Raw genomic sequence first — 461,373 nt, forward strand, 5'->3', positions numbered from 1 at the left:
ATGGTCGATTTTTTAAAGTTTACCCCCTTAGAAACGCCTTTATCTTCAAATGCGATAAGATTAATTAGTATTTTTTTAGGAATTGAAGGGTTTCAAAAATGATCATTTATGTCGATTTTATCTATTGTCCTCTTCCTACTCTTGCCAAATGGAATTAACATCGAACCTATTTTTTCAATCAAAAAATAGAAAGAATCAAACAAAGTGGGAATAAAATAAACATCTACGTTAATGATACATATCAACATACTTTTAAATTTACTGTACTTCAATTGATAGATATACTACCCAAAAATAGCATCAGTCAAAAAAATGGCAGGCAATTAGAGAATTGTAAAACATTCCTTCAATGAAAATTGGGATTGAATTTAGTAGCCCTTTTTGGAAAAGGTACAACTTTGGTCATGTTAAAACTGATGTACCGATTCATTTTAGCCATGTTCCTAATAGGGTAAATAATGATAGACCAGCTGTTTTACATGTCAGCTATAGTTGGGGCAATGATGCTTTATTATGGAATAGTTTGTCACAATTAGATATTACGAGGGAAGTCTAGAAAAGCTTAAGTGAAGTATATGGGGATATTGTCTATATAGAATACCTCAGAACTGTTACATTTAATTGGAGTAGAAATTCTTTTTCGGCAGGTTGTTTCACGTTATATGCACCAGGTCAACAAAAAGATTTCGGCGAGGAAGTAAGTAAACCAACAGGGAGACTTCATTTTTCTGGGGAGCATACCTCTCTTTCCCTGGCTGGATTGAAAGTCGGGTATTCGTGCAGCAGCAGATATTCATAAGATGGAATAGTCATGATATAAAAGAAGCGGTGAAAAGGCCATAAATAATACTAAGGCCTTTTCACCGTATGAGCTTATTTAAATGGCAGTATATCCACTGTCTACTGTAAAAGTTTCAGCCATAAAGCTTTGCCACTCTCTACGTTCATCTCAGCATTAACAACGTTTGCACCTTTTTTCACCAAACGCCTTCATAGCCAATCCCTAACGCACCGCTCGTAATGATAACTTTTTTGATTTATTAAACCGATGTAGCACCTTGTCCACCATCGATACGATAATATGATCCTGAAATAAATGAAGCTTTTTCTGATGATAAAAATACCATTAGATCGGCAATTTCCTCAGCTGTTGCATATCTTTTCATTGGTACAGAACTTTCAAATTGTGTACGGGCATTATCTGTTTGTTCAGGCATAGCGTTTGCTTCAATGGATCTCATCATTTGTGTATCTACACCAGATGGCGTAACCGCATTTACTCTTACACCATAATCAGCAGCTTCTAGTGCAGCCGTTTTGTTTAACCCGATTACTGCATGTTTAGATGCAACATAAAGCCCCATACCTGGTGCACCTAATAAACCGCCGTTTGAAGCTGTATTAACGATTGCTCCACTTTTTTGAGCTTTCATCACAGGTAAAACATATTTTAATCCTAAAAACGCACCGAAAACATTTACCCCAAATACTGCATCAAAATTTTTCTTTGATTGCTCATCTAAGATGGCAAAATCGCCATTGATTCCAGCATTATTAATAAATGTATCGATACGACCAAATGCTTGTTGTGTATCTTCAACATATTTTTTTACTTCTTCTTCTTTTGTTACATCAGCTGATAACAATAAAATCTCCTCAGCATCAATAGAAGCAGCAGCCTTTTCTAATGCCTCTTTAGATAAATCTACTAGTGCAAGCTTGGCACCTTCTTTAGCAAAAGCTTTCGCTGCAGCTAAACCAATCCCACCTGCGGCACCTGTAATTAGAACTACTTTGTTTGAAAAACTCATCTGAAATTCCTCCCTTTTGTTTAATCCTAAATAATCATACTACTAAAATTGTATATTGTCGACAATTTTGATTATTATTAATAGGATGCCCATAAGTGGACATCCTTATTCTAACGTTTCTAATAAAAGAGCTGGTACTACTTCCTTCGCTTCGGTAATCTTATTTTCCATCAGATTTTTAGTGATTAATTTCATTCTTGGATGAAAACTGTTCATTGTATCCATTGTCCATTTCACTTGGGCAAATACGGTTAATATATAAACAGATTCATAATAAAATTTAGACAGTGCTTTATTGTTCGCCACTTCAAAAAAGAACGTTGTTACACCCGTGGATTTCATTTGATAACCAATGAGATCACCTGCAAGAAACGCTTCTTCCGCTTCATTGAGTTTTAATATTAACGTCTCTTTCGTTTCATCATGCCATCGATTCGAAGTCATATCTAGTGCCATTTGAATGAGTCCAACCATGACATGTGTATATTCTTTTATATCTTCAGCCGTAAAGGATTTTACAACTGTCCCTTTTCGATGAATACGCTCGACAATATTGTCTACTTGAAGTAAATATAATGCTTCTCTCACTGGTGCTCTACTTGTTTTTAGCTCTTCTGCTATTTTCTCTTCAATAATTTTATCTCCAGGAATATAAGAACCTTTCATAATTTCCCTTAATATGTATTTGGCAATTTGTTCAGGAAGCGATTCCCCAAATCGTTGTTTATTATTAAATAAAAAATCCTTCAATCCATTCACTCCGTTGTTTAATTACTCTTTATACATACATTATATCATTTAATTAGAACGATTTGGAAAATGAATCATAAATGGATGAGTAAGCCGTGCGATATCTTTGTAATCGGATGGTCGTAAAATGAATATGAAACGCATGCAAACAAACCTTACTTTGCCAAAACAGCTAAAGTCTAAATGTATTTATTTTTTGAGGAACAATAAAAAATGAGCAACGCCCGCATCGTATGATGCAGGTGTTGCTCATCTTGAATGATAAGAAGTAAAACATATTTGTCCGACTATTATTTACCGATGAACATTTGAGTCCAGTAATTACCGTTCTCAACATAACCTACTCCAAGGTGAGTATAGCTAGAGTTAAGAATATTTTCACGGTGACCTTGGCTATTCATCCAAGCTTGTACTACTTCTTCTGGTGTTTGTTGACCTTGGGCAATGTTTTCACCTGCAGAAGTATAAGAGATTCCAAATTGTTTCATCATATCAAATGGAGAACCATATGTTGGGCTGTTATGATCGAAATACCCTTTTGCTTGCATATCACGAGATTTTTCACGCGCTACATTACTAAGTTCCACATCAAGTTCTAATGCAGGAAGACCAGCATTTGCACGTTCTTTATTTGTTAAATCAAGTACTTGTTGTTCATATGCACTAACTTCAGATGATGCCTCTTCTGATGGTGCTTGTGTTTCTTCAGCTACTTCTTGCTCTGGTTGTGCTGCTTCTTCAGCTGGTTGTTCTGCTGGTTGTGCCGGTTGTTCTTCAGGTTGTGTTGGTTGTTGAACTGGCTGTTCTACTTGTTGATTTTGCTCTGGTTGTGCTACTTGTTCTGGTTGTGCTGCTTGTTCTGGTTGTGCCGCTTGCGCTTTACCTTGTTCTAATGCTGCTTGTGCTCTTTCTTTCGCTTGACTTAAGATGTTTTGAATATCTTTTTGATTCCAATTCACATTATATTTACTCATGCAATCTTGCATCACTTTATTAATATAATCTTGGTTTAACATATTAGAAGTTTGATAGACAAAAGCCTTTGTTTCTACTTTTACTTGAGCTGGCTCTGCCGCTTCTGCCTTGTTTAAACCTGGTGCTGATACTAATAATGCAGCTGCTGCCGCTACTGAAAAAATAACTTTCTTACTCATAATCTATTTCCTCCCTAATGGATGTTTTTTGTTGTTTCTTGCTGTGAGATAATCATATCATAGGTTTTTTTGTAATATTTTTGGGAGGAAATAGAAATGAACCATTCTTTCTTGCATCTTTCTAATAATAGAAAGAAAAAACGTTATGATGATTAGGTTTTTTTGATTTTTAGAGAATAGGTTTTTTTATCATTAATTGGTAGTGACACTATCGTGTTTCCATTTATATACTAGAATAATATACTTGACAACTTGAAAAAGCCTTTTTCTCTTTTACTTTTATTACATATACGTAACATTCGTGATACTTATTATGCAACTATAATGAAATGATATCAAAGGCTGAAAACCTTGATGTAAGGCGGTTTGTAGCATAAAACTTTTCTATAACTTGCCTCATGAACAACAAAAGATATTCATTAACTACGACAAAAAAGGCCACTCTTCTTTATAGAAAGAGTAGCCTTTAATATTAATCATCATTTACCATTGGAAGTATAATTTGTATCGTAGTACCAATATTGTATTCACTTTGAATAAGCAAGCGTCCTTCGTGTAAATGTACGAGTTTCTCCACAATGGCTAAACCAAGTCCTGTACCACCATCAGCTCTCGTCCTCGCTTTATTCACTCGATAAAATCTTTGCCGGATTTTATCTAAATCTTCTTCGGGTATCCCAATCCCCGAGTCTTCCAATTGAATACAACAGCCATCTTCTGTTTGGAAAAGATCAAGTAATAATGTGCCCTCATCAGTATATCTAATCGCATTATCAAAAATATTTTGCATAATTTGTTCGATTCTACCTTCATCTGCAATGATAATGATATCCGGATCAAGATCAACTTCTATAGATAAGCCTTTTCTTTTAATTCGCGGACGATACTTTTGCACGACATCTTCCAATAGCTGGGCTAGCGGTATTGGCGCTTTCACCAACCGATAGTCATCTGTTTCGAGTTTTGACAAATCTAATAAATCACCGACAAGTCTTTCCATCCGAGTTGCTTCCCGATAAATCAGCTCAAGGTATTTTTCTTGATCTTCTTCATTAGTTACAAGACCAGACTTCAATGCATCACTATATCCTTTGACATAACTAATGGGTGTTCTTAATTCGTGAGACACATTAGCAAGAAATTCTCGCTTTTTATCATCTTCTTTTTGAATAGAGGTGGCCATCGAATTAAAAGCACTAGCCAGTTCACCAATTTCATCTTGTTGATTTGTCGCTAACTGCACATTATAGTTCCCTCTAGACACTTGTTCAGCTGCTAACTTCATTTCCATTAACGGGCTAGTCATTCTTTTAATCAGAAAAGTACCTGTCATAATGGCGAATAGAAGAAAGATGAACGCGGCAAGCATCCAAAGATAAGCGAAATCCTGTGTAATATCAGAAATTTTCTCTAACGGTAAATAGACATAAATAATACCAGCGAGGCGATTATCATCTAATAATGGGATAATCACACCCATAATACGAGTATCAAATCTTTCTTCAAAACCCGTTTTGTAAATTGGGGTTCCTTTTAATAATTGCTCTCGTTCTTCTCCGTTAATAAGCGAATCATACTTCATTTCAAATGGAAAGCATGCACTTAATTCCCGGGGATTATCTACCATGATAATATCGGTTTCTGATTTATCATTGTACCAAGCTACTTTTTCTTTTAAGTCTGTACTTATTTCTCCACCTTTATAATCAGACGCTAAGGCTAATCCTTCTTCTAATAATGTATCTTCTACATTTTCGACATATAATTTCTCATAAAACAAATAAGATAATAGGTAGGAATAAACAATTGTGATAAGTATCGCTATCGTCACTGTTAACCATAACTTTTTGGCTAATGTGTCGGTAAGGTACTTCATTTGTCTGGTACCTCTAATTTATACCCTACACCCCATACAGTTTGAATGTAATCTGCTATACCCAATTTCATCCTTAATGTTTTAATATGGGTATCGACCGTTCGTAAGCTACCATCATATTCAATTCCCCACACATGTTCAAGGAGCTGCTCCCTTGAAAGCGCCTGGTTAACATGTTGAATTAAATAAGAAAGCATTTCAAACTCTTTTAAAGTTAAAGAAATTTTTTCCTCTTCGACAAGGACTCTCCGCGCTTTTTTATCAATTGATAACTTCCCTATTTTTATTTGCTCGGATTCTTGTTTCACTTTTCCAGATCTCCGAAGAACGGCATGTATTCTAGCTACAAGTTCTCCTGGGCTTAGTGGTTTAACAATATAATCGTCACCGCCTAATTGCAGCCCCTTCACTTTATCCCATTCTTCTCCTTTTGCTGACAGAAAAATGATTGGAATATCTGAGTTCGTACGTATTTTTTGACAAACTTCATATCCATCTTCATTTGGCATCATAATATCTAAAATGACTAAATCAATTTCAGCTTCCTTCAATATCATGTAGCCTTCTTCACCACTCTCAGCGGTAAAGCATTTAAATCCCGAATTCTCCAAATACATCTCAATTAATGTTCTCATATCTGGTTCATCATCAATAATTAATATATTTACTTTTCTCATGAATCCTCGTTCTCCCTAAGCAAAATTTGAAACGGACCTTCGCCTACTTCTATCGATCCTTTCAGTTTTAGTGTCTCTGAATCGATAAATTGTAACTCAGAGCTATCATACCCTGCGACCAATATCATATCTCTAACGGTTTCAATTGTGAAAGGATTAGCTGTTACGCTCATTTCACCTAATACTTCACCAGCCTCATTTAACTTATAAAGCAGATTTGTTCCATGGCTTACAACAAATATCGCATCATCAGCTTTGGTAAAATCAACTGGCATTGAAGGAACACTAATTTTTCTTAATGCTTTTCCGGTCTCTCTATCATAAACATGTACATATTTTTCAATATCTAATCCTTCACCATGTCCACCGACCCATATTTCGTCATCTAATGAGAACAAACCTGTTGCATGTGTATGTATTTCATAGTTTTCTTTTATTTCCATCGTTTCTAAATCAATATTTGTAAGGACATTCTCATCAAATCCTATAATGATGAGTTCATCACGAGCTTCATCATGTATCATTTCTAGTGGTCGATCAAAGATATCAATATCACTTGTTTCTTCTCCATTACTATTAAAAAATCGGACGCTATTTTTTCTCTCATCTAAAGCAACTATTGTGTCAGCTCCTAGTTCCTCAACGTCCACAATCCCCTCACCAATCGTCCACTGATGAATCAGTTCCCCTCTAGATAATGAGTAAAGATCAATGGTGTTTAACTTTTCTCCATACAGTAAAAGAGTGTCGCCATCTGATAGTACACTTCCTCCCGTGTATGCTTTATTGACCTTCCATGAACCGATGCTTTTTTGCGCCTGTATGTCTATAAATGATAGACTCATTTCCTTAATATTGACTGTTAATGCAATATCCCGATCAGCTGGTATATTTGTGAATTCTTCCTGTCTACAGGCAGTTAAGAAAGAAGAAATCAGTAAGAAAAATATGAACGCCTTGTAATAACGCATATAAAGTTTCTCCCCAGTTTCAATGTTTTTATAAGTCAAGGATACCGAATGGTTGTGTTAAAAGTGTGAAAACATTCAATCGATTGTAGCGAAAACTTTAAAATGTATATCAATGAGTGCTACTTTCATATCAGAAGAAAGTGAGGAGTCATTGATTCTTTTAATTGCAGCAATTAACTTTCTTTGTTTATCTTTTCTCACTCGTGGGTGTGCATTTTCATCTCTTAACTCTTTTTCTATCGCTATCATTAACACAGTATCTGCATTTTCTTCTCCTGTTGCCAATTCTCTATTTTTCCATAATGAACGGTAGCTTTGTAAAAGTTCGTTACTATTCATATTTCATCCACTCCTCTCTTATTTGAATCTACTTGATTCATACATAAATTTCAATTAAAGGTTAAAAATAAAAGTAATTCATCTATAGGAAGGGGCTAGTCAATGACTACACCATATTGCTGTCCATCATGTAAAACAAATCGGTCACGCTTTAACATTATCGAACAACACCCGCGTTCAGTTAAGCTTGACCCACAATCAGGCTCTGTACTTGAAGAATATGCAGCTGAAAATTTAACTGCTTTCCATTTAAAATATAATGGTCCAACAGTAAGGATTCAATGCGGTGCATGTGGCCTAATAGAAGACGAAAAAACGTTTATTAAGTTTGGAGAAAACCAATAAAAATTAGGGTGCAGGAATTGAAGAAGGCGTTCAAAATCGATACGATTAAGAATGCCTTCTTTTTTATTATATCGTTTACTATTTCATTTAAATTCACAAGCGATTTTTTTGTAAGAAATGATTAGCATCGACTTGCCATGGATCCAGTGGGGAAAATCTAACTAAACGAATGGAACCACGATAGCTCTTCTTCCCTTTATTCTTTATATACCAATCGACTTGAATCGGTAGATTAACGACTAATGCAGTATTTCCTTCGTCTAGTTGACCAATTGAAGCTAACTTTACATTTTCAATCGAACGGATTGTCTTGTCATCTATCTTGTTTAAAGTGACAAGCGACAGAAGATACGCATCTTGTTGTTTCAAGCCTGCTATAAAGGCAGCTGATACTCTTTCCGGCTCCGATATAGCCATATACTCATCAAGTTTACCAGCAGCTTTGAGAATCATCAATTTATGAGACAAATCCATTGAATTGGTGCGATGTGTCGTACTGCCGAAAAAATGTATACAAAAATGACCTGGAAAATTATTTGATAAAGCACCTGCCCCGTGTGGCATCCCGTGCATCGAAGCAGCAATCCACTCTCCATCACTAATAACGATAATCGCTCTTCGCTTCCAACTCCATTTTCCATTATAAATTTCCTTCATTATCTTTGTATCAGCTTTCGTTAATGGTTGAACATCTGCATGTTCACTCCCAGCTCTTCGTTGGACATCAAATCGCTTACCAGTATCGACATCTAGCACAGTAAACTTCTTAAACTTCGGTAAATGTTCTTTCGCTTCTTTCCAAGGCAACATCTGGATCGGTAATCCAATTTCATCATCCACCATACTATACATCTTTGCAGGGGACACTAAATAAAGCATGACAAACAGGGAGACAATACACAATTTTTTCATCTTTTATCACTCTTCTTTATTAGGTTTCATCGTAAAGTTTGCCTAAACATGAGCAGTTATATGTATAGTAACTTTTGGGTGGATTCCTCCAATGATTAAACCAAGTAAGAAAATCAGCATCGAATTACGTCTTTTGATTAAGTTAACAACAACAGGCGTAGATAATTTCTTCATAAAAAAACTGAGTAAGACATCATCCTACTCAGTTTGAATCGATATTTTCTTTTGGCTTTTCTAGAGATTGTAGTGCGCTTTCGATTTTATCCCAATCCATATTTTCTCCGATGAAGACCATGTTTAAAGGAATATTCATTTCTTCTTGAAAATAGACAGGCATCCCGTAAGAAAATTGGAAAAGCTGTGGATAGGCTAAAGATGAAAACTTAATATATCCCTTCATACGGTAAAGTGTGTCGGGTAATTCTCGCAAAAAACCTTCAAAAGCAGATCGATCTACAGCTCCTTTAAATTGATAAACAAACGTACTTAAATGTAAATCTGTTCCAATCCTACTGCTTGATTGCTTTTCTTTCGGCAGTAAGGACAATTCTCTGATTCGTTTTATTGGTACTTTTGCGTTTTTTGTCAACAATGTAAACGCTGTGGAATTAATACTTTGAACTTCTTGGATGACTTTTGCTTGTTCATCTTCTGTTAACAAGTCAATTTTATTAACGAGCAGACAATCTGCATGTCTAATTTGCTCAATTAATAGCTGTAGCACTTGTGGTGTCAATTCTTTTCTGTTTCGCCATCTTGCACTATCAAGGATGGAGATAATACCTTTAGGGACAATGGAGTTAGCAAAAAGTGGTGAGAGCACAGCATCTAACACTTCCACTGGATGTGCTGCTCCTGTCGCTTCTATATAGATAACATCTGGTTTTTCAAGCGTTAATAAACCTTGTAACTGACCTTCTAACTTGTCCTGAATGGTACAACAAATGCAGCCATCCAATAATTCTTTTAACGGAATGTCATCATCTATTGCATCTGAATCTATTGACACTTTTCCTAATTCATTCATTAATACAGCCACTTTTCTGCCGTTCTCTTTTTCATCCTGTAGCAACTGCTTTAAAAGTGTGGTCTTTCCACTCCCTAAAAATCCAGCTAATATATAGATCTCTGTGCTCATGTTTATTTTTCCCCTTAAAATCTATTCTGCAATCGTCTCTTCAATCATATTACTGAGTTTGTTTTTCATTATTTCATACGTATCATCGGTTATATACCCTATTTTTTGAAACTCTTCTTGCTTACATTTCCATACTGGAATATATCCATGTGGGAAATATTCATCCTCTTCTTCTAATCCCACTTCAATAAAAGATTGGTAGTCACTTTCTAAACATTGATCAAGTTTTGCTACTTTTCCTTTTTTACAGCGAATAAATTCAATCACCAAGTGTTCATGTCGTTCGTAATGTCTTAGCATTTCAGCGATTAACATTTCACAAGTTTGTTCGACATGAACGACCTCCTTCTTTATATTATCATTCATTTGAACAATCTGCCTCATGGAAACCACACCTCTTTCATTGAACCATTGTAAAGGATATAAGAGATTGGCACAAATATTACGGTTGCCCATTGACCTCCGTGACATTCTTCCCTTCGAAAAACTGCTTGAGGGCAGAGATATTTTCTTCATAATCCATATCTAACACAGCGCCAGCATGCGGAGAATTTTTATCCACAAATGAATCGTCTACCGGTATCCGCATTGTTTCTATATCTGTTATTGGATTCAATAATACAGAGGTAGCCATCGCAAACATTTGATCAATATGTAAATCGGTATCAACATTTGCCATCATCATTTTCATCATTTCTGGTGATTTGGCGATTCCTTCAATAGATGTCATATGATTTTTAAGTTCTTCCTTTAATAAGGCAAGCACTTCCTGTTGTCGCTTTACTCTTCCATAATCGTATTCATCATCATGACGAAACCGAACATAATCTAAAAGCTGCTCACCATTTAAAAAGTTTTTCCCTGGCTCAATATTCATATTCATATCTTCAATCATTGCTGCGGGAACATCCACTTCAAGCCCATCTGGCGCAACAGCATTTAGAATATTTGCAAATCCTTCAAAGTCAATGACAACCGAATGATCAACCTTTATTTGAAAATTTTCTTCGATTGTTTGCGAAAGTAATTCGGTTCCCCCTAAAAAATAGGCATGGTTCAATTTATGGTATCCTTTTTCATAATTCGGGATCTCTACATAACTATCGCGCATGATTGAGACAAGTTTAACTCTTTCTTCCTTTGGTTCATACCGAGCTAACATAATTGTATCAGATCTTGAATCTGCTTCTCCTCTAGAATCAACACCAACAAGTAAGAATGTTTTTGCTTCTGAATTATTCCATGTTGTTCCCTTCTCTTTTTGACGATGATCTTTTTCAGATATGCCAGATGAACAAGCTGCTAATAGCAAAGCTAATAAAATAATGAAAGATTTTCTCATGGTGCATCCTCCTTATTTTTCCTTTATTCATTCAGTGTAGGGATAGATGAACATCTTTATACTTTAAATGAGGGGAAAAAGTTATTTACGTGATTGCTTTCCTAGAGTAGTGGGGTTTTCATATATAAAAACAAACCAACAACCTACATACAGTGTGTTGTTAGTTTGTTCGGCGTCTAATCAACTTGATTTTTTTCTACTGTCACTATTTCTTCTTTTTTCATTCCTGCTGAGAAGAAAATGATACTACTTAAACAAATGACGGCTATCACAAAGAAAGCAATTGTCCCACCACTAATACCAATCAAATAACCGCCAATTATTGGACCAATAAAACTACCTGTATTCCTAAACTGAGCAGCACCAAAATACGTGCCACGTAATTCCTCAGAAGCCAACTGATCAATCAAGATACTACTTGCTGGGAACGATAATATTTCTCCTAAGGTAAATAAGATTACACCGATAACTGCCATTATCCAATGAGTGGATATAGCAAAAAAGAACAAACCGACAGCTACAAGAGCTGAACCAATAATCATAGACTTTAAAGGGCGAACTTTTTCCATCAGTTTGGCAAAAGGTAATTGTAATATAATCACAAGGATAGCATTAATGGATAAAAGAAATGAATAAATGACGACCCCATTCTCTAAGCGGTTGTCAAAGTGTTGTGGTAAGTTAGAATCCATTTGCGAATAGCCAATCGCGAGTAATATTCCACCTAGAATATAATACAATAGCGACCTATCCCTCCGTACAATGTGAAAGGCAACAGGTAAGGTAACATTTTCTTTTTTCTCTAAACGAGGAACAGGCTGTATCGTAAACACTAAAATGAACATATATGCTAAATAAATACCACCAGTAATATAAAAGGTGAGAGAAGCGTTTGTTAATGCTAATAAAGCACCGATTAATGGGCCAACAGCCGCACCAATATTAATTGCGACATATCTTAAGGAAAATACCTTCATTCTTAGTTCCTTTTTTGTTAAATCAGCCATCAATGCTTGTGCCGTTGGTTCAAAAAAGGAATTACACAAACCAAGTAAAGCATTGAGTAGCAAAAAAGCAAGAGCTGAGGAGGACAAAGCAAAACCAAAATAAGCTGCTGCTGTCCCTACTAATGCAACAAGCATAATTGGCTTCCTTCCAAATTGGTCAGATAAATGGCCTCCTATAAAACCTCCTATTGTCGACATTAACGGACCCATTCCGATAATGAGGCCAATTAAAAACGAAGGATAGTCCTGATTCACTAAATATATAGATAAAAAGGGCAACGTCATAAATGCCGCCCCACGAGATAGGATGGTACCAACTAGTAAAATCCATATCGTGCGATGAAACTGGTTAATATAATCTTGCAATCGTTTAATCATGGTGTTTATCCTTTCGATTCTTTTACAATCCATCCTTTAACTAAAAACAAATAAGATACTAGAGCTAAGATTTCTGCAATAGCAATAATAAGTGCCATCGGCCATGAAGATGATTCACCCGCTATCCCAACTAACGGAGCAGCCATACCACCAAGCAAGAACGTCATTAAACCAATTAAGGCTGACGCACTACCAGCATTTTCACCTTGTGAAGCCATTGCCAAGGAAAAAGTTGAAGTATTAACTACCCCAACAGCAGAAACAACTAAAAATAATGGAATAAGAACACCCCAAATACCTAAATGGAAAATTTCACTTAGAAGTAATGTAACCCCTCCAACTAATGCAATCGACAATCCACCTACTAATAAAGTTCCCTCATGTATTCGCTCTGAAAGTTTTCCCGTTAATTGGCTGCCTAATATAATACCAATTCCATTTATTGCAAAACACACACTAAACAATTGCGGAGAAAGACCATAAATGTTTTGCAATACAAAGGGGGACCCAGATATATAAGCAAACATAGCCGCACCAACAAAACCTTGAGATAAAGCGTATCCCATAAATTTGCGATCTTTTATGATTTTGCCGAAACGGCTAAAGGAAGCAAAAACGCCTCCATTTAACCTTTTATCTGCAGGCAAGCTTTCTTTTAACGAAAACATAACCAATAATAGGCTAAGAAATCCGATGAATGTTAAAACCAAAAATACCCCTCGCCAAGAGGTAATCGCTAATAACTGCCCACCAAAAACGGGTGCTAAAATAGGTGCTGCCCCATTTATTAGACTAAGTGTGGCAAAAAATTTAGTTAATTGTGTACCACTGTATAAATCTCGTACAACGGCTCTTGATATAACAATTCCTACAGCCCCCGCTAACCCTTGAATAAACCTCAATATGATGAACAACTCAACGTTTGGGGAAACCACGCAGGCAACTGAAATGAGACAATATAAAATAAGTCCAATTATTAACGGTCGCTTACGACCAACCATATCACTAACTGGCCCAGCAAAAATTTGTCCTAAAGCTAAACCAACCATACAGGCCGTTAAGCTTAATTGTGCATATGATGCACTTGTATGCAGGTCATCTGCTAGATTAGGTAATGCCGGAAGATACATATCTAAGGATAATGGTCCAAAAGCAGATAATAACCCTAGAATAACTGCCAGCATAAGACGCTTACTTCTACTCTCCTCCTTATGGTTCATTAATTCACTTGTTTCGTGCATCACACATCCTTCTTTCCATATTCAATACAATTTTAGAATATTGCTAATTTACCACAAAACCGTTAAAAAAACATCCGTCTTTTTCAAATAAATTCGTCATTCGAAATAAATATTCTTGAATTTTATTACATTTCATCGGCTCTGCTTACGTTTGGTTTTTTCCTGAGTGCTGTGATTTTTCTCGGCTTTCATTCCTGTTTTAGCTTCTGAATGACACGTAAACTCTTTTTGCTTTCTCTCAGCATGAATTTTAAATGTCACAGCCAACATCCATCATATCGTCTGTTCAATTTTGATAATTAAAAAAAGAAGCGGCCTTACCCCTATAAAACATAGGGCTAAGACCGCTTAAACGATATTAGACGTTCTTCGTTATTATTTCATTTCTTCTTTTAAAACTTCTACTGCTTTCTTGATTTGAGTATCGTTCTCTAGTAGTTTTTCACGTAAAGCTTCCATAAGTTTCACGGTTGTTTCACCTTCAATAACACCTGTTTCTTCCAACTCATGATCCTTTTGGAAAGCTTTCACTGCAGCTTCTGTTTCTTCATCAAAGAATCCATCATCTTTATCAAGATCATATTCCAGTGCTACTAACATCGCTTGTGCTGACTTAATTTGACTGGATGATTCCGATATTTTTAATGGTTTCTCAGGATTAATATAAGGTAAGGAAGCATATTCAGGCAATGACACTTCATAATCTGGCTCAATACCCTTTTCATGAATCCAGTTTGCATCTGGCGTCAGCCATTTTTCTGTTGTAAATTTCATATTTGAGCCATCAGTAAAATCTTGAGCACGTTGTACAGTTCCTTTACCAAATGACTTTTTACCGATTAAACTTACATCAGCCGATTCATGAACGGCAGCTGCTAATATCTCTGAAGCACTAGCACTACCTTCATCAATCACCACGACTAGAGGCGTCTCCATTTGCTTTCCATTAGGTGCCTGCACAGCCTCTCTATTCCCATTGCGATCTTCAATTTGGAATAAGATTTCACCCTCTGGTACAAACAAACTAGAAATTTCAATTGCTTGATCTAATAATCCGCCAGGGTTTTGTCTTAAATCTAAAACAAGCCCTTTCATACCTTTTTCCTCTAAATCATTTAACACATCCACAAGTTCTTGCGCTGTATTTTCAGAAAAGGAAGTGACCTGGACTTTGGCAATATCATCTTCTAACATTTCTCCATATACCGTTTCAAGAGGGATTGTATCTCTCGTAATTGTTACATTCATCGGTTCACTGTTGCCACCACGACCAATTTCCAGTTCTACTTTTGATCCTTTTTCACCTCTTATTAAAAGGACTGCTTCTGAAGAACTCATTCCTTGCAAGCTCTTGCCATCAACAGATACAATCTGATCATTTGGTTGTAAGCCAGCATCTTCTGCAGGAGACCCTTTTAATGGTGAGACAATGACAATTTGTCCGTCTTGTTCCGTAATTTCTGCGCCAATCCCTTCAAAAGAAGAGGAGATGCTTTGGTGAAAATTAGCCGCTTCATCTTCGTTCATATAATCGGAATATGGATCATCTAGTGAATCTAGCATCCCATTGATAGCCCCATTAATTAATTCACCCGAATCAATTTCTTGGAAATAATTTTCGTTCAAGGAATCATAAGCTTGATATAACTTTGAAAATTCACTTCTTTCATTCGTTCCTACATTAACGGCCTTCTCGTCACCGAAAGACAATGCTAATGTTGTGATTCCAGCTGTAACAAAAACGAGGATGAATACAAGCATAATAAATGGGAATAATTTCATTTTTATTAGCTTAGGCTTATCCTTTATTTCCTGTTTTTCTTCATCATTATTTACTTCATTAGACAACCCTTTCACCACTTTCATCACTGTAAGCTGTGATGCTTACTCAAGTTTAAGATTTTATATTGGCGTTATCGGTATCAATAACTATATTACTGTACTGCAAATTATATCTCATTTCTTTGGAAAAGAGGAAGAATTTTCTTATGTATTCCTTTCATCTCAAGAATTCAGGCTTCTTTTATGTATCAATTAAATGAGGAAAGACTTCTTCTATATAGTGAATCTCATTTGTTCACTTCTAATTTTCCCAAACCCCACATAATCATTACATAAATGATGAAAGGAGAATGAATGCATGATTCCTGGTATATTACTATGGTGCTGTTTTGCTTTATCTATTATCTTTCTTATCTCAGGAATATTTAATCATTCTTATGTTCAAGCATTATTAAGTTTCATTTTGTTCCTGCCAATGAGTTGTTATTTATTTCGTATTGATCATTTTTTACAATACTTTTTTCTATTCCCTATTGTTCCATTGATCGCTTTTGGGTACATTTTTATGAAGAAGCGTACTTAAATTTCTTTTACCGTATTAAAGTATTCTTCTAATGTTAAATCTTTCTCAAAAATGACTTTTGCTGCTTCTTTTCCGACATAGCGAAAATGCCAAGGTTCAAATTTGTACCCCGTTATTTCTTCTTTTCCTTTTGGATAACGTAAAATAAAGCCGTACTTATGTGCATTCTCTTTTAGCCATTTACCTTCTTTTGTATCTTCGTAATCTTGAGTTAACGTGTAATCAACTGAAGGACTTGAAATGTCCATCGCTAATCCTGTTTGGTGTTCACTACTTCCAGGTAGAGCAACTGCTTCCGAAGCTTTTTCCTCACCTACGCTATTTACCTCTGCTTGGAAAACTGCTTCCTGTCGATCATATGAACGATACCCAGATACAGCAAATAACGCTATATTTTCTTTTTTAGCTGCAGAGAATAATTCTTCTAATGCATCTGCGGCTTCTTTTCTAAGGTAACTTTTTTCAATATCTTGATCTCCAAAAGAATATTCAACATCTGCACGTACAAGATCTTTCGGAGCATAATTTGCCGGTAAAGCAAAGTCTTTATTCACCATTACCATTAAGTTGGTTGGGTTTGTTATAGTTGGAGTTCCATCTACATCTTCAATCTGATTAAAAAATTGAGAAGCTAATGTTAGTTCCTCTTCATTTTGTTCACCTTGTTCGGGAGGTTGTTCAGTTGAATTGTTTTCTGTTTCTTGTTGATTGTCCTCTTCATTTTCTACAGGCTCATCTACTGAAGTTGGTTCTGAATTAGATAGAAAAGGTATTTTTTCTAAATAAGGATCTAATTGACTGCAGCCTCCTAGAAAAAGAGCAACTGTAACTGTTCCTACAAGTACTTTCTTCATTACTTTTCCCCTATTCTCTTTCTTTATGTCAACGTCTATCATAACACTTTATATGATAAATTGCGAAAGAAGAGAAAGGCTTAGTCTATGAACCTTACTATGAGTGATTCTACCAATAACAAAAGAGAAAAGGGTCATTTTAAGTAGCTGCTGAATCAATAGAGAAAACGAATCAAATAAACAGATCTGAAGATATATTTGCTTTTACTTTTAGCTTAAAGGCAAAAGAAAAACGAGTGACTACGAAAAACAATCACTCGTTAACCTATCGATTTATGAAATTGCCGCTTCTAACGCTACTTCAATCATTTCATTGAAAGTCGTTTGTCTTTCTTCAGATGTAGTTTCTTCACCAGTAATAATGTGGTCACTTACTGTAAGGACAGAAAGGGCCTTTCTTGCATGCTTAGCTGCTAACGTGTAAAGTGCTGCTGTTTCCATTTCGATAGCAAGAATTTGATACTGGGCCCATTTTTCATGTTCAGCATTATCATTGTAGAACATATCAGCTGTAAAAACATTCCCAACTTTCAATTCCAATCCTTTACTTACACCGCTGTCATAAGCTTTGCGCAATAGATCGAAATCAGCTGCAGGTGCATAATCAACACCACCAAAAGTTAAACGATTCATTTGGGAGTCAGTAGAAGCTGTCATCGCAAGGATCACATCTCTTACTTTCACATCTTTTTGGATGGCTCCGCATGTGCCAACACGGATCAAGTTTTTCACATTATAACTATTTATCAATTCGTTCACATAAATAGAAAGGGAAGGAACGCCCATTCCAGTACCTTGAACAGATATTCTTTTGCCTTTATAAGTGCCTGTATAACCAAACATATTGCGGACTTCATTATAGCACTTTACATCTTCTAAAAAGTTCTCTGCAATATATTTTGCCCTTAGTGGATCACCTGGTAGTAAAACTGTTTCTGCAATTTCATGTTCTTTTGCTCCAATATGTACACTCATGATATTCCTCCATCTGTTAAAATCGTGAATTATCTAAAATATAGCATAGGATGAGTTGTGATGGAAATGAAAAGAGAAGCAAAGTTTTACACTACACTTCATTACCTAACCATTATTCGGTTCACTAAGGCCCAACCACCCGACTTTAATTGATAATAATATTGTCCTCTTCTACCTTCATCAATATATAAAATATCTCCCGTTGATAAAAATCTCCCTTGGAAATCAAAAGGCATGCGATCTAGGACATTAAATTGCTTAAATACAGTTGATAAACATTCTTCATGATTTATACCTTCAATAAGTGTGCGGTAGACTTCTCGATAGCCCCGTGTTTCTCTGTATTTTGGAGTTTGAAAAATGGTAACATCATATTCTTTTGTTCTAGGTTTTACAAAAGGCTTGATCATATATACCCCACCAATAAATGATTATTTTAAACAATATATTAGCTTTTTCTACGTTTATTTCCTTCAAAGAAATTCGCCTAATTTTGTCGATTAAAAAGAAATTTTATTTTGAAAACGCTTACATTTTTGCTTTTGTTTCATAAACTAGTATTAAACATAGTGATTGGTACAAAAGGGAGGGATAATTTGAAACGAGAGAAAATTCACTTCCGTCAATTCTTTTTGCTGCTTGTTTGTGTTTCCATCATTTGCAGCTCTTTTCAATGGCTATTCCCATACAAAAACTATACAAAAATTGCTCACCGTGGTGACGTTGCTCAAGCACCTGAAAATACAATGGCCGCCTTTCATTCTGCACTAAACAATGGCTTTGACGTAATCGAATTAGATATTCATTTAAGCAAAGATAAAAAAATTGTCGTCATACATGACGCATCTGTTAACCGGACTACAAATGGTGAAGGTTTAGTAAATGATATGACAATAGCAGAGTTACAAAAACTCAATGCAGGTAGTTGGTACAGTCAACATTTTTCTGAAGAGAAAATCCCATTATTACAAGAAGTGTTAGATGAGTTTGCTGGTAAGATCGTTTTGTTAATAGAAATTAAGGCTGGAGCAGAAACGCCAGAAATTGTAGAACAACTAGCAAACCAATTAAAACAAACCGTAAATGCTGGTGTACCTGCAAAAATGTTACAAATCCAATCCTTTCATATTGATGCATTAAAGCAATTCACGGAACGCGCTCCTGACTTTCCCATTGGCCTTGTTTTATCCACGCCTATTAATTTGATTCAAATGTATTCCTATAAAACAGAAATTAGTTTTTTATCGATTCATTATTCGAATTTAACACAATCATTCATTCAACAAGCTAAACATTATGGATATACGATCTATGCCTGGACGATTGTTACTCCATTACAGTTCAAGCAAATGCAATTATTAGGTGTAGATGGGATTATTTCGAATAATTTGGAGCGGAGAGAAGAGAATAGATATTTTGCATTTCTTCAATCATTTATAGAAGGTCATAGACTTTTAGAAAGATTTTTTGTGTAAATATTAAAACCCAACCAACAATTGATCCATAAAGGAACATCATACAGTTGGTTGGGTTTTTGTGTTTATCGTATTTTCTTACTCTTCCGAATCAAAACTTACATCTTCATCGATAATACACTTTTTGATTAAGTATTCAAAGGTAATATCAGCTAATTCATCTACTTCTAGTTCTACAGGAACGAACCCTCTTTTAGTCAACTCATGAAAGAAAAATTCAGCAATTTCTTCAGTATCTATAAAAACTTCAATTTCCTTCATATGCGACTCCCCCTTTGTACAAATTGTATGTGACACCTTTATGAAACATGCAACATTTGAATAGAAAAAATTTTTTCATTCTCTTGTCATTAAATCTAGTAAAAGTACATAAATATTTTCTATCACTAGTTTTGAAAGGATGATTTTATGGAAAAGTTCACAGCAGTCTGCAATCGTTTTATAGAAGATGTAAATAATGAAGAAGGGAAATCACTACAACTAATTGATCGGTTATTACGTTTTTTATTCATCGCTGTTTTACTAGTAGGCATTCCTATCATTTCAGTGGCAACTATTCAACTGTTTCATCTTTTGTAAGATTAACCTTTTTTACTTTCGTTGTGATAGTTTCCAGTTTTTTTAATATTATTTTCATCGCTTTTTCATATTCTTCATCTTGAAAAAAGTTGTACAAAAAAGAATAGTCATTATATATGTCTAGCAAACCATCTATGATTTGTTTCTCTTCGTTGGTTGTAAGATCCGTTCGACTTACTTCAACATTTTGATTACAAAAATCCTCGTTATTCTTTATTTCGGTAATTGCTTGTTGGTTAATAAGAAACAACATGCCTAATTTTTCTATAAATTCGTCCGCCTGTTCGGCATCAGATAATAAGGAAAGCTCCTCTTCACCAGCCTCAAGCCACTCTCCATCAGAAATTCGAGATAACTCATAAATGACGTCTTCCCATGCATCTTCTTTATACCGCCAAATCTCGGTACGAAAGCCCACTACTTTGAAAATCTCAGTACCATACCCCTTCACTTGGACGAGATCCCCAAAAAAGTATTGATACTCAATATCTACATGCTCTTTATCACTTACATCTCCTTCAAACTCTGAAAGTGGCTGTAAACTTGACTCCAAGTATAGACCATCACTTTTATTCACTTCATAAACATACATACCGTCAAGCCATTTTACATCTGTTACTTTCCCTACCGTTCCATAAATTGTAATCACGACTGTATCACCAACTTCATATTTCGGTTTTTTACGATTAACCATTGCCCTCATCCTTTCCAATAGTCGTGACTTTTAATTAAGATAGTATATGCATGAAAAGGCATTTTCGCTCGTATACAGGGACGTCCAAATTTTTTAGGGCAATGTTCATCTTTTGTTTATTTACGAAAAAAAACTGAATAAGATTTTCCCTCACTCAGTTTTTTATTCTTCATTTATTCTAATTTGATTAAAGCTTTTTAGTATTTTTTTAGCCTCTTCACATATAATGGACATTCTTTCACCTCATATATAGAAAAGGATCACCACTTTCCCGTTGAGGATAAAACTTAATTTGTTTATCTTCAAGTAATTGTACTATAGAGAAATAACTAAGCTCCTCTGCAAATTTCTTTGTCCATCCTGCTTTAGCAGCTGTATCTCTGATTGGTCCTTTCATCCCTACAAAGTATAAAGAAATCCCGTTTTCTTGATTTAATTGCTCTATCATTTCTTCTAAAGATTTAAAGGAATGTGCATCTATATCATTTACTCCCGAAAAATCAACAATAACTAATTTCGCATTAGGTTTAATCAATATAAGCTCGTTTAATTTATGCTCTAAATATGAAATATTTGAAAAGTGTATAGACGAGTCTATGCGGGCGATAATCAAATCATCTCGCGTTTTAGCATCTGGAAATCGTTTTATATCGCGAAACACTTTCTCCTTTTCTAAATATCCTATTTCTATGACCCTAGGCTTAGATATCTTAATAAATAAAATGCTGAAATTAAAAACAACCCCAATAACTATTCCCCATTGAATACCAATAACTAATGTCGCAGCAAAAGTAACTAACCAGCTCCAACCATCAACTGCCTTTAATTTAAACCATTTCCTTAATTGCTTGAAATCTATTAATTTATAGACCGCAACGATGATAACTGCAGCTAATACAGCATTAGGGAGATAATAAAAATATGAAGTGAAATATTGTAGAGCAATGATAATGAGTATGCTAGTAATTATTGAGACCATTTGCGTAACTCCACCACTTTGATAGTTGACTGCACTCCTTGAAAAGCTACCATTGATCGGAAAAGTCTGAAAAAAGGAACCGAAAAAATTTGCACATCCTAAAGCGGTTAACTCTCGATTAGGATTGATTTTATAACCTTCTTTTTCTGCGATTGTTTTTCCTATAGAAAGTGACTCCATAAACCCTAATAACGCAATGGTAAGAGCAGGAAGGATTAATTGCCTAACTGCATCCAGCGTAATTGTTGGGAACACCGGAGTAGGGAAACCGCTTGGTACCTCTCTCACAATTTGAACACCTCGTTCATGTAAACCAAAGGCATAGACACTTATAATGGAAAAAACAATTAAAAGTAACGCAGCCGGAATTCTAGCATTTATTCTTTTTAGTATAATTAAAAATACTATGCTGCAGCCGCCAATTAAAAGTGTTAAAAAATGAATCTTCGGAATCTCATTGACTAACTCCTTTAATATTAGATGTATTTGCAGGTGAGTTTCTACGGTAATTCCTAATAAATGCTTTAACTGACTTAATCCAATAATAATAGCAGCTGCAGAGGTGTAGCCTCCTAAAACCGAAGGAGAAATATAGTTAACAATCATCCCCATTTTCAAAACAGCTAAGATAAGCTGAAAAATCCCAACCATCATTGCTAAAAAGATAACAAGAATAATATATTCAGAAGTGCCTGGTTTTTCAATTACAGATACGCCGGAAAAAACCAGTAATGAGGTTATCGCAGTTGGCCCAACGGATAAATGCCTAGAAGATGCAAATATTGCATATATGATTAATGGCAAGGTGGATGCATATAGACCCATAATTAGTGGGAGGCCCGCTAGCATCGCATAGGCCATCCCTTGGGGAACAAGCATGACAAAAAGCGTCATCCCTGAAATGAAATCTTTTTTTAGTGTTTGTAATTGGTATGATCTAATCGAAATGAAAGAATTATATTTTTTATCTAACATAGCAACCTATCCTTTTAATGTATGAAAATTGAGCTTTCTATAAATGGGATGAGAGAGATTTCCTTGGGACTGCCTAAGATTAGAAATAGGGCATTTTCTGCCCTATCATTAAGGAGTGACAATATTTATAGAATGATCAAATTGATCGAGTAGGTTTAAAAATTCATCCAGTTTTGTCTGGTCACCAAATAATTTTAGTTTATTTGAAGTAATAGCTTCCACTGGGTCAAGGATTCCACTTACAATCGCATAAAATGTCGCCTTATTACTAATGAATGAAAGATCTGGATTTTCATCTAACTTATTTCTCTTATTTAATACACAATTTTCGAGATAAATGGTGTATTTCTCCTCTTCATCAGATAGAGAAATATTCATGGTCATTTTTTTATTTGCTGCTTTCGGACCATTTAACCTTACAGAAAGTAATTTAAAAAATTCATCAAACGGCATTTTAAGCATCATAACCGGATTACCTTTCGATGTTGCCCTTTTCTTCCTAGTCCCATTTCTTAGTTCTGATGCCCCGATAAGATAAGCGTTACGCCAATTAGCTGATTCTGCCTGATATCCTAATTGTTCAAAAGCATCTGCTAATAAATCTTTAGCTTCCGTATTTTCTGGTTCAGCCATCACTACATGCTTTAATACTTGCGCAACCCAACGATATTCCCCATTTTCAAAATCAGCTTTCGCTTGTTTGATTACATGAGTAGAGCCAGCCATGTACTTTACATATTTTTGACCTGCTTCAACTTGTGGAAGTGGATCCAAATCAGAGGGATGACCACTATAATAGCCTAGATAGAAATTATAAATCCCTTTAGAATTATGCTTTAAAGTACCATAGTATCCTCGATTACCCCAATATTGGTCCAACGTCTCAGGAAGCTTGAGCTTTTCTGATATTTCTTCCATTGTATACCCATGATTGGCTAGTCGAATGGTTTGGTCATGGATATATTTATAAAGATCACGTTGTAATACCAAATGTTCAAGCGCTTGCTCTTTTCCCCATACTGGCCAGGCATGTGCCATGACTAAAGCATCAATCTCTTTGTTTATCGATAGCTCAATGGTTTGGTCGATTGCCTTCACCCATTCTAGCGTATCGCGAGTTTTTGCCCCCCTCATCGTATAAATTTGATGCATTGTTTTATTCACATTTTCTGATACAAATAATACTTTGTAATCCTGAATGTAAAAATGCATTTCTACAGGTGCTTCAGTATTTGGTGTTAACAAAAATTCGAAGTTGATACCGTCTATTGTTAATTGCTCTTTCTCTTCTTTTATTTCTCTATTGGGCATCTCAAAACCATTACCTGAGTCGAAAACAGTTCCGATGCCTGCGGATAAAAATCCTTTTTCTCCCACTGGTAGCCCTATACCAAACTGATAGGATGCACGCCTAGACATGATTGGGCCTAAAAGGACATTTTCACTAAACATCTCTTGTGTAAAATGTTCAGGGACAATAATAGGAATAGTAGATGTCTCAGCATATTGGAGTATTGACTGTGTACCCCCAAAATGGTCAGCATGGCTTTGACTAATGATAATGGCAGTCACTGGCCTTTTAGGTCGATGACTATAATATAACTCCATTGCCGCATCTGCAGCAGAGTTACTAGATGAAGTATCAATGACAATGACTCCGTTTTTGCCTTCAACAAAAATCACTGTTGCTAACGAAAGTCCACGAACTTGATACACACCTTCAACGACTTTATAAAGACCTGATTTTGCCTGTAATTGTACATTCCTCCACAAGCTTGGATTGACAGTATCAGGAGATGGATGATTTTGGATATTTAAACTTTCTATCCTATTCTCATACGAAGCTATTAAACCCCTATCCGCATCTTCGAAATCTTGCTTGTTTTCAAAATTTAGAGATGTTAAAAAATCCTTATTTGCTTTTTTTGTAACAGCAGTAGCATTCTTTGGGCGCTTGGATAAATGACTTGTCGGAATAGTACCTGACATTTATATACCTCCTAAATTAGTCCTCATATTTTTTAATTTATTTGTCTTTCTTTATCTTTCCAAAAGTCCTTTTTCAATTCTTTTTTATCAATTTTCCCTATTTGAGTTAATGGTAAATTTTCTTTGAAATAGACTTTTTTAGGGACCATATAACTAGACGTTCGCGCTTTACAAAACTCAACCATTTCTTCTTCTGAACACTTCACCCCATCATGTAAAACAACAAAGACTGTTACTAATTCGCCCCAATCTGGGTCAGGGACACCAATACATGCACTCATCACAACTGCAGGATGTTGATTAACAACTTTTTCAACTTCAACAGAATAAACGTTCATTCCACCTGAGATGATCATATCTTTCTTTCTATCAACAATATATAAAAAACCTTCTTCATCGAATTGGCCAATATCTCCTGTATAAAACCAGCCATCTTTGATTGCTTCGCTTGTTAAATCGGGCCGTTTATAATAGCCTTCCATTAAGTACGGTGATTTTAAAATCACTTCTCCCTTTTCATATGTTTTAACATCTTGACCTCCATCGTCTATTATTCGTATTTGAGTCATTAAACAAGGTTTTCCACAACTTTGGAGAAACTTAGCCCCTGTCTCTAACGCTCGTACGTGATCGAATTTGTGCATTCTTGTAATGAGAACGTTCGCTTCAGTTGCTCCATACTGTTGAACAAATACCGGACCAAACAACTCTATCGCTTCTTTTAACCTTTCGGAAGAAATTGGCGAAGAACCGTAGTGAATGCTTCGTAAAGAACTAACATCAAATTTCATTTTTTTCGCTTTGTCGATAATCCGATAAATGATCGTTGGTACTGTGAAAGTAACCGTAATCCTCTTCTCTTGTACCGTCTTTAAAAATGTGTCCGCCTTAAACGTATCAATATAAACATGCGCTCCACCGGCTAACGCCCGTAGCATTAAACTTCCCGCTGAATGCTGAAGCGGGGTCGTTAATAACACTTTATCGCGGTCATCCATTGGAAACTCTATGAAGCTCGCAATAAGTGCAGCAGCTTTCCCTCCTTGAGAGTGCATGACACCCTTGGGCATCCCAGTTGTCCCACCGGTATAGGAAATCATAGAGATATCTTCAGGTGACATGTCTGGGAACGACGACACGTTTTCAACTTTTTGGATTTCTTGTCTACTTATCGTGATAAACTCTTCTGGGTATTGTAGATTAAAACCCGCCAACCCTATTACTTTTACGGATTGCTGTTGCTCTTTTTTATCATTCACATATTTTAATACTGTCTTCATATGCATTTCCGTAGCCATAATGACAAAATCCGTATCAGAATCATTTAAAATAAAGGCAACTTCACGAACGCCTAACTTAACCCCCATTGGAATCGAAGTTGCCCCGCAGCGTGCAACAGCTTGGCTAAAAAGAACGAATTCCATACTATTTGGAATAAGATAAGCAACGTGTGAACCTTTTTTCACACCAAGACTAACTAAAAAACTTGCAATTTTGTCTATTTCTTTACGTAATTCGCGGTAGGTTAGGGTTTCATTTGTTGACATGAATGTTACTGCAGGATGTTCTTCAAATCGTCTTAATGCTTTATCCATATAACCTTGAATAGTTTCTATACTCATCCGTATCACCTATCCTTTATTTTATTTTTCACTTCACCTGTAACAATTCTTTCGCGATTGTATTTCTCTGAATTTCGGAAGTACCAGTTAAGACTCTAAACATTCTTACGGTACGATACATTTGTTCAATTGGATGGCCTTTCATAAGCCCTTGACCGCCGAAAATTTGCACTGCTTTGTCCAACACACGTCCAGCCACTTCAGATGTAAACAGCTTTACCATTGAAGCAGTTGCTCGGTCACCTTCCCCATTCTCAAGTTTTTCGATAGCATCGTACACCATACATCTTGCAGCATAAATTTCTGTCGCCATATCTGCTAGCATATGTTGAATAGCTTGAAACTCACCGATTGACTGTCCAAACTGCTTACGTTCATTTGCACGTTTAATTGATAAATCTAATGCTCTTTGAGCCACCCCAATATATGTAACACCCCAAATGGCTCGATTTTGACTGATCCTCTTTATTCCAAGTAAAAATCCTTTCCCTGATTCTCCAAGGATATTTTCAGAAGGTACTCGACAATTATTGAAAATCAGTTCCCCTGTTCCATGCTCTCCTGAAATGGGAATTTGTGTTTCCCCTAATTCATAGCCCGGTTTTTCATTTGTTTTTCTATCAACTAAAAATGCGGTTATGCCAGCAAATTTTCCTTCAACGACTTCTTTGCAGATCACAATAGCAAAATCGGAATAAGGTGCTGCACTAATAAAGTGCTTTATGCCATTTAAAATGTACTCATCTCCATCTTTGACAGCTGTCGTTTGGATGGCCTTTGCATCTGAACCTGCTCCCGGCTCAGTTAAAGCGAAACAACAACTCGTTTCCCCTTTAATTAATGGATTGACATACTTTTCAATCTGTTCTTTTGTGAATGATTCAAGCATCTGCCCAATTCTTAAGACACCGCCTTTTTCACCTAAAACAAATCCCCATAAAGCAGATCCTGACCGAGCTAGTTCTTCTTTCAGCAAACATAACTCTTTTAAACTTACATTTTGACCACCATAATCGTTTGGTAGAGTAATCCCATAAAAACCTAATTCAATGGCTCTATTTCTCACCCATTGAATCGCTTCGGTCGGAACGAGCTCTTCCGTTTTAATATTCATTGCTTTTTCATATGGAAGCAGCTCATTATAAATAAATTCACGCATTTTAGTAACTAATTCTTGTGATTCACTCGTTATAACCATATATACTCCCCCCTAATTATGTGTAGACATCTATATACATCCTATATAAAACCAAACGATGATGATTGCCTTTTTTATTTACATGTGTTTAGAAGAAGATTTTATTTCTGTTTTATTTTTCCTCATATGTGGAAGTACTAGAACGATAGCTGTTGCTATTAGGAAAAATAGTGAGATCGGGCTTTTAAAGAATACGGTTAAATCTCCTGTGGCTGTTAAGATTGCCTTCCTAAGATTATCCTCAAGCATTGGTCCTAAAATAAAGGCAAAAAAGAACGGAGCTAAAGGGAAATTCGTTTTTCTAAAAAAATATCCAACCAAGCCAAAAATGATCATAAGCCAGATATCAAAAAAACTATAATTAATCATATAAACACCAATAAAACAAAATGCGGCAATAAATGGGACTAGGAATAGTTCAATTTTTTGGATTAACAAGGCAAAGGCAGGCACAAAGGCAACGTTTAATATTAATAGCAATACATTTGCAATGAAAAAGCCTGCAAAAGATGCCCACACGATGGTTGAAGAATTTTCAAATAGAAGCGGCCCAGGCTGTAAGCCAACCATAAGGAGTCCACCCATCAATATGGCTGCAGAAGCGGAACCAGGTATACCTAAAGCAAATGTAGGAATAAGTGCACCACCTACTGACGCATTATTGGAAGCTTCTGGACCACTCAATCCAGCAGGAGCACCTTTGCCAAACTCCTCAGGTTTCTTCGACATTTTTTTCTCGACAGTATAAGACAAAAACGTGGAAAGGAGAGCACCAGGTCCCGGTAAAACGCCCACGATAAATCCGATAATTGACCCTCTTATCATCGAACCCGTGTTACTAACAACCTCACTTACTTTTGGAAATAAAGAGGAGAATTTTATATTTGTCTTCATCCCTCTTGTAGTTGCTTTCTCTTCAAGCCTAAACAGTACTTCTGAAATTCCAAAAAGCCCGATACCGATGACAGCGATGTTCATTCCATCCCATAATTCAACAAAGCCAAAAGTTAACCGTTCCTCACCTGTAACCATATCTGTTCCGATTGTGGATAGTAATAGACCTAACAATGTGGCGATTATTGGTTTTAATGGGTTTTTCTGCGTTAATCCACAAGCTACAATTAACGTAAATAAGATGAGTGAAAAATATTCAGCAGGTCCGAACATAAGTGCATATCTAGCAAGGATAGTGGTCAAAAATACCATTCCCACAAACCCAAAAACTCCCCCAACAAAAGAGGCAATCGCGCTTAATGTTAAGGCATACCCCGCTTTTCCTTTTCTCGCCAATGGGTAACCATCGAATGTTGTCACAATGGCGCCACCATCACCAGGTACGTTAATTAAGATTGAACTAATCCGTCCCCCATACATCGATCCTAAATAAATACTCATTAATAAAATTAAAGAACTTAACTGGTCCATCTTAAACGTTAAAGGTAAAAGAAGGGCCATGCCGGTAATAGGACCCAAGCCAGGTAATGCACCGATGATTGTGCCTAAAGTTACGCCAATTAAACACCAGAGCATTGCTTCTGGACTTGAAAGCATCGTAGTAAATCCAGTTAATAATTCCGATAACAAATTCTCACCCCCAAAAATCAATCATTTTTCATCCAAAGATTCCCAATGGCAACGGACTGTCTAACCACAATTCAAAAATCACATACATCATAATTAAAACGACAATGGTAAAGGTAAATGCTTTAAACCAAGGTATTTTCTGTACAAATGCTAAAATGGTGAACATAAAAACCCCTATACTTGCTAGCATTCCAATAACGTACGATAATCCAATTGTCACTACCAGAAAGACGATAAGGAAAATTTGTTGAAATCGGGTTTTTTTATCCACCTGCTCCTCTGCCTCTTTTTTCTTTAATCTCATTATCTGAAAAAGGTGGAAGCAAAGAAAAAGGAATAATAAAATTGAAATGATCCGTGGGAAAAGCCCTGCGCCTACTGCTCCCAGATTAGTCGAATATACTGGTAAACCAAACGACATGATGAGAAAAACAGTACAAACAAACAGTAAAAAGAAACCAAAATAGCGCTCAACGAACATGTGAAACCTCCTTTTGAGGAACTACTAATTAAAATAAATTATTTACATCTAAATTTTGATTATTTTTCCAAATTTTCTAAATATTTTTTAAATTCTATCCCCTCTTCCTCAATTAACTTTGTATATTCTTCTGTATTTAAATAATAAGAAGACAATCCACGGTTCTTTAAAAATGTTTTCCACCTATCTGTTTCAGTCATTTTCTTAAGGTTTTCTGCCCAATAATTAACAACTTCATCTGAAACGTCTCCTCCTGTCCAAATTCCTGTATATCGATGGAAAGCAACTTCCACTCCTGATTCTTTTAAAGTAGGGACATCTGGTAAATCTTTGGAGCGTTCGTCTGAAAGGACAGCTAACACGCGCACTTCACCTGTCTTGATATAGTCATTAATTAATGGAAGTACACCTAACGTCGTATCAATTTGGCCACCTAGTACAGCCGTTAACCCTTCAGAAGCTCCTTCCATTGGAACGAAGTTTAATTTATCAATACCTGCGCCTTGTTTAATCAGATCCCATTTAAAGGCTTCACCACCATCAATTGGACCGAGCGTACCAATAGTTACATCTTTCTCCGATTTTAATGAACTTAATAACTCCTCTATCGTTTCATATGGGGAATCTTTGTGGACATAGATAAATAGTTCACTAGTAGCCAGGGAAGCAATTGGTTGAAAATCAGAAAACTTTAAATTAAGCCTTGGGTCCCAACCTGGACCATATTCAGGGACCACTATTAACTTGTATGGATCACCTTTTTGCCTCGCTAATTCTTCACTTGCAATACGACCTCCAGCACCTGTTTTGTTTGTGATGACAAAAGATTGGTTTATCATCTCTTCATCATTAAAAATTTGTGCTGTTGTACGCATAATTAGGTCTTGACCACCACCAGGAGCAAAACCAACAAGTGCATCAATAGATTTATTAGGATAATTCTGTGGTAAACCCTCATTTTCTCCTTTTTCTTTCTCAGACGAAGATGCAACATCTGATGAATTACACGCAGATAAAACTAGCATTACTAATGTAACTAGCAAAATAACAAAGAATGAACACGCTTTCATTTTTCTCATTAAAATACTCCCCCCTTATTTTAAATTTATTTTTTATCAGTAAATTGATAACATTTCTAAAGTCGGCTTATCATTGTTATCTTTACTGTTACTTCTAATTGTGAATTGATAACAGTCTGTATTTAGATACATGAGCCCTGCTACAAGAGGAGAAGCGTCTTTATAGTAAAATACTCGGCTTAATGTCATGAGAGGATGATTATTCGGGACGTTTAACCTATTTGCTATTTCATTCGAAACAGGACGTACCCCTATTGAACACCTTATTTCCTCAAGACCCAGCTGAGAATTATCTTTGCTTGTTTTTAACAATGTACTTAATGGTTTGTCTTCCACCTCTTCTATCATCTCTTCTGTAAAAACTAATTCAGGGGATAAATAGGTAATGTTAAAAGCGATCGGCATATCTTTTAAATAAAATATACGGTATATTGTACGTATCTTAGTATCCATCGAACATTCTAGTGCTTCGGCAATATTTTTTGAAATCTTTTCTTCACCGTATTTAACTAATTTTATTTTCACATTTAGACCTTGACCTGTTAAAGTTTCATAAAACCCTCTAAAGTTTTGCACGTCTAATACATCGTTCATAATGTCCGTTTGAATGATTGGAAATTTAACATACATACCTTTTCCTTGTTGAATGATAATGAGGTCTTCTTCTAATAAAAGTTTGATTGATTTTCGAACTGTTAATCTGCTTACCTGATATTCTTCTGTTAATTCATGTTCACTAGGTAATCTCTGACCTGGCTCAAAGATGTTTTTTTCTATTTTCTGTTGAAGGTCTTGCGCAATTTGTTTATACAAAGGTATATAACTTTCACGATTAATAGTCATTCTAACTCTCCTCACATATATACATGTATATAGATGTTATATAAAAAACTTAAAAAAAATGAATGTTTTGGAAAACAGTTGGATTAAGATTTATAATAAGTTTAATTCATCCTAAGTTTAAATTCCCACTTGCTTTAGTAGCTTCAAACTCCCCCACATATTTATACATGTATGTAGACGTTATATAACAAGTCAAAAAAATAAATGTTTTGGAAAACACTTGGATTAAGCTTTATAATAAGTTTTGTTTATCCTTAGTTTAAATTCCCACTTGCTTTAGTAGCTTCAAACTCCCCCACACATTTATACATGTATGTAGACGTTATATAACAAGGTAAAAAAAATGATATAGTGGTCATTATGATTAGTGTAGAGCAAAACTTGCGTTAATCATTAAACCTATTCCTACAGCCTTTTTCTCAATATCTCTCTTTTCTATCACCCTTCCTAACGAAGATTTGGGTGTATGCACAGTTGATTAACTAACATTTTATTAAAAATATTTAAAATTGTCAATTTATTCTTAATATTATATTTGAATATAGACAATTCATATAATCTTGTCATTCACTTCTTATGATGATTATGATCCTCCATCTTATCAAAGATGTTATGTTACTAGATTGGGTTATAAAACATGTCGGCAATACTCAAAAGTCACTGATAAATAAAAGCACCCTATAGGTAGATTCTTTGACGTCTCTACTCTATAAGGTACTTTTTAAATTTACTCTACCAGATTTTATTACTTCCGTATTGCTAGAAATACCCTACTTTCTTATTTGAAACGCCATTAAATAGAATCATAGGGGAAGAAAATGGGTAATACTAAACATTTATCCCTTATTATTATATCGTTCCCACGCCTCATCAAAGACAGTCATCGTTGCTAAATAAGATCCGTTTAACTCAAGGTAAGAACTGATTTCTTGATAGTTCTTAGACATTTTAGGAAAACTATGATCATGGTAAGCATCGTTTGCAAAAATACTTATTTCATCCTTTGGTTCAGGATGGCGGTAGGTCATTAAAAAATGGTAAAAAGATTTTGCCATCGTACCAACTTCCTTTAATCCGTTTTTCTACATCATGAAGGAAAGTTAATAACAAATCAAGCATTAGGTTAATCTAACTGGGAGAAATCAAAATAATTTCTCTTTAGCAATCGCGGTCTTGCCATCAATTCCGCAAAAGAAATCTCTTTATCTATTGTTTTCGTATCAATTAAAAAAAGTTGATCTTCAATTTCTTTTACTTGCTCATCTGGTTGATATTCCATATCACAGTCGTGACATAAAATAGAGGGTGTTTCGGTAATTTCTATTGCTCTTGAGCCATCGGGGAGTTCCCAAAACACACTGGCTTTTTTCTCTTCAATATGTTTACTATCACACCATGTACAATGGCTGTGCATTGTTATCACCTCACTCATTAGAAGCTGCCGTTTCCGATTCTGACCTTTTCTTTTGTTCTGCTTGGTATTTCTTTTCTTTTAACTCGTCACGTTTTTCTCTACGATTCTTCAAATTACTATGAGATGGATCATGGTCATAATGATCCCGGCGATTTAATCTAGATAGTCCTTCTGGGACAAGATTAAATGCTTCATCATTCAATAGGCCTGCCACGCCAACTTTTGATTTCATCTCTTCCATATCTCCATATACACCTTGGAAATAATCATCAGCTTTACCTGCGACATAGTTTTCAGGCTCTGGATAAGTCGTAATTACCCCCTCAAAGTTTCTTAAGACTACTTTATCCGCACTTTGTGAGATCAAGTAATTCGGCTGAAGGGCAATTTTCCCTCCTCCTCCTGGCGCATCTACAACAAACGTTGGCACAGCATATCCTGAAGTATGACCTCGCAAACCTTCAATAATCTCTAACCCTTTTGAAACAGGCGCACGGAAATGGCCAATCCCTTCAGATAAGTCACATTGATAAATATAATACGGCCTTACTCTAATCTTAACTAAGTCATGCATCAGCTTTTTCATAATTGGTACACTATCATTGATACCTGCCAAAATAACTGATTGATTCCCTACTGGCACACCAGCATTTGCTAACATTTCACAAGCCTTTTTCGATTCTTCAGTAATTTCAATCGATGTATTAAAATGGGTATTTAACCAGACTGGATGATACTTTTTCAAAATATTACATAGATTTTCCGTAATTCTTTGCGGGAACACGACAGGTGCTCTTGTACCAATTCTAATAATTTCCACGTGATCAATTTCTCGCAAGCTTTTTAAAATATATTCGAGGATTTTATCATTAATTAATAGGCCGTCTCCTCCTGATATGAGGACATCACGAACTTCAGGTGTGTTTTTAATATAATCAATTGCATCATCTAATTGTTTCTTCGGAACACCCATGCCGATTTGCCCAGAAAACCTTCTCCTTGTACAATAACGGCAATACATAGAACATTGATTGGTTACTAAGAAGAGGACGCGATCTGGATAACGATGAGTCAATCCAGCTACAGGCGAATCCTCGTCCTCATGAAGTGGATCTTCCAAATCATATTTGGTTTTATGAATTTCTTCTGAAATGGGTACCGATTGCATGCGAATCGGGCAGCGTGGATCGTCTTGACTCATCAGTGAGGCATAATAAGGTGTAATATTCAATGGAATGGTTTTCGTTGATATTTTAACGCCTTCTTCCTCTTCAGGCGTTAAATGAATAACCTTTTTTAAATCATCTAACGTTCTAATCGTATTGGTTAGTTGCCATAACCAATCGTTCCATTTTTCCTCAGGTACATCTTTCCAAAGTTCGATATCCTTCCAATGCCTTTTCGGCTTATACAAAAACTGTTTCACATGGTTTCCCCCTTCAAAGTAGTCGTCAATCTTATTATGCAAATGCTATGCCAACAATTTCATTCTAAGAATAAGATATGCGAATACCTACAACGTGGCTACTAATGGCAGGGACAGACCCTAGAAGGGCTTTTCACAATCATTGGCCATAGTCAAAACCACCCGTGATAACGGGTGGTTTGTTCTGCGGCTGAAAGCCTTTGTTACTGACCAGACCCTAAAGGGCTACTGAAGGGTTCGCCAATTGTACTACTTCTTCTGGCCAGACCTCAAAGGTCTCCTTCTTTTTATCTTTTCTTCTTTTTTCGATTTACTTCTTCTCCTGTAAATGGATCTAGATACTCCATCATACTTAATTGCTCCGCCACTACATCATCTTGTATTTGATTACGAATGTATTCTTCTATTACCTTCTTGTTTCTCCCAACTGTATCTACATAATAGCCTGTACACCAGAATTTTCTATTCCCATACTTATATTTTAGATTTGCATGACGATCAAAGATCATTAAACTACTTTTACCTTTTAGATACCCTACAAATGACGATACACTTATTTTTGGTGGGATACTCACTAACATATGTACATGATCTTTACATGCCGTTGCTTCGATTATTTCAACTCCTTTCCTTTCACATAACAGCCTTAAAATTTCTCCAATATCTTTCTTTATTTTTCCGTATATCACTTGCCTTCTATACTTTGGGGCAAACACTATATGATACTTACAATTCCACGTTGTATGTGCTAAACTATTAGTGTCTTTTGACATTAAAAACTCCTCCGTTGCTTTGATTTTGGTTGGCGAACCATGATTATCTTAGCATCTCGGAAGAGTTTTTTTAATACAACGCTATAAGCTTTTTGGAACCCTAGGCCGAGCCCAGGGTTTTCATTTACTAAAAAAAAAAATGCCGATTATTCGGCACTAATAAAATGGAAATCATAGAAGAATATGTTTATTATGTAGAAGCTTTATCTTTCCATAAATTAGATGCGATAATCAGCACTCTCTAAAAATCTATGCGGTTTTCAACAGATGCCACTTCAAGCCTCTGTAGTTTATATTGAAGCGTTTGCCTTGGGATTTGTAGCAATTTAGCTGCTTTTAATATATTTCCCTCTGTTTGGTTGATGGCTTCCCCTATTAATTGGTTCTCCAATTTAGCTAGCGCTGGACGCAGGGCAAGATCAGTTTGTTTAATAGAATCTTTCTCTTCTTGTAAATATTGTTTGAGCATTAGAGGGAGATCTTGAACTGTCAGTGTTGGACCATTACATACATTCATCATATATTCGATTGTATGCTTCAATTCCCTGACATTTCCTGGCCATTTATATTTGAAAAAAAAACGCTGGACTTGTGGGTTTAGACCGGTAATATTTTTTAAAAATTGCTCGTTATATTGTTTAATGAAATGATCAGTTAAGAACACAATGTCTTTTTTCCTCTCTCTTAATGGCAATAATTCAAACGTAAGTACATTTAAACGATAAAATAAGTCAGCTCGTATGCTCCCTTCTGCTAGGGCGATTTGAGGGTGAATATTCATTGCCGCAATGACGCGAAAATTCACATATGTGTTTGTTGTGCTTCCTAGTCGCCTCACTTGACCATCTTCTAACACACGTAATAGCTTCGCTTGCAGCTCAATAGGCATCGCATGAATTTCATCTAAAAATAAAGTGCCTCCATCAGCCAACTCAAATAATCCCGGTCGGTCCGTGGCGCCAGTATAGCTTCCTTTCGTTGTCCCGAATAAGACACTTTCTAATAACGATTCTGGAATCGCCGCACAGTTTTGGGCAATAAAGGGAGCATTAGACGATAGTGATGCCTCATGTATGCCTTGAACAAATAATTCCTTTCCACTTCCACTTTCCCCAATTACAAGCATCGGTGACTGTGAACGCGCTAGTTTTTTTGCTTCGTTTTTTACTGCAATCATTTTCTCATCTTTTGTTAATAAGCTATCAAGGGTATATTTGGTTGCATGTGAATGGCTTGTTGCTTTTTTTCTTTTGCTCTTTACTTTTGACCTTAAATCAATCAAGCTATCATTCAGTTCTTTAATTCGCGAATAATCTTTCGCAATTTCAACCGCACCAGCAACTTTTCCATCAAGTTCAATTGGTAAAGTAGTATTGACGGTTTCAATTTGTTTTCCATATAAGTTCACATAACTTTGCTGTTCATTAATCATTGGTTGCTGAGTGTGCATCACATTAAACAATGTGCTCGTATTTTTGTTTAACGAGGGAAAAACGTCTAAAAGTGGTCTTCCTAACACTTCTTCTATTTTCAAACCATCATGTTTGGCAGCTATCTCATTGTAGTAAATTGTACAACCATGTTGATCAACAACATGAATCCCTTCATCTATGCTATTTAAAATTGCTGATAGGACCTCTTTTGAAATACCGTGCTCGCTTGTCAATCTCATTCCCCCTCTATGCCATAAATACAGATGAGGTGCCGAAAATTTGTCATACACTGCCAATTTTTGGGCAAATTATTTTAATATCGTTGTTGATAAATCTTTTACCCAAACATTCATATCCTCGAGTTTATTAAAAATATAACAATTCTTTCCTAACCTTCCACGATAGACGTAGCCTAATTGGTGCAAAGCTGCATTCATGCCAAAAGATAAAGAACGCGCAATCGAATAAGCACAAAAGATCCCCTCATTCGCAAGTTCCTTCTCTAATCTCTGCAATAACACTTTCATTAATCCATGCTTACGATGTTCCACTAGAGTGGCACAATCCGTTAGCTCTGCGTTTTTATAATCATTATTTACTTCTGCTGAAGCAGCGCTTACAATTTTATCTGCATAAACATAACCAAAATAAATCGTGCCATCTTTCATTGTTTTCTTAATATACTCGGGGTCATGAAGAGGCGTTGGATATACTTCAAATATAGCCCGATAAAGTGTAGCCAACCCTTTGGCATCATTTTCTGTCATTCTTCTTAATCGATAGTCTGCGGGTGGGATATTTATTTGAAACTCCTTTGACAATTTACAAACATTTTCAACAATCTCATCTTCTTTTAACCAGTCATCGCTTCTTCTTCTTTCTGTTTGATAATATTTACAGAAAAAGAATAAGTCAGACCCAAGAAAATAGCGATTAATAGTCGCCTCACATAGAAAACCATTCTGTATCAGCGTATTAAAATCCTCTTTTCTTGCTTTAATTATTACCTTTTCTATCTCATGATTATCAGAAATTTCCGTTAATTTATTAATGATTGCGGACATATCACCACGATAATCATCAACCCTAATCCGTTTATTATAGAAATCCTTTACAACATCAATCACATAATGATTTGTACACAGTTTTTCTTGTATGATTTCAGCCATTTTTCTCCCTCCATTGTAGAAAAAGCCCGGCTTTCGCCGAGCCTTCATATACTACCACTCTTTTAAATAGTTCCTTACTCTAAGCGAAAGCTCACTAGTTTCATTTCTTCTACTGCATATTTTATGCCTTCTCTAGCTGTTCCACTTCCTTTACGCCTCCATATGGCATATAATCGACTCTAAATGTTGGGAAATCATTGATTATCACACCACCAACATGCAACCAACATCTACCCTATGCAACTATCTATTTACTCTTTAACAATACCACACCATGAAATAATAGAGAGCGCAATGACCTCAGCAGCCTCAAATACATCATCTAAAAAAATATATTCATTCGCATCATGAGCAGAAGCAGTCACACCTGGACCAATAACAACAACCGGTGTATGACCAACGTTTGATAAGATGCCTCCGTCCGTTCCCCACGGGGATGCCTCAATTGTTGCTTCTTTATTTGTAACCCTTTCAAAAGCTTTACTGACAGTGGTGATTAAAGGATGATCACTTTCTAGATTTCCCGGTTGCCATCTGCCTCCAAACCATTGAATACTCGGTGAATTTTCAGATAGCCATCCATCTTTTTCACACACCTCATCAATGGCAGCTTCTAATTCTTTCTCTACATCTATCATTTTCTCATGTGGAGCTACACCGATTCTGCCTTCAATTATAGCTTTATCAGGCACAGAGGATGGCCATTCACCACTCTTGATTTTGCCAATATTCACAGGAACAGGAATGGGGATATTTTTATATAAAGGATCATCGATTCTCGCATTTCTCACTCTCTCAAGCTGTTGAAGTCCTTCAATGATTAACATCGCTTTTTCAATGGCATTGACTCCTTCATATCTAGTGCCCCCATGTGCTGATTTCCCTTTCACAGATACACGAAACCACATCGAACCTTGTTGCTTAGGAAAAACTTTCATATTTGTAGGCTCAGGGATTATCGCACCGTCCGCTTGGTAACCTCTTAAAACAGCTGCTAATGTTCCTGCTCCCCCACTTTCTTCTTCTATCACACTTTGAAAGATGACATCACCTTTCAGTTTAATATTCGAAGCAATAATCGCTTCTAAAGCAAGTAATAATGCGGCTGTTCCACCTTTCATATCGGTTGTGCCTCTACCATACATTTTACCTTCTTTGATACGACCACTAAACGGATCATCCGTCCAGTCATTTAAATCCCCTTCTGGTACAACATCAATATGACCATTTAAAATGATTGATTTCCCGCCTCCTGCCCCGTTTAGAACAGCTACTACATTCGGATTACCACTATAATCCTTTCTATCAGAACAATAGGCAGGATGCCTAAGCAGCTCCTCATCGCCAATTTCCCAGATATCGAGGGCAAGCCCTAATTTACGACATTTTTCTATAATAATCGCTTGGGCACTACTCTCGTGTCCGCGCGTACTCTTTTCTTGAACAAGCCTTTGTAAAAAACGTGTGCCTCTCGCTCGATTTTCATTTAACCAGTCTTTGAGCTTTAAATCTTCATTCATCGATGCCCCACTCCTTTAAAGATTTCGTCGATGGTGAAAAATGATTCATAAGAAAAAAAGTGTTTTCTTCTCAGTTATTCGCTAACGCTAAGTATTTTCCTTTGCCTAAGAAAAAATAATCTTGTCATGGAGGGACACGGTGGCAGCAGTATGTTGTAATACTTCATCGATAGTATGAGGTTTAAAGACCTCATGAAGAACTAATCCACGATTTTTCTCAATCGCAAAAACTGCCATATCCGTAATAATCATTTTGACACAACCGGTTGAAGTTAAAGGAAGACCACATTTTTGCACAATTTTCGCTTGACCGTGTTTATCCGTTTGATTCATAACAACAATCACTTTTTTCGCTTTTTGGGCAAGCTCCATCGCACCACCCATCCCTGGTACCTTTTTACCCGGGACAATCCAATTAGCTAAATCACCGGTTTCACTCACCTGTAATGAACCTAAAATGGTTAAATCCACCTTCCCCCTACGAATCATGCCAAAAGCAACTGAGCTATCACAATAAGAACCGCCTGCAACTAAAGAAACAGGAAATCCGCCGGCATTGCATAAATTTTCATCTTCTTCACCATGGATTGGACTCGGCCCCATCCCAATAATGCCATTCTCGGCATGAAACATGACCGGAAAATCCCGGGGGAGATGATTAGGTACTAATGAGGGGATCCCTATGCCGAGATTCACCACCATGCCAGATTTGATTTCCGCTGCTGCTCTTTTGGCCATACGATTTCGCGTGTCTATTGCCATGCCCATTTCCAGTCCACCCCCTCAGATTGGATGATATAATCAACAAAAACACCTGGCGTAATGATTTCCTCTGCCTGTAAATTCCCAACTGGAACAATTTCTTCTACTTCAGCAATGGTAATGTCTCCTGCCATTGCACAAAGTGGATTCGTATTTCTTGCACTTTTATCAAAAATAAGATTACCAAATGTATCTGCTTTTTTAGCATAAACGATACTAATATCCGCTGTTAACGCTGTTTCAACCATATAGCGCTTTTCACCGATTTCACAAAAACTCTTGCCCTTTTGTACGATATCATTATCGGTTGCAATATCTGATAAAATTCCTGGCAACCCCATACCGCCAGCTCTAATACGCTCGGCCAGTATCCCCTGTGGAGAAAACTCAACCACCATCTTCCCATCAGTCATTAATTCACCGGCAATCGGATTTGAGCCGATATGAGAAGTAATGATATGAGACACACGGCCAAGGCTTACGATTTTCCCAATACCAATATGAGGAAACCCAGTATCGTTACCAATAAGCTTTAACTGTGAGACCCCTTTTTTCTTAATCGCTTCAATTAGTGTCGGCGGTGATCCTACTCCACCAAAACCACCATACATTAATGTCATACCGTCAAAAAATAAATGATTGACCTCTTCAATGGATGAAACTTTATTGAGTACCTGTGTCACTCTTTATCACCTTCTAACTTTAAGTCGACTTCGTTTAAATAAAAGTTCGTAAATTGCTGTAAAGTTTCTTTAAAGCGCTGAATTAAGTCATCCATTTCTTTATAAGTAATAGTCAAAGGGGGAGCAATCATAACTGCATCCCCGTTCACACCGTCTGAACCTGCACCAGCCGGATAAACAAGTAAGCCATGCTGTTGAGCAATACTAATCATACTTTCTGTGACTTTCATTGTTCTTGGGAAGGGCGTCTTCTCTACAAAGTTCTGGACAAACTCTATCCCTAGCATTAAACCCCTGCCTCTTATATCCCCTATAAATGAAAAACTTTTTTGTAGCTGCAACAACTTTGCTTTTAAATATTCACCTTTTTTCTTCACTTCAGGTATAATCTTATTCTTTTCCAAATATTCTATGACAGCGAGTGAAACGGCACAGGCTTGAGGGTTAGCACTCAAAGTATGCCCGCCCATAATTGTCTTAGAACCTGAGACAATCGGTTCCATCACATGGTCACCGACTAAAGTAGCGGCAATCGGCGTGTATCCCGCTCCCATCCCTTTACCTAATGTAACGATATCTGGTTCAACACCCCACTGCTCACAAGCTAACATTGTGCCTGTGCGTCCAAATCCAGTCATCACTTCATCCGCAATAAATAAGATTTGATGGCGCTCACAAATCTCTTTAATAATCTTGTAATAATCTTTCGGTGGAGTGATAGCTGCACCAGAGGCTCCAATAATCGGCTCCGCTATAAAAGCAGCAATATGCTCACTCCCCATTCTTCTAATGATACTATCTAACTCATTTGCACAAAGGTAACCACACTCAGGTGCTTCTTTATTGTATGGACACCTATAACAATAAGGAGGTTGGATCACTGGAAAATCTTCTAGTAGGGGAATAAACCGAGCTCTTCTCCCAGTATGTCCTGACATAGAAAGCGCGCCTAACGTGATTCCGTGATAACTCATCCATCTAGATAAAACCTTCGTTTTCGTCATCACACCTTTTTCTTGCCAATATTGAATACTAATTTTCATGGCTGTTTCTGTTGCTTCTGACCCGCTATTGACAAAGAAACACCAATTCAACTCAGGGAAGGATAAACTTGCTATTTTCTTGGCCAACTTTTCAGCTGGCTCACTTGTGAACTGTGAGCGATATACAAAAGATACTCGTTTAGCCTGTTCGGTCATTGCATCAATGATTTCCTGGACACCATGACCAATATTTGCCGTAATCGCTCCTGATGAAGCATCGAGATATTCTTTCCCCTCACTATCGTACAAATATACACCCTTGCCATAATCAATCATTGGATACTCTGCATCTATTACAGGTTTGATTAAATATGTGCGGTCCATCCCCATCCCCCTTACTAATCGAGCATTCAAACGTGCATAAAGAAAACCCGCTAAAACCTACGAGTAACATGTGAGGTAAACGAGCAATGAAGTATGATTATTTTTTTGGAGCGGGTATTTGCCTACACTAGTCATGAGTTTTCTTCTCACATATGTGGGTATTTCTCGGTTGCTCACACAAGCCCAGAACTTTCGTTTCACTAATGTGGGTATTTCTCGGTTGCCCACACTAGTCATGAGCTTTCTTCTCACTAATGTGGGTATTTTTCGATTGCGCACACAAGTCATGAGTTTTCTTCTCACATATGTGGGTATTTCTCGGTTGCTCACACTAGTCATGAGTTTTCTCCTCACATATGTAGGCATTTCTCGGTTGCTCACACTAGTCATGAGTTTTCTTCTCACTAATGTGGGTATTTCTCATTTGCGTACACAAGTCATGAGCTTTCTTCTCACTAATGTGGGTATTTCTCGGTTGCCCACACTAGTCATGAGTTTTCTTCTTACTAATGTGGGTATTTCTCATTTGCTCATACTAGTCATGAGTTTCCTTCTCACATATGTGGGTATTTCTCGATTGCCCACACAGGTCCAGAGATTTCTTCTTACTAATATGGGTATTTCTCATTTACGCACACAAGTCATGAGCTTTCTTCTCACTAATGTGGGTATTTCTCATTTACGCACACAAGTCATGAGCTTTCTCCTCACATATGTGGGTATTTCTCATTTGCTCACACTAGTCATGAGCTTTCTCCTCACATATATGGGTATTTCTCATTTGCTCATACAAGTCAGCTTTATTTATGTTTTTATTTCAATTGTATGTATGAGAAATGTAAAACTTTCTTAAAGATTGAAAAGATATTTTTAATTATCTATGGGATGAGCTGAATATAAAATTTGATGAAGATCTTATTAAATGCGTAACAGGTTTCAGTCGAAGTGTGAAGTCAGCTTGCTTTTGTGTAGGGTACTAATCACTTAACTAATAAAAAAACAGTGTACCCATTTCATGTGTACACTGTTCCCTTACCTATTCACCGACAAAAATCTCTACATTTTCTTTTTCTGCTTTGATGGTAGCATACGACCCAAATGGAATCGTCGCAGCTTGATTGGTATGACCAAAGTCAACATTTGCAATAATTGGAATACTACTGATTTCCTTTTTCGATTCAATCATCTTCCTTAAGAAATAATCTGTAACCTGTGATTCTTTTTGAAATCTCCCGATAAGGATCGCTTTTATCTCATTCGCATTTTTTTGTTGTAGCAAAGATTGCAACCCCCGTTCAAAAAGGAAAGGATGTGATTCATCATTATCCTCTATAAAAACAATCGCATCTTTCAATGAGGGCATATATTCCGTCCCTTGTAATAACGTTAAAGTTGATAAATTTCCACCAATTAATTTTCCACTTGCCTCTCCTTCTTGAAGAACGAGATAGCCTTCGGATGCAATATAATGCTTTTCTTCTAGCTCCAGATGCCATGGATCGTCACTCCATTTATCTGAAGGCTCAATTTCATACAATCCATCAGTCGTCACTGCTTGAAGGAAGCTATTAAGTGTATATTCATACCCATATTTTATACCAAAATCAGCAAAGAAAGGACCGGAGTATGTAATTAAGCCCGTTTGATGATGGATGGCAGCTAGCAATGCTGTTATATCACTATATCCACAAAAAACTTTTGGATTGTTTTTAATTAATGAATAATCAATGGCTTTTAATAATTGATTGGCATTATAGCCGCCTATCCCTGCTATAATGGCTTTGACATTCGGGTCACTGAAAGCATCATGTATTTCTGCCACTCTTTGCTCAATACTAGTACTAAAAAAAGCATCATGTTCGAGAACATATTTACCATAAGTAACAACAAATCCTAAATTAGTTAACCGTTCTTCTGCTAGTCTTCTTTGTTCGCCCTTAATAACTGCCATGCTTCTTGAAGGGGCAATGATTCTTATTTCATCCCCTGGTTGTAATCTCTTTGGAAACATCTATGTACACATCCACTTTTTTCTTTCTATTTTACAGTAATTTTCATCGTGATGTCGACAACACACATAAAATCTCAACTTGGTACTTAACTAAAAATAAGTGGATGTAAAAAAAAGAGAGGCTCATAGCCCCTCCTTAATCTTTATTATTACCAGTTACCGCACCAGCTAGCACCGATGATTACTAACAAGATAAATAATACTACGATTAACGCAAAGCCACCAAATGCTCCATTTCCGCAACCGCCGTGTCCACCTACTGGATACCCATAATAAGGTTGAACTTGTTGTGCACAAGGATCGCATCCATATCCGTAATTCATAATCATTCCACTCCTCTTTTTGTTTTAGGCATTTTCAAAATCATCATATGACATAGGTTCTTGTCCTGCATGTGTTTTCGCCTAATTTTTTCTGAATGACAGTTTTTTTCTTTTTACACTAGACGTAAAGCGTTTTCATCTCATACAATTTAATTAAAAGATAAATTGGGTAATCTAAAACTGTCATATCTAAAGGAGTATTAAGAATGAAAAGACAATCACTCCTCCTATGTTTCATGTTATGTATTGGATTTATTTTTTCATTTCAATTCTTTCAAGAACCTAAAGTAGAAGGAGATCAATCTGTAGAGAATTTTTATGAAAAAGTAGGAAGCGAAAAAACCATTAACTATTTAATCATCGGTGATAGTATTGGTAGAGGTTCAGGAGCATCAGCGCCAAATAAAAAATGGTTTCAAATATGGGAAAATAAAATGAAAGAGGCATATAATGTTGATTTTAAACGGCATATGGTTGTACAAAGTGGAAGCACTGCTTTTGAAGGGTTAAACAAGCTGAACACCACCCCGCACCTGGGAAGCATCGATTTAACTTTTATTGTTTTCGGTGAAAATGATCGAAAATATATGAACGAGCAGCAGTTTGCGCAATTTTATGAAGGTCTCCTTAGACAAATAAAGAAAGATTATCCTGATACAGAAATTTTCACACTAACGGAATCACCTTTAGATAATGAATTATTCATTCAAAAGATAGCAGACATCTCAGCCCATTATTTGGCTAAGAATATTGATTTACGCCCTGTATTTAGTGAATCACCTTATTCTGCTTTTGAATTAACTACCGATCTTGTACATCCTAACGATAGAGGATATCAACTTTATGCCGAAGCAATTTTTCAAGAAACACAAGCGTTAATGAATCAGGATACGCAAATAGCAGTACTCGCTGCTCCTCTTCATGAAGACGTAAATATAGCTTTACAACAATCTTCTGCCTACACACATGCCAGTCATCCATATAAAGGGATTTATTGGTATAGTCAAAATGCTGGAGATTCAATCGAATTTTCCTTTTCCGGAACTTTTCTCGGGATGAAAGTGAAGAGTCATCCTGCAGGAGGAATGCTAGATATCTATATTGACGGACAGCCTGTACGAACATTGTCAACTTGGTGGCCACTAGAAAGAGAAAGACATCTATATATATCAAGCGGTTTAGAGAAAGGGATACATCAAGTTACATTTACTGTATCCAAGCAAAAATCTATCTTTAATGAATCGGGTAAAGCAGAGATATTTCTTTCCACGATCATTACTGAAGGGACGAACTAAACCGTTTTTATGAAAAATGTGAATGAGCTCTCCTTTCTTTACACACATTAACAAAAAAAGGACAGGGAGAGTTTTTCTCATGTATCGATGTTTAGTATTACTTGTTTTTATAGCCTTCATTAATTTCAATCATGCGCTTGCCTCTTTTTCTCCAACAGCGGCAGAATTACAAGAACAACATTACATTCTTGACCAACTCAACCATATCTTAGATGAACCCATTATCACGACTAAGGAAGAATCAGTTGAACTTGCTCATCAGCTTTTCGAAAGTTTAAATGAAGAACAAAAAGAAGAAATCATTCTTCCACTAAATGAGACCATTGCACATAAATGGTCAAACTTACCCATTAATCAAGCAAGTAGAAACGGGGTGCCATTGTCTCAACTAAATACACAAAGTTTTATACTCGCCATGTTATTACTACAAGCGAATCTGAGCCCGCTTGGCTTTGAACATATGACAGAAATCATTAAAGCTGATTACTTTTTATCAACAACTATAAAGAAACCTCCATTTAAATGGGGGGCACAAGAATATTATTTCTCTATTCACGGAAACCCTTCCTATACAAAACCTTGGATGATTCAATTAACAGGTCATCATCTTGCAGAGAATATTTTCATTAACCGTTCTAAAACTACGATTACCCCAGAGTTTACGGGGACACAACCTCTTATCTTTCAAATAAATAATCGTACGCACCATCCTATGAATGCAAAAGTAGATGCTGTCCACGCCCTCCAATTATCTTTAAATAGTGAACAAAAACAGCAAAGTAAACTTAATGAGGCGTTTAACGACATTTTACTAGGTCCCGGATATGACCATTCGTTTCCCAATCAAGAAGGTTTACTTATAAAAACTCTAAATAAGGAACAACAATTACAAGTAAATCACATGATTAAGGAATGGGTTCATCATGCCCCTTATGAAGCAAGAAAGGCATTACTACACACGTATTTATCACAGGAACAACTAGAGAAAACGACAATTGCTTGGGCTGGTTCGACTTCAATAAAGCGACCAGGTAGTTACTTTCGTATTGATGGGCCGCAAATTTGGATTGAAATCTATAGTAAAGAGGGGGTTGCCAATAAAAAACAGGCACATATACATTCTATATGGCGCGATAAATTAAATGATTATGGGGGGATATTGAAATAAATAACTTCAGTCTATTTTTTCTGTATCTTCCCTGTAATAATCTTAGCTCCTTCAATGACTGTTTCAACTAGCTCTTCTTCTTCATAATCATCAATACGAACAGATGGAATCGTAATAGATATACTTGCTAAAATTTCATTTTGAGGATTAAATATAGGTGCACTATATGAAATCGCACCTTTCACTCTCTCACCATTACTTTTGGCATATCCTTTTTGCTGTATAGATTGTAGCTCCTGAAATAATTCATCTTTATCAAAAGTCTTCGCACTTGAGAGAGGTTCGAATTGAATATTTGCTAAATACTCTCTTTGGACGGCCGCTGGAAAATAAGCCAATAATACTTTTGCTGAAGCGCCTGCATAAAGTGGTGATTCTTGTCCCACCGTGATCATCGTTTGTAGTTGATGACTGCTTGCGATAAAATCTATGCACTTTCTTTTTTCATTTTCAATCACATTTAAACTAATGCACTCTTCTAATTTCGCCCACATTTCTTTCATTACTGGAGCGGCTATATTTAAAAAACTTGAGTTTTTTTCTACTAAATGACCTAAAAACAATAACTCTAATCCTAACTGATATCTTTTTGTTTCTTCATTTTTATGTAATAATCCTTCAAACACGAGTGTAGAAAGCAATCTTTGTAAACTAGGCTTAGAGAGGCCCGTACGTTTATGTAATTCTGTTAATGACAAAGTTTTATGCTCATAAGAAAAAGATCGTAAAATTTGTAATGCTTTATGTAAGGTTTGCATCGAATAGTTCTTTTTAAACATTTGATCATTCATAGATGCATCCATCACCTCTTAAAAGATATTTACTTTACAATAAATTTACCATTTTCAAAACCTTTCCACAAGCGAAAAAGATTTCTTGGGAAATGAAAAGAAGGATTCAACAAAATGAATCCCCCTTGGTCTAAATACACGCATCTTAATCTTCTTTAGCAAATAATTTCAGATAACGCCCATAGCCCTCTTTCTCCATGTCTTCATATGCTATGAATTTTAATGAAGCAGAATTAATACAATATCTTAATCCATTCTCACCTGGTCCATCATTAAACACATGGCCTAAGTGAGAATCCGCTTCCTTACTGCGCACCTCAGTTCGAACCATATTATGGCTATAGTCTTCTTTTTCTAATACTTCTTCCTCTTCTATTGGCTTTGTAAAACTTGGCCAACCACAACCTGCATCATACTTTTCAGTTGAACTAAATAACGCCTTACCTGATACGATGTCAACATAAATTCCTTTTCTAAATTCATCCCAGTATTCATTTCTAAATGGTGGTTCCGTTCCATTATTTTGTGTGACATAAAATTGCATCTCATTTAATTTATTCTTCAAGTCTTCTTTTTTACTCATTTTTTTCACCCCAATTTTGTTTTATAAAACCTGCTCTACCTGAGCCTTGATGGTATGCCTGGTAATGAGTTGGATTTTTCTTATAATAATGTTGATGATACTCTTCTGCAGGATAGAAAGTCTTTGCTGGTAATATCTTTGTCACGATCGGATCTTTAAAGGGCCCCTCTTTCTCCAATTTTTCTTTTGAAGCTTCGGCTAATTGTTTCTGCTGTTCATTATAATAAAAAATTGCCGTCTGATAAGATTGACCTCGATCGTAAAATTGACCTCCAGTATCGGTTGGGTCAATTTGTTGCCAATATAGTTCAAGTAATTTTTCATACGGGAAAATCTCCGGATCAAACGTAATTTGCACCGCTTCATAATGACCAGTCGTCTCCGAACAAACCTCTTCATAAGTTGGATTTTCTTTATCACCGCCGGTATAACCAGATATCACCGCTTTAATGCCTGGTAACTCATCAAATGGTTTTACCATACACCAAAAACAACCACCGGCAAATGCCGCTTTTTCATCATAATTATTCGCCATCTTGTCACACCTCATTTTTTATATTCCTTAGCTCTTATAGAAATAGCTTGTAACACTAAGATAAAGAAAAGTGCGTTTAGATGCAAATAAACGACCTTCCATTACTACTGATGTTCTCCGAAAACCTCCTCACGATCATTTTTAATCGCATGAAACATTTTGATGAATACAATAATGAAAAACCTAAAAGGAGGTTTGCTTATCTAATGGAACTGCAATCCACTTCAGAGCAAAAGGACATGTCATCACCTGCCAATCCACTGAAGCAGAACTTGACGGATTCATTTGGCTATATCCAATTCTCTCATCTCTCTCCAAGTAGCAAATTGATAGATATCTTTATAAATGGTGTCAAAATATACAAACAAATTTCTTATAAACAATTAACTAATAAACTTGCATTACCTGCTTCTAGTTATCATATTGATATTTATCCAACTGACGTTATGGTCTCATCTCTTCTTAGTAGAAAAATTGAAGTTCTCCCCGAAACATTGCATAATATCGCACTCTCTGGTGAAGCCAATGACATGAAATATACCGACACACCAACTAGTATCGCTATAATGAATTCTTCCCATGTAAAATTCATTCATCTTGTAGCTGATGGTCCATCATTCAGACCGGTGATATTAACGCCCAAAAGTGAGGAATTGCCACTCATACAATATAAGCAATCGAGTAACTGGATGAATCTCTCGCCTAGCATACTTCAGGGCTGTATTTACGGTTACCCTTATAGAGATTATCTCACTTCTTTTCGTTTCCACTTACAGCCCCAGAAACAGCACCTCATCTATATCTTCGGCTCTGTAACAGGAAATCCACCATTAGAACTAATGGTACTGATTCAATAATTTCATATAAAAAGCCTGTAGCAGGAACACTTATCATAAAGAGTTCTCGCTACAGGTAACTGCTCTACTTTACCGGAACTAATAAAGTAAAGTCAATTTCATCTTCTTCTAAATTGAAGTCATTTACATTTACTTTTATATCGCTTTTTAGATCCATCTCTGTTAAGGCTACATAGATTTTCTCTTCATTTGGTTGGATGACTACCCAATCTGGTGTTTTATAATGATTATTAATTAGCTTGAGTAAGAAGGAGATCGGTAAATCCATTTGGCCGATGGATAAATCCTTTTGTTCCAATACAACATCGCCGTTTGGTAAGACAGAGGGTTCAAAAGACATTCTTAAACGCAGCTGTTGACTGAATACTGGTAAGGTCCCATATAAATTTACTTCGTCATCTAACCTTACTTCATAGTCAAGTCCTCCGTCTAAAATTTCCTCCTCTAAATAATGATTAATTACTAGGTTTAAATCATTTTTATTTGTTGATATATGAAATGGAGCATAATCCGTCTCATTTAATTGCACACTTTCATAAGGGTCATCCTTCGCTGGAATACTTACCATAATAAATAAAATGATCGCAAAAAGAATGATTAATCCCAGTAGCCCTAAGAAAAGCACTTTCCATTTATTCCCCTTCAATGATGCTCCCCCTTAATTCTCTTTATTTTCGATGACAGTTTTAATCCCTATTTGATCTAAAACTTGATAAATTCTCCCTGCCATTAATTCATAGCCACGATCATTCGGGTGGAAATGATCTGTAAATAGCAGATTTTCTTCACTCGTTTCAAAAATATCATCTATCTTTACAAAATACATATTCTCATACTCACCTAATACTTGTTGGCTCGCGATATTCCACTGACGCATAATAAGACCAAGCTCTTTAATGCTCGAAAACCATTCTAAAAAAGGGTTATATAATCCGACTAATAATACTGTGCTCTTTGGATTATATTCTCGAATGGTATGTAAAATCGTATTTAAATTATCTTCAAATACATCTTGTTCCTTTTCAAAAGCTGCTACATTTAATTTAGTAAAATTAGATCGGACTACTTTCATCATATCATTGCCGCCAATAGTAATAATAACGAGATCCGATGCTGTTATAGCATTTTTTACTTTTTCCATATTAAGCCGTTCTAATAATTGGTTAGAGCGATTCCCTTTTACACCATAATTAATAAAGCTTGTATAATTAATCGAACGATGCTCCTTTAAAAGTTTCTCCAAATATGGAATATATCCGCCACTTTCAGTCGTATCGCCAACCCCTTGAGTCAATGAATCACCGATTGATACGACATTTAAATCGATGGGGAAAAATTCTGCAGGAATATCTTGTTTAGTTAAATCCTCCATTTGTTTTGCTGCAGCGGCATCATTATCATTTGACATCGCATTTGTATTACAACCAGCTAATAGAACCATCATTGATAGTAATAAGGTGAATATTCTTTTCAATTCTTTCTCACCTCTTTATAAAAGTATGCTTCATTATATCATGCAATGGTAATGACATAAAAAAAGTGTGATTACTTATTAATATTAAATTATACTTTTTTAACCACAGTTAAACTTAAATGAAGAGAATAATTTAAATAATTTCCTTCTACCGTTTACATTTTTCACTCGATGGTTTAGGAGATGATGTTAAGAGTAATCCTTGAAGAGGTAATAGTAGCCATCAAAAAAGAAGCAAGACCAAGCTTGGCGTTTACACTTTTAAGCTTGGGTTTGCTTCTAAGATCTGTTTGCAGAAATTATTGTATTTTTTTTATATCGGCAATGATCTCGTCATAAGGGACATCAGATACACCATCATAATCCTTCATGACCACACCATTTTGATCGACTAAATAGATGGAAGTTTGATGAATGACTTGATCATCATTCTTTGGTTTTTTTACTAGTGATTTGAAAGAATCAACAGCAAAGCTTTCAATTTCCTCTTGACTATAGCCCGTTAAAAAATGCCAGTTTGAAAAGTCTATTTCATAGTTGTTCGCAAAGTCTTTTAATGCCTCAGGACTGTCTACAGTGGGGTCTACACTAAAAGAAACAAACTCTACATTTTCAATACCTTCTTCTTTAACCTTATCTTGCAATTGACTCATATTAAATGTCATTGGCGGACAAACCGTTTCGCAACTAGTAAAAATAAAATCAGCTATCCACACTTTCCCCTCTAAATCACTTAAACCTACACCTTGATTATCTTGATTCGTATAACTGAAATCTTTAACATCATAGTTTAGTGCGTTTTCTATACCACTTTGGCCACAAGCGGCTAAAATAACTATTAAGAGACCAAAAACCGCAACTAATTTTTTCAACACCGTCACCTGCTTTTATGTATTTATCAATTCAACATTAATGTACCAAATGAAATTGTTTGAATGAAGAAAAAAGTATGACATCTATGTGAATAAAGGAAAATAATGCAAATGCCTCTTCTATTCAAGCGAAGAGGCATTTCCTCATTAAAGAATTATTCGATGTGATAACAAAAACCAATGGCGCCTTCGCCAGTATGAGTACTAATGATTGGTGTTGTATCCTCTATTGTTACATGATTAAAACCTGTTAATTCAGTGATGACTTCTTTCAGTTTTCTTGCTAATTCTAAACCACCCGCATGGGTAATGCCCACACTTTTAATCGTCTTTCCTTTTGCATCTTCTACTAATTGTTTTGATAAAAACTTTATTACTTGAGAGTGACTTCGTACCTTTGTTATCGGTGTATACACGCCATCTGCTAATGAAGCAATCGGTTTAATATTTAATAGAGAGCCGATTAAACCTTTACCTTTGCCTATTCTTCCACCTTTAATCAAGTTTTCCAAAGTGTCTACAACAACATAAAGTTTCGTATTATCTTGAATTTCTTGAATTCTCTGGATAATACGCTTGTAATCTTCTCCTTTTTCTGCCAGTTCAGCAGCAGCTATGACTTGAAATGCCAACGCTTTTGAAATGAACCGGGAATCAATGACTGTTACATTGGCCTCTGTTAAATCTGCGGCCGTTCGAGCAGAATCAACTGTCCCACTCATTCCCCCGGTCATATGGATAGAAATAATCTCATCGTATCCATCTCTGGTTAGTTGATCATACAATTCTACAAATGTCCCTGTTGCAGGTTGGGAGCTTTTAGGTAGCTCATCTGATTGTCGCATTAAATCCAGAAATTCTTGTGGTGTAATATCTACACGGTCTTCATAAGATTGTCCATTAATATTGATTGATAATGGGACAACAGCTATATTTAACTTTGTAATCATTTCAGCTGATAAGTCAACAGTTGAATCCGTTACAATTTTAATTCTAGTCATTCATTCACGTCCTATCATAGCAATTCAACCTTCATTATACATGTATATCACTACGATTAAAAGATATTATGTTGAAACGTCTTTATACTGTCAAAATTACAATAAAAAAGATTATTACATCTATTATTCATTTTTTAAGATAGGAAAACTAGACAAATAATCTCGTAATGAATGTTAGCACAAATTTATGATTTTGATTGCTACCTTTCTATCTAGATGGGCTATCTTTATACCACCCCCCACGTGTTCAAAATCTAAAAAAAAGACCCCATTACGGGATCTATCATGCATTACTTTTTAATTCTTTAGTTTGAAATACCATCTCAACATCTGACCATTTCATCACACGTTTTAAATACTCTTTGAATGAATATACAGTTGTCTTACAATGATCCATATGATAAATCTTCGTTACAAACTGCTGCAGCCGGATGTGTACCAAGAAAAAACAAGGGCTACCCTTATCTACTAAAGGAATATCTGTAATCTTCACCTTCTGTCCAAATACATTTCTGAACTCTAGGCTTTTACATATCAAAATATCAATCCTCATTTTCACCCGTTTAATGGTATTATACATCATTTCATTTGATAATTCTTCTAGATTTTAGCTTTTATGAAGAACTTTCCAATGCCTCTAACTGTTCTTTCTTTAACTTTCTGCGATAAACGATTTTCGATAAGGTAATGCTTATTTCATAAAGAAAAAGAAGCGGAATACTAACGATAATATCCGACATTAAATCCGGTGGTGAAATAATAACAGAAATCACAACAAGGACAAAATAAGCATATTTCCTGACTTTTGTTAACACATATGGGTTAATAATACCGAGTGATGTTAAAAACATCGCCACAACTGGCAATTCAAATAGTATGCCAAAAGGTAAGGTCATATGAAATATAAACTGAAAATACTTATCTACCGTAAAACTCATTTCCATCATACCTTCACTTAACCCCGTCAAAAAGTTAAACAATGTAGGCATAATGACAAAATAACCAAAGCTTAGCCCAGCTAAAAACAACACAAAAAGAGCTGGAATGTAAGCTAATGTAATTTTTCTCTCTTTAGACACAAGTCCAGGTTTAACAAATTGCCATAATTGAAATGCTACAACTGGTATTGTCCCAGCTATGGCAATAACGGAAGCAATCGTAAAATACACCCAAATGATATCACTCGGTCCAAGTACAATTAACTGTTCTTTCAAATCACGAACAAACCATTGGTAAATATGGTCGACGAACAGAAAACCGACAATAAAAAACAATACAAATGCCACTATACAAAGAATTAACCGCTTTCTTAATTCCTCTAGATGTTCAATATAATTCAATTCTTCTTGTTTCATAACCTACTCCTGCTTCGTTTTCATTTTACCTGACAGCATTGTTTCCCTTCTAAAGAAAAACAAAGTGGAAAACCTACACAAAAAACGAGAAACATGTGGTTAGGTCAAAGTGGTTTATTACCTTGACTAATACATGTTTCTAATTTTCACAATTATTCATTTTCAATTATAATATGTAACCCTATCGATTATGCCTTTTTATTGATTCTCTCTCGCTCAGCATCATCGTCATTGGCTAAATCTTTTGTCGATTTCTTAAACTCTCTTAATGTATCACCAAGTGCACGACCAATTTCCGGTAATTTCTTCGGACCAAAGATGATGAGTGCCAGCACAAGAATGAGAATAAGTCCTGGAAAACCTATATTTGAAAACATGAAAAACATCCCCTTAAACTGTTGTTCAAGCCATCCCCATTATAGCGTTATTTTAAAAGAAAAGTCAATTAATTCCTAACAATCATTAGACTAAAAGATGAAACAAATTCTCATCATTGTTAATTTCTTGGTAAGAGAATCCTTTTTTATTCATGCGCTCGATTAAACTATGATTATCACGGCGATTCTTTAGCTCGATACCGACTAGAGCTGGGCCACTGCCTTTATTGTTCTTCTTCGTATATTCAAATCTAACAATATCATCCGTAGGACCAAGCACTTCATCTAAAAACTCGCGTAATGCCCCTGCTCTTTGGGGGAAATTAACAATAAAATAATACAATAACCCTTCGTACAATAAAGATCGTTCTTTAATTTCCTGCATTCTTTCAATATCATTATTGCCACCACTTAAAACACATACAATTGACTTTCCTTTAATCTCCTCTTTATAAAAATCTAAAGCTGCAATTGGCAATGCTCCTGCTGGTTCGGCTACAATTGCATGCTCATTGTATAATTCTAATATCGTTGTACAAACTTTTCCTTCTGGGACACTAATAATGTCATCTACATATCGTTTACAAATATCAAATGTCATCTCGCCAACTTTTTTGACAGCTGCACCGTCGATAAATTTATCAATTTCATCTAGAGCCACCACTTGATTTTGTTGAACGGATTCCTTCATTGAGGAAGCTCCTTCAGGCTCGACACCAATCATTTTCGTTAATGGTGACACACTTTTAATGTACGTGGACAAACCTGACATCAATCCGCCACCACCAATACTTGCGAAAACATAATCAATTGGCTCATCGCAATCATTAAGCATTTCAACAGCAATGGTTCCTTGACCAGCTATCACATGTTCATCTTCGAACGGATGAATAAATGTGCGCCCTTCCTGATTACAGCATGCCTGAGCTTCAGCGAATGAATCATCAAATGTATCGCCAACAAGAATGATTTCAATTGAATCTTTGCCGAATAATTCAACTTGGCTTACTTTCTGTTTAGGTGTAGTTGCCGGCATAAAGATTTTCCCGTTAATGCCTAATCGATGGCAAGCATAGGCAACTCCTTGTGCATGATTGCCTGCACTCGCACAAACAACCCCGTTCTTTATACGTTCCTCTGGCAATGACATCACTGAATAATAAGCACCTCTTAGTTTAAAAGAGCGGACATGTTGCAAATCTTCACGTTTAATATATACATTGCACTCATATCTTTCTGACAAGCGATTATTTTTTTGCAGCGGTGTATGGGCAACGATATCCTTTAAGTGCTGGTACGCAATCAAGATATCCTCCAATTGCACCATTTTCTCTTTCACTGCTCTCTGTTCCATTTGGCAACTCATCCCTTTTCCTTTTGTAATTTGTACATTATAACATGAGAATAATAGGTTGATGCACAATTTTTAAAAAATTCTTGTTTTTATAAAAATGAAAACGGTTACTTTATTATTCGCTTTTCCAAAAAAAAAAACACGAAGCCGATTCGTGTTTTTTATGGCTACATATAAAATAAAGAAGCCAGTCCATTTTATTTTCTAACATACACTTGAAATTCGTAATCGTAAGCATTTTTCTCGTCTTTACTTCGTTTCTCTACGGATACTTGTTTCCATTCAGTGAGGTCGAATGATGGAAAGCTTGTGTCACCCTCGATTTCAGCATGAATTTTAGTAATATAGAGCTTATCTGCATAAGGTAAAGTAGATTGATAAATTTGCGCTCCGCCAATAACAAAAACTTCTTGCTGTTTTTCTTGACTGTATGTAATTAATTGTTCAATAGAATTTAATACGGTTGCTTTCTCCGGAGAAAAATCGGCATTCCTAGTAATGACAATATTCTCCCTTCCCGGAAGTGGTTTTCCAAGTGAGAGCCATGTTTTCCTCCCCATCGCAACTGGGTGACCTAACGTCGTCTTTTTAAAAAACTGCAAGTCCCCAGGCAAATGCCACGGTAACTGATTATCTTTTCCTATCACTCTATTCTCACTCATTGCCCAAATTAATGAAATCATTTTCATATCCTCCAATCGGCACTAGCAATTAATAATAAGTTTAATATAATTCTCTGCACTTGAAAAGAAGAACAAAAAGAAAAGGCTGGGACATAACTCAATGAGCTAACCTCAAAAAAGAACAATAACAAATTGATCTTAAAACATCATTTGCAAAAAAGGTCCGTTCCATTGCGACACAGTCACTCTCTTTCCGCGGGAGGGGCTGTGGGGTCTCAGCTTTCCCTCTATTTCCCGCAGGAGTCGAGTGTCTTCCGCTCCATTTCACTATCCTTTTCATATAAGGGTTCAAATCAACAAAAAACCGAATGATTAGATGCTAGACACTCCTAATCATTCGGATAAATCATTAGCTAGAATACTTATGTCCCAACCTCGTTCTTCTTAAACGGCAACGGGTGCTTTAATTGTTGGATGAGGATCATAGCCCTCAATTGCTAAGTCTTCCATTTCTATATCAAAAATAGAAGTTTTATTGTTTTTAATTTGTAGTTGCGGTAGTGCCTTCGGTGTTCTTGATAATTGCTCCTGTACTTGTTCAAGATGATTCGAATAAATATGCGCATCACTAATTGTATGAACAAAATCGCCAACCTCTAAACCACACTCATGAGCGATTAAATGAGTGAGCAATGAATAGGAAGCCACGTTAAATGGAATCCCCAAGAAGGTATCCCCACTGCGTTGTAACAGATGGCAACTCAACTTACCATTGATGACATAAAACTGAAACATGGCGTGACATGGAGGTAAGGCTGCTTTGCTTCCTTTTCCACCTGCATTGATAACATCTTCAGGATTCCATGCATTCACAATGATTCGCCTGGAATCTGGGTTCGTTTTGATCTGTTCTATCGCATCTTTTAACTGATCAAGCTCTTCACCAGTTGAAGCTGTCCAATTTCTCCATTGCTTACCGTATACATTTCCTAAATCTCCGTATTTTTCAGCAAACTCATCGTTAGTAAGAATTCTTTCACAAAACTGCTGTAATTCTTTCTGATAGCTTTCATTAAACTCGCTATCTATTAAACAACGTCTACCAAAGTCTGTCATATCAGGACCGTTATATTCATCTGATTCGACCCATTTTTTAAATGCCCATTCATCCCAAATATGGTTATTATGCTGCAATAAATAACGAATATTTGTATCACCTTTAATGAACCAAAGTAATTCACTTGCAATTAAACGAAATGGAACACGCTTTGTTGTAAATAAGGGGAACCCTTGACTTAAATCGAAACGCATTTGATAGCCGAAAACACTTAAAGTTCCAGTACCAGTACGATCTTCTTTCTTTTGTCCATTTGTTAAAATATGTTGTAACATGTCTAAATATGCCTGTTCTGGATGTTTCTCCATGATCCTCACCTCTTAAACTTTATATCTTAATGATTATGAACCATTTGTCTAATAAAAGAAAACGTTTTTGGCGCATATTCATACAAATAACTTCTCGTTTCTACATTCAAATAATAAAGGGCAAAACTTTCAGCAAAATATTCTTCGGAAAAAGTAGCGAAGTAGGAATCATTTGGGAATAATCGTGGTTGCTCCTCTTGCCAAATACGAATAAATTGGCTATTCGAACGGATTTCATCAAAGATATAACGATCAATGGAATGAGCCAGCTCATGCAGTTCCAAATTAACTGAGCCGTGGTCCATCCCTTGATCACTATGCCCTATTTTGACAAGCACTGTTTTCCCTCCACCAATGCCAGGAACTTGATCCCATGTCGTTGATGAAGTATATCCGCGGGGAATCATTCCCGTTAGATGTTTTACGCTAGGGTTCTCTGTCAATCTGCCTGAAAAAAGCTTAATCTTTATATTTTGATTATCTACTTTTTGTAATAAGGTAGATGGTAATTGGTCCAAGCGGGATATGATGGCAGCTGCTTCTATTTCATCAAAAGATTCTGTAGGTAATAGGACAATCTCTCCTAACAAATCCGCTGATGTGAGATCAACTGCTTGCTTTAGTTCTGAAGAATAAGGATAGTTCTTTAACTGAATCGCACCAATATCAGCTTGTGAACTTCCCATTAATGTTAAAGAAACAACTAAAAATAAGCATGTAAATATCCACTTTTTCATAGCTGTTCCTCCCTTTTCTATCATTAAACATACCTTTATTAGTCTATTAATTATATCATAGATTTTCATGAAATATAAAAAGGACTAATCAAAGATTAGCCCTTTTAATCTAGTAACCTTATGAATAAGAACGGACAATATCGCTTAAACTCGCAGCTTGCGTACCATTCCCTACCGCTGCAAATTTCCAATCTTGACCATGGCGGTAAATCTCACCAGCAACTAAACTTGTTTTTCCATCATAATTTTCCGTTAAGTTAAAGTGAATTAACTCTTGACGGTTATTTGAATTAACAATGCGAATAAAAGCATTCTGAATCATACCAAAATGTTGTTTTCGTTTTACACAATCATAAATATTAACAACAAATACAAGTTTATGGATATGACTTGGAATGCGACTCAAATCGATAAGGATTTGTTCATCATCACCATCTCCATCGCCTGTTAAATTATCACCGGTATGTTGAATGCTTCCATCACCACTTTTTAAATTACCAAAATAAATGACATCTTTATTGTTACGTAATTTATCATTATCGCCAAGCATAATAACTGAAGCGTCACAATCGATGTCGACACCACCACCGCCGCCCCCAAAGAGACCAGCTAATAGCCCACCACCACTTTTTTGCTTTACTGGATCCCATCCTAAACCAACAAGTATTTTTGAAAGACTTGGATTCCCTTTTGTTAAATCTACTCTTTGTCCCTTTTGTAAACTAATTGCCATGTTTATCTCCCCTTTGTTTGTTTTTTATCTCTTGTTCTTCATATTGCGAAAATTATCTTGCAACTGTTCTAATTTTTTCGTTCCTTCTTCTCTTAATTTGCGATTCTCTTCCTCAATCGACTTCGTTTCCTGCATCCCCTTCATGATGATATCCCAAGACTGTTCAATTGTTTCAATCTTAATACTTGGTCCACCAGCAAGCCTTGCAATTTCTGTACTTTGTTGTGATATATTTTGCGCATTTCTAACCAACATTTCGTTTGTTCTGCGATCTAACTCACTCATCGAATCAGCAACGAGTTTTTGCCTTTTCGCTGCCATTGCTTGAATAAGACCGTTTTTAAAGATTGGAATTGTCGTCACAAAAGCTGAATTAATTTTCCCAATTAATTTCGTATTCCCTCTTTGAAGCATGCGGATTTGCGGTGCCGTTTGTAATGCAACCATTTTCGCCATTTCTAAATCGTACACTCGTTGATCTAATAATTCGACTGCATTTCTTAAAGTATCTAATTGCATTGAGGCCATTTGATCACCTGCAATTGCTTTTTTCTCTAATTGTGGCAATTGGGTGGCTTTCAGTTCATCAGATTTCATCTGACCAGCAACCGCATACTGTTCAAGTGAAAGGTAATATTGATAGTTTTCTTCATACATCCTATCTAACGTAGTTGTTGCTTCAACCATTTCGTTTTGATACTTAGAGATTTCAACATAGATTTTATCGATTTCCTTACCCATTGTTTGGTATTTTCCAAACAACTTTTCAATCAGTTTTTCGCCTTTTTTGAAGAGTTTATCAAAGAAACCTGGCTTTTCTTTTTCAAAATCTTTTGGGTCAAACTGATCCATAATTTTTCCAAGCTGTTTCAATAACTCTCCTGAGTCCTCTACTTTTGTTGTTCTCATATTGCCGAGAATTTGATCAGAAAACTTGGATATTTCCTCAGCAGGTTCTTTACCAAATTCTAAAATTTGAATTTGATCGCGCTCGTCTATAGAGGCTGAGAGTTGTTGAACCTCTTTATTTTCTCTTAAAGCTAGTTTAATTTGACTTGCAGATGCTTCTGTTAACTTGTCTTCTGGGTTTGTTGAAATGACATCCAAATTCGTTTGCATATCAGATGAATTCATTTATTTCACTCCTTTATAACTTCTTGAAAATTTTAGTTAGTGCAGATTTTAAGAAAGATGGTTCTTTATACTCTAATTCAAAAATGACATCTTCTAGCCAATGAACATCATATAAACGCTCATCAATATAATTCTCAATATCATTATGTCCTGCTGGATTATATACAGTAATATCCACACCGAACTGATTCATTAAAAGTAGCAATACGGCATCATGGCGACTCATTAGGCCATTTAATTCATTGTTATATAAGATTAGCTTAGGTACATCTTGAGAATAATCAAAACGTTGAATGAGTTGTAGCATCTTACCTTGGAGTTGCATACTTTGAGCGAAAATATAAACCTTTAAATCTTCATCAGATTCATTTCCTTGTTTTTTTAATAATGGCTTTTCACAAATCTTTCTAATTGCATAGGCTATGCCTTGCTGTAAGCCATGGGGTAAATGCTTATAACTCCAAAAATGGGCAGTCATCATTTTGTCTGCATCAACTAACCCGTCTTGATCAAGGGCATTACGATAATGGTAGCGATAATCGCTATTCACACCATTTGAAAAAGGGAACGAGCGAATTAAATAACTATGATCGTTTTCTTCAAGTGCGTGAAGCCTTTCCCAGTACTCTTTGCGGTCTCTACTGACACCTTGAATTTTTGCAAAAACATGCGGAATTTTCACAACCTTGCTTGTCACTTCAAAATTGGGGCGAATCATCGCCTTTTCTTTAACAAGTAGAAACAGCTCATCATATGTTGTTTTTAACGTAAGTGACAACGGCAAATATTCTCGTAATTGCCATGGTTTAAAAATGCCTGATCCGTCTTGATTAAGAATCGATTCAATTTCTTTTGATGCACGATACGCAACGGTCGATTTTCTTCGCCGCTTTTCAGTTGGAAAAGGTTCCGCCTCATTCTTATTTTGAAAATGATGTACCGGAGTATTTTCCCAGTCTAATTGAAACGATGCCAACGCATCTTCTCCACTAGGTGATATGTAAATCAGATCACAACCGAGCGAAAGTATATAGTAAATGAAATAAGCATGCGTTTTTTTATATGGACCATACCAAATAAATTTCGGCAGCATCACTGTTAAATCAGCCTTTGTTAAACTTTCTCCCAAATGGTTATGTGACCATTTAATCAGGTCAGTTAAGATTCTACGCAAATCATTATGCCCCAGCCCACCTTCCTCCTGTTCAGAGAAAAGTTGTAATGTTTCAATTAATGCTTCGCGGATTTTACGCTGAATGGCTGGTACTTCAGAACGAAGTAGTAATCCTTCGCCATCTAAAAATGCTACAAATCGATTAATTGAAAGCTGCTGGTCTTTATGGATATTAATAACCTTTTGAATGGACTTAAAATGTTCATTATTCATCGCTTTGTCTAAATGGTCTTCACCAATTACTGAAATATCGATCGTTGGATCATTAGCTAGTTCAAACAGTTCATTATAATAGGCATCCTCGTCTAATGGTACGCCTAATAACCGAAAAAAGATTTGATTATAAGTAAGGGTACGATTAGCAACGTCATACATCGGCCTTTCATTTAGTGGCATTTTTAATGCTTCTTTATACCCTTCATATGTGACTGGCATTCGGATATTTTTCACATGACTATGAGTGACATTCATTGACTGATCCCTTCCCTTTAATACATTCGTCTTACAGGCTCATTTTGTATATATATTGTTGATTTAGAAACAATGATTATAAACACGTATCCATATCATCTTAACATAATTAGTTACGATTTGAAGCTTTAGAATAAGGGCTTCTGCCATTTTCACCCTTTGCTGTCGTTATGCATATAGTTGCATTACTAAGGATAACTGTGTTTGCTTCAAATAAAAGGATAAATGTAATCAAAGGATGGATTAAAAATGAGAATGTTAGCTAAGCGTTCCAAGTTACCTAATATCGATTCAGAATTAAAGATGCTAGAACGAACTTTAAATTCTTCTATATTTATGATTTTTGATTTACTCTTTTGGGCTATCTTTCTTTCGTTATTCAGCTATACAGTTCACCAATCCATTTTCTACATGAGCATGATCTTTATTTTCTTTATAACGGCTGGATTGATTGTATTTTTTGTCGTAAATCGGATCTTTCGCCTGTCTGATCCTCAGGATTAGTGACTGTCTGAAGTATTTTAGTAAGAAATTCTTCTGTTGCTAGCATCCCTTTTTCCTTCGTTAACCAATGGGAAGAATTCTTTAGATGTTGCGCTAGTTCTCCATGAGCAGGAACAAATGATTGATCACAAATCTGTAAAAAGTCATAATCCAATAATGAATCTCCTGCTCCGAATAAATATTGGGCCCCTTCTTTTTCTACGATGTACTGAAGTGCCCTACCTTTACTTATCGGATTTGGCATAAAATATAACTTCCTACCTTGCAAAGAAATACGCCATCCAAGCCCTTCTGCAGTTAAGCGTATTTTAGCTAATTGGCAATCTGACAAAGTCTCCATTAGCACATAGTAGAAGAACCAGCCATCTGCCTCGCGCAACCTACCCTGAATCTTAAAATGGAAGAGATGACTCAATAATTCGTCTTTCTTTCCACTTTTATCACGGACTTCTCGTTTGATTCTTTCTTCCCATTCAAGCAAAGGCTTACCGTTATATAGAATTTGTGCACCATTGGCAACAACTGCATAACGATGGTTGAAAGGAAGTTGAATCCGCTCAAATTGTTGCAGTGTTCGTGTCGTAATTGGTACGAACAAAAGATAATTGCGAATTTGTTGTAATAACTTAATGGCATGATCACTCATCACAGATAAAGGTTTATTATTTTTATATTCGATAACAGTCGCAGTTTTACTTGGGGTTGTTTCCAATTGCGTTATCGCTGTTTCTGAATAGATTAATGTTCGATCTAAATCTGAGGCAAATATATCTCTCATCATTGAGCAACCTTCTTAATTAGCCCACAACATGTATAGCTCATTTGTGGATAATGAACCAATTCAATCTTTCTTTCCTTTGCAAGGGCAAACAAATGTTTTAAATAAGGACTGTTTTCATCTTTAATCAGTATTTTCCACGGTACCCGTCTTAAAGCTACCCTCGTCGTTTCACCTACACCCGGTTTAACGAAATGGGAAGATTCAATACCGAACTCCTTTTGGATGCTCAGTATTTCATTCATACCTGAAAAGGTTGCTTCGTAATTTTCATCTATCATTTTCCTTGCTTCGTGATTTGCTATAGAAACAACCTTTTGAAATTGCTGAGTGATCTTGTCTAAATAGATGTTTGATAAATCTTCATCTAATAGATGATGATAAAATTTCGCCCCATGAAAATCCTTGTCGCCAATCCATTGATCGTTTAAAACCGTTCTGCTGATTAGTCCAGAGACAGTCGAATTTAAGCAAGCGCTCGGTATTAAAAAGTCTTCTCTCGTTCCAAACATGGTTGTGCAATGGCCAGGGTCGGCTAAGACAGCCAACGTATCATCAATTTCCACCCCATATTTATGAAAGAATAAGTGGCATGCCTTCGTTAATTCTATCGAAATGGCGCCTTTCCCTGTCCAACCGTCTACGAATTGGATGATCCCTGTTGAATGTTTCTCTAAAATATAATGAAGGGCATTTACATCGATTCCTCTATCGCGAATAATAGATATACTGTAATGTGGCAAATCTACTTGGTATTTAAAAAACAAATACCTTTTAATTAAAATGCCTATTGGTGTACCTGCTCTCGCTAGTGAAACCAACACTGTCTGTTGGCGTTTAGCTGCATAAATCTGTTCTGCAACAACAGCTATGTTTAAAGCCACTTTCTCTTTAAAATCGTCTAAAGAACGAAAAAAAAGATCGATATACGCTTTTGGTGGTACGTATTCTATTGGTAATGTTTCACTATAATGAGCACCTGATTGAATGGCTTGTTCTCTCTTTTCTGTTGTATCCTCTAAACGGATATGACTTAAATCCTTTAAAAGAAAGGTTACCTCTCTTCGGTTATATGACCCAAACATGGGCTGTCTGGCGACAATAGTCAAATCACCTCACTCCTTTCAAAAAGACGACTTGAATACTAGGAATCTTTAACTGTTGTAAAAACTTGCTTAAAACCTGTGCATCTACTAATCTTTCAAAAAAGATAAATACTTCATCATATGTTTGCGGTGGAATATTATAAATATAATTCATCACTTCTTCTACTTCAGGGCTAGGAAAAGTCATACCAAAGCGTGCGCCATAGGATGATTTATTTTGGACATGAATAGGGCTACGGGTTGTACTTTGATACTTAACACTCCCAGCCATTAAGCTAGCTATTTTCATTGGCAAATACATAAACTCACCTGTACCGATACATAAAATATGTTTACCCTTACTCCTTTGATTAAGAAAGGTTGCAACCTTCTCTGCTTTTGCATTTAATAAATGATTCTCGTTACTATCTAACCCAAATCGACCACTTTCTGAAATATAAGGAACAGTGTTGAAGGGAGTTTTTTGATTTGCCGTAGGATAATACTTAGAAGCAAACAGCATAGGGTATTCTTTTTCTATGTAAATTTCATTAATTTCTGAAGATGGATGGTAAAGGTCTACACTTTCTTCTTCCTTAATAACTGGATTCCCATCTACTTCAACTTCGCCAGCTAGAAGGGATATATGGCGTATAGTGATATCTAGTGCTTCCTCTAATTCAATAAATGCATTCTTGTTGGCCTCATCTCTCCAATCAAGAATAGAAACGACGGTATAATTTCTCCTCGGAAACTTTTCATGCAATGATGTGATAATATTTCGAGCAGTCTTTCCAGTCGTCACCTCATCATCTACTAATATAATTTCCCGACTATTTTGCAACAAATGGGCATCGATATAACAACGATGAGAAGTAGCGTGTGAATGCTCTTCCTCAAAATGAATGATCGATTCAATGTTTAGAAGATCTTCTCTCGTGGTATGAAAATAATCGGCATTCGTAAACGCTTGGAAGAATGCTTGGCCGAGTGCGGTCGCAGTTTCTGCAAAACCAATAATGATGGGGGAATATTGATCGCCAATAAATGCCCTGTCACTAAATTTCATTTGCTTATCTTTCAGTACATCCACAAATGGTGATGAAGGTGAAAGGTTTTTCCCTTCCACTTCCTTAAGGTAGCTTTCTGCTAATAACATTCCGGTTGCTAATCCTTTTGTCGGCGAGATAGGCAGATGCTTGCCTAACACTTTACTTACGAATAAAAAGGATCTTTTTTTATTCTTTCTTGCTGCCATCTGAAATAATTCATTGAAATTAAAATGGTAAGGATTATAATTGATATTTAGCTTCACCTGCATGGGCTCGATCACGTCTATCATGTGATAAGTGTTGGAAGAAATCAATTGTGTTGTATCGTTCATTTAGCACTCCGTAAACTCTTGATTTTAACTCAATATTTTTTGCCCAATAATAATGGGGCTTCATTTCGTTCATTTTGTTCTGACTCGCACTTTTCATCACACCATGGGCACCGTTTGCATGATTTAATATATCTATTGCATCATTATATTCTTCATAAGTCACAGTGTTTAAAGCTTGAACCGGCGTAATTTGCGTGGGATGAATAATCGTTTTTCCGATGATACCATTACTAATATCGAGCAATATTTCTGCTATAAACCCTTTCATTTCTTTCGGCAGTTTGTTCATAAAAGACGAAGAATCCATCAGTTGCTCCGTTTGATTACTTAATATATTGACTTGTTCTTTAGAAACAAAATGCTCCCAAACAGGTCCAGAGAGCAAGTAAGTTTTAGGTGCCCTTTGGAAAAAGTTCATAATGTCTGCTATACAATCTCTCAAGACAGCAATATCATACAATGAAGTGGAAGTGTTTCTTCTTATTCCTAATAACCCACAAAAATCTGTCGCCCCAATCCGGATATTCAAAATTAAGTGAGCGTACTTATCGAATATTCCCTTTAGTTTTTGTAACTCTTCCATTCTTGTTTCTTTAAATAGAACTTCTTTCGTTTCAAGGATTGGCATCGCATATAATTCATGACCACTATTTCGTAAATCACTCACTTGTTGCAGCATTTCTTCACCATTGCTTGAAGAGAATTTTGGAATGACAATACCTGTTAGCAACTGCCATTCATCTTTAAATAAAGTAATTAACCGCACTAACTGTTCATTATTTCTTATGCGAATAAAAAGCAATGGCAATTCTTCTAATGTAATAAAGCCTCTAGAAATATCTTGTCGAAGTTTATGTAGTGAATGCTGTAATTCCTTTTCCGCTACTTCCACTTCCAGATCACCAATACTATCTTCCAAGCAAATGACAACTGACGTTAGACCAGCATGCTTTTTATTAATCAAATCTTGATGGATAGCAGGACGTGTGGCAGGCATATAAAGCGTGGCTGCTAATGCATATGCGAGCTCATTCTTCGTTGTGTATTTATTAAATGTCGTCGGTTCTTTAAAAAAGTACTGATCTAGTGCAGCTTGAGATAAATCTGTAAATAACCTCATATGCCAACTCCTTTTATTAAATAGTAGAAAATTTTAAGGTGGGGACCATGAAATATATGCAATTATTATAAGATATTGGAAGAGGTTGATGGAGTAAAAAAAGGGATGAAGCCATTCATCCCTTCTACTTATGAGCCTGCTGCTTCAGTACGTTTTCTCTTCGCGTGTACAATAAAAGTAATCGCAAAAACAATTACAAGTACGCCAAAGAAATACATATGATCAATGTGAATACCTGCTGCACTTAACAACATCTTTAAAGAGATTAATAGAATAAGAATATAAGAGCTTGTTTCAAGTTCAGGGACACGGTCAATTAATTTTAAGAACACCCCTGCAACACCCCTCATCATAATGATACCTAACATACCACCGACAAGAAGTACCCATATTTCTTGACTTACACCTAATGCTGCTAAAATGCTATCAATTGAAAAAGCAATATCCATTAATTCAACGGCAATAACGGTTCCCCAGAATGTGCCAAACAGACGAATTAATAAACCTCGTTGATTGATTCCTTCCAACGCTTTTTCATCTTCTGCTTCTTCTGCTTTCTTTTTGTCGATGAAATATTTAATGGCTAACCAGCCTAAGTATCCGGCTCCTAATACTTTTATCCACCAAAACTCAATTAAAAATACACCTACACCTATCGCTAAAAAACGGAAGAAATAAGCGCCAAGCAAACCATAAAAAAGGGCCCTTTTCCGTTGTTTTGGTGGCAGGTGCTTAACCATTACTGCTAAGACAAGCGCATTATCCGCTGAAAGCAACCCTTCTAAAATGACCAATGTGCCAATCAGCACCCATGCATCTGGTCTAGATAATGCCTCAACCCACATATCCCAATCAAAGAAACTTGAATAGGTATGTAGAATTCCATCGATAATTTCCATAGTGAATTTTTCCTCCTGATCAACTTTATGTACTATTGTTCCTCACCTAGTATATACGAATATGCACTAGAAAAGTTTCAATTTTCGAAATTAACTCATCCATTTTGGCGGGGTATTTTTATCCCAATAGATGGATCCGAGTTCATGGTGAGTTTGAAATTGATCATATGCAGTATGATAATGGAAATTAAACCAATAACCTTGTTGCGGCGGATGATCTCTTCTGACATGAAAACGAATGACATCTTTCTGTTTGGCCTCATCTGCTATATGAAAAATCCGTTCTGAAACGCCCGCAGAAGCCGTTTCAGTAATACTCAAATGATGCAGATTCTCCTCTGTATACTGCTCAGCTACTTCTGCAATCGCCTTTTCTATATTAGGTAGAATCACGATTTGAAATTCTGATTCAATGACCGGTTTAATTTTTTCGCCAAACTTTTCGAAAGAATGCTTTTCCGCGGAGTGAACCATTTCCTTTATAAAATCCTCCCTCGAAACTTGTGAAGCTTCGTCTCCACTTATATCTGGTAGGCTCTCAGCTAAAACTGCTTTTCTTGGTGTCTTATCTTCTTCATGCTGAACAGGTAATAAACTCGTTGGTGTCACCAATCCAAATGTAAGAATTGTCACCATAACCACTAATGATTTTCTTAACCAACTCGGCAAGTGTATCTCCTCCTCAGATGACTTTTATTATTTATTTAAAAATGCCACTATTCTCAATACGAGAAACAACCTCTAGTAATGTTTCTTCTGGTTGGACAATCCCCATGCGCACATACCCTTCACCCCATTCACCAAAGGCAATTCCAGGTGTTACAACGACACCTGCTTTTTCAATTAATTCAAGCGCGAATGGTTTAGACTTCATGCCAGCGGGTAATTTTCCCCATACAAACATCGACCCTTTTGGCAAGGCAACATCCCAACCTACTTCTCGTAATCCATCAATAAATAAATCTCTTCTCTTTCGATAAACCGCTCTCAGATCATCAAGAAAAGATGAATCATCAGCCAATGCCTGTACAGCAGCCATTTGAATAGGATAAAAAACGCCATAGTCAAGGTTAGACTTTAGGTTACTTAATAGAGAAATAACTTTACGATTTCCTGCAGCATAAGCCACACGACAACCTGCCATATTAAAGCTTTTAGATAACGAGTTCATTTCAATGCCTACATCCATTGCACCATCAACTGATAAAAAACTAATTGGCGCCTCTTCAAAATATAATTCAGAGTAAGCAAAATCGTGGAGAATGACAATTTCATTTTTTTTCGCATAGTCGATGGCTTGTTCAAAGAATTCTTTTGTTGCCAGGGCAGGAACGGGGTTCCCTGGATAATTTAGAATCATTAACTTCGCTTTTTTACTAACTTCTTTTGGAATCTCACAGAAAGAAGGTAAAAAACCATTTTCTTCTTTTAATGGCATGCGGTACATTTGTCCCCCTGCTAGATTAACACCCGCTTCGTACGCTGTATAACCTGGGTCTGGGACGAGTACGATATCACCAGGGTTACAAAGCACCATTGGTAAATGGACCAAACCATCTTGTGAGCCCATCAATAACATTGTTTGTTCTTTTGCATCAAGGCTTACATCGTATTTTCTACTGTAATACTTCGCCACTGCCTCGTGAAACTCCGTAATCCCTTTTAATGTGTACCCATAAAGTTTTGGATCACTTGCCATTTCGCCGATGATCTTTGTTATAAATGGGGGTGGTGGCAAATCAGGACTACCGACACTTAAATCTATCATTTCTATGCCTTCTGCTAGTTTCTGTTGCTTGATTTCAGCTAATTCCGAAAAAATACTCTCTTGGAATTGCTCCATTCTTGCTGCTACTTGAATATTCATGTTCATTGCCTCACAAAATTTTTCTTCTATTCTACCATATTTTATCACTTTTTGGGCATTTGTTCATGATTAATTGCTGCTTTTTTGGGGGATATATACAAATAAGACAATAAGAAGGGGGAAGATACATAATGGATTCAAGCTGGATTGCGCTTGTTGGCGGGTTAGTATTACTTGCTTACTTTGTTTATATGTGCATCACTGATTAAAAAAAAAGATGGCCTTTAGTGTTTGATTGCTGTAGCCATTAGGAAGGCAACAGCAATCCCTTTATCTTTTTTCCCACACACCGTAATGGAATTTCGCTGATTTTCGTTTGATTTGCTGAAAAGCAAAGGCTTGGAATCTTTCACTACGGAAATGATCCTTCAATATCACTCTCTCTTTAGTCACGCGCTTCGCCTCATTGATCATTTCCTCAGTCAAATCACCTTTGTAGGTAATCGAGTGTAATGCATTGATATTTGTCGATTCTTTTATGGTTGTTTCAAACATGGGGTCAATATAGACAACATCAAAGGAAGCATCAGGTAAGGATTTCAAGTAATCAATGGCTAAAGTATGAACGACTTCGATTCTTTCCATACTGCTTTTCATGACTGCATGATCGTTTGGCCATTCTTTGAGACCTTGACCAACCAAATACGCTATCACCTTACTTGCTTCTAACCCAATTACCTTCCCTGTCTCTCCTACAGTATAACTTGCCACAATGCTATCTGATGCGAGCCCAAGTGTACAATCAAGGAATGAAGATCCCGCTTTTAGTTGACAAATGTCTACAAAAGGGTCATGTTCCCCTTTTTGCAAACGCTTCAGACGAAACATCGCGGAACTAGGATGAAAGAAAAAAGGGTTTTCCTCACCGATTTTATATAGTTCCATTCGCTCTTTTCCAACGACAATTCCGTTCATTTCATATTGATTGACCATACTCTTAATTGTTCTTTTACTTCTATGTATGAAGGGGAGGTTGAGCGTTGTTGCTACCTGTTCTGCCTTATTGGTTTCGTTTGGATTTGTCCTTGCTGATGTCGTAACAAACATCAAACCACCTACTTATTTTAGTAAAATAAAAAGCAACAGTCAGGATTAGAGTGCTCCTAACTGCTGCATTCAATCTTTTTTATCGTGTGATGCTTTTTATAATTTATTATCAAACGCTGCTAATAAATTGTGCATGATTTCTTCCATAGAGTGATCTTCAATATCATGACGTGGAATAAAATGTACCACTTCTTTCCCTTTAAGAAGGGCCATAGATGGAGAAGAAGGCTCAATACCTGTGAAATATTCACGCATTTTTGCTGTTGCATCTTTATCTTGACCAGCGAAAACCGTCACTAAGTTGTCTGGTTTTTTCTCGGCATTTAATACCGCCTGAGTTACTGCTGGTCTTGCTAATCCTGCTGCACAGCCACAAACAGAATTCACGACAACTAATGTTGTACCTTCTGCTTGCTCCATATAGTCGTTTACTTCTTCTTCAGTTGTTAGTTCGCTAAAACCGGCCTGTACAAGCTCAGCTCTCATCGGCTTCACAACTTGTTTCATATACTCTTCATAAGCCATAGACATAAATATTCCCCTCCTTTACAAATGATTGCACAGTAAGCATACTATATTTCAAGCCTAGATTGCAAAGTTATCGTTCTCAAATATTAACGGGAAATTAAATGATAGAAAATTGGAAAACTCCAAATAAAAGATATTCATGACTATACAGAAGATTCTAGGTCCATTACAGGTGTCAACTTTTTGGCAATAATGTTCGTGCGGGTAGCTTCCTCTGACTACCTGTTGGATTTCCAAGGGCATCTTTACAATACTTTCCTAACAGACTCAAATAAAAAAGAACACCCGATTACAGGTGTCCTTCAAACTCATCCATTTTTTCGTGATTCCGTCATTTGCTTCCATACAGATCCTTTTGCTTCTTCGCCTTGCTCAATTCTTTCAATTGCTAGTTTAATTTGCAGACTTACTTCAAATTCTTGATCATTTTCAGCTGCTTTTAAAGCAGGAAGCGCTTTTTCATCGCCTACTTCGTATAAGAACATTGCTGCACGCCAGCGCACAAGCTTGCTTTTATCAGATAATGCTTCCATCATTTTTTCAGAAGCTTCAGGGAAGCCAAGATCTGATAAACAATCTCCCGCCGTTCTTCTCACTGTGACCGATTTATCTGTTAGCGCTTTATATAGATAAGGTAACACTTGAACGTCTTCAATCATCCCTAGATAAACAGTTGCTAATCTTCGCACAGATGCTTTTTCATCTTGAAGAGCAAAATCAAGTACGGCTAAATCATCTAACGTAGGATCCGCCATTTGTTCGAGCTTTTGATAGCGTATACGCCAGTCCTCGACTTTTAAGTCATCCGGGGTAAGTGTAAGACGTACTCTCGGTGCCAATGCTTCTTCTGATTCTGGACTTTGTGCTGCAGTGATGAGTGTTTTCACTCTTTCTTCTGGGTATGCTGCTAAAATTTCATCCACCACTTCTTTCCCTACTTGTTCGAATTCACCATAACGCACACCCAGTTCTTTCCACTTTCTCACCATAACTACATTATCATCAGGTGCTTGTGCTTCAGCTACAGCTTTAACATAAAGTTCTGGTAAGCCAAAGCGCTTTTCTTCTGTCCCATCTGTTAATTTCACTTGCATTGGGATGCCCTTATACATTTGCACAAAAGCTTGTACTTCGCCAAAATGTTCATTTACTTCCGATCCCCCAGCAGTCTCAGCTTCTTCACCAAAGGCTGCTCTCACTTGTGGAAGTAAATCTTTCCAATCGAATTTCGCATTTCGTTCGACTGCAAGAAAATCGGCAACATGATAGACACCTTTAATCCCATCTATTTTTAAGATATCAACAATGACTTCTGGCGCGCCTTCAGCCTGACCTATTTTGTAATTATTGCTTGTCCCCATAGGCAGTTCTTTATCTAAAATCACCTTCATCGTATTCGGACTTGGTGTAGGTTCAATCGCTTTTATAATCAATGAAATCACCCTTTACTTTAATTCTTCTCTCATGATTATTATTCTAACATAAATCATCGTCTACTTTCATTTATCTACAATCATTAAGCATCTGCCCATTCAGACAGATAACTCCAACGTTCGATTAGATATTCTAAATCATGATTTAGCTTTTTTTGTTCATCCATGAGCTGTTGCGCTTTCTCGAAGTCACTACCAATATTGTTCATATCCTCATCGATTTCTTTCAAACGACTTTCAATCGCTTCCATTTTGTCATCGATTTGCTCCCATTCTCTTGCTTCATTATAGGAAAGCTTTTTCTTTTTCGGTTTACTTTCTTCCTTTACTTCTACTATTTTTTTCTCTTCTGCTTTTTTACTTGATTCTTGTTTTGATTTTTCAAGGTATTCACTATAATTCCCATAATAACTAGTTATTTCTCCATTACCTTGTAATATAAGTAATTGAGTGGCGACTTTATCGAGAAAATAACGATCATGTGAAACTGTTATAACCACACCAGCAAAACTTTCTAAATAATCCTCTAGCACCGTTAACGTCTGTGTATCAAGATTATTTGTCGGCTCATCTAAAAGCAATACATTCGGTGAAGTCATTAAGATTTTCAATAAATATAACCTACGCTTTTCCCCACCTGATAGTTTTCTAATTAATGTGCCGTGCATATAAGGCGGAAACAGAAAACGCTCAAGCATTTGTGCAGCAGATATCGTTTTTCCATCAGTTGTCTCGATTACTTCGGCCGCTTCCTTTAAGTACTCAATTACTCTTTTGCTTTCATCCATTTCTTCGCTTTCCTGTGTGTAATAAGCGATTTTAACCGTCTGACCGATGATTCTTTCACCATGATCTAACGGAAACTTGCCAGCTAAAATATTTAGAAAAGTTGTTTTCCCTGTCCCGTTTTGACCAATAATGCCTAGTCGGTCAACCGGCTTCACTAGCAAGTCATAGTTTTTTAGGATGGCTAAATCACCATAATATTTCGTCGCTGATTTCAACTCAAATACTTGCTTTCCTAAACGACTACCACTTAAAGACATATCTAATTTTTCACTTGAAGTAATATTTGTCAATTTTTCATCTAATTGATCAAAACGATCGATTCGCGCTTTTTGTTTTGTTGTCCGCGCCTTGGCACCGCGTCTCATCCACTCTAACTCTCTACGATATAAATTCCGTTGTTTATCGATGACAGCTGCTTCATTCTCCTCACGAATCGCTTTCGCCTCAAGGAATGCTCCGTAATTACCTTTATAACTGTATAATTGTCCCCCATCAAGTTCAAACATCCGGTTTGTCACACGATCAAGGAAATAGCGATCATGTGTTACAAGCAGAATCGCTCCCCGGTAGCGGGTAAGGTACTCTTCTAGCCATTGAACCGATTCATGATCAAGATGATTCGTTGGCTCGTCGAGAATTAATAGATCACTATCTTGTATCAACGTTTGCGCTAACGCTACCCGTTTTTTTTGACCACCTGACAATTCACCAACTTTTTTTTCAAAGTCGGTAATACCTAGTTTTGTTAGGATCGTTTTGGCGTTTGTACTTGCCTCCCAGCCATTATTAGCATCTAATTTTTTTTGTAATTGGAAAAGATGCTCCTGTACTTCAGTATGGTCTGGATGTTCATGCAAAGTTATTAATGCTTGCTCATACTCTCTTAAAAGCACGAGTAAAGGAGAATCGCCTGCAAATACTTGTTCAAGTATAGTCAATTGTTCGTCTAATTTAGGTTCTTGTTCAGCATAGGAGACTGAATAATCCTTAGGCGCAATAATCTCTCCAGCATCAGGCAAATCAATACCAGCGACGATTTTTAACAGTGAGGACTTTCCTGTTCCATTTACTCCAATTAAGCCTACGCGATCATTTTCGCCAATAGTAAAATTTATTTGCTTAAATAGCTCTTTTTCACCGTAAGTTTTTGTTATATTTTCTAAAGATATATTTTTCATTTCGACCATCCATTCATTAATCTATCTAAACCAGCTATTTTGCGGTTAGGCTATTAACTATTCTAATAGCTAATTGTAACATGAAAAATGACGATTCGTGATATATTCATGCTTAACAACTTTACTCATACAATTTTTTATATAAAAAAGGTCGAGACATTAGGGAAGTGGATTTATCTACTAAGCTCAGCTTTTCAGCCTTGCCATGTAACGAATCCATTCACCTATTGCCTCAAACCTCTAATATTGATCTAATACAATTAATGTTTGTTGTGTGTGATCAATTAAATCAAGTAAGTCTTCTAGTTGATCTTCTGTTATCAATCTGTCAAATTTGACCACTATCTCTTGTGTCCATTCATTCTCTAACTTTATTAACCGTTGTTGAATAGTGCGGCGATTCCCCCATTGTTTAACAACTTGCTCGTAAGCTGATTCTAGCTTATTTTCATCCTGCTTCTGCAGGATGAAAGAAATGGAAAGATGAGCGCCAGCTTCATTTGTAAATGGCTGCGGAGCCTGCAACTCCGCCGTGATTTGCTGCAAATTTGCCTGTAAGGTTATTTTAGCAGATAAAGTGTCAGTAACGGTTGTATCCGTAAAAGTGATGTCATAGCATCGGCTAAATTTCGCTAGATTCATCCAATCATTTCGATCGATTATCTTCATTTCACCGGTTAGATCAAAATCATAGAGATGCCCCTCTAAAACAACCTTCATATTATCAAAAGCTATTGGGTCAAACAATGTATCAATTCCCCTTTATATTGATTAAAATAATCCTTTCGCTTGTCCATTTTTATCCACATCCATTTGCATCGCCGCAGGTACTTTAGGTAACCCAGGCATTGTCATCACCGCTCCTGTTAATGCCACAATAAAACCGGCACCTACAGAAGGCTTTAATTCTCTAATAGTTATCGTAAAGTCTGAAGGAAGACCTAATTTTGTGGCATCATCGGATAATGAGTATTGGGTTTTAGCCATACAAATAGGGAGATGAGACCAGCCAAAGCGTTCAAAATCGGCTAATTGTTTCTTTGCCAACGGAGTAAACTCCACTCCACTAGCACCATACACATTTTTAGCAATTGTTTCAATTTTTTCTACTAAGCTGTCATGTAAATCGTAAAGTGGCGTAAACGAATGGTCTGTTTTTGCAATTTGTTCTAACACTTTCTCTGCTAACTGTAAACCACCTGTTCCTCCTTCTGCCCATACTTCGGTTAGAGACCACTGCATATTTTGCTCCTCACATAACTCTTTAAAAGTCGCAATTTCATCTGTAGAATCACCATTAAAGCGATTAAGTGCGATCACGTACGGTAATCCAAAACTCTGAACTGTTTCAACATGCTTTTTCAGATTAGCAAACCCATTTGCTAGTGCAGCCGTGTTCTCTGAAGCGAGATTTTCCTTTGCGACGCCCCCATGCATCTTAAGTGCACGAATCGTTGCCACAATGACAACTGCATCAGGACTGACACCCATATTTCTCGCTTTTATATGTAAAAATTTCTCTGCTCCTAAGTCGGCGCCAAATCCCGCTTCTGTTACAACATAATCAGCTAACTTCAAAGCAGTATTTGTCGCGATAACACTATTACAACCGTGCGCAATATTCGCAAATGGTCCACCGTGTATAAGTGCAGGTGTATGAGCTAAAGTTTGGACTAAATTAGGCTTTATCGCCTCTTTTAATAACAGGGTTAAGGCACCTTCCGCACCTAAATCAGCCACCGTAACCGGTTGTTTGTTCCTATTATAAGCAATAATCATTTTGCCTAGTCTGTTCTTCAAATCACCTAGATCTTTTGCTAAACAAAGAACTGCCATTACTTCAGAGGCAACTGTAATATCAAAGCCATCTTCGCGCGGAATACCTTGGGCAGGACCACCCAGGCCAACAATGACATTTCTTAGCGCACGATCATTTAAATCCATCACTCTTTTCCAAATGATTCTTCTCTGGTCAATTTCAAGATCATTTCCTTGTTGGATATGATTATCGATTAAGGCAGATAAGGCATTATTTGCTGTTGTAATCGCATGGATATCACCTGTAAAATGAAGGTTAATATCTTCCATCGGCACGACTTGTGAATATCCGCCTCCTGTCGCTCCACCTTTAATGCCCATTGTTGGGCCTAGAGATGGTTCTCTCATGGCTATCATCGACTTCTTGCCTAGCAGACTTAATGCATCACCTAATCCTACAGTAACAGTTGATTTTCCTTCTCCTGCAGGTGTGGGATTAATGGCTGTAACAAGAATTAATTTCCCATTTTTCTTTTCTTCAACTCTTTTAAGTGTTTCAGCCGTAAGTTTCGCTTTATATTTACCAAAATGCTCTAGATCATCGGTCGTAAGTCCGAGCTTTTCTCCAATTTGGTTAATTGGTTTCATTGTTGTCTCTTGGGCAATTTCAATATCTGACTTCACATATTTCCCCATCGCTCTACCTCTCCTCTATACCAGTTGTCACTTGCAAGCGTTACTATTGTATCATTTCCTAAATCTAAATAATGATATATGAAGAGAAATTTTCAAATTAATTATAATTTTAAGGTTTCAAGGTTGCTCAATAAGTTAAACGTCTTTATAATAAGTTTATTGAAATTTCACACAGTAGGGGATGATCGCTTGCCAATTACCATTCCACAAGGACTTCCAGCACGGGAAATTCTCGAGGAAGAACAAATATTCATTATGGATGAAGGTCGCGCTAAGGGGCAAGATATTCGCCCATTAAACATACTTATACTTAACCTCATGCCGCAAAAAGAAAAAACAGAAACGCATTTATTAAGGTTATTGGGTAATACACCACTTCAAGTGAATATTACCTTGTTAAAAACCGTTACACATCAATCGAAAAATACAAGCCACATACATCTTGAGCAGTTTTATTCAACATTTTCTGAAATCAAACAAAAAAAATTTGATGGCATGATTATTACGGGTGCCCCAATTGAATTACTCTCCTTTGAAGAAGTCGATTATTGGGAAGAGTTAAAAGAAATAATGGACTGGACGAAAACCAATGTCACAAGCACACTCCATATTTGTTGGGGAGCGCAAGCAGCACTTTACCATCATTTCAATATTAATAAATTTGAGCTACCAGAAAAATGTTTCGGTGTCTTTGATCATGATGTAGAAAATTGGTCAGAAAACTTATTACGCGGGTTTGATGACACTTTTGTCGCACCCCATTCAAGGCATACGGATATATCATTAGAAGAATTAAAGAATCATAGCAAGGTCAAAGTTCTTGCTGCATCACCTCAAGCGGGTGCTTTTATTATGAGCGCCAATGAAGGTAAACAAATTATGATTACTGGTCATCTTGAATATGAAGCAACCACACTTGCTGAAGAATACGAGCGAGATCGGGCAAAAGGATTACCCATAGCCATTCCGAATCACTATTATCCCAATGACGACCCAACCAAGGCGCCAAAAAACAAATGGCGTTCGCATGCCCATCTATTATTCTCCAACTGGTTAAATTACTATGTTTATCAAGAAACACCCTATGAATGGGATTAAAAATAGCCAATCCGTGTGGCGTCATACGGATTGGCTATTTTTTATTTTAAATACGTTGTGAACGGGAATTGATTTTGAAAGAGTAGTTGAAAGTTGAGTGGATTCGATTCTGACAAAAACAAGTCAAAATAGCCATCTCAAAAAGAATTTTGATTACTTCCGCATTGAGCATAATATAACGATTATAGAGCGATTCCGCTTAGGAACTGGATTTCACATTATGGCAGCATTATCAGATCGGTTTTTTTCAAAAACGGTGTTTCTCCTTTTTGCACTGCTCCCTTAGGTCATTTTCATTGCTCGTCTCTCTTTTGAGGCAATTCCGCCAAACAACCATTTCATTTTTCCCTAAATGCTAATTCTGCTGGACATAGCCACCTTCTTCAAATGGTTGGACAACGACAAAACCTTCGCCTGAAAATTTCATTTGTACTGAGTCCCCGCTCCCACGGCCGACAAATGTTTTGAATGAGACATCCGCAACGAATTCCGGTTGCAAATGGCCAGACCAAGCGACCGTTGCATGGGGATCTGTTAATACTGGTTTATCGGGCGTTACCTTTAGTGTTAATGGTTCATAGTGAGTCGTTATTGCAGCCATTCCCTCCCCTTCTAGGCGAATATTGAAAAGCCCACCTGAAACGATGCCTGCTACTTTTCTCATCAGCTTGACGTCCCACTTCAAACTTGGCTCAAACGCTAATAAATCATTGGCACTAACACATAATGTATCATTATGAAAACGGATAATAGAAATCTTCTTTCCTTGGTCCGCTAAATAGAGTTTCCCTCTACCTGTTGCCTTCATAAGAGCTGTGCTTTCCCCAGAGAAAGCACGTTTGAACATTTTCCCAATTCCATGTTCTAAAATACCTTCGCGAACAAATTTGATTTGGCCTTCATAGGCAATCATGGAACCTGCTTTTGCCCAAATCTGTTGTTGTAAGTTTACTTCTAATAAGCGATCCGTTTCTAACTCAAATAACCCTTGACCTCTATCTTCTTGCTCTGTTTTCTCAATAAACTCTGATAATGAGTACCTACTCATAAGCTCACTCCTTTTGAAAAATAAAAATCCACATAAATGATAATGATTGCTGCAATTGAAGAGGTAATCCTCCTTTAGGTAATAACTCTGCAGCTTTTTTATATACACCTTGCTCTGCCACCTTTTTCATTGGAAGTCCTTGCATGAGCTGTTCAAACTCCCATGGCATCATCGTGTTACAAATAACCTTTTCTCCTAGTAATCTCGGAAAACTATTGTTTCTAGGCCCGGCAGTTGGTCCAAGTATCCCAAAACACCCATACCCACCCGGCTTCAATACTCTCACAGCCTCTTTCATTGCATGATACGGATCTTCCGTCCATTCCATAGAATTAATTGCCAACATACCATCAAAATGATGGTCAGCAAATGGAAGTGCCGATAAATCGCCTTTGATAAATTGGTTTTCATTCGTGTCGTTCACACGTTTTGCCTTCATTATCATTTCATCAGATACGTCGACCCCGATCACTTTGATTGCATGTGTTGAAAGCTTATAAGCCCCCATCCCATCACCACACCCAAGGTCACATACATGATTATTCGCTTTTAAATATTGGAGGAAGAGTGGGATAATTTCCTTGCGGCTCCCTTCATTCCACATACTTGCCGATCTTTCATGCCAGCTATCCGACCGTTTATCCCATTCTGTAGCCGATGCCTTTTTCCAATCAAATTCAGCCATCAAATATTCACCTAACCCTTTTTATACCTATTTCGAATTAAAAAATTTAATTTTCTGTCTATATAAATGATAAAAAAAAGCAGAGTTATCCACCCTCCATAACTCCGCTTTTATTCTTCTTCATTTTTTCGTTGTACAACTCTTAGTGACTCTACTCTATCTTCATTCTCTTCGAAAAACTGTACTAAATCACCAATGCGGTCAATCGCATCCCAACTTAAATGATGTTCAATTCCCTCAACATCTTCATATATATGCTCTTCTTTCACACCAATAATACGAAGCATTTGCTCTAATAACTCATGGCGATAAACAAGACGTTTGCCTATTTTTTTTCCTTTTGTCGTTAATACTAAACCACGATACTTTTCATATACGAGATATTCATCTTTATCTAATTTCTGCACCATTTTTGTGACTGAAGAAGGGTGGACAGATAATGCTTCTGCGATATCAGAAACGCGTGCATAGCCTTTTTCTTCAATTAACAAATAGATTTGTTCTATATAATCTTCCATACTAGGTGTTGGCATGTGGATCCTCCCAAAAAAGGCTAACATCTATGATAAACGATATTTGTTACATACAGTATAGCCACTTACTTTATCAAAAAAAAAGCATATTGATAGTGGTTTCATACGTAGATATAACGCAAATGAAAAACCACTACTTAAAATATTACTATAAGAATCCTCTTGAAACAAGGAGGATATGGGAATAGACGGAAAGAGTTAGTTTGGAAACTTAAATTTTATTTTATTTTCCTTATTATCCCATAGCAATGCTGCGGCAAACAATTTGTCCTTCCCTTGGAAACCTTCCAGCACGTCTGTCTCACCACTTTTTAATAGTTGTTTAACGATTTTTTGTGTCATTGACTTACCAAGAATTTTCTTAGATAAGGTAAATGTACAATTCTTTTTCTGATAGTTGCTGCAACCAAAAAATTTACCCTTGTCTACCACTTGACCTTCACATAATGGACATTTGCCTAATGGCGTTTGTCGCTTTTTCTTAAAGGTTTTTGGGATAAATTGTTCTTTGTCTGCATCAGAGAATATCCATTCATTCGTTGCTTCTTTCGTAGCGGCAATTAAATGATGGACCATTTGACTCGTTTGATCCATAAATTGTTTAGGTGATGCCTCTCCTTTAGAGATTTGCTTTAAGCGTTGCTCCCATTTCGCCGTCATTTCAGGAGATGCTAATATCTCTTTACCCACCGCAATAATGAGGATCTTTGCTTTTGAAGTGGCATAGACCATATTCTTTTTCACATCAATATAACCACGATCTTTTAGCATCGTAATAATGCCAGCTCTTGTGGCTTCAGTTCCAAGTCCTTCTGTCTGCGTTAATACCTGTTCAAGTTCTTTATCATCAATATGTTTGCCTGCTGTTTTCATCAATGTGATTAATTGACCTTCAGTGTATCGTTTAGGAGGCTGTGTTTTACTCTCTTTTACTTCTGTTTTTTCTGTTATACCTTTATCTCCTTTATTTAATAAGGGGAGATTCACATCTTTATCTTTCTCAACTGGAGAAATCACTTGGCGATAGCCTTGATCAACAATTACTTTTCCTTTAGACATAAACATCGCTCGCTCATCAACCAAAGTTTTGATTGTCGAGTACTCGATTATTGCTTTCTTATGGTGAGCTGCGATGACACTTTTCGCAATTAGGTCATAAAGTTTTTTCTCCTCAGATGCAAGTTTAGCAAAGTCTGGAATTTGCTCAGTCGGAATAATGGCATAGTGGTCAGTGACTTTCTTTTCATCCACATAGCGCTTATTCTGCGCAATCGATGAAAACGGCAATGGAAAGAAATCCTCATAATCTTTTAATTTTGCATAACGAGCCAAAATTTGTGGTAATGTGTTTGCTTCCTCCGTGGTAATATGCCTTGAATCGGAACGAGGATAAGAAACCCATCCTTTTTGGTATAACTTTTGGAGAATATCAAGTGTTTTCTTAGGTGAGAATTTATGACGCCGATTCGCTTCTGCTTGAAGTGCTGACAAATTATACAATTGAGGCGGTAGAAATTCTTTCTTTTCCTTTTTTATATCTGCGATTGTTGCTTCCTTCCCTTGACAAAACAAAGCAATTTTCTCAGCTAATGCGCTGTCCATAATACGACTATTACCTTTATCTTCCCATTTCCCTTTATATTTCTTTCCAGTGATGTCAAAGGTTGCTTCTACCTCCCAAAAAGGTTCAGAAACAAACGCTTCAATTTCAAGCTCCTTCTTTACAATCAATGCTAATGTAGGTGTTTGGACTCTCCCAACCGAGAACACATCTGAGAATCCTTTTTGTTGTAATAATAAAGTATATAATCTAGAAGCATTCATTCCAACAATCCAATCAGCACATGACCTCGTATATGCTTCAAAAAAAAGATTTCTTGTATCTTCTTCATTTAATAACTGTTGAAACCCTTTTTTAATGGCATTCGGCGTTAATGAAGAAATCCATAATCTCTTCATTGGCAAATTTGACTGTGCTTGACGCAATATATTTCTTATAATCAGCTCACCTTCTCTACCTGCATCTCCCGCATGAATGACTTCATTCACCGCTGGATGTGATAAGAGCTTTTTAATTACATGGAATTGCTTTATTTTATCTTTGGAGACTTCATGCTGAAACTGGTTAGGTAGAAGAGGGAGTGTATCTAATGTCCATTTTTTCCATGTTGAATGATATACTTCAGGAGGAGAGAGTTGACATAAATGGCCGATTGCCCATGTAATATAGCCACCGTCTGTCAAGATCGGATTAGGAAGAATTTCGATATAGCCCTGGTGTTTCTTTTTGGGGAAAACAGATGCGAGTGTAGCTCCTTGGTCTGGTTTTTCTGCAATAATTAGTTTCATTCTTACTCTCTTTTCTATCAAAATAGTATGTTTCTATCTTACTAAAAAATGAGAAGAAAGCAAGAAGTAAAGCGTTCGATGTTGTAAGTCGGTTACTAAAAAAGATTTATTGCATGCCCCTACGTGTAACCCCTTTTTCAACTAAAATAAAGGCTGTTATCCAATATAACAGCCTTTATCAAATATGAACACGATTTAAGTAGCGTTGGTTCTTGTTCGGAATCTTTTTTGATTGATTTTTTTACCTAATAGTCCTTTTGTTGGTGAAAAGATAAACACTAGCGCGAATAGGACCCCACTCATCATCGCCATTGAACCAGAGATTGAACTGTCAATCCAGGTAGCTACATAATAACCACTAATCGCTGCTAGTACGCCGAAGAAAGCACTTAAACACAGCATATGACTTAGCTTATTAGTTAATAAATAAGCAGAAGCACCTGGAGCGATTAACATCGCCACGACAAGTATGGCCCCAACACTATCAAATGAAGCGACAGTTGATACTGAAACCATGCCCATCAATAAGTAATGAATAAACATAACTGGCATACCAATAGCTGCAGCTAGGGCAGGATCAAAAGATGTAATTTTTAGTTCTTTATAAAATAACATCATCAAAATAATATTTAATATCAGTATACTCATTAACATGATGAATGCTTTTGGAAGCGGTGGTAAAAAGGCGATCTCTACCATATCAAATGGAACAAAGGCAATTTCGCCCATTAAGGCATGATCGACATCTAAATGGACACTATCAGCAAACACTGTGATAAGTATCACGCCAATGGCAAAAAAGAATGTAAATACCACACCAATGGATGCGTCTTCTTGAATGCCCTTATGATTAAGAAATTGTATAAGCATAGCCGTAAATAAACCAACCACTGCAGCACCTATGAGCATATAAAGACCATTCATTGATTGACTGATTAGAAAAGCAAGCACTATCCCTAATAAAACCGTATGACTAATTGCATCGGCGAGCATCGCCAACTTCCGTAAAATGAGAAAACAGCCGATTACGCCACAAGTAATGCCTACTAATGATGCAACAATCATTATCCAAATTTCATAACTCATCTACTTCACCTGCCCTTGTTCACGAAGAAGCTGGTGATTAGTCATTCTCCGTTTAATTTTAAGTGTGATTATACCACGGGCTGGTGCAAACAGAATGGATAGAATAAAGATAACCGTAGCAGTTACTACGATAAATGGGCCAGTTGGAATCCCTCTATCTAGTGAACTAATTAAGGTACCAATCACACCTGATATCGCTCCGAATAAGCCAGAAATCATGACCATTTTACTAAGCGAATTCGTCCAATAACGGGCGGATATCGCAGGTGTAATTAATAAGGCCGCCATCAGAATGACACCGACTGCCTGGATGCCGATTACCACAACAGCTACTAAAAGTGTCATAAATAAAAAATTCAACGCGCTAACCGGTAAACCTAAACCTTTAGCAAATTCCGCATCAAAAGTAATCAGTTTAAATTCTTTAAAGAAAATAATAGTCACTATAAGCAATAATGCCGCAGCCCCTGCCATTAATTTCACATCACTACTGACCATTCCTGCTGCCTGACCAAAGATAAAAGAATCTAGACCACTTTTATTGCCAGAAGGCATTTGCTGTACTTTTGTTAATAAGACAATACCTACGCCAAAAAACGTGGATAGAATTAAACAAATGGCAGTATCTTCTTTTAAAATAGAAGCGGAGGCAATGTATTGAATACAGTAAGCCGCTAGTAAACCTGTCACGGTCGCTCCTATTAAAAGGATGATGAGTGACCGCTCACCTGTTAACATAAACCCGATACAAATTCCTGGTAATGCAGCATGAGCTACGGCATCTCCGATTAAGCTTTGTTTTCTTAGTAAGGCAAAACTTCCTAAAATACCGCTTGCTAAACCTAGAAGAAGCGTACCAATTAACACCCACTGCGTATTTGCTGCTAGTAGCATTTGCCCTATTTGTTCCATCACTCATGTCACCTCGTTTGTTCCACCATTACTTTTCCTTTATCTAAAAAAGCAAGCTTGCCCCCGTATGTTTGGTGTAATTGTTCTAATGTAAAGACCTCTTCTGTTACACCAGATGCTATGACTTCTTTATTTAATAAAATACAATGATCAAAGTATTCTTCAACTGTTTGTAGGTCGTGATGAACAACAATGACCGTTTTCCCTTGATCTTTAAGATCGGTTAATAATTGTATAATCGCTTTCTCTGTCGCTGCATCCACACCGACAAAGGGTTCATCCATAAAGTAAACTTGTGCATCTTGAACGAGCGCTCTTGCTAAGAATACTCTTTGCTGTTGTCCCCCGGACAATTGACTAATTTGCCTATTGGCGTAAGCATCCATTCCCACTTTCTTCAAACTTTCTTTTGCGCGTGCCATATCCTCTTTACCTGGTCGTTTAAACCAACCGATATGGCCATACCGCCCCATTAAGACAACATCCAATGCACTTGTTGGAAAATCCCAATCCACTGATCCTCTTTGGGGCACATAACCAACAAGACGATCTTTTGCTCTGTAAGGTTTTCCGTATATTTTAATGTCACCCGACACTTTAGGAATTAGGCCCAATATCGCTTTAATCAAAGTGGATTTCCCAGCACCATTCGGTCCGATAATTGCAGTTAAACTCCCCTTTGGTACAGAGAATTGAATATCCTTTAATACTGCAGTTTTATCGTAAGCTACGGTCAATTTTTTTATTTCTATTGGATTTGTCACTCTAATCACTCCTATATACACTTACATAAAAACATTGTTTATTTTAATGATTGGACAATCGTATCTACATTATGTTTATACATACCAACATAAGTACCTAGTTCAGTCCCCTCTTCACCCATAGCATCAGAGTATAATTCTCCTCCTATACTTACTGTATGACCCTTTTCCTTCGCTCCTTCAATCACTGCATTAATTGAACGTTCGGATATACTTGATTCCACAAATACGGCATTGATTTCTCTATCAGCAATCGTATCCACTAAATGTTGCACATCCCCTAAACCATATTCAGCGTCTGTACTTAACCCTTGTAAACCCATAACTTCCATATCATAAGCATGACCAAAGTAATTAAAAGCGTCATGTGCAGTGACTAGAACACGTTTCTCTTCTGGAATTGATTGAATTTCTTCTGTAGCATATGCTTTTAATTCTCTCAGCTCTGTAAAATATGCTTCTGCATTCGCTTCATAATCATCTTTATTTTCAGGATCCACTTCAATTAAAGCATCCTTTGCTGTAGTCAATGCCTCCATCCACAAATCAATATCGAACCAAATATGTGGGTCTACCGCGTTTTGATTATCTTTATCAGCTAGTAAGTTAGATTGTTCTAATGAATCGCCTACTGCCACAACAGTTCTTTGCTCGCCCATTTTCTCTAATACTTCAAGCATTTTGCCTTCTAAGTGCAAGCCATTATACAAAATCATATCTGCATCTTGAAGAAGACTAATGTCACTTTGCGTTGCCTTATATAAATGTGGGTCTGTTCCTGGTCCCATAAGACTGTTTACTTCCACATGTTCACCACCGATATTCTCAATCCCATCAGCTATTTGAGCAATTGTCGTTGTTACTTTCACTTTATCGCTTTCAGTATTTCCTGCTTCATTACTTGAACAAGCGGCAAGCATAAGCACCATTAAACTAAACATCGTAACTAACAATCTTTTCATGTCTAACCTCTCTCCCTTTATATTCCTTATTTGATTATATGCAGACTTTTTTAACAGATGCACTTTTTTTAACTAAATCTATAAAAGTTTCCTATGTGCAACATTTTAACTCATGGTGAAAAAACCGTCAATAAGTAAACATGACAAAACAAAAAAACCCGCAAATAGCGGGCTTCTCAATTTTTATCATTGACCGAAAACAAAATAAGGTTCGGTTTATCCATGTTAGGAACAAGATTTTTCTTATAAGAGAATAAATACTACTAGCGCTCATCTGTTTTCCTCGAAACAATTCCATTCTTTATTTGGAACCAATCGACTTCATTGATAATATTAGCAACAGTGAGGATATATGAAGGGATCGTCTCAATGGAAAAAATAATCGCACCGATATCTTTGTCGAATAAAATAAAGGAATCCCCATGATTATAGTGCAAAATTTCATGTCCCATTTTAACAATCGATTGAAAAACAATATTCTTTTCTATATCATCAGCATCCACATTAATAGAAAATCGCAAAATCCACTCCTTCTCATCGATGCGAAAACGATACATATGGCCACCTCTTTTATTGATTTACCTATCATATGAATGTTGCAATTAATTATGACACTTTCTTCCTTATATCCTCAAATACATTATATTTAACTAACCTAATCATTCTTTCCCAAACCAATCATAAGAAGTTTATAATCTTTTAAAAAATAGCTACTTCTATCTCTAAAATACCCATTCTCTACCCCATCATATGAGTGCAATACCAGACCCTGGCGAAGAAACTGAAATTTTTACAATATTTTAAAGAAAAAACTTTCAGATTTCTTGACGGAATTCGATTAGTATTGTATATTTAATACATCATTTAACAGAATATATTTCCTATATTCCATGATAATATTGCAGTATGTTTATGTTGGATGAAAATTTTTTCTGAAGGCTTGGAGCCTTCAAAGTTTTAGGAGGAAAAGTTCACATGCAAAACGGTAAAGTAAAATGGTTTAACAATGAAAAAGGTTTCGGTTTCATCGAAGTTGAAGGTGGAGACGATGTATTCGTACATTTCACAGCTATCACTGGCGAAGGCTTCAAATCTTTAGAAGAAGGTCAAGAAGTTTCTTTCGAAATCGTTGAAGGTAACCGCGGACCTCAAGCTGCTAACGTTGTAAAACTTTAATCTGTATATAATCAAGGCTGGCAAAATTGCCAGCCTTTTATTTATGTAAAATTTTTGCCAATATTTTGGATTTTTTCTCCCACCGTACATTTGGTTATACAAAATCGGTGGGCAAAGTTTCTTCCATATTCTTTGCGATGATATTTATATAAAAAACAATCCTCACAATAAAAATCAATGACTTGATCCACTTCTTTTACTAATTTCTTTTTCTCATCCACAATAAACCTTCCTTCCTATAATAACTGCATTTTACTATAGATTTTTTTCCCGTTTAAACTTTGTGTCGCTAACTTATGTGCTTCTTGATTTTCCTTTCTTACAATAGGAGTGTACGTTACATTTAATGATAATAGGCTTACCTTTTCCTCAATCCGATCTAACCAATCATTTAACACTTTCTCATAACAGGGCCATTCGCCAGCTAATTGCATTAATAATCCTTTTGCATCTCCTCTTACTTCACAACTCTGGCGACTAACATTTAATTCTTCTAATTGCGAAAGAGCAAAAAAAAGGGCAGCATACTCCGCTTCATTATTTGATTCTAATTCGTGAAAACGCTCATTTGCTCTTATACGGTACTTTTTCTTTCCTTGTCGATAGTAGATAACGGCGCCTAAGCCTGACGTATTCGTTTCGCTATGAAAGCCACCATCAAAATAAATCACTAAATCATGAGGTTCTTCCTCTACTTCTTCTAATAGCTTATTTAATTCTTTTATTGTCCAAGATGTACCGTTTTCATCAAAACACTTAATTTCTGTCCATTTCGGATGATGGGAAAGCTCTTCTCCCATATCAAGGGCAGACTCACCATCTAACCATTCGGAAGTAAATAGATAGCTTTCATTATTTTTTAGTTTATACACTGCATTCAATTGATATTTCATTTATTTTAACACGCCTTTTAATAAAATGATGATTCAACAATAAGCTGCTTGTATGCTACACTACTTGTAGTTTGTATTTTTCATCATATGTCTTTCTGTAGCAAATTATTTCTTCATTGTTATACGATTATTATGAACGTTTCTCCTTCATCACATGACAAAGAACTTTCATTATTTTATCATAAAAGGAGGATTTGCATTGATTGAAGTATATATAGACGGTGCAAGTGCTGGTAATCCTGGCCCCAGTGGTGCAGGTATATTTATAAAAGTGAACGGAAATGTAGAGAGGCATAGTATTCCACTTGGAGAAATGGAGAACCATGAAGCGGAGTTTCACGCTTTGATTTTAGCATTAAGAATTTGCTTAGATAATAATTATCGAACCGTTTCCTTTCGCACTGATTCACAAGTTGTCAATGCGAGTATTGAAAAAGAATTTGCCCGTAATAAAAAGTTTGCTCCCCTTCTTGATGAGGCGCTTGAATTAAGTAAGCAGTTCGATCTTTTCTTTATGAAGTGGATCCCAAGTGTGCAAAATAAAGCTGCGGACGAATTGGCAAGAGCAGCCATTCGGAAAAACAAAAAATAATGTGGCAGTCAACTAAATTAGCAGACCTCTCTCTTCTACTTGTTGCCTTCATTTGGGGATCTACTTTTGTTCTTGTACAAAACGCTCTCCAATCTCTTAGCGCCTTTTCTTTTAATGGTATCCGCTTTCTTATTGCTGCATTTTTCTTAACAATAATAGCGATTATTTTTTATAGGAAGCAGTGGCAAAAACTAACTAAACGTACACTAATGGCAGGTATCTTATTAGGTTTGTGTCTCTTTATCGCTTATACATTTCAGACCATTGGACTTCATTATACTTCTTCTAGTAAAGCTGGCTTCATTACAGGTTTGAGTGTCATTCTTGTACCTATATTATCGCTTTTTATATTAAACATAAAGATTACTCGTTATGCTTTTATTGGCGTATTTGTCGCTACAGTGGGACTTTACTTACTAACAGTACAAGATATCTCTCCTTTTAATAAAGGTGATGGTTTTGTATTCATCTGTGCATTAGGTTTTGCTTTGCATATCATATTAACAAATCTATTTGCCCAGGCTCATTCAGCCATTATTTTAACGATTATACAAGTAACAACTGTCGGTTTACTCTCTATTATTGCAGCCTTATTCTATGAGGGGTGGTCTTATGATAGTGAATTATTATTCAGGCAAGAGGTTATCTTCGCTTTACTCATTACAAGTATTTTTGCTACCGGGCTGGCTTTTTTAGCACAAACACATTTCCAGCAGTTTACCTCACCAACAAGAGTTGCTGTTATATTTGCAATGGAGCCTGTTTTCGCTGCATTTACAGGCTTTATCTTTGCTGGAGATCGTTTATCGATCATTGCCATATTTGGTTGCCTATTCATTCTACTCGGTATGATATTAGCTGAGTGGCCGCAAAAAAATCGATTTACTGACCTGCCTACTGAAAATTCAATCACAAAAAAATGAACAAGCCTTCGCATCACCGCTTGTTCATTTTTTATGTTTTAAATCGATATATGCAAACTGGTTTTCATATAGTTAATTGCTTCTTTGCGGTTTGGAATATTATTTCCCATAAAACGCTCTAACAGTGATAAATAAAAACTGCCATCAAATGATTTTTGCGCCTTTAATGTCATCTCTATTGCTGTATTTACTAATTCATCTGGTGCATTTGTGTAATGTTTACCGAAGTATATAAAGCCTATACTATCTTCTTCAAGCTGAAATCCTTTACCTTCTAAATGGCATAAATATTCTTCTAACGATTTCAATGGTCGCGCCAGTCCCCTCTTTTTCTCCTACTCAATACCTATATTTTAGCTTATTTTCCGACAAGTTTCTACAATATTAAGTGAAGTATTCTAACTTTGCTTCAGGAAAGAATTTTACCATATTTTGATAGAGTGTTTCTTTTATATCTTCCTCTTCTTCTTTTTTATAAACATATTTTCCAATCCCATACCTTCCCCATTTATATCGTCTTTTTTCTTCATCTAGTTCAAGTTTTGTCATTGGGTAGTTTTTTTCAATGACTCTTTTCGCTGGCTTAGTAAAACGATGTTGAATAAATTCAAAAGTTAAATCTTTTTTTGCTTCATTCGGCAACTCATCTGCTAACCGTTCAAACATTTCATAATAACCTTGTTGCCAACCGTCATGTAAATAAATAGGTGCCACAATAAACCCGAGTGGATAACCAGCTCTCGCCACTTTGCCAGCTGCTTCGATACGATCTTTCAGTCTTGATGTTCCAGGTTCAAAAAACTTTATTACATAGTCAGCATTCACACTAAAACGAAAACGTGTTTTACCATTATGGTTCGCATCTAATAAATGATCGACATGATGAAACTTTGTCACAAATCGCAATTTACCATATTCTGATTGTCCAAAATGTTCAATCGCTCTTTTTAATGTGTGAGTAATATGATCAATGCCCACAATATCAGATGTACACGATGCTTCAAATCTTGTTATTTCTGGTGCTCTTTCCGCCATATATTCATCAGCAGCAGTTAGAATCTCGTCTACATTTACATATGTGCGAATATAAGGTTTACTTCCCATTGTTGTTTGTAGATAACAATAATGGCAATGTCCCATACATCCAGTCGCGAATGGAATTGCATATTCTGCTGAAGGCTTTGATGTATCAAACTTTAACGTTTTCCTTATACCAACAACTAACGTAGATTTAGCGACACGATACTTTTGAAAATCATTATCCCCTGGTATATTTCTGACTTGATTATGGGAAGTTGTATACCTTATTTCTACATCAGTATTTTCAAACCGCTTCTTTAATTGTTGGCCAAGTGGATAATCCAGAGCTTTCGGTTCAAAATAAACAAGTTTTGGCTCAAATGGCTTCAATCGCCTATCCCTCCTTGAAGGGTATCATTAAAATAGTTCCCATATGTTTCATATGCTTCTTCCTCATTTGAGAAAACAGCCACATCCTCTGTTAGTGGATAAAAATTTTCATATAAAAACAATGCCAACTCACCTGGTTGTTCTGGATGATTGACGACCGCCGCAGCCTGAATATTAGCTACATCTTGTGTATGCGGATTACGGTAAAAAACATAAACAATATCACCAGCATTATAATTCATCATAACGTCTCCCTTAACTAAATGATCTATCTTACATTTTGTGTCAGTTTCTTAAATACTTGCTATAATAATTTTGGTAAATTTATTGTGAGGAAGAGCATTATGCGATGAATGAAAAGTTTTGTTGGAAGAAAACGTAAAAAAGAGCCATCAGGAATGAATTATTCCCAATGGCTTAAATGTTATATAACTGCAGGTTGACGCAGTAATTTAGCAATACCTCTTAGTTCAATTTCTTCAAGCTTCTGATTAACTTTATTTAGATTATATTTCCATTCAGCTTCTAATAAAGTACATTCAACAGGAACATCACATTTAATTTCTGCTAATTGTCTGCTTAAATGTAGCATGTCCAAATCTTGCTCAATTTTAGTTTTTTGCCCTTTTGTTAGTGCTTCAATATTCTCTAATACGCCTTCTATATGCTCGTATGTTTGTAAGAGTTTTAGTGCGGTTTTCTCACCAATTCCCTTTACTCCAGGATAATTATCGCTTGGGTCACCCATAAATGCTTTTAAATCGATTAACTGCTTTGGTTGTATCCCTTTCTCTTCATAAAAGCTATCTGGTGTATGGACTTCATAATTACCCATCCCCTTTTTTAAAAGGGCAACCGATACATTCTTATCTAATACTTGTAAAATATCACGATCCCCTGTTAGGATCACGACCTCCGCTTCTTCTTTTAAAGCCTGTGAAAGCGTGCCAATACAATCATCTGCTTCATAACCCGTCACGCCGATATTTGGAATATCAAAGCTCGCTACCATATCTTTCGCCAGCTCAAATTGTGGGACCAATTCAATCGGTGCTTCTGGTCGGTTTGATTTATACCCGTTATACATATCTGTTCTGAATGTTTTACTGCCCATATCCCAACAAACTGCCACGTGGCTAGGGTTAAAATGGTTCACACCCATTAAGAAATGTTTCATAAATCCATATATGCCATTCGTTGGCGTTCCTTTGGAATTATACATAAATTGACCAGTAACAGCTGTTGCAAAATATGCTCGAAATAATAAAGCCATCCCATCTACAAGAAGGAATCGCGGGTTTTGTAGTTGTTGATCTTCGTTCAAAGTTGTTCCTCCTCCATCTCAAGTATCATTATTATAACATAGATATAAAACGTGTATTGCCTGCGCTTTGTAACGTATTTCTGCAAAAAAAGAGAAAATCCGTTGTCATCGCAACCAGTTAAGGTGACAAAGATGATCGGATTTCCCTATAGTAATTATTTCATTTTCGTAGCAACCGGATGCTCTTCATAAGAAATCCAGTCACTAAAGCTACCAGGATAGAGTTTTACATTTTTGTATCCTGCTTCTTTTAATGCTAAATAATTGGGAGAGGCCGTAATTCCTGAACCACAATAAACAATAATAGGCTGATCTTTCTCCATTTCTGAAAAACGTTGCTTTTGCTCATCGATTGATTTAAACTTGCCGTTACTTAGAGTGTCCAGCCAAACTTTATTGATTGCTCCAGGTATATGACCTGCTTTCTTATCAATCGGTTCAATCAAACCCAGATATCTCTTTTCTTCTCTCGAATCAATTAACACCACTTCATTATTCGGATACTCAACAGCTTCTTTTACTTGTTTGTAATCGGCAACCATATCAGAATGAATATTTACTGTAAAATGACCGTGTTCAAACGCCTGAACGTTGCTTTCAGTTGGATAATCTGAAGCTAGCCATTCGTTATAGCCGCCATCTAAAATATATACTTGTTCATGACCAAAATAATGAAACAGCCACCAACAACGAGCGGCAAAAGATCCTTCCCCATTGTCATAAACGACAATCTTTGTGTCATTTGTTAATCCGACTGCTTCTGCCTTCTGGACAAATTGCTCTGCTAAAGGCAGTGGGTGTCTGCCGCCATGCTTTTCTACTTTTGATGATAAATCTTGTTCAAGGTGATAATAGACAGCGCCAGGAATGTGACCGATGCGATACTGCTCGATTCCTTCTTCAGGCTTAGCAAGATTAAATCTACAATCAATCACTCTCACATCTTTTAGATGTTGGAAGAGCCATTCTACGTTAACTAAGCTGTTCATCCCCTTCACCCTTTCTTTTTTCGATTAGTCTTTTCACATGTTCCTTAGGCTCCCAGCAGTTAAACTTGTAATTAGGCTTTGTTTCATAACCTAAACGTTCACAAAAATAACTCATTCCATTTTCTTTTTTAATGGCTAAGAAGTTTACGCAAGTTGCACATACATGAAAGGTATTCATATCCTTCAAACATGCCACCTCCAATGCCTTAATAGGCCCTCAGACGTTCTTCTGTTGCAATTAGCTGTTCAATTGGGAAGTCTTGAGATAATGTTGCTAACAATCCTTTATAATACTCTTCTGTTTCGGTCGTTAAATCAGACAGTAGTTGATGATAAACAGCTGAAAGTTTTTCATCATAATAATCTTTGAGTTGTTTAGATGCTTCATGTAAATATATATCTGTTGGTTCTTGCAAGCTTTCCTCAAGACTCTCTGCTAGTAATTTTCTTTCATTCTTCTCAAAGAAGTTTTTAGGGTTTTTAAAATAACTCATTGCTTTTTTAAATGTAGTGCGATCCACCTTACTGAAAGCAGACTCAAAATTCACCCCTTCAAAAGAAGGATTTTCTGGACGACTAAAGGTGACATCGCGATTCATTTGGTTTACTTGGTTGCTTCGTTTCTCATATGTTTGTTGTAATAACTTTCCTATATATACTTCTAGACGAATGGTCGTCGCTCGCAACTCTTGGGCAAAGTCATATCCGAAGCTTTGTAAAAAGTCCTCTAAGGCTACTTGGAGTGCTTTTTTCATATCACGGCCATCCTCTTTTAATTGTCCTGGATTAAAAGATTCTTTTAAGAAATCATTAAATCGTAAGAATACTCGTTGTTTAATATAAAACACTAGTTCCTCCGCTTCTTGATTTAAAGCTTGAGTTAACAAATCAAGGTCGTCTTTAGCAATTACTTCTTTAATATTCGCTAGTTCATTCGTCAAGAGTTCTCTTTTTGCTAACTTTGCCTCTTTACTTTCTTTAGAAGATTCAATAAATGAACGCAATTGGTTCATTACTCGATTCCACTCAAGTTCAGCAGCAGATAATGAGAGTGACATCAAATCGTGATTAATAAATCGATAAAAGCTTTCCTCAAACCCCTTCATACCAGAAGAATGTTCATCACCTGATTGTTTTTCGAATAATGCCTGTAAACTCGATAACCCGTGTAATGTTGGTCTTCTAATACCGTATTGAATGAGCTGATCATGAACATATTGCAAGACATCATTTTTCTCTTCTTCATCACTTGCCAGGTCAATGGCGTTGACAACAAAAAACATTTTATCAAGTTCAAATGCATCTTTAACCCGGCCCAACTGTATGAGAAACTCACGATCGGCTTTAGAGAAAGCATGATTATAGTACGTCACGAATAGAATGGCATCTGAGTTTTTAATATAGTCAAAAGCTACTCCTGTATGACGTGCGTTGATGGAATCCGCTCCTGGAGTATCAACTAGTGTAATTCCTCTGTCAGTCAATTCACATTGATAAAATACTTCAATCATCTCAACAAAACATGATTTTTCTTCTTTAGCAACATAATCAGCTAACTCTGTGAGGTCTGTGATTACTTCTTTACCAAGTTTTTCTTGGAAATTATGATAACCTTTGGCAAAGGCCGCAAGAAAGGCAAAATGCGTTTTTTCATGGGCATCAAAATCGTGATGTTCTTTTAAAATCACATCAATCTTCCCGATAGCTTCAGTAAATGATTTCGCCTGTTGATCAAAGACTTGTAGTGAGCGATTAATATCTGCAAACATAACTTTTTCACTTTTCACAAATACCTTAACCGTACCATGAGGGTACTCAGGAGTAACAGGCATAATTTTATTAATGGCAGCAGTTGTGGGATTTGGCGATACAGGTAAAATCTTTTCACCAATTAATGCGTTGGCAAAAGAAGATTTTCCAGCACTAAAGGCACCAAACAAAGCGACAGTGAAACTACGTGATTGCAGTCGGTCAGCTTTCTCGACTAGCTCTGCTGAGATTTTTTGAAAACCTGGGATATCTCGTAACTCTTTTGCGGTATGCTCGAGCTTACTAATCAAAGTCTCGATATCAGCTTCATGATTATTTTCTTCGTTTATTTCTTTTTCAACATTTGAATGGCTACTTGCTACTTGTTTATCATCAACAAACTCTTCTTCACCTTCGCGAATAATTTGGACCTCTTCATCCTTAGGTCTCATTAATTCTTGTACGGAAGTTGACACTTTTTTATGGTCTAGTTCTCCTGCCAATAATTTCTTGATTTCTACTTTTTGCTCTGTTTGTTTTGCTTTAATTGACTGTAGTGTAGTAAGGGCCTCACCGAAACGAGCATGAGCATCCCATTCCTCTTTCATCTCAAGGATTTTTTCATTAGCTAACTCTTCTACCTCATTCAAGTACAACTCTTTCCAGTTGATTATTTGTTTCTTCGTTTCTTTTTTTACAGCATCAGATACATCCTTTGTATATTGCAAAACATAATCACCTGACAGCCTAGCCCCTTCTTTAATTGCTGCCGTTAACAGGCTTTCTGGTAGAGTGATTTTAATGTTTTGAGCTTGTGCCTGTAAATCATTATTGTGAATTTGATCTTCTTTTAATTTTTTTAGGAATAACTCTTTCACATGCCATTCAATTTGAGATTGGACTTTTTCCTTTAAATCATCAGATAAAAGATGTAGCCTTGTACTTCGTTCTTGTTCAGTTTTAGCCTTTGCAAATAATAGTCCAACTTTAAAGCCAGGTTGCATCGATTCTAAATAGTTCTCAGCTAATTCTCTCGTTTGAAACGGCATTAAATAAGCATTATTTAAGATATCTTCCATCTCATGATTCAAATCAAGTTCAGCCTGATATTTTTTTTGCTGCAAAGTTTGTTTCGATAACTTTAATTTTTCAATCTTCTCAAATACGAGCGCTCGTTCATCTTCAGGTAGATTTGCTAAAACTTCCTCATTTGCTGCTATTTCATGAGCGTCTTTTTCTTCTAAGTAGACAAAGTGTTCTTCAGTTAACTTTTGTAATGAGTGAAAAACAGATTGTGGTAAGAGCGTATCTTTTTGGCCAATTTGTTCATAGATAAATTTCTGCAGAGCAGAAAAATCATTATGTTGTAACGCTGGTTTCTTCAGCGATGTATAGAAGATTCTTTCAGGATGAACGCCCCACGAGGCGAAAGAATCCTTTACACTTTCAGTAAAATGTTGAAAACTTAATTCTTCTTCTCGATGTTTATCTATTTGATTGATAATTAAGTATACTTGTTTACCTGCTGCTGTTAAGTCTTTAGTGAATAAGAAATTGAGTTCTGATTGAACATGATTATAATCCATCACATAAAAGACCATATCAGCTAAATGTAAAGCCGACTCAGTAGCAATTCTATGGGCATCATCTGTCGAATCAATTCCTGGTGTATCCATAATAACCGTATCTTTTGGCAAATTTGTATCCGAATGGCTAATTTCTACAGTATGAATGAGGTCGCCATCTTTACTATACTTTTTAATCTTTTCATAATCGTAAGGTGCAGGATAGAGCTTTGGCATCCCTTCTTTTAGATAAACCTTTGCATAGTCCTCTCCAGACATCACTTTAACTAAATTTGCACTCGTTGGGATTGGGCTGGATGGCAGTAAGTTTTCTCCCACAATTTGATTGATCATACTCGACTTACCCGCAGAGAAATGTCCACAAAATGCAATCGCGTATTGTGAATCTCGTAATTTATAGACGAGGTCTCTTGCTCTAGAAGCAGAAACATTATCTCCATTTTGTTCAAAAAACAATGATAATGCTGCTATTCTTTCAATTAATTCATTTTGACTAAGTTGTTTACCCACTGTTTGAACCATAATTAATCCCCTTGTCACATCAATTTACTACTATTATAATTGCGCAAGCTTTTTTCCTATATAGGTATTAATATATTATAAATATGGGGTAAAGTGAACCTTTCGTTATGAAAATTGGTATTTTCACCAAAAAAAAGAAGAAGCCTCACTCACTAAGGCTTCTTCCAATATGTAATAAAGGGGTAAACGCTATTTTAAGATTTTGCTTCTGGCTTAGTAACACCATTCAACACATATTTCATTACTGCACCATATACAGCGACAGTGCCAATCACAAAAAGAGCTGTCAAATGTATCACGCCTTTCATTAATTGAGAATAAATATCATCTTCAATTAATAATTTATCATAATCGAGAATGATTTTCAATACTAAAAAAATACTTTTTTCATATTTTTCCTATTTCTTCATCTCTCTTCAATGGAAATGCTTCTTCATATTTCGTTAATGCTTTCAATGCCTCTTCCTCTGCTGGAATCCGAATAGCTAAAATAAAGAAGTTTAACAAAGTAAAGACGAGTGCAGTGTAATAAGCTTGAAACAATAGTGGCAAAATCAAAAACTCCATAGCAACGACTAGATAATTCGGGTGTTTTAGCCAACGGTATGGTCCTTTGGTTACCACTTTCGCGTTAGGCAAAACAATAATTTTAGTATTCCAAAATCTCCCTAACGAAGATAACGCCCATATTCTTACTCCTTGTGTGAGTATAAATAGCGGCAACAAATAGTACCAATAAGAAGATAATCCTTTTTCGAATACAACTACCTCAACTGTAAGAACAATAAAAAACAAACTATGTACCATAACCATCAGCGGGTAATGACTTTGACCAAATTCAATCCCACCTCTTTTTTTCATCCAATCCTCATTGTATTTTGCAATGATTAATTCGATACATCGTTGGATGATGACAAATAGAAGAAAATAAAAAAACATTCAATTCACCTCCATTTTAATAAAAGCAATTCTGAGCTAAAACCCGGTCCTAAGGCTGTTGCCAAGCCTATATCATCCTTTTTTCCATGTAGAAGAAATCTTCGTAAGACGTACAATATTGTGCTGGAGGACATATTACCGAATTCCCTTAGAACATCTAGTGAAATGGCGGTCATCTCAGCAGGAATTTGTAAAGACACTTGATAAGCATCAATCACTTTTTTCCCACCTGGATGTGCAATAAAATGTTGCAAATCGGAAATCTGTAATGAGAATTGATTTAAGAATTTCTGTACATTTGGCTTCAGCCAGCCTTCAATAATCGTAGGAATATCTCTTGAGAATATGACATACAAACCATCGTCCTTCACATCCCAACCCATTACATCAAGTGAATCTTTTTTGGTCGTTGATTGTGTCCCGTAAATATGGGGGATTACTGGAAATTTCTGATATTTTCTATAATCACTCTCATCACCAGCGATTAATGCACAGGCAACACCATCAGCAAATAAAGATGTCCCTACAAGATTACTCTTAGAGCGATCATTTCTTTGAAAGGTCAAACTGCATAATTCAATGGTTAATACTAAAACTTTTGCTTTTGGATAAGCTAAGCAATATTCATAAGCCCTCGATAAACCCGATGCACCACCTGCACAACCTAATCCCCAGATTGGGATTCTTTTTGTTTGTTCAGAAAAGGGTAATAGATTCATTATTCTTGCCTCAAGTGATGGTGTAGCTAAACCGGAACTAGTAATCGTAAAAATCGCATCTATCTCTTGATACTTAATCGGTTGACTAAGAAATTCCCTCGTTGTTAAACATTTTTCAATCGCCTCACACCCAAGTTTTACTCCCGTTTCAATAAAGGCATTATTTTTATCAGCAAAGCTATGGTCCTCTTTAAACCAATCTAGTTCTTTGGCAAAATGACGTTTTTCAATTTGGCCATTTTGGAATACTTTTAATAAACGATCAATATCTTTGAAAGATTGCCCAAATAAGTGGCGAGCAAATGCTACCACTTCATTTTGGGTAATTTCATTTGGTGGGGGTACTTCTGAGATAGATAAAATTGCTGGCATAAGGAACTCCCTTTCTGTCTAGGTACGGGTATTTTTTCCTTAATAAGGATATTTATGCATTGTTTGGTTTTTAATCTTTCCCGTTCATTTTTCATAAAAAAAAGCCGAATGAGTTATCTCATTCGGCTTTGAAAGATGTGTTTTGAAGGAGTTGCTGTGCCCTTTTATCATATCTTAATATGGCTCTTTTGGCATTACGCAAACTTTACCAATTACATTGACTCATTTATTGCTTTGCTTATGCACATCAATAATAATCGTTTTATCAATGATTTGACCACAAACACGGCAAACCCCTTGTTCTTTATATATGGTTTTACAATAATCACAATAATATTGTTGCATCTGCTCACATCCAATATCTCTAATAGATTATTTTATGTAAGCTATGATGAATATGTTTCTATTATGAAGCTTTTTTCAACTGAGCATTTGTTTCATTTTTTGGTTTATAGGAGATAAAATAAGCTAGGCCAACAAAGACAGCCCCACCAACTACATTACCTAAAAAGGCAGGTATGATATTGCCAATGAAATCTAACCAAGTAAACGAACCTGCAAAAATCGCAGCTGGAATAACGAACATGTTGGCAACAACGTGCTGGAATCCAATTGCAACAAAGGCCATAACTGGGAACCAAATAGCTAAAATTTTTCCTGCAAAATCATGAGCACCATAAGCTAACCAAACAGCTAAACATACGAGCCAATTACAACCAATCGCTGAAACAAATGTTTGTAAGAATGTATCATCAATTTTTGCACCAGCAATCGCTACTGTTTTATCAAGATATGGACCTGTCTCTGTTAAACCAACGACATGTCCAAAGAAATAGGCAACAAACAGCGCACCTACAAAATTGGATAATAACACCCAAAACCAATTATTCAATAATTGCCCAAGACTAATTCTCTTTGAGAACAAAGCACTCGCAACTGACATCATATTACCTGTAATCAATTCAGCCCCAGCCAATACTACTAATACAAGGCCTAAAGGGAAAACAGCTGCACCTAAAAACGATCCGAAACTTCCCCACTCTTCTGGTAAATTCCCAATTACACGAATGTCTAATAAGAATCCTAATGCAATAAATGCACCACCTAAAAAGCCTAAAACCAACAGCGACAAAAGTGGTGTTTTCGTTTTTGCAACACCTGTTGCAATCGTTTGTTCCATAATTTCTTGCGGTTTACTAAATCCCATTCTAACTACCCCCTAAATAAAAAAGGCAGCACTCAGTCATCCCGTACTTTTGTAAAGGATTTCAAAGAATGCTGCCTAACCCTTCTGCAATCCCCTACAGAAGTATCAGTCATCATATTTATATTGTTTGTAAAAAGAAATAAAACAGTACTTGCCTTATATCCATTTACTCATTGCAAACTATATGCTACCAAAAAACAAAAAATTTTACTAGACTATTTTTATTTTTTTCGTGTAGCGAAGTATTTTTTATAAGAGGATTCGTTCAGGATAAGTATAGATATTCATGTTGCCATTACGAATAAATCCAACAGTGGTAATGCCTAATTCCTCGGCTGACTGCAAAGCAAACTCTGTTGGTGCAGATTTTGAGAGAATCATTTCACAACCAATTTTCGCTACTTTTAAAAGAATTTCCGAAGAGATTCTGCCTGTGAAAACAATGATCTTACCTTTCATGCTGATGCCCTCTCTTAAACTGTACCCATATATCTTATCAAGAGCATTATGCCTACCAATATCCATTCTGCTCAATATCATCCCGTCTTTGTCACAAAGCGCAGCGCTATGAACACCACCTGTTTGTTTAAATGTAGTCGCAGAAGCTTGTAATTGTTCCATTAACTGATTACATTCATTGACAGTTAATCGGATGTTAACACCTTTCATTTTCTTAGCTGTTAATGCATCATTAACAAAAACAAATCCTTGTCTACTCATGCCACAACAAGAAGTAATATATCTTTTATTTTGGAAGTTTTGTATATAAGGATTGGTACGATCGGTTGTTACATGAACGAACCCTTCCTTTTCTTGTACCCATATCTCTTTAATATGCTCGTAAGATTTTATGATACCTTCTGATGCAAGGTAGCCTATAACCATGTCCTCAATATATTCTGGTGTACATACCATAGTGACGAGCTCTTCTCCATTCAGCTTAACCGTTACAGCATATTCGGTAACAATGGTGTCTTCTACCTTTTCAACTTTATTGCCAGTCACTCGTATAATTTTACGACTCGTTTCCACTTGCTTCATCTTTTCACCTCTTTCTATGAATCTATGATATTTTTATCGAATACAAATACAGATATCGCCATATTCTCTTCCACTTTAATATCAGAAAATAAATGTAACAGCTTCGCACCGACTAGTTCTTCCATTCCCTCAGGTGTACCTTCAGCATATACATCTTGAATCATTTTTGTTCTTGCTGAATGTACCATTTCTTTGCCACCTTCTGTACGAGAAATAAATTGTTCTGTTGGTGTAAGATTACCGTATAAAGTCGAAACGGCCATATTCTCTACAAATACTGTATGTATTTTCTCCGGCCCCTTACCAAATAAGTCTTTCCTTAATTTACGAATGATATCATTAAACTCATGCACCATTTTTGACATCTTCTTTACCCCTTTATATAAGATTCTGTCTCAATTGTATAATCATAGTACAAGCTTTTAAAAAATGAAAGGGGCTGTTGAATAGAAAAAATTTGCCCTATGATTGTATCACTCTTTCACTTTACCAAAATTACCCTATTAAACTTGTAATCGTTATAAGATTAAATTCATTATTGTTAAATTTAATTTTTAGCGCTATAATAGCTAGTGGAATTGTTGGAGGGGTAATATTTTCATGTTGTCTCTCTATCAATGGTACTTTCTACATACTAAAAATGGTATGGATTGGTCTAATAGCAAGCGTTGTTATTTAACTATTCCACCATGGATTATGCTCGCTTTTTGTAAGCGGTATAGTACATGGTGGTTTTTTTATTGGTTTAAGCAGAAACACTCACTTTATTCTCTTTAAACCTTTGTTTGATCAAGTGTAAGGGGGAAACAAAATTGACTTCCAATGTAAACATTACAATTAATGGTGTGGAATATGAGGGGCATGAGGGGCAAACCATTCTCCAAATCATTAATCAAAACCAAATTGAACATCCACAGATTTGTTATTTACCTGAGGTAGACCCGATACAAACATGTGACACATGTATTGTAGAAGTAAATGGGCAGCTTATGCGCTCTTGTTCGACTGTAGCAGAAAGTGGAATGAGTGTTAGCTTAAGCTCAAACCGTGCCAAAGAGGCACAAACAGAAGCGATGGATCGTATTTTAGAAAACCATCTACTCTATTGTACAGTTTGTGATAATAATAACGGAAACTGTAAAGTCCATAATACAGCTGAATTATTAGAGATTGAGCATCAAAAGTATCCTTATACGCCTAAGGAAGATAAAACAGCTGTCGATATGTCACATCCTTTCTATCGTTATGACCCAAATCAATGTATTGCTTGCGGACAATGTGTAGAGATTTGTCAAAGTCTACAAGTAAATGAAACGCTTTCCATTGATTGGGAAAGAGAAAGACCAAGAGTCATTTGGGACCAAGGTGTATCCATTGATGAATCTTCATGTGTTTCATGCGGACAATGTGTAACGGTTTGTCCATGTAACGCCTTAATGGAAAAATCAATGCTCGGTAATGCAGGATTCATGACAAAAATTGATGATGAAATCATGACGCCAATGATTGACCTTGTAAAAGAAGTAGAACCGAACTATGGCACAATTTTTGCTGTTTCAGAAGTAGAAGCTGCGATGCGTGAAGAAAGAATCGAAAAAACGAAAACCGTTTGTACTTTCTGTGGTGTAGGTTGTTCATTTGAAGTTTGGACAAAAGACCGTGAAATTTTGAAAGTGCAACCGAGTCATGATGCGCCAGTAAATGCGATTTCTACTTGTGTGAAAGGTAAATTCGGTTGGGATTTTGTTAATTCTGAAGAAAGAATTACAAAACCATTGATTAGAAAAGAAGGCCGCTTTGTAGAAGCGAGTTGGAACGAGGCATTAGACTTAGTAGCAAGTAAACTAGGAAATATTAAACAAGAATTCGGCAAAGATTCAATTGGCTTCATTTCTTCTTCAAAAATTACAAACGAAGATAGCTATTCATTACAAAAGTTAGCTAGACAAGTGTTTGAAACGAATAATATCGATAACTGCTCTCGTTATTGTCAATCACCAGCCACTGATGGCCTATTCAGAACGGTAGGTATGGGCGGTGACGCTGGAACCATTAAAGATATTGCTGAAGCAGGTCTTGTCATTATTGTCGGAGCAAACCCAGCAGAAGGTCACCCGGTTCTAGCTACACGTGTGAAAAGAGCGCATAAATACCATGGCCAAAAACTAATTGTTGCAGACTTGCGTAAAAACGAGATGGCCGAACGTTCTGATATATTCATTAGTCCAAAACAAGGAACAGACCAGGTTTGGTTAATGGCTGTAACTAAATACATGATCGATCAAGGTTGGCATGATGCCGAATTTATTAAGGAAAATGTCAATTACTTTGAAGATTTCAATGATGTTTTAGAGAAATATACGTTAGCATATGCTGAAGAAACGACTGGTTTACCACAATCACAAATCATCGAAATTGCCGAAATGATTCGTGATGCTGACGGTACTTGTATCCTTTGGGGTATGGGTGTTACGCAAAATACTGGTGGTTCTGATACTTCAGCAGCTATTTCTAATCTTTTACTAGCAACAGGTAACTATCGCCGCCCAGGTGCCGGAGCTTATCCATTACGTGGGCACAATAATGTACAAGGTGCATGTGATATGGGTACCCTACCTACTTGGTTACCAGGTTATCAACATATTACAGATGATGTCGCTCGTGCGAAGTTTGAGAAAGCTTACGGAGTAGAGATATCAGGTACACCAGGTTTAGATAATATTCAAATGTTACAAGCGATTGAAAAAGGTGAAATGAAAGCCATGTACCTTGTTGGTGAAGATATGGCACTCGTTGATTCTGATGCGAACCATGTGGATAAAGTACTATCTAGTCTTGACTTCTTTGTCGTGCAAGATATCTTCTTCTCTCGCACAGCTCAATACGCTGACGTTATCTTGCCTGCCGCACCATCGCTAGAGAAAACAGGTACATTTACAAATACTGAACGTCGTGTACAAAGATTGTACCAAGCATTACCAACATTAGGAGACTCTAAACCTGACTGGTGGATTATTCAAGAAGTAGCTAATCGCCTAGGGGCAAATTGGACATATACTCACCCTAGTGAAATTTTTGCTGAAATGGCGAGTCTTGCACCACTTTTCTCTCAAGCAAGCTATGATGTACTAGAAGGTTGGGGTAGCTTCTTATGGGGAAGTCTTGATGGCGCAAGCACACCATTGTTATATGAAGATGGCTTTAACTTCCCAGATAAAAAAGCACGTTTCGCCTTATCTGATTGGGCAGAACCTGCATTCTTCCCTGAGGAATATGATCTCCATATTAATAATGGCCGGATGCTTGAACACTTCCATGAAGGAAATATGACCAATAAATCAAGAGGTCTAAATGCAAAAGTTCCAGATGTATTTGTGGAAGTATCAGAAGAACTAGCAAAAGAGAGAAAACTTTCGGATGGCTCGACAGTAAGACTTGTCTCTCCATTTGGTGCAGTTAAATTGAATGTCCTTATTACAGACCGAGTGAAGAAAAACGAACTATACTTACCAATGAATTCAGTTGATAAGGATTCTGCTATCAACTTCTTAACTGGTCCTTTATATGATAAACGAACACGTACACCGGCTTATAAACAAACGAAAGTACGTATGGAAATTTTAAATAACAAAGCCGGCGACAAACCATTACCAAAAACGAACCCGCGTAATAAAAAACGTAATCCACAAAACGGTGTGGAAGTTCAACGTAAATGGAATCGCGAAGGCTATGTTCATTTAACAGATCAATAAAGATTGGAGAGATGATTCATTATGGCAGCGCCTATTACTGAAATTCATCGAGAGAGAAATGAAGCTCTTGAACAAGAGCAAAAGCTTAACGAATTAAAATCATTACTCACTGAAAATGATCAAGCAGTACAAAGTATCATGGCTCTTATTGGCGAATTACAACAAGCAGGAATGCTTGATGCAGCCAATTCCATGTTAAAAGGGAAAGAACAAATTGCTAAAGTAGCACTTGGTCAAGTAACAAAAGAACCTGTAACAAACTTGATTAACACATTAATGGGTGCAACCGGTGCCCTTATGCAAGCTGACCCTGAACAAACAACAAAGCTCATTAAAAGTGCAGTATCAGGCATGGACGAAGGGAAAAACTTCCTACAGGAAGAAAAGAAAATTGGTATTATGCAATTGGCCAAAGTATTAAATGACCCTGATATTAATCGTGCTATCGGTTTCGGAGTCCATTTCCTTAAAGGCATGGGTAAAGAATTAAAAGAAGATAAATAATGAGAAAACCTCCCACTCGATTGTTGTGGGAGGTTTTTTATGATTGTTGAACCTTTCTTTATCCCCTAACCTAATTAAGATAAAATAAAAATTAGAATCACACACTCCTCTCCTAATGCAACATATGTAACTAACCACACGCTTAAGCTATTCCCTATAACATTACTTGAGTTTATAGCATTTTACAGATCTGGGTGACTTGCTCATCCATTTTCCGTGCTGAGCGACCTGTGAGATACACCCACTTTTTTATCCCCCTTTGGGTGGGAGGTGTCAGATCAAAATTTCAGGTCCCCTTTGTCTCTATTATTTTCACCGACAATTAGTTGTTCTTTTTATAAAGACAAAATTGATAGTCTTAAATTTAGCATATCTCTCTCTTTTTCTTCATAAGCATTTTAATAGAAAGGATGGATGATATGCAAAAATCACAAGGCTATCAGTTATTTCTATTTATTAACACTACTGCTCTCTCCATTACTATTGCTTGCATCTTTTTAGCAAGTACTGTCGCACTCGTCACAATAAAGATGTCTTCTGATATTGCTAGCTCTGTCATCAATGGACCACAATCGCATTCCATTTATCTTCACTTATTAAAAAGTGCTAACCAAAGTTTTATAAGTGAGGATGCGATTGAAGAAGTGTCTATCTCTGACCTTGCTTTTAAGTTTGCAACAAGTATTACACCTGAGGATCCACGAACATTCCTAGGTAGAGAGCTCCCTTTATTCTCCTTTTTCGATGGTAAAATTCACATCGCCGGAAAAGGGACAGACTACACAACTTTACCCATTGAGTCAACAAACGTACCAATGGATAAATTAATAAAAGACAAAGAGACGATCGGAAACGATGATGATAATAAAGATGACGAGCAAGATGGAACAACGTCACCTAAAGAAAAAAATGTGTATATTTATCATTCACATAGTTATGAATCTTACCTTCCATTTATAAAAGATGCACAAACAGCCGACGACGCTGTAAGTAATAATGAAAAGTATAATGTGATCTCAGTCGGTTCCAAGCTACAAAAAGATTTGCATGCAGAGGGTATCGGTGTTGAACATAACAGAACAAATATGACAGAAGCATTGCATAGTCAAGGATTACAGCATAATGATGCTTATACAAGAGCAAGAGATTTCGTTTCTGAGGCATTGGCTAGTAATAAAAACTTAACTTATATTATTGATATTCATCGAGATTCGCAGAGAAAAGATGTCACTACTATTGATATTAATGGTAAGAGTTATGCCCGTCTCTTCTTTGTTGTTGGTGAGGAGAGCAAGAATTTTGAAAAGAATTTAAAACTGGCTGAAGATCTTAATAAAAAACTGGAAAAAAAATATCCTGGCCTAAGTAGAGGCGTTTTAAAGAAAGATTACTCAGTAGGTAATGGTGTCTACAACCAAGACTTATCTGATCGCTCCATTCTCCTAGAAGTCGGTGGTGTCGACAATAACCGTGAAGAACTTGATAATAGCACAGATGCCTTTGCCGATATATTTAGTGAATATTACTGGAAACAAAAAGAAGTAGAATCTCAATAGTTTAAAAGCGACTATTCACTTTATGGGTAGTCGCTTTTTATTGATGAATATATTTAACAGAGCTACATTTCATCCTACTTACGATTGAAAACTCTTTTCTCTAATTGGCTTCATACTTCTTTCAAATTTTACAAATTTGTGATGCAAATCAAATGAAATATCCCTTATAATGAAAGTTGGTAACAATTGACTAATTATATTAACAGAGGGGCGTATTCGTATGTTTAAAAAAATTGCTTCAGATGCATTAGGGTTATCAGATATCGGGAAAATTATAAAACCAGAGGATTTTGATAAAACACAATCAGATGATTTTGTACGTCATGAAGATAATGAAAAAATCTATTTTCTTATTATGACGAAAAGTGATGAATATTGCTTTACCAACTTAGGTTTAATTCATATTGATGGCCAAAATGCAATCTCTTCAAAAAGAGTCATGAAGCGTTATCCTTACTTCCAATATGACATCAGTGACGTAAAGCTAGAAACAGCTGGTAAGATTGACTTAGATGTAGAGATTAAATTTAATCTTGGTAGTATCCCATTCAGTATTGATGTAGATAAAAAGCAAGTAGATGAATTGAAAGACTTATATAAAGCATTATTATATATTGCCGAAAAAGTGTATGAGAACAAAATTATGCTAAAAATGGCCAATGATAGTCTTGATAAGGCCGTTCAAGTTTTACATAATTCGAGAATCGGTGAACAAGACCTAGCCAAACAATTCCAAGCCCTCACAGAATTTTCATTTAATTGGCTTGACTCAAGTAAAAATCAATTACATGAAAAAGACTTCGGTTCAGTGTTCGAAAAATATATTAATAACTAAACAGAAAAGACTCTTGCCTATTATTGGATTCAGAAGTTTGTAGTACATATCGAAGAAAACGAGTTTTGCTCGGATAGCTTTGCATTATTTCCTATAGATGTAGAAGCAAAACCAATTTCGTTTTATATCAAAGCTTGGCGAAGCAATCGACTTTTAATGCATTCGATTTGAACCGCCAACATTTCTATAGAGGCAAAGAAAAGCAGCTGACTTGAATATCAGCTGCTTTTCTTCACTAATTAAGAAGCTTTCGGTTGCTCAACTTCCTCTTCATTTACTCCACTCTTTTTTCCAAGCATATTAAAAACGATATTTAAAATAATTGCCGTTAAACTCCCAACCACAATTCCGCTTTCAGTAATAATACGGATATTTTCTGGTAGATTCGCAAAGATCGTTGGAACAAATGTAACCCCTACACCTAGACCAACAGAACAAGCGATAATGAGTAAGTTTTCTTGTGAGTTAAAGTCAACTTTACTTAACATTTTAATTCCTGATGCTATAACCATACCAAACATGGCAATCATTGCTCCACCTAGCACAGAAGATGGAATAACAGTTGTTAATGCACCGATTTTAGGTACTAATCCTAAGATGACTAAAAAAGCACCAGCAACATAAATGACATTTTTTGTCTTCACACCTGACAATTGAATTAAACCAACATTTTGTGAAAAAGTTGTGTATGGAAATGCGTTAAAAATACCACCAAAAACGATCGCTAACCCTTCTGCACGATAACCGTTTGCTAAGTCTTTATCTTTCAATTTTTTATTTGTAATATCACCTAACGCGAAATATACACCCGTAGATTCGACAAGGCTAACCATTGCCACGAGAATCATTGTAAGAATCGGAATCAAATCAAAAGTAGGCATTCCGAAATAAAATGGCTGTGGCATATGGAAAAATGACGCCTCGCCAACCGCTGAAAAATTAACTTTCCCCATAATAGAAGCAATAATCGTACCGACAACAATACCAATTAAAATAGAAATAGCACGTACAAAGCCTTTAGTAAACTTATACAATACTAGGATAACGAGAAGCGTTGTAAAAGCTAAAATAACATTTTCCGTTGAACCAAAATCTGGACTACCTTCCCCGCCGGCCATATTATTCATCGCTACAGGAACTAAAGTTAATCCGATAATTGTCACAACTGATCCTGTTACGACAGGTGGGAAAAACCTAACCAATTTGCCAAAGAAAGTAGCAACCAATATTACAAACAAGCCTGAAACAAGAATGGCACCATAAATGGATGTAATACCATAGTTTCCGCCGATTGTGATCATCGGCCCTACTGCTGTAAATGTACAACCTAAGACAACCGGCAAACCGATACCAAAGAATTTATTCTTCCAAACTTGCAATAATGTAGCAATCCCACACATCATAATATCAATGGATACAAGATAGGTTAATTGCTCTGCTGTTAAACCTAGTGCACCACCAACAATTAATGGGACAATAACTGCTCCAGCGTACATCGCTAGCACATGTTGTATTCCTAGGGAAGCTAATTTCAACGGATTTTGATTCATTTTGAGGATTCCTCCATCTCTTCAACTTGTGTAAAAGTAACCTTGCTACCCGCAAGCGATTGAACAATTGCTAAAGATTCAACTTTATAACCTTTTTCGCGTAATTGTTTTCCCCCATCTTGGAATCCCTTTTCAATGACAATGCCCATACCAGCGATGGATGCTTTCGCCTTATCGACGATATCCGCCAAGCCTAGAGCTGCCTGACCGTTTGCTAAGAAGTCATCAATAATTAATAGACGGTCATTTTCACTAATGAATTTTTGCGATACTGAAATCTCATTGGTTTCTTGTTTTGTAAAAGAATACACCTCTGCAGTTAACAAATCATTGACCAATGTCAAAGATTTTCTCTTCCTCGCAAAGACAACAGGTACATTCAAATATAATCCAGTCATTACAGCTGGAGCAATTCCTGAAGATTCTAATGTAAGTATCTTCGTCACGCCTTCATCTTTAAACCGAGCTGCAAATTCTTTGCCTATTTCTAACATAAGCTCAGGATCAATTTGGTGATTAAGAAAAGAATCTACCTTCAAAACAGTTTCTGAAAGTACTTTTCCTTCTTGTTTGATTTTTTCTTTAAGCAGCTCCATAATAATCCCCCTTGGCTATAATACAAAAAAACCTAAAAGTCATCCGCTTCACTTTCAACTTGAGTGCAGCAAGGACCTTTAGGTTTTAAAGGTGTGGAAACAAGAGCAGATAAAAAGACTACTCCTCCACTTGCTCACCCATAGTCAAATAATTTACGGTTATTCGGTAGAAACTCGCGGACCCTATTTCCGCTATTATATGAATGACAACTATTAAGTTAATTAAATTGAATTACTATCATTATATCATGCGACTTTGAAAATTCAATAGGATTATGTTAGAAAAAACGAACAATATAGAAATTCATTTAATTATCATTCGTATATTATTGTAAATTTTCTAAAATCTCATGTTACGCTCATCCTAAATATTTCGCCAAACTAAATCATTTCTACCTAAAAACCATCTAAACCTACTTCAATGAATAGATTCAGATGGTTTAAAAACTTACGAAACTATATTATTGAGTGAATTCATCAATGGCATATCGTTTCCTTTTCTTTTGCGGTAAGTTCACAACAACAACTGAACCGACAATAAAAAGGGCACCAACTACTTGTAGCCAAACAAGGCTTTCATTAAATAATAGTATACCCATTATTGTAGCAACAACCGGTTCAACTGTGGAAATGACTGCTGCAGTACTTCCTTCTGTCTTCTCTAACCCTTTTGTATAAAGAATATAAGCAAGGACTGTTGGTATAAGTCCTAGGCCAACACTTAAAAGCAATACATCCGTTTGCCTGAAGAGTGTAATTTTCTCCCATAAACTTGTTATTGGTATAAGCACAGCAGCTGCGATAACGAAAGTAAAAAATGTTACGGCAAACGGAGAATAGCGGTTGAGCGCAAATTTACCAAATATCGTATAAAGCGCATAACCAATACCAGAGCCTAAACCTGTAATAATACCTAAAATGGTTATTTGACTTTCTCCTAAAGCTAACCCTGCAATTAATATACAGCCTGCCATAGTCATTATAACGGCGATGATTTTATTTATTGTCATTTTCTCTTTTAAAAACATAAATGATAGAATGGTTACAAATGCAGGTGCAGTATAAAGAAAAATAACTGCCATGGAAATACTCATCTCACTCATTGTCGTGAAATAACAAAAATTGAATAATACGATGCTACAAATGCCAGTACCAAGGAAGTAACGCACATCACCTACCGCATGCAGCTTCATCTCTTTTCGATAATGTACAAAACCAATGAGTAGCAAAAATAAGACAGCAAATACTGCACGAATCGCAACGATTTCCATTGATGTGAATCCAGCGGAAGCTAGTCCTTTAACAAATAATCCGATGATGCCCCATAAGCTTGCCCCCGCGGCAATCATTATAAAGGGCAGAATCCGCTTCATCTACCTCCCTCCATTTCTAACAATCTCTAGTTAAGTTGATAAATTTCACGATATTTTTCCGTTAAATAGTCAATTAAATATTGGACATTTAAGCCTTCACCTGTAGCTGCTTGAATGATTTCTAAAGGTTCTTTCAAACTGCCAAACTGATGGACATTTACAGTTAACCATTCTCGTATCGGTGTAAGATTGCCCGCTTCTACTAATTGATCAAACTCCGGGATACTCTGCAACATGCTTTGTTTTAATTGTGCTGCATACATATATCCTAGCGCATAGGATGGGAAATAACCGAAGCTACCACCTGCCCAATGGACATCTTGCAAGACACCTTCTGCATCATTTTTAGGCGTAATCCCTAAATATTCTTCATATTTTTCATTCCATAATTGCGGCAAATCTTTCACTTCGATTTCATCATTAAATAATGCCTTTTCTAGTTCATAACGAATCATAATATGAAGCGGATAAGTTAATTCATCTGCTTCTATACGAATCATAGATGGCTTAGATTCATTAATCGCATGATAGAATTCATCTAATGTAATGCCGTCAAATTGATCCGGTGCATATTGATTGAGCAGTGCAAAATTATGTTGCCAGAACCCTTTATGGCGACTGACAAAATTTTCATAAAAAAGCGATTGTGATTCATGTATACCTGTTGATGTACCTTGATGGAGGGGGGTATTTTCTAGCTCTTTAGAGATATTTTGTTCATAAATCGCGTGCCCACCTTCATGAATCGTACCGAATACTGCCATGCGAAAATCATTTTCGTCATATCTCGTTGTGATTCGGTAATCTCCAGAATTAATACCAGTTGCAAATGGATGGACGGTATCATCTAATCTCCCCGCCTCAAAGTCATAGCCCATTTGATTAAGAATTTGGATTGTAAATTCCTTTTGTTTTTCCTTAGGGAAAGTTGCATATAGGAAATCTGTTTCTGGTTTACTTTGTGATTGAGCAACTTCTTTTACAAGTGGCACAATCGATTGTCGTAACTGTCCGAACACTTCGTCTAATGTTTTCACCGTCATCCCTGGTTCATGGTGATCTAATAATGTATTATACTTATGTTCTTTGTAACCCCAATAATTGATAAAACGTTTATTATAATCGACGAGTTTTTCTAAATACGGCAAAAACATCGAGAAATCTGACTTTTCTCGTGCCTCTTCCCATACTGTTTCAGCGTGCGATTGAATAGATACATATTCTCTAAATTCATCAGCAGGAATTTTTTTATTCAAATCATACTCTTTTTTACATACTTCAACTAACCTATTCGTTCGCTCTGAAAGTTTATTTTTTGCCTGCTCATCACTTAACTTCCCTATGTATGCCGCCATTTCTTCGCTCGTACACATGGCAAAGATCTCAGAAGACAACATACCTATCGTTTCAGCTCTTTGTTCAGCACCTTTGCGCGGGGCACCTGTTCGTAAATCCCAATGCATAAGAGAAACTGCTTCCTTATAAGCCATCACTTTTTTAACAAATGCTAAAAACTCATTTTCAACATTAGTAATCATCGCATCCATCGTCATTCCCCCTTCTTATTACTAGGTTTATTTTAGCATAATCTATTCTATAAAAGCTGATGTTTTATTTATCTTTATTAGCTGCTACATAATTAAAAATAACAATCAAAGTATTTATTTAGCCCATAATAAAAGAGAGACCTAAATTGAAGTCTCTCTTTTATTTTAACCATTATTAACCATCACAGGCAGTATATTCAATACCTTTTCCTTAACCTCTTCCGAATGATTTTCGTCAAATAAAATATGCACATTACCATGATCGTCATTCGTACGAATCAGGCGGCCTATGCCTTGTCTCATGCGCAGCAACATATAAGGCATGTCCACTTCTTCAAAAGCATGACTTGTTTGTTCCCTTTTTGACTGGAAGACAGGGTCATTTGGTGGAAATGGTAAGGAGAAGATAAAGACATTTTCAAGTGATGCACCTGGAATATCCAACCCTTCCCATAAATGAACCGACGCAAGAATGGACTGCTCTTCATTTTGGAATTTTGAAACGAGCGTACTGATTTCTGCTTCTCCTTCAAAATAAATCGGGTAGGTAAGTTTTCCTTCTGCATAGTCTTTAAACAATGCTAGCTCTTCTTTTTTTGAAAAAAGAAGTAAACTACCGCCTTGCACTTTATTTAATTGCTCAATCATATAGTCCATTTTTTGCCGATGGTCGCCTGGCTTAAAGAATGGCGCCAAGGCCGTCATGTTATTTTCGTAATCAAATGGTGAATCTACAGTGAAAGAAAGAAAATCATCAACGCCTAAGCTTTTCGCCATATAGTTAAATGATTGTTCCTCAGATAATGTCGCTGATGAAAAGATAAAAGGAATGTCCTGGGAGAATACTTCTTCTCTCATAATTTCTTCTACCAATCTCGGCATAATGATCAATGTTCTTTCTTCTTTCTCCTCTTCAAACCAAGCGATACCACTTTGGTCTTTAATAAATAGTGATAAAGAATAGGAAATCTGCTCAAGATACTCTTCAACAACCTTTAGTTCATATTCATTAATGACATACATTTCACTTTCAAACACAAGTTCTTCTTCTAGCTGACTAATAAGGGCAAATAGCTTTTTCGCCTCATCCATTAAAGCTTTCTCTCGCTTAATCATTTGTTTTTCAGAGCCAGCAATTTTCTCAGTCGTTTGTGATAGTTGGCGAAAGAACATTTCACTTTGATAAATGGTATCTTCAATTGTATGCAATGTTTTTTCACGTACATCGTTTGCCATTAATCTCGTTAACAACGACTCTAAAATTTGTTCAGTTAGGCGATAGGTTAAAGCTTTTTGGGCAGCATATTCTAATAAGTGGCCTTCATCAAAGACAACACTAGATGCTTCCGGTAAGAGTGGTAACTGTCCTTCTCTCTTTCTTGATTCTTTCGTCCAAATATGTTCCATATAGAAATCATGAGAGCAAATAATGATGTCTGTTGATTGGCGGTAATGGTCACGATGTAAGGTTTGACCACAACGGTGACGTTTTTCACAAGTGAAACAATCTTGTAAGGAGTCCCAACCAACCTGCTCCCATTGTTCATCTGTCAGCTCTGGATAGCTTTTGCGATCACCATAAGGCGTAAACTTTTTCATGGAGACACTTTCCTCAACAAATGATGGAAGGCTTTCATGTACCTCCATAAAGATATCATCACTATCAATAGACGCAAGTTGTTTATCTAATTTATTCAAACATAAATATTGCTCTCTTGATTTGGCTAAACGAACATCAATATTTAAATTTAAAGCTTTCTCTAACTTAGCAATATCTCCTTCTGGCTTTACTAATTGCTCAATTAACGTTTCATCAGCACAAGCAATAATCGCCGGCTGGTGGCGGTACCGCGCGTAACAAAGGGCATATAATAAATAGACAATCGTTTTTCCTGTGCCTACTCCTGCTTCAGCAAATACGACTTTACGGTCTTTCATTGCATTTTCTAATTGAAAAGCCATATAGATTTGTTCATCGCGTATATCAAATCCACTCTCTGGAAGTAGATCATAGAATACATCACCAATCCAATCCCCAAGTTTCTCGTAGAATGATTCTGTTTTTTCAACCGTAAACGGCATCTGACTCTGTTGCATGACGCTCCCCCGTTTTCTTCTTTTATGAACCCTATAGTAGCAAAAAAAAGTCGAAACCCCTCAATCATACAAGGTTTCGATTAGCGATTACTACCTTTTTAATTTATTTTTGATAATGAATACGATAATGCATGCCTAATTTCTTGTTGGGCAGATTGCAATTTTTTTAGTGCATCACTATCTTCTATTTGATCTGATGATATCGCCTGTATAGATCCATCAATTGCTTGCATTATTTTGTGAAAATCAATTTGCGTATCTTTCATTATCATGACCTCCATGAACCTTTCGATATATGTATTCTATTCACTTTTATCACATCATATACCTGCTTTAAAAGAGAAATACAATCATAAATTTCATGGAGAGTCTATTAGTTTTTGCGTGGAGGACGCTTGCCCCAATATTGATAATAGTCTGTTTTAATAAAACCATTAAAAAGTTTTCTTTTCTTTGTTGCTGGCTTTCCGAACATTTGTTCAAATTCCTCGTCAGAAGTGAGGATATAAATAGACCATGTATCAAATAAAGACAAAGCTTCGCCCATTTCTTTATACATTCTTTGCACTGCTGGTTTATCACCTAACCGTTCACCATATGGCGGATTTCCAACAATGACACCATAATCCTTCGTTGTTGTAAAGTCACGTACTTGCATCTGTTTAAATTGCACAAGATCGCCAAGACCCGCTTCGAAGGCATTTTCTTCAGCAATTTTCACCATGCGATGATCAATATCCGTGCCAGTAATATCTAGTGGTTGATCATAATTAGCAAGATCTTCCGCTTCCATTCGTACCTCATCCCAAACTTTAGTAGGGATAATGCCCCAACCTTCTGAAACAAATTCTCTGTTAAATCCAGGAGCGATATTCTGTCCTATTAAAGCAGCTTCAATAGGAATTGTTCCTGACCCGCAGAAAGGATCTACAAATGGTTTATCTGGATGCCAATTAGTCAGCATGATAAGTGACGCTGCCAAGGTTTCTTTAAGCGGTGCTTCACCTTGTCCAGTTCGATAACCTCTTTTATGCAATCCACTTCCACTCGTGTCAATTGTTATCGTTGCCACATCCTTAAGAAGAGCGACTTCAATCTTGAATAACGGGCCATTCTCATCTAACCAACCATTCGTTTTATAATGGTGCCTCATCCGCTCGACAATTGCTTTTTTTACAATCCCTTGACAATCAGGAACACTAAATAGTTTGGACTTAACCGATTTACCCGAAACAGGAAACTCTGCATTTTCTGGAAGAAAAGCTTCCCATGGTAAGGCTTTTGTTTTCTCAAATAATTCATCAAATGTTTTTGCTTTAAATTCTCCCACTTTGATTTTGATACGATCCGCAGTTCTTAACCACATATTGCTTCGGGCAATCGCATGCGCATCACCTTCAAAAGTGATTTTTCCATTATCAACTTGACATTCATAGCCTAGCGCACGAACTTCCTTGGCTACAAGCGCCTCTAGCCCCATTGCAGAGGTGGCAATCAATTGAAATTTTGACACAACGTTCATCCTTTTATCTCTTATTCGATCTCGCTCAACAGCAAGCTTGCATAACTTTATTTGATTTAATAACTTAACTGAATTCTAATCTTAAATTGAAAGAAAAGCTCTCCTTATATTAGGAGAGCCTATAATTTCTTTTTTTACATTAATTCCGTTCTGTAAGCCATGTTTTGTTCTACGTACTACAAACGGCAATGTATTGCCTCGTACATAGTGGTAATCATCTATCTACAGACGATACGCCTGTCCTTCCCATCAGTTCATTTCCTTTAGGAAAGTGCCCCTACCATAATTTGGGTTTCTCACTCGCGGGGTTTACCTCGTTCCACTCTTCTCATTTCTGAAAAGACTTCGTCACTGTGGCACTTTTAAAGGTATTCATACCATATCTTAAAAGACTTAGGTATTTTCCCTGCCGTCAACTTTTAAAGTTGCCCTAGCTTATGACTTCGCCAGGCACGAACACTACTGGCATCTCAGCCTGTGTGAGCATGGACTTTCCTCTACAATTTCAAAAAATTGCAGCGATTACCCGAACGTTATTAATGATACAACGAATATTATATGTAATATTCTTATGAATAGCAAGGGCTTTTTTGAAAGTCACTAATGTTTAATTAATCGTACAATTTACTTCCAAATACATGCTTCTCTAAATTTGATAACCTTTTTAGAATATCAAAGTTTGTTGTACCTGCTGGTTGCGAAACGGCTTGAGGTCTTTTATTATTAGACTCCTCAAGTTCTTTTCTTAATTTCAAGTTTTCATGCTGTAATTCTTCAATTTCAGCGTGGAAGGTTTCATAATCTTTAATAATTAAATCTAAGTATTTATCTACATCTTCAGGTTTGTAGCCTCTCATGGCCGTTTTAAATTCTTTTTCTAATATATCCTTACTCGTTAATTTAACTTTATCAGATAGCATTATACTCACCTCTAGTATCGCCAATAGTATTCTTTATTTTTTCAAATAACAACACTTTTGTCAATTTAATTTATCGGTTTCACGCGTTAAAATCCATCTTGGGTCATTTGATCTTCTTCTACTATTAATTGTATATCATAAAACGAGATTTGATGTATGGCGTAATTTTCTTTATTTTGATACTTTAGTGCCTCTTCAAATAAATATTTGGGAGACCCTTCTTTTTCCGTATCATAAAAAAGGATAAGACAATCACTCTTTATTAGATGAAAAATGTTTTTCATTCTAAATTGATTAGGGTTTTCATAAGGCTTATGTGAGACTGCATCAACATAATCAGCTCTTGCTACAATTGATTCATACCATTCTTTATTATCCTCTTTCCAATTCCCCTCTATATTTAAAAAAGGCGTGATTACAGCTAACTGTAAGTGTTCATATCCTTCCTCCTGCAATTCGTAAACGACCTCTGCTGCCCATAGCTCCGTTCCAAGCTGCCCACTAATGAGCACCCACTCTAATCCTTCATCAAGTAATATAAGCAATTGTTTTTTAATTGCCCTTTTGATATACGTTACTGCTTGTTCATCTTTTTTAAAAATTCCTAACTCGAAAGGCTTATAACCTGAGACAGTGGTTACTTTTACCAACTTTAACTTCTCCTTACAACTATTTCAAATTCATATTAGCCTAATTTTAACATATTCCCTCATTTAAATCGAAGGATTATAAAGCAAATACAAGGTATCTTTCGTTTCAACATCAGATGACCCGGAAATCTCAGTAACGCGTGATACAACATTCCACTTGATTATATATTGAATCAACATTTCTAACATTTGAGCTTTGTTAAGCTATCTTTATTTCTATTCCCGATTCAATCGTGTATGCTCGAAAAATATTCTCATTTTTCCGATAATTAACAGAGATTCCGAGCTCGATAGGTTAATCCATACATGTTGCGTATTCTTTTCTCACGCTTATTTAGATTGAATTTTTTGAAAAATTTTTAAAAAGAAGCTGGGTCATAACTAAATGAGCTAACCTCAAAAAGAACAATAACAAATTAATCTTAAAACATCATTTGAAAAAAAGTCCGTTCCATTGCGCTCACGTACTCTCGCTTTCCGCGGGGAAGGGCTGAGTCTTCTAAGGCATTGCCTGTGTCTCAGCTTTCCCTCTATTTCCCGCAGGAGCCGAGTGTCTTCCGCTCCATTTCACTATTCTTTTCATATAAGGGTTTAAATCACACAAAAAACCGAATGATTAGACTAGAACTCCTAATCATTCGGATAAATCATTAGCTAGAATACTTATGTCCCAGCCTCTTCGTGCTCCATTTTCAAAATCTCCTAAACCTTCTATTAAAAGGATGAAGTGGGAAAGGGCGATACGGTACTTGCCCATGTATAGCCGGTACTTCTGAAGAAGGATGATCGAAATGTACATGCTGATAATTAATATGTTTCACTGTTGTCGTATGACTGGGATGAAAATGTGGAATAATAACGGTCTCATAAACATGGTTAACATGATGGTTAGTTGGATGAACAATCGGTTGCAAATCATTTGGTTTATGTGGAAATTGGTGCATAAAATCTCTCCTCTCACTAGATAAAAAAACCTTTTTTTCATTCTATGAGAAGTTAGGAAATCTGCCCTGAGAAATCCACCTATAATCGCACCCAAATTATATAAATAGTAAACTATAAAAACTATCCTTCATCGTTGACATAAAAACAGCTGTAATGATAACGACAAAAAAGAAAATATATAAAATAGCTCTGTACATTTAAAAATCATCCTCGCAATTAGCATTCATTTCATACACGGATTATTGTACAAGGAAATATCTGATAAAACAACTAAGAAAGTTGCCCTTTTTAGTGGTTTTTTTTTACAAATAAAAATACGATTAACGCAAACGACGTAAGTCTAAAGTCTTATAGAATTTCAGACATCAAACAGACGGCAAAAACCTTCTCACTTTCTATAATTAAAATGAAGAAAGAAATGGAGGTTTTTCCAATGACAAAGAAGTGGCCAAATGGCGCAGCTGTTGCCCAAGTAAGAGTCGCACGTCCGACTAATCAATTAACAGAAATAAAACGGTTTTATTGCAGAGGTTTAGGGTTACAACAGATAGGATCTTTCCAAGGTCATAGAGGATATCAAGGGATAATGATTGGTTTACCGGACTCTAGTTATCACTTAGAAATCATCCAACACGAATCTGGACAGCCGGTTCCTTCACCTACAAAAGAAGACCTATTCGTTTTTTATATTCCTCAATTATCAGAAATGATGGATATAAAAAATAGATTACATAGCTTGGGGTACCACACGGTTTCACCAGAAAACCCATACTGGGAGGAGAAAGGTTTCACATTTGAAGACCCTGATGGCTGGAGAGTTGTTTTAATGAATACATCAGGGATATAAATAAAGATCTCCACCGGGACAATTACTCCTCCCGGTGGATGCTTTTCTGTAATTTCCTTATTAGTCTTTCACTACGTTTATATAGCTCGTCTTTATGCTTTTTATATTTCTCGTTCGTTTCTATTTGCTTTAAAGCTTTATCTGTATATTGGATCGCTCGCAAGGGATCTGGCATCCGGTGTTCATATATTTTTGCCAATTCAACACATGCACTAAGCCTTTCTTGGTCATCTCCATCAGAAGAAACCATCTGCCATAACTCTGCTGCTTTAGCCCATTGCTTTTCCTTTTTTAATTGCCAAGCTAGCTGATGTTTCGCCTTCATTCCTGCCTCATCATTCATTTGTGCTAATTCTTCATACCCCACTTGCGCTTTTTTGATTTCACCAATAGCGTTAAACCATCTCGCCGTCTCATAGGCTTCTCTTGAGGTTTGCTCTTTATCTAATCCTAGTAATTGGTTAGACAAGTGGATATATAATGTGATCAGTGAGAGAATGTCTGTTTCATTATGTTTCATGATCCCTAACATACCTTCAGGGTTTTTAGTATCTAAATAATCAAAGTAAATCATCGGTGCAAGATAACCTGGGATATCATCTACTCTTTTTACTCCTAATACTTCTCTTTCAACAATAGATAATTTCGTCCGCTCGAGTTTATGTTTCCATAACCTTCTTGAAGCATGATATAAATCAAAATGCCCGAATGGCGGTAGTTTGGGTAAATGTTCACGAATTAATGTATGACGTGTTTGTAATTGCGGCCAATCGAACGCCTTACCGTTATAGGTCACCATTGTTGTATAATCAATCGATTCTAAGAAACTTTTATAGAGAGCGATTTCTCCTCCAGGGTCAGGTAATATATGTTGCTTTAATGTGACTCCTTTTCGATTCAGGCTCGCATAACCTAATAAGAAAATCGTATTACCCACTCCGCCTCCAAGCCCTGTTGTTTCAGTATCAAAAAAGAACAAGTCCTCTGCTTGATGACCTTTCGCTGTTAACGGGTGATACTCGGTCGTTTCGTTCCATTTTTCAATGACATTGTATAATTCTTGAAAGCGGTAATTTCCATGTAAATAATCTAGGGGATAATGAATTTCTCTAATGAGACAAGTACTACCTTCTATATCACGATAAGGAGAAACATCATGTTGTTGCCAAATGTCTTGGTAAGGGAAGACGGGTAGACATTCCTCCTGCTCTATTTTTACTTTTTTCTCGGTAGTATGAGACATATGTGATTGTAAACGATTCAATTTATTTTTTAATGACACACTACTCACCTACTCCTTATAGCCATGTTTGAAATAACTTTAAAACATCTCCTTTACCCGTCTCAGAAGAAAGATCTGTGCCAATACACGAAGGACAGCCGGCCTCACAAGGACATCTCTCAATCATTGAGATGGCTTCTCTTATTAGTTGATCAATTTGATCGTATACTTTCTCACTTAATCCTACACCACCGGGATATTTATCGTAGAAAAATAATGTTGGTTTTTCATTATGAATCGCTTTTACTTGTGGGACGACATGAACATCCGTCTGATCACACATGACGAATAATGGAACAATTGCTTTTAGGGCATGAGCGGCACCTATTAATCCTTGCTCCAGTCGTTCTTTTCCAAACATCAACCCTTCTGCAAAAAATGTCACCCACGTAGCACTTGTGTGCAATTCTTCTTCGGGTAATGAGATTGGTCCAGAGCCGATGTTATCATGGGTATCAAATTTAATTTTTTTAAATATCGTTGCCATGGCCGTTACACTCACATCACCATAGCCAATCTGCTCGTTGCCAATTCGCTTTGTTTTATCTTCCTCTAATACTTTTAATTCGACGGCTAAGTTGGCATCTGTATAATAATCGACGGCTACTTCTCGTACAAAAGCCTTTTTCTCTTCCCAATCTAAATACTCAACTTGAAATTGTGTACCTTGGTGGAGATAGATGGCTTCATCATGTAACAATGTCATCGCAGAAAAACGATCCATCTCACCAATCACCTTGACATTCGCCACATCTGATTGATCGATAATGACAACATTCTCTTGCGATGCAGACCGCAAACTAACATTATGCGCTGGGAATGAATCATTCATCCAATAATACTTTTGCTGATTTTCATGCAGCACCTGTTCTTCAGTTAAATAGTCTAATACTTCCTCGGTTTCAAAGCGACCAAATGACTCTCCTTTCTTAAAAGGTAATTCATAGGCAGCACATTTAATATGATCGATGAGAATGATTAAGTTATCCGGATTGATTCTTGCTGTTTCTGGATTTCGTTTAAAGAAATAATCAGGATGATCAATGATATATTGATCTAATGGGTTTGAGCTAGCAACCATAATGACGAGTGATTCACTATGTCTACGCCCAGCTCTACCAGCTTGCTGCCAAGAACTAGAAATTGTCCCTGGGTAACCAGTCATAATACAAACTTGCAGCTGACCAATATCGACACCAAGTTCGAGTGCGTTTGTACTAACCACTCCATAAATTTCTCCATGACGTAGACCCTTTTCGATTGATCTTCTTTCAGAAGGAAGATAACCCCCACGATAACCTCTGATTGCTTTCGGACCAATTTTATGTTTGACTAGCTCTTGTAAATACTTGAGTAATACTTCCACTCTTACACGACTTTTAGCAAAAATAATCGTTTGCACTTTGTTCATTAGCATTTCACTCGCTAGCCTTCTAACCTCGAGTGTCGCACTTCTTCTTATATTTAATGGTTTATTTACAATCGGTGGATTATAAAATACAAAATGTTTGCGTCCGCTCGGCGCACCATTATTGTCAATTAATTTCATCTTCGCTTCTGTTAGCTCCTCTGCAAGTTCAAGGGGGTTGGCAATGGTCGCAGATGTGCATATAAAAACGGGTTTACTTCCATAAAACTCACAGATTCTTATTAATCTCCGTAGAACATTGGCTACATGAGAACCAAATACACCGCGATAAATATGTAATTCATCAATGATAATAAAACGAAGATTTTCAAATAATGATACCCATTTCGTATGATGTGGGAGAATAGCTGAATGAAGCATGTCCGGATTAGTCATAACAATATGGCCCGCTCTTCTCACTTTTTGTCTAATATTTGAAGGTGTGTCACCATCGTATGTATAGCTATTAACGGAAAGAGATGACTCTTCAATCAATTCATTGATTTCCATTTTCTGATCCTGAGCAAGTGCTTTTGTAGGAAATAAATAGAGTGCCCTTGCTTGTGGATCATTAATAATCGTTTGTAATACTGGCAAATTGTAACATAACGTCTTTCCCGACGCTGTCGGTGTAACGGCAACAATGGACTGCTGAGCCATAACGGCATCGTAACTTGAGCGCTGGTGAGTATACAGACGGGAGATTCCCCTTTTTTCTAAGGCGCTCATTAAATGAGGATCTAATCCAATCGGCATATCCGCCACTTGCGCTTCCTTCTCTTCCAATGTATGCCAATACGTTATTTGTTCTCCAAATTTATCGGATTGCTTAAGCTCTTTAATCAGTTCTTGTAAATTCTTTTTCACCTTCACGTTCTTCACCTCATCCTTTTATTTTAGCGAATAAACGTTCGCTGAAAAAGGGTTTTTTCTATTTATTTAGTAGAATATTATTCCATCTCTCCTATTAGAGTTTTCAAATCACCCAAACTTTATCGAGTGCATAGAATAAAGGAAATGTTTGATTTATTTGGGAGGGAGTTACATGAGTGAAAAAAGAAAGGAGCCGTTCGGGGATTTAATGAAATCCATGAATCAATTTTTTCATGAAAAACCTGTAAAAAACTTCATGCAGACAATGGACGACTTTTTTAAAAATCCGTTTCCTTTCGCTACTTCTTTTCATATAGAAGTAAATGAAAACGCTGATGATTATATTATAAAAGCGGAACTGCCAGGCATAAACCGTGAGCAAATTGAATTGAATGCCATTAATAATTATATTAAAATTACGATCCACCGCCTCGATATTGAAACGAGTGAGGATGACTTACAGCAAGTATATCAAAAAAAACAAGCATTCCAACAATCAACAAGGACGATCCCCTTACCTTTTATTATCGATGAAAGCACCATTCAAGCTTCTCACGCCAATGGCTTACTTATCGTAAAAGTGCCTAAACCAAAAGGTAAAAGGATCAACTTAAAATAATATAATGACCGTAAAGAGGCTGGGACATAACTTAATGAGCTAACCTCAAAAAAGAACAATAACAAATTAATCTTAAAATATCATTTGCAAAAAAGTCCGTTCCATTGCGCTACAGTCACTTGCTTTCGCTGGGAGGGGATGAGTCTCCTAAGGCATTGCCTGTGGGGTCTCAGCTTTCCCTCTATTTCCCGCAGGATTCGAGTATCTTCCGCTCCATTTCACTATTCTTTTCATAATAAGGGTTCAAATCACACAAAAAACCGAATGATTAGACGCTAGAACTCCTAATCATTCCGGATAAACCATTAGCTAGCATACTTATGTCCCAACCTCTTCTGTATTTAACCACCGACTAAACGCCCCTGAAGGTACACTGAAGTAGTCTCGTGTAAACTGAAGGAAAATTTCAGTATCTACTTCTCTTCCGGCAAACTGTTCATAAAAGGAAGATAAATATTTTTCACCGACTTCTTCGGGACTCATCCCTCTATAACCGTAATGTTCTTCGATTAATTCGATTATTTTCCATGCAGGTTGTGCATTTAATACAGCTTCATGTTTAACCTCGATGATATTGGTATTGGATACTTGGCTTCCATTCACATGCTCTTCTAACGCCCCTAATTCTTCTTGTAAGTAAGCCAAAGCCTGTTGCTTACTTTCCTCACCTTGATCGACGCTATATTGATAAGCAGCTAAATGAGATAGACCCGATCCAATCCAGCTATCATTTTTAGGGTCCTGACTGATAGCCGATGCATAATAAAGAGCAGCCACCTCTTTAGCTATCATATATGAATCCTGCGCTTCTTCTACATTCAATATGACCATCCCAGGCAAACTCTCTGTTTCCAAGTTATCACTTATGAAAATATCTACTTGCTTAAATGGTAGAGGTGCTATCGCTTCTTCAAAATAATCAATCACCGTTATGATCTCTTCTTCAGCTGATTCCTCCAGTGATGGAGACTGTTGCAAAAAGCGAACCTGGGTATCCTTCTGTGTAACCCTTTCGTTTTGATCCCAATTATCAGACACAATAGAAAAGGAGAAATTCTTCACATCATCAATGGAGACCATCTCCTTGTCATTCTCAATAGCAGAAGATATAAATGTATATCCTGGTTGAAGATCATAGCTTACCTTAAATGAAGATAATAATGCATGATGATGTTGAACATATGGATTATCTTTTGTCGCTTCTGACCATTTTCCGTTTTTAAATGGTGCTAATGCAAAATACCAGTCTTGGAAAATATCAGCATCTTCTATTCCTGTCATTCTATAGTTAAATTGCACATCAAATTGATTCTCGCCTTGCCATTTTTCCGGTAACGAAATGTAATAAACGCCATCCTTTATTTCGTAAGGTAGATTTTCCTTGTTAACAGTGATTTCATTACGTTCTATTTGGGCTATATCTCTCGGTGCAAAAAAAAGTAGCTCTTCCCATTTATCTTCTGATTGGTTCTTAACTGTCACTTCTTCTTTCACTGTAAATTCTTTATCACTTACCATCGAAAGCGCTAAGGAATAGCCCCCTTCATTTTCATTTGTTACACCAATTTTCGAATCACTATATTGATGAACAAGTATACCCCCAATAACAAATAATAAGAAAAGGATAGCGAAACCCACTTTATGTAAACTAAAGTTTAAAAATCGCTTTTCACCTAATCTTTTTCGGCTTGGTTTCCCTTTTGGTTTAATTCCTGTTTTAATCCAAGGCATTCTAGCATAATCTGATTGGAATTTATTTTTTAGCCCTGCGGTTAACAAACTAAAGGATATCGTAGTGATTAACAAAATGATAAGTGGCACCATTAAAATATATTGATTGCCCATCAAATTATCTCTCGCTTGCCCAACAAGACCTGATAATTCTTTTGTAACCGATAAGTAGATAACAGGATCATTTCTAACAATTGTTCCGCCGATAAAAATATTTAATAAAGCTAACTGACCCATGATTGTAATCACATAAACAATTTCCATTGTGAACATCACAAGTAACGATTCTTTTAATTGTGGAAATACGTTACGCCATAATAGCCTCCACCTCTTTGCCCCAAGAGTAATGGATGCCAAAACAAAATCTCTTTTATAAATTTCAGCTGTTTTTTGCCTAACAGAAGATACAATACTTGGAATGCCAACAAGTGAGGCAATAACGATGAAATACGCTATAAGAATAGGCGTTTCCAATACAGATCCAAAATTAATAGGCAATAAGCAGAAATATAAAATTAAAAATGCAGGTACATAACTCCAAGCACCTTCAAAAGCGATAATGAAAGAAGGCGTTTTTTTCCATGTACCAATAAACATACCTAGTACTGTACCGACTATCATTTTTATTGCAGCAACCGCAATAGCGATCCACACCGTATATCGCAAACCATATAGTATCATTGACAATAAATCGTATCCCCACAGATCTGTTCCTAAAGGGTATGCCATTGATTCAAAAGGTTGTAATGGTGGTGAAATGACATCGCCATCCATATACTTCACCTCTAATGCCATAAAGATGGAGTGGGGTGCTATTTTCGGACCAAATATCGTAAAAAATAATACAATCGATACACTAATTATCCCTAAATACAATGCGTAATTTCGATTATATAACTTATTCATAAATAAACCCTCGTTTAAATAAATAAAGTAAAAGTCTCATAGCGGCAAAGACAAGAAGCGAAATGAATAGCATGCCAAATAGGCCAATAGCAATAGGCTGCGGATCACCAGAACTTTGAAAAACAAACTTTGTTAGACCTGACACGTTGAGCAAATATTCCACAATAAATAAATTACCGATGGCAAGGGATAATACTTTCACCAAGTCAGCTACAAGAAACGGCTCAATATTTTTAAACACATGCTGAAAATTAATACGATCAATTTTCAAGCCTTTAGCTACAGCTGTACGAATATAATCTTCTCCAGCTATTAAAAAGTACCTCTCAGAAATCAATTTAAATAGATAAATAGAAGGGGCAATCGCAACGAGAACCATCGGGAACCAAATATTCAATGCACCCCCATTCGGTAAAAAGGAGACGACTCTAATGCCTGTCCATTTATAAATATTCACCGCCAAGAGTAGAGCAAAAATAATAAAAATAAAATCAGGAATGGTCGAGATGATATTCATAATGAGACGAAAAATTTTTGTTAAGTAGAATCGACTTAAGAAAATACCGAATAATAAACTGAAAAGAATGGAAATAAATACGCCTACAAAAACAATATAAAAGGAAGTGAAAAAATTATCGCCAACCTCTGAAGCAATCGACCTTTGCTCCATTCCTACATAAAATGTACCTAGGCTGCCAGTGCTTAATTCTTTAAAGAAATTTCCTACTATTGAAGGAAATTGGGAAAAATTCAAACTAACCGTACCATTTGTAGGATCAACTAAAACGATTGATGGTAATGTTGCAAGAAATAAAATAAGAAAGATGACGATAATCATTTGCTGGATATAACGAACCATTTCTTTCCCCCTTCTGCTTCTTTCGTCATGCTAACTATTTTTCATCTTTCCAACATCATTGTCAATATTTTTTTACAATTCTCCTATTTCCGAATACAAGACGTGTCATCTAAATTGATATTTATTAAATTCCCTTTCATAACGAAAGAAAAACAGCAGCCAAACTTCCGTGCACTCACTCTTTTTTATGATGGCATTTTCGGAACAAGCCATCATAAAAAGCCATGTGCTCTTTTGCCGTCACATGGCCAAAGTAAGTATATGTCTGCATTAATCCAATTAATAGTTACTACCTTAAAGCCTATTGCCGATTTACTTATCCATCAATGAACCTTATGATCATCCTATTAGACTATCAACCCTACACCTTAAAGAAACCACCGACCCCTTTTACCATTGAGGAAACTTGGTTTACAGCATTCATCATTTGCCCCGCTGTATCCATCATTTTATTAAAATCTAGTGAACCATCTTGGGACTTAAAGCTATTCATAATCGATTGAACATTACTTGGTTGTTTCGCAACAAAAGATTGTTTTGGATACGGGTTCATGGAGTTATATTGGTTTGGCATGTTAAAAGATTTATTTACCGGCTGCTCATTTGGTTCGAGTGGATTGTGAAAGTAATTTGGACTCTCCTGTAAAGGGTAGTTTGGTTGGTGATTATTTACCTCTGGTTGCAGCGGATACATATGACCATATGGAAGGGTCTGATACGGATAATTCGTTGGATAAGCATAATTTAGTTGAGATTGATTCCATAATGGCTGTTGTTGTCCATTCATTATCGGGTGTGGAACGGACTGCATTACTGGCATTTGTCTTATTTCAGCAGGGTAGGACATATTAGATTGGTAAGGTGCATAATATGGATTAAAGCTCCATGCAACAGGCATATTTCGTTTACTTCTCTCATTTCTTTTACGGCCAAACATGGGCAAACATCCTCCTTATTCATCATCATTATACTGTATGATGAATAGGCGAATTAGGTGATTATCCTTAATGATATTTGCATTTATAAAAGACAAATCCTTATTTCGCGATCTGTCATTAATTGTTGAACTTTGTCGGAAGTTTAAATTTTTGAAAAATAAGCAATCTATTTATTTCGTGTTACTATATATTTAAAGATTTGTTTTTTCCTACATTTCTTTAAAACTTCATATTTCATCGCATGATTGGATGAGTATCCTTTTAAGATTATTTCATTATTTGGGGGAGGAAGATTCAAATGAATGTTCACGAGCTAAAGCAGAAGTTTCAACAAGTGAAGGAAGTTAAGCCAGATCACGCGAACCAACTACTAGATTTCTCTAAACGAGCTTATATCCACAATGAAATTTCCATTTTGGATTATCGAAATCTAGTTCGTGAATTAGAATCATTAGGTGCTGTCATTCCTGAAAGTTTTTTTAAAGACGGATCCCTAATTACTATGAAATAGGAAAAAACATTCATAACTCAGAAGGAAAAAAGGAGTCACTTTTATAGTGGCTCCTTTTTTCCTTCTATTATTTATACTGAAGCTTACTCTCCCTTTTCCAATCATTCGGTGTAAGAAAAAGTGGCGAAATGATCGTACGTTGAAATGAAGTTAGGACCTTTAAATTATTCGTCCTGAGTCTTGATCACACTTCACTTTCTTCTACGATTCTTAACAACGTCTCAACAACAAATTTTGCAGACTGCAATTGATTGGTAAATCTCGATTTACTTGTTTCAGGGTAAAAAGCTTGAATCGAGCATGTTTCAATTTGGTCATAAGCAGAATTGATTTGCATCGGCCATAACTTCTTCGTTGCTTTTGTCTGTAAAAATAGAAGTGCTTCTTCCTGCCATACATCTAACTCTTTTTTCACCTTATCGGCATAAGGCTTAACTTCGTCGAAAAAATCCGCTTTCTTATTTTCTTTTCTACCATCTATATAGCGCTTCTCAATCCATTCCAAATGCATTAAGATTTCCTTTGAGTGTTTGGCTAGCTTGTTCATCATGTTCATCTCCAGTCATTCTGTAAAAATCATAGATGAGCTAACCTTATTGTAGCTTACGACTATACTACTCGTAAATGATTAGCGATAACCAAGTTTGTATTTCACAAAATGTGAATCCGTCGTATCTTGTTGGTGAAGCTCGTCCATCGGAAAACTTTCTAATTCCACTAACTTTTCATGACACGCTTCTACTTTTTCGATTTGTTCTTTTTGTTGATTGAACTTTAATTGTTGTAGATTCTTTTGCACAGCTGTCTCTAAAGCCTCCAATTGATTATAAATATCCTCTAGCATGAGTAATAATTCCTGTTTTTCAGTCACATTAGGTTTCATTGACAAGTCATGCCTCCTTTAAGGTCGCGTCTTTGATATAATGTACATTCGCTTTCCTATTTTTATCTCCTTTGCGATTGACAAAACTAGAACTGATTCGGCAAAGAAAGAAGGATTTTTTATATAATGACCTTCTTTCGACAGCATATGAAAAAACGTTTGAAAATATGTCTAAACGGCAACACTGAAAAGAAAATGAAACATTTTCACCTTCTTTTACGTCAAATATTACAAAACAAGTACACCTTGTTATATTAGTGCTTTTTGACCACCCGATTACATCTTGCTTCTGGTATGATAAGGTATAGTTTGTGAGGTGAAGTCTATGGCATTTCATTACCCGAACGGGAGAAAATACGTACCTGCAGAAAAAAGCACAATAGAAAAAAGAAAACGAAAGAATCCGTCATATGGTAAAAGAGGTATGACATTGGAGGACGATATTAACGATAGCAACCAATATTACTTAGATAGAGGGATCGCAGTCATACACAAGAAGCCAACACCAGTACAAATTGTTCAAGTGGATTATCCTGCAAGAAGTGCAGCTGTTATTAAAGAAGCATACTTTAAACAGGCATCTACAACTGACTATAATGGCATTTACAAAGGTAAGTATATTGATTTCGAAGCAAAGGAAACTAAAAATACCACCTCATTCCCTTTTAATAACTTCCATTCTCATCAAATTGAACATATGAGGAACATCATAAAACAAAGGGGCATTTGCTTTGTCATTTTACGCTTTTCTACCACTGACGAGTTATTTTTACTAGAAGCAAAGGAACTACTCGCTTTTTGGGAGCGGATGGAAAATGGCGGAAGGAAATCGATCACAAAGGATGAAGTGATAGAAAAAGGCCATCGCATAATACTTGGCTTTCAACCGAGAATTGATTATATTAAGATATTAGATAACATTTATCAGCTTGATAGCTCAACATAAGGTTTGAGATAGAAAGGAAGGACTTATATGTCAGAACAGTATAAATCTAGGGAGGAGCGCCGAAAACAACAACAGCAATCACCTAAACCGAAGAAGAAAAAATCAGGAAAATCGCTATTTAAGAAGATTTTCCTCACATTAATTGCACTCGGTATTGTTGGAATGATTGCAGGCGCAGCTACATTTGCCTTTATGGTTAAGGATGCTCCCGAGTTAGATCCGGCACTATTAAAGGACCCTATTCCATCGGTTCTTCTCGATATAAATGGTGAGAAAATCACGGAAGTCGGTGCTGGAAATTTAGATTATGTTGAATATGAAGATATACCCGACCTTGTTGAAAATGCTTTTCTGGCAACAGAAGATGTTCGCTTTTATGAACATAACGGCATGGATTTAATTCGATTAGGTGGAGCAGTTATCGCCAACGTAACAAAAGGTTTTGGTTCTGAGGGCGCTAGTACGATTACACAACAGGTCGTAAAGAACTCATTCTTAAATAATGAAAAGACAATTAGCCGGAAAGCACAAGAGGCATGGCTTTCATTCCAATTGGAACGAAAATATACAAAGCAAGAAATCTTTGAAATGTATGTGAATAAAATTTACATGTCAGAAAATAGTCACGGTGTGTTAACAGCATCACGTTTATATTTTGGTAAAGATTTGGATGATCTGGAGTTACATGAAGCCGCATTACTTGCAGGAATGCCGCAAAGTCCAAACAACTATAATCCGTTTACACATCCAGAAAATGCCGAAAAACGACGTAACATTGTCTTATCTTTAATGAACCAACACGGATTCATTTCCGAAGAGCAAAAGACTGAAGCACAATCCATTCCTATCACTGAAGGGTTAGTTCCTGAAGGTGAAAGAGAAATAGAAGATGATACACCATATGATTCATTTGTCGATGTTGTCATTGATGAAGTAACTGAAAAATATCCTGACCTCGATATCTTTTCCGATGGTTTAACAATTCATACAACAGCAGACAAAGATATCCAAAAATATGTTGCAAATATCTTAAATAGCGAAGATGTCATACAATATCCAGATGAAGAATTCCAAGCGGGGATTACTTTATTAGATTCAAGTAATGGTGAAGTTCGGGCGATTGGCGGCGGACGTAATCAAGAAGTAAAACGTGGTTTCAACTTTGCTACAGACCAAAAACGTCAAGCAGGTTCAACATTTAAACCGATCGCCGGATATGCACCTGCCATTGAATTTAATCAATGGGGCACTTATCACACACTTGTTGATGAGCCATATAAATACAGTGAGGGAACCGAAGTAAATAACTGGGATAATTCATTTAAAGGGACAATGACGATGCGCCAAGCATTGGCAGAGTCAAGGAATATTCCTGCTGTTAAAGCCATTCAAGAAGTAGGTACTGAGCAATCAAAGGAATTTGCTAATCGATTAGGCTTTAACTTTAAAGACGACTATTATGAGTCCTCTGTACTTGGTACAAATGCCGTTTCTCCAATGGAAATGGCCGGTGCTTATAGCGCATTTGCCAATGAAGGTTTCTATACAGAGCCTCATACTGTCAAAGCCATTGAAATGCGTGATGGTACGAAGATTGACACTACACCTGAAAGTGAAGCGGTGATGAATGATTACACTGCCTTTATGATTTCAGATATGCTGAAGACGGCTATTTCAAGTGGTACCGGTACAACTGCTAATATCCCGGGTTTACCAGTTGCCGGAAAAACAGGAACAACGAATTATGATGCTGCAGATAAAGAAAAATTTGATATCCCTAACGGTGCTACACCAGATGCCTGGTTTGCAGGTTATACAACGAATTATACAGCCGCCATTTGGACCGGATATGAAAATAGAAAGAATTACCTAGCATCAAACGGTTACGACCAGAAGATTGCCCAAATGCTCTTTAAAAACATTATGCAATATGCTTCAGAAGGGAAAGAAACAGCTGATTTCAAAATGCCTAACTCTGTTGAAAAAGTGGCGATTGAAAAAGGTAGTAATCCTGCAAAACTAGCAAGTAAATATACGCCAAGTGATCAAATTATTACAGAGTACGCTGTCAAAGGAAACGCACCAAAAACAGTCTCTGAAAAGTTCGATAAACTTGAAGCACCGAATGGTTTAAATGCCAAATACAATAAAGAAGCCAATACGATTGAAGTCGTATGGAATCATAAAGACAAAGACAATAGTCAATTTGTAGTGACAGGCGCTATTAATGATGGCAGTGCCCAAGAGTTCACGACAACATCTGAAACATCACTTACGATTGAAAATCCTGAACCTGATAGCACGTATACCTTCACCGTAAAAGCGGTTCAAGGTGATAAGGAAAGTGATGGAGCCCAAACATCTGTTAACATACCAGCCAATGAAGAAGAGCCAGAAGAAGTCGAACCTCCTGAAGAGGAAACGCCTGGTGAGGGACAACAACCACCTGGAGAAGAAGAAGGTGGCAATGACGACGAGAATGGTAATGGCGAAGGTAATAATGGTGGCGAAAACAACAATGGCAACGGGAATGGTAATGGGAATGGCAATGGAAATAACGAAGGTGAAGGCAATGGTAACAATAATGGTAATGATGGAGGTAATGAAGACGGTAGCGGAGAGGACAATCCACCTCCAAATGAAGAAGAACCACCGCCATCACCACCAGATGATGACAATGAAGAATAATAAGTTAAAAAGGCAGAGAAGAGCTCCTTCTCTGCCTTTTGTATGTCTCTATACGTATATATTCCCCTATTACATGATGTAAATGATCAGTACAAAAAAACACTCTTTTCTATTTTGAGTGTTTTTTCTTTATCTTTTTTTTAGCATATAATTTATTTACTTCTATCATCAACTCGGTTAATTGAGAAAAAGCTAAATGAAGTGAAGGCTGCTGCATAATAAATTGTAATCGATCGCTGAAGTTGAATGGAACTATTGGCAAACGTATACCGATTTGTTGATCACAAAAGGACACCGGTTTTTCATTTAACCAATACACATATTGTACTAAAATCGCGACGCCTACAACCATGAGCTGCCCCGCTTCCTTCTTATTTCTTTGTTGATGGGCATATTTGATGCTATCCGATAACTCTTGCCATTCTCGATTAATCGTTTCGCTTACCCGTTCTAAATCCTGCCAAGGTTCAAAAGAAGCGAATCCTCTGTAATATTGTTGTTCATAATAAAACGGTACAAACTCCCTATCTGACTTCTGTATATCGTTGAAAAAAGGGTGCTGTAGCTCTTTAGGAATCTCATTCATATTTACGCACCTAAACGCTTCATTCTCTTTTTACCTTCTCTACAAACATCGAGAACGGGACATTCCTGACATTTTGGATTTTGCGCTTTGCAATGGTAGCGTCCAAAAAATATTAAGCGATGATGGGTCACTGACCACTCTTCTTCTGGTATTTTCTTCATAAGCGCTTTTTCTACCTCAAGAACTGAATCCTTCCACCTACAAAAACCAAGACGTTTACTTACCCTTTCCACATGTGTATCAACAGCTATTGCAGGGACATTAAAGGCCACTGATACAACCACATTCGCTGTCTTCCTACCGACTCCTGGTAACTTTGTTAATTCATCCCGATCAGCAGGAACTATACCATCATAGTCATCAATTAACATGCGACATAGTTTTTGAATGTTTTTTGCCTTATTTCTATATAAACCAATTGAGCGGATATCCTGTTGTAATTCTTCAATTGATACATTTAAATAATCCTCTGGTGTTTTGTACTTTAAAAAGAGTTTGCTTGTCACTTTATTCACTAATACATCGGTACACTGCGCTGATAATGCCACTGCAATGACAAGTTCAAAAGGATTTTTATGAACGAGCTCGCAGTGAGCATCTGGAAACATTTCTCCCATTTTATCTAAACAGTATCTAATATCCTTCTTATTTAACATATATCATCACCATTCAAACTATTGTTCTAACCAATTATAAAAAGGTAGCGATTCATTTCTCTTGTCACTATTCTCTACACTTTTCATTCTCTTCCCTTGGTTTTGTCTAAATTTCTTCCCTTGATTTGTTGCTTGCTCTACCGTTTTTATCCCATTCTTTTTCCACTCAAACAAGATGCGATCAATATAGCGAAAATTTAATTTACCAGATATCACTGCTTCTTTTAAGGCAGCTTTGATGATTTTCGCCTCATGATGGTCATCATCTAACCAAAGTGCTAGCGTTTCGCATTCAAAAGGAGATAACGGCCTGCCAAATTCACTTTCAAATACTGAATACAAATCAATTTCATCTTGTTGATTTTCTTTTGCTTCATTTCTTTTATCTGCAATCATAAAAGCATCCGCTAATTTTTCCCAAAATTGATCTAAACAGTATCTTTCAAAGCGAATACCTTCTTCACTATAACCTTCATTTATCGTGATTAACCCTTTTTGTATTAAACGGCGAAGCATCCCTGCACATTCCTCGGCCGAATAGTTCATTACTTCTGCAAGCTCAAAAGGAGTCGGGAAGTCATTTCCCTTTTCACTAATTGAAATCAAATGGAGAATAAGGACCACTTCTTCTTCTTTTAAATTCATTGCTTTGTATTGCGTTAATAAAGCTCCAGGAATCGTAATGTCCTTTTCCTGTAACCATTTTAATAATATCTTCTTTGGCATCATACACACCTCCATACAAGTATATCATGAACCCTTTTAAGAAAAGTATAGAAATGTATTCAAATTAAAAGGTGTAAAAAAGTGAAAAAAGAGCCACAAAATGACTCTTTTTCGTTTAATATTGTTAAAAGCTTACGGGTATAAGCGGTTTAAAAGTCTTGGGAATGGAATCGATTCTCTCACATGCTCCACGCCACTAATCCAAGCAACTGTTCTCTCTAGACCTAAACCAAACCCAGAATGAGGAACTGACCCGTATTGTCTTAATTCTAAGTACCATTTGTATGCATCCATATCTAATTCATGTTCTGCCAATCTTTGTTTCAAGAGCTCATAATCATGGATACGCTCTGACCCGCCTATAATTTCACCATATCCTTCTGGAGCTATTAAATCCGCACAGAGGACAACATCTTCTCTTTCAGCATCTGGCTGCATGTAGAAAGGTTTGATTTTTGTTGGGTAATGTGTAATAAATACGGGTTTATCATAGCTTTCGGCAATCGCTGTTTCATGTGGCGCGCCAAAGTCTTCTCCCCATGTGATATCATCAAACCCTTTTTCTTGTAAAAACGTAATGGCATCATCATAGGAAATTCTCGGGAATGGTGCTTGAATTTTTTCTAACTTAGACACATCGCGGTCTAATGTCTTCAATTCAACTTGGCAGTTTTTAACAACAGCTTGGACAATATAGGAAACATATTCTTCTTGTACTTTCAAATTGTCTTCAAACTCATAAAAAGCCATTTCCGGTTCAATCATCCAAAATTCAATAAGATGACGTCTCGTTTTTGATTTCTCAGCTCGGAATGTTGGTCCAAATGAGAAAACTTTCCCTAAAGCCATTGCTGCGGCTTCCATATACAATTGACCACTTTGAGATAGGTATGCATCTTCATCAAAATACTTAGTAGCAAATAACTCTGATGTCCCTTCAGGTGCACTACCTGTTAGGATTGGTGGATCCACCTTTGAGAAACCATTTTCATTAAAGAATTCATATGTAGCACGAATGATTTCATTTCGAATTTTCATTACAGCATGCTGTTTTCGTGAACGTAACCATAGGTGACGGTGATCCATCAAAAACTCTGTCCCATGGTTTTTCGGTGTAATTGGATAGTCGGTTGATTCATGAATCACTTCTACATCCGTAACGAGTAATTCATAACCTAAAGGTGAACGATCATCTTTTTGCACTTTCCCTACTACAAACACACTAGATTCTTGTGTAACCGATTTTGCCACTTTAAATATTTCTTCAGACACATCAGCCTTTACGACCACACCTTGGATAAAACCAGAGCCATCACGTAGCTGTAGAAAGGCAATTTTCCCACTGGAGCGTTTATTAGCAATCCATGCACCAATTTTTACTTCTTGATCAACATATTTATATGTTTCAGCAATTGTCGTTTTATTCAATTTAATACCCCTTCCAAAAACATTTACCAATTAAGTTCAAGTCGCCTTTATTATACCCTTCTCTGATTCTCTAGGCAACTTTTCATCAAACATACCTCTAGCAAGAGAAAAGGAAGTGAAGGGCTCCACTTCCTTTAATGATTACTGCAGTTTATGATTAACAAATTCATGGATTCGACGAACAGCGGCTTCTAATTGCTCAAGTGATGTCGCATATGATAATCGAATATTTTTCGGAGAACCAAAGCCAGAACCAGGAATAACAGCTACCTTCGCTTCTTCTAATAAACCTTTTACAAACGCATCAACATCTGCAAAACCTGTAAGTTTTGCTGCTTCTTCTACGTTAGGGAAAAGATAAAAAGCACCTTGTGGTTTAATACATGTGAAACCTGGAATGGCTACTAATTGTTGATAAATTATATTTAAACGCTCTTCAAACGCATTTTTCATTTCTTCTACTGGTTGTTGTGAACCATTGTACGCTGCAATCGCCCCGTATTGAGAAGGAGTAGTTGGATTAGATGTACTATGACTCGCAAGGTTTGTCATTGCTTTAATAATGGCTGTATTGCCGGCAGCATAACCAATTCTCCAACCTGTCATTGAATGAGACTTTGATACTCCATTAATGATAATAGTCTGCTCTTGCAATTCTGGACTGATTTGTGCGATCGAAATATGTTGATGCCCATCATAAGTCAACTTTTCATAGATTTCATCAGAAATAATTAAGATATTATGTTTCAAACAAAATTCACCAATCGCTTCTAGTTCCGGTTTGCTATAAAGCATGCCTGTTGGGTTACTAGGTGAATTAATGATAACTGCTTTTGTGGCTTCTGATATAACGGTCTCTAACTGCTGAGGCGTAACCTTATATTCATTTTCTTCAAGACCATCAATAAATACTGGCTTTCCGCCTGCTAGTTTTACTTGTTCTGGATAACTTACCCAATACGGAGTTGGAATAATGACCTCATCACCTTTATTTAAGATGACTTGAAATAAAGTGTATAACGCATGCTTAGCACCACTTGTAACAATTATATCTGAGGCGGGAATATCAATCCCTTGATCTTGTTTAAACTTGTTAGAAATAGCTTCTTTTAGTTTTGGTAGCCCTGCCGCTGCCGTATACTTCGTGTACCCTTCATTCATCGATTGAATAGCTTCATCAATAATATGCTGAGGTGTATTAAAGTCTGGTTCACCCGCACCTAAACCGATAACATCAATCCCTTGTGCCTTCATTTCTTTTGCCTTAGCTGTAATCGCTAAAGTTGTAGATGGTGTCAGTGATTGCACTCTTTGTGCTAGTTCAAAATTCATTTTCCTAATCCTCCAGAATGTATAATCTATCATTTTATATATGAGCTGGCCATGGAATAGTCAGCCGAACCACTTAGTTAAAGATTTTCTAATATTTTTAATTCTTCGTTACCTGTCTCATAATCTATTACATAATAATTAAGAAGACCTTCCCCGGTTTTATAGGAAATCTCCCACAAAGGGATTGATTTTTCCATACCAAGGTTGACAGAAATAATCTCATTGGGATTTTTTTTATTCATTACCTTTTCGATTGCTTCTTCTTTTGAAATCCCATCTTTTTTATTTTTTATGATTATTTCATCCTCAGAGTCTGCTGAAACCCATACATACACTTCTTTATCTTCTTTTGTAACCCCATCAATAATGTAATACGTTTCATTACCATTATATAGCGTTACTCTTTTTACGGCCTGTAGATCTGCCTCATTTTCCGCTTTTTCTTTTGCCACTTTTTCCGCTTGATTTATCGGCTCCATTGCTTTTATATAAACTTTTGCTGAGAAACCGATAATGACAACCATGATGGCTAGTACGATAATTAGTATTTTTTTCATTTTTTTCACTACCTATGTACGATATATTGTAAATACAGCTTTGCTATCATCATCCTTATCCAATGCTAAGCCGAACATTAAATCTTTTTCTTTTAATGTTCTGTTTAAACTATCAACAATTTTATATAAATCTGGACTATTTTGAATCGTTACTGTTGATAAGATTTCAATCTTGCTTTCCATCTGTATTTCCTCCTTGACAAGTAAGGCCCATATTCTCTGTTACGTCTAATAGTATACCAGTAAAACTGGTTTGCATAAATATTAGACGATTAGTTTTTAAAAATTATAACCATTCTTCAATGATATGAATCGTTTCATTCAAATCACATTCTTTTGCTTCAATAGGCGGTATCGATTGCAGAAATGCTTTTCCATAACTTGCAGTTTTAATTCTTCTATCAAATACAATCACAACACCCCTATCGGTAGTCGTTCTTATTAAGCGGCCAAACCCTTGTTTAAAACGAATCACAGCTTCCGGTATGGCGAGCTCTTTAAAAGGATTTCCCCCATCTCTTTTCAGCTTTGCAGCTTTCGCACTAGCTACAGGGTCATCTGGCGGTGCAAATGGTAGGCGAACAATAATCAAGCAAGATAAATCTTCTCCAGGAATATCTACACCCTCCCAAAAACTACCTGCTCCTAATAAAATCGCTTTATCAAACTTTTGGAAGTTTCTCGTCAATCGCGAACGACTACCTCCTGATATTCCTTGAGCAAAGATCGCATAATCACTAAGAAAGTCCGATTCCTTTATAAGCTGATACGTTTCTTTAAGCATTTCAAATGAAGTGAATAAAATGAGCATACGCCCCTTTGTTACTTCAGCAATGGAAATGATTTGCTCAGCGATACTGGCAATATACTCTTCCATTTTCACCGTTTTAATATCTGGTAAGTCTTTTGGTATAATCATTTTCACTTGTTTTTCATATTGAAATGGTGAAGGGATTTGCCGACTAGTACAAGGTGAACCTTCTAAGCCTAATTCTTTCTCCATATATTGAAACGACTGATTAACGGTCATTGTAGCAGAGGCTAAAACAACACTTTTCTTCTTTGTAAAAAAGGACTGACTCAGTCGGTCAGAGACATTTAATGGTTCCGCATAAATAGAAGTGACATTCTGAATTGCACGTAAATCAACTTCTACCCAAGATGCGAAAGGTTGGTCTTGAGTGTTTTTAAAAAAGAAGTCCAACGAATGGACATAACCTTCTAATTCCCTGACAGCAGATGAGACATCCTCTAATAAAGGCTTTGACTTTTCTGCAATAGGAGATGATCCATTTTGAATAGCATGTAGCCTTGCTGTCAACATTTGAATAACCTCTTTTAGAATAGAAGAAAACCGCTCCACTTGGATGTTAATTTGACGTCCATATTTAGCGATTAGATTTTGAACATTCATTTTCACTCGTACCAATTTACTCTTTTTATGACTAGATTTTTGCACAAGATTCGAAATGAGGTAAAAGAACTCATCCATTTCTGTATGTAAACTCTCCATCATCTCATTTACCTCAAATGAGTGAATCACCTCATTAGAACCACCGACTTCTTCTAGCAATTGCTCAAGCTGATAGATCCACTCTTTTTGCTCGAATAACCCTAATTTATTAATCGTGAGCCGAACAGTCATAAAATCTAGCATACGTCCAAAATAAGGAGATGCCGCTTTTACAAAATGATGAGCCTCATCAATAATTGCATATTGATATGATGGCAAAATATCATAATCACTGATGGTATCAGAAAGTAACATACTATGATTCGTAATAATCAATTGTGCTGACTCAGCTTGCTTCTTTGCACGATTATAAAAGTCTTTCTCTCTAAAGTCCTTATCGTTAATAAATAACATCCGATTATTTTTAATTTGGTTCCAATACAATTGACCACCACTAGATAAATTAAGTTCGTCAACATCTCCTGTTGTTGTTTCCGTTAACCATACTAGAATTTGCATCTTCGTTAAACAAGTATCATAGTTATCATCTTGACTTCTTAGTGTATGAATAAACTTTGCTAAACTAATATAATGATTTCTTCCTTTTAGAATACTTGCCTTGATTGGCATTGGTATCATTTGCGTTAGTAAAGGTAAGTCCTTCTGCAGCAATTGGTCTTGAAGTTGAGTTGTGAATGTACTAATCACAATTCGTTCGTTTTCCTGCAAAGAAAAAATAATAGAAGGCAATAAGTAGGCCAATGATTTACCTACACCTGTTCCCGCTTCAATCAGTGAATGTTGTTTAGAAATAAATGCCTTATAAACGGCATCCATCATTTCATATTGGCCCTCTCGTGATTCAAAAGGTTTAAACACTTTTTGCAAATAAGCTTCTTTCTCTTCCTTTGTATATGGATACAAGATACTGGATTTATTCAATTTCCCTTCTTGCTTATTTTGCCTTTTACGAAGAGCGATCCCATGATCAATTTCTAAATCGCTAGGAAGTGATTGATGGCTCTCTTCTTTCCATTGAATCCAATCCTCTAAATATAAATCTAAGTCACTTTTTAAGCCAAAGGAAATATCTTTTAATTGCTTCAAAGTAAGCAATGGTAAGCTTTTCATTTTCTGTTCTAATATTAAAAGTAATTCTGCTGTTACATAAGCATCGCTATCCGCTTGATGTGGTCTCACATGAGAGAGCCCTAAGTTTAACGATAAATCAGATAGCTTATAGCTATCCTCACTTGGTAAAAAGATCCTTGCCAGTTCAACAGTATCTATAATTGGCCCATAAAAACCTGCTAAACCAGCCATTTTAAACTCTTCCTGTAAAAACGATAAATCAAAAAGGACATTATGTGCAACGAAGTAGGCACCTTCAAGCATTTGCTCCACTTTCTTGGCAATCTCAGAAAATTTAGGTGCTGAGGCCACCATTTCGTCTGTTAGTCCGGTTAGTTCTTCTATAAATGGAGGGATACTGTGACTAGGTTGTACAAGTGAAGCGTACTGTTCAGTAATCTGTCCATTTTCAATCACTACTGCTGCTAATTGTATAATTTGATCACCTTTTTTAGGTGAATTTCCTGTTGTTTCTAAATCTACGACAACATATTTATTACTCATGGTTACACCTCGAACATTCTGTCACACAAAACGTTATCATAAAAAGGATAAAAGAGAAAGTTATCTTTCTTTATTTAGCAAAAGAGAGATTTTACTCATCTAAAAAAGAAAGCCTTACGTTTTTAGTAAATAAATTATTATTCATAACCCATCTATTTACACAAGTCCAATAGGTCATTTACTTCTCTTCTGATTATTTTGCCAAATTGTATATTTAATCTTCTTATTCACTCACGTTTTTCAAGAACCTCTCACTAATCTCTTCCCAGTTATCAAGGAATGAGTCTCTATTCAGTTGATCCAGTTCAAGAAAAAGTTCACGTGCTTCTTTATCGACTTGTAAATAGTATGCCCGATAGTTTTCATCTAGGCGTAGGAAAACATCAGAATCTATCTTCTTTTGCTCTTTTAAATAATTGATAGCCAGTTGTAAATGATGATGCTCTCTATTCATCTTTTCCTGCTCTTCGTGATGCCAATCATTTAATTGCTTTTGTACCGTTTTATTAAGATTATTAATGGCAGCATTGCTATTTCTATGCCATTCTGACCATACTTTAGCCATTTCTGTGGTTCGCTTAAATTCTGCCTTTAAATCCTCTTGATTTTGGACATTAATAAACTTTCCATTTGCAGCCCTTGCCATTTCTTTCAACTGCGTTAATCCATCGTTATTAACTTGATAGCCAATGATTTGAACGACTGGACTTAAGTTGGAATCACTCAGTTTTTCCATTGCCTGTACAGGATTTCCTCCACAGGTTTCGACTCCATCACTCACGAGATAAATAATATTCGTATTCTCTGAACCATCCTGTGATTCTAAATTAACCATTGCCTGTTCAACTGCCTTTGTCATTGGTGTCCATCCTGCTGGGTCAAATTCATCTAAGGCATTTGTAAACTCTTTACTATCATAGGCTGATAGAGAATAAACTTGTTCTACAGTACTGCATGAAACCTCTTTATCTGCTTCATCTCCTGTTCCTTTATGTCCGTAAACAGTTAATGAGACTTTAGCTTTTTCTGGCAAACTATCAACAAATTGATTAATGGCTTCTTTTGCAAGTTCCATTCTTGTTTTTCCATTTTCTAGAGCACCCATACTACCACTAGCATCAAGTAAAATAGCTACATTATAATTTTTCTTTAATTGGTTTTCCTCTTCTGCAATGTTTGGATCTGCAAATTTCATTGCTTGCCATTGTTCAATTGGAACATTTGGCATACTTAAATTCTCTTTAAATAGGGAAAAGACTTTCCGTTCATAAGCATGAATCTCTTCTTCTGTAGCCTCTATCGTAATAGAGGGCAGCTGATCAAGTGCCGACTTTACTTCATCGGAAAATTCCTTCATTGCCCATTCTCCCGTATAACCATAGTCAACTGATTCCTTAAACGATTGGGGAATAGGTAATGAAGTTTGAGGAACTGGATTTTCTCCAACTTTTGTATCGTTTGCTGTATCTGCTACACCCTCAGTTGATTCATCCCCACCAATACCTTCTTTTTTTGTATCTCCCTTGCTACAGGCAACAATGATAAAAATCGTTACCATTGCTAATGCAAATAATAAGACAGTTTTTTTCAGATTGACCTCCTCCTTCAATGGTTTATTTCTCTTTATCCCTTCATATTCATATGAATTATTTTACCATTATTAACTAAAGCCGTTGTCATTTTGTATAAAAAGAAATAATAAAAATAACAAGTCTGCAATGACCCTTATCTGCTCATTATTAGAACAGATAAACACAATAAAAAGCACAAACAAATCCTTTTAAAATACAGAATTTGTTCGTGCTTATTAACTAAAGCATTTTTCGGCAGTTCAGTCACTTTTTTTACAAAATCGTACTAGCTGGTTCCTGGTAAAGCATATCAATGATTTGATTATCTGCGCCCATAATCGCTACTTTTGGTTGGTGACTTTTAAGTTTTTCCTCTGCAACTTGAGCATATGAAATGATAATTACGATATCCCCTTGCTGAACGAGACGTGCGGCAGCGCCGTTAACACAAATAACACCACTCCCTCTTTCACCAGGAATAATATACGTTTCGAATCTTGCTCCATTATTGTTATTAACGATTTGTACCTTCTCATTCGGTAACATATCAACAGCATCTAAAATATCACTATCAATCGTAATACTGCCGACGTAGTTCAGGTTAGCTTCTGTTACTGTTGCTCTATGAATTTTCCCATTCATCATTGTTCTGTACATATTAAATCCTCCTCTATGACCTCATGCTGTGATGATGATATTATCGATTAAACGGGCCTTGGAAAATTTTACGGCCAACGCAATAATGATTACACCGCCGACTTCTTCGATTGGCTGTAATTCTGGGTAAGAAAGAATCTCAACATAATCAATTTCACCACTTATCTTCTCATTGAGCATCGTTTTCATTACATCAATTATACGAGACGGATTTTTTTCTCCTTCTGTGATGATTGCTTCCGCTGCCTGTAAACTTGCAAAAAGCACAGTGGCTTCTTTACGTTCTCCTGCTGTTAAGTGTACATTTCTTGAGCTCTTTGCCAACCCATCACTTTCTCTTACCGTATCCACTGCAACGAGTTCAATCGGGAAATTAAAATTTTTTACAAGCAAATCTATCACTGCAAATTGTTGGGCATCTTTTTTACCGAAGTAAGCTCTTTCTGGTTGAATAATATTAAATAATTTAGAAACAACCACAACCACACCGTCAAAATGACCAGGTCTTGAAGCGCCACAAAGTCTCTCTGTTCTTGCTCCGACGTTCATTGTTATCTCTTGCATCTGTGGATACATTTCTTCTGCTGTTGGATGAAACAGATAATCTACCTTTACTTCTGCCGCTAATTGCATATCTCTTTCTAAATCTCTCGGATAAGTGGCCAAATCTTCCTCTTCCCCAAACTGGAGCGGGTTTACAAAAACACTCATGACGACGATATCATTTTCCAAACGTGCTTTTTTAGCTAATGTTAAGTGGCCTTCATGCAAATAACCCATTGTTGGGATAAGCCCGATTGATCTCCCTTCCCTTTGGAAGTCTTTGATGATTTTCTGCATTTCTTTGATGCTCGTCACTTTTTTCATTGCTTTCCTCCGTAGAGACTTAAAAGTTCTTCTTCTTTCATATTAAAAGAATGTTTATCCTCTGGAAATTGTCCACTCTTTACCTCTTTTACATAAGCAGAAATGGCCTCTTCCATCATTTCTCCACTATTTAAATAGCGCTTAACAAACTTTGGTACGCGCTCAACGCCGTATGTGAGAATGTCATGGTACACGAGTACTTGCCCATCTGTATGCACACCAGCACCAATCCCAATTGTCGGGATATTTAAAATTAATGATACCTCTTTAGATAATTGTTGCGGCACACATTCAAGGACAAGAGCAAAAGCCCCTGCTTCTTCACATTTTCTTGCATCATTGATTAGTTTTTGAGCTGTTTTTGCATCTTTACCCTGTACTTTGTACCCACCTAACACACCAACTGATTGTGGCGTTAAGCCTAAATGTGCAACAACGGGTATACCTGCATTTGTCATTGCAGTAATTTTATCTATTACTTCATCTCCACCTTCAACCTTGACGGCATGGGCACCCGTTTCTTGAATCAGTGTTCTCGCATTTATGAGCGCTTCTTCCATAGAAATATGGTAGCTCATAAACGGCATATCTACCACGATAAAAGTGTCTTTTGCCCCGCGCTTTACAGCTTTAGCATGGTGAATCATATCATTCATTGTAACTGGAATCGTTGAATCATAACCTAATACAACCATTCCTAGTGAGTCGCCGACAAGAATCATATCGACATTAGCTTGCTCTGATAATTTAGCCTGCGGAAAATCATACGCCGTGAGCATCGCTATTTTCTCACCCTTACTTTTCATTTTCAAAAAATCAGTCGTTTGTTTCATCCTACTTCCTCCTTTTTTAATAGGAAGAGGTGATGATCTACTGATAATGAGAAAGACATAAAAATAACCTTCTACAAAAAAAGTGCAGAAGGATAGTGTATGTTCTCATTATTAAACTCATCCCTCTGTCCTGGTCCTAAATGGATCTAGGCAGATTTCGTGTATATATGATGGTCAAGCAGGTGCAGTTCTTTCCGATACTGCCCACACAAAGTATATCAACATTTGCGTTAACTTTCTATAAAAATATCTATTATTCTAATTCAATATCTGCAGAATAAATTTGATGCTGCACACCAGCCTCATCTTCTAAAAGCAATATTCCCTCATCTGTAATACCAATCGCTTTTCCCGTTATCGTACCAGATAGCGTCCGCGCTTTTATTCTTTTTCCTATACTAATGGCATAACTTTCCCATAAAATTCTTATCGGCTGAAAACCATGCTGTAAATAGAGTTGATAAAGTTTTTCGAGTTTAAATAACAGTGATTGAATAATTTGTGCGCGGGAGATTTCTTCTTTCTTTTCAATTGAAAGGGAGGTGGCAATCGATTGAATTTCCTTCGGATAGTCATCCAATTTCTGATTCACATTAATGCCAATCCCCATAATAATAGAAACAATTCGATCTGCATCTGCTTGCATTTCTGTTAATATCCCTGTTATTTTTTTGCCATTAATCAACACATCATTAGGCCATTTAATTTCCGCTGTTAAACCGGTCACTTCCTCAATCGCTTGAACAACAGCAACAGCAGCAATAAGTGTTAATTGTGGGGCGCGATGAGGAGGAAGTTGCGGCCTAAGAATGATGCTCATCCAAACACCAGTATATTTAGGAGATATCCATTTTCGATCCATTCTTCCCCTACCGCTTATCTGTTCTTCTGCTACTACAATCGTACCTTCACTTGCACCATCTGTTGCTAATTGATGAGCTACTTTTTGGGTGGAGTCCACTGTTTCTTCATAATGGATATGACTACCAAGTATATTTGTTTTCAAACCATAACGTATTTCGTCAGCAATCACTTTTTTTGGTGTAGCAACAATGCGATATCCTTTTCGTCTCACCGCTTCAAACTCAAACCCTTCTTTACGAAGATTTTCTATATGCTTCCACACTGCTGTGCGTGAACAACCGAGTAAATCAGCGATAGCTTGCCCAGACAAATATTCATCTTGGTGAGTCGTGAAGGCATTTAATAACTTTATCCTTATTTCTGATTCCATTGAAACAGCCACTCCCTGATCTCTTCTTTATTATTTTGTAATTCTCCAAGTATAATTGCTTCCTCAATTTTCGCTAACCATTCCTTCAGCCAAGGACCAGCTGATTGCTGACTCCAATTGATAATATCATTACCATTAACTGCTAATTGTTTTCTTGAAGTAATCGCCAATTTGTTATACATTTCTACTAAATGATCAGGATATTCTACTCTTTCATGATTGTATACTTGATGAAGCTTTTCAGCACTCACTGCTACTGTTAAACCACTGTGATAAATAGTAGTAGCTTGAAAGGGTCTTGAAAGTCTTTTTTGGAACCACTGATAAAGATTGAGTATTTCTTTCATGTCTTTACTTGACATCTTCCATGCTTTTAATCCTAACTTTGCTTCATGCTCACTAAATTGAAAAACCTTTAAGAGCAGAACCCATATTTCGGGCAAAGATAATGATTGAAGAGGATAGGTGACGAGCTGAGAAAGTGCCTTATCCTTTTGCGAAAGCATCGGTAAATGGCGATGTAAGTTTGAGTCTTGTAGAAGCGTCAAGGCATCCACTCGATAATCTCCTTGTAATAATTTATTAAATTCAACGAGCTTCCTTTCAACTGCCACATGTTGCAGTAAATGCGCTTTCTTTTTTAATGCATAATAGGTACCTTCTTCGAGAGCGAAACCTAATTGACTTTTAAACCGAAGCGCTCGCATCATTCTTAAGGCATCCTCATTAAAGCGTTCTTCACTTGAACCAACGGTCTTTATTTCTCTGTTTTTGATTGATTCTCTTCCAGCGAAGGGGTCAATTAATTCACCACTTTTATCCATCGCAATGCTATTCATCGTAAAGTCTCTTCTCTGTAAATCCTCTTTTAAATGACGGATAAAGCGGACTTCATCCGGTCTTCTAAAGTCGCTATACGTTGACTCTGCCCTATATGTTGTGACTTCATATGCTTCACCTTTATGAAGAATAAGTATGGTACCATGCTCAATACCTACATCAACGGTTTTAGAAAAAATCGCTTTCATTTCAATTGGTGTAGCAGATGTAGCGATATCTACATCTGCTATTTCACGACCAATTAGAAGATCTCTTACTGCACCACCGACAAAATAAGCTTCATAACCTGCTTCCTCAAGCTTTTCAATAATTGGAATGGCTCTTTGAAATATCGGTTTCATCATTTCGCCTCACTTAATAGATCGAAATAGAGCTGCTCGTATTGTGAAACAATCTTATCGGCATGGAAACTTGTCAATACAGATTCTTTTGCTTGTAATGATAACTTTGTATGTAATTTTTCATCTTGTAAAATATCTAATGCGACTGCTGCAACACTCTCAATATCACCGAGTTCACAAATATAGCCATTTACACCATTTTGGATAACTTCCGGAATACCTCCAACATTTGTTCCTATACATGGCACATTGCATGCCATCGCCTCAAGCGCGACTAAACCAAAGCTTTCTTTTTCGGACAATAAAAGCATTAAGTCACTAATGGAATAAAGTTCCGCTAAGTTATCTTGTTTGCCAAGAAATATGACTTGTTGTTGTAAAGATAATTGATCTACTAATTTTGAAATATCACTCATCTGCGGACCATCCCCTACAAGTAGGAGCTTAGCTTTTATATGTTGTGCTATTTTAGCAAATGAATGAACAACATCATCTACCCTTTTCACACCACGAAAGTTAGACACATGAATAATCACTTTCTCATCATCAGCTATTTGAAATTCTTCTTTCAAATAATCTACATCTTTTTTTACATATTCACGCTCATCAATAAAATTGTATACAGGAACAATTTTTTTCTGCGGATTGATTAAATCGTAAGTTTGCGCAATCAATGCGTTTGAAACAGCCGTCACAACATCCGATTGTTCAATTCCAAATTTTATCGCTTCCGTTAATGATGAGTCATAACCAAGAACCGTAATATCTGTTCCATGCAAAGTTGTAACAATTTTGACATCACGACCGCTCATTTGCTTCCCTAAAATGGCACATATCGCATGTGGCACCGCATAATGTACATGAAGTAAGTCAAGATTTTCTCGTTTGATCACTTCTGCCATCTTGCTTGCTAACGCGATGTCATAAGGCGCATATTGAAAAACGGAGTATTGATTGACTTCTACTTGATGGTAAAAAATATTATGATATATCTTATTTAAACGAAAAGGAATGCTTGAAGAAATAAAGTGAATTTCATGTCCTCTTTCTGCCAGCATTTTTCCGAGTTCTGTGGCAATTACCCCTGATCCACCAACAGTCGGATAGCAAGTAATCCCTATTTTAAGTTTTTTATTCATTCTTACACTCCAAATAAATCGTTTTCGATCATCAATGGTTTTTTCACTTTAAAACCTTCTGCATATTTGACGCCAACTTGCTGTCCAAATAGGCGTTCTCTCGCTTCAACCATTTCCACATAACCATTTGTTAACGGAGTATCGACAGCTCCCTCCGTTTTCGTGAATTGACTTTGGTAAGCATTTAAACTGGCGATTTTTTTATCTATGGTTGCTGTTATATCTATCGTAAAATCAGGTTGGTGAAATCCATTAATCATATAATAGTAAAAGCTTTTCACTTTATGATGCGTTTGATACTCAGTTGTTTGATATTTACGAATACCTGCAGAGAAGACCGCTTCTTCGACAATTTTTGTTGCATTCGCATGATCCGGATGTCTATCCATTTCATATGGCGCAAATACAATAGTCGGCTGATACTTCCTTATCATTTCTACGACCTGTTTAATACGCTCACTTGTTAAAAATAAATGTCTATCACCTAAATGCAGTCCTTCTCTTACAGCCACATTTAATATTTGCGCTGCTGCCATGGCTTCTGTTTTCCTCAAAGCAGGATAACCATTAGAAGACAACTCGGCTTCTGTTAAATCACAAATCCCTACTTTATAACCTTTTTCCACATACTTCGCGATTGTTCCTGACATGCCGATTTCTACATCATCGGCATGCGCTCCGAAAGCAAGTATATCAAGCTTTGTTTCATTCATCTCTATTCACTCTCTTTTATCATTTCTCTCCAGGAAAAATCTCCTCTTTCAAGTCCTTTAATTAAAACTTCCGCGGTGCCCATATTTGTCGCTAATGGTACAGCGTAAACATCACATAATCGGATTAGCGCGGTAATATCTGGTTCATGTGGTTGTGCGGTGAGCGGATCTCTAAAAAACAAGACGAGATCCATTTTATTTTGCGCAATCATACTTCCAATTTGCTGATCACCACCAAGTGGTCCAGATTGAAAACGATGTACAGTTAGATCTGCTTCCTGCTGCAACCTTAAACCAGTCGTACCAGTTGCAAATAATTGATGCTGTGAAAGAATACCTTGATACGCTTTGGAAAAATTCACAATATCATTCTTCTTTTTATCATGAGCAATTAATGCAATGTTCATCGGCACCGCCTCCATACTTACTCCATAATATTTTCTAATCCGTAAACTAACGTATCAATTTTAACAACAGTGTCGACAGCTAATGCAACACCACTCATAAATGATTCGCGATTGTATGAATCATGGCGAATTTGCAGTGTTTGTCCACTAGAACCAAACATTACTTGTTGATGTGCAATTAAGCCAGGAAGTCTAACGGAGTGAATATGCATTCCATCAAAATCTGCCCCACGAGCACCAGCTAGCGTTTCCTTTTCATTAGGATGCCCTTGTTGCTTGCTCTCTCTTACATCACGAATCATCTCAGCTGTTTTAACAGCTGTGCCAGATGGTGCATCTAGTTTTTGATCATGATGCATTTCAATAATTTCTACATCATTAAAGTATTTAGCTGCCATTTGTGAAAATTTCATCATGAGCACAGCACCAACAGCAAAGTTTGGCGCAATAATCGCACCTAAACTGGAGTCATGACATAAATCCTCTAGTTCTTGTAAGTTCTCTTTGGTAAACCCAGTTGTACCAACAACTGGTCTCACGCCATAGGTAAGCGCTGTTTTTGTATGATGCATACCGACTTCTGGCGTGGTTAAGTCAATAAGAACATCACAAGCTTCATTTCTAAAACATTTTTCTATATCAGAATAAACAGGAACATCGATTCCCTCAAAGCCTTTAAAATCACTTAAAATGCCACCATCATTTTTATGATCTACAACTGCTACTAATTCATAATTTTCTTTGTTCTGAACTAACTTAACTGCCTCGCTCCCCATTCTACCTCTTGGACCTGCGATCACGATCTTAATTGTCTTCATTATTTCTTCCCCCTTCTTCCATACGTGTCCATCTATCTTTATCGCGCGTTTGAAACTTATGCATCACTTGGTCATGCGCTTTCGTTAAATCTATATTTAGAGAATTAGCAAGACAAATTAATACAAAAAGCATGTCTCCCATTTCTTCTTCAATTGCCTTTTCTTTTTCTGTACTCTTTTTTGGTTTTTCACCATATGTATGATTGACTTCTCTTGCCAGCTCCCCTAATTCCTCTGTCAATCGTGCCATCATAGCAAGTGGACTAAAATACCCCTCTTTAAATTGCCCAATATAGACATCTACTTCCCTCTGTAATTCTTCCATTGACTTACTCATTTACTTCTCACCTCATATACATACCATTTTATCATTCTATTCACACTCTCCATGTTAGCTAAACATAGCCATTTTTACAATTCCTATCGTTTATTTCTTTATTTCAATCCGATAAAAATAGTATGCGTATGAGAGAATACGCTGCCTCGCACCTATCCAAAGTGTGATTGCTTATCCTCTATTGAATCTATATAATGAGATGGCAAGTAATATATTTCATCATGTTTCGGAGGGCACTGTGAATGTTTGGATTAAAAATGAAGAACATAATCCTTATTCTGTTTGGCGCTAGTATATTCTCTTTCGGTATTGTTCACTTTAATATGCAAAACAACTTAGCAGAAGGTGGTTTTACTGGTATCACGCTTTTATTGTATTTCTTATTTGATTGGAATCCATCTTACACGAATTTAATATTGAATATTCCTTTATTTTTCATCGGATGGAAACTACTAGGTAAAAAAGCATTTATCTATACGATTATTGGTACGGTAGGCGTTTCACTTTTCCTTGAAATATTCCAAAGATATCAAATACATATGCCATTAAAGAATGACCTTACTTTAGCTGCACTGTTCGCAGGTGTTTTTATCGGGGTTGGTCTCGGTATTATTTTTAGATATGGTGGAACAACGGGTGGCGTTGATATTATTGCACGACTCGTTAATAAGTATACCGGTACTTCCATGGGGAAAACGATGTTTGTGTTTGACTTTTGTGTGATTACATTATCACTGATTTTTTATCTCAAATATTATGAGGCAATGTATACTCTAGTTGCCGTATTTGTTGGCGCGAAAGTGATTGATTTTATTCAAGAAGGTGCTTATTCTGCAAGAGGTGCAATGATTATCTCTGAGAAAAATGAAGAAATTTCTGCGAAAATTCTCTATGAAATGGAGAGAGGAGTCACCGTTTTAAAAGGCCGGGGGTCATTTACTAAACTGGATCGTGAAGTATTATATTGCGTAGTAGCTAGAAATGAACTAACTAAATTGAAGAACCTTATTCATTCAGTTGATCCTAATGCATTTGTCACCGTATCACAAGTGCACGATGTCTTAGGTGAAGGATTTACATTGGATGAAAACAAAAAACCTTTAGAACGCTGAGATTACTAAAACCTAACAAAAAGCAACTACCTCAAGTGAGCAGTTGCTTTTACATTTAAAATATATTAATCATCATTGTTCATGCCAATAAAAGCAAGAACAAAACGCAGTAATTCCATAACAGCGATAACTGTTGCAGCTACATAAGTTAGAGCTGCTGCATTTAATACTTTTTTAGCGCCAGACTCTTCATCATTTCTAATCACACCCGAGCTTACCATAACATTGAGTGCTCTAGATGAGGCGTTAAACTCAACCGGTAATGTAATTACCTGGAATAATACCGCTGCAGCAAAGAAAATGATACCAAGTAACATCATACCAGTAAATTGAAACAACAATCCTCCTAAGATGAAAAAGAAGGATAAGTTAGAGCCAATGTTCGCAACTGGAACAAGCGCATGTCTAAAGCGTAAGAAAGCATAGTCTTCAGCATCTTGAATGGCATGACCCACTTCGTGTGTCGCCACTGATACGGAAGCAATGGAAGATCCATAATAATTATCCTCAGATAATCTCACGGTCTTATCCCTCGGATCATAATGGTCTGAAAGTTGCCCCTTTACTGGTTCGATAGAGACATTATAAAGTCCATTTTCATCTAAAACTTTTCTAGCCGCTTCTGCTCCAGTCATATTTGAAGAAGTAGATATTTGTAAATGTTTCTTATACGTCTTCTTCAAGTACATTTGAATAGCAATCGGGACAATCATAATAATGATAAAGTAAATCAAAAACGACATAGGTGAACCTCCTAATAAAGTATAAGCTTCTCATCTACATGTGCATCATGTAGACAAACACTGGAAGAAATATTCACATACTAAGCTAAAAGCTTTTAGTTAGTCACTCAGTATGACAGAATGGCTTTGTAAATAGTGAAAACACGACTTTACATGGATGCTTGCTTCTAAAAAAACTTGATAATTGGTACATTCTTGCTTACAAACAATTCAAAAAAAATGGGTAGCTTCGTCTCTAGATGCCTCAAGATGAAAGTCCATTTTTCTTGCCATCTCATTCTCCCACTACCTTTTCCTTCTGTGATTTATCTAAGGAAAAGCTCATCATGTTTATGCTTTGATTATATTTTACCTTTTTTTAATAAGACAATTCAAGCGTTTAGCCTTAGCTCTCTGGATTTTTTTCTTTTTTCTTTCCACCCTTATATTTTTTAAAACCGACATACGAAAGGGTTAAAATAATAATACTCCCCGTTGAAATAATCACCCACCATAATGATGGATCAGCTTCATCATCTGTAATGGTATCAAAAATATCTTCTAGCTCACTATTCAATAATTCTAGCTCTCTTTTACCTTCATCTTTCACCATTACATCTCGGCGATATTGATCAATATATTGAATGCGTGTATGCAATTGTTGAATAGTGGCTGGCTCTACTTCCAATTTTAATGAAGGGTATATCGTATCATAAAGAGAGAGAAAGGTATTGTACTGTGTATGAAAACTCTCGCTATCACCCGCTTCTATCGACTCTCTTACTTCCCCAAGCGTACTTAACATCGGTTCTTTCATTTCATGCCACATTGGTTCTTTCGCAGGGGATAGGACGTCCATTAATATCCGAAGTTTTGTTGCTTTTTGTACTTTCGTCTCATATGAGCTTTGTTCTTTATTTATTTCTTCAACTACTTCTTGGTGAACAGATGTGACAGTTCTCAAAGTTTCCCTCGTCATCGCAGTTGATGTGCTTGTAGCCAATACAAATTGGTCTGTGAAATAATTCAACATTCTACTCGCGTCTTCATATTTTTGCGCTTTAACTAAGTGTAGAACTTCATCTGATAAGAGATCCAATTGATTCATCATGCCATCTTCATTTTCTGTCTCTGCTACTATCATGTAAGGGAAAATGAGTGCAATAACTAAAATAATAGCCACAACTCTCCATTTCATACGTACCTGTCCTCCTTATCGGATTGCTAATAGCATTGTATGATGATGTGGACAAGGTTAGACCATCAATCAATAGATTTATCTATGAAACACTAGAAGCAATAATGGCAATAATGAGGAAATAAAGCTAGAAGGCTTCTGTAATGAAGTTCTAACTTTATTTTTTATTAATAAAAGGTTATCGATGAATGGAAGGCATTTTCAGTTGATATTTTCCTTTCCGCATACATAGTAGATAGGTCAAGCCTAAAGAAAAAATGCTAAGCCAAAAAGTAAAATAACCGATTTGCGGAATATATTCATTAAGTACAGAATATCTCGGTAACATAAAGAAAACGTAATCAATCACATCATTATGCAAAGTCCAGATAGCTGCTATCATTAGATGCCAAGCTTTTATGCGATAGAAAGGGGCATAGAGCACACCTTGTACAGCCATAGCACCATGAGAAATAATAAGCATGAGTGCCGTTATCTCCACTTCACCAGTCACTTGAAACACAAGTAAATTCATCACAACTGCCCAGATACCGTATTTCACAAGTGTAACAATCGCAAGCGCTTCAAAAATAGGCCAATTTCTACCTAATAAAAAAGCAATAAGAACAAAAACGAAAAACAAACTAGCAGTTGGACTATCAGGAACAAATGGGAGGAATATTGCCGGTGTATCAACTAATTGCCACATATACCAATCGTAACCATATACAGTCCCGGCAATATTGATGATTAATAGAAGAATTAGAAAGCTCCGATTACCCAATATCGTATAAATTTGTTTCATAGACTACCTCACTTACTACTTTTTATGGACGATACGAAAAGAAGCTGACAACTGCTGGTCAGCTTCTTTTTCACTTTTATTCAGATTCTATGCTGTCGATAAATTCGACCACTTTATCAAGTTCTTCATCACTGCCTGTGAATATACCTCCTGGCATAGCTCCACGACCGTTATGAATAACATCTTTAATCTCTTCAGGTGATAATTCAACATCAATTAAAGCAGGTGCACCTGCACCACCTTGCAATTCATTACCGTGGCAAGTTAAACAAGTATTCGCTTCCATCAGCTTATACCCCTCTGCCTCGGTATCAACTTCAGCATCTGCAACGATTTTCCCTTGTTCTGCAGCAGCCTCCCAGTCATGGTGAGCAACTGACTCCCATGTTAGGAAGGTAACCCCCGCCAATGCAAGTATCATAAAACCTGTGGCAAAAGGACGTTTTGAAGGTCTACGTTCAGGACCGCGATCGATAAATGGTGCCAATGCTAGTGCACCAAATACTAATCCTGGAATAATAAATGCACCAATAACATTATATGGTCCTGATGCATATGTGTATTTAAGCAATTGATATAAGAATAAGAAATACCAGTCTGGTAGCGGAATATAAGCTGTATCACTCGGATCCGCGATCTTTTCAAGCGGTGGTTCGTGCGCAATTGTTAAACATAAGAAACCTACTAGGAAAACGGCTCCTACCATCCATTCTTTCAGTAAGAAGTTTGGCCAGAAAGCTTCTGTTTTGCCTGGATATTCCGAATAATCTTTCGGAATGAAAGTCTTACGTTCAGCAGATATACGGGAATCACCTACGAATTTCATTCCTTTTCCGCGATGCATGTAATAATTCCCCTCCTTTTAATAGAAGATTTCATTTTACAATGGACCAGAAATACCTTGTTTACGAATCATAATAAAGTGAGCAGCCATTAAGCCAAATAATACTGCTGGTAGGAAGAAAACGTGAATGGCGAAGAATCGTGTTATCGTTTGAGCTCCGACAATAGATGCGTCCCCAGCAATAAGTGTTTTTAACATTTCACCAATAAATGGAGTTGATTCGACAATTTGAATGGTAACTTTTGTTGCAAATAAAGCTTTCATATCCCATGGTAATAGGTAGCCCGTTAATCCAAGTGCTAACATAACAAAGAATATTCCTACTCCAACGAGCCAGTTTAATTCACGTGGTTTTTTGTAAGCACCTTGGAAGAATACGCGTAAAGTATGTAAAAACATCATAACAATAACTAAGCTAGCTCCCCAGTGATGCATCCCACGAACAATTTGTCCGAATGCTACATGGTTTTGTAAATAATATACAGACTCCCAAGCATTTTTGATATCTGGAACATAGTACATTGTTAAGAACATTCCAGACAAAATTTGAATAACAGTTACAAAGAACGTTAGACCTCCGAAGCAGTAAACAAACGCCGAAAAGTGATGCGCAGGGTTTACATGCTCAGGTACTTCGTGGTCAGCAATATCTCGCCAAATTGGCGTAATATCCAAACGTTCATCAACCCAATCATAAATTTTATTGAACAATGATTACGCCTCCTTATCGCGGTTCTGCCTTACCTAAGTGTAAGAACCCATCTACTTCTTTTGTTGGAAAAACATCAAGTGCTGCAATTGGTGGTGTACCTGGAACGTTTGTACCATCTTTTGTATAAAGACCTCCGTGACAAGGACAATAGAAATGATTTTCATTTGCCTTATCTCCATTCCAGTTTACTGTACAACCTAAATGTTTACATACAGGTGATAATGCGACAACTTTATCATTCTCATCTTTGTAAACCCATGCAGTACCAGTTTCTTCCGAAGAATACCAGCCATCTTGTTGCTCAAACGAATAGTCAACCCTAGTAGGCTCTGTTGTTAAATCAGAAATCTTCTGATTTGTTGCAATAAAATCACTATCACCTTTCTGTTGTAGGACCGGATCTACTGCAAACCGCACCATAGGTAACAACATTCCTGCTGCCATGAATCCGCCTACACCTGTGAGTGTGTAATTAAGGAATTGACGTCTTGTCACACGATTTTTGCTCATACTTTTCCCCCCTCTATTATGAAGTTAAGTCCAACGGACAAAGTTCAACACAATATAAAACTAGGACATACCAATGATATATCAATCTTTATGGAAGGTCAATATAATCCTTCACTGAATCATCACAACTATGAGATTTATGTGACTCTTCAATCATTATTCTGCCATTTCTTCACAAATACATTCAGTAATTGTTTTACCTGATCTTCTAAAATTGAAAGCTTGTACTGATCATCCATGTTATCAAGCGGAATTGAAGGCATCCAAATTAACCCTCCATCTAACTGTTCTTCTACAGTTTTCCAATCACTATCAGAAGTTATGTAAAAAATATGTTTAAAATCTTGAGAAATTAATTCTTTTTCCCATTCTATTAAATCTGCAAGCCGTTTTTCCTCAGAAATTATCTTTAAATAGCTCATTCCCGGTAACATAAGAATTCTGCCTTTAAATTGTTTTTCTAGTTGCCCAGATAAGAGGTTAATAAATTCGGTCATTGCCACGGTTTGCTGGATATCATCTGCAAAAGATACGGGATAAAGAGGAAGTATGACTGTATCAATATAATCTCTTTCTTTCAAAAACAATTGTATATCCTGTGTATGCCACTTCATCCTAATCACTCCAATTACTCCTTATTATTCCTTATTTATCATACCACGGAAATGACCTTCTATCAAAAGGCAACAGTGACTATTTTTTGAACATTTCAGAATTCATTAAATATATACCTAATAGCTATATTTAGTAGCACCCTCTGTAGCTTCATTAGTCTTAATTAAAACCTCCCCATAGCAATTAAACTCAAAAAAATTGGAACTAAAACCTTATAGTAAGACTTTCCTCATCCCCACCCCGTCTCAACAGGTTATGAAGATGAAAAAAAGATATGACCCTATAAAAATAGGGAGCATATCTTTTTTGTACGTTCGTTCTTTCTATAGTTATAAAGAATAAGCCTATGTTTGAAGTTTATTCAACTTCGCTGTTAATTGAATAAATCTTTCTTTATCTTGTTTATCTAATGCCTCATCAATTTCTTTTAGTAATTTTTCCTTTTGAAAGCGCGCTAAGCTCTCTGTTAAAAACCTTTCAGCTATCATACGGTCTTTTTCACTTATTCTTAATGTCTTTGGCATAAAAGGATTTTCTTCTAACACTGCTGCATATTGATGAGCTTTATTGGCAGCGTGGAAGTTCAACTGAATAAATATATCTTCTTCTCTATTTAAGCGGATATCATGAAATGACTTTTCTGCATCAGTTGTCATTACATTCTCTTTGTAAAACCGAAAAGGGGCTTCATCTACACAATGTGTAGACATGATTAATCCTCTCGGACAATACTGAGCCTGTTCCACAAAATGAACCTTCTCCATTAATTGATCATGACTCATTAAGTAGTTAAGAATCCAAACACACTCTCTTCTTTTTAACTGATAATGATTAAGAAACCAACGAATAAAGTCTTTCTTTTCATTGACAGATACAGGGGCCGTCATTTTGATTCCCTCCTCTGCTGCAGCTTTTAATTTTTTTCATTAGCTTCAGGTAGACTTTCTGATGATGCAAACCTCTACGACTCATCTGAAAGCCGCTGCAGGATATCCTGATATTCTTCGTTGTGAGGTTCCAAACGAGTAAGCTTACTAAAAAGTTCGGCAGCCTCCTTTCTTTTTCCTTCTTCAATTAAAAAATATCCATAGTCTGCCAAGAAATCCGGCTGCTGTTTAAAATAAGTATATGCTTCATTGTATTTGTTTAATGCCTGTGAATATTCTTCTATTTCTTGATAACTTTTAGCTGCATCCCATAATAGTTGTGGATCAGTAACATCAGCGCTTTGCATTAATTCTGCAATTTCTATTACATCATGAAAACGCTCGTTATTCATAAAAACTTTATTAATCACAACAGCAGCATCAATATATTCTGGATCAATTGCTAACGCTTCTCTAAGCAGGTCAACTGCTAGTTGTTCATCTGGAATCTTTAAGGCTAGCTTACCACCATAAAAATAAAGCTCTTTATTATATTCATCTTGTTTAATTCCCAGTTTTACTGTTGCCAAGGCTTCTTGCACCTGTTCTTCCCGTTCATACGCCTTTGCGAGATGCAAATACAGCGAGTGAAATTCTGGATCTATTTCCTTGAGCTCATTGAATTTCTCAATGGCTACTTGATTATAACCAGCTTGTAAAGCGGTGAATGCATAGCTAAATAGCGTATGTATTTCCAACTTTTCTTCAAGCGCTTTTTCATAATAAGGTAACGCTTCCTCAAAAGCACCCCCTGCACTTAAACTTTCAGCCATTCTTTGGTTAACGTTAACACCGCCAATAAGCTCTTTCTTTGTCAGTACTTTTTCATATAATTTAACTGCTTCTAAAAACTTCCCTTGTTCTGCACTCAATTCACCTAAGGCAAAATCAATAATTGGCTCTTCCGGAAGTATCGCTTTCGCCTCTAATAACTTCCTTTCACTGACCTCGTATAAACCTTCCATCTGATATAAATCTGCCAACAATAATAATGCTTGTGGATAACTAGCATCTTGTTGATTTACTTGCTCTAATACGAGCACGGCTTCTTCTTCATTTCCTAAATCAATGAAGATTTCTGCTTTCATTATAAGCAGTTCGCCTTCCTCAGGGTATGCATCTAATAGCCTCTCGATTAATTGGTGTGCCTCTTGTAGAAACCCATATTGCATCAGTTCTTCCGCTAAAACAAACCTTTCTTCATGTGTACCGTGAGAAAGAATTTCTGTATATTTTTCTAATGCCTCATCATGTAACCCATTTTCTAACAAGGCAATAATCTTCTTTACTTTATCCATATCAATTTCCTTTCAATACAATTATGATAACTGGTAGTATGATGGTGTCTTAATCATGATCCTCTTACCATATCCTTCAAGCGGATGATGCCAATCACCTGCCCGTAAGACTCTCCCACGTAAACATGAGATGACCAGCCTCTCTCTATGATAATGATATACATCTAATTCTTCAATATATGTGATTTCCCTGCCTCGTTCGTAAAAATTATAATTCGCTTCTGACCCAGGTTGTAATTGGGTTTTAAATGGGTATAAACCGATTGTTGCTTGCGTTTGCTCATTGATTAACTCTCCATTATTTAATGGATAAGCCACATATGGCAGGCGATGCTTTTTCATATAATACACCCACTTTTGTTGCAATAAACGGTCGTCTTTCTCATTCTCAACATCCTTAAAAATAGGGATTAAGGTACTAAAGTAAGGAAAGAACGCTTCTTTCACCCAACCCCACGGCATTTCGTCTAGATCATTGAGTCCCGTTATTTCCACAAAAACAGCAGACACTTTTTCTTTTTTTAATAATCTTATCATGTCTGGCTGCAGTGAAGCCAACGGCATTTGTACTCCTATCAAATAATCAATTGGAGAAATTTTCAACTTCTCATCTAATAGTTGGATAGCTGAATGCAATTGATGTTTATAGCTTATTTCCACCTTCGTCATAAACACTAGACATCCCTTTAAAATCAGCTCAGAAAGAAAGAAGTTAGGCATATCGTACGGTATTGTCTCGACATACTTTACTAGTGGAGGAGAAATCACATACGGCTCTCCGTCTATTTTCATATACTTATATTGCCTATAGGGTGCTTCTCTAACGGAAAGGATTTTCTCTTTATCGATAACATAGGAGGTAGGAACATAGGCGCCTCTGCTTTTATTCTGCCTATAAGCATTTTCAATTATATATACCATTTATCATCATCCTTCTCTCATCTTTATAGACAAGCTATGATGAAAACAATAATATATGTTCGTTTTTAACCATTTCGCACAAAAAGAAAAGCTTATGGTACATACCCTATGTCATCATTGGGATGTACCACAAGCCAATAGATATGATTTACTTTAATAAATGATCAATATGATCAAAGAAGCTTGGATAAGAAACAGCGATAGCATCTGGCTGATAGAGTTCTATAGCACCGTCCGAAATTAATGAAGCAATGGATAACATCATACCAATACGATGATCACCATAGCTTTGCACCGATCCTCCTGAAAGAGAAGTTTGACCTTCAATAATCATCCCATCATCAGTCGCTTCAATATTTGCACCTAGTTTTTTCAACTCATTTACAACGGTGTCAATACGATTCGTTTCTTTCACTTTTAATTCTTGCGCATCTTTAATAATTGTTTTCCCAGTAGCTTGAGTCGAAAGTAGGGCAATGATTGGTATTTCATCAATTAATCTCGGTATCATTTCTCCGCCAATTGTGACACCTTTAAGTTCAGATGTTTCAATCATAATATCACCCGCAGGCTCCTCTTGACCGTTTCTCTCATAAGGCTGAATCGTCATTTTGGCACCCATTTCTTGAAGTACATCAATGATACCTGTTCTTGTTGGATTTAGTCCAACATTTTTGAGGGCGATTTTACTATTAGGTACGATAGCTCCTGCCGCTAGGAAAAAGGCCGCTGAGGAAATATCTCCTGGTACGATCAGATTCGTTGCTTTAAATGATTGACCACCTTCAACCGAAATCGTTCCATTATCATTTGTCACCTTACCACCGAAAGCATGGATCATTCTTTCTGTATGATCTCTCGTTTTTTCAGGTTCAATGATTTTTGTTGTCCCTTTTGCTTGTAATCCAGCAAGTATGATGGCAGATTTCACTTGAGCACTGGCTACTGGTAAGGTATAGGTGATTGATTCAAGCTCACCACCTGTAACTGATAAGGGAGTAAACTCACCTGATTGACGCCCTTCTATTTTAGCGCCCATTTCCTTTAATGGTCCAACCACTCTTGTCATAGGACGTTTACCAATTGACGAATCACCGATTAAAACACTATGAAAAGGCCGCCCAGAAAGAATACCCATAATGAGACGAATGGTTGTTCCAGAATTACCTACATCAAGCACTTCTTCTGGTTCTTTTAGGGCGTCCATCCCTTTACCATGAATAATGACTGTTTGATCTTCACGCTCAATTTTAACGCCAAGTTTTCTAAAACAAGCAATTGTACTAAGGCAATCTTCACCAGCTAAGAAATTCTTAACGACTGTTTTACCTTCTGCTATTGAACCAAACATAATCGACCGATGAGAAATCGATTTATCTCCAGGGATATGAATCTCACCTGATAATCCATTATGTATAAAATCCAAACTCTTTACACTCACTCTTAATCACCCTTTTCTTAACATTGTTACATGCCAATTGTATATTCAAAAGATGTTTCTCTACCTATGCAGACGATTGCACGATCACGATCCTCTTCCGTTTGAAAGCTAATCACAAGCACGCCAGTTATTTCTTCTCTCGTTTCTCTAATACTAATATTTGTAATGCTAATCTCTTCTTTTGCTAAGTAGCCAGTAATTTCCGAAATGACCCCTGGATAATCAGGAACATCGACAAATAGGTCATAAAAGGCCGGAATGGCTCCTTTTTGTTTTTGTGGCATTTCATCACGAAAGGTTTTGGCAGATTGGAAATATTGAAAGATCTCTTCATTATCCGCACTCGTAAGCATTTCATGAACATAGTTCATTTCTTTTTTCCAGTCTTCTAATAAAGCTAATAACACCTCATTATTTTGCAGGAGAATATCACGCCACATCGCCGGGCTACTAGAAGCAATTCTTGTAATATCCCGAAAACCACCTGCAGCAAGGCGGGGAATTAGTTTTTGTGTTTGACTACTCTCTTCGGCTTGACGAACGAGAGAAGCAGCAATAATATGTGGGAAATGACTAATCACACCTGTTAAGTAATCGTGCTCATGTGGTGTCACTGTAATAAACTTAGCCTTGGTACTAATCAGCCACTTTTTTAAACAATTGATTTCCGCTTCCGTAATATGTGGTTCAGGCGTTAAAAGATAGAAGGCATTCTCAAATAAAAGTCGTCTGGCTGCAGATACACCACTCTTATGTGAACCGGCCATCGGATGACCACCAATGAATGTAAAACCTTTTTGTTTTAAATGATTGGCAGATAATATGATTTCTTTTTTCGTACTTCCCGCATCTGTTATTATTACATTTCTTTTAAGATCCATATGTGCGAGCTCTTCTAAGATTCTTTTTGTCTCATTTACTGGTGTAGCAATAATAATCAGATCAGCCTTCTCAGCACCTTCACGTATAGTTAAAACTGCCTCATCAATGACACCCAACATCTTACCGAGTTTTAACTGTTCTTTATTTACATCATAACCACTACATTTGGCTTCAAGATGAGTATGCTTAATTGAAAGTGCAATAGAACCACCGATTAATCCTAGACCAATAACAAATACTTGTCCATTCATGTTTTAACACACCTCTTGTTAGAAAACTCATTGATTGACGAATGTATGAGGGTAAATTGATAAATTAGAAAACACCATTACCCTACAAATACTTTTTCATGTAAAACAATTTCAGAGACGAAAGCCGCCTCTGAAATAAAAGATTCCTCATTAAGATACTGTTTTGATTTCCGAAAGAAATTGAGCCATTGCTTGTATAACACCGTCATTTTGTTCCTTCGATCCAACTGTTACACGCACAGCTGTTGGAAAACCTAATGCTTGACCTGATCTAACAATATAGCCCTTTTCTAACAGTGCTTGAAAAACACGATTTCCGTCTACAGCAAAGTCAATTAAAATAAAATTCCCTTGGGATGGATAGTAATCTAACCCGTTTTCCTCACAAAATTGATAAAATTGTGCTAATCCACTTCGATTCTCTTGTCTGCATTTTTCAATGAACACATCATCAGATAACGCCTGTATAGCCACTTCTTGACCAAAGCGGTTGGCATTGAATGGTTCCCTGACTGGATCTAACGCGCGAATGAGTGGTGCTTGAGCAATCCCGTAACCAATACGTAGGCTAGCAAGGCCATAAATTTTAGAAAAAGTACGAAGAGCGATGACATGTGGAAAAGCCTCAACAATTTTAATAGAATCATGATAATCTTCTGCTGTTGTATATTCACAATACGCTTCATCTAGTACAACTAATACATCTTCTGGAACTTTGCTAATAAACGACACTAGTTCATCATTGGGAATATAGGTGCCAGTTGGGTTGTTCGGACTACACACCCAAACGATTGCTGTTTGCTCATCAATTTGCGCTAACATATTCTCAAGATCATGCTGCCCTTCTTTTAGCGGTACCTCACGTACCTCCGCTCCTTCAATGATTGCATTATGTTTATATTGAGGAAAGGTTGGTGTAGCCATAACCGTATTTGTTTCAGGACTTAATAATGCACGAGAAAGCATCATAATTGTCTCATCCGAGCCATTTCCAAAGATTAATTGATCCTGATTCACTCCAAGATGGCCAGCTAGGGCTTCACGCAAATTTGTAGCATAGCCGTCCGGATATAAAGCAAAAAATGCAGAAGGTTGCTGAATTGCCTCTGACGCTTTTGGTGAACAACCGAAGGGATTTTCATTAGAAGCAAGTTTTGTTATTTCACTTAGTCCATATTGTTTTTTTACTTCATCTATAGATTTTCCAGGTTGGTAAGGGGTCAAATTTAATATTTGCTGCTTCCACTTCATTTTCCTCATACTCCTCTTCTTTATCTATTTAATTCTTCTTGTTGTAAATCCGGTCGTAATGATACTGCATTTCCTAAATAAATGTGGGAAATTTTTTCTTGAGCAATTTCCGTGTTCACATGCATCATTACCCGAATACATTTTGTTAAGCCTTTTGGAACAGGAATTTCTCTCATGCACATAACAGGCACATATGTCCATCCCTCAATTGCCCGTAGCGCCTTTGCTGGAAAAGCTTCTGTGATATCATCTGTTACTGAAATAAAAACGCTAACGACTGAATGTGCATCTATCTGGTTCTCCTTAATCATTTCCCGTAGCAACTGCTCGGTAGCTGCCACTATTTCGTTTTCTTCATTCCTTTCAACAGTAACCGCACCTCTCACCCCACGAATCACCTTTCTCCCCCCTTATGAAAGCTTGCCAATTCTTGTAGTATGATTTCATCGGAAATATCCTCTAAAACTGGGTTGCCGATGCTTGTTAACAACACAAACTTTACTTGACCTGCGACACTCTTTTTATCTTGTTTCATTCTTTTTAACAACTTTTCATGACTTATATGAGCAGGAATCGTTGTTGTATAGCCTAAAACCTGTAACCATTGTGTAAAATCATCTACATTAAATGAAAGATTTAATTTTTTCTGACTTAATTTAAGAGCAAAAATCATTCCAACTGCGACCGATTCACCATGCGTCCAGCCACCGTAGCCCATTTCAGCCTCAATCGCATGACCTAATGTATGACCAAAATTTAAATATGCGCGCACACCTTTTTCTGTCTCATCCGCTGCGACGAACTCTCCTTTTATTTCTATGCCTCTTGTTAAAAAGGATGAAAGTAAAGTAGGAGAAAGTTCATCTAGCGTATGGAGTTCATTGCGCATCTGTGCATAAAACACTTCATCATGAATGAGTCCATGTTTAATTACTTCAGCGAACCCTGAACGTTTTTCCTGTAAGGATAATGATTGCAAAAATTCCAAATCATAGAAAACTGCTTCCGGCTGATGAAAGGCACCAATCATATTCTTTCCTAAAGGATGATTAATGGCTACTTTACCACCTACCGCACTATCGTGGGCAAGAATGGTTGTGGGTATTTGTATAAAAGGGATACCTCTCATAAACGTAGAAGCAACAAACCCTGCCAAGTCACCAATGGCGCCTCCACCTATAGCAATAATAAGTGATTTTCTATCGAGCTTTTTCTCAAGTAAAAAGCCAGTAATATCATAATAGACATCGAAAGTCTTTGCACTTTCTCCACTAGGTGCAATGTAAACGGAGAAGGGCAGCTCATTAAAAGCTGCCTTTAAGTCGTTCCAATAAATATCCGCTACCTTTTCATCAATAATGATACCAATATTGGTGACTTCCTTCATATTTTCTTGAATGAATGCATGTACACCGTGAATAGCGCCGCTACCAATAACGACAGGATAAGAGTGATGTTGAGTTGAAATTTGCAGCTGCATCATCTTAAAACTCCTTTGCATACCGTTTTTGATCGTCAATGATATCCTTTAACGTTTCAAAGCGATCTGCATAGAATTGTTCAACAATCGCACTCGCTAACTCCCAAGCAATTACATGCTCTGCCACTACTGCCGCCGCTGGTACTGCACAACTATCTGAACGTTCAATACTAGCATTAAAAGGTTCTTTCGTATCAATATCTACACTTTCTAACGGCTTATATAGAGTTGGTATAGGTTTCATTACACCTTTAACAACAATCGGCATACCAGTTGTCATGCCGCCTTCAAAACCACCGAGATTATTGGTTTTACGGTAATAACCTTTCTCCTCACTCCAAGCAATCTCATCATGTACTTGACTACCAGGCTTTCTAGCGGCTTCAAAGCCAATACCAAATTCGACACCTTTAAATGCGTTTATACTCAACATGGCGTATGCAAGTTTAGCATCTAGTTTACGATCATAATGAACATAACTACCTACCCCCGCTGGCATACCTTCTACAACTACTTCAACAACACCACCAATAGAATCACCATTCTTCTTGGCATTGTCAATCGCCGCCATCATCTCTTCTGCTGCGACATTGTCTAAACAACGAACTGGAGATTCTTCAGTTATTGTTTTTAATTCTTCCATTGAAGAATAAGTTTTCACATTTGAGACAATGCCACCGATTTCAACCACATGTCCTACAACTTCAATGCCTAAAGATGATAATAACTTTTTCGCTACTGCACCTGCTGCTACTCGTACTGTTGTTTCTCGAGCTGATGAGCGTTCTAATACATTTCTCATATCTCTATGACCGTATTTCACAGCACCATTTAAATCCGCATGACCAGGTCTCGGTCTGGTTATTTTTCTTTTTACTTCTTCTAATTCCTCCGGTTCGATTGGAGCTTGCCCCATAATTTTAGTCCAATGCTTCCAATCATCGTTCTCAACGACAAGGCCAACCGGTGATCCTAATGTGTATCCATGTCTAACGCCGGATGTAATCTGGACTGTATCTTTTTCAATTTGCATTCTACGGCCACGACCATATCCTTTTTGCCTTCTTGCAAGTGACTCATTAATATCTGTTTCTAATAATGGCAAACCTGCAGGCAAGCCTTCAATAATTGTTGTTAATTGGGGTCCATGTGATTCCCCAGAAGTTAAATATCTCATTTCCCTTTCCCCCTTCAACGCTTTAAAGGATTATGTATCAATATAACATATGAACATCTATAAACATAGTATAAATTTAAAAATAATCTTTTATTTCTATAAAAAGTTATGGAACTAGGTAGGACGAAAAGGCTAATTATTTATTACCGACAGCCCGCTTGTCTTTTTATAAAAGAAAGATTGCTGATTTTTCAAGTCATATAGAGAGGGGTTAAATATTTGTTCGGTACTTCCGACAAATAAGTATCCACCATTTTTAAGAGCTTTACTAAATTTGCTATAAATCATCGCTTTTGCTTCTTCGGTAAAATAAATAAGGACATTACGACAAATAATTAAGTCATAATCTTTTAAAAAAGAATCGGCAAGTAAGTTTTGCTTTTGGAAGACTACGGTTTGTTTAATCTCATCTGATAGAATAAATTGTTTTCCTTCTTGAATAAAATACTTCTTTTTCATTTCATCAGGAATCTCCTGTAGAGATCGCTCATGGTAAATACCTGTTTTTGCTCTGAGTAGTGCAGATTCATCAATATCAGTAGCAAAAATTCGAATTTTTGAAAGAGGTAAGTATTTAGATAAGATCATAGCTAATGTGTATGGCTCCTCGCCTGTTGAACAGGCCGCACTCCATAGCTTCAATGGCTCTTTCTTCTGTAACAATAGAGGTAGTATTTCTTTTTCTAACACTTCCCACCTCTTTCGATTTCGATAAAACTCAGAGACATTTATTGTCATTCGATCTAAAAACTCAGCCAACAGTTTTTTGTCTTTAACCATCGCAAGATACAACTGGTTAAAAGATGTATATCCCTTTTTATCATAAAAAGCTTGAAGTCGTCTTTTCATTTGCGTTTCTTTATATTGAGCCAAATCAATGCCCGTATATTGTTTAACCTTTTCAATAAATTGCTCATATTCATGTTCGTACATGAGGTGTACACCTCCTTTATAAAGCTACATTTTCTATCTAGTATAAAACAAAAGTGCAAATAATGTTGAAATTTTTTTGAATTGCCGTTAATAATTCAATCGGCTTTTATAAAAAGAGTAAAAAGATCAAGGGAAGGTTTATCGTTACTCTACTCTTTCATAGGACGGCTTCATGAATTACTCATAAACGACTTTGCTCAAGTATCTTCTCTTTGTCACACTCAATGGATGTACCAATTACTTTTGCTCTGCTATCTTCCTCTTCTTCACGCTCGTTGGATGGGCAAAACCGATTTGCTTGGCCAGTTTTCTCCTTTTCACAACTTACAAGTCAGTAGTTTAAACAAGAAGGAACCACGTCTGTTCTTGCCCAACTGTGTGGGTACACGACAATTTTTTTATGCAAAAAAAACGCCTGGCAATTGCCAGGCGTTTTTAGCGTGAATAGATTAGTTAGACCAATCGTTGATTAACTTTTTGTATTCAACAATTTGCTCTTCTTTAAAGAAGAGACCGATTTCACGTTCTGCACTTTCTTTTGAGTCTGAACCATGAATAACATTCTTACCAACAGTTACTGCGAAATCACCACGGATAGATCCAGGTACAGCATCTTTAGGGTTCGTTGCACCCATCATTTGACGAGCTGTAGCAATCACATTTTCACCTTCCCAAACCATAGCAAAAACGGGTCCAGAAGTAATAAAGTCTACTAATTCACCAAAGAAAGGACGCTCTTTATGCTCTCCATAATGCTCTTCTGCTAGCTCAGTAGGAATACTCATTAACTTCGCACCTTTTAGTTGGAAGCCTTTCTTTTCAAAACGAGAAACAATTTCTCCAATTAAATTACGTTGTACACCATCGGGTTTAACCATTAAAAAAGTTTGTTCCATTTTCAAACACTCCTCTTGCTCTATGTATTATTAATCATCCATAATCCATCAAAAATATTATCATTGTTTTGACAATTAAGCAACTCTCAATTGATAAAATGACAGTTACGGTTAAAACTTTCTTTTACCAATTGTTTTAGCAATATCTCTCAGTAAATTTTTTGCGCGGTTTTGTGGAAGCTCAGCAATCAATTCTAGTGCTTTTTGAAGATATAAATCACTTAATGTCAAGCTTCGATCAATAGCATCGGAGTTTTTTATCAAATCTAATGCGCGCTCAATTTCTGCTTCTGTTGAATGGTCAGTTATTGTTACTAAGTAGTCTTTTATAGCAGGTGTTTCCATAGCAAGCAAAACAGGTAAAGTTATATTACCTTGCTTCAAATCACCACCAGCAGGTTTCCCTAGCTCTTTTTCTGTCCCCACAAAATCTAGCACGTCGTCAATAATTTGATAACTCATTCCAATATAATAACCTATATGATATAACTTTTTATGTAACCCGTCCTCTACATCTGCTGCGATTGCTCCTAATTGACAGCTCGCTGCAATGAGTATAGCTGTTTTTCTTCTTATTCGACGCAAGTACTTTCGCAGATTTTGATTAAATTGAAATTTGTCCTCAATCTGTTCAATTTCACCTAAACATAATTCCACAAGCGTGTGAGCTAAAATTTGGTGCGCAATCGGCTTATTAATGTTAGAGAGAACATCAAGGGCTCTCGCAAAAATATAATCGCCGGTATACATAGCAATCCGGTTATCCCACTTAGATTTAATTGTCGGCTGTCCGCGACGCAAATCTGCATCGTCAATTACATCATCATGAACAAGTGACGCCATATGGATGAGTTCTAATGAAACCGCTACATTTTTTATGTTATTAATATCATAATTGCCAAATTTACCACCAAGTAAAACAAATACTGGTCGCAATCTTTTTCCACCAGCCTGTAATAATGAAAGGGATGCCTCATGAAGCAAAGGCGATTCAGCCTGTATAGTGTCCTCTAATTCTTTTTCAATAATATTGATGTCAGCATTCAAAAAAGAATAGATCATCTTTAATTTCATATCGATACTCACCCAGCTTTAAATCCTTCATGCACATTCATACTTGTCAATGATGAATTACATTTCAGAACAAATTATTATTTATGTCCAATATGGACCGCTGCAACGCCACCAGTATATGGCTTATACTCCACGTCACCAAAACCTGCTTTTTTAAACATTCCTGCTAATTCTTTAATGCCAGGAAAATCTTTTGCAGACTCTTGTAACCATGAATATTCCTCATAGCTTTTTGCAAAGATTTTACCGAATACCGGCATAATAAAACGGAAATAAAAACGGTAACCTTGTTTAAAGCCAATCATTGTCGGCTGAGAAGTTTCTAAGCAAACAGCTATACCACCAGGCTTTACTACACGGTACATTTCCTTTAAGACTTGCATATAATCAGGAACATTCCGTAAGCCGAATCCAATTGTTACATAGTCAAAGCTATTATCAGGGTATGGTAATTCCATCGCATTTCCATGGACTAATTCTATGTTCTTGATTGGGTGATTGCTCACCTTCTCTTCACCAATCTTAAGCATATTTTTGCTAAAATCTAAACCAATGACTTCCCCTTTTTCACCCACAGCTTCTGATAGTGCAATCGTCCAATCGCCGGTTCCACAACAAATATCGAGCGCTTTTGCTCCAGGCTTTACATCCATTCGTTTCATCGTATCTTTCCGCCAGCGCAGGTGCTGTTGAAAACTTATGACCGAGTTCATCTTATCGTAATTACCATATATTTTTTCAAATACTTTATGCACACGTTCTTCTTTCGATTGTACCATGTATTTAACCTTCCTCTACAAATGACTGAACAGCTTCTTGTTGATGGCTTTTCATCCATTTTAGTTTTTCTCTAAATAGCTCTGTATGTTCGCATTTATCAATGGATTGCTCAATTTCTTTAAAGGATAAGGAGACGTATTTATCACAAATATTTATAAGACGTTGTTTATTGTTAGGCAAATTGAATGGTACATTTTGCTCTGTCTCAAATAATTTAGATAAGGCGTCAAATAAAATGGATGGTTTACTAGCTAAAAATCGCTTTTTCTCGAGTAATACTCTATTTATAAAAACAAGATTTGCTGCTAATTCACCAAGCTCACTTCTATTGTAAAAGTGAGTGATACGATCAAATAAAGAGGACTCCGTCTTTTTTAAAGACTCCATTAACGATTCTACAGTGTCTCTATCATGGCTATAAACAGAAACTTTATGTTCATTTACTTCCATAATTCCTTCAGCTAAAGTACGTATCATAAAAATATCATCTATTTCAGCTAAAATTTGGTAGTATAATCCACTATAATATGTTCCTGCTAAAATGGTGAGCTGCCTTCCCTTTAGACGCTCTAATGGCAGAGGATCATTTTGAACGCTTTCATGTGTATCAAGGGCGATTTGCACAAGCATGGTCGTTATGATATATTTATCTGCTTTAAATTTCGGTATTTGCAGGTTATCGACAATAAACATGATTAAAAGAAGCTTGTCTTCGTCAATATATGGCTGTCGTATGATTTTCGACATATAAGGTTGTCGAGTTTTTTTCTGCAGAACTTCCTTTAAATTCATTAATCGTGTATTCATATCTTGTAGTTTGGCGTTCTTGTTTGCATTCATTATATATTCCCCCGATACGGGCAATCCTTATGATCGACATATGAACCAATCATTTACTAAAGATTATTTATAGTAGCACTTCCCTTTTACATTGCCCAAAAAGTGACTTAATTGTTCTCCCTTAGACATAAAAAAAGCCTCTCACTTTTATAAAATCATTGCTTCCATTCCTTTTTTAAAGCTTATTTAACTTGAATGGTAGAGCACTTGACATCAATGATAAGCCAGTGACAATTATATCATAAAACAAAGTGACTTGTTAGGGGAATATAAAGGAAAGGCATATAAATTCATCTCAATCATATGTTCAAGCTTTCTTTTCACTTTCTACTTCTCCATATGCCGTAACGATGGACGCATGTCCCCGTATTTTAATAGCAGAAGTATGCTCAGTAAATTGAGCAATCATGACTTCACCCTCATCTAATTTCTCAGAATGATGAAACCTCGTGTCTGAGCCTCTTGTTAAACCAATCACATTCACGCCATCTTCTTTCGCTTTAATGACGACATATTCATTACCAGGATTTGTTCTCTCCATTTTGAGTCACCTCTATCCTATTACCCTTTTATAAATGACAACACTTCTGCTCTTGTATTTCCATCTTCCGCAAAAACACCTCTCACTGCAGAAGTGACTGTTTTACTACCAGGTTTTTTTACACCCCGCATCGTCATACACATATGTTCTGCCTCTACGACTACCATCACGCCATGAGGATTTAATTTATGTAAAATAGCATCTGCTACTGTAGCTGTAATGCGCTCTTGAAGTTGCGGTCTTCTTGCAACAGTTTCTACAGCCCTTGCTAACTTGCTTAACCCTGTCACTTTACCATTTCTAGGAATATAGGCAACATGCGCCTTCCCAAAGAAAGGGACAAGATGATGTTCACACATTGAAAAGAATGGAATATCTTTTACAAGGACAAGTTCTTCATGATCCTCACCAAAAACGGTTTCAAAATATTCTTCAGGGTCTTGGTGTATGCCCGAAAATACCTCTTCATACATTTTGGCTACTCTTTTTGGTGTATCCAGTAACCCCTCTCGATTCGGATTTTCTCCAATAGCGTCTAATATAAGCCTTACAGCTTCTTCAATTTGAGCGCGATTAACTTCTGACATTCAGCTACCTCCTATTACGGAACTATAAACTATTATCTTATATGCTAGCATAATTATTTCTTACCAGACAAAAAGTTATAGAAAAAATAAAGGATAAACTTTCTTCCTTTTAGGATACTATTATATAAATGAACACAAGTACCGTCAAACTCCTATTTAGTTTTTTTAAGAATAAGTGATACGTTATGTACATATGGCAGGAAAGAACAATAATTTTTTATAACCCACACATTAAACTATTCATTCACTCATGATATGGATTGTACATTGTTTTTTGTAGAGAAAATTAACGAGGTTAGATTATCCATATAGGTTATCATTCAATTACTGGGGCTCGTGCTATGATCCTCTGATTAATTGACTATTTGTTGCCAATTAATCTTAAAGTTATAAGAAAAACCGCGAAAAAGATTCGCGGTTTTTCCTTAAGCAATTAATTATGTAATTAATTACTTTACTGCATCTTTAAGCGCTTTTCCTGGTTTGAAAGCAGGAACTTTGCTTGCAGCGATTTCGATTTCTTCGCCAGTTTGTGGGTTGCGGCCTTTACGTGCTGCACGTTCACGAACTTCAAAGTTACCAAAACCAATTAGTTGTACTTTATCACCATTTTTAAGTGCATCAAGCACTGTATCGAAAACAGCATCAACTGCTTTAGTAGCATCTTTCTTAGAAAGCTCGCTAGCTTCTGCAACTGCATTAATTAGTTCAGTTTTGTTCATTACTTTCACCTCCTCCCAAAAAATATCGTAAACCCAGTAAAATAAAGATTCCTTACATTCATTTGTAAACAAAATTACTGAATTCTATACGTTGTAACGCATTTTTGTTAAAGCAGAAACTTATCATATCTCAAAAAAAGAAGAATTTCAACTTTTTTGCTGCAAAAAGCCTTATTTCATAAGGGTTCTTACCGTTACAACGTTAATTCTGCTTAAAAGATTATCATAATCAAATGAGCATATCAAGGATATTTCATGATTTGATGGCAATCTTTTCTTATTTGAAACAAATTTGTAATAAGGAGAGATAAAACCCGCCAAATCCAGGCTTAAAGCTTGACAAATTTATAGTGATAAAAAATGTAAGCTCTTTCATTTTTGTATAATTGTGCTTTCTATAAAGGATAAAAACAAAGCAACCACACTGTATTTTTATGCATTTTTATGTAAGTGAAAGGCTGAATGATCTTTTTTTAGGTGACTAAAAATTAAACTTCTACTCTAAAGTTCGCTCTTCTTTCATTGATAGATAATTCTTTATTTATCCACAAAAGTATACGAATCCGTTTCATACTGTTTTTCAACATAAAAAAAAGACAACTTTTCATCCGAATAGAATGAAAGTCGCCTTTTGTTTCTACAATATAATGGCAATGAGTCCCCCAGAGCCTTCGTTTATAATTCTTTCTAAAGTCTCTTTGAGTTTATATCTAGCATTCTCAGGCATCAATGATAATTTTGCTTGGATTCCTTCTCTAACAATCGAACTAAGCGATCGACCAAAGATATCTGAATTCCAGATTGAAAGCGGATCATCTTCAAAGTCTTGCATTAAGTAACGAACTAGCTCTTCACTTTGTTTCTCTGTTCCGATAATCGGAGAAAACTCAGATTCGACATCAACTTTGATCATATGAATAGATGGGGCAACAGCTTTCAAGCGAACACCAAACCTTGAACCATGCCTTGTAATTTCAGGCTCATCTAAACTCATATCAGACAGTGATGGAGCTGCGATACCATATCCTGTCTGTTTCACCATTCTAAGCGCATCTGAGATTTGATCATATTCCGATTTTGCATGGGCAAATTCTTGCATCAGTTCAAGAAGATGATCTTTGCCACGTATTTCAACACCGACAATTTCTTTTAATACTTCATCATATAAGTCATCTGGGGCATATAAATCAATTTCAGCGATCCCTTGACCCATTTCTATCCCGGCTAAGCCCGCACGATCAATAAATTCGAAATCACTAAATTGATGTACAACACGATCAACATCTCGTAACCTCTTAATATCTTTTACAGTCTCTTTCACGGCTTCTTGATAACTCTCACGTAACCAATGATCTTCGTGAAGAACCATTACCCAACTTGGTAAGTTTACATTTACCTCTAAAACAGGGAATTCGTACAATGCTTCTCGCATCACGCTATATACATCAGATTCCCTCATTCCTTCTACACTCATAGCAAGTACAGGGATATCATATTTCTCTGATAGCTTCAGACGAAGGTCCTCAGTTGCCGGATGATGTGGTTGCACACTATTGATGACCATAATAAATGGTTTTCCTACTTCTTTAAGCTCTTCAATGACTCTTTCCTCAGCTTCAATGTAGTTTGCACGAGGAATTTCTCCGATTGTACCATCTGTCGTAATGACGACACCTATTGTAGAGTGTTCTTGAATGACTTTTCTTGTACCGATTTCGGCTGCTTCGTGAAATGGAATGGGCTCCTCATACCAAGGAGTATTGATCATCCTTGGACCATTTTCATCCTCATATCCTTTTGCTCCTGGGACTGTATAGCCAACACAATCGACAAGACGGATATTAACCTCCAACCCTTCATCCACATGGACATTAGCAGCTTGATTCGGCACAAACTTTGGTTCTGTCGTCATGATTGTTTTTCCTGCTGCACTTTGAGGGAGCTCATCCTGGGTTCGTGCTCGATCAGCCTCGTTGTCCATATTTGGGAGGACTGCTAGCTCCATGAATTTCTTAATAAATGTCGATTTACCTGTACGGACTGCACCTACTACTCCAAAATAGATATCACCGCCTGTTCGTTCGGCAATATCTTTAAAAATATCTACCTTTTCCAAGTGATCCCCTCCTGAATCATGAGTTAGTGGGATAATATTATCCAATAATTTATATTTGTACACTATATATCTATGATGTTGTCCGATATGAATATGCCAACTTTTTTTAAAAAATCCCCTTTCTCACTTTTTCTTTATGCAATCAATAGTTGCTCTTCATTATCGTATGAAAAGAGAAAAAACCCTCCCTCTACAATATATTTTGTAGAGAGAGGGTTATGACTAATTCACTAAAAATATTGGTTCATTCTTTTTTTCATCTATCGTATACGGTAATGAATAAGATGGCACGAAAGGTGAATCTTCAACTAAATGGTAGCGAATATCACTGTTCTGAGCTTTAATATCCCCTGCTTCCATCAGTTGCATTAAGTCGGTACGATAATCAACGAATACTTCTCCATCGCCTGTCACCACATACGATAGTTCGTTACCACTAAACGGACTAACAGCTTTCGGTTCATCATTATAACCGATTTTAGTAAAATCTAATGAGTATACATTTTCACCGATATTTTCCTTATAAGGTGGGTATCCTTCCATGCGAATGCGGAGAGTAATATCTCTTATTTCATCAGCAATTCGTAAATCTGACAATTTCACTTTCGGATCATCTTCAACATCTATCAGTACATATTGAAAAACGCCTCCGGATTCAAATGCATTGCTAGGATACTCAGCGATGTACTTTGGTACAAGTTTCTTAAAATCAATTGGATATTTTTGAAAAACCGGTGTGCCTTCTTCCGTCGTTTTTATAGGTAGTAGACCACCTGTTTCCTCTTGATATTGTTTGATGGCTGTTTGTACGCGATTAATTTCATCTTCGTAAGGAATTTGATTTTTTGCTCTTTCTTCTTCTGGATACATACATCCAGATAAAAGAAGGGTTATGAGTATAAATAAGCTATATAAATAGCTCTTTTTTTTCATATACATCAACCTTTAATTATGTATTTTCGGGGGTAGCCCCTTGCGATGTTCTATTCTGAAACTGGACCGCTAAATACGACTAGAAAAATAATGAGACCACTTACTACCATAAAACTATAGGCAAATAGAGCCGTTACCCCTTTTAACACCCCATTTTTCAACTTAAAACGACTTAAATAGATAAGTAAAATAGCAATAAACATAAAGCCCATTGAAGCGAGGGCAATCCACATTTTCATTAAACCTGGTGACATCTCATTCACTCCTTTTTCCGAATTGTATTATACCATACAGTTCGTTCGCTTTGACAGCATTATCAGATAATTTTATGTATTGCAGTAAAAGGAAAGCGATTATTTGACTGATTGAACATTCTCATTCTTATGAATAAATTATGGAAAAAAATAACCGAGGAATAAGAAGGGGCTCTCTTATCCTCGGCAAATGACTAAAATACCCTATTCACCCTGTTCATTTTACCAGTTTGCTTCAAGGCATTGTATGCAAAGGATAAGCCGCCCGTCTCCTCATATGCCTATATTTTTTAAAACAGCATCAAATTATTAGTTATCTTGATTGTGAGCCATAAAAATATCTGCAATATCTTCCATTTCATTTGTTTTTGTACGCGCCATTAGACGGTCAACTCCGTCTTTAGCATCGATATCATTAAATAAAATGTCATATAGAACAGATGTTATGGGCATTTGCACATCATATTTCTCTGCTAATTGATAGGCTGCTCTTGTTGTTCGAACGCCTTCAACGACCATACCCATATTTTCTAATACTTCATCTAAGTTTTTGCCTTTGCCTAGAAGGTTCCCTGCTCGCCAGTTTCTAGAATGAGTACTTGTACAAGTCACGATTAAATCACCTATGCCCGCTAGACCTGAGAAAGTTAACGGTCTTGCGCCCATTTTTACACCTAGTCTTGTGATTTCTGCTAATCCTCTAGTTACTAGCGCTGCTTTCGCATTATCACCATAACCAAGTCCATCTGAAATACCCGCTGCTAAGGCAATAATGTTTTTTAATGCTCCACCAATTTCAACACCAACAATATCCGGGTTTGTGTATACTCTAAAGTTTTGATTAATAAATAAATCTTGGACTTTTTCAGCTGCCTTCATATTTTTAGAGGAGACCGCTACAGTTGTCGGGTGGCGCAAACTAACTTCTTCAGCATGACTAGGTCCTGATAATACAACCACATCTTTTAAAAGATCTGTAGGTGTCACTTCTTCAATCATTTCAGAAATTCTTTTTGAAGTATCTGGTTCAATCCCTTTACTCACATGTACGATTGTCAATGGTTCTTTTCTTACTTTAGCAACATTCTGTAAAACTTCCCTAATTGCTTTCGTAGGTACAGCTAGAATGATTGTTTCAATACCTTCTAATGCTTGAACAAGCTCTGTATAACCTACAATATTTTTTGGTAAAGTAATCGCAGGTAAATACGCCTCATTTGTATGCTTTTCATTAATTTCTTTAATTTGTTTTTCCTTGTGACCCCATAAACGCACTTCATGGTCATTATCTGCTAGCACCATCGCAAGGGCTGTACCCCAACTTCCGGCACCAAGAACAGCTATTTTTTCTTTTTGACTCATCTTGCATTCACCTCATTTCAATTCATTTCGCATATTTTAAAAAAAGGAATGGAAACACCTATCTGAAAAAAGCGTTAGTCGAGCGGAAGAATAGTCGTTTTTTTACCTTTACTAAAGATCCGTTGGGCTCTTCATAATTATGTAAGAGACAGCTATTTTGAAATGATGAGTCATCAAATCATACAGCTGCCCGCTTTTACTATGCTAATAGTGAATAATTAATTTATTTGCGTTCTCTTGCAATAATTTTAATTGGTGTCCCTTCAAATCCAAAAGCATCTCTAATTCTGTTTTCAAGAAATCTTTCATAAGAGAAATGTAGAAGCTCTGGATCATTAACAAATACAACGAAGGTCGGCGGTTTAATTGCTACTTGGGTAGCATAATATATTCGCAGTCTTCTTCCTTTATCTGTTGGTGTTGGGTTCATTGCCACTGCATCCATTATAACATCATTTAAAACATTTGTTTCCACGCGCATCATATGATTTTCACTAGCAATGTTCACCATTGGAATCAATGTATGAATCCTTTTCTTCGTCAATGCTGAAAGAAAAACAATCGGTGCGTAATCAAGGAATTGGAAATGATCCCTAATATTTTGTTCGAACTTCTTCATTGTTTTCTCATCTTTTTCAACCGCATCCCATTTATTCACAACAATAATGACAGCCCTACCAGCTTGATGTGCATAACCTGCAATACGTTTATCTTGTTCAATGATACCTTCTTCACCATCGAGAACAATGAGAACCACATCAGAACGTTCAATGGCTCTTAAAGCACGTAACACACTATATTTCTCAGTGGTTTCGTACACTTTGCCTTTTTTACGCATACCTGCTGTATCTATAATGACATACTCATCACCATTATACTTAAGCTGTGAGTCAATCGCATCTCTTGTCGTTCCTGCTACATTAGAAACAATGACGCGATCTTCTCCTAGAATAGCATTTACTAAAGATGATTTCCCTACGTTTGGACGGCCTATAAGCGAGAACTTAATGACATCATCATCGTATTGATTTTCGTCATGATTAGGGAAGTTCTTCGCTGCCTCATCTAACAAATCACCTAATCCTAGGCCATGCGATCCTGAAATCGGAAACGGTTCGCCAAAGCCAAGGGAATAAAAGTCATAAATCATTTGTCTCATTTCTGGATTATCAATTTTATTGACTCCAAGAACAACAGGCTTTTTCGCTTTATACAAAATTTTCGCTACTTCTTCATCCGCAGATGTTACACCTTCACGACCGTTTACTAAGAAAACGATCACATCAGCCTCGTCGATAGCGATTTCAGCTTGTTGACGAATTTGTTCTAAAAAGGGCTCGTCCCCAATATCTATGCCACCTGTATCAATAATATTAAAATCATGAGTTAACCATTCTGCAGAACTATAAATACGATCTCTTGTAACGCCAGGAATATCTTCAACGATTGAAATTCGTTCACCAACAATTCTGTTAAAAATAGTGGATTTTCCTACATTTGGACGTCCGACAATTGCCAGTACTGGTTTTGTCACGAACATCACCCCTCAATTTCATTAAAATACTTGCTTATATTCATTAATGTAAGCAAATTTGATTTAAAAGAAACCCTTCAAATAATGAAGGGTTCAACTATAATATATTACCAAACAGCCACCTTCCTTACAAGAAGAAGCTACATATTCATTATTAATGGCGGACAATCACATACATTTCTTCAGTCAGCAAATGAGCAATCCCATCTAAAATGGCTTCTAAATTTGTAGCGATCACTTCCATTTCTTTTTTATCCTCACAATGAAACACCGCTGCACCACTAGGGACTTTCTTTGGATTTGTTGTAATAACTGCAAGTACAAATTTATTGACTTCCATCATTTATCCCTCCCTATTATTTCGGCACATGCATTTCTTTTGGCATTTTTATTGCATTTTCCAAAGTTGGTACTTGACCTATAACTTTAATTGCTTTTTCAACCGTTTTTTCCTGTGGTAGGATGAATACCCCTACTCGCCCATCATCTAAATCCCTTTTTGCTAGTGGCACAAGTGCTGGAGCACCTGAATCTGTCACTACCCCTAGAGCTGTAGAAACATCATGTAATATCGCTTGCCTTTGTCCTAAGTTTGCAATTGTTGTATTGACATTAAAATTTTTCGGGATCAGAATAAACCCCATTCCATACTTTAAAACTTCTTCTTGTCTTTCTGGAAGTCCAATGTTCATAATATAAATGTTGTCAACATATAATCCGGCACCGTCGAAATGGGGTTTCACAGGTTTAATTTCAACGATATCTGATAACTTACCACCACTCATCATTGCTTTTGATAATACGACGGAAATAGCAGCAGCGATTAGTGCGACCCACAGATTAAATAAGAGGTAAAATAATGTGGTAATAAGCGATGTAAACATGACCAAATAATTCCTACTTTCAAAAGCAATGGCTATTCCTTCTATATAGGTCCTACCTCGTGGAACCATTTCATAACTATCCAATTCAGTTAAAGTATTTCTTTCCATATTTCTAACCTCACGGAACTGTGAAGCAGCAACGGTTAAGAAGGTGATCGCAGTAAAATCCTCCTCCATGATTGACGGGATGGCAACACTTCCTAATCCAGCAGCAATAAAACCTAAGGCAATATGAATAATCTTCCCATGTAAATAGGTTGGATACTGTCGATAATCTGTTCTTAACATATATATTCTTGTTAATGTGCCTGTCAATACACCTAAAACAACTGGATAGATATATTCATTCATGATAATTTTGCTTCTCCTTTACTAATGGGTTTAAGTTTCTTTCGAGATAAGCAGCCAAATATTCAATCATATTCCACCCAGAAACAACGACAAATGCCATACTTAGGACATCAAGAAAGCGAAAAGATCCAATTTGGAAAGGAAATCCATACTTTTGAATAATAAGCGCAAATATTACCTCTCCGTTCAATGCAGCAAACATTAATATACAAATACGGCTTAACGCACGCTTATGAAGAAATATGACTAAGCATGCTAGAATAACAGCTAACATCCAGTCACGGTTAAAAACAAACCAGATTGGATCAAACATCTCAAAGCATAGAAAAGCACAGTAAGCAAATGAGACAATGAGCATACATGTAACCAAATAGAGAGGATGACCACATTTCGTTTTAATATAAAGACAACTAGTGACAATATAGAGAAGGAAGAAGCTGACCCCAATTTCTGTCGTTCCTATTGAAAAATGATAAGGCGTAATGATAATAAGCAATAATAGTGCGACTGACGCTAAATAACGATAGGTATTTGCCTTACTGACGAAAAATGTGACAATAATCCAGAGTGACCAAGCAATCCAATAAAAGAAAAGACCTTCCATATACATACACCTCCTACTATCCCCATTATGGGTAGAAACTATGTAGTTTAATCTATTTGAATAAAAAATCTCTGGTTTCTTATCTTAATAATTAGGAGGTGTTTATATGGGAAAAGATCGTCAGGAAAAAAAACTAAAAAAGAGCAAGCGAGTCGAATCAGATCGTGACCAAAGTATTCAGTACGATGGGGCAACAACAATGCAAAGTCCAGAAAACGCTCGTCAATTAAATAATCCCAATGAATAACTCAAAAGAACGGCAAACCGCTTAGTAACGGTATTACTCTTTAATGCAACTTTTATTAAAATATTTCCCCTAATTACGTGTTAGCGCGATTTTTGTTTTAGACAACAAAGTCGCGCACATCTCTTTAATATGACTTTTATTAAAAGGATCCATTTAAACCTAAAAAAGAGACTACTCTTGTGAGCAGCCTCTTATTTTAATCTGAATTCTTATATTGAATGAATCGTTCTTGTACTGTATTTACGTGTATCAATTTGTCGCTGTTGCAACCACTCAAGCACTTCTCCCTTAAAAATAAGGGGGGCATGTTGTAATTCATCAAGATTGCAGGCACCGATAGCTGTCATAATCATCCTTAACTCTTCATGAATGGATGTCACTTCTTCTATTACTGCTTCGTAACCAGAATCCACTAATATCTTCAAGAAATACCCTGCCATTCCCACACCGTTAGCGCCAAGAGCAATCGATTTTGCAATATCCATACTCGTCTGAATTCCCCCAGATGCTAGTATCGTAATGTCACTACCATGTGAATGAGCTTCGACAATAGATGTAGCAGTCGGAATCCCCCATCCATCAAAGAACGACAGTCCCCTCTCTCTTCGTTCGTTCTCAATTTTAGAAAAATTAGTGCCACCATATCCACCAACATCTATGATATTAACGCCCACACCTTCAAGCTTTGCTACTGCTTCACGACTCATACCGAACCCTACTTCTTTGACGATAATTGGCACATCTACTTGGTTTACAATCTTTTCGATACGTTTGAGGGCATGCGAAAAATCACGATCTCCCTCTGGCATCGTTAACTCTTGAACGACATTTAAATGAATTTGTAAAGCGTCAGCCTGAATCATCTCTACCGCATCTTTTGCTTGATTGATTGTGGCTTCGCTACCCAAATTTGCAAATATAAGCCCTTCTGGATTTTCTTCTCGAACAACTTCATATGAAGTACGTTCTTCCTTATCTTTTAACGCTGCCATCTGTGAGCCTACAGCCATCCCTACGCCTGTTTCTTTTGCCACCCGCGCGAGCTGACTATTAATTTCAAGTGTCTTTGCACCGCCGCCGCCGGTCATTGCATTGATAAAAATAGGCGAACTAGTTTTTAGTTCGCCTATTTTCGTTCCCAAATGAACCTTTGAGAGAGATGTGTTAGGTAAGCTTTGATGTACAAAAGAAACACAATCAAATCCAGCGTTACTCGTTTGACCAGTTGTTAGTGCATATTGAATATGATCCCATTTTCTCTTTGCTCTCGTCACTATACTACCACCATTATTTATTTAATTTCTTTAACTGTTCACCAATCATTTCGCCTAATTGGAATCCTTTAGACTCTTCAGGCAGTTCATAATCAGTTGGTTCTTCTTCTTTTTCTACAAGATCTTTAATGCTTAAAGAAAGTCTTTCATCTCCCTCATTCACATCAAGAACTTTCACTTGCACTGCTTGGCCTTCTTTTAATACTTCATGCGGTGTAGCGATATGTTTATGGGCAATTTGAGAAATATGAACAAGCCCTTCTACTCCAGGGAATACTTCTACAAAAGCACCATAAGATACAAGTCTTTTCACAGTGCCTTCTAATACACTTCCTTTAGGTGCTTTTTCAGCAATACCATCCCAAGGACCAGGCAGAGTATCTTTAATAGATAGTGAAATTCGTTCATTATCCTTATCCACACTAAGGACTTTTACTTTCACAGATTGACCTTCCGCAACAACATCTGAAGGCTTCGCAACATGTTCATAAGAAAGCTGTGAAATATGGACTAAACCATCAACACCGCCGATATCAACGAAAGCACCGAAATCTGTAATTCGTTGTACAGTTCCATCAATCACGCTTCCAGCTTCAAGCGATTCAAGTAATTCTTTCTTTTGCTTTCCTTGTTCCTCTTCAACAACTGCACGATGAGAAAGAATTAAACGGTTTTTCTCTTTATCTAACTCAACAATTTTAAAAGCTAATGTTTGCCCTTTATAGTCTGAGAAATCTTCAACGAAATGTGCTTCAACTAAAGAAGCTGGTACAAATCCGCGGACCCCAAGGTCAACGACTAATCCACCTTTAACAACATCTTTAATTTCAGCATCAAAAACTTCACCGTCATTGAATTTTTGTTCTAGTTGTTCCCAAGACTTTTCAGCATCTACTTTGCGCTTTGATAGTACGAGCGCTTCTTCTTCTACTTTTAACACTTCTAATTGTAGCTCATCACCTTCTGCAACAGCATCACTAGCTGTTTCTACATGAAGACTTGATAATTCACTAATTGGAATAATACCATCTAATTTGCTATTTTCGATATCGACAATCACTTGCTTCTCTTCTACTTTTGTCACTTTACCATTGACTTTATCGCCAACTTCAAAATTTGCTACTTCAATTTCATTCATTTCTTCTGACATATGTATTCCTCCTTAATCCAATGGCTAATTTCATTTTCCACTTATAAAATGCAATCTTACTAAGTGTAAATTGCACTAAATAAACTAGAGTTGTAAAACCACTTTGATCCTGAAATATAAAATGCCTTTTTATAAACTTCTTACAAATAGCACCTTTTGTCAAGTAAGAAGGTTTAGCGATTCTGTTCGATTAATTTTTTTATTTCATTCATAATGATATCCGTTGTTTCTTCTGCATTGACTTTTTTTGCTCGGATTTCATCCATTGGAATAGGCTTTCCGTAAACGACTTTTAATTTCCTAAAAGGCTTATACGGGCCAATGATGGCACAAGGTACGACAGCAGCATCTGAACGAAGAGCAAAGAACCCTGCACCGGCAAGACCTTTACCAACTTCTCCAGTTTTACTCCTCGTCCCTTCTGGAAATAAACCTAAAACATTTCCTTCCTTAAGAACCTTCAAGCCTTTTCTCAATGCTTCACGATCACTCATTCCTCTTTTTACAGAAAAAGCATTCAGATGTGGTAATAACTTCCCTAAAACCGGTGCGTTAAACAACTCTTCTTTTGCCATAAAGTGAATGTCTCGTGGTGCTGTAATCCCTACAATTGGCGGATCCAGGTTATCAATATGATTGCAACATAAAAGGACGCCACCTTCTACCGGGACATTCTCCCTACCCTTAACATCCATGCGATAAACGGGCTTTAGCAAGCCTTTGACTATAGAGCGTGCAAATGTATATACACTCATATGATTAAATCCTTTCCTCAACCAACTTCATAATGCTATCAACAACTTCGTGAATGTTTAGTGATGTTGTATCCAATTCCACTGCATCCTCAGCTTTTTTGAGCGGTGCAACTTCCCTTTCCGAATCTAACTTATCTCTATTAGCAATTTCCTCTTTTAAAAGAGCTAAATCAGAAGGAAAACCCTTTTCTAAGTTTTCAGCGTGGCGGCGAGCTGCTCGCTCATCCACTGATGCTAAAAGAAATACTTTTACTTCTGCATCAGGTAAAACATGTGTACCAATATCACGACCATCCATCACTACACCACCTTCTTGACCGAAGCGTTGTTGACGAACAACCATTTCTTCCCTTACCAGCTTATGCTTTGAAACCGTTGACACTGAATTAGTTACTTCAGCTGTTCTAATTTCAGTAGAAACATCTAACCCATCTAAAAGAATACGTTGGCCAGATTCTCCAGGATTTAAAACAATCTCTGTCTCTTTTAACAAATGAATTAATGACTCTTCATCATTTATATCTATTTCTGACTGCAACGCTTTAAATGTTAATGCGCGATACATCGCCCCTGTATCTATATAAATATAATGAAGCTTTTCAGCTATGATTTTGGCAACTGTACTTTTCCCCGCTGCTGCAGGTCCATCGATGGCAATTGATATTTTATTCATAAACCCTCCTGAAATACCTATACAAATATATTCTTTACGTTTTATATTCTATCATAAATTTACTTAATTAGTTGTAATGATTATGTGTCTTTAATAATACCCTCCTTTAAGAAAGAGTCTATTTATTGATTAAATTAATCCGTAGTTTTAAAAAATAAGAGAAATACTAAAAAAAGGATGTTCTTAAAAAGAACCATCCAAAAGGTTTGTCGTTCAAGCTATTGTTTCTGTTGGTCTACTTTTATAATAAAATCAAGTTAAGGTCTATTTATATTAACTACCTCCTCATCCTTATATTCTATATGATGATTCACGCCTTCATATCTTGTCACTTCATTAAAATGCGGAAATAGGTGTAAATAATGAAAAATGGTTTGAAATAATAGTAACAATCCAAGATGAAAAATGACTAATAGGATGAGTGTACGTTCAAATATTTTCACCCTTCCACCTCCTATTAATCATTATGGAGACACAAAAAAGATTTTATGCTGTTCTACTTAAGATTGTTTACTTTTTTTCATATGAAATAACTGTTGTTCGATGCAAAATCTCATCATTGCTTGTCTATCTTCTGCATTTAGTTGCGGAAATTTAAAAGAGATAACGAGTCGCCCATCAGCTAATGGCTCTTTCCTTACATATTCTGAAGCTAAAACAAAGGAACGCTTATTACCTTCAATCACAAGAGAAAAACGCAATAAATAAGGGGATCGTTTATACAAATTTTTAAAATCATTAACAACTACAGCTATTCCTCCTGCACTTATATTTCTACTTATCCCTAGAATGGAGTGAGATGTCCCTTCATCTATTGGTTGGATTTCAACAGATTCATTGACGTCTACTCTAACATACTCCCGCATCTGTTCCTTCTCATGAGTAAATTCTTTTGCATAAGCAATTTTCAATAATGGTGTTGACTGCTTCATTCGGCCAACCACTCTTCCAGAGAAGAAAAACATTTTCCCATTTGCATTGTAAGCAACACACTTAATTCTTCTTCCATCTTCTAAGTACATTTTCCGATTCGTTTGTAAACAAACAGGATAATGTATATGTATTACATCCTCTTCTATTTCAGCAATTCTAGATATGTACTTGCCTTCACCTGATAAATAATATTCTATATACAATTGATCACCTGGCGACAATGAATTCCCTCCTAACCTTTTCTACTTTTCCTTATTTTATCACTTAACCGTTACAAAAGAACTATTTTTTAATTAATATTAGATGCGAATCATAACAACTTGGTATAACCACATTGTCATGACTTTGTTTAGCCAAAAGGTATCCATAAAACAAAAAGAACCCTTGCTAGGGTCCTTTTCTGCCTTATACTACATCTTCATAAATCGGTTCTGCATTTTGCAACTTTTCTACTTTTTCTTCTCTTCCATTTTCACTATTAATATAGATGCGGTATGTATCCTCACCTAATGTCCCAGTAAATTCATAACAAAGTACTTCTTCATTACTATCATTCAAAATAATCGCTAAACGGTCATCCATAATTTTAAGTTGACTATTGATTTTTGTTCGTGCTTCCTCTTTTGATAACTTTGCTTGAGGAATATCTCGCTTATGATGTGATTTCAAATAATCCTCTGCTGAAAACCCTAAAATTTGCCCATTATCTAATGCTACTTTCATCTTAATTGAATCTGGGTAAATTCTTACATCGTCCTGTTTAGAAACAAATGTAAACACGCCCATTTGATCATATTGCACACTTTCAAAAAGATCCAGATCTTCAAACTCATTGTCCTTTAAAAATTTCACTGCTGATTGATGGGCATCTTCCAGACTGATTTTTTGTTGTTTTACTTCTCTTGCTGTGATAAGCCAAATAGGATAACCGCCCTTTTTAGTAATATCTAAATTGGTTTCTACGCTTTGTTTAGGAGACTTTAGAGATACACTAAAAAATCCATAATCCGATCCTTCACCATTTTCTGCAACGGTTGCTTTCACATCATCAGGGGATTGCGCATATTTCTTCGCTTCAGATACAGCTTCTTTTTTAGATATTTCTTTTCCTTCTAAGTATTGATAGTTCTCATCTTTCTTTTGCATATTTACAAATGCAGGACCTAAATCCGTCTCATCGTATCCCTCGACAGTTTTTTCAACTGTTTGAAAGCCGTCAATAATTGTATTATCTGCTGCTTCATTATTTGTAGCAAGCGCTGTTTCGACATCCATCCAGCGTAAGTCATTTTTGACGACCATATGCTGTACATTCCGTAATTCCGACTGAATATCTGCTGCTTGTTTGTATAAACCTTGTAATGACTGATATTCTTCATCTGTCAATGGGTCTTTATCCAAATCTCTAATCGCTGCCTGATAACTAAACTCACCAATTTGAGCTAAAAATTCTTCCGTTTTATTAAATGGTAAAAGTGATAGTGGCAGTTGACCTACATCTGAATGTGCTTGAGAGGTAATTCTCCACACATCCGCAAGTGCAGGAGACAGTGAACTTCTAGAATTCATTGCCAATGTGGACCCAATTTTATCGTGTAATACATCGATTTCATAAGTGAGTTCATGAAATGCACGTTGATAATTGTTTTCTGCGTTAATTAATATCGCATTTTTCTCACGATGTTCTTGATAACCCCAGACAGCAGTTCCAATCACACCAACTGAAAGAACAGTTATGAGTATTCCTTTTAACACGTGACTTCACTCCTTATTTACAGAATATATGTTGTCCAATTTTCTTAATTTGTGGTCTTGTCCAAATCCAAGGACTTGTTGCAGTATCGGGATTAAAGTAATAGAGGGCATCTCCACTTGGATCCCAGCCATTTATTGCATCTATCACTGCTTCTCTCGCTGTTTCATTAGGCGTCAACCAAATTTGCCCATCTGCAACAGCCGTAAATGCTCTTGGTTCAAAGATTACGCCATAAACCGTATCTGGAAAAGACGCACTTTCTACTCTATTCAAAATTACAGCCGCTACCGCTACTTGACCTATATAAGGCTCGCCACGCGCCTCACCGTACACAGCATTTGCCATTATTTGAATGTCGTTTTCCGAAAACCCGCTAGGAACATTTGCCGAAGTTGCACCACCACCGGAATTTCCACTTGATGCATTTCCATCATTTTGATTTGACCCACCATTATTAGCAGGTGCTTGTTGATTTAAATCAGTACCGCCATAATGTGTAAATGAATTCCCTTGATTAATTTGATTTTGTACATATTGCTTATCATAATTAGACGCACTTACCAACTTGTTCTTTGTACTAGAACCAGCAAGCCCATCTATATCCAAGCCAAATTCATATTGAAAATTGCGTAATGCCCAATATGTCCCCCAACCGAAGACACCATCGATTTTACCATTATAGAATCCTAAATATTGCAATCTTGCTTGTAGCTCAATGACATCATCACCAATCGCTCCTTGTCTAATCACTTGATTCGAAAAAGCATTTGCCGACTTATCCAATTCAGCCATTGGAATAGCCGTCGCTATAAGCAGTAGTATTAGCATCACTTTAGTAAACATCAATAGTTGTTTCATCGTACTAACCTCCAAAAATACATCTTTTCATCTGTTAAACATTCAGGTAACCTACTATGGCGTTTTGCAGGCAAATAATGATGGCAGGAACAGTTCATCCTCGATCTCATCTTTTTTCACCGTCACTAATCATCGAGGAAGCTAACAATACATCTATTTTTTGTTCCAATTGGCTTTTTATTCAAATTCCATGAGAAAATCATTTGGATAAATATAGCATTTACAGATTGACCATTAATAAAAGGCTAGGAACATCTTTTTAAATGAACGAAGACGTTGAGATTTAACGATTGATAAAATTTTATATCTATGTTAGATCTTCTAATGAAAGAAGGAATTCATTTACCTTTAGCTTTAGCTTTTATTCGAAAGCCTAGGCTGACAAAAAGAAAAAAGGTGGATTTGAGTATACTCAAATCCACCTTTTTCTTTATCTGAAGCTCATTCTCTCATAGCCTCTTTTTAAACAAGTTTAACCATAATTTGTTCTTGTATCTTCTAACGATTGATTATATTTAGCACTTAAAATTCTCGCTTGTTTGGCTTTTTTTAACCCCATCCACCAAAGAAAGATCATAAATGGAACAATAAAGAGCAACCAATTTTCTAATGTTAATAAAATGTAATCATATGTTCCATGCAAAAGGAAAGGTGTTGCCAAAGATAAGCATAGCCATTTCCCCTTAGATGTTTTCGAAAACTTTCCTTTACCTAAATAATAGCCCATAATTACGCCAAAAAGGGCATGACTAGAAACCGGGAATAGCGCACGACCTAGCGCATGCTCAATTCCAAGTGTCAATAAATAAAAAATATTCTCCAATGTAGCAAACCCAAGTGATACTGCTGCGCCATAGACAATACCGTCATATGGTTCATCAAAGTGCACATGGGGATAAATAATTATAAGTAGGATAAACCATTTAAAAAATTCCTCGAGCATACTAGAGGAAAGAAAAGCAGAAACAAAATGAGAAGTAAACACTTGTTCTTCTTCAAATACATATTGGATAAACATTATGGGAAACACAAGAAGTGCCCCAAATAAAAAGGTTCTAAAAACCATCGAAAAGGGCTCAGTCTCATATTGATCTTTTAAATAAAAGTAACTTAATAATGCCAAGCCAGGAGCAATGGCAGCAGATATTAATCCCAGCATAGGCTGTTCCTCTTTTCAAAGCTTTTCTTTAATCGTATCATGTATAGGTAAGATTGAAAATGGATTTACCAAAATAATTACATATTAATTGGAGGGAGCAAGTTGGATAAAAAGAAAATACTCCTAATTCATACAGGTGGGACCATTTCAATGAGTGAGGATGTTGAAACAGGGGCTGTTTTAACAAATGAAGAAAACCCGTTAACAAGACAAACAAAAGAGTTAAATGAGCTTGCGCACTTGATTGTCGAGGAGCCATTTCAATTACCTTCTCCACATATTACGCAAAAGGAAATGCTTATATTAAGAAACTTGATTCATTCTTATAAGGATAAAGTATCTGGTGTTGTCATAACGCATGGAACCGATACACTGGAAGAAACCGCCTATTTTCTTGACTTAACAGTAAAGGGCTCTTTGCCGATTGTCGTTACAGGGGCTATGCGTTCTAGTAATGAAATTGGCTCAGATGGATTATATAACCTGATTTCCTCCATTCGTGTAGCCATTTGTGATGAGGCGGATGGAAAGGGCGTTTTAGTCGTACTGAATGATGAAATTCACACAGCTGAAAATGTCACAAAGACACATACGAGCAACGTCTCGACCTTTCAAAGTCCTCAATATGGACCCATAGGTATAGTCACTAAAAGAGGTGTACTTTTTCATCATCTCCCTGTTCAACATGCACATTTTGAAATTGAACAAGCAGATAAACAAGTAATGCTCATTAAAGCTCATGCCGGTATGGATTCTACTCTATTAGGAGCCATTGCACAAACTACATGTGATGGATTGGTGATTGAAGCACTAGGACAAGGAAACCTTCCGCCCGCAATGCTTCCTGGTATAAAAGGTTTACTCGCTAGAAAGATTCCTATTATTATCGTATCAAGATGCTTTAATGGCATCGCCCAAGACGTTTATGGTTATCCTGGAGGGGGCAAAGAATTAAAAGAACTTGGCCTCATTTTTTCTAATGGATTAAATGGGCAAAAAGCCCGTATTAAACTTTTAATTGCTTTGGAAAGTAGGATGCCTTTCGAAGAACTGGAAAAAATGTTTCAACTATAAAAGCTGATTTAGGGTATTTTAATGAGTTAAAAACCAAACTGTTACAATATTTCATCTACACATAAGCTCATACCAATGACAATGGCGAGAATTTTAATGATAGTAACCAACGAAATATTAGCACAGAGATAATCACCCTTTACAAAAGTCAAATTAATATTCACAAAATAAATCCATACAATTTGAAAACCCGAACAAAAGCAAAGCACTATTGAAAAGTGTTTTGCCAAAAAGTTCGGGTTTACTTACGCGCATATTCTCATCTGAGCTTGTTTGCTTATTGCTCTTTCTCTTTTATCGCTTTGGCAATCATTTCGCCATGATACCTACCATTTTCGATAAATATTTCATTTGCATTATTACCTGCTGCAATCACGCCAGCAATATATATTCCTTCTACATTTGTCTCCATTGTTTCAGGATGATGTTCAGGCTTTCCGGATTCTTCGTCTTTTTTAATGCCTATTGATTGTAAAAAAGTATGGTCTGGATGATAACCAGTCATGGCAAAGACAAAATCATTCGCGATTTCATTTATTTGCCCATCTTTCTCATAGACAACAGAATTTGCTCTAATTTCCTGAACATTTGCATTAAATTCCATTTGAATATTCTCATGACGAACAAGTGAATCAAACTGTGGTAAAATCCACGGCTTCACGCTTTTTGAATATTCCTCTCCCCGATAGAGAACTGTCACATTTGCACCAGCCTTCTCTAATTCAATGGCCGCATCAACACTGGAGTTTTTCCCACCAATGACCACAACATCTTTATCAAAAAACGGATGAGCTTCCTTAAAGTAATGAAAGACCTTATCTAACTCCTCACCCGGAATCCCCATATAGTTTGGTTGATCATAATACCCCGTGGCTATAATGACATAAGATGATTGATATTCCGCTTTATCTGTTTGCACCGAGAAGACATTTTCTTTCTTTGTGATGCTTTCAACCTTTTCATAAGCATTTACATTGATTGCTTTCCGTTTAACCACTTCTCTATAATAGGTAAGTGCTTGATTTCTATTGGGTTTATGTTCAACCGTTACAAACGGTATATTACCAATTTCTAATTTTTGACTAGAACTAAAGAACGTTTGATGAGTCGGGTAGCGATAAATGGCATTAACAATGTTGCCCTTCTCAATGACTAAAACATCTTTCCCTAACCCCTGTAAACAAATGGCTGCGGCTAATCCACATGGTCCACCACCAACCACAATTGCATCTTTTTTTTCCATGATGATTCACCTCTTGGACTGACCCGTATGATATTTAATATATGTAGAAATGAAAAAAATCTCCTAATGTATATAATAGGAGATTTTTTCCCTTCTTTCAAATGTAATAAATTATGAAAATTAAATCCAACCTCTAAATCTTGACGCTTCAGCCATTTTACGTACACCAACCATATACGCAGCTAAGCGCATATCTACTCTACGAGTTTGAGCGGTTTCATAAATATTATTGAATGATTTCACAAGAATTTTTTCTAATTTTTCTTCTACTTCTTCTTCAGACCAATAATAGCCTTGGTTATTCTGCACCCATTCAAAATAGGAAACTGTTACACCACCGGAGGATGCAAGTACATCAGGTACAAGAAGAATATCTCTATCCGTTAATATTTGCGTCGCTTCTAGTGTTGTTGGACCATTAGCAGCCTCTACTACAATACTTGCTTTAATATTATGTGCGTTTTCCTCAGTAATTTGGTTTTCAATTGCTGCAGGAACCAATACGTCACAATCGAGCTCAAGTAGCTCTTTATTTGAAATCGTTTCATTAAATAACTTTGTTACCGTTCCAAAACTATCACGGCGATCAAGTAAGTAATCAATATCTAAACCATTAGGGTCATGAAGCGCACCGTATGCATCAGAAATACCCACGACTTTTGCGCCTTCATCATGCATAAACTTCGCTAAGAAGCTACCAGCATTACCAAAACCTTGTACAACCACGCGAGCACCTTTTAAATTAATACCCTTTTTCTTGACTGCTTCATGGATACAAATCGTAACCCCTTTTGCTGTTGCTGATTCCCTACCATGAGAACCACCAAGTACAAGTGGCTTACCAGTAATAAATCCTGGGGAATTAAATTCATCCATTCTGCTATATTCATCCATCATCCAGGCCATAATCTGTGAATTTGTAAAAACGTCTGGAGCTGGAATATCTTTTGTAGGACCAACAATTTGGCTAATCGCTCTTACATACCCTCTACTTAATCTTTCAAGCTCACGGAAGGACATATCCCTTGGATCACAAACGATACCACCCTTACCTCCGCCATATGGTAGATCGACTATTCCGCATTTTAAGCTCATCCATATAGATAGTGCCTTCACTTCTTTTTCTGTTACATTAGGGTGAAAACGAATTCCCCCTTTTGTAGGACCGACTGAATCATTATGCTGAGCACGGTAACCCGTAAAAATCTTCACCGTCCCATCATCCATCCTAACAGGAATTTTCACTGTTAATAAACGCATTGGCTCTTTCAACAGTTCAAAAACCTCTTCTGGATATCCAAGTTTTTCCAAAGCTTTGTGGATTACGATTTGAGTTGACTTCAAAACGTCCATTTTATCTTCTTGATTCGTATGATCAGTACCTTTATCGGCCACTATTTGAAACCTCCTAGAAAAATTCACATTCTTTAGTTGTCCGCTTTCAAGACATAGTATACACCTTTGCTCTATTTATGCAAGAAGAAAAAACAATTTTTTCTTATTTTTATGTAAACGCTACCAAAGTGATAATATTGCCTATTTTCCTTATTTTCAAAAATATTTACATCTATTTTATTTTGCCTTTTTTAGCTGATTTCATTCATAAAATACTTATAGGTATTTTATCAAGATCAATTGAATTAATCTTATCAATAGACAGCATATTACATCCTATTCCCAAAGTTTTAAAACTATAAACACAAGGGAGACAGAATATTCAAGCAAATAGAATCATCACATCCTATTTGCTTGAAGGCAATAGTATTATTTAAAGTAAAATTTAATTTTTTCTAAAGCATGGTCTTTAATTAATTCTTTTCCGTATTCTTTAATGATATATAAACTAACAAAAGAAACCGTACCATATTCAGCTAGAATGGAAATAAGTTTTTCTTCCGCTTGTTTTCTATTGCATTCAATCATTAAATAATAAAGGTCGTTATAGACATATAATGAATTAACTACTTCTTCTTCCCATATTTTACGGTGACTTAATGAAATAATATTCTCAAAATCAGGAAATTCATATAAGATATAATTTTGTTTGTCTACATCTACTTGAAAATCAATGATCCCATCCTTAAGCCATTCTTCTTCCGCTTCTTCTTGTATCGTCACAATCATAACCATTCCTTGTATTTGCATTGAAAAAATCTCGATACTGATGGTGCCATATATATCAAGGTCAAATTCTTCACTTGCTTCCTCAAGCATATCTTGAAAAAGCTGATGCCATTTTAAAGAGTCCTTCCAAATATCTTCCTTTGACAAGCCTCTTTCAAACAAATCATCTAAAGTAAGCAAAATTTTAATTTTATTATCATTCAAACGCTCCAATTGCATTTTTTCCTGCCCCCTGCCCAGAACCGACTCTTGAGATTAGTGTATGGTATATACTTTAGTTGGTGAGTCGTCCTTAACATTTCCTTCTAAACTTGGATATAAAGAAAGAATATGAGTTTGTGCAGGTGCGCCAAGCCTTAAAGGCAAGGCTGTTGTCCCATAACCATTACTGACAAAATACGGTATATCATTTTTATATTTCATTCCGCCTTTTTCATAGGGTCCCCTGTTAAAAATACGAATTTGTCCCCCATGGGTATGTCCAGAAATCATAAATGAAATTTGGTGTTCTGGTAATAAATAGTCCACAATACCAGGATCATGGCTCATGAGAATACGACAGCCATTCCCAGCATCCTCAATGGCCAGATCAATCCGATCTCTTTCCCTACTAAAATCATCTGTTCCGAGTAACACGATACGTTCACCATCTGAACCTTCAAAACTGACTGCTGAATTATCAAGGATTTTCACTCCGAGATCTAATAGCAATGCATCTAGCTCATGAAAATCCACCTCATAATCATTATTCCCCCATACAAAGTAAGTCGGAGCAATAGATACAAGCTTTTCTATATTCCGTTTCGTCCTCGCCAAAGGTACTCCCTTTTCTGTTAAATCTCCCCCAATGCAAACGATGTCTACCTTTTTATCTTTAACAACTTGAATCAACTTTTCGGATAGCTCTCTACGATGGATATCAGAAATAAAAAAAATGTTTAATCCTGCAAGACTTCCTGGTACACCTTGTATTGCCACCTTTCTCACTTCAAGTGTATCTTTATGTGCCTCCTTATACATATAAACGACGACTCCAACGAAAATAAACAGGAAAACACCCGCTAATAGAATATACATGACTCCACCTCTTCTTATATGTACGAATATATAAGTTAGTCAAAAAAACTAAAAAAAGGATGCTCTAAAAACGAACAACCTAAATATGACTTATCTCGTTTCTACAAACTTAATACTTCTTGTGAGCTTGACCAATTGCCGTTGTGATGGCGGGTTCTCGACTGTGTACCTTTGTAACAAGTTCTTCGATTCCTACAATGCAATCACAAAATGGGGTGCGTTATAGTTATCTATTTCCCCTTAAGTTCTCTGTTTCTTAATTGTTACCAAAGAACAAGTAAAATGCCATTACGCCCTATGCATCGATGATGATTATTTGTTCTCATGAAACAAATTAATATCATAATTTTTCTTCATCATATTAAATACATGATGCCGGTTTTTCCACTCATCCTCTTTTTTCCACAAGTCTTTACTCTTATCGATGATCTCGCATCTAAGTGCATGATATTCTTTTTCAGCTTTATCGCGCTTCTTTTGTAATACGACCATATATCCATAAAGCCCAATCAAAGTTACCATGCTATATAAATTGAATGGTTGATTAATATAAACAGAAAAAACAGAAGCAAAAGAATAGGAATAAGGTAAATAAAATTGATAATACACAAAGATGACATAAGCAAATGTTAGAAATACAACTAGCCACATAATAACCAAATGCCACTCTTTCAATAGATCATATTTCGCTTTTCTCTCAACTACTTTTTGAAGCATTTGTCTCGTTGCTTGATCTGTTCGTTCATCCAGTTGATTAATTGCCGGTTCCATCGAACTCCCCCCAGTCATAGCTATGCTTGCCCACAGTATATGATTGGAGGAGTGGATTCATGACTAGTCGAGTGGAATCTTTAATACTTGGCCAACGTATATTTCTTCAGATGGTAAATTATTAGCAGCCTTAATTTTAGCAATCCCATCTGGTGACTTATAATAGTTCATGGCGATTCTATACATTGTTTCTTGTGATTGAACCGTATGCTGCACAACTTTTGTTGCTTGTTTTTTTTCTTCCTCTTCTTTCGCCTTTTGTTCCGCTAATGCCTTCTCTTTTTGTTCAGCTTCTTCCCGTGCTTTTTTTTCTGCCTTTTCCTTTTCTTTTTGCGCTGCTTCTTCTTTCGCTTTCTTTTCGGCTTCTTCTTGTTTTTTACGTTCTTCCTCTTCTTGTTTCTTCCTTTCTGCTTCTTCTTGTTCTTTCAATTTTGCTTCTTCAGCTTCGTTCTCCTTTTCTTGATCTTCTTTATCATCAGGGACGGCTGCAACCTCTTGTGATGAACCGTTATTATTGTTATTTGATATTCCGACAGTTTCAAAATCCTCTTTTTCAGCTGATGTTGAAGACTGTTCAGCTAGCATAGGAACAAGATAATAAACAGACAAAGCCACTATTGGAACCATAATAAAAAATGCAGCAAGTAAACGAATCAGTGGGTAGTCTAATTTTTTTTCAAATGTTTGTTTTTCTTCTCTTGTACTGCTGATTTCCGCCATCACCAACTCATCATTTAAGTTGGCTTTTTGTAATCTTTGGCGATCTCTCTTTGCCTTCTCCCGATACGATGCCTCTTTATTCATCTATCTTCCCTTCCTGCTCTTTGACTTTTATAGATATATAACCCCAATAAACAATCAATAATAAAGTGCATGATAATTGTCGCTAACAAATTACCTGTTATTTCATATATCCAACCAATGAAGAAACTCAATAAAACGACATTTATAAATAAGAACCATTGAAATAAATAACGATAATGAACAAGAGCAAATATCACACTAGTCATTATCAATCCAAAATGAGTTTGCAGCACACCTCTAAATAACACTTCCTCACTAAAGGCAATTATTAATGTAATCACTATGATTTGGACTGGTGATAGTGAGCTGAATATCCTTTTATTTACCCCGCCATCATTATAATAGGAAGGAGGGAGCGTTCTCATCCCAATTATATCAAGAATTACAATGATTAATCCTGATAATAGACCAATCATAATAGATGGTCCATCCCATTGAAATAGCGCAAAAAAAGAGTGCCAAGAATGAAAAAGAAATAGACCAATAACTAGTGCAATAAATAGCAATAATACTTGTGTTAAATATAAATGAAATCTTAATTCTTTATCGGATAATAAACGGATGGTTTCTTCATACTTACTCTTCATTTTTCGAAGTCTCACTTAATAAAATTTCTTGCAAAATCTCTTCCCAATTTTCATATTCAGGCATTGTTTCACGCTTTTCAGCTTGCAAATTAGGATAGTTGCTACCATTACAATGATCGCAGCATTCTACTATATTTATTGTCGGTTGTTCACCAAAATATTGTAAGATTTTTTCTCGTCTACATGTGGACATATGAATATATTGATAAACAGTATGAATGGCTTCAAATTTAAGCTGCAATTGTTTATTCATCATCTCCTTTAGTTCATCTAAGGAAGTCGCCTCCTTATGATGAAGGATAGCATTACGATGAAAATCCTTTAATAATCGCATAGATGTTTCACTAAGATTAGCAATTGCTATAATTTCCTCTTCATATTTTTCCAACTCCCACCACCTTAGGGAGTCTTCTAAAAAGAATTGGCGTAATTTTTCCATTTGGCTATCGTTAATTAGTTCGGTTTCTACCAACTGCCTTGGTAGCTGCTCATCAAAAGGTGCATATAACAATAAAGCAAGACTAGCTTGGCCATCTCTCCCAGCTCTACCAAGTTCCTGTAAATACGATTCCATATTCATCGGCATATGAAAATGGATAACATAACGAATATTTTCTTTATTAATTCCCATACCAAATGCACTTGTTGCACATATCACATCTAGTTGGTTATGGATATATTGTTGCTGAATAAGTATTCTTTCTTCATGATTCAATCCACCATGATAAATGCTCACTCTTTTTATACCATTCTCTTTTAATGATTGGGCACAAATTTCAGCCGTTTTTTTACTAGAAAAATAAATAATACCTGGACCGTGTAATGCGCTAACCCTCTTAATTAACACATCTATTTTCTCTTGATAACTTCCGACTTTCTCAACATGTAAAGAGATATTTGGTCGGTCAACTGAATAAAGAATATCAATACTGTTTTGCATATTTAAAGATTGCTTAATATCTTGTTTCACCCTATCAGTTGCTGTAGCCGTTAACGCCAATATAGGCGGATTCCCTAAGTCTTCCATTACAGTGCCGATCGCTAAATAGTCCGGTCGAAAATCATGGCCCCATTGAGAAATACAATGCGCTTCATCGATAACAAGTAATGTAATATTAATCTCACTTAATCTCTCCATGAATAATTTTGATTGTAGCATTTCAGGTGAAGTAAAAATAAACTTATACTGGTGCAAGTTTTTAAGTGCAGACATTTTTTTTTGGTAATTTAAAAAAGAATTAAATGCAATTGCCCGTTTTTCCCCTATCAATAGTAATTGGTCTACTTGATCCTGCATTAAGGAGAGAAGTGGAGAAATAATTAAAGTTGCACCTGGAAGCATATATGTAGGAAGTTGATAACATAATGACTTCCCAGAACCAGTTGGAAGCATGGCTAACGTATGCTTACCAGCCAATACCGCTTTTATTGTTTCTTCTTGTCCATCTCTAAAAGACGTATAACCAAATTTTTCTCTCAGTAAATGTTTCATCATACGCTCACCGCACTTTTATGTTTAGCTAGTACAAGCCGTATCTGAAAATAGCTTGCTTCGGGAACGGATTGACGGATATATTTTAACTGTTTTATTCCATTTGTTGAAGTTTTCATAATGTTTCTTTGCACTTCTGGTGGGACATATATATCTATATCAAATGACGAATCAATGATGGCCAATTCCACAATATGGTCTTCAATTGTTCCTTGTTTTAATTTTCTTATTTTAATAATATCCTCAATATCGTATCCTTGATTTAAATAAATAGCTGTTTTTCTTGTTGATTGTGTTAGGTGTATCCACTCATTTTTCTCTTCTGTCTCTAATAATTGCTCGAGTAAAGGATAAGAAGTCTTATTTCCTTTTACTTCAGTTAAAATCATGTGAATCACATTTGTAAAATGTAAATGATAGGTTAACACTGACATTTGTAACTGTTCAGCTGCCTGATGTGCCGTTAAGCCAATTCGCTTACTTCCTGTTAACCTTAGTATAAGAATTAGAGGGTCTATTTTTTTATTCGTAAAAAGATGTTGTAACTCCTTAAACAATTGTGTTGCCAACTCATAGCGATTGAATCTATTTCTTTGAATAAAGTTTTTTATCCAATCAAGATGAGGTTTATTATTTTGAATTGGGAGATACCTCCCGTTATATGCGACTAGGTTAGAAATCACTTGAACCATAAGAGAAAGACGCTCCCAAAATAATTTGTCCATTCGATTATATGACCAGCCATTGAGATATATAGGGAGGATTGGTTCCGCATGCACTTGGATATATATATCCCCTTTTTCCGTTATTCGATAAGTCCCCTCATTGAGACAAGTAACATAATTCTCCTCAATAAGAAAATCTAATATTTGGTTAAATTCCTCTCTTGTCAAATGGGGTAATACATGAAAGTATTGCTTCAAGTGAAATAAATGAGCATCTTGTATTGTTTGAGATGACTTTTTGCCATTAAGCAAATGTAAAATGGCATAAGCCGTTCTCTGATTCTCAATTGATTTTAGACAAAATAAGACCAATTTCTGAATAACACTCACATTTCTCTCCCCTTTATTATGACTAATTAGTTTTTAGAATAGCATTTTCGTGATGAATTTGCAGATTTTTTCGACATTATTTTAATTTTTTTTGTTGAATTTTATTGTATCATGAAACCGTTATATACGTGATAATATCAGTCAATTTTTCCTCATGAACAACTTGAAAAGTCCCACCATAGACTATTCTAGATGGTAGATTTTTATTGAAATGTTTACAAGACAGATTTACAATAGAACATGTGGTAAGTGTTTCGGCAGATATTTTCGTGCTTTAACATGAAAAAGATTTTAAATAGGAGGTTATTCCATGGCGAAGTATACAATTGTTGACAAAGAAACATGTATTGCTTGTGGCGCATGTGGTGCGGCAGCTCCAGACATTTATGATTATGATGATGAGGGCATCGCATTTGTAACATTAGATGATAATGAAGGAATTGTAGAAATTCCTGATGTTCTTATAGAAGATATGATGGATGCATTTGAAGGCTGTCCAACAGACTCAATCAAAGTCGCAGACGATGCCTTTGATGGTGACCCGTTAAAATACGAATAGAACAAAAATCTAATTATCAAAACAAGAAAACGGACAAATCCTATTATTCACGGGTTTGTTCGTTTTTTAATGCGAATAAAGATCCTTCTTCTAAATGAAACCAGTGGGCTTTTCTATTCTTTAGCTAAAAGTTTAAATAATAGTGATCGAAAGTTGCCCATGAGTCTATTTGTGCTTTTCAAATGGTGAAACAATGGATAAGTAGCCATTCTATTTAAGCGGCATATGTTTATATATTAAAAGGCATCCAACTTTTCAAAGTTAGATGCCTCCTTTATAAATTAAGCAATCGTATTTAATGATCTTTGTTTATTAATCCAATTACCCATCTTAACAAATACAAGCATAAATACCGATGCCATTAAAATCCCTTTAATAAAGTTAAAAGGTAGAATAAACATGACTGCAGTTGAACGCATTTCTGGTCCTGACATTGCGGGCATATTTAAAAACATTGTATAGGCTGGTAAAAAGACGAAATAATTTAGCAAACTCATGGATACAGCCATTACACTTGTGCCAATTATTAACCCTATGGTCATGCCTTTTTTGGATTTCATCTTTGTATAAACATAATAGGTCGGCAAAATAAATAATAATCCTGCGACAAAGTTAGCAATATGACCAACAGGTACGCCAGTAGCGCTTCCAGTCATAAAATAATCCAACACATTTTTAAACAATTCGACCAGTATTCCCGCAATCGGACCAAATATTAATGCAGCCACTAAAGCAGGAATATCACTAAAGTCAATCATCAAAAAGTTCGGAAACGGTGGTAATGGAAAGTTTAACAACATAAGAATATACGCAATACTACTTAACATACCAATTGCAACAAAAGCTTTGACATTTAACTTCTTCAATTTTTCCTCTCTCCTTTTAGGCTATCTCTCCTATAGAAGAAAGTTCAGCAAATAAGCGTCTTTGCAAAATAAAACCCTCAAGTAAACTTGAGGGAGAATTGAACAAAGACATTCTTAATAAACGTTCGTGTAGTGCACACTTTGAACGTTAGCAGAACCTCCATCTTCTCCCATCCAGACTTTACTGTCGGCTTTGGATTCTCACCAAATCCTGCCCAATACAAACGCTTCATGCTAATTGCACTCCACTTTTAGGCTCGCGGGCTTAAAGTATTCAATACTTATCACCGCCGGTCGGGAATTTCACCCTGCCCCGAAGATAGACCATATTTATTTGACAACTTCATTATACTGAAAAACAATTCATTTGTGAAGCCTAAAATCGTACATATCTTGAATTAAAAACATTCCCTCCATTATGGACATCTGTCCTCAATAGATAAAAATTTTCTTCCCTCGAAGATCGTTTTATTTTATTACATTAAAGCGTTTCCATTTTAAACACAAACAATAAATCCAATTGACAGAATAATATTCGTCTTGTAAAATAATCAGATAATTAAGTAACCAACTTAGGAGGGTTCATACATGTATCAAATATTAGTGGCTGATGCCATTAGTGAAGAAGGCTTATACCCTTTACTTAACGACACAAATGCCGAAATTATTCAAAAGAAAACCGACGATCCAGAAGTTGATTTATCAACTATTAAGGCTTTGTTAGTACGTAGTGCTACAAAAGTAACGGATGAATTAATGGCGGAGATGCCTAACTTAAAGATCATTGCAAGAGCAGGTGTGGGTGTAGATAATATTGATGTCCCGGCAGCAACTAAAAGAGGTATTATCGTCATTAATGCACCAGACGGAAACACAATTTCTACGGCAGAGCATACTTTTGCTATGATGGCCTCCCTTATGAGAAATATCCCTCAAGCGCATAGCTCAGTTAAAAATTTGGAATGGAAAAGAAATCAGTATGTAGGTACTGAACTATTCGGTAAAAACCTTGGGATTGTTGGTATGGGAAGAATCGGGAGTGAAATTGCCAAGCGAGCAAAAGTATTTGGTATGAGTGTGTTAGTATTTGATCCCTTTTTAACGAAAGAACGTGCAGCAAAACTTGGTGTAGAATCTACTACATTAGATGAAATACTGCAAAGATCGGATATCATTACGGTTCATACTCCACTTACACCAGAAACAAAAGGGATTATTAATGAAGAGGCATTGAAAAAAACAAAAAAAGGCGTTCGCTTACTCAATTGTGCACGTGGTGGTATCATTGACGAGCAAGATTTAGCTAAATACGTGGCTAATGGACATGTTGGGGGAGTTGCACTAGACGTATTTGAAACCGAACCTCCTGGTGAACATCCACTTTTAAAATATGATAATGTAATTGTAACTCCACATTTAGGTGCATCAACAAAAGAAGCACAATTAAATGTAGCAACACAAGTTGCTCAAGAAGTACGGACATACTTTGAAGGAAATCCAGTATCTAATTCGATTAACTTACCAGCGATTTCCAAAGACATCTATGAAAAAATACAACCGTTTTACCAAATTTCTAAACAAATCGGAAATATTTTAACTCAATGTGTTAAAGAAGGGGTACATGAACTCTCTATTACTTACTCTGGTTCAGTGACAGAATTAGAGACTGCATATTTAACAAAAGCGATGCTGTCTGGCTTCTTCAAAGGAAGAATAGATGTTAACGTGAATGAAGTAAACGCATTACTCACTGCAAAAGAGCGTGGTATCACTGTTGGTGAAAAGATTTCTACAGAAGCATTTGGCTATGACAACTGTATCTCAGTCACAGCAAAAGGCGAAGAAAATGCATTTACAGTTAGAGGTACCTTTATTGATCATTATGGACCTAGAATTGTCTATTTGAACGGCTTTAATATCGACTTCTTACCAGAGGGCAATCTTCTTTATATTCAACATATGGACAGACCTGGTGTTATTGGCCACGTAGGTCAAGTACTTGGAGATCACCATATTAATATTGCAACAATGCAAGTGGGTCGTAAACAAGCAGGTGGCGAAGCAATTATGGTTCTAGCTTTTGACAAACCATTAAGTGAAAATGAGCTTTCCTTATTGAATAACTTAGATGAGATTGTTTCTATTAATCCTATTATCTTATAATTCCTTCATGTAAGAGTGGTCTTTATTCGACCACTCTTTTTTATTTTTAGATTAACCAAAATCAATAAAAAATGAACAGATTCAATTAGAACCTGTTCATTTTTTATTTGATAACTATTTATCATTATACCCTAGCCTAACGGATATTCTTTACGTTCACCTTTTGAAAAAGTCATGATGGATGAATAACCAATTTCTTTTGCTAATGCAAGCGATTGATCAAAGTCTGCACCAACATGCTCGGGAAAATGAGCATCAGATGATAGAACGATTGGTATATTCTTCTCATAACATTTTCGTAATAATCTTGGATCTGGATAAAGCTCACCTACAGGTTTTCTTAAACCAGCACTGCTTATTTCCACACATGTTTTTGATTGTGCTAAAGCATCAGTTGCTCTTTCGTATTGTTCTAAGAGAAACGCTTCATCTTGTGGAACATATTTAAAAATCTTCACTAAGTCAATATGGCCAACAATATCAAATAGATTAGATTGAGCCAAAGTGACTATCTGATCATAATATTTACGATATACATCGTATAGGTCGCGTCGTTCCCATTCCTTTTTGTATTCAGCTAAATCGATGCCAAAGTCACCTACCCAATGGACAGAGCCAATCACATAATCAAAATCATAAGATTGAATGAATTTCTCCATTTCCTTATGCTTTCCAGGTGTATAATCCATTTCAATAGACATCTTGACATCTATTCCTTTATCCCATGCTTGATGAAATAATGACACATAATCCTTCATATCATAATATCGTCTTTCATTCACCCATTTATTTTGCAGAATATCTGCCGTTTGATAAAAGTGATAAGCATGTTCAGAAATACCGAATGAACCAATATTTTTACTATTAGCAGCGTTTGTAAATTGTTCTAAATAGTCTAATGTAAGTGTACCGTTCTCTAAATGATTATGATAATCCGTTAACATTTTGCCTGCCTCCTCAATTGTATGTAACAATTATACGCCTTAAAAGAGGCATGGACAATGAGATTTAGACATTTTTTTGAATAATCAAACCTTAATTCGTTTTGATTGAAAAATAAAATACAATCATGTTAATTTTTTCATATTAAATGTACCTTTGCTTAGATGCATTACTTTTTAGTTTAAGGCATCTTTAATATTTGGTAAGGATATATGTTTTCCGTTCGCAAACCATTCTTATTAATCAATTCTGTTACCGACACATTATATCTTTCACTAATCGACCATAACGTATCTCCTGATTTCACTTCATATGTATCCATATTAGTCCCATTCATTTTTCCTGAAACAACCAGGGTATCCTCATCATGATTCAATACTAAAAAAGGATCAAGCGCATTCTCCTTTGAAAAGGTCCACTCGTTTGCGTGAACTTCAAAATGCAAATGAACACCAGAGGAATCACCAGTATTCCCCATTTCTCCTACTGAATCACCTGCTGAAATCACATCACCTTCAAATACTAAACGCTTTTTCAAATGAGCATAAATGGTTTCTGTATCGTTATCATGCTGTATAAACACAACATTACCATATGTATCAGAGAAATATGATCTCGTAACTACCCCACTATCAACTGAATGAATGGGTGTACCTATCTCAGCAGCAATATCAATCCCTTTATGATGTCCTCCCCTAGTTCCATATGTATCTGTGATGACCCCTTCTACTGGCCATACCCAATTTTTTGTTTTTTCTGGCCAAGAGTCTGCCCAAGCTTTATTTTCACCACTGAACAATAAACAAAGAATACATAGACTTCCGAACATAAATAAACGGCTTACTTTATACTTCAAAACTTGTGCCTCCTAAAGCGATTATATACTATAGACAAATTAATTATTTCTATGATAAACGACAAATCCTACCAAAAAACACATCCATTACTATGTACGAGTTTTTAAAAAATATGTATACAAAAAATAAATTTTACTTTTTTATTTGGCACTTTTATCAATATAATCTTTGTTAAAGACACAAAAAAAGTTGGTAATAATAGACTTTACTAGTCATAATTACCAACTTTTTGTTCTTTATTATGGCAAATCCCTTTTATTAGGTGCTACTGGCACTTGAATTTCTTTTTCTAAATCAAACCGACCAATTTGATCAATTTCGGTATTTTCCAACTTAACCTCATTATATTCAAATTCCTTGGCCGTTAATAGAATTGCTTCAATCGTATATAAAGTTTCCTCATCATTCTTAATATCAGCATCATCTTCAAAAGTGATTAATAATTGTTCATCGGACACGACTTCCGTTTCAAAGTCAATGTCATCAGGTATAGAAGCTTTCAAGTTATATGTTTCAATACCTGTTTTCATCGCTGCAAACGCATCTGTCACCGAGTTTATTTTTTTTCTAAACGGAACAAGGAAAGGCGTTGTCCACTCTTCATTAGGATAGTAAAAATAGTAGGCAGATTTATTAGGCGTATCTACTTGATTTATTTCTTCTGTAAAGCCTTCATTTCCCATCTCTACCCCTTGTTCACCATCTGTTAATAAATCGATCTTTTTTATATTAAAATCAGCCATCATATCCGTTAATATTTCTTTAATTGTTTCTGATTGACTGCTTGTAGTAATGTTTGTTGCAGCATGAAAATCAACTGTAAGCACTTGATTTGAAGAATCATAATGAAAGTCCGCATCAAATGGGTTTAGCTCCCCTAATCCCCATTCCGCTTCTTTTAATTCTGACATATAATTAATGAATAATTCCATTTTAGACAGTTCTGCTTCTTTATTTACCATCACACTAATGGGGATAAAATTTTGAACATTATGATCTGGTATAGAATATGTTAAAACTTCCTCTTGACCTTTAATATCTTCCGCATAGACTGCAGTTGGTTCAATCACTGGTTGTTCATTACCATCATCGGCATCTCCTGCCTGTTCATTTTGAGCATAAATATCCCCTGTCTGGTCGATATCTCCTTTTGGCGTTCCTTCTTCATTCTCTACCTTATCTTCCGTATTTCCTTGCGTAGGATTACTCTCATCATTTGTGATCTCATCATTTGTAATCTCATCATTTGTGATTTCATCGTTTGCTTCCTTTGGTTGAGTGGCATTCGATGCGACTTGGTTCTCTTGCTCGCTATTATCTACATCACTTCCGGCTGAATCTTGAAAGTTAATCATGGTCGGAACGAGAATACATAATAATAAAACTGCAACTGCTGAAGCTACAGAGGGGGTTAGCCACCTTTTTCTTTTCTTCTGCTCTTTATATATCATCATTTGTTGATACATATCTTGCTTACTTATGTGGTTGGTGATTTTAGGAAGTTGTTTCAATAGTTCTTCGATGTGATCATCTTTCCAATCTTGTTTTTTCACTATTTAACCCCTCCTTTTCCCACATGTCAGACATGTTTTTCTTCAGAGCCTTTAATGCTCTATGTTGCGTAGTTTTCACTTTACTTTCCGTCCAACCTAACGTTGCTGCCGTCTCAGCAATGGATAATTCTTGAATATATCTCATTATAATAACCGTTCGTTGATCGACTGAACACTTCTCCATGCACCGATAAATCATTTGGATTTCCTGGCTTTGCATAACAACTTCTTCTGGCATAGGGTGTTCATCTTTAATCTGTTGCTTTGACCAATCAAACTTTTCAATTATTTTTTGTTTCCAGCCTTTTTGTTTTCTAAATGAATCAATTGCCACATTCCTTGCAATAGAGAATAACCACGTTTTTTCACTACTCTTGCCTTCGAATTTATCATATGATTTCAAAACTCTTATATATACTTCTTGCATAAGATCTTCTGCCAGCTCTCGATCTCTCACCATATAAAATAGGAATTGAAATACATCCTGATGGTATTTTGTATATAATTCATCGAAAACGGAGTCCAATAACTTCCCCTCCCCGTTCATAAATAATAGTCGTTATTAGAATTAAAAAAGTTACACTCTAACTATAGTATTAATGAAATTAAAATGGAAGGATTTCTTTAGGAAATCTCTACTTGCTCATTTCGCTTCCTGTTACCTTTTAGTAACAAGCTGTTTTCGGACACAAGTTGGTTGCATTCTGTCTGAATCATCGGAAAATACAATGTTATTCATATGTCGTTTTGACAGTAGCTATCTTTTCCTTAGTGTTAAATTTGGCCATAGAAAAACTGCACCTCCAGTTGTTAGATTATGTCTAACAACTGGGGTGCAGTTCAAGAATGTTCGTTTACGAATTACTATATTTTTTTATGTGTGGAATGTTCCTTATGAATCAAGAGAATTCGTCAAGAACAGTGCTAATCATTCATGACTTTTCGGAAGAAAGATGGAAAATGTCGTACCATGTCCAATTTTACTCTGAACAGTGATTTGACCCTTATGTGTATCGACAATATTCTTGGCAATTGCAAGGCCCAGTCCTGTTCCAGATCTTCCTCTTGTTCGTGCTTTATCTGCTTTATAAAACCTTTCAAATACAAATGGTAAATCTTCTTCTGGAATTCCAGACCCAGAATCAACAACCTCTATCATTAGCCCTTTTTCGTTACTATGTTGAACGACCGTGACTTGTCCACCTTCAGGAGTATGTCTAATCGCATTATCTATCAAATTGGTCAACACTTGCTCCATACGATCAGGATCAAAGCTTGCCCACACCCCTTTATCTTCCAATGACTCAGACAATGTAATTTTCTTTTCAGCCGCCAGTCTTTGAAACTTTCGGGTGACTTTTAGGATAAAGGCTTTTACTTCTACAGCTTCACGAATAAGCTGAATATGGCCTGCTTCCATTCTTGCGATATCTAATAGTTCATTCACAAGTCTACTCATTCTTAACGATTCATCATAAATAACTTTAGCCATTTCTTTCTTCTCATCCTCAGTACCAGCGATGTCATCGACAATGGCTTCACTATATCCTTGCATTAAAGCAATGGGTGTACGTAGTTCATGAGAAACGTTCGCAATAAAATCTTTGCGTAATTTATCAAGTTGGCGTTCCTCTGTCATATCACGGATCACTGCAACTGCACCGCGAATATAGGTTTCATTATATAAAGGGCTAATAATCATTACCCAAGTTCGCCCTTGAATCGTCACTTCACCTATACTTTCACTTTCTGTATTTACAGCTGTTTGGAACAACTCCATTACATAAGCAGGTACACTATTCGTGAGTCCATCTTCACGTTCATAGGACCAATTCCGCAAAAAACGATCCGCAGGTGGATTGGTTATGACAATCTCACCATCTTTACTAAAGGTGAATACACCGTCTGCCATACTGCTTAAAATGCTAGAGAGTTGTTCTTTCTCTTGACTTAGGGCATCAATATTATATTTCAACTGCCGACCCATTCGATTAAAGGTAATCGCTAAATCACCTATTTCATCTTTAGAAAGATAAGGTACTTTCGTATCGAAATTCCCTCGTGATGCTGCTGTTACAGCTTCTTTCATTTTTCTAAGCGGGGCAGTAATCCTCGTTGACAAGAAGAAAGCAAAAATAGTTGTTAAAATAATCGCTACTCCTGCAGCTAACAAAGTAAACTTTGTCGTTGACTCTGTTGTTTCTTGCATAACCTCTAAAGATTGATATATAAATACTGCACCATCATTTTCATTTGAAGGCGGAAGTGGTACCCCACTAATCAGTATATCAGGATTATCTATATTACCTTCTGCACCATTCGTTAAATAAGATGACACCTTAGTCACTGATTCATTTTTTGTAAAAACAGCTTTTAAATCTGGGTCTCCATGTAAATAGGAAAGTGGCAACTCAAATGTTTGACTTTCATTAGGAGAATAGTACACTTGATCATCAGCAATAATGATTACTTTTGTCACTTCATCTACTAACTCCCAAGCAATTTCTAGCCCTATTTCACGATCATGTTTCTCCAAGATCATTGCTATTTTATTAGCAGTCGCCTTCAATCCCTTTTCTGTTTGGTCAATATGATAATTCTCAAAGAATTGCAGCAACATAATCGTTAAAATAAATAAGACAAACGAGACCAGTATAAGAAAGGTTGCCCATAGTTTTCCTACAACACTATGCCATAACCTCATTCATTTACAACCTCAAACTTATAACCCACTCCCCAAACAGTAACAATCATTCTAGCAGCTTGCTCTGATACTTTGTTTAATTTTTCCCTCAATCTTTTTACATGTGTGTCTACTGTACGCAAGTCACCAAAGAACTCATAATGCCATACTTCTTTTAATAACTGTTCACGATCAAACACTTTATCTGGGGCTTTAGCTAGAAAATAAAGCAACTCATATTCTTTAGGCGTTAAGCTTACTTCTTTACCATCCGCTAATACACGGTGAGCATCATTATCTATGGTTAAATAAGGAAAAACAATGATATCTTTGGCCGTTGTTTCTGGTGGTACGTAAGAAGATTTAGACGATCTTCTTAGCAATGCCTTTACTCTTAATACCACTTCCCTAGGACTGAATGGCTTGACGATATAATCATCTGTACCTACTTCAAATCCTTGGACGCGATTTACTTCCTCTCCTTTTGCCGTTAACATAATGATTGGGGTAGTTTTAATTTCTCTTATTTCTTTACAAACTTCTATCCCATCTTTCCCCGGCATCATTAGATCTAAAAGAATGACATCATATTCATTTGTTAAAGCTTTTTCTAAGGCCTCATCACCATCTTCTGCTTCTTCAATAACATAGTCTTCTCTCTCTAAATACATTTTTAATAATCGGCGAATTCTCTCTTCATCGTCTACAACTAACACTTTTACTTCATTATCCATTTATAGCACTCCTTTAGAATGAAGATTATTTTCATAGAAAAAAGCCTTCACTTCACTACATGTGAAGTGAAGGCATAAATCTAGCACTACCTTAATGCTCATTTCTATTTTAGCAAAATTTTCACGATCCTGCATAGGAATGCAACCCGGCAATAACTAGGTTAACCACAATTAAGTTAAACATGATAATAATAAATCCAATTACACCGAGCCAAGCAGATTTTTTACCATGCCAACCTTTTGATAATCTGAGGTGAAGGTATGCTGCATAGAATAACCAAGTAATTAATGCCCACACTTCTTTAGGGTCCCAGCCCCAAAATCGCGACCAAGCAATCTGGGCCCATATCATGGCAAAAATTAACGCTCCTAATGTAAACACTGGAAAGCCAATAAGAACAGATCGATAACCAACTTCATCGACTAAATCTAAATTTACTCTCTTTGTTAGCGGCTGTAAGGCTAACGTTATCCGTTTTCTAGCAATTAACCTAAATAGTAGATAAATAATCGTCCCTGTAAACAATGACCATAAAACAGTATTTAACTTTTGGGCATTAATGATCCCAGGAGTCTCCACCAAAGGACTAAATTTATCTGGTGTTAAATGTTCACCTTCATGTGGTCCAACGAGAGCAGGCAAGTGATATTCTAACGTTTCTTCTACATTATTATTATCAATCCAATGAAACTCTGACTTGTAGCCTGTTGCCCCAAATACGGAAGAAATGATAATGAAGCCGAGTGTACAAACAACCCCAAAAAGAACAACTTCTAACCATATTGCCTCTTTTGTTTTTTTCGAATGATCCACTGCTTTAATTAAATAGATTAAGCCAGCAACAAAGCTAATCGCTAAAATCGCTTGTCCTAACGCCGCTGTTGTTACATGGATATGTAGCCAATTACTTTGAAGAGAAGGAACCAGTGGTGTGATGTCCCTTGGAAACATGGCAGCATAACCAATAAGGAGAAGTGCCACTGGTAAAGTAAATAACCCAAGGGCAGGAAGCTTATAAACAAAATAAATGACAATAAACGCTCCAACTAAACACATGCCAAAGAATGTTGTAAACTCAAATAAATTACTTACAGGTGCATGTCCCGCTGCTACCCATCTTGTAATAAAATAGCCTAATTGACATATAAATCCAGCAATCGCAAACGCAACACCTATTTTCGCCCACTTATTTGGTCCATGATCTTTTTCTCTTGCTTTCTTGTCCTTAATCGAACCGGCAAAAAAAGCCGTGCCTACTAAATAGAGCAAAAAGGCGATAAATAATAAATTTCCACTTAATGCAACCATTATTACTCCTCCTTACCCTTCTTATTTGTTGTTTCATCTGATTGGTCAATCGGTTCTTGAATACCACTACCATCAAATACATGGGTTATCTCTCGTTTAAGTCCGTGCCAGTTTTTATTCGTATGGCCCGCAACTAAAACTTGGTCTCCTAATCTTCTAATCCATATTCTGCGATGATTCCAGTACGCACCTTGCACGACACCAATCATGAAGATGAGACCACCTATAGCAAGAATAGGGAGTGTTAAATCTTTTCTTACGGTTAAAGCACTAACATTTTGCGTGTCTACTCCTTTGAAGGCCATCTTTAAGTCATTATCACCATATGGTTCAATCGTTTGTTGAATAGCAACGAAACTAACTTCTCCATCTGGATGTTCAGGTGAGAACATTTTAAAGATAAACGCAGGGTTGTTCGGCACGCGTGATTTTGTCACTGGCTCCGAATTTTCATCAAATTCAAAATCAGGGAAATAGCTCATTAGCTCAACACTGTATCCATTTTCAAATGTGTATTCATCTTGTGGGTTATGTAAGTCAATCGTCATTTGACCAAATTCTTCATTCGTCTCTTTATTCGTCAAAGCAAACGACATTTCGCTTAGCTCACCTAGCTTATAGCTTTGTTGATAAAGAGCAAACTGTTCAAACTTTAAAGGTTCATTCACCCTTAATTCGTAGTCTTCTACCTTTTCTAGCTCTGGGTCTTGTCCTGCAATTGTTTCTCCAGATTCTTTGTAAAGGCTCACATTTGTTTGAAAGTTCTTCGCAACTGTACCATTGTTTTCGATCGCTGTTGTAAACGCTTCACTTTCTTTATCTTTTTCATAAGTTTCTAAAATAAATTCATGATTTTCCAGATAATATTCACCTTTTGTTTCTGGAATAACAACTGTTTCACCTTCACGAATCCATAGCAATTCGTCCACATACATTCCCGGCACAAACCGCAACATGCCACCGATTAAAAAAATGATCAACCCAATATGGTTTATATAAGGGCCCCATCTTGAAAATCGGTTTTTCTCGGCAAGTATACTTCCATTCTCTTCTCTTATGTTGTAGCGTTTTTCCTTTAGTTTCTCCTTGATTTTCTCAAATGAATCCTCTTCAATAGAAGCTAAGGTTGTGGCACTATATAATCTTTGCCGTCTTAAAAACCCTTCATGCCGATCGACTCTTTGTTTTTTTAAGGCACGGTAAAGAGGTACGACACGATCGAGACTACATATAACAAGAGATACGCCAATTGAAGCAATTAGCAATAAATACCACCATGAGCTATAAAGGTTATGAAACCCTAGCGTATAATACACTTCCCCAGCAAACCCGTATTGATCTTCATAATAAACGGATGCATTTTCTGTAGGAGGTATGTACATTTCTTGTGGAAAAATGGTACCAATCGCTGAAGCGGCTAATGTAATAATGATTAAAGTTACCCCTACTTTAACAGAAGAAAAAAAGTTCCATATTTTATCGATGATTGTTTTGTTGTACGTTTGTGACCTTCTCGCACTGCCCTCATAACGCATATCAACAAGCTTTTTACTTTTCTCTTCTTCAACTAACACACGACCGCATGATTCACATAGGACTGTGCCATGAGGATTCACATGGCCACATTCACACTTTACTTGTTTCATCATAAAAACTCCCCAATAATTACGGTTTGATTTGCGTCATAAAATCTTTTACCATTGGTTCTGTCAAAGTCCCCGTATGATATTTCACGACTTCCCCTTCAGGATTAATGAGAAAAGTCGCTGGCAAAGGACCGATGCCATATGCTGCCTTTACATCTTCATTTTTATCAATGACTACCGGAAAAGTCATGCCATGTCTTTCAATAAACTTGTTCACCGCTAAATTCGATTCACTAATGTTTACAGCGATTGTTTGTACCCCTTGATTTTTAAATTGCTCGTATTGATTGTTGATAAATGGCATTTCTTTTTCGCAAGGCTTACACCAAGTACCCCAAAAGTTCAAAAAAACGCCTTGGCCTTTATAGTCTGATAGTTGATGCTCTTTTCCATCCATATCGACCAATACAAAATCAGGAGCTTCTTTACCTATTTGTACTTTATGCACATTTTCCTTATTAAAGTTTGCATATAGCGTGTAAGCAACGGCTGCAAATAGAATCACTAATATCGCTGTCCTCATAACGAGCCGTCGTTTTTTCATGAAAAATTCCTCCCAAAGTTAAGACACAAATTTTTAGCATTATTTTAACAATTTGGTATTTATTATATCACTAGTATGAAAACAGTCCTTGTAAACGGTGTGAAGGAAATGTGACAACTCTATGACTTTTTCATTTATTTACCTGTACTCTTTTTAGCTAATGCCCTAAATTGCTTTACTTCATGTGCAGTAAGTTCTCTTGCATCACCTGCTGACAGCCCGTTTAATTGAAGGAATCCATATCTTTCTCGTTTAAGCTTTTGCACTTGATGACCGACAGCCTCAAACATTCTTCTCACTTGACGGTTTCTGCCTTCGTGAATCGTTAATTCGATAATCGCTGTTTGTTTTTGCTTATCACTGCTAAGCACTTTTACACGTGCAGGAGCCGTTTTTCCATCTTCTAAGCGGACACCTCTTTGTAAATGATTTAAAGTTTCTCTAGAAGGAATGCCCTTTACTTTCGCTACATATACTTTTTCAATTTCATTTCTTGGGTGCATAAGCAAGTTCGCGAATTCACCATCATTCGTCAATAATAATAATCCTGATGTATCATAATCTAATCGACCCACTGGATAAATTCTTTGTTTCACATGTTCAAAGTAATCGGTTACCACTTTTCTACCTTTGTCATCCGCAACACTTGATAATACACCTCTTGGTTTATATAGAAGGAAATAAACCGGCTCTTCACCCTCAACCGGGATACCATCAACTTCGACTTTATCAGAAGGTGTCACTTTCACCCCTAATTCCTTTACAATCTTACCATTAACCTTTACACGGCCATCTACAATTAGTTGCTCCGCTTTTCTCCTAGATGCAACCCCTGCATGGGCTATGACTTTCTGTAATCTTTCCATTATCAGTCACCTCAAAATCTCTATTACTGTACTTATGAATTATGCCATAAGTTCAAGTTTTTTCAAAGGGCGCATTTTTTAACCAAATGGTACATGTTTAAACGAAGCATACAATAGTCATTCCCTTCTTTTTAAATTTGAACAGTTAGCAGGCAATGCTAACATAAAAGAAGCATAGTAGTAAGATTTCTAGAAAACAAAGGTTCTATCATTGGTAGACGTCCGAACTGGAGCACTCTCAACAAATTGTCTGGAAGTTATATTGATAAGGAAGGAAAATAAAAGGTAAAGGTAAAACAGATGATAGCAAGATAACCAACGCCAATCCCTGCTATCTTTAGCGAATTGTCGTAAGAAATCTGCGCATCTGGTGTCATGCATACACTTGTGGGCCGTCATATAAGTGAGTTACGCAAATTCTGGTTGCTCGTTCATCTAGTAGATTTCTCTGAAATTCGCTGCGCAAAGCTGGCCTGATTGTACATATGCGAAGATAATTGAATAACCGTCATGTGCACAGATTTCCCTTAATCCTTTCTAGTAAAGAAGTTGAGCCAAACATACTTCCTCTTATCTTTTAAACCTACTTAGAATGTGACTTCTTAAGGCAAAACAAAAAGCCAAACAAAATCATAAAGAATTTTGTTCGGCTACCTATAAGGCAAGTATTTTTCTTTAAAGGGTATAGCCAACCAAATGACACAAAACCCACTTTAATATATTTTTTGGGAATAAAATCCTGGTTTTAGGTACGCTAAGGGTTGTAACTAAAATTGATTTACAAGTAAATTCCACTGAACAACAGTTATGTAGCGTTTTAAAATTTTCACAGGTGGTACCCCGGAACTATTTTAGGCAAACATGATTAACACAATAAGGATGGCAGCAATAAAACCGGCTAAGTCTGCTAATAAACCTACTTTTAATGCATCACCCATTTTTTTAATACCAACTGCGCCAAAGTAAACGGTCAATACATAGAAAGTTGTATCTGTACTACCTTGTATAACAGAGGCCATTCGACCAATTAATGAATCCGGGCCATGTTCAGCAATTAAGTCCGTTGTCATTCCTAATGCGGCATTACCAGAAATCGGACGAATAATAGCTAGTGGGATGACATCTGCCGGAATACCAATGGCAACAAATACCGGTCGAATAAAATCAAGGAAAAATTCCAAAGCGCCTGAAGCTCTAAATATAGCAATCGCCACCATCATCCCTACTAAAAATGGAATAATGGAGATGGCAATTTTAATGCCATCCTTCCCACCTTCAACAAAGCTCTCATAAGTGGGCACTCTTTTAAATGTTGCATAAACTAATATAAAGCCTATAAGAACGGGGATAAACCAAAGAGAAATCAAAGATACTATTTCCATTTATCTCATCCTTTTCGTGATCTCCTATAATAAAAGTATCTATCAATCAAAATTGCAGAAATGGTCGAACAGATTGTCGCTATAAGGGTCGGACCAACAATATCAGTTGGACTAGCTGACCCGTAATTCATACGGATGGCGATAATCGTTGTTGGAATTAACGTAATACTAGATGTATTAATGGCAAGAAAAGTAATCATCGAACGACTTGCTTCTGTACTTTCTCCATTTAAAGCTTTTAGTTGTTCCATTGCTTTAATCCCTAGGGGTGTAGCAGCATTGCCTAACCCGAACAAATTAGCCATCATATTTGATAATATATAGCCCATTGCCGGATGATCTTTCGGCACTTCCGGAAAAAGTCTTGAAATAAATGGTTTAAATAGTTTAGCCAGCTTGTCTAGAAGGCCTGCATGTTCAGCTATTTTCATCATTCCTAGCCAAAAGACTAATATGCTGATTAAACCAATACATAATGTGACCGCTTCTTTTGCGCCTTTAAATATCGCTTCATTCACATCACTAATGGTTCCATTAATCATGGCAAAAACGATACCAATAATCGCTAACCCTGCCCAAATAACATTAATCATGTGGTTGCACTCCTAAAATACTTATAAATAAATTTTTAAAGTAATCTAGGAAGCTACCCTTTTCTGTTTTCGCTCCTTGCTGATTATAATAAATAGGCATCGTTTTAATTGACTCATCATTTAAGTAGATGACGGCTTTTCCGACAACTACTGGTACCTCTTCTCCACTTTTCCAACTTTCCTTTGGTTCAACAAAATTATATTTTACGCGAAACGCCTCTTTTTCCTTTTCGGTTACCGGATAGGAAAACGATGAACGGAGTGAAACCATGTTCTTATAAAAGGAATAGTCAACACCTTTAATCTTTCCTTCACTCACTACCTCAACTTGATCATATTGATCAAATGCACCTTCATACATGGCAATATGATCATTCCAATCATCTGGTCCATTTAACGTAACTGCAATGAGATCAAGATTATTCTTCGTCGCAGTCGTTACTAGCGTCCTTTTTGCTCTTTTTGTATAACCTGTCTTTCCACCTGTTGTATATTTATAAAGCTGTGTCAATAAACGGTTTTTATTGTTCCAACTATAATCCCTGTTTTCAGAGCGATAAGACTTCGTCCCTGCTATTTCTTGATATGTTTCATTTCTCATTGCATAACGAGTGAGTAATGCCATATCATACGCAGTTGAATAATGATTTTCATGGTCATCTAAACCATGTGGATTTTCAAAATGGGTATTAGTCATGCCAATCTCTTCTGCTTTTTGGTTCATTAAATAGACAAATCCATCCAAACTTCCACCTACATACTCTGCAATTGCGACCGCCGCATCATTACCCGAGCGAAGCATCAAACCATAAACTAAATCTTCTAATTTGATTTCTTCTCCAGGTTTTAAATAAATTGAAGACCCCTCTGCTTTCAAAATCGTATCGGTTACTTTTACTTTTTCTTCAAGCTTATTTGACTCAATCGCTAAAATCGCTGTCATAATTTTCGTTATACTAGCAATCCGATTTTGATCATTGGCTGCCTTATCATAAATGATTCTACCTGATTCCTGTTCGATTAATACTGCATTTCTCGCACTAACAGAGGGTTTCGCCTCTACTAGTTGTGGACTTAAACTAAGCAATAAGGTGAACATTATGAGAAAAGTGATTAGTTTTTTCCATTTCTTCATCGCACAAACCCCGTCTCATTTTATGGTTTGTACAATTCTATGCAGGACAAGTTTTGTTATGACAGATTCATGGCGATCGGTTCATAAATTAGGTAGTCTGAATTTTATCAACCGTTCATCGAAAGGAGTTGAACTATACATTCAAATTGGGGTAAGGATACGGGTATTGTAAACTGTTGGATCACTTGGACTTTGTTGACTGACTATAATTGAGATCCCGCAAGAGTTGAGAGCTCAACTACTCTTGCGGGGGTGTTTAAAAAACATGAGTAACTGCCTAGTTTTCTTCTGCTATCTACTTATTAAAAAGGTTGCCATTTTATTTCATGTGCTGTTTGAAGCCTTCTTGAAACATTGTCCCAGTTTACAATATTCCACCAATTGTCAATATAAGCGCCTTTATCATTTTTATATTGTAAATAATAGGCATGCTCCCAAACATCTAAAACTAGTAACGGGATCGTGTCCCATTGTGTTAAGTTTTGATGTTTTTCAGATTGTAATATTTCTAAATGTCTAGCTCTTGGAGACCAAACAAGAATTGCCCAGCCTGAGCCTTCTACTTGCTTTGCCGCTTCTGTAAAATGTTTTTTAAAAGCTTCAAAGCTACCAAAGTATTTCACTATTTCCTTTTTCAATTCCCCCGTTGGTTCTCCACCACCTTGCGGACTCATGTTCTGCCAAAAGATCGTATGCAAATAATGGCCTGAACCGTTAAAAGCCAATTCCCTTGACCAATGTTTAACTAGAGCGAAATCGCCCAAATTTCTCGCCTTTTTTAATTCTTTTTCTGCTTTATTCAGTCCATCTACATAACTTTGGTGATGCTTATCATGATGTAATCTCATGATTTCTTCTGAGATATACGGTTCTAAAGCATTATATCCATAAGGTAAAGGTGGAAGTTCATGTTTCCCCGCTGGAACACTCACTTCATTGACATAAATTTGCCCAAGAGATAATCGATGATGGAAATACCGTTCCATCTCACCATGAAGTTCTTCCACTTTTTCGTGAATCTCTTCTATTTCTTTGTCCCCCATATTATGGTCAATTGTCTCCATAATGGCTGTCATATGATCAAGTTTGTCCCATAGCTCATTGCTCTCTTCAATATTTTCACTCTCCAAAAAAGCCCTCATCTCTTCATTCCATTGAAATACACTTTTTAAGTACTCATTCATGCGATGATTCAAGCCAAATCCCTCCTCTTCATTACATCATATGTATAGGAAAGATAAATAATATCGTTTTTTAGTCATTCTACATCCTGCTTATCATTTGAACGCTATAGACACAAAAAAGCACGGACCAATTTGTCCGTGCCTTGCTCAATCTAGAGCATTTCTTATTTATTTTGATTGCATCATTTTTGTACGATAGTCTGTTTCGTAGTATTCTAGTTCTTCTCTTATCTTTTGGAAATCACTTTCTAATCCTCTAAATAAGTTCTCAAGGCGAACGGGTACTTCGTGATGAAAACGAATTGAATTCTTTCCTGTATAGGCTGAACGACTATTCTCATACCATGCATCATTTTTAGGTGAAAAAAACTCTTCAATACAATGATGGTAAAGTTTATACAATGTTTGCTCAGCTGCTCCCCGCTGAAATTGATCACTCATGAGTATGATGCGACATGCTTCATAACCTTCCTCGCAAAACACTAGAAGCTTTCTCAAATTGGATAAAATACTTTTATAATATCGCTCATCACCCTGTCCTTCCTCTTTAAGTACCAACAAGGTTGTTTCATTTAAGAAGTTCTCAAAAGTGCTTACCGTATTACTAAGGAATTGTTGCACATCTTCCATTTGTGATTCAACTATAGAATTTCCCATCATTTTCCTCCCGTTTATTTAGCTACTCTTTTCATCAGACAATTTTTATATCAGCTCTTCATTTATTCTGCATCATTGTTTCTATTATGTTAGGTATTTGCTTAAAATCAAACCCTGCAAATAAGCTTATAAAAGCGGTCTCATCACTTATAAATAACCGTTTTCTCAACTTCAATTCCGGGTGATTGAGAAGAGAAGCCAGCGCAGCAATATCTTTAAAAGTTTTATCACCTACTGACTGTTCATATGATGTCAATTGATCAAGCTTTTCTTCAAAGTACTGCAAATAAGTTAATGTGAATTTTCTTTCCTCTCCATCTTCCTCATAAATGACTTCACTTTTATTAAAAAAATCTTCGAAGGAATTAGGAAGAGTTTTTTCAAGCGACCATCCTTTCGATTGCAGAATGAACAATCAGAACCCTCCTTCAGATTTAATCTACTTCTTGATGAGTATCTTCGTGATTGATAATAATGAAGTTTGCTGATAACATGATTGTTATTAAGGGAAATACTTTTCTTTTGTACCATCTGACATTATGTATATATGCCTTTGATGTTTAATTATGCTTAGCAAGTAAATCAACCTTAATGTTTTTATATTAACATAAATGAGCTGTTGATTGTTCAGAATTATTTCACTTATACATTATTTAATGTATCAAAGAACAAATCAGCTTCTGTTTGCTCAAACTCTTCGTCTCCTTGATCAGGTAGCTTGGGTAGCTCTTTTAAACTTTTTAATCCAAATGTATCTAAAAATCCCTTCGTTGTGCCATACAAATACGCCCGACCATTACCTTCAGCTCTTCCTACTTCTTTGATTAATGCTTTTGCCACAAGTGTTTGTAATGGTCTTTCTGTCTTCACTCCACGAATTTCCTCGATTTCAATTCTTGTAATGGGTTGCTTGTAAGCAATAATCGCTAATGTCTCTAAAGAAGCTTGCGATAAAGAATGGGAAGAAGGCGCCTCCACTAGTTTCTTTAAATAGTCCGCTAATTCCTTTTTAGTTGTTAATTGATACGATCCACCAATTTCAATGATTTGTAATCCCCGTCCTTGGTTAGTTGCTAACTCAGTCATTAATTGATTTATTCTCTCACTTGCTTCTTGATCACTCACTTCAAATACCGAAGCGATGGACTTCAAAGTAAGTCCTTCATCTCCTGCTGCAAATAAAAGCCCTTCTAAAATGGCTTTCCAATTTTCTTTCTTACTCACTTACTTTCCCTCCGCTACTTCTACATACAATTCTGCAAAGTTATTATCTTGTGTAACAAGCACAGCCTGTCTTTTCATTAGCTCTAGAACAGCTAGAAAAGTGACGACAACTTCTTCTCTAGAATGTGCCGTAAATAAATCATTGAAGTTCTTACGACCATTACTTTTCCTAAGTGTACGTATAACTTCGTCTATTCTCCTTTCAATTGGAATTTCCTGTCTGGCTACTTTCGTTGCAAGTGGTTCTTTCCATTTTTTCCTTCTTAATAACTTTTGCAGTGCCCCTAACATATCGTAAAGCGATACGTCTACTTGGGTCTTTTCCATTTTCATTTCTTTTGCCATGTCAGAAAGATCGCTCGGTGCTTTTGTGTATAATAAGCTTCTCTCTTGTTCAAGTTCCTTTAAGTCCTCGGCTGCTTCTTTAAAACGGCGATACTCTATTAATCTTTCAACAAGTTCATCTCGTGGATCTTCTTCCATTTCCATATCGATATCTTCGTCATAATTGTCTTCTTCGTGCTTTGGGAGTAGCATTTGACTCTTAATAGCGAGTAACGTGGCAGCCATAACCAAATACTCACTTGCTATATCCAACTCTAATTCTTGCATGGTATGTATATAGATTAAATACTGTTCAGTAATTTCTGCTACTGGAATATCATATATATCAATCTCGAGCCGATTAATTAAATGCAATAATAAATCGAGCGGCCCTTCGAAGGCGTTAATTTTCACATTATAATGCTCCATCTGTTCCACCAAAATTTCTATAAAATTATTTCTTCACTCTATACAGTATAGATGATTCAACGTAGCGAATCCAACATAATTCTTTTCGCCAACAACGGACTCCTTTACCAAGTGTATAAACTTACTTTTTATTTTATCCTAAGCCCAAACATGAGACAAACTACTCACATACAATGAGAAGGTAATGACAATTAGGTACTATTGGAGGTATAAATATGTCCAGAGAAAATTGTGGTGACAATCATCATAGGGAAGATGAGTGCTATGGTGGCGGCTTCGGTGCAGGCTTTGCTTTAATCGTTGTTCTCTTCATCCTACTTATTATCGTAGGCGCTTCTTGGTTATTTTAATGAAAATGAACATTGCCTGGCATGGTATTTGCCAGGCATTTCTTTTTTCCATCACTATTATATGATACCATGAAATTAATCGATTTTAAGGTTAAAAGGAGGAGTGACTTTGCATTCCCAAGCTTTTATTGACTATTTAGCCCATTATCACGGAGATCGTGATTATTTTGAATGCCACGAAATTTTAGAAGAATATTGGAAAGAAGTAGACAATCGCAACAAGCAATCTATCTGGGTTGGCTTGATTCAAATCGCTGTTGCTAATTATCATCATCGTAGAGGAAACTTTCATGGTGCAAAAAAAACATTGCAAAAAGCAGTATCTATTCTCTCGTCCTATCAAAGAGAAGTAATACAACTTGGTATTGACTATCAGCAACTGTTAAATGATATACACAAAATGCAAGAAGAAATTGATAAGGGCCGTCCTTATAAAAGCTATTACTTTCCTATAACCGATGCTTTCTTATTAGATGAGGTCAAAAAGACATGTATTTCTAAAGGTTTCGAATGGGGACAGGAAAGTAATCTTGAAAACGAAGACATCGTCCATCGACATATGAAAAGAGATCGGTCAAATGTCATCGCAGAAAGAGAGAGGGCCCTCCAAAGACATCATCGTTAAAAGGCAGCGATATTATTCGCTGCCCTTATTTATCTCTTCACATTTCTGTAAAAAGGCTTCTGTTAAATCATCCGCTGTTAGTTCTTTTTGTGGATAAGTGTCATTTAATGCTTTAATCATCGACTTACCGACCCCTTGCTGACGATGAGAAGGATTGACTGATATATGACGAACTTCGATATTTTGATCTGCTATGCGTACACCAACGAGCCCAATAATATCTTCGTCTTCTTTCCACAAAAACAATTGCAGATTTTCTTCACTTTCATACTCTTTAATCGTCTGTAATAACTGCTTTAATACTTTTTCTTTTGGCATAAAAGATAAAAGTCCCATAGCAATCTTTTCAAAAGACTTTTTATAGCGTATTAACATGATAACCCCTCATTATTAGTAAAACCGTTTATTTGCTATTATTTCCATATCTTAACTAACTTAAACTATTTTATCATATGTATCTATTGATTGAAATGGAACTTGTTATGATTGCGGGGCAATAAATATCCAATAAATAAGCCCCCATATAAAAGCTATACCTAAAATAAAGACAAATAACATAATATTACTTTTTTTATCCATACTTTCTTCAGTAGCTCCCTTTTTATATACATTCATCCTTCATTGTACATGAAAGGTTTCTACATTCCAATATGTTAAATGAAGGAGTTCGCCAAATAAGTAGAATCATAGGTGAGTCCCTATTATGACCCACCTATGATTTCTTGGTTCATGTTAATTACTGATTAACCTTGTTTTTTAAAGGTAAATCTAGACGTGCCATATCTTCAAATGATTCTCTTTTAATGACTAATCGATCTTCTCCATCTTCCACAAACACAACAGGCGGACGTGGTATACGATTATAATTATTTGCCATTGAATAACCATATGCACCTGTACAAAAAACAGCCAGCAAATCGTTGTTTCCAGCCTTCGGAAGTGGTAAATCCCAAATAAGCATGTCTCCAGATTCGCAACATTTACCTGCGATAGAGACTTTTTCCTCTACATCATCTAAGACACGATTAGCTAGTACAGCTTCGTATTGTGCCTGATAGAGAGCGGGACGGATATTATCACTCATCCCTCCATCAATGGCCAAGTATTTTCTTACAGTCGGAACATCTTTTGATGAGCCAATTTGATAGATGGTTGTACCAGCATCACCGACGAGTGATCTTCCAGGTTCAATCCATATTTCAGGTAAAGTCATCCCGTGATGGTTCGTTTGTTTTTTTACTTCCTTGATAATTTCCTTTACATACGTTTCTGGGGCGAGTGGTTCATCTTCCTCTGTATACCTAATTCCAAAGCCTCCACCTAAATTAAGAACTTTGGATTCATAATTATATTTTTGGCTCCATGTTTTCAATTTGGCAAAGATTTTTTGTGTGGCAAGGATAAAGCCAGTTGGTTCGAAGATTTGTGAACCAATATGACAATGGAACCCAAGTAAATGGATGTGTTGGGAATCGAGGGCGATTTTTAATGCTTCCTCTGCCTGTCCATTTTGTAAGTCAAAGCCAAATTTAGAATCTTCCTGCCCCGTTAAAATATAATCATGTGTATGTGCTTCTATACCTGGAGTAATCCGTAGTAACACATCGACGCGCTTATTCATTGATAAGGCCACTTCTTCTAATAAGTTCATTTCATGGAAATTATCTATGACGATACAACCAATATTATAGGAAAGTGCCATTTCTATTTCTTCACGGCTTTTATTATTCCCATGGAAATGAATGCGGTCGACCGGAAAGTCTGCTCTAATGGCAGTGTATAGTTCTCCTCCAGAAACCACATCTAAAGACAGTCCTTCTTCTTCCACCAACTGAATCATCGCTACAGAAGAGAAAGCCTTACTTGCATAGGCTACTTGTGCCTTCATATTATTTTCCTCAAACATTTTCTTAAACCCACGTGCTCTTCTTCTTATTAACTCTACATCATAAATATAAACAGGTGTGCCATACTTTCTAGCCAAATTTACTGTATCAACACCGCCAATTTCTAAGTGCCCTTTGTCATTTACCTTTGATGTACCGTGAAAAAACATGCCTTCCCCTCTTTCGTCTATTACTTCTCTACACAATAGAATTGATGCTTATTTTAATCGGACTAAAATGAAGAAATAGACAGAATCCTTAAGAAACTGTCTATTCTGTTATCCTTTAACCCTTTATTCAGTTGAACATACTTTACCATAATTCCCATATGCCTGCAATCGCCATTTACCCAATTATTTTGGCGGCTGCTTAAAACGATTGCGAGAATGGGTAATACTTGGTCGAATTTTTGACCCTGGTACTGCTCTTCTAAAAATAATATGAACAATAGCGCCAGGACAAAATGGAATGAATGGCCATAAATATGGTGTTCTAAATGAACGCATAGATACGAGAAAAAGAATAAATAGTGTAATTCCCACTACTAAACCAGGTGTATGAAAAATCGCAACTAATATTAATAAGAACATACGAATAAGTTTATTTGCCACACTTAATTCATAGCTCGGAGTGGCGAAAGTACCAATTGCGGCAACAGAAACATAGAGAATAACTTCTGGTACAAACAACCCAACGGTAATCGCAATTTCTCCTATTAGTATTGCAGCTATTAGTCCCATGGCCGTAGATAATGGGGTCGGTGTATGGATAGCAGCCAACCTTAAAAACTCTATCCCTAAATCTGCTAATAATAATTGAATAAGAACAGGTATATTCGTCTGTTCATTTGGCCCGATATAATCAATAGCATCCGGGAGCAACGATGGTTCTAAAACAAATAAAAACCACAATGGTAAGAAAAATAAGGAAGCTGCAAGCCCAATAAATCTCATAAATCTAACAAAAGTACCGACAGCCGGAGCTTGCCTATATTCCTCTACGTGCTGCAAATGATGAAATAAAGTCGTTGGGGCGATGATAACACTCGGCGACGTATCTACAAAAACAACGACATGACCTTCCATCAAATGAGTGGCGGCAACATCCGCTCTTTCAGTGTACCTTACAAGTGGAAATGGATTATAACTTTGATGGAGGATGAATTCTTCTACCGTTTTATCAGCCATTGGTAGCCCGTCGATATCAATTTCATTAATTTCCTTCCTTAACACATCGACTAGGTTGGGATCAGCTAACCCTTCAATATAGCCCAGGGAAATATCCGTTTTTGACCTTACACCTACATGAAGCATTTCAAACCTTAAACGTTCATCTCGAATTCTTCTTCTTGTTAGGGCCGTGTTGACGATTATATTCTCTACGTAACCATCACGAGAACCTCTAATTACCTTCTCCGTATCAGGCTCTTGTGGTGTTCGTCCTGGATAACTTCTGACATCTATTACTAAAGCGGTACCTTCACCTTCCATCACGACAACAATAAGCCCTGATAATACTTGGTCAACAAGCTCATCAATTGTCTTAATGCGGTCAACTGCTTGATGAACGATACGGTTCTCTACAATCTCAAAGAGATGGGTCGATAATTTTTCTTTATCATTAATCCCTACAAGCTCTTCAACAATTTCTATAATGAATTGTGTCTCAGTTAAACCATTAATAAAGTATAAATGGACATCCTTTTTTAATACTTTAAGCTTTCTCACTCCAAGGTCAAAGCTCGTTCCAAGACCTACATGGTCCTGCATGTATGCTTCAATTTCCTTGACAGATGTCGGCAATGGTTTCTTTCTTATTTTTTCTTTTTCGCTCATAACATACCGCTCCTTTCCAATATAAGTTTGACAGCTTGTTTCGTAATGGGTGAACCGGCTTCTATTGAATCAACTCTTGCCATTTTACCGATATCACCAATCCCGACGATAAATGGAATATTTAATGTCTCAAGGCAATAAACGGTATCCCCTACTATTCTTCCTTCATCCATATCTGCTATGCCAGATTTATCGACACCATATTCTGTTAATTCACCAAATCGATCAATGCTTACATCCACCTTTGTCCATTCCTCATGGTGAGTCCTTGACGCCACGGCTATTGCACCGATTACTTCAATATCAGGATGATTGGCAACAAAAGTCATCGCTTTCTCCCCTGGGCCTTCTCCGATATACCCGCTATCATCAAACATGATATAGACAGGATCTGAATGTGCTTTTTTAATCAAATGCACCATTTCTTCACCTGTCAATATAGTTGGATTTCCTTTAGAAGCAGAGATACAGCTACCACCAATATCATGAGCAATGAGCTCTATCGTTCGCTTTGCAAACTCATCTCCATCTGTAATTAATATGACTTTTCTCCGTTCTTTCATCGCCATGTCCCTTTCTAAGTTAGAAACCTACAGATTGACATAATATATCCATTGAAATAAAGATCCTATAATTTTCCCAAAAACAAAAGCCATTAATAAATAGACAATTTTCCCTTCTACACCAATGCGTTTAGCTAATATAGGGAAGACATTCAGCACTTCCGTAAGCGCAGCTGCAAGCATTCCAACAAAAATTCCACATAATAGGCCAATCGGAATTAGTATTAGAGAGGTAGCTTGTAGTACTGGCTCCCACATGGAAGCTGCAGCTCCAGCAATCACACCACACACCGCTGCCCATTCATAAGCATGAATCATCTTCATTGTTTTTGTTAGTTGCGTAAGTCTTGGAATAATTCCTAGGACAGATAAGAAAGCAACGACTCCACCACCTACAGCAATCCCACTCGCTAAGCCTATAAAGATGGCAAAGATAATTTTACCGCTCATCAATATTCTTCATACTCTCTTTGTTTTCTTTAAGAGCAACATAATTATCCAAATCCATTTGATAATTAAACATCTCTACCTCGAGAGGACTAGGCTCTTCATTTATCCGCTTTTTAAATACATGATTGAAGAAGAGAATCATTCCTAAGCCCAATCCAATTGAATATGGGATTTGAAAGATCAATGGCCGACTATCGACTTCACCTGTAATCAATGTATAAATCTTTAGTTGAACTTCTTGCATACTAACGTCTTCATGGAAATTCATGATGGTAAGAGCGGCACCAAAGAATAATAATAACCATATAAGGATAAACAATGGCAGTGAGACTTTCCTTCTTTTCACGGAAACTTCAACAATAACCTGTGTCGGCCCAACCGTTTGGATTTCCAAATCGGGAAAAGATTGTGTAATCTGCTTAATTACCTGCATAACATCAATAATGATGATATTCTTATCTTCTTCCGACACGCGGTATAACAAGAGTTTAGCTAATTTATCGTAAACTTCCTCATCTGCAATAAGCTGTGCAACATCCGATAAAACGATAGGTTCGTGCGGTTTAACCTGCAATCGATGTCGCAAGCGTAGATAAACGATTCGTTCCATCCTTTCACTTCCCACACAAAGATTTCCTTGCATATAGTATGAGTAAAGGTATTTCACTTCATGAAATCCAATAATTTCCTCACACAGATAATGCTCTCTCCTATAAATAAACGTCGGCTTCTCCACTTAAATAAAAGAAGCAAATGAAAAAGCATATAGACTACAAGTCCATATGCTCTTTCATTTGCTTCAATATTTTCTTCTCTAGCCTCGAGACTTGTACTTGTGAAATACCAAGCCTGACAGCTACTTCTGATTGTGTTTGATCTTTGTAATAGCGTAAATAAACAATCAGTCTCTCTCTTTCATCTAATTCATTAATCGCTTCTTTTAAAGCAATCTTATCGAACCATTTCCCCTCGTCCCCATCATCGATTTGGTCGAGTAAAGTAATAGGGTCACCGTCATTTTCATATACGGTTTCATGAATAGACGAGGGAAGTCGACTCGCATCTTGGGCCATGATAATATCCTCTGTTGGGATATTAAGGTATTCTGAAATCTCTGATACGGTCGGCACCCTACCTAATGATTTCGATAACTCATCTTTTGCTTTCCGAATTTTATTCCCGAGTTCTTTAAGTGAACGACTGACTTTAACTGTTCCATCATCTCTTATAAAACGTTGGATCTCACCAATAATCATGGGAACAGCGTAAGTAGAAAATTTCACATCATAACTCAAATCAAATTTATCTACCGATTTCAATAATCCAATACAGCCAATTTGAAATAAGTCATCTGGTTCGTATCCTCGATTGAGGAAGCGCTGGACAACTGACCATACTAAACGCATATTTTTTTGGACAATCAGGTCTCTAGACGCTTGATCACCATTTTGACTTTTACCAATGAGCTCTTTTACTTCATGATCTTTTAAATATTGCGTCTTTCCTGTTTTAACCTCCACATCCATAGCAAGACTCCTTAATTACATAGCATTTTACTATTTGATAAATGCTTCTTTAAACGGACCTCTGTGCCTTCACCTGGGTGTGATACAATACTTATTTCGTCCATAAAATTTTCCATAATCGTAAAACCCATGCCTGATCTTTCTAGCTCTGGCTTTGTTGTATAAAGAGGCTGTCTTGCCTCTTCTATATCCATAATACCGAGACCTTCATCTTTAATCGAAAGTTCTACTATTCCTTCTTCAATGGTTACCGAAATGTGTACAATGCCATCTGGGCTCATATCATAGCCATGAATAATAGCGTTCGTTACCGCTTCTGAGACCACCGTCTTAATTTCTGTCAATTCATCCATTGTTGGATCAAGCTGAGCAATAAAAGCTGCCACTGTCACTCGAGCAAACGATTCATTTTGACTGAGAGCAGTAAACTGCATCTGCATAGCATTTTTCATTTACGCCACCCCCAATCGTTGCAGGGCAAACGCTTCAGTAGGTTCTAAGCGAATAATTTTAAATAAACCAGACATATCAAAAAGTCTCTGGACAGATGGAGAAATCGCACAAACAACCATTTCGCCATTTTTTTGTTTTACTTGTTTATATCTGCCGAGAATTACTCCAAGTCCAGAACTATCCATGAAAGTTAATTGTTCCAGATTAAGAATAATATGATGAATATCGTGTTCCTCAATCATTTTTGTTGCTTTTGTTCTTAATTCATCCGCAGAGTGATGATCAAGCTCCCCGCTTAAACGAATACATAATACGTTGTTTTTTATTTCTAAATTAATTGCTAGACTCACTAACCATAGCCTCCTTTGTAATCAGTTGTCTCTATGGATTAGACAGGATTGACACAATTAGAATATCAATTCTGTCTTTAGTGAGTCCAATTCTATACTATTTACTGTTTTTCCTTCATGAAGACAAAACTAGTGTTTATTCGCTAAAACAGGACTTGTCTTCACTTGGTTCGACATATTACTCTGATACTTTCGTAAACATACCCATTGAACGCTTAAATAAAGTCCATATGTTGGCTTTTTTACTATCTTGGCTTGCGACTAAAGGACTTTCAACCATTGTTTTTCCTTCTTTTTCAAAAATAATCTTGCCGACTTCATCACCTTTTTTAACAGGAGCTTTTATATTTTCATCGAGTACAACCGTTTGTTTCACGTTTTTAATATCTTCACCTTTTTTAGCTAATATTGAAATCGGTTCGCTTGTTAATGCTTCTACTTGTTTCTTTTCCCCTTTTGACACTTTCACTTTTGCCACTGCTTGATTTCTTTTATACATGGCATGAGTTTCATATTTATTAAAAGCATAGTCTAACATTTTTGTCACTTCTGCATTTCTCTCTTTTGAACTAGGTGCCCCAAAAACAACCGCAATAACGCGCATTCCATTTTTCTCTGCTGTCGCCGTTAGACAATACTTTGCTTCTTGAGTAAATCCAGTCTTAAGACCATCTACACCTGGATAGAAGCGGACTAATTTATTTGTATTTACTAGCCAGAACTTTTTATCAGTGTCTTCACGCAAATAGGCCTCGTAAGTACCGGTAAAGTTTGTAATATCTTCATACTTCAGTAATTCCTTTGCCATCATCGCCATATCATGAGCCGTACTAAAATGATCAGTTACCGGGAGGCCAGTAGGATTCTTGAATACAGTGTCCTTTAAACCTAGCTCTTTTGCTTTTGCATTCATCATTTTGACAAACTCATCTACCGTACCAGCTAAACGTTCTGCTACAGCAACAGAAGCGTCATTTCCAGAACCGATAGCAATTCCTTGTAACATTTCTTTTGTAGTCATTTCCTCTCCAGGCTCAAGGAAAATTTGTGAACCACCCATTGAAGCAGCATATTCACTTGTCCTAATCTTTTCATCCCATTTAAGTTTGCCTTCATCGATTGCTTCCATAATTAAAAGCATTGTCATAACCTTCGTCATACTTGCTGGTGGTAATTGAACATCACTATTTTTTTCATACAGAACTTTACCTGTATCTCGCTCAATTAAAATAGCTGACTTTACATTTTTCACGACTTCTTCTTCCGTCATTTGTTCGCTTTCACGCGCAAATACTTGTGGCGCTATGGTAGAAACCATGAGAATACATATAAAAAATACACTTACTATTCGCTTCATCGCACAAACCCTCCATTCTTTATAGTTTCCATGATTACCATTTGTTGATAATTTATACCAATAAAAATACCAGAAAATACATTTTATGAATGAAAAAAATCTGGAAGATGAGAGGTGTGGAATGAGATATTTTATACTTTGATGTGGGAAGTAATCGAAGGAAATATGTAAAGATGGAGCATCTTTTTAGTTAAGTTATATTAAAAAAAGCTTAAAGGTTTTATTTCCTTTAAGCTTTTTCCAGTATATCTTTATTCAGTGATGACTTGATGTATCAATGTTGGTGCCGTTACTTCTTCTGACACTATTTTGATATTGTTAATAAGGATATTTTTTACTTCTTCAACATCTTCCATATTGCTATGAATTGTTAATAGCGCTTCTCCTTTTTGAACAGAATCGCCAACTTTTTTATGAAGAAGGAGGCCTGCAGCGAGATCAATAATAGATTCTTTTGTTGCTCTACCCGCACCAAGCATCATTGCAGCAGTACCCAGTTTTTCTGCAGCAATTTCTGAAATATATCCACTTTGCGCAGCTTCCACCTTTATTTGATATTTTGCCTGTGGAAGAAGAGATGGATCATCAACGACTGCTACATTTCCCCCTTGAGATTGGATAAAGGTTTTAAAAGTCTCTAACGCTTTACCACTACTGATTGCTTCTTGTAGTAGCGCGCGCGCACTTTCTAACGTATCGGCCTTTTTCGCTAATACAACCATTTGACTTCCAAGCGTTAAACATAAATCAGTCAAATCTTCCGGCCCTTCTCCTTTTAACGTATCTATCGCTTCTTTTACCTCTAAGGAATTACCAATTGCAAGGCCAAGTGGTTGACTCATATCTGAGATGACAGCCATTGTCTGTCTGCCAACATGATTACCGATTTTCACCATTGTTTTTGCTAAAGCAATTGATTCTTCAATTGTTTTCATAAATGCACCTGAACCCGTTTTCACATCCAAAACAATTGCGTCTGCACCCGCAGCAATTTTCTTACTCATGATACTTGATGCGATTAAAGGGATACTATTTACGGAAGCGGTCACATCTCTTAACGCATAGAGCTTCTTATCAGCTGGCGTTAAGTTTCCACTTTGACCTATGACAGCAAGTTTATTACGATTAACTAAATTCATAAATTCATCATTGTCAATCTCCACATGAAATCCATCGATGGCTTCTAATTTATCAATGGTTCCACCAGTATGCCCTAGTCCTCTTCCGCTCATCTTTGCAACCGGCACACCTACAGCAGCTACTAAGGGCCCTAATACGAGCGTAGTTGTATCACCTACACCCCCGGTTGAATGTTTATCCACTTTGGTTCCATCAATGTTTGCAAGATTAATTTCATCGCCTGACTTAACCATTGCTGTTGTTAAATCGGCTGTTTCTCTTTCATCCATTCCTTGAAAATAAATCGCCATTGCAAGTGCACTTGCTTGATAATCAGGAATTGTTTCATTTGTATAGCCTTGAATAAAATAGTTAATTTCTTCTGTCGTTAAAGACTGTCCGTCCCTTTTTTTCTCAATGATGTCTACCATTCTCATCTTAATAGTTCCCCCATTAAATTTAAATTTTTGTCACGATTCCTTTGACGAAGCTTAAAAATTGTTGTTTTACTTTCTCCGTTGTTTCTATCACTTCTTCATGATTTAATGGTTGGTCTAATATACCAGCAGCCATATTAGAAATACAAGAGATACCAAGTACATTCATACCAGCATGATTCGCAACAATAACTTCCGGAACAGTTGACATACCAACTGCATCACCACCGCAAATTCTAAGCATCTTTACTTCTGCAGGTGTTTCATAAACTGGTCCTGTATTGGCTACGTATACTCCACTTTGTATGTCTAATTGTTGTTGTTCTGCAACCTCTTTAGCGACTTGTATCATTTCTTTATTGTATGCTGATGACAGATCTTGAAAGCGCACACCAAAATGGTCATCATTAGGACCTATAAGAGGATTTACCCCCATATTGTTAATATGGTCTGTGATGATCATTAAATCACCTGGTGAGAAAGTTTCATTCACGCCTCCAGCAGCATTTGTCACGATTAGTTTCTGTACACCCAACTCCTTCATTACACGGACCGGAAACGTAACTTGCTGCATAGTATAGCCTTCGTAATAATGAAATCTTCCTTGCATAGCAACAACCGCTATTCCGTTTAATTGACCAATAACCAGTTGACCTGCATGCCCAGCTACTGTTGATTGCGGAAAACCCGGTATATCTTTATAAGGAATTTTTATCGCATTTGTTATATCGTCAGCAAGTACCCCAAGTCCAGAACCTAATATAAGGCCGACTGTTGGTGTTTGATCTATTCTAGATTGAATTAATTCTTTAGCTGCTATTACCTCATGTAAATTAGTCATTATTTCCCTACTCCCTTGACATTTTTAAGAAAGCTCTCTCCAATCAATGGCATCTTCACTTGAAAATTCTCTGCAATAGTCGCGCCGATGTTAGCAAATGTCTTGCCTTGAGGCAGTTCTTCTCCATGAGATAAGCGCTTAGAATAAACAAGTAATGGCACATATTCTCTCGTATGGTCTGTACCATGATGTATTGGGTCATTTCCATGATCCGCTGTAATAATAAGAAGGTCATTTTCATCTAACTGTTCAAAAAGTTCAGGTAAACGAGCATCGTATTCTTCTAACGCTTGACCGTACCCTAGTGGATCTCTTCTATGACCATAAAGAGCATCGAAGTCTACTAAATTCAAGAAACTAATGCCTGTAAAGTCTTGTTTTGCTGTTGCAACTATCTTGTCCATGCCATCCATATTTGATGTGGTTCTAATTGCTTCTGTTACGCCTTCTCCATCATAAATATCATTAATTTTTCCGATGGCAATGACATCTAGATTAGCATCTTTTAACTCATTCATTACTGTTCTGCCAAATGGCTTTAATGCATAATCATGTCTATTCGCTGTTCTTGTAAACGCGCCAGGTTTACCCACAAATGGTCTAGCAATGACTCTACCTACCATGTATTTTTCATTTAAAGTCAACTCTCGAGCAATTTCACAAATACGATACTGTTCTTCGATTGGTATAATCTCTTCATGAGCGGCGATTTGTAACACAGAATCAGCTGATGTATATACAATAAGAGAACCTGTCTCCATATGCTCTTCCCCTAATTCGTCTAAAATCACCGTCCCGCTCGCAGGTTTATTACCAATCACTTTTCGACCTGTCTTTTCTTCTAATACATGAATTAACTCATCTGGAAATCCATTAGGAAATACTTGAAAGGGTTTATCAATATGAAGACCCATTATTTCCCAATGACCTGTCATCGTATCCTTCCCTACAGAAGCTTCTTGAAGCTTTGTAAAAGAAGCCTCGGGTTGCGCGACTTTTGCAATCCCTTTTATTTCGTTGATATTACTTAATCCGAGACGTGCCATATGCGGCATATGTAAACCGTTCATTTTCTCGGCAATATGACCTAACGTATGTGCACCTTCATCACCGAAATTTTTCGCATCAGGTGCTTCTCCTATTCCAACAGAGTCCATTACAATAAGGAAAATACGTTTGTATGTAAATGTGTTCACATTCAACACTCCTTTCTAACTATTTCTTAACTAAAGAAAATCACTACTTATCATACCCTAAAAAGGCATTCATCAACAGCGAAGGATAGTGTAAAATGTCTAAAACCTAACAAAAGAGAACTGTCATTGAAAGGCCTCTATCCTTAAGAAAGATCTCTTTCGTCAGAAGTCTGACATCTATATTTATATTGTACTGAAAATAAAAAAAGAAAAACAGTCTTTTGTATCACTTTTCACTGTTTTCCTACATATTTCCTGTTATGCTCTTGGGTGGAATTGTTTATATACATCTTTTAATCTCGTTTTTGACACATGTGTATATATTTGTGTCGTTGAAATATCTGCATGACCAAGCATTTCTTGTACCGCTCTTAAATCTGCTCCATTTTCAAGTAAATGGGTGGCAAATGAATGCCTTAAAGTATGAGGTGTTAACTCTTTTTGAATACCAGCTGCTTGTGCTGTTTTTTTTAAGTTTTTCCAAAACCCCTGCCGTGATAACCCTTTACCATGGTGATTTAAAAACAAGTACTCTGTCGGGTGTTTTGGTGATAACAACTGTTGTCTGCCCTTATCTAAATAATCTTGAACAGCTGCTTGTGCTGTTTTCCCTAATGGGATGATTCTTTCTTTATTCCCTTTTCCAATACATCTTAAAAAACCCATCGTGAGATGAACATCATTTATTGTCAAATGGATTAATTCACTGACACGGATTCCTGTTGCATAGAGCACTTCTAACATGGCTTTATCCCTTAAATAAAAGCGGCTACCATCATTCGGGAGGTCTAGCAATCTTTCAACTTCCTTCATATTTAATACTTTCGGCAAAGATTTTTCCGCTTGTGGTGTTTCAATATGAATAGAAGGGTCGTGGTCTACTATTTTTTCACGAAGTGCAAATTGGTGAAATGAGCGTATAGACGCAATATGTCTTGCAATTGTTTTAGTGGACTTGCCATCATCCTTAAGCTGAGCTAGAAACTGAACAATATGAACGCGTTCAATTTCATTCATCGATTGTTTCAACATCTTCTTCTCAATAAATAAAATATAACTTCTTAAGTCTCTTTCATATGCCATGATCGTATTTTTGGCTAGGCCTTTTTCAATCATTAAATAGTGGATAAAATCCTGCAGATGATCATTCATCAAATCATTACTCCCCATTTAAATAAAACAGAATCAACCGATCCAACCAAGAAGAGTCCGATGCATTCGCACTTGCTGCTACCTTCACAGCCGCCCCACTCGGTTCATCATAACGATGATAATCCTGATACTCTTCATTTAACCACATAATACCATAATAAAAAAGAATTGTGCTTCCTGTAAAAAGAACGAAAACCTTAATGGTTTGATAGACTAGTTTAATCCACGCACTCATCATTTCTCCCCCAAATAAAACGTCTTATTAGAGGGTATGCCATTTTGGACAAGATTTATACCTGTTTCCAATGAGGAATCACTTAAGTTCATTCAATCATTCCAACTTCTAGGTCGGTGTAGACTCAAAAAGTGGTGGACCTTATCTTTATGTAGTATATAAATTAATTCAATCATATTTGTTGCTAAGTTGCAAAACCAGCTTGAGGCACAGGTTAGAGAAAAATAAGAAAACCCTTTCCAATTAAATTAGAAAAGGTTCGTGTCTTAAGCATCTGGCTCTTCATCATTTTTTTTATCTTGACATCGATAGCAGATGCCGTGAAAAGTAAGACGGTGGTCTTTTATTTTGAAATGCCAACGCTTCTCAACAACTTCTTCCACATCTTCTAGTAAATCTTCTTGAATTTCATCTACTGCACCGCATTCTATGCATACAAGATGATGATGGAAGTGAGCAGCACCCTCTTGACGTAAGTCATATCGGGAAACGCCATCACCAAAATTAATTTTATCAACAATTTTTAATTCAGTTAGTAATTCAAGTGTTCGATAAACAGTTGCTAAACCGATTTCTGGCGACTTTTCTTTAACAAGGAGGTATACATCTTCCGCACTCAAATGGTCCTCTTCATGTTCTAACAAAACGCGAACCGTGGCTTCACGTTGTGGTGTTAGCTTATAACTGGATGAATGCAACTGTTTTTTGATTCTGTCAATTCTGCTTTCCATACCGAAAGTCCCTCCCTCACCACTAACATTCTCATTATAACAGATAGATGTATAGAATCAAACTAAAATCATTATAAAGAGGACTTTATAATGATTCTTATATTAGAATTGTTATAATAGCTAAAACAACATAAAAGTACAGAACCTAAACGTAGGCTCTGTACATAATGATCTATTCAAGTCAGTCATTATTACTAAATTCATATGATAAAAGAATTATAGCATTCAAACCTTATATAAGCAATCGGTGATTTAGAGGAATGAATCAATGACTGACTTCATTAACACCGGTGAAACAAAGGCCTCAATAGCTGATGCACCGGCTAATATAATAATGGCAATAAGGAAAGAAACTAAGTATTTACCTAGCAAGGGCATAAATGCATTATTTACTTTCTTCATAAACAGCCGACGGATCATCTTCATTGAAAATGAAATCGCAAAAGTAGATGTAATAATAAAAATTGGAATGATAATCATATTTTGTGGCAAAATCGACACAAAAGATAGTAAAAACCCATGCCACTTTAATTGACTTACTAAAAAACCGACAGTAAAGCCAACGACCATCCCTTTCACAAATAGTAAAACTAAAATAAGCGGTAATCCAATAATAGATATCCCCAATAGCCATATAACACCTATATATTTTCCATTATGAAGTAAGCTTTGTTCAAATATGTGAGCAGGTGTCGCCATTTCTTCATTTGAAACATGACCAAAAAACTGTGTCAAATATTGAAATAAATCCTCTTTTTGCGTCAAACTTAAACTGTTTACGACAACCGCTCCAAATATGACACCCATTAGAAACAATATAATAACAAACAAATAGATTGAGGAATGCTCACGGAAATGATTTGCTACGACGTTCTGGTACATTTTTTTTATCATTGCTCTTCCTCCTGAAAAATGATTTCACTTACTAGAATGTATGCTAGACTTTGTGAGTTCATGACAGGAAGATACGAAATACTTTAAGTAATCTATTAAAATTTTTATTGTAAAAAAGATGTTATTTATTTAAACTTTAAGAAAGTTTTGTCCACTTGGTGTCAAAGGATAGTTGCGCTAGTAAATTAAAAAGGAGAAGAAAGAATGAACCCCCTCTTAGTAGATTTTCCAGAGAAAATAGAAACGGCCCGTTTGTATTTTAGACCCTGTTTGCCTGGTGACGGCAAGATCGTGCATGAAGCCATTGCAGTGTCACGAGATTCATTAAAAAAATGGTTGCCCTTTGCTGTAAAAGAAGAGACTGTTGAAGAAGTAGAAGCGGGAATACGCGCATCTTTTGCGGAATTTATTAACCGCAGTGATTTCCGTCTCCATATCTTTCTGAAGGAGAATCATCTTTTTGTTGGCTCAATCGGCCTTCACCGGATAAATTGGGATATTAAAAAATTCGAAATTGGCTATTGGTGTGATAGCCGCCACATGAAGAATGGCTATATATCAGAAGCAGTAGAGGCGTTGACAGCTTTCTGTTTTGAGCATTTCAAAGCAAATAGAGTAGAAATCCGCTGTGATGAAAAAAATATAGCTAGTCGGCGAATACCCGAACGTCTCGGTTTCCCACTAGAGGGAATATTACGCAACGATAGCTTAGCAACAGATAACATATCTCTAAGAAGTACATGTGTGTATGCAAAAGTAAAAGTTGTTGACTAATTGAAACCTCAAGATAAAAAGGTAAGGACCTTGTCAAAAATCTTAGACAAGGTCCTCACATTCTCCCTATTAATTAACTCGCTTTTGCCGATTGAATTTGGTCGTGGTCCTTTTTTACTTTATGGCCCACATTACCATAAATAATCCCTACAATGATAATACAAACCCCTATCCACTGAAGCGGGACAAGATCTTCCTGTAAAACCAAAACTGACATTAGTAAAGCAACTGGTAATTCTGACGATGTCAAAATTGTACCTAACCCAGCTCCCACATGAGGCATTCCAATTGCAAATAACAATGGTGGTAACGTAACACCAAAAAGTCCTAGAATCAATCCGTACGGCATAATTGCTGTCACAGTTGCTGTATCGGCTAAGAAAACTGGCGGGAAGATAATCATAGTAATGAGTAATCCACCAAAGGCAAAGATTGCACTTCTTTGGATCGGCGGTACTTCTTTCCCGACCGTACTACTAATATAGGCGAAGATGGAGAAAGATAATGCTGCAAGCATCCCCCATCCTGCACCAACTAGAGAAAAGTCATTAAAGCCTTGTGATAAAATTCCTGTTGCCAAGAAAGAGCCCACAAGTAACAGCAAAATCGCACGTAACTTTTTCATTCCTGGCTTTTTTCTATCAATAATAAACTCGATAGCCGTACCAATCCAAACAAACTGAAATAAGAAAATGATGGCTAACGACGCATTTAAAGACTGTAAGGATTGATAATAAAAAATACCCGTTAAACCAGTTGGCACGCCACATAATACGAGAAAGCCAAAACGCTTGAAGCTTATCTTCTGTTTTTTTGTAAACAAGAATATAAGCCAAATCAATAACGTCCCAGCTAAAAATTGACTTCCAGAAACTTCAGCAGGTTCGAACCCCTCACCGTAGGCCAGCTTGACAAATGTTGATAACACACCAAAGCAAGCACCTCCGATAAGGACTGCTAAAGGATACATTGATTGTTTCATCAGTATTTCCTCCTAAATCTACCGGTTGTAAATATCGTTTAAAAAACATAAGAGCAGTTTTTAAAAAATACAAAAAGCCACACATCGATGCTACTTGCATCAATGTGTGGCGAAAAAAGAGTGTCTACTCTTAAAAAGTCCACAAATCCGTACCGGTTTTGGCATTCAATTATTAATACCAATGTATCTTATCTCTAACATGGGTAGTCTGTCAAGTCTAGTATTTTAATCAAGGCGAACTCTACCATATCTTCCTCCGCCACCTACATCAAATTGTACGCTACCTAATCTCGCCTGCTCAATCAGATTCGCTGCTTGCTCAGGTATGACTTGTTGCAATGAACCAAGAGGGACATCATGGATGATAACCATTTCTGTGCCATAATGAAGAAGTAGCTTTTCTAATGTCTTCACTCCAATCCCGGGAATAAACTCTAAAGGAATTTGATGGATATATGGTGGTCGCTTTCTCCCTTTAACCGTTGAAGTTACATTTGCTAACTCTTGAATACGATTTTTTACGCCTTTAATAATTTTCTTACTACCGCAGTTACTGCATTGTACAGCCCGTAGTGGTTGGGCCTCACCACATTTTGCACAGACCGTCTCATGATACTTACCAAGAAGCGGATCTAATCCATAATTAGCTTCAACTGTTCTTCCATCCGTTTGTTGCAAAGCCATCGTTAACTCCTTAAAACTTAATTCTTGGAGTGAGATCCTTTGGTATTCTCTTGCAATTTTCGCTAATGAATGCGCATCAGAATTTGTTATAAATGGATAGTCATGTAACTCTGCTATACGGTCTGCCATTTCTGTATTGGCACTCAAACCCAATTCAATTGCATCAATCCATTGGGGGTCAAATACTTCCGAAAGTGAATGCTTTACCCCTTTTCCATATAAGCTTTTAAAAGGTGTAAACACATGGGCAGGAATAAACAAACCATCTAATTCTTTTACCTTTTGTTGAAGCAAACGCCCTTCTATATAAACCCGCTGTGAACTCAGTTGGATATTCTTCATTCGAAATGACAACCAGTTAGAAAAAGCTTTCATGTGGCTAAGTGTTGGGAAAAACGACAGTACATGGATGGGACCGTGGCAATATTGATCATATATCTCGAGTTCTGAACCAAGAATAATCATCATATCACCAAATAATAATCCGCCATCTTCATGCTCTTGTAACACACCCTCGTGAAGTAAACCCTCTATTTCAGTTATCACTTCTGGAGAGTGACAATCGATAATCCCAATGATGTCTAACCCTTTTTGACTTTTTGCATGATGAATAATGTTTGTAAAAGTTAAGGTTTTTGAACCTGTGATTTTAACCGGCTTACCAGTAACGGTTCTCCCAATATGAATATGCAAATCTGCATAATAAGATTTCATTTTTGCTGCAACGCTTCTTTTAGTTGCATATATTGAACCGCATAAGCGGTTTTCGCATCATAGATTTTTTGCTCTCCTATTAATTGGACCGCTTCTTGAACGGAGACTTCTTTCAGATTAACAAATTCGTCTTCATCAAGAGAGGCCGAATTTTCTATCACATGTAAACCTTTTGCCATATACAAATGAACAATTTCATCAGCAAAACCTGGAGAGGTATAAAAAGAAATAAGCCACTCTATTTCATCACACCCATACCCTGTTTCTTCTTCTAATTCTCTTTTCGCACATTGTAAGGGGTCTTCGTTTCCTTCTAATTTACCTGCTGGGATTTCAATAATCGTCTTCTCAAGCGCTTTACGGTATTGTTCAACCATAACCATGTTTCCTTCATCCGTTAGTGCTAATATTGCCACTGCACCTGGGTGCTTGACTACTTCTCTTTTCGATAATTGTCCGTTCGGTAGTTCAACCTCTTCTACTTGGAGTCGAATAACCCTACCGTCAAAGATTTTTTCCGTTTTTAACGTTTTTTCTTCTAGGCGACTCATTTTCTCTCGTCACTCCTGTTCTATCCGATTATTCTGCTCATACATTTTAACATACTTATGTTTAGGAGAGCTCATGATGAAAATATACGTACATGAAAAAGGTGTTACCTTTGTTGGTAAGGCATGGGAAATTAAAGAAAAACTAAAGGTTTATCAAAAGTCATTTTCTTATGTTAGAGAATGGATAGATGAAACAACAAGTGGTGATTATGACAAGAAGCCTAAGAATAGCGAACATCACTCATAAATTCTTCATGCCATAAATCAAATGATTTGTTTAACCTCTCTCAGTATCGGTAAAATAGATAAAAAATACTCAGAGAAGAGCGGAGGTTCATAATGCAAAAAGTACAGTTAGGTAAATCACCCTTAATGGTTACTCCTCTTGGTCTTGGTTGTATGTCACTTGGAACAGATAAAAAAAAGGCCCAAGCGATTATTGAAACAGCACTAGAAGAAGGGATTAATTATTTTGATACAGCCGACTTATACGACTTTGGTTTAAACGAACAGCTAGTTGGAGAAGCGTTAAAACGCGTACGAGAGGATGTCGTTATTGCCACAAAAGTAGGTAATCGATGGACTGAAGGAAAGGAAGGCTGGCACTGGGATCCGTCAAAAGATTATATAAAAGAAGCCGTAAAACAAAGCTTAAAACGGTTAAGTGTAGAATATATTGACTTATATCAATTGCATGGCGGGACGCTAGATGATGATATACTTGAAACAATTGATGCGTTTGAAGAGCTTAAACAAGAAGGTTTTATTAAGGCATATGGTATCTCCTCGATCCGTCCTAATGTTATTCGTGAATATGTTAAGCATGCCTCTATCGATACAGTAATGATGCAATACAGCTTACTCGATCGTCGTCCAGAGGAAGAAGTTTTACCACTATTAGCTGAAAATAATATCAGTGTCGTTACGAGAGGCCCACTAGCTAAAGGATTATTAAGTGAAAACTGGATGGATAAACTATCGGAACAAGGGTATTTAGATTATAGTGAAGCAGAATTACGTGCCCTCCTCACTGAGCTTAATGCAAGGTTTACTGAAACACGCCATCTACAAGAAGCAGCCATCCAATATAACTTGGCACATATTGGGGTTTCTTCTATCATTGCCGGTGCCTCTTCGATGGAACAGGTAAAAGAAAATGTTGCAGCCGTCCGTGCAGAGCCATTATCTAAGGAAGAATTAACTTTCATGGAGCAACTAGCTAAACTGAATAAGTACGAGACACATCGTTAAGCCATACTTAAATCAAAAAATGAGAAAAGATGACGTACCTTTGGATGCGTCACCTTTCTCGTAATCTATCATTTAAATTCTTTCCAATTTAAGTTACTTTCACCTAAAAGCTCTTCAAAGCTTTTATTTTTCTCACGTAATTTACGCTCTTCGGCTTTTCTACGTGATTCTTCCTCAAGCTTGATTTCTTCCGCTTTTTTCAGCTCATTTTTCTTCCCTTGCAGTCCTTTGACAAGCTCAGGGTTTAGCATATCTCCTAAAGTAAGCGGCTTATCTTCATTTATTTTCTTTGATTGTGCTCGCTGTTTTTTCTGCTTCATGACTGGTGTCCTACCCCCTCATTCTTTCAAATAGAATGTATGGTTATTATAGCATAGAACCCTCTCACCTTAAATTATTCTGCAAGCTCTATCACAGTTGCTACACCTTGGCCGCCACCAATACACAATGTTGCTAATCCTTTCTTTGCTTGGCGTTTTTGCATTTCATGAATGAGAGTAACTAAAATTCGTGCGCCACTTGCACCAATTGGATGACCTAGTGCAATCGCCCCACCGTTTACATTTAAGATGTCTTTCTTAAAGTTCAATTCACGATCAACCGCTAAAGATTGAGCCGCAAACGCTTCATTTGCTTCAATTAACTCCAATTCTTCCATTGAAATATTTGCTTTCGTTAATGCTTTCTTGACCGCTTCTACTGGACCAATTCCCATAATACTTGGGTCTACTCCAGCATTCGCATTTCCTTTAATGGTAACAAGCGGCTTAATTCCTAACTCTTCCGCTTTTTGCTTACTCATTACAACCACTGCCGCAGCGCCATCATTGATACCAGATGCATTGCCTGCTGTCACACTTCCTTCTTTTCTAAATGCTGGGCGTAGTTTACCTAATTTTTCTGCTGTTGTCCCTTTCTTCGGATGTTCATCTTGATCAAAGATGATTGGCTCTCCTTTACGCTGCGGAATTTCTACCGGAACGATTTCATCTTTAAAGCGACCAGCTTCGATGGCTTGCGTTGCTTTCTCTTGACTCTCAGCCGCAAATAGATCTTGTTCCTCTCTAGAAATCTCATATTTATCGCATAAGTTTTCAGCAGTTACACCCATATGATACTGATTAAATGCACATGTTAAACCGTCATCAATAAGGGAGTCATATAAAGTAGTATTACCCATTTTAAAGCCATCACGTGCACCTTTTAGAATATAAGGTGCTTGGCTCATATTCTCCATACCACCAGCAACAATAATGTCTGCGTCTCCAGCAACAATTGCTTGCGTTGCTAAATGAACCGCTTTCAATCCGGAGCCACACACTTTATTAATAGTCATCGAAGAAACGCTCTCGGGTACACCTGCTTTTATAGCTGCTTGTCTTGCTGGGTTTTGGCCTAATCCTGCTTGCAGCACATTCCCCATAATGATTTCGTCAACCGCTGATGCTTCTACCCCTGCTTTTTTTAATGCTTCCTTAATAACCACTGCTCCTAGATCTATCGCTGATACTCCTTTTAAACTCCCATTAAATGTTCCTAGCGCTGTTCTTGTAGCGCTTACAATCACAACTTCTGCTCGTTCCATACTGTTCTTTCCCCTCCATGGTTTCATTGTTATGAATCTACCTTTCTATTATGCCATACTTTAGTTAATTCTTGCATTTCTGAATATTAAACCACTACAATAAAGTAAACGCTTTCTATAAAAGGAGGAATATCATGTTCACATTGCCGAAGGAAGTAACGATTATTGAAGTGGGCCCGAGAGATGGACTACAAAATGAAAAAAACTTTGTGCCAACAGATATCAAGAAACAATTTATTCAAAAATTAAAAAGTGCTGGTGTAAAAGAAATGGAACTTACCTCATTTGTTTCGCCAAAATGGGTACCGCAAATGAGTGATGCAGCTGAAATTGTTGCCGATACACTTACATCACATACGCGAGATATTGTCCTTGCTCCCAACCGAAAAGGGATTGATCGTGTTTATGCCACTGATTGCCAGGCCGTTGCTACTTTTGTAGGAGTTAGCCAAACGTTCAACAAAAAGAATATTAATAAAACGACCGATGAAAGTGTCGCTGAAATTGTTCCAATAATCAAAGAATTAAAAACAAAAGGGTATTTTGTACGCGCTTGTATTTCCACAGCATTTTATTGTCCTTACGAGGGAAAAGTAGATGTAAATGATACAGTAAAATTATGCCAAGCCTTTGTCAATGCAGGAGCAGATGAGTTAAGTGTGGCGGATACCATTGGAATGGCCGCTCCGCATGAATCATTTGATGTATTTAAAAAATTAAAAGATGCTTTTCCTACAACACTCATAACCGCTCATTTCCATGATACACGAAAATTAGCTCTTCCTAACATTCTTGCCGCTCTTCAAGCTGGTGTCGACCGCTTTGATACGTCTGCTGGCGGACTCGGTGGCTGCCCTTTCGCTCCCGGTGCTGCTGGAAATGCGGCTACGGAGGATGTTGTATATATGCTAGAGAGAATGGGGATCTCAACCAATATAGACTTGCAAAAGCTAGTTGAGGCGATTCATCTCGTCAAGCCACATATGACAAGGACAATTGAAAGTAGTTATTTTCAACTAAATGCCTAAACTATGCGTCCATCTTATGACACGAACCGGTGTTTTAAGATGGATATTTCTTTTGTCCAAATGGTAAAATAAAGGAAAACACCATGGAGGGAGAAAATGAAAAGAATCCTGCGCTATAGTTTATTACTGCTAACTGTTATTCTCTCTATTGGCACCTATTTCACAAATAAATTAATGTACATTCGTAAAAAAGATAACGCGGTTATTGTTGAAAGAGAAAGCACGGCTGGCAGATTAGATATCTCAGCCTATGATCAATTAGAAAAAGAAGAACATTTTATCCATTCTCCTTTAGGTTATTCTCTTAAAGTTGTCGTTGTCGCACCTTACCCTAGCAATAGATACGTCATCATTTCTCATGGGGTGACAGAGAATAAAACGAACTCTATAAAATATATGAACTTGTTTTTATCTCGCGGTTTCAATGTTGTTATTTATGATCACCGAAGACATGGTGAATCTGGTGGGAAGACAACGAGCTATGGCTATTATGAGAAATATGATCTTAAAGCAGTGGTAGATTGGCTCAAAAGACAGAAGGGTCCCGATGTACTCTTAGGTATTCATGGTGAATCAATGGGGGCAGCGACAATGCTCTTATATGCTGGGAGCCTTGCTGATGGTGCTGATTTTTATATTGCTGATTGTCCTTTTTCTGATTTATCTGGTCAACTTACTCATCATTTACGTACGACCTTTAAATTACCACCTAAAGTGATCTTGCCAATTAGTAACGTGTTTCTTAGATTGCGTGATAAATATTCCATTCATGATGTGTCACCACTCGCGGTCGTATCTTATATTAGTAAGCCTGTTCTCTTTATCCATAGTAAAGATGATACATTCATTCCACCTGTTATGACGGAAATGCTTTATGAACAAAAAAATGGACCGAAAAAACTTTTCATTGCTAAAAATGGCGCACACGCTCAATCATATAATGAAAACAAAGAAGCCTATGAAGCAGCCATCGACTCTTTCTTTACGGAAAATGGGATCCCCTTTCAAGTGGAAGATTCACCTGCCCATAAATTTGAGCGATAGTCTGCCATAAGCTGATTTTTAACCACAAATTTCAACTCTCTATGTTTGACTAGACTGCAGCTTTTATTTTTACTTGTATGCCCATTTCTCTTGATAACGGACAAAGCTCTATATGGTTGCCCTCACACGAACCGCATAGAAAATCACATTTGCTTAGCATAGCTTTTCTAACCTATTATTCCTCGGGTTTATGGTGATAGCCTTTGTCATCATAAGCCTCTTCTTTAAGAATCCATTCTTTTCTCTTTTTTTGCAGTTCGAACTTCATATCATTGATCTCACTTTTATCTTTCTTCCAGAGTACTTCATAACTAAACGCTTCTTCACCGTATCTTTGCCAATCTTCTTGTAATTCTTTGTTCATATGACGACCATCATTTAAGCTCATTTTAGAAGTAAGCCAGCGATTTTTTACATTTGGTACAGCATCGATAAATTTTTTCCCATTGCTTTCGTTTTTTATTCTGATCACACCATAATAGGTTTTCATTTCTTTATATTGTTGTTTTAATTCTTTCTTACGATCGGGTTTCAATAGTATCCCCTCCTTAATCATTTACCCAATAGGCTTTGCCATCTGGTGTTCGGTTCATATATCCATAATCGATTAAATAGCGTCTTACAGTGACATGATCATTGTATATGCCTACTAATATTTCTTTGATTTCTTCTTCGGTGTATGTGCGCCCAGTAACAAATTCCTTGATGATGCGACTTAAGATTGCAATTTTCTTTTTCTCTTTTTTCGGTAATCGTTTTAGCTTGAGTGGATGGAGACTCTCGAAATTTTCTTTTATGATTTGCTCTCGTTCTTCTATTGTCATAAAGTAGCGTTCATCGACCATTGTTGCACCGTTATGAATAGGGATGATTTCTTCCTGAAGATGACCTAGAAATGCATTTTCATATTGTGCTAAATATAGTTTTGCTTGCTTTGCCTTTTCACGAAATGAAAACTTTTGATGGCGAATCGTTGAGTGAGATACATTCATCTCTTCTGCAATTTGGGCATCTTTTTTACCCGATTGAAAAGCGGTTAACAACTGCTTTTGTTTATCTGTAAGCGTATTATATTTACTTTCATCTGAAAGCAGCTGCCGGAAATTCCCTCCATGCTCTTCTGTTATATGCCACTCTACAGCTTGTTTTCCTAAAAACATTTCTTCAGCAAATTGATACACCCGCCCCGCTTCAAAAGACTGTTGGCAATAATTACATACGAAAACTGCCTCTTGCGATAGATATTGATATCCTTGCTTTAGTTCAGTGACAGTTAATGATTGAATATCCATATTACCCTCCTTATATATAAACATATTTTAAATTTGTTTACTAAATTAGTCAACAAAAAAAGAGAAGATTGCTGTTCTTCTCTTTCTCATTTCGTATAATCCATAAAAGCCATACGCGGATTCAAGTATTCATGATTATTTTTTAATTGAAAGCATCTCGCCTGCTCACGGTAATCAATCGTTACCTCTTCTGATAAAAAGACCTCCTTAGACGGCTCAATATAAATAGACATAAAATCTGTTTGTACTTCGCGGTCATCTGGCTCTAGTTCTTTCACAAGCCACAAAGCACTTACACCGCTTACAACACAACCACATCCTTCAGTATCGTATTTCAATTTTAAATAGCCATCTTTATTCTTTAACTTTTCTGTTAGTTTAATTGCTGCTCTTGGTGTAATTGTTATCTTCAACTTTAACGCCCTTTCTTTCTATGTTAACCATGATTATAACAAGATAAATGATTGACTAAAAGCTGCAGTTCATTATATACCACTCAACCCCCTACCCCCAAAGCCATTCATCTACTTGGTCATATTATTTATTTAATCTTTCTATATCCAATCGAAGCTTTTCTTGGCTTTTAATAAACCAAAGTTCCTCTGGATATTGCGCCATAATGGCATTTGCAAATTCAACAGGATCATTCCCCATAATATCCTGTAATGGAAGTTGTTCAATCGAACTTTCTTTAAATAATTGAAGCAAATTTTCTAACACTTCCATAAAATTTTCTCCTTTGGCAAAATTCCACATATACTGTTCTAACGCATGAAGGGCGTCCTTGTAATTTTGTGGCAACTGCTCTTTTTCAGCTTTATAATCGTTATATCGCTTTTTACTACCAATTAATTTTTCAAATAGGTTTTTCATTTGCTATCATTCTCCTTTAATTCATTTAACTTTCTAGCGAGAAAAAACCATTTCTCCCAAAACATATCGAGCTCACACTTTCCGAAGTCATTTAACCTATAAAATTTTCTTGATGGACCGAGCTCCGATTTTCTTTTTTCAACATGTAGCAACCCCTTTTTTTCAAGTCTAAGCAATACCGTGTAAACAGTGCCTTCTGCAATATCTTCAAATCCTATGTTTTGTAAATATTGGGTAATCTCATAGCCATAGGTCTCCCCCTGCCCTATTTTTTGTAGCACAATCCCTTCTAGTACACCTTTCAATAATTCAGTTAGCCCTTTCACTCGCTAAACCCCTCTTTCATTCTTAACTATATAGTAATACTAAGTAGTGTATCTAAACGTATTCAGATTTAGCTCTATTGATTTCAATCTATTTAGTATCACTAAGTACCACTATATAATATTACTAAGTAGATTAATTGTCAATGTTTATTCCACAAATAAAAACCACCTGAACTTTTTTTAAAACGTTCAGGTGGTTACCACTTACCCTTTCTAAAGGATTTCTTGTTGGTTCTTTTTATTTAAAAATAATACTAAACCGACTAGGTTAAGGTTGCTACAGCCACATATGCGGTTGTGAAACTTCCAGTCTGTACCTACTTGGGCGATTACAGAAATAAATGGTAACGACACAACAACGTATCACTTCTGTTTCCATTGCCTTGCCACATATCTTACCCTTCTTTATTGGAGAGTTCATGAAAGAGCATCCAAATGTTCATATTAAACAGTACACTGGCTCAGCCGCAGCTATGAAAAAGCAATTAGAGGATGGAGAGATTGATTTTTGTATTTCTATGAGGCCCATCGAAGGAAGAGAAATTGAGTGGATGACCTTACTTGATGAGGAAATCTTTTTATCTGTTCCACCTGATCACAAGCTCGCCCACCGATCTTCTGTTCATTTAAATGAAGTATGTAACGAGGTATTTAGTAATCGTCCGATGGGTTATGATTTTAGAGATTTAACGAACCAGTTTTGCTCTGAAGCAGGCTTCATTCCCCATACTCCGATTGAATTAGAAGAAGCAGGGGCTATTTTACGATTGATTGAGCTCGGTTTAGGGATTTCTTTTACCCCACAGTTATCATTATTACAAGAGAATTTACCGAAAACCGTGCAAATCCCGATTACTGCTCCCCGTTGTCGACGTCATATTGGACTCGCCTGGCATAAAGGACGTTATTTCTCTCAGGCTGCGACTGATCTCCATCAATTTTCGGTGCGGTTTTTTAAACATATCGCTCTTACTTATTTTGACGATCAGAGTGTTGGCGATTGATATGGAGGAGAGTTAACTTAACTTTCTTCTATATGAATGATTTCTGGTAGGAAAATGATCTCAATACTGTCATCTTCCTTTACTACTCGAAGCGATTGTTTGAATGTATCTACATAATGAATGCGCCCGGAAATGGCTACTTGTTCTCCTCGACGGAACAAGGTAAATGTTAACAAAGTATGAAACGCCATGGCCTCGCTAATCATCTCATCGAACTGTTCATATTGTTGTTCATCTAACTGAGGCTTAGTTTGTTTATGGTGGCTTTCATCATACTCTCTTAAAAGCTTGACATGTTCCGGTAGCATCATTGATACCCATTTCTTATTCCCACGATCACGAAGCATCATTTATTCCTTCTTTCTCATTACTATTTTTTATGGCCACCGACAAGTGTGGCTCTATGTCTCGCTGTACCTGCGTCGGTATAAGAAACCGCTCGCAATAAGGAAGCAGATCCGAAGCGGGCACGAATGCGATCGACGGTATAGCCGAGCTTGCGCTTGTTAAAGCCATTTTGATCAAATAAACTAAGCTGATACTCGTGATCATCAGTTATTTGACCAAGAGAAATAGTAATCTTACGAACCGTTTTACCGTTATAATGTTCATCTAATAAAGCTAAACAAATATGATAAATAGTCATGGTTACATTTGTTGGCTCCTCCATTGTCCGAGAACGATAAAATCCACCACCAAACTCATCCTTGCTATAGCCAAGCCCAAAATGAACGGTTCTCCCTGCCTTACGATGTGTGCGTGCCCTTCTTGCAACCTCCTCACACATTTCTAAAACAACATGCTTGATTTCTTCTTTATCGGTATAATCTCGAAGCAAGATTTGACTTTTCCCAAAGCTAATTTGACCTTGTAAAATCGGAGCACCGATTTCTGACAAATCTATTCCCCATGCGTGATAATAAAGCTGATTGCCCATAATACCAAACTTTTTTTCTAGTGTAGTTAGATTAAAATGGGCAAGCTGGCCAACCGTAAAAATCCCCATGCTGTTCAAATTTTTTTCCAATCTGTTGCCTATACCCCACATTTGACTTAATGGGGAAATCGGCCAAAGTTTTTCCTCTACCTGCTCATAAGTCCACTCAGCAATGCCGGCCTTCTTTGCTTCTAAATCAAGACAAAGCTTTGCCATTAACATATTGGGACCAATCCCGACAGATGAAGGTAGCTGAAATTCCCTTTCGATATCATCTTTTATCTTTTGGGCAATCGTATAGGCGTCGCCCCATATATGTTCTGTTCCGTCAATACAAATAAAACTTTCATCCACACTATAAGTATGAACGGCTTCTTTCGGTACATAGCGATGAAATACACGAGTAATTTCCATGGAGACACGTAAATACGTAGCCATCTTTGGTTCTTCAATAATAATGCGAGGGTCATTGGGGACTTCAAATAGCCGCGACCCTGTTTTTATGCCAAATTCTTTCTTCATTCTCGGTGAAGCAGCAAGAATGACACTGCCTTTACGATCATGATTTCCCGCTACTACAAGATAACATTCCATTGGATCTAATCCGCGCATAACAGCTGAACAACTGGCATAGAAGCTCTTCATATCTATACATAAAATTTGTTGTTTTGGCATGACACTATAATCAACCATCAGATTGCCTCTTCTCACCATAAAATAAGAACTTATGTTCTGTTTATTTATACCCATAATATTAACCGAATATACGTTCCCTTTCAATGGAAATTTTACGACGAATTTCTTATATTCGACTAACTAGACAAAACCTGGGATTGAATAAGAATAGCTCTATCATTAGCTGAGATGGACTAAAAGTAAAACAAACTCTTGTAAAGTAGAAGGCTGCTCCCTTTCATTATCCCATGCATAAATATTCGACATATTATGATATTTTACCTAAATCAATAATCAAAAAAGTTCCCAGTTTTCCCCTCTGTTATTTGACGTGCCTATTATTTAACGGAAATGTTTAATGGATAGTCGAAAAAACCTCTTTTGCCGCTATCTTTGGCAATTTCACTATTCTTGCACGAGCAAATCGATTTTGCTCTGCCATCTTTGACGATTTCACTATCGATGCACGAGCAAATCGCTTTTATAACCAAAATAAGACATAAAAAAACATGAACAAAGAAATTGCTCATGTTTCATGTTTTCTAATGATTCCTAGCGATTAAATGGGACCCAACCTTCTCTAGAGAGGATAGCTTCCCATAATCCGTTCGGAATGTCATATTTATCTCTTTCTTTTAAATTCAGGGCATATTCTATTTCCTCAAGACGATCTTCTTGAATATATGCAGCCCATCTTGGTGAAATTAACAATTCTCTACCTAAAGCAATAAGTGGGATATTTCGTTCTCTAACGGCTAATGCTTCATCAGGTGAATTCACTTGTCCAACGGCCATTAAAGGAACGCGACCATTAATCACTTCATTCACCAGTTCAATTCTTGTGCGCTCTGTATCCGCCCCGCGGTGAGGAGTAGATAGTGCATGCATAAGAGAGATGTGCAAATAATCGAAAGGAAGATTTGATAAGGCATCCACTAGTTGAAAAGTTTCCGTCATTGTTAAACCAGGTGTCGATGGCTCTTCAGGTGAAAAGCGATAACCAAAAATAAATGGTCTCTTCGCATGCTTATCAATCGCCCTTTGGCAAGCTTCCGCAACAGCCAATGGAAACTTCATCCGATTTTCTACAGATCCACCCCATTCATCATCACGTTTATTCGTATACGGGGAATAAAACTGCTGTATTAAATACCCGTTTGCACCATGAATTTCTACTCCATCAAAACCTGCTTCAATCGCTCTTCTTGTAGCTTCTCCAAAGGCTTCGATGATTTCTTCAATTTCTCCTGCCGATAGGGCACGAGCTTTTTGATTGTCATGATCTATATCTGAAGCAGATACGACATCACCACCTGGAACAAGTTCAGTAGGACATGAGATGCCGCCGTGATGAATTTGTATCACCGCTTTTGCCCCTTGTTGTTGAATCGTCTCCGCTAGTCTTTTTAAACCCGGAATAAACTGGTCATCGTAAATACCTGGTTGACCAGGAAAAGCTTTACCATTTGGCGTCACATTGGCGCAAGCAGTAATAACTGTACCTAAATCCTTTGCACGTGCCTGGATAAAGACTAATTCTTCTTCCGAAATGGAGCCATCTTCATTAGAAGAATAATGTGTCATTGGTGCTAGTGCAAGTCGGTTTTTAACTGTCACACCGTTAGGAAATGTATAGGATTCAAATAACGGTTCATATTTTGCTTTCATATCTATCACCTTTTTTCTATAAATATCTTCACGATTTCACCATATAGATAAAAATAGCCCAATGCAAATTATTCAACTTGAAACATTATTTTTTATTAAACGCACCGCGTCCAGCCCATTCGAATAATCGGGGAGCAATGGCAAAAACTTTACTTCCTAAATTCATCCACCTAGGGAGATTTACCTCTCTCGTTGGCGTTAACATCACATCCACAACTTTTCGCGCAACATACTCCGGCTTTAACATATACCGCTGAACATTTTTCACATATGTGCCTTCTTTATCGGCTATATCAAAAAAATTCGTCTCAATCGGGCCTGGATTCACTGTTGTAATATACACACCTTGAGGAGCAACTTCCATCCGTAAGCTATTAGAATAGCCTAACACCGCATGTTTCGTTGCCGAATAGGTACTTGATTTCGGCGTAGCAATTTTCCCAGCTTGTGAAGCAATATTAATAATATGACCGCCTTTGGTCGCTAACATTGACGGCAAAACTTGCTGTGTACAAGCAATCAAACCCAGCACATTCACATCGAACATGCTTTTTACTTCTTTCATATTTGCATCATGCGCATAAGTGAAAATGCCGTATCCCGCATTATTCACAAGTACATCGATTACTTTAAATCGTTCGAGAATGAATGGAAAAACTTCCTCTACCTTTACAAGATCAGAGACATCTAAAGAAAAAATATGAATATCAACAGAAAAGCGTTGCTCAAGCTCTTCTTTCATTGCAGCTAATTTTTCTGTCCTTCTAGCCACTAAAGCAAGATTGGCTCCTCTTTCCGCACAAAGCCTTGCCATCTTTTCGCCTATCCCACCTGATGCACCTGTAATAATAATGTTCTTCCCATGTAAATCCTTTACCATTTTATCACCTCATTTGGCTACTATAGAAAGACACGCCATTCTTCTTATACTCACTTACTTCCCCAATTGCAAGCAAATAGTCGAGCTGACCGATTGTTTCAGATACCGTAAGAGGTAATTGCATTTTGTAAGCTTTCGGAAATAGGCGTTTGCATATATCAAAAACCGTCATTGATTCTTCCATGAGCCATTTCTTAACCTTCATCGCACGTTCATGCTGTGCTTTTTTTCGTTGAGGAATGATTTCATTTACATTTGTGAAGACTTCTCCATGACCTGGCAATACAAGCGCAAGCGAATAGCGGCTTAATTTATCAAGAGATTCATTATATTGTAATAATGATTTAGGGCGCTCAGATTGCCCTGGTAAAGGGGGCTCCATTAACGGATTCGGAGAAATATGAGCCAACAGATGGTCGCCACCAATATAAACCCCATCACTTTCTCGCAATAAACCAATATGACTTTGTGCATGACCCGGAGTTTCAATGACACGCCATCCTTTTAACCCTGGAGGTTCGTCTCCTTCACAAATTTCTTGAGCTAATGAGCGATCACAGAAATAGGCAAGCTCACCATGCAGTCTTGTCATTACTTTATCGTAATACTGAATCAAGCCAAACTCGGTGAGAACCTGCTGATAAAAATCATTATTTTGCTGTAGGAATTCCTCTGTCCGATTGAGCCATCGCTCATTTAAAGGATGACCAATAATTTGCATATCCGCCGGAAAATAATCAAGCAGACCAACATGATCTGGATGATGATGAGTAAGAATCACTTGCTCAATATCTGACAGTGTTAAGCCTAATTCATTCAGTTCTGACTGCAACGCTTCCCAAGCTTCCTCTGTTTTAGGTCCAGCATCTATAAGGGTTAGCTTCTCTCCTTTGATGACATAAAGGTTAACATCACCTACAGGAAAAGGAGTAGGAATCACGAGTCGACCAATATCATTAATCCATTGTGCCATTTTCATACCCTCCAACAATCATTATATTTAAATAAAATATGTGTAGAACAATCAAATCTTTAAACATATATATATTTAATCTTAGCTTTATTTCACAACAATGTCATTATTTTCACATAACTTTTAACAAATTATCTCTAAAAACTTATGAGAATGTTATTGACAATTTCCCTTGTTATCCCTCATAATCACAATAAATTAATGATTTAACGCGATGAATAAGAATAGTAGATGCACATAAGGCGAAAAGAGAGTGAAGCTCAATTAGGCTGAAAAGCTTCACCGTCCACTAGTCCATCGAACCTACCTTATGAGTGTTAGCAAAACTAACCGTAGCCGGCGTTAACGGATTCGAGATTGTCTGTTCAACTCAGCGAACATGACAAATGAAGGTGGTACCACGGAAGCATGTCCTTTCGTCCTTTACAGGATGAAGGGGCTTTTTTTATTGACCTTGACGGAGTTTGCAAGTAGAACCTTATCAACATTATCAAGGAGGAAAAAAATGAAAATCGCATTTATTGGCGCAGGTTCGATGGCTGAAGCTCTAATATCTGGCATCATTACGCAAAAGTTGGTAAGTGGAAATAATATATGGGTAACAAATAAATGCAATCAAGAGAAACTCTATGAATTACAACACTCTTATGGTGTCAACATATCTTATGACATAAAAGACATCCTCTCACATGTAAATATCGTCTGCTTAGCTATGAAGCCAAAAGATGTCGGAGAAGCGATTCAAAGTATTCAAGCTTATTTACGTAAAGACATGTTAATCGTCTCCGTCTTAGCAGGGGTAACTATTACTTCTATTGAAGAAATGGTAGGAACGAACCTAGCTATTGTTCGTGCCATGCCTAATACTTCAGCAACAATTGGTAAATCTGCCAGTGCATTAGCCATGAATAGTAATGTAAACAATTTACAATCACAAGCGGTTAAAGGGATGTTTGAAACAGTTGGTTTAGCGACCATCGTAAAAGAAGAAGACTTAGATGCTGTTACAGGATTATCTGGAAGTGGTCCAGCCTATATTTATTATCTAGTTGAAGCGATGGAAAAAAGCGCAGTGGAAATGGGACTCGAAAAAGAGGTAGCGAAAAAGTTTATTATACAAACTTTAATGGGTGCTGCAGAAATGCTTGAAAGATCTCCAAAAGAATCTGCACAATTACGAAAAGAGGTCACTAGCCCTGGAGGAACAACAGAGGCAGGATTAAAGGTACTTGAAGCACACGCGGTACAAGAAGCCTTTGTAGAATGCATTAAAGCAGCGACGGAACAGTCTAGGAAACTTGGTGAGATTTTTGCTAATAATATGAAAGTTTAAATGTAAACTCATTCATGTAAATCTATGTATAGAGACTAAGAACATATGAGTGATAGTAAATCATTCCAAAAACATGTCCTAGTCTCTAATCATTTTACTTAAACAGATTAAACAAACCTGAAGAATCTAAAAAGACGATCACAATCACAATCGGAACCACATATCTCATCAAAAAGAACCAAACGTTAAATAGACCCGTAAGCGATGTCGAATTCATCACAATCTCGCTTTTTAATAAATCTTTTTTCATTCGATAGGAGACGAATATAGCAATGAGCAGCGCACCGAGAGGTAGAAGAATATTGCTCACTAAAAAGTCGACACTATCAAAAATAGATTTCCCAAATATCGTTATATCGGATAAAACACTATAAGACAGATTAGAAGGAATACCAACAATAAATATCGCTAATCCGAATAACCAAGCCACTTTTGTCCTATTTTTTGTCGCACCTTTCGTGACAGAAGCAACGGCAATTTCCAACATTGAAAAAGCAGAAGTTAATGTAGCAAATAAGAACAAGGCCAAGAATAATAATAAAAATATTTTCCCGAAAATAATTTGATCAAATACAGCTGGTAGTACGATAAATAATAGTCCAGGGCCGGCAGTTGGCTCATAACCTAATGAAAAGACGGCAGGAAAAATCGCCAGGCCGGCTAGAATGGAAATAAACAAATTCATTGCCACAACAGAAAGTGCTGGTTGTACCAAACTTTCTTTCTTTGATAAGTACGAACTATATGTCACCATCACGGAAATCCCCACACTCAAAGAGAAGAACGATTGACCCATGGCATATAGTAAGCTTTCAGAATTCAATAAAGAGAAATCCGGTTTCAAGAAAAATTCAATTCCTGCTGACGCACCATCCAATGTAACCGAACGAATAATAATGATCACAAACAATATAAATAGTGCAGGCATCATGATTTTATTTACTTTTTCAATTCCCTGCTGTACACCCTTGGCAACAACGGCAACGGTTATAATTAAAAACAGAGCCTGCGCACCTAAAGAAAGATAAGGGTTAGATACCGTCTCATTGAACAAGTTCTCATATCCAGACATCCCTACACTTGTATCACTAGCGACACCATAATATAAATATTGAATTACCCAACCACCGATAACACTATAAAAAGAAAGCAGTAGGAATGAGGTGAATACACCTAAGTAGCCGACCCAATGCCATTTTGATTGAGGGGCAATCGTTCGATACGCAGAAATTGCTTCTTTTCCCGTGCTACGCCCGATGACAAACTCAGCAAGTAATAACGGCAAACCAATAAATAATGAGAACAGAATAAATAACAAAATAAAAGCGCCGCCACCACTTTCACCTGCTGTATAGGGAAGTTTCCATATCGCTCCTAAGCCAATCGCTGAACCTGCCGAAGCAAGAATAAACCCGAGCTTAGAAGACCATTGTTCGTTTTGCATGATTTTTCCTCCTTTAAGTCTTTTATCTATATTCTCTTCTAACGATACTTAAAACAAAAAAGCCGCAAAGCTCATAAAGGGACGTGTGACTCACGCGGTACCACCCTTTTTGAAAGCTTGCGACTTTCCACTCGAATTCATAACGGTATTGATGACCGTCCTTACTGTCTTCGGCCGAACATGACAGTAAAGAAAAAGCTCCAAGAATGAAATTCATCTTATTTATAGTTCAGCTCACACCAACCGCTGACTCTCTTTACTAGGGAAATAAGGTTTACTAGTTTCTCTTCATTGCTTTATAAATATAATTTTAAAAGTATAAATGTGATTATAGTACGATTCCTTGCTATAAGTCAATAACCATTTTTTAAAATTTTAAGATAACAATGAAACAGCCATTTCTTCCTACTATGTTTTAATAGGTTCCACTGTCGCGTTTGCTTAAAAACGATAAGCAACGCCATTTACTGCCGACGGATATCTATTTCTTTAAAATCTTCAGCCATTACCGTTGCAGAGAAATCTGCCCTTGCCTGCTCTTCTAGTTGTGCCCACTCACTACGTTCATAGCGTGAACTGATATGTGTGAGACATAATTGTTCTACGCCTGCTTGCTGGGCTACAGCAGCTGCTTGCGCAATCGTTGAATGGTAATAATCATGTGCGAGCTGTTCCTCACCATTCGCAAAGGTTGCCTCATGAACAAGTAAATTTGCATTGCGTGCTAATTCAATTGCCGCCAAACAAAAACGCGTGTCACCTAAAATTGTCACGATTCTCCCCGTTTGTGGTGGTCCAAGATAATCTTTAGGATTAATTGTGCGACCATCCTCAAGAATAACTGTCTCACCCTCTTTAATTCTTTTAAAGATAGGACCTGGCTTTACACCATCTTCAATCAATTGATCAGCCATTAAAGTGCCCGGCAGATCTTTCTCTACGACACGATAACCAAAAGATGGGATACCATGGTCCAGTTTCTTTGCTGTCACAATGAATTGATCATCACTACAAACAATCCCCTCGTCTATTTCAATAATCTCAAGAGGGTATTGCAAGTAAGTTTGACTAACCGAAAGAGACACTTCGATATATGCTTTTATTCCCTTGGGACCATATACTGTTAGCTTTTCTTTGCCGCCTTGATGCGAACGACTAGCTAAAAATCCTGGCAAACCATATATATGATCGCCATGAAGATGAGTAATAAAAACCTTTTCTATTCTTCTTGGCTTAATTGTTGTATGTAAAATTTGATGTTGTGTGGCTTCACCACAATCGAACAACCATATTGCTCTTCTTTCATCTAAAAGCTTTAAAGCGATACTCGTAACATTTCTCGCTTTCGCAGGGACACCCGCACCCGTTCCTAAGAAAAAAACTTTCACTGCCTTTTCTTCCTTTCTCCTTATTCATTATTATCATCATACAGAAAAACGACTTAAAGCTAAAGAGCTACAGTTATTTCCTTTTAAAAAAGGTTGCTGTTTTTCACTTTAAGCGATAAAATTTTATATTTGAGTGGGTATATATTTCATCGTTGAGATGAACCTAAAAAATAGAACTTTTTTACATAGAAAGGAATATCGTTGTGAATAATTCTGAAAATCCAACTGCTTTGATTATGATATTCGGTGCAACAGGTGACTTAGCGAGGCGCAAACTATTTCCGTCACTTTACCGATTGTTTAAAAGAGGAAAACTATCTAAACGCTATTGTATCATTGGCGTTGCTAGACGAGAACTAACGAACGACGCTTTTCAAGAAAGTGTGCGACAATCGATTGAAGAAGCTGAAGGACACCATGATGACCTTCAGGAGTTTATCACACACTTTTATTATCATTCCCATGATGTCACAGATTCCAGTTCTTACTTAGCCCTAAAAACATTAGCAAATGAGTTAGATACACATTATCAACTAGAAGGTAATCGCATTTTCTACTTAGCGATGGCCCCAGAATTTTTTGGAACAATTGCCGATCATTTAAAGGCAGATGGGCTAACAGATGTTGATGGTTTTAAACGGTTAGTGATTGAAAAACCATTTGGTCATGATCTCCCTTCTGCAATAGAGTTGAACAATCGTCTTCGCCAAGCGTTTGCTGAGGAAGAAGTTTACCGAATTGATCATTATTTAGGAAAAGAAATGGTCCAAAATATAGAGGTTATTCGCTTTGCCAACGCTATATTTGAACCACTATGGAATAATCGCTACATATCTAATATCCAAGTGACATCAAGTGAGGTATTAGGTGTCGAAGAACGTGGGAGATATTATGAAAAAAGCGGTGCCCTTAGAGATATGGTGCAAAACCATATGCTGCAAATGGTTGCCTTACTTGCTATGGAACCGCCAATTAAACTGACAGACGAGGAAATTCGTTCTGAGAAAGTAAAAGTGTTCCGTGCTTTGAAAACACTTGAAGGAGAGGCTGTAAAGGAGAATTTTGTTCGTGGCCAATATGGACCAAGCAAAAAAAATAATGAGCCAATTAACGGTTATCGTCAAGAACCGATGGTCAAAGCTGACTCCAATACCGAGACTTTCGTTGCCGGAAAACTGATAATTGACAATTTCCGTTGGGCTGGCGTTCCTATTTACATCCGTACTGGAAAAAAGATGGCAACGAAGTCGACAAAAATAGTCGTTCAATTCAAAGATATTCCAATGAATTTATACTATCAGCATGAAAAGACGTTAAACCCTAATTTACTCGTCATTCATATCCAACCAGAAGAAGGAATTAGTCTTTACTTAAACGCACAAAAATCTGGTGACACAATGAATGCTACACCAGTAAAGCTCAACTTCTCCAATAATAGTGTCGATCATATGAACACACCTGAAGCTTATGAGCGCCTCCTGTATGACTGTATGCGCGGAGACGCAACAAACTTTGCTCATTGGGATGAAGTCGCTTTATCTTGGAGCTTTGTCGATAAAATATCACAAGTCTGGGAAAACCAACAAGCAGAGCAATTTCCAAACTACGAAGCAGGAACAATGGGTCCTAAAGCGGCTGACGAGTTATTAGAGAAAGATGGCTTCCACTGGTGGCCGGTAGAAAGCGGCGATTATCGTTAAAAAATAGCGTGCATAATATAAGCATGGCGTAAGGGGAAAAACCCTTATGCTGTGCTTTTATTTTTAAATTTAAAAAACACCACAATAAAATAGTGGGTCTTCGAAATGTATAGTAGGATCGCTTTTTTTATAGGTACTTAAATCGGGGCATTTGGTGGAATGTTGAGTGGTGCGTTGTAAGGAATTAAAATATTCTAACGAACAAGAATGTGGCAAATAAATTTCCCAATGCCTTGTAAAAGTGTCACGGCATACTGGAAAAAAGAAAACTTATTGTTATGACTGTATTAGGTATTCAAATGATTGTATGGAGGAATTTTAAAAACATCCACTATATTTAATGAAGTATCTCTGTCTAAAAAGAGATACTTTTTTATTTCGCCAAAAACAGAAAGTATATTGCGAAACAACAGCAATACATTAATTAATAATAATAATTTATTGTAATACGATAAATTTCATATTAAGATAATAATAACGATAATAAGTGAGGTGCTTTTTATGGAAAGAGGAACAACACTCTTTTTTAACGATAGTTGTTTTTCTTATTGGAATTACGGTACTTGCTTTGTGTATATTTTTGTTGCCTTGGTTAGCAATTTATGCCGCAGAAATGTATCCTGAGTTTGCTTATTTGTAATATCCCATTTTAAACGGGCTATATATAACAGTCTTCATTGCTTTGTATCAGACTTTAAAACTTTTAAATTACATTGATAATAATGACGGTTTATCAGAATTGCCTGTATAGTATTTAAAATATATAAAATACTGTGCAGTTACGATCAGTATCTTATATGTTATAGGGATTATCTTTCTTGTGTCACAAAATGCTTCCCAACCGAGAATAGCAATTATGGGATTAACAATTATTTTTACTTCTTTACTTCTGTTATTATTGCAGTTTTCACTGCGGTTCTTCAAAAATGTTTAAAAAATGATTTAGATATAAAATCGGAAAATGATTTAACGGTCTGAGGTGAAAGCATTGGCAATTATAATCAATATTGATGTGATATTAGCGAAAAGAAAAATGAGTGTAACAGAACTATCCGAAAGAGTCGGAATCACTATGGCAACATTTCTATTTTGAAAAATGGAATAGCAACAGCAATTCGATTATCACTTTAGAAGCTATTTGTAAGGCGTTTGACTGTCAACCCGGCGATACTCTAGAATACCGAAGTGATATTGACTATCAAAAATGAACAATGTGATTATTAAATTAAATGATTTAATTACATAGGAGTAGTTTATGAAATATTCTTTATTTAGATTTATCGACGTTATTGAGGCGTTTGCTATCTATCTAATCTGTTTTTCTACAAATTTAATATTTATTTATGTACAAACTTTGGATTTAGGAGATTCTTATATTTTAGAGTCTTTTTTAGAAAGTATTATAGAGTATCAGCTTTTAATAAATATTTTTCTTACATTTGTTATGATAGTATTTCACTATCAATTTTTAAATCGTAAGAAAACAGAAATATCCTGCCGAATACTTGTAGGAGATACTATGGTAAATGTTGTGATTCGGTATATCTTGAATAGTCTAGCTATATTAGTGTTTAGTTTTTTACTATCACTCTTATTAAACTTCTATTTAGAGTTGAATATAACCAGTAATCTCTACTTAGTTTTTATTTTTATTATATATATATTAATTAGTGCAGGTAAGGTGGAAAAAGAATGAGAATTTTACGTTTTTTTATACTTAAAATATTTTTAAAAAGACCGTTACTTGTTTTGGGTATGATAACATTGCTTTTGTTAGCCAATTATCTTTCTTTTACTACTGTTCGTTCAGTTATATCAACTTTTCAAGGCTATGAAGAAATGGAAAGACTGAATCAAGAAGGGACTATTATTGCTAATCTAGATCCAGATAGTGAAGCTGATTTTAATAGAATTAAGATTGAAGATACACAAAAAGTATATGAATACTTAAACAACAATTACACTTATGCTCTGCGGGTCGATGGTTTTGTTACTTTATTGCCTAATGAACATCAGATGGAAGTTCCTTTTAATTATATCGATGAAGAGGCTTATAAGATAAATCAATTGGAATTATCTCAAGGAGACCACTTAAACTTCAATTATAAATTTAATAAAGATGACATACCTGTTTTAATAGGTGCAGGTTTAGCCAAAACATATCCTGTAGGATCAAATATTGAGATTACGGATCCTGTGACCCAACAACTAGTTAATTTAAAAGTTCAAGGAGTTTTGAAGAAGAATGCTCAAAGTTCTAATTTTTATGCTCCCAACTCAAAGAATTATCATAACTTCTCAATTTTTCTACCTATTAATAAAGAATTTATTCAAAATGCGGGTCTTGACCTACACGTTAATGGTTTAATGGATCTTATACTTCTTGATTCTACAAAAGAAGAAGCAATGAATTTAAGAGAAAATATCAAGGAAAATCTAGGTTTAGAATTTAACTTTTTTAATCAACAAGAAAACTTTGAGTTCTTTGAAGATTATTATTTAAATTCATTAATAATCATCTGTACTATCACCCTTATTTTAACTATAATCATTGTAGGTCTAGCTATATGGAATAATTTAGTGAGTGTTCGATTAATGATAAGAGATTTTACAATCAATTTATTAGTTGGATTAAGTTATTCAAAACTAAGAGCAATTTTCTATAGCTATTTTGCAATGTTGTTCTCTATTATTCTAGTCATAGTATCTGTGATCACCGCTTATAATAGATACAGCTCTTGGTTAAGAAACGATTCAACTTTTGCTACTTACGGAATACTTGGTTTAATAAGTATGGATTGGATGGCTTTACTTATTGTTCTTTTTATAGATGTTATTATTGCATTTGTGATTGTTGAACTTACGATAAAAAAAATCAAAAGTATTCCGATATCCGTAGGGGTGTTACAATGAATAGTATAATTAAGCTAGAAATCCAGAAAAAAACATTCAAGAAGAAAGATTTTTCTATTCTAAATAACTTTGATTTGGAAGTAAAACCTGGGGAAAGACTTTCTATTATAGGAGAGTCTGGAGTTGGAAAAACTTCTTTGCTTAATATTCTTGGTCTACTTGATACAGACTATCAAGGGAATTATAAGCTTTTTGATTCACCTGTTAATGATTTATCCCGAAATAAACTAGCTGAGTGGCGTAATCAAAAAATTGGTTTTGTTCTCCAAGAGTCCTCGCTTATTAATTCTTTAACCATAGAGGACAATATTAAACTGCCGCTTATGTATGGTAACGTTGAAAAAGACCTAACTGTACAAGAGCGATTTAAACGGATTACTAATAAAATTGGGATAGAGTCCATTTTGAAAAAAAAACCACTTGATTGTTCTGGGGGTCAGCGATCTAGAGCTGTTTTTGCTAGGGCTGTAATTATGAATCCCCAAATAATTTTATCAGATGAGCCAACTGCATCTTTAGATTTAGAAAATAAAAATAAAATTATCAATCTACTATTTGATATGAATAAAGAATTTAATACTACTATCATTACAGTGACTCATGATTTAGATGTAGCCAATCGTCATGAACGAATAATTACTCTCAAAAACAATGAATAAAATGGGATTCTATATAATAATCATGTCATTCATACTTGGCATGTTCTTCGTCAATCTTGGTGTTTCTCGTAGGAAACGGAATTTTTTTTATATAAGTTTTTCATAGTTCATGTCACAATGGATATATGGAAGCTTTACAAAGATGCAGTAAATATAATCTTACCACCACAGGCTAAAGTAGTTGTAGATAAGTTTCATGTATTCAATTACTTTTAAAAAACTCACTAACGCTTATACAAAGTCCATAAATAGCATTATGGGTAACGGCTATTCATTTGAAGCGTTACGAGCCAAGATATTTAATGAGAACCTTCATAAAAGAAACGTAAGCCAAGATTTAATTCAAGTGCTTTAACAAGGCTATGTTATACGATATTTTCAATTGGGATGAAGTAACAGACCACGTCATAACAGGCAACTATGGTGTTGACTTTTCCACACTTATTAATAAATTGGAAAAGGGTGACTTATAAGCCCTTTTCCACCATAAAATCCGAATACCCAAAATAGTTTGTGGTGTACATGTTTTCGCTCATTCTTTCTCTTTTTTTAATTGCTGTAAAAAATCTTTATTAAAGCTTGTTGATGTACCGATATTTGCTTTTTTCTTTTGTATAGCCTCAAGAGACGCTGCCTGATCAACAATCGATGGGCCGTACTTTTTTCTCAAACTTTCAATGGTTTGGTAAAGAGGCTCTTTTTTGGCATCTTCTTCATAATGAAATAAATCTAATTGTTTCACAGCTTGTCCTTTTTCGACAAGGTCCGTACCAGTTACCCCAAGCAACCTCACAGCATCACCACTCCAATGCTTCATAAAGAGACGCTGTGCCTGATCATAGATTTCTTCGACTGACTGAATCGCAAAACCGATTTTTTTGCTCCTCGTAATCGTATGGCGATTTTTATAACGGATCATCACACTAATACCAGTAGCATAAACTTTTTTTCGTTTTAGCCTCGTAGACACTTTAAAAGCAAGGTGATTCAACACTTCAAAAAGTTCTTTCTGCTTACTCATATCCCGCGGGAGTGTCGTTGAGTTACCGATACTTTTAAATTCCTCTGCAGCCGCTGGGTCAACTGGACGTGCATCTATGCCATTTGCTCGATCTTTTAAACGCTCACCATTCACGCCTAATGAAGATTTTATCATGAACGCGTCTGCTTTGGCTAAATCACCAATCGTATAAATACGCATACTCTCAAGCTTCTCACTTGTCTTCTGACCCACACCATGCATTTCTTTTACAGGAAGAGGCCACAATTTACTAGGGACATCCCGTTTTCTTAAAATTGTAATACCAAGAGGCTTCTTCATATCAGAAGCCATTTTGGCTAAAAATTTATTTGGTGCAATGCCAATACTACATGGTAAATCTAACTGCTCTTTTATACGGTTTTGAATAATTGAAGCCACTTCAATAGGTGTGCCAAACCGTTCGCTAGCAGTAATATCCATATATCCTTCATCAATAGAGACAGGTTCTACAAGATCTGAATAATGATTCAGCACTTCAAACATACCAATAGACGCTGCTCGATACCTTTCAAAATTAGGGCGTAAAATAATTAAATGCGGACATAACCTTTTCGCTTCCCACAATGGCATCGTTGTTTTTACCCCAAATCTTCTTGCTTCATAGCTACAAGTAACAATAATCCCTCTACGCTCCTCAGGATTTCCAGCAATAGCAATAGGCTTCCCCTTTAATGTCTGATCATAGGCCATTTCGACAGATGCATAAAAACTATTCATATCAACATGTAAAATCACTCGGCCTGCTTTAGGATACATTGATTTCACTAAAAGCACATCCTTTAGGTTTGTCCCTCCATTATAGCAAATAGATTATAAAGCCGCCTCTGCTTCCTTAGAGTCTGTTATATATTCAGCAATGGAAACAGTCCCATCCAATGAGGTCAAGAAGCAATGACTATCAATAATTGTAATTAATCTATTCTTTAAATTGGCAATCCCTTTTAAGTAGTCGAGACGAATATGTAAAAGAAGTCCTGGCTTTTCAATACGCTCTTCTGCTATATCAATAATCTCTTTCGTTTCCGCAACAAGTAAACCGTATTCAAATTCTTCCCCTTGAATGATGATGATTCTTTTATCTTCACTTTCTTCAATAGCTTGATTATAAAATATCATTTCGATATCAAGAACCGGGACAAGCTGTCCTCGAGAACGTATCATACCTTTCACATAATGTGGAAGTTGCGGCACAGATGTAAAACCTTCTGCTCGTTCTATAGCAATGACTTTATCAATAGTAATCGCATACTCTTCCTGCCTACATCGAAACACAATATATTTATCCAAAAGATTCACTCCTTCTTTTGTTCATAGTAAAAATATATCATATATTTTGTAAAAAAGAAGAGTGGGGAATAAGGACTATTTACCTACTTAAGAATTATCTCTTTGATAAGATACTGCAGGTTCCCTTACACTATCGGGCGAAAATCATTTAGTCAATCTCACGAAGTCCATTTTTGGTTGTTTAAGAATGTACAAATAGGTACTACGGGGATATATAACCGCAATTTCAGCTGCTTTTCTAGTGATTTTTTTGCGCGAAACTGCTCATTCATGTTCACAAAACCACTCTATGAATGATTTTTAAACCACAAAAGAAAGCCGCAGCGCATAAATTAAAATGTGCGCTGCGGCTTTCAAGTTATTCTTACTGAGTGGAGCTCTGCGCTATCACATGGATTTAAGCAGCTACTTCCTCAATAATTGCTATAACCATTTCTGCTAGTTTATTGAGCTCTTCGATAGACATTCTTTCGTTCGTTGTGTGAATTTCTTCATATCCAACAGCCAAGTTTACTGTAGGAATATCAAATCCAGCAATAATGTTGGCATCACTACCGCCACCGCTATGCAACAATTCCGGTGTACGCCCTATTTTTTCCGCTGCCTTTTTAGCAACTTCGACAACATGGTCACCGTCTGCAAATTTGAATCCTGGGTACATCACTTCAATATTAACTTCTGCTCTGCCACCCATTTCTTCTGCTGCACTTTCAAATGCTGCTTTCATTTTCTCGACTTGCGCTTCCATTTTTTCAGCAATGAGAGAGCGAGCTTCGGCTAGAACGTCGACATGATCACATACGATATTTGTTTGTTTTCCGCCTTCAAAGCGACCAATATTGGCTGTTGTTTCTTCATCAATTCTACCTAAAGGCATTTTAGAAATTGCTTTTGATGCCATCGTAATTGCAGAAATACCTTTTTCTGGCGCCACACCAGCATGTGCTGTTTTGCCAATCATTGTTGCTCTCACCTTCGCTTGTGTAGGAGCAGCAACAATAATATTACCTACTTTTCCATCGCTATCAAGAGCGTAGCCAAATTTTGCTTGAATAAGAGAAGAATCCAATGCCTTTGCACCAACTAGTCCAGATTCTTCACCGACTGTAATAATAAATTGGATTGTACCGTGAGAAATATTTTGCTCTTTTAGCACCTTGACGATTTCAAGCATTACCGCTAATCCCGTCTTATCATCGGCACCTAAAATTGTAGTGCCATCTGTTACGACATAACCATCCTGAATTGAGGGTTTGACACCGTTCCCAGGTACTACCGTATCCATATGAGAAGTGAAATAAATAGGGTCAACACCTTCTTTATTCCCTTGAAGTGTACAAATTAAATTGCCCGCTCCATGTCCTGTCACTGCAGTCGTATCATCTTCAAATACTTCTACACCGATATCACGGAATTTCTTTTTTAATACTTTAGCAATCTGTGCTTCATCCTTTGTTTCAGAATCAATTTGCACAAGTTCTAAAAACTCATTTAACAGTCTTTCTTCATTAATCATCCGTCAATAACCTCCAAATTTCACGAGCCTTATTATACTTTTAATAGTTCTCTTCAACACTATTAAGTATACTCCTAACGAAACTTATCAGCAAATAAACAATGTTTTATCATAAAATTTGTCTACTATCGTTCTATAAAGGCATATTTCCATGCTTTTTAAACGGACGTGTTTCCTTTTTATTTTTTAACATATCTAATGCCTGGATAATTTTAATTCTTGTTTCTCTTGGATCGATGACATCATCGACCATACCACGACTGGCTGCGACATATGGGTTGGCAAATTTTTCACGATACTCTTCTATTTTTTGCGCTCTTGTTTGCTCAGGATGTTCACTCGTGGCAATTTCCTTAGCAAAAATAATATTGGCTGCCCCTTGAGGACCCATTACAGCCACTTCAGCGTTTGGCCAAGCAAAAACCAAATCTGCTCCAATAGATTTACTATTCAGCGCTACATAAGCCCCTCCAAACGCTTTTCGGAGTATGACGGTTAACTTAGGTACCGTTGCTTCTGAATAGGCATAAAGAATTTTTGCACCATGACGAATAATTCCCCCATGTTCTTGCTTAATCCCAGGAAAGAAGCCGGTTACGTCCTCAAATGTAACTAATGGGATATTGAATGAGTCACAGAAACGAATAAAGCGGGCTGCTTTGTCAGATGAATCAATATCTAACCCGCCAGCCATTACTTTAGGTTGATTACATACAAGTCCAATAGACTCGCCCTTTATCCTCGCTAAGCCAACTACAATATTTTTGGCAAAATCCGGCTGCACTTCTAAGAATGAATCAGCATCCACCACTTGATCGATTACTTTACGAACATCATAAGGTCTAATTGCATCAAATGGAATGATATCCGTCAAATCCGGTCGATAATCATTTGTTGATTCATCTTCTTTTCTTGGTGGGCGCTCTTCATTGTTTTGCGGGAGATAACTTAATAAATCCCGAACTTGCGCAATTACCTCTTCTTCTGTCTTTCCTTTAAAGTGGGCATTGCCACTAATCGTATTATGTACGTTTGCTCCACCTAAATCTTCTGCCGTGATTTTTTCCCCAGTAACGGTCTCAATTACTTTTGGCCCTGTAATGAACATTTGGCTCGTTTTCTCGACCATAAAAACAAAGTCGGTAATAGCTGGCGAATAGACAGCTCCTCCTGCACATGGACCTAAAATAACCGATATTTGTGGGATGACACCAGAATAAATTGAATTTCTATAAAAAATCTGTCCATAACCATCTAAAGATACGACACCCTCTTGAATACGGGCACCACCAGAATCATTTAAGCCAATAAACGGGGCTCCGTTCTCTGCAGCTAAGTCCATAACATTCACAATTTTTTTTGCATGCATTTCCCCTAGTGCCCCACCAAAAACGGTAAAGTCCTGTGAGAAAAGAAAGATTGGACGCCCGTTTACTTTTCCATAACCAGTAATAACCCCATCACCAGGACCTTTTTGCTTATCTAAGCCAAAATCATTGCTACGATGTTCAATGAACGGGTTTAATTCCACAAATGTACCAGCATCGACTAATAAAGCAATTCTTTCTCTTGCTGTTAGTTTTCCTTTTTCATGCTGTTTTTCAATTCTTTCGTCCCCGCCACCAAGCTCTACTTCTCTTCTACGATCATAAAGTTCATTGATTTTTTCATAGATGTCTGCCATTAGCTTGTCATTCCCTTCTTTTCACATAATTCATATAAAACACTGCCAGTTGATTTAGGATGCATGAAGGCTACACTCGCTCCTCCTGCACCCATTTTTGGTTTATCTTGAATCATTTGAATGCCTTTTGCTTTCATTTCTTCGATTCTCTCTTGAATAGAATGGACGCCCAATGCCACATGATGAAGACCTTCTCCTCTTTTGGCAATAAACTTCGCTACAGCGCTTTCATCTGTTTGTGGCTCTAATAACTCAAGTTTCGACTCCCCAATTTGTATAAAAGCTACTTTAATGCCTTCACTCTTCACTTCTTCTATTCCTAACAAAGGTAATTGCAATGTTTCCGTATAAAAAGGTAATGATTGCGCTAATGATCGAACAGCGATACCAATATGATCAATTTTTTTGACCAACGAAATCCCCCCTATGTTATGTTTGTAAATATCATTATTTTCTAACTATATATAATTATAATAATTTTCCACGAATATGTCGAATATACAAGAAAAATAACTCTCTGTTGTTCAAATGAGAAAATCCTAGTAAAATAAAGAAGAATACCACTCAAAGAGAGGGTGAAAGAAATTGCCGAAAAAAACAATGAAAATCATAGTCTATTTAATGATTTTCGTTATGCTCGCATCGACACTTTTAATGGGGCTAACGATGTTCTTCTAATATAAATTAAGAAAAGCATGAAACAGTTGTAACTTAACAAAAAAAGGACGGCTCAGCACTCGGAAATTCCGAATGTTGAGCCGTCCTTTTATAACACGTCATATTTTTTTGCTAATTGCTCAGTTGATTTATCAGTTGAAACAATTAAAATTTTCGTTCCAATAGGAATTCTATCAAATAAAGCCTCAACATGATCATTCTTTAGGCGAATACAGCCATTAGAAACATAGTGACCAATCGACTCCGGGTCATTAGTGCCATGAATGCCATAAATCCTACCATCTGTCTCTTTCGCATCAAAGCCAATCCAGCGTGTACCTAACGGGTTATTTTTCTTCCCGCCTGGAATATCTTTTTTTCGATAATAAGGATTTTCCGCTTTTACTACAACTGTAAACATGCCCTCTGGCGTTAAGCTATCCGTCTTTCCAGTAGCAACATGAACAACCTGTTGAATCTCTCTATTATCGATGAAAGTTAGCTCATTTGTGCGCTTATTTACAATCACAAAAGGATCCCCCGGTAATGGGTTTGGTCCAATGGGCCAAAGGGGAGAAAACATTAATATTAGAAAAAGATGACTCATTACTTTTAGCAATAGAATCACATCCTTTTTCTCTTATTGTTCTCCCGTGACCGTATTTTGATACAAGCTCTTACTTCCTTTTAATCCCGCAAATTGACTTTTAATGAAGAGGTATTCTTCCATTTCTTTGATAAAATAAAGCAAATCTGCACGCGCTTCAAATTCTTCTCTTGTCTGTGGCAATGACATTTCAGCGAATTGGGCCCGCATTTGGTGTAACTTATCGATAAAGAGACTGGCCGTATTTCCTGGATGGATGTGTTCGGATAAATCCTCAATAAAATCAGCTATCATCTCTGCCTGCTCAACATTTTCGTCAATTGCCGTCACTACTGGCAACACATGCTCAATGATCTCAAATTGTTTCTCTCTCATTTTGAAATAACTATAATAGAGACTCTCGTTTCTTAATACATGGTTCTCCACTTCTCTGAATGCTAACGCTTTTGCTTCTTCAATTAATTGATACGTCTCGGTGATTTCCTTACCATCCCAAGTACTTTCATTTGTTCGTAAATAAATGACAATTTCATCAAAAATCAGTTTGAAATTTTGCTCAATTTCCACCTGGTATTCCTTTAATTTTACGTCAAGGCTAGGCATGTATAAATTGGCTAATAACGCGATTCCGACCCCAATAATAATAATACCTATCTCATTTAAAATCAGTCCCAGTGTCACTTGTTCAGCTGAATAAATATGTAGAATAATAACGGAACTTGTTACAATTCCATCGCTAGCTTTGAACATCACCGCTAATGGAATAAACACAAGTAAGACGATTCCAATGACTAATGGATGATAGGCGAGTATTTCAAAGAGTAGAGACGCAACAAATATGGCAATGAAACACGCGAATACCCGATCCCATGAAGCACGCAAGGAATCTTTTTTTGTCACCTTCACACATAAAATCGTTAAAATACCGGCAGAGACATAGTTTTCCAAACCAAGCATTTGTGCAATCATAATAGCAAGTGTTGCTCCGACTGCCGTTTTCACTGTCCTATAGCCTATTCTGAATTTCATCTTATTACTCCTCGTATGTTCATCATGCTAGAGCATCAAGTACGTAGCGTTCTTGCTTATCTACTTTAGTGATTTTTTGCTTTTATTTCTTCTCTAATCTCCAAAGCCCCGCAAAACAATTGATTATAACACACTAACCAAAAATACAAAAGAATATCGCACCATCTAACATGATATGTCTTATTATTATACAATAATCACATTCTAATAATAAAAAAATAAGAAATAAAAAGGAAAAAGGCCTTTATCGGCAAAAATATGACAATAAAGACGCTTTACTATTACTTGGGAATCTTTCTCAAAGAGACTTCTTGTTTAAAACCTCTAAGAGCAAAGAGCTTAATATAAACTAGGTGGTATTTGATCATCTCTCCCCCTTATTACTGATGGTGGAGTATTAAATATATAATCTGGTGCAGGTTTTAATTTCGGTTTTTTTGCAAGAGGGACAGGGTTTTCCACATAGTTGAATGTACCTAGCTTATCCATACTCGGTCCATGTGCCCATCTTCCTTCTGCACTTTCATTCCCTTCTGAAAAATTAAATAAGGTATAAGAGACTTCTTGTTTTTCAAGTTCTCTCGGAAAGGTACTTGGTACAACGACATTTTCTTTTTCTTCCAATTCTTTAATAGCTGCAAGCCATTGATTTTGATGCATAGTATCCCTAGCAAGAAGCCAAGAGAGCATATCTTTCACACCTTTATCATTTGTCGCAGCATATAAACGCGCAACTTGTAACCTTCCTTGTGATTCCGCATTTAAATTCGCTCTAAAATCAGCAAGTAAATTACCACTAGCAATAATATAATCTGCTGTCCATTTTTTTCCGTTACTATCAGCTGGCATTGCACCTAATCCCGAGACAATGGCATGCTGAGGATTCATTCCCCCTAGAATAGCCCCAATAATAGGATCTTTAGCAGCTGTTTCTAAGTCTCCTACTGGTGCTCCATCTAATAAGCGAGCAACCATTGTGGCTAACATCTCTATATGTGCTAACTCCTCAGCCCCAGTATCCATTAATAAATCTTTATATTTCCCATTTCCTCGAACGTTCCAACCTTGAAAGAGATATTGTAGTGCAACAGATATTTCTCCAAACTGCCCTCCAATTACTTCTTGCAGTTGTCGAGCGAAGATTGGATCAGGTCTTTCTGGTTTTGCATGGTATTGTAATTCCTTTATATGATAAAACATAGACATTACTCCTAATATTTTATTTATAACACTGTAGTATATTTATCAAAAATGATTAGGTGTCTGTATATATTATTACTTCAAAGTTTGATTTGCATAAATGCTGAGGAACGCTTCTTAAACTGCGCTATCAGCAAACCATTGCTTAGAACTTTTCAATGATTCCTATATAGCACGAATGGATTTTTTACGTATCAATCAATAAATTATCATGTTTAAGAAGAAGCTATAGGTTTTAATAAGGCAAACTTCGAATTGAAAAATCATATTCCAATCGTTCAACTCAGTTGCGTTGAAAGTGCTTGTATTGCACTAAATTTACTAGAAGTAGTTGAAGTTAAATGAAAATAGGCTGTCGAGATTAAATAATCTCGACAGCCCTAGACAGTTCTTTTCCATTTTATAGCACTTTTTGTAAGAAATCTTGTGCACGCGAAGACTTAGGATGGGAAAAAAATTCGTTAGGCGGGGCATCTTCTACAAGCACGCCACCGTCTAGAAATAACACTCGATCCGCCACCTCACGCGCAAACCCCATTTCATGTGTAACAATAGCCATTGTCATACCTGAATGAGCGAGCGTTTTCATTACATCTAACACTTCTTTTACCATTTCAGGATCCAGTGCTGAGGTTGGCTCATCAAACAGCATAATTTCTGGATTCATCGCAAGCGCGCGGGCAATCGCTACCCGCTGCTTTTGACCACCTGATAATTTGCTAGGATACTCCTGTGCTTTTACAGCTAATCCGACTTTTTCTAGTAAATCCATAGCGGTATTTTCCGCTTCTGATTTTGTTGTTTTCTTCACCTTTAACGGCGCATAGGTTAAATTCTCCAATACAGTCATATGTGGAAATAAGTGGAAATGTTGAAACACCATCCCTACATTCTGTCGAACTTTTAATATATCTGTTTGCCGATCAGTAATATCCGCACCTTTAATCCATATCTTCCCGTCCGTCGGCTCTTCCAATTTATTAATACAACGTAAAAAAGTTGATTTACCAGATCCAGATGGACCAATAATAGCGACAACTTCACCATTATTAATCTGCGTTGAAATACCTTTAAGCACTTCATTCTTCCCAAAGGATTTATGCAATTTTTCCACTTTAATCATTGGATCTCAACCGCCCTTCAACTAATTTACCTAAGAATGTAAGGATCGTTACTAGAATATAGTAAATGATTCCGGCAAGAAGAAGTGGTTCCATAAATTGATACTGGTTCGCTCCTACTTGGTACGCCCGTCTCATCACATCCATTACCCCAATTGTCGTTACGAGGGCGGACTCTTTCGTTAATGTAATGAATTCATTCATTAGCGCTGGTAAAATGTTCTTCATTGCTTGGGGAAGAATAATATTTACCATTGTCGGACGATACGGAACGCCTAAAGCCATTGCTGCTTCTTGCTGTCCTTTATCAATTGCTTGTATGCCCGCACGAATAATCTCAGAAATATAAGCGGCCGAGTTCAATGCAAATCCGATAATGGCAGCCGTTACACCCTCTATTTGGAACCCAAGTACTTGTGGTGAGCCAAAATAAATAATCATCAATTGTAGAATTAATGGCGTACCTCTAAAAACGGAAGTATAAGCATTGGCTAGCCAGTTTAATAGCTTAATTTTACTAATCTTACATAAAGAAAGGATAATTCCTAATAAAAACCCTAAAATACCCGCTAAACAAACAATCTGTAATGTGACACCGAGCCCTTGTAAAATGAAAGGTAGAGAAGGGAGGACAGAGGTAAAATCTAAATTCATATATATTGCCATTCCTCTCAGTCATTAATATTTTGAATTCATTTGCTTCACCCATTGAAGGGAAAAACGCCCAGAAGGTGTTTCCCCTCTGAACGTTGATTTAGGTTTATTGTTCAGAGAACCACTTTGTGATAATGTCCTCAATTTCCCCGTTATCAATCATTTCTTGTAAGGCTTTATTAAATTCTTCTGTTAACTCACTACCTTTTGGTAAAGCAATTGCATAACCACCGTCAGCATCCTCAATCGTGACACCAGCTAAATCTTTCTCTTTTTCAAGGAACCCTTGTGCAACTGTATCTTCAATAATGGCTGCTTCAAAGCGACCTGCTTTAATCTCTTGAATGATTTCAGGAATACGATTTCGACTTTCAACCTTCATATCTATTTCTTTAGCTAAATCATTTGCTTTTGTCTCTTGAATAGAACCTAATTGTACACCGACAGTTTTTCCTTCTAAATCTTCAGCTGATTCAATACCGCTACCTTCTTTGGAGATAATCATATGTTTAGAAGTATAATAGATTTCAGTGAAGTCAACATTCTTTTTTCTATCATCCGTCGCAGACATTGCTGATGCAACAAAATCAACTTGTTCAGAGTTAAGCGCTTGAATCAGTCCACCAAAATCCATATCTTTAATTTCTAAATTGTACCCTAGCTTTTCAGTCACTGCTTTAGCGATATCAGCATCAATCCCAATAATCTCTTCTCCTTGTGCTGTATCAATATATTCAAATGGTGGATAATCAGCAGACGTACCCATTACTAATGTTTTTTTATCGTTATCACTAGCCGCTTCTTCACCTGATCCACATGCAGCTAAAAATCCTGCAATTAATACTAATAACGCACTTAAAAGTATCCATTGTCTTTTCACAATCTTTCCTCCTAAAATTATATAGTATGAAAATAAATTTCGTTTCTAATCAATTAATATTTATTCATCTAGATGTATTTTAACACATTTGTATGAATATGCAATGATATATTTGCATAATTATATTTTCGCAATATTTATTTGATTTTTCTAACTATTTTACAGTATAAAGGAAGGAATTGTATATGAAAAGGAAAATTTACTAGTTTTTATTTCTCTCTAAAAAAACAAAGGAAAAATCCCCTGTGAAATGCAAAAAAAATAACCGTACGAAACGGCTATTCTTTCAATGATAGAATGATTATTTTATACTTCTTCACAATGTTCTTCGAATGATGCTTGAAGCTTTTGAACAACTGCCATTGGATCGTGTCCCTCAATATCATGGCGTTCAACCATTGTAATAATTTCTCCATCTTTTAACAAAGCAAAAGAAGGTGAAGATGGTGGGAAACCTGTGAAATAAGAACGTGCCTCAGCAGTCGCTTCTTTATCTTGACCAGCAAATACTGTTACTAAATGATCTGGACGCTTATCATAATGAATAGAATGTGCTGCGGCCGGACGAGCAATTCCTCCTGCACACCCACAAACAGAGTTAACCATTACGAGCGTTGTTCCTTTTTTATTTAAGGCTTCTTTCACATCTTCTGCTGTTCTTAACTCTGTATATCCTGCATGAACGATTTCTTTACGAGCTTGTTGCACAACATCATTCATAAACAAATTAAAATCCATACTCATCATTTCATTCCCCCTAAAGAATAATTAGGATCTATTGTCCTTCATACGTTTTATTCATTTACGTATAATTATATCATACCAAGGTCGTGAGTTTTTTTACAGTATAGAAACTTTTATCTTTTAGTTTTAAATGAAAAACTTTGGGGTAATATACACTATATAACCCTCCCCCTGGGTGTTCCTGCTAGTAAAGCAGGCTTATATATACTAGAACTGCCCCTATCACGGTGAAGGGGCAGCTTTTTTTATTCTTTTGTATAGCGCCTAAAAAGTTCCTCGACAACCGATGTAACGGTTCGGTTACCTGCAATCACATCATTTTCTATCTTAGGCAACATTTCTTTCACGATAGGTGAACCAAAAAAACGATAATGAAGTTGATCTGTGATCATGGAATAAAGCCATTCTTTCGCTTGTTCCCTTCTTCTCTGTTCGAAGACACCTGATGCTTGTGTATTTACGATAAATTGTTGAATCACTTGCCACACTTCTTTTATACCTTCTTCATACAGAGAGGAACATACATAAGCCTTAGATGGCCATCCTTTCGTTGCAGGTTGAAGGAAATGAAGAATCTTTTCATATTCAGCTCTCGTTTTTTGGGCTGCATATTTATTTTCTCCATCTGCTTTATTAACGATAACCGTGTCTGCCAACTCCATAATGCCCTTTTTCATTCCTTGCAGTTCGTCACCAGCTCCTGTTAAAACAAGGAGCATGAAAAAGTCAACCATATCGCGTACAATCACTTCGCTTTGGCCAACGCCGACCGTTTCAACTATGATGACATCAAAACCAGCGGCTTCACATAAAATCATCGTTTCTCTTGTTTTACGATGGACACCACCTAGCTTTCCTGATGTGGGCGATGGACGAATAAATGCATGCGGATTTCTAGCAAGTTGCTCCATTCTCGTTTTATCTCCAAGAATACTGCCACCACTTAATTTTGAACTAGGGTCAACAGCCAATACAGCTACTTTTGCACCTATCTCATCACATAGAAATGAACCAAAAGATTCAATAAAAGTACTTTTTCCTGCACCAGGTACCCCAGTTATACCAATACGTATAGATTGATTTGCGTGTGGCAAAACTCTGTGTAACAACTCTTGAGCTGCTTGAAAATGATCCTCGGCATTACTTTCAATTAATGTAATCGCACGGGCAAGCGCACTTCTGTCACCCGCTAACAAGCCTCTTTCCAAATCATCAATTGGAGGTGGTGTTTCTTTTTTCTTTCTAAATGACCTTCCTCTTGTTAGAGAGGATTCATCCCGCGTAGAATCTGTAAAAACTTGTTCAGAAGGCCCTCCACGCTTCTTATATATGTCCATGTTCATTCGCCACTTCCTCATACCCTAGACGATGATAGATTTCTCTTATTACTTTTTGTGCAGCCACTGGAATGACTGTTCCTGGACCAAAAATAGCAGATGCGCCATTGGAGAGCAAATATTCATAATCTTGAGGTGGAATTACACCACCTACTACGACTAAAATATCTTCACGCCCTAGCTTTTTTAACTCAGCTACTAATTGTGGTAACAATGTTTTATGACCGGCAGCAAGAGAACTAAACCCAACCACATGCACATCATTTTCCACTGCCTGTATCGCTGTTTCTTCTGGCGTTTGAAATAATGGCCCGATGTCCACATCAAATCCCAAATCTGCAAAGGCTGTAGAAATGACTTTCGCTCCTCTGTCATGTCCATCTTGTCCCATTTTTGCTATTAAAATACGAGGTCTTCTCCCCTCATTTTCTAAAAACTCATCAGCCAGTGCCTTTACTTCATTCATTTCCTCTTCATTAGAAAAATGGGAACTATATACCCCACTAATAGAGCGGATCATCGCTTTATGTCGTTTGGCAACTAATTCAATGCTATCAGAAATTTCTCCTAATGATGCCCGCACCCTTGCAGCCTGAACGGCTAAGGCTAAGAGATTTCCTTCACCTGTCTCAGCTGCTCTCGTAATAGCTGCAAGTGCTTCTTGTACCTTATCTTCATCTCTTGTCGCTCTTAAATGCTCTAGACGTTCTATTTGCTTTAACCGAACTGCGGTATTATCAATATTTAGAATATCTAGCGGTTCCTCCTGCTCAAGACGGTATTTATTCACACCAATGATTGTTTCTTTATTCGAATCTATCTGTGCCTGCCTTCTTGCAGCCGCTTCCTCAATCCTCATTTTTGGTAACCCTGTCTCAATCGCTTTAGCCATTCCACCAAGTTCTTCAATTTCCTCAATATGTGACCAAGCTTTCTCTACCAACTCATTTGTTAGACTTTCTACATAATAGGAACCGCCCCAAGGATCGATTACATTGGTTATTCCTGTTTCCTCTTGCAAAAACAACTGTGTATTCCGTGCGATTCTTGCTGAGAAATCGGTTGGTAAGGCAATCGCTTCATCCAGTGCATTTGTATGTAGTGATTGGGTATGTCCCATCGCCGCTGCATGCGCTTCTATCAAAGTTCTTGTCACATTATTGTATGGATCTTGTTCTGTTAAGCTCCAGCCGGAAGTTTGCGAGTGTGTTCTTAACGCCATGGATTTCGGGTTTTTAGGTGCAAAGGTTTTCATCATCTTCGCCCAAATAAGCCTAGCCGCTCTCATCTTTGCCACTTCCATAAAGTAGTTCATCCCAATGGCCCAAAAAAAGGATAATCTAGGGGCGAAGGAATCAATATCAATCCCTGCTTTCATCCCTGTGCGCACATATTCAAGTCCATCCGCGAGCGTGTATGCTAATTCTATATCTGCAGGCGCGCCTGCTTCTTGCATATGATAACCCGATATACTGATACTATTAAATTTAGGCATATAATGAGAAGTATATTCAAATATGTCTGCAATGATTTTCATTGACATTTCTGGTGGATAAATATATGTATTTCTCACCATATACTCTTTGAGGATATCGTTTTGAATCGTCCCCGCAAGCTTTTCCTGGCTCACGCCCTGTTCTTCAGCCGTGACGATATAAAACGCCATGATCGGTAAAACTGCTCCATTCATTGTCATGGAGACTGACATTTGGTCTAAAGGAATGCCATCGAATAATACTTTCATATCTAAAATACTATCAATAGCTACGCCTGCTTTTCCGACATCGCCAACCACTCGCGGATGGTCAGAATCATAGCCACGATGTGTGGCAAGATCAAAAGCTACTGAAAGCCCTTTTTGCCCCATCGCTAAATTACGACGATAGAATGCATTGCTTTCCTCCGCTGTTGAAAACCCAGCATATTGTCTAACAGTCCAAGGTCGATTGACATACATCGTTGGATAGGGTCCGCGTGTGTAAGGTGCCATTCCTGGCATATCATCTAGGTGTTCCATCGACGTTAGATCATTATGCGAATAAACCGATTTAATATTTATACTTTCATTTGTTTCAAACACATCACCATGTATGTTTATATCATGTTGTTGTGCTTGGTTACTTTCATTAAATAATTTCACTTTCGTAAAATCAGGTTTGGTCATTTCACTTCGCCCTCCCAATCTTCCACAATGGTGCTTAGAATATGGTAGCAATCACTTTTCATATGGAAAAACTCGGTGACTCCCGCTTCTTTCCAACGCTTCTGTTCCTCAACTGTAGGTTGACCAGCCAAATATAGTTTAAATTTTCTTTGTTTCTCTGCCATTATTATCTTCGCAGCAGTTAAGAGACTGTCATCATATTGATCGTTTGCTCCACAAATCACGTAATGAGAGAAAGGATTATTTTCTATTTGTTCCTTTAAGTTCTCTGTATGCATAATTGAAATAATATGAGAGCGAATCCCACCTGGAGCTAAAAAACCGGTTACAAAATCCATGCGCGCCTTATGCTTTTTTAAATCTCCAAGACATAATAAACCCACCTGAGTATCCACGCCATTCGCCTTCATCGTTTCTACTTGATAGCGCAATTTTTCATATGGAATGGATAAACGGTTGCCTAGCGTCACTGCATTCTTCAACGGTAATTCATCTAAATTTGCATATTTGTTCGTGCCAATTATACTTTGTTTACGCGTGAAAATGTCTGAAAGCCGCTTTTTTTGCACATGCGTAATTTGTTCTTGGATCCAGGCTGTTTCGATGGCAACTTCCATACCACCTTGATCTTCTATTGCTAAAAATAAATCCCAAGCTCTTTCAGCAATTTGATTCGTCATTGATTCAATATAATAAGACCCTCCTGCTGGATCAACTACTTTATTCAAATGCGCTTCTTCTCTTAAAATCAACTGTGTATTTCGAGCAATTCGATTCGCTGTAAGAGAGGAATCTTCACTAGGCTCATCAAATGGTGAAACGTGTAAATAATTGATCCCACCTAATATAGCCGCAAAAGCCTCATTCCCTGCCCGTAAAAGATTGACATAAGGGTCGTACAATGTTTTCGTATATGGGGAAGTTTGAGCAGAAATCGTCATGTTCATATTCTCCTCATTTAGCCCGTATGCTTCTAAAACTTTATACCATAGGATTTTTGCCGCTCTTAGTTTACTGATTTCCGTAAAGAAATGGGCGCCAATGGCAAAGTGAAACACGACCTTATCCACTATTTCTTCTATAGAGAAGTCTTCGCTGAGCAAGCGCTCAATATGAGAAACAGCAGAAGCAATAGCAATTGCTAATTCTTGAACCGCATTTGCACCCAATTCATGATAAATGGTCGTTTGAATTAAAATGGTTTTTAGCTGAGGCGAAGACTTCTTCGCCTGTACAATTGCTTCTAACCAATCATGATCGTAACCTTTACTAGCTTTCATTAAACTGGCTAATGGATCTTTCCCAATAAACCCTTTCCAATTTTGCTGACCAATCGTCTTGTATAAATCTAGTAAAGAATTTTCCGTCATCAAACATAATGGATATTCTTCTAAACCTTCAACAATCTCTTCGACTTCTGAAAGCTTGTAGAGATCCGGGTTCAATGAAACTGCTGATTGCCCTTTATTTAATTCCTCTAATAATTGTCTTTTCACTTCTTTTGCCGATGTAGAAGAAAGCCGTTGCGATATGTACCATTCTTCTTCAAGATAACCTGAAGAGCTATACCCTCGACGGAAATCTGAACTTCCTGGAAGTGTATGTTGAATGGGTGAAGGTAGATCTTCTCGTGAATAAAGCGGTTTCAGTTTAATCCCTTCATAAGTAACTGTTGATAAACGATCGATGGACCCACCTTTTAATGATTCCTTTGCTTTCTCCTGCCAATCGTTTAAAGTCGGCTTTGCAAATGTCTCATTTCTCATTTTATTTAAGTTCATAAAATATCTGTCTAAAAAAGACAGGACCTCCCCTCATCATAGCGATCAAAACATTAATAAAATTCTAATAAATCATATTTTTATTGTATTATAGATAGGAAAAAGCTGCAATCTTTTGTAGAAATCCATCATTTTTATCTTGGGGTGAGTTTTATGAGGTTATTTTCATAAAAAAATGAGAGGCAGCTCGCCTCTCATTTCTTACGATTACTTCTTAGTATACAGAAGTGTTTTCTTTAGAAGTATTTTCAAGAATTTCTCTTACACGTTGCATGAATTGACCACATACTAATCCGTCTAGAACACGGTGGTCAAGAGACATACAAAGGTTAACCATGTCACGAACAGCAATCATACCGTTATCCATTACAACCGGACGTTTAACGATTGATTCCACTTGAAGAATAGCTGCTTGTGGGTGGTTGATGATACCCATTGATTGAACAGAACCGAATGAACCAGTATTATTTACAGTGAAAGTACCACCAGACATATCAGCACCTGTTAATTTACCTGCACGTACTTTACCAGCTAGCTCACCAATTTCACGCGCAATGCCTTTGATTGTTTTTTCATCAGCATTTTTAATTACAGGCGTGTAAAGAGCATCTTGTGTTGCTACAGCAATATTTAAGTTAATATCTTTTTTACGTACAATTTTATCGCCAGCCCACATAGAATTGATTTGTGGATATTCTTTAAGTGCTTGAGCTACTGCTTTTACGAAGAAAGCGAAGAAAGTAAGGTTAAAGCCTTCTTTTTTCTTGAACTCACCTTTAATTGAGTTACGATACTCAACAAGATTTGTTACGTCTACTTCCATCATTGTCCAACCATGAGGTGCCTCATGTTTGCTCTTAAGCATATTAGCTGCAATTGCTTTACGTACACCTGTCACAGGAATTTCTTCATCTCCTGGTACAACTGGTACATTTGTGCCTGCTGCTTTAGCTGGCTTAGAAGCTGCCGCTTTTGGTGCTTCTTGTTTAGGCGCTTCTGCTTTTGCTGGTGCTTCTGCTTTCGGTGCATTATCAGCAGTTGGGATATTACCAGACTCAATAATTTTATTTAAGTCTTTACGTGTAATTCTTCCGCCAGCTCCTGTACCAGCCACTTGGCTAAGATCAATTCCGTGCTCTTGAGATAGCTTAAGCACTGCTGGAGAATAACGTCCAGCTTTTGGCGCATCTGCTGCAGGTGTAGAAGCTTGCGATTTAGCTTCTTCTTTCGGCGCTTCCTCTTTTGCAGGAGCAGATGATCCTTCTGTAGCTTGCGCATCACTGCTTCCGCCTTCAGTTTCAATCGTTAAAATGACTTCGCCTACTTCATACGTGCCATCTTCTTCAGCAATTAATTCTTTGATTACTCCATCAAAAGACGAAGGAACCTCAGCATTTACTTTATCAGTCATTACTTCTGCAAGTGGATCGTATTTATTTACTTTATCACCAACAGATACTAACCATTTACTAATTGTACCTTCTGTTACACTTTCACCTAATTGAGGCATTTTGATTTGTTCGATAGCCATTATTAAAGTGACCTCCTTATTACTTATCACATCTATTTAGAATGCGGCAAAAAGAGTCGGATTTCCGCTCTCATTGCCACTTTTTGATTAATATTCAGCTAATTCTCTCATTGCTTTTTCTACTTTATCCGGGTTAACCATGAAGAATTTCTCCATTGTTGGTGCATATGGCATTGCTGGTACATCTGGACCTGCAAGACGCATAATCGGTGCATCTAAGTCAAATAGGCAGTTCTCAGCAATAATAGAACCTACTTCACCCATAATGCTTCCTTCTTTAGTATCTTCTGTAAGAAGAAGGACTTTACCCGTTTTAGAAGCTGCTTCAATAATTGCTTCTTTATCTAATGGATAAACCGTACGTAAGTCTAAAATGTGAGCAGAGATACCATCTTTTGCTAGTTTTTCTGCTGCTTGAAGTGCAAAGTGTACGCATAAACCGTAAGTGATGATTGTAATATCTTCACCTTCACGTTTCACATCAGCTTTACCAATTGGTAGTACATAATCATCTTCAGGTACTTCACCTTTAATTAAACGGTAAGCACGTTTATGCTCAAAGAACATAACAGGATCGTCATCACGAATCGCTGCTTTTAAAAGTCCTTTTGCATCATATGGAGTAGAAGGCATCACAATTTTTAAACCTGGTTGGTTTGCAAATACAGCTTCTACTGATTGAGAGTGATAAAGGGCACCGTGAACGCCGCCGCCATATGGTGCACGAATAACCATTGGTGCACTCCAGTCGTTATTAGAACGGTAACGAACTTTTGCCGCTTCTGAAATAATTTGGTTGACAGCAGGCATGATGAAATCAGCAAATTGCATTTCTGCAATTGGACGCATACCGTACATTGCTGCTCCAACACCAACACCAGCGATTGCAGATTCTGCAAGTGGTGTATCTAGCACACGGTCTTCACCAAATTTTTCATATAAGCCGTTTGTCGCTTTAAAAACGCCACCTTTACGACCAACGTCTTCTCCTAGTACAAATACTTTTGGGTCTCTTTCCATTTCTTCGCGCATCGCTAAAGTGATCGCGTCAATATAAGACATTACTGCCATGTGTTATTCCCCCCTACTTATTCTGCGTACACATATTTCAATGCATCTTCTGCATCGGCATATGGTGCATTTTCAGCATAATCAGTTGCTTCATTCACAATTTTCATAATGCGATCGTTCATTTCTTTTTCTTTTTCATCATCAAAGATGCCAATTTCTTTTAAGTATGCTGCAAAAGTAATAATCGAATCTTTTTCTTTTGCTGCAGCTACTTCTTCACGATCACGGTAGCTACGGTCATCATCATCAGAAGAGTGTGGAGTTAAGCGATAAGAAACCGTTTCAACTAATGTAGGGCCTTCACCTTTACGTCCACGATCTGCTGCTTCTTTAACTGCTTGGTACACTGCTAATGGATCGTTACCATCTACAGTTACACCAGGCATACCGTAACCGATTGCACGATCTGATACTTTTTCACATGCCAATTGTTTTTCAATTGGTACAGAGATCGCATACTTATTATTTTCACACATGAAAATAACTGGTAATTTATGAACACCTGCAAAGTTTGCTCCTTCGTGGAAGTCTCCTTGGTTAGAAGAACCTTCTCCGAAAGTAACGAATGTACAAAGATCTTTATTTTCCATTTTTCCAGCAAGTGCAATACCTACTGCGTGAGGAACTTGAGTTGTAACTGGAGAAGAACCTGTTACGATACGGTTTTTCTTTTGTCCAAAGTGACCTGGCATTTGACGGCCACCTGAGTTAGGATCTTCCGCTTTAGCGAATGCTGATAACATTAATTCTTTCGCAGTCATACCGAATGCAAGAACAACGCCCATGTCACGATAATATGGAAGGGCATAATCTTTCTCTCTGTCTAATGCAAAAGATGCACCTACTTGCGCAGCCTCTTGTCCTTGACATGAAATAACGAAAGGAATTTTACCTGCACGGTTTAAAAGCCACATACGCTCGTCAATACGGCGTGCTAAAAGCATGGTTTCATACATTTCTAATACTTGCTCATCACTTAAACCTAAAGCTTTATGACGATTTTTAGTTTTACCCATTTCAAAACCTCCTAAATATATATAGAAGAACGTGGAACGCTCTTATATTCTCCACTTTATAAAGTAGGCTTCTAGATATTTTAAAAACAAATCTAGAAGTCCACTTTTATTACCCGAAACGCTTATCCGTGAATCGCTTTTCCGTCTACTGCTAATGCAGCTTCTCCGATTGCTTCAGATAAAGTTGGGTGAGGGTGAATCGTATGTGCTACTTCCCATGGTGTAGCATCTAATACTTTTGCAAGACCTGCTTCTGTAATCATATCTGTCACATGTGGTCCAATCATGTGAACACCTAAAATGTCATCTGTTTCTTCATCAGCAACAATTTTCACGAATCCATCAGACTCACCAAATACAAGTGCTTTACCAATAGCACGGAACATGAATTTACCGACTTTTACTTTATAGCCTTGTTCCTTCGCTTGGTCTTCTGTGATACCTACACTTGCAGCTTCTGGTGAAGAATAGATACATTTAGAGACAAGATCATAATCCATTGGCTCTGGATTTTGGTCTGCAATATGCTCTACTGCATGAATTCCTTCGTGTGAAGCAACATGTGCAAGTTGAAGGCCACCAATTACATCACCAATTGCATAAATATGTGATTCTTTTGTTTGGTAATGTTCGTTTACAACGATGCTACCTTTTTCTACTTGGATATCTGTGTTCTCAAGGCCAATACCTTCAGTGTTCGCTTGGCGCCCAACAGAAACTAGCAGTTTTTCTGCTGAGAATTCTTGTGTTTCGCCTTTTACTTCAGCAGAAACCGTTACTCCACCATCTTGTTTCAATGTTTCAGGAAGTACTTTCGCTTTTGTAACGATATTCACACCACGTTTTTTAAGTAGGCGTTGCATTTCCTTACTTACATCCTTATCTTCGGTAGGGATAATACGGTCAGCAAATTCTAAAACAGTTACTTCAGCACCGAAATCTGCAAGCATAGACGCCCACTCAATACCGATTACTCCGCCACCTACGATAATAATTGATTTAGGGATTTCTTCCATAGATAATGCTTCATCAGAAGTCATCACATTACCGCCAACTTCTAGACCTGGTAATGTTCTTGGGCGAGAACCTGTTGCCACAATTACATTTTTAGGGACAAGCATTTCATTCTCATCACCATTGTTCATTTCAACAGAAATCGTTCCTGCTGTAGGTGAGAAGATAGATGGTCCTAGTATACGTCCGAAACCATCGTAAACATCAATTTTCCCTTGTTTCATTAAATGTTGAACACCTTTGTGCAATTGATCAACAATTTTACCTTTTCTTTCTTGCACTTTTGCAAAGTTTACTGATACATCACCAGTAGAAATACCGAACTCATCACTATTTTTTGCAGTCGCATACACTTCTGCACTTCTTAGTAATGCTTTACTTGGGATACAACCTTTATGAAGGCAAGTCCCACCAAGATTTCCTTTTTCTACTAACGCTGTTTTAAGACCAAGCTGAGAAGCACGAATAGCAGCTACATAACCACCTGTACCTCCGCCAAGAATGACTAAATCATATTCTTGTGCCATTAATAAACCCTCCTATTACTACTTACTTAACCGTTGTTGTATTTAATTCATCAATCGAGTAATTCTTAGCTTCTTCTTCGCCACGAAGAACACGTAGTGCACCTTCTGCAAGTGCTTGAAGCTCATCTTCACCAGGTTCAATGATGACATCTGCAATCCAGTTAACATAGCTTGAAATATCATTTACAAATGCTTTCCCATAAGCTAGTCCACCTGTTAAAATGATCGCGTCTACTTTACCTTTTAGTACCGCACTTGCTGTACCAATTTCTTTAGCAATTTGGTAACCCATTGCATCGTAAACAAGCTTCGCTTTCTCATCGCCAGCTTCAATCATTTTTTCAACTTTCACAGCATCGTTTGTCCCAAGGTAGCCAACAAGACCGCCTTCACCAACTAGCATACTCATGATTTCTTCACGGTAATATTCACCAGAGAAACACATATCAATAAGGTCACCAGCTGGAACTGTTCCTGCACGCTCTGGACTGAATGGTCCTTCACCGTGAAGTGCATTATTCACATCAATGACACGACCTTTTTCATGTGCACCAACAGAAACACCGCCACCCATATGCGTAACAATTAAGTTTAGGTCTTCGTATTTTTTACCTAATTTTTTTGATACTCTTCTTGCTACTGCTTTTTGATTTAATGCATGGAATATGCTTGTTTTATCAATTTGTGGGAAACCAGTAACGCGGGCGATCGGAGCTAATTCATCAACGACAACCGGATCGACAATAAAGGAAGGTATATTTAGACCTGAAGCAATTTCGTAAGCCAAAATCCCACCTAAATTGGATGCGTGCTGACCAGCATAACCAACTTTTAAGTCCTCAATCATTTCTTTGTTAACCGCATAAGTACCACCAGGAATTGGACGAAGAAGTCCTCCACGACCGACAACTGCGCTTAGTTTTGAAATGTTAATTCCTTCAGCATCTAATGTTTCTAAAATAGCGTTTTTACGGAACTCATATTGATCGAAAATTGTTTTAAACTTTTTAATCTCGTCTGTATCATGTCTTAATGTTTTTTCAAACACTGAGCTATCATTATCGAAAACACCGATCTTCGTAGAAGTAGATCCTGGGTTGATGACGAGCATTCTCTTGATTTGATCTTGCACAACTGACCCTCCATTATTTATCCTATTTTGACATTACATAAGGAAGTAGCTCGCGCCGACTTGGGCGCTCGCCACTTCAATATGAACCATTATTACTTGCGGCGGCTTAAGATGTGATGACCATTTTGAAGGAATGTGCTACGAGATTGTTTCATTGTCGCAATTCTTTCTTCTGCCATACGGTCAGCAGCTTTATAAGTTGGAATATTTTCTTCTTTAGAAATTTGCATAATACGGTCAATTGTATCGTATAGACCTTCAACTTTTTTCATAGCACGTTCAGCATTGTAACCATAAAGTTCGTCAGCAACGTTAATTACACCACCAGCATTGATTACATAGTCAGGAGCGTATACAATACCCATTTCGTGGATTTGATCACCGTGACGTTCTTCTTTTAATTGGTTGTTAGCAGAACCTGCGATAACTTTTGCTTTAAGTTGTGGAATTGTATCATCGTTTACAGTTGCACCTAATGCACATGGAGCATAGATATCACATTCAACACCATAAATGTCATTAATTCCTACTGCTTCTGCACCGAAATCATCAACTGCACGTTGAACAGCTTCTTCGTTAATATCCGTTACGATTAATTTTGCTCCTTCTTCATGAAGGTGTTTACATAAGTGATAAGCAACGTTACCTACACCTTGAACAGCAATTGTTTTACCTTCAAGAGAATCAGTTCCGAATGCTGCTTTTGCTGCTGCTTTCATACCAACGTATACACCGTAAGCAGTTACAGGAGACGGGTTACCAGAAGAACCGAATGCTGGAGAAATACCAGTTACATAATCAGTTTCTTCATGGATAAGGTCCATATCAGCCACAGTTGTACCTACATCCTCTGCAGTGATATAACGTCCGTTAAGTCCTTGAATATAACGTCCGAAAGCACGGAATAATGCTTCATTTTTATCTTTTTTAGGATCGCCGATGATAACTGTTTTACCACCACCAAGGTTAAGTCCAGCTGCAGCATTTTTATAAGTCATACCTTTTGCAAGACGAAGTGCATCTTCAATTGCCGCTTCTTCTGACTCATAAGTCCACATACGCGTTCCACCTAGTGCAGGCCCTAAAGTTGTATCATGAATAGCGATGATTGCTTTTAATCCTGATTCTTTATCTTGGCAAATAACGACTTGTTCGTAATCATATTTCTCTAGATATTTAAAAATTTCCATGGTTGTAAATCCTCCTTGTTTTTAAAAAGAAAATATATTATTTAGCAGAGCAAATAGCTAAAGCAAGTGAATATAACTTACTTTCTGCTGAGTCTGCTCTGGAAGTTAATACGATTGGTGCTTTTGCACCTGCAATCACTGCACCAACTTTTGCTTGAGCAAAGTAGATCAATGATTTGTATAAAGCATTTCCAACTTCGATAGTAGGGACAAGTAAGATATCTGCTCGTCCAGCAACATCACTTGTAATACCTTTATGCTCGGCAGCTTCAATAGAAACAGCATTATCAAGTGCTAAAGGTCCATCAACGATGCAATCTTTAATTTGACCACGTTGATTCATTTGCGTTAATGCCGCCGCATCTAATGTTGCTTGCATATTTGGGTTTACTACCTCAACCGCAGCAATTGGTGCAACTTTAGGCATTTCTACCCCAATACTCTTAGCGATACCTACTGCATTAGCTGTTATTTGCGCTTTTTGACTCAAATCAGGCGCAATATTCATCGCAGCATCAGTAACAATTGTAAATTTGTCAAAGTTAGGAACTTCAAACACAGCAACATGTGAAAGAACGCTACCAGTTCTTAAGCCATATTCTTTGTTAAGTACGGCTTTTAGAATAACTGCTGTAGGAACATTTCCTTTCATCAGTACGCTTGCTTTTTTTTCTTTGACAGATTTAACCGCCATTTCAGCAGCTAAAGCAGCTGTTTCAGCATGCATAATTGTTAGATGGTCGCTACTAGCGATATCCGCATGGTTGGCATTCAGTATTTGCGTAATCTTTTCAGAGTTACCGAATAACAGAAAGCTTGCCATGTTTTTCTTTAGTGCACCAGCTACAGCTTCTAACACTTCTTCGTCTTCTGCTGCAGCAACTGCAACTACATTGCCTTCATATTGGGTTGCTTTCTCTATAAGCGAATCCAATTTCATCTGTCTCAACCCCTTTACTTCAAAGTGCGTGCAAGTAAAAAATTTTTTTTGCTGCACTCATCTTTTTATTATGCAATTACCGTGCCAAAATTAAAATGCGATGAAAACGCTTTATTAGGAATAAATACACCGTGAAATTTATTGCAAACCATGCAAATTATTGCATGCTTTTATTTTCAATTTGATATTTTTCTAATTTATAGTATAAATTTCTTACCGATAACCCTAAATCCTTGGCAGCTTGTGTCTTATTTCCACCTGCTTGTTTCATTGCTTTCGTAATAATTTCTTTTTCAAAACCTTCTAGCTGCTTTGCTAATGGCTCTCCTTGCTGAATAGATACATGCATTTCAGAATCAGCGAGAACAGGGATATCACTATTCGTTAATGTAGATACATGTTCACTGTCAATATGTGTTTGATAACCCATAAATATAATCGCTCTTCCAATAATATTATCTAATTCACGGACATTACCTGGCCAATCATATGCCATTAAAACCTTCATTGCTTCTTCTGTCACACCTTCTACATTACGGCCATATTCAATATTAATTTTTTCAATTAAGCGATCCACTAATAAAGGGATATCTTCTTTTCTTTTTCTTAAAGACGGAATATGAATTGGCATTCGATTCAAACGGTAGTATAAATCCTCTCTAAATCCGCCGTTCGCAATGGCTTTTTCCAAATTAACATTTGTCGCAGTAATAATTCGGACGTTAATCTGAAGAGGCTTCGTACCACCTACTCGGGTAATCTCTCCTTCTTGTAACACCCTTAATAGTTTAGCCTGTGTGCTGGCAGTTAACTCGCCAATTTCATCCAAAAAGATACTTCCTTTATCCGCTTCTTCAAACAAGCCCCTTTTCCCGCCTCTTTTCGCACCAGAAAAAGCACCCTCCTCATAACCAAATAATTCACTTTCCAATAGTGATTCCGATAAGGCAGCACAGTTTACACGAACAAATTTATTATATTTACGGTCACTTGCATTATGAATGGCATGTGCAAATAATTCTTTACCGGTACCAGACTCGCCCCTAAGCAGTACGGTTGCTGGTGTTTTCGCTCCTAGCTTAGCCTGTTCAATAGCAATTGCCATTTCATCCGACTGACCAATAATATCCTCAAAAGTATACTTAGCTTCTAAATTTCTAATAATTTGTCTCGCTCGGTTTAATTCTCGACTCATACTTTGTAAATCTGAAACGTCATGCAAAACCCCGACGCTTCCTTTTAGAATGCCATCTACAATTACGGGCGCTACATTTACAATGACCTCTTTTTTCTTTGGGCCAACCCGCATTGGCACACCTCTAATGGCTCTGCGTGTTTTTAGTACCTTCATGTGAACACTTTCACCTTCTGAAATATCAGCGGTTGCCGGTTTACCGATCACTTCTTCTTCTGCTAATCCAGTGATTTTTGAATAAGCCGGGTTAATAATTAGGCCTTTCCCATCTTCATCTACAACAGAAATCGCTTCATCGCTTGAATGAATAATCGCTTGAAGCATTGTTTTTAAGTTTTTCAAATCAGTAATTTCTTCTGCTAGATTAACTAATTCCGTAATGTCTTTAAAAATAGATACCGCACCGATTAATTGACCGTTGTCACCGATAACAGGAATTCTCGTTGTAATAATTTTCAACCCACTACCTAAAACAAACTCTTGATTTGTTTCCACTCTTCTTGAATGCAATACTCTCGGCAGTAAGCTTCCATTAATCACTTCCCCAATTTTTTTACCTAGCACTTGTTTTTTATTTAATCCTGTCATTGTTTCAGCACTTTTATTAAAGAGAATAATTTCTTCTTCTGGATTGATGACTATCATGCCATTATCAGTCGTATTAAAAATGAGGTTGAATTTATATGTTTGATTAGAAAGAGCGGATATGAGCTCTTCCTTTTGCTGCAAAAGCTTGGCCATTAAATAAGCAACACTACCAGGGATAAAAATTATTTTTTCTTTTATGGAAGATCTAATTTCTTTACTTACTTCTTCATCTCCTGTTACTTCAATAATAATATCAGCAGATTGTTTAACAATTTGACGCCAATCATAACCTATTTGCACACCATCTTCACTCGCAAGTTTAAGTCCATTTGCATGAGGATTAATGTCAACAACCGCTGTTACTTTTAACATTTCTGTTTCTTTTAATAATCGATAGATAGAGGAGCCGCCTTGACCTGCCCCGATGATAATTACCTTTTGCATACCTTCACCCTACCCTGAATATTCTTTCAAACAAACTATGCAATTTCTTTCATTTATAATGTAACCTTATTTGCACTTGTTGACAAATATCTTATCCTGTTAGTGTAAATATTTATTCACATATGACTTTCAAAGGAAATCTTCCTTTAATAAACGTTTTGTATCATATATAATGAGTTTATTGAATATTTTAGCAGCGGAAGAAAGGAATAATATGATTAGACTAATTGCTTTAATGATACTTGTACTTCCCGGTGTTTTAGCGGTATATGGAATTAAATTAATGAGGGATATGGTATTTGGCATTTTACAAAGCCCTTTTCCTTCTTTACAATTGCAATTTGTGTGTGGATTATTATTTGTAATATTAGGTATTGCCTTTATCGCTGGATTTATTTTACATCGTGATCGCAAACGAAATAAAGTGCAAGATCGTTTTAAAAAAGAATCATAAAAAGCGTCAGCATTTTTCATTATGCTGACGCTTTTTTTGTTTATTCGAGCGAACGATCTGTTCACAAGCCTAGCTTTTTCAAGAAGCCTTATGTTCTAATCTTAACTTGTCTGCCACCATTGCAATAAATTCTGAGTTAGTTGGTTTGGCCTTTGTCATGCTGACGGTATAGCCAAATAAAGATGAGATGGAGTCAATATTCCCTCTGCTCCAAGCCACTTCAATTGCATGACGAATTGCCCTTTCCACCCTGCTAGCCGTTGTATTATACTTCTTGGCAATGTCAGGATACAATACTTTTGTAATCGAACCAAGTAACTCAATATCATTATATACCATAGAAATGGCCTCTCGTAAATATAAGTAACCTTTTATATGAGCAGGCACACCAATTTCATGTATGATACTTGTAATACTGGCATCAAGATTTTTAGGTTTGGCCTCTGCTTGCGAACGGTAATTGGTTGAAGAAGGTGATTTACGTATCATTGGACTTGATTTACCGCTCACTTGGCGAATATGACTAGCCAGATTATCCATGTCAAATGGTTTCAATATAAAATAAGATGCACCAAGATCAACAGCTTTCTTTGTCACGTCTTCTTGACCAAAAGCGGTTAACATAATAACACTAGGAAGAGTTTTCAAGTTAAGTTCTCTCATTTTTTCGAGAACTGCCAGTCCATCAAGATGCGGCATTATGATGTCTAATACAAGCACATCTGTTTCAATTTCATCAAGAATATTTAAACAGTCTTGTCCATTATGCGCCACTCCGACTATTTCCATATCCTCTTGAGATGAAATATACTCTTCAAGCAAAGCTACTAGCTCTCGATTGTCATCAACCACACACACTTTGATTTTTTTCACTAATTTTTTCCTCCTCAACCCATAGTTGAATCTATTTTCTATTTTTTTGTCTCTATTTGCTAAGTGACAATTTCGACAAAGGGGATAAAAATCCTTTACTAAATTTTATTTTTCTTTAAAAAACTAATAAAATCTTAAGTTTTCTTTGTTTTTCTCTATTATTCGACTATAATCGATGTCCTTCTTTTTCATTGTCGAAAAATCTTTGTTTCTTCGTTTATTTTAACATATATTTGTCATGCTTTTCTTCTAGAATCGAAATACATGATTAAAATCCAACATACCAATAACTATTTATGTAAAAACAAAAAAAGCGGGCAAAACCGCTTTTTTGTTTAAGATGCTCGCTCTTCTTGATTTTCGTAAATATTAATTCCCGCCTCATTTAACATCCATTCAATATGCACGCCATACCCACTCGTCGGGTCATTAACAAAAACATGTGTCACCGCTCCTATAACCTTGCCATTTTGAATAATTGGGCTACCACTCATTCCTTGGACAATGCCCCCTGTCTTTTCAAGCAATTCATCATCAGTAACCTTGATGACCATTCCTTTTGTAGCAGGGAATTTTTGTGGAATCGTACTAACAATTTCGATATCAAACAGTTGAACTTTGTCATTTTCAACGACCGTTAGAATTTGTGCTGGCCCTTCCTTCACTTGATGCGAAAGAGCAATTGGCATCGGTTTGTCCATTAGATCATTATTCAATCCACGATTAAGCTTGCCAAAAATTCCAAATGGGCTATTTCGATCAATGTTGCCAATGACTTCTTTTTCATCTTTAAAGCGGGCTAATTTTTCTCCCGGATTCCCATTACTCCCCTTTTCAATGGAAGTGACAGTAGACCGTAATATTTGACCATCATCGACGATTATAGGCCTTTTTGTATCCATATCTGAAATAACATGACCAAGGGCACCATATTTTTTTGACTGGGGATGATAAAAAGTCATCGTGCCTATTCCAGCCGCTGAATCACGTATATATAATCCAAGCTTAAAGTTTGGTTCATTTTTATCTTTCAATGGTAGTAATTCTGTCTCAAATTTCCCTTCATCGCGCGTAACTGATACTTTAAGGGGTTTGCCACTATCTCCGGCTGCTTGAACGAAAGGAGCAACATCAGACATTTTTTCAATTTTCTTACCGTTTATTTTTGTAATAATATCACCTATTTTAATACCTGCCAAATCTCCTGGTGACATCTTTCCATTTATTGTATTTATTTGGTGATGTCCGACCACCAAAACGCCAACTGTATTCAATTTTACACCTATTGATTGCCCACCCGGTATAACTTTAAAGTCCTTTAAAACTTCCACATCTACTTTTTTTATCGGGAAACCAGCCAAATCAAGAAACATTTCGTTCTTGCCCGGTTCATTAGCAGAGAGTGTAATGACTTCTTTATCTTGAACAACCGCCAATTGTTCATCGGGTGTTTTTACTGTTGCATTTACAGTTTCCGCCATATTATACCGTGCTTGATCACCCTCAAATACGGTAAGGTTTATAGGAATGTGAATATACTCTTGAAAAGGTTTAGAAAATCCTATACATATGATTGAAACAAGGAGAATTCCACCAATTATTTTTCTTAATATATCTCTTGTCATTTCAACACTCTCCTCGCTTCTTGTTTCATGGCTACATATATAATTTTGCCTGCTTCAAGAGCAATTATAACTGGCAACTTAATAAAAAAAGCTACCCTCCATTGGATAGCTTTTCATGGTATTTTTACATTTTTGGCAAGACTCAATAGTTCCTTCGCATGCTCCCTTGTCAGTTCAGTCATTTCCACACCAGAGATCATACGACCAATTTCTTTAATCTTTTCCTCTTCATTCAATGGCTTTACAGTTGTTTTTGTACGGCCAGCTTTGAGTGTTTTAGAAATAAATAAATGCGTATCTGCCATTGCAGCCACTTGTGGCAAATGAGAAATGCAAAGAACTTGCGAATCAATTGCTACTTGATGAATTTTTTCGGCAATAGCTTGTGCGACTCTTCCACTTACCCCTGTATCAACTTCATCAAAGATAATCGATGTTACCCCTTGATGTTTAGAAAAGATACTCTTTAAGGCAAGCATAATTCGGGAAAGTTCCCCACCTGAAGCAATTTTTGATAATGGTTTTAACGGTTCTCCCGGATTAGTGGATAAGTAAAATTCGACTGTATCAATACCTTTTTTATGAAAGCTTTCTTTATCCGTAAAAAAATGGACCTCAAATACAGTCTTTTCCATATAAAGTGCTTTTAATTCATGATGAATCATTTTTGTTAATCGTTCTGCTGCATTTCTTCTTAATTTGCTCAATTCCTGTCCTTCGACAAGTAAGTCAGCTTCTAATTCTTTAACCTGCTTTTGCAAATGTTCAATATGTGTTTCCTTGTTGGTTAATGTTTCTATTTCTTCTTCAATCTTTGCTACATACTCTAATATTTCCTCTATAGATGGGCCATATTTTCGTTTGAGCATATTGATTTCATTTAATCGCTCTTCAATTTCATTCAATCGAACAGGATCAAATTCCATAAAATCTAATTTATTCCTTAAAATAGCTACTGTGTCCTCTAGTTGATAAAAACTGTTAGCAACTGCTTCTTGCAACTCAACTAACTCCTCATCCACTTCCGCAGATTGTTGAAGGTGATTCATAGCTAAACTAATCCAATCCAGCCCTTTTTGTTCTCCTTGCAAGGCATTATAGCTAATTTTTACGCCTTCATACATCTTCTCAAAGTTAAGTAAGCGGTTTCTCTCTTCTTGAAGGGCGTCATCTTCATGCAATTTTAAATTAGCGTTTGTTATTTCTTCATATTGAAATTGAATAAGATCCAGTCGATGAGCCATTTGCTGTTCATTTTCTGTTAATGTCTTGATTCTTTTCATTGTTTGCTCGTATTCTCTATAGACATCTTCGTATTCTTGTCTGCTTTTAGCGATTTGGGGGCCACCAAATTGATCTAATAATGGAAGATGCAAATTTTCATTCATTAACTCTTGGTGTTCATGTTGACCGTGTATGTCAATTAAGGTACTGCCTATTTCTCGGAGAATCGAAATAGTTACAAGTTTCCCATTTATACGACAGACACTTTTACCTGATTTGGATATATCTCTCCTTAGAATCAACATGCCCTCATCAATTTCAATACCAAATTCTTGCGCCCGTTTGTAACATGGGTGTTGTTCGTCATCTAATAGGAATAAACCTTCTATCTCGGCTTTCTCTTCCCCGTGTCTTACATATTCTGAAGAACCCCTGCCACCAACGAGCAGATGAACGGCGTCAATAATAATTGATTTCCCTGCCCCTGTTTCTCCTGAAAGAACAGTCAGCCCTTTATTAAAGGCAATGGTGATTGATTCAATAATAGCAAAATTTCTAATTGATATTTCATTTAACACTGACACTTCACCCCAGCTTATAGCATTTCTAAAAACCTTTTGGAGATCACTTCAGCTTCTTCAGGTGTACGACATATAATTAAGCAAGTATCGTCTCCACAAATTGTTCCTAATATTTCATCCCAATCTAGGTTATCCATCAATACCCCTATCGCCATTGCATTTCCGGGTAATACTTTCATTACTAGTAAATGACCGGCAGAATCTAGACGAACAAATGCATCCATTAAATTACGCTTTAGTTTTTGTAAAGGGTTAAATCGTTGATCAGCTGGTAAACTGTACTTATATCTTCCATCCAAAAGTGGAACTTTCACTAAATGCAGTTCTTTAATATCTCGTGAAACTGTTGCTTGCGTTACGTTAAATCCAGCATTTCTTAATTCTTCTACTAGTTCATCTTGGGTTTCAATATCATTGTTCGTTATTAAATCCCTAATCTTAATATGTCGTTGTCCTTTATTCATTCTACTCACCTCTATGAATACAAAGCGTTGCCTAAAACAAGCAACACGATTCTCATTATCTTTTAATTCATATGTTAGCTGATTTTCTCTATATTGTACAATTTATTCTGCATAATTTGTGTTTTTTTGGCAAAAAAGATTGTTCGTAAAGAGAATTTCAGGCAAATACCTTTTATGTCCTATGATGTTTGACACAAAAGAACAGGCCGGAAAATGCTCCCCTAGCCTGCTCTTTTCAGTCTGTTTTTATTCTGTCTGTTTAGCTTTTAACTGTTTGTGGGCTTCTTTTACTACTGATTGGATATCAATAGAATGCGTGGCATGCATTTCCTCTTGTTCATGTTGCCATTGCAAATGAGCGAGGAATTCAATATTACCATCTCCGCCTGTAATTGGAGAATATGATAAGCCTTTAATTTGGTATCCTTCTGTTTGAGCGAAGGTTAGAATTTTGGCAATTACTTGTTCATGTACTGATGAATCACGGACAATTCCCTTCTTTCCAACCTGTTCTCTTCCTGCTTCAAATTGAGGCTTGATTAATGCAATCACGTCACTACCTGGTACTAGTAATGTTCGCAAAACAGGAAGAATTAGTTGTAAGGAGATAAATGAGACATCAATGGAAGCTAAATTTGGCATTTCCCCGACTAAATCAGCAGGTGTAACATAGCGAAAATTAGTCCGCTCCATTACAACCACGCGTTCATCCTGTCTTAGCTTCCAGGCTAACTGATTATATCCAACATCTAGGGCATAAGACATTTTTGCACCATTTTGCAATGCACAATCTGTAAAGCCCCCAGTGGACGCCCCAATATCTAATAAAATTTTATCTTCAACTATTAAATCAAATACTTCTAATGCTTTTTCGAGCTTTAAGCCACCTCTACTGACATAAGGCATAGCTTTCCCTTTGATTTGTAATGGAATATCACTTTTTACCTTCTCTCCGGGTTTATCTAGCCTTATTTCATTACTATAGACGATGCCTGCCATTACCGCTCTTTTCGCTTTCTCTCTTGTTTCTGCCAAGCCCCGTTCTACAAGAAGAACGTCCACCCGTTCCTTTTTACTCATCTTCGCTTCATGCCCTTTTTTGTTTTTTTTCAGCTAATCTGCTCATGCGTTTTACAATTTCTTCAGATGTTAAATCAATCTCTTCTAATAGTTTATCCACACTACCATGTTCAATAAAATGATCTGGGATACCCATTCTATCCACTTTCGCATGATGGTATTGATGATCATGAGCAAATTCTAACACGGCACTACCAAATCCGCCTTGTAAAACCGCTTCTTCAACTGTCAAAATAGGCATGTTCATACTTAAAATATCATGTAACATTGTCTCATCTAATGGTTTAATAAAGCGGGCATTGACAACTTTTACTGAATAGCCTTTCGCTTCAAGAAGGGATGCCGCTTCCATAGCCATTGGAATGGTTGTACCAAATGTTAAAATAGCTGCGTCTTTACCTTCTTTTAACACTTCCCATGAGCCAATTGGAAGTGCCTCCATCTTTTCATCGATTTCAACACCAAGTCCATTCCCTCTTGGAAACCTCATTGCGATTGGACCATCATTGTATTGAATAGCAGTATATGTCATATGACGGCCTTCATTTTCATCTTTAGGCATCATCAGTACCATATTTGGTAAATGCCTTAAAAAGGCAATATCGAAAACACCTTGGTGCGTTTCTCCATCAGCACCTACTAAGCCAGCACGATCGATCCCAATAAAAACATTTAAGTTTTGTCTAGCAATATCGTGGACCATTTGATCATAAGCTCTTTGTAAAAATGTCGAATAAATAGCTAAAAATGGCTTCATTCCCTGAGTAGCAAGCCCTGCTGCTACTGTAGCCGCATGTTGCTCCGCTATACCAACATCAAACATCCTATCTGGGAATTCACTTGCAAAGCCTTCTAACTTAGAACCGACAGGCATTGCAGGCGTAATAGCAACAATTCGCTCATCTTCTCTTGCCAATTCTCTAACTGTTTCACTCACTAACTTACTCCATGCAGGTGCGGTATTAACAGGTTTCAGAAAGTCACCTGTTTCCGTTTTATAAGGGCCAGTTCCATGCCAAGTACCAACTGTATCACGTTCTGCAGGCTCATAGCCCTTTCCTTTTTTCGTAATCACATGTAAGAGAACAGGGCCTTCTGTTTTTTTGGCATAATTAATGTTCTCAAATAATTCTTCATAATTATGACCATCAATTGGGCCAAGATAAGTAAAACCGAGTTCCTCAAAAAACACGCCAGAAACAAGTAAATACTTCAAGCTATCTTTTAACCTTTCAGCTGTTGAAGCAATTTTACCACCGACAGCTGGAATCTTTTTCAGAAAAGCTTCCAATTCATCTTTTGCCCATTGGTATTTTCCCGCAGTTCTTAGACGACCTAAGACATTATGAAGTGCGCCAACATTAGGGGCAATTGACATTTCATTATCATTCAGAACGACAATCATGTTTTTCTGCTCGTGACCAATATGGTTGAGCGCTTCTAATGCCATTCCACCAGTCAGGGCACCGTCCCCTATTACTGGTATCACATGGCTATTTTCTTTTTTGATATCTCTTGCAATGACCATACCCATTGCACCTGATAAAGAGGTGGAGCTATGGCCGGTTTCCCATACATCATGAGGACTTTCGATCATTTTAGGAAACCCGCATAATCCTTTATACTTTCTTAGCGTATCGAATTGGCCAGCTCTACCAGTAAGGATTTTATGAACGTATGATTGATGTCCCACATCCCATAAAATTTTATCTGTTGGGCTATCAAATGATTTATGCAGAGCAATAGTCAATTCGACAACACCTAGATTAGGCCCAATATGACCACCAGTAACTGACAATTTTTCAATCAAAAAATGTCTAATGTCCGAGGCCAGATCCTCTAATTCCTCATTAGAGAGCTTTTTTAAAAAGCTTGGGTCTTTAATTGATAACAGATCCATAAGGCGGATCACTCACTTTCATTACTTATTCATAAATTAAGTCTATTTCTTCTCATTTCCTTTTCATGATTAGTACTAGATTACAGCAAAAATAAAAATAAGCCAAATGTTATCTCTTTTAATGGTTTCTTTCAGCTATCATATCTGTAATTTTTTCCAAGTAGTAAGTATTCAAACCTGTTTTTGCTAATTTTTCTTTAGCTAGCTGGGTGTGTTCATCAAGCGCTGCTTTTGCACCTTCCATTGTAAGTATGCTTGGATAAGTACTTTTCGCATTGGCTTCATCACTACCTACCGGCTTGCCAATTAACTCCTCAGAGCCTTCTAAATCCAGAATGTCATCTCTTATTTGAAAAGCTAAACCTAAATGAGTGGAAAACTCGATTAACAGCTGCTTCTCCTCATCTGTAGCACCAGATAAAATCGCACCAGCAATGACACCAAAACGCAGCAACTTTCCGGTTTTATGTACATGAATGTATTCTAGTTCAGGAAGCGTAAGTGTCTTCTGTTCACCTAACATATCAGCCACTTGGCCACCAACCATACCTTCTGCACCTGCTGATTTTGCAAACTCTTTTATTAAAGCTATCTTCGCTTCAGGATTAGCAAATGCTTCATCCGTTTCCGCAATTAATTGAAAGCTATAAGTTAAAAGGGCATCCCCTGCTAATATTGCATTAGCTTCCCCAAACACTTTATGGTTTGTTGGCTTTCCTCTTCTTAAATCATCATCGTCCATACTAGGGAGGTCATCGTGAATAAGGGAGTATGTGTGCACCATTTCAAGTGCGCATGCACTGTTAAGCCCTTTTAGCGTTTCTTGTCCATAAGCTGCTAAAGTAGCAAAAAGCAATAAAGGTCTGATGCGTTTGCCTCCAGCCGATAAAGAATATTGCATAGCTTCTTTTAGCACAGCTGGAGATTCTAAACTCTCAACAAGAGAGGCCATTTTCTCCTCCAGTAGTGTTTTATGATGTTGTGAAAAAGCTTGTAGTGACTCACTCATTCTCCCTACTCCTCCTCCTGAATAACAAACGGCTGTTTTTTTCCATCATCAGTAATTATTTCTGTTAATTGTTCTTCTACATTTTTTAGTTTATCGTGACAAAGCTTGGAAAGTTCCATCCCATTTTTATAAATAGAAATGGCCTCTTCTAGAGGGACATCCCCTTCCTCTAACTTTTCAACAATCTGCTCAAGTTGTTCCATTGCTTCTTCGAAAGTAGGTGTTTTCTCTTTAGCCATTACCTTTCACCTCGATTATATTCTTTACTTTAGCTAAAATCGTTCCATCTTTTACCTTTACTTTTACTTCATCATTTTGTTTGACTTGGTGAATTGATTTGATGAGTTCTTCCTTTTCCGAATACAATAAACTATACCCGCGGTCCATAATCTTTAACGGACTTAACGTCTCTAACTTAGATAGAAGATGTGAGAATTCCCTTTGCTTTCGTTCATTCACAACATTCATGGAACGGGATAACCGTTTATTGATTTCGATATATTGCTTTCTGCTTTCTATGGCTAATGAGTGTGGTGGTGTTCTAAGCAAGCGTTTTCGCTGCTGATCGACTAGTTCCTGCTTATGTTTTAATAAGCGGATCGTACTTTTAATTAATTGTTCTTTCGTGCGATCAACTTGTTCTAGTTTCTGCTCATACAGTTTTTGAGGATAACGAAAAGCATAAGATTTCTCTACTCTATGAAGACGTTCAAATTGCCTTGTTAACTTCTCCCTCGTGGCTCGAATCATCCGTGCTTGTTGGTTATGGATTCGTTCACTTAGGTCATCTATATGAGGAACTGAAAGCTCAGCAGCACCTGTAGGGGTGGGTGCCCGTAAATCTGCGACAAAGTCTGCGATGGTAAAATCCGTCTCGTGACCAACCGCCGATATAATTGGGATAGAAGAGGCAAATATCCCTCTAACCACTTCTTCTTCATTAAATGCCCATAACTCTTCAATTGAACCTCCACCTCTACCAACAATTAACACATCAACCTCTTTCCTTTCATTCGCTCGATTGATTTGTTGAGTGATGGAAGGTGCGGCACCTTTTCCTTGTACAAGTGCAGGGTAAATATAAATAGGGACAGAAGGATATCGGCGTTTCAATGTTGTAATCATATCCCTGATTGCTGCACCAGTTGGTGAAGTAATCAGCCCAATCGCTTTCGGGTACTTTGGAATCCGTTGCTTATATTTCTCAGAGAACAATCCTTCCTTTTCAAGCTTCTGTTTTAACTGTTCATAGGCTAGATAAAGGTCACCAATCCCATCAGGTGTCATTTCTTTCACATATATTTGATATTGTCCACTCGCTTCATATAATGACAAATCACCGGTAACCAGAACATTCATCCCATTCTCAGGGACAAACTTCATCGTCTGATTGTACCTTGAAAACATTACTGCAAGAATTCTTGATTTTTCATCTTTTAATGTGAAGTACATATGACCACTTGAATGGCGCTTAAAATTTGATATTTCACCTTTTACCATTACTTGTTGTAAATGGGGATCTCTATCAAATTTCCGCTTTATATATTTGGTTAATGCGTAAACTGTTAAATATCTCTTTTCTTCCATTCTTATCTCCTTCTTTATTACAACGAATTAATTGTAATAGGAAAGTTTAAGCAGAGGATTCAAATGATGAAATCGCTATAATATATACTCTTAATTCGTACGATGATTATCTTTGATTTTTGATAATACGCTATTGATAAACTTTGGAGATTGGTCGTCTCCATACATTTTTGCGATTTCAATGGCTTCATTAATCACAACATTAACCGGTATATCTTCCTCGCTAAAAGCAAATTCAAAAGTGCTAAGACGTAGTAAATTACGATCAACCGTTGCCAAACGATCCAGTTTCCAGTTCTCAAGATTGTTAGATATTAATTCATCAATCGCTGCTTTATGATGAAGAACACCACTTACGAGATGGTTTAAATAAGAATCTTCTGGTTGTTCATCTAACACATGATGAATGGCCTCATTCATTTCCGCTCCACTTAAATCGATTTGAAATAGCGCTTGCAATGCTTTTTCCCTTGCTGTTCTTCTTTTCATTTCTTATTTCTCCTTTATCATTCAAATCTATTATATAAATCTCCTCTTGGATTTCTTTATCGACGCATAAAAAAACACATAAGAAGATAATAGCATAACTGACTATGATTCGCACAGTGGTGTCAATAATTTTCCTCTATTTTTCCTTACAGTCTGATGAACTTTAGAAAATGCTCCCATTGTCATTGATAGGAATAGGCTTTTAAAAAAATAGTTGAAACAAATCTTGAAGCCACGGAGCAGATTAATCAACATAAAAAAAGACGACTAAAGACATCGATGTCTCTAGTCGCTTTTTTTGTCTTTTTATATTTCTTGTTCGTATTCATCTTCTTGTTTTTGGTTTTCAAACAGAATACCAACTACATGAATATTAATTTCTTTCGTTTCAAGCGCTGTCATATTGAATAGAGCTTGACGAATATTATCTTGAATACTTTGTGCAACGGTTGGAATAGATACGCCAAATTTCATTAAGCAGTAGACATCCACTTTTATGCCTTCTTCAGCTAATTCGACTTTTACACCTTTTCCATGGTTTTTCTTGCCTAATTTCTCAACGACACCTGATGCGAAGTTTCCACGCATTTGTGCCACACCTTCCACTTCAGATGCCGCAATCCCTGCAATTACTTCAATGACTTCAGGTGCAATTTCCACCTTACCTAACCCTGTTTCCTCTTGGTTCATTTCTAGAATATTTTGATCGCTCATTTTGAAACCTCCAATTATTATTCAGATTTCATAACGTCATTCAATTCCAGGAATTTCGTGTTAAACTCCCCTGCAACAAAATTCTCATTCTCAAGAAGTCTTAAGTGGAACGGGATCGTAGTATGAACACCTTCAATAACGAATTCACTCAATGCGCGTTTCATTCTAGCAATTGTTTCCTCCCTCGTGTCACCATAAGTAATCACTTTGGCAATCATTGAATCGTAATACGGAGGAATCGTATATCCAGGATATGCAGCAGAATCAACACGAACACCTAAACCACCTGGTGGAAGGTACATCGTAATTTTCCCTGCAGAAGGCATAAAGTTTTTCGCTGGGTTCTCTGCATTAATTCGGCATTCCATCGCCCATCCACTATAAGTAACATCCTGCTGGTTCATACCTAAACGTTCACCAGAAGCAACTTTAATTTGCTCCTTAATCAAGTCAACGCCTGTCACCATTTCTGTCACTGGATGTTCCACTTGAATACGTGTATTCATTTCCATGAAATAAAACTTGCGGTTATGATAATCATAAATAAATTCAATTGTACCTGCACCAGTATAATTTACAGCTTCTGCAGCTTTTACTGCAGCTTTCCCCATTTCTTCACGTGTTTCACCATCTAGAGCTGGAGAAGGCGTTTCTTCGAGTAGTTTTTGCAATCTTCTCTGAATGGAACAATCTCTCTCTCCAAGGTGAATCGTATTTCCATAATTATCTGCTAGTACTTGAATTTCTACATGTCTAAAATCTTCGATGTATTTTTCAATATATACACCTGCATTACCAAAAGCAGTTAATGCTTCCTGCTGTGTAATGTTAATGCCTTTTGTTAACTCTTCTTCATTACGTGCGACGCGAATTCCTTTACCGCCACCGCCAGCAGTTGCTTTTATAATAACAGGATAGTCTATTTTTTGCACCAATTCAAGCGCTTCACTAATGTCTTCAATTATTCCATTTGAACCAGGTACGATTGGAACACCAGCTTCCTTCATCGTTTCACGAGCAATATCTTTCGTACCCATCTTGGCAATTGCTTCTGGAGTTGGACCAATAAATGTAATATGACACTCGCGACATAATTCTGCAAAGTCACTGTTTTCAGCTAGAAAACCGTAACCTGGATGGATGGCATCGCAATCTGTTAACTTTGCCACACTTATAATACTAGTGAAATTTAGGTAACTATCCTTCGAAGAAACTGGACCGATACAATAAGCTTCATCAGCAAGCTGAACATGTAAAGCTTCTTTATCACCTTCTGAATAAACAGCCACACTTTCAATACCCATTTCGCGACATGCACGAATAATACGTACAGCGATTTCTCCTCTATTAGCGATTAATACTTTTTTAATCATCGACAAAAGCCCCCCTTACTCAGGCTTCACTAAAAATAATGGTTGCCCGTATTCAACTAATTGACCATCTTTAACTAAAATCTCCACAATTTCTCCATCTACTTCTGCTTCGATTTCATTGAATAATTTCATTGCTTCAACAATACACAGAATGGAATCTTTGGTGATTTTAGAACCAACTTTTACATATGCATCTGCATCTGGTGAGGATGACTGATAAAAAGTCCCAACCATAGGAGAAACTACTTGATGCAGATTTGAAGTATCTTTATCTTCATTCTTTTCATTTACTTGTTCTACTTTTTGAACTTCCGTTTGGACTGCTGCTATTTTCTGAGGTTGTTCAGGAGGCGTTACTACAGCCTGTGCCTGTGGCTGAACTACTGGTACTGCTGCAGGTTGAATAGCAGTGATATTTTTCTTCATTTCTACTTTTGTACCTTCATGTTCATAAACAAATTCTTCAATAGTAGACTGATCAACTAATTTAATCAATTCACGAATTTCTTGGACTTTTAGCATTCTTACACCCCTGTTCTTCATTTACGCTTCAACTTTAATTGATGAATTACTAGTTATGTAAAACAATTATGACTAGCTACTATAATCATACGCTATGACCTAATGAAAGTTCAACACTAACTTTAATAGTAAATATTATCCAAATAATAAGTATTCCTCTAAAACACTACATATATTACTTTCTTTCCTTCTGAAATACTTAGGAATACGAAAGAAAATATAAGTTTCTATCTCTTACTAACCTCGGATTATTTAACTATGTAAAATATCTCATAAGTCATGGGCGTACAAGAATATGCTATTATCGAATTATTATAACTATTTTATCATTTCCCTATAAATAAATGCAAAAAAACTGAGCGATTGTATGAATCGCTCAGTTTTAGACTATTTACTTACTTGAAATTCTACTGCTACCATAGCTTGTGTACCTAATTCATTCATTACTTCTCTAATAATCTTGTTTGCTTCAGTTTTTGATTGCTCTTCAGCCTTTACAACCACTTTCACATTGGCACCATCAGCTTTTACAAGAACATCTTCGTAGTTCATTGATTTTATCAAATTCTCTAACATTTCTTCCTTTGCAGCTAATTCATTAAGTGAATCAAGTTGATCCTTCGCTTCACTTCTTTCCTCTGCAGGTAATTCTGTCGAAGCTGCCACTTCTGTTAATCTTTCTTTTTCCATACTTCTTTCGTTCATTTGATCAAGTCTCTCTTGAGCAAATTCTTCATCAGATGCTACATCTGAAACAACTGCACCACCTGTTTCTGTATTTTCACTTTCTTCTTGGTCATTTCCCGCAAGATTCATTTGTCCGTCTGGAGAAGTTAAGTAATAAATGGAAAGAACAACGACTAAACTCAACATAGTTAATAACCAAACTGTTTGCTTTTTTAATAACATCGATAAATCCCCCTTAATCCTTATTTTTTCTTCGGTAAAACAGAAACTTTATGTGCAGGTACATCTAGTACACGTGAGACAGCTTCCACAATCCATGTTTTCACTTGAATATTATCAGCACCTTTTGCTACTATGAGAACGCCTCTTATATCAGGCTTTTTTGTTTCTATGACAATTGGGACTTCTTTCTCTCCTTCACGGATGATGACAACCTGTTCTTCTTTCGATTGATCTTCCACCACCCTTTTGCCACCTTCTCTATCCGTCTCATCTGTCACTTGTCCTTGATTCGTTGTATTTTTTTCTAATATTTTTTTCTCTGTGGAATCAACATTTACGACAACAGAGACATCATCGACTCCAACTATTGTGTCAAGCGCTTCTTTAATCTGTGCTTCATATGCCTTTTCATAATCAGCAATCGAATTGGCAGACTGTGGTTTAGATTGCCCAAAGACTTCTTGCTCTTTCTCAGCTTGCTCATTCTCGGAGTTAAAGACAGAGACTTCATCAGACGGCTCATTATTAAAAAATATATTACTGATTAGCATAATCGCTGCACCAAATAGGAGAACAATCATCAAGTATTGAACTTTACCAGGTTTTTTTTCTCCATCTTTTTCTTTTGTTAGCCACTCTTTCAGCAATGTAATTGGCCCTTTTTTACCCATCGTTTTTCGCCATCCCCCCTTCTTCTAAAAATACTTCCATCACTTTTTCATCGATTTCCCAATTAGTAGACAGAAGAGAAGTAATATCACCTGGGACAGTAGTTGTTGCTTCTGATTCAATCGGTTTTCCTGTGTCTACTTCTACATTTTGGACAACTTCAATCGCTTCTTGTTCCCCTTCTTCTACTGGTTGTACTTGCACATAGACTTTTTGAAGGTTTTCAGGGAACTCAAGCTCGGACCTATCGTCTTCAATCATTTCTATCTTTGTAATTTCTAAACCGTACTTTTCTACCAACTCCTCATTCGCCGATGCTTTCATGGCTTTTTCTACGTTTTCTAAAGCATATGCACGAGAGGAGGCTTGTATTTCTTTTTTTTGCATTTCTATTGAATTTTCTATTTCTTCTTTTGAAGAAGTAGACTCAATGGATGGTAGCGACATAATTGTTTGTTCAAAATCACTAGAAACAAATTTAAAAATAGGCGTTAAAATAATCGCTATTAATAATAAGCCCGTAACCATTTTTGTGTATTTCTGTAGCTTTGAACTCGGAAGAATCATATCAATAACAGTTGCTAGCAAAATAAATATGATAATTGTTGTGATCCATTCTTTTAAAAATTCCATTAGCAACCCTCCCTATCTCACCATCATCGTGAGATTTCCAGCTACGATCACGACAGTAATACTAAGAAAAAACATAAGAGACACAATGGCTAATGCTGCAAATACATACATCACACTTTTACTGATTATGTCTAAACATTTAATAATCGGCCCTCCGCCTAATGGTTGAAGAACAGCTGCTGCAAATTTATATATAAACGCAATCATTAAGATTTTGATTGCAGGAAAAGCAACTATAATCATCAAAATGGCGACACCCGCAATACCGACAGTATTTTTCAATAATACAGATGCCGTCACTACCGTATCCGTGGCGTCTGTGAACATTCGACCGATTACAGGGATAAAATTACTTGTTACATACTTTGCCGTTTTTAGTGTGACACCGTCTGTAATGGCTGTCGAAACCCCTTGGATTGATATCACAGCCAAAAACACAGTAAGGAAAATACCTAGTAAGCCCACACTCCAATTTCTCAAGAGATTACCCAATTGCGTGACCTTATATTGATCTGACAAAGTACTGACGATATGGAGTAACGTGGCTAAAAAAAGCAAAGGAAACACAACATATTGAATTAACACACCACTCGTATTCATTAAGAAGAGAATAACTGGATGAAAGAAGGCTGCTGAAATGAGTCCACCCGACGAGGCAATTAATGCTAGCAGCAAAGGAATGAGCGCTAAAATGAATGAAGTCATCTTATGGACAGTATCACTTGCATACTCCATCGCGATATGGAAACTATTCAGCGCTAAAATAACCAATACCATCAAAACGATCGCATAAGCGACTTTACTTACGGTTCCTGATTCGAAAGCATTTTGCAATGATTGCAGAAACATGCTAAATACTACTAGTAAAATTAAGGTTCCTAACAGTTTTCCATTGACAACAAATTCATGAAAAACGAATTTAAGTATGCCTAATGCCCATTGATCAAATGAAAACTCTTTTTCACCTTTTATGAAATCATAGATGCTACCCTTTTGACTTTCCGGTAAAAACCCACCATATTCATTGGTGATATCTTCCCAGAATCCTTTTAATTCATCCAAGTGGAGCGTATCTATTTGCGATTCTACAATATCTTCCGGATTAAAAACTTCTTGAGCCTCTTCGGTTCGGTTCTCATCTGCCTTATCTGTCTCTTCATCAGAGGCATGTACAATGTGGCTTGTCATGAAAATAAACAACATACTAAACAGCAATGTTTTCAATATATAGTGCTTCATCTTTACACCTCTTTATTTAGGGAAGGTGCTACTCTCTTATGATGTTGTCATTTTCTATTCACACCGCATGGGTGGCTCCTTATTTTTCTCTTTACACTTATTAACTTGGGATCATCTGAATAATTGTTTCAATCAGTACCGTTAATATCGGGATAGCCATTGCTAAAATAAAAATTTTCCCTGCCATCTCAATCTTTGCCGCAATCGCACCTTGACCAGCATCTTTCGTAATTTGCGAGGCAAATTCTGCAATATAGGCAATACCCACTATTTTCAATATGGTCTCTAGGTACACCATATTAATATTGGCATTAACAGCAATGCGCTCGATCATATGAATAATCATATAAATCTGATCGACAAGATATAGAAAAATCGTACAACCAACAAAAACCACTAAAAGAAAAGCAAAGTTAGGTTTTTGTTCTTTAATAATCAGTGCCAAGAATGTAGCTATTAAAGCAATTCCTACTATTTTAAGAATATCAATGGCATACCTCTCCCTTCTTATTGAAATAAGAATACTGATTTGATTTTTTGAAAGAGGTTATCTACCACTGATGCAACGAGAAATAAAATATAAATAAATCCAAACAAAGTGACCCATTGGGCATATTCTTTCTTTCCAACTTGGTCAAGAATTGTGTGTAAAAAAGCGACGACAATCCCAACACCGGCAATTTTAAAAATAATCTCGACATCTAATCCCATTATTTTCTCCTCCTACACTCAAACATGAGAAATTTCTCTACATTAATAAAATAATTAGCAGAAGTCCTGATAAAAACCCAAGGCTTTTCGCCATTCTTTCGTATTTTGCCTGTTTCTCATGCGCATCTACTTCTTCACGTTCAAGATGGGCTAATGTCAGCAAAATTTGCTTTTGTTGGGAGATGCGATCATGTCGCCCTAATGTCTCTCCAAATTGTTTCATGATTTCAAATTCACTGTTTTTCAAAGCGGTTTTTTTCCAAATGTGATTCAAGCTATTCTCCCAGGCTCTCATCACTGTCGTTTCAGTTTCTGTTAGCCGAGCAGCAAAATCAGCAAAGAATAACGAAATTGGATGACTTAACTGAGAAGCGAGCCGTCGTGATGCTTCATGTAATGGTGTGTGGCCATACATAATTTCCGCTTCCAATGATTGCAAGGCACTCTTTAGCTGTCTTAGTTGACGCGGTCTTTCACTTAATCGTTTCGATATCTCAAACCCTACGAGAGTAGTAGCCACGATGATGAGTATTGCTCCCAATATTTTAATCATGGTCCAAATACCTCTTGCCTTCCATGTATCCGGATACCCTTACCGTCTTTGACAGCTTGTATATTTCCCGGTCCAGCGCGCCTATTCAGTTCAACAAAACGTTCAAATATATTTAATTGAAGTAAAGGTGCCATTAACGGACGCTTTTTTATATCTTCATACGAAAATCCGTGAGTAGTAGTAATTAACTTTATACCGGCATTAACTGCTTCTAGTACCGCTTCTACATCTGCCTTGCTTCCCAATTCATCGACAACAAGGACATCTGGGCTCATCGAGCGAATCATCATCATCATACCTTCAGCTTTTGGGCAAGCATCTAAAACATCCACACGCGGCCCAAACCTCATTTGTGGTATACCATGAATACTACCAGCTATTTCAGACCTTTCATCGACAATGCCTACTTTTTTAGCAGTTGTGTATTTATTTTCACTAGAGACCATTCTCGCTAAATCCCTAAGCAAAGTGGTCTTTCCAGTTTGTGGAGGACCAATAATAACTGTATGCATCCAACCATTCTGATAAATATGGTGAGCAACAGTTTCTGCAATCCCTATTTTTTCTTTGGCAATACGAATGTTAAAAGAAGCGACATCTCTAATCACTTTTACTTGTCCACCTTCTAAAATAACTTTACCTGCCAGTCCAACACGGTGTCCGCCCTCTATCGTGATATAGCCTCTGCGCAACTCTTCCTCTAAAGTATAGATAGAGAAGTGACCCATCTTATCTAATAAATGAATCGCATCCTCTTCCGTTGCTTGATAAGGTAACAATACATAGTTTCCATGTGTAACAACTTCAATCGGACGATGAGTCCTAATTCTTATCTCCTCTATTTCTGCTAACTGACGAGTTGGTAATTGCCGTAACTGTTGTGTGATTGAACTTGGTAAAAATGCTAGAATTGTTTCCACCTCGAAAGTCCTCCTTTTCCTTTGTCTCCATAGGACTTGCTCTTTTCTATTCTCAATGTATGCAAGATGAATCTAACGTATGACCATATAGCAAATAATTAATATTAAAAGAGAGACAATAATTTACAAGACAATCTATTAAAGAGGATGTGAATGGTGTGAAAAAATTAAAATTCTTATCTACACTGTGTTTTTCTTTATTTCTACTAATAAATACTTCGTCTGTTACGGCAGAGGGCAACAAGCCTACTAACATGATCTATATGATTGGAGATGGAATGGGGGTGGGCCAATTAGAGATAGCGCGTGAATTAGAGAAAGGCAAAGAGGGTCAATTGTTTCTGACTTCACTCCCCTTTAGTGCGCTTGTTCAAACCTATTCTGCGAATCGGGTCGTAACTGATTCTGCTGCAGCTGGTACCGCCCTCGCAACAGGGAACAAAACAAATAATGAAATGATCGGAGTCACACCTGATGGCAAGGAGGTCAAAAGCATCCTCGATTTATTTAAGGAGCAAGAGAAAAAGACTGGTATCATCTCAACCAATGCCATCACAGATGCCACACCTGCCGCTTTCACAGCAAGTGTTCTTAATCGCTGGGCAGACCAGGCAGATATTGCACAGCAACAACTCACACTTTCTCCTGATGTCATGTTAGGCGGTGGAGACGTTTTTTATGGTCCAGCATTGTTAGAAAAAGCAAAGGAGTTAGGTTATACGATTGTTCGAAATAGACATGATTTATTAAGCAATCAGGAGGGTGATAAATTGCTAGGCCTTTTTGCTCCGTATCATCTATCATTTAAAATAGACCGCAAATATACAGATGGCAACGAACCCAGCTTAAGCGAAATGACAAAAACAGCACTACAAAGGCTTGATAATGCAAATGGTTTCTTTTTAATGGTTGAAGGCGCAAGAATTGACCACGCAGCCCATTCAGCTGATATAGCAAGTGTTTGGAGAGAAACAGTAGAATTTGATGAGGCTGTGAAAACGGCTGTCGAATGGGCGCAAAACCGTTCAGATACATTGATTGTTGTTGTTGCAGACCATGAAACAATGGGCATTTCTGCGACCGAACCGCTAAAGAGAAAAATGATAAAAAAAATGCAAGCTTCACCAGAATATGTACTTTCACAAACAAAAAAGGGAGAGGACGGGAATTTCATTACCTCTCACTTAGTAGACAATTTATTTAAATATACAGGGATTGTTTTAACAGCGGAAGAAGGCGAACAGCTCAATGTGAGATTAATGAACGCTCGGGGGAAAGTATACAAAAAAAATAAAGCCGCCTGGGAACTCGGTAGCTTTATCTCAGAAAGATATAATACAGGGATCGTTAATCAGCATATCCGTGGCATGAGCAGTGCGGGTGGACATACAGCCAATCCAGTTCCATTATTTGCATACGGTGCAGGTGCCGAACATTTTCATGGTATGTTGGATAATACGGATATTCCGAAGAAAATGGCAGAATTAATGGATTATCATTGGAATTAATGATGGAAAGTAAATCGAGGTTGGGACATAAGTATGCTAGCTAATGATTCAACCGAATGATTAGTATTTTTATCATCTAATCATTCGGCTTTTGTGTAATTTGAACCCTTATATGAAAAGAATAGTGAAATGGAGCGGAAGACACTCAACTCCTGCGGGAAATAGAGGGAAAGCTGAGACCAGGCAATGCCTTAGGAGGCTCAACCCCTCTCCGCGGATAGCGAGTGACTGTAGCGCAATGAATCGGACCTTTTTTCCAAATGATGTTTTAAGATCAATTTGTTATTGTTCTTTTTTGAGGTTAGCTCATTTAGTTATGTCCCAGCCTCTTTGTCTTGGTGAAAAAGCTGTTTTGTTTTTTGTATAAAAAACGTGAGTTTAAACATTCGTACATCAAAACAACGTAAAAAAGACATCTGAGAATCATCTCAAATGTCTTTAATAGTAAATCAAGTAGCCGCTGTTGCCGCCGATTTATATGGAGTTTCATACCTGCTCCACCAGGTGGGTGCTTGCAATAATTTTCCTAACGTCCTAAACAATGTAGGCATGTTATTTCAATTATGATCTTAAGCTCCCTAAATTAACGTAAAGGTTGAAACTTCATATACAAACGAACAACGCAGCAAGTTGATTATTATATTACTATAAGATCAAGAAAATAACAAGTCATCACACTTGATAATTAAGCACGAGATACATAAGAAGCATCTGTTGTGTTAACAATCAGCTTATCGCCTTGGTTCACAAAGAATGGTACTTGCACACTTAAGCCTGTTTCTAAAATAGCTGGTTTTGTACCACCAGATGCCGTATCACCCTTGATGCCAGGTTCTGTTTCAGTTACTTCAAGTACGACCGTATTTGGCAATTCAACACCTAATGTTTCACTTTGATATAAAATAATGGAAACTTCCATATTTTCTTTTAAGAACTTTAATTCATATTCAATTGCATCAGCACTTAATTCAATTTGATCATAAGATTCTGTATCCATAAAGACGTGTTGATCGCCATTAGCATATAAATATTGCATTTTACGATTATCAATTTGTGCTTTAGCTACTTTTTCACCCGCACGGAATGTTTTTTCTTGAATAGCTCCTGTACGGAGATTACGTAGTTTTGAACGAACGAATGCCGCACCTTTACCTGGTTTCACATGTTGGAAATCCATTACGCGCCAAATCCCATTATCTACTTCAATGGTTAAACCTGTTTTAAAATCATTTACTGAAATCATGCAAAAAGTTCCTCCTACTATTCACTCATTAAAGAATAACTAATTCTTTTGTTGATGTATTAAGGTTTTCATTACCCTCTTTAGTTACAATCGTATCATCTTCAATTCTAACGCCACCGATTCCTGGTAAATATATACCCGGTTCACAAGTAACAACCATTCCTGGTTCTAATACGATGTCAGATTTAAAAGAGAGCCCTGGTCCTTCATGGACTTCTAAGCCAATACCGTGACCGGTAGAATGACCAAAATATTCACCATAGCCTTTTTCTGAAATATAGTCTCTTGTTAAAGCGTCAGCTTGCTTTCCAGTAATTCCAGCTTTAATCCCTTTCATACCGCGTAACTGTGCCTCTAAAACAATATCATATACTTCTTTCATCTTATCGCTTGGTTGACCGACAGCAACGGTTCTTGTTATATCAGAAACGTATCCATTATATAACGCACCAAAGTCAATTGTAACAAGCTCGCCTTTTTCGATGACTTTATCACTCGCTACACCATGAGGTAGAGCCCCACGAACACCTGAAGCAACAATCATATCAAACGAAGATGAAGTCGCTCCTTCTTTTCTCATAAAAAACTCTAATTCATTTGCCACTTCTATTTCTGTTTTACCAGGTTGAATGAAGTTAAGAATATGAGAAAAAGCGCTATCCGCTATTTTCGCGGCTCCCTTTAATATCTTAATCTCTGATTCATCCTTTATCAAGCGTAACTTTTCAATTTCGCCTGATACAGGAATTAATTCAGCATCAATTGCTTCATTAAAAGTTTGGTATGAAGCATATGTAACATAATCTTTTTCAAATCCTAATCTCTTAATACCTAATTGCTTTACGATCGATGCCACTTCTTCAGGGATCGTTCCTTTATGTTGAACAACTGTATATCCAGTACATTGCTTGCTAGCTTGCTCTGTATAACGAAAATCAGTAATGAACAACGCATCGTTTTTGCTAATTAAAACCGCTCCGGCAGACCCTGTAAAATAAGAAACATAACGTCTGTTATAAGCACTCGTAATCAGCATAGCATCAATACCTAATTGATCAAAACTACTTCTTATTCTATCTATCTTTGTCATCTCTTCTTCTCTCCCTTATTAATCTGTTAGTGCAACTAAAGCAAGCTCATAGCCTTTCATTCCTAAACCAACGATTTGCCCCTTTGTTACTGCTGCCATGACAGAATGATGTCTGAATGATTCTCTTTTATGCACATTGGAAATATGTACTTCAATAACAGGGACATCAATGGCTGCAATGGCATCACGAATAGCAATACTATAGTGAGTAAAAGCTCCTGGATTAAATATAATGCCTTCATATTTCCTATTCGCCATATGGATTTGATCAATGATTACGCCTTCGTGATTAGATTGCACACAAGTAAGCGCAACATGTCTTTGTTCAGCTAATTGTTTTAGATTATTTTCAAGCGACTCTAATGTGTCCGAGCCATAAATCCCTGGTTCACGTTGGCCTAAAAGATTTAAATTCGGTCCATTGATGAGCAATATTTTTTTCATGGCGCCACTCCTACGAATACTGAAATATTCAATATGGCTATTTTATCACAAAATAGAGAACACTCACTATAATAAAGCAAATAAATGCAATCAATCCTCTAACAATTTATGCTTTTCCCATTTCTTGTTCTTCTTTCATCTTTTTTTGTTCTTCATTTTCATATGAAATGGAATAACCGACAAATACACCGTACAATACATATAAGCAAACAGATGTAATAATCGTATTTATTTTCAAATCTCCTACAGGCGCAATATTAGGAAACATCGGATTTAGTACAAAAAAAACAAGGGCAAACAAAACAATTCCATAAAGGGCACCAAACCACATTTTCTTCAACCTTCTCATTGTCCAATAATAAATATAAGCAGCTACAATTGAGACAGCTCCAATTAAAATAATCGAAATCACTGTGCCAAGCCACCCATCCTTCCAATCACCTATTGTCCATGGTTCTAAAATAACTCTTGGTCCTACTTCAGTTAAATTAAGAACATATGCGATGTAACCAATTGTACTCCAAAAAACACCTCCGACAAATCCAGTGATAACAGTTAAAGATGTCATTGATAATGGTTGTTCCCGTTCGTTTTGTTCCAATTCATGTTTATCACTCATATGATTCACCTCCGTGCTTATTATGTCCAAAGCAGGGAGAAACCATTGCATCTTTCATAAAATTGTTAAATTCCGTATTTTTTTCTTGTTTTTTATTTATTTGTAGAGGGTTTCACAGTGAAAATAGAGAAATTTATATATAAAATCTTATTGATTGTACAAGATAGTCTAAGATAATATTTTTCTTATATAAGTTCTGCTTGAAATCTCAAATATTGGGTAAGATAACTTTAAAAGGGTGCTATAAATTGATTTTTTGCTCTTTCGAAGTTTAAAAGCTTACAAATATGCTCATCATGCTCATAGGGAGGTGGCTTTCTTGAAGAATCGGAAATCCTTATATATTTTTGGCGCACTTATTTTTCTTGCAATAATTGGGCTTGGTTCTCAATTAATTAAAGACCCAGCCGGATTATTTCGAGGTATAGCCATTATGGCGCTTGTTGGGGTCGTTATCTATTTTGTCGTCCAGAAACTTAGCGGGTCATCAAGTCCCAATAAGAGTGAGCGAAAAGCATTTGCGCAAGCCGCTAAAAAATCAAAAAAACGTTTTAAAAATAAAGAGAATCAAACTTCGTCAAGCCGAAGAGGTAAGCCAGGCACTTTAACTTCTATAAAAAAATCAAAAAGAAATACCTCTGTACATCTAACAGTCATTGAAGGAAAAAAAGGCAAAAAGAAAAATCGGGCTTCTTTATAAGAGGTCCGATTTTTTATGTCTGATCGCAGGCAATAGACAGATTTTAGGTTTTGTTTTCAATAAGTCCATGTGGCAAGAAATTCTTTCGCTCTTTCCCTCCCAACTTTCAGTAAATCTTTCTTCCCTTCCTCAGTTAACTCAAACTCTGTCGCTAAAACGCCTTCTGTAGGAACAAAAATAACATTCTGTTCATGACTTCTCGAAATATAACGAGAATCATGAGCATCCTTCATTGTTTCAAATAATGCTTCAAACATTTGAATGGCATTCTTTATTCTTCGTGGAGGCTGTTCACTATTATTATTACTCAATTTTACCCCGAGAACCGGTCTCGTTTTCTTCACATTATCTTTATCGAACAACCACATAGGGAAGTTACTTAAGACGCCACCGTCCACAATTAGATTATTACGCTTGCCACGGCCACCAATTTTCACAGGTTCAAAAAAGTAAGGCATACTACAGCTCATCCTCACTGCCTTGGCTACAGAAAAACGATTTGGGTCTATTTGGTACTTCGGTAAGTCGTCTGGTAGTACAAGTAATCTCCCATTTGATAAGTCTGAAGCAATAATGCGGAGAGAGAGCGGAGACACGTCAGCAAATGTTCGAATCCCCCTTGCTGCTAAACGGGCTTCTATCCATTTTTCTAATTCATTTCCCTTATATAATCCTAAACTCCAAAATAAAAAAAGCCATTTTGCTACAGCGATAGGAATAAGGGACTTTCTATTATCTAGAAACAGTTTTAAATCCAAATCGTCCATCATTCTTTCTATCTCTTCACTTGAGTAGCCAGCGATAATTAATGCAGATATAATTGAACCGGCACTTGTTCCAGCGACACGTTTGAATTGGAAACCTTGTTTTTCAATTTCCGCAAGAGCACCAATTAGAGCAAACCCTTTTATGCCCCCTCCTGAAAAAACACCATCGATTTCCATGTATACAACCACCCCATTCTAATTTGCATACATCCTTTTGCAAAAAGAAAAAAGCATTATAATACATTTGTAATCACTTGAGCTTGGCAATAGTCCGATTTTTACGAAAATCACGAAACCGACGTTTGGTAATAAAAGGGCTCAGAAGATACCCATTGTTTAAAGATTTAAATAAAACGGACTTTCGCTTAGAGGACAATATTATGAAGCAAATGTTGATGAGAAAACAACTGAAGACATTGAATGTTAAGTCTCTAGGTTGAGGGGAGGGGAGTTTTCGAGCATATAATTAGATTTATGGTGGTGCTAGCATTCTTTTTTATCTCACGTTTGATGATCAGTGGAAGGCTTTTACTCATGAAGGCTGAGGAAACTTCCTTGCTCTGCTATCTTTGTTCTTTTCACTTTCGATGCACGAGCAAATTCCTTTTGCTCTGCTATCTTCTCGAATTCTTGCGAAGTTGTACGCGCAAACCTGTTGCTAGAGACTAATTTTTCATTTTCAACTAAACAAACCATCTTGTGTTGTATGTACTTGATTCACCCCGTCAAGCTACTTTTCTTGATTTTACAGACAGAAAAAAAGCATGAACAAATTCACTAAGTAATTTGTTCATGCTTTTATTTAGATTAGTGAGCTAAACTACACTTTCATTCCATGCTTGCAGCTTATAACCCACATTTTAATTGAGCATTACAATTGGTGCATGTATTACAGCCGCCAATTTCTTCTACTTTCCCTTGTCGGCATACAGGGCAAGTATTACCCACTTCGGATCCAATAGTGACATCAGTTGAACGTAAATCATTGATTGTATCAACAAGTACAACATGCTGTTTATTGGATGATTTCTGTTCTAAAGTTTCTTCCTCAAAAGAATTTTCTTCAGCTTTTAAAGTTAATACTTGAGAGTCTCTTGAGCCATCCACGTATACAGTTCCGCCTTTTGCTCCGCCTTTGTATAGACGCTCATACACTTTTTGCACTTGTTCTACACTATAACCTTTAGGCGCATTCACTGTTTTACTTATAGAGCTATCAATCCAACGTTGAATCACACATTGCACGTCAGCATGTGCTTCAGGCGCTAAATCCATTGCAGCAATAAACCAGTTTGGTAAGTTTTCAGGGTCCGCCTCTGGGTGACGATCTAAATATTCTTGCACAATATCAGCTTTTACTTCAATGAATTTACCAAGTCTACCACTTCTAAAATAAGAGAATGAGAAATATGGTTCTAATCCTGTAGAAACACCAACCATTGTCCCTGTTGAACCGGTTGGAGCAACTGTTAATAAATGAGAATTACGAATACCCGTTTCTAGAATAGCCTGCTTGATATCAGCCGGCATTTTTTCCATATATCCTGTTTCGATAAAGGCTTTTCTTAAGCGGTTCGTTTCCTCCATTGTTTCTCCGTTTAAGAATGGGAAGCTGCCTTTTTCTTTAGCGATTTCTACCGATGCACGATAAGCCGTTGTTGCAATCGTTTCAAACACTTGGTCAATTAACACATTACCTTCTTTAGAGCCATACTCTGTTTCACAATAAATTAATAAATCATGCAGTCCCATTACACCTAAGCCAACTCGACGTTCACCTAAAGCTTGTTTTTTATTATCTTCAAGGAAATAAGGTGTAGCATCGATAACGTTATCTTGCATACGTACGCCAATCTCGACAGTTCTCGCCAACTTGGCAAAATCAACTGTTTTATTTTCCTTGTCAGCCATTTCAGCTAAGTTCACTGCTGCTAGATTACAAACACTATAAGGAGCTAATGGCTGTTCGCCACAAGGGTTTGTTGCTACTACCTTTTGGCCATAGCTTTTCGCATTGGTCATATCATTCGCGTTATCAATGAAGAAGATACCAGGTTCAGCTGAATAAGTTGCACAAATATTAATTAAGTTCCAAAGCTCTTTTGCTTTAATTTTACGATATACACGAACACCGTGACCTAACTTTTCCCATTCACGCACATCGCCAACTTCATGCCATTGTTGGTTGTAGTTGTCCATCTGCTCACGATCATAACTCTCTACATCCGGGAAACGAAGTTCATATTCGCCATCATTTTCAACTGCTTCCATAAACTCCTTCGTTAAACAAACGGAAATATTCGCTCCAGTAAGGAATTCAGAATTATGGACAGCATATGTTCCACCTATTAATAATTTTTCTTCTGCATCTTTAATGATTTTCTCATTAAATCCACCTAAACCAGGAATGGTTTTATAATTAATTATTCCTTGATACATGGCAATCTCTTGCTCTGTAAATGGAGTGAATTTTAGTTTTTCCTTAGCATAACGTTTAATTGTCTCATCTTCCGTATTTTCAAGTAAGAAACGAAGGATTCTTGGATTTTGCATTTTAGAAATAATAAATTCAATAATATCAGGATGCCACGTTAACTACCGTCCCTTTCAGGATATTTACACTGCTCTTAGCAGTCGGACTAGACTATATCATCACCCTTATGTAAAGGGGGCCGGGCGCTATTTGAGAGTTTATTGTTGGGGCTCACTCTCTAGTCGTTGAACCTTCACCACTACCTATGCCCAGTGGTGCTTGGCTGCGGATTGTCCCATGCAAAACATTTTTTATAGCGTTCACGCTCACCGTTGCCAGTCACGTTGTCGCAGTTTTGCCTTTAACAGGATATCCCCGCAATTCACCCGATTTTCTAGTCATTCATTGGTTTGAATGACGCGGACTACAGCATCAATTAATCCGCCAACATTATCATCTGTGCACCTCTTCTTGAACCACCTTGTTCAACGAGATGTGTTAACTTCGCAATATCATCTAACCAAGAAACAGAACCGGAAGATTTCCCATTCACTCCTTTTGCTAGTGTATTACGCGGTCTTAATGTCGAACCATTCGTTCCAACACCGCCACCTCTAGACATGATTTCCATGACTTGTTTACGATGCTCAGAGATCCCTTCACGAGAATCTTGTACAAACGGCATTACATAGCAATTAAAGTATGTAACCTCAGTATCTGCACCGGCACCATACAAGACACGACCAGCTGGGATAAAGTTCAAATCAGCTAATTCCTGATAAAACTTTTCAAACCATTCTTTCTGTTTTTCTTCAGTCCTTTCGACCGAGGCCAATCCTGTTGCATTGCGCTTAGCAATTTGCTCGTAATACACTTCTAACGGCTTCTCTATAACGTCTAAGGAACGTTCAATGATTCCCGTTTCTACCTCTTCTTGTTTATCGAGTACGCCGCGATAATCTTGTTCAACTTGAACAACTGCTTTTTTATTTTCCCAATCAATCTCTACAATGTAGCCTAAGCCTCGCGCAGGAAACTTTGGATCTTCCTTAATCGTTAGAACAACAAAGTCACCTTCTGATAACGTTACTTTTTCTGTATCTTTAAATGTATATCTATCAAGCATAACTAGGCGGGAAACACCTTTGTGGGTTAATTTCATCTCTGGAGTAATAGGATGCACTTGTGGAAATAAGCGGATGTCCTCATTTAACCTCTCAACATTTAACTTTAATTCTTGTCCAACAGCAACAGACATTACGACAACTCCTTCAATCATTAAAAATTTATTTCTCTTTATGTTTACATCATATATGCTTTTAATATTGTTTTTAGAGAATACCCTTACGTTATCACAAATAAACCTCAATAATCAACATATAGTACCTACTTTATAAAATCTGACACTATATATTGTGTTATTTTTATTTTGTCAAATATAAGAAAGAGGATAAGCACTCGAAAACGTGAGCAATTATTTATTTAAGTGAATAAAATAAATGATTTTCACCAATTTTACGGCTTGCACTTTAAGTCGTTTCTCTCAAACCTAGTAGACAAAACAATTCGACTCTACTCTGTTAAAAGAGCGAGTCGAATTTATTATCGTTTAAATGTCCATTCATCATTTTCATATCTTTCTTTTGCCAGCTTTTCAACATAAGCCATTTCTTCTGCATTAAGCTCATAAGGCTCTAGAATGATATCAAGTCCTTCTTCAAACCCCTTTTTAAAAGCCACTACTGCATCTCCATAAGTAATTGTTCGATCGGTAAGTTCATTAATTGCTACCGCTTTACTACTAAATGCTCGTTGCATTCTTTCTCTCACGCGATCGCTTGAATAGTTAAACAGACTAAATAATTTATCCTCATCTAAATCAAGTAAGATGGAACCATGTTGTAGAATCACACCTTTTTGCCTTGTTTGGGCGCTACCTGCTACTTTACGACCTTCTACAACTAATTCATACCAACTTGGTGCATCAAAACAAACGGATGAACGAGGATTCTTTAGCATTTCTTTTTCTTCCTTTGAACGAGGTACAGCAAAGTATGCTTCTAATCCTAGTTGTTGAAAACCTCGTAATACCCCTTCTGAAATCACACGATAAGCCTCAGTAACTGTTTTCGGCATTTGTGGATGTTCTTCAGGAACAATTACACTATAAGTCAGCTCATGTTCATGAAGAACACCACGACCACCTGTAGGTCTACGAACAAAACCTAAGCCATTTTCCTTTACAGCTTCAAGGTTAATTTCCTTATCAACTTTTTGAAAATATCCGATAGATAGTGTGGCTGGGTTCCACCCATAGAAACGAATCACTGGTGGTATTTTCCCTTCGCTATTCCAATCTAATAAAGCTTCATCTAAAGCCATATTAAATGATGGAGAACCCATACCTGAATGGATAAATCGCCATACTTCCTTCCCCATAATAACCCTCTTTTACTTCTATTTTTAGTAAACGTTTAAGCGTATTTTAGTCTATCAAAATTCGACCAGAAAAAAAAGTCATACATTCTTCTTTCCATATTGTTGTAAAAAACAATTCGTTCTTGCAACCGATAAAGCGATCAAAATTTGAGCGCTTATATGGAAAGATTATTTTGCCTTTGCTAAATGGGCAAAAAAGTGTGCTTCATTAAGTTTTCATTACAATTTTCTCGTACTTGTCCTTTACTAAACCTATGAAAAACTTATATAATATATCTTGGCGTAAGCAATGTTTGAAAGGAGCAAATATGATTTGTCTACTCTATATTTTTTATTAATTATAATCGGTGCTATTATTGTCTACACAGTAATCACAAGGTTGTATCAAAAGAGAATTGTAAAAACATTATCAGAACAAGAATTCAGAGAAGGATATCGTAAAGCACAATTGATTGATGTGCGCGAACCAAATGAATATGAAGGTGGACATATTTTAGGTGCTAGAAATATTCCCCTATCTCAGTTAAAAACAAGACTTGTTGAACTTCGTCAAGATAAGCCTGTCTATTTATACTGCCAGAGTGGAATGAGAAGCGGTAGAGCCGCTCAACTATTGTATCGAAAAGGATACAAAGATCTCTCTCATTTACAAGGCGGCTTCAAAAAATGGGGCGGGAAAATTAAATCTAAAAAATAGATCTCTCAAACCGCCCGACTTAAAACGGGTGGTTTTTTCCCATTTTGTCATTTGTAAAAACCCTCTTCCCTCTGAAAAAATCCCATATAACAAACCACGTTAGACCATTTATAAAATGCAAAAAAGTCCCCCATATACCTACTAATAAACTGACCATTTTTCCTTTTTATGAGAAGAATAAGCTCAGTCCTTTCCTTTCAATCTACTATCTATTACCTCCTGTTACGATAAATGTCCCGATAAAAAAACGCGAACAAATACACATAAATGAATTTGTTCACGTTTTATATAGACCTAGTACCTATTTGTATGAGTGATTTATATATCAGTCTTTTTGATAACGTAATACTGGTTTTCTTGCTGCTAGAGTCTCGTCTAGACGACCAATTACTGTTGTGTGAGGCGCTTCTTGTACGACCTCAGGGTTTTCCTCAGCTTCCTTGGCAATCTGGAGCATCGCATCAATAAAGCTGTCGAGTGTTTCTTTAGATTCAGTCTCTGTTGGTTCAATCATCATACACTCTTCAACATTTAACGGGAAGTAAATAGTCGGTGGATGATAACCGAAATCAAGCAAACGCTTCGCGATATCAAGTGTGCGTACACCTAATTTTTTCTGGCGTCTTCCACTTAGTACAAACTCATGTTTACAGTGTTTATCATATGGTAGATCGAACGCTGGCGCTAGCTTGCGCATCATATAATTGGCATTAAGTACTGCATTTTCAGTAACAGCTTTCAAACCATCTGGCCCCATCGAACGAATATACGTATAGGCACGGACATTGATGCCGAAGTTACCGTAATAAGGCTTTACTCTTCCAATTGAATGTGGACGGTCATAATTAAATGTGTAACCTTCGTCTGTTTTCACTAAGATTGGTTTAGGTAAATAAGGAATTAAGTCTTCTTTTACCCCAACAGGACCTGATCCGGGTCCTCCTCCACCATGGGGACCAGTAAATGTTTTATGCAAATTTAAATGAACAACGTCAAATCCCATATCACCTGGTCTTGCTTTAGATAAAACAGCATTTAAGTTTGCTCCATCATAATACAGTTTCCCGCCTGCTCCATGGACGATTTCTGCCATTTCAAGAATATTTTCTTCAAACAAGCCTAACGTATTAGGATTTGTTAGCATAAGCGCAGCTGTATCATCGCCTACCACTCTTTTTAAATCTTCTAAATCGACCAAGCCTTGATCATTAGACTTAACTGTTAAGGTTTCGAAGCCCGCCACAGTTGCTGAGGCAGGGTTTGTACCATGCGCTGAATCTGGAACAATGACTTTTGTACGGTTAAAATCACCATTTGCTTCATGATAGGCACGAATCATCATCAACCCAGTCCACTCCCCATGGGCTCCTGCTGCCGGTTGTAGAGTGACTTCGTCCATTCCTGTAATCTCAATTAAATGCTCTTGTAAATCATATAACAACTCCATCGCACCTTGAACAGAGCTTTCGTCTTGTAATGGGTGTAAATGAGCAAAGCCGTTAAAGCGTGCTACATTCTCATTTACTTTAGGATTATATTTCATCGTACAAGACCCAAGCGGATAAAAACCAGAATCTACTCCGTGGTTACGCTTAGATAAAGCCGTATAATGACGCATAATATCAAGTTCAGATACTTCAGGTAGATCCGCGTCCTCTTGACGAATATATTCGGCTGGGAGCAAATCAGATAATTCTACTTCTGGAATATCCATCTCTGGAAGGCTATAGCCGATTCTCCCTGGTTTACTTAGCTCAAAAATGAGCGCCTGGTTTTCGTTATGCACGGTAATCCCCCATTTCTGCCACAAATGTATCAATTTCTTCTTTTGTTCTTAATTCAGTTACAGCAATAAGCATATGATGAGCTAATTCATTATAATCTCTTCCTAAATCATAACCACCAATAATATTCTTTTTAAGTAATGCTTGATTTACCTCACGAACCGGGCGATTACATTTAATAATAAACTCGTTAAATGAACTACCCTCAAAAGTAATATCAAATCCTGCTTTTTTAAATTGTTCTTTTGCATAATGCGCCTTTTGGATATTATCTATCGCCATTTGCTTGACACCTTTTCTACCTAGAGCTGTCATAGCAACAGATGCAGCTAGCGCATTTAAAGCTTGGTTTGAACATATATTAGACGTAGCTTTATCCCTACGGATATGTTGTTCTCTTGCTTGAAGTGTAAGTACGAATCCGCGTTGTCCGTTTTCATCAACCGTTTGCCCTACTAAACGTCCAGGTACTTTTCTCATAAGTTTCTTTGTCACCGCAAAGTAACCACAGTGAGGGCCGCCAAACGCAGTAGGAATACCAAAGACTTGCGCATCGCCAGCAACGATATCTGCACCAAATTTTCCAGGAGGTGTTAACACACCTAAGGATAGGGGATTACTTGAAACAACAAATAAGGATTTATGCGCATGAATCACTTCTTCTAATTCAGCAAGTGGCTCCACTCTTCCAAAAAAGTTAGGATATTGCACGACTACTGCGGCAATGTCATCACCAATCATATCTTTTAGTGCGCTCATATCTGTTAATCCATCTTTGTTTGGGATCTCAACTACATCAATATATTGGCCTTTTGCATAAGTTTGAACTACAGCTTTTGATTCAGGGTGTACCGTACTTGAAATCAATACTTTTTTACGTTTTGTATGTCCCGTTGCTAACATAGCAGCTTCCGCAAGTGCCGTCCCACCATCATACATAGATGAATTCGCTACATCCATTCCTGTTAATTCAGATATCATTGTCTGGAATTCAAAAATCGCTTGTAACTCACCTTGGGAAATTTCCGGTTGATATGGTGTATAAGCAGTATAGAACTCTGAACGAGATAACACATGATCAACAATCACTGGCATATAATGATCGTAAACACCTGCACCTAAGAATGAAGTATTTGTTTTTAAATCTGCATTTTTTTGTGATAGGAGCATCAATTCCTTCATTAAAGCAGGTTCCGTTTTAGCTGGTTTAATATTATATTCCCCTTGAAAACGTACGCTTTCAGGAATATCACTAAATAAATCATCAATTGTATTGACTCCGATTGCTTCAAGCATTTCTTTTTGATCAGAATCAGTCATCGGTAAATAACGGTGTTTCATCGCTTCTCTCCCCCTGATTAGTTAGTTCTTTTTCTCTTTTTTATAAAACGGTGTTGCCACTACTTTGGCACGTACACGCTTATTACGAATTTCAACTTCCACTTCAGAATCTCGCGCTGTGTATGAACTGTCCAGAAGGGCTAAGCCGATATTTTTCTTTAAAGTAGGAGATTGTGTACCCGTAGTAACTTCACCAATCAGTTGGTCACCAGCATAAACTGCATAACTATGGCGAGGAATCCCACGATCAATCATTTCAATCCCAACAATTTTTCTGCTTAATCCATTTTCCTTTTGTAAGGTTAATGCCGCTTTTCCAATAAAATCTTCTTCCTTGTTCACTTTTACGGCAAAGCCAATACCTGCTTCAAGTGGAGAAATTTCAGAAGACAACTCTTGACCATATAAAGCTAAATTTGCTTCGAAGCGAAGGGTATCTCGGGCACCTAATCCACATGGAAGAACTCCTTCTTCTTTTCCTGCTTCTAAAATCGACTGCCATAAAAGGACTGCATCCTCGTTTTTACAATAAATTTCAAAACCATCTTCACCGGTGTAGCCAGTTCTCGAAACTAATGCACTTTTACCATTTATATTTACTGATTGCTGAAATTTGAAAAAGCCAATTTCACTTAAATCAATATCCGTAATTTTCTGTAAGACAATCTCAGCCACAGGGCCTTGCAAAGCCAATTGTGACATTTCCTCAGAAAGGTTTTTAAGTTTCACATTTCCTTCTAAATGGCTTTGTAACCATTGATAATCTTTTTCTATATTTGCTGCGTTTACGACTAAAAGGTATTCGTCTTCATTCATTTTATAAATAAGCAAATCATCTACAGTTCCACCATTTTCATAACACATGGCTGTATATTGTGCGCCAAACGGTTTTAGTTTCGCAACGTCATTTGTCATCATTTTCTGAAGATAACGTAAACTATCTGGACCCTTAACCTCAATTTCTCCCATATGTGATACATCAAACAGACCCGCTTTTGTACGTACCGCTTCATGCTCTTCTTTAATACTAGAAAATTGTACAGGAAGGTCCCATCCACCAAAATCAATCGTTTTTCCACCATACTGTTGATAAATGTCATGTAGTGGTGTCTTTTTCAACTGTGACATTCACTCATCCTCCTTTATATTTCTGAATTTTTTCTAAGATGAATATTTGCAAACTGGCCATAGAAATACTTGGCTTGTCGCCAAATGTTACGGCAAAAGCTCAATGCTCTTCGCTTAACTCCTTTAAAGAAGCTAAGTGTTCTAAAGCACACAAAAAAGGACAGAGAATCTCCTCAAAACCTATCATTTGAGCAGATTCTCTGTCCTTTCACCTGAGAGTTTACGGCGATATTACGGCCTTTCCCCTTTGGTGGCTCGCTTAATACCTTGAGCTCTCTCCAGAGTTGCGTCAAGCAAGTGTTCTTTTGCCTGAGAGATTCACAATACGGTGATTGTTTGCTCCTTCGGCGCTGCAGCGCTGCAGTCTCTCCCCTTGCCATCATTCGCGTTTATAATTTTTTCCATTTTTGCACATACTATAATTAACTGCTTTAGAGAGTCGAAGCTTACAAAGACGTATTGTACGTATTTGCAGAATTAACGTTGAAAATTCACAACTTTCAAAGCTACTTACATCCTACCATCGTATCATTATTTGGGCAATATTTTTATTTAAAATTCTCATGTTTTTTCAACAAGACTTAAGCCTAATACGAACGTTAATAACAAAAAAATTAATAATGTTCGTATAAAAAGGAGAGAGAACAAATGACTTTACAAATAAATTTTGATGCAACATGGCAAGATGAATTTCAAAACCGCATTGATAATGATGGACCATGGGGGAACTGGGATTTATTCAAGCTTACTATTGAGGTTGAAAATCAAACGGTCATCCCAGCGTTTGATGGACTGCAAGTAGACAAACATTTATCAAACCTCACCCCTCTACCACATCAACTAGAGGTCGCCGAACAAGTAGTGGAAAATATGAATGGTAAAGCGATTCTAGCTGATGAAGTCGGTTTAGGGAAAACGATAGAGGCAGGGTTAATATTAAAAGAATACATGATCAGAGGGCTTGTTAAGAAAGCTCTCATCCTTGTACCCGCTTCATTAGTGTCTCAATGGGCAATCGAATTAAACAGTAAGTTCTTCATCCCGGCTGTCGCTCAAAAAAAGAGCTATGTGTGGGAGCAATGTGATGTCGTCGTATCATCAATCGACACAGCGAAGAGAGAACCGCATAGAAGTTTAGTCTTCGAACAAAATTATGATTTGATTATTATTGATGAAGCACATAAATTAAAAAATAACAAAACGAAAAACTATGAATTTGTACAGTCTTTAAAAAAGAAATTTTGCTTACTACTTACAGCAACACCTATACAAAATCGAATTAGTGAAATCTTCAATCTTGTTTCTTTGTTAAAACCAGGTCACTTAGGCACAGAAACAGCCTTTTATGAAAAATACAAAAAAAATGCACGTTCTCTAGATGATGATGAAGGCTTAAAGGAACTAGTAAATAAAGTAATGATTCGTAACCGTAGACAAGATACTGGTATTGAATGGACAAAAAGGCATGTCGAAACCGTTCCCATCCATTTTTCAAAAGAGGAAAGAGCCTTATATGATGCAATTTCTTCTATACACAGAGAAGGTAATTGGATGACTGATAGCCAATTCTCACTGATGACTTTACAACGTGAAGCATGCAGCAGTCGTGAAGCGGTATTTTACACTTTAAGAAATATGTTAAAGAAACAAGAACAACCTTCCGTTGCCTTTCAGCAAAAAATTGAAGAGTTAATTGGGTTAGTCGAAAATATTCAACAAAATGCAAAAGCGCAAAAAGCATTAGAGATCATTCAACAAATCAATGATAAAGTCATTATTTTTACAGAGTATCGCGCCACCCAGCTATTTCTACAATGGTTTTTAAAACAGCATAACATTACGTCTGTTCCTTTTCGTGGTGGATTCAAACGAGGGAAGAAGGATTGGATGCGCGAGTTATTCCAAAACCACGCGCAGGTGTTAATTGCCACAGAAGCAGGCGGTGAGGGTATCAACCTACAATTCTGTAGTCATATCATTAACTTTGATCTTCCTTGGAATCCGATGAGACTAGAACAACGAATTGGTAGAATTCATCGTCTCGGTCAAAAAAACGATGTCCATATTTATAACTTCGCTACTAAAGATACAGTCGAAGAACATGTACTAAAACTATTGTATGAAAAAATCCACCTCTTCGAAAAGGTGATTGGCGAGTTGGATGATATTTTAACAAAGCTACAATTTGGCAATATTAATGATCACCTAGTTGATATTTTCGGACACTCGGCTTCAGAAGGAGAAATGCGCATAAAAATGGATAATTTAACATCTATGATTGAATTTGCTGAGTCCGTAAAGGAGGAAGATCAACATGCAGCAACATGAAATCCACCATTTTCTATTAAGATACTTTCATGCCAATCAGTGTAAAATCCTTGAAAATAAACCAGGCTATTTAGTCATTCAGTTGACAGTAGAACTAGACAAAGAATTAATGAATCGCCCCTTTTATTGGCACTATTTAGAGAAAACAGGCGGTGTTGCAAAACCTATGGAGCTTACCCTTATAACCAACCCATCCCTAGCACCAGATGATATAAAGGGTGAGGTCATTCACTTTGGATCACCTCGTTTGCATCAAATTTTTCAATCGACGAAAAACTTGGCTGGTTATATCCGTTTGTATGAAAATTACGAGGCCCCACCAGGAACGCAAACCGCCCTGCGTCCTTGGCTAGGGCTAAATCTACGGATATCGTACCAATGTGATCGTAAGAAAGATTTGTTCAAGTCAATCGGCCTGCACTTAATTAACGGGCAAATGGTTGAACAATTCCATGATAAGCTCCTTCATTTATCACTTACTCCTAAAATACCCGACTTTAGCTTTACATTGTCACCATTTATCAAACCAAATAGCGGTGTGATGCGCGTGGCGAATTTTTTGCAGTCGGAAATTGAAAAAGAAGATCACACATGGGCAGATGAAGCAAGAATAAGGTGGCAAAAGGACCTGCAATTATTAGAAAGGTTTTATGAAGATGCAGATGAAAAAGGAGAAAGCTTCGAAAACGAAATGGCTGCATTACAAGAGCAGTATGAACCACAAGTTCATATCTCAATTGTTAATGGTGGGTTATTTTATTTAACTGATGAGGCGATTAGTTAATAATCGACCGTGGTGTATAAGTAGGGGCGGTTTCTTTGGTCAACGATACAGACCTTTAAAAGGCCCTTTTATTTACTTTCCAAACAAAGAAAGATGAAGAAATCCATCTAAATAGGTGGTATTTCTTCATCTTTTTGCTCAGTTCGATTCATGATTGCTTCTTTTCGTTCTTTTCAAACCATAAAACAAAAGGTAAGGTACAATTCCAAACCAACGGAATAGAAGGGGTGCTTTTTCTTGCTTTCTTTCTACCCTTTGTTTCTTCCTTTCAGATTTCGGTTGTTCCATATATTGGACAAATGTCTGAGTAATAAATTTGACATAATCATTAGAATTCATTGGGCATCCCTGCCTTTTTAGCTACTAGTTTTTCCAATTCCTATGCCATTTATTCTTATTTCTTTTCGATTTCTATCCATTTAATCACATCTCTTTCAATCAATGAATAATACGCCATCGCTTTTACGTTCGCCACACCGTTTATTTCTACTTCCAGATTGATTTTGATGAGACTTTCTTCTTGGTCTTCTATCTCATAAAAAACTGTTCCATGATTGAATGAATACTCTCCTTCTATTGGTAGCTCACCATTCAAATGAAATTGTTCATCTAAATAAATCATCGATTGCTTAAAATAGTACTCCTGTTGTAAAAGGATACCACTTAATTTCATCATTCTTTTTTCTCTTAATAAAAAATCTGCTTGAATGGTAATTACCAAAGAAAGCAAAACAATGAGTAATAATACAAAAGGATAAAAGAGGCCCTTCTCATTCATTATCCCCGTCACCGTTTGTGCTCCTTATCTTCATTTGATAAAAAGAAGACCGATACTCTTTCTGGAAAATATTTTTATAAACAATCGTCATGTTATCTTCTGTCACCTCAAATTGAACGGATTGAAGCTTTTGTAACACAACTTCATGTCCTGTCCCATTCACACGCCTTCTTAACTTATCACCATATTTCTCATAGCTAATAAATTGATTGTCTATTAATAACATAAGCTCTCCTCGATTATCTAAGGATACCTCCTCAGCAATGCGTACTTCTTTTTTTAATTGCTGAATAAATACGAGCCATTCAATCTTTTGCTTTCTTTCATCAATATTCTCGTTAACGGAAATAACTTTAAACATAAGTGGGATAAAGCTCACAATGATTAAAAAGCAAGCGAGAGATAGGAGTGCTTCAATTAGCGTAAAGCCGTTCCTTTTAATACTTTTCACAGATCATCACTTCTCGCTGATAGAAATAAGAGATACAAATATTATTAGCATCACTATTAAAAAGGCGAAATGACATTTCGTCTTTTCTCACCGTTCTAGGTAGCGCCCTATCATTGTCCATCATTTCCTCATATAGAATTTGAGTGGCTTCATATCTCAAGTTTTCAATATGTGCGTCAGTATAGAGATGTATCATGACAGGAATAAAAAGAGTGGCGATCAAAAGCATCGCCGATAAGGTGAAGAATAAGTCAATGAGCATAAAACCATTAGTATGCTTCCACATAAAATCTCCCTCTACCTATTTGAAAAACAAATTTGTACTGATTAGCCGAGCTTTTGATTTGCAAGTAACCAAAACGGTTAATTTTCCCACTATTTAAGAATTTAAAATGTAGTGGCATTGTACCGCTAGTAATGAAATACTGCTCACTATATTTCTGACGAAAAAAAATATTTTGCCCATTAGAAAAGATATACTCATGCTCATCGGGTAAAAGATAAACACTAACGGTTGTTTGATTTACAATCGCATATTGCTGAGCATATAGAAGATCACCTTCAAACATGGCAAAGAAAGCTTGATCATCATACTCTTCAAATTGGTGCTCTAAGTTTATAGCAGTAATAAAAAGAATGACACTAAAAACAGACCAAACAATTAAGGATTCAATCAAAGTAAATCCTGACTGTGAATTTATTCGTCTTTCTGTGCCGTCACAATGCCGTTTATTAATACTAATGCTTCTCCGGTCGGACATGTTGTTTCACCTTCATTTAAATACTTTTCCGTCACAAGTACATCCAATGACTCAGGAAGCTTATTATTGGCTAATTCATACGATTGGACTTGACTCTGAACCATTTTTGTAAAAGCACTACAGCCTTTTTCGTTTATTGCCGATTGGTTTTTTGTTATGTTTGGAATCGTAATAATTAGGAGTACAGAAATGACTAACAAGACAATCATCATCTCAATCATGGTAAACCCTTTTTCATTATTTATGTTTTTCATCATACACCCTCCATTAATTGAAACATTGGTAACATTACTGCTAAATATAATGAAATGATTAAACAACCAACAATAAGATAAATAGCGGGTTGAATAACTTTCATTAACTGATCTATCTTTTCTTCTAACAGCTCCAAGCAATAGCGGCTAAAGAATTGTAGTTCTTCTTCTAGTTTTCCATTTTGCTGCCCATGACGAATAACTGTTCTTAAATCTAATTCTAAAAAGGGAAACACCTGAATCAATTCATCTAATTGTTCACCATTTTCAAGCTTACGACGCAAATATTGACCAACTTCCTTCATTAATGGTTGTTTTTCACTTTTAGCAAATAAGTTCAAGGAAGTTGTGATAGACATCCCACCTGCAAGTAGATAATGCAATTGAATGGCAAAGTAATGGGTATTAAAAAGGGTGACTAGTTTGCCAACAATCGGTAGGCGAACAACAAGCGATACTTGTCTGATCATTGAAAATCGTCGAAAAATAAAGTAGTAGTACAAAGAACTTAGTAGTAACAAAGTGAACATCACAATGAAGAATAGAGGAGCAGCAGACCCAATCCATTGAAGAAGTACCATAAAGGCATTTTCCTTTACATTCATCGACTGGAAAAGCGAGGTAAAGCGAGGTAGAATGATTTTTTCAACGAGAGAAAATAGGAGAATGGTGACAATGATTAAGAAACATGGATACATTAATGCCTTTTTTATCTTTCTCATATCCTCTCCCCTCTTTTGCATCATATCACTTCCATCAATAAAAGCTTGTTGTAACCCTCCATGTTGCTCAGCAAAAAAGACATACCCAACTAGATGTGAATTAAAGTTCATCGACCCTAGGGCAGAGTGCAGATGGAAACCTTCTTTTAACTGATAAATAACCTCTTGTAATTGCAGCTTTTTCTCTAAGGGTAATTGTAAACTCGCCGAAGCCATCGCTTCTGAGAGCGAATAACCCCTGGACAGTAATTCTCCTACTTTCTTAAGGAAGTCGCATTGCTCCTTTAATGTCCATTTAACCTTTTTCATCTAAAATCCACCGATTAAACTCACTTTCTTTTACATACCCTAATGCTACCCCTTTTTTCAAAGCTGACTTGAGCGAAAAATATGGTTCATAATTGCTATCGCTACCTTTCGCCGCCTTCAATGCTCGATTCAATTCCCTCCCACTTAATAATTCAAACACGCCAGCTCTTTTTAACCTGCCACAGCTATAACAGAAATCGGTGCATTCTCCTTCACAAAATGGGCAGGTTAATTCGACAAGCCTCTGTGCTGTTATAGCTACTAACGTTTGTTCAATTTGCTTCCACGCTACACCAAACTCCACTAAACGATGAATGGCTCCAATAGCATTTCTCGTATGCATAGTCGTTAATACTAAATGCCCAGTTAAAGCTGCTCTCACAGCTATTTTCGCTGTTTGTGCGTCGCGTATTTCCCCAACCATAATAATGTCCGGGTCATGCCTAAGGATCGCTTTTAAACCAGTGGCATATGTTACGCCTGCCTTTTCATTTACTTCGACTTGCAGTAAGGAGTCAGTCTTTTTCTCAATCGGATCCTCTAACGTGATAATACTTCGATTTAATAGGGTAGAATTGTCATTTAGCAAACTATATAAGGTTGAGGTTTTTCCACTACCAGTCGGGCCAGTTAATATGATCATCCCGTGTGCATGTTTAAGCATAGCAAGGATTTTACGGGACATCGTTGGAAATAGTGAAACATGATGATGAGAAATATGGGTCGATTGAGGCAGTATACGGATGACAAGACTTTCATTGTACTGAGAGGGTAATGTGGAGAAACGTAAGCCAATCTCATATCCTTCAATATCTGTAGAATAGGCGCCATTTTGGGGTTTTCGTTTTTCACCAATATCCATTGAGGCAATAAACTTGAAATGAGAAATTAAGCGGTCAGATTCATAATGAGGGATATAATGCTTCGGGACAAGGCGCTTGCCATAGCGGAAATAAATGATTGTGTTTTTCTTTCTGGGGACAAAGTGAATATCTGTTACTTCTGTTTTCACAGCTTCCCTTAAAATTAAGGTAGCCATGCGTTGCATTGAGACCAAGTAATTAGTCACCACCTTTTTTAAGATATTTTATTATTCGCCAAAAAAAAACATTTTCCTGCATGATTTTAGTCGTTTTCTTTAACTTTTTTTTGAACATTAAAGAGATTCCTTCTACCCTCTCCTCTTTCATCACACTTTACTATATAATGGTATTAATAAATAGAAAATATCCACAACTGACTGACAGTTCAATCGCTACTTTAAAAACCTATTCAGATCATTGCAAAAAGAATAATGACAATCATTTAGAGGTGAGAATAATGAATGAAACTTTAAAAATTACGAATACATTATCCGATCCAACGAGATACTATATTTATCAGTATGTTCTAAAAAAACATTTCCCTGTCACTGTAAAAGAAATTGCTAAAGAGTTTTCTATTCATCCGAATGTTGCGAGATTGCATTTATCAAAACTCGCAGAGATTAACATGCTTGAAGCGAAAATAGAAAAAACTGGTCAAGGTGGCCGACCGAGCAAGCGCTATCACCTAACTGATAGCGAGATTGGATTACATTTTCCTTATCGTAATTATCAAATGTTATCAGATATTCTTCTAGAAACAATGATTACACTTGGGCCAGAAGGAAAAAAGGCATTATATGTGACAGGAAAAAAATATGGCGAGAAATTGATGGAAACCGCATTACACCGGCAAATGGTTACAAAAGAGGACTCATTTGAAAGAAAATTAGCTCTCGTCATTGAAGCAGCAGAAGTCGCTGGTCTTCAGCCAGAATTTAAATTTGATGGCAAAAAGATCATGTTTGAAATGTTTAATTGTCCCTTTAAAGAAACCGCAAAGAAAAATCAAGGTGAAGTGTGTCAAATGCATTTTGAATTTTTAAGAGGCATGTTTGAAACGGTTTTCTTAGATATAGAATTAAGGGAATTGGGTAATATGTTAAATGGATGTGTTTCCTGTTCTTATGAAGCTGTCGCAAAATAAAAAACATACTGTTTACTTTTAACCAAGTATTACCTTATAATTATTGAGTAATGGACATATGTGTGTGTTAAAGGAGGGATACATATGGATCGCATGTATAGAGTGATGGGATTCTGGACTGCTATTTTTGCAATTATGTTTTATGTAGGTGATATGTATACACCAGCACTACTATTCCTTGGCCAAACTGGTTTCTTTGTGCTACTAGGCTACTTAAAGCTTACAGAGCGTATGTACATTTATATTTTTGGCGCATACTTAACTGTTGCCTTTATCGGATTCACATATTGGACTGTCTTTATGATGGTACCAGGTATGGGATCACACTAAAGCACACATAACAAACATAATAAAAAGAGGATGACATGTCATCCTCTTTTTATTATGTTTGTTATAGATTCTTTTTCTGGAGAACGAGCTGAAACGATTGACTGATTCCACTATCCATTAATAAAGTTCGAATATCACGATTTTTCTGAGCCTCATTTGAAAATAGATCTCCACTATGATTGGATAATTCATCTAAAATGCCAGATGCGATTAAAAACTCATCTTGCCGCCATTTCTGCATAAAAGTCAACCCATACTTCTCACCAAAACGTATCCATGAATCCCAGTGAACATCATGGGTGATATCCATTTCACCAGCGTGTGCAAGGATATTGGGAATAAGCTGATGTTTCCTATATCCCCTCAGGCTGCCATCTTTTCTCGTCGGCTTTAACCAATCATCGTCTGTGTAACCATAATCAGCTGTCAATACAAGTCCTTTTTCTAACACTTCGCTGATCGATGCGCTTATGCCATCCATAAATAATGGAATTTCGATTCTTTGCCCATTGTATAAGGAAATCGACATTTGCTCGATGTATGAAATGATTTCCTGATTTTCTAGAGGAATAAAGACTTCATTGAGCACATTATGATTGGAAGTAATCATTATTTCAAATAAACGATCATCTTTTTTTTCTATTAGATGAACAGGTTGCGCATCAAGTAGTTCATTAGAAAAAACAAGCCCTGAAAACGTATGACATTCATCTAATGATTGAAGAAAATGAAGTTCTACACTGTGATATTTACATAGTTTTTCCTTTTGCAACCTTCTATGATAGGGGCTTTCATCGATCAATAAATAAACAAGTGGCTCATCTGTCATCTCTTCCCATTGATTAATAAAGACTTGAGCGAATGAACCATCACCTGCACCAATTTCTAACACGGCTGCCGGCAGTTGGTTCACTCTCACCTGCTCTATAAACCATTTAGCGATTATTGTTGCATACATAGGTGACATTGTGGCTGATGTATAAAAGTCCCCAGCTACACCAATCTTTTTATCACCCTTCATATAATATCCAAAATCAGGATGATAGAGGGCTAACTGAATATAATCGGCGTAAGTAAGCCGTTCCATCCTATTTTCTTCGATATAACGGATGATTGGATTCATTATGAAAAACCATTCAAGAAAGGGTTAGTGTCCATTTCATTGACAATAGTAGTCGCTGGCCCATGTCCGGGCAAGACGAGGGTATTTTCAGGTAAAGTTAGTAATTTATCATGTATGCTTTGCAAAAGGGTCTCATGATGACCACCAGGTAGATCCGTTCGTCCAATACTACCCTGAAAAAGGGCATCCCCACCAAAAAGCAAGGCAATGTCTGCGAAATAAAAGGAAACACTACCAGGGGAATGACCCGGTGTCTCTAATACTTTGAAGGAAAAACCTGAGATATCTAGCTCTTGCTCTTTTACAAATAACTCATCGGCAGGTTGTAAACGAAGCGCTGGGCCCATTTGAAATCTTGCTGAACCATTTAAGGCTGGGTCTGTTAGCCAATCCTTTTCTTTTTCATGTATGTAAACAGGTATTCGGTACTTTTCTTTTACTTCATCTACTGCACCAATATGATCAAAATGGGCATGTGTTAAAAGTATCGCCTTCGGATGCAATTTTTCATCAGCTATTATTTTTGTGAGTTTTGTTGCCTCTCCACCTGGATCAATAATTAAGCAGTCCTTGTTTTCTTTTATAAGAAGATAACAATTCGTTTGTAATGGACCTAATGGTAACTGAGCGTATTTCAAAGCAATTCCTCCTTCGTTATTTTCCTTTATTGTACACAACTCTAAACTCTACGAGAAGTAAACATGATTAATCCGGCTTGATGTATTTTCCTTAAAATGTTATTATCTGAAAAGTTCGTAGAATAGACCTCGACAAATTTTGAAAAAAAGTATAAAATATGATGTGAATGTAAAAATAAGTATTACATACGGTTCCAAACCTTTGCAAGGAATGAGCATAAACTCATTTGTTGATTGAATGAAAAGGGGGCTATAATCATGGGACTAGTCATTATTACTGGTTTAACAGCTATTTTAGCAATTTTCGGTCTAATCAGTGCACTACGAAACAAAAATCTTCTAGGGATTGTATTCGCTTTCGGAACAGCTGCCGTTTTCGGATGGTTTGCTGTGATGACATTAATTCATAGCGGATTCCCGGCTGTCCATTAAAAGGGCATGTAAATAAAAAGTCTGCCTCTTTGAGGGCAGACTTTTTATTTATCGTTCATCCTCTTGCAACAATGATTCTACCCGTTTAACTTTATCCGCCATCTGACGTTTTACATCTCTACGGTCATCAATACGAATATTTGTTGCCACCCGCGCTAGTCCTTTTTCAAACGGAACTTCATGCATAGCTTGGATAACCTCGAATAACACTGGTAATTCTCCTTCAATAAGGGTATTCATCGGTGTCAATTGGTAATCAATGGCCCCAGCATCTTTATATTCTTTTAAGACCTTTTGAATATCTGCTACATAAGCTGATACACTTGGACTCTCCGTTCCTATTGGAATAATTGTTACGTCTACTATTGCCATGTTGTCATCTCCTTTAAGTATCAATATTAGTATGCACAAAATAAAGTGCGAAGAAAATGAATCTGCTCAAGATTCTATAAGTGAAATGACTTCTTTTTCATCTAATAGAATGACTTTATCTAAATAATGTCCATATAAACAGGCATTGGCTTTATTAGAACAGGCAAGAGGTTCATTGTCCATATCATCTAGTAAGACAGTCTGTTCTCCAGTTTTCATATCCGTAGCAATGAAATCAAAGTTACCTTGATACGTATCTGCATCTGTACTATACTCAGGTTTAAAATACAAAAACTCTTTATCCAGCATGGCATATTGTGGGACCATCCAACCGGAAAAGCTTGTTAAATGAGGAACCGAAAAAGATAACACCGATTCAAATTCGTTATTCATAAATGTGTATCTTGCCTCTTCATCATGATTTTCATTTACACCAATGGTCATCATTAAATCATTAAATGTATCAACAAAATACACATTTTCTTTCTTCACTTCCGCCGTTCCTGTCTTTTTTTGTTCTTTTAATTGTGTCACGATAGAAGGACCATTCGTACTCCAGTCCAAATAAACAAATGAATCAGCACCCACCCAATGGACAAACGGCTCAGCTATAGATATTTGTTCCATATTTTGTGTTTCAGCTGATACCATATAAGAAGTGTAAGACCAGTCCTCAGCAAAACTAGAAACCAATAACATTGTTGGATCATATTGATTCCAGGAAACAGCTAGTTCGGTGCCATCTATTAACTCCTGCAATAGGTAATCACCTTCATGATCCACTATAGCAATACGCCATTTTTGATTACTTTGCTCAGACTGGACAAATATATATTGTTGATCTGGGCTAATATAGACATTATTAATTGGTGCTTCACCTTCAAAAAACAACTCTTGTTCTCCGGTATACATATTATATTTAAAGATTTTGTTCAATGTTTCATCTTTGTGATTGAGGAATAATAGGTGCTTGGCATCTAACCAGCCAAAGAAGAAAATTTGATCAGATTCTGAAACAGCAAGAGGTATAATTGCTTGTTTTGAAGTTCGGTTCTCCGTCATATTCGTTTCTTTTACAGGTGGCGTATCACCTGTTTCATTCACTTGACAGCCAGCTATAATCATTGTGGAAAAAAATAAAAGCAATATGAACATATAATCTTGTTGTTCCGCTTTGTGCTTCATAAACTTGGCTTGCCCCCCATCGCAATCTAGTGCACTTTTATCTGAATAGACGCGAGAAAAAGCCGTTTCCGGCTTTTTCTTCGCTCTCTACGAAATTCTTCCTAATTAATTCCCAAAAACATTGTAATCAATAGTAAATTTTATACTGATTATGGAGGAAATACAAGCAACAACTATTTTTTATTAAAGATAAAGTGAAGCTAAAAAGACACCAAGCATTTCTTCATACATGTCTTCATACTGTGATAACGGCAGAGGGTTCACTCCTTTTCCCAGTTCCATCGTAAATCCTGGCCGTCGATACTCTTGGATAAACCAATCTCTAAATCCAGCGAAACTATCTACATACTGAACCGAACGATAACCGCTCACTCGTTCAAATTCGTCTGCAATCACTTTTGAATCAGGGGGTTCTAGTCCTTCAAATCCCCAGTAAAATTCTTCACCTTGCGTGTGGAAGGCTAATAATAAGCTAAAGTTATTATTCTCTACAAGATTCGCCATTGCTGTCGCTTCAGGCTCGGATAATGGTTCGTATCCAGGAAAGTCTCGAGATGAAGGTACATCTGGCTTTCTTTCCTTTTCATATTCCCAATTTGCAGGATATTGTTTATTCAAATCTACTCCTCTAATATTCGCCTTCCATAGGGAAAAATCATCTTTTTGTTCATTAATTGCTAGTATTTCTTCTTTATAGGCTTCTGGCGGTCCCCCTAAAACGAGGTCTACTCCATCTGGATTGACCATTGGTACAATGGATAACTCAACACGACTATAAAAAGGTAAAGTCTCCATTCCCCTTAAAGGTTTCGCATTAGTCATAGATAACAAGTAGGCATTTATTAAAGACATGAGCACAGGTGTCGTAATCCATTCATTGGCATGAAATGATGCATTATAATGGACTTGCTTTTCACCCGTACCAATTCTTATCTCATATAATGGTTTGCCTGCCACCGAATAACCAATCTCATTTATTTTTATAAATGGATAAACTTCTTTTAATTGTTTGAGATCGTCTTGTAAAGTTTTAAAACTATAACTTTTTTTCCTATCCATTAAAGGCATAATCACTCTTTTTGGTACTAGAACTGTTTGATTTACTTGTAGATTTTGAGGCTGCAACTGCTGATTCAATAATAGCAATGCATCGACAGGGAGATTATTCTTTGATGCTATTCGCCATAGTGAATCACCTTTTTGAAGTTTAATAGTAGATGTATGAAAGCCAGGAATTTGAATGCTTTGGCCAATCTGTAATGAGGAAGGGTCCACTTGTGGATTACTATCAATGACTAAATTGATTGGAACCATAAACAGCTGACTGTAATACCATAAAGAATCACCTGACCTAACTTTAATCTTCACCTTTTATCCTCCTCTCCATCAGTTCATACATATGATGGTTGAAAAGAAAAGATGACTTCACTCACTATTACAGAAATCTTACCTTATAATTAATTGCTTTGCACTCCATGCGGCACCCACTACTCCTGCATCATTCCCTAAAGTAGCTAGTTTCAATAAAGTAGACCCTCGCGTCTCAGGAAATAAGTTTTCGTTATAATAGAATTGTAATGGGTCCAGTAATAATTTCCCAGCTTGAGAAACGCCACCACCGATGATAATCACCTCAGGGTTTAGTATTGCTGCTACATTCGCTAAGGCAATGCCTAATGGCTTCATTGTTCTTTGAATCACTTCTTTAGCAACTACGTCATTCTTACCTGCAAAGTAAAATATATTTCGAACTGATAAATGGTCAACTAATAATGTGTTTTTGTTTGAATGAATGATTTCCTTGGCCACACGTACTATTCCAGTAGCTGAGGCAATTGTTTCTAGACAACCCCATTTCCCACAATTACACCGCTCACCATAAGGAGAAACAGCATTGATATGACCTATTTCACCAGCAGAACCCCCATTCCCACGCGTTAACTGACCATTACTAATAATGCCACCACCGATACCCGTACCAATTGTTACCAGCACAATATCTTTGTAGCCGGTGGCACTACCTACCCAGCGTTCTCCTAACACTGCACAGTTGGCATCATTTTCTAAATTCACTGGAAGCGCCATGTAATCGGATAGTTCTTTTTGTAAGGGATAGTGAGGTGGCAAATTTATATTTGTTGCTGAAAGCAAAACTCCATTTTTTGTATCTACCGGTCCTGGTGCACCGACTCCAACAGATAAAATCTGCGCTTTTTTTATTTGCGCCCTCTTTCTATGGTTTTCAATTGACGTTGTGATTTGCTCTGCTAAACTGTTCTCTGTATAATCCTGCTTCGTCTTTTCTTGCCATTTCAAGTGAATGTCGCCATCCTCGTTAACAAATGCAAATTTAATTGTTGTTCCACCTATATCCACACCAACAAACACAACAACACCTCCTAGAGAAGTAATGAGCGCAATTATTTATTCTCTTCTTTTCTTTTTCTCTTTTTCTCTCTCAGCCCTTAAGACTAATAAAGCATCTCGATATGTATCTACTTCAATTATTTTTGCTTTATATAATTCACTCACTTCAAGCTCCATCATTTCAATATCCAATAAACGTTCACCCATATAAATAATGGCACCATAAGCTTTTAACAACTGTTGTACATCATAAAAACTTTTCACATTCATTCCCTCGATTCTTTCTTTCATAAAGCAAAGTATAAACGAAAAAAAACTCTTCCTCAATCATTAAAACAGATGAGAGAAAGAGTAATTCTTACGATTAAAAGAAAAGTCATCATTTATCGATCAGGATCTTTTGGATGCAACATTCTCGGACGTCTATTTTTCAAAGGCATTGGTGAACGTAAAAGGACATCTCTAAAGGCTCTTAAATTAAAGGGAATAAACGGCCATAAATAAGGGACTCCGAACGACTTCATTTTAGATAACCAAAGGACAAATAGCGTAATACCGATGAAAAAACCATACATATCAAATACGCTTGTCAGTAATAATAAAACAATACGGACAATTCGATTAGCTAATCCTAATTCATAACTTGGCGTAGCAAACGTACCAATTGCTACAATGGCAAAATAAAGAACAACTTCACTTGTAAATAGGCCAACTGAAACGGCCAAATCACCAATCATGAGTGCTGCTACTAAGCCAAGCGCAGTAGCAAGACTCGAGGGGGTATGAATGGAGGCCATTCGGAGCATATCAATACCTACTTCAATTATTAAGATTTGCAAAATCAAAGGGATTTTCCCTGCCTCTTCTGGTCCTATAAACGAGAGGGCATCTGGTAATAAACTTGGGTTCGCAGCAAATAAGAACCAAATTGGTAAAAGAAAAAGTGAAGCCCATACAGAAATAAAGCGAACGAATTTTAAATAAGCACCAATAATCGGTTTGTTTCGATATTCCTCAGCATGCTGCAAGTGATGCCAGAAAGTAGTCGGTGTGATAATTACACTCGGTGAACCATCCACTATGATACATACATGACCTTCAAATAAATGCGAGGCTGCTGTGTCCGGTCTTTCTGTATATCTTACCATTGGAAAGGGATTCCAATGCTGACCAGAAACATATTCTTCAATTGTCTTCTCAGCCATCGGTAAGCCATCTGTGTCAATTTTAGATACACTATCCTTGATTTTACTCACCAACTTAGGGTCTGCAATATCTTCAATATAGGTAATGACAATATCGGTTTTTGACCGTCTTCCGACTTGCAAATACTCCATTCTTAATGTCCGATCTCTTACCCGTCTTCTCGTTAATGCTGTATTAAAAACTAATGTTTCAACATAACCATCCCTGGCACCTCTTACAACCCTTTCAATATCAGGCTCTTCTGGTCCACGCGCCGGATAAGACCTTGTATCAATTAATATCGCTTCATCTGCCCCATCAATGACCAATGCCGTTTGACCAGCTAATACGGCATCGACAATTGCATCAAGATCACTTTCTGTAGCAATTTCAATATAAGGGATATATCTCTTCATTAGCTTCGGAACGGTATCTTCTTCTAATTCTTCTCTTCCAAGCTGTGCAAGAAATTCCATTAAACGATTCATAATATCATCTTTAGCGAAGCCATCAACTAAATAGATCGCCATGTCAATCCCTGTATATTCAACATCTATTTGTAACACATCAAAGTTCTTTCCGATTGCTAATGCTTCTTTTAAATAGGATGTATTATCAATCAATTCCTTAGATACTTTATGATGTTTCTTAGTTTCCATGAGTTCACCTCATTCAAATATATTCCTAACAAACATCATAGACATACTAAAAAGGAATCATACCCGCTTAAGAGGTTGATTCCTTCTTACTTTATGTTAAACAAACAAGTTTTTTAAGTTTCTAAGGAAAGATGTAGAATTTCCTAGGAAATATTCCCTTCCTGTCGAAATCTTTTATTTGCTTTCATTTAGATTGTCTTGTAGCTTGCGATAATCTTCTGAGTCGTGTAATTCTACCGCTTGATCCAGATATTTTTTCGCTTCATCCATTTGTCCTTCTCTTAAATATAATAAGGAAAGATTATAGTAAGCTTCATGGAATTGTTCGTTTTCTTCTATAGCCAGATGCAAATGACGCTTCGCTTCCTCTATCTCTCCTAATTGAATTTCCGCATAGGACAATAAAAAATAAGTTTGTGCAGTTGCACCTTCTTTATCAAACGGAGTAAGTTCTTGAATCATCATTGAATAATTTTCTTTTTCTAAATGATTTTGTGCTTCTATCAAAGCCATCTCTTCTTGTGTTTGATCATTAGGGTTGTGATAGCCATAATAGAGGCCCCCACTGATGAGTAGAGCCGTGAAACAAGCAATCAATAGTTGAACAACCCTTTTTCTCTTCTTAGGTAAAAGAACGATTCCCGTTGCTAAAAACCCGCCGATTAAACCACCAATATGACCAGCGTTATCAATTCCTGGTATCATAAAGCCTAAAGCTAGGTTAAACACAAGAACAATGATAATGTTCATACCCATTGTACGGAAAAATAATTTGGGTTTCATTATTCCAAAGAAAAGCAACGCGCCAAAACAGCCAAATATCGCTCCACTTGCTCCAGCAGATACGTTGGGACTCGTAATAAAACTTAGCAATGATCCCATAAAACCAGATAACAAGTAAATAAATATAAACCTTGTATTGCCCATTATTCGCTCAACAGCAGAGCCTAAGTAAAAAAGAGCGAGCGTATTCATCAATAAATGCAGGAAACCAATATGTAAAATGATAGGGGTAAAAAATCTCCACCATTCACCTGCTAAAATAAGCGGATTATATTTTGCACCACTCTCAATCAATACCGAGGTATTTGTACTTCCACCTTTCCATTCCAGCCAAAAGAATGCTAAAACTTGTAGTGCGATAAACAAATATGTAAAAATGGGCTTACCTTGACTAAAAACCTCTTTTTCTTCTTTCGCTTTATTTGCGGCGAACCTTAAAGTTTGGTTTTTTAAGTTTTCGATTACTTGTTCATCAATTTCATCGTCAGATGTTGCTTCTAAGGAGAAAAGAGGTTTCTCAAAGTATGGATGAAGTTGTTTCACTACCTCGTCCAACCTATCCACTGTCATAATGACAGATTCAACAGTTGTCTTCTCCATTTTAGAATGCTTAAAGGGCTTGTTAAGCTTATCCTCATAATCATCAACTGGTACAAATGGTGAAATATATACATTGAGCACAGTCATTTCTTTATGCCTTACTTGTTTTCGAATACGCTCACCATTAAACGCAACTGCTTCTATATCTCTTTGTAACCAGTTACTCCAATCTAAATTCTTCCTTAGCAAACGGATCACTTTCGTCTGTTTATTTTCTAACTTCTCAATCCAGAGTTCATCTTGTTTTTCAGAAAGCTGAATGAAGCGATATTCTTCTTGATGTAGTAAATGATAGGCCAATGACCAAAATAAATAAGCTTCTTTACTATTCACTTTTTCCCCCCTTCCTTACAATTATATATCTTATTATAGAGTATGTTTCTTTTTAACAAAATAAAAAGCCCTTATATAAACAGGGCTAACATCGTCATATACGTTCTTCATTATATTGTGGTTGAGGAAAAACTAGCTTCATTGCTTTCTCTCTTAAAAAAGGGCATTTTAACACGGCAGCAATGATAAAATTTTGCCTCGCTAAAAAGCCAACTAGGCGATAACGGTACTGATAAATAAAAACACCTGACAATACAAACAGTATTAAAGTCATTATTTTTCCCATTTCATTCCCTCCTGTCTATCACTATTATGCGAATCATTCTCTGCAATTATCCACCTGCTACAGTCACAAAGAACAAAATACCTAATAAACTCGCAAGACCACAAGATGAAAGGTTAACAAGATCATTATTAACTACTGTGCGACCGCCTAAATAGACCGTTTGACAATGACAATGCCATTTCGATTCGACTACCATATCACAAGCTGGACAACGATAGGTTACCTGAATAAAAGCACCCAATAACGTATCCAAGATATTTCCGAGGAAACCAAAGACAAATATCATAAGCATAGTGGAAAAAGATAATGAATAGGACAACATAGCAATCATAGCAATAGAGAAGGCACCCATTATGGCAGCAAAGGTTCCGAGGAAACTCATTGCTCCTGAAGTACCTGGCTCTACCTGCTTCAGATTCTTAATAGACAAAGGTTTTCTTTTACTTAAAGCACCTATCTCTGAGGCCCAAGTGTCAGAATTTGCACTCGCAATGGTTATCGTAAAAGCAATGAAAAAAATAGGAGAAGGAAAAATAATAAAAAGTACACTAAATAAAGCAGGTAATCCACCATTCGCAAACACTTGCTGCCAATCTCTTGTAGAACCTTTTTCATGACGTGCTTCGATTTGTTGCTTCTGCTTTTTCTTGTATTTTGACAATAAGCTTGAACTAATGAAAAAGAAGCCAAGGAGCAGTAGTCCCTTCCATCCAAAACCTATGCTAATCAATACACCAACAACAATTGCTGCTAAGGCGCCTGACATTGTAAGAAGTTGAAGAAGATAGCCTAAAAAAGCGGCAATGAGTACAAGAAAAATAAATATCAATTCTTTCACTCCGTAACTGTAATAATCTTTTGAACAGGTAAATCATGGGGGTCTAATGGCATTTTATTAACCACTTGCTCGGGAAAAGCTAATGAAAGGGTAACACCGTTATAATCTACTAAATAACGATCATAATACCCGCCACCAAAACCAATTCGATCACCCTTTAATGTATAAGCAACGCCTGGAACAATTAATAAGTCAATTTCAGAAGGCTGAACACTCTTTGTTTTGTCTTTTACTGGTTCTTGTAATCCAGAATAAACGACTTCTAGGTTGTCATAACTTGAAAAAATCCTAAAATCCATTTCCTTCGTTTTTGGTAAGCATTTTGGAATAGCCACTTGTTTTCCTTCCGACCAGGCCTGATTAATAATTGGAAAAGTATCGACTTCTGGGAAGCGTGATATTGTAAGAGCAACTACTTTAGATTGTTGCCAATGAGATGTGAGGAATAATTGCGATGCTAATTTTTCTGATAGTGATGTATATTGTTCATTAGTCATTGCTGTTAATTGTTGCATAATCTTCTTTCTCAGTTGTTTTTTATCCACCATTTTACTCTCCTCTACCATCAAATATAAAAAACACTTATTTAAACTCTCTAATCTTACCCAGCATCATCCCTGTGATGAAACCATAAAAAAGGAGACAAAAAAAAGCAGCAGGAATCTACCTACTGCTTATTTTGTCTCACGGTGTGTTGTAGAACGCTTTTCTCTTGGGCAGTATTTTTTTAGCTCAAGACGATCTGGATTGTTTCTTTTATTTTTTTTAGAAATATAGTTACGATCTCCGCATTCTGTGCAAGCTAACGTAATATTTACACGCATGTCATTTCCCTCCAAACTACTAAGCACTAGTTCGTTTCATACGACTTTTATATAATATCACTTTTTAGTTTGAAATGCTAGTATGTTTTTTTAAAAGTGTTTGATTTACTTGTAATAGCTGTTTTTGACAGTCATCGGTAATTGACCATGCTGTCCCTTCCATAGCGGATTTTCCTGTTATTTTAGCGGTATCCCCACATAAACTAACTACTTTTCCTTTTCCTATTGGATTGTATGATAATGTTTGTTTTCCGCCTTTGCCATATGACCATATTTTGTTATTATCCACTAGGGCTCGTTGCATCACTGTGTTTTCCTTCATTTTCACACCGTTCAATTGACCATTCACTAAGAATAATTGGCGATCAATCATATGATATATCAACTGTTCAATCGGAGAAATAAAGGAAAAATGTTGGTCATACTCTCTTGGATTACTATGCGCTATAAGTACTTTTATCTCTTTACTCGTGGATAGTTCATTGTAAATGTTGAAATTTAACAGAGAAATATGATGATCTATTCTCACCGTTTTTGTACGTATCGATAAACCCTCTACTTGATGTTCTCTTTCTTCTGCCATATCATTCATTTCGATCCAATAAACACTGTTACCTACGGCGATACCTAACGTTTGATGCAATAAATTTTCCTGAATTGACTGATTCCAATACTCAGTTGTATAAGGCATTTGCTCGATTATTTTCACATTAATCACCTTTTCTTTTGGAATTTATTCACTAGTCCGTTATTTCTATACACCTTTAACGTTTGTTTCGCTACCGTACCCCAGCTAAACTCTGTCTTGATTCTTTTTTGAGCTGCGCTTACGATTTGGTTTCTAAAGTTAGGTTTTGATAGTAGACAATCTATTTTTTTTTCAAGATTGACAACATCCACAGGATCGAAGAAAAGCCCTGACTCATTTTCAATGATAATTTCTATTAATCCCCCAGTTTTAGCTAAAAGTACTGGTAGACCAGCTGCCATCGCTTCTAAAGCCACCATTCCAAATGGTTCGTACAAACTAGGGAAAATAGCTAAGCTAGCATATTCCATCCAGATGTCACGCTCATCATCGTTAACAAAACCAATAAATTGAATCCATTCATCGATTTGTTTAGCATGCACTTTTTGTCTGTAATAAGATAATAACGGGCCTTGTCCAGCGATAATGATTTTTAAGTTTGTATTTTTTTTCTTTAACCTTTCAGCAAGGACAATAAGAATATCGAAACCTTTCTCTTCTACCATCCTCCCCATTGAAAAAAGGTATGGTCTATCTTGAGTAAAATGAGAATGCAGGTTCTTATCTTTTTTCATTGGCTCACTTACACCATTTGGAATGATGGAAAGGGTCGAAGATGGCTGTTCGTATTTATATAGCAATTCATTTTTCATAAAATGACTACAAACTACGAGATGATCGGCAGATGCCATTAATAATTTTTCTTGTCTATCGATAAAACTTTGTCTCTCTGTATAAATTCCATTATGTCTACCTGCCTCAGTTGAATGAATAGTAGCGATAAGCGGTATATCCATTGCCTTCTTTAAAATGATACTACAAGCTGCAACAATCCAATCATGGGCGTGAATCAAATCTATTCCATTCTCCTTAATCACTTCTCTTGCCTTCTCTTCCATCGCTAAATTCACCGAAGCTACCCAATGAAGAAATGAATCAGTTCGCATAAGTGGTGCCACACGATGAATGACTACATTATTTTGTACTTCAAAGGCTTCGTCAATTGTCTGCCTTTTCACTGTTAGCACATGAACGGACACCTTTTCTTGTGCGAGTGATTTCGCTAATTCACTTACATGGCGACCAAGGCCACCAACAATATACGGTGGATATTCCCAAGTTAACAGTAAAATACTCTCAGTCATTGCTTCACTTCATAATAACTATACCCACACACTTGATGGGTCCAGTCAGCATTTATTTCTGATGATAATTGGACAGTTCCCGCTCCACTACCTATTTCAGTAGTATGTAAAGGAAGATAATTGTCATCCATTAACTTCAAACAAAGGGTGATGCGGTAAGAGTGATATTTTGTTTTAATGGCGTTTCTAATGATTCTCATCGATTGGTATGGTGGAATAAAAAACTCATATAGATCGGAATGATTTTTACAGTATGATTGAAGCTGAATAACTTGTAAGCAACTTCTTATATCTTTGTTGTAGTAGAGCGAGAGAAGATCATACTTTTCTTGCCTAATCTTCCAACTAATATAAATATCTTTGTTGATAATTTCTGTTTTTAAAGGTAATTCTCCTGACGAATGTATCATGTGATTCTGACTGATTTCCATTTGCTAACCGTTCCCCTTGTCAGATTATTCTATATATTAATGGTAGCATTGAATGGCCAAGCCCACAATAAACAGATTTTGTCGCTTTATGCTATCTATCGCTATACTTGCCCTCTTGATAAGCATTTTTTCTTCACCGACTTATTTCACCATTTATTCGACAGATATCATGATGATTTACTCGACAAATTCCATAGGGGATTCTTCAAAGTTAGCACGGCTTGTCGATATATATGGTAGAATAACTTTGATAATAAAGCTTTGAGGTGAGAATCATTATCTATCTATTTGCCGTTTTATTCGTTATCGCTATCCTGCTATTTATTTTATCCTTTTTTCTTAAAGATCCTTACCGTTCCTTAAAAGACGAGATTGACCAATTATCAATCCAACATATAAAAGAAATATATCAAATAAAGAAAAAATTAAAACTGTTAGAAGAAGAATTATTGATAGACGAAATCAAACTTCCAAAAGCCTCTGAGTTATCTAGACCTCTGAAGAAGGAAGTTCATGATATTATTAAAAATCAAGTTCTTTTACTTCATAAGCAGGGACTTTCAACAGCGCAAATCGCTAAGCAATCTTCTTTATTGGAAGATGAAGTATTAGCCATTATCACAGCTAGTCAACTTAAAGGTGAAAAAGTATGAATAAATATCTTTTAAGAGCCTTTTCAACTGGTGTATTTTGTACAACCCTTATTCTTCTTATTGGTTATATGCTAATGAATGACGAGAACAAGGACAAGCAAATGATTGATAAGACAAAGGCTCAAACTTATGTAAAAGAACAAGGTTATCATGTTTTGACGGATGATGAGATTGATAAACTCGTTGAAGAAAAATTAGAACTTAATAAACAACAGGAAGAATTACCTAAAGAAGATACTACCATTACAACAGAAATAAAAATCGAGAGTGGCATGCTTCCGCAAGAGATTGCGAAGCAACTTGAAGAGGCGGGCATCATTGAATATAGTGAGGACTTTACTAGCTTTTTAAAAGAATTCAATTATAGTCAAAAGCTACGTGTTGGTACATATAAAGTAAATAATCAACAGTCGTATAAAGAGCTTGCTGATTTATTTAGCAAATCATAGAAAGCGAAACCCTATCTCAATAAATCTTACTAGGCTGCAATTACACTCATAAAATAGAGTTAATTACAGCCTTCTATTATTAAATTACAGAAAAATATAGTTACCACTTCGTTCAATACACCCGTCCAATTTAGAAATTGACACTTAACTTCCCCGCTTGATCTATTAAATAAAAAAGGTTCCTTATCACAAAAAATCCCTACTACTTTATTTCAATTTTCTAGTAAATGAAACAGAATTTACCTTTACATGCAATAAAGATGTTAGTTGTTCAGATAAATAAATGGGCGATTCTTCAAACTCTGTATCAATCCAATGCTTAATAAAACCCAAAATAGTATACGCCTGGTAATTTGTATATAATTTATGATCTATCACAAAATTATCATCTCCTCCAAAGTCTATTTGAATATTATTAACATATTGCTTAAGTGCTTTTATAAATTTATTTTCAAACGTATAAGAAACATCACTTTGTAATAGAGACTTATAATAATGTCTATATTTAAATATATGGTTAAATAATTCTTTTGTAGAAGGTAAAATACTTTGGTCAATTTCATAATCTCGTTGATTCAAAGTACTATTTTCCATCTTGGAGATTAAGTCCCCAATTGCTTCGTCCATCACTTCTTTTAGAACTTCTTCTTTTCTATAGTAATGGTAATAATATGTGCTTCGATTAATATTTGCAGTAGTTGTTAAGTCAGTTATTGTAATTTTATGAAAGGGTTTTAGTAGTAATAATGTAACCAGAGCATCTTTAATCCTTTGTTCAGTGATTAGATTTTTACTCATTAACTTATCCACCTCTCCTTATAACCCCAACAAATATAAACCTTTTTGTTGGTTGTTAAAGAAAACAAAAATAATTATAGTGGTATTGTAATCGATTACAACAATGTTTAAAAGCTAAATTCTATAATTATCTAAAGGGGACTTTTATATGGGTAGATTAACTGGAAAAGTGGCTATTATCACTGGTGCAGCTAGCGGAATGGGTTTGGCAGGTGCACAAATTTTCGCAAAAGAAGGCGCTCAAATTGTAGCAACTGATATAGTTGAAGACGCTTTACAAGTGAAAGTTGAGGAAATTATTAATAATGGTGGAGAAGCCATTGCATTAAAATTAGATGTTTCAAGCCAAGAATCATGGTTAAATGTCGTTCAAACGACAATAGAGAAATACGGTAAGATTGATATTTTAGTCAATAATGCAGGAATTCATATGGCTAAAGGAATTTTAGAAGCAGAATTAGATGACTGGAATAAAGTGATGGCCATTAATACAACGGGTGTATGGCTTGGAATGAAATCCGTTATACCTTATATGCAACAGAATGGCAAAGGGTCAATTATTAATACATCTTCCATTGCAGCAATTGTGGGTGGAGTCGCTGATGCACAAGGGGCAGCGTACAGTGCATCCAAAGGCGCAGTTAGAGCACTTACTAAACATGGTGCTCAGTGGTTTGGAAAAGATAATATCCGAGTGAATTCCGTACATCCTGGTGCAATCTTTACAGGTATGGTTGAGAAAGCTGGAATTAAAACACAAGAAGAAATGGGAGAGAACTATAAAGGTTTAACTCCATTACCTCCTTATGCTGGAGAATCATTGGATATTGCAAATGCATACTTATACCTTGCATCAGACGAATCTAAATTTGTTAATGGAATAGAATTGGTAGTCGACGGCGGTTGGATCAGTAACTAATTTTAAATCAAATAAATAAGATTCACATGATGTTCTTATAAATAAAAGAACGAACCTCTATGATGAAAGAGGTTCGTTACTTTTATCAATCATTCAAATCAAATTGCTTACCTTTCACTAAATAGAAGATATGCTCAGAAATGTTAGTGACATGATCTGCTGCACGTTCTAAATATCTACAAACAAAAGATAATTGAGTAATTTGCGGAATTCGCTCGGATTGCTCACCACTTATTCTTAGTAAATCAACAATCGTTTGCCCATACAAATCATCCACTTCATCATCCATGTCAGCAACAGCTTTTGCTTTTTTAAGATCTTCTTCATTGAAAGCAGATAATGAATCGTTTAACATCGTTAAGCAAATCGCATGCATTTGTTTAATATGAACAATTGGCTTCACATGGTCTTCTTTCCCAATTCTAATAGTGGATTTAGCAATATTGACAGCAAAATCAGCAATTCTCTCAATATCCGTTGCTATCTTTATTGCGACAATAATTCTTCGCAAGTCAATAGCTACTGGCTGTTGTTTTGCAATCAATAAAATGGCATAATCATTAATTTCTTCGTACAATATGTTTGCCTTTGTGTCATTTTCCATAATCTCTAAAGCTAATTCTATATCATGATTCTCAAGTGCCTGAATCGATAAAGAAAGTGCATTTTCAGCAAAATGACCTAAGTCTAATAATTTCCCTCTTAATACTGCTAATTCTTCATCAAACTTCTCTCGTACTGGCAATATAATCAGTCTCCTTTACTTAATTAACCGAACCTACCGGTAATATAATCTTCCGTTCTCTTATCAGTTGGATTAGAAAAGATTTTATCTGTTTCTGCAAATTCTACTACTTCACCATTTAAGAAAAAGGCCGTTCGGTCAGATATTCTAGCTGCTTGTTGCATATTATGTGTCACTATGATGATACTATATTCTTTTTTTAATATTTGTACAAGCTCTTCTACCTTTAGTGTAGAAATCGGGTCTAATGCAGAAGTAGGTTCATCCATTAGTATAACATCCGGTTCGATCGCCAGACATCTTGCAATACATAGTCTTTGTTGTTGACCACCTGATAATCCGTAAGCGTTATCCTGCAATCTATCTTTTACTTCATCCCAAAGTGCTGCTCCTTTTAAACTCTTTTCAACAATTTGATTCAGCACTTTCTTATCTCTTATACCATGAATTCTCGGACCATAAACAACATTTTCATAGATCGATTTAGGAAAGGGATTCGGTTTTTGGAACACCATGCCCACTTTTGTTCTTAATTCCTCTACTCCGTAACGTTTATCAAAAATATTACGTCCACGATATTGAATTTCTCCCGATGTTTTTACTGATGGCACCATTTCAATCATACGGTTCAACGCTTTAATATATGTCGATTTTCCACATCCTGATGGTCCGATTATCGCTGTTACTTCATTTTCATAAATATCTAAATTGATTTGTTTTAATGCATGATTACTTCCATACCATAGATTTAATTCTTTTGTTTGATAAACTTTATTTTTGGCATGAAGATTTTTGTCGTTGAAAATTGAATCGGCAGCTTCTTTTTTGGGTGCAACCAATGTACTCATATTCTCCACTCCTCGTTTAAAACCTTTTTTGAAATTTATTTCTGATTAACACAGCAATAGAATTCATCACAATTAACATGATTAGTAAGACAATAATGCCCCCCGCTGCAACGGCATGAAACTCTTCTTGCGGTCTACTCGTCCAGTTATAGATTTGCATTGGTAAGACAGTAAACATATCGAATACAGATTGAGGTAAAAACGCTAAGAAAAGTGGTAAACCAAGCACTACTAATGGTGCCGTTTCCCCGATTGCACGAGAGAGAGCTAAAATGGTTCCTGTTAATATGCCAGGTAATGCAGCAGGCATAACCACCCTTACAATTGTTTGCCATTTATTAGCTCCCATTCCAAATGATGCTTCTCTTAGCTCCATCGGTACACTTCGAATCGCCTCTTGAGATGCGACGATTATGATTGGTAATACTAGTAAACTCATCGTTAAGCCTGCGGCCAATACACTTGTCCCTAAAGTTAATGCTCTCACAAAAACCGTTAATCCTAATAATCCAAAAACAATCGACGGAACACCAGCTAAGTTAGAGATATTAATCTGTATCAGTGAGGTAAACTTATTTTTACTCGCATACTCCTCTAAGTAAATGGCTGTTCCTACACCAAGTATAAGCGTTACAGGGGCAACAACGCCCATTAACCAAATCGTCCCTATTAAAGCTGTTTTAATACCCGCTTGTTCTGGATTACGTGAAGGTAAGGATTGCAAAAACTGCCAGTCTAAATATCCAATTCCTTGAGTGATTATGCGATACAATAATATCGCAAGAACCACTAATGCCAATGCAGTCGCAAACATGAACAAACCTTTAAAAACGGAATTCTTCCATTTTCGTGGTGACATTTTCTTTAGTACTTGATCATGATTAATTAATTTCATACTAGTATTCCTCCCTAAAGCGCTTGGAGATGAATTGGGCGAGCATATTCATGAACAAGGTGAAAATAAACAATGTAAATCCAACTGCGTAGATACTATAATAGATGGTCGTACCATATCCAGCATCTCCCTGACTGACTTGGACAATATAAGCCGTCATTGTTTGAATACTACTTGTCACATCAAAGCTTAAATTAGGCGTAGAGCCTCCTGCGACAGCAACAATCATTGTTTCACCAATCGCTCTTGAAATGGCTAATACAATAGAAGCGACTATACCTGAAACAGCGGCAGGGATAACAATTTTAATGGCCACTTCAAGTTTGGTTGCCCCTAATGCATAAGCCCCTTCTTTCATCACTTTAGGTACAGACGACATGGCATCTTCTGATAATGAGGCAATCATTGGTGTAATCATAATTCCGATAACGATCCCTGGGCTAAGCGCATTGAATATTTGCAGGGATGGGATCATTTCTCTAAGCACCGGTGTCACAAAAGTGAGAGCAAAAAACCCATAAACGATAGTAGGTATGCCTGCTAATACTTCTAAAATAGGTTTAATAACTCTCCTTGTTCGATCACTCGCATACTCACTCAAGAAAATAGCTACAGCGAGACCAATCGGGACTGCCACAACTGCAGCTATAAGAGCAACTTTTAACGTTCCTGATATTAGCGGTAGAATCCCATATGAGCCCTGTGTTTCAGAAAATGGGTACCACTTTTGTGCGGTAAAAAACTCTTTGATACTAACGTGACTGAAAAAAGTCGTTGTTTCCACAAATAATGTCACAACGATCCCAATCGTCGTTAATACTGACACAATCGCCGTTAATAATAAGATAACTGGAACAATCTTTTCTGACTTTATTTTATTTTGACTTTTAGATTTTTTTTGTTGTATAAGTTCTTGCACAGAAATCGCTTTTTCTTCTTGATGTAAATTCATAGTTGATCCCCCCTTCATTACTATGATGATTTCTATTCATCATTCAAATACTTATTTTAACCCTTCGATAGTTGATAACCCTGCTTCGTATTCCTCGTCTTTTAATTTCACATAACCGACATCTTCTGAAAGTGCTCCTGCATTTTCTAATGTGAATTTAACGAATTCATATGTTTCTTCATTTTTTAAGGATTCGTTTTTCACGTAGATATAAAGTGGACGAGATAATGGTGCATACTCACCTGATTCAACCGTGTCATGAGTCGGCTCAACCGGGCCATTTCCGCCATCAATTGGGACAACTTTTAGCTTATCTTGATTCTCAACATAATAAGCAAATCCAAAGAACCCAATCGCATTTTCATCCCCAGCTACACCTTGAACAAGGATGTTATCATCTTCTGACAGTGTTGCTTGTTCGACAATCGGCTCATCTTCCAGAATGATTTCATTAAAGTAATCATATGTTCCGGAATCTGTTCCTGGAGAATAAAATTTGATTTCTTCATCCGGCCATTCTGGTCGTATATCTGACCATTTTTTTGTTTCACCCGAATCGATCCATAATTCTTTCAATTCTTCGATAGTAAGTGAATCGACCCAATCATTCTCTTTATTCACAACGACTGATAATCCATCGTTGGCTAGCTTTAATTCTGAATACTCAATTCCTGCTTCTTCCACCTGGGTTTTCTCTTCATCTTTAATTTCTCTTGACGCGTTACTGATGTCCGTTGTACCTGCTATAAACTGTTTAAATCCCCCACCTGTTCCAGAAGAAGCGACCGATACTTGTACGCCTGGCTGATTCATACCGAATTCTTCAACAACAGCTTCCATAATAGGATAAACTGTAGAAGAGCCATCAATTTTGATTTCCCCTTGTAACTGTTGATTCTCTTCACTAGCTGTTTGCTCTCCATTACTAGAACTGTTCGCACCGCCATTTGCTCCACATGCCGTTGTAAAAGCAAGAACAGAACCAATCATTAATGTTGATGCCACATACTTGAATCGTTTCTTCATTAGAATATTCCCCCTAGAAATCAGTTGTTTTGTCCTACAAACCCATCATAAGACCTAAACGTTAATAGGAAATAAATATCGTGTAAATATTCTGTAAACCAATATGAAGAAATGTAAAGTGACATTTAGCAATAATCATCTATCATTTTTATTTCAAACGATTGAGTGAACATTACCTGCAATGCTTTAAAGGCAAGGATAATAGACAGGGGAATTTTTGAGGGACTCTTTGGTAAAAGAACGAAAATATAGAGGTAGTTGTATAGTTATCGCTGAGCCTTCTTTACCATTTTTGTAAAAACCAAAACAAAAGAATAAAAATAACTCGGATTCACACTTTAAAACAGTGTGAATCCGAGTTTGATTGTAATGCTTGTATTTTTCAAAACAAACAGGCTTATTCTTCCTCATCTTTGTTAACATCAATTACTTCTTGTTTCGTTAAGTCTTCTGGTTTCTTACTTTCTTCTTTCGCACGTTCTTCTTTTAATTTAAAGTATTCGTCCATGACGCGTTCCGCAATAATCATGTTTGCTTTATGGCCACTTCCACCTTCATAGGCCCAAGGGACCATGACAGCAATTGCCACTTCTGGGTTATCAGAAGGCGCATAACCAACATAGCTGATATTCATTACTTCAGGTGGTTCATCATAATTACTACGTAGTGGTCCATCATAGAAAGCCTCTGCTGTTCCTGTTTTACCTGCAGGGTTATAATCTTTATCACCAAAGAAGGATAGTGCTGTACCTTGTTGTTCTTGTGCAACTTGACGGAACCCTTCTTTTACACGTTCAATCCAAGATGCATCCATATCAAGTTTATTTAAAACTTTCGGCGATATTTCTTCTACAATAGGGCCTAACTCTTCATTTTCTAATAAAGGTTCTCTAATTTCTTTTACTACATGAGGCTCCATTCTATTCCCGCCGTTAGCAATCGTGGACACATACTGGACAAGCTGCATATTAGAGTACGTATCATACTGTCCAATCACTAAGTCCAACATAAATCCAGGGAGTTGACTCATTCCTTTAAATCCTGTTTGTTCATTTGGTAAATCAATCCCTGTTCTAACGCCTAAACCAAACTGAGCAAACGATTCTCTAATTGTATCAAATCCCTTAGGGTCTAATGGCAATGATTTATTATAGCGATATGTGCCGCCACCAATTCGAATGGCTGTTTCAAACATATACACATTGGATGAAACCCTTAATGCGTACAAATCACTAATAGGCCCGAACGTTTTCCAAGATTTTTTCACAGGTGTACCAGCAATTTTTAATGGCTGGTCATTAATAACTGTTCCAGGCTGAATTACGCCTTCCTTATAGCCCGTAAGAATCGTAGCCCCTTTGACTACAGAACCGGCATTATAAGTGGTCGTTATATTCCCTAATGCATCATCCGTCATTCTTGTTTTGCCTGTTTCTTCATCTTTCACGAGCCTTCTTCCAGCCATTGTTAAAATTTCTCCGCTATATGGATCCATTAAAACGACATAGGCTCTATCTAAAAGACCCGTTCCTCCCGTTTGTTTAGCCGCACGCAACTCTTCTTCAATGATCTTTTCTGTGGCTAATTGTAAATCCATATCGACACTTAAAACTAAGTCTTTCCCCCGTTGCCCTTCTGAAATTGTCACCGTTTCTAGAATCGTACCACCTTTATCAGTGACATTTTTCACTTTGGCTTTTTGACCATGGAGGACTTCTTCGTATTGATATTCAAGATAACTTTTACCTACGCGGTCATTCCTTGAATAATCTCTCGCTAAATAATAATCAAGCATTTCTTTCGGAATACCTTCTTCAGAAGATGAAACAGAACCAAGGACAGATTTCAACGTATTATCAAAAGCATAGTAACGGTCCCAATCAGTCGTTGTATCAACCCCTGGAAGATAATCTAAATTTTCACTTACTAGGGCAAACTCCTTTGCAGTTACTCCCTCGTTTTTAACAACTTGTGGAGTAAAGGCATATCCACTAGAGAATTCCCGATAGATAGCAAGGACTTCCAAATCCTCTTCCGTTAGTTCATTCAATTCTTCTTCCGTAATACGATCTAAAGTTAGTTGGTACACATCTTTATCGTAATCGGCTTCTTCGTTCTCACGAATACTATCCTTTTCTTTATCTGTTACCTTTTTTTCGGCTCGATCAGGATTAATCATAATCCAATAATCTTTTTCATCTCGTTCAGTGACTTTTTCTGTATCTTTTTCAATTAGTTCCGCTAATTTCTCAGCAGTATCAAGCATTTCCTCTTGACTAGCTCCATTATTCGTATATGTAATGGCATTCTGCGGGATATTATCGACAATAATCTTTCCTGTGCTATCAAACATCTTTCCCCTAGGAACTGGGTTATTTACAGTGATTTCTTCTGTTCTTTCAATTTCTCGTTTATAGTCATCACCGTAGACAATTTGAACAAATCCTAATCTAAAAATAAGTACAGAGAACAACACAAAGACAATTAAGAAAAGCATGTTCAACCGAAAGGACACACGATTCTTCTTCTTCTTCTTATTCAATTGCTAAAACCACACTTCCCTCTTGATTACATATACTTATTTTAAAAGAAAATCAAAAATAATTCTATTCATAACTATAAGGAAATGATAGTTATTTTGAATATTTTCTTACACATCATTCAATATTCTTAATAAAGAAATAGATCATACTATGCCCAATCCCTAAAATGATTAGTAATATCGGCAAAATCACATGATCATCAAAGGAGATTACACCCACTATAAAGAACAACAAAGATAATATTCTCCCGATGTTCAAAAATAATTCCCTGACAACAATATATTCAATTCTCATTTCTGCTGCCTTCCACGCAGTGCCTATTACATCATAAGTCATTGAAGAATAAGGAACGAATAATAAAGGATAGGCGACTGCAATCAATGCAGCATAGAACAAAAGATTAACGTAGGTGATTTGAAATACTAACAGGAAAATAGACAGAAATAAAAGAATACCTCCAACTAATACCGCTCTTTTTCTATGCTCTTTCTTAATCCACCTTGAAGCGATATAATAACAAACTAATGCGATACCTGAATTTATTAACCCGAATGTACCAAGTGCTAATTCGCTACCAGTAGCTATAAACACAAAGACAGAAACGACAAACGCATATGTACCTTCACGAAACCCTTGGAAAAAATGGGCATTTGTAATCCTCTTCCAATTTTTATTATATTTTCGTTCCTCTATAATTCGTTTAAAAAAATACTTTCCACTTGCTGGACGCCTTTTAATTGAAAAACTTAAAAATACGGCAACGGCAAATAATGCCAACGAAACGCCAAATATGACCGAATAACCAGTAAAAGCCTTCATTTTCGAAATGATTAATCCGGCAGAAATAGGACCTATCATACCACCAAATGATGTAAGTAACCCGAGAAAACCATTAAAAAAGTCTCGATTTTCTGGATCCGTTATCTCAAATGTTAATACATTAAAGGCAAGCCAATAAAAACCAGAACCTATCCCTAATAAAGCACCTAATAAAAGGAGATAAGACGACGCTTTATCCCCTGCAAGAAGCACAGAAATATAAAAAAAGGCAAGAAATATAACCCCTAACCTTAGCACAATCACACGATCTACTTTTTTCGCCCATTTGCCCGCAATGATAAATGTAATAGGTTGCAGAACAACATTAGCGAGGTTATATAAGCCTAAATCCAAATATTCACCAGATTGCTTCCACAAAAAAATATTCACAAAAGTATTGGATAAGGCAATACTTAAGGAATATAATCCTCCGATTAGCAACAACAAAACAAGGTCTCTTGTCGGCTCAATATTTCCAATCACTCTCTGCCATTTACTCATAAAAAAAACTCCCCTTCGATTCTACAAATAGTCTCCTTCAAAAACAATGGAGTTATGCAAAAAAAGGGAAGATCCGTATTGAAAATTATTTCGTTTCTTTTGGCTTTTTTATTAAATACAATGAGAATGAAATGACTAGGTAGAGATGCAAAAAGCGCTATTCATTGGAATAGCACTTTTTTACATTAAAGATTTTTCACTTCGCTTCTTGATACCTTTTGCTTACTTCGTCCCAATTGACAACATTCCAAAACGCTTTAATATATTCAGGACGTTTATTTTGATAGTTTAAATAATAAGCATGCTCCCAAACATCTAGTCCAAGAATCGGTGTTTTTCCTTCCATTAATGGTGAGTCTTGATTAGGTGTGCTTGTTATGGCAAGTTCACCCTTATCAACAACTAACCATGCCCAACCCGATCCGAAGCGACCAGTAGCTACTTTATCAAATTCATCCTTGAAGTCGTCAAAGCTACCAAATTTACTAGCTATCGCATCTCCTAATTCGCCTGTTGGTGTACCCCCACCATTTGGTGAAAGAATTTGCCAGAATAAAGAATGGTTAGCATGTCCACCGCCATTATTTCGGACAGCTGTACGAATATCTTCCGGAATATCATTTATATGAGCAATTAAATCTTCTATCCCTTTCGATGTGTATGCACTTTTTCCTTCAATGGCATTGTTCAAGTTAGTCACATAAGTATTATGGTGTTTCGTATGATGGATATTCATTGTTTCCTTGTCGATATGAGGTTCTAATGCATCATAAGCATACGGTAATTTTGGTAGTTCATAAGCCATGTAAACATTCCTCCTACTAAAAATATAATCATATGCAGACATAATTTAAATGTCCTCTCCTATTTTCTATACCACTCTGCCATAGAATCAAACATAAAAATTAAATTTTTTATAGAACCACAAATAAGAAATATATGACCATTATCGCTTGAACAATTCCTTTAGTAATGATGCTACTAATAAATCCTACGAGTGATCCGAATCCAACTAAAACTGCTTCCTTAAATGGACGACGATGTACAATTAATTCAGCAATGATTGCTCCGATTATTGGCCCGAGTAATATACCTGCCACCGGGATGACAAAAGGACCTACTAGTATTCCAATGGTGCTTCCCCATATTCCAGCTTTTGTGCCACCATATTTTTTCACACCAACCATATTGGAGATATAGTCGGCACCAAATAGTAATATAACAAATAAAATTTGGATGGACCAAAATAGCACACCAAAAGGTTCAAAGGAATAGAAAAATCCATAAACAATAAAACCAGCAGCAATAAACAGCACACTCGGAATAATTGGATAAATCAATCCGATAAAAGCTATAACAAATAAGATAATGATGAGCGTCCAAGCTAAAATATCCATAAGTTCCCTCCTATTCACAACAAACTCATATCTTGCAATAATTAAAACATTAAAATGGCATCTTTTCCATCGAAAGCTTTTAAAAAAAGAGGTAAGGATTGATTCCTTACCTCTTTATGGTACTTAATCTTCGCCTAATACAGCCTCTGCAATATTAACTGCATGATCACCGATTCGTTCGAGATTACTTAAGATATCCACATATACAATGCCTGCTTGTCCAGAACATACGCCTTCACTTAAGCGAATGATATGCTGTTTACGTAATTTACGCTCCATTTTATCTATTTTATCTTCTTTTTGAACCACATGATGTGCAGCTTCTTTATCATTATGGTCTAGCGCTTCTAATGATTCAGAAACCGTAGAGATCGTTAATTGGAACATATCATCTAAATCTTTCATAGCGGATTCCGTAATACTTACCTTATTTGCTTTTTTATAATCCATTAATTCAACGATGTTTTCGAAATGGTCACCTATTCTTTCAATATCTCGAATCGTATCCATTAGTACCGTATGCTCAGCCGATTCATTATTTGATAAAGAACTTCTGGAAAGTTGAATAAGATAATCTGTAATTTGTCTATCTAGATTGTTTATTGCACTTTCGATTTGATAAGCTTTTTCACCATGTTTAGGAGAACCATCTATTAAAAATGATCGTGTTTCATTTAATCCTTCAATAGCAAATTGTCCCATTCGAAGAACCTCTTCTTTTGCTTGTCCAAGAGCAATTGATGGCGATTGCTGAATAAAAACAGCATCTAAATGTTTGGCTTTTTGTTCTATAACGGTGTCTTCTCCTGGAATTAGCTTTGTCACAATAAATGCTAACACAGCGACAAAAGGAAGTTGTATTAATGTATTTGCAATATTAAATGTACCGTGAGCAAACGCAATGGTAAGCTCTGGGTTTAAACCAAGATTCGCTTGGAACATTTCAACCAATAAAGTAAATGGTTGAAGTAAAATTAAAAAGATAGTTGCCCCAATTAAATTAAACATCACATGTACGAATGCAGCACGTTTAGCAGCAACTGTAGCTCCTAGAGAAGCTAAAATAGCAGTAATCGTTGTACCGATATTATCTCCAAACAATACCGGAAGAGCTGCATCTAAGTCTATTAATCCCTCTGCAAATAACCCTTGCAAGATACCAATGGTAGCAGTTGAACTTTGTACTATAACGGTAATAACCGTTCCTACAAAAACACCCAATATTGGAATTTCACTCATACTAACTGTCAGGTCATGGAAACTTTGCAAATTACTTAATGGCTTCATTCCACCACCCATTAATTCTAGACCATAAAATAAAGCGCCAAAACCAAAAATAATTGAGCCTATATTTTGCATACGATTGTTTTTAAAGAAGACTAGACATAATACACCAACCGCTAAAATTGGCAACGCATAATCACCAATATCTAGCCCAATAATAAATGCAGTGAATGTTGTACCAATATTCGCACCCATAATTACACCGATGGCTTGACGTAGATTCATAAACCCAGCACTAACTAACCCTACTGTTAGCACTGTCGTTGCAGAACTACTTTGAATAAGCATCGTTACTAACATCCCTGCTAGTACACCCATTAATGGGTTTGTGGTAAATCTATCTAAAATATCTCTCAGACGATCTCCAGCTGACTTTTGTAAACCTTCTCCCATCGTTTTAATTCCGAGAAGGAAGATACCTAATCCACCGACAAACTCAAAAATCATCTTTTGAATATCTATTTCCAAGCTATTCAACCCCTAGAACTTTTTTCAATACTAATGTAAACCCCACACTATTATTAAAGCTAACTCTATTAATGTAAATAGTGTAACGATTAAATTTACAAACCTTTAATATTACCCTCCTTTGTTACAATTAGATGACAAAGGGTTAATTATTCAAAAAACTTATTATTCTTGTATGACGAAAGTATTGTCGGTAAAATGAATAGCATATAATGAAAAAAATAAGGACGTGGAAAATTTTTGAATATCCTAAAACAATTTATAAGAAGTATTTATTCACCAAAAGACATTGCAAACTTTCGTGAACAAGGAATAGGAAAGACAATAGGTTATGTTTTTTTTCTCACTTTTCTATCCATTATCCCCACTATATTTTTTCTCAGTACATCCGTCTTTAATGGTGTACAATCAATGGAAGCAACCATAACGGATGATCTACCTGAATTTGAGATTGCGAATGGGACATTACAAGCAAATGAAACGGCACCGATTACTGTTGAGAATGATGGTGTGACCATTATTTTTGACTCTAATAATATTGTAAAGAAAGATGAACTATTGCAAACAAATGACACCATTGCCATTCTACAAGACGAAATGGTGTTCATTAGCGGAAACAATCAACAGTCCTATAGCTATAGCATGCTTGGTGATGTCAATATTGATAAATCAGCCGTTATTGAATTAATACAAAAAGCCGATTCTTGGTTAATCATATTTATTAGTATCGTTGCTATTGTACTGTACTTATTTTCTGTAGCAACGCGTTTAATAGAAATATCCATTATTGCCTTACTCGGTATAATGATTGTGAGAATTGTGCAAAAGACCCTTCCTTATCGCTATATGTGGCGAATGGCAGCCTATAGTATCACATTATCAACAGTCTTCTTTATTATCATGGACACACTACAAACCGTTGTACCAAATGGAGCACTTATTAACTGGTTAATATCCATCATTATTCTCATGTTAGCTATCAAAGAAATACCTCATCAAAAAAAGGAAATATCTGAATAATAGTGGAATCTTACTGTAGACGCATATAACGTCTACAGTTTTTTTATGTACATATCTGTTCTAATAAGATGTGGACATGCATATGTATGATAATGATTATTCAATAATGACGGGAGCTTGTAAATATGAGAAGAATTTCAACCTTCATCTTAATTATTATCATTTCATTTGCTGTATACGTCGATCTTTCTAAAGGAACTCTCCCTAAACGGATTGCACCCGTGGCTACAGAGGTAACAAATTTAGAAAAAGGAGAACAAGAGGTAGGTCTTGCTTATTTCGAAAAAGAAGTGACTCGAGGCGATACCGTACTATCCATTATTGAACAACAAAATATGAACATCGAAAATCTTCCAATTAATGTTATCGCTGAAGATTTCAGTACATTAAATAATGGATTAAAACCTGAAGAAATTCAATACGGTTATACCTATAAATTTCCTTCATATAATAATGAAAACTAATTGCTTAGCATCTATTTCTTGTCAATTCAATCACTTCATTGATACAATAGTTGATGATAAGAGCTTACTTTGAGAAGTTCAAATATATTTTTTATATATAAAGGAGCGAATCTCCATTGAGTGAAATGATACATCGTACGAAAACTCGTCCGGTAAAAGTGGGACCACTAACGATTGGCGGAAGTAATGAATTATTTATTCAAAGTATGACTACAACGAAAACACATGATGTTGAAGCAACTGTTGCGCAAATTAAACGTTTAGAAGAAGCAGGATGCCAAGTTGTTCGCGTAGCTTGTCCAGATGAAAGGGCAGCTAATGCGATTGCTGATATAAAAAAACAAATTAATATTCCACTTGTTGTCGATATCCATTTTGATTATAAGTTAGCTTTAAAAGCCATTGAAGGTGGAGCTGACAAGATTCGAATTAATCCAGGTAATATCGGAAAACGCGAAAAGGTGGAAGCAGTCGTAAAAGCGGCTAAAGCGAAAGGAATTCCTATTCGTATAGGTGTAAATGCCGGTTCATTAGAAAAACGGATTTTAGAAAAGTACGGCTACCCTACAGCTGATGGAATGGTTGAAAGTGCACTTCACCATATTAAAATTCTTGAAGACCTAGACTTCCATGATATTATCGTCTCCATGAAAGCATCAGATGTCAATTTAGCGATAGAAGCATATGAGAAAGCAGCACAAGCGTTTGATTATCCACTACACTTAGGGATTACGGAATCAGGTACATTATTTGCTGGTACAGTAAAAAGTGCAGCTGGCTTAGGCGCAATTCTTCATAAAGGGATCGGAAATACGTTAAGAATTTCATTAAGTGCTGATCCTGTTGAAGAAGTAAAAGTGGCTAGAGAATTGTTAAAAGTATATGGTTTATCATCGAATGCTGCGACACTCATTTCTTGTCCGACTTGTGGGCGTATCGAAATTGACTTAATTAGTATCGCGAACGAAGTGGAAGAATATATTTCAACAATTAAAGCCCCAATCAAAGTCGCTGTTTTAGGCTGTGCCGTTAATGGCCCAGGTGAAGCAAGAGAAGCTGACATTGGAATTGCTGGAGCACGAGGTGAAGGTTTATTATTCCGCAAAGGGAAAATTGTTCGCAAAGTACCCGAAGATACAATGGTCGATGAATTAAAGATTGAAATTGATAAAATAGCTGAAGAGTATTTTGCCAAACAAAAAGAAGAAGAAGAAAACACCAAAGAAACAGTTTAAATAATAAACGCCTAGGGATATTCCTAGGCGTTTGTCGTTTCTTTATTTAAAAGAATGGCATAATAAAAATTCCTACTAAGAGCGATACAATACCAATACCAATCGCCCAAGTGCCAAATCCTCTAGCTCCTTTGCTATTTGCAATAATACCAAGTACGATCCCTGCAGCTCCAAGAAATATCGGCATAATGAATAGTGAAAGGATTGATAATACTAAAGCAGTAATACCTACTCCTCGGCCACCACTACGCGTTCCTTTTCTATCATCAATATCCCTTCCCCTGTCCTCATCATAAGTTACAGGAGCAGCAATTTCGGCTGCAGTTTCTTCTGAATAATCGCTTGAGACTTCATACTGGTTCTCGTCAACTTTGTCACGACGAAGCTGATCTTCATCATTTTTACGCATCTGATCTGCCATCATGATCCCTCGCTTTAATGGTATCCACTTTTTCTGTGGTGGAGCATTTATTATTATAAGCAAGCGTTACACTTTTACTTGTGTTAAGATTTTCTAGTAACAAAAAGGCTTTTATGGTTTATATAATGAAAAGTTTCCGCTAAAATTAGGAAGTAAAGATAAAATGAAGTGAACGGCTATCTGTTCAAGTTTTAAAGGAGAGCAATGAAATGAAAAAACGATTCGGAATTGATATAGATGGAACTGTCACGAGTCCAGCGGCAATGATTCCTTTTATGAACAAAGCATTTGGGCTACAACTTACTTTAGAAGACATTAAACAATATGACTTATATCCGCTTGTAGATATAGAACGTCAAGCATTCGATCAATGGTTTAAAGAAAATGAACCGGAAATTTATCGCCAGTCAACCATTGTACCTAACGCAAAATCAGTCTTAACAAAATGGAAAGAAGAGCATGAACTATTTTTTATTAGTGCGCGCTCCACTCATTTGATGAACGTAACTGAAAACTGGTTTACACAGAATGACATTTCTTTTGATCATATTGAACTTATTGGCTCGCATGATAAAGTCTCAGCGGCTAAACAACATCATATTGACTTATTCTTCGAGGATAAACATGATAATGCTGTGATGATTCATGAGGCGTGTCAAATCCCCGTCATATTGTTCGATACACCATATAACCGCTTACCGACTCCAGACGGCGTAAAACGGGTGACAAGCTGGAAGGAAGCAGCCATATGGGTAGAGAATTGGTTAAAAGTATCAGTGTAATATTTTCACATAAAAAACCCCTCATCATAGAGGGGTTTTTACAGTTAACAACATTCTGGGCATTTCCCGTAAATTTCAAATTTATGCCCGGAAACATCGTATCCTTTTAAGTTTTCTGCCAAAGTATTCATCGGACAAGTATCAATTTCTTTCGTTTTTCCACAATCCAGACAGATAAAATGATGATGATGATTTTCATGAGAACAAGTAAACCGAAAATGTTTTTCACCAGATAACTCGGTCATCTCAAGAATATCTAAGTTCACAAACAAAGATAAATTACGATAAATGGTATCAAAGCTCAACCCCGGATAATTTGGTTTCATTTCCTCTAAGACTTCTCTTGCTGTTAAGTACTTATTACTATCTGCAAATAGTGCAAGCATTTCTTCTCTCTTGCCTGTATGCTTATAGCCTCGATTTTTTAACAGCTCCAATGCTCCACTCACATTCATGACTGATTCACCCTTTTTTTGCAATTATACTTTAGCTGGTCTAGATGTCTTTACTTTCTTTAAAAGTATCGTTACTAACAATATTAACACAGCAATGATTACAATGGTTCCTCCAGGGGCAAGATCTAAGTAAAATGCTAAAAATAAACCGCCAAGTACTGACACTTCTCCAAAGATAACTGACAATAAAATCGTTTGCTTAAAACCTTTAGCAATCCGCATACTCGCAGCAACTGGTAAAGTCATTAAAGCGGAGACGAGGAGAATTCCAACGATGCGCATAGATGAAGCAATAACAAGTGCCACCATAACAATAAAAATAAAATGAACTATTTTTACTGGAATACCAGATGCTTGGGCATGCTCCTCATCAAAAGATAATAAGAATAGTTCTTTATATAAAGAAACAATAATTGCTATAATAATTACCGAAATAATGATAATAAGCCATAAATCTTCCCTACTTACTGCGCTAACGCTACCAAACAGGTAACCAAACAAATCTGAATTAAAGCCATCCGCTAGTGAAATAAATATTACACTAAGACCGGTTCCCCCAGAAAGAATAATAGGAATGGCAAGCTCCTGATAATGCTTGTACACAGACCTTAATTTTTCAATAAAAATCGAACCTGTAACGGAAAATGCCATCCCCATATAAACAGGATTGACTCCGATAAAACCGGTAAGTTTCTTTTCAAGTAATAAACTTGCTGCAATCCCTGCTAACGTTACATGACTAAGTGCATCTGCTATCAGTGATAAGCGCCTCACAACAATATATACCCCAAGTAAAGGAGCAATAACACCAATAATCATACCAGTTAAAAAAGCATTTTGTAAAAACTCATATTCAAAAATAGCAGCAATCATCCTCTCACCCCTTCATGATGATGGTGGTGATGATCATGGGATAAGATATGAACATCATGTCCATAAAATGTCGACATTTCAGCTTTATCAAGACGCTCAAATTCCTCCGTTTTCCCATGGAAATGAAGTGTTTTATTCATACATGCAACATGTGTTACTCGGTCAGAAATCGTCCCTATATCATGGGTAACAAGTAAAAGCGTAATGCCGCGGTTTTTATTCAGATCTTCAAGCATATGATAAAAAGATTGCACATGTTGAGCATCTACACCAACGGTCGGTTCATCTAATATAAGTAATTTAGGTTCACTAACTAGCGCCCTTGCAATAAACACCCGTTGTTGCTGACCACCAGATAATTCCCCCACATTACTCATTTCATATTCACGTAATCCAACAGCATCTATAGCATCTATAACATGACGCTTATCTTCCTTTTTCATCCATTTAAATAATCCAAGTTTTTTTGTTAACCCACTAGCAACAACTTCAAATACTGTTGCCGGAAAACCTGTATTAAATGAATTTGCCTTTTGCGAGACAAAGCCAATTTTTTGCCTGTCCTTAAACTGATTCATTTCTTCACCAAAAAGGGTGATTTTCCCGTTTTGTAATTTTAATAAATTCAATATTAACTTGAGAAGTGTGGATTTTCCAGAACCATTTGGACCAACAATAGCTAAGAAGTCCCCTTCATTTACGGTTAAATTTACCTGCTCTAATACATTATTCTTTTCATATCTAAAGGAAACATCCTCTATTTTTATCACTGGCTCTTGCCGTGTTTCCATCTTATTCACCTTCGATTTAAGAATCATTACGATTTAGTACAAAGAGTAGTATACATGAAGTTCCTAGGCTTGTAAAGGCGTGAAAAGAGGCTTGTTTCATCAATTTTTGTAGAAAAATAGGCAAATTATTCTCAAGAGGTGCATACAGTTTAATGAGGAGTGATGCACATGAAAATCTTTGAGAACATCATTAATCACAAAGTCAATCACATTACCGCAGATGAATTATTGAAGTATGGAAAACAATTTAATATCTCAGTTAGCCGCTCAGAAGCGGAGCAAATCGCCCAATATCTTCGCGGTAAAAAGGTGAATATCTTTAATGAAAATGAGCGGAAGAAACTTGTCAAAGAAATTGCCAATATTGCAGGTGTAGACACCGCGAAGTCAGTCAACCAAATATTTCTTATGTTTACTAATTCTTAATTCTATTACAAATACGATTGACACCTGCACCTGCGCTTTACAGACGATTGGAAGGGCACAGAAGAAGCATCGAGGATACCTCCTCCATGCTTTTTTATTGTGCTAAAATATCTTCTAATAGATTTTCATTAAATTCTTCTTTACGTAACATATTTATTTCAAATTGATAGGGTGGTTTCTTATTTTTCTTGTCCTCGCCAACATAAGGTGTTTCTAAAATTTTCGGTATGGACATAAGTTGTGGATGATGAACAATATTGTTTATGGCCTTAAAACCGATATGACCAAACCCAATATTTTCATGACGGTCTTTTCTAGCTCCCTGAATGTTTTTACTATCATTAATATGAAGTACCTTTAATCGATCGATACCAATGATTTTATCAAAGTCATTTAATACGCCATCAAAGTCATTAACAATATCATATCCAGCATCATGAGTATGACATGTATCAAAACAAACAGATAAATGTTCATTATGAGTCACACCATCAATTATTTTCGCTAGTTCTTCAAAATTCCTTCCACATTCTGACCCTTTTCCAGCCATTGTTTCAAGCGCGATTTGCACATTTTCATCGCCATTTAGTACTTCATTTAAGCCTTCAATGATTCTTGCAATACCGGTTTCTGCCCCTGCGCCGACATGTGCACCAGGATGCAAGACAATTTGTTTTGCCCCAAGCGCTTCTGTACGATCGATTTCAGAACGTAGAAAATTCACACCTAACTCGAAAGTAGCTGGGTTTGTTGTATTCCCTATATTAATAATATAAGGGGCATGAACAACAATATCACTTATGCCATTTTCCTTCATATGTGCTAGGCCTGCTTCTATATTTAAATCTTCTATTTTCTTTCGTCTCGTGTTTTGGGGAGCACCAGTGTAAATCATAAATGTATTCGCACCGTAAGACGCTGCTTCTTCACTGGCTGCTAGTAACATTTTTTTTCCGCTCATCGAAACATGGGATCCAATTTTCAACATATATTATCCCTCTCTCTTTTATTTTCTTTTGATCCTTCTTTCTCTCTTCTTTATCTTTTCCATTTCCCATTTGCGCTTTCTCTTGTATCCCGGTTTCACTTTTTTCGGTTTTTGTACAAGTGAACTAGCTTTTTTATCAATCTCATCTGTTTGACGTTGTCTCTTTTTCCTTTTATTACGATCGTCGAGCGTTACCCAATTACCTTTAACAAAATCTATATGAGTAAAAGTAACACCCATTTTCTCTAATTTATTTAATGCATCTTCATCTGTTGGATCATAAATCGTTAAGGCAATACCTGAAGTGCCTGCTCTTGCTGTTCTACCTACACGATGAATATAAAAATCTAAGTCTGAAGGTAATTCATAGTTAATTACGTGACTAATTCCTTTAATATCAATACCCCTAGCAGCTAAATCAGTTGCTACGATATATTGGAATTCAAGATCAACAATTTGCTTCATCATTTTCTTTCGCTCTCGCGGATTCAAATCACCATGAATTCTTCCGACTTTCAATCCTTTAGCCATTAAACCATCGGCGACTTCGTCTGCCTTTTTCTTCGTATTCGTAAACACGATGGCTAAATACGGGTTAAAAGACTGTAAAGCATCAAACACAAGATTTACTTTGTTGCGGTGTCTTGAAGGTAATAGTTGATGCTCGATCTTAGCTGCAGTTGGTTGCTTCGGCTCCACATGAACATATTTTGGGTTTTCCATATATTTTTTCAGGAATGGTTTAAGCTTCTCTGGGATGGTAGCTGAAAACACAAGCATTTGTAATTTCTCTTGCATATGTGAAGCAATTTGATCAACATCTTCTAAAAAGCCCATATCCAACATTAAGTCCGCCTCATCAACCACTAACAATGAAGCTGTATGAATCAACAATGCCTGCTCTTTAACTAAATCATTGATTCTTCCCGGTGTACCAACAACTATTTGCGGCTGCGTTTTAAGCTTTTCAATTGTTCTTTGTTTATCTGTACCTCCAATAAAGAGCTTAACTGCGATAGCTTCTTCACTATGACTAGTGATTTTTAAAACCTCTTGATAAATTTGGTTGGCTAGCTCTCTTGTTGGTGCAGTGATAATTGCTTGTACACCTTTTTTGTTTGTTTCAATCTTTTCTACCATTGGCAGAATATAAGCATGTGTTTTACCCGTACCTGTCTGGGATTGACCAATCGCACTTTCTCCTCTTAAGACAGTCGGTATTAATCTTTCTTGTATATCTGTTGGTTCATAAAACCCTAACTTCTTTACTGCTTCTATAATAAAAGGTTTAAACTCATACCTTTCAAATCTTGTTTCATTCATTTTTTTTAACTCCTCATTATCATGATGAAATGATCATAAGTACTTGCACTCATCATCACTTAAAATCGCAAACATTTACTCCATCATATTATTATAATAAAATTCCAGGTAAATAACCAGTTATACTTGTTATTCCTCCCTATCCTTTTATGAAAGATAAACCCATTTCTTCTTTTTGCATACAATGAAAGTAAAATCCCCTTTTTGAAAGGAGGAGATGTGATGTATCCAAGAATGGGACCAAATCGGGGGCAAAGACCAGGCTTTCCTCCACCACATCAAACACCACAAATGATGCAAAACTTTTCAGGTAGACCACCGTTTCCACCCAATATGACTCCATATGGACCAAATCAACCAAGAAATAGTGGTGGGATGAGAAACAACGGATCACCAAGAAGTGGGGGTCTATTATCTAAAATCCTTGGCGGAAGAGGTGGTTCTGGTGGTCAGGCAGTTGTAAACACTGCTACTAATGCAGCAACTGGATCTAGAGCCGCTGGCGGCGCAGGCATTCTTCAAACGTTAACTAACCCGACAAATATCAGCGGCTTTTTAACGAATACACAGAAATTCTTAAATACTGCAGGGCAAATCGCTCCAATGGTTCAACAGTACGGTCCGATGGTCAAGAATATCCCTTCAATGTGGAAGCTTTATCGTGGCCTTAAGAATATGAATTCGACAACTGAAGAAAAAGAGGAAGAAATTGAATCTAGCTCACTATCTCCGATAAAGGATAGTCAACCTTCTCCCTCAGCAGTGAAAACTAAAAAAGAGAAATCAGTCACAGTGGAGTCTTTAGAAGACGAGCCAATTCAACAACCCCCTACAAAAGCTAGTGGTCAGTCTATACCGAAACTGTATGTTTAATCATGCTTACCGCTCGCCGTGTTGGCGAGTTTTTATTTTATCTTAAATCGCTCATTTCCTTAATATGTGCATTGAAGACATTGTTTAAGTACCAACATGCGTGCGGTATCTTTACCATCACCCTCATGTCTTATTTTCATTCGCACTTACGTAACTATAAATTCTCCTTTTTGTGTTATTGCTTTATGTCTTATATAATAGATTAGAAGAGATGGATCATTTCATTCATCCATTGTTTTATTTACAATTATATAACACAAAATATATGTTTCAGATATAGGGAGGATATTCAATGAACGTCATCAAAATATCACCAAGGGGCTACTGCTATGGTGTAGTAGATGCAATGGTGATTGCTAAAAACGCATCACTCGATAAAACCTTACCGAGGCCGATTTATATCCTTGGCATGATTGTCCATAACAAACACGTGACTGATGCATTTGAAGAAGAAGGCATTATTACTTTAGATGGTAAAAACCGTGATGATATTTTAGACCAAGTCGAAAGTGGGACGGTTATCTTTACCGCACATGGTGTATCACCTAAGATAAGAGAAAAAGCTAAAGCAAAAGGGTTAGTAACTTTAGATGCCACATGCCCGGATGTGAGTAGCACGCATGATTTGATTCGTCAGAAGAAAGATGAAAATTATCAAATTATTTATATTGGTAAAAAGGGACATCCTGAACCTGAAGGAGCTGTTGGGGTTGCACCTGATATTGTTCACTTAGTTGAAACGATTGACGATGTTCTGGCGTTAACACTAACAAATGAAAAAATTCTCGTTACAAACCAAACAACCATGAGCCAGTGGGATGTCGGCGATATTATGGAAGAAATCAAAGAAAAATATCCTCAAGCAGAATTTCATAAAGAAATTTGTCTTGCTACTCAAGTTCGCCAAGAAGCAGTTGCAGAGCAAGCAGGAGCTGCAGATGTCCTTATTGTTGTTGGAGATCCGAAAAGTAATAACTCGAACAGGCTTGCTCAAGTTTCCGAAGAAATTGCTGGCACGAAAGCCTATCGTATTGGCGATATTTCCGAGCTTAATTTAGATTGGATTAAGGATGCTCAAACGGTTGCAGTGACAGCCGGTGCCTCTACACCAACGCCAATTACAAAAGAAGTGATTTCTTTTATTGAACAGTATGATCCAAAAGAAGAATCAACTTGGCTTACAGAAAAGAAAGTACCTTTATCTAAAATTCTTCCAAAGATAAAAAAGCCAAAAGTTGTACAAAAGTAAGCAAAAAGCCATCTCAATCTTGAGATGGCTTCTTCTATCTTCAATTATACAAATGTAAAGGGGTCTGTATGTACTTTAGAAGCAATAAACTCCACCTCTAACCCTTTTTCAGTACATTTTTTCTTCATATATTCTGCAACACCTGATTTCATCACTTTTTCGACGTTATGACCAGGGTCAATAATATTTAAACCTGCTTGCATCGCATCATGCGCAACATGATAATACATATCTCCCGTAACGTAAACGTCTGCACCTTTCATCTTCGCTTTTGCATAATATTTATTGCCATCTCCACCAAGAACGGCTACTTTTTTTACAATTGATTGTAAATCTCCCACAACACGCACGCTAGGCACATCCAACACCGATTTCACATGCTCGGCAAACTGTGCTAAGGTCATTTCTTTAATATCACCTATTCTACCAAGTCCAAGAACTTCTCCTTGATTAGCTAAAGGATAAAGGTCATAGGCCACCTCTTCATAAGGATGAACCGCTAGCATTGCTTTGATCACTTTCTTCTCTATATTAGATGGGAATATTACTTCAATTTTATTTTCTTTCACCTTTTCAAGTGTCCCCGATTGTCCAATATGCGGATTAGCTTCCTTGCTTGGCAGAAATTGTCCATTTCCTGCACTTGAAAAACTGCAATAACTATAATCTCCTAATGCACCTGCACCAGCATTACCTAAAGCTTGCTTTACTGCTTCCTCGTTCTCTTCAGGTACATAAACAGCAAGTTTCATTAAAGGTATTTCATATGTTGGTACAAGTACTTCTGTATTCTTCAATTGAAGTGCAGCCGCTAACAAATCATTTACGCCACCATTAGCGACATCCAAATTCGTATGAGCTGCATAAACTGCGATATCATGCTTAATTAATTTTGTATAGATTCTTCCTGCAGGTGTATCACTGTCTAATTTCTTCAAAGGACGGAAAATCGGTGGATGATGAGCAATAATTAAGTTAACACCCTCGTCAATTGCTTCATCAACCACTTCTTCTAACACATCAAGTGCTACCATCACTTTGCTTACTTTTTGGTTCAAGCTACCGATTTGTAATCCAATAGGATCTCCTTCCATGGCATACGCTTTTGGTGAAAACTGTTCAAATAATTGAATGATTTCATGTCCATTTGCTTTCTTCAAGATAGTACCCCTCCAACAATAGCTATTTTCTTCTGTAAAGCAACGATTTTGTCATTATTTTCATTTGATGATTTTGCTGCCTGAATTTGCCTAATTATTCTCTCCCAATTCGTTCGTTCATGTTTCCATTTTTTTATAAAGATTGCGGATTTTTCCTGCAGTAAATACGGCCCTAACAAAAGTCCCTCTTCCAAATCACCGTATCCTTGATTGATATCGCCTTTCTCAGCGATTAAAATCTCATAAATTTTTCCATCTTCTTCGATTATTTCTTCATTTATTAATGCCCAGCCATTTTCACGCAGCCAAAGTCTAATAGAAATGCTACTAATATTAGGTTGGAGAATTAATCGTTTTACACCACCTAAGTGATTAGAACCTTCTTCCAAAATGGACGCAATCAGTGTCCCACCCATACCGGCAATTGTGATTACATCCACTTCATCGTCCGCTAAAACCGAAAGTCCATTTCCTTTTCTCACGGAGATTTTGTCTTCTAATTTGTCTGCTTTTACTTGTGCTAACGCTGATTGAAACGGTCCTTCAACAACCTCGCCAGCAATCGCAGCTTGTGCAATTCCTTGTTTAACAGCATAACAAGGTAGGTAAGCATGATCCGAGCCAATATCGGCTATTTTCGAACCTTTAGGGATATATTGAGCAACTGTTCTTAATCGATTAGATAATTGATTTGTGTTCATTCTTTTTTCCACCACTTCTATGTATTAAGTTCTGATTATAGTATAAAAAAAGTCCCTTGCATATGCAAAGGACTTACTCGCTTATTCCAAAGTCATTAACCATTCAGCCATTTCTTGCTCTTTACCAGAGACAAGTCCCCCTGGCATTGCACCTTTACCATTTGTTAATACATCAACGATTTCTTCTTCTGAAAGCTTCTCGCCAACACCCGATAGTGCGGGTCCTACACCACCTTGATATTGGTCACCATGACAGCCAATACAGGATTGTTGGTAAATTTCCTCTGGTGACGCTGCTACCTCTTCTGTTGCTTCCTCGTCCCCTTCACTTGTCAGTTCTTTGTGATCACCTAATCCTTTAAATGAAACAAGGAACATTGCGCCAATCCCAAGGATAGCAATAAGAGCAAACGGTATTAACGGATTACGATTCAATGTTTAAACCTCCCTTATGTAAGAACTTCACAATTTAAGTAAGTATATACAAACAATCTCTATTTTACTGTAAAAAACGCTATTGGAAAAGCCCTAAAACGAATTTGTTATCAGCAATTCAAAATTATTTTAATAAACTGGCAAAAAAGTTTACTTCCTGTCATTTATTTTTTTACCATTTTACCCCTTTTCATTCCTTAAAATATTTTATGTATAACTTGTTTGATTAAAAAGAAAAACTATCTAAAAAATAGTTTTGATTACTGATGAAGGTCATTTTATACACGTAAAGTCTCAAAGACCAAGCACTCTAACTATTCTTAGATAGCATTTTCCATTCATACAAAAAATATACTCCAATTAACAACCAATCTGTCTGGCAATAACCATACGTTGTATTTCTGAAGTTCCTTCTCCAATTTCTGTTAACTTCCCATCACGCATATATCTTTCGACATGATATTCTTTCATATAGCCATAACCACCATGAATTTGAACGGCCTGATCAGCGATTTCCATACAAATCTCAGATGCATATAATTTACACATTGCTGCCTCTTTGGAAAATGGTTTTCCTTGATCTTTCAGCCAAGCTGCTTTATAAACCATATTTCTCGCCAATTCAATTTTCATTGCCATATCAGCTAGTTTAAATTGAATAGCTTGAAAATGGGATAACTTTCTACTAAATTGTTCACGCTCTTTAGCATACTTTAGCGCCTTCTCATATGCTGCTTGAGCAATTCCTACTGCCATGGCACCGATGCCAATTCTTCCTCCGTCAAGAGTGATTAAAAATTGCTTAAATCCTTCACCTTTTTTACCGAGCAAGTGCTCAGTCGGCACGCGCACGTCTTCTAATATCAATTCAGTCGTATTGGATGCATTGAGTCCCATCTTCTCATAATTATCCAATACAGTGAACCCATTTACATCGGTAGGAACAATAATGGCACTGATTTCTTTATTCGTACCATTCATATTAGTGATAGCTGTTAAAGCTAAATGTTTTGCATAACTAGCATTTGTTATATAGCACTTATTCCCATTGATAATATATTCCCCGTTCTCTTCTACTGCTGTTGTTCTTGTCCCACCAGCATCTGAGCCAGCATTCGGTTCAGTTAAACCAAATGCCCCAAGGCTTTCACCGGTACAAATAGGTGTTAAATATTTATGTTTTTGTTCTTCTGTACCAAATAATGAGAGAGGTGCGCCGCCCAACGATATATGGGCAGAATACGTTATACCTGTTGAGGCGCATGCTTTACTTAATTCTTCAGTAACGATGGCAAAACTTATTGTATCGGCTCCACCACCACCATATTCTTCCGAAAAAGGTAAACCCATCATACCCAAGTCTGCTAATTTCTTAAACACTTCTAATGGAAATTCTTTTGTTCGATCTCTTTCTAATGCACCAGGTTCCACTTCTTCCATCGCGAACTCTTTAATTGTTTTAAAAATCATCTTTTGTTCAGATGTAAGATCAAAATTCATATAAATCCTCCTTCTTATGACTTTTGAATACGCTTTCAATTCCTATTATATAATTACCTCTATAATATTCTCAAGATTTAAAAAATTTAAAATTGCGCATAGTTATGTTTCGATAATAATTTCAGCATTAGAAATAAATTAAATCGGTTTAAGAAAATCTTGTTTTATTTCTTAATATAATAATAATTATCTAAAAAATAAATAATTTAAGAATTTTTTACAAAAAGTGATTTGCAATATAATTAACTATTCAGTAAAATAAACTGTAAATATAAGTATGGATATGACCGTACATTTGTTTATTTATTAATATATGGTATCATATACAAATAAAGGAATTACCTTACTGAACTAAAGTAAATATCTAGCACTCAAAAAAAGATAGCTTACCCATTAAGAGTAAACTATCTCGAGTTGAGTTCTATTCTAAAAAGTCTTTCAGTCTTTTACTTCTGCTAGGATGTCTTAATTTCCGAAGGGCTTTCGCTTCAATTTGACGAATCCTTTCTCTAGTGACGCCAAAGACCTTTCCAACCTCTTCTAGCGTCCTTGTTCTTCCATCATCTAGCCCAAAGCGAAGCCTTAGGACATTTTCTTCACGGTCTGTTAAAGTATCGAGTACATCTTCTAACTGCTCTTTCAATAATTCGTAAGCAGCATGCTCAGATGGAGAAGTAGCATCTTGGTCTTCAATGAAATCTCCAAGGTGAGAATCATCCTCTTCACCAATCGGCGTTTCTAATGAGACTGGCTCTTGAGCAATTTTTAAAATTTCACGTACTTTATCTGGTGTTAAATCCATGTCTTCAGCAATTTCTTCTGGAGAAGGTTCACGTCCCAAGTCTTGTAGCAATTGGCGTTGAACGCGAATTAACTTATTAATTGTTTCAACCATGTGAACCGGAATTCGGATGGTTCTCGCTTGGTCAGCAATCGCTCTTGTAATGGCTTGACGTATCCACCATGTTGCATAAGTACTAAATTTAAAACCTTTACGATAGTCAAATTTCTCTACTGCTTTTATCAGACCCATATTGCCTTCCTGAATCAAATCTAAAAACAGCATGCCACGACCGACATATCGCTTGGCAATACTTACAACGAGACGTAAGTTAGCCTCCGCTAAACGGCGCTTCGCTTCTTCGTCGCCTTGCTCAATCTTATTCGCAAGAGAAATCTCTTCTTCTGCGGTAAGTAGGTCGACACGACCAATTTCCTTTAAATACATTCTTACAGGGTCGTTAATTTTCACTCCAGGAGGTACGCTTAAATCATTTAAATCAAACTCTTCTTCATTTTTGGCTAATTCTTGCGCGTTGGGATCTGCATCGTCATCATTATCACCAACTAGTTCCACACCTTGATCACCAAGAAATTCATAGAACTCATCCATTTGGTGAGAATCCAACTCATAATGAGACAATCTTTCTGCTATATCATCATAGGCGAGAACACCTGTCTTCTTTCCAGTTTCTAAAATCTGCTCTTTTGCTTGTTCTAGGGTCAATTCAATTTCAACCTCTTTCGAACGGGCCGATTTTTCAGCCATTTGTCCCCCTCCTTCCAAAAAATCACAAACCTCTGGGACAGCATAACACTTAAATGGTTATTATGGTAATCATTTGCTTTTGCTTATGCAGTCTTATAATATAATTAACACGATGAGAGATGATCACTTTTCTAATGATTTTCTTAATTGTAGAATCTCCATCGCAATTAATGCCGCTTTGGTATAGTCCTTTTGACGTTCTGCTTCTTTTTCATCTTGAATTTTTTCTTTTATTTTAATCATCTTTTGATGATTTAACACATGCTTAATATAATCAGATAATTCCTTTTCAGTAAAATCTTCATTGATAGGCATCATTACAATATCTGCTACAATGTGACGCAACTCTTTGTCTTTAATAAATTGCATAAAATTACTTGTATCGGGCACATGGCCACTTTCATAATATGCTAGAAGATAAGTATAAATCGCTTGGTGCTCATCCACATTAAATTCATTGCCACCTAACATTTCCTGAACCTTTAATGTCATATCTTGATTATTCATCATATGAGCTAACAACATACGTTCAGCATTTTGAAAAGCTGGTCTTAATACACTATTTGACTTTTGTTGTAATAAAAACGGTTCTGGCGGTAATGACTGTGGTTGATTTTTCGTATTTTTTTGCATTGAATAAAATATTTGTTTTTGTTGCTGTTGCAATGCATCTAATGAAATTGAAAATTCATTAGCGATTTGTCTTAAATAATGGTCTCTTTCTACTGCTTTCGTTAAACGACTTATTTCTGTTAGTACTTCTTCTATATAACGAAGCCGTTCTCCTTCATCATTCAACCTTTTTCCTAGTCTTAAATATCTCATTTTAAAGGACATATAAGTAAGACTAGCCTCAATGACCTCATTTTTAAACTTTTCTGCGCCATATTCCTTTATATAATCATCAGGGTCAAGCTCTTCCGGAAGCCAAGCAATACGTACATTACAACCGACTGATTGAAGCATATCTAAGGCACGATTAGCTGCTTGAATTCCTGCTTTATCCCCATCATAGCAAATCGTCACATGGTCAGTACTTTTTCGTATTAATTGGACATGTTCTTCTGTAATGGAAGTGCCCATCGTAGCAATTCCATTAATGACACCTGCCCCATCAGCAGCAATGACATCGGCAAAGCCCTCAAAAAGAACAGCTCTTTGCTCTTTTTTAATGTGCTTCTTTGCTCGATTAAAATTAAAGACCGTTTTGCTCTTATTAAAAATGACCGTTTCAGGACTATTTAAATATTTCGGGTCTTCTTCCCCCAATGACCGGCCTGAAAAAGCGATAATATTCCCTTTTTCATTATGGATAGGGAACATAATACGATGGCGAAAGCGATCAAAAAAGTTACTATCTCTCTCCCTTTTGATTAATAGACCTGCTCTTTCCATGAGATCCAAGGGAAATTTTCTTTTCTGCAAAAATTTACAGACAAAGTCCCATGAATTTAAAGAGTAGCCAATTTTATACTTCTCAATTGACTCCATTGTAAATCCACGTTTTAGTAGGTATTCTAACGCTTCTTGACCATCCTTTGTGTTTACTAGCAAATGATGGTAAAATTTACATAATAATTCATGCGCATCATACATTTGCTGCAATTCAGGTGATTGTTTCACATTTTTGTCTTGTGAAGAAACGTCAATATCAATAGGAATATTTGCTTGTTTTGCTAAGTTAACAACAGCTTCTTGAAAAGAAAAACCTTCTAAGTCCATTAAAAATGAAAAAGCGTTTCCTCCTGCATGACAACCAAAGCAATGGTAAATTTGCTTATCAGGAGATACGGAAAATGATGGTGTATTCTCTCCATGAAAAGGGCAAAGTCCAAAATAATTTCGGCCTTGCTTCGTTAAATTCACATAATCCCCAATGACATCAACAATATCAACTGAATTTCGAATTTGATCAATCTTTTCTTCAGGAATACGTTCTGCCATAACGACAACTCCCCACTACATAAAGAAGTATTCTAGAAAAAAAGCTAAAATCCTTCAATTTTCGACAATATTTTTGTCAATTCATTCTTAAATCGCTGTCGATCCTCTTCCTTAAACGGTTTAGGTCCTTTTCCATAAACGCCTTGACGTCGTGCTTTTGCAGAAAGGTATCGCATATCTAATGCAGTATGGATTTGACCTTCCTCATATACATTACCCCTAGGCGATAAAACATGAACCCCATTTAAAAGGAGTGTAGAAGCAAGACCTATATCCTGGGTAATTACCACATCTCCTCGTTTGGAGTAATTTTGGATATATAAATCGACAGCTTCTTTACTGGAATCAACGAATGTCCATTCATCTGAGCGATACTCTGCTTTCATATGTGCATAGGATGCTATGAATTTGTAAGCAACCGAATGAACATGTGCCAATTCGACAATTTCCTGCTTTACCGGACAGGCATCAGCATCAACTAAGATGGTTGGTTCATCTGATGTTCTTATAATTCTACATCACTCCAGTATTTCCTCCTTATAAAGAAATTTCTTTATAATGGAAGGATTGTCGAATTTTTTTTATATAATTCCCTTGACTTCTCCCAATAAATAGTTTATTCGTTAAAAGTCAAGTCTAAACCTATTTTATCATTTTTTATCACGATTTTTTATTATAATATATAAAACAGATAATTTCCAGACATATGTTTATAAGAATGCTTCCACTAACGCTCTCCTGTTTCAGCAGCGTAAATGGCAATTAAGTATCTTTTAACCTGGTTCTCTACAAAGAAAAGGCACATAATCAATTACATTATGTGCTAATCCTTTAAAAGATTTTTACGATAATGATCTAGTACAAGATTTGCTGTTTCTTCAACCGCTTTGTTCGTTACATCAATCACTGAACAACCTATCTGATTTACAATGCGATCAAAATATGAAATCTCATCTTTAATTCTTTCTATATTTGCATAACTCGCGCTATCACTAAGTCCTAAAGATATAAGCCTTTCTCTTCTAATATGATTTAATTTTTCTGGGCTAATCTTCAAACCAAAACACTTCTCTTTTGGTACAAGGAATAACTCTTCAGGAGGGTCGACTTCTGGTACAAGTGGCACATTCGCCACCTTTAACCTTTTATGAGCTAAATATTGTGATAATGGTGTTTTCGATGTTCGAGAGACCCCAATTAAAACGATATCGGCCTTTAAAATTCCTCGCGGGTCTCTACCATCATCATATTTAACTGCAAATTCAATTGCTTCAATCTTCTTGAAGTAATCATCATCTAATTTTCTTACAACACCCGGTTCGTATAATGGTTCATTTCCATAGTTATTTTGAATTTGATCCATTATCGGTCCGATAATATCGTAGGCGAATATATTTTCTTTTTTAGCTGTTTCAAGCATATAATTACGTATATGTGGCTTCACTAACGTATATGCTATGAATCCTTTGTCGAGTTTGGCTAAAGCAACTACTTCATCAATATGAGCTTGTTCCTCGACATATGGAAAACGTTTAATTCTTACATCCCCATTATTGAACTGACTTGCAGCCGCCTTTATGACAAGCTCAGCCGTTTCACCAACAGAATCAGAAACTACATAAATAATTGGCATATTACCCATACTAGCATAATCAACTCCTTATTTGAGCTCTTACTTATTCACCCGCTAGTGCAACAAATGCTTTTGTTAAATTAGTCTTTGTTATTCTTCCAATAACCTCAAAGCCTTTATCAGCTTCCTTCACAACGGGCATACCATCAATCTGCTTATCAATGAGTTGTTGCGCTACATCTATAAGTAAGTCTTCTTTCTTACACATTGTGATGTTTGGCATCCTTGTCATAATGATATTTACTGGTAGTGCACCGAGCTCTTGCTTTCCGATACTGGCTCTTAACAAATCTTTTCTAGATAGTACACCTACTAGTAAAGAGTCCTTATCGACCACAAATAATGTGCCAACATCCTCTAAAAACATTGTTACAATGGCATCATAAACCGAAGTATTTTCACTAATAACAACCGGAATAGATTGGTAATCCTTCACAAATAACTTTTTCATATTCTCAGTTAAAAGTTGAGCACCCGTTTTCCCTGTATAGAAATATCCTACTCTTGGTCTTGCATCTAAATAGCCAGCCATCGTTAAAATAGCTAAATCCGGACGAAGCGTAGCTCTTGTTAAATGTAATTGATCAGCGATATGTTCCCCTGTAATTGGACCATTATCTTTCACGATTTCTAATATTTTTTCCTGCCGTTTATTGAGTTCCATTGATCTCACCACCTTGAATTGGAGCGTCTTCTAAGTAAACCTATGCATATGTAGAAGTTTTCCCCAAATAAGCAAATTATGAACGAGCAATAAGGTTATACTTTTATATAATTATTATATACTATTTCTCAGAAATGAAAAGAATTTGCTTGTTGATGTAAATGAGAAAGGGCGGAAAGAACCATATGGCAGCAGTTAAAGGTTCTTTCCTTTAAATCATTTCACAAGTATATGATTCATTTGTGCAAACGATTGTATCATCGCAGCTAAATGGGCCATGAAACTTAAACGATTCGCTTTCACTTTTGGATCTTTAGCCATTACCATTGTATGTTCAAAATACATATCAATTTCTGGTTTTAATGATACAAGATAGCGGAAATAATCCTCTGCACTCGTAGAATCATCAAGGTTATTTCTTACTTCAATGTATTTATTATACAGCTTATGCTCATCTTCATTCTCAAATAGTTCTATTTGAATATCTTCTATACTTTCTGCTTTTTGAGCGATATTCAAGACCCTACTTAATGCTTCTATTTCACCTTTGAAGCTGTCATTATCTTTGTTTAAATGCAAAACTTGTGCTCTTTCAATCATCGCTGGCACTGATGTTAATGCGCTGCCTAATACAGCATCAATTAAATCATAGCGAATAGCTTTTTCTTGTAAAATATATTTAATTCTTAAACGGAAAAAGACTAATAACTCTTCTTTTATTTTCGCATTCTCTTGTTTATTAATGCCCGCATTTTCTGTAAGGTGAATAGCTTGATTAAGTAACTCCTCAAGCGATACCTCCCACTTCATATTTAGCAATGTTTGGATGATTCCAGTCGCTTGTCTTCTTAACGCATACGGATCTTGTGAACCACTTGGGATAATCCCAATGGCAAAACATGAGGCAATCGTGTCTAATTTTTCTGCAATAGATAATATCGCTCCAGGTACAGATTTTGCAGTAGAATCATGTGCGTTTCTTGGCATATAATGTTCATTAATTGCCCGAGCTACTACAGCATCTTCTCCTTTTTGCAAGGCATATTTCTCACCCATGAACCCTTGGAGTTCTGGAAATTCATACACCATTTGGGTCACAAGGTCAAACTTACAAATTTCTGCAGCCCTGTCTGCTACTTTTTTATCCTCTGATGAGAGTGATAATAATTGAGCGAGATGGTTCGTTAATGCTCGTACACGATCTACTTTCTCAGACATCGTTCCAATTTCTTCATGATAAACGATTTTTTCTAATTTTTTCAAAGAAGCTGCAATTGGTGTTTTTTGGTCTTCATTATAGAAAAATGCAGCATCTGATAATCTTGCTCGTAGTACCTTTTCATTTCCTCGAGCGACATTATCCAAATGTTCGTGGCCGCCATTCCTCACTGTTATAAATTGAGGCAATAAGTCTCCACTTTTCGATTTAACAGGAAAATAGCGCTGGTGTTCTTTCATTGAAGTCACAAGTACTTCCTCTGGTAATGATAAGTACTCCTCTTCAAAACTTCCGAATAAAGCAGTCGGATACTCTACCAAGTTATTTACTTCTTCAAGTAAGTCTTCATCCATTGGCACGAGCCAATTTTGTTCTTCTTCTATTTTATTGATTTGCTGACGAATGGCTGCTTTTCTTTCCTCAGCATCTACAATTACATATTCTGCAAGCAGTGCTTTTTCGTATGATGTAGGACTTGTAATAACAACATCTTTTCCTAAGAAACGATGTCCTCTAGATGTGTTACCTGTTTGTACATTTGTTATTTCAAAAGGAATCACCTTTTCACCAAACAATGCCACTAACCATTTAATTGGTCTAATAAAGCGCATTTCTTTGTCTGCCCACTTCATATTCTTAGGAAAGTGCATAGAAAGAATGAGCTCTTTTAATTCAGGAAGTAATTTCAATGTTTCTTGGCCCTTGGTAAAGGTTTTAACATGCGCATATTCCACACCTTTGATTTCTTTAAAGAAAATATCATCAGGTGTCGCTCCTTGACCTCTACTAAAGCCAATCGCTGCTTTTGTCCACTCACCTTGGTCATTCATCGCGATTTTTTTTGCTGGTCCTTTTGCTTCTTCATGGACATCTTCCTGTGCTTCCTCCACACCCTCTACAAGAACAGCTAATCTTCTAGGCGTAGAGTATGCTTTCATTCCTTCAAATTGAATACCTTTTTCGACCAACCAAGTTTTTATTTTTTCCGCTAGTTGGTTCATGCTATCTGTTACAAAACGGGCTGGCATTTCTTCTAAGCCAATTTCTAATAGGAGATCTTGTTTACTCATGGTCTATTCCCTCCTTTTCTTGAATCATTGGAAATCCTAATTTCTCACGTTCTTCATAAAATGTTTTCGCAATTTTTCGAGCGAGTGTACGACATCGACCAATATACCCCGTTCTCTCAGTGACAGAAATCGCACCTCTTGCATCTAATAAGTTGAATGTATGCGAACATTTGAGAACATAATCATATGCAGGATGAACGAGTCCCTCCTCCATTTGGCGATGAGCTTCTTTTTCATAAACATTAAAGAGGTTAAATAACATATCAACATCTGAAGTTTCGAATGTATACTTTGAATGCTCATATTCTGGTTGTCCAAAAATATCTCTTACCGTAAAGCCGTCTGTCCATTCTAATTCAAATACATTTTCCTTGTCTTGAATATAAGAGGCAAGTCTTTCAATACCATATGTAATCTCAACAGAAACAGGCTTACACTCTAATCCTCCGACTTGTTGGAAATAAGTAAATTGCGTAATTTCCATCCCATCAAGCCATACTTCCCAACCGAGTCCTGCACAGCCTAAAGACGGGTTTTCCCAATTATCTTCAACAAAGCGAATATCATGTTTTAATGGATCAATACCTAATGCTTCTAGAGAAGCTAAATATAGTTCTTGGATATTGTCTGGTGAAGGCTTCATAATCACTTGAAACTGATGATGCTGATAAAGACGGTTTGGATTTTCACCATATCGGCCGTCTGCTGGTCTTCTAGAAGGCTCTACATAAGCAACATTCCACGGTTCAGGTCCAATCGCTCTTAAAAATGTATACGGACTCATTGTACCTGCACCTTTTTCCGTGTCATAAGCTTGCATTAAAATACACCCTTGATCTGACCAGTGCTTTTGCAATGTTAAAATCATATTTTGAATATTCATAAGCCACCTCTTTCTTTACTTTTCAGTCACCATAGACCGGTATCTACATAGATAAACACTTGCTTTTTAGCCATTTGGGCGATAAATATTTTTTCTTTAAAAACATAAAAAACTCTCGTCTCTTATGCCTTTAATAAAGACATAGGGACGAGAGTTAACCCGCGGTTCCACCCTATTTGCTACTCAATTTCACGTAGCCTCTTTTACTTCACCTGTTGCTCCAGAGCGCCCTTCGTTCACTTTCTATTCTCTAGCTCACACTCTCCTAGAGTCGCTTGTATAGAGGGAGTGAAGTACTTTTCTCCTTCATTGCTAAACATAGCTATAATTTAAAGAAATAATAGCTGAATTTCTTTAGAAAGTCAATAGCTCACTTACTTATTATTGCATGAATCCTTTCATATTGGTCATTTGATTTAAAAACCTTTTTGTTTTTAATTGCAAGCCTGCATATTCATCGTAGTATGTTTCTATTACTTTTTTCAATTCAAGTTTGGTTTGTTCTTTTACCGATATATTCCCAAGCCTTGACATGTCCATGTAATAAAAAATGCGAAGTAATCTAACAGTAGCGGGAGAAAGCTTTAAATGATATGGATCTTTATCCAAACAGTGATGACAAATGAAGCCATTTTGACTAATAGAAAAGGCAAATGTCCCTTCCGTCCGTTGACAGACGGCACAATGGTTAAGCTCAGGATATAATCCAAATAAGCCAAGCATTTTCATTTCGAAAATATGTGTAAGAATTTCTGCATCATAGCCTTCATCAATTGCTTGTATACACCTAAATACAAGTTCGAAAAGATAGGGGTTAGGCTTCTTCTCTTCCGTCCCTTTATCCAGTAAGTCTACTATGTAACTCACATAAGCTGTTAGAAAGATATCTTCTTTTATACTACGCATTGAAAGTGAAATATCACCTTGTTGAAGGGTCCCAAGCCCTCTGCTTCTTTGTATCAAATAAGTGCCATAAGTAAAAGGCTGGGTGACAGCAGCAAGCCGACTATTCGGCTTTTTTGCACCGCGTGCCATCACACCAACCTTTCCCCACTCTCTTGTAAAGAGTGTGACAATTTTATTTGTTTCGCCATAATTGACTGTTCTAATGACAATGCCTTCACATTTTTCAAGCATTACTGTCACCATCCTTATATGATGACAACCTATGAAATCGGAAAATCAAATTCTGCTAGTTCTTCATCTTGTTCTACGGGTATATCCTGGTAATCTTTTTCAATTTCTTTAAAAAGAAGATATGTGTCAATATTACCTGTTTGAGAAAACACTTTCCAGGTAAAATCTTTCATAGATAACCCCACCTTTATTGTGTTTTTACTAGCAATTAAATCTATACTCTTATCATAGCCTGTCTTCTGAAAATCATAAGACGAAAAAATTGTTAATTAAATAGATGCATAAATCTTTGATTTCACCAATAACCTATGTTGACAGGTTTAATATTCATCTTCCCTAAATCCAAAGTCTCTTAACTGGGTCATTTTGTTACGCCAATCTTTTTGAACTTTAACCCATAACTCGAGGAAAACCTTACTTCCCATGAGATTTTCTATATCCACTCTCGCTCGTTGTCCGATCTCTTTGAGCATTTTCCCTTGTTTACCAATGACAATACCCTTTTGAGAATCTCTTTCAACAATAATCGTGGCCATGACGTGAATAATATCCTTCTTATCTTGCCGCTCAATCTTATCGATGACAACCGCTAATGAGTGGGGAATTTCTTCGCGTGTTAAATGTAAAGCCTTTTCACGTATCAATTCGGAAATAATAAACCTCTCAGGGTGATCTGTTACTTGATCAGCAGGATAGTATTGCGGCCCCTCTGGTAAATATTCCTTAAGCTGCTCTAGAAGACGATCAACATTATTTCCTTCTAAAGCGGATATCGGCACAATTTCGCAGAAGTTATATTTCTCTTTATAAGAATCAATGACAGACAATAAAGCATCCGGGTGAATTTTGTCAATTTTATTGATGACAAGAAAAACAGGTGTTTTGACTGATTGGAACTTTTCAATAATGAACTCTTCCCCTCTGCCAAATCCTTCTTCAGCATTCACCATAAATATTATCGCATCGACTTCTTTTAGCGTATTTTGTGCAACTTTCATCATAAAGTCACCTAATTTATGTTTAGGCTTATGAATCCCTGGTGTATCGATAAAGATATACTGTGCATCATTTGTTGTGAGTACACCTTGTACTTTGTTTCTTGTTGTTTGTGGTTTATCACTCATAATCGCAATTTTTTGTCCGATGACACGATTAAGTAGTGTAGACTTTCCTACATTTGGTCTGCCGATAATGGAAATAAACCCTGATTGATGTCCTTGTTGATTATTCATGTAAATCCTCCGATGAAAAAGCTCCTGGTAATAGTTGCTCTACTGTTAATTGTTGTGTATCTCCGTTTAAGTTTGTTAGAACGACCGGCATCTCTTTAGAACATAATTCAGAAATTACCTGTCTGCACGCGCCACATGGTGATACTGGCCTGTCAGTATCTGCAACAACTGCTAACATTTTAAATTCTGTTACGCCATCAGAATACGCTTTAAACAGCGCTGTTCTTTCAGCACAATTACACATACTATATGCGGCATTTTCTATATTACATCCGTGGAAAACTGTACCATCGACAGCCAAAAGAGCTGCGCCAACTTTAAATTTTGAATACGGTACATATGCCCGGTCCCTTGCTATTTTCGCTTCTTCGATTAATTGATCAATGTTCAATTGTTTCTTCCTTTCCGAAATGGCCGATTGCCTTCTTTTATTTTACACTATTTTTTTTGTAAAATCATGGGTTGTTGTCATTTTGTAATAAAATAATTGAATTTTCAGTAAATAAGCCTATTTATTAAATTTGCGTGTGCTCTGTCATTTTAGCTTAAACATCCGTACGATACAAACTGTTTACCTTCATTTCATGAAATGAAGAGATGAAAATGTGTTTTTCTTGTATGCAGCTATATTTTAATCCATCTTGTACTTTTTTAAAACAAACAGGCAAATAGTCTTAAAACGTGAAAAAAGCATATAACCGCACATAGCGGCTATACACTTAAAAGATCTTTGGTAAAAAAATTGAAAGGCCAATGATTACCGTTAAAACGGCAAATATAAGAACTGCCCCAGCTGCAATATCTTTCGCTTGCTTCGCTAGCGGATGCTGCTCTGTTGTTACAAGATCAACAACACGCTCTATCGCTGTATTCATTAACTCAAGTGCAATCATCCCAGCTATTGCAAAACTTACCAATAGCCATTCTGTTTTAGTCAATTCAAAAATAATCCCGAAAAAAATAACTAGTACTGCCATCACAAAGTGGATTTTCAAGTTTCGTTCCGCTTTTAAAGCGGTAAAGACCCCGATAAATGCAAAATAAAATGACGAGAGTAATGATTGTTTTTTGCGTGAATTTTTATCTCTGTAATCCGAATTCATCTAAAATTTCCTTTTGCCGAGTAAACATTATTTTCTCCTCCTCGGTTGTTTCATGGTCATACCCAAGTAAATGTAGGAAACCATGTACAGATAAAAATCCTAATTCTCTCATAAAACTATGGCCATACTCTTCTGCTTGTTCCACTGCTTTAGGAATAGAGATAATAATATCGCCTAACATGCGAGGCAAACCTTCACCGATAAGAGGGATTTCCCCTTCCCCCATTTCTTCCATTGCAAATGAAATCACATCTGTGGCCTTGTCTTTATTTCTATATTCACGATTGATTTCTTGTATGCGTGCATTTTCAACAAACGTAATAGAAATCTCCGTATCTTCTTCAACCACTTCTTTTACAGCTGCAAATTGTAGCAGGTTTTCAATCTCTCTTGTTTGCGCCTCTGTAAGTCCTTCTGTTTCATCGATAAAGTCAATGTGTAATGTCATGCTTGTGTCACCTTCTGATTCGTCATTTCTGGATATTCAATTCGTGAATGGAAAATTCCATTCAATGTTTCGTTAAATGATTTTGCAACTACCTCTAACTCTTTTAATGTTAAATCGCATTCGTTTAACTGCCCATCTTGAAGTCGGTCAGCAATGATTTTACGAATAAGATCATCAATTTGTTCTGGAGTAGGATGAGACATAGAGCGCACAGCTGCCTCAACGCTATCAGCTATCCCTATCACAGCCGATTCCTTCGTTTGTGCCTTTGGCCCAGGATAGCGGAAATCATCCTCTTTCACTTCGACTCCACTTTCTTTTGCTTTGTAGTAAAAGAACTTAAGTAAAGTCGTGCCATGATGTTGTTCAGCAATGTCAATAATTTCTTTTGGCATTTTATGCTTCCTTAACAAATCAGCACCATCTTGCGCATGTGCAATAATAATATTTTTACTCGTTAATGGTGGAAGCTTATCATGTGGGTTATCTTTGTTTATTTGGTTTTCGATAAAAAATTGTGGCCTTTTTGTCTTTCCTATATCGTGATAATAGCAACCAACTCTCGCTAGAAGTCCATTGGCACCAATAGCTTCACAGGCAGAATCTGACAGGTTAGCAACCATTACACTATGGTGATATGTTCCTGGCGCCTCTGTTAGAATTTTCCTTAAAAGCGGATGATTAGGGCTCGATAGTTCGATTAGCTTCATAGCAGAAAGAATCCCGAAGCCTGCCTCAAAAAATGGCAAGAACCCGATTGTAAGAACAGCTGCGGAAATGGCTGATATAAATCCAGAAACCATATAAAAACTGTACTCTACAAGATCCACTTGACCATTTCTTAGCAATAACAATGCTAAAATCACTAAAATATTAACGACAGAAACAAGCAGGCCAGCTTGTAAAATTTTTGATCGTTGGTTTTGTTTGCTTAAAAATAATACGCCCGCTATTCCACTACAAGTGATATAAATGGCAGCAGTTACATGAAACGTTCCAGTAATAGAGCCATTAAAGATAAGGGAACCACAAATAGCAATAATCACTGAATAATAAAGGGCCAGTTTTTCACTAATAAGGATTTTAATTAACATCGAACCCATTGCAGCAGGAAATATATAGAGTATATCAGAATACTCAAATGCCTGTATATAGCTAATCCCCTTCATAAGTAGTAAGGAAATGATGAAAACAATACTATAGACTAACAAGAAATTTTGCTTCGCTTCTTGCGGTTTATCGAGCTCATAAAAATAATAATAAGTAGCTGCTAGAATGATGAGAACAACTAACGCTAGTCCAATAAAGGGTTGGATGCTATTTTCACTATCTAACATGCCTACTAGTTCAAGTTGACGATAAACTTCCCTACTAATAAGTTGATTTTGCTCAACAAGAATTTGTCCTTGTAATATTTTGACTGGTTCAACGGATTCAACAGCTGTTTGTCTTTTCTCTTGTGTTTCCTCCGGAGCGTAAAATTCATTCTGGTAAATAGCATACCTACCAAGCTCTATCATAGCAGTTTTTAAAGTATTATTGAGTGATGTTAAGCTAATTTGATCTTGCACACGTTTTTTAGCGTTTTCTACCCCATCAGCAGGAATCCTTTGTTGCATTACGTGATTAATCTCTGTAATTGTAACATCCTTTGCAATGGATAATTGATTAGGGCTTGCTTCTAATAACGTGATCAATACGGTATCTGAAATTTCCTTAGTCACTTCTTCGGTTAATTGTGATTTTGTGCGCTCAAGTTTCTCATCAAGACTAACTAGCTTAGGTTTTTCATCCTTTTCGCTTTCTTTCGCCTTTTCTGAAGCTTGCTTGTTTTCCTCCGTGGCATCTTCATTTACTTCCGAAACGGTATCAAAAATTGATGTAATGAGATCCACTCGATTCTGGGCAATTTCTTTTTTTACGACATAAACGTCCTCAACTTGGTTTTCAGCTTCTTTCTTTTTCTTTTCGGTACTTTCTTTATCTTCAATCGTAACAGGCGAACGAATCGTTTGCTCTGCTACAGAAAAAAGACTTAATTCCAATTTCTCTGGTCGTACATTTGAAAACATTGTTGCGTACATAATGATTCCAAGGAGAACAAAGAGCAAAACCCTAACAAATGTCATTTTTAATAAGTTTCTAATTTTATGTATGTAGTGCTGGAGTTTATCCATTAGCTAGACCTCCAATCCTAAGTATCTCTGAGAAATTCTTTTCTCCTTAATTATGTAAAATCATAACAGTTTTTTTTCAAGATTACACTAATATTTTTAATTGATGACAATTTGTAATCATCTCTATCTTACCCTATTCATCCATATACTCCAAATAACAATCAATCGTAATTCCAGGGAGATTGCCCGTAGAAATCAAGCAAAAGCGCGCATCATTCCTTTAAATATCGCCCCATACACCCTTTTAGGATATGCATTTCACCTTACAAGTACTTCCCATATATGATGATTTTAATAAGGCATGTATGATTTAAGGCACCCTGAAAATTCAATCATTTATAGGTCACGATAAAAAGAACAAACTCTGATTCAAAAGCAGAATTTGTTCTTAGATTGTGTTGCTGAAAACAGCCATTTATTCAGCATTTTCTTCGTATGCTTGGATGATTTTTGCCACAAGTGGATGTCTGACGACGTCACTTTGTTCTAAATGAATAAAACTTATTCCAGATACACCATTTAATATTTGTTCACTTACCACGAGACCTGATCTAGCACCACGAGGAAGATCTATTTGACTTTTGTCACCAGTAATAACCATTTTTGATCCAAAGCCTAAACGTGTTAAGAACATTTTCATTTGCGCTTGTGTTGCGTTTTGCGCTTCATCTAAAATAACATAAGCATCATCTAACGTACGTCCCCTCATATAAGCAAGTGGGGCAATTTCAATTGTTCCTCTTTCAATTAACCTTTCTGTATGCTCTGCTCCTAGTATATCGTGAAGCGCATCATACAAAGGCCGTAAATACGGATCAACCTTTTCTTTTAAGTCTCCTGGTAAAAACCCTAAGCTCTCCCCTGCTTCTACAGCTGGACGAGTAAGAATAATCTTTTTCACTTGTCCATTCTTAAGCGCATTCACTGCCATTACAACAGCTAAGTAGGTTTTCCCCGTCCCTGCAGGACCAATACCAAAAACTAAATCTTTCTGTCGCATGGCCATAATATATTGGCGCTGACCTAAAGTTTTAACTCGAATCGACTTACCTTTTGCATTTTTCATTATTTCTTCTTCATAAAGTTCTTTGAAATATTCTAATGTGCCCTTCCTTGCCATCTCCAAAGCGTAAATAATATCCCTACCACTTATTTGAATACCTTTTCTAATAACATAGAGAAGTTGCTCAATTACGTCACCTGCAATGGCCACAGCATCTGTCTCACCTGAAACATAAACAGATTCGCCTCTTGTAACAATCGATACCGCTAATTGCTCTTCAATTAATTTAATATTTGTGTCGCCATTCCCTAATAGGGCAATAGCTTCATTTGGGTTTTCAAAATGCACATTTAATGTCTTTAAATCTTCTGTCATTCTTTATCTCCTTGGATTATTGGTTGTTCCTCAGCAATATTCTCAATAATTTGGAAATGTATTGATAATGTAACTTTACCATTCTCTATCGATTGGTGCAAAACATTTTCCCCTTTAATCGTAGCATCTTCATCTAGCTGCTTTTTAATCTTACTTCTAGCTAATTTCTTCGCCTCTAAAATCGCCTCTTTTTCATTAAAAACTTGTGTCATCACTTCTGCTTCCCTGTAGATATTTTTTGTCATTACAATGGGTAGCTCCCATTTTAAGAATTTAACTTGCCGCTTGTCCTCTTCTTTTACATAGTGGTCAAAATCTATATTTCCAAAGCCCCATAAAGGAATCTTTAATGAACCGAGCTCCAATGTGTGTTTTACTTTTTGATCGCCGGTGTATACGTTGGACTTTTTCTCTAATGGATAGGTTACATTCGCTTTATACCACGTTTCCGCTAACACTTCTCCTTTGGCAGGCACTATTTTCTTTTTTTCATCATTTCCAATTAGGCCGGAAACTAATAATTGACCTGGTTTAACAAAGTCATTAATTTTCGCCTTCGCTTCTCCCTCTTCAATAAACATACCGACAATCGTTCCTTTTTTCTTTGCCACTAAATGCTGTGGACTTAACAATTCTGTTTTCTTTGGTTCATTTTTTTCTACCACTTGAAGATGATAGGTTGTCCCTTTCAGCTCTACACCGACCCAAGTAATTTCATTCACATTTTCAGTTAAATACCGTTGTATACCTTCAGGTGTATCGATAAAGAATTGTAGTTTCCCTTTTTTTACGCCAATTTTCTCTAACTCTTTTTCCATCTTATATTCTGTTGCTGGATTTGCGCCTTTAATTTCGATCCCCCACACCATATTTGACAACAAAATCACAACGACTAAGAAAGCAATTGCCCCAAAAAAGAACCCACTATTACGTAGCATACGCTTTTTCATGAAGGGCAATCCTTTGCGACCGACAAACTCAAATTTGCAGTCAGCAGTTCTTGCATATTGTCTTAAAGTCGGTAAATCATCTAACTTCATTTGAAATGTAAGGACTTGGCTTCCATGAGCTTTAACATTCCATACGGATACACCAGCTCTCGTTAAAGTATTTAAAAATCTTTCACTCCCTCTACCGCTTGTCCTAACTGTGACGATTCCTTTTAAAAAAAAGAGCCATTGATTTTTCATCGTATCCTCCTCATATTTGAGCAGGTGGAAATCGCTAACCCTGTAATAGAATAGCGACCCTTCCCACATCAAATTTACTCAGCTACAAAAAGAACATGCTCAATTGTTCCCTGCAATAATATTTCTTCAGGCATAATTGTTTTAATGACAAAGTTATTCCCTTTAATGAGCAGTTGACCATGCTCTAATAACAACCTTACTTCTTTATCTGAAAAACCAAGTAAGCCGCGGTGGTTCTCAATATAAATATGAATTTGTCCAATCATAGTAATGCGGGGCAAATCCATCATGACATCTTGAGGAAGTTCCATATTTTTTGTCATCCAGCTTCTTAGTCGTTCTCCCCATTTTTTTGCCATAAAAAAAGAACCCCCTTTCATCTCATATGTATGAGAGAAAGGAAGGTTCTAGCACTGAATTCAACAGCAAATTTTATTTTCTTTTCATCGTTCGATGTGGGTTTCTTGATCTCGGTTGTCCGAGAATTTCTGACCAAACAACCGCGTCAACTAATTGTTTATTAGAGACTCTCATACTAGGTTGATCTACTTTGTTATTGGCCACATCTTTATTTTTTGTTGCTGAAAGGAAAGCACTTGCTCGTTTTTGCGCTTCTGCTTTTTGTTTTCTTAAATCGGCCAGTCGCTCTTCTGCTTCTTTTTTACGATCTGAGACTTCTACACTAGCTTCTTGCACAATATCTTTCGCGTAGCGTTTTAGCTTCTCTTCATTGCGATCATAAACAGGTGGCACTTCTTCTTGTTTCTCAGCATCCTGCATCATCTGACGCCTAGCTTCTTCTTGCTCTTCGACAGACATTCCACGTGGCTGCTTTTGTTTGTCCGGCTGCTGGTCATTAACTTTCTTACCAAATAAGGAAGTAATGATCCCGATAAGAAAAATCAATAATAAAGGATTTTCCAATAAAAAATCAATCATGAGATAGAACACTCCCCTCTAGAGGTGAGTCCGATTAGGACATTCAATCTTTCTTCGGCCCTTGTTTTGAGTCATCTGATACTTTACTAATCGAGTCTCTCATTTCTGTATCAGCTTCAATATTTTGGATATTCATATAATCCATCACACCAATATTGCCACTTTTTAATGCATCTGCCATTGCTAAAGGAACTTGAGATTCTGCTTCCACGACTTTCGCTCTCATTTCTTCGACTTTCGCTTTCATCTCTTGCTCTTTGGCAACAGCCATTGCACGGCGTTCTTCCGCTTTGGCTTGGGCAATGTTTTTATCAGCTTCTGCTTGCTCTGTTTGTAACTCTGCGCCAATGTTTTTACCGATGTCTACATCAGCGATATCGATGGATAGAATTTCAAATGCTGTACCAGCATCCAAACCTTTTGCTAAAACAGTTTGTGAAATCATGTCAGGGTTTTCCAATACTTCTGTATGTCTTGTAGAAGAACCAATGGTAGAGACAATCCCCTCACCAACACGGGCAATGATTGTTTCTTCTCCAGCACCCCCGACTAGTCGGTCGATATTGGCTCTTACAGTAATTTTTGCTTTTGCTTTAACTTCGATACCATTAATCGCTACACCAGAAATAAACGGTGTTTCTATTACTTTTGGGTTAACACTCATTTGAACTGCTTCAAGTACATCACGACCAGCTAAGTCAATTGCCGCACTTCTTTCAAAACTTAATTCCATATTGGCACGATGCGCTGCAATTAAAGCATTTACTACTCTATCTACATTACCACCTGCTAAATAATGGCTTTCAAGTTGATTCGTATGAACTTCTAATCCCGCTTTATGTGCTTTAATTAAAGGATTAATTACACGGCTTGGAATTACTCGTCTTAATCTCATTCCAATGAGGGTGAAAATACTTACCTTAACACCGGCTGCTAATGCTGAGATCCACAGCATAACTGGTACGAATGTGAAGAGTATAGCTAGAGCAATAATGGCTAATACCACAATCACGATCGTCATAATAGAAATAGGTTCCATTCAATTACCTCCTAAAAATACTTGGTTATTTATCTAAATTTGTTAATTCACGGACGACTACTCTCGAGCCCTCTGCTTTGATGACTTCTACTTTTGCATCTTTTTTAATAAATCCACCTTCACTAACGACATCAATTCTTTCATTTTCAATGACAATCGTTCCTGATGGACGTAATCCTGTTAAAGCGTAGCCTTGTTTTCCAATTAGCTCTGAACGGGATTTATTTGAGATGTATCCTCTTTCAGTATTTGTAGAATCGCTTAAAATTAGTTTTTTAAAGAATTTCATTTTTTTACCAAACACCTTTACCATTAGAATAGAAACCGCAATAGATAATATAGCCGCAATCATAATGGAGGTTGCCATATGTTGCACATCAGCACCTGCCATGAATAAACTCCCAATTACTGCAGCAATCCCCAACACTCCGGCGATACCACCTGGGAGGAAAAACTCTGCGATAATTAACCCAATTCCAATAATAAATACAATGAGTGATTCATACCCGGCAAAGCCAGCAACCATATGACCGTAGAAAAATAAACCAAGAGCTGTGAGTCCCATTATACCTGGAATACCAAACCCAGGAGAATAGAGCTCTAGCAGTAATCCAATACTTCCTATAGATAGAAGAATAGGTACAATGATTGGATGTGTGATAAATCTAGCTATTTTCTCAGCAAAACTTGCCTCGATAGACCTTACCTCTGCATCTTCATAACCTAAATGTTCTAAAAGCTCTGCTTGCGTAGCAAATGTCCCTTCTGAATATTCCACCTGTTCTGCTTGACTAGCTGTTAACGTCAATAATTTTCCTTTCGGTGCACCTAATTCAGGTAAATCGATTGAATCATCTGCCATTGCTTGAGCAATCTCTGGATCTCTCCCACTTTGTTCAGCCGCTGCCGTCATAGTAGATAACCATGCTGAAACTGCTTTTTTATCAGCTGTGTTACCTTCTTGATCGATAATCGCTGCCGAACCCATTGTAGCTCCCGGCGTCATATAAATCTCATCCATGTTTAATGAAATATACGCACCAGCAGACAATGCTTGTTTATTCACAAATGAAATCGTTTTAATATTTGTAGATGATAATACTCTGCCAATTTCCTTGGCCGCTTCTACTTCACCGCCAGGCGTGTTTACTTCGAAAATAATCGCACTTGCTTGATTTTCTTCAGCTGTAGTCACCGCTCTATTGATAAAAGCATGCAATCCTTTTTCAACAGTCTCTTCTATTGGTACGACATACACAACCTCGTTATCAGCCTTGCTGATCGGTGTCATCATGACGAAAAATGCCCATAAAAACGAAAGGATGATTGTCGCTTTTCTCATTCTCTTCTCCCCTCCCCCCTTATACAGAAATACCTATGATTGTTATACGGCTGGCGCGTGAAAAGGTTTCATTTTTCTTTACTTATTTTGATTATGATTACATAAAGTAAAAAATGTGACTATGTAATATGTATAAAAAGAAACCTTACTCCTAGTATGGCATCTTTTAGACAAAATAAAAAGACCGTAAGCTCGAAAGCTCCGGTCTTTCCGTACATCTTTTTATGAAAGGTGTTGTTGTACAAGTTTATTAATAAGTGCACCGTCTGCCTTGCCTTTTAGCTTTGGCATAATGGCTGACATCACTTTACCCATTTCAGCTTTCGATGTAGCGCCTGTATCGGCAATGGTTTGTTTAACGATAGCAGATACCTCTTCATCAGAGAGCTGCTCAGGCATATATAACTCTACGTACTGTAATTCAGTACGAATTTTTTCAACTAGATCTTCACGACCTGCCTTGTCAAATTCATGGAGGGAATCCTTGCGTTGCTTTACTTCGCGAGAAAGGACAGTAAGTTCCTGATCCTCGGTAAGATCTTTTCCTTCCTTGATCGCCTCATTTTGCAATGAAGCTTTGATCATCCGAATCACAGTTAACTTATCTTTTTCTTTGTTCCTCATCGCTTGTTTCATATCTTCATTTAAACGCTCGAGAAGACTCACTTACATACACCCTCTCTTAAAACTTGCGCTTTCTTGCAGCTTCAGACTTTTTCTTACGTTTGATACTTGGTTTTTCGTAGAATTCGCGCTTTCTTGCTTCTTGCAAAGTACCAGTTTTTGATACTGAACGTTTGAAGCGACGAAGAGCATCTTCAAGCGATTCGTTTTTACGAACGACGGTTTTAGACATTCTCTTTCCCTCCCTCCGAGCACAACACACTTACATGTCAACATGGAATACCATGTACTTTGCAATTATAATATAACAGCGGTGTGAGGTCAACTGTATTTCACCTAGTCTTTCGCTGTTTAAAGATAAATGTACGTTTGTCTTATTTATTTTTATTATTTATTTTTTTGATTCTTCGTATGCATGTCCCTCAATTTTTCACCATATGCTTTTCTAGGAGGGACAAAGCATGACTTCATTTCTTATTTTTATAATAATGATTGCTGTTTTTATTTTTGGCATGACTTTATTGCGAAAAGGGCTATTCTATTTATCAGCAGATTCAACGAAACGCTGGTTAACAAAGTTTACAAATACACCGCTTAAAGGGATGATGGTTGGCATCCTCTTAACAGCTATTATGCAGAGTAGTTCTGCAGTTATGATTATCACCATTGGTTTAGTTGCTGTTCACTTACTTACTTTCCGCCAAACGATTGGTATTATTTTAGGGACAAACATTGGCACAACTATCACCACAGAGTTAATTACTTTCAATATAGAATCTTTTATTTTACCGATTGCTATTATTGGCATGTTATGTGCATTAATAAGGCGGCGATCCTTTCAGAGTATTGGCATTGGATTAATGGGCATCGCTTGCGTATTTGCTGCGATGAGAGGGTTTGAACATTTAGCTTTTTCCATTAAAGAAACCCCATGGATAAGAGATTTTCTTATCACATTAGATCAAAGCCTATTCTTAGCCGTTATAACCGGTATTGTTCTTACTGCGATTATTCAGTCAAGTACTGCCACTACAGGTATTCTGATGGGGTTTTTAACAGCAGGTGGGATGGACCTCAGTACAGCGATTGCTATCATGCTTGGTTCCAACATCGGCACTTGCGCCGATGCCTATCTCGCCAGTATCGGTGGACGTAAGGAAGCAAAGTTAACTGCTTATGCCCACATTTGGTTGAATATAATAGGTGTATTGCTCTTCTATCCATTCATTGAAATGCTAACAAATTTTGGTATTGCTTCAACAGACGAGATTGATAGGCAACTTGCTCATGTCGGTGTCCTTTTTAATGTCATCACTTCCCTTCTCGTTCTACCTTTTGTCAAACCTTTCAGTGACTTGATTATTCGCCTACATGACAGAAAACAGTAGTGATATTGTTGTTCTATCATCCTCCACAGTCAAAAAGAGAGCCGAACATGTAAAATGTCCGGCTCTCTTGCAACAACTATATTAATAATCTGTTGTAGCTGTTAATCCATTTACGATAGCAATGCCTGAGCTTGCACCGATTCTAGTCGCCCCAGCATCAATGACTGCTTGTGCATCTTCAGCACTTCTCACTCCACCAGAAGCTTTGACCCCAATATCAGGACCTACCGTTTCTCTCATTAATTTCACATCAGCAACCGTTGCGCCACCAGTTGAGAAGCCAGTTGATGTTTTAACATAATCCGCTCCTGCTTTAACAGCCAATTGACACGCGATTACTTTTTCTGCATCTGTTAACAAACAAGTCTCGATAATTACTTTTGTCAAAGCCTTACCTTCTGCCGCCGCCACAACTGCACGGATATCCTCTTCTACAACATCTAATTTGCCACTTTTAAGTGCGCCAATATTAATTACCATATCAACTTCTTTGGCTCCTTGTTTGATGGCTTGTGTTGTTTCAAAAGCTTTCACATCTTTATCCGATGCACCTAATGGGAAGCCAATTACTGTGCAAACAGCCACATCTGATTCCTGAAGAAGTTTAGCCGCTTGTGAAACCCATGTAGGATTTACACATACAGAAGCAAAGCCATTCTCTTTTGCCTCCTTACATAAAGTATCAATTTGCTCAGCCGTTGCATCAGCTTTCAATAATGTATGATCAATCATTTTTGCTATATTATTTGTCATCAATGAAATCTCCTTTTTTATAAAATACTTTCCTACTTATTTTTCTCTAATAGTTGTCCGTACCTCTGTTATCATATCATTTTATGAATGAAATATCGAGAATCTCTTTAGTAAAATGAGACAAACTGATTAAATGTAGGTTCTAAAACATACTAAAGACTCTTTTTCAAGATGTTAAGACAATAATTTATACCTAGTACTTTATTATCCTTATATTGAAAGGCTGTTATTCATGTAATATATATATTGAATAATGTAATATATATGTTACAATTTACAAAAGGAGTGATACAGTATTTGGATAATAAGGTTAAAATTTCTCGTATTCACGTAAATTTGACACAACAAGAACTCGCAGAAAAGATAGGGGTTACTCGCCAAACCATCAGTTTAATTGAAAAGGGCAAGTATAACCCTTCTCTCAAATTATGTCTGGATATATGTTACGCAGTGAATAAAACATTAGATGAAGTATTTTGGATAGAAAAAGGTGGCTGATACACAGATGAAAAAGATCACAGATGAACGTTTAGTCTTACAAAACTTAAAAAATATACGAATTGCATTTATCATCCAGACCATTGGCATTCTTGGAATTTTAGCTTATGACTTAGTTACAAGTGGGTTAGATGAAATGAGGCAAAACCCACTATGGACAATATTTATAATCACCGGAGTTGTTTTAGCATATTTATCAATGAGTATTAGTGCAGACCATGAAGATCATAAAATAAACCCGCGGAAAAGTCTCATTATCTCATTAGCCATTCTTATTTTCATTTCAACAATTGTTGGTTTTTTGGTCTCTGTCACTGAAGGATTTTCTATCATCAACGGAGTCATCGTGGGTGTCATTCTATTTATTTGTGGCATTATTCCTATCATTTATATTTATTTTTTAAGAAAAAATCGCCAAGAGGAAGAAGCCGAATAAAATATTGGTTGTTGTGTGTTTATTTGATATAAATTAGATGATTGCTTATGGTTCTTTTTAGTTTTCTAGATTTTAATATTCGCCATTATAAACATATAGGTAAAAAAGCTGACCGGTCAATGAACGGTCAGCTCTGATCATTTATACTGCTCTTTCTTTCATCTCATCCATGACACGAATAAATTGCCCTTCGTTATAAGGATAACCTGCTTTTGTTATTTTTACTTTGACTAATTTACCTACCATCTCTTCTGTTGCAGGAATGACTACTTTTAAGTAATTATCTGTATAGCCTACGTACAAATTCCCTTCTGGCGCATCTTTGTATTTTTCTTCAGGGATGATTTCGAGTACTTCATCTTCAAAACGACTTGCGTACTCTTTCGCTAGTTGATCAGATAAATGAATTAAGCGATGTACTCTTTCATTTTTAACTTCTTCATCAATTTGATCGGTCATTCGTGCTGCTGGTGTGCCCGTTCTACTTGAATAAGGAAAAACATGCAGCTCTGAAAATTTATGTTTTTTAATAAAATCATACGTCTCCATAAATTCTTCTTCTGTCTCACCAGGAAAACCGACAATGACATCTGAAGTGACTGCTAAACCTGGTAAGGCTTCTTTTAAGCGCTCAATTCGTTCAGCGAAAAACGCCATCGTGTACTTACGACGCATTCTTTTTAATACTGTGTCTGAGCCTGATTGAATCGGAATATGCAGATGACGGACAACGACCTTGGAGTTTCTGATTACTTCAATCACTTCATCCGTAATTTGACTTGCCTCAATAGATGAAATACGAATCCGTTTAATGCCTTTAACTTGTTCTTCTAAATCCTTTAATAGCATAGCTAGATTATAATTCTTAAGATCCTCGCCATAACCGCCAGTATGTATCCCAGTTAAGACAATTTCTTTATAACCAGCTTCCACTAATTGTTGCGCTTGATGAATCACTTCTTTTGGATCTCGAGATCTCATTAATCCACGAGCCCAAGGAATGATACAAAAGGTGCAGAAGTTATTACAACCTTCTTGTATTTTTAAAGAAGCACGCGTTCGATCTGTAAAGGCCGGAACATCTAGTTCCTCATAAACTCGATTTTTCATAATATTGCCGACCCCATTAATTGGTTGGCGTTCAGTTTTATACTGCTCAATATATCCTAACATTTTCTTCCGGTCCTGTGTGCCAACGACAACATCCACACCCGGAATGGCCATGATTTCTGCCGGAGATGTTTGTGCATAGCATCCTGTTACACAAATGACAGCGTCCGGATTTTTCCGAATGGCTCTACGAATAACTTGTCTGCTTTTTTTATCACCCGTATTCGTAACCGTACATGTGTTAATCACATACACATCAGAGGTAGATTCAAAACCGACACGATCGTATCCTTCTTCTTTAAACAATTGCCAGATGGCTTCTGTTTCATAATGGTTTACTTTACAACCAAGTGTATGAAAAGCTACTGATGGCATATATCTTCACTCCATTAATTCAAAATGATAAGAAACAGCTGAAAGGACATAGGAAGGTGCTGTTTCAGTTCTTAATATTCTTGGTCCTAATCCACAAGAAATAAACCCTTCATCCTCTAAAAGCGAAATTTCTTTCTCTGTCAGGCCACCTTCTGGCCCAAATATAAAAAATAAAGAGTCTCCTCGGGACATCCCCTTGAGTACTTGGTGAAAAGCTGATGATTCACCTTGTTTACTGCTTTCTTCATAAGCGACACATTTATAATCATAATTTTTACTTATTTCTAGTAACTGTTGTAAGGACTGTGGTCCATCCACATGTGGTACTATGATGCGATGAGACTGCTCGGCCGCTTCTTTAGCGATCTTTTGCCAACGATCTTTCTTTTTATTCGCCTTTTTTTCATCTAACTTTACAATGGAACGAGCTGACATAAAAGGGATAAACCGATGGGCGCCAAGTTCTGTGCCTTTTTGTATGATCCATTCGAGCTTATCCCCTTTAGGCAATCCGCTCACGATGGTAACATCAACCGGTAATTCGACATTTTTCTCTATCCATTGTACAACTTCTAACTCTACCACTTCAGAGGTAATGTTAACCAGTTTGCATTGAGCTGCTTTTCCATCAGGGTCTACACAAATAATTTCGTCACCTACGTTCATTCTCATTACGCGGGTAATATGATGATAATCATCATCTGTAATAAAAAAATGATCATTTTCTCTATGATTCACAAAATATCGTTGCATATATATAACCCCTTACTAAACGAATAAATAGGGGGAATTCATGACTCCCCCTAGTACATTACTGCTTCTTACCTATAATGGCAACCCAATCTTCCATTTGAATCGTTTCAACAATATCAAAACCACTTGATATCATCGCATCTTTAACAGCTTGTTTTTTCTGCTGAATAATGCCAGAAGCAATAAAATGACCTCCTGGTTTCACCACTTGTGCAACATCATCTGTAAAGCTGACAATTACTTCTGCTAAAATATTAGCGACAACTACTTCAGCTTGTACATTAATATTATCTAACAGATTGCCTTGAGACACCTCTACAATATCCTGCACTTTATTTAACTTGATATTGATTTTTGCTGAACGTACAGCAACTTCATCCAAATCGAGTGCAGTAATATGCTCAGCACCGAGCATCGCTCCAGCAATACTGAGCACACCTGACCCCGTACCAACATCAATAATATGATCACCAGGTGTAACAATATGCTCTAATGCTTGAATACACATCACTGTTGTTGGATGCGTCCCTGTTCCAAATGCCATTCCTGGGTCCAATTCAATAATGAGTTCATCACTACTTACTGGCGTGTATTCTTCCCAAGTCGGGACAATCGTGAATCGTTTAGAAATTTTTACAGGGTGATAGTACTTCTTCCAAGCAGTCGCCCACTCTTCTTCGTTCACTTCACTGATGCTGACCTCATTTTTACCAATATCAATGTTAAACGATAAAAGGTTACTAATGGCATTCTTTATCTCTTCTACTGTTTCACCTAAAAAGCTATTAATCGGTAAATAGGCTTTAACGATTACGCCTTCTTCTGGATAATCATGTGGATCGAGCTGGTAGATTTCGCCGTATTGATCTCTTCGTTCTTTCGTCAATTCAAATGGATCTTCAATCACTACACCACTTGCACCTGCTTCATGAAGAATATTTGAAATCGGCTCGACTGCTTCGTTCGCCGTGTGAACACTAATCTCTGACCATTTCATCTTACTACCAACTCCATTTCACTTATTCACCCTTAAAGGCACGCTTTACTTTTGAGAAGAATCCATCTTCTTGTTCACCTTGAGGTACTTTGCCACTCACTTCTGCAAATTCATTTAATAGCTGTCTTTGTTTATCTGATAATTTCGTCGGTGTTACCACTCTAACAATTATATGTTGATCACCAGTACCGTAACCTCTCACATTAGCTACACCTTTTCCTTTAAGACGGAATTTCGTGCCTGTCTGTGTTCCTGCTGGTACTTTGAGCTTAACCTTGCCGTGAAGCGTTGGAACTTCTACTTCATCCCCAAGTGCAGCCTGGACAAATGTAATTGGCATTTCACAATAAATATCGTCGCCATCCCTCTCAAAGAACTCATGAGCACGCACGTGGAAAACAACATATAAATCACCTGCTGGTCCACCGTTTACACCAGGTTCCCCTTGACCAGATACACGAAGCTGTTGGCCATCATCAATACCTGCTGGGATTTTTACACTGATTTTGCGACGTTTTTTCACTTTACCGTCGCCACCACATGTCGAACATTTATGTTTAATCTCTTTGCCCGTTCCATTACAGTAATTACATACACGACGGTTGACAATCTTACCAAACGGTGTGTTTTGCTCTACATTTAATTGACCGGATCCGTGACAATGTTTACATGTTTCCGGTTTCGTCCCAGGTTTCGCACCTGAACCATCACATGTTTCACACGTTTCTTCACGTGGAATTTCGATTTCAGTATCTTTACCAAAAGCGGCATCTTCGAAAGATACCGTCATATTATATTGCAAATCAGCACCTTGTCGCGGTGCATTCGGATCTCTTCTTCTCGATCCTCCACCAAAGAAAGAACTGAAGATATCTTCAAAGCCACCAAAGCCTTCGAAGCCACCTCCGCCACCAAAGCCCTGGTTTGGATCTGTATGACCAAATTGATCGTAATGCGCTTTTTTCTGATCATCACTTAATACTTCATAAGCTTCTTTCACTTCTTTAAACTTTTCATCCGCACCTGGCTCTTTATTAATATCCGGATGATACTTCTTAGATAATTTTCTGTACGCTTTCTTTATTTCATCCTTAGACGCACCTTTACTAACGCCAAGGACTTCATAGTAATCCCTTTTATCCATGATTACCACTCCCCGATCCATTTCACATAAAAATAATTGTATCATCCCACCAACCCAAAAGGCAATAAGAAAAGCGAAAGCGGCTTGCTCTGGAGCGACAAGCATAAGACGAAGATGGCTATGAGGTTGTTCTTTACCTCATAGATAGCTTTGACTTATGACCTCGAGCTCCATGCCGCTACAGCTAGACAATAAGAAAAGTGGAGGGTGCCCGCTTATCGGCGACAAGCATAAGACGAGCCGGCAGAAAGGTTGTTCTTTAACCTTTTGACGGATTGGCTTATGACCTCGAGCCGTTGGCAACCGCAACTAGACAATAGAAAAGCGAAAGCGGCTTGCTCTGGAGCGACAAGCATCTTCATGTGCGCTGCCATCAAACATGTCCACTTAGCTTCACCTATACGGGTGAGGATACATAATTTTTATGACTATTTTATGTTCTTTTCATTAACAAAGTGTGGTTTATTGTTTAGAAATAAGAAGTAAGCTGACGATTGCTTCCTTACTTCTTATTTCTAAACGAATGCCACTAAAAGAAAATTGAATGCAAAAATAAAGCCAAAGCCAAGTAATACCTGACTTTGACTTTTGTTTGGACTTTAAAATTATTTTTTATCGTCGTCTACTTCTTCGTACTCAGCATCTACCACATTATCGTCTGCTTTTTTAGATGCATCGCCTTCTGCACCTTGAGCTGCTTGAGCTTGTTGTTGTGCTTCTTCATATAACTTCATAGTCAAAGCTTGAACGATTTCTTGAAGTGCATCTTTCTTCGTGCGAATGTCTTCTAAGTCACCTTTTTCAATGGCAGCTTTCAATTCATCCTTCGCTTCATTTGCTTTTGTCACTTCTGCTTCTTCTACTTTACCTTCAAGGTCTTTTAATGTTTTTTCAGTAGTGAAAACTAATTGATCTGCTTCATTGCGAAGTTCAACTTCTTCTTTACGTTGTTTATCCGCTTCTGCATTATCTTCAGCTTCTTTCACCATACGATCGATTTCTTCATCTGAAAGACCTGTTGAAGATTTGATTGTGATAGCTTGTTCTTTATTTGTGCCAAGATCCTTCGCACGAACATTCACAATACCGTTTTTATCAATATCAAATGATACTTCAATTTGTGGCACACCACGTGGTGCTGGTGGAATATCTCCTAATTGGAAACGACCTAATGTTTTATTATCTTGTGCCATTGGACGTTCACCTTGAAGTACATGAATATCAACAGCAGATTGGTTATCAGCAGCCGTAGAGAATACTTGTGATTTAGATGTTGGGATAGTTGTATTACGCTCAATTAGCTTCGTGAATACCGCACCCATTGTTTCAATACCTAGTGAAAGTGGAGTTACGTCAAGTAAAACAACGTCTTTCACATCACCAGTGATTACACCACCTTGAATAGCAGCTCCCATCGCTACGACTTCATCAGGGTTTACCCCTTTATGTGGATCTTTACCTGTTTCTTTTTTAATCGCTTCTTGTACAGCTGGAATACGCGTAGAACCACCAACAAGAATAACTTTATCAATTTCTGATGGAGAAAGGTCAGCATCTTTTAACGCTTGGCGAGTTGGTCCCATTGTGCGTTCAACTAAGTCTGCAGAAAGCTCATCAAATTTTGCTCTTGATAAAGTAACTTCTAAGTGAAGTGGTCCAGCTTCTCCTGCTGTAATAAATGGTAAAGAAACTTGCGTAGAAGTCACACCTGAAAGGTCTTTTTTCGCTTTTTCAGCTGCATCTTTCAAACGTTGAAGTGCCATTTTATCTTTAGCTAAATCAATACCATTTTCTTTTTTGAATTGTTCTACCAAGTAGTCAATGATCACTTGGTCAAAGTCATCTCCACCTAGTCGATTATCCCCTGCAGTAGATTTTACTTCAAATACGCCATCTCCTAATTCAAGGATAGAGACGTCAAAAGTACCACCACCAAGGTCATAAACTAAAATCGTTTGATCTTCGTCCGTTTTATCCATACCGTAAGCAAGTGCGGCAGCAGTTGGTTCGTTAATGATACGCTCAACTTCTAACCCTGCAATTTTACCAGCATCTTTTGTTGCTTGACGCTCAGCATCATTAAAATAAGCAGGAACAGTGATAACAGCTTTATCAACTGTTTCACCAAGATAATCTTCAGCATAACCTTTTAAGTATTGAAGGATAGCTGCAGAAACTTCTTGTGGAGAAAGCTCTTTACCTTCTGCTTCTACTTTATAATCTGTTCCCATATGGCGTTTAATTGAAATAATTGTATTCGGGTTCGTAATTGCTTGTCGTTTAGCTACTTCCCCTACTTGACGTTCACCATTTTTGAAAGAAACAACTGATGGAGTTGTTCTATTTCCTTCAGGGTTTGGAACTACCTTTGCTTCGCCGCCTTCAAGCACGGCAACACATGAATTTGTTGTTCCTAAGTCAATACCAATAATTTTGCCCATGATCTATACCTCCATTACATAATATGTAGTTATTGATTTACTTTAACCATTGCCGGTCGAATGACACGGTCTTTCAGTAAATAACCTTTTTGAAATTCTTCAACGACTACATTAGAATCGTAGCCTTCTTCCTCCACCTGCATAACAGCTTGATGGAATTGAGGGTCAAATACTTGGCCTACAGCTTCAATCTGTTCAACGCCTTCTTTTTTCAGCGCCTCAATTAAACTGCGATAAACCATTTCCATTCCTTGTAGCAATGATTGCACGTTACTATCGTCTGTATTAGTAGATTGCAGTGCTCTTTCAAAGTTATCAAGGGCTGGTAATAAATCTGATACTAAGCTTTGTGCTCTATATTTTTCAGACGCTTCGCGATCTAATTTCGCACGACGTCTGCTATTATCAAAATCAGCTTGTAATCTTAAATAACGATTATCGGCCTCTTCCACCTTTTTCTCAAGCTCTGCCACCTTAGCTTCCAGCGCAGAAACCTCACTATTTACTTCAGATGAATCACCTTCAGATTGAGTGTCAGCAGCTTCACCAAAAACTTCTTCTGGTTGAATGTTTTCTTGCTCGGATTTGTTTACCTCTTCTTGTAGAGTCTCTTTTTCTTCTGCCAACTTTTTCACCTCCCTTAAATGCATTGGGTTCATAGTTAAAGGGGTGGAAGCGAAATTCCACCCTTATTCAATATTTCCAGGGTTATTCGTTTTGATACAGCCTAGTCAACTCATAAGATAAGCCTTTACTTAAAAATTGTAGCAAACTAATGACTCTGGAATATTCCATTCTGGTTGGTCCTAATATAGCAATCGTTCCTAATTGTTCTACACCAATAGAATAGCTTGCAGTAATTAAACTACAATTATCCATCGCAGAATTTTTATTTTCGGTACCAATTTTGACGCGGATACCTGAGGAATGATTACGTATTAAATCATAAATCCCTTCTTCCTGCTCAATCATATAAAGTAAGTCTTTTACCTTGTCTATATCATGAAACTCAGGTTGACTTAAGATATTCGTTTTCCCGCCAAAGAACAATTTCTCATTTGCAGGCATTTGAATCGTATCAATAATTGAGTGGTAAAGAAAGTCATAATGTTGGATATGCTGGCGTAAAACGATGGCAACTTCTTTATAAATCGTTTGATTCAGATGTTCAATTGGTACACCTACTAAACGGTCGTTTAAGATATTGACCATCATTTCAATATCTGCTGGGTTCATGGATTCAGGAAAATGAAACATTCTATTTTCCACATGCCCAGTATCTGTCACAATAATTGCAATGGCTGTGTGATCATTCAATGGAACGATTTGAATTCTTTTTAATCTATTTTCCTTCACTGCCGGACCTAAAACGATGGAAGTGTAATTCGTCATTTCAGAAAGAATTTTAGCTGATTTTTGCACGATTTTTTCTAATTCGTACATTTTATCACTAAAAATGCTTTTCATTTGTACAACTTCACTTTTATTAAGTTGCTGCGGGGATAATAGATGGTCGACATAGTATCTATAACCCTTCTCAGAAGGGATTCGTCCTGATGAGGTATGAGTTTTTTCTAAAAAACCAAGCTCCTCTAAATCAGCCATTTCATTCCTAATTGTCGCCGAGCTAAAAGAAATTTCATCTTTCTTAGATAATGTTCTTGAGCCAACCGGCTGTGCCGTCTGAATAAAATCATCAACAATTACTTGGAATATCAACAATTGACGATCTGTTAACACAGTAATCACCTCTGTTAGCACTCTCATTTAATGAGTGCTAAATCTAATAATAAATTATCAAATCTAGGAGCGAGTGTCAATCATTTGCGCCTTATCTCCATCATAATTATTAAAAGAAAGACAACAAACCATCTTTCAAAGAAGTATGTTGAAGGTGCCACTCGTATAATAGTCGCAAGACTGTTATGATTTCAACATATTCTTTTCTGGATACAACTGATAAATAGAGCGGTAGCCTTTTACAGCTTTGTTCATTTAATAAATGATTGAAAAACTTCGTTGCCTAATAATCGGCCTTGCTTTGTTAATTGAATAGAATCATCTTTTATTTCTAGTAATGACTTCTGTTCGTGTGCCATTAATTCTTCACGAAATACCTCCATGATATCTATATCAAATTTCTCCTTAAAACCTTTCATCGAAACACCTTGTGTTTTACGAAGTCCAAGAAACATTTCTTCCTCCATTTTCTCCTTCTTCGTCACTTCATGTTTGTCCATAATAGGCAACTGATTTTGATCTAATGGTTCCATATATTTTTTTAAAGGGCCGTAATTAGAGCGGCGATAACCATCTACATAGCTATGGGCGCCAGCACCAAACCCAAAATAAGCTTCATTATTCCAATAGGTTAAATTATGTTTACTTTCAAAGCCAGGCTTAGAAAAATTACTAATTTCATACTGCTCAAAGCCATTCTCTTTCATCTTTTCCATCAATAACTCATACATTGCTGCTTCAACATCCTCCCCAGGAGTATGAAGTTTACCTTTACGCATCAGGTTATAAAATACGGTTTTCGGCTCTATAATCAGCGAGTAAGCAGAAAAATGTTGAACATCTAATTGAAAGGAAGTGTTTAAAGTTTCTTGGAAGTCTGCCATCGTTTGAGTAGGCAAGCTGTATATCAGATCTATACTCATATTCTTAAAACCAGCTTTTTTTGCAGATTCCACTGACTGATACACATCTTTCGCTCGATGGACCCTACCAATTTTTTCTAACAATTGATCGTTAAATGTTTGTACACCTAAGCTTAAGCGATTGACCCCATGATCGAACAACAACTTAAGTTTTTCGTATGATAAGTCACCTGGATTAGCTTCAAAAGTAAACTCATACTGACCAGCAAGAGGTAATCTTTTACGAATCGACTCTAGAAAAGTGGCAAGTTGCTTTTCATTCAAAGCAGTCGGTGTCCCTCCTCCGACGAATATAGTCTTAAAAGGAGCGTATTCACTGCTGTTCATCGTGATTTCCATTTCTTTATCTAAATATTGTAGATACTCATCTACTGGTTGTCCCTTTAAGAAGACTTTATTAAAATCACAATAGTGACAAATATGTTCACAAAACGGTATATGAAGGTATGCCGCTTGAATCATTACTTTCACAACCTTACTTTTTTAGGTTTCTCATCTTGATGAGTTTAGCAAAAACAATCTTTGGACTTTCCATTCTAGTCTCTTTGTTTCTGCTTCTATTTTAAAAATTTAAAACGGAAAAAAATAGGCTAGGATACGCCTATGGGAAAGCATACCTAACCTATCCTAATAAAGCAATTTATTTTATTTCTTCGTATTATTATCGTCCATTTTTAATACAGCCATAAATGCTTCTTGCGGTACTTCAACCGACCCAACTTGCTTCATGCGCTTTTTCCCTTCTTTTTGCTTTTCAAGCAATTTTCTTTTACGGGAAATATCTCCACCATAACATTTTGCAAGGACATTTTTACGCATCGCTTTTATTGTTGAACGAGCAATGATCTTTTGCCCAACTGCTGCTTGAATAGGGACTTCAAACTGTTGACGCGGAATAAGTTCTTTTAATTTTTCAACAATCACTTTTCCTCGTTCATATGCAAAGTCTTTATGAACAATAAAGCTAAGAGCATCCACTTTCTCTGCGTTTAATAAAATATCCATTTTCACAAGCTTAGATGGGCGATAACCGATTAATTCATAATCAAAAGACGCATACCCTTTTGTATTTGATTTTAATTGATCAAAAAAGTCATAAACAATTTCTGACAGAGGTATTTCATAAATAATATTCACACGTGACTCATCCATATATTGCATATCAATGAAATTGCCGCGTTTTAATTGACACAGTTCCATAATCGCACCGACATATTCATTTGGTGCCATCATCGTTGCTTTTACATACGGTTCTTCTACTCTTTCAATTTTTTGTGCATCCGGCATATCTGAAGGGTTATCAACTTTTAACTCCGTTCCATCTGTTAACACCACATCATAGATTACACTTGGTGCCGTTGTAATTAAATCAATCTTAAATTCTCGCTCAATTCTTTCTTGAATAATCTCCATATGCAGCAAACCTAAAAATCCACAACGGAACCCAAATCCAAGCGCCTGCGAAGTCTCAGGTTCGTACTGAAGAGCAGAGTCATTCAGTTCGAGTTTTTCAAGTGCTTCACGCAAATCATTGAATTTCGCACTATCAATCGGATAAAGTCCACAATAGACCATCGGGTTCAGTTTACGATAACCAGGTAACGGTTCTGTTGCACCATTCTTTGCACTTGTAATCGTGTCACCAACTCGTGTATCGCCTACGTTTTTAATTGCTGCCGTTAAGAAACCAACATCTCCAACTGAAAGCTCATCCATTGGCGTCGATTTAGGTGTAAATACGCCAACCTCAGTTACTTCGAACTCTTTGCCTGTGGCCATCATTTTTACTTTGTCGCCTACTTTAACTGTTCCATCAACGACGCGAATATAAGCAACAACTCCACGATAAGCATCATATAAGGAATCAAATATTAACGCTTTAAGAGGCGCATCTGGATCTCCAGTCGGTGCCGGAACCTTCTCTACCACTTGCTCTAGAATCTCTTCAATCCCAATCCCTGCTTTGGCAGATGCTAAAACAGCTTCAGAAGCATCAAGTCCAATGACTTCTTCCACTTCATTTCTTACACGCTCTGGATCGGCACTAGGTAAATCTATTTTATTAATCACAGGTAATATTTCTAAATCATTGTCTAACGCCAAGTATACATTAGCTAACGTTTGCGCCTCTATTCCTTGAGCAGCATCGACGACTAATACTGCACCCTCACATGCTGCTAAACTTCTGGACACCTCATATGTAAAATCGACATGCCCTGGCGTATCAATTAGATGGAAAGTATAAATTTCTCCATCCTTAGCTTTATATTTGAGTTGTACAGAATTTAATTTAATCGTAATGCCACGTTCTCTCTCTAAATCCATCGAATCTAGGAGCTGATCTTTCATTTCCCGCGAAGTAAGTGCATTTGTTTTTTCCAGAATACGGTCAGCCAATGTGGATTTCCCATGGTCAATATGAGCAATAATGGAAAAATTACGGGTCCTAGATTGCCTATTTAGTCTCTCTTCTCTATTCATGTAACTTTCTTCACTCCTATATAAAAGCGCAAATCACACATATGTGTATGGTTCACAACAGTTTTCACTAGTAAGCACACTAATGGTCTGGCTACACAAAGACTCTATATACGATCATCTTTGTTAGCCAAGTTTCTTAGCACTTAAAAAGTGGATGATATGTACTTCATTTATTTACTTGCTTCTCTATCTAATCGAAAAGACATACATATTTTTGATTATAGCAGTACAAAATGGAAGATTCAACGAAATTCATGAAAGGGTGTACAGATTCAATCGGAGTTTCATTTCTATTTTTAGGATAGAGAAGCTAGTTGGAGGATTGGTTTCATCTGACATCATTGACCATTTTTATAAATCCTAGGCGGATCCTTGAATCCACCTAGGGAATGCTCTATTACTCCTCATCTTTTGCTTGTACCTTATCAACTACCATATCAATGCCTGTTCTTGTTATGGCTTGCGTTCCTTCTGATATGGACTTACCAATAGATGAGAAGAGATTAAAGGACTTCATCTCCTCTAATTGTTTCTGCTTACCTTGTAAATCATGTGTGGATGCGCCCCTATCATCCCCGACTGTTAGGGTACTCATCTCTACCATTGCATGATTCGCTTGCTTCATACCAAACAAAACAGAAATAAACATGAGAGATATAATAAATATAGCTGCGATCATAAATCTTTTCATTCGAATCACCTTTTCCTTATTCTAGTAATAGATTGTATGAAAAGAATAGAAAAGATAGAACCTTTTTTATCTCGTATAAAAGCCTGTATTCTCTTGGTTTACTTTCGTATGGAGGGCAGCATTTAATCCATTAGCTAGTAAATTAGCCATATCTTCTATAAACACATCTACTTCTTTTGGGGTTACCATCAAGTTATGCCCCAGTGGAGATAGAACTTCCCCGATTAATTTACGTTTTTCTTCCTCAGGTAATGTACCCACAATACCCATAAATGTTTGTCGCTCATTCTCCTCAGGTAAATCTTCTTCAGATAGCTTGCGCTTTTCTCCAAATGTCATGCCAGCCGGTGTTAAAGAGCGAGAAGGCTTGTCCCCTTCTTTTAGTTCCTTCCCAAAATGCTTGAGGATGAAATCTATTGTGTCACTTGTAATCGAAACAGCATCAACAACAGTTGGCACGCCAATAGCAATAACCGGTACACCTAAAGTTTCTTTACTAATTTCCTTTCGCTTGTTGCCAACACCTGATCCAGGATGAATGCCTGTATCAGAAATTTGGATAGTAGAATTGACCCTTTCAATAGACCTTGCTGCTAGAGCGTCCACAGCAATGACAAAATCCGGCTTCGTTTTCTCAACAATACCAAACAAAATGTCACTTGTTTCAATACCCGTTAACCCCATTACACCAGGCGAAAGCGCGCTAACAGGACGATAGCCATCTTCTACACTCTCAGGCTGTAACTCAAATAAGTGCCGAGTAATTAGTAAGTTTTCACATACTTCAGGTCCAATCGCATCAGGTGTAACATTCCAGTTCCCTAAACCAACGATTAAACACGAATCGTTAGGGCCAATGCCAAGGTCTTTAATAAAGTAGGCCATTTCTTTAGCAAATAGCTTTTCCACTTGCAGTTGTGTTTCCGTATCTTGTTGTCTAATCCCCTGTACCTCTATTGTTAAATATTTACCTGGTTTTTTCCCTAGCATTTCACTTCCTTGTTCTGTCACTTCGACATAAGAGGTTTTCATGCCATTTTCTTCTTTTTCTTTTATAATAACGCCTTCGATTTGGGACTGATTCTCTTCACCGTGTATTCCTTGATTTTCTAATACGACCTCGCGAGCTTCTATCGCTAAGTCCGTTCTTATACCATATTTGCTTAAATCCAACTTCTCATTCAAAGCGAAACGACCACCTTTTTTGCGTATTATAGTTAGTTTTAGGATGACCACCACTTGTTCAAATCATGCATGTTTTATATGTGAACAATATGTTTCTACAGTGAAGGAGAAGATGGATTTCCTCGTTTTGTATTGATTTATTGTCTCAGCTTTGATAGAATATCACTTGTTCTGAATTTATAATAATGATGAATACAAATATCGAGTTCATAAAAATTCGATGCCTTTTTTGTAGGAGGTGAATGGAATGCCAAATATTAAATCTGCTATCAAACGTGTTAAAACAAACGAAGCACGCAGTGCACGTAACATTCAAGCTAAGTCTAACATGCGTTCTGCAGTGAAAAAATCTGAAGCTGCGATTGCTAACAATGATGCAACTGCTGCTGAGAGCTTTGCACAAGCTGCAAGCAAACTAGATAAAGCTGCTGCAAAAGGACTTATCCATAAAAATGCTGCTGCTCGTAAGAAATCTCGTTTAATGAAAAGAATGAATGCTGCAAATGCTTAATTTGTAGAAATCATAAAAAGCTATCCACATGATGGATAGCTTTTTTTCATTTCATATAAAGATTAAGCCCGATGGAAAATACATGAGGTATTTATAAAACTTCAATATCTCGTTTATTTAATTTAAATAAAAATAACTCAATTAATAATTGCTTGTTCATTCCTCCTGTTTTCATTTGATAATCAGCTTCTGCAAGCACATCCATGATTTGCGATAACTCTTCTTCACTAAAAAGTCTCGCTTGACCGGCCGCAAGTTTCACTCTAAAAGGGTGAGTTTTAATATATCCAGCCATCTGATTTTGCCCATAACCTCTTCTAGACAATTCTTTCACTTGGTAAATGAGACGGAACTGATTTGTAATTACTGCCAAAATTTTAATAGGTTCCTCATTTAACTTTAATAAATCATAAAAAATTCTTAATGCTGCTTCTATGTCTCTATGGACGACTTTATCAACTAGTGTAAAGATATTTTGTTCTAAAGACCGCGACACTAATTGATCGACCATTTCAACCGTAATGCGTTTTTCATCATTACCGTATAAAGCTAGCTTGTCCATTTCGCTCGTTAACATAAATAAATTCATACCTGAAAGTGTAAGAAGAAGATTAATTGCTTCTTCATCAATCTGTACGCCATTTTTGGATGCACGATCACGCATCCATACATGTAACTCTTTCTCATTCAATTGTTTCGCTTCTAACACTGCAGCATTTTTTTTGATTTGCTTTGTTAACTTTTTTCGCTCATCTAGCTTTTCATACGCACCAGAAAATACGAGAATAGTGTAAGGAGCAGGATCTTTCAAATAGTTCTCAAGTACATTTAATTGATGCTCCACCTTTGCTTTCCCTTTATCCGCTGTTAAAAAATATGGATTATGTAAAATAATAAGACGGCGCTCTCCCATGAAAGGAAACGTTTCAGCGTCTTCAATTGCAACTTCAATTGGCGTTTCTTCTAAATCATAGGTAGATAAATTGAAGTCAAGTTCTTCTGGCAGTAACGCATGATTGATTAATAATTGTTTCGTTTCATTGATAAGGTAAGGCTCAGTTCCGTATAGCAAATATACAGATGAGAAGCTTTTTGCTTTAATTTGCTTCCATATATCAAAAACCACTTTTCTCGCTCCGATCATATTTTATAAGTACTATCTATCCTATAGAAGCAAATCGATTTTGACAAGTGGAATGAAAAGAATGCACGCTGCTTATAATACCAATAAATACAAGAAAAGCGCTTATTAAGCGCTTCTCAAACAATCTATATAGAAACGCTTGCAAGCAAGAGGCCTAGGATTCTCTTGCTGAAGCGGTGCACCCTTATACTTATAATATGGCATGACAGTCGCTAAATTATCGCTGACAACTCATGTAAGTAAAGGAAAAGCATTGCTAGAAGTGTAGATTTTTTCATGGAAATCACTTATACTAATTAAGGAAATAGGAGGGTTGACTGTGAACGAATTTGAAAAAAATGTCCAATCGAAACGTCACGATATTGGTGACTCCGCAATGGGATTCGTTGCTTCTTTCGGATTCTTTACCATTCTATTTGTCATTGCGGTCGCAATTAAAGCAATCGGCGCATAACCCTTGAAGGCTCATAGGCAGATACATACTTCTGTCATTTTGCATTATTGACTTAGAGCTTTCAGAAGAGACTGCATTTCGCTTTGCAGTCTTTTTTATTTTTTGAAAAGAAAGTTAAATTCGTTCGATTGTCTAGGCATAAAATATCCTATGGTAGGACAGTTGAAAAGGTTCCGTTCCCCCTGAAAAAAACATAAGAAATTCCGCCATGATGATCCGTTCTTATTATTGGAATTTGATGATCACTTAACCTCTGCAACACTTCCTCAGTTGGATGACCGAAACGATTGTTCCTACCAACTGAAATAACTGCTAATTTAGGTTTTACCCCATCGAGAAACTTCTCAGTCGTCGAAGTTTTACTGCCGTGATGCCCCACTTTTAATACATCAACAGATAACCTCCCATATTTACTGACTAGCTTCTCTTCCCCAGCTTCTTCTAAATCACCAGTAAATAACCATGCTAACCCCCCAATGACAGCATAAAGCACGATAGACCCATCATTTTTATTATTTGCTGTTTTATCCAAAGGCATAAGAATTTGAAATTTCTCATCCTTCATACGCCAACGAACACCTGCGCTTATCTCCTGTACATTAACGTTTCTTGTTTGAGCTAACTTTAAAATCTCTGTTTCTAATGCACTTCTTTCATTCGTAATCGGTAGTAATATTTCTCTTACTTTAACCATAGACATAACAGCTGGTGCACCTCCCATATGATCACTATCACCATGAGTAAGAATAAGCTTATCAATTTTCCTAATTCCTTTACTTTTTAAAAAAGGCACAACAATATCTTCTCCAGGATCAAATGCTCCGGTTCTTTCCTGCCATTCCTCTTTTTCAAATGAAAGTACTCCCCCAGTATCAATTAAATAATTCCCCCTATTATGAGGTAAACGAATGAATATACTATCCCCTTGCCCGACATCAATAAAAGAGACTTCTCCAGTAAAAGTAAAATAAGGAGTAAGATAGTGAATGAAAAAAACGAAAAAAGGTGCAATGCTTGCTAATAGAAAATTCTTCCTTCCCTCACCTTTCTCCCATTTTAAGAAGAAAAGAAAGATTGCAAATAAATAGAGTAGAATAAGCCACAAAGAGGGCCTTCCTAAGGTTAATACAGCCTGAGGAAAATCTGCTATTGTTAAACTTAACTTATTCATACGCTCTAGTAATGTATTTATCCATTGAATCGGAATCCAAGCCCAAGTTCCGACAATCAAATGATAAGCCAATAAGAAAAGACATAACGGGAGAAGAACAAAAGAAAAAATGGGTACAAAGATGATATTAGCTACAAGGGAGAAAATTGAGATTTCAAAGAATGAATAAAGTAATATTGGCGTTGCCGCTAACTGACAAATAAAAGATATCACAAAGAGTGACCTTATAGGGGATGAACGCCTTTTGAGGAGAGAATAAGAAGACAAAAGCAAAACATAAGTAACTGCGAAAGAAAGTTGAAAACCGACGTCATAAAGCGTAAATGGGGTGATAAATAAATAACAAACAAATACAATACATAGTACATCTTGCGTTCTCATAGCTGACAAAAACATTTTAAATAGCGCTGCGAACATCAGCATGGCTACAGCTCGAATAACTGAAGGTGTTCCTCCGGCAATCACGCCATAGATCGGTAACAAAACCACTAAAATTATCAACATATGTTGCCTTGTCACACCTAACCGTAAGCCCACAAACAAGAGCATTCCAGCTAACAAACTAACATGCATACCTGAGATAGCTAATAAATGAATAACCCCTAACCTTTGATAAGCTGTTTCAACGCTTGCATCTAATTGCGAGCGGTCTCCATAGACTAATGCATTCGTTAGTGGAGCGGTTTCACTCGGAAAGTACTTATTCACATATTGAATCCCTTTCTCCCGCCATTGCCAAATTTGTGTAACGATATTCGTATTACTCATTTGGCAACTTCGTAAATCAAATTGATCTGTTTGAATTTGCCAGTGAATACCTTTACGTTGTAAATATTGTTGATAATCAAAACTATGGAAATTAGTTGCTTTTTGCGGTATTTCTAGTTTTCCATTCACGTTACATATCAAACCTGTACTCGTTATCTTCTCCATCGAGTCTTTTTCTTCCTTAGATTGAACGTAGTATGTAAATAAGAGTTTTTCATTTGTAAGTTGATCTATCGCTTGGGCCGAAAGACGATCTCCATCAATGACCCATCCATGAGTAAAGGTCAATCGGAAATCAGTTCTTTCGCTTATTATATCTGTCACATTATCATAAGAAGCAACATAACCTCTAATGAAAAATAACACACTACATAAAATAAACAATAATGTCAGTCTTCGAGAAAGATATTTTGTAAAAATACTAAAGAGAAAAAACAGGAAAAGGGGAATGAAATACAAATAAGAGGAGAAAGAAGATAAGAGTGAAAAAGTCGCGACAAGGGAGCAAAAAAACCATTTCCCTGGCAAAAAAATTCACCACCCATTTAGAATAGTATCGTTAAATCCAAGAATATGAAACGGTTCGCTGCCTAAACAAACCGTTTCATCAGTCAATTATTTTAAAATAGTTTCTACTTCTTCTTTTAATTGATCATATAGAGCGTTCTCGCCTTTTAAGTCTTTAATTTCAGCCAATAACTTCTTAATTAAATCGTTCTTTTCCGTTGCTTTTACATCTAACTGTTGCTGATCGAAAGGAACTTTCTTTAACGAAACCCCCGCTTGTTGAAATAGCTCTATTCCATATGGATGATTTTTATAGTCCTCTGCATAGTATACCTTTTTAATACCTGCTTGAATAATTGCTTTACAGCATTGTAAGCAAGGAAAATGTGTTACATAAATTTCTGCATTCTCTGTTGGTACACCAAATTTCGCGCACTGCAAAATGGCATTCATCTCCGCATGTATCGTTCTTACACAATGATTGTCAATGACATAGCAACCTTCATCAATACAATGATCGCTACCTGTGATTGAGCCGTTATACCCACCTGCGATCATTCGTTTATCACGAACAATTGTTGCCCCTACAGTTAATCGTGTACATGTACTTCTTAATGCTAGCAAATGGCTTTGTGCCATAAAATATTGATCCCAAGAAATTCTGTCCATTGTACGTCTCTCCCTTTTTTCATACATCCTCATGTTTTAGTTTAATCACACCATACATGTATGGTCAAATCCATTTTCATCTAATCAATCAACACTTATCAGATCTTTTAGTTTTTCAAAAGTTTTTTCCCCAATCCCTGATATCTCTTTTAAATCTTCAATAGCTTTAAAAGAGCCGTTTTCCTCTCTAAACGAGAGAATATCTTCTGCTTTTGTAGGACCAATTCCTGGCAGTGTTTCAAGCTGTTCAACAGTTGCCTGATTCAAATTGATTTTCCCTTCGTTTCCATCGTTTAATGTCGGTAACGATGAAACACTCTCTTCCCCCACTTTTGGAATATAGATAACCATTTCGTCTGTCAGTTTCTGAGCAAGATTGACTTGTTGTTGATCCGCTTCACTTAGAAACCCTCCCGCAACTTGAATAGCATCTACAATACGCTGGGTGTTTTTTAACTCATAGACACCTGGATCTTTGACTTCTCCTTTAATATCAACCATCACATCATCTGAAGAATTCACTTCTTCTTGAGATGTTTCTACCCCTTCTTCAAACTCCTTATCCTCAAGCAGCCATTCATTTTCCACTTCACCCGTATTGTCTTGATTTAGAAGTGGGGAGAGCGCCCACATACATACAGCACCAACAATGAATCCAGCAACCATTACAATATACAAGGCGTATTGCTTCACCCATTCCATTATCATCAATTCCTTTCATTAGACATAATTTCATCTCTTGCTTCATATTTTTAATAGGAGTCATTTTTGTTAGTGAAGGAGGGATTTATGTTGAATATCGGTATAATTGGCACAGGCAATATGGGGAGAATTTTGACAGAAGCCTTGCTTGATAGCAAAGCTGTTTCCCCTTCTTCCATTACCATTACAAACCGTACCATTGCAAAATCATTGGAGATAAAAGAAGCAAATCCAACTATCAATGTGGCACGAGACGCACTGACAACTGCTAAGATGTCTTCACTTATTTTCGTTTGTGTCAAACCACATGATGTTTACGAAGTCATTCAAACCATTCAACCGAATCTAAATAGAGATAAATGCGTCATCTCTATTACAAGTCCTATTGCGGTAAATCAATTAGAGTCTGTCTTGTACTGTTCCAGTGCAAGAGTCATTCCGAGCATCACGAACCGAGCATTAGCTGGTGTCTCCCTAGTCACATACGGAGATCATTGCTCAAAAGAGTGGCAGGAAAGTATTCAATGGTTATTCGAACAAATTTCTGTCCCTACCATTATTGAGGAAAAAATCACAAGAGTGGCTTCAGATATCGTTAGCTGTGGTCCCGCATTTTTTAGTTACTTAACACAGCGATTTATAGATGCCGCCGTTAAGGAAACAAAGATAGATAATGATACTGCCACAAAATTAGCTAGTGAAATGCTGATAGGATTAGGAGAATTGTTGCGCCAAGGACATTATACATTACCAACTTTACAAGAAAAGGTGTGTGTAAAGGGCGGAGTGACCGGTGAAGGTATAAAGGTGCTTGAAAAAGAGATAGGAGATATGTTTGAACACTTGTTTCAAGCGACTCATTCAAAGTTTGCTGAGGATATAAACATGGTTAAAACGCAATATACAACTATTTAATAGTTCGATAAAAAATGCCAAAACCCTTCTAACAAAAAAAGAGTCTCGGAATTTTTTCCGGGACTTTTCTTTGTTTATATTAGATTATTTCTTTTTACAAATAAAAAACAATCTTTCAGCATCGTTTATTTCTGTACTTTTCTCATTAAAATCAACGAAAAAACTAGTTATTTCAAAACCCGCCTCTTTCAACCAAAGCCTATATACGTCGAAATCATACGTTCTCTGAAAATGGCATTCATCATATCGTTTGTATGTTCCCATTTTTTCATCTAGGACGAAGAATGACAAATCATGTTCCACACTATGTGGGAATTCCCCTTCATAACTTTGCCAAATATAACTTACTTCTTCTTCATTTAAGGCAAAAGTTTGATTAACAAACAAATCGTCAATTTTATGAACGGTATGTACGTCAAACATAAACAAACCGTCATCAGCTAAATGTTCATATACTCCTGAGAAGGTAGATTTCACTTCATCTTCTGATTGGAGATAGTTCAATGAGTCACAAAAAATAGTAATGACATCATATACACCAATCTCTTCTAATCTAGACATATCCTGTTCTAAAAACTGAATCGATAGCGCTTTGTTCGCTGCTTTGCTTTGTGCAACCGCAAGCATATTATCTGATAAATCAGCTCCAGTCACTTCATAGCCTCTATCAGCCAATCGCAAAGAAAGCTCACCTGTTCCACAAGCAAGATCAAGGAGACGCTTACCTTTTAATTGATGAAGATCACACTGTGATGCAACAATGGACACCCATTTTTCATAAGGTGCATCTACCATTAATCCATCATAGAGATATGCAAATTGCTGATAACTCATTATGGTTGCAGCTCACTTTTAATATCTTCTATTTTCGCATCGCCCCAAAGACGTTCCAAGTTATAATAACTTCTTTCATCGCGATGGAACACATGTGCAACAATGTCCCCTAAGTCAACTAAAACCCAGCGTGCTTCTTCAAACCCTTCCATTCTTTTAACTTCATAGCCGTTTTCTTCAGCTTTGTCTTTTACTTCTTTAGCAATAGCTTGCACTTGCTTATCTGAATTCCCGTGACAAATAACGAAATAATCCGCTATTAACGAGATTCCTTTCATATTTAGTGCCACGATATCTTCTGCTCTCTTACTGTCTACTGCTTTTACAACTGTTGTAAGTAATTGTTTTTCTGACATATCATCAACCCTTTCTATTCATCACTAAATCATTGTACATCGTTAATGTGAGCGGATAGACTGATTGATTTTTTTTCATTAGAAAAAGAATAGAGTTTTTCACAGCCTGAATCAATGCTTCATCCAAATCATGCTGTGCAAGCTCCCTCACTTCTTCAACACCAGGAAAATGCCTACCCGGCTCAATATAGTCCGCTAAATACACAACTTTCTCTAATAATGACATATTAGCTCGTCCTGAAGTATGATAGCGTATTGCCTCTAATATTTCACAGTCAGCAATACCAACTTTCGTTTCGACTAAATATGCGCCCACTGGGGCATGCCATAACTCACTACTGTATTCTAGTAAATCTGAAGGCATACCCTGTGCTAAGATACACGCTTTCATTTCTTCCTTGGGATGAAATTTAGCATAATCATGAAAAATGGCGGCCATTTCAGCCTTTTTCACATCTGCTCCAAATCTTTTCGCCAATTCAATTGCACTGTTCATCACACCAATTGTATGTTGGTAACGATGATCTGTTAATTGTTCTTTGACAATTTCTAATGCCAGTTCACGATTCATATAGGTGATTCTCCTCCATGTATGTGCGGACTTTTTCTGGCACTAAATACTTAATGGTCTCTCCATTTTTCATGCGTTCTCTGATCAAAGTAGATGAAATACCAATCTCGGGAATCTCAACATAATCAACGGGATATGTGGTCGTTAATTCATAATCTGGTCTCTTTACGCCTACAAAAGTGACTAGATCGAGCAAATAATCTATATCACGCCATTTATGCAGATACTCAACCATGTCCGCGCCAATAATAAAGAAAAATTTTGTATCCTTCTCTCTTTCATGTAAAATCTTGATCGTATCAACAGTATAAGAAGGACCTTTTCTTTCTAATTCTACTAATTCCACTTGAAATTGTGGATGATCACTAACCGCTTTTCTTAATAATGCTATTCTATCTTCATTACTCAGAAAGTAACTTTTTTCTTTATGTGGTGGCTCTTGGTTCGGCATAAACCAAATTTCGTCTAAAGCTTTTGCATGTAATACTTCATTAGCGATAATTAAGTGACCTAAGTGAGGAGGATCAAATGTACCTCCTAGGATTCCTATTCTTTTCATCCTTTTCCCCCCAAAGGTTCGTTTAAGGTAATTTAATTTGTTTGTTCTCTTTTGATTGTTTATAAAGGACAATCATATTGCCTATTACCTGTACAAGTTCCGCTTTTGTTCCTTTAATTAACAATTCGGCTACAGTATCCCTATCTTCATCACAGTTTTGTAAAATGCTTACTTTTAATAGTTCTCTTGCTTCTAATGCCTCTGCTATTTGCTTCACCATATTATCATTTACGCCACCTTTTCCCACTTGGAAAATCGGGTTTAAATGATGTGCTTCTGATCTTAAATATCTCTTTTGCTTACCTGTTAACATAATTTCCTCCTAATTGTTGCTCCACATTTCTTCTCATTCGTTCCGTGTCTGGCATTTGAGAAGTCCATAATTCAAACGCTAACGCACCTTGATAAACAAACATATCTAACCCATTTTGCACACGCGCTCCTTTTGCTTTTGCTTCTGCTAAAAAGGCTGTTTCAAATGGATTATATATAATATCGCTAACAAAGACGTCTTCACGCATAAGATGAAGATTAAGTGGTTTTTCTCCCATTCTTGGTGACATTCCGATCGAAGTCGTTTGAATGATACAATCATATTCGTCAAGTTTATGTGCTGCATCATCCAATGTCAATGCTCGCATATCTACATCATACGGACAATCAGCAATCAATTGAACCGCACGTTCAACAGTGCGATTGGCAATTGTGATGTGGGAAACGCTCGCTTGCGCTAAAGCATAGACAATAGCTTTAGCAGCTCCACCTGCACCTAACACTAATATTTTATTTTCTATAAACTGTGGTTGATGGTTTTTCAGTCCCCGGAGAAAACCCGTTCCATCCGTATTATAGCCAATTAACTTTCCATCCCTGTGAATGACAGTATTTACTGCCCCAATTGCTTCTGCTAAAGGATCTAGTTCATCTAAATACGCCATAATACTCTCTTTATGTGGCACAGTCACATTAAATCCTGCCACACTACATGCCCTTAAACCCTTAATGGCATCCGATAGATTTTCCGATTGAATATGCAATGGTAAATAATGGGCATCCATTTGGTAGTACTGAAATAAATCATTATGCATCACAGGTGACATCGAATGTGCAATAGGGTCCCCAATTACTGCATAAAACTTCTCCACTCTTCTTCTCCCCTTTGACGATAAGGATTATATCAGTGATTTTCTAAGTGTAACATTAACGCCCTTAGGTACATATGCAGCTATTTTACATCCTGCTGTAGGTACTGTTATCCAGCCTAAGCCTGAATAAACGATATCTGTCTTATCTTCTTTTATTGTAAATTCATGACGGATGAGCTCAGGAAACTCGTCTAATTCGTCCTTACGGGGTGGTGTCAACATTTCTCCAACATGTTTTTCGTATAATTCATCCGCTTTTTCTAATTTTGTCCGATGAATCTGGATTTCATTAGAGAAATGACAAATAAACGATGTCCGGTCACCATGAATAAAATCAAATCGACTTAATCCACCAAAATAAAGGGTTTGACCATCATTTAATTGGTATACTTTCGGCTTTATTTCTTTTTTCGGTGTAATGATTTTCAAATCACGCTTATCAATATAATGTGCCATTTGATGATGATTAATAATTCCTGGTGTATCGATGAGGGCTTTTCCATCCTCTAAAGGAATTTCAATCATATCTAATGTTGTGCCTGGAAAATGAGAGGTAGTAATGATATCTCCTTCTCCAGTTACCTCTTTGATTATCCTGTTAACAAATGTTGACTTCCCAACATTCGTACAACCGACAATATATACGTCTTTACCTTTTCTATACCGATCAATCTCTGTCGCTATTTCTTTCATTTGCTGACCTTTCGCAGCACTCACTAAAAAGACCTCTTCAGGTTTCAAACCTAGTTCCTTCGCCTGCTGCTTCATCCAGTTCATTAACTTCTTATGATTCACCGATTTTGGTAATAAATCTACTTTATTACCAACTAATAACACTTTATTATTACCTACAAACCTGTGTAAACCAGGCAACCAACTGCCATTGAAATCAAAGATATCAACAACCTTGACAATTAAGGCATCTTTATTACCTAAACCATTTAGGATTTTTAAAAAGTCATCATCTGTTAAACTGACATCCTGTACTTCGTTATAGTGTTTCAAACGAAAACAACGCTGACAAATGATTTCTTCTTTTTTTAATGCTGAATTTGGCGCATAACCTATTTCATTCGGATGCTCAGTTTGAATATGCACACCGCATCCTATACAAACGTATTCTTCTTTCAAAGTTAATCCTCCCAATTAATCATACCTTTTTTCTTAAACCAGTTGAGTATTCTTCTTTCTATCGTACGATTGATTTTCGTAAAAAAACCGTCTGTTTTTGCGACAGGTACTACTAAAATCGTGTTAAACCCACTTCTATTTCCACCTAATACATCTGTTAATAACTGATCACCAACGACAACAACTTCATGCCTTTCAAGCTGCATTTCTAGTAAAGCGCGTTTAAAGGCTCTTCCCATCGGTTTTCTCGCTTGATATATAAAAGGTGTTTTTAAAGGATCAGAGAAAGTCTTTACTCTGCTCTCATTATTATTAGAAACAATCGTTACTTTAATATCACTTAAACGCATTTGTTCAAACCAATTAATTAATTGTGGAGTCGCATTAGGTCGATCCCATTCCACTAACGTATTATCTAAATCAGTAATAATACCTTTAATCCCTTGTTCTTTCAAGATATCTGGCGTAATTTCAAAAATATTCTTTACATGTTGATCCGGTAGAAAATTCTTTAGCACGACCGTTTAAACACCTCATTCTTCATTATTTCAAGCTATCATCTTATTCTGACCTAATATGACATATCACAATCAAATGGTCAATTAGCATTATTCTTTATTCGAAAATGAATAAGCGAATAAATAGAACGAAAACTTTTCGACAAATTCCAACATTACCATTTTTGTGGATAACTTTATACACATTATACACTGTGAGATTATTTACTCGAACAGAGATATGAACAGTTTAATCACACTTTATCCACCTTTTACTGTGGATAAACGAACGGTTGTTCTATTCTACTCATTCTGCTATGGTAGAAGTAACAACAAGAACTTCTTTTAAATAGCCCTATTCTTTAGATAAACGAGAATGAATGAGCCGTAATGGAGGTGTGATCCTACATGCGAAAGTTATCTGATGAGCTTTTAATAGAATCTTATCACAAAGCTATCCAACTTCAATTATCATTGGATTTCATCCGCCTTATCGAAACCGAAATTCACAGAAGATCCTTATCAAATAGCATAAAAGCTTCTTCCTAGCAGAACCATCGCCCTCCACAATTGTAGGGCTATTCTTTTTGTCTACACAATATGACCGATTACTTCTCCAACTTTTATTGGAGCTGGAAACTGTATAGTCGGTACCAACTGAAAGGCATCTTTCTGAAATAACAAAATAACTGTCGAGCCAAATGAAAAATAAGCAACTTCTTCACCTTTTTTCAATGTGTCATTTTGATACGTCCGCTCAATTGAATTGACAAACATGGCCCCTACTTTAACCATCGCTAATTCGCCACCGTCATATTGAATTTCTGATATTTTGCGATAATTTTTAGATAAAGTATCTTTTCCAAGACTTAAACCCCATTTATTCACTGGATAAGATTTCTTTCCTAATGTCCATTGTCTCATTACTTGACCATCAACGGGACTGTGAATGCGGTGATAATGACTGGGACTTAAGTAGAAAATCATATACGTCCCACCTTTATATTTCTCCGCTTCTTCAACCCCACCAAGCATTTCCGCAATGGAGTAATCTTTCTCCTTCACAGTAATCACATGTTTACTATCCACCATACCTATATCCTCAATCATTGCATCAACAGGGCTGACAATTGTATCCTCCCCTTGATGAATAGGCCGGGCATCTTCCTTCAATAGACGTATAAAGAATTCATGTAATGTCTGAAATTGATCCAAATCGCCTTTAATTTCATCTTCATTAATACGATACGTCTTAGAAAACGGTTTGATTAAAAATCTACTCATTTTAGATCTCGCAAATTTATATAAAATCGATGAGGTCATTCGACCATTCGTTAATTCAATCAATGTTCGATAAATCGCTTGCTTCATCTTTAACACCTTTCTATACTTTATTTCCAAGGAATAAGCACCTATTACACAAAGGTGTCACTCTTAATTTTAGGTTTCTCTAATTAATACAACCAGTACATTTCTTAAAGTTCATCTATCATCTGATTCTTTTCATAAATAAAGTCAATTGTGACAGTGCTTTTTTCTTTTGCATTGAAGCGAGAGTTATCTTTCATGTATAACAAACCCACCTCACCGTCTGCTATTATATCACTTGTTAACAGTCCAGCCTATTAAAATTATCGTATGGAATGATGATTGTAAAGAGGAAAGAAGGAATATGTAGTAAACTTAAGATGATTTACATAGATAGAAGGAATCATTCTAAGGAATTTGCGAAGATAGTAAAGATCATTTTTTTAGATGCTAAGCCTCAATCGTATAGAAGTAGTCATTACGCATAACCTCTAGTTAGCCAATGAAATATATGCTTCCATCAAGATATCTATTTGATCTAGGTAATTTTGAAACGATTTATATGACTACCTCCTTCAATAAAACTTTCTAAATCCCAAACCTAAGGATAAGTTGTATAGGGGATCGAATTATTCATACTTTTACGAACATTTCAGGATTAAAAAATACTCCCCTATAAGTAGCGAGCTTATTACTTGTCTACTTATAAGGGAGAATATCTTTGTGTTTTTGCGTTTACTTTTACTAAATTATGTGAATGTAAAAATTTATTTTGCTTCGATTGCAGGTGTTTTAATTGTCTCCACATGATATAGACTGCCTTCAGTTTCTAAAATAAATTCCGGTTTTGGTTTTCCTCTACTTGCTTTATGTCCAGCAATATGCGCTTCGCTCTTCTCCCAGTTCTTCCAATCCTGTTCGGATTCCCAACGGATTTGCAATATAACTTCTTCATTTCCTCGCCTTACTTTTTTCACCATAATTGAAATGTCAATAATCCCTGGTTGTTCATCAATAATGCCTTTTTGGCTGAATTTTTCCACAAGATGATGCGCATTTCCTTCAGTTACAGTAAATTTTTTCATTTGAACGAACATTTAAATCCACCTCTACCCTTAATGATATAACTTCATTTTAATCAATAATGATTATCATCGTCAACCGTATAATCTCCTTCATTACAATCTTACCTCTGTTAGTAGATACAAATGCATTCTGCAAAAGGGAAAGTTTGATACGTGCTGAGCAACTACAATATAGGCAGCTTTTATTTAGGATAATTGGTTTTGTGCCTATGCTACCCCCTCTTTTCGGCTTTCCTTTTGGATACTCCGATTTCCTTTGCTCACTTTCATTAGGCGAGTTTTGTGAGAATCATTATAAGAAATCTTTTTTTGGTGGTCAAATCGATTATATGAAGACATCACATGATTCATTTTTATGATTTTATTTGTGTAAATGCTTAAACATCCCGTGACTTCACGAAGTCTATAAAGAAACCACAGCCTGGAAACTGTGGTAAATGCATACGTTATTCTTAATTCTTCTTCTTCTCTTTTTCCGCTCGATAAAATTCATGAAACATTTTCATTAATGCTCGTTTTTCAATACGAGAAACGTAGCTCCGGGAAATACCTAATTCTTTCGCTATCTCCCTTTGAGTCTTTTCCTTCTTTAAATCCAATCCAAACCGTCCGACAATGACTTCTTTCTCTCTTTCATCCAATACATCAATGTATTCTCGCACCTTCTCAAGTTCCATATTCAGTTGAATCGTATTAATCACATCTTCTGATTCAGACTTTAACACATCAATCAACGAAATTTCATTGCCTTCTTTATCCTGCCCGATTGGATCATGAAGAGAGACATCTTTTTTTGTCTTCTTTAATGCTCTCAAATGCATGAGAATTTCGTTTTCTATACATCTCGCGGCATAAGTAGCAAGCTTTGTTCCTTTGCCTTCAGAATAGCTTTCAATCGCTTTAATTAACCCTATTGTACCGATGGAGATAAGATCCTCAGCATCTTCTCCTGTGTTCTCGAATTTTTTTACAATATGTGCGACAAGTCGAAGATTATGCTCAATCAGCATATTGCGTGCGTGTGAATCCCCTTCTGCCATTTGCCTTAAGTATTTTTTTTCATCACTTGAAGATAAAGGCTGAGGAAAAGCATTATTCTTCACATATGAGACAAGAAAAACAATTTCTTTAACTAAAAATCCAAGTGCTGTCATAATTCCAGACATAGTGCCACCCCCGCTAGTTGAACTTTTCGCCTATTAACCATTTCTATGTAGTGGAAAAGCTGTTATTGTCTGTCCTAGCGTATTAATTTTCAATTACATGTTTATTGCTTAGTGAGAAATTGGACGAGGTGTATTTGAATCAGTTAATATGGAGGTATAAGAAATGGATAGAAAGTGGGAGCGTTAGTTTGGGTGTGAATCGTTTAGTATTAGGGATTGTTTTTCTTATCATCGCCATGGTTAGTATTGCTGAAATTATATTTGAAGGCTTTTCATGGAAACCAGTAATCATTTTTGTCATCGGTTTATTTTTGATTATGTTTTTATGGAAACGACCTGATAAATAAAATCATGGTGGGACTTCTAAAAGCTAGAAGTCCCACCAATTTTGTCTCTATATTTTCCTCTTTTGATTTCTATATTTTTTCGTAAAATAAACGGTGAATAGAATTATTTTTATCGCCACACACTCTCCCCCTACAAAACCTTGTTAGGTTGAGTCCTTCTCAACCCAGAAATAAACCTTTCTTCCTTGTAATAAAAACATCATGATCTCCTCCACCTTTCTTATTTCCTTTATCTTAGTAAAAATTTCGATAGATCTCTTCTTGTCGTGCTTTATGGTCTTCAAGAAGACGATTTACATATTCATCATGCATTCGTTCTTCAACCGAGCGTTTTCTAGCTTTAATTGTCACCGTTAGAAAAATTAGATTTAATGTCATCCTGCAGCACCTCCTCTCTTTATCTATCCAAAAATGAACACAAAAATGCCGCAAAGGAGCACTCACCCCCGTACGGCATTAAGAAACAAACATAAAAATGCCGCAGGAGATGACAATTCCTCCCTGCGGCATGGATAGACAAAAAATTAAATGAAGCGATCCATTCCAAGTAGGTCGAAATTGTTTTGTATTTTAGTTTCATTTACTGCTGTAGTTAAATTGCATAAGTTTTTCATTGTTTCCGACCTCCCTTTTCTTTAGGATATTTTCGCTTACATTGGTAAGTATATCCAAGAAACAGCCATTTGTAAACGGCTTTTTGCAAAAAATTTGAAAAAGGGCGAAAATATTTATTTTTTTCACCTTCGAACGTCCTCCCTCTTCTTGAAAACAAAAAAATGCCCACCCTTAGGTGAGCATTAAACTTACTTTTCTAAAGCTAGCTTTAAATCTTCAATTAAATCCTCCACATCCTCTAAACCTACAGAAATTCTTACAAGTCCGTCTGTAATACCGAGCTCGTCACGACGTTCTTTTGGTATAGATGCATGAGTCATTCTTGCTGGAACGGAGATCAAGCTTTCAACAGCACCGAGGCTCTCAGCAAGAGTAAAGTATCTCACATTTTCAAGTAGCTTATCAGCATTTTCTTCACTGCCAACATCAAAAGAAACCATTCCACCAAAGCCATCAGCCTGTTTCTTGGCGATGTCGTGATTTGGATGAGACTCTATTCCAGGATAATACACTTTTGATACTGCTGGGTGCTGTAAAAGAAACTCGACAATCGCCTTTGTGTTACTTTCTGTTTCTTCCATTCTGATTCCTAATGTTTTAATCCCTCTCATTAGCAACCATGAATCTTGAGGTCCTAACACTCCACCGGTTGAATTTTGAACAAAATGCAGGTCTTCTGCTAACTTCTCACTATTTACAACCACTAACCCTGCAACCACATCGCTATGTCCTCCTAAGTACTTCGTCGCACTGTGTAGCACGATATCTGCACCTAACTCAATTGGTGTTTGCCAATATGGAGTTGAAAATGTATTATCAACAATTGTTAACAGATTATTTTCTTTAGCTAATTTCGCCGCTGCTTCAATATCCGTTATTTTTAGAAGTGGATTTGTTGGCGTTTCAATATATACAGCTTTTGTATTTGGCTTTATGGCAGCTGTGATATTGTTTAAGTTACTTGTATCAACAAATGTCGCTTCAATACCGAATCGATTAAGCACTTTCGTAATCACACGATAAGTTCCCCCGTATACATCATCAGTGAGAATGATATGATCACCACTATCAAAAAGCATCACAGTAGCAGTGATTGCTGCCATCCCTGAGCCAAAAGCAAATCCTGCATGCCCAGCTTCTAAATCTTTAATAAGCTCTTCCAACGCATGTCTTGTTGGGTTACCTGTCCGTGAATACTCAAAGCCTTTATGATTACCTACCCCATCTTGTTTATAAGTACTAACTTGATAGATAGGTACAGATACTGCCCCTGTTGTTGGATCACCGGCAATACCGCCATGAATTAATTTTGTTTTTCTTTTCATGTCAAATACCTCCTTCATAAATCTTTTTACTTAAATAACGCTCACTGCCATCTGGAAAAATCACCACGATATTCGTACCTGCTGGAGCATGTTCTGCTTCTAATAACGCTGCATGTAAAGCTGAACCAGATGAACTACCGACAAGCATTCCTTCTTTTTCAGCTAATTGTTTTACTCTATAAAAAGCGTTCTCATCACTTACCGTATGAATGTTATTAAAATAAGTGGTATCCATATAATCAGGTAAAAACTCCATACCGATTCCCTCTGTTTTATGTGGCCCAGATTCACCACCATTTAAGATGGAACCTTCTGGCTCGACAATGACGGTTTTTATTTGTTGTCTTTTTTCTTTTAAGTAACGAGCAGTGCCCATAAAAGTGCCACCAGTACCTGCACCAGCTACAAATATATCCACATTACCATCCAGATCATTCCATATTTCAGGACCTAAAGTTTTGTAATAAGTATCCGGGTTCGCCGGGTTAGCAAATTGCTGTGGACAAAATGCATTCGGAATCTCCTTTAAAAGCGCTTCCGCTTTGGCAATAGCACCTTTCATTCCTTCTTCTGTAGGAGTCTGAACGACTGTGGCTCCTAAAGCTCTCATCAGATCTTGTTTTTCCATACTAAACTTCTCAGGTACACAAACGATCACATGAACATCTTCTTTTAATGCTGCTAGCGCTAAACCTATACCTGTATTGCCTGCTGTTGGTTCAATGACTGTTCCGCCTTGTTTTAACTTACCACTTTCAAAAGCATTCCTTAATAATTCTTGTCCTAGGCGGTCTTTTACACTGCCACCGGGGTTCATGTATTCTAACTTAGCAAATAAACGCACACCTTTTGGTAAGTCGAACTGCGATATTTCTACCATTGGCGTTTGTCCAATCAATTCATGAATGCTATGGTAAACCTTCATAACTTCCCGTCCTTTATTGATTATTTACTTTTGATTCCTTCTACTATTTTCATAACAAGATTTGCAGAGTGTAAGGCTGCTTTCTCTAGGAATTGATCAAAAGAAATATTAGATTCTTTACCAGCAATATCAGATAAAGAGCGAATAATCACAAAAGGTGTATCAAAGGCATGAGCAACCTGAGCAATCGCTGCCGCTTCCATTTCTACTGCTTGCAATGCCGTGAATTTATCTTGTATAAGTGCTGTTTGCGCTGGGTTGCTGATAAATGAATCTCCAGTCGCAATCAATCCTCTTACAACTGTTATCCCTTCTAATGCTTTACCACTCTCTTCAGCAATTTCCAATAACGGCTCATTTGCAATAAAGGCAGGCGGTTGTTGTGGTACTTGACCATATTCATAACCAAATACAGTTGCGTCGACATCATGATGTCTAACTTCAGATGAAATAACGATATCACCTACATTTAATTCAGGATTGAACCCTCCAGCAGAACCTGTATTGATGACATAATCCGGCTTGAACTTCTCCAAAAGAATGGTAGTTGACATCGCCGCGCTCACTTTACCAATGCCAGAACGAAGAAGAACCACGTCTGCTCCGTTCATTTTACCTTCCGTATATTCACAGCCAGCAATCACTTGCTGTTGCTTTTCTTCCATTTGGTCCCTTAAAATTGTTACTTCTTCTTCCATTGCTCCGATAATAGCTATTTTCATTACTTTCCCTCTTTCTAAGCTTTGACACCTTCCATAATCCAAACAAAATCATTGCAGCGATTAAATGAAACTGAAAAGCCATTCACCCGCATCATCTCTCTTAACACGGGGATTGTCGTATAGTATTCTCGCTTTAAATCTTCTGCTAGTTTATGGTAACCCTTTTCAGTGGCATCAGTAATAGCCTTTTGATACGCATCAACAGATTCATACATTGTATCCGCAAACACTATTTTACCACCTGAAGGTAACAACTTTCCATACTGTTCAATTGCCAAAGACTTTTCTTCATCTGTTAAATGGTGAAAGGCATAAGAACTGACTATGGTATCTACGTTTTCATCTATTTGAAAGTTTAAGAAATCACCATCTAGCACTTTTGCTTTATCTTGTAACTTGTTGATAGCAATCTCTCTCATTGATTTCGATGGTTCAATTCCGATAACAGTTAAATCACGTTTTAATAATTTGGCTGTTAAATTACCTGTACCTAGACCAAATTCTAATACATTACCTGTTGCTCTCTCAGCCACCTCTTGCAGCAACTGATCATAGTATAAGAAAACATCCTTATACTCTTCATCATGGCCTGTTACTGTATCATCATATGTTTTAGCCCACTCTTCAAATAATTCAATAAACTCTTTCCCCATTTTGCACCCTCCTGCGCATAATTACAATATCAATAATTCCTATAAGTATACTATGAATTAATTTGTAACATGTTCCCAATTTACCATACCCCCTCTTTAATTTCAAGAAATATCAATATTCACTTTCCTCATTGCACGGAAAATGAAATTTACTTAAAATGAGGAGTGATACAGTATGAAGGGATGATTAACTTGAACTTTCAATTAGATTTTATTGAAGATAAAGTAGAATTTTTCGAAGCAACAAAGCTAGACGATTTAGAAAAGAAAATAAATGACCAAATTGAAACAAATAAAGCTATTATGCTAGAAGTTCATCATGTCGCTCACCAGATGCATATGGATGAAAACGGCAGAAGATTTTATTCAGCTGTTGTTCATTTTAAACTGAAGAGAAAGTAGAGGAAAGATTCTATGTGAAGCGATTACAATAATCTGATACTTCCGTTGTTGTCTGTGGACTTAGAAGCCACCACTATCTATAAATCCAGCCACTAGCGCAAGACACTCTTTACAAAATTGGATGAGACAACAAAAATTGTGGAACCCCTTAAGTAAACATAAATACGCTCATGGAATATATCCACTCATATAATGATGACTGCTCCCATGCTTTCATTGCTCTAATATACAAAAACGCGAACAAATTGATATGTTCGCGTTTCACTCTGGCTAGGAAAACCAGTTTTTCTTATATATTATTTAATTCTTCTACCTTCGTCGGTTTCCACCCTTTTCCGTCTACCCATTCAATATATACACGGTACATTTCATCTTTATTAGGTGAAGCGACTGTTCCAACAGAACGATTGACACCGTCATTACCAAGGAAATAAACAGTCATAGCTGAACGGTCTAATCCGGTAGCATAAGTAATTGCACGAAGCATTTCATCCCAATCGACATGACTCTGATCATACACAGCTGTCGGATGTTCGTCTTGTACTGTACCTACAGGTTGCCAAGCTGGATTTTCTACTGTTCTTTTCACATCCGCACTACTGCCGCCTTCAGTTACAATCTCTTCCTCTTTTACTTCTTCTTCATTTTTTTCTTCTTCATTACTTTCTTCAGTTGACTCATCTTTATTCTCTTCATTATTTTTATTTTCTTCTTCTTCACTGCCATCTTTTTGACTTTCTTCATCTGTTGCTACATCTTTTTCATCACTGTTATTTTCCTTAGAAGTTTCTGCTTTATTAACTTCTTCATTTGCAGCAGAATCAGCTAATTGATCCTCCTCTTTTCCACCGGAGAAAATAATCGTACCAACAACGATGATGAGCAGAATAACAACACCGATTAAGCCATTTAAGATAATGTTTGTTTTTTTCCTTTTTGATCTTTTATCATAACGGGATGAATCATTATCAGTATTATTCAAAGGAATACCTCCTAATTTAAAAAGAAATATCATAGCTGAAAACATTTTAACATGTCTTTTAAAAAACTTGAAGGGATAACCATTACGTGGAATGATCTAGTCTATGTATTTCTTTCACAATATCAGCGAATAAAGAAAGTGGTGATGGGTCGGTACTTTTTGCATCCAATTGGACGGTTACTAATGCATATTTCGGTTGATCGTATGGAAAATAGCCAGCAAACCATTTATTTTCTAGCTCTTGTCCATTCACTTTTTTTCCAGTTTCCCCCGTCCCCGATTTGCCTGCTACTTGATACGGTAAACTTTGTAGTTGCCTACCTGTTCCCATACCATGATTGACAACTTCAAGAAGTAGCTTTTGTAATGATACGGCTGTATATGGCTTGATATTTTCACCAACTACTTTTTTAGGCTGAAAACCCTTTACTTTGGCGCCATTTTTATATTCAAGTTGCGAGGCGACACGTACCATCTGCTTTTCTCCACCTCTTGCGATTGTGGCCATCATATTAGCCACAGCTAACGGTGTACTGCGAACATCTAATTGACCAATGGATGTTAGAGCAATTAGATTTGGATCCTTTCTATTTCGCGGTTCACTAAAGACCTGGCCTTGTTCTTCATCTGCCATTTGCTGAAAGTCTTTAAAATGATAGAAATCTCCTTGCCATCCTACTTTTATCGAAAGGCCTAATTTATTGGCATAGTTATCAATCACCGATGGATCGATAGACATCAGTTCTTTGCCGACCGATGCAAATGTATAATTACAACTTCTTGCAAAACTATCTTTAAAATGGAGCATACCGTATTGATAATTTTTATCTATTTCTCCATTGATTGACCGATTACAATCAAACAGACGATTTCTTGCATCTAGCCCATAATCTATCGCTGCTGCAGCGATCACTGTTTTAAATATAGACCCTAGTACTTGATTTTGTACCATAAAATTATTCGTACCTTCTTCGCCATGAGCGAAAGGATTGACTGGGTTCATTTTCGGACGAGAAACCATTGCAACAACTGAATTATCCTCAATATCTATTAACACCATCCCCCCTTTGATGACATTGTTTTTATCGACAAGCATTTCCATTCGTTGCTGCCATTCAAAATCAATCGTCGTTCTTATATTCATTGGATAAAAAGGATTCGCAGGGTGGACATATTTTACATTCGAGCCAAATAATGGCCTTCCTTTTCCATCAACATGATAAATAAGCTTTGTTTCACCTTCTCCAGACAAAAGTTCATCAAAGCTTTTTTCCATCCCAGTTGCACCTAGTCTTGTTATGTTAGATAGATGTTTTTCAGGATATCTTTGGGTTAGGAAGAAATCTCTATTGGCAATCCCTAATAATTGTTCTGCTGGTCTCTCATAAATCGGATATGATTTTCTCACTGCAAACACACCCGGTATGGCCAACTGATTAATCGCTTCCATTTGGTCATTAGACAAAATGAAGGGTTCTCGCTCACCATACACAATAGGATTTTTTATCGCTTGAACTTTTTGACGGAGTTGATTTTTATCAATTTTAAGAATTTCAGCGACACTCGAAGCATCCCAATCTATATCTTTTAGGAACGGAAAAAGAATTAAGACCGTTTTATAGGCCACAGTTAATTGTTTACCATCCCTATCAAGCAGATTCCCTCTCTCAGCATCTATTGCTATTTCCATAGAACGTTGTGCGACACTTTGACTAATCAAATTAATGTCTCGATTTGTAAAATGCTTTGTTTCAAACAACTGTATTTGAGCCAGTCTACCAATAAGTACGGATAAAGTAATTATCATGACAGAAACAACCAGAATGACTCGTTTTCTTTGCATAAAAAAACACCTCGTCAAAAGTGTTGACGAGGTGTTTCTATTTCAAACGCTAAAAGACGATAATTTTATTAGTTAATACTTGTGATCTTAACACTCATTTCTCCACCTGGTGTTTGCACAGACACTTCTTCGCCTACTTTTTTGCCAATAAGACTTTTAGCAATCGGAGAATCATTGGAGATTTTACCCTCAAATGGATCTGCCTCTGCACTACCTACGATAGAATACGTTTCTTCTTCACCATCAGGTAATTCCATAAAAGTAACAGTTGAACCTAAGCTAACTGCGTCGCCTTTCATCTCATCCTCAGTGATGATTTTTGCATTACGAATCATATTTTCAAGAGTCGTAATACGGCCTTCTACAAAAGCTTGTTCTTCTTTAGCTGAATCGTATTCTGAATTCTCAGATAAGTCACCAAAACTACGAGCAATTTTTATACGTTCAACCACTTCTTTTCGCTTAACGGTTTTTAAATTTTCTAGTTCTTGTTCTAATTTTGTCTTACCTTCTTGTGTCATTGGAAATACTTTCTCTGTACTCACAACACTCACTCCTTTACCCTATATAACCAATTATTGGTCAAAAGTATGTATAAAATTTATAAACAATGCATTTACAGCGCGTCCTTTATCGAACGCGCCTACCTATGCAAACGTTTGTAGCCGTATTATTTTTCTATGCTATTGTGTCATAAAAAAGACTTTTCTTCAAGAATTGTTTGAATTTTTGTGACCATTAGATCAATCGCAACTTTATTTTGTCCACCTTCTGGAATGATGATATCGGCATATCTTTTAGTCGGTTCGATAAATTGATTATGCATTGGACGAACAACGCTGACATATTGTTCAATGACTGAGTCAATGGAACGTCCTCGCTCCTTAATATCACGCATAAGCCTTCTAATAATTCTTAAGTCAGCATCTGTATCGACAAATAGCTTCATATCCATTAAATCACGTAAACGCTCATCTTCAAGGACAAGTATCCCCTCTAAGATAATCACATCTTTTGGTTCAACAACGATGACCTCATCTGATCTCGTATGAATAGAATAGTCATATACAGGCTTTTCGATAACCTCGTGATTCGTTAAAGAGATGATATGCTCAATTAATAAGTCAGTGTCAAACGCAAGTGGATGATCATAATTGGTTTTCAAACGTTCTTCAAAAGGTAGATGTGCTTGATCTTTATAATAATAGTCTTGTTCTAACATCAGAATCGAATGACCTTGAAATCGATTATAAATTGCTCTCGTTACACTTGTCTTTCCAGAGCCTGATCCACCAGCTACACCGATGACAATCGGTTTTCTCTTCATCTTTATCAATCTCCCTAACATCGTAGCTTTTTGCTACTGCTTAACAATATACACCTTTTTGCTATGATTGCCAAACATATGGTACTTATACTTGTAATTATTCGCTATCACAACAAAACTTATTTCTTTCTACTTATCGCAACGCCATCACCAATAGGCAAAATCACGGTATGGTAACGATCATTTTCCATCAGCCATTGATTAAATTGGTCAATTTTTTGCACTAGGTTGCGAATGCGTTTTTTTTCTATTTCTGCCTTTTCATAAACGAGGCCTTTAAATAACACGTTATCGGTAATAATTACACCTGCATCATTTAAATATTGACTATATATTTCGAAAAACTTCTTATACTGTCCTTTTGCTGCATCAATAAAGATCATATCATAGTCACCTAACAATCGAACCTCATCTTCTTGCTCTAATGCATCGCCTTTTATTAAAGTGATTTGATCGCCCATGCCGCTTCTTGCAAAATAGTTCTCTGCCTTTTCATAGCGCTCCTGATCCCTTTCCAATGTAACAATATGGGCAGATGGACAAGCTTCAGCCATTCGTAATGCGGAATATCCGATTGCAGTCCCAATCTCTAATATTTTTGTTGGTTGTTGAATTCGTACAATCTGTAACATGGTTTCGATACCTTCTAGTTCCATAATCGGCACACGATTTTCCCTAGCGTATTCTTCCATTTCCATGAAGAGGTTTGTTCGATTCGGTATTAATTTTTGCATATATGTAATTAGCTCATCATTTAGCAATTACTTTCACCTCTATTAATTTAACTTCCATCCCTTGCATATGCAAGAAAAAAAGCGCTCACATTAGTAGATTGTCCAAAAAAGCTTAGACCATCTAGCTTTTTGCATGATACGCCACATGAAAAAATATATAAAATGCTTGTGCTATTTTACCACAAAAAAAAGAGGAAAGCTATGAGATTTCATCATAAATGATGATCAAACATCATTTACATCCTTTTAGCTTTCCACTATTTTTTAATTATTACTAGTTATGTGCTCATTTTTCTTCACATTATGTTCATCCAATGTTTTAGAGAATAAAACTTCTCCTTCTGGTGTAGCTAGGAAATATAAATAATCTGTTTCTTCCGGATTCAATGCAGCTTCAATAGAAGTGGAACCTGCATTAGCAATCGGTCCAGGTGTTAGGCCATTGTATTTATATGTGTTATATGGATCATCTATTTCTAAATGCTTATACAATGTTCTTTCCTTGTGCTCACCATGTGCATATAAAACGGTTGGGTCTGTTTGTAATGGCATATCTTCATCCATACGATTATAAAAAACACTTGCAATCTTATCGCGGTCCACTTGTGCAGTGGCTTCTTCTTCGATTAAAGAAGCCATTGTGAGTAACTCATGGACAGACATCTCATTTTTCTCCATTGCTTCAGTGTACTGAGCAAGTACTTCACTCGTCTTTTTAATCATTGGTGTCACAATTTCTTCGACGGTTGCATCTTCTTTATAGTAATCATATGTGGCAGGGAATAAATATCCCTCTAAAGGGTATTTAATATTCTCAGCAAAAACATCATCAGTAATGACACTTGGAAATTTCTCCTGCATGTTCTGAACAAATGCTTTATCATTTAATTCTGCGAAGACTTCATCAGCCTCCATACCTGCTTTTTCTGCAATAATTGCTGCAATTTGCTCCAACTGCTTGCCCTCAGGAAGCGTGACTTTAAACACGACTTCTTGATCTACATTTCCAGTTTTTAGCTCTGATATCACTTGACCTAATGTCATTGCAGGTGCTAGTTCATAAGTTCCCGCCATAAATCCTGATTCATTTTTTAGCTTTACATAATATTTGAATACTCTAGCATCCTTTATTATCCCATTCTCTTCTAGTACTTGACCGATCCCTGAGACGGATGAGCCAATCGGAATTTCGACATTTTTGACTTTGTCGTTATCTGGATTGACAGGCTTTAACGCAGAATTCACATAAAGGAACCCACCTAGCCCTCCGACACCTATGATTACAAATAATATGATAGCTGTAATTAACACGATTTTACGGACAACTTTCGCTTCTGTTTGCCTCTCTATCAACTTTTTTTTCATCTTACCTTTTTTATCATCTGTCATGGTAAACCTCCTTGCAACCATTTCCCCTTACTATTCATACTTTCTTTCTCTCTAATGTTGACACTGTATCAATAGCGGAAAATAGCTCGCATACATCTCGGATTATTATACTATACTTTCTGTCATAGGATAGCATATTTAGACAAAATTCTTCTAGTATGAACAAATCAGTTATGCTGTGATCCTTAATCAATAACAATTTACTAATAATAGTGAGTTAAGTTTAATAGAGAATAAAGTCGAAATGTGGGTAAAGGTGGAAGTTTGAGGGGTTTATTTGAGGCAGGTTTATTTTGTGTGATAAACATTTCTTGGATTAACCTTACTCGCTAGTTTGTTGCGCAAAATGAAAGCATCTAAAGTAAAAGACCCACTGAACGCGGGTCTTTCAAGCTTACTCTTCTTCATTTTCTAAAAATGTATTTAACATCTCTTCGATAAGGTCCCATTCTTCATCCGTTTCAATTGGCATTAATTCACCATCTGTATTATCTTCACTTGGAACAAATGCGGATGCATGAATTTCAACCTCTTCTTCATCTTCATCTGCACCAATTGGATAATAAAGAACATAAGATTTGCCAAACTCTTCAGAGTCAAACGTAAAAAGCACTTCGCAAAGCTGCTCGTTACCTTCCTCATCTACTACTGTGATATTATTTTCTCCGTGATCCATTTCTTTCACCTCTTAATTCTGGCTATCTAAATAACCTTGTAAAATCATGACTGCCGCCATTTTATCAATCACTTTTTTCCTTTTTTTGCGACTGACATCTGCATCAAGTAAGACTCTCTCTGCAGCAATTGTAGTGAGACGCTCGTCCCAATAAATAACCTCAACACCGAAACGCTTGTTAAGTTCATTTCCATAGAACTGACTCGCTTCTCCCCTAGGCCCTATTGTACCATTCATGTTCTTAGGAATGCCAACAACAACTTTTGTTACTTCATATTCTTTGAGCAGCTCACCAATACGTTTAAACCCGTACTGATTTTGTTCCTCATTAATTTTCACTGTTTCGATGCCTTGGGCTGTCCAACCAAGACCATCACTCACAGCCACGCCGACAGTTTTTGAGCCGACATCTAATCCCATTGTACGCATATTATCCCTCTCGTTGCTGTTTTAAATACGACTTCACAAGTTCTTCAATAATTTCATCCCGTTCTAACTTGCGAATCACATTCCGTGCATCTTTGTGACGGGGTATGTAGGCAGGGTCTCCAGAAAGCAGGTAACCTACAATTTGATTAATAGGATTGTACCCTTTTTCCTGCAGAGCATCATGAACATGGAACAATACTTTATTGACATCTTGTTCAAATGGTTCCTCAGGAAAATTAAATCTCATCGTTTTGTCAAATGAGCTCAATTGCTACACCTCACTATTCTGTTCTTAAGCGATAAAGCTACCTATCAAAAAGAGAAGGATTGATAGCTACACCAAGGTCATTAAAGAAGAGGTTATGGTTAACCTCTTCTTTTTATGATTCGCTTTGTTTACCTACATTCTACACTAAACTATTCGGTAATCAAACGGATTTTACCCATTCCTCTACAAATTGTAACGCCACTTCTAATTTTGCTGGGTCTTTTCCACCAGCTTGCGCCATATCTGGGCGTCCACCGCCACCGCCTCCGCAGCGAGTAGCCACTTCCTTAATTAATTTACCCGCATGATAACCATTTTTAATCAAATCATCTGTCACACCGGCAATTAAGTTAACTTTTCCTTCATTCGCACTTCCAAGTACAACCACTGCTGAAGCAAGCTTTTGTTTTAATTCATCTGCCATATTTCGCAAGTGGTTCATGTCAGTCGCCTGAACTTTTGCAGCTAATACTTTAACACCATCCACTTCTTTCACTTGGTCAATCAAGCTTCCAGCTTCAATATTACCCAATTTAGTTGCTAATGATTCATTTTCTCTTTGCAATTGCTTGATTTCTGCATGTAAGCCGTCAATTTTTACTGGTACATCTTTTATATTTGATTTTAATTTGGCTCCAGCCTCTTTTAATACAGAGATTTGCTCTGTCATCATCTTATAAGCGCCTTCACCTGTGACTGCTTCAATTCTTCTTGTGCCTGCACCAATCCCGCTTTCAGATTGGATCTTGAACAAACCAATTACAGCAGTATTCGGAACATGACAACCACCACAAAGTTCTAATGAATAGTCGCCGATTTGAACAACTCGTACAATTTTCCCGTACTTTTCTCCAAATAAGGCCATTGCTCCCATTGCTTTCGCTTCTTCAATACCTTTTAGGTCAATTTGTACATTTAAGCTATTCCAAATTTTCTCGTTAACAATGGCTTCGATTTTCTCTAATTCTTCTCCTGTTACTTGTCCAAAGTGAGAAAAGTCAAATCTTAGTCGATCTGGTTCAACGAGAGAACCTGCTTGATTTACATGAGACCCTAATACATCTTTCAATGCTTGATGAAGAAGATGTGTCGCTGTATGATTTTTTACGATTTTATTACGATTAAAATAATCAACCGTTGCTTTAACCGATGAATGAGCTTTTAATACTCCTTCAGTAATAACTGCACGATGGAGATTTTGTCCATTTGGAGCTTTTTGAACATCTTTTATTTCAACCTTTAAGCCACTCGCTGTTAGCGTTCCCTTATCAGCAATTTGTCCACCACTTTCAGCATAGAAAGGAGTAGCTGTTAATATTAACTGAACCTCTTCGCCTTGAGAAGCTTCGTCTACTAGCTCTCCACCACTTACAATTGATGCGACTTCAGTATCAATCGTCAATTGCTCATACCCAACAAACTTACTATCTACCGTAATGTCACCTAGGACACGATCTTGGACTTGCATACTATCAATATCTTGACGAGCAGCACGAGCGCGATCTCGCTGATTTTCCATTTCTTTTTCAAAGCCATCATGGTCGATGGTCATGCCTTCTTCTTCCGCATACTCCTCTGTTAATTCAACAGGGAAACCATACGTATCATAAAGACGGAAAACATCCTTTCCATCGATAACGGTATGCCCATTCGCTTTTTCTTTTTTCATTACTTCTGAAAGAATAGCTAAACCTTCGTGTAACGTTTCATGGAAGCGTTCTTCTTCATTTTTTATGACTTTTTGAATAAAAGCTGTTTTTTCTTTTACTTGTGGATAGTAATCAACCATTATTTCTGCGACTACTGGTACTAACTCAAACATGAACGGACGATGAATATTGATTTGCTTCGCATAACGAACCGCGCGACGTAATAATCGTCTTAGGACATATCCTCTTCCTTCATTTGATGGAAGAGCGCCATCACCAATCGCAAATGCGACTGTACGAATATGGTCAGCAATCACTTTAAATGCGACATCTTGTTCCGCAGTTTTTCCATATTTCTCAGCGGAAATATCTTCTGTCCCTTTAATAATTGGCATAAATAGATCTGTGTCAAAATTCGTCTTTACATTTTGCACAACTGAAGCCATACGCTCTAAGCCCATGCCTGTATCAATATTTTTCTTTGGTAGTGGTGTATATGTGCCATCTGGATTATGGTTAAACTCAGAAAATACAAGATTCCATACTTCCAAATAACGTTCGTTTTCTCCACCAGGATAGAGCTCGGGATCATTTAAGTCGTTACCGTACGCTTCTCCTCTATCATAGAAAATTTCTGTGTTCGGTCCACTTGGGCCTTCTCCGATATCCCAGAAATTCCCTTCTAAACGAATAATTCGCTCTTCTGGCACCCCTACTTTTTCTCTCCATAATTGGTACGCTTCATCATCCTCAGGGTGGATTGTCACAGATAATTTCTCTTCTTCAAAACCAATCCATTTTGGGCTCGTCAAGAATTCCCAAGCAAATAGAATCGCTTCTTCTTTAAAATAATCACCGATAGAGAAATTCCCAAGCATTTCAAAGAATGTATGGTGACGTGCTGTCTTACCTACATTTTCGATATCATTGGTACGTATTGATTTTTGTGCATTAACAATCCTTGGATTTTCAGGAATGACTCGACCGTCAAAATATTTCTTTAACGTAGCTACACCACTGTTAATCCATAATAATGATGGATCCTCATGCGGTACTAAAGAAGCACTTGGTTCAACTGCATGGCCTTTTTCTTTAAAAAAATCTAAAAACATTTGTCTAATTTCTGCGCCAGTTAAATGTTTCATAAAAAAACCTCCTAAAAATAGATGTAACCATAAAAAAAAGCCCTCATCCCCAATACAGGGACGAGAACTGAAACTCGCGGTACCACCCTGATTGTGAAAGAAAACTCTCACCTCTCAAAGCACCTTAACGCGGTGAACGGCAGTAGTTAACTGCACTCCGGATTAGCTTTCTGTTATCCTTCATCGAGAAATTCTCTCAGCCATGGAATTTCCTCTCTTTCAAATGGACTATAACATACTTCTTCCATCAACATCTTAACATTATTTAAATAGATATAGTCGAATTATAGCTAGTTTTTTGCTCTTTTGTCAACATCTCAATGTCTAACAGTATCAACAAATACAGCTTAAACTATACCTTATCTGTGTGATGTCGGTTCATTAACAATTTACGCGCATGTATAAGACTGATTTTTAGGATTGCCAAAATCGGAACAGCCATAATTAAACCAATGATACCGCCGGCTTCTCCACCAGCTAATAATGAAAGCATAATTATGAGGGGGTGCATATGTAAGCTTTTCCCTACAATTAATGGAGATAATATATTCCCTTCCACAAATTGCAATACGACAATAATGATTAATGTAATAATCACCATTTTTACTGACAGTGTTGCTGCAATTATCACCGCTGGGACTGCACCAATAATTGGCCCAAAGTAGGGAATAATGTTGGTTATTGCAATAATAAACCCAAGCAACAATGGATACTTCATACCGAACACCCAAAATAAAGTAGCTGAAATTACCCCGATTACTAAACATACAAGGAGTTGTCCACGAATATAACCACCGAGCGACTTATCAACATCTCTTACAAACAAAACAGCCTCTTTGCGCCATCTTCTTGGCGTTAAGTACCAGACTGCTTTTTTTACATCTGTATAATCTTTTAATAGGTAAAAGGAGATAAATGGGATAATGGCGATGATTAAAGCATAATTAAGAATCTCAAGCAATATATTGATTGCCTTTGTTAATAATTTATCTAATGCTGCTTCTATATCGTTAATCCCATCCTCCACACGTAATTGTAATGTTTCTGGCCATTCAGATGTGCGATCTTGAATCAAAGCAATAAAAGATCGATATTGCTCGGCAAACTCTGGCGCATGATTAACTAAATCATTTAGTTGATGAATAAAAGCCGGAATACCCTTATACAATCCGTAGCCTACACCACCAAAAAACAACAAATAAATACCAAAAGCTGCTAATCCTCGGTGCATACCTGCTTGATGTAACTTTTCAACAATAGGATGTAAGAGATATGTAAAAAATGCCCCAAGTAAAAACGGAATCAGCACAACTAACAGTAATTTCAAAAGAGGGAGCCATAATTCTTTTAATTGGAAAAAGATAAAAAGTAAAATAAGAATAAGCAAAACAAAGCCTAAACGGTACAACCATTTTATACGAACGTCCATACACTACGCCTCCCTTTAATATCTTGAGAAGAGAGCATATGAATTATACATACAAGTTAAACAAGGAGAGAATCTGAAAATAAAACTAACACCCATACGAAAAACGCCCCCAATCATTTGATTGAGGACGATATAACAATTAAAACATTTTCATTACTTTTCTTTGTATCTTTTTCATATCTCTTTTTGAGACGATGTTATTTTTCTGCATATAGCTATATGCGGCTACTCCTGCACCGATGACTGCTGCTGAGGTTAACATTTTATTCATTATATGACACCTCTCATAAAATTTTTTTATGAAGAAAAACGACGCTCTTCTTCATCAAATAAGTCATCTAAAGAACTTAAAGACCCATCTTCTTCCACTTGGTGAGTGTGAATCATTCCTTTAGACAATGAGAGTTCGATAAAGCAATTCCAACAATAATATTGATTAATGCCAATCTTACCGACATCTTTACTTTGACAATTAGGACATTGAAGCATCATGGAAAGGACACCTACCTTATTCTACATTTACAATAATGGCATCCTTTCCAATCGCTGGTGCGCAACTAGCTTTAATTACTTTCTTTCCTTCAAGTACATCAGAAAAGAAGCCATCTGATAGTTCATACCCTACGATTGTGCCCATTTCTTCATTGAAATATACATCTTGAAGAAGTCCTAAGCGATCGCCCTCTCTTGTCATCATCATTCGGCCAGCCAAGCGATTTTCACTAGCAATCGTAAAATCACTATGCTTTGGAATAGCTGTTAATACATCACAACTTTCAACCATCACACCATCCCAACCAAATGAATACACATCTTTAATATCTAGAAAAAAGGATTTGCGAATAAATGAGTGGTTCTTCACCCATAGTCCCTTCACTAATCCTTCGGGTGAGATGAAGAGATCATTCACTTCACCAATTGCTCTACCGTTATTCAACACGATAACCGACAAGCCTCTTAATAAGGAAAATGTTCGCAAAAGTTACTCCCACCTTCTTTGAACATTGTTATTTTGTTCAAAGAAGGTACAGCTCATTCTTTTTCAAGGTTGGCAATTTGTTTTATGTATACAAGGGTAAAAAATAAGATGAGAAAAAATCTCTCATCTTAGTCTATTCAGCCTCTAAAAAATCATAAGGTGTGATATTTTCCATTCCTATCATCGGGTCGACTTTCATCAAGTAATCTTCATATGTTAATGATTCATCAATTGCTTCAATTGTCTCAACTTCTACGATCTCATCTTGTAATTTCAATCGTAAGTTAGATCGTCTTGATTGATCATCTAAACGTTGTACACCCATTTTTAACGCTTCTTCATCCCCACATAATATCAGGAATTGCTTGCTTCGTGTAATGGCCGTATATAATAAATTTCTCCGTAGCATCCGGTAGTAACTTTTAACGACCGGAAGAATAACAATCGGAAACTCACTGCCTTGTGACTTATGAACAGAACAACAATAGGCATGTGTGATTTGATTTAAATCCTGTTTTGTATACGTAGCTTCAACGCCGTCGAAAGAAACAATGACCATATCTTGTTTTTCTGTGTTCTCTTTCGCATAAAATATTGAAATGATTTCACCCATATCACCATTATACACATGGTTTTCAGGTTGATTGACTAATTGCAGAACCTTATCCCCAATACGATAGACGACATCACCAAAAGCAATTTCTTTTCTACTACCATCTTCATTAGGGTTGAAAATTTCTTGAATCATTTTATTCAGGCGATCAATACCTGCCGGACCACGATACATCGGTGCAAGGACTTGGATATCCTTTGCTAAATAACCTTTTTTCTTTGCATTTCGCACCACTTGTTCAATGACCGTACCAATTTGACCTGGCTGACATTGAAAGAAGGAGCGATCTTTTTGTTGCTGGGTAATATTTTGTGGCAATCTTCCCTTTTTCATTTCATGTGCCAACTCAATAATGGAGGAACCTTGCGATTGCCTATAAATATCTGTCAACCTTACTTGAGGAATGCGTTCAGAAAGTAATAAATCTCTTAATACTTGGCCTGGGCCAACTGATGGTAATTGATCTTCATCACCAACAAGAATGACTTGCATTTCTTCAGGTATCGCTTTAAAAAGTTGATTGGCTAACCAAATATCAACCATGGAAGTTTCATCCACTATAAGGATTTTCCCTTCAAGCGGGTTTTCCTCATGATGGTCAAAACCCTCACTTCCATTCCAGCCGAGCAATCTGTGAATCGTCACAGCTGGTAAACCAGTTGATTCTGCCATTCTTTTCGCGGCTCTTCCAGTAGGGGCAGCTAGTAAGAAAGGAAATGGCTCTTCTTTTTTATAGTCTTTCGGATTTAAACTACAACCATGTAATTCACCATACAATTCAACAATCCCTTGAATAACCGTTGTTTTTCCCGTACCTGGACCACCTGTTAATATCATCATTGGCGACATTAACGCTTTTTGAATGGCATCTTTTTGAGATGGCGCATATTGTACAGAAAGTCGCTCTTCTAATTGTCCTAAAGCAAGAAGAAATTCCGACTCGGGAAACTGTTCATTAAACTCCGTTTGATTGAGTATACGTTTGATATTTGTGACGATTCCCTTTTCAGAAAAGAAAAGAGAAGGTAAATATAACTGCTGTCCCTCTGCAATTACTTTTCCCTCTTCACCGAGCGTTATGATTGCTTCACTAATCGCCTCATAAGGGATTACCTCAGTCGCTTTTTCTTCTAATAGTTTTTTGACAGCAGGTAGTAATTCTTCTGCTTCTGCATATACGTGACCTGAGTGTGCACTTTCACTATCAAGCATATATAAACAGGCTGCTTTAATTCGGTCAGCGTGACTACCTGCCATTCCCAATTGTTGTCCAATTTCATCTGCCCGATGAAAGCCAATCCCTTCAATATCCTCTACGAGTTGATAAGGATTTCTTTGCAAAATATCTATCGCTTGATCTTTATATGTTTGAAAAATCTTCATAGATAGTTGCGGTCCAAAACCAAGTTGATTGAGGTGGATCATGACTTGTTCAATTCCTTGATTTTCCACAAGTGTGTCGTATAATATTTTTGCTTTTTCACTTGCTAATTTTGGTATCCCATCTAATAATGAAGGATTATTTAAGATGAGATTGATCGCATTTTCCCCAAGCTCATCGACAATACTTTGTGCCGTTTTCTTCCCAATCCCTTTAAAGAGATCACCTGATAAATAATTAACGACGCCTTCTTTTGTTTGGGGCATTTCTTTCTTATACTGCTCCACATGAAATTGCATCCCAAACTTCGGATGTTCCTTCCATTCCCCTAAAAAAGTATAGGTCTCCTCTTCATGTATTTTCGGTATATAACCAGTAATGACCGCTTCTTTCTCGTCATATTGTGCATTTGTCTCTAAAACCCGTATACGCAAAACCGTATAAAGATTACTTTCATTATGGAAAATAGTCACAAGATGCTTGCCTTTTACATACGTTTTTTGTTCAGCAAATAGATCTAAAGAATTCTGCTCATCCATCCCTTGTGCTCCTTCCTTTTTAAGTGCATCTTCTTTTTTATTTTATGACTGTTTTTCAATCATTTTCTTACCGTAGCCCGCAAGCATATGGTCCGGTTGTATATCCAATGCACGATTAAAGTGATCAAGTGCCTTTTGCACATCTTCTTTAAAAGCATAAGCTACACCGAGATTATAATGAGCATCCGCATGTTCCTCATCTAATTCAATACAGTGTTGTAATTGCTTAATGGCTTCATCTATTAATTCTAATTGTGCTAAGCAAAGGCCATATTGGAAAGCCGCTTCTGCATCCTGGGGATTTAATTCAGTTGCACGCTGCAAGTATGGTAACGCTAGTTTCCCTTGCTCTAATTGCATAAGAGAAATACCTAACATAAAATAATTGTCTCCATGGTCAATTCCTTTTTGCATCGCTTTTTCAAACATATTTTTTGCTTCATCAAATTGTTCTTTTTCAAAAAGTAAATTTCCGACGCTATAATAAGCAACACCCGCGTTTTCATCAAGTTCAATTGCTTTTAGAAAAAACTTCAACGCACGTTCTCCGTCGCCAACGGCTGATAAAACATTACCAAAATTGATATAAGATACCGCATCCTCAGGGTTCTCATCAATCGCTTCCATAAAAATCTTAGCTGCTTCTTCCCATTTTCCTTCTTGCATATATTGAATACCTTGTTGGTTTTTATCCATTATTTATCGACTCCATTTCATCTCTTTCTCTTCGAAATAGTATAGCATATTTTTCTTCAAGACTTCATTCACAGGCTAAAACGGTCCTAGTATAAATTGGGTGTGATAGTCAATTGACCATAAATGATAGTTAAAAGCTGATCATGTGTTTGCGTGGCTAAATTTATTTTTTCCAAGTTTAGATGAGCAATTTGTTTGCTCGGCTATCCTCCAGCTTTTCTAATAAGTGAAATGAGCAAAAGTTACCCTCGACCAATTTCCGATAGATAGCAAAGGAATATGTGCGTTTTACGCTAACGTCAGTGACTCGTTGAAGAAGCAGCAAAAAAAATAAAAAACCAGGCAAACAATCTGCCTGATTTTTTATCCTACATATGTGAGCTGCTTACTATCAATATACACTTCATCAATTGTTGCCCCACCTAAACATTCATCACCGTTATAAAAGACAACTGATTGGCCAGGGGTAATCGCTCTACTTGGCTCATGAAACTTAACGCGCACTTTATTGTCTGCCAAACGTTCCACCGTCACACTATTGTCTGTCTGACGATATCTAAATTTAGCTGTACATTCAAATGTTTGTGGCATTTCTTTTTCAGATACCCAACTTACATTCACTGCTACAAGGGAATCGGAATATAGTTTTTCATGGTGAAAGCCTTGTCCTACATAAAGAACATTTCTTTTCAAGTCTTTACCAATCGCAAACCAAGGCTCTCCTGCTCCTCCGATTCCTAGGCCATGCCTTTGACCAATGGTGTAATACATTAAACCATCATGTTTACCGACGATTTTACCATCAAATGTCTCCATATTACCTGGTTGAGCTGGCAAGTAGTTACCTAGGAATTCTTTGAAGTTTCTTTCACCAATAAAACAAATACCTGTACTATCCTTCTTAGTAGCTGTTGCTAAATTTGCTTTTGCCGCAATTTCCCGTACCTCTGACTTTTTAATATTGCCAATTGGGAACATCACTTTTTTTAATTGATCTTGCGAAAGCTGATTAAGGAAATACGTTTGATCTTTGTTTTCATCAAGGCCACGAAGCATTTTCACTTCGCCATCTCTTTCTTCTACACGCGCATAATGTCCTGTTGCTAAATAATCAGCACCTAAATGCATCGCATGTTCTAGAAACGCTTTAAATTTAATTTCCTTATTACACATGACATCAGGATTTGGTGTTCTACCTGCTTTATATTCATCAAGAAAATAGGTGAACACTTTATCCCAATATTGCTTCTCAAAATTAACAGCATAGTATGGAATACCGATTTGATTACATACGCGGATAACATCTTCATAATCTTCCGTCGCTGTACATACACCGTTTTCATCGGTGTCATCCCAGTTTTTCATAAAAATGCCGATGACATCATAGCCTTGTTCTTTGAGAAGGAGTGCAGCTACCGATGAGTCTACGCCACCGGACATACCAACAACGACTCGTGTATCTTTTGGCGCTTTTGACATGATCTTCACCTCTCATTGCTTTACTTATTTATGCCTGAAATCGTTGTACGATTTTACTTATTTCTTTTCCAGCTACACTTGCTTGTTCTATTGTATTACCATAGCCAAAGCTGAATCTTATAGAGTTACCTAGGCGCTCATGTCCTTTGCCAAACATAGCGACCAGTACATGTGATGGGTCTATAGATCCTGCTGTACATGCAGATCCACTAGATGCAGCAATCCCTACTAAATCTAAATTAACAAGCATAGCTTCGACATTTGTTTCTGGAAAGCTTAAGTTTAATACATGAGGAAGCGTTTCAGCAAGTGAACTGTTTTGCACAAACTTTACTTCATTTTCTATCAAGGTTTGTAAGAACGTTTCTCTTAATTGTTGAAAGTGCTTGCTTTTAACCGCTCTATCTTGTTGACTTATTTTCACTGCTTCTAGAAAACCAGCAATAGCAGGTACATTTTCCGTTCCAGCTCTACGCTTTCTTTCTTGCTCGCCACCAAAAAATCTTGAAGGAAGGGAAATCTCTTTACGACAATAGAGAAATCCAATCCCTTTAGGACCATTTATTTTATGAGCTGATACAGAAAGTAAGTCAATATTTGCTTCATTCACATCTATAGGCAATAGACCGTATGCTTGTACCGCATCTGTATGAAAGACCGCTTGATGATTAACGAGAAGCTTACCTATTTCAGCGATGGGTTGAATGGTACCAACTTCATTATTCGCAAACATAATGGTAACTAAAATCGTATCCTCTCGTAACGCTTTCTTAACGGTGTCTACTTCAACAACCCCTTCATTGTTGACTGGTAAATACGTTACTTCAAACCCTTCTCTTTCAAGTTCTTCGCAAGCATGTAATACTGCATGATGTTCGATTTTTGATGTAATGATATGCTTACCTTTATTTTGATTCGCTCTAGCTACGCCAAAAATAGCATGATTATCAGATTCCGTTCCACCACTCGTAAAGATGATCTCATTTGCATTAGCACCAATACTTGATGCCATTACCTCTCTTGCCTGATCAAGTACTTGTCTCGCCTCTCTACCAAAAGAATGAATGCTTGATGGATTCCCGTAATCCTCTTTCATCATTCGCGTCATTACATCAATTACTTGTGGATGCATCGGACTTGTTGCCGCATGATCCAAATAAATTCTTTCCACTCTTTTCACCTTCTTGCTAATCTGTTAAATATAAAACATATAAGCATCGGATTCACCATTATCTTTATGGTTTGCTAAATCCTCAATCGTTGTATTATCCAATACCTCTTTCACTGCGTCACGTATACGCATCCATAATTCTCTTTTGGCCGGTTCTTCATTTTCTATCCCTTCAACTGGGCTAATCGGACCTTCTAATACGCGAATAATATCGCCTGAAGTGATCTTCGATGGCTCATCTCCAAGAATATATCCACCATAAGCGCCTCTTATACTTTTAACGAAACCAGCATTTCTTAAAGGAGCAATTAATTGTTCTAAGTAGTGTTCCGATAAATCATTTGCTTGTGCAATTGTTTTTAACGAAACGGGACCTTCCCCATATTTCTTAGCGAGTTCAATCATAATCGTTAATCCATAACGACCTTTTGTCGATATTTTCATTCCCGACACCTCTATTCATCTTTATTCTCTCTCTATAAATTCCATCGTTACCTGTTATGAGGCAATCGATACTTTTCTTTCCTTCATCCGTGCAAGTAACTTATTCGTAAATCTTTGACATTGTGGTAATGCTACACCAACTATCGGGCCAGTAGCCAAGCTTAAAACGATTGTTCCCCAAAAGACAGGACCGCCAAGCTGCCAACCGATAACTAACACAATAATTTCCATACTTGACCTTATATAGGCAACTTTCCAACCTGTTCGGCTCGTTAATGCCATCATCAAACTATCCCGTGGCCCAGTACCTAAACGAGCTGATATATACAAGCCCATACCATAACAATTAATTAAAAGACCACAAGCAAACATGATGAACTTGCCCCATATCGTTTCGGGAGTGGTCATAAATGGTAATAATAAATACAAATCAATGAAGATACCAATGAGTATCATATTAAGGTAAGCGCCTGCTTTTGGCATCTCTTTACCAATGATCGCCGCAACAGCAAGTACAAAAATACCAACAATGATAGACCAAGTGCCAATTGATAGCCCTAATTGATAATACAAACCTACATGCAAAACGTCCCAAGGTGTTGCGCCTAAATCTGCAACAATAAGGAGTACAATTCCTAAACTCATTACTAATAAACCGAGTAAATAGAT

Annotated in this window: 470 protein-coding genes, 2 other RNA genes, 7 pseudogenes, 3 riboswitches and 2 other annotated features (1 of these 484 only partly in view); of the genes and pseudogenes, 70 read left to right on the forward strand and 409 right to left on the reverse strand. The window is 36.7% G+C overall.

From position 1 onward, the window contains the following. Positions 1-574: 574 nt before the first annotated feature. Positions 575-799 (forward strand): annotated as a pseudogene (locus MHH73_RS22485) (FAD-dependent oxidoreductase); the annotation flags it as partial. A gap of 241 nt (positions 800-1,040) precedes the next feature. Here the strand turns inward: MHH73_RS22485 and MHH73_RS13355 are convergent. The 7 genes from MHH73_RS13355 to MHH73_RS13385 form a co-directional block, all read right to left on the reverse strand. Next, a complete protein-coding gene (locus MHH73_RS13355; protein ID WP_191811172.1) occupies positions 1,041-1,811 on the reverse strand; it encodes an SDR family NAD(P)-dependent oxidoreductase in 771 nt (256 codons plus the stop codon). Between the two features lie 105 nt (positions 1,812-1,916). Beyond that, positions 1,917-2,561 carry a GntR family transcriptional regulator gene (locus tag MHH73_RS13360; RefSeq protein WP_191811170.1) on the reverse strand — a complete coding sequence of 215 codons (645 nt, stop codon included), beginning with the start codon at positions 2,559-2,561 and terminating at the stop codon, positions 1,917-1,919. Positions 2,562-2,851: 290 nt separating this feature from the next. Further along, positions 2,852-3,715, reverse strand: coding sequence for a CAP domain-containing protein (locus MHH73_RS13365; RefSeq protein ID WP_341067400.1), 864 nt, complete (start codon positions 3,713-3,715; stop codon positions 2,852-2,854). 472 nt (positions 3,716-4,187) lie between these two features. Continuing rightward, the gene (locus MHH73_RS13370; protein WP_341067402.1) at positions 4,188-5,591 is read right to left on the reverse strand and encodes a sensor histidine kinase; all 1,404 of its coding nucleotides are present in this window, start codon (positions 5,589-5,591) and stop codon (positions 4,188-4,190) included. Next, entirely contained in the window at positions 5,588-6,268 is a 681-nt protein-coding gene (locus tag MHH73_RS13375) for a response regulator transcription factor (RefSeq protein WP_191811164.1), read from the reverse strand. The genes MHH73_RS13370 and MHH73_RS13375 overlap by 4 nt, the downstream gene beginning before the upstream one ends. Further along, positions 6,265-7,239, reverse strand: a complete 975-nt coding sequence (locus MHH73_RS13380; protein WP_341067406.1) for a YncE family protein — start codon at positions 7,237-7,239, stop codon at positions 6,265-6,267. Before MHH73_RS13380 ends, MHH73_RS13375 begins: the two co-directional genes overlap by 4 nt. Positions 7,240-7,314: 75 nt before the next feature. Then, positions 7,315-7,578: a hypothetical protein gene (locus tag MHH73_RS13385; protein ID WP_191811159.1), complete on the reverse strand. Its 264-nt coding sequence runs from the start codon at positions 7,576-7,578 to the stop codon at positions 7,315-7,317. 102 nt (positions 7,579-7,680) lie between these two features. Between MHH73_RS13385 and MHH73_RS13390 the strand changes: the two genes are divergently transcribed. Then, positions 7,681-7,923, forward strand: coding sequence for a DNA alkylation repair protein (locus tag MHH73_RS13390; RefSeq protein ID WP_095372909.1), 243 nt, complete (start codon positions 7,681-7,683; stop codon positions 7,921-7,923). Positions 7,924-8,016: 93 nt separating this feature from the next. On the opposite strand, the gene MHH73_RS13395 is transcribed toward MHH73_RS13390, so the two are convergent. The 10 genes from MHH73_RS13395 to MHH73_RS13440 all read right to left on the reverse strand — a co-directional run bounded on the left by MHH73_RS13395 (position 8,017) and on the right by MHH73_RS13440 (position 18,545). Beyond that, positions 8,017-8,835 (reverse strand): hypothetical protein, encoded by an 819-nt coding sequence (locus MHH73_RS13395; protein WP_191811157.1) that lies wholly within the window; start codon positions 8,833-8,835, stop codon positions 8,017-8,019. 202 nt (positions 8,836-9,037) lie between these two features. After that, positions 9,038-9,973, reverse strand: coding sequence for a CobW family GTP-binding protein (locus MHH73_RS13400; RefSeq protein ID WP_191811156.1), 936 nt, complete (start codon positions 9,971-9,973; stop codon positions 9,038-9,040). Positions 9,974-9,994: 21 nt separating this feature from the next. Next, positions 9,995-10,357: a hypothetical protein gene (locus MHH73_RS13405; RefSeq protein WP_191811154.1), complete on the reverse strand. Its 363-nt coding sequence runs from the start codon at positions 10,355-10,357 to the stop codon at positions 9,995-9,997. Positions 10,358-10,415: 58 nt separating this feature from the next. Beyond that, positions 10,416-11,315, reverse strand: a complete 900-nt coding sequence (locus MHH73_RS13410) for an LCP family protein (RefSeq protein ID WP_191811151.1) — start codon at positions 11,313-11,315, stop codon at positions 10,416-10,418. 176 nt (positions 11,316-11,491) lie between these two features. Continuing rightward, a complete protein-coding gene (locus tag MHH73_RS13415; RefSeq protein ID WP_191811149.1) occupies positions 11,492-12,700 on the reverse strand; it encodes an MDR family MFS transporter in 1,209 nt (402 codons plus the stop codon). Between the two features lie 5 nt (positions 12,701-12,705). Next, the gene (locus tag MHH73_RS13420; protein WP_191811147.1) at positions 12,706-13,941 is read right to left on the reverse strand and encodes a multidrug effflux MFS transporter; all 1,236 of its coding nucleotides are present in this window, start codon (positions 13,939-13,941) and stop codon (positions 12,706-12,708) included. Positions 13,942-14,316: 375 nt separating this feature from the next. Beyond that, positions 14,317-15,807: a lmo1851 family serine protease gene (locus tag MHH73_RS13425; RefSeq protein WP_191811145.1), complete on the reverse strand. Its 1,491-nt coding sequence runs from the start codon at positions 15,805-15,807 to the stop codon at positions 14,317-14,319. A gap of 495 nt (positions 15,808-16,302) precedes the next feature. Next, positions 16,303-17,160: a M15 family metallopeptidase gene (locus MHH73_RS13430; protein WP_191811143.1), complete on the reverse strand. Its 858-nt coding sequence runs from the start codon at positions 17,158-17,160 to the stop codon at positions 16,303-16,305. 273 nt (positions 17,161-17,433) lie between these two features. After that, positions 17,434-18,135, reverse strand: coding sequence for a purine-nucleoside phosphorylase (gene deoD / locus MHH73_RS13435; RefSeq protein WP_095372899.1), 702 nt, complete (start codon positions 18,133-18,135; stop codon positions 17,434-17,436). Positions 18,136-18,236: 101 nt separating this feature from the next. Then, positions 18,237-18,545, reverse strand: coding sequence for a YodL domain-containing protein (locus tag MHH73_RS13440; protein ID WP_191811141.1), 309 nt, complete (start codon positions 18,543-18,545; stop codon positions 18,237-18,239). A 186-nt stretch (positions 18,546-18,731) separates the two neighbouring features. Here MHH73_RS13440 and MHH73_RS13445 point away from each other — a divergent pair, with 186 nt between their 5' ends. Beyond that, entirely contained in the window at positions 18,732-19,610 is an 879-nt protein-coding gene (locus MHH73_RS13445) for a glycerophosphodiester phosphodiesterase (RefSeq protein ID WP_191811139.1), read from the forward strand. A gap of 78 nt (positions 19,611-19,688) precedes the next feature. On the opposite strand, the gene MHH73_RS13450 is transcribed toward MHH73_RS13445, so the two are convergent. Next, complete coding sequence (locus MHH73_RS13450) at positions 19,689-19,871, reverse strand: YozD family protein (protein WP_191811137.1); 183 nt, start codon at positions 19,869-19,871, stop codon at positions 19,689-19,691. Positions 19,872-20,018: 147 nt separating this feature from the next. Here MHH73_RS13450 and MHH73_RS13455 point away from each other — a divergent pair, with 147 nt between their 5' ends. Continuing rightward, positions 20,019-20,189, forward strand: coding sequence for a hypothetical protein (locus MHH73_RS13455; RefSeq protein ID WP_191811135.1), 171 nt, complete (start codon positions 20,019-20,021; stop codon positions 20,187-20,189). Here the strand turns inward: MHH73_RS13455 and MHH73_RS13460 are convergent. The 22 genes and pseudogenes from MHH73_RS13460 to MHH73_RS13565 form a co-directional block, all read right to left on the reverse strand. Next, complete coding sequence (locus MHH73_RS13460; RefSeq protein WP_191811133.1) at positions 20,164-20,883, reverse strand: hypothetical protein; 720 nt, start codon at positions 20,881-20,883, stop codon at positions 20,164-20,166. The two genes, MHH73_RS13455 and MHH73_RS13460, sit on opposite strands and share 26 nt — an antisense overlap. A gap of 238 nt (positions 20,884-21,121) precedes the next feature. Further along, on the reverse strand, positions 21,122-22,837 hold the full coding sequence (locus MHH73_RS13465; protein ID WP_191811131.1) for a SulP family inorganic anion transporter: 1,716 nt from the start codon (positions 22,835-22,837) through the stop codon (positions 21,122-21,124). 108 nt (positions 22,838-22,945) lie between these two features. Beyond that, positions 22,946-24,826 (reverse strand): alkyl/aryl-sulfatase, encoded by a 1,881-nt coding sequence (locus MHH73_RS13470; protein WP_191811129.1) that lies wholly within the window; start codon positions 24,824-24,826, stop codon positions 22,946-22,948. A 32-nt stretch (positions 24,827-24,858) separates the two neighbouring features. Beyond that, a complete protein-coding gene (locus MHH73_RS13475) occupies positions 24,859-26,448 on the reverse strand; it encodes a class I adenylate-forming enzyme family protein (RefSeq protein WP_191811127.1) in 1,590 nt (529 codons plus the stop codon). Between the two features lie 28 nt (positions 26,449-26,476). Continuing rightward, entirely contained in the window at positions 26,477-27,646 is a 1,170-nt protein-coding gene (locus tag MHH73_RS13480; RefSeq protein WP_191811124.1) for an acyl-CoA dehydrogenase family protein, read from the reverse strand. A 78-nt stretch (positions 27,647-27,724) separates the two neighbouring features. Continuing rightward, entirely contained in the window at positions 27,725-29,230 is a 1,506-nt protein-coding gene (locus tag MHH73_RS13485; RefSeq protein ID WP_341067429.1) for a tripartite tricarboxylate transporter permease, read from the reverse strand. Between the two features lie 28 nt (positions 29,231-29,258). Next, on the reverse strand, positions 29,259-29,711 hold the full coding sequence (locus tag MHH73_RS13490) for a tripartite tricarboxylate transporter TctB family protein (RefSeq protein WP_191811120.1): 453 nt from the start codon (positions 29,709-29,711) through the stop codon (positions 29,259-29,261). Between the two features lie 59 nt (positions 29,712-29,770). Continuing rightward, positions 29,771-30,790 carry a tripartite tricarboxylate transporter substrate binding protein gene (locus MHH73_RS13495; RefSeq protein WP_191811118.1) on the reverse strand — a complete coding sequence of 340 codons (1,020 nt, stop codon included), beginning with the start codon at positions 30,788-30,790 and terminating at the stop codon, positions 29,771-29,773. A gap of 36 nt (positions 30,791-30,826) precedes the next feature. Continuing rightward, a complete protein-coding gene (locus MHH73_RS13500; protein WP_191811116.1) occupies positions 30,827-31,633 on the reverse strand; it encodes a GntR family transcriptional regulator in 807 nt (268 codons plus the stop codon). Between the two features lie 836 nt (positions 31,634-32,469). Next, the gene (locus MHH73_RS13505) at positions 32,470-32,688 is read right to left on the reverse strand and encodes a YozE family protein (RefSeq protein WP_191811114.1); all 219 of its coding nucleotides are present in this window, start codon (positions 32,686-32,688) and stop codon (positions 32,470-32,472) included. Between the two features lie 68 nt (positions 32,689-32,756). Then, entirely contained in the window at positions 32,757-33,047 is a 291-nt protein-coding gene (locus tag MHH73_RS13510) for a YokU family protein (protein WP_191811112.1), read from the reverse strand. A gap of 10 nt (positions 33,048-33,057) precedes the next feature. Next, positions 33,058-34,473 carry a lysine 2,3-aminomutase gene (gene ablA / locus MHH73_RS13515; RefSeq protein WP_191811110.1) on the reverse strand — a complete coding sequence of 472 codons (1,416 nt, stop codon included), beginning with the start codon at positions 34,471-34,473 and terminating at the stop codon, positions 33,058-33,060. 287 nt (positions 34,474-34,760) lie between these two features. Continuing rightward, positions 34,761-35,246 (reverse strand): IS200/IS605 family transposase, encoded by a 486-nt coding sequence (tnpA, locus tag MHH73_RS13520; protein ID WP_191817419.1) that lies wholly within the window; start codon positions 35,244-35,246, stop codon positions 34,761-34,763. A gap of 241 nt (positions 35,247-35,487) precedes the next feature. Then, the gene (locus tag MHH73_RS13525) at positions 35,488-36,912 is read right to left on the reverse strand and encodes a sigma-54 interaction domain-containing protein (protein ID WP_225230400.1); all 1,425 of its coding nucleotides are present in this window, start codon (positions 36,910-36,912) and stop codon (positions 35,488-35,490) included. 75 nt (positions 36,913-36,987) lie between these two features. Further along, a complete protein-coding gene (gene ablB, locus MHH73_RS13530; RefSeq protein ID WP_341067438.1) occupies positions 36,988-37,848 on the reverse strand; it encodes a putative beta-lysine N-acetyltransferase in 861 nt (286 codons plus the stop codon). Positions 37,849-37,922: 74 nt separating this feature from the next. Continuing rightward, positions 37,923-38,071, reverse strand: a pseudogene (locus MHH73_RS13535) (aldehyde dehydrogenase family protein); the annotation flags it as partial. Positions 38,072-38,099: 28 nt separating this feature from the next. Next, positions 38,100-39,368: a peptidase gene (locus tag MHH73_RS13540; RefSeq protein WP_341067441.1), complete on the reverse strand. Its 1,269-nt coding sequence runs from the start codon at positions 39,366-39,368 to the stop codon at positions 38,100-38,102. A 105-nt stretch (positions 39,369-39,473) separates the two neighbouring features. Then, positions 39,474-40,136, reverse strand: a complete 663-nt coding sequence (locus MHH73_RS13545; RefSeq protein ID WP_341067443.1) for a 3-oxoacid CoA-transferase subunit B — start codon at positions 40,134-40,136, stop codon at positions 39,474-39,476. Further along, on the reverse strand, positions 40,121-40,813 hold the full coding sequence (locus MHH73_RS13550; RefSeq protein ID WP_341067446.1) for a CoA transferase subunit A: 693 nt from the start codon (positions 40,811-40,813) through the stop codon (positions 40,121-40,123). The genes MHH73_RS13545 and MHH73_RS13550 overlap by 16 nt, the downstream gene beginning before the upstream one ends. Further along, positions 40,810-42,180, reverse strand: coding sequence for an aspartate aminotransferase family protein (locus MHH73_RS13555; protein ID WP_341067449.1), 1,371 nt, complete (start codon positions 42,178-42,180; stop codon positions 40,810-40,812). Before MHH73_RS13555 ends, MHH73_RS13550 begins: the two co-directional genes overlap by 4 nt. Before the next feature lie 1,036 nt (positions 42,181-43,216). After that, complete coding sequence (locus MHH73_RS13560; RefSeq protein WP_341067451.1) at positions 43,217-44,191, reverse strand: S66 peptidase family protein; 975 nt, start codon at positions 44,189-44,191, stop codon at positions 43,217-43,219. A gap of 149 nt (positions 44,192-44,340) precedes the next feature. Next, complete coding sequence (locus MHH73_RS13565) at positions 44,341-44,514, reverse strand: YjcZ family sporulation protein (protein ID WP_191811094.1); 174 nt, start codon at positions 44,512-44,514, stop codon at positions 44,341-44,343. A gap of 206 nt (positions 44,515-44,720) precedes the next feature. On the opposite strand from MHH73_RS13565, the gene MHH73_RS13570 reads away from it, so the two are divergent. After that, positions 44,721-45,809 carry an SGNH/GDSL hydrolase family protein gene (locus MHH73_RS13570; RefSeq protein ID WP_225230399.1) on the forward strand — a complete coding sequence of 363 codons (1,089 nt, stop codon included), beginning with the start codon at positions 44,721-44,723 and terminating at the stop codon, positions 45,807-45,809. A gap of 79 nt (positions 45,810-45,888) precedes the next feature. Further along, the gene (locus tag MHH73_RS13575; protein ID WP_341067454.1) at positions 45,889-46,977 is read left to right on the forward strand and encodes a DUF3500 domain-containing protein; all 1,089 of its coding nucleotides are present in this window, start codon (positions 45,889-45,891) and stop codon (positions 46,975-46,977) included. A gap of 11 nt (positions 46,978-46,988) precedes the next feature. Here MHH73_RS13575 and MHH73_RS13580 read toward each other — a convergent pair whose 3' ends face one another. The 3 genes from MHH73_RS13580 to msrA form a co-directional block, all read right to left on the reverse strand. Next, the gene (locus tag MHH73_RS13580) at positions 46,989-47,768 is read right to left on the reverse strand and encodes an IclR family transcriptional regulator (RefSeq protein WP_341067456.1); all 780 of its coding nucleotides are present in this window, start codon (positions 47,766-47,768) and stop codon (positions 46,989-46,991) included. A gap of 145 nt (positions 47,769-47,913) precedes the next feature. Further along, positions 47,914-48,351: a peptide-methionine (R)-S-oxide reductase MsrB gene (gene msrB / locus MHH73_RS13585; protein WP_191811087.1), complete on the reverse strand. Its 438-nt coding sequence runs from the start codon at positions 48,349-48,351 to the stop codon at positions 47,914-47,916. Then, a complete protein-coding gene (gene msrA, locus MHH73_RS13590; RefSeq protein ID WP_191811085.1) occupies positions 48,344-48,886 on the reverse strand; it encodes a peptide-methionine (S)-S-oxide reductase MsrA in 543 nt (180 codons plus the stop codon). Before msrA ends, msrB begins: the two co-directional genes overlap by 8 nt. Positions 48,887-49,092: 206 nt before the next feature. On the opposite strand from msrA, the gene MHH73_RS13595 reads away from it, so the two are divergent. Further along, a complete protein-coding gene (locus MHH73_RS13595; RefSeq protein ID WP_341067461.1) occupies positions 49,093-49,743 on the forward strand; it encodes a DUF4397 domain-containing protein in 651 nt (216 codons plus the stop codon). Between the two features lie 64 nt (positions 49,744-49,807). On the opposite strand, the gene MHH73_RS13600 is transcribed toward MHH73_RS13595, so the two are convergent. The 27 genes from MHH73_RS13600 to MHH73_RS13730 form a co-directional block, all read right to left on the reverse strand. After that, on the reverse strand, positions 49,808-50,389 hold the full coding sequence (locus MHH73_RS13600; RefSeq protein WP_191811081.1) for a YpmS family protein: 582 nt from the start codon (positions 50,387-50,389) through the stop codon (positions 49,808-49,810). Positions 50,390-50,401: 12 nt separating this feature from the next. Beyond that, a complete protein-coding gene (locus MHH73_RS13605) occupies positions 50,402-51,217 on the reverse strand; it encodes an SGNH/GDSL hydrolase family protein (protein ID WP_341067466.1) in 816 nt (271 codons plus the stop codon). A 299-nt stretch (positions 51,218-51,516) separates the two neighbouring features. After that, on the reverse strand, positions 51,517-52,089 hold the full coding sequence (locus tag MHH73_RS13610; RefSeq protein ID WP_225230396.1) for an SCO family protein: 573 nt from the start codon (positions 52,087-52,089) through the stop codon (positions 51,517-51,519). A gap of 155 nt (positions 52,090-52,244) precedes the next feature. Next, entirely contained in the window at positions 52,245-53,090 is an 846-nt protein-coding gene (locus tag MHH73_RS13615; protein ID WP_191811077.1) for a DegV family protein, read from the reverse strand. Between the two features lie 283 nt (positions 53,091-53,373). Beyond that, entirely contained in the window at positions 53,374-53,673 is a 300-nt protein-coding gene (locus MHH73_RS13620; RefSeq protein ID WP_341067469.1) for a DUF2535 family protein, read from the reverse strand. A 31-nt stretch (positions 53,674-53,704) separates the two neighbouring features. After that, a complete protein-coding gene (gene tatC, locus MHH73_RS13625) occupies positions 53,705-54,445 on the reverse strand; it encodes a twin-arginine translocase subunit TatC (protein ID WP_191811073.1) in 741 nt (246 codons plus the stop codon). Positions 54,446-54,633: 188 nt separating this feature from the next. Further along, positions 54,634-54,822, reverse strand: a complete 189-nt coding sequence (locus tag MHH73_RS13630) for a twin-arginine translocase TatA/TatE family subunit (protein WP_191811071.1) — start codon at positions 54,820-54,822, stop codon at positions 54,634-54,636. Positions 54,823-54,907: 85 nt separating this feature from the next. Further along, positions 54,908-56,176: a threonine ammonia-lyase IlvA gene (gene ilvA, locus MHH73_RS13635; protein WP_191811069.1), complete on the reverse strand. Its 1,269-nt coding sequence runs from the start codon at positions 56,174-56,176 to the stop codon at positions 54,908-54,910. 197 nt (positions 56,177-56,373) lie between these two features. Further along, entirely contained in the window at positions 56,374-56,859 is a 486-nt protein-coding gene (folA, locus tag MHH73_RS13640; RefSeq protein ID WP_191811068.1) for a type 3 dihydrofolate reductase, read from the reverse strand. Positions 56,860-57,243: 384 nt separating this feature from the next. Then, entirely contained in the window at positions 57,244-58,224 is a 981-nt protein-coding gene (locus MHH73_RS13645; RefSeq protein ID WP_191811066.1) for a thymidylate synthase, read from the reverse strand. 26 nt (positions 58,225-58,250) lie between these two features. Beyond that, positions 58,251-58,961 carry an anthrax toxin lethal factor-related metalloendopeptidase gene (locus MHH73_RS13650; RefSeq protein ID WP_191811064.1) on the reverse strand — a complete coding sequence of 237 codons (711 nt, stop codon included), beginning with the start codon at positions 58,959-58,961 and terminating at the stop codon, positions 58,251-58,253. Between the two features lie 118 nt (positions 58,962-59,079). Next, entirely contained in the window at positions 59,080-59,694 is a 615-nt protein-coding gene (locus MHH73_RS13655; protein ID WP_341067475.1) for a TerD family protein, read from the reverse strand. Between the two features lie 24 nt (positions 59,695-59,718). Next, complete coding sequence (locus MHH73_RS13660) at positions 59,719-60,813, reverse strand: toxic anion resistance protein (RefSeq protein WP_404826067.1); 1,095 nt, start codon at positions 60,811-60,813, stop codon at positions 59,719-59,721. A gap of 28 nt (positions 60,814-60,841) precedes the next feature. Next, the gene (locus MHH73_RS13665) at positions 60,842-62,473 is read right to left on the reverse strand and encodes a YceG family protein (RefSeq protein WP_191811058.1); all 1,632 of its coding nucleotides are present in this window, start codon (positions 62,471-62,473) and stop codon (positions 60,842-60,844) included. Positions 62,474-62,906: 433 nt separating this feature from the next. Continuing rightward, positions 62,907-63,758, reverse strand: coding sequence for an HAD family hydrolase (locus MHH73_RS13670; protein ID WP_341067479.1), 852 nt, complete (start codon positions 63,756-63,758; stop codon positions 62,907-62,909). Further along, positions 63,755-64,840: a cysteine protease StiP family protein gene (locus tag MHH73_RS13675; RefSeq protein WP_341069770.1), complete on the reverse strand. Its 1,086-nt coding sequence runs from the start codon at positions 64,838-64,840 to the stop codon at positions 63,755-63,757. Before MHH73_RS13675 ends, MHH73_RS13670 begins: the two co-directional genes overlap by 4 nt. 25 nt (positions 64,841-64,865) lie before the next feature. After that, positions 64,866-66,224 carry a phosphoribosyltransferase family protein gene (locus MHH73_RS13680; protein ID WP_341067481.1) on the reverse strand — a complete coding sequence of 453 codons (1,359 nt, stop codon included), beginning with the start codon at positions 66,222-66,224 and terminating at the stop codon, positions 64,866-64,868. After that, a complete protein-coding gene (locus tag MHH73_RS13685) occupies positions 66,133-67,344 on the reverse strand; it encodes an HpcH/HpaI aldolase/citrate lyase family protein (protein ID WP_341067484.1) in 1,212 nt (403 codons plus the stop codon). Before MHH73_RS13685 ends, MHH73_RS13680 begins: the two co-directional genes overlap by 92 nt. 128 nt (positions 67,345-67,472) lie before the next feature. After that, positions 67,473-68,243, reverse strand: coding sequence for a TerC family protein (locus MHH73_RS13690; protein ID WP_191811052.1), 771 nt, complete (start codon positions 68,241-68,243; stop codon positions 67,473-67,475). A gap of 90 nt (positions 68,244-68,333) precedes the next feature. Next, positions 68,334-68,918 (reverse strand): YpjP family protein, encoded by a 585-nt coding sequence (locus MHH73_RS13695; RefSeq protein WP_445662546.1) that lies wholly within the window; start codon positions 68,916-68,918, stop codon positions 68,334-68,336. A gap of 25 nt (positions 68,919-68,943) precedes the next feature. Beyond that, the gene (locus MHH73_RS13700; RefSeq protein ID WP_191811050.1) at positions 68,944-70,110 is read right to left on the reverse strand and encodes an LL-diaminopimelate aminotransferase; all 1,167 of its coding nucleotides are present in this window, start codon (positions 70,108-70,110) and stop codon (positions 68,944-68,946) included. Between the two features lie 270 nt (positions 70,111-70,380). Then, positions 70,381-71,157 carry a class I SAM-dependent methyltransferase gene (locus tag MHH73_RS13705; protein WP_341067489.1) on the reverse strand — a complete coding sequence of 259 codons (777 nt, stop codon included), beginning with the start codon at positions 71,155-71,157 and terminating at the stop codon, positions 70,381-70,383. A 96-nt stretch (positions 71,158-71,253) separates the two neighbouring features. Further along, positions 71,254-71,688, reverse strand: coding sequence for a BrxA/BrxB family bacilliredoxin (locus MHH73_RS13710; protein ID WP_095372850.1), 435 nt, complete (start codon positions 71,686-71,688; stop codon positions 71,254-71,256). Between the two features lie 305 nt (positions 71,689-71,993). Further along, a complete protein-coding gene (locus tag MHH73_RS13715) occupies positions 71,994-73,118 on the reverse strand; it encodes a conserved virulence factor C family protein (RefSeq protein ID WP_341067491.1) in 1,125 nt (374 codons plus the stop codon). 83 nt (positions 73,119-73,201) lie between these two features. Then, positions 73,202-75,085 (reverse strand): ABC-F family ATP-binding cassette domain-containing protein, encoded by a 1,884-nt coding sequence (locus MHH73_RS13720; protein WP_341067494.1) that lies wholly within the window; start codon positions 75,083-75,085, stop codon positions 73,202-73,204. A gap of 240 nt (positions 75,086-75,325) precedes the next feature. Further along, the gene (locus MHH73_RS13725) at positions 75,326-75,832 is read right to left on the reverse strand and encodes a hypothetical protein (RefSeq protein WP_341067497.1); all 507 of its coding nucleotides are present in this window, start codon (positions 75,830-75,832) and stop codon (positions 75,326-75,328) included. 24 nt (positions 75,833-75,856) lie between these two features. Next, a complete protein-coding gene (locus tag MHH73_RS13730) occupies positions 75,857-77,539 on the reverse strand; it encodes a formate--tetrahydrofolate ligase (protein WP_341067500.1) in 1,683 nt (560 codons plus the stop codon). A gap of 189 nt (positions 77,540-77,728) precedes the next feature. Here MHH73_RS13730 and metA point away from each other — a divergent pair, with 189 nt between their 5' ends. Beyond that, positions 77,729-78,637 (forward strand): homoserine O-acetyltransferase MetA, encoded by a 909-nt coding sequence (metA, locus tag MHH73_RS13735; protein WP_191811037.1) that lies wholly within the window; start codon positions 77,729-77,731, stop codon positions 78,635-78,637. A gap of 355 nt (positions 78,638-78,992) precedes the next feature. Here metA and MHH73_RS13740 read toward each other — a convergent pair whose 3' ends face one another. The 9 genes from MHH73_RS13740 to MHH73_RS13780 all read right to left on the reverse strand — a co-directional run bounded on the left by MHH73_RS13740 (position 78,993) and on the right by MHH73_RS13780 (position 87,533). Next, on the reverse strand, positions 78,993-79,685 hold the full coding sequence (locus MHH73_RS13740; RefSeq protein WP_341067505.1) for an AIM24 family protein: 693 nt from the start codon (positions 79,683-79,685) through the stop codon (positions 78,993-78,995). A 4-nt stretch (positions 79,686-79,689) separates the two neighbouring features. Beyond that, a complete protein-coding gene (locus tag MHH73_RS13745; protein WP_341067508.1) occupies positions 79,690-80,370 on the reverse strand; it encodes a class I SAM-dependent methyltransferase in 681 nt (226 codons plus the stop codon). A 110-nt stretch (positions 80,371-80,480) separates the two neighbouring features. After that, the gene (mntR, locus tag MHH73_RS13750) at positions 80,481-80,903 is read right to left on the reverse strand and encodes a transcriptional regulator MntR (protein ID WP_191811031.1); all 423 of its coding nucleotides are present in this window, start codon (positions 80,901-80,903) and stop codon (positions 80,481-80,483) included. 198 nt (positions 80,904-81,101) lie between these two features. Then, the gene (locus MHH73_RS13755) at positions 81,102-83,252 is read right to left on the reverse strand and encodes a DNA topoisomerase III (protein ID WP_341067511.1); all 2,151 of its coding nucleotides are present in this window, start codon (positions 83,250-83,252) and stop codon (positions 81,102-81,104) included. A 195-nt stretch (positions 83,253-83,447) separates the two neighbouring features. Beyond that, positions 83,448-84,338, reverse strand: a complete 891-nt coding sequence (locus tag MHH73_RS13760) for a metal ABC transporter permease (RefSeq protein WP_191811027.1) — start codon at positions 84,336-84,338, stop codon at positions 83,448-83,450. Next, positions 84,339-85,250, reverse strand: coding sequence for a metal ABC transporter permease (locus tag MHH73_RS13765; RefSeq protein WP_341067515.1), 912 nt, complete (start codon positions 85,248-85,250; stop codon positions 84,339-84,341). Positions 85,251-85,258: 8 nt separating this feature from the next. Continuing rightward, positions 85,259-86,014: a metal ABC transporter ATP-binding protein gene (locus MHH73_RS13770; protein WP_341067518.1), complete on the reverse strand. Its 756-nt coding sequence runs from the start codon at positions 86,012-86,014 to the stop codon at positions 85,259-85,261. Between the two features lie 38 nt (positions 86,015-86,052). After that, positions 86,053-86,976: a metal ABC transporter solute-binding protein, Zn/Mn family gene (locus tag MHH73_RS13775; RefSeq protein ID WP_191811021.1), complete on the reverse strand. Its 924-nt coding sequence runs from the start codon at positions 86,974-86,976 to the stop codon at positions 86,053-86,055. A gap of 263 nt (positions 86,977-87,239) precedes the next feature. Beyond that, positions 87,240-87,533: a hypothetical protein gene (locus MHH73_RS13780; RefSeq protein WP_341067523.1), complete on the reverse strand. Its 294-nt coding sequence runs from the start codon at positions 87,531-87,533 to the stop codon at positions 87,240-87,242. Positions 87,534-87,951: 418 nt separating this feature from the next. Between MHH73_RS13780 and cspD the strand changes: the two genes are divergently transcribed. Then, positions 87,952-88,152, forward strand: coding sequence for a cold-shock protein CspD (gene cspD, locus MHH73_RS13785; RefSeq protein WP_053476725.1), 201 nt, complete (start codon positions 87,952-87,954; stop codon positions 88,150-88,152). A 41-nt stretch (positions 88,153-88,193) separates the two neighbouring features. On the opposite strand, the gene MHH73_RS13790 is transcribed toward cspD, so the two are convergent. Continuing rightward, on the reverse strand, positions 88,194-88,373 hold the full coding sequence (locus tag MHH73_RS13790) for a zinc-finger domain-containing protein (RefSeq protein ID WP_191811017.1): 180 nt from the start codon (positions 88,371-88,373) through the stop codon (positions 88,194-88,196). Positions 88,374-88,388: 15 nt separating this feature from the next. After that, positions 88,389-89,045, reverse strand: coding sequence for a reverse transcriptase-like protein (locus MHH73_RS13795; protein ID WP_341067526.1), 657 nt, complete (start codon positions 89,043-89,045; stop codon positions 88,389-88,391). Between the two features lie 199 nt (positions 89,046-89,244). Between MHH73_RS13795 and MHH73_RS13800 the strand changes: the two genes are divergently transcribed. Further along, positions 89,245-89,637 carry a reverse transcriptase-like protein gene (locus MHH73_RS13800; RefSeq protein WP_341067529.1) on the forward strand — a complete coding sequence of 131 codons (393 nt, stop codon included), beginning with the start codon at positions 89,245-89,247 and terminating at the stop codon, positions 89,635-89,637. Further along, a complete protein-coding gene (locus MHH73_RS13805; RefSeq protein ID WP_341067532.1) occupies positions 89,637-90,560 on the forward strand; it encodes a DMT family transporter in 924 nt (307 codons plus the stop codon). The genes MHH73_RS13800 and MHH73_RS13805 overlap by 1 nt, the downstream gene beginning before the upstream one ends. Positions 90,561-90,598: 38 nt before the next feature. Here the strand turns inward: MHH73_RS13805 and MHH73_RS13810 are convergent, their stop codons facing one another. The 13 genes from MHH73_RS13810 to MHH73_RS13870 form a co-directional block, all read right to left on the reverse strand. Then, positions 90,599-90,868: a DUF6123 family protein gene (locus MHH73_RS13810; RefSeq protein WP_191811007.1), complete on the reverse strand. Its 270-nt coding sequence runs from the start codon at positions 90,866-90,868 to the stop codon at positions 90,599-90,601. Between the two features lie 76 nt (positions 90,869-90,944). Further along, positions 90,945-91,970 (reverse strand): spore photoproduct lyase, encoded by a 1,026-nt coding sequence (gene splB / locus MHH73_RS13815; protein ID WP_191811005.1) that lies wholly within the window; start codon positions 91,968-91,970, stop codon positions 90,945-90,947. Beyond that, positions 91,967-92,212: a transcriptional regulator SplA domain-containing protein gene (locus tag MHH73_RS13820; RefSeq protein ID WP_318245440.1), complete on the reverse strand. Its 246-nt coding sequence runs from the start codon at positions 92,210-92,212 to the stop codon at positions 91,967-91,969. Before MHH73_RS13820 ends, splB begins: the two co-directional genes overlap by 4 nt. A 182-nt stretch (positions 92,213-92,394) precedes the next feature. Further along, positions 92,395-93,294 carry a 5'-3' exonuclease gene (locus tag MHH73_RS13825; protein WP_341067535.1) on the reverse strand — a complete coding sequence of 300 codons (900 nt, stop codon included), beginning with the start codon at positions 93,292-93,294 and terminating at the stop codon, positions 92,395-92,397. Between the two features lie 155 nt (positions 93,295-93,449). Then, a complete protein-coding gene (locus MHH73_RS13830; protein WP_341067537.1) occupies positions 93,450-94,283 on the reverse strand; it encodes a sulfurtransferase in 834 nt (277 codons plus the stop codon). Next, positions 94,267-94,461, reverse strand: coding sequence for a hypothetical protein (locus MHH73_RS13835; protein ID WP_341069773.1), 195 nt, complete (start codon positions 94,459-94,461; stop codon positions 94,267-94,269). Before MHH73_RS13835 ends, MHH73_RS13830 begins: the two co-directional genes overlap by 17 nt. A 28-nt stretch (positions 94,462-94,489) precedes the next feature. After that, positions 94,490-98,140, reverse strand: coding sequence for a dynamin family protein (locus MHH73_RS13840; protein WP_341067539.1), 3,651 nt, complete (start codon positions 98,138-98,140; stop codon positions 94,490-94,492). A 194-nt stretch (positions 98,141-98,334) separates the two neighbouring features. Further along, positions 98,335-98,508 carry a hypothetical protein gene (locus MHH73_RS13845; RefSeq protein ID WP_191810997.1) on the reverse strand — a complete coding sequence of 58 codons (174 nt, stop codon included), beginning with the start codon at positions 98,506-98,508 and terminating at the stop codon, positions 98,335-98,337. 19 nt (positions 98,509-98,527) lie between these two features. Next, positions 98,528-99,079, reverse strand: a complete 552-nt coding sequence (locus MHH73_RS13850) for an isoprenylcysteine carboxyl methyltransferase family protein (RefSeq protein ID WP_341067542.1) — start codon at positions 99,077-99,079, stop codon at positions 98,528-98,530. A gap of 5 nt (positions 99,080-99,084) precedes the next feature. Further along, the gene (locus MHH73_RS13855; RefSeq protein ID WP_191810992.1) at positions 99,085-100,170 is read right to left on the reverse strand and encodes a type III polyketide synthase; all 1,086 of its coding nucleotides are present in this window, start codon (positions 100,168-100,170) and stop codon (positions 99,085-99,087) included. A 406-nt stretch (positions 100,171-100,576) separates the two neighbouring features. After that, positions 100,577-101,377, reverse strand: a complete 801-nt coding sequence (locus MHH73_RS13860; protein WP_191810990.1) for a formate/nitrite transporter family protein — start codon at positions 101,375-101,377, stop codon at positions 100,577-100,579. A 249-nt stretch (positions 101,378-101,626) separates the two neighbouring features. Continuing rightward, the gene (gene fdhD, locus MHH73_RS13865; protein WP_341067546.1) at positions 101,627-102,418 is read right to left on the reverse strand and encodes a formate dehydrogenase accessory sulfurtransferase FdhD; all 792 of its coding nucleotides are present in this window, start codon (positions 102,416-102,418) and stop codon (positions 101,627-101,629) included. Positions 102,419-102,432: 14 nt separating this feature from the next. Then, on the reverse strand, positions 102,433-102,783 hold the full coding sequence (locus tag MHH73_RS13870) for a DUF2294 domain-containing protein (protein WP_191810986.1): 351 nt from the start codon (positions 102,781-102,783) through the stop codon (positions 102,433-102,435). Between the two features lie 447 nt (positions 102,784-103,230). On the opposite strand from MHH73_RS13870, the gene fdhF reads away from it, so the two are divergent. The 4 genes from fdhF to MHH73_RS13890 all read left to right on the forward strand — a co-directional run bounded on the left by fdhF (position 103,231) and on the right by MHH73_RS13890 (position 109,065). Further along, positions 103,231-106,170 carry a formate dehydrogenase subunit alpha gene (gene fdhF / locus MHH73_RS13875; protein WP_191810984.1) on the forward strand — a complete coding sequence of 980 codons (2,940 nt, stop codon included), beginning with the start codon at positions 103,231-103,233 and terminating at the stop codon, positions 106,168-106,170. Positions 106,171-106,191: 21 nt separating this feature from the next. Beyond that, positions 106,192-106,674, forward strand: a complete 483-nt coding sequence (locus MHH73_RS13880; RefSeq protein ID WP_191810982.1) for a DUF1641 domain-containing protein — start codon at positions 106,192-106,194, stop codon at positions 106,672-106,674. A gap of 419 nt (positions 106,675-107,093) precedes the next feature. Then, entirely contained in the window at positions 107,094-108,230 is a 1,137-nt protein-coding gene (gene spoIIP / locus MHH73_RS13885; protein ID WP_341067551.1) for a stage II sporulation protein P, read from the forward strand. 220 nt (positions 108,231-108,450) lie between these two features. Then, positions 108,451-109,065, forward strand: a complete 615-nt coding sequence (locus MHH73_RS13890; protein WP_191810977.1) for a PH domain-containing protein — start codon at positions 108,451-108,453, stop codon at positions 109,063-109,065. Positions 109,066-109,304: 239 nt separating this feature from the next. Here the strand turns inward: MHH73_RS13890 and MHH73_RS13895 are convergent, their stop codons facing one another. From MHH73_RS13895 to MHH73_RS13945, 11 genes are all read right to left on the reverse strand, one after another. After that, entirely contained in the window at positions 109,305-110,615 is a 1,311-nt protein-coding gene (locus tag MHH73_RS13895) for a nucleobase:cation symporter-2 family protein (RefSeq protein ID WP_191810975.1), read from the reverse strand. Continuing rightward, on the reverse strand, positions 110,612-111,211 hold the full coding sequence (locus MHH73_RS13900) for a xanthine phosphoribosyltransferase (protein WP_191810973.1): 600 nt from the start codon (positions 111,209-111,211) through the stop codon (positions 110,612-110,614). The genes MHH73_RS13895 and MHH73_RS13900 overlap by 4 nt, the downstream gene beginning before the upstream one ends. A gap of 121 nt (positions 111,212-111,332) precedes the next feature. Continuing rightward, positions 111,333-111,434: riboswitch (purine riboswitch) on the reverse strand. Positions 111,435-111,672: 238 nt separating this feature from the next. Further along, positions 111,673-112,584, reverse strand: a complete 912-nt coding sequence (locus MHH73_RS13905; protein WP_341067554.1) for a DMT family transporter — start codon at positions 112,582-112,584, stop codon at positions 111,673-111,675. A 26-nt stretch (positions 112,585-112,610) separates the two neighbouring features. Then, a complete protein-coding gene (locus MHH73_RS13910) occupies positions 112,611-114,131 on the reverse strand; it encodes a carboxypeptidase M32 (RefSeq protein ID WP_445662524.1) in 1,521 nt (506 codons plus the stop codon). 165 nt (positions 114,132-114,296) lie between these two features. Further along, positions 114,297-116,228: an ATP-dependent DNA helicase gene (locus MHH73_RS13915; RefSeq protein WP_341067556.1), complete on the reverse strand. Its 1,932-nt coding sequence runs from the start codon at positions 116,226-116,228 to the stop codon at positions 114,297-114,299. Positions 116,229-116,326: 98 nt separating this feature from the next. Continuing rightward, positions 116,327-116,494 (reverse strand): hypothetical protein, encoded by a 168-nt coding sequence (locus MHH73_RS13920; RefSeq protein WP_191810967.1) that lies wholly within the window; start codon positions 116,492-116,494, stop codon positions 116,327-116,329. Positions 116,495-116,601: 107 nt separating this feature from the next. After that, entirely contained in the window at positions 116,602-117,750 is a 1,149-nt protein-coding gene (locus MHH73_RS13925) for a THUMP domain-containing class I SAM-dependent RNA methyltransferase (RefSeq protein WP_445662525.1), read from the reverse strand. 148 nt (positions 117,751-117,898) lie between these two features. Next, an RNA gene (rnpB, locus tag MHH73_RS13930) (RNase P RNA component class B) lies at positions 117,899-118,284 on the reverse strand. A gap of 77 nt (positions 118,285-118,361) precedes the next feature. Next, positions 118,362-118,670 carry a cell division regulator GpsB gene (gene gpsB / locus MHH73_RS13935; protein WP_191810963.1) on the reverse strand — a complete coding sequence of 103 codons (309 nt, stop codon included), beginning with the start codon at positions 118,668-118,670 and terminating at the stop codon, positions 118,362-118,364. A gap of 86 nt (positions 118,671-118,756) precedes the next feature. Next, positions 118,757-119,320, reverse strand: coding sequence for a DUF1273 domain-containing protein (locus MHH73_RS13940; RefSeq protein ID WP_341067563.1), 564 nt, complete (start codon positions 119,318-119,320; stop codon positions 118,757-118,759). 692 nt (positions 119,321-120,012) lie between these two features. Continuing rightward, positions 120,013-120,264 carry a CotD family spore coat protein gene (locus MHH73_RS13945; protein WP_341067566.1) on the reverse strand — a complete coding sequence of 84 codons (252 nt, stop codon included), beginning with the start codon at positions 120,262-120,264 and terminating at the stop codon, positions 120,013-120,015. A gap of 434 nt (positions 120,265-120,698) precedes the next feature. Here MHH73_RS13945 and MHH73_RS13950 point away from each other — a divergent pair, with 434 nt between their 5' ends. After that, positions 120,699-121,112: a VOC family protein gene (locus MHH73_RS13950; RefSeq protein ID WP_341067568.1), complete on the forward strand. Its 414-nt coding sequence runs from the start codon at positions 120,699-120,701 to the stop codon at positions 121,110-121,112. Between the two features lie 22 nt (positions 121,113-121,134). On the opposite strand, the gene MHH73_RS13955 is transcribed toward MHH73_RS13950, so the two are convergent. Together MHH73_RS13955 and MHH73_RS13960 are read right to left on the reverse strand one after the other, a co-directional pair. After that, entirely contained in the window at positions 121,135-122,394 is a 1,260-nt protein-coding gene (locus tag MHH73_RS13955) for a ribonuclease H-like domain-containing protein (RefSeq protein ID WP_341067571.1), read from the reverse strand. Positions 122,395-122,410: 16 nt separating this feature from the next. Continuing rightward, complete coding sequence (locus MHH73_RS13960) at positions 122,411-124,675, reverse strand: DEAD/DEAH box helicase (protein WP_191810953.1); 2,265 nt, start codon at positions 124,673-124,675, stop codon at positions 122,411-122,413. Between the two features lie 172 nt (positions 124,676-124,847). Here MHH73_RS13960 and MHH73_RS13965 point away from each other — a divergent pair, with 172 nt between their 5' ends. Then, on the forward strand, positions 124,848-125,294 hold the full coding sequence (locus tag MHH73_RS13965) for an Hsp20/alpha crystallin family protein (RefSeq protein ID WP_341067574.1): 447 nt from the start codon (positions 124,848-124,850) through the stop codon (positions 125,292-125,294). Between the two features lie 318 nt (positions 125,295-125,612). Here MHH73_RS13965 and MHH73_RS13970 read toward each other — a convergent pair whose 3' ends face one another. From MHH73_RS13970 to MHH73_RS13980, 3 genes are all read right to left on the reverse strand, one after another. Next, positions 125,613-127,931 (reverse strand): ABC transporter permease, encoded by a 2,319-nt coding sequence (locus MHH73_RS13970; RefSeq protein WP_341067577.1) that lies wholly within the window; start codon positions 127,929-127,931, stop codon positions 125,613-125,615. Further along, the gene (locus MHH73_RS13975; protein ID WP_341067580.1) at positions 127,924-128,790 is read right to left on the reverse strand and encodes an ABC transporter permease subunit; all 867 of its coding nucleotides are present in this window, start codon (positions 128,788-128,790) and stop codon (positions 127,924-127,926) included. Before MHH73_RS13975 ends, MHH73_RS13970 begins: the two co-directional genes overlap by 8 nt. Positions 128,791-129,151: 361 nt before the next feature. After that, a complete protein-coding gene (locus MHH73_RS13980; protein ID WP_341067583.1) occupies positions 129,152-129,727 on the reverse strand; it encodes a YppG family protein in 576 nt (191 codons plus the stop codon). A gap of 299 nt (positions 129,728-130,026) precedes the next feature. Here MHH73_RS13980 and MHH73_RS13985 point away from each other — a divergent pair, with 299 nt between their 5' ends. Next, on the forward strand, positions 130,027-130,239 hold the full coding sequence (locus MHH73_RS13985; protein WP_191810945.1) for a YppF family protein: 213 nt from the start codon (positions 130,027-130,029) through the stop codon (positions 130,237-130,239). A gap of 184 nt (positions 130,240-130,423) precedes the next feature. Here MHH73_RS13985 and MHH73_RS13990 read toward each other — a convergent pair whose 3' ends face one another. Continuing rightward, the gene (locus tag MHH73_RS13990; RefSeq protein WP_341067586.1) at positions 130,424-130,786 is read right to left on the reverse strand and encodes a DUF1798 family protein; all 363 of its coding nucleotides are present in this window, start codon (positions 130,784-130,786) and stop codon (positions 130,424-130,426) included. Between the two features lie 81 nt (positions 130,787-130,867). Continuing rightward, a complete protein-coding gene (locus MHH73_RS13995) occupies positions 130,868-131,128 on the reverse strand; it encodes a hypothetical protein (protein ID WP_341067588.1) in 261 nt (86 codons plus the stop codon). Positions 131,129-131,447: 319 nt separating this feature from the next. Between MHH73_RS13995 and recU the strand changes: the two genes are divergently transcribed. Both recU and MHH73_RS14005 read left to right on the forward strand, forming a co-directional pair. Continuing rightward, on the forward strand, positions 131,448-132,068 hold the full coding sequence (gene recU / locus MHH73_RS14000; RefSeq protein ID WP_341067591.1) for a Holliday junction resolvase RecU: 621 nt from the start codon (positions 131,448-131,450) through the stop codon (positions 132,066-132,068). Positions 132,069-132,095: 27 nt separating this feature from the next. Next, complete coding sequence (locus MHH73_RS14005; RefSeq protein WP_341067593.1) at positions 132,096-134,756, forward strand: PBP1A family penicillin-binding protein; 2,661 nt, start codon at positions 132,096-132,098, stop codon at positions 134,754-134,756. Positions 134,757-134,865: 109 nt separating this feature from the next. Here MHH73_RS14005 and MHH73_RS14010 read toward each other — a convergent pair whose 3' ends face one another. The 19 genes from MHH73_RS14010 to MHH73_RS14100 form a co-directional block, all read right to left on the reverse strand. Beyond that, entirely contained in the window at positions 134,866-135,342 is a 477-nt protein-coding gene (locus MHH73_RS14010; RefSeq protein WP_341067595.1) for a YpoC family protein, read from the reverse strand. Between the two features lie 2 nt (positions 135,343-135,344). Continuing rightward, positions 135,345-135,998 (reverse strand): endonuclease III, encoded by a 654-nt coding sequence (gene nth, locus MHH73_RS14015; RefSeq protein ID WP_341067597.1) that lies wholly within the window; start codon positions 135,996-135,998, stop codon positions 135,345-135,347. 18 nt (positions 135,999-136,016) lie between these two features. Continuing rightward, the gene (locus MHH73_RS14020; RefSeq protein ID WP_191810932.1) at positions 136,017-136,724 is read right to left on the reverse strand and encodes a DnaD domain-containing protein; all 708 of its coding nucleotides are present in this window, start codon (positions 136,722-136,724) and stop codon (positions 136,017-136,019) included. A gap of 132 nt (positions 136,725-136,856) precedes the next feature. Then, positions 136,857-138,152: an asparagine--tRNA ligase gene (gene asnS, locus MHH73_RS14025; protein WP_341067599.1), complete on the reverse strand. Its 1,296-nt coding sequence runs from the start codon at positions 138,150-138,152 to the stop codon at positions 136,857-136,859. Between the two features lie 141 nt (positions 138,153-138,293). Continuing rightward, complete coding sequence (locus tag MHH73_RS14030; RefSeq protein WP_191810928.1) at positions 138,294-139,484, reverse strand: pyridoxal phosphate-dependent aminotransferase; 1,191 nt, start codon at positions 139,482-139,484, stop codon at positions 138,294-138,296. Positions 139,485-139,561: 77 nt separating this feature from the next. Then, complete coding sequence (locus tag MHH73_RS14035; protein WP_191810926.1) at positions 139,562-140,041, reverse strand: cell wall elongation regulator TseB-like domain-containing protein; 480 nt, start codon at positions 140,039-140,041, stop codon at positions 139,562-139,564. A 12-nt stretch (positions 140,042-140,053) separates the two neighbouring features. Next, a complete protein-coding gene (locus tag MHH73_RS14040) occupies positions 140,054-140,224 on the reverse strand; it encodes a YpmA family protein (RefSeq protein ID WP_191810924.1) in 171 nt (56 codons plus the stop codon). Between the two features lie 103 nt (positions 140,225-140,327). After that, the gene (gene dinG, locus MHH73_RS14045) at positions 140,328-143,129 is read right to left on the reverse strand and encodes an ATP-dependent DNA helicase DinG (RefSeq protein WP_341067603.1); all 2,802 of its coding nucleotides are present in this window, start codon (positions 143,127-143,129) and stop codon (positions 140,328-140,330) included. Positions 143,130-143,352: 223 nt separating this feature from the next. Next, entirely contained in the window at positions 143,353-144,738 is a 1,386-nt protein-coding gene (locus MHH73_RS14050; RefSeq protein WP_191810919.1) for a vWA domain-containing protein, read from the reverse strand. Positions 144,739-144,973: 235 nt separating this feature from the next. After that, positions 144,974-145,357, reverse strand: a complete 384-nt coding sequence (panD, locus tag MHH73_RS14055; RefSeq protein WP_191810917.1) for an aspartate 1-decarboxylase — start codon at positions 145,355-145,357, stop codon at positions 144,974-144,976. Between the two features lie 21 nt (positions 145,358-145,378). Then, complete coding sequence (panC, locus tag MHH73_RS14060; protein ID WP_341067607.1) at positions 145,379-146,224, reverse strand: pantoate--beta-alanine ligase; 846 nt, start codon at positions 146,222-146,224, stop codon at positions 145,379-145,381. Beyond that, positions 146,221-147,057, reverse strand: a complete 837-nt coding sequence (gene panB, locus MHH73_RS14065; protein WP_191810914.1) for a 3-methyl-2-oxobutanoate hydroxymethyltransferase — start codon at positions 147,055-147,057, stop codon at positions 146,221-146,223. Before panB ends, panC begins: the two co-directional genes overlap by 4 nt. A 253-nt stretch (positions 147,058-147,310) precedes the next feature. Further along, the gene (locus MHH73_RS14070) at positions 147,311-148,291 is read right to left on the reverse strand and encodes a biotin--[acetyl-CoA-carboxylase] ligase (protein ID WP_191810911.1); all 981 of its coding nucleotides are present in this window, start codon (positions 148,289-148,291) and stop codon (positions 147,311-147,313) included. Beyond that, positions 148,276-149,472: a CCA tRNA nucleotidyltransferase gene (locus MHH73_RS14075; RefSeq protein ID WP_341067611.1), complete on the reverse strand. Its 1,197-nt coding sequence runs from the start codon at positions 149,470-149,472 to the stop codon at positions 148,276-148,278. Before MHH73_RS14075 ends, MHH73_RS14070 begins: the two co-directional genes overlap by 16 nt. Further along, positions 149,472-150,611 carry an N-acetyl-alpha-D-glucosaminyl L-malate synthase BshA gene (bshA, locus tag MHH73_RS14080; RefSeq protein ID WP_341067613.1) on the reverse strand — a complete coding sequence of 380 codons (1,140 nt, stop codon included), beginning with the start codon at positions 150,609-150,611 and terminating at the stop codon, positions 149,472-149,474. Before bshA ends, MHH73_RS14075 begins: the two co-directional genes overlap by 1 nt. Positions 150,612-150,613: 2 nt before the next feature. Continuing rightward, a complete protein-coding gene (bshB1, locus tag MHH73_RS14085; protein WP_191810905.1) occupies positions 150,614-151,324 on the reverse strand; it encodes a bacillithiol biosynthesis deacetylase BshB1 in 711 nt (236 codons plus the stop codon). 2 nt (positions 151,325-151,326) lie between these two features. Beyond that, the gene (gene mgsA, locus MHH73_RS14090; RefSeq protein ID WP_191810903.1) at positions 151,327-151,731 is read right to left on the reverse strand and encodes a methylglyoxal synthase; all 405 of its coding nucleotides are present in this window, start codon (positions 151,729-151,731) and stop codon (positions 151,327-151,329) included. Positions 151,732-151,748: 17 nt separating this feature from the next. Beyond that, positions 151,749-152,549 (reverse strand): 4-hydroxy-tetrahydrodipicolinate reductase, encoded by an 801-nt coding sequence (dapB, locus tag MHH73_RS14095; RefSeq protein WP_341067617.1) that lies wholly within the window; start codon positions 152,547-152,549, stop codon positions 151,749-151,751. After that, positions 152,536-152,886 carry a nucleotide pyrophosphohydrolase gene (locus MHH73_RS14100; protein WP_191810899.1) on the reverse strand — a complete coding sequence of 117 codons (351 nt, stop codon included), beginning with the start codon at positions 152,884-152,886 and terminating at the stop codon, positions 152,536-152,538. Before MHH73_RS14100 ends, dapB begins: the two co-directional genes overlap by 14 nt. A gap of 242 nt (positions 152,887-153,128) precedes the next feature. Between MHH73_RS14100 and MHH73_RS14105 the strand changes: the two genes are divergently transcribed. Continuing rightward, complete coding sequence (locus MHH73_RS14105) at positions 153,129-153,998, forward strand: YitT family protein (protein WP_341067619.1); 870 nt, start codon at positions 153,129-153,131, stop codon at positions 153,996-153,998. A 65-nt stretch (positions 153,999-154,063) separates the two neighbouring features. Here MHH73_RS14105 and MHH73_RS14110 read toward each other — a convergent pair whose 3' ends face one another. From MHH73_RS14110 to MHH73_RS14265, 32 genes are all read right to left on the reverse strand, one after another. Next, positions 154,064-154,741, reverse strand: a complete 678-nt coding sequence (locus MHH73_RS14110) for a zinc metallopeptidase (protein WP_095372775.1) — start codon at positions 154,739-154,741, stop codon at positions 154,064-154,066. A gap of 385 nt (positions 154,742-155,126) precedes the next feature. Then, positions 155,127-155,918 carry a sporulation protein YpjB gene (locus MHH73_RS14115; RefSeq protein WP_341067621.1) on the reverse strand — a complete coding sequence of 264 codons (792 nt, stop codon included), beginning with the start codon at positions 155,916-155,918 and terminating at the stop codon, positions 155,127-155,129. A gap of 178 nt (positions 155,919-156,096) precedes the next feature. Further along, the gene (locus MHH73_RS14120; RefSeq protein WP_191810890.1) at positions 156,097-156,702 is read right to left on the reverse strand and encodes a DUF1405 domain-containing protein; all 606 of its coding nucleotides are present in this window, start codon (positions 156,700-156,702) and stop codon (positions 156,097-156,099) included. Between the two features lie 76 nt (positions 156,703-156,778). Continuing rightward, positions 156,779-157,546 carry a menaquinol-cytochrome c reductase cytochrome b/c subunit gene (locus MHH73_RS14125; protein ID WP_191810888.1) on the reverse strand — a complete coding sequence of 256 codons (768 nt, stop codon included), beginning with the start codon at positions 157,544-157,546 and terminating at the stop codon, positions 156,779-156,781. A gap of 36 nt (positions 157,547-157,582) precedes the next feature. After that, positions 157,583-158,257, reverse strand: coding sequence for a menaquinol-cytochrome c reductase cytochrome b subunit (gene qcrB / locus MHH73_RS14130; RefSeq protein WP_191810886.1), 675 nt, complete (start codon positions 158,255-158,257; stop codon positions 157,583-157,585). Between the two features lie 13 nt (positions 158,258-158,270). Further along, entirely contained in the window at positions 158,271-158,768 is a 498-nt protein-coding gene (locus MHH73_RS14135; RefSeq protein WP_341067624.1) for a ubiquinol-cytochrome c reductase iron-sulfur subunit, read from the reverse strand. Positions 158,769-158,917: 149 nt separating this feature from the next. Further along, positions 158,918-159,382, reverse strand: a complete 465-nt coding sequence (locus tag MHH73_RS14140) for a YpiF family protein (protein ID WP_341069779.1) — start codon at positions 159,380-159,382, stop codon at positions 158,918-158,920. 345 nt (positions 159,383-159,727) lie between these two features. Further along, positions 159,728-160,270 (reverse strand): ReoY family proteolytic degradation factor, encoded by a 543-nt coding sequence (locus MHH73_RS14145; RefSeq protein WP_191810882.1) that lies wholly within the window; start codon positions 160,268-160,270, stop codon positions 159,728-159,730. Between the two features lie 74 nt (positions 160,271-160,344). Beyond that, the gene (locus MHH73_RS14150) at positions 160,345-161,607 is read right to left on the reverse strand and encodes a tetratricopeptide repeat protein (protein WP_341067626.1); all 1,263 of its coding nucleotides are present in this window, start codon (positions 161,605-161,607) and stop codon (positions 160,345-160,347) included. Between the two features lie 21 nt (positions 161,608-161,628). Then, complete coding sequence (locus tag MHH73_RS14155) at positions 161,629-162,528, reverse strand: hypothetical protein (protein ID WP_341067628.1); 900 nt, start codon at positions 162,526-162,528, stop codon at positions 161,629-161,631. 148 nt (positions 162,529-162,676) lie between these two features. Next, entirely contained in the window at positions 162,677-163,969 is a 1,293-nt protein-coding gene (gene aroA / locus MHH73_RS14160) for a 3-phosphoshikimate 1-carboxyvinyltransferase (RefSeq protein WP_341067630.1), read from the reverse strand. A 26-nt stretch (positions 163,970-163,995) separates the two neighbouring features. After that, entirely contained in the window at positions 163,996-165,102 is a 1,107-nt protein-coding gene (locus MHH73_RS14165; RefSeq protein WP_341067632.1) for a prephenate dehydrogenase, read from the reverse strand. A gap of 150 nt (positions 165,103-165,252) precedes the next feature. Next, a complete protein-coding gene (gene hisC / locus MHH73_RS14170) occupies positions 165,253-166,353 on the reverse strand; it encodes a histidinol-phosphate transaminase (RefSeq protein ID WP_341067634.1) in 1,101 nt (366 codons plus the stop codon). A gap of 20 nt (positions 166,354-166,373) precedes the next feature. After that, a complete protein-coding gene (gene aroH, locus MHH73_RS14175; RefSeq protein WP_341067636.1) occupies positions 166,374-166,751 on the reverse strand; it encodes a chorismate mutase in 378 nt (125 codons plus the stop codon). After that, positions 166,748-167,836, reverse strand: coding sequence for a 3-dehydroquinate synthase (gene aroB, locus MHH73_RS14180; RefSeq protein ID WP_341067638.1), 1,089 nt, complete (start codon positions 167,834-167,836; stop codon positions 166,748-166,750). The genes aroH and aroB overlap by 4 nt, the downstream gene beginning before the upstream one ends. A 1-nt stretch (position 167,837) precedes the next feature. Beyond that, on the reverse strand, positions 167,838-169,010 hold the full coding sequence (aroC, locus tag MHH73_RS14185) for a chorismate synthase (RefSeq protein ID WP_191810868.1): 1,173 nt from the start codon (positions 169,008-169,010) through the stop codon (positions 167,838-167,840). A 132-nt stretch (positions 169,011-169,142) separates the two neighbouring features. Next, positions 169,143-169,943, reverse strand: a complete 801-nt coding sequence (locus tag MHH73_RS14190; protein WP_191810866.1) for a CheR family methyltransferase — start codon at positions 169,941-169,943, stop codon at positions 169,143-169,145. Positions 169,944-170,392: 449 nt separating this feature from the next. Further along, complete coding sequence (gene ndk, locus MHH73_RS14195; protein WP_095372758.1) at positions 170,393-170,839, reverse strand: nucleoside-diphosphate kinase; 447 nt, start codon at positions 170,837-170,839, stop codon at positions 170,393-170,395. A gap of 111 nt (positions 170,840-170,950) precedes the next feature. Continuing rightward, positions 170,951-171,913: a heptaprenyl diphosphate synthase component II gene (gene hepT, locus MHH73_RS14200; protein ID WP_191810864.1), complete on the reverse strand. Its 963-nt coding sequence runs from the start codon at positions 171,911-171,913 to the stop codon at positions 170,951-170,953. A gap of 77 nt (positions 171,914-171,990) precedes the next feature. Next, complete coding sequence (locus MHH73_RS14205; protein WP_191810862.1) at positions 171,991-172,692, reverse strand: demethylmenaquinone methyltransferase; 702 nt, start codon at positions 172,690-172,692, stop codon at positions 171,991-171,993. A 4-nt stretch (positions 172,693-172,696) separates the two neighbouring features. Beyond that, positions 172,697-173,533, reverse strand: a complete 837-nt coding sequence (locus MHH73_RS14210; protein ID WP_341067643.1) for a heptaprenyl diphosphate synthase component 1 — start codon at positions 173,531-173,533, stop codon at positions 172,697-172,699. Between the two features lie 307 nt (positions 173,534-173,840). Then, positions 173,841-174,074, reverse strand: a complete 234-nt coding sequence (gene mtrB / locus MHH73_RS14215) for a trp RNA-binding attenuation protein MtrB (RefSeq protein WP_095372754.1) — start codon at positions 174,072-174,074, stop codon at positions 173,841-173,843. A gap of 20 nt (positions 174,075-174,094) precedes the next feature. After that, complete coding sequence (gene folE / locus MHH73_RS14220; RefSeq protein ID WP_191810858.1) at positions 174,095-174,661, reverse strand: GTP cyclohydrolase I FolE; 567 nt, start codon at positions 174,659-174,661, stop codon at positions 174,095-174,097. A 449-nt stretch (positions 174,662-175,110) separates the two neighbouring features. Next, positions 175,111-175,383: a non-specific DNA-binding protein Hbs gene (gene hbs, locus MHH73_RS14225; protein ID WP_066200607.1), complete on the reverse strand. Its 273-nt coding sequence runs from the start codon at positions 175,381-175,383 to the stop codon at positions 175,111-175,113. 637 nt (positions 175,384-176,020) lie between these two features. Further along, positions 176,021-177,499 (reverse strand): stage IV sporulation protein A, encoded by a 1,479-nt coding sequence (gene spoIVA, locus MHH73_RS14230; RefSeq protein ID WP_095372751.1) that lies wholly within the window; start codon positions 177,497-177,499, stop codon positions 176,021-176,023. 222 nt (positions 177,500-177,721) lie between these two features. Next, the gene (locus tag MHH73_RS14235) at positions 177,722-178,432 is read right to left on the reverse strand and encodes a hypothetical protein (protein WP_341067647.1); all 711 of its coding nucleotides are present in this window, start codon (positions 178,430-178,432) and stop codon (positions 177,722-177,724) included. 50 nt (positions 178,433-178,482) lie between these two features. Further along, positions 178,483-178,686 carry a DUF2768 domain-containing protein gene (locus MHH73_RS14240; RefSeq protein ID WP_095372749.1) on the reverse strand — a complete coding sequence of 68 codons (204 nt, stop codon included), beginning with the start codon at positions 178,684-178,686 and terminating at the stop codon, positions 178,483-178,485. A gap of 309 nt (positions 178,687-178,995) precedes the next feature. Beyond that, entirely contained in the window at positions 178,996-180,048 is a 1,053-nt protein-coding gene (locus tag MHH73_RS14245) for an NAD(P)H-dependent glycerol-3-phosphate dehydrogenase (RefSeq protein WP_341067649.1), read from the reverse strand. Between the two features lie 223 nt (positions 180,049-180,271). After that, positions 180,272-181,582: a ribosome biogenesis GTPase Der gene (der, locus tag MHH73_RS14250; protein WP_191810852.1), complete on the reverse strand. Its 1,311-nt coding sequence runs from the start codon at positions 181,580-181,582 to the stop codon at positions 180,272-180,274. Between the two features lie 154 nt (positions 181,583-181,736). Continuing rightward, on the reverse strand, positions 181,737-181,922 hold the full coding sequence (locus tag MHH73_RS14255) for a capping complex subunit for YIEGIA (protein ID WP_191810850.1): 186 nt from the start codon (positions 181,920-181,922) through the stop codon (positions 181,737-181,739). A gap of 16 nt (positions 181,923-181,938) precedes the next feature. Beyond that, positions 181,939-182,817, reverse strand: coding sequence for a YIEGIA family protein (locus tag MHH73_RS14260; RefSeq protein ID WP_191810847.1), 879 nt, complete (start codon positions 182,815-182,817; stop codon positions 181,939-181,941). Continuing rightward, positions 182,810-183,421 (reverse strand): YphA family membrane protein, encoded by a 612-nt coding sequence (locus MHH73_RS14265; protein ID WP_341067656.1) that lies wholly within the window; start codon positions 183,419-183,421, stop codon positions 182,810-182,812. The genes MHH73_RS14260 and MHH73_RS14265 overlap by 8 nt, the downstream gene beginning before the upstream one ends. 106 nt (positions 183,422-183,527) lie before the next feature. Here MHH73_RS14265 and MHH73_RS14270 point away from each other — a divergent pair, with 106 nt between their 5' ends. Further along, positions 183,528-183,668 (forward strand): YpzI family protein, encoded by a 141-nt coding sequence (locus tag MHH73_RS14270; protein WP_191810843.1) that lies wholly within the window; start codon positions 183,528-183,530, stop codon positions 183,666-183,668. A gap of 209 nt (positions 183,669-183,877) precedes the next feature. Here the strand turns inward: MHH73_RS14270 and fni are convergent, their stop codons facing one another. The 9 genes from fni to prsW form a co-directional block, all read right to left on the reverse strand. After that, the gene (fni, locus tag MHH73_RS14275) at positions 183,878-184,942 is read right to left on the reverse strand and encodes a type 2 isopentenyl-diphosphate Delta-isomerase (protein ID WP_341067659.1); all 1,065 of its coding nucleotides are present in this window, start codon (positions 184,940-184,942) and stop codon (positions 183,878-183,880) included. Positions 184,943-184,955: 13 nt separating this feature from the next. Then, positions 184,956-186,092, reverse strand: coding sequence for a 30S ribosomal protein S1 (gene rpsA, locus MHH73_RS14280; protein WP_191810839.1), 1,137 nt, complete (start codon positions 186,090-186,092; stop codon positions 184,956-184,958). Between the two features lie 173 nt (positions 186,093-186,265). Further along, on the reverse strand, positions 186,266-186,847 hold the full coding sequence (locus MHH73_RS14285; protein WP_341067662.1) for a lysophospholipid acyltransferase family protein: 582 nt from the start codon (positions 186,845-186,847) through the stop codon (positions 186,266-186,268). A gap of 4 nt (positions 186,848-186,851) precedes the next feature. Beyond that, entirely contained in the window at positions 186,852-187,520 is a 669-nt protein-coding gene (gene cmk / locus MHH73_RS14290; RefSeq protein WP_191810835.1) for a (d)CMP kinase, read from the reverse strand. A 257-nt stretch (positions 187,521-187,777) separates the two neighbouring features. Further along, complete coding sequence (locus MHH73_RS14295; protein WP_341067665.1) at positions 187,778-187,963, reverse strand: DUF5359 family protein; 186 nt, start codon at positions 187,961-187,963, stop codon at positions 187,778-187,780. Positions 187,964-188,020: 57 nt separating this feature from the next. Beyond that, on the reverse strand, positions 188,021-188,674 hold the full coding sequence (locus MHH73_RS14300; protein WP_191810831.1) for a flagellar brake protein: 654 nt from the start codon (positions 188,672-188,674) through the stop codon (positions 188,021-188,023). A gap of 184 nt (positions 188,675-188,858) precedes the next feature. Beyond that, positions 188,859-190,208, reverse strand: a complete 1,350-nt coding sequence (gene ypeB, locus MHH73_RS14305) for a germination protein YpeB (RefSeq protein ID WP_191810829.1) — start codon at positions 190,206-190,208, stop codon at positions 188,859-188,861. Between the two features lie 13 nt (positions 190,209-190,221). Beyond that, positions 190,222-191,001, reverse strand: coding sequence for a spore cortex-lytic enzyme (gene sleB, locus MHH73_RS14310; RefSeq protein ID WP_404826065.1), 780 nt, complete (start codon positions 190,999-191,001; stop codon positions 190,222-190,224). A gap of 538 nt (positions 191,002-191,539) precedes the next feature. Then, positions 191,540-192,226: a glutamic-type intramembrane protease PrsW gene (gene prsW / locus MHH73_RS14315; protein WP_191810825.1), complete on the reverse strand. Its 687-nt coding sequence runs from the start codon at positions 192,224-192,226 to the stop codon at positions 191,540-191,542. A gap of 102 nt (positions 192,227-192,328) precedes the next feature. On the opposite strand from prsW, the gene MHH73_RS14320 reads away from it, so the two are divergent. Further along, complete coding sequence (locus tag MHH73_RS14320) at positions 192,329-193,300, forward strand: asparaginase (protein ID WP_191810823.1); 972 nt, start codon at positions 192,329-192,331, stop codon at positions 193,298-193,300. Between the two features lie 277 nt (positions 193,301-193,577). Here MHH73_RS14320 and MHH73_RS14325 read toward each other — a convergent pair whose 3' ends face one another. The 9 genes from MHH73_RS14325 to MHH73_RS14365 form a co-directional block, all read right to left on the reverse strand. After that, entirely contained in the window at positions 193,578-194,543 is a 966-nt protein-coding gene (locus MHH73_RS14325) for a YpdA family putative bacillithiol disulfide reductase (RefSeq protein ID WP_341067673.1), read from the reverse strand. A gap of 120 nt (positions 194,544-194,663) precedes the next feature. After that, positions 194,664-195,941, reverse strand: coding sequence for a Glu/Leu/Phe/Val family dehydrogenase (locus tag MHH73_RS14330; protein WP_191811365.1), 1,278 nt, complete (start codon positions 195,939-195,941; stop codon positions 194,664-194,666). A 366-nt stretch (positions 195,942-196,307) separates the two neighbouring features. Then, on the reverse strand, positions 196,308-196,886 hold the full coding sequence (locus tag MHH73_RS14335) for an adaptor protein MecA (RefSeq protein WP_191810818.1): 579 nt from the start codon (positions 196,884-196,886) through the stop codon (positions 196,308-196,310). Between the two features lie 36 nt (positions 196,887-196,922). Next, complete coding sequence (locus tag MHH73_RS14340; protein ID WP_341067676.1) at positions 196,923-197,744, reverse strand: metallophosphoesterase; 822 nt, start codon at positions 197,742-197,744, stop codon at positions 196,923-196,925. 312 nt (positions 197,745-198,056) lie between these two features. Beyond that, positions 198,057-198,515, reverse strand: coding sequence for a YpbF family protein (locus MHH73_RS14345; protein WP_341067678.1), 459 nt, complete (start codon positions 198,513-198,515; stop codon positions 198,057-198,059). A 63-nt stretch (positions 198,516-198,578) separates the two neighbouring features. Continuing rightward, the gene (locus MHH73_RS14350; RefSeq protein ID WP_341067681.1) at positions 198,579-199,319 is read right to left on the reverse strand and encodes a LysM peptidoglycan-binding domain-containing protein; all 741 of its coding nucleotides are present in this window, start codon (positions 199,317-199,319) and stop codon (positions 198,579-198,581) included. Beyond that, positions 199,316-199,906 carry a CPBP family intramembrane glutamic endopeptidase gene (locus MHH73_RS14355; RefSeq protein WP_341067683.1) on the reverse strand — a complete coding sequence of 197 codons (591 nt, stop codon included), beginning with the start codon at positions 199,904-199,906 and terminating at the stop codon, positions 199,316-199,318. Before MHH73_RS14355 ends, MHH73_RS14350 begins: the two co-directional genes overlap by 4 nt. Further along, positions 199,896-201,398, reverse strand: a complete 1,503-nt coding sequence (locus MHH73_RS14360; protein ID WP_341067687.1) for a RecQ family ATP-dependent DNA helicase — start codon at positions 201,396-201,398, stop codon at positions 199,896-199,898. Before MHH73_RS14360 ends, MHH73_RS14355 begins: the two co-directional genes overlap by 11 nt. After that, a complete protein-coding gene (locus MHH73_RS14365; RefSeq protein ID WP_341067690.1) occupies positions 201,398-202,453 on the reverse strand; it encodes a helix-turn-helix domain-containing protein in 1,056 nt (351 codons plus the stop codon). The genes MHH73_RS14360 and MHH73_RS14365 overlap by 1 nt, the downstream gene beginning before the upstream one ends. A gap of 310 nt (positions 202,454-202,763) precedes the next feature. Here MHH73_RS14365 and MHH73_RS14370 point away from each other — a divergent pair, with 310 nt between their 5' ends. Then, entirely contained in the window at positions 202,764-203,012 is a 249-nt protein-coding gene (locus MHH73_RS14370; protein WP_095372725.1) for a ferredoxin, read from the forward strand. Positions 203,013-203,293: 281 nt separating this feature from the next. On the opposite strand, the gene MHH73_RS14375 is transcribed toward MHH73_RS14370, so the two are convergent. Beyond that, positions 203,294-203,878 (reverse strand): ECF transporter S component, encoded by a 585-nt coding sequence (locus MHH73_RS14375; RefSeq protein WP_191810803.1) that lies wholly within the window; start codon positions 203,876-203,878, stop codon positions 203,294-203,296. Between the two features lie 158 nt (positions 203,879-204,036). After that, positions 204,037-204,203, reverse strand: a riboswitch (FMN riboswitch). A 263-nt stretch (positions 204,204-204,466) separates the two neighbouring features. Between MHH73_RS14375 and serA the strand changes: the two genes are divergently transcribed. Then, complete coding sequence (gene serA / locus MHH73_RS14380; RefSeq protein ID WP_191810801.1) at positions 204,467-206,041, forward strand: phosphoglycerate dehydrogenase; 1,575 nt, start codon at positions 204,467-204,469, stop codon at positions 206,039-206,041. A 131-nt stretch (positions 206,042-206,172) separates the two neighbouring features. On the opposite strand, the gene MHH73_RS14385 is transcribed toward serA, so the two are convergent. From MHH73_RS14385 to MHH73_RS14470, 18 genes are all read right to left on the reverse strand, one after another. Beyond that, positions 206,173-206,985, reverse strand: a complete 813-nt coding sequence (locus MHH73_RS14385) for a histidinol-phosphatase (RefSeq protein ID WP_341067694.1) — start codon at positions 206,983-206,985, stop codon at positions 206,173-206,175. A 179-nt stretch (positions 206,986-207,164) separates the two neighbouring features. Next, positions 207,165-207,812: a peptidoglycan DD-metalloendopeptidase family protein gene (locus tag MHH73_RS14390; protein WP_445662547.1), complete on the reverse strand. Its 648-nt coding sequence runs from the start codon at positions 207,810-207,812 to the stop codon at positions 207,165-207,167. 267 nt (positions 207,813-208,079) lie between these two features. Next, the gene (locus tag MHH73_RS14395; protein ID WP_341067700.1) at positions 208,080-209,393 is read right to left on the reverse strand and encodes a hypothetical protein; all 1,314 of its coding nucleotides are present in this window, start codon (positions 209,391-209,393) and stop codon (positions 208,080-208,082) included. Then, positions 209,368-209,919 (reverse strand): RNA polymerase sigma factor SigX, encoded by a 552-nt coding sequence (gene sigX, locus MHH73_RS14400; RefSeq protein WP_095372719.1) that lies wholly within the window; start codon positions 209,917-209,919, stop codon positions 209,368-209,370. The genes MHH73_RS14395 and sigX overlap by 26 nt, the downstream gene beginning before the upstream one ends. Before the next feature lie 402 nt (positions 209,920-210,321). Continuing rightward, positions 210,322-212,097 carry an ATP-binding protein gene (locus MHH73_RS14405; RefSeq protein ID WP_191810794.1) on the reverse strand — a complete coding sequence of 592 codons (1,776 nt, stop codon included), beginning with the start codon at positions 212,095-212,097 and terminating at the stop codon, positions 210,322-210,324. Then, positions 212,094-212,810 (reverse strand): response regulator transcription factor, encoded by a 717-nt coding sequence (locus MHH73_RS14410; RefSeq protein ID WP_191810792.1) that lies wholly within the window; start codon positions 212,808-212,810, stop codon positions 212,094-212,096. Before MHH73_RS14410 ends, MHH73_RS14405 begins: the two co-directional genes overlap by 4 nt. Before the next feature lie 121 nt (positions 212,811-212,931). Beyond that, positions 212,932-214,119: a c-type cytochrome biogenesis protein CcsB gene (ccsB, locus tag MHH73_RS14415; RefSeq protein ID WP_341067704.1), complete on the reverse strand. Its 1,188-nt coding sequence runs from the start codon at positions 214,117-214,119 to the stop codon at positions 212,932-212,934. Between the two features lie 2 nt (positions 214,120-214,121). After that, positions 214,122-215,765: a cytochrome c biogenesis protein ResB gene (gene resB / locus MHH73_RS14420; protein WP_191810788.1), complete on the reverse strand. Its 1,644-nt coding sequence runs from the start codon at positions 215,763-215,765 to the stop codon at positions 214,122-214,124. 19 nt (positions 215,766-215,784) lie between these two features. After that, positions 215,785-216,309 (reverse strand): thiol-disulfide oxidoreductase ResA, encoded by a 525-nt coding sequence (gene resA, locus MHH73_RS14425; protein WP_191810786.1) that lies wholly within the window; start codon positions 216,307-216,309, stop codon positions 215,785-215,787. Positions 216,310-216,443: 134 nt separating this feature from the next. Further along, a complete protein-coding gene (rluB, locus tag MHH73_RS14430) occupies positions 216,444-217,175 on the reverse strand; it encodes a 23S rRNA pseudouridine(2605) synthase RluB (RefSeq protein ID WP_191810784.1) in 732 nt (243 codons plus the stop codon). Between the two features lie 851 nt (positions 217,176-218,026). Continuing rightward, entirely contained in the window at positions 218,027-218,557 is a 531-nt protein-coding gene (locus MHH73_RS14435) for a spore maturation protein (RefSeq protein WP_191810782.1), read from the reverse strand. Positions 218,558-218,562: 5 nt separating this feature from the next. After that, the gene (locus MHH73_RS14440; protein ID WP_191810780.1) at positions 218,563-219,150 is read right to left on the reverse strand and encodes a nucleoside recognition domain-containing protein; all 588 of its coding nucleotides are present in this window, start codon (positions 219,148-219,150) and stop codon (positions 218,563-218,565) included. Continuing rightward, the gene (locus MHH73_RS14445; RefSeq protein ID WP_341067711.1) at positions 219,143-220,285 is read right to left on the reverse strand and encodes a D-alanyl-D-alanine carboxypeptidase family protein; all 1,143 of its coding nucleotides are present in this window, start codon (positions 220,283-220,285) and stop codon (positions 219,143-219,145) included. Before MHH73_RS14445 ends, MHH73_RS14440 begins: the two co-directional genes overlap by 8 nt. 302 nt (positions 220,286-220,587) lie before the next feature. Further along, on the reverse strand, positions 220,588-221,469 hold the full coding sequence (locus MHH73_RS14450) for a superoxide dismutase (RefSeq protein ID WP_341069783.1): 882 nt from the start codon (positions 221,467-221,469) through the stop codon (positions 220,588-220,590). 168 nt (positions 221,470-221,637) lie between these two features. Then, positions 221,638-222,126, reverse strand: a complete 489-nt coding sequence (locus MHH73_RS14455; RefSeq protein ID WP_191810776.1) for a YpuI family protein — start codon at positions 222,124-222,126, stop codon at positions 221,638-221,640. Positions 222,127-222,184: 58 nt separating this feature from the next. Beyond that, on the reverse strand, positions 222,185-222,541 hold the full coding sequence (locus MHH73_RS14460) for a hypothetical protein (protein ID WP_191810774.1): 357 nt from the start codon (positions 222,539-222,541) through the stop codon (positions 222,185-222,187). A 227-nt stretch (positions 222,542-222,768) separates the two neighbouring features. Further along, on the reverse strand, positions 222,769-223,350 hold the full coding sequence (scpB, locus tag MHH73_RS14465) for an SMC-Scp complex subunit ScpB (protein ID WP_191810772.1): 582 nt from the start codon (positions 223,348-223,350) through the stop codon (positions 222,769-222,771). Further along, on the reverse strand, positions 223,351-224,103 hold the full coding sequence (locus MHH73_RS14470; RefSeq protein ID WP_191810770.1) for a segregation/condensation protein A: 753 nt from the start codon (positions 224,101-224,103) through the stop codon (positions 223,351-223,353). A 215-nt stretch (positions 224,104-224,318) separates the two neighbouring features. On the opposite strand from MHH73_RS14470, the gene MHH73_RS14475 reads away from it, so the two are divergent. Continuing rightward, positions 224,319-224,453: a YjcZ family sporulation protein gene (locus MHH73_RS14475; protein WP_191810768.1), complete on the forward strand. Its 135-nt coding sequence runs from the start codon at positions 224,319-224,321 to the stop codon at positions 224,451-224,453. Between the two features lie 103 nt (positions 224,454-224,556). Further along, entirely contained in the window at positions 224,557-225,078 is a 522-nt protein-coding gene (locus tag MHH73_RS14480; protein ID WP_341067718.1) for a DUF309 domain-containing protein, read from the forward strand. A 12-nt stretch (positions 225,079-225,090) separates the two neighbouring features. On the opposite strand, the gene MHH73_RS14485 is transcribed toward MHH73_RS14480, so the two are convergent. The 17 genes from MHH73_RS14485 to spoIIM form a co-directional block, all read right to left on the reverse strand. After that, positions 225,091-225,453, reverse strand: a complete 363-nt coding sequence (locus MHH73_RS14485; RefSeq protein ID WP_191810764.1) for a GNAT family N-acetyltransferase — start codon at positions 225,451-225,453, stop codon at positions 225,091-225,093. Positions 225,454-225,814: 361 nt separating this feature from the next. Then, positions 225,815-227,134, reverse strand: coding sequence for a diaminopimelate decarboxylase (gene lysA, locus MHH73_RS14490; protein WP_191810762.1), 1,320 nt, complete (start codon positions 227,132-227,134; stop codon positions 225,815-225,817). A 183-nt stretch (positions 227,135-227,317) separates the two neighbouring features. Continuing rightward, complete coding sequence (locus MHH73_RS14495) at positions 227,318-228,799, reverse strand: spore germination protein (RefSeq protein ID WP_191810761.1); 1,482 nt, start codon at positions 228,797-228,799, stop codon at positions 227,318-227,320. After that, positions 228,796-229,362, reverse strand: coding sequence for a stage V sporulation protein AE (locus MHH73_RS14500; protein WP_191810759.1), 567 nt, complete (start codon positions 229,360-229,362; stop codon positions 228,796-228,798). Before MHH73_RS14500 ends, MHH73_RS14495 begins: the two co-directional genes overlap by 4 nt. 27 nt (positions 229,363-229,389) lie before the next feature. Further along, positions 229,390-229,812, reverse strand: a complete 423-nt coding sequence (locus tag MHH73_RS14505; RefSeq protein WP_191810757.1) for a stage V sporulation protein AB — start codon at positions 229,810-229,812, stop codon at positions 229,390-229,392. After that, positions 229,802-230,422 (reverse strand): stage V sporulation protein AA, encoded by a 621-nt coding sequence (locus MHH73_RS14510; protein ID WP_191810755.1) that lies wholly within the window; start codon positions 230,420-230,422, stop codon positions 229,802-229,804. Before MHH73_RS14510 ends, MHH73_RS14505 begins: the two co-directional genes overlap by 11 nt. 160 nt (positions 230,423-230,582) lie before the next feature. Continuing rightward, positions 230,583-231,338: an RNA polymerase sporulation sigma factor SigF gene (gene sigF / locus MHH73_RS14515; protein WP_191810753.1), complete on the reverse strand. Its 756-nt coding sequence runs from the start codon at positions 231,336-231,338 to the stop codon at positions 230,583-230,585. An 11-nt stretch (positions 231,339-231,349) separates the two neighbouring features. Continuing rightward, positions 231,350-231,790, reverse strand: a complete 441-nt coding sequence (gene spoIIAB, locus MHH73_RS14520) for an anti-sigma F factor (protein ID WP_191810751.1) — start codon at positions 231,788-231,790, stop codon at positions 231,350-231,352. Next, positions 231,791-232,141 (reverse strand): anti-sigma F factor antagonist, encoded by a 351-nt coding sequence (spoIIAA, locus tag MHH73_RS14525; protein WP_191810749.1) that lies wholly within the window; start codon positions 232,139-232,141, stop codon positions 231,791-231,793. 178 nt (positions 232,142-232,319) lie between these two features. Continuing rightward, positions 232,320-233,498: a D-alanyl-D-alanine carboxypeptidase family protein gene (locus tag MHH73_RS14530; protein ID WP_191810747.1), complete on the reverse strand. Its 1,179-nt coding sequence runs from the start codon at positions 233,496-233,498 to the stop codon at positions 232,320-232,322. Positions 233,499-233,749: 251 nt separating this feature from the next. Further along, positions 233,750-235,054 (reverse strand): pyrimidine-nucleoside phosphorylase, encoded by a 1,305-nt coding sequence (locus MHH73_RS14535; protein ID WP_341067727.1) that lies wholly within the window; start codon positions 235,052-235,054, stop codon positions 233,750-233,752. Between the two features lie 22 nt (positions 235,055-235,076). Next, a complete protein-coding gene (locus tag MHH73_RS14540; RefSeq protein ID WP_341067730.1) occupies positions 235,077-235,895 on the reverse strand; it encodes a purine-nucleoside phosphorylase in 819 nt (272 codons plus the stop codon). Next, positions 235,895-237,091 (reverse strand): phosphopentomutase, encoded by a 1,197-nt coding sequence (gene deoB, locus MHH73_RS14545; protein ID WP_191810741.1) that lies wholly within the window; start codon positions 237,089-237,091, stop codon positions 235,895-235,897. Before deoB ends, MHH73_RS14540 begins: the two co-directional genes overlap by 1 nt. Before the next feature lie 258 nt (positions 237,092-237,349). Then, a complete protein-coding gene (xerD, locus tag MHH73_RS14550) occupies positions 237,350-238,243 on the reverse strand; it encodes a site-specific tyrosine recombinase XerD (protein WP_191810739.1) in 894 nt (297 codons plus the stop codon). A 7-nt stretch (positions 238,244-238,250) separates the two neighbouring features. Beyond that, positions 238,251-238,478, reverse strand: a complete 228-nt coding sequence (locus MHH73_RS14555) for a YqzK family protein (protein ID WP_191810736.1) — start codon at positions 238,476-238,478, stop codon at positions 238,251-238,253. A 266-nt stretch (positions 238,479-238,744) separates the two neighbouring features. Then, on the reverse strand, positions 238,745-239,209 hold the full coding sequence (gene fur, locus MHH73_RS14560) for a ferric iron uptake transcriptional regulator (protein WP_341067734.1): 465 nt from the start codon (positions 239,207-239,209) through the stop codon (positions 238,745-238,747). Positions 239,210-239,461: 252 nt separating this feature from the next. Continuing rightward, positions 239,462-240,103, reverse strand: a complete 642-nt coding sequence (gene spoIIM, locus MHH73_RS14565; RefSeq protein ID WP_191810732.1) for a stage II sporulation protein M — start codon at positions 240,101-240,103, stop codon at positions 239,462-239,464. 204 nt (positions 240,104-240,307) lie between these two features. On the opposite strand from spoIIM, the gene MHH73_RS14570 reads away from it, so the two are divergent. Continuing rightward, on the forward strand, positions 240,308-240,877 hold the full coding sequence (locus MHH73_RS14570; protein ID WP_341067736.1) for a GNAT family N-acetyltransferase: 570 nt from the start codon (positions 240,308-240,310) through the stop codon (positions 240,875-240,877). A gap of 73 nt (positions 240,878-240,950) precedes the next feature. On the opposite strand, the gene MHH73_RS14575 is transcribed toward MHH73_RS14570, so the two are convergent. The 3 genes from MHH73_RS14575 to MHH73_RS14585 form a co-directional block, all read right to left on the reverse strand. Beyond that, entirely contained in the window at positions 240,951-241,859 is a 909-nt protein-coding gene (locus MHH73_RS14575) for an EamA family transporter (protein WP_191810728.1), read from the reverse strand. A gap of 225 nt (positions 241,860-242,084) precedes the next feature. After that, positions 242,085-243,257: an endonuclease Q family protein gene (locus MHH73_RS14580; protein WP_341067742.1), complete on the reverse strand. Its 1,173-nt coding sequence runs from the start codon at positions 243,255-243,257 to the stop codon at positions 242,085-242,087. Continuing rightward, positions 243,254-243,808, reverse strand: a complete 555-nt coding sequence (locus MHH73_RS14585) for an NUDIX hydrolase (protein WP_341067744.1) — start codon at positions 243,806-243,808, stop codon at positions 243,254-243,256. The genes MHH73_RS14580 and MHH73_RS14585 overlap by 4 nt, the downstream gene beginning before the upstream one ends. A 76-nt stretch (positions 243,809-243,884) precedes the next feature. On the opposite strand from MHH73_RS14585, the gene mciZ reads away from it, so the two are divergent. Next, complete coding sequence (gene mciZ / locus MHH73_RS14590) at positions 243,885-244,055, forward strand: Z-ring formation inhibitor MciZ (RefSeq protein WP_341067747.1); 171 nt, start codon at positions 243,885-243,887, stop codon at positions 244,053-244,055. A 92-nt stretch (positions 244,056-244,147) separates the two neighbouring features. Further along, entirely contained in the window at positions 244,148-245,059 is a 912-nt protein-coding gene (locus MHH73_RS14595; RefSeq protein WP_341067750.1) for an aldo/keto reductase, read from the forward strand. A 68-nt stretch (positions 245,060-245,127) separates the two neighbouring features. On the opposite strand, the gene MHH73_RS14600 is transcribed toward MHH73_RS14595, so the two are convergent. Both MHH73_RS14600 and MHH73_RS14605 read right to left on the reverse strand, forming a co-directional pair. Continuing rightward, on the reverse strand, positions 245,128-245,379 hold the full coding sequence (locus tag MHH73_RS14600) for a YqkE family protein (protein ID WP_191810718.1): 252 nt from the start codon (positions 245,377-245,379) through the stop codon (positions 245,128-245,130). Between the two features lie 74 nt (positions 245,380-245,453). Then, positions 245,454-246,644: an acetyl-CoA C-acetyltransferase gene (locus tag MHH73_RS14605; RefSeq protein ID WP_191810716.1), complete on the reverse strand. Its 1,191-nt coding sequence runs from the start codon at positions 246,642-246,644 to the stop codon at positions 245,454-245,456. A 134-nt stretch (positions 246,645-246,778) separates the two neighbouring features. Here MHH73_RS14605 and MHH73_RS14610 point away from each other — a divergent pair, with 134 nt between their 5' ends. Then, entirely contained in the window at positions 246,779-247,672 is an 894-nt protein-coding gene (locus MHH73_RS14610; protein ID WP_191810714.1) for a hydroxymethylglutaryl-CoA lyase, read from the forward strand. A gap of 96 nt (positions 247,673-247,768) precedes the next feature. Then, positions 247,769-248,716 carry an alpha/beta hydrolase gene (locus MHH73_RS14615; RefSeq protein WP_341067751.1) on the forward strand — a complete coding sequence of 316 codons (948 nt, stop codon included), beginning with the start codon at positions 247,769-247,771 and terminating at the stop codon, positions 248,714-248,716. A gap of 175 nt (positions 248,717-248,891) precedes the next feature. Here the strand turns inward: MHH73_RS14615 and MHH73_RS14620 are convergent, their stop codons facing one another. The 5 genes from MHH73_RS14620 to MHH73_RS14640 form a co-directional block, all read right to left on the reverse strand. After that, positions 248,892-249,251: a GIY-YIG nuclease family protein gene (locus MHH73_RS14620; RefSeq protein WP_341067753.1), complete on the reverse strand. Its 360-nt coding sequence runs from the start codon at positions 249,249-249,251 to the stop codon at positions 248,892-248,894. 13 nt (positions 249,252-249,264) lie between these two features. After that, positions 249,265-250,008 carry a DUF2087 domain-containing protein gene (locus tag MHH73_RS14625; protein ID WP_191810708.1) on the reverse strand — a complete coding sequence of 248 codons (744 nt, stop codon included), beginning with the start codon at positions 250,006-250,008 and terminating at the stop codon, positions 249,265-249,267. 86 nt (positions 250,009-250,094) lie between these two features. Next, positions 250,095-250,421, reverse strand: coding sequence for an iron-sulfur cluster biosynthesis family protein (locus MHH73_RS14630; RefSeq protein WP_191810706.1), 327 nt, complete (start codon positions 250,419-250,421; stop codon positions 250,095-250,097). Between the two features lie 124 nt (positions 250,422-250,545). Next, entirely contained in the window at positions 250,546-250,881 is a 336-nt protein-coding gene (locus MHH73_RS14635) for a DUF1048 domain-containing protein (protein ID WP_341067757.1), read from the reverse strand. Continuing rightward, positions 250,878-251,207, reverse strand: coding sequence for a PadR family transcriptional regulator (locus MHH73_RS14640; protein WP_341067759.1), 330 nt, complete (start codon positions 251,205-251,207; stop codon positions 250,878-250,880). Before MHH73_RS14640 ends, MHH73_RS14635 begins: the two co-directional genes overlap by 4 nt. 341 nt (positions 251,208-251,548) lie before the next feature. On the opposite strand from MHH73_RS14640, the gene MHH73_RS14645 reads away from it, so the two are divergent. After that, positions 251,549-252,211, forward strand: a complete 663-nt coding sequence (locus tag MHH73_RS14645; protein WP_341067762.1) for a LysR family transcriptional regulator substrate-binding protein — start codon at positions 251,549-251,551, stop codon at positions 252,209-252,211. A 17-nt stretch (positions 252,212-252,228) separates the two neighbouring features. Here MHH73_RS14645 and MHH73_RS14650 read toward each other — a convergent pair whose 3' ends face one another. The 5 genes from MHH73_RS14650 to MHH73_RS14670 all read right to left on the reverse strand — a co-directional run bounded on the left by MHH73_RS14650 (position 252,229) and on the right by MHH73_RS14670 (position 257,344). After that, a complete protein-coding gene (locus MHH73_RS14650; protein ID WP_191810693.1) occupies positions 252,229-252,558 on the reverse strand; it encodes a YolD-like family protein in 330 nt (109 codons plus the stop codon). 23 nt (positions 252,559-252,581) lie between these two features. Beyond that, complete coding sequence (locus MHH73_RS14655; protein ID WP_341067764.1) at positions 252,582-253,841, reverse strand: Y-family DNA polymerase; 1,260 nt, start codon at positions 253,839-253,841, stop codon at positions 252,582-252,584. A gap of 534 nt (positions 253,842-254,375) precedes the next feature. Then, entirely contained in the window at positions 254,376-255,491 is a 1,116-nt protein-coding gene (locus MHH73_RS14660; protein ID WP_341067766.1) for an NADH-dependent flavin oxidoreductase, read from the reverse strand. A gap of 85 nt (positions 255,492-255,576) precedes the next feature. Further along, positions 255,577-256,371 (reverse strand): SDR family NAD(P)-dependent oxidoreductase, encoded by a 795-nt coding sequence (locus tag MHH73_RS14665; protein WP_341067769.1) that lies wholly within the window; start codon positions 256,369-256,371, stop codon positions 255,577-255,579. Between the two features lie 4 nt (positions 256,372-256,375). After that, positions 256,376-257,344, reverse strand: coding sequence for an MBL fold metallo-hydrolase (locus MHH73_RS14670; protein WP_341067772.1), 969 nt, complete (start codon positions 257,342-257,344; stop codon positions 256,376-256,378). Positions 257,345-257,849: 505 nt separating this feature from the next. On the opposite strand from MHH73_RS14670, the gene proC reads away from it, so the two are divergent. Next, positions 257,850-258,677 (forward strand): pyrroline-5-carboxylate reductase, encoded by an 828-nt coding sequence (proC, locus tag MHH73_RS14675; protein WP_341067775.1) that lies wholly within the window; start codon positions 257,850-257,852, stop codon positions 258,675-258,677. Positions 258,678-258,771: 94 nt separating this feature from the next. Here the strand turns inward: proC and MHH73_RS14680 are convergent, their stop codons facing one another. Together MHH73_RS14680 and rnz are read right to left on the reverse strand one after the other, a co-directional pair. Further along, positions 258,772-260,124: a sodium-dependent transporter gene (locus tag MHH73_RS14680; RefSeq protein ID WP_191811358.1), complete on the reverse strand. Its 1,353-nt coding sequence runs from the start codon at positions 260,122-260,124 to the stop codon at positions 258,772-258,774. 71 nt (positions 260,125-260,195) lie between these two features. Further along, positions 260,196-260,422, reverse strand: a binding site (T-box leader). A 163-nt stretch (positions 260,423-260,585) separates the two neighbouring features. After that, positions 260,586-261,509, reverse strand: a complete 924-nt coding sequence (gene rnz / locus MHH73_RS14685) for a ribonuclease Z (protein WP_341067777.1) — start codon at positions 261,507-261,509, stop codon at positions 260,586-260,588. Between the two features lie 236 nt (positions 261,510-261,745). Between rnz and zwf the strand changes: the two genes are divergently transcribed. The 7 genes and pseudogenes from zwf to MHH73_RS14720 all read left to right on the forward strand — a co-directional run. After that, positions 261,746-263,209, forward strand: coding sequence for a glucose-6-phosphate dehydrogenase (zwf, locus tag MHH73_RS14690; protein WP_341069789.1), 1,464 nt, complete (start codon positions 261,746-261,748; stop codon positions 263,207-263,209). Positions 263,210-263,696: 487 nt separating this feature from the next. Continuing rightward, positions 263,697-264,187, forward strand: a pseudogene (locus MHH73_RS14695) (DUF2975 domain-containing protein). Between the two features lie 10 nt (positions 264,188-264,197). Next, positions 264,198-264,417 (forward strand): annotated as a pseudogene (locus tag MHH73_RS14700) (helix-turn-helix domain-containing protein). 47 nt (positions 264,418-264,464) lie between these two features. Then, the gene (locus MHH73_RS14705; protein ID WP_341067780.1) at positions 264,465-264,905 is read left to right on the forward strand and encodes a hypothetical protein; all 441 of its coding nucleotides are present in this window, start codon (positions 264,465-264,467) and stop codon (positions 264,903-264,905) included. Continuing rightward, complete coding sequence (locus MHH73_RS14710; RefSeq protein WP_341067782.1) at positions 264,902-266,122, forward strand: peptide ABC transporter permease; 1,221 nt, start codon at positions 264,902-264,904, stop codon at positions 266,120-266,122. Before MHH73_RS14705 ends, MHH73_RS14710 begins: the two co-directional genes overlap by 4 nt. Next, positions 266,119-266,781 carry an ABC transporter ATP-binding protein gene (locus MHH73_RS14715; RefSeq protein ID WP_341067784.1) on the forward strand — a complete coding sequence of 221 codons (663 nt, stop codon included), beginning with the start codon at positions 266,119-266,121 and terminating at the stop codon, positions 266,779-266,781. The genes MHH73_RS14710 and MHH73_RS14715 overlap by 4 nt, the downstream gene beginning before the upstream one ends. Positions 266,782-266,916: 135 nt before the next feature. Further along, a pseudogene (locus MHH73_RS14720) lies at positions 266,917-267,254 on the forward strand (ISL3 family transposase); the annotation flags it as partial. Between the two features lie 59 nt (positions 267,255-267,313). Here MHH73_RS14720 and MHH73_RS14725 read toward each other — a convergent pair. The 5 genes from MHH73_RS14725 to mce form a co-directional block, all read right to left on the reverse strand. Further along, on the reverse strand, positions 267,314-268,588 hold the full coding sequence (locus MHH73_RS14725; RefSeq protein ID WP_341067787.1) for a DNA polymerase IV: 1,275 nt from the start codon (positions 268,586-268,588) through the stop codon (positions 267,314-267,316). A 45-nt stretch (positions 268,589-268,633) separates the two neighbouring features. Continuing rightward, a complete protein-coding gene (locus tag MHH73_RS14730; RefSeq protein ID WP_191810669.1) occupies positions 268,634-269,110 on the reverse strand; it encodes a chemotaxis protein CheW in 477 nt (158 codons plus the stop codon). Positions 269,111-269,507: 397 nt separating this feature from the next. Continuing rightward, positions 269,508-270,626 carry a M20/M25/M40 family metallo-hydrolase gene (locus MHH73_RS14735; RefSeq protein WP_191810667.1) on the reverse strand — a complete coding sequence of 373 codons (1,119 nt, stop codon included), beginning with the start codon at positions 270,624-270,626 and terminating at the stop codon, positions 269,508-269,510. A 133-nt stretch (positions 270,627-270,759) separates the two neighbouring features. Next, a complete protein-coding gene (locus MHH73_RS14740; protein WP_191810666.1) occupies positions 270,760-272,310 on the reverse strand; it encodes an acyl-CoA carboxylase subunit beta in 1,551 nt (516 codons plus the stop codon). Beyond that, complete coding sequence (gene mce / locus MHH73_RS14745; protein ID WP_191810664.1) at positions 272,310-272,723, reverse strand: methylmalonyl-CoA epimerase; 414 nt, start codon at positions 272,721-272,723, stop codon at positions 272,310-272,312. Before mce ends, MHH73_RS14740 begins: the two co-directional genes overlap by 1 nt. Positions 272,724-272,910: 187 nt before the next feature. On the opposite strand from mce, the gene prli42 reads away from it, so the two are divergent. Beyond that, the gene (gene prli42, locus MHH73_RS14750; protein WP_218971988.1) at positions 272,911-272,988 is read left to right on the forward strand and encodes a stressosome-associated protein Prli42; all 78 of its coding nucleotides are present in this window, start codon (positions 272,911-272,913) and stop codon (positions 272,986-272,988) included. Between the two features lie 88 nt (positions 272,989-273,076). Here the strand turns inward: prli42 and MHH73_RS14755 are convergent, their stop codons facing one another. The 18 genes from MHH73_RS14755 to MHH73_RS14840 form a co-directional block, all read right to left on the reverse strand. After that, complete coding sequence (locus MHH73_RS14755; RefSeq protein WP_191811356.1) at positions 273,077-273,574, reverse strand: L,D-transpeptidase; 498 nt, start codon at positions 273,572-273,574, stop codon at positions 273,077-273,079. Between the two features lie 33 nt (positions 273,575-273,607). Then, complete coding sequence (locus tag MHH73_RS14760; RefSeq protein ID WP_191810662.1) at positions 273,608-274,603, reverse strand: aromatic acid exporter family protein; 996 nt, start codon at positions 274,601-274,603, stop codon at positions 273,608-273,610. 339 nt (positions 274,604-274,942) lie between these two features. Beyond that, positions 274,943-275,803 (reverse strand): manganese catalase family protein, encoded by an 861-nt coding sequence (locus MHH73_RS14765; RefSeq protein WP_191810660.1) that lies wholly within the window; start codon positions 275,801-275,803, stop codon positions 274,943-274,945. A 400-nt stretch (positions 275,804-276,203) separates the two neighbouring features. After that, complete coding sequence (locus MHH73_RS14770) at positions 276,204-276,926, reverse strand: amino acid ABC transporter ATP-binding protein (protein WP_191810658.1); 723 nt, start codon at positions 276,924-276,926, stop codon at positions 276,204-276,206. Further along, positions 276,919-277,578, reverse strand: a complete 660-nt coding sequence (locus MHH73_RS14775; protein WP_191810656.1) for an amino acid ABC transporter permease — start codon at positions 277,576-277,578, stop codon at positions 276,919-276,921. Before MHH73_RS14775 ends, MHH73_RS14770 begins: the two co-directional genes overlap by 8 nt. Positions 277,579-277,684: 106 nt before the next feature. Then, positions 277,685-278,458 carry a transporter substrate-binding domain-containing protein gene (locus MHH73_RS14780; RefSeq protein ID WP_341067797.1) on the reverse strand — a complete coding sequence of 258 codons (774 nt, stop codon included), beginning with the start codon at positions 278,456-278,458 and terminating at the stop codon, positions 277,685-277,687. Positions 278,459-278,764: 306 nt separating this feature from the next. Then, positions 278,765-279,202, reverse strand: a complete 438-nt coding sequence (locus tag MHH73_RS14785) for a BrxA/BrxB family bacilliredoxin (protein ID WP_191811354.1) — start codon at positions 279,200-279,202, stop codon at positions 278,765-278,767. Positions 279,203-279,447: 245 nt separating this feature from the next. Beyond that, positions 279,448-280,539, reverse strand: coding sequence for a methylmalonyl Co-A mutase-associated GTPase MeaB (meaB, locus tag MHH73_RS14790; RefSeq protein ID WP_341069793.1), 1,092 nt, complete (start codon positions 280,537-280,539; stop codon positions 279,448-279,450). Next, entirely contained in the window at positions 280,526-282,703 is a 2,178-nt protein-coding gene (gene scpA, locus MHH73_RS14795) for a methylmalonyl-CoA mutase (protein WP_191810650.1), read from the reverse strand. Before scpA ends, meaB begins: the two co-directional genes overlap by 14 nt. Continuing rightward, positions 282,700-284,484 carry a methylmalonyl-CoA mutase subunit beta gene (locus MHH73_RS14800; protein WP_341067801.1) on the reverse strand — a complete coding sequence of 595 codons (1,785 nt, stop codon included), beginning with the start codon at positions 284,482-284,484 and terminating at the stop codon, positions 282,700-282,702. The genes scpA and MHH73_RS14800 overlap by 4 nt, the downstream gene beginning before the upstream one ends. A gap of 214 nt (positions 284,485-284,698) precedes the next feature. Next, entirely contained in the window at positions 284,699-286,015 is a 1,317-nt protein-coding gene (locus MHH73_RS14805) for a dihydrolipoamide acetyltransferase family protein (protein ID WP_341067802.1), read from the reverse strand. 87 nt (positions 286,016-286,102) lie between these two features. Then, on the reverse strand, positions 286,103-287,086 hold the full coding sequence (locus MHH73_RS14810) for an alpha-ketoacid dehydrogenase subunit beta (RefSeq protein ID WP_191810644.1): 984 nt from the start codon (positions 287,084-287,086) through the stop codon (positions 286,103-286,105). 17 nt (positions 287,087-287,103) lie between these two features. Next, complete coding sequence (locus tag MHH73_RS14815; RefSeq protein WP_191810642.1) at positions 287,104-288,102, reverse strand: thiamine pyrophosphate-dependent dehydrogenase E1 component subunit alpha; 999 nt, start codon at positions 288,100-288,102, stop codon at positions 287,104-287,106. 122 nt (positions 288,103-288,224) lie between these two features. Further along, positions 288,225-289,643: a dihydrolipoyl dehydrogenase gene (lpdA, locus tag MHH73_RS14820; RefSeq protein ID WP_191810640.1), complete on the reverse strand. Its 1,419-nt coding sequence runs from the start codon at positions 289,641-289,643 to the stop codon at positions 288,225-288,227. A 22-nt stretch (positions 289,644-289,665) separates the two neighbouring features. Continuing rightward, on the reverse strand, positions 289,666-290,754 hold the full coding sequence (gene buk, locus MHH73_RS14825) for a butyrate kinase (protein ID WP_225230430.1): 1,089 nt from the start codon (positions 290,752-290,754) through the stop codon (positions 289,666-289,668). A 113-nt stretch (positions 290,755-290,867) separates the two neighbouring features. Continuing rightward, positions 290,868-291,965 carry a branched-chain amino acid dehydrogenase gene (gene bcd, locus MHH73_RS14830; RefSeq protein WP_191810638.1) on the reverse strand — a complete coding sequence of 366 codons (1,098 nt, stop codon included), beginning with the start codon at positions 291,963-291,965 and terminating at the stop codon, positions 290,868-290,870. 37 nt (positions 291,966-292,002) lie between these two features. Further along, a complete protein-coding gene (gene yqiS / locus MHH73_RS14835) occupies positions 292,003-292,905 on the reverse strand; it encodes a phosphate butyryltransferase (protein ID WP_191810636.1) in 903 nt (300 codons plus the stop codon). Positions 292,906-293,062: 157 nt separating this feature from the next. Further along, positions 293,063-295,132: a sigma 54-interacting transcriptional regulator gene (locus MHH73_RS14840; RefSeq protein WP_341067809.1), complete on the reverse strand. Its 2,070-nt coding sequence runs from the start codon at positions 295,130-295,132 to the stop codon at positions 293,063-293,065. Positions 295,133-295,346: 214 nt separating this feature from the next. Between MHH73_RS14840 and MHH73_RS14845 the strand changes: the two genes are divergently transcribed. Then, positions 295,347-295,586 (forward strand): DUF2627 domain-containing protein, encoded by a 240-nt coding sequence (locus MHH73_RS14845; protein WP_191810632.1) that lies wholly within the window; start codon positions 295,347-295,349, stop codon positions 295,584-295,586. Positions 295,587-295,664: 78 nt separating this feature from the next. Here the strand turns inward: MHH73_RS14845 and spo0A are convergent, their stop codons facing one another. The 21 genes from spo0A to spoIIIAA form a co-directional block, all read right to left on the reverse strand. Continuing rightward, positions 295,665-296,459 (reverse strand): sporulation transcription factor Spo0A, encoded by a 795-nt coding sequence (spo0A, locus tag MHH73_RS14850; RefSeq protein ID WP_191810594.1) that lies wholly within the window; start codon positions 296,457-296,459, stop codon positions 295,665-295,667. 335 nt (positions 296,460-296,794) lie between these two features. Then, positions 296,795-298,084 carry a SpoIVB peptidase gene (spoIVB, locus tag MHH73_RS14855; protein WP_191810593.1) on the reverse strand — a complete coding sequence of 430 codons (1,290 nt, stop codon included), beginning with the start codon at positions 298,082-298,084 and terminating at the stop codon, positions 296,795-296,797. A 113-nt stretch (positions 298,085-298,197) separates the two neighbouring features. Further along, positions 298,198-299,886 carry a DNA repair protein RecN gene (gene recN / locus MHH73_RS14860; RefSeq protein WP_191810591.1) on the reverse strand — a complete coding sequence of 563 codons (1,689 nt, stop codon included), beginning with the start codon at positions 299,884-299,886 and terminating at the stop codon, positions 298,198-298,200. 17 nt (positions 299,887-299,903) lie between these two features. Then, positions 299,904-300,353 (reverse strand): transcriptional regulator AhrC/ArgR, encoded by a 450-nt coding sequence (ahrC, locus tag MHH73_RS14865; RefSeq protein ID WP_095372619.1) that lies wholly within the window; start codon positions 300,351-300,353, stop codon positions 299,904-299,906. A gap of 246 nt (positions 300,354-300,599) precedes the next feature. After that, on the reverse strand, positions 300,600-301,433 hold the full coding sequence (locus MHH73_RS14870) for a TlyA family RNA methyltransferase (protein WP_191810589.1): 834 nt from the start codon (positions 301,431-301,433) through the stop codon (positions 300,600-300,602). Positions 301,434-301,440: 7 nt separating this feature from the next. Continuing rightward, complete coding sequence (gene dxs / locus MHH73_RS14875; RefSeq protein WP_341067815.1) at positions 301,441-303,333, reverse strand: 1-deoxy-D-xylulose-5-phosphate synthase; 1,893 nt, start codon at positions 303,331-303,333, stop codon at positions 301,441-301,443. A gap of 118 nt (positions 303,334-303,451) precedes the next feature. Then, on the reverse strand, positions 303,452-304,342 hold the full coding sequence (locus tag MHH73_RS14880; RefSeq protein WP_341067817.1) for a polyprenyl synthetase family protein: 891 nt from the start codon (positions 304,340-304,342) through the stop codon (positions 303,452-303,454). A 5-nt stretch (positions 304,343-304,347) separates the two neighbouring features. After that, positions 304,348-304,581 (reverse strand): exodeoxyribonuclease VII small subunit, encoded by a 234-nt coding sequence (locus MHH73_RS14885; protein ID WP_191810583.1) that lies wholly within the window; start codon positions 304,579-304,581, stop codon positions 304,348-304,350. After that, positions 304,574-305,929, reverse strand: coding sequence for an exodeoxyribonuclease VII large subunit (xseA, locus tag MHH73_RS14890; protein ID WP_191810581.1), 1,356 nt, complete (start codon positions 305,927-305,929; stop codon positions 304,574-304,576). The genes MHH73_RS14885 and xseA overlap by 8 nt, the downstream gene beginning before the upstream one ends. A gap of 90 nt (positions 305,930-306,019) precedes the next feature. Beyond that, a complete protein-coding gene (nusB, locus tag MHH73_RS14895) occupies positions 306,020-306,418 on the reverse strand; it encodes a transcription antitermination factor NusB (protein WP_341067822.1) in 399 nt (132 codons plus the stop codon). A gap of 306 nt (positions 306,419-306,724) precedes the next feature. Then, positions 306,725-307,132 (reverse strand): Asp23/Gls24 family envelope stress response protein, encoded by a 408-nt coding sequence (locus MHH73_RS14900; RefSeq protein WP_191810577.1) that lies wholly within the window; start codon positions 307,130-307,132, stop codon positions 306,725-306,727. A gap of 17 nt (positions 307,133-307,149) precedes the next feature. After that, on the reverse strand, positions 307,150-308,505 hold the full coding sequence (gene accC / locus MHH73_RS14905; RefSeq protein WP_191810575.1) for an acetyl-CoA carboxylase biotin carboxylase subunit: 1,356 nt from the start codon (positions 308,503-308,505) through the stop codon (positions 307,150-307,152). Between the two features lie 15 nt (positions 308,506-308,520). Beyond that, a complete protein-coding gene (gene accB / locus MHH73_RS14910) occupies positions 308,521-309,027 on the reverse strand; it encodes an acetyl-CoA carboxylase biotin carboxyl carrier protein (RefSeq protein WP_191810573.1) in 507 nt (168 codons plus the stop codon). 387 nt (positions 309,028-309,414) lie between these two features. After that, positions 309,415-309,936 (reverse strand): SpoIIIAH-like family protein, encoded by a 522-nt coding sequence (locus tag MHH73_RS14915; protein WP_341067827.1) that lies wholly within the window; start codon positions 309,934-309,936, stop codon positions 309,415-309,417. Positions 309,937-309,956: 20 nt separating this feature from the next. Further along, complete coding sequence (gene spoIIIAG, locus MHH73_RS14920; RefSeq protein ID WP_191810570.1) at positions 309,957-310,607, reverse strand: stage III sporulation protein AG; 651 nt, start codon at positions 310,605-310,607, stop codon at positions 309,957-309,959. Continuing rightward, positions 310,600-311,238, reverse strand: a complete 639-nt coding sequence (spoIIIAF, locus tag MHH73_RS14925; protein WP_191810569.1) for a stage III sporulation protein AF — start codon at positions 311,236-311,238, stop codon at positions 310,600-310,602. Before spoIIIAF ends, spoIIIAG begins: the two co-directional genes overlap by 8 nt. A gap of 12 nt (positions 311,239-311,250) precedes the next feature. Further along, on the reverse strand, positions 311,251-312,477 hold the full coding sequence (gene spoIIIAE / locus MHH73_RS14930; RefSeq protein WP_191810568.1) for a stage III sporulation protein AE: 1,227 nt from the start codon (positions 312,475-312,477) through the stop codon (positions 311,251-311,253). Between the two features lie 100 nt (positions 312,478-312,577). After that, the gene (spoIIIAD, locus tag MHH73_RS14935; protein WP_095372605.1) at positions 312,578-312,967 is read right to left on the reverse strand and encodes a stage III sporulation protein AD; all 390 of its coding nucleotides are present in this window, start codon (positions 312,965-312,967) and stop codon (positions 312,578-312,580) included. A 17-nt stretch (positions 312,968-312,984) separates the two neighbouring features. Next, a complete protein-coding gene (gene spoIIIAC / locus MHH73_RS14940) occupies positions 312,985-313,188 on the reverse strand; it encodes a stage III sporulation protein AC (RefSeq protein WP_095372604.1) in 204 nt (67 codons plus the stop codon). A gap of 37 nt (positions 313,189-313,225) precedes the next feature. Then, positions 313,226-313,741, reverse strand: a complete 516-nt coding sequence (gene spoIIIAB, locus MHH73_RS14945) for a stage III sporulation protein SpoIIIAB (protein WP_191810567.1) — start codon at positions 313,739-313,741, stop codon at positions 313,226-313,228. Next, positions 313,738-314,661 (reverse strand): stage III sporulation protein AA, encoded by a 924-nt coding sequence (spoIIIAA, locus tag MHH73_RS14950; RefSeq protein WP_341067832.1) that lies wholly within the window; start codon positions 314,659-314,661, stop codon positions 313,738-313,740. The genes spoIIIAB and spoIIIAA overlap by 4 nt, the downstream gene beginning before the upstream one ends. A 158-nt stretch (positions 314,662-314,819) precedes the next feature. Here spoIIIAA and MHH73_RS14955 point away from each other — a divergent pair, with 158 nt between their 5' ends. Then, the gene (locus MHH73_RS14955; protein ID WP_341067834.1) at positions 314,820-316,169 is read left to right on the forward strand and encodes an alkaline phosphatase; all 1,350 of its coding nucleotides are present in this window, start codon (positions 314,820-314,822) and stop codon (positions 316,167-316,169) included. A gap of 450 nt (positions 316,170-316,619) precedes the next feature. Here the strand turns inward: MHH73_RS14955 and ssrS are convergent. From ssrS to MHH73_RS14980, 5 genes are all read right to left on the reverse strand, one after another. After that, positions 316,620-316,801, reverse strand: a non-coding RNA gene (gene ssrS / locus MHH73_RS14960) — 6S RNA. Positions 316,802-316,854: 53 nt separating this feature from the next. Then, the gene (gene efp / locus MHH73_RS14965; protein WP_191810564.1) at positions 316,855-317,412 is read right to left on the reverse strand and encodes an elongation factor P; all 558 of its coding nucleotides are present in this window, start codon (positions 317,410-317,412) and stop codon (positions 316,855-316,857) included. Positions 317,413-317,440: 28 nt separating this feature from the next. Further along, positions 317,441-318,502 carry a M24 family metallopeptidase gene (locus MHH73_RS14970; protein ID WP_341067836.1) on the reverse strand — a complete coding sequence of 354 codons (1,062 nt, stop codon included), beginning with the start codon at positions 318,500-318,502 and terminating at the stop codon, positions 317,441-317,443. Between the two features lie 18 nt (positions 318,503-318,520). Next, positions 318,521-318,946 (reverse strand): type II 3-dehydroquinate dehydratase, encoded by a 426-nt coding sequence (gene aroQ, locus MHH73_RS14975; protein ID WP_191810562.1) that lies wholly within the window; start codon positions 318,944-318,946, stop codon positions 318,521-318,523. Between the two features lie 106 nt (positions 318,947-319,052). After that, positions 319,053-319,565: a YqhR family membrane protein gene (locus MHH73_RS14980; RefSeq protein WP_191810561.1), complete on the reverse strand. Its 513-nt coding sequence runs from the start codon at positions 319,563-319,565 to the stop codon at positions 319,053-319,055. A gap of 310 nt (positions 319,566-319,875) precedes the next feature. On the opposite strand from MHH73_RS14980, the gene MHH73_RS14985 reads away from it, so the two are divergent. Continuing rightward, a complete protein-coding gene (locus MHH73_RS14985) occupies positions 319,876-320,265 on the forward strand; it encodes an SA1362 family protein (RefSeq protein WP_318245437.1) in 390 nt (129 codons plus the stop codon). Between the two features lie 56 nt (positions 320,266-320,321). On the opposite strand, the gene MHH73_RS14990 is transcribed toward MHH73_RS14985, so the two are convergent. From MHH73_RS14990 to MHH73_RS15005, 4 genes and pseudogenes are all read right to left on the reverse strand, one after another. After that, positions 320,322-321,209: a patatin-like phospholipase family protein gene (locus MHH73_RS14990; RefSeq protein ID WP_191810559.1), complete on the reverse strand. Its 888-nt coding sequence runs from the start codon at positions 321,207-321,209 to the stop codon at positions 320,322-320,324. Positions 321,210-321,878: 669 nt separating this feature from the next. Beyond that, positions 321,879-323,621 (reverse strand): annotated as a pseudogene (locus tag MHH73_RS14995) (vitamin B12-dependent ribonucleotide reductase); the annotation flags it as partial. Between the two features lie 323 nt (positions 323,622-323,944). After that, a pseudogene (locus MHH73_RS15000) lies at positions 323,945-324,763 on the reverse strand (ribonucleotide reductase N-terminal alpha domain-containing protein); the annotation flags it as partial. A gap of 344 nt (positions 324,764-325,107) precedes the next feature. After that, positions 325,108-325,944, reverse strand: a complete 837-nt coding sequence (locus MHH73_RS15005) for a lipoate--protein ligase family protein (protein ID WP_191810557.1) — start codon at positions 325,942-325,944, stop codon at positions 325,108-325,110. Between the two features lie 313 nt (positions 325,945-326,257). Between MHH73_RS15005 and MHH73_RS15010 the strand changes: the two genes are divergently transcribed. Next, complete coding sequence (locus MHH73_RS15010; protein ID WP_191810556.1) at positions 326,258-326,641, forward strand: rhodanese-like domain-containing protein; 384 nt, start codon at positions 326,258-326,260, stop codon at positions 326,639-326,641. A 325-nt stretch (positions 326,642-326,966) separates the two neighbouring features. Here the strand turns inward: MHH73_RS15010 and gcvPB are convergent, their stop codons facing one another. From gcvPB to gcvT, 3 genes are read right to left on the reverse strand one after another with little or no spacing between them, the layout of a single operon-like run. Continuing rightward, entirely contained in the window at positions 326,967-328,427 is a 1,461-nt protein-coding gene (gene gcvPB / locus MHH73_RS15015; RefSeq protein WP_191810555.1) for an aminomethyl-transferring glycine dehydrogenase subunit GcvPB, read from the reverse strand. Beyond that, positions 328,420-329,766 (reverse strand): aminomethyl-transferring glycine dehydrogenase subunit GcvPA, encoded by a 1,347-nt coding sequence (gene gcvPA / locus MHH73_RS15020; protein WP_191810553.1) that lies wholly within the window; start codon positions 329,764-329,766, stop codon positions 328,420-328,422. The genes gcvPB and gcvPA overlap by 8 nt, the downstream gene beginning before the upstream one ends. A 21-nt stretch (positions 329,767-329,787) precedes the next feature. Further along, a complete protein-coding gene (gene gcvT, locus MHH73_RS15025) occupies positions 329,788-330,894 on the reverse strand; it encodes a glycine cleavage system aminomethyltransferase GcvT (protein WP_191810551.1) in 1,107 nt (368 codons plus the stop codon). A gap of 287 nt (positions 330,895-331,181) precedes the next feature. Continuing rightward, positions 331,182-331,277, reverse strand: a riboswitch (glycine riboswitch). A 265-nt stretch (positions 331,278-331,542) separates the two neighbouring features. Here gcvT and MHH73_RS15030 point away from each other — a divergent pair. Beyond that, the gene (locus MHH73_RS15030) at positions 331,543-333,222 is read left to right on the forward strand and encodes a DEAD/DEAH box helicase (RefSeq protein ID WP_191810549.1); all 1,680 of its coding nucleotides are present in this window, start codon (positions 331,543-331,545) and stop codon (positions 333,220-333,222) included. Next, positions 333,209-334,006: a YqhG family protein gene (locus MHH73_RS15035; protein WP_191810547.1), complete on the forward strand. Its 798-nt coding sequence runs from the start codon at positions 333,209-333,211 to the stop codon at positions 334,004-334,006. Before MHH73_RS15030 ends, MHH73_RS15035 begins: the two co-directional genes overlap by 14 nt. A gap of 138 nt (positions 334,007-334,144) precedes the next feature. On the opposite strand, the gene MHH73_RS15040 is transcribed toward MHH73_RS15035, so the two are convergent. Genes MHH73_RS15040 through comGA form a run of 8 tightly spaced genes read right to left on the reverse strand, consistent with a single transcriptional unit; the run spans position 334,145 to position 338,338 of the window. After that, a complete protein-coding gene (locus MHH73_RS15040; RefSeq protein WP_191810545.1) occupies positions 334,145-334,345 on the reverse strand; it encodes a YqzE family protein in 201 nt (66 codons plus the stop codon). A 55-nt stretch (positions 334,346-334,400) separates the two neighbouring features. Further along, a complete protein-coding gene (gene comGG / locus MHH73_RS15045) occupies positions 334,401-334,796 on the reverse strand; it encodes a competence type IV pilus minor pilin ComGG (RefSeq protein WP_191810543.1) in 396 nt (131 codons plus the stop codon). Beyond that, complete coding sequence (gene comGF, locus MHH73_RS15050) at positions 334,777-335,235, reverse strand: competence type IV pilus minor pilin ComGF (protein WP_341067848.1); 459 nt, start codon at positions 335,233-335,235, stop codon at positions 334,777-334,779. Before comGF ends, comGG begins: the two co-directional genes overlap by 20 nt. Next, positions 335,222-335,521, reverse strand: coding sequence for a hypothetical protein (locus MHH73_RS15055; protein WP_191810539.1), 300 nt, complete (start codon positions 335,519-335,521; stop codon positions 335,222-335,224). The genes comGF and MHH73_RS15055 overlap by 14 nt, the downstream gene beginning before the upstream one ends. Next, a complete protein-coding gene (comGD, locus tag MHH73_RS15060) occupies positions 335,505-335,996 on the reverse strand; it encodes a competence type IV pilus minor pilin ComGD (protein WP_341067850.1) in 492 nt (163 codons plus the stop codon). Before comGD ends, MHH73_RS15055 begins: the two co-directional genes overlap by 17 nt. Then, the gene (gene comGC / locus MHH73_RS15065) at positions 335,933-336,250 is read right to left on the reverse strand and encodes a competence type IV pilus major pilin ComGC (RefSeq protein ID WP_191810535.1); all 318 of its coding nucleotides are present in this window, start codon (positions 336,248-336,250) and stop codon (positions 335,933-335,935) included. The genes comGD and comGC overlap by 64 nt, the downstream gene beginning before the upstream one ends. After that, positions 336,250-337,281: a competence type IV pilus assembly protein ComGB gene (gene comGB, locus MHH73_RS15070; RefSeq protein ID WP_191810533.1), complete on the reverse strand. Its 1,032-nt coding sequence runs from the start codon at positions 337,279-337,281 to the stop codon at positions 336,250-336,252. The genes comGC and comGB overlap by 1 nt, the downstream gene beginning before the upstream one ends. Then, entirely contained in the window at positions 337,268-338,338 is a 1,071-nt protein-coding gene (comGA, locus tag MHH73_RS15075; RefSeq protein WP_341067855.1) for a competence type IV pilus ATPase ComGA, read from the reverse strand. Before comGA ends, comGB begins: the two co-directional genes overlap by 14 nt. A gap of 263 nt (positions 338,339-338,601) precedes the next feature. Between comGA and MHH73_RS15080 the strand changes: the two genes are divergently transcribed. Continuing rightward, positions 338,602-339,291: a helix-turn-helix domain-containing protein gene (locus MHH73_RS15080; RefSeq protein WP_191810529.1), complete on the forward strand. Its 690-nt coding sequence runs from the start codon at positions 338,602-338,604 to the stop codon at positions 339,289-339,291. Positions 339,292-339,375: 84 nt separating this feature from the next. Further along, positions 339,376-339,621, forward strand: coding sequence for a DUF2626 domain-containing protein (locus tag MHH73_RS15085; RefSeq protein ID WP_095372581.1), 246 nt, complete (start codon positions 339,376-339,378; stop codon positions 339,619-339,621). 61 nt (positions 339,622-339,682) lie between these two features. On the opposite strand, the gene MHH73_RS15090 is transcribed toward MHH73_RS15085, so the two are convergent. Together MHH73_RS15090 and MHH73_RS15095 are read right to left on the reverse strand one after the other, a co-directional pair. Further along, the gene (locus tag MHH73_RS15090) at positions 339,683-340,744 is read right to left on the reverse strand and encodes an SAM-dependent methyltransferase (protein ID WP_191810527.1); all 1,062 of its coding nucleotides are present in this window, start codon (positions 340,742-340,744) and stop codon (positions 339,683-339,685) included. Then, on the reverse strand, positions 340,744-341,382 hold the full coding sequence (locus tag MHH73_RS15095; RefSeq protein ID WP_191810525.1) for an MBL fold metallo-hydrolase: 639 nt from the start codon (positions 341,380-341,382) through the stop codon (positions 340,744-340,746). The genes MHH73_RS15090 and MHH73_RS15095 overlap by 1 nt, the downstream gene beginning before the upstream one ends. A 258-nt stretch (positions 341,383-341,640) precedes the next feature. Between MHH73_RS15095 and MHH73_RS15100 the strand changes: the two genes are divergently transcribed. After that, positions 341,641-341,814 carry a DUF2759 domain-containing protein gene (locus MHH73_RS15100; protein WP_095372578.1) on the forward strand — a complete coding sequence of 58 codons (174 nt, stop codon included), beginning with the start codon at positions 341,641-341,643 and terminating at the stop codon, positions 341,812-341,814. Positions 341,815-341,862: 48 nt separating this feature from the next. On the opposite strand, the gene MHH73_RS15105 is transcribed toward MHH73_RS15100, so the two are convergent. From MHH73_RS15105 to MHH73_RS15170, 14 genes are all read right to left on the reverse strand, one after another. Next, positions 341,863-342,186, reverse strand: coding sequence for an MTH1187 family thiamine-binding protein (locus MHH73_RS15105; RefSeq protein WP_191810523.1), 324 nt, complete (start codon positions 342,184-342,186; stop codon positions 341,863-341,865). Positions 342,187-342,252: 66 nt separating this feature from the next. Then, entirely contained in the window at positions 342,253-343,371 is a 1,119-nt protein-coding gene (locus MHH73_RS15110; RefSeq protein WP_191810521.1) for a YqgU-like beta propeller domain-containing protein, read from the reverse strand. Between the two features lie 183 nt (positions 343,372-343,554). Next, positions 343,555-344,739 carry a M14 family metallopeptidase gene (locus MHH73_RS15115; RefSeq protein WP_191810519.1) on the reverse strand — a complete coding sequence of 395 codons (1,185 nt, stop codon included), beginning with the start codon at positions 344,737-344,739 and terminating at the stop codon, positions 343,555-343,557. A gap of 78 nt (positions 344,740-344,817) precedes the next feature. Further along, entirely contained in the window at positions 344,818-345,759 is a 942-nt protein-coding gene (locus tag MHH73_RS15120; RefSeq protein ID WP_191810517.1) for an ROK family glucokinase, read from the reverse strand. Between the two features lie 36 nt (positions 345,760-345,795). Next, positions 345,796-346,002, reverse strand: coding sequence for a YqgQ family protein (locus MHH73_RS15125; RefSeq protein ID WP_191810514.1), 207 nt, complete (start codon positions 346,000-346,002; stop codon positions 345,796-345,798). Between the two features lie 119 nt (positions 346,003-346,121). Beyond that, the gene (locus tag MHH73_RS15130) at positions 346,122-347,582 is read right to left on the reverse strand and encodes a spore germination protein (protein WP_191810512.1); all 1,461 of its coding nucleotides are present in this window, start codon (positions 347,580-347,582) and stop codon (positions 346,122-346,124) included. Between the two features lie 174 nt (positions 347,583-347,756). Next, positions 347,757-349,298 carry a rhomboid family intramembrane serine protease gene (locus MHH73_RS15135; RefSeq protein WP_191810510.1) on the reverse strand — a complete coding sequence of 514 codons (1,542 nt, stop codon included), beginning with the start codon at positions 349,296-349,298 and terminating at the stop codon, positions 347,757-347,759. 94 nt (positions 349,299-349,392) lie between these two features. Further along, a complete protein-coding gene (locus tag MHH73_RS15140; RefSeq protein ID WP_191810508.1) occupies positions 349,393-349,584 on the reverse strand; it encodes a hypothetical protein in 192 nt (63 codons plus the stop codon). A 46-nt stretch (positions 349,585-349,630) separates the two neighbouring features. Beyond that, positions 349,631-350,413, reverse strand: a complete 783-nt coding sequence (locus tag MHH73_RS15145) for a DUF92 domain-containing protein (protein WP_191810506.1) — start codon at positions 350,411-350,413, stop codon at positions 349,631-349,633. 5 nt (positions 350,414-350,418) lie between these two features. Then, positions 350,419-350,970, reverse strand: a complete 552-nt coding sequence (locus tag MHH73_RS15150; RefSeq protein ID WP_191810504.1) for a 5-formyltetrahydrofolate cyclo-ligase — start codon at positions 350,968-350,970, stop codon at positions 350,419-350,421. Between the two features lie 126 nt (positions 350,971-351,096). Then, entirely contained in the window at positions 351,097-351,246 is a 150-nt protein-coding gene (gene rpmG / locus MHH73_RS15155) for a 50S ribosomal protein L33 (protein WP_057771568.1), read from the reverse strand. A gap of 64 nt (positions 351,247-351,310) precedes the next feature. Beyond that, positions 351,311-351,955 carry a hypothetical protein gene (locus MHH73_RS15160; protein WP_191810501.1) on the reverse strand — a complete coding sequence of 215 codons (645 nt, stop codon included), beginning with the start codon at positions 351,953-351,955 and terminating at the stop codon, positions 351,311-351,313. 5 nt (positions 351,956-351,960) lie between these two features. Then, positions 351,961-353,139 carry a glycosyltransferase family 4 protein gene (locus MHH73_RS15165; RefSeq protein ID WP_191810499.1) on the reverse strand — a complete coding sequence of 393 codons (1,179 nt, stop codon included), beginning with the start codon at positions 353,137-353,139 and terminating at the stop codon, positions 351,961-351,963. Continuing rightward, complete coding sequence (locus MHH73_RS15170; protein WP_191810497.1) at positions 353,136-353,570, reverse strand: hypothetical protein; 435 nt, start codon at positions 353,568-353,570, stop codon at positions 353,136-353,138. The genes MHH73_RS15165 and MHH73_RS15170 overlap by 4 nt, the downstream gene beginning before the upstream one ends. Before the next feature lie 266 nt (positions 353,571-353,836). Between MHH73_RS15170 and MHH73_RS15175 the strand changes: the two genes are divergently transcribed. Further along, positions 353,837-354,223, forward strand: coding sequence for a hypothetical protein (locus tag MHH73_RS15175; protein ID WP_318245435.1), 387 nt, complete (start codon positions 353,837-353,839; stop codon positions 354,221-354,223). Beyond that, on the forward strand, positions 354,220-354,672 hold the full coding sequence (locus MHH73_RS15180; protein WP_191810495.1) for an endolytic transglycosylase MltG: 453 nt from the start codon (positions 354,220-354,222) through the stop codon (positions 354,670-354,672). The genes MHH73_RS15175 and MHH73_RS15180 overlap by 4 nt, the downstream gene beginning before the upstream one ends. A gap of 207 nt (positions 354,673-354,879) precedes the next feature. Here MHH73_RS15180 and MHH73_RS15185 read toward each other — a convergent pair whose 3' ends face one another. Next, positions 354,880-355,470 (reverse strand): TetR/AcrR family transcriptional regulator, encoded by a 591-nt coding sequence (locus MHH73_RS15185; protein WP_191810493.1) that lies wholly within the window; start codon positions 355,468-355,470, stop codon positions 354,880-354,882. Between the two features lie 148 nt (positions 355,471-355,618). Between MHH73_RS15185 and MHH73_RS15190 the strand changes: the two genes are divergently transcribed. After that, positions 355,619-356,389 (forward strand): SDR family NAD(P)-dependent oxidoreductase, encoded by a 771-nt coding sequence (locus tag MHH73_RS15190; RefSeq protein ID WP_191810491.1) that lies wholly within the window; start codon positions 355,619-355,621, stop codon positions 356,387-356,389. 85 nt (positions 356,390-356,474) lie between these two features. Here the strand turns inward: MHH73_RS15190 and phoU are convergent, their stop codons facing one another. The 10 genes from phoU to MHH73_RS15240 all read right to left on the reverse strand — a co-directional run bounded on the left by phoU (position 356,475) and on the right by MHH73_RS15240 (position 367,867). Continuing rightward, complete coding sequence (phoU, locus tag MHH73_RS15195; protein WP_191810489.1) at positions 356,475-357,134, reverse strand: phosphate signaling complex protein PhoU; 660 nt, start codon at positions 357,132-357,134, stop codon at positions 356,475-356,477. A 23-nt stretch (positions 357,135-357,157) separates the two neighbouring features. Next, on the reverse strand, positions 357,158-357,982 hold the full coding sequence (gene pstB / locus MHH73_RS15200) for a phosphate ABC transporter ATP-binding protein PstB (RefSeq protein WP_191810486.1): 825 nt from the start codon (positions 357,980-357,982) through the stop codon (positions 357,158-357,160). Between the two features lie 16 nt (positions 357,983-357,998). Further along, positions 357,999-358,877, reverse strand: a complete 879-nt coding sequence (gene pstA / locus MHH73_RS15205; protein ID WP_191810484.1) for a phosphate ABC transporter permease PstA — start codon at positions 358,875-358,877, stop codon at positions 357,999-358,001. Between the two features lies 1 nt (position 358,878). Next, positions 358,879-359,829 carry a phosphate ABC transporter permease subunit PstC gene (gene pstC / locus MHH73_RS15210; RefSeq protein ID WP_191810483.1) on the reverse strand — a complete coding sequence of 317 codons (951 nt, stop codon included), beginning with the start codon at positions 359,827-359,829 and terminating at the stop codon, positions 358,879-358,881. Positions 359,830-359,880: 51 nt separating this feature from the next. Beyond that, on the reverse strand, positions 359,881-360,855 hold the full coding sequence (locus MHH73_RS15215) for a PstS family phosphate ABC transporter substrate-binding protein (RefSeq protein WP_191810480.1): 975 nt from the start codon (positions 360,853-360,855) through the stop codon (positions 359,881-359,883). 397 nt (positions 360,856-361,252) lie between these two features. Beyond that, positions 361,253-363,352 carry a peptidoglycan D,D-transpeptidase FtsI family protein gene (locus tag MHH73_RS15220; protein WP_191811348.1) on the reverse strand — a complete coding sequence of 700 codons (2,100 nt, stop codon included), beginning with the start codon at positions 363,350-363,352 and terminating at the stop codon, positions 361,253-361,255. 160 nt (positions 363,353-363,512) lie between these two features. Beyond that, positions 363,513-364,718, reverse strand: coding sequence for an MFS transporter (locus MHH73_RS15225; protein WP_191810478.1), 1,206 nt, complete (start codon positions 364,716-364,718; stop codon positions 363,513-363,515). A 196-nt stretch (positions 364,719-364,914) separates the two neighbouring features. Next, positions 364,915-365,523, reverse strand: a complete 609-nt coding sequence (locus tag MHH73_RS15230) for a superoxide dismutase (protein WP_191810476.1) — start codon at positions 365,521-365,523, stop codon at positions 364,915-364,917. A 109-nt stretch (positions 365,524-365,632) separates the two neighbouring features. After that, complete coding sequence (locus MHH73_RS15235; RefSeq protein WP_191810474.1) at positions 365,633-366,115, reverse strand: DUF456 domain-containing protein; 483 nt, start codon at positions 366,113-366,115, stop codon at positions 365,633-365,635. A 123-nt stretch (positions 366,116-366,238) separates the two neighbouring features. Beyond that, positions 366,239-367,867 carry a Na/Pi cotransporter family protein gene (locus tag MHH73_RS15240; protein ID WP_191810472.1) on the reverse strand — a complete coding sequence of 543 codons (1,629 nt, stop codon included), beginning with the start codon at positions 367,865-367,867 and terminating at the stop codon, positions 366,239-366,241. 240 nt (positions 367,868-368,107) lie between these two features. On the opposite strand from MHH73_RS15240, the gene MHH73_RS15245 reads away from it, so the two are divergent. From MHH73_RS15245 to ispG, 3 genes are all read left to right on the forward strand, one after another. Continuing rightward, entirely contained in the window at positions 368,108-368,887 is a 780-nt protein-coding gene (locus tag MHH73_RS15245; RefSeq protein WP_341067879.1) for a DUF1189 domain-containing protein, read from the forward strand. Positions 368,888-369,012: 125 nt separating this feature from the next. Further along, on the forward strand, positions 369,013-369,351 hold the full coding sequence (locus MHH73_RS15250; protein ID WP_191810470.1) for a hypothetical protein: 339 nt from the start codon (positions 369,013-369,015) through the stop codon (positions 369,349-369,351). 125 nt (positions 369,352-369,476) lie between these two features. Beyond that, a complete protein-coding gene (gene ispG, locus MHH73_RS15255; RefSeq protein ID WP_191811346.1) occupies positions 369,477-370,586 on the forward strand; it encodes a flavodoxin-dependent (E)-4-hydroxy-3-methylbut-2-enyl-diphosphate synthase in 1,110 nt (369 codons plus the stop codon). 46 nt (positions 370,587-370,632) lie between these two features. On the opposite strand, the gene MHH73_RS15260 is transcribed toward ispG, so the two are convergent. Beyond that, positions 370,633-371,007, reverse strand: a complete 375-nt coding sequence (locus MHH73_RS15260; protein ID WP_191810468.1) for a DUF308 domain-containing protein — start codon at positions 371,005-371,007, stop codon at positions 370,633-370,635. 209 nt (positions 371,008-371,216) lie between these two features. Here MHH73_RS15260 and MHH73_RS15265 point away from each other — a divergent pair, with 209 nt between their 5' ends. After that, complete coding sequence (locus MHH73_RS15265; RefSeq protein WP_191810466.1) at positions 371,217-371,789, forward strand: 5' nucleotidase, NT5C type; 573 nt, start codon at positions 371,217-371,219, stop codon at positions 371,787-371,789. Between the two features lie 44 nt (positions 371,790-371,833). On the opposite strand, the gene MHH73_RS15270 is transcribed toward MHH73_RS15265, so the two are convergent. The 3 genes from MHH73_RS15270 to MHH73_RS15280 are packed head-to-tail and all read right to left on the reverse strand — an operon-like array spanning position 371,834 to position 373,908. Further along, positions 371,834-372,244: a Fur family transcriptional regulator gene (locus tag MHH73_RS15270; RefSeq protein ID WP_191810464.1), complete on the reverse strand. Its 411-nt coding sequence runs from the start codon at positions 372,242-372,244 to the stop codon at positions 371,834-371,836. 24 nt (positions 372,245-372,268) lie between these two features. Beyond that, positions 372,269-373,117, reverse strand: coding sequence for a metal ABC transporter permease (locus tag MHH73_RS15275; RefSeq protein WP_191810462.1), 849 nt, complete (start codon positions 373,115-373,117; stop codon positions 372,269-372,271). Next, a complete protein-coding gene (locus tag MHH73_RS15280) occupies positions 373,114-373,908 on the reverse strand; it encodes a metal ABC transporter ATP-binding protein (RefSeq protein WP_191810460.1) in 795 nt (264 codons plus the stop codon). The genes MHH73_RS15275 and MHH73_RS15280 overlap by 4 nt, the downstream gene beginning before the upstream one ends. A gap of 168 nt (positions 373,909-374,076) precedes the next feature. Between MHH73_RS15280 and MHH73_RS15285 the strand changes: the two genes are divergently transcribed. Continuing rightward, positions 374,077-374,334: a DUF2624 domain-containing protein gene (locus MHH73_RS15285; RefSeq protein ID WP_095372545.1), complete on the forward strand. Its 258-nt coding sequence runs from the start codon at positions 374,077-374,079 to the stop codon at positions 374,332-374,334. 94 nt (positions 374,335-374,428) lie between these two features. Here MHH73_RS15285 and MHH73_RS15290 read toward each other — a convergent pair whose 3' ends face one another. Then, positions 374,429-375,322, reverse strand: coding sequence for a deoxyribonuclease IV (locus MHH73_RS15290; protein ID WP_191810458.1), 894 nt, complete (start codon positions 375,320-375,322; stop codon positions 374,429-374,431). An 18-nt stretch (positions 375,323-375,340) separates the two neighbouring features. Further along, positions 375,341-376,645 (reverse strand): DEAD/DEAH box helicase, encoded by a 1,305-nt coding sequence (locus tag MHH73_RS15295; protein ID WP_191810456.1) that lies wholly within the window; start codon positions 376,643-376,645, stop codon positions 375,341-375,343. 222 nt (positions 376,646-376,867) lie between these two features. Between MHH73_RS15295 and MHH73_RS15300 the strand changes: the two genes are divergently transcribed. Both MHH73_RS15300 and MHH73_RS15305 read left to right on the forward strand, forming a co-directional pair. After that, positions 376,868-377,518, forward strand: coding sequence for a YqfQ family protein (locus MHH73_RS15300; protein ID WP_225230377.1), 651 nt, complete (start codon positions 376,868-376,870; stop codon positions 377,516-377,518). A gap of 292 nt (positions 377,519-377,810) precedes the next feature. After that, positions 377,811-378,767: a 4-hydroxy-3-methylbut-2-enyl diphosphate reductase gene (locus MHH73_RS15305; RefSeq protein WP_191810454.1), complete on the forward strand. Its 957-nt coding sequence runs from the start codon at positions 377,811-377,813 to the stop codon at positions 378,765-378,767. 44 nt (positions 378,768-378,811) lie between these two features. Here MHH73_RS15305 and MHH73_RS15310 read toward each other — a convergent pair whose 3' ends face one another. From MHH73_RS15310 to rpsU, 26 genes are all read right to left on the reverse strand, one after another. Continuing rightward, on the reverse strand, positions 378,812-379,927 hold the full coding sequence (locus MHH73_RS15310) for a Nif3-like dinuclear metal center hexameric protein (protein ID WP_191810452.1): 1,116 nt from the start codon (positions 379,925-379,927) through the stop codon (positions 378,812-378,814). Further along, positions 379,924-380,628 (reverse strand): tRNA (adenine(22)-N(1))-methyltransferase, encoded by a 705-nt coding sequence (locus MHH73_RS15315; RefSeq protein ID WP_191810449.1) that lies wholly within the window; start codon positions 380,626-380,628, stop codon positions 379,924-379,926. The genes MHH73_RS15310 and MHH73_RS15315 overlap by 4 nt, the downstream gene beginning before the upstream one ends. Before the next feature lie 81 nt (positions 380,629-380,709). Beyond that, positions 380,710-381,063, reverse strand: a complete 354-nt coding sequence (gene cccA / locus MHH73_RS15320) for a cytochrome c550 (RefSeq protein ID WP_191810447.1) — start codon at positions 381,061-381,063, stop codon at positions 380,710-380,712. 360 nt (positions 381,064-381,423) lie between these two features. After that, positions 381,424-382,563, reverse strand: a complete 1,140-nt coding sequence (locus tag MHH73_RS15325) for an acyl-CoA dehydrogenase family protein (RefSeq protein ID WP_191810445.1) — start codon at positions 382,561-382,563, stop codon at positions 381,424-381,426. Between the two features lie 421 nt (positions 382,564-382,984). After that, a complete protein-coding gene (gene rpoD, locus MHH73_RS15330) occupies positions 382,985-384,112 on the reverse strand; it encodes an RNA polymerase sigma factor RpoD (RefSeq protein WP_191810443.1) in 1,128 nt (375 codons plus the stop codon). Positions 384,113-384,235: 123 nt separating this feature from the next. Beyond that, entirely contained in the window at positions 384,236-386,056 is a 1,821-nt protein-coding gene (gene dnaG, locus MHH73_RS15335) for a DNA primase (protein ID WP_341067893.1), read from the reverse strand. Positions 386,057-386,100: 44 nt separating this feature from the next. Then, entirely contained in the window at positions 386,101-386,565 is a 465-nt protein-coding gene (locus MHH73_RS15340; RefSeq protein ID WP_191811342.1) for a YaiI/YqxD family protein, read from the reverse strand. Between the two features lie 314 nt (positions 386,566-386,879). Continuing rightward, positions 386,880-387,698 (reverse strand): pyruvate, water dikinase regulatory protein, encoded by an 819-nt coding sequence (locus MHH73_RS15345; protein ID WP_095372534.1) that lies wholly within the window; start codon positions 387,696-387,698, stop codon positions 386,880-386,882. A gap of 34 nt (positions 387,699-387,732) precedes the next feature. Continuing rightward, positions 387,733-388,353 (reverse strand): helix-turn-helix transcriptional regulator, encoded by a 621-nt coding sequence (locus MHH73_RS15350; protein WP_225230375.1) that lies wholly within the window; start codon positions 388,351-388,353, stop codon positions 387,733-387,735. 216 nt (positions 388,354-388,569) lie between these two features. Next, positions 388,570-390,642, reverse strand: coding sequence for a glycine--tRNA ligase subunit beta (glyS, locus tag MHH73_RS15355; protein ID WP_341067897.1), 2,073 nt, complete (start codon positions 390,640-390,642; stop codon positions 388,570-388,572). Continuing rightward, the gene (gene glyQ, locus MHH73_RS15360; protein WP_191810435.1) at positions 390,635-391,525 is read right to left on the reverse strand and encodes a glycine--tRNA ligase subunit alpha; all 891 of its coding nucleotides are present in this window, start codon (positions 391,523-391,525) and stop codon (positions 390,635-390,637) included. The genes glyS and glyQ overlap by 8 nt, the downstream gene beginning before the upstream one ends. Before the next feature lie 381 nt (positions 391,526-391,906). After that, positions 391,907-392,662, reverse strand: a complete 756-nt coding sequence (gene recO / locus MHH73_RS15365) for a DNA repair protein RecO (RefSeq protein WP_191810433.1) — start codon at positions 392,660-392,662, stop codon at positions 391,907-391,909. 29 nt (positions 392,663-392,691) lie between these two features. Beyond that, positions 392,692-392,835, reverse strand: coding sequence for a YqzL family protein (locus MHH73_RS15370; protein WP_191810431.1), 144 nt, complete (start codon positions 392,833-392,835; stop codon positions 392,692-392,694). A 147-nt stretch (positions 392,836-392,982) separates the two neighbouring features. Then, on the reverse strand, positions 392,983-393,894 hold the full coding sequence (gene era / locus MHH73_RS15375) for a GTPase Era (RefSeq protein WP_191810429.1): 912 nt from the start codon (positions 393,892-393,894) through the stop codon (positions 392,983-392,985). Continuing rightward, positions 393,887-394,285, reverse strand: a complete 399-nt coding sequence (locus MHH73_RS15380) for a cytidine deaminase (protein ID WP_191810427.1) — start codon at positions 394,283-394,285, stop codon at positions 393,887-393,889. Before MHH73_RS15380 ends, era begins: the two co-directional genes overlap by 8 nt. A gap of 328 nt (positions 394,286-394,613) precedes the next feature. Next, positions 394,614-394,997, reverse strand: a complete 384-nt coding sequence (locus MHH73_RS15385; protein ID WP_191810425.1) for a diacylglycerol kinase family protein — start codon at positions 394,995-394,997, stop codon at positions 394,614-394,616. Then, entirely contained in the window at positions 394,975-395,445 is a 471-nt protein-coding gene (ybeY, locus tag MHH73_RS15390; RefSeq protein WP_191810423.1) for an rRNA maturation RNase YbeY, read from the reverse strand. Before ybeY ends, MHH73_RS15385 begins: the two co-directional genes overlap by 23 nt. Beyond that, complete coding sequence (locus tag MHH73_RS15395) at positions 395,442-397,622, reverse strand: HD family phosphohydrolase (protein ID WP_191810421.1); 2,181 nt, start codon at positions 397,620-397,622, stop codon at positions 395,442-395,444. The genes ybeY and MHH73_RS15395 overlap by 4 nt, the downstream gene beginning before the upstream one ends. A 415-nt stretch (positions 397,623-398,037) precedes the next feature. Continuing rightward, positions 398,038-399,000, reverse strand: a complete 963-nt coding sequence (locus MHH73_RS15400; protein ID WP_191810419.1) for a PhoH family protein — start codon at positions 398,998-399,000, stop codon at positions 398,038-398,040. After that, positions 398,997-400,190 (reverse strand): sporulation protein YqfD, encoded by a 1,194-nt coding sequence (gene yqfD / locus MHH73_RS15405; protein ID WP_191810416.1) that lies wholly within the window; start codon positions 400,188-400,190, stop codon positions 398,997-398,999. Before yqfD ends, MHH73_RS15400 begins: the two co-directional genes overlap by 4 nt. A gap of 74 nt (positions 400,191-400,264) precedes the next feature. After that, complete coding sequence (gene yqfC, locus MHH73_RS15410; protein ID WP_191810414.1) at positions 400,265-400,549, reverse strand: sporulation protein YqfC; 285 nt, start codon at positions 400,547-400,549, stop codon at positions 400,265-400,267. Positions 400,550-400,622: 73 nt separating this feature from the next. Continuing rightward, a complete protein-coding gene (locus MHH73_RS15415; protein WP_191810412.1) occupies positions 400,623-401,129 on the reverse strand; it encodes a hypothetical protein in 507 nt (168 codons plus the stop codon). A 43-nt stretch (positions 401,130-401,172) separates the two neighbouring features. Further along, positions 401,173-402,168 (reverse strand): flotillin-like protein FloA, encoded by a 996-nt coding sequence (gene floA / locus MHH73_RS15420; protein WP_095372519.1) that lies wholly within the window; start codon positions 402,166-402,168, stop codon positions 401,173-401,175. A 25-nt stretch (positions 402,169-402,193) separates the two neighbouring features. Beyond that, positions 402,194-403,510, reverse strand: a complete 1,317-nt coding sequence (locus MHH73_RS15425; RefSeq protein ID WP_191810410.1) for an NfeD family protein — start codon at positions 403,508-403,510, stop codon at positions 402,194-402,196. Positions 403,511-403,732: 222 nt separating this feature from the next. After that, positions 403,733-404,176: a GatB/YqeY domain-containing protein gene (locus tag MHH73_RS15430; protein ID WP_095372517.1), complete on the reverse strand. Its 444-nt coding sequence runs from the start codon at positions 404,174-404,176 to the stop codon at positions 403,733-403,735. A 16-nt stretch (positions 404,177-404,192) separates the two neighbouring features. Beyond that, entirely contained in the window at positions 404,193-404,366 is a 174-nt protein-coding gene (gene rpsU, locus MHH73_RS15435; RefSeq protein WP_066201342.1) for a 30S ribosomal protein S21, read from the reverse strand. 229 nt (positions 404,367-404,595) lie between these two features. On the opposite strand from rpsU, the gene MHH73_RS15440 reads away from it, so the two are divergent. After that, the gene (locus tag MHH73_RS15440) at positions 404,596-405,522 is read left to right on the forward strand and encodes a Na/Pi symporter (protein WP_341067909.1); all 927 of its coding nucleotides are present in this window, start codon (positions 404,596-404,598) and stop codon (positions 405,520-405,522) included. 81 nt (positions 405,523-405,603) lie between these two features. Here the strand turns inward: MHH73_RS15440 and deoC are convergent, their stop codons facing one another. Further along, positions 405,604-406,275, reverse strand: coding sequence for a deoxyribose-phosphate aldolase (deoC, locus tag MHH73_RS15445; RefSeq protein WP_191810406.1), 672 nt, complete (start codon positions 406,273-406,275; stop codon positions 405,604-405,606). Between the two features lie 297 nt (positions 406,276-406,572). Between deoC and MHH73_RS15450 the strand changes: the two genes are divergently transcribed. Further along, positions 406,573-406,773 (forward strand): helix-turn-helix transcriptional regulator, encoded by a 201-nt coding sequence (locus tag MHH73_RS15450; protein ID WP_191810404.1) that lies wholly within the window; start codon positions 406,573-406,575, stop codon positions 406,771-406,773. Between the two features lie 7 nt (positions 406,774-406,780). Beyond that, the gene (locus tag MHH73_RS15455) at positions 406,781-407,209 is read left to right on the forward strand and encodes a hypothetical protein (protein ID WP_341067913.1); all 429 of its coding nucleotides are present in this window, start codon (positions 406,781-406,783) and stop codon (positions 407,207-407,209) included. Positions 407,210-407,350: 141 nt separating this feature from the next. On the opposite strand, the gene mtaB is transcribed toward MHH73_RS15455, so the two are convergent. The 11 genes from mtaB to gpr all read right to left on the reverse strand — a co-directional run bounded on the left by mtaB (position 407,351) and on the right by gpr (position 421,049). Beyond that, a complete protein-coding gene (gene mtaB / locus MHH73_RS15460; RefSeq protein WP_191810400.1) occupies positions 407,351-408,694 on the reverse strand; it encodes a tRNA (N(6)-L-threonylcarbamoyladenosine(37)-C(2))-methylthiotransferase MtaB in 1,344 nt (447 codons plus the stop codon). 6 nt (positions 408,695-408,700) lie between these two features. Beyond that, a complete protein-coding gene (locus tag MHH73_RS15465) occupies positions 408,701-409,447 on the reverse strand; it encodes a 16S rRNA (uracil(1498)-N(3))-methyltransferase (RefSeq protein ID WP_191810398.1) in 747 nt (248 codons plus the stop codon). Between the two features lie 58 nt (positions 409,448-409,505). After that, positions 409,506-410,444, reverse strand: a complete 939-nt coding sequence (prmA, locus tag MHH73_RS15470) for a 50S ribosomal protein L11 methyltransferase (RefSeq protein WP_191810396.1) — start codon at positions 410,442-410,444, stop codon at positions 409,506-409,508. A gap of 22 nt (positions 410,445-410,466) precedes the next feature. Continuing rightward, the gene (gene dnaJ, locus MHH73_RS15475) at positions 410,467-411,588 is read right to left on the reverse strand and encodes a molecular chaperone DnaJ (protein ID WP_191811339.1); all 1,122 of its coding nucleotides are present in this window, start codon (positions 411,586-411,588) and stop codon (positions 410,467-410,469) included. 605 nt (positions 411,589-412,193) lie between these two features. Continuing rightward, positions 412,194-414,029: a molecular chaperone DnaK gene (dnaK, locus tag MHH73_RS15480; protein WP_191810393.1), complete on the reverse strand. Its 1,836-nt coding sequence runs from the start codon at positions 414,027-414,029 to the stop codon at positions 412,194-412,196. Between the two features lie 29 nt (positions 414,030-414,058). Next, a complete protein-coding gene (gene grpE, locus MHH73_RS15485) occupies positions 414,059-414,679 on the reverse strand; it encodes a nucleotide exchange factor GrpE (RefSeq protein WP_191810391.1) in 621 nt (206 codons plus the stop codon). A gap of 58 nt (positions 414,680-414,737) precedes the next feature. Beyond that, the gene (gene hrcA / locus MHH73_RS15490; RefSeq protein ID WP_191810390.1) at positions 414,738-415,769 is read right to left on the reverse strand and encodes a heat-inducible transcriptional repressor HrcA; all 1,032 of its coding nucleotides are present in this window, start codon (positions 415,767-415,769) and stop codon (positions 414,738-414,740) included. 251 nt (positions 415,770-416,020) lie between these two features. After that, the gene (gene hemW, locus MHH73_RS15495; protein ID WP_191810389.1) at positions 416,021-417,154 is read right to left on the reverse strand and encodes a radical SAM family heme chaperone HemW; all 1,134 of its coding nucleotides are present in this window, start codon (positions 417,152-417,154) and stop codon (positions 416,021-416,023) included. A 183-nt stretch (positions 417,155-417,337) separates the two neighbouring features. Continuing rightward, a complete protein-coding gene (gene lepA, locus MHH73_RS15500) occupies positions 417,338-419,173 on the reverse strand; it encodes a translation elongation factor 4 (RefSeq protein ID WP_191810388.1) in 1,836 nt (611 codons plus the stop codon). Positions 419,174-419,570: 397 nt separating this feature from the next. Beyond that, positions 419,571-419,864, reverse strand: a complete 294-nt coding sequence (locus MHH73_RS15505; protein WP_341067920.1) for a DUF3679 domain-containing protein — start codon at positions 419,862-419,864, stop codon at positions 419,571-419,573. Positions 419,865-419,930: 66 nt separating this feature from the next. Beyond that, positions 419,931-421,049 (reverse strand): GPR endopeptidase, encoded by a 1,119-nt coding sequence (gene gpr / locus MHH73_RS15510; protein ID WP_341067923.1) that lies wholly within the window; start codon positions 421,047-421,049, stop codon positions 419,931-419,933. A 247-nt stretch (positions 421,050-421,296) separates the two neighbouring features. Here gpr and rpsT point away from each other — a divergent pair, with 247 nt between their 5' ends. Next, positions 421,297-421,560 (forward strand): 30S ribosomal protein S20, encoded by a 264-nt coding sequence (gene rpsT, locus MHH73_RS15515; protein WP_191810382.1) that lies wholly within the window; start codon positions 421,297-421,299, stop codon positions 421,558-421,560. A gap of 91 nt (positions 421,561-421,651) precedes the next feature. On the opposite strand, the gene holA is transcribed toward rpsT, so the two are convergent. Then, the gene (gene holA / locus MHH73_RS15520) at positions 421,652-422,686 is read right to left on the reverse strand and encodes a DNA polymerase III subunit delta (RefSeq protein WP_191810381.1); all 1,035 of its coding nucleotides are present in this window, start codon (positions 422,684-422,686) and stop codon (positions 421,652-421,654) included. Between the two features lie 337 nt (positions 422,687-423,023). On the opposite strand from holA, the gene MHH73_RS15525 reads away from it, so the two are divergent. Next, positions 423,024-423,158 carry a YqzM family protein gene (locus tag MHH73_RS15525; protein ID WP_095372500.1) on the forward strand — a complete coding sequence of 45 codons (135 nt, stop codon included), beginning with the start codon at positions 423,024-423,026 and terminating at the stop codon, positions 423,156-423,158. A 148-nt stretch (positions 423,159-423,306) separates the two neighbouring features. Here MHH73_RS15525 and MHH73_RS15530 read toward each other — a convergent pair whose 3' ends face one another. The 3 genes from MHH73_RS15530 to MHH73_RS15540 form a co-directional block, all read right to left on the reverse strand. Beyond that, positions 423,307-425,625 (reverse strand): DNA internalization-related competence protein ComEC/Rec2, encoded by a 2,319-nt coding sequence (locus MHH73_RS15530; protein ID WP_341067926.1) that lies wholly within the window; start codon positions 425,623-425,625, stop codon positions 423,307-423,309. An 87-nt stretch (positions 425,626-425,712) separates the two neighbouring features. Continuing rightward, positions 425,713-426,273: a ComE operon protein 2 gene (locus MHH73_RS15535; protein WP_191810376.1), complete on the reverse strand. Its 561-nt coding sequence runs from the start codon at positions 426,271-426,273 to the stop codon at positions 425,713-425,715. A gap of 84 nt (positions 426,274-426,357) precedes the next feature. Further along, positions 426,358-426,975 carry a helix-hairpin-helix domain-containing protein gene (locus MHH73_RS15540; RefSeq protein ID WP_341067928.1) on the reverse strand — a complete coding sequence of 206 codons (618 nt, stop codon included), beginning with the start codon at positions 426,973-426,975 and terminating at the stop codon, positions 426,358-426,360. 90 nt (positions 426,976-427,065) lie between these two features. Here MHH73_RS15540 and comER point away from each other — a divergent pair, with 90 nt between their 5' ends. After that, the gene (comER, locus tag MHH73_RS15545) at positions 427,066-427,890 is read left to right on the forward strand and encodes a late competence protein ComER (RefSeq protein WP_341067931.1); all 825 of its coding nucleotides are present in this window, start codon (positions 427,066-427,068) and stop codon (positions 427,888-427,890) included. Positions 427,891-427,974: 84 nt separating this feature from the next. Here comER and MHH73_RS15550 read toward each other — a convergent pair whose 3' ends face one another. Genes MHH73_RS15550 through MHH73_RS15585 form a run of 8 tightly spaced genes read right to left on the reverse strand, consistent with a single transcriptional unit; the run spans position 427,975 to position 433,004 of the window. Further along, a complete protein-coding gene (locus MHH73_RS15550) occupies positions 427,975-428,724 on the reverse strand; it encodes a class I SAM-dependent DNA methyltransferase (protein ID WP_191810372.1) in 750 nt (249 codons plus the stop codon). Further along, positions 428,724-429,080, reverse strand: coding sequence for a ribosome silencing factor (gene rsfS / locus MHH73_RS15555; RefSeq protein ID WP_191810370.1), 357 nt, complete (start codon positions 429,078-429,080; stop codon positions 428,724-428,726). Before rsfS ends, MHH73_RS15550 begins: the two co-directional genes overlap by 1 nt. A gap of 4 nt (positions 429,081-429,084) precedes the next feature. Then, positions 429,085-429,651: a bis(5'-nucleosyl)-tetraphosphatase (symmetrical) YqeK gene (gene yqeK, locus MHH73_RS15560; RefSeq protein ID WP_341067934.1), complete on the reverse strand. Its 567-nt coding sequence runs from the start codon at positions 429,649-429,651 to the stop codon at positions 429,085-429,087. Beyond that, on the reverse strand, positions 429,641-430,210 hold the full coding sequence (locus tag MHH73_RS15565; RefSeq protein ID WP_341067937.1) for a nicotinate-nucleotide adenylyltransferase: 570 nt from the start codon (positions 430,208-430,210) through the stop codon (positions 429,641-429,643). The genes yqeK and MHH73_RS15565 overlap by 11 nt, the downstream gene beginning before the upstream one ends. 22 nt (positions 430,211-430,232) lie before the next feature. Next, on the reverse strand, positions 430,233-430,523 hold the full coding sequence (gene yhbY, locus MHH73_RS15570) for a ribosome assembly RNA-binding protein YhbY (protein WP_341067940.1): 291 nt from the start codon (positions 430,521-430,523) through the stop codon (positions 430,233-430,235). Further along, a complete protein-coding gene (gene aroE, locus MHH73_RS15575; protein WP_341067943.1) occupies positions 430,510-431,355 on the reverse strand; it encodes a shikimate dehydrogenase in 846 nt (281 codons plus the stop codon). Before aroE ends, yhbY begins: the two co-directional genes overlap by 14 nt. A 27-nt stretch (positions 431,356-431,382) precedes the next feature. Beyond that, positions 431,383-432,486 carry a ribosome biogenesis GTPase YqeH gene (gene yqeH / locus MHH73_RS15580; protein ID WP_191810360.1) on the reverse strand — a complete coding sequence of 368 codons (1,104 nt, stop codon included), beginning with the start codon at positions 432,484-432,486 and terminating at the stop codon, positions 431,383-431,385. Positions 432,487-432,488: 2 nt separating this feature from the next. Further along, a complete protein-coding gene (locus tag MHH73_RS15585; RefSeq protein ID WP_191810358.1) occupies positions 432,489-433,004 on the reverse strand; it encodes a YqeG family HAD IIIA-type phosphatase in 516 nt (171 codons plus the stop codon). A gap of 387 nt (positions 433,005-433,391) precedes the next feature. On the opposite strand from MHH73_RS15585, the gene MHH73_RS15590 reads away from it, so the two are divergent. Next, positions 433,392-433,532: a sporulation histidine kinase inhibitor Sda gene (locus MHH73_RS15590; protein WP_191810356.1), complete on the forward strand. Its 141-nt coding sequence runs from the start codon at positions 433,392-433,394 to the stop codon at positions 433,530-433,532. A 42-nt stretch (positions 433,533-433,574) separates the two neighbouring features. On the opposite strand, the gene MHH73_RS15595 is transcribed toward MHH73_RS15590, so the two are convergent. The 3 genes from MHH73_RS15595 to sigK form a co-directional block, all read right to left on the reverse strand. Beyond that, positions 433,575-434,354 carry a phosphatidylserine decarboxylase gene (locus MHH73_RS15595; RefSeq protein ID WP_191810354.1) on the reverse strand — a complete coding sequence of 260 codons (780 nt, stop codon included), beginning with the start codon at positions 434,352-434,354 and terminating at the stop codon, positions 433,575-433,577. Between the two features lie 704 nt (positions 434,355-435,058). Beyond that, positions 435,059-435,388 (reverse strand): antibiotic biosynthesis monooxygenase, encoded by a 330-nt coding sequence (locus tag MHH73_RS15600; protein ID WP_191810352.1) that lies wholly within the window; start codon positions 435,386-435,388, stop codon positions 435,059-435,061. A 440-nt stretch (positions 435,389-435,828) separates the two neighbouring features. After that, entirely contained in the window at positions 435,829-436,542 is a 714-nt protein-coding gene (gene sigK, locus MHH73_RS15605) for an RNA polymerase sporulation sigma factor SigK (protein ID WP_095372484.1), read from the reverse strand. Between the two features lie 134 nt (positions 436,543-436,676). On the opposite strand from sigK, the gene MHH73_RS15610 reads away from it, so the two are divergent. Continuing rightward, positions 436,677-436,889, forward strand: coding sequence for a hypothetical protein (locus MHH73_RS15610; RefSeq protein ID WP_191810350.1), 213 nt, complete (start codon positions 436,677-436,679; stop codon positions 436,887-436,889). Between the two features lie 234 nt (positions 436,890-437,123). Here MHH73_RS15610 and MHH73_RS15615 read toward each other — a convergent pair whose 3' ends face one another. The 5 genes from MHH73_RS15615 to MHH73_RS15635 form a co-directional block, all read right to left on the reverse strand. Continuing rightward, complete coding sequence (locus tag MHH73_RS15615; protein ID WP_095372483.1) at positions 437,124-437,267, reverse strand: YrzI family small protein; 144 nt, start codon at positions 437,265-437,267, stop codon at positions 437,124-437,126. Positions 437,268-437,692: 425 nt separating this feature from the next. Continuing rightward, the gene (locus MHH73_RS15620; protein WP_191810348.1) at positions 437,693-438,829 is read right to left on the reverse strand and encodes a bifunctional cystathionine gamma-lyase/homocysteine desulfhydrase; all 1,137 of its coding nucleotides are present in this window, start codon (positions 438,827-438,829) and stop codon (positions 437,693-437,695) included. Between the two features lies 1 nt (position 438,830). Next, positions 438,831-439,754, reverse strand: coding sequence for a PLP-dependent cysteine synthase family protein (locus tag MHH73_RS15625; RefSeq protein ID WP_191810346.1), 924 nt, complete (start codon positions 439,752-439,754; stop codon positions 438,831-438,833). Between the two features lie 20 nt (positions 439,755-439,774). Beyond that, positions 439,775-440,476 (reverse strand): 5'-methylthioadenosine/S-adenosylhomocysteine nucleosidase, encoded by a 702-nt coding sequence (gene mtnN / locus MHH73_RS15630; RefSeq protein ID WP_191810344.1) that lies wholly within the window; start codon positions 440,474-440,476, stop codon positions 439,775-439,777. Between the two features lie 14 nt (positions 440,477-440,490). Next, positions 440,491-441,129, reverse strand: a complete 639-nt coding sequence (locus tag MHH73_RS15635) for a class I SAM-dependent methyltransferase (protein WP_341067949.1) — start codon at positions 441,127-441,129, stop codon at positions 440,491-440,493. 183 nt (positions 441,130-441,312) lie between these two features. Between MHH73_RS15635 and MHH73_RS15640 the strand changes: the two genes are divergently transcribed. Next, positions 441,313-441,531, forward strand: coding sequence for a YrzA family protein (locus MHH73_RS15640; protein ID WP_341069800.1), 219 nt, complete (start codon positions 441,313-441,315; stop codon positions 441,529-441,531). A 289-nt stretch (positions 441,532-441,820) separates the two neighbouring features. On the opposite strand, the gene MHH73_RS15645 is transcribed toward MHH73_RS15640, so the two are convergent. From MHH73_RS15645 to MHH73_RS15740, 20 genes are all read right to left on the reverse strand, one after another. Next, positions 441,821-442,513 carry a DUF1510 family protein gene (locus MHH73_RS15645; RefSeq protein WP_341067951.1) on the reverse strand — a complete coding sequence of 231 codons (693 nt, stop codon included), beginning with the start codon at positions 442,511-442,513 and terminating at the stop codon, positions 441,821-441,823. Positions 442,514-442,595: 82 nt separating this feature from the next. Continuing rightward, a complete protein-coding gene (locus tag MHH73_RS15650; RefSeq protein ID WP_341067954.1) occupies positions 442,596-444,356 on the reverse strand; it encodes a peptidoglycan D,D-transpeptidase FtsI family protein in 1,761 nt (586 codons plus the stop codon). 68 nt (positions 444,357-444,424) lie between these two features. Next, positions 444,425-444,901, reverse strand: a complete 477-nt coding sequence (gene greA, locus MHH73_RS15655; protein ID WP_191810337.1) for a transcription elongation factor GreA — start codon at positions 444,899-444,901, stop codon at positions 444,425-444,427. 146 nt (positions 444,902-445,047) lie between these two features. Then, a complete protein-coding gene (gene udk, locus MHH73_RS15660) occupies positions 445,048-445,683 on the reverse strand; it encodes a uridine kinase (protein ID WP_191810335.1) in 636 nt (211 codons plus the stop codon). Positions 445,684-445,802: 119 nt separating this feature from the next. Then, positions 445,803-446,444: an O-methyltransferase gene (locus MHH73_RS15665; protein WP_341067957.1), complete on the reverse strand. Its 642-nt coding sequence runs from the start codon at positions 446,442-446,444 to the stop codon at positions 445,803-445,805. 237 nt (positions 446,445-446,681) lie between these two features. Then, on the reverse strand, positions 446,682-447,806 hold the full coding sequence (mltG, locus tag MHH73_RS15670) for an endolytic transglycosylase MltG (protein ID WP_191810331.1): 1,125 nt from the start codon (positions 447,804-447,806) through the stop codon (positions 446,682-446,684). 394 nt (positions 447,807-448,200) lie between these two features. Then, the gene (locus MHH73_RS15675; RefSeq protein ID WP_095372472.1) at positions 448,201-448,482 is read right to left on the reverse strand and encodes a DUF1292 domain-containing protein; all 282 of its coding nucleotides are present in this window, start codon (positions 448,480-448,482) and stop codon (positions 448,201-448,203) included. 12 nt (positions 448,483-448,494) lie between these two features. Next, positions 448,495-448,911: a Holliday junction resolvase RuvX gene (gene ruvX, locus MHH73_RS15680; RefSeq protein WP_095372471.1), complete on the reverse strand. Its 417-nt coding sequence runs from the start codon at positions 448,909-448,911 to the stop codon at positions 448,495-448,497. 1 nt (position 448,912) lies between these two features. Beyond that, positions 448,913-449,179 carry an IreB family regulatory phosphoprotein gene (locus tag MHH73_RS15685; protein ID WP_095372470.1) on the reverse strand — a complete coding sequence of 89 codons (267 nt, stop codon included), beginning with the start codon at positions 449,177-449,179 and terminating at the stop codon, positions 448,913-448,915. A gap of 160 nt (positions 449,180-449,339) precedes the next feature. Further along, on the reverse strand, positions 449,340-451,973 hold the full coding sequence (gene alaS / locus MHH73_RS15690) for an alanine--tRNA ligase (protein ID WP_191810329.1): 2,634 nt from the start codon (positions 451,971-451,973) through the stop codon (positions 449,340-449,342). Positions 451,974-452,026: 53 nt separating this feature from the next. Continuing rightward, positions 452,027-452,233 (reverse strand) — a binding site (T-box leader). 92 nt (positions 452,234-452,325) lie between these two features. After that, positions 452,326-453,402 (reverse strand): AI-2E family transporter, encoded by a 1,077-nt coding sequence (locus MHH73_RS15695; RefSeq protein WP_191810326.1) that lies wholly within the window; start codon positions 453,400-453,402, stop codon positions 452,326-452,328. A 139-nt stretch (positions 453,403-453,541) separates the two neighbouring features. Beyond that, positions 453,542-453,673: a DUF3918 family protein gene (locus MHH73_RS15700; protein WP_095372467.1), complete on the reverse strand. Its 132-nt coding sequence runs from the start codon at positions 453,671-453,673 to the stop codon at positions 453,542-453,544. 26 nt (positions 453,674-453,699) lie between these two features. Continuing rightward, entirely contained in the window at positions 453,700-453,891 is a 192-nt protein-coding gene (locus MHH73_RS15705; protein ID WP_191811331.1) for a hypothetical protein, read from the reverse strand. Between the two features lie 19 nt (positions 453,892-453,910). Further along, positions 453,911-454,381, reverse strand: a complete 471-nt coding sequence (locus MHH73_RS15710; protein ID WP_191810324.1) for a PRC-barrel domain-containing protein — start codon at positions 454,379-454,381, stop codon at positions 453,911-453,913. 133 nt (positions 454,382-454,514) lie between these two features. After that, positions 454,515-456,914 (reverse strand): SF1B family DNA helicase RecD2, encoded by a 2,400-nt coding sequence (gene recD2, locus MHH73_RS15715; RefSeq protein WP_191810322.1) that lies wholly within the window; start codon positions 456,912-456,914, stop codon positions 454,515-454,517. A 42-nt stretch (positions 456,915-456,956) separates the two neighbouring features. Then, entirely contained in the window at positions 456,957-457,610 is a 654-nt protein-coding gene (locus MHH73_RS15720) for a tetratricopeptide repeat protein (RefSeq protein ID WP_191810320.1), read from the reverse strand. A gap of 363 nt (positions 457,611-457,973) precedes the next feature. Beyond that, entirely contained in the window at positions 457,974-459,089 is a 1,116-nt protein-coding gene (gene mnmA / locus MHH73_RS15725) for a tRNA 2-thiouridine(34) synthase MnmA (protein WP_191810318.1), read from the reverse strand. A 28-nt stretch (positions 459,090-459,117) separates the two neighbouring features. After that, positions 459,118-460,260, reverse strand: a complete 1,143-nt coding sequence (locus tag MHH73_RS15730) for a cysteine desulfurase family protein (protein WP_191810316.1) — start codon at positions 460,258-460,260, stop codon at positions 459,118-459,120. Positions 460,261-460,284: 24 nt separating this feature from the next. Next, positions 460,285-460,704, reverse strand: a complete 420-nt coding sequence (cymR, locus tag MHH73_RS15735) for a cysteine metabolism transcriptional regulator CymR (RefSeq protein ID WP_095372461.1) — start codon at positions 460,702-460,704, stop codon at positions 460,285-460,287. 54 nt (positions 460,705-460,758) lie between these two features. Beyond that, on the reverse strand, positions 460,759-461,373 hold the 3' portion of the coding sequence (locus tag MHH73_RS15740) for a YczE/YyaS/YitT family protein (RefSeq protein WP_341067964.1). It continues 45 nt past the right edge of the window; the window shows 615 of its 660 coding nt (coding positions 46-660); its start codon lies off the right edge, out of view — the gene reads right to left on this strand; its stop codon occupies positions 460,759-460,761.

Source organism: Cytobacillus sp. FSL K6-0265 (assembly GCF_038003465.1).
In the GTDB taxonomy this organism is placed as follows: domain Bacteria; phylum Bacillota; class Bacilli; order Bacillales; family Cytobacillaceae; genus Cytobacillus; species Cytobacillus stercorigallinarum.

Bases quoted from the DNA above. Each gene is read 5' to 3' on its own strand.
- MHH73_RS13355 (WP_191811172.1), bottom strand. From the start codon at position 1,811: ATGAGTTTTTCAAACAAAGTAGTTCTAATTACAGGTGCCGCAGGTGGG.
- MHH73_RS13365 (WP_341067400.1), bottom strand. From the start codon at position 3,715: ATGAGTAAGAAAGTTATTTTTTCAGTAGCGGCAGCAGCTGCATTATTA.
- MHH73_RS13370 (WP_341067402.1), bottom strand. From the start codon at position 5,591: ATGAAGTACCTTACCGACACATTAGCCAAAAAGTTATGGTTAACAGTG.
- MHH73_RS13375 (WP_191811164.1), bottom strand. From the start codon at position 6,268: ATGAGAAAAGTAAATATATTAATTATTGATGATGAACCAGATATGAGA.
- MHH73_RS13380 (WP_341067406.1), bottom strand. From the start codon at position 7,239: ATGCGTTATTACAAGGCGTTCATATTTTTCTTACTGATTTCTTCTTTC.
- MHH73_RS13385 (WP_191811159.1), bottom strand. From the start codon at position 7,578: ATGAATAGTAACGAACTTTTACAAAGCTACCGTTCATTATGGAAAAAT.
- MHH73_RS13390 (WP_095372909.1), top strand. From the start codon at position 7,681: ATGACTACACCATATTGCTGTCCATCATGTAAAACAAATCGGTCACGC.
- MHH73_RS13395 (WP_191811157.1), bottom strand. From the start codon at position 8,835: ATGAAAAAATTGTGTATTGTCTCCCTGTTTGTCATGCTTTATTTAGTG.
- MHH73_RS13400 (WP_191811156.1), bottom strand. From the start codon at position 9,973: ATGAGCACAGAGATCTATATATTAGCTGGATTTTTAGGGAGTGGAAAG.
- MHH73_RS13405 (WP_191811154.1), bottom strand. From the start codon at position 10,357: ATGAGGCAGATTGTTCAAATGAATGATAATATAAAGAAGGAGGTCGTT.
- MHH73_RS13410 (WP_191811151.1), bottom strand. From the start codon at position 11,315: ATGAGAAAATCTTTCATTATTTTATTAGCTTTGCTATTAGCAGCTTGT.
- MHH73_RS13415 (WP_191811149.1), bottom strand. From the start codon at position 12,700: ATGATTAAACGATTGCAAGATTATATTAACCAGTTTCATCGCACGATA.
- MHH73_RS13420 (WP_191811147.1), bottom strand. From the start codon at position 13,941: ATGCACGAAACAAGTGAATTAATGAACCATAAGGAGGAGAGTAGAAGT.
- MHH73_RS13425 (WP_191811145.1), bottom strand. From the start codon at position 15,807: ATGAAAGTGGTGAAAGGGTTGTCTAATGAAGTAAATAATGATGAAGAA.
- MHH73_RS13430 (WP_191811143.1), bottom strand. From the start codon at position 17,160: ATGAAGAAAGTACTTGTAGGAACAGTTACAGTTGCTCTTTTTCTAGGA.
- deoD (WP_095372899.1), bottom strand. From the start codon at position 18,135: ATGAGTGTACATATTGGAGCAAAAGAACATGAAATTGCAGAAACAGTT.
- MHH73_RS13440 (WP_191811141.1), bottom strand. From the start codon at position 18,545: ATGATCAAGCCTTTTGTAAAACCTAGAACAAAAGAATATGATGTTACC.
- MHH73_RS13450 (WP_191811137.1), bottom strand. From the start codon at position 19,871: ATGAAGGAAATTGAAGTTTTTATAGATACTGAAGAAATTGCTGAATTT.
- MHH73_RS13455 (WP_191811135.1), top strand. From the start codon at position 20,019: ATGGAAAAGTTCACAGCAGTCTGCAATCGTTTTATAGAAGATGTAAAT.
- MHH73_RS13460 (WP_191811133.1), bottom strand. From the start codon at position 20,883: ATGGTTAATCGTAAAAAACCGAAATATGAAGTTGGTGATACAGTCGTG.
- MHH73_RS13465 (WP_191811131.1), bottom strand. From the start codon at position 22,837: ATGTTAGATAAAAAATATAATTCTTTCATTTCGATTAGATCATACCAA.
- MHH73_RS13470 (WP_191811129.1), bottom strand. From the start codon at position 24,826: ATGTCAGGTACTATTCCGACAAGTCATTTATCCAAGCGCCCAAAGAAT.
- MHH73_RS13475 (WP_191811127.1), bottom strand. From the start codon at position 26,448: ATGAGTATAGAAACTATTCAAGGTTATATGGATAAAGCATTAAGACGA.
- MHH73_RS13480 (WP_191811124.1), bottom strand. From the start codon at position 27,646: ATGGTTATAACGAGTGAATCACAAGAATTAGTTACTAAAATGCGTGAA.
- MHH73_RS13490 (WP_191811120.1), bottom strand. From the start codon at position 29,711: ATGTTCGTTGAGCGCTATTTTGGTTTCTTTTTACTGTTTGTTTGTACT.
- MHH73_RS13495 (WP_191811118.1), bottom strand. From the start codon at position 30,790: ATGAGAAAAATGAAAGCGTGTTCATTCTTTGTTATTTTGCTAGTTACA.
- MHH73_RS13500 (WP_191811116.1), bottom strand. From the start codon at position 31,633: ATGACTATTAATCGTGAAAGTTATATACCTTTGTATAAACAAATTGCG.
- MHH73_RS13505 (WP_191811114.1), bottom strand. From the start codon at position 32,688: ATGGCAAAATCTTTTTACCATTTTTTAATGACCTACCGCCATCCTGAA.
- MHH73_RS13510 (WP_191811112.1), bottom strand. From the start codon at position 33,047: ATGCACAGCCATTGTACATGGTGTGATAGTAAACATATTGAAGAGAAA.
- tnpA (WP_191817419.1), bottom strand. From the start codon at position 35,246: ATGTCAAAAGACACTAATAGTTTAGCACATACAACGTGGAATTGTAAG.
- ablB (WP_341067438.1), bottom strand. From the start codon at position 37,848: ATGGCTGAAATCATACAAGAAAAACTGTGTACAAATCATTATGTGATT.
- MHH73_RS13540 (WP_341067441.1), bottom strand. From the start codon at position 39,368: ATGAATGAAGATTTAAAGCTCAAAGACTGGTTAAATGAAAATCGAGCG.
- MHH73_RS13545 (WP_341067443.1), bottom strand. From the start codon at position 40,136: ATGGGCATGGCAATAGACACGCGAAATCGTATGGCCAAAAGAGCAGCA.
- MHH73_RS13555 (WP_341067449.1), bottom strand. From the start codon at position 42,180: ATGGACCGCACATATTTAATCAAACCTGTAATAGATGCAGAGTATCCA.
- MHH73_RS13560 (WP_341067451.1), bottom strand. From the start codon at position 44,191: ATGTTTCCAAAGAGATTACAACCAGGGGATGAAATAAGAATCATTGCC.
- MHH73_RS13565 (WP_191811094.1), bottom strand. From the start codon at position 44,514: ATGAATTACGGATATGGATGCGATCCTTGTGCACAACAAGTTCAACCT.
- MHH73_RS13570 (WP_225230399.1), top strand. From the start codon at position 44,721: ATGAAAAGACAATCACTCCTCCTATGTTTCATGTTATGTATTGGATTT.
- MHH73_RS13575 (WP_341067454.1), top strand. From the start codon at position 45,889: ATGTATCGATGTTTAGTATTACTTGTTTTTATAGCCTTCATTAATTTC.
- MHH73_RS13580 (WP_341067456.1), bottom strand. From the start codon at position 47,768: ATGAATGATCAAATGTTTAAAAAGAACTATTCGATGCAAACCTTACAT.
- msrB (WP_191811087.1), bottom strand. From the start codon at position 48,351: ATGAGTAAAAAAGAAGACTTGAAGAATAAATTAAATGAGATGCAATTT.
- msrA (WP_191811085.1), bottom strand. From the start codon at position 48,886: ATGGCGAATAATTATGATGAAAAAGCGGCATTTGCCGGTGGTTGTTTT.
- MHH73_RS13595 (WP_341067461.1), top strand. From the start codon at position 49,093: ATGGAACTGCAATCCACTTCAGAGCAAAAGGACATGTCATCACCTGCC.
- MHH73_RS13615 (WP_191811077.1), bottom strand. From the start codon at position 53,090: ATGACTAGAATTAAAATTGTAACGGATTCAACTGTTGACTTATCAGCT.
- MHH73_RS13620 (WP_341067469.1), bottom strand. From the start codon at position 53,673: ATGATGTATAATACCATTAAACGGGTGAAAATGAGGATTGATATTTTG.
- tatC (WP_191811073.1), bottom strand. From the start codon at position 54,445: ATGAAACAAGAAGAATTGAATTATATTGAACATCTAGAGGAATTAAGA.
- MHH73_RS13630 (WP_191811071.1), bottom strand. From the start codon at position 54,822: ATGTTTTCAAATATAGGTTTTCCAGGACTTATTCTCATTCTTGTGCTG.
- ilvA (WP_191811069.1), bottom strand. From the start codon at position 56,176: ATGGAACAGAGAGCAGTGAAAGAGAAAATGGTGCAATTGGAGGATATC.
- folA (WP_191811068.1), bottom strand. From the start codon at position 56,859: ATGATTTCATTAATTTGGGCAATGAGTGAGAATAGAGTGATAGGAAAA.
- MHH73_RS13645 (WP_191811066.1), bottom strand. From the start codon at position 58,224: ATGGAGAAACATCCAGAACAGGCATATTTAGACATGTTACAACATATT.
- MHH73_RS13650 (WP_191811064.1), bottom strand. From the start codon at position 58,961: ATGAAAAAGTGGATATTTACATGCTTATTTTTAGTTGTTTCTTTAACA.
- MHH73_RS13655 (WP_341067475.1), bottom strand. From the start codon at position 59,694: ATGGCAATTAGTTTACAAAAGGGACAAAGAGTAGATTTAACAAAAGGG.
- MHH73_RS13660 (WP_404826067.1), bottom strand. From the start codon at position 60,813: ATGCAAACGAATTTGGATGTCATTTCAACAAACCCAGAAGACAAGTTA.
- MHH73_RS13665 (WP_191811058.1), bottom strand. From the start codon at position 62,473: ATGAATGTCACTCATAGTCATGTGAAAAATATCCGAATGCCAGTCACA.
- MHH73_RS13670 (WP_341067479.1), bottom strand. From the start codon at position 63,758: ATGATGAGAGATATATTTGCCTCAGATTTAGATCGAACATTAATCTAT.
- MHH73_RS13675 (WP_341069770.1), bottom strand. From the start codon at position 64,840: ATGTTTGGGTCATATAACCGAAGAGAGGTAACCTTTCTTTTAAAGGAT.
- MHH73_RS13680 (WP_341067481.1), bottom strand. From the start codon at position 66,224: ATGAACGATACAACACAATTGATTTCTTCCAACACTTATCACATGATA.
- MHH73_RS13685 (WP_341067484.1), bottom strand. From the start codon at position 67,344: ATGAGGTTATTTACAGATTTATCTCAAGCTGCACTAGATCAGTACTTT.
- MHH73_RS13690 (WP_191811052.1), bottom strand. From the start codon at position 68,243: ATGGAAATTATCGATGGAATTCTACATACCTATTCAAGTTTCTTTGAT.
- MHH73_RS13700 (WP_191811050.1), bottom strand. From the start codon at position 70,110: ATGAATATTCAAGTAGCAGCAAGAATGGAGCAATTCCAAGAGAGTATT.
- MHH73_RS13705 (WP_341067489.1), bottom strand. From the start codon at position 71,157: ATGTTTGTTACGACATCAGCAAGGACAAATCCAAACGAAACCAATAAG.
- MHH73_RS13710 (WP_095372850.1), bottom strand. From the start codon at position 71,688: ATGTCTATGGCTTATGAAGAGTATATGAAACAAGTTGTGAAGCCGATG.
- MHH73_RS13720 (WP_341067494.1), bottom strand. From the start codon at position 75,085: ATGAAAAATATATCTTTAGAAAATATAACAAAAACTTACGGTGAAAAA.
- MHH73_RS13730 (WP_341067500.1), bottom strand. From the start codon at position 77,539: ATGGGGAAATATGTGAAGTCAGATATTGAAATTGCCCAAGAGACAACA.
- MHH73_RS13740 (WP_341067505.1), bottom strand. From the start codon at position 79,685: ATGAGTAGGTACTCATTATCAGAGTTTATTGAGAAAACAGAGCAAGAA.
- MHH73_RS13745 (WP_341067508.1), bottom strand. From the start codon at position 80,370: ATGGCTGAATTTGATTGGAAAAAGGCATCGGCTACAGAATGGGATAAA.
- mntR (WP_191811031.1), bottom strand. From the start codon at position 80,903: ATGCCAACACCTAGTATGGAAGATTATATAGAACAAATCTATTTGTTA.
- MHH73_RS13755 (WP_341067511.1), bottom strand. From the start codon at position 83,252: ATGAAACTAATTATTGCAGAAAAACCAGACCAAGGAGCTACACTCGCA.
- MHH73_RS13760 (WP_191811027.1), bottom strand. From the start codon at position 84,338: ATGAGTTATGAAATTTGGATAATGATTGTTGCATCATTAGTAGGCATT.
- MHH73_RS13765 (WP_341067515.1), bottom strand. From the start codon at position 85,250: ATGGAACAAATAGGGCAAATGCTACTAGCAGCAAATACGCAGTGGGTG.
- MHH73_RS13775 (WP_191811021.1), bottom strand. From the start codon at position 86,976: ATGAAAAGATTGTTAGTTACGATGTTTAGTTTAATGGTGCTTATGCTT.
- MHH73_RS13780 (WP_341067523.1), bottom strand. From the start codon at position 87,533: ATGTATCGTTTTCGCATCGATGAGAAGGAGTGGATTTTGCGATTTTCT.
- cspD (WP_053476725.1), top strand. From the start codon at position 87,952: ATGCAAAACGGTAAAGTAAAATGGTTTAACAATGAAAAAGGTTTCGGT.
- MHH73_RS13795 (WP_341067526.1), bottom strand. From the start codon at position 89,045: ATGAAATATCAATTGAATGCAGTGTATAAACTAAAAAATAATGAAAGC.
- MHH73_RS13805 (WP_341067532.1), top strand. From the start codon at position 89,637: ATGTGGCAGTCAACTAAATTAGCAGACCTCTCTCTTCTACTTGTTGCC.
- MHH73_RS13820 (WP_318245440.1), bottom strand. From the start codon at position 92,212: ATGAATTATAATGCTGGTGATATTGTTTATGTTTTTTACCGTAATCCG.
- MHH73_RS13830 (WP_341067537.1), bottom strand. From the start codon at position 94,283: ATGAACAGCTTAGTTAACGTAGAATGGCTCTTCCAACATCTAAAAGAT.
- MHH73_RS13835 (WP_341069773.1), bottom strand. From the start codon at position 94,461: ATGAATACCTTTCATGTATGTGCAACTTGCGTAAACTTCTTAGCCATT.
- MHH73_RS13840 (WP_341067539.1), bottom strand. From the start codon at position 98,140: ATGGTTCAAACAGTGGGTAAACAACTTAGTCAAAATGAATTAATTGAA.
- MHH73_RS13850 (WP_341067542.1), bottom strand. From the start codon at position 99,079: ATGTTTTTTTATTTTCTTCTATTTGTCATCATCCAACGATGTATCGAA.
- MHH73_RS13855 (WP_191810992.1), bottom strand. From the start codon at position 100,170: ATGCCAGCAATTTTATCTATCTCAGAAGTACCCCCACCAAATGAAATT.
- MHH73_RS13860 (WP_191810990.1), bottom strand. From the start codon at position 101,377: ATGGGATTTAGTAAACCGCAAGAAATTATGGAACAAACGATTGCAACA.
- fdhD (WP_341067546.1), bottom strand. From the start codon at position 102,418: ATGAAGCAAGTGGAAACGAGTCGTAAAATTATACGAGTGACTGGCAAT.
- MHH73_RS13870 (WP_191810986.1), bottom strand. From the start codon at position 102,783: ATGTCAAAAATGGTGCATGAGTTTAATGATATCATTCGTAAATTAAGG.
- MHH73_RS13880 (WP_191810982.1), top strand. From the start codon at position 106,192: ATGGCAGCGCCTATTACTGAAATTCATCGAGAGAGAAATGAAGCTCTT.
- spoIIP (WP_341067551.1), top strand. From the start codon at position 107,094: ATGCAAAAATCACAAGGCTATCAGTTATTTCTATTTATTAACACTACT.
- MHH73_RS13890 (WP_191810977.1), top strand. From the start codon at position 108,451: ATGTTTAAAAAAATTGCTTCAGATGCATTAGGGTTATCAGATATCGGG.
- MHH73_RS13895 (WP_191810975.1), bottom strand. From the start codon at position 110,615: ATGAATCAAAATCCGTTGAAATTAGCTTCCCTAGGAATACAACATGTG.
- MHH73_RS13900 (WP_191810973.1), bottom strand. From the start codon at position 111,211: ATGGAGCTGCTTAAAGAAAAAATCAAACAAGAAGGAAAAGTACTTTCA.
- MHH73_RS13905 (WP_341067554.1), bottom strand. From the start codon at position 112,584: ATGAAGCGGATTCTGCCCTTTATAATGATTGCCGCGGGGGCAAGCTTA.
- MHH73_RS13910 (WP_445662524.1), bottom strand. From the start codon at position 114,131: ATGGATGCGATGATTACTAATGTTGAAAATGAGTTTTTAGCATTTGTT.
- MHH73_RS13915 (WP_341067556.1), bottom strand. From the start codon at position 116,228: ATGCAACAGAGTCAGATGCCGTTTACGGTTGAAAAAACAGAATCATTC.
- MHH73_RS13920 (WP_191810967.1), bottom strand. From the start codon at position 116,494: ATGAAAGATACGCAAATTGATTTTCACAAAATAATGCAAGCAATTGAT.
- MHH73_RS13925 (WP_445662525.1), bottom strand. From the start codon at position 117,750: ATGAACGTTGTGTCAAAATTTCAATTGATTGCCACCTCTGCAATGGGG.
- gpsB (WP_191810963.1), bottom strand. From the start codon at position 118,670: ATGCTATCTGATAAAGTTAAATTAACGAGTAAGGATATATTAGAAAAA.
- MHH73_RS13945 (WP_341067566.1), bottom strand. From the start codon at position 120,264: ATGCACCAATTTCCACATAAACCAAATGATTTGCAACCGATTGTTCAT.
- MHH73_RS13950 (WP_341067568.1), top strand. From the start codon at position 120,699: ATGACAAAGAAGTGGCCAAATGGCGCAGCTGTTGCCCAAGTAAGAGTC.
- MHH73_RS13965 (WP_341067574.1), top strand. From the start codon at position 124,848: ATGAGTGAAAAAAGAAAGGAGCCGTTCGGGGATTTAATGAAATCCATG.
- MHH73_RS13970 (WP_341067577.1), bottom strand. From the start codon at position 127,931: ATGAATAAGTTATATAATCGAAATTACGCATTGTATTTAGGGATAATT.
- MHH73_RS13975 (WP_341067580.1), bottom strand. From the start codon at position 128,790: ATGGTTCGTTATATCCAGCAAATGATTATCGTCATCTTTCTTATTTTA.
- MHH73_RS13980 (WP_341067583.1), bottom strand. From the start codon at position 129,727: ATGTTTGGCCGTAAAAGAAATGAGAGAAGTAAACGAAATATGCCTGTT.
- MHH73_RS13985 (WP_191810945.1), top strand. From the start codon at position 130,027: ATGAATGTTCACGAGCTAAAGCAGAAGTTTCAACAAGTGAAGGAAGTT.
- MHH73_RS13990 (WP_341067586.1), bottom strand. From the start codon at position 130,786: ATGAACAAGCTAGCCAAACACTCAAAGGAAATCTTAATGCATTTGGAA.
- recU (WP_341067591.1), top strand. From the start codon at position 131,448: ATGGCATTTCATTACCCGAACGGGAGAAAATACGTACCTGCAGAAAAA.
- MHH73_RS14005 (WP_341067593.1), top strand. From the start codon at position 132,096: ATGTCAGAACAGTATAAATCTAGGGAGGAGCGCCGAAAACAACAACAG.
- MHH73_RS14010 (WP_341067595.1), bottom strand. From the start codon at position 135,342: ATGAATGAGATTCCTAAAGAGCTACAGCACCCTTTTTTCAACGATATA.
- nth (WP_341067597.1), bottom strand. From the start codon at position 135,998: ATGTTAAATAAGAAGGATATTAGATACTGTTTAGATAAAATGGGAGAA.
- MHH73_RS14020 (WP_191810932.1), bottom strand. From the start codon at position 136,724: ATGCCAAAGAAGATATTATTAAAATGGTTACAGGAAAAGGACATTACG.
- MHH73_RS14030 (WP_191810928.1), bottom strand. From the start codon at position 139,484: ATGAATTTTGAACTAGCACAAAGAGTGCAATCACTGACACCATCTACA.
- MHH73_RS14035 (WP_191810926.1), bottom strand. From the start codon at position 140,041: ATGAAAAAAATACTAATTATCGTACTAGCCATCATGGTTGTCATTATC.
- MHH73_RS14040 (WP_191810924.1), bottom strand. From the start codon at position 140,224: ATGGAAAGCAAGATTGAAATCTTATCAACAGTAACGATTCAAAATAGT.
- dinG (WP_341067603.1), bottom strand. From the start codon at position 143,129: ATGAGTAATAAATATGTTGTCGTAGATTTAGAAACAACAGGAAATTCA.
- panD (WP_191810917.1), bottom strand. From the start codon at position 145,357: ATGTACAGAACAATGATGAATGGGAAAATTCATAGAGCAACAGTAACA.
- panC (WP_341067607.1), bottom strand. From the start codon at position 146,224: ATGAAAAAAGTGACGAGCATCAAAGAAATGCAGAAAATCATCAAAGAC.
- panB (WP_191810914.1), bottom strand. From the start codon at position 147,057: ATGAAACAAACGACTGATTTTTTGAAAATGAAAAGTAAGGGTGAGAAA.
- MHH73_RS14070 (WP_191810911.1), bottom strand. From the start codon at position 148,291: ATGGAATCAGAAATAAGGATAAAGTTATTAAATGCCTTCACGACTCAC.
- MHH73_RS14075 (WP_341067611.1), bottom strand. From the start codon at position 149,472: ATGAAACCGATATTTCAAAGAGCCATTCCAATTATTGAAAAGCTTGAG.
- bshA (WP_341067613.1), bottom strand. From the start codon at position 150,611: ATGAATAAAAAACTTAAAATAGGGATTACTTGCTATCCGACTGTTGGT.
- bshB1 (WP_191810905.1), bottom strand. From the start codon at position 151,324: ATGAATGAAACAAAGCTTGATATACTTGCTTTCGGAGCGCATGCCGAT.
- mgsA (WP_191810903.1), bottom strand. From the start codon at position 151,731: ATGAACATTGCATTAATTGCTCATGATAAAAAGAAGAATGATATTGTG.
- dapB (WP_341067617.1), bottom strand. From the start codon at position 152,549: ATGAAGACAATTAAGATCGTGATCGCAGGTCCAAGAGGTAGAATGGGG.
- MHH73_RS14100 (WP_191810899.1), bottom strand. From the start codon at position 152,886: ATGAGTAAGTCAATGGAAGAATTACAGAGGGAAGTAGATGTCTATATT.
- MHH73_RS14105 (WP_341067619.1), top strand. From the start codon at position 153,129: ATGTTTGGATTAAAAATGAAGAACATAATCCTTATTCTGTTTGGCGCT.
- MHH73_RS14110 (WP_095372775.1), bottom strand. From the start codon at position 154,741: ATGTCGTTTTTGATTTACTTTATCATTATTATGATTGTCCCGATTGCT.
- MHH73_RS14115 (WP_341067621.1), bottom strand. From the start codon at position 155,918: ATGAAATGGAGAGTTGTGGCTATTATTTTAGTTATTGCACTCATTTTC.
- MHH73_RS14120 (WP_191810890.1), bottom strand. From the start codon at position 156,702: ATGAAACAAATTTATACGATATTGGGTAATCGGAGCTTTCTAATTCTT.
- MHH73_RS14125 (WP_191810888.1), bottom strand. From the start codon at position 157,546: ATGCATCGCGGAAAAGGAATGAAATTCGTAGGTGATTCCCGTATATCT.
- MHH73_RS14135 (WP_341067624.1), bottom strand. From the start codon at position 158,768: ATGAGCAAAAATCGTGTGACAAGACGTCAATTCCTTAATTACACACTC.
- MHH73_RS14140 (WP_341069779.1), bottom strand. From the start codon at position 159,382: ATGAAGTGGCATACACAGGATATACAATTGTTTTTGAAAGAAAGAGAT.
- MHH73_RS14145 (WP_191810882.1), bottom strand. From the start codon at position 160,270: ATGACGGCCCCTGTATCTGTCAATGAAAAGAAAGACTTTATTCGTTGG.
- MHH73_RS14150 (WP_341067626.1), bottom strand. From the start codon at position 161,607: ATGGATAAAGTAAAGAAGATTATTGCCTTGTTAGAAAATGGGTTACAT.
- MHH73_RS14155 (WP_341067628.1), bottom strand. From the start codon at position 162,528: ATGGTATATATAATTGAAAATGCTTATAGGCAGAATAAAAGCAGAGGC.
- MHH73_RS14165 (WP_341067632.1), bottom strand. From the start codon at position 165,102: ATGAATGGACAAGTATTTGTTATTGGTCTAGGATTAATCGGTGGTTCT.
- hisC (WP_341067634.1), bottom strand. From the start codon at position 166,353: ATGAAGTGGAAGCAGCAAATATTAAATTTGACCCCTTACCAACCTGGA.
- aroB (WP_341067638.1), bottom strand. From the start codon at position 167,836: ATGATGCAGCTGCAAATTTCAACTCAACATCACTCTTATCCTGTCGTT.
- aroC (WP_191810868.1), bottom strand. From the start codon at position 169,010: ATGAGATATTTAACTTCTGGGGAATCACATGGACCCCAATTAACAACA.
- MHH73_RS14190 (WP_191810866.1), bottom strand. From the start codon at position 169,943: ATGTACGAACATGAATATGAGCAATTTATTGAAAAGGTTAAACAATAT.
- ndk (WP_095372758.1), bottom strand. From the start codon at position 170,839: ATGGAACAAACTTTTTTAATGGTTAAACCCGATGGTGTACAACGTAAT.
- hepT (WP_191810864.1), bottom strand. From the start codon at position 171,913: ATGAAATTAAAGATGATCTATTCTTTTTTGAATGCTGACATCAATATT.
- MHH73_RS14205 (WP_191810862.1), bottom strand. From the start codon at position 172,692: ATGGTACAATCGAAAGAAGAACGTGTGCATAAAGTATTTGAAAAAATA.
- MHH73_RS14210 (WP_341067643.1), bottom strand. From the start codon at position 173,533: ATGAATGCAAACAAGAACGCCAAACTACAAGATATGAATACACGATTA.
- mtrB (WP_095372754.1), bottom strand. From the start codon at position 174,074: ATGGAGAGAACAAATCCTGGTAATGAATATGTCGTCATTAAAGCGAAA.
- folE (WP_191810858.1), bottom strand. From the start codon at position 174,661: ATGTCAGAAGTTAATCGCGCTCAAATTGAAGAAGCTGTAAGGCTTATA.
- hbs (WP_066200607.1), bottom strand. From the start codon at position 175,383: ATGAACAAAACTGAACTAATTAATGCAGTTGCAGAAGCTAGCGAGCTT.
- MHH73_RS14235 (WP_341067647.1), bottom strand. From the start codon at position 178,432: ATGAAAAAAAAGAGCTATTTATATAGCTTATTTATACTCATAACCCTT.
- MHH73_RS14240 (WP_095372749.1), bottom strand. From the start codon at position 178,686: ATGTCACCAGGTTTAATGAAAATGTGGATTGCCCTCGCTTCAATGGGC.
- MHH73_RS14245 (WP_341067649.1), bottom strand. From the start codon at position 180,048: ATGAGTCAAAAAGAAAAAATAGCTGTTCTTGGTGCCGGAAGTTGGGGT.
- MHH73_RS14255 (WP_191810850.1), bottom strand. From the start codon at position 181,922: ATGGAAGTCAATAAATTTGTACTTGCAGTTATTACAACAAATCCAAAG.
- MHH73_RS14260 (WP_191810847.1), bottom strand. From the start codon at position 182,817: ATGAATGAATATATCTATCCAGTTGTTTTAGGTGTATTGACAGGCACA.
- MHH73_RS14265 (WP_341067656.1), bottom strand. From the start codon at position 183,421: ATGGAAGGTCTTTTCTTTTATTGGATTGCTTGGTCACTCTGGATTATT.
- MHH73_RS14270 (WP_191810843.1), top strand. From the start codon at position 183,528: ATGGGAAAAGATCGTCAGGAAAAAAAACTAAAAAAGAGCAAGCGAGTC.
- rpsA (WP_191810839.1), bottom strand. From the start codon at position 186,092: ATGTCAGAAGAAATGAATGAAATTGAAGTAGCAAATTTTGAAGTTGGC.
- MHH73_RS14285 (WP_341067662.1), bottom strand. From the start codon at position 186,847: ATGAGTGTATATACATTTGCACGCTCTATAGTCAAAGGCTTGCTAAAG.
- cmk (WP_191810835.1), bottom strand. From the start codon at position 187,520: ATGAATAAAATATCAATTGCCATCGATGGACCTGCAGCAGCGGGGAAA.
- sleB (WP_404826065.1), bottom strand. From the start codon at position 191,001: ATGGCTGAATTGGATAAGTCGGCAAATGCTTTTTCGAATCAAGTGATT.
- prsW (WP_191810825.1), bottom strand. From the start codon at position 192,226: ATGCTGGGATTAATATCTGCTGCCATTGCTCCTGGCTTGGCATTATTA.
- MHH73_RS14325 (WP_341067673.1), bottom strand. From the start codon at position 194,543: ATGGAAAAAAAAGATGCAATTGTGGTTGGTGGTGGACCATGTGGATTA.
- MHH73_RS14335 (WP_191810818.1), bottom strand. From the start codon at position 196,886: ATGCAATTGGAGCGTTTGAATGATAATAAAATTAAAATTTTGCTTACT.
- MHH73_RS14340 (WP_341067676.1), bottom strand. From the start codon at position 197,744: ATGTATATTCTATTAGCGGGTGTTTTCCTGTTTATTTTCGTTGGAGTC.
- MHH73_RS14345 (WP_341067678.1), bottom strand. From the start codon at position 198,515: ATGGAACCGGCAATTAATCAACTGGATGAACGAACAGATCAAGCAACG.
- MHH73_RS14350 (WP_341067681.1), bottom strand. From the start codon at position 199,319: ATGAATAAAGAGGCATCGTATCGGGAGAAGGCAAAGAGAGATCGCCAA.
- MHH73_RS14355 (WP_341067683.1), bottom strand. From the start codon at position 199,906: ATGAAGAGTAAGTATGAAGAAACCATCCGTTTATTATCCGATAAAGAA.
- MHH73_RS14360 (WP_341067687.1), bottom strand. From the start codon at position 201,398: ATGAAACATTTACTGAGAGAAAAATTTGGTTATACGTCTTTTAGAGAT.
- MHH73_RS14370 (WP_095372725.1), top strand. From the start codon at position 202,764: ATGGCGAAGTATACAATTGTTGACAAAGAAACATGTATTGCTTGTGGC.
- serA (WP_191810801.1), top strand. From the start codon at position 204,467: ATGTATCAAATATTAGTGGCTGATGCCATTAGTGAAGAAGGCTTATAC.
- MHH73_RS14385 (WP_341067694.1), bottom strand. From the start codon at position 206,985: ATGTTAACGGATTATCATAATCATTTAGAGAACGGTACACTTACATTA.
- MHH73_RS14390 (WP_445662547.1), bottom strand. From the start codon at position 207,812: ATGTTCGGAAGTCTATGTATTCTTTGTTTATTGTTCAGTGGTGAAAAT.
- MHH73_RS14405 (WP_191810794.1), bottom strand. From the start codon at position 212,097: ATGAGGTTATGGCATAGTGTTGTAGGAAAACTATGGGCAACCTTTCTT.
- MHH73_RS14410 (WP_191810792.1), bottom strand. From the start codon at position 212,810: ATGGATAATGAAGTAAAAGTGTTAGTTGTAGACGATGAAGAGAGAATT.
- ccsB (WP_341067704.1), bottom strand. From the start codon at position 214,119: ATGGTTGCATTAAGTGGAAATTTATTATTTATCGCCTTTTTGCTCTAT.
- resB (WP_191810788.1), bottom strand. From the start codon at position 215,765: ATGAAACAAGTAAAGTGTGAATGTGGCCATGTGAATCCTCATGGCACA.
- resA (WP_191810786.1), bottom strand. From the start codon at position 216,309: ATGAAAAAACGACGGCTCGTTATGAGGACAGCGATATTAGTGATTCTA.
- rluB (WP_191810784.1), bottom strand. From the start codon at position 217,175: ATGGAAAGATTACAGAAAGTCATAGCCCATGCAGGGGTTGCATCTAGG.
- MHH73_RS14435 (WP_191810782.1), bottom strand. From the start codon at position 218,557: ATGGAAATAGTATCTTTGATTTCTCTTTGGTTTATCCCCGTTCTTATA.
- MHH73_RS14440 (WP_191810780.1), bottom strand. From the start codon at position 219,150: ATGATTAATGTTATTTGGGCAGGGTTAGCGATTATTGGTATCGTTTTT.
- MHH73_RS14445 (WP_341067711.1), bottom strand. From the start codon at position 220,285: ATGAAGAAATGGAAAAAACTAATCACTTTTCTCATAATGTTCACCTTA.
- MHH73_RS14450 (WP_341069783.1), bottom strand. From the start codon at position 221,469: ATGAATGAGTACTTAAAAAGTGTATTTCAATGGAATGAAGAGATGAGG.
- MHH73_RS14455 (WP_191810776.1), bottom strand. From the start codon at position 222,126: ATGGGAAATTCTATAGTTGAATCACAAATGGAAGATGTGCAACAATTC.
- MHH73_RS14470 (WP_191810770.1), bottom strand. From the start codon at position 224,103: ATGGAGCATTATAATGTGAAAATTAACGCCTTCGAAGGGCCGCTCGAT.
- MHH73_RS14475 (WP_191810768.1), top strand. From the start codon at position 224,319: ATGTCCAGAGAAAATTGTGGTGACAATCATCATAGGGAAGATGAGTGC.
- MHH73_RS14485 (WP_191810764.1), bottom strand. From the start codon at position 225,453: ATGTTAATACGCTATAAAAAGTCTTTTGAAAAGATTGCTATGGGACTT.
- lysA (WP_191810762.1), bottom strand. From the start codon at position 227,134: ATGTTTTTTCACGGTACATCAAAGGTAAATGACAAAGGGCACTTAGAA.
- MHH73_RS14495 (WP_191810761.1), bottom strand. From the start codon at position 228,799: ATGAGCGAAAAAGAAAAAATAAGAAAGAAACCATTGCCGACATCTGTC.
- MHH73_RS14500 (WP_191810759.1), bottom strand. From the start codon at position 229,362: ATGAAAGAACGGAGAAAAGTCATATTAATTACAGATGGAGATGAGTTT.
- MHH73_RS14505 (WP_191810757.1), bottom strand. From the start codon at position 229,812: ATGAGCGGTAAAATTATCTTTGCCATCTTTATAGGCTTAGCGAGTGGG.
- MHH73_RS14510 (WP_191810755.1), bottom strand. From the start codon at position 230,422: ATGGAACGAATCGTTTATCTACGCTTGCGACATCGATTGCAGGTTAAA.
- sigF (WP_191810753.1), bottom strand. From the start codon at position 231,338: ATGGATGTGGAGGTTAAAACAGGAAAGACGCAATATTTAAAAGATCAT.
- spoIIAB (WP_191810751.1), bottom strand. From the start codon at position 231,790: ATGAAAAATGCTATGCAGATGCAGTTTACTGCTCTCAGTCAAAATGAA.
- MHH73_RS14530 (WP_191810747.1), bottom strand. From the start codon at position 233,498: ATGAAGCGAATAGTAAGTGTATTTTTTATATGTATTCTCATGGTTTCT.
- MHH73_RS14535 (WP_341067727.1), bottom strand. From the start codon at position 235,054: ATGAGAATGGTAGACATCATTGAGAAAAAAAGGGACGGACAGTCTTTA.
- MHH73_RS14540 (WP_341067730.1), bottom strand. From the start codon at position 235,895: ATGACTAATTTACATGAGGTAATAGCAGCTAAAGAATTAATTCAATCT.
- xerD (WP_191810739.1), bottom strand. From the start codon at position 238,243: ATGAATGATCATCTGCAGGATTTTATCCACTATTTAATGATTGAAAAA.
- MHH73_RS14555 (WP_191810736.1), bottom strand. From the start codon at position 238,478: ATGAGTGCGTGGATTAAACTAGTCTATCAAACCATTAAGGTTTTCGTT.
- fur (WP_341067734.1), bottom strand. From the start codon at position 239,209: ATGGAAAGCAGAATTGACAGAATCAAAAAACAGTTGCATTCATCCAGT.
- spoIIM (WP_191810732.1), bottom strand. From the start codon at position 240,103: ATGATAAAAAAAATGTACCAGAACGTCGTAGCAAATCATTTCCGTGAG.
- MHH73_RS14570 (WP_341067736.1), top strand. From the start codon at position 240,308: ATGAACCCCCTCTTAGTAGATTTTCCAGAGAAAATAGAAACGGCCCGT.
- MHH73_RS14575 (WP_191810728.1), bottom strand. From the start codon at position 241,859: ATGAAACAATCAATGTATCCTTTAGCAGTCCTTATCGGAGGTGCTTGC.
- MHH73_RS14580 (WP_341067742.1), bottom strand. From the start codon at position 243,257: ATGAAATCTTATTATGCAGATTTGCATATTCATATTGGGAGAACCGTT.
- MHH73_RS14585 (WP_341067744.1), bottom strand. From the start codon at position 243,808: ATGAGTCGCCTAGAAGAAAAAACGTTAAAAACGGAAAAAATCTTTGAC.
- mciZ (WP_341067747.1), top strand. From the start codon at position 243,885: ATGAAAATATACGTACATGAAAAAGGTGTTACCTTTGTTGGTAAGGCA.
- MHH73_RS14595 (WP_341067750.1), top strand. From the start codon at position 244,148: ATGCAAAAAGTACAGTTAGGTAAATCACCCTTAATGGTTACTCCTCTT.
- MHH73_RS14600 (WP_191810718.1), bottom strand. From the start codon at position 245,379: ATGAAGCAGAAAAAACAGCGAGCACAATCAAAGAAAATAAATGAAGAT.
- MHH73_RS14605 (WP_191810716.1), bottom strand. From the start codon at position 246,644: ATGGAACGAGCAGAAGTTGTGATTGTAAGCGCTACAAGAACAGCGCTA.
- MHH73_RS14610 (WP_191810714.1), top strand. From the start codon at position 246,779: ATGTTCACATTGCCGAAGGAAGTAACGATTATTGAAGTGGGCCCGAGA.
- MHH73_RS14615 (WP_341067751.1), top strand. From the start codon at position 247,769: ATGAAAAGAATCCTGCGCTATAGTTTATTACTGCTAACTGTTATTCTC.
- MHH73_RS14625 (WP_191810708.1), bottom strand. From the start codon at position 250,008: ATGGATATTCAATCATTAACTGTCACTGAACTAAAGCAAGGATATCAA.
- MHH73_RS14635 (WP_341067757.1), bottom strand. From the start codon at position 250,881: ATGAAAAACCTATTTGAAAAATTAATTGGTAGTAAAAAGCGATATAAC.
- MHH73_RS14645 (WP_341067762.1), top strand. From the start codon at position 251,549: ATGGTAACGACACAACAACGTATCACTTCTGTTTCCATTGCCTTGCCA.
- MHH73_RS14650 (WP_191810693.1), bottom strand. From the start codon at position 252,558: ATGCTTCGTGATCGTGGGAATAAGAAATGGGTATCAATGATGCTACCG.
- MHH73_RS14655 (WP_341067764.1), bottom strand. From the start codon at position 253,841: ATGGTTGATTATAGTGTCATGCCAAAACAACAAATTTTATGTATAGAT.
- MHH73_RS14660 (WP_341067766.1), bottom strand. From the start codon at position 255,491: ATGAAAGCAAAATATGAACCGTTATTTGAATCCTATACATTTCCTAAC.
- MHH73_RS14665 (WP_341067769.1), bottom strand. From the start codon at position 256,371: ATGGTAAAGGATTTACATGGGAAGAACATTATTATTACAGGTGCATCA.
- MHH73_RS14670 (WP_341067772.1), bottom strand. From the start codon at position 257,344: ATGGCACAATGGATTAATGATATTGGTCGACTCGTGATTCCTACTCCT.
- proC (WP_341067775.1), top strand. From the start codon at position 257,850: ATGAAAATCGCATTTATTGGCGCAGGTTCGATGGCTGAAGCTCTAATA.
- zwf (WP_341069789.1), top strand. From the start codon at position 261,746: ATGATATTCGGTGCAACAGGTGACTTAGCGAGGCGCAAACTATTTCCG.
- MHH73_RS14705 (WP_341067780.1), top strand. From the start codon at position 264,465: ATGAAATATTCTTTATTTAGATTTATCGACGTTATTGAGGCGTTTGCT.
- MHH73_RS14710 (WP_341067782.1), top strand. From the start codon at position 264,902: ATGAGAATTTTACGTTTTTTTATACTTAAAATATTTTTAAAAAGACCG.
- MHH73_RS14715 (WP_341067784.1), top strand. From the start codon at position 266,119: ATGAATAGTATAATTAAGCTAGAAATCCAGAAAAAAACATTCAAGAAG.
- MHH73_RS14735 (WP_191810667.1), bottom strand. From the start codon at position 270,626: ATGATTAATGAAGAAAGACTGTTAAATGAGTTTTTAGAACTTGTGCAA.
- MHH73_RS14740 (WP_191810666.1), bottom strand. From the start codon at position 272,310: ATGGCAGACATCTATGAAAAAATCAATGAACTTTATGATCGTAGAAGA.
- prli42 (WP_218971988.1), top strand. From the start codon at position 272,911: ATGAAAATCATAGTCTATTTAATGATTTTCGTTATGCTCGCATCGACA.
- MHH73_RS14755 (WP_191811356.1), bottom strand. From the start codon at position 273,574: ATGAGTCATCTTTTTCTAATATTAATGTTTTCTCCCCTTTGGCCCATT.
- MHH73_RS14760 (WP_191810662.1), bottom strand. From the start codon at position 274,603: ATGAAATTCAGAATAGGCTATAGGACAGTGAAAACGGCAGTCGGAGCA.
- MHH73_RS14765 (WP_191810660.1), bottom strand. From the start codon at position 275,803: ATGTTTTATCATATAAAGGAATTACAATACCATGCAAAACCAGAAAGA.
- MHH73_RS14770 (WP_191810658.1), bottom strand. From the start codon at position 276,926: ATGATTAAAGTGGAAAAATTGCATAAATCCTTTGGGAAGAATGAAGTG.
- MHH73_RS14775 (WP_191810656.1), bottom strand. From the start codon at position 277,578: ATGAATTTAGATTTTACCTCTGTCCTCCCTTCTCTACCTTTCATTTTA.
- MHH73_RS14785 (WP_191811354.1), bottom strand. From the start codon at position 279,202: ATGAGTATGGATTTTAATTTGTTTATGAATGATGTTGTGCAACAAGCT.
- meaB (WP_341069793.1), bottom strand. From the start codon at position 280,539: ATGGACATATATAAGAAGCGTGGAGGGCCTTCTGAACAAGTTTTTACA.
- scpA (WP_191810650.1), bottom strand. From the start codon at position 282,703: ATGACCAAACCTGATTTTACGAAAGTGAAATTATTTAATGAAAGTAAC.
- MHH73_RS14800 (WP_341067801.1), bottom strand. From the start codon at position 284,484: ATGAACTTAAATAAAATGAGAAATGAGACATTTGCAAAGCCGACTTTA.
- MHH73_RS14805 (WP_341067802.1), bottom strand. From the start codon at position 286,015: ATGGCTATCGAACAAATCAAAATGCCTCAATTAGGTGAAAGTGTAACA.
- MHH73_RS14810 (WP_191810644.1), bottom strand. From the start codon at position 287,086: ATGGCAGTAATGTCTTATATTGACGCGATCACTTTAGCGATGCGCGAA.
- MHH73_RS14815 (WP_191810642.1), bottom strand. From the start codon at position 288,102: ATGGGTAAAACTAAAAATCGTCATAAAGCTTTAGGTTTAAGTGATGAG.
- lpdA (WP_191810640.1), bottom strand. From the start codon at position 289,643: ATGGCACAAGAATATGATTTAGTCATTCTTGGCGGAGGTACAGGTGGT.
- buk (WP_225230430.1), bottom strand. From the start codon at position 290,754: ATGCTCGTCATCAACCCAGGATCTACTTCTACGAAGATCGGTGTTTTC.
- bcd (WP_191810638.1), bottom strand. From the start codon at position 291,965: ATGGAAATTTTTAAATATCTAGAGAAATATGATTACGAACAAGTCGTT.
- yqiS (WP_191810636.1), bottom strand. From the start codon at position 292,905: ATGAAATTGGATTCGCTTATAGAGAAAGCAACCCAATATGAAGGCAAT.
- MHH73_RS14840 (WP_341067809.1), bottom strand. From the start codon at position 295,132: ATGCAAAAGGTAATTATCATCGGGGCAGGTCAAGGCGGCTCCTCTATC.
- MHH73_RS14845 (WP_191810632.1), top strand. From the start codon at position 295,347: ATGATTAGACTAATTGCTTTAATGATACTTGTACTTCCCGGTGTTTTA.
- spoIVB (WP_191810593.1), bottom strand. From the start codon at position 298,084: ATGACAAGAGATATATTAAGAAAAATAATTGGTGGAATTCTCCTTGTT.
- ahrC (WP_095372619.1), bottom strand. From the start codon at position 300,353: ATGAATAAAGGACAACGACATATTAAGATTAGGGATTTAATAACGAAC.
- MHH73_RS14870 (WP_191810589.1), bottom strand. From the start codon at position 301,433: ATGAGTAAAAAGGAACGGGTGGACGTTCTTCTTGTAGAACGGGGCTTG.
- dxs (WP_341067815.1), bottom strand. From the start codon at position 303,333: ATGGATCTGTTATCAATTAAAGACCCAAGCTTTTTAAAAAAGCTCTCT.
- MHH73_RS14880 (WP_341067817.1), bottom strand. From the start codon at position 304,342: ATGAGTGAGTCACTACAAGCTTTTTCACAACATCATAAAACACTACTG.
- MHH73_RS14885 (WP_191810583.1), bottom strand. From the start codon at position 304,581: ATGGCTAAAGAGAAAACACCTACTTTCGAAGAAGCAATGGAACAACTT.
- xseA (WP_191810581.1), bottom strand. From the start codon at position 305,929: ATGGAAGAAAAGAGATATTTAACAGTTTACGCATTAACCAAATATATA.
- nusB (WP_341067822.1), bottom strand. From the start codon at position 306,418: ATGAAAAGAAGAACAGCAAGGGAAAAAGCATTGCAAGCGCTATTTCAA.
- MHH73_RS14900 (WP_191810577.1), bottom strand. From the start codon at position 307,132: ATGAGCGATCAAAATATTCTAGAAATGAACCAAGAGGAAACAGGGTTA.
- accC (WP_191810575.1), bottom strand. From the start codon at position 308,505: ATGATTAAAAAAGTATTAATCGCTAATAGAGGAGAAATCGCTGTACGT.
- accB (WP_191810573.1), bottom strand. From the start codon at position 309,027: ATGCTAAAAGTCCAAGAAATTCGTGAATTGATTAAATTAGTTGATCAG.
- MHH73_RS14915 (WP_341067827.1), bottom strand. From the start codon at position 309,936: ATGTTATTAAAAAAGCAAACAGTTTGGTTATTAACTATGTTGAGTTTA.
- spoIIIAG (WP_191810570.1), bottom strand. From the start codon at position 310,607: ATGGGTAAAAAAGGGCCAATTACATTGCTGAAAGAGTGGCTAACAAAA.
- spoIIIAF (WP_191810569.1), bottom strand. From the start codon at position 311,238: ATGGAATTTTTAAAAGAATGGATCACAACAATTATCATATTTATTTTG.
- spoIIIAE (WP_191810568.1), bottom strand. From the start codon at position 312,477: ATGAAGCACTATATATTGAAAACATTGCTGTTTAGTATGTTGTTTATT.
- spoIIIAC (WP_095372604.1), bottom strand. From the start codon at position 313,188: ATGGGATTAGATGTCGAGATTATTTTTAAAATTGCCGGTGTTGGGATT.
- spoIIIAB (WP_191810567.1), bottom strand. From the start codon at position 313,741: ATGATTAAAATATTGGGAGCAATACTCATCATCGTGGCTACTACTCTC.
- efp (WP_191810564.1), bottom strand. From the start codon at position 317,412: ATGATTTCAGTAAATGATTTTAAAACAGGTTTAACCATTGAAGTAGAT.
- MHH73_RS14970 (WP_341067836.1), bottom strand. From the start codon at position 318,502: ATGACAAAGATAGATAGAATAAGAAGTAGTTTTGATCAATTAGGTATT.
- aroQ (WP_191810562.1), bottom strand. From the start codon at position 318,946: ATGAAAAAAATATTGCTCATCAATGGACCGAATTTAAATCTTTTAGGC.
- MHH73_RS14980 (WP_191810561.1), bottom strand. From the start codon at position 319,565: ATGAGTGATAAACATGAATTGGAACAAAACGAACGGGAACAACCATTA.
- MHH73_RS14990 (WP_191810559.1), bottom strand. From the start codon at position 321,209: ATGGAAATCGATGGTGTTTTTTCAGGAGGGGGCATAAAAGGGTTTGCT.
- MHH73_RS15005 (WP_191810557.1), bottom strand. From the start codon at position 325,944: ATGGGGAAGGAAGTATGGCGATTTATCCATTCAGGTATGGGTTCTCCA.
- gcvPA (WP_191810553.1), bottom strand. From the start codon at position 329,766: ATGAAACACCGTTATTTACCGATGACTGATTCTGATCAAAAAGAAATG.
- gcvT (WP_191810551.1), bottom strand. From the start codon at position 330,894: ATGTCACAGTTGAAAAAGACACCACTACATGACATTTATCAACAGTAT.
- MHH73_RS15030 (WP_191810549.1), top strand. From the start codon at position 331,543: ATGACTTTACAAATAAATTTTGATGCAACATGGCAAGATGAATTTCAA.
- MHH73_RS15035 (WP_191810547.1), top strand. From the start codon at position 333,209: ATGCAGCAACATGAAATCCACCATTTTCTATTAAGATACTTTCATGCC.
- MHH73_RS15040 (WP_191810545.1), bottom strand. From the start codon at position 334,345: ATGAATTCTAATGATTATGTCAAATTTATTACTCAGACATTTGTCCAA.
- MHH73_RS15055 (WP_191810539.1), bottom strand. From the start codon at position 335,521: ATGTGGAAGCATACTAATGGTTTTATGCTCATTGACTTATTCTTCACC.
- comGD (WP_341067850.1), bottom strand. From the start codon at position 335,996: ATGTCCGACCGGAGAAGCATTAGTATTAATAAACGGCATTGTGACGGC.
- comGC (WP_191810535.1), bottom strand. From the start codon at position 336,250: ATGAAAAACATAAATAATGAAAAAGGGTTTACCATGATTGAGATGATG.
- comGB (WP_191810533.1), bottom strand. From the start codon at position 337,281: ATGAAAAAGGTTAAATGGACATTAAAGGAGCAATGCGACTTCCTTAAG.
- MHH73_RS15080 (WP_191810529.1), top strand. From the start codon at position 338,602: ATGAATGAAACTTTAAAAATTACGAATACATTATCCGATCCAACGAGA.
- MHH73_RS15085 (WP_095372581.1), top strand. From the start codon at position 339,376: ATGGATCGCATGTATAGAGTGATGGGATTCTGGACTGCTATTTTTGCA.
- MHH73_RS15090 (WP_191810527.1), bottom strand. From the start codon at position 340,744: ATGAATCCAATCATCCGTTATATCGAAGAAAATAGGATGGAACGGCTT.
- MHH73_RS15100 (WP_095372578.1), top strand. From the start codon at position 341,641: ATGGGACTAGTCATTATTACTGGTTTAACAGCTATTTTAGCAATTTTC.
- MHH73_RS15105 (WP_191810523.1), bottom strand. From the start codon at position 342,186: ATGGCAATAGTAGACGTAACAATTATTCCAATAGGAACGGAGAGTCCA.
- MHH73_RS15110 (WP_191810521.1), bottom strand. From the start codon at position 343,371: ATGAAGCACAAAGCGGAACAACAAGATTATATGTTCATATTGCTTTTA.
- MHH73_RS15130 (WP_191810512.1), bottom strand. From the start codon at position 347,582: ATGGAAACTAAGAAACATCATAAAGTATCTAAGGAATTGATTGATAAT.
- MHH73_RS15140 (WP_191810508.1), bottom strand. From the start codon at position 349,584: ATGGGAAAAATAATGACTTTAATACTGTTTGTATTGTCAGGTGTTTTT.
- MHH73_RS15150 (WP_191810504.1), bottom strand. From the start codon at position 350,970: ATGGTGGATAAAAAACAACTGAGAAAGAAGATTATGCAACAATTAACA.
- rpmG (WP_057771568.1), bottom strand. From the start codon at position 351,246: ATGCGTGTAAATATTACGTTAGCTTGCACAGAATGCGGAGATCGTAAC.
- MHH73_RS15165 (WP_191810499.1), bottom strand. From the start codon at position 353,139: ATGACTGAGAGTATTTTACTGTTAACTTGGGAATATCCACCGTATATT.
- MHH73_RS15170 (WP_191810497.1), bottom strand. From the start codon at position 353,570: ATGGAAATCAGTCAGAATCACATGATACATTCGTCAGGAGAATTACCT.
- MHH73_RS15180 (WP_191810495.1), top strand. From the start codon at position 354,220: ATGAATAAATATCTTTTAAGAGCCTTTTCAACTGGTGTATTTTGTACA.
- MHH73_RS15185 (WP_191810493.1), bottom strand. From the start codon at position 355,470: ATGAGTAAAAATCTAATCACTGAACAAAGGATTAAAGATGCTCTGGTT.
- MHH73_RS15190 (WP_191810491.1), top strand. From the start codon at position 355,619: ATGGGTAGATTAACTGGAAAAGTGGCTATTATCACTGGTGCAGCTAGC.
- pstB (WP_191810486.1), bottom strand. From the start codon at position 357,982: ATGAGTACATTGGTTGCACCCAAAAAAGAAGCTGCCGATTCAATTTTC.
- pstA (WP_191810484.1), bottom strand. From the start codon at position 358,877: ATGAAATTAATTAATCATGATCAAGTACTAAAGAAAATGTCACCACGA.
- pstC (WP_191810483.1), bottom strand. From the start codon at position 359,829: ATGAATTTACATCAAGAAGAAAAAGCGATTTCTGTGCAAGAACTTATA.
- MHH73_RS15215 (WP_191810480.1), bottom strand. From the start codon at position 360,855: ATGAAGAAACGATTCAAGTATGTGGCATCAACATTAATGATTGGTTCT.
- MHH73_RS15220 (WP_191811348.1), bottom strand. From the start codon at position 363,352: ATGCTTTTCTTAATTGTCTTTGTGTTGTTCTCTGTACTTATTTTTAGA.
- MHH73_RS15225 (WP_191810478.1), bottom strand. From the start codon at position 364,718: ATGAGTAAATGGCAGAGAGTGATTGGAAATATTGAGCCGACAAGAGAC.
- MHH73_RS15230 (WP_191810476.1), bottom strand. From the start codon at position 365,523: ATGGCTTATGAACTACCAAAATTACCGTATGCTTATGATGCATTAGAA.
- MHH73_RS15235 (WP_191810474.1), bottom strand. From the start codon at position 366,115: ATGGATATTTTAGCTTGGACGCTCATCATTATCTTATTTGTTATAGCT.
- MHH73_RS15250 (WP_191810470.1), top strand. From the start codon at position 369,013: ATGAGAAGAATTTCAACCTTCATCTTAATTATTATCATTTCATTTGCT.
- ispG (WP_191811346.1), top strand. From the start codon at position 369,477: ATGATACATCGTACGAAAACTCGTCCGGTAAAAGTGGGACCACTAACG.
- MHH73_RS15260 (WP_191810468.1), bottom strand. From the start codon at position 371,007: ATGGCAGATCAGATGCGTAAAAATGATGAAGATCAGCTTCGTCGTGAC.
- MHH73_RS15265 (WP_191810466.1), top strand. From the start codon at position 371,217: ATGAAAAAACGATTCGGAATTGATATAGATGGAACTGTCACGAGTCCA.
- MHH73_RS15270 (WP_191810464.1), bottom strand. From the start codon at position 372,244: ATGAATGTGAGTGGAGCATTGGAGCTGTTAAAAAATCGAGGCTATAAG.
- MHH73_RS15275 (WP_191810462.1), bottom strand. From the start codon at position 373,117: ATGATTGCTGCTATTTTTGAATATGAGTTTTTACAAAATGCTTTTTTA.
- MHH73_RS15280 (WP_191810460.1), bottom strand. From the start codon at position 373,908: ATGGAAACACGGCAAGAGCCAGTGATAAAAATAGAGGATGTTTCCTTT.
- MHH73_RS15285 (WP_095372545.1), top strand. From the start codon at position 374,077: ATGAAAATCTTTGAGAACATCATTAATCACAAAGTCAATCACATTACC.
- MHH73_RS15290 (WP_191810458.1), bottom strand. From the start codon at position 375,322: ATGTTGAAAATTGGATCCCATGTTTCGATGAGCGGAAAAAAAATGTTA.
- MHH73_RS15295 (WP_191810456.1), bottom strand. From the start codon at position 376,645: ATGAATGAAACAAGATTTGAAAGGTATGAGTTTAAACCTTTTATTATA.
- MHH73_RS15300 (WP_225230377.1), top strand. From the start codon at position 376,868: ATGTATCCAAGAATGGGACCAAATCGGGGGCAAAGACCAGGCTTTCCT.
- MHH73_RS15305 (WP_191810454.1), top strand. From the start codon at position 377,811: ATGAACGTCATCAAAATATCACCAAGGGGCTACTGCTATGGTGTAGTA.
- MHH73_RS15315 (WP_191810449.1), bottom strand. From the start codon at position 380,628: ATGAACACAAATCAATTATCTAATCGATTAAGAACAGTTGCTCAATAT.
- MHH73_RS15325 (WP_191810445.1), bottom strand. From the start codon at position 382,563: ATGAATTTTGATCTTACATCTGAACAAAAGATGATTTTTAAAACAATT.
- rpoD (WP_191810443.1), bottom strand. From the start codon at position 384,112: ATGGCTGAAAAATCGGCCCGTTCGAAAGAGGTTGAAATTGAATTGACC.
- dnaG (WP_341067893.1), bottom strand. From the start codon at position 386,056: ATGGCAGAACGTATTCCTGAAGAAAAGATTGATCAAATTCGAAATTCA.
- MHH73_RS15345 (WP_095372534.1), bottom strand. From the start codon at position 387,698: ATGGGTAATATGCCAATTATTTATGTAGTTTCTGATTCTGTTGGTGAA.
- MHH73_RS15350 (WP_225230375.1), bottom strand. From the start codon at position 388,353: ATGGAACTCAATAAACGGCAGGAAAAAATATTAGAAATCGTGAAAGAT.
- glyS (WP_341067897.1), bottom strand. From the start codon at position 390,642: ATGAGTAAACAAGATCTCCTATTAGAAATTGGCTTAGAAGAAATGCCA.
- glyQ (WP_191810435.1), bottom strand. From the start codon at position 391,525: ATGAATATTCAAAATATGATTTTAACATTGCAAAAGCACTGGTCAGAT.
- recO (WP_191810433.1), bottom strand. From the start codon at position 392,662: ATGCTTGAAAAATGTGAAGGCATTGTCATTAGAACAGTCAATTATGGC.
- MHH73_RS15370 (WP_191810431.1), bottom strand. From the start codon at position 392,835: ATGAAAGATTTTACCTGGAAAGTGTTTTCTCAAACAGGTAATATTGAC.
- era (WP_191810429.1), bottom strand. From the start codon at position 393,894: ATGAATAATCAACAAGGACATCAATCAGGGTTTATTTCCATTATCGGC.
- MHH73_RS15385 (WP_191810425.1), bottom strand. From the start codon at position 394,997: ATGAATTCGGATTACAGAGATAAAAATTCACGCAAAAAACAATCATTA.
- ybeY (WP_191810423.1), bottom strand. From the start codon at position 395,445: ATGACATTACACATTGACTTTATCGATGAAACAGAAGGACTTACAGAG.
- MHH73_RS15395 (WP_191810421.1), bottom strand. From the start codon at position 397,622: ATGGATAAACTCCAGCACTACATACATAAAATTAGAAACTTATTAAAA.
- MHH73_RS15400 (WP_191810419.1), bottom strand. From the start codon at position 399,000: ATGACAGAAGATTTAAAGACATTAAATGTGCATTTTGAAAACCCAAAT.
- yqfD (WP_191810416.1), bottom strand. From the start codon at position 400,190: ATGAAAAATCAATGGCTCTTTTTTTTAAAAGGAATCGTCACAGTTAGG.
- yqfC (WP_191810414.1), bottom strand. From the start codon at position 400,549: ATGGCAAAAAAATGGGGAGAACGACTAAGAAGCTGGATGACAAAAAAT.
- MHH73_RS15415 (WP_191810412.1), bottom strand. From the start codon at position 401,129: ATGATTGATTTTTTATTGGAAAATCCTTTATTATTGATTTTTCTTATC.
- floA (WP_095372519.1), bottom strand. From the start codon at position 402,168: ATGGAACCTATTTCTATTATGACGATCGTGATTGTGGTATTAGCCATT.
- MHH73_RS15425 (WP_191810410.1), bottom strand. From the start codon at position 403,510: ATGAGAAAAGCGACAATCATCCTTTCGTTTTTATGGGCATTTTTCGTC.
- rpsU (WP_066201342.1), bottom strand. From the start codon at position 404,366: ATGTCTAAAACCGTCGTTCGTAAAAACGAATCGCTTGAAGATGCTCTT.
- MHH73_RS15440 (WP_341067909.1), top strand. From the start codon at position 404,596: ATGACTTCATTTCTTATTTTTATAATAATGATTGCTGTTTTTATTTTT.
- deoC (WP_191810406.1), bottom strand. From the start codon at position 406,275: ATGACAAATAATATAGCAAAAATGATTGATCATACATTATTGAAAGCT.
- MHH73_RS15455 (WP_341067913.1), top strand. From the start codon at position 406,781: ATGAAAAAGATCACAGATGAACGTTTAGTCTTACAAAACTTAAAAAAT.
- mtaB (WP_191810400.1), bottom strand. From the start codon at position 408,694: ATGCCATCAGTAGCTTTTCATACACTTGGTTGTAAAGTAAACCATTAT.
- MHH73_RS15465 (WP_191810398.1), bottom strand. From the start codon at position 409,447: ATGCAACGATATTTTGTGAATCATAGAGAAAATGATCATTTTTTTATT.
- prmA (WP_191810396.1), bottom strand. From the start codon at position 410,444: ATGAAATGGTCAGAGATTAGTGTTCACACGGCGAACGAAGCAGTCGAG.
- dnaJ (WP_191811339.1), bottom strand. From the start codon at position 411,588: ATGGATAAAAGGGATTACTATGAAGTCCTTGGCGTTAGTAAAGGTGCG.
- dnaK (WP_191810393.1), bottom strand. From the start codon at position 414,029: ATGGGCAAAATTATTGGTATTGACTTAGGAACAACAAATTCATGTGTT.
- grpE (WP_191810391.1), bottom strand. From the start codon at position 414,679: ATGCATTTAAGGGAGGTGAAAAAGTTGGCAGAAGAAAAAGAGACTCTA.
- hemW (WP_191810389.1), bottom strand. From the start codon at position 417,154: ATGATTCAAGCGGCATACCTTCATATACCGTTTTGTGAACATATTTGT.
- lepA (WP_191810388.1), bottom strand. From the start codon at position 419,173: ATGAATAGAGAAGAGAGACTAAATAGGCAATCTAGGACCCGTAATTTT.
- MHH73_RS15505 (WP_341067920.1), bottom strand. From the start codon at position 419,864: ATGAAAAGATTTATGATCGCAGCTATATTTATTATATCTCTCATGTTT.
- rpsT (WP_191810382.1), top strand. From the start codon at position 421,297: ATGCCAAATATTAAATCTGCTATCAAACGTGTTAAAACAAACGAAGCA.
- MHH73_RS15535 (WP_191810376.1), bottom strand. From the start codon at position 426,273: ATGGACAGAATTTCTTGGGATCAATATTTTATGGCACAAAGCCATTTG.
- MHH73_RS15540 (WP_341067928.1), bottom strand. From the start codon at position 426,975: ATGGAATGGGTGAAGCAATACGCCTTGTATATTGTAATGGTTGCTGGA.
- MHH73_RS15550 (WP_191810372.1), bottom strand. From the start codon at position 428,724: ATGAGTTATCAGCAATTTGCATATCTCTATGATGGATTAATGGTAGAT.
- rsfS (WP_191810370.1), bottom strand. From the start codon at position 429,080: ATGTCAGAAAAACAATTACTTACAACAGTTGTAAAAGCAGTAGACAGT.
- yqeK (WP_341067934.1), bottom strand. From the start codon at position 429,651: ATGAATCGTGAACTGGCATTAGAAATTGTCAAAGAACAATTAACAGAT.
- MHH73_RS15565 (WP_341067937.1), bottom strand. From the start codon at position 430,210: ATGAAAAGAATAGGAATCCTAGGAGGTACATTTGATCCTCCTCACTTA.
- yhbY (WP_341067940.1), bottom strand. From the start codon at position 430,523: ATGTTAACAGGTAAGCAAAAGAGATATTTAAGATCAGAAGCACATCAT.
- MHH73_RS15590 (WP_191810356.1), top strand. From the start codon at position 433,392: ATGCGAAAGTTATCTGATGAGCTTTTAATAGAATCTTATCACAAAGCT.
- MHH73_RS15595 (WP_191810354.1), bottom strand. From the start codon at position 434,354: ATGAAGCAAGCGATTTATCGAACATTGATTGAATTAACGAATGGTCGA.
- MHH73_RS15600 (WP_191810352.1), bottom strand. From the start codon at position 435,388: ATGTTCGTTCAAATGAAAAAATTTACTGTAACTGAAGGAAATGCGCAT.
- sigK (WP_095372484.1), bottom strand. From the start codon at position 436,542: ATGTCTGGAATTATGACAGCACTTGGATTTTTAGTTAAAGAAATTGTT.
- MHH73_RS15615 (WP_095372483.1), bottom strand. From the start codon at position 437,267: ATGACATTAAATCTAATTTTTCTAACGGTGACAATTAAAGCTAGAAAA.
- MHH73_RS15620 (WP_191810348.1), bottom strand. From the start codon at position 438,829: ATGAAAAGAAAAACAAAATTAATTCATGGCGGTATTGCCGGTGATCCA.
- MHH73_RS15625 (WP_191810346.1), bottom strand. From the start codon at position 439,754: ATGAAGGTTTACCATAGCATTCATGAATTGATTGGACAAACGCCAATG.
- mtnN (WP_191810344.1), bottom strand. From the start codon at position 440,476: ATGAAAATAGCTATTATCGGAGCAATGGAAGAAGAAGTAACAATTTTA.
- MHH73_RS15635 (WP_341067949.1), bottom strand. From the start codon at position 441,129: ATGGGGAAAGAGTTTATTGAATTATTTGAAGAGTGGGCTAAAACATAT.
- MHH73_RS15640 (WP_341069800.1), top strand. From the start codon at position 441,313: ATGATTAACTTGAACTTTCAATTAGATTTTATTGAAGATAAAGTAGAA.
- MHH73_RS15650 (WP_341067954.1), bottom strand. From the start codon at position 444,356: ATGCAAAGAAAACGAGTCATTCTGGTTGTTTCTGTCATGATAATTACT.
- udk (WP_191810335.1), bottom strand. From the start codon at position 445,683: ATGAAGAGAAAACCGATTGTCATCGGTGTAGCTGGTGGATCAGGCTCT.
- mltG (WP_191810331.1), bottom strand. From the start codon at position 447,806: ATGACAGATGATAAAAAAGGTAAGATGAAAAAAAAGTTGATAGAGAGG.
- MHH73_RS15675 (WP_095372472.1), bottom strand. From the start codon at position 448,482: ATGGATCACGGAGAAAATAATATCACAGTAGTAGATGAGGAAGGTAAC.
- ruvX (WP_095372471.1), bottom strand. From the start codon at position 448,911: ATGCGTACAATGGGATTAGATGTCGGCTCAAAAACTGTCGGCGTGGCT.
- alaS (WP_191810329.1), bottom strand. From the start codon at position 451,973: ATGAAACATTTAACTGGCGCAGAAATTAGACAAATGTTTTTAGATTTT.
- MHH73_RS15695 (WP_191810326.1), bottom strand. From the start codon at position 453,402: ATGGACGTTCGTATAAAATGGTTGTACCGTTTAGGCTTTGTTTTGCTT.
- MHH73_RS15700 (WP_095372467.1), bottom strand. From the start codon at position 453,673: ATGAATAAAATGTTAACCTCAGCAGCAGTCATCGGTGCAGGAGTAGCC.
- MHH73_RS15705 (WP_191811331.1), bottom strand. From the start codon at position 453,891: ATGCTTCAATGTCCTAATTGTCAAAGTAAAGATGTCGGTAAGATTGGC.
- recD2 (WP_191810322.1), bottom strand. From the start codon at position 456,914: ATGGATGAGCAGAATTCTTTAGATCTATTTGCTGAACAAAAAACGTAT.
- MHH73_RS15720 (WP_191810320.1), bottom strand. From the start codon at position 457,610: ATGGATAAAAACCAACAAGGTATTCAATATATGCAAGAAGGAAAATGG.
- mnmA (WP_191810318.1), bottom strand. From the start codon at position 459,089: ATGTCAAAAGCGCCAAAAGATACACGAGTCGTTGTTGGTATGTCCGGT.
- cymR (WP_095372461.1), bottom strand. From the start codon at position 460,704: ATGAAAATATCGACAAAAGGTCGTTATGGATTAACGATTATGATTGAA.